We start from the raw sequence: 461,373 nt of genomic DNA on the forward strand, positions 1-461,373 counted from the left end.
CCTGTCATGAAACGCTCGATCACTGTCCTTGCCATTGCCGCTGCCTTCGCCTCGTTCGGTGCTTTTGCCGATGCCGGCAACAACCAGCCAGTCAGCAGCCAATATGAATACGGCATGCCGCTGGACGTGGCCAAGGTCATCTCCATCACACCGGCCAGCAACGCCGCCGACTGCCAGGTAGGCACCGCACACATGGTGTACGTCGACCATCAGGGCCAGAAGCGCGAAATCGACTACCGGGAAATGGGCAACTGCTCGCAGCAGTGAGTCAGGCCAGCACCTGGGTGATCCAGCCCACCTGCTGATTGAAATCGTCGATCTTCGCCTGAGGCACCGCATCGCGGGCCCGCTGGAAATTGGCCAGGGTCTGCTGCTTCTGCCGCAGCATGCGCCGCCACTTGACCACAAACGCCTCGCTTTTTTCCTGCATCAACACGGGGCCGAAGTACAGCTGTTCAGCGCTATACACCCCCCTGCCCGGCTCAGCGACGATGATCTCGTAATCGAAGCGGTTTTCCCGCAGCAGCTCTTCGCTGACGATCTGGTAACCATTGCCCGCCAGCCACTGGCGCAGTTCGCGCTCACCGCCATTGGGTTGCAGTACCAGGCGCGTGACGCCGCCAAGGCGCTGCTTGCCGGCCTCGAGGATCTCGCACATGGTGTCCCCGCCCATCCCGCAGATGCTCACCACCGAGATACGGTCTTGCGGCTCTACCGCTGCCAGCCCATCGGCCAGGCGCACGGTTACCTGCGCTTGCAGGCCGTTTCTGCGCACATTGCGCTGGGCCGAGGCGAACGGCGTCTGCGCCACTTCACCCGCTACAGCGGCCTCGAGCACGCCACGCAGCATCAAGGCGACCGGCAGGTAGCCGTGGTCCGAGCCAATGTCGGCCAGGCGCGCCCCCTGCGGTACATGGGCGGCCACGCGCTCCAGGCGCCTGGACAAAGTCTGTTCGTTCAACGTAAACCTCTGGTTTTGCAATCGCCCGCGATTCTGACGGCGAACGCCGCGCATTTCAAACGCCGAGGCACCCTCGACCGGGCTGGTGTGCTCGCGTAGGCTTGCCGTTTTCCTTCCGTTGCAAGGCAGACACACCATGGCACATGCAGACATCATCTACACCCCGGACCCGGACGCCGAGTCGATTTCCTCGGACGTTGCCGAGTACAACGGCGTGCTGGTCACCACGCAAATCCCGACCCACGCCGACGGCAGCCTGGAACTGGGCGGCATCGTCGAGCAGAGCGAATGCACCCTGCAGGCGCTGAAAGTGGCCCTGGAGAAGGCCGGTAGCGGTATGGACCGCGTGCTGCACCTGACCATCTACCTGACCGACATGGCCGACCGCGCGGCGTTCAACGAGGTGTACCAGCGCTTCTTCAGCAAGCCCTGGCCGGTGCGTGCGGCGGTGGGTGTGGCTTCGCTGGCCTTTGAAGGCATGCGCGTGGAAGTGACGGCGATGGCTGCCAAGCGCTGAGCTGCGCTTGTGGGGGTGCGCAGCGCCCCCAACATCGTTGACTGACCGCAAAATCGCCGGGGCCGCTCTGCGGCCCTTTCGCGACGCAAGGCCGCTCCCACAGTTGCGCGTACCCGCAGCCAATCCCGCACCTCTCGGCACCCCAATGATGCCGCCAGCCCGTTTCACCGCTACAATGCCCGCCTAAACCGTGACAGCCCGAAAATATAACGACATGTCCCTTCCAAAGAATCACCTGGAACTGCTCAGCCCTGCCCGTGACGTGGCCATCGCCCGTGAAGCGATCCTGCACGGCGCTGACGCCATCTATATCGGCGGCCCGAGCTTCGGCGCGCGCCATAACGCCTGCAACGAAGTCAGCGATATCGCCGAGCTGGTCGAGTTCGCCCATCGCTACCATGCACGCGTGTTCACCACCATCAACACCATCCTCCACGACAACGAGCTGGAACCGGCGCGCAAGCTGATTCACCAGCTGTACGATGCCGGCGTTGACGCGCTGATCGTGCAGGACCTTGGGGTGATGGAGCTGGACATCCCGCCAATCGAGCTGCATGCCAGCACCCAGACCGACATCCGCACCCTGGAACGGGCCAAGTTCCTCGACCAGGCCGGGTTCTCGCAACTGGTACTGGCGCGGGAGCTGAACCTGCAGCAAATCCGCGCCATCGCCGCCGAAACCGATGCCGCCATCGAGTTCTTCATCCACGGCGCGCTGTGCGTGGCGTTCTCTGGCCAATGCAACATTTCCCATGCGCAGACCGGCCGCAGCGCCAACCGTGGTGATTGCTCGCAAGCCTGCCGCCTGCCCTACACGCTGAAAGATGACCAGGGCCGCGTGGTTGCGTTCGAGAAACACCTGCTGTCGATGAAGGACAACAACCAGACCGCCAACCTGGCTGACCTGGTCGATGCCGGCGTGCGCTCGTTCAAGATCGAGGGCCGCTACAAGGACATGGGCTATGTGAAGAACATCACCGCCCATTACCGCAAAGAGCTCGACGCCATCCTTGAAGACCGCCCTCAGTACGCCCGCGCGTCCAGCGGCCGTACCCAACACTTCTTCCTGCCCGACCCGGATAAAACCTTCCACCGCGGCAGCACCGATTACTTCGTGACCGACCGCAAGGTCGATATCGGCGCCTTCGACTCGCCAACCTTCACCGGCCTGCCGGTGGGCGTAGTGGAAAAGGTTGGCAAGCGTGACATGCAAGTGGTCACCGACGTACCGCTGACCAACGGCGACGGCCTCAATGTGCTGGTCAAGCGCGAAGTGGTGGGCTTCCGCGCCAACATCGCCGAACCACGTGGCGAGTTCGAAGAAGACGGCCAGAAGCGCTACCGCTATCGCGTCGAACCCAACGAAATGCCCGAAGGCCTGCACAAGCTGCGGCCCAACCACCCGCTGTCGCGCAACCTCGACCACAATTGGCAACAGGCCCTGCAACGCACCTCCTCCGAACGCCGGGTCGGCGTGGAGTGGCACGCGGTCCTGCGCGAGCAGCGCCTGATGCTTACCCTCAGCAGTGAAGAAGGCGTGAGCGTGCAGGTGGCCCTGGACGGCCCATTCGGCGTAGCCAACAAGCCTCAGCAGGCACTGGAGCAGTTGCACGACCTGCTCGGTCAACTGGGCACCACCCTGTACCACGCCGACCGCATCGAACTGGATGCCCCGCAGGCGTACTTCATTCCCAACTCGCAGCTCAAGGCCCTGCGCCGCGAAGCCATCGAGGCACTGACTGCAGCACGCGTGCAGGCGCATCCGCGTGGCGGGCGCAAGGCCGAGACCACGCCACCGCCGGTGTACCCCGAGTCGCACCTGTCGTTCCTGGCCAACGTATACAACCAGAAGGCCCGCGACTTCTACCACCGCCACGGTGTGCAACTGATCGATGCGGCCTATGAAGCGCATGAAGAACACGGCGAAGTGCCGGTGATGATCACCAAGCACTGCCTGCGCTTCTCCTTCAACCTGTGCCCCAAGCAGGCCAAGGGCGTGACCGGCGTGCGTACCAAGGTGGCACCGATGCAGCTGATTCAGGGTGACGAAGTGCTGACCCTGAAGTTCGACTGCAAGCCGTGCGAGATGCATGTGATCGGCAAGATGAAGAGCCACATCATCGACCTGCCGACCCCGGGCAGCGCGGTGGCCCAGGTGGTGGGGCATATCAGCCCCGAAGACTTGCTCAAGACCATCCCGCGCGGACCGCACTGAGTTCGCCGGGCAGGGCCTCTTCGCTACACGGGCTTGTGGTTTTGGTGGTTCCCTGTAGGAGCGGCTTTAGCCGCGAATACGGTAGCCGCGACAACGGTGAACGGCAGGTGGAAATTGGCCAGCAGGCCCGGCCCTTTCGCGGGTAAACCCGCTCCTACGCAGGCTTGTGGTTCCCCGGTAGGAGCGGGTTTACCCGCGAATACGGTAGCCGCGACAACGGTGAACGGCGGGTGGACATTGGCTAGCAGGCCCGGCCCTTTCGCGGGTAAACCCGCTCCTACGCAGGCTTGTGGTTCCCCGGTAGGAGCGGGTTTACCCGCGAATACGGTAGCCGCGACAACGGTGAACGGCGGGTGGACATTGGCCAGCAGGCCCGGCCCTTTCGCGGGTAAACCCGCTCCTACGCAGGCTTGTGGTTTCCCGGTAGGAGCGGCTTTAGCCGCGAATACGGTAGCCGCGACAATGGTGAACGGCGGGTGGAAATTGGCCAGCAGGCCCGGCCCTTTCGCGGGTGAACCCGCTCCTACACGGGCTTGTGTAAGAGCGGCTTCAAAGAACGGCGCAAGCGTACCTCAGCGCCGCTCAGCGTATCTGGTGCTTGTGCAGTAACCGATAGAACGTCGGCCGTGAAATGCCCAGCACCTTGGCCGCCACGCTCAGGTTATCGCTGTGCCGGTTGAGCACATCGCACAGCGCCTGGCGCTCGGCGCGCTGCTTGTATTCTTCCAGCGTGCCCAGCGGCTGTTGTTCCGGGTCGAGCAGCTGCAACCCCAGGTCCTGCGCCTCGATCTGCCGCCCTTCGGCCAGCACCAACCCGCGGCGCACGCGGTTGGCCAGCTCGCGCACATTGCCCGGCCAGTCATGCCGCCCCATCGCCGCCAGGGCATGGTCGCTGAACGACCGTGGCCGACGCCCGGTCTCCACACTGTAGAAATGGGCAAAATGGTTGGCCAGCATCGACAGGTCACCATGCCGGTCGCGCAACGGCGCGGTCACCACCTGCAAGACGTTCAGGCGGTAATACAGGTCTTCGCGGAAACGCCCTTGCTCGATGGCCCGCTCGAGGTCCACATGGGTGGCCGCCAGCACCCTTACATCCACCGGTATGGGCTGGCTGCCACCCACCCGCTCGATGTGCTTCTCCTGCAAAAAACGCAGCAAGTTGGCCTGCAACTCCAACGGCAGGTCGCCGATTTCATCGAGGAACAACGTGCCGCCGTCGGCCGCTTCGATACGCCCGGTCTTGCGCTGGTGGGCACCGGTAAAGGCGCCCTTCTCATGGCCGAACAGTTCGGACTGGATCAAGTGCTCGGGGATCGCCCCGCAGTTGATCGCGATGAACGGCTGCTCGCTGCGTTGCGACTGGCGGTGCAAGGTGCGCGCCACCAGCTCTTTGCCGGTGCCGCTCTCCCCGCGGATCAGCACAGGCGATTCGGTGGGTGCCAGTTTACCCAGCAACTTGCGCAACTCGCGGATAGGCCGGCTTTCGCCGAGCAACTCATGGGTTGCCTCATCGACCTTGATGGCCCCCTTGCCGCGCAAGCGCGCCATGCCGAAGGCCCGGCCCAGGGTTACCTGCACGCGGGAGACGTCGAACGGCAGGGTATGGAAGTCGAAAAACCACTCACACACAAAATCACCGAACGCCGGCATGCGCAACTGATCGGCGCTGAGCACGGCAATCCATTCGGTGTTGCTGCGCTTGATCATGTCCTTGACCGCGTCCGGGTGCCTCAGGTGCGAAGCCTGCAAGCGCAATAGCCCGACATCGCACGTGTGGTCCAGCGCAGCCCCGAGCATACAGCTGTCCACATCCCAGCCTGCGTTGCGCAGGCCAGGTAACAAGCGGTGGCAATCGTCGCAGGGGTCGACGATAAGCAAACGGCGTTGAGCGGCAGGCTGCTGCATGACCGATCCTTGGCGCCAGTTTTTGGTTTTTTGAAGTAAAACAGCAAGTTGTGGCGCCCGTTTAACAGTAGCAACGAAGTTGACGGTTCCCAGTACCGTCTGTCTGCCGAATCATTTTTTTACAAACCGCCACGGGAATTTTCGCACTTTATCGACATCACATGGCGGCGCCGGCAAGAACAGCGTCGACCCTGAAAAAAAATTTACAGCCAATGTGTGACTTACCCACGAACAACGAGCATCAGTAGACATAACCCCGCGCTGCACTTCGCGATCAATGAGGCGACTTTGAAGCAACGCGGACTTCACTTCGATGTTTGGGACCATAGAGAGACCGAACCATGAATGCCCCGCTCCGTGTCAACGAAGCACTGCTGATTGCCGACCACGCCTTCGAACCTTTCCAGTGCGTAGCCTGGGATGCACCCAACGGTACTGGTGAACTGAGCCTGGCAGTGATCGACCGGACCAGCACCCGCATCGGCGCCAAGCAAGTGTCGTCGCGCATCTACTCCGACCCGGCCCAGTGGGCCAGCCTGATCGAAGAAGTGCGCGCCGAATTGTGTGAAAAGGGCTACGACCTGCAACCGTGGTCGATGCCGAAGTAATATTGGCCAGCACAACAAGTGCGTGCATGGTCACGCACTTGTACAACTTCTCTGTTGCTGTTGTGGCAACTTTCCCAATTGCGACAACGTGTCGCAACCTGCCAGTTCAATCCACCACCTTGAATTGTTGCAAGTGCTGGTAATCAGCCTGCAATTGTTCTGCCAGACGCTGAGCGCGTCCCAGGCGCACGGGCGCCAGTTCCATATCGACCAACAACGTGGCGCATGGCATCGGCTGCACGGTATTGCTGTGCTGCAGGCGACCGTCGGTGAACACCAGGCAACGCAAGGCCTCTTGCGGATGGGCTCGCTGCCGCGCCTGTAGCCAGTGCCGCGCCTGTTCCAGTGCGGCGATCAGCGGCGTGCCCCCACCTGCCCCCAAGGCCTGCAGCCAGGGTTGCAAGGCAGCGGATGCCTTCAGCCCGTGGCGCTGCCACTGTGGCGTGCGCCCGCTGGCAGTCAGCAGGGCCAGGCGGGCGCGTTGTCGATAGGCTTGGTCGAACAATGCCGCCAGCAGCCCTTTGGTCTGTGCCAGCGCCTGATGGCGCCGGGTTGAAGCCGAGGCATCGACGATCACCAGCCACAATTCTGCCGGCCTGCCTTGGCGCTGCTGCCAGCACAGGTCCTGTCGCTGGCGTGGCCGCCCTTTGAGCAAGGTCGGCAGCCAGGCTACCCGGCCGGCCGCCGCATTTCGCACGAGGCCACGGCGGGTACCGTTCTGCTTGCCTATGCCCGTTCTGGCATCCGCCCCGTTGGCTGGTGGCTGGGGGATGCTCAGGGCTTTTTTGCCCAGTTCGGCACCTCGCGGCGGGCGCCGCTGGCTACCGGCTGTGCCGGTAATGCCCCCCAGTCGCCCTGCCCACCCTGTTCGCCCGGGTTGCCGGCGCCGGGCTGCTGGTCAGGCGGCTGTGGCGCCGACGGCGGGTTGGCCTGGGGCGTCATACGGCGGCGATGGCGCAAGGCGAATTCGGCCACCGCCTCGACATCCACTTCTTCGATAGCTGCAGCCCCACGCCAGGCACAGTGGGCGCGCGCAGCGCGCAGCCACACCAGGTCGGCGCGCAGGCCGTCCACGCCGGCGGCGTAGCAGCGCTCGGTAATCCAGGCAAGCGCCTGGTCATCCAGGGCAATGTCGGCCAAGGCCTGGCGCGCCGCGTGGCAGCGCTCGCGCAGTTGCGCCTGGGCCTGGGCCCAGTGTGCGCAGAACGCCTGAGGGTCACTGTCGAAGGCCAGACGGCGGCGAATGATCTGCTGCCGGGCCTCGGGCTCCGGCAAGCCCTCCAGCGCCACGTTCAAGCCAAAACGGTCGAGCAACTGCGGGCGCAGTTCGCCCTCTTCCGGGTTCATGGTGCCGATCAGTACGAAGCGGGCGCTGTGCCGATGCGAGATACCGTCACGTTCGATACGGTTTGTGCCGCTGGCAGCCACGTCAAGCAACAGATCGACCAAGGTGTCGGGCAGCAGGTTGACTTCATCGACATACAGCACACCGCCGTCGGCCTGGGCCAGCACGCCCGGGGAAAACTGCGCCTTGCCCTGCCCCAGCGCGGCATCCAGGTCGAGGGTGCCGACCAACCGCTCTTCACTGGCGCCCAATGGCAAGGTGACGAACGGGCCTTCGCCAAGCAGGTCGGCCAGGCCACGGGCCAGGGTGCTCTTGGCCATGCCACGCGGCCCTTCGATCAACACACCACCGATCCTGGGGTCGATAGCGGTCAGGCACAGCGCCAGCTTGAGGTCGTCTGCACCGACCACGGCCGCCAGCGGAAATTGTACGGGTTCACTCATTTCAAGCCTGTTCCTCGCCATCGAGCAGTTGGTCCTCAAGGGCTTCGCGGTAGTCGCCCGGCGCCTGCCACAAGCCGCGCTGCTGGGCCTCCAGCAGGCGCTCGGTGAGGTCGCGCAGGGCCTCGGGGTTGTGCTCGCGCATGAAATCGCGGGTCGCCGGGTCGAGCACATAGGCATCGGCCAGCCCCTGGTAATGATGGTCGTCGATCAGGTGCGTGGTGGCGTCGAAGGCGAACAGGTTGTCGACTGTCGCGGCCATCTCGAAGGCACCCTTGTAGCCGTGACGCTTGACCCCGTCGATCCACTTGGGATTGAGCGCACGCGCGCGGATCACCCGGTTCAGCTCTTCCTTGAGGGTACGGATGCGCGGTCGGTCGGCCTGGCTGTGGTCGCCATGGTAGCTGGCCACCACCGCCCCGGACAGGGTTTCCGAGGCCGCCAGCATGCCGCCCTGGAACTGGTAGTAATCGTTGGAATCGAGCAGGTCGTGCTCGTGGTTGTCCTGGTTCTGCAGCACCGCCTGCACCTTGGCCAGGCGCTGGGCGAACTGGGCGCGGGCCGGGGTGCCGTCGTCGCTGCCGCCGTAGGCATAGCCGCCGTGGTTGAGGTAGACCTCTGCCAGGTCATCGCGGCTGTGCCACAAGCGCCCGTCGATGGCGTTCTGCACCCCGGCACCGTAAGCGCCGGGTTTGGCACCGAACACCCGCCAGCCAGCCTGACGTGCAGCCTGCTCGGCATCCACGCCTTGAGCCTGCAGCGCGGCCCGCTCGCTGCGCACGCGGGCTGCCAGGGGGTTGAGGTCGTCCGGCTCGTCCAGCGCGGCCACGGCCTGCACGGCGGCGTCGAACAGGCGGATCAGGTTACCGAAGGCATCGCGGAAGAAGCCGGAAACGCGCAAGGTCACATCCACCCGGGGACGGTCGAGCAGGCTCAACGGCAAGATTTCGAAGTCGTCGACGCGCTGGCTGCCGGTGGCCCAGACAGGCCGCACGCCCATCAGCGCCATGGCCTGCGCAATGTCGTCGCCGCCGGTGCGCATGGTCGCCGTGCCCCACACCGACAGGCCGAGCTGACGCAAGTGATCGCCGTGGTCCTGCAGATGGCGCTCGAGGATCAGGCTGGCCGAGGCGAAGCCCAGGCGCCAGGCTGTGGTGGTGGGCAGGTTGCGCACGTCCACAGTATAGAAGTTGCGGCCGGTGGGCAGCACATCGAGGCGCCCTCGGCTAGGCGCACCACTGGGGCCGGCGGGCACGAAGCGCCCGGCCAGTGCCGCCAGCAGGCCATGCATTTCAGCCGTGCCGCAGGCGTCCAGGCTGGGTGCGACCGCTTCACGCAGGGCCTGCACTACAGCGTGCACCGGTTGCCACTCACTCAGGTCGGGTAACTGTGCTGTGCCTTCCAGCGCCTGCCCGATCACCTGCAGTGCCAACAGCTCAAGGCGCTCGCGGGTGTCGCCACAGGTGCGCCAAGGTTCATTGCTCATGGCCTGCAGCTGTTCAGGGCGTATGCCCTGCCACGGCTGCCCAAGGTCGCAGTCGAGCGGGTCCCAGCCCGGCACCAGTGCTTTGGCCAAAGCCCGCAGCAGGCTGGCATTACCGCCACGGCCGTCGCCACGCTCGACCCGCAACAACGCCAGCAGCGTATCCAGGCGTAGCCGCCCCTCAGGTGACTGACCAAACACGTGCAGGCCATCGCGAATCTGCGACTCCTTCAGGTCGCACAGGTAGGTATCCAGGCGCGGCAGCCAGAGCGCCGCATCGTCCAGTTGCCCTTCCAGTTGCAACTCACGGTCGATGTGGTTGGCCTTGACCAGCTCGAGGATGTCACGCTGCAACTCGCGGGCACGTCGAGGGTCGAGCAACTGCGCTTCATAGAACTCGTCGGCCAGTTGTTCCAGGTGGCGTAGCGGGCCATAGGTTTCGGCACGGGTCAGCGGCGGCATCAGGTGGTCAATGATCACCGCCTGGGTGCGGCGCTTGGCCTGGGCACCCTCGCCCGGGTCATTGACGATGAACGGGTAGATGTTCGGCAGCGGACCCAGCAGCGCGTCCGGCCAGCACTGCGCCGACAGCCCGACGCCTTTGCCGGGCAGCCATTCGAGGTTGCCATGCTTGCCGACGTGGATCACCGCATCGGCGGCAAATGCGTGACGCAACCAGAAGTGAAATGCCAGGTAGCCGTGCGGCGGCACCAGGTCAGGGTCGTGATACACCGCGCTAGGGTCCACCTGGTAGCCCCGCGCCGGCTGGATACCGACGAAGGTCAAGCCAAAGCGCAGGCCGGCAACCATCAGCCGGCCGCTGCGGTACATCGGATCCTGTTCGGGCGGCCCCCAGCGTTCCAGCACTGCCTGGCGGTTGGCCTGCGGCAGGCGCTCGAAGGCCACCTGGTAATCGGCCAGGCTCAGGCTCTGGGCACAGGGACGCTGGTCGAGATGGTCGAGGTCGTTGGTCACGCCACCGAGCAGCTGGTGGATCAGTTGCGTACCGCTGCCCGGCAACTCGGCCAGCGGATAGCCTTCGGCCTGCAGCGCCTTGAGGATGTTGAGTGCGGCAGCGGGCGTGTCCAGGCCGACGCCATTACCAATGCGGCCATCCCGGGTCGGGTAGTTGGCCAGCACCAATGCCACGCGCTTCTGGGCATTGGGCAGGCGGGCCAGCTCGACCCAGCGGCGGGCCAGCTCGGCGACAAAGTCCATGCGCTCGGGGTGGGCGCGGTAGCAGACAACGTCGGACTGGCTGCGCTCGCTGCGCCAGGCCATGTCCTTGAAGCTGACCGGGCGCGTGATGATGCGCCCGTCCAGCTCCGGCAATGCAATGTGCATGGCCAGGTCGCGCGCGCCCAGGCCCTGCTCGCTGGCTTCCCAGCCTGGCTGGTTGTCCTGCGCGCAGATTGCCTGAAGCACCGGGATGTCGCGGCGAAACGGGCGCAGGTTGGGGCGCTCGGGGCTGGACAAGGCGAAACCGGTGGTATTGACCAGCACTTCGGCGCCGACCTCGTCCAGCCAGGCTTCGACCTGTTCCAGGCAGGCGCTTTCCTTGAGGCTGGCCACGGCGATCGGCAACGGGTTCAGGCCGGCAGCCTGCAGGCGCTGGCAGAACACGTCGATGAACGCGGTATTGGCCGCTTGCAGGTGCGAACGGTAGAACAGCAACGGCGCCACTGGCTGCTCGGGGTGCCAGTGCGGGTACCAGTCCTCGAGTGTCGCGCTGCCCTTGGCGGGGTGATAGACCGCCGTGCGCGGCAAAGGCTGCGGCTCGTCCCAGGCATAGTCGCGGCCCAGCCATTGGCTGGCCAGGCAGTTGAACAGGTTGATGGCGTTGGCCTTGCCGCCCTGGCGCAGGTAATGCCAAAGCCGCTCGGCCTGCTCACCGCGGACGTTGCCCAGACTGGTCAGCTCCGGGTCCGGACGGTCATCGCCCGGCACCAGAATCAGCTGCACGCCACGGGCGGCCAGCTCGACCAGTTGTTCGACACCATAGCGCCAGTAACCAACGCCACCGTGCAGCGACACCAGGATGACCTTGGCGTGGCGCAGCACCTGGTCGACATACAGGTCGACCGAGGCATGGTTCTGCACCTGCATCGGGTTGGCCAGGCGCAGGCTGGGAAAGTCTTCGGGCAATTGCTCGGCGGTGTCGGCGAGCAAGGCCAGGTGTGAATCGCCGCTGCAGAGAATCACCAGCTCGGCGGGTGTCTGGCCGAGGTCGGCAATGCTGTCATCCGGTACGAAACCACCGGGCTGGGTCCGCAGCAGGTGCATGGGTCAGGCGCCCAGTGCCTGGCGCAGGCGCGCTTCCAGCTGGGCAGCATCGAGGTCCTGGCCGATCAGCACCAGGCGGGTGATGCGCGGCTCATCGGCGCGCCAGGCGCGGTCGAAGTGCTTGTCGAAACGGGTGCCCACGCCTTGTACCAGCAGGCGCATCGGCTTGCCCGGGATGGCGGCGAAGCCTTTGGCGCGCAGGATACCGAACTCCACCACCAGCAGGGTCAGCGCATCGAGCAGCAGGCTTTCGTCGGCTTCTGGCAGGTCGATGGAGATGGAGTCGAAAGCGTCGTGGTCATGATCGTCATGATCGTCGCCGTCGTGGTGCGAATCGTGGTGGGTTCGGCGGCCATCGATATGCGCCTCGGACTCGGCACCCACGCCCAGCAGCACCTCCAGTGGCAGCTTGCCGCTGCTGGCCTCGATCACTTTCACCGCCGGCGGCAGTTCTTCGGCCACCTCGGCACGCACCTTGGCCAGGCCTTCGGCGTCGATCAGGTCGGCCTTGTTCAACACCACCAGGTCGGCGCTGGCCAACTGGTCAGCAAACAGCTCATGCAGGGGCGATTCATGGTCCAGGTTAGGGTCGAGCTTGCGCTGGGCATCGACCTGGTCCGGGTAGGCAGCAAAGGTGCCAGCGGCCACGGCCGGGCTGTCGACCACGGTGATGACCGCATCGACGGTGCAGGCGTTACGGATTTCCGGCCACTGGAACGCTTGTACCAATGGCTTGGGCAGGGCCAGGCCGCTGGTTTCGATGAGGATGTGGTCGAGGTCGCCACGGCGGGCCACCAGCTCGCGCATCACCGGGAAGAACTCTTCCTGCACGGTGCAGCACAGGCAGCCGTTGGCCAGCTCGTAGACGCGGCCGCTGGCTTCTTCCTCGGTGCAACCGATGCTGCACTGCTTGAGGATTTCACCATCGATGCCCAGTTCGCCGAATTCGTTGACGATGACCGCAATGCGGCGCCCTTGGGCGTTGTCGAGCATGTGGCGCAGCAAGGTGGTCTTGCCCGAGCCGAGGAAGCCGGTGACGATGGTGACGGGGAGCTTGGCCAGTGTTTTCATGTCGCATTGCCCTTGGCAGTGTGGCGCGGGCATGCAGGACGACAGCCGCAGGCCAGGCCGGCCGGGCTTGTTCGCCACCGGATCACCCCGCCCGGTTGAAAGTCGAAAACGTGACGAGGCAGGTCTCCTGGCTTGCACCGTTCCATGTCCCCGTTCAGTCGAACAGCGGGCTGGCGGGATGACGCCTTCCCGCGCGCTGGCGCAGTGGCTGTGTCGATCCGTTGTCGGTGCTTACAGTTGCGGGGGCAGCCGCGGCTTGTACCGCGTTCCCGTCTTAGCTTCGGCCAGGCCGAAGAACCTCGAAGTGGGCAAGGCTACGCAGTGGCTGGCGGGTGGTCAACCATTGCTGCGGGGCCGGTCGACAACGCTGGGCGCAAGTGCGCTACAGTGGCGCCTTATCCACGGTCAAGGACGCACCATGCCCCTCGCCCCCGCCATACCTGTACTGCGCATATTCTCGATCGACAAGGCCAAGGAGTTCTACCTCGATTTCCTGGGTTTCAGCCTGGACTGGGAGCACCGCTTCAGCCCGGACTTGCCGTTGTACATGCAGATCCACCGTGATGGCCTGATCCTGCACCTTTCAGAGCACCATGGCGATGCCTGCCCTGGCTCGACCGTGTTCGCCCGCCTCGACGACCTGCACGCGCTGGAGTGTGAATTGCAGGGTAAACAGTACGGTTTCGCCCGGCCTGAGGCCGAGCGCCTGGATTGGGGCCTGCAGATGCAGGTGTGGGACCCGTTCGGCAACCGCCTGCGCTTTTGCCAACAGATCGATGACGAGGCCAACCCGTGAAGGCATTGGGCAAACGCGAAATGGGCCGCCTGGAGCGGGAGTTGGTCGCGTGCCTGACCGATGCCTGCGAAGCCGCCAAGGCGGAGATTGTCGGCTTCAGTTGGCTTACCCATCGCCTCGACCCCGAGGACTTTCCGGGCAGCCTGCGTATTACCTGGGTATTCGAGCAAGAGGCCGATAAAGCCGCTGCAGTGGCGGGCGACGCAAAGGCACGTATGCTGGCACTGACCTGCCAGGCATTGGACCACGCTGGAATACAGCTGGACCATCCCGCTTGGCATGTACGCTATGACAGCGAAGAGGCCTGTGCACGGGTGCATGGCGGGGACTGGGGAAAACGCCTGCGGGGGCATTGACCCTGCGGTTTGACGATAGTATCGCTTCGCAGCCTATCAATTCGTGACTGGCCGTTCCCGATCCGCCAAGGATGGTTTAAGGTGGCATGGTGCGCATATAACAGCAGCCCGAGCGATCGGGCACTTGCAAGACAATGAGGGTGTCATGAGCAACGAAAGCATTAATTGGGACAAGCTGGGTTTCGACTACATCAAGACCGACAAACGCTACCTGTCCGTATGGCGCAATGGCGAGTGGGACAAGGGCACCCTGACCGAAGACAACGTACTGCACATCAGTGAAGGCTCCACGGCCCTGCACTACGGCCAGCAGTGCTTCGAAGGCCTGAAGGCCTACCGTTGCAAGGACGGCTCGATCAACCTGTTCCGCCCGGACCAGAACGCGGCCCGCATGCAGCGCAGCTGCGCACGCCTGCTGATGCCGCACGTGCCGACCGATGTGTTCATCGAAGCGTGCAAGCAAGTGGTCAAGGCGAATGAAAAGTTCGTGCCACCGCACGGCAAAGGCGCCCTGTACCTGCGCCCGTTCGTGATCGGCACCGGCGACAACATTGGCGTGCGCACCGCCCCCGAGTTCATCTTCTCGGTGTTCGCCATCCCGGTTGGTTCGTATTTCAAGGGCGGCATGAAGCCGCACAACTTCCAGATTTCCAGCTTCGACCGTGCAGCCCCGCAGGGCACCGGCGCGGCCAAGGTCGGTGGCAACTACGCTGCCAGCCTGCAGCCGGGCGCTGAAGCGAAGAAGGCCAACTTCGCCGACGCCATCTACCTCGACCCGCTGACCCACACCAAGATCGAGGAAGTCGGTTCGGCCAACTTCTTCGGCATCACCGCCAACAACGAGTTCGTCACCCCGAAATCGGCCTCGGTACTGCCAGGCATCACCCGCCTCTCGCTGATGGAACTGGCGCAATCGCGTCTGGGCCTGACCGTGATCGAAGGCGATGTCGAGATCAGCAAGCTGGACCGCTTCGTCGAAGCCGGTGCCTGCGGCACCGCAGCCGTGATCACCCCGATCGGCGGCATCGAGTACAACGGCAAGCTGCACGTGTTCCACGACCTGGAAAAGGTCGGCCCGGTTACCCAGAAGCTCTACAACGAGCTGACCGGTATCCAGAGCGGCGATGTAGAGGCACCGGCAGGCTGGATCGTCAAGGTCGCCTGAGGCGCATCAGCTGTATGAAAACGGGGCATGCCAGCGATGGCATGCCCCGTTTTTCATGGGTTTATACGGTCACCTTGAGCGGTTGTACCCGCAAAGCAGGCGACGCGGGGCATGGCACCGGCTGCGCCCAACCACCCACATGTGTCCACCACCGTGGTAGGAGCGGGTTTACCCGCGAATACGGTAGCGGCGGCGACGGTGAACGGCGTGTAGAGATTGGCCAGCAGGCCCGGCCCTTTCGCGGGTAATCCCGCTCCTACGACGGCCTGTGTCCAACCCACGAGGTGTGTCCACCACCGTGGTAGGAGCGGGTTTATCCGCGAATACGGTAGCGGCAGCGACGGTGAACGGCGGGTGGAAATTGGCCAGCAGGGCCGGCCCTTTCGCGGGTAAACCCGCTCCTACGACGGCCTGTGTCCAACCCACGATGTGTGTCCACCACCGTGGTAGGAGCGGGTTTACCCGCGAATACGGTGGCGGCGGCGACGGTGAGCGGCGTGTAGAGATTGGCCAGCAGGCCCGGCCCTTTCGCGGGTGAACCCGCTCCTACACGACGGCCTGCGCCCAACCACCGACCTGTGCCCACCCCCGATCAGTGAACCGCGCCATGTAGCAGAATCATGCCAGGTGCCGCTGCACCAGCAGGTGCCGGGCTTTGTCGAACGCCCAGTTGTACACCACGGTGTAGGGCAGGATGATCACGAAGAAGCCCAGCTCCACCATGAACGCCTGCAGCAGCGAAATCTCCAGCATCCAAGCCGCCACCGGCAGGCACCACACCACCAGGCCGGCTTCGAAGCCAAGACCGTGCACGAAACGCGTACTGGCCTTCCAGTTGATGCGTTCGGTTTGCACCCAGCGATCGACCAGTGCGTTGTAGACCATGTTCCACAGCATGGCGATCACCGACAGGGTCACCGCCAGCGCGCCTGCCGTTGCCAACGACTTGCCCATGATCCAGGACAGCAGCGGCGCACACAGCAGTACCGCAAAAACTTCATAGCCAACGGCGTGGACCAGGCGTTCGGTGAAAGACACGTTTTTCATTGCAAATTCCATCCATTGCGTGAGTCGTGCTTCCCATTTTCTTTGATAGAACTGATACTCGCGATATAGCTACCATCGGTTTTATCAATACCATGCGTTACTCTCCCGAAGCTCTGGTCGCCTTTACCGAAGCCGCCTCCCTAGGATCGTTTTCTGCGGCGGCGCGCAAGCTGCGCAAAAGCCAGTCCACAGTCAGCATCGCCATCGCCAATTTCGAGGCCGATATCGGCTGCCCGCTGTTTGATCGCGGTGGCCGCCACCCCACGCTGAACGAAGCGGGCCGACAGGTGCTAAGCCATGTCGAAGCGATCCTGGACGCCAGCGCCCAGCTCGATGCCCTGGCGGTCAGGCTGGCGCAAAACGTCGAGGCGCTGGTCTCGGTGGTGATGTCGGACAGCTACAGCGTCACCTTCCAGGGCGCCGTGATGGCCCGCTTCGCCCAGCAGTACCCGCACACCGAATTGCGCTGCGGCCCGGCGGAAGACGCTGATGTGATCGATATGATCCAGCAGGGCCTGGCCCACGTCGGCATTTTGGCCACTCAGCCTAGCTACCCCGCCGACGTTGCCGTGGCGCGCTTGCCCGAGCAGGCGGAGTTCGGTGTGTATGTGGCCAGCGAGCATCCGTTGGCGGGGCTGAAAACGGCGCAAACGCAACACCTTGAAAACGCGCGGCAGCTGTACATCAAGACCTACGCCCCCAGCCTGCACCGCGGCCGCGGCCAAGCCTGGTCGGCACCGGATTACCTCACCCTGCTGGAATTTGCCGTGCGCGGGTTTGGCTGGGCCGAACTGCCCAGGGCGCTGGTGGCGCGGTTTGGCAACGAACTGGTGGAATTGCAGATAGCGGGTTACCCGCGCCGGGTGGATATGGATGTGGCGTGGTCAAGCCGGCGGGCGCTTGGGCCGGCGGGGCAATGGCTGGTGCGGCAGATGCTGGGGGAGTAGGCTTCGTGCAGCCGCTTTGCCGAAGGTATAATTCCTCCCCAACAAACAAGATAGTTTAATTTTGACGGCCAGCCTTCATCTTCATTTCCGATTTTCAAGGACTTTCATTAAACCACGCCGGACATTTTGGGCCTCCTTGCGACTGAAGAACCATGGGCTATTCATAAGAGTGCTATGCAAATTCCCGCCGTTAGCCAAAACATCTATTGCAATGGCGCGCACTTCTCTAGATGTATCAACATCAAAACCCGAGATGCTCCTAGTTGCTTCATAGTTATATTTTTCGAGTATGGCAACATCACCGGCATCCATAGGCAGACGTCGGTATTCACTCGGATCTCCCAGTACGCCTACTGCTGGCACCGCTGATTGCGCGCCCCGTGAAACAGCAGAACTTGCACCAGCCACGTGCAGACCTTGAGCAGAGTTTGATGCCTGGCCGCTTTGTACGGGGGAGCCAGGGGTAGTCCAACCCGGTTGGCTATTCAGTGTCTCCTGCACTATTCTTTCTTCGCTCGCTGACGACAGTCTTCTCCGCTTTCCACCAGCGGCACTCCAGCCAGGTTGGCTATTCAGTACCTCAAGCACTATGCTTTCTTCGCTCGCTGACGACAGCCTTCTCCGATTCCCACCAGCGGCACTCCAGCCAGGCGACATTCTCCCCGTGGGGCTGGGCGACCTCAATATGCGGCCATGCCCACTGGGATCAGCGTAATTGATCGGATCACCCGTACAGTAGGCGTAACAGTTCAAACCACCCACAGTAAAGGGACTTAGGCTGTCTGGACTCTGAAAGCGCATCAAGACAGAATTATAGGCACGGTAGCCATTACCGAGTAAATACAGGTGACTCACCAGCAAGTGCCCATTGAATGCAGGACGCTGCGGAGGAATCTCACCGTGGCTGTGTAAGCCATACACATTGTAGGTAACCGACTCTGTCTGCGCCTGAGTGTTCACTCGTACCACTGAGTCCCCTAAGTCCGCAGCCAGTAACGCTGACTGGGTTGTTTCTTTCGTTAGCCTGGTTTCTGCCAGAGCACATGATTGAGCTCTCAGGTACACCACGGCAATACTGTCGGACAACGCGACATGAACCCTTTCGTGCTGCATGAAAAAGCGCATTGTGTTCATCGAGTTGGTCATGTTCTGGCTCCGGTCTGTTCACTTCGAAGGTTTACGCACTGAAGCAGATTGAGCAACTGCTAAAAATGATAGGTCACTGCCGTGTCGAAACGGCTCAAGATCAATTTTCCTGCACGATAGCCGGGGCTGCTTTACGCCCAGGTTTGCAGCTCAACCCCAAGAGTGCGCCCAGACACAACAACCGGTACACCCAGCGACAAGCCTTCCCCCCACCCTGCCCCTTAGCCTGTCACCACGCGCCGCCCCGCTGCGGCACGCACCCAAAAAGCACAAGAACAAACGTTGGTGACCTATGCAGACAGTAGATCCGATCACCCTTGCGGTTGTCCGGGGTGCGCTGGAGACAGCGCAACGCGAAATGACCCTGACCCTGGAAAAGACCGGGCGCTCCAGTGTGTTCAACCTGGCACACGACTATTCCAACTCGCTGTTCGACCACTTGCCGGAAATGATCCTGCAGGGCCAGGACATTCCCATCCACCTGGGCTCGCTGATACCGGCCATGAAATGCGTGGCCGAGTTCTTCGGCGACAACATCGCCGAAGGCGACGTGATCTACCACAACGACCCCGCCTACAAGGGCAGCCATATTCTCGACTGCTGCATGTACAAACCGGTGTATTACCAAGGCGAACTGGTGTTCTGGACCGTTTGCAAGGGCCACCTGACCGACATCGGCGGCCCGGTGCCGGCGGGCTACAACCCCGATGCCAAGGAGATCTACGCCGAGGGCCTGCGCATTCCACCGGTCAAGCTGTGGGAAAAGGGCAAGCGTCGTGAGGACGTGATCAACTTCATGCTCACCAACATGCGCGCCCGCCCTTATCAGGAAGGTGACCTCAATGCCCAGTATGGCGCCTGCAAGGTCGGCGAGCGGCACTTGCTGGAGCTGCTGGACAAGTACGGCGTGGCACAGGTGCGTGCCTGCATCGCCGAACTGAAGAACATGGCCGACCGACACATGCGGGCGCTGTTGCGCGATGTGCCGGATGGTGACTACAGCGGCACCGCCGTGCTCGAAGATGCCGGCCACGGCCTGGGTGAACTGGCCATCACCGCCCATGTGCAGATCCGTGGCGACCAGGCCCATGTGCGCATCGAAAGCCCGCCGCAGGTGCCGTACTTCATCAATTCCTATGAGGGCAACTCGGTATCCGGGGTGTACCTGGGGCTGATGATGTTCGCCCAGGTGGCGCCGCCTTACAACGAAGGCCTGTATCGCTGCGTAACGGTCGATGTCGGCCCCAGGGGCACGCTGTGCAATGCCGAGGAGCCCGCGCCCCACGTCAATTGCACCACCACGCCAATGGAAACCCTCGCCGATGCCGTGCGCACTGCGCTGGAACAGGCCTCGCCACAGCGGGTAACGGCCTCCTGGGGGCATACCAGCGGCATCAACATTGCCGGCCGCGACCCGCGCAACGGCAATAGCGAGTACGTGACGATGGTGCTGGCCTCGATCATTTCCGGTGCCGGTGCCAACAAGGTAATGGATGGCTGGCACGCCTGCGGCCCGCTGTGCTGCTTCGGGGCGCTGATGAGCGGTGACATCGAGCTGCTCGAACACGCGTATCCGGTGCTGATCCACCGCTACAGCCTGATGGCCGACAGCGGTGGCGCCGGTGAGTTGCGCGGGGGTTCGGGCACCCGCCTGGAGATCGAACCACTGGGCCACGCCATGACCGTGGTCGGCTTCGGCGAGGGCCGCCAGTTGCCCACCGCTGGTGCCGCCGGGGCTCGCAATGCCCTGCTCGAGCCCAAACTGGGCCGGCTGATCCATCGCCACGCCGATGGCCGCGAAGACCACTACACGCAGAACCCCATGCTCACCCTGCAGCCCGGCGAACGCATCATCAACATCAACCCAGGGGGTGGTGGCTACGGCGACCCGCTGCGCCGTCGGGTCGCAGCAGTACTGGAGGACGTGCGCAACGGCTTGGTCTCGCCACAAGGCGCAGCCCTGGAATATGGCGTGGTCCTCGATGCCGATGGCCAACTGGACGAAACAGCCACCCGCCTTGCCCGCGCCCCGCGCTAACCGGAGAACACGCATGCGTAACCAATATCGCCTGGGCGTAGACGCCGGCGGCACTTTCACCGATTTCATCCTGGCCGATCGCGACGGCGGCGTGCAGCTGTTCAAGGCCCCCTCCACGCCGCAGGACGGCACCTTGGCCATTCGCGCTGGCCTGGCACAGATTGCTGACGCCACCGGGCGCAGCCCGGCCGAACTGATCGCCAACTGTGACCTGTGCATCAACGGCACCACCGTGGCCCTCAACGCGCTGATCGAGCGCACCGGGGTCAAGGTGGGCCTGCTGTGCACCGAGGGGCACGAGGACAGCCTGGAAATCCGCCTGGGCCACAAGGAAGAGGGCCACCGCTACGACGCCCACTACCCGCCGGCACACATGCTTGCCCCACGCCACCTGCGCCGCCCGATCGGTGGCCGAATCCTTGGCGATGGCCGTGAGCACAGCCCGCTGGACGAAGCCGCCATCCATGCCGCCATCGACTACTTCCGTGCCGAAGGCGTGCAGGCCGTGGCCATTTCCTTCCTGTGGTCGGTGCGCAACCCCAGCCACGAACAACGGGCCGCCGAACTGGTACGGGCTGCCCTGCCCGAGGTGTTCGTCTGCACCGGCTGCGAGGTGTTCCCGCAGATTCGCGAATACACCCGCACCTCCACCACCGTGGTCAACGCCTACCTCAGCCCGGTAATGGCACGTTACGTGGCGCGCATCGACAGCCTGTTTCAGGCACTTGGCGCACAGCAGCCAGTACGCTACTTCCAGTCCAATGGCGGGTTGGCGCCCGGGCACCTGATGCGTGAGCGCGCCGTCAACGCGATCAACTCCGGTCCGGCCTCAGCGCCACAAGCCGGGCTGGCGGTAGCGAGGCCGTTCGGTATCGACAACGTCATTACCGTGGACATGGGCGGCACCTCGTTCGACATCACCCTGACCAACGCCGGACGCACCAACTTCAGCAAGGACGTGGACTTCCTGCGCCAGCGCATCGGCGTGCCGATGATCCAGGTGGAGACCCTGGGTGCCGGCGGTGGCTCCATCGCCCACCTGGACGAGTTTGGCATGCTCCAGGTCGGACCGCGCAGCGCCGGCGCCATGCCTGGGCCGGTGTGCTACGGCAAGGGTGGCCGCGAACCCACGGTCACCGACGCCAACCTGGCACTTGGCTACCTGCCCGACGGCGCACTGCTGGGCGGCAGTATCCGCCTGAACCGCCAGGCCGCGCTGGACGCCATCCGGAGCAAGGTCGCCGAACCGTTGGGCATCAGTGTGGAACGCGCGGCATTCGGCATCACCACCCTGGTCAACCTGAACATGGTCAACGGCATCCGCCGCGTATCGATCGAGCGCGGTCACGACCCGCGCGACTTCGCCCTGATCGGCGCAGGCGGTGCGGCGGGCATGCACGTGGTGCGCCTGGCCGAAGAAATCGGCATGCACACCGTGCTGATCCCCAAGGTGGCCTCGGGCTTGTGTGCGTTCGGCCAGATCCTGTCCGACGTGCGCTACGACCAGCTCACCAGCCTGTCGATGCGCCTGGACGCCGGGCACGTCGACCTGGCGCAACTCAACCAGGCCCTCGCCGAACTGCGTGAGCAAGGCCTGGCCAACCTGCGCGAAGACGGTTTTGGCGACCAGGCCAGCAGCTGCCACTACACCCTGGAGATGCGCTACCTGGGGCAAATTCATGAGTGCAGTGTGGACCTGCAGCAGCACAGCCTGGACGAGGCAGGGCTGGCCGCGCTGATCAGCCGCTTCCACAGCCGGCACCAGACCCTGTACTCGTACAGCGAACCCGCCAGCCCGGTGGAGCTGGTGAACCTGGAGTGCTCGGTGATCGGCCACCTGCCACGCCCGCCGCAACCCGAGCTGCTGGGGCCGGCCGAGCCCCCGGCCCCCACCGCGCAATCCGTCCGCCCGATGCTGTTCAGTGCCGACGGTGAATGGCAGCCCACACCGGTGTTCAACGGTAACCACCTGTTGCCAGGGCAGACCGTGCATGGCCCCTGTGTGATCGAGGAAGACACCACCAACATTGTCCTGCCACCCGGCTGGCAAGCTCGCCTGGAGCCTTCGGCCACCTACCGAGTGACACGCGGGGGTTGATCTTGCGGTCGGCGCGCGCCGATCATGGGCCTGACAACCGCCCGGCAGTTTTGCGCTGCCGGGCGGTTTTTACAATAACAAGAGCTGCTTGAGTAGCTTGCCTGCAGTTCCTTTTTTCAATGCTGCCCTCTTTGAAAAAGGACCCACCATGCCCACAGAACTCTCGACCCACGGCTGGCCACAGCCTGAACGCCAGGCACGCTGGGCCGAAGCCATCAGTGACACCTATTTCCCACTGAGCCTTGAGTTTGCTGCCGGACAGCCATTCGATGGCCACCTGCAGCGCTGGAGTACGCCGAGTACGCCGCTCAGCCTGTCGCGCCTGCGGTCCAGCCAGCTGGGTTACTCGCGCAGCAACGCGCACATCGGCCAGGACCATGAAGCGTTCTACCTGGTGACCGTGCCGCATGGCAGCGAGGTGCACTTCGAACAGGACGGCCACCAGATCAGTTGCAGCCCGGGCGGTTTCATCGTCGAGCGCGGCGATGCACCCTACCGCTTCCACTACGGCACGCAGAACGACTTGTGGGTGCTCAAGCTGCCCGAGCGTGCGCTCAAAGCCAACCTGCTGGGGCACAAGCGCTATACCCGGCATTGCTTCGATGCCCGTCAGGGCCTGGGGCGCATCTTCGTCGAGCAACTCGACCTGTGTGCCCGCCATTTCGACACCAGCCCCCCGGCAGCCCGGCATCTACTGCTGGAACAGGCCTCCGCCACCCTGCTGCTGGCCTTGCAACAGGATGAGCGCGTGCTGGGCAGCGAAGGCAGCAACCTCAGCACCCTGCACCTGACGCGGGTCGAGCAGTACGTGCAGCAAAACCTGGGTGACCCCGAGCTGTCGCCACAAACCATCGCCAGCGCCTGTGGGCTGTCGCTGCGTTATCTGCACAAGTTGTTCGCGATCACGCCCTACACCCTTGGCGAGTGGGTACGCCGTCAACGCCTGGAGGCCGTGCACCGGCAACTGCTTGACCCGCATTGCCACCTGGCGATCGGCGAACTGGCATTTCGCTGGGGCTTTGCCGATCAGGCGCAGTTCACCCGGGCATTTCGCCAGCAGTATGGGTGCACGGCGAGCGAGGTGCGGGCTACGCGTGCGCACTGATCACAACAACGGAAAATGGCCCGCTTCCACAGGGGCACCGTCGCGTTGGCTTGGCGGGCTCAATCCCCCGCCACCACATCCACCACTTTCCAGCTGTCGTCCGGGTCGAAGCGTTTCATCTCCTTCGCCAGCCTGTCGCCATGCGGCCCGAGGTCTTTCTCGAACACTTGGCCGTCATGGCTGATCATGAAGCTCATCACCCCGGTGTCGTCGTACTTGGCCGGCCAGGCGACCATGGCGAAGCCACGGCTCATCTGGTTGCCGATCAGGTAGCTGTAGGCACCGCCCGGGGCGGATGGACCCTGTGCGTCCAGGATGCGGAAGTGGTAGCCATACCAGGCGTCACCGACCACATCCTGGCCGAACAGCGGGCCCAACGGGCTGACGTCACCGTCGCCATTGTCATCCCAATACAGCCCGTCATGCTTGCCCGGCTCGCTGAAAATCTTCTGTGCGTACTCCAGCGCACCATCTCCGTTGTGGTCCTGGGTGGCGTAGTCCATTTGCGCATCGTGATAGGCCAACAGCGACTGCAGAACACCCAGCTCGTTGCGCCCGATGCGACGGGCGCGAATTTCGGCACTGCCCGCCTTGAGGTCGAAACGCCAGCCCTGGCTGGTTCTGGTCAGCGGTATGGGCAAGGTCCAGTGACCGGTGCCCACCGCCAGGATGGCCTTGCCCTCGCCTGACATGTCGATGCTGTGCTGTGCGCGATACTGCTCGAGAAAGGTATCCACATCGCTGCGTTGTACACCACCGCGCGGTATATAGGTGCGCCAGTCATCGCCCAGCAACTGAGCCAGGCGGGCTTCATCAGGTTTTTCCTGGCCCAGCGCCGCGACAAAGGCTTCCACGGCCTTCTCCGGCGTTGGGAAGGCTTGCTGGGCGGCGGCCATGAACGACCAGGCCAAACCTGCCGTCAGCAGCAATGCAGCCAGTGTTGGGCGCTTCATCGACGGCCTCCTGCGCCGCGACGCGCGGGCGCACTGGGCCGGGAGATCGGGTGCCCGGCGGCACGAGACGCACCGGGCCGCTGAGCGAACGACTGGCTGGTACGGCCGCGGTTGGCCTGCACGCTGGTGCGCGACGGCGAGCGCACACCGTCGAAGGCATTGTTGCGGGCACGGCCTGCCGTATTGGCAGGACGGCTCTGCGCCGGCTGCCGCACCTGGCCGTCGCCCTGCCGGCGTTGATTGGCCAGGTTGCCGTTCTGCTGGCGGCCTTGGTCATTGCGGGTTTCCTGCCGACGGTCAGTCGCCCGCGCGCCATCATCACGGGACGGCATGCGGTTGCCGTCAGGATTGCCTGCCTTGGCCTCGCGCATTTGCTCGCGGGCCTGACGGTTACTGGTAGCCGGCCGTTCGATACCTGCGCGGTCCATCGATGCCCGGGCTTTGTCTCGGGCCTGGGCCCGTTGGGCGTCGTCGCCGCGGAACGCGGTGCGCTGAGTGGCACCGTCCAGCTGGCGGCCGTACTGCTGACGGCTGCGAGAATCACGGTATGGCACACCGTCGCGGTTGGCGGCATTGTGCTGCCATTTGTTCTGGTTGTTGGTGATGCGGTTGTTGACGTTGAGGTTGTTGTAGCGGTTGACGTCAATGTCGATGTCATTGTTGTCCCAGTCGCAATCGCCCCACAACGAGGCGACGATCGCCACGCCGGTACCGAAGGCCAGGCCGGCCACCAGCGCGGAACCGGGGTAGTACATGGGCGGCGGCGGGTAATACACCGGCGGCGAGGCCGGGTAGGCCCACGTACCATAGGTGGTGGTCGGGTTATAGCTGGGCACATACACCACTTGCGGGTCGGCCGGCGCGATGACGATGGTGGTGGGCGGGCTGCTGGCCGCTGCCCCTTGGGTGCTGCTGCCGCTTGCGGCTGGCGCCGGTGCAGGTGCGGTCTGCACGGTGACGTGCTGGTACTGGCTGCTCTGCAGATTGCCGGCGGCCTGCGCCTGGTGGCGCAAACGCTGCACGCTGCCCATGACATCATCGGGCTGGGCGAGAAAAGCATCGCCCAGGCGCTGCACCCACACCGGGTCCTGGCCAAGCGTTGCCAGCACCTGCGGGAAGGCCACCAGTGCCTGTACGCTAGGGTCCCAGGGCTGCTTGGCCACTTGCCTGACCGCATCGTCGCCGGTGGCCTTGGGGTTGGCCTTGGACCAGGTCACGGCTTCATTGACCTGCCCCGGGTAGGTTGACGCCATCAGCACCTGAGCCAGCAACTGATCAGGGTACAAGGCAATGGGGGCCAGCATCTGGTCCAGTTGCTCCTGGGAGAACACCGGGTCCTTGGCCACGGGCGTGGCAGCGGATGGCGCCGGATCCGGCGCGGGCACGTCTTCGGCCAACACCAGGCCAGGGGCAGCGCTCAGGCAAAGCAGTGCCGACAGGACAGCAAACAATGGCATGCGCATCGCTTATCCCCATGAGGTCAGACCGCGTGGGTTAAGGGTAGCAATGGCAGTGCTTTTGACCAGACGAGGGGACGCAAACTTTTCGCGCTTCAACGGTGGGATGGTTGATGCGTTTGAGTCTATAGGTGCGCTTCGCCGGAATCGTCGATAGTCACTATCGAGCAGGGCAATTTCTACCGAACGCTGTGGCCGCATAACCTAGCGCCATCCCCACGCTGCCTCCTAGACTGCCCTGGAGCTAACCGATGAATACCTTGGCCCGCCAGCTGTCCGCCACCCTTGTCGTTTTTGCCATCGCCGTGATCAGCGGCTGTGCCAGCCACCCTGAACTGCGCCCGTACACCGCCGAGGAAACCCGCCAGTTGCAACTGGAAGCCTTACAGCGCCGCGGCCTGTCGCTGGACAATTACGAGCAGCAACGGAGGGTGATCCTGCGTGCCGGTAACCTGCCTGTCGTGACCGAGGCTGCCGACGCTGAACCTTCGACCAAAGGCTGAACGGGCTAACCGGCGGTTCCCTCCCTCCACTTGCGCAGGTATCCTCTACCGCTCAACCGCAAGCCTTCCAGGACGGAGACCATGATCAGGCCCCTTCTGTTGCTGAGTGCTGCGCTGCTTTTAAGCCCCGCGTCGCAAGCCCAGCAGATGAAACGCCAACTGGGCGATTTCGACTTCACACTCGGCACCACCCCCTCACGCAGCATGGCGCAAGGGCTTATCTCACCCAGTGCCGTTGGCGCATTCCATGGCGGGCTCGACCTCAGCCACCCCAATGGCTGGTACCTGGGCCAGTACGCCCCAAGCATGGGCGTCACCCCCAACTCGACCCTGCGCCTGGACAGCTACCTGGGTTACAAGCACCATTTCGACAGCAGCCTGGGCTACGAGGTAGGGTTGATCCATTACAGTCAGCCCAATATCGCAGGCCCCGACAGCTACGCCCTGTATGGGGGGATTTCGGTGCTGGGCAGCCGCTTCGGCGGGGCGCTGCGCGACAACCACGACAACCGCACGGGCACGCTGTTCGCCGACTTCGGCCATCTGCCGATGTTCGACGTCGACTTCACCGTCAAGCTCGCCCACCACCGCCTGGGCACGCCGTTCACCATTGGCGATGGCAGCCAGGTGAATACCTTTTCCGATTGGTCGCTGGAGCTGTCGCGGCCCTGGCTGGGCATCGACCTGAACCTGATCTACAGCAACTCCAGCCTGAGTGGCGCGAGCTGCGATGCCTATTCGGGCATCAATACCTATTGCGACAGCGTGGTCACGCTCAAGGCCCAGCGCAGCTTTTTTTAACGGCGCGGCGCCAGCGCCAGGGCAATGCCGCCCAACACCACCACACAGGCGATCAACAAACGCAACGACACCGGTTCGCCAATCAGGGCAACCCCGCCCAGGGCGGCAATCACCGGCACACTCAGTTGCAGGGTCGCCGCCTGTTGCGCACTGATCTGCCTGACCACGCCATACCAAACGGCATAGCCTGCGCCAGAAGCCAGCACACCGGAACCCAAGGCATACAACAAGCCAAGTGGCGTGAGGTGCGGGCCGGCACCCAGCAACAGCATCGGTAGCAGCAGCACAAGGCACGGCAAGCTGCGGGCGAAATTGCCGGCAGTGTCGGCCAGCGGCCTGGGCGAGCCTTTGCCCAGTAGCGTATACACCCCCCAGGCCACACCGGACAGGGCCATCAGCAAGGCACTGGCCAACGGCGGCGCGGACACGCCGGGCAACAGCAGCACCAGCAGGCCGGCAAAGGCAATCAGCATGCCCAGCAGCATGCGTACCGTGATGTGTTCGCCCCTGTACCACGCGAAGCCGAACATGGTGATCTGCACGGCACCGAACAGCAACAACGCCCCCACCCCTGCCCCCAGTTGCAGGTAAGCCGCAGAAAACAGGAACGCGTACAGGAACAGGGCCAAGCCGCCCCACCAACTGCCGCCCATGGTGTGCACCGGGCTGCGCAGGCGAATCAGCAACAGCAGAAACAGCGCGCCACTGGCCAGGCGGACCATGGTGAAGGACACCGGGTCGATGGCCCCGTCCTTCAGCGCCAGCCGGCAGAACACCGAGTTGGCGGCAAACGCCACCAGGCTGAAAAGGGCAGGCCAAAGCCAGGCGCTGGTCTTGCGGTCAGTAAGCGTGGTCGTGCCTGTACTCATGGTGTGGTCACCTCTGAGTGGGATTGTTGTTATAGCGGCATTTAGTCAGGACCGGCACCGATATACAAGGAAGAATCCACCGTGAGGATGGCACCGGCTACGCCGGTGTTCGCGGGTGAACCCGCTCCTACGGGCGACCGCACCGGCTTTTCAGGTTTTGAGCAAGACAATTGCTTCCACTGGTGCAGCGCGTACCTAAAACTTTCGCGATTCTATGCATGCCCCCAACACAAAAATTCGCTCTACGCGCTGTCTGAAACCTGACTAAACGTAAATATACTCGCCCCCTACTGCTGCAATAGAGTACTCAGACCCGCTGACAACTACAACATCAATCAGAACGCCAACTGGTAGACCCCCTCTTACCACGAATTCTTTTGAGTGCACGTGAAATAGTATCTGCAACCCTCTCAGCCGTTGAATGCGTCGGCTGAAGTTTACTATCCCTAAGCGCTCGCCGCACATTAACCCCAGCAGCAAGAGCATCGATCGCAATTACTCGCAGCTCATGTGATTTCTCTAGATCCAAACCCGGAAAAACATACCTATTCTCAGCATTGAAGCTCCTAAGTTCTTCAATATCGGTGCTATGAAGCTTCTGGCGCTTATAGATCCAGGGGTCTGAAGCCACCGTGCCTTTTCCTGCTCTCATACCAGCCATCGAGGATGACGTTAACTGACCAGAGCTTGATGCCTGACCACGCTGCAGGCTGCCTTGTACAGGTGCGCCTGAGGTGTTCCAACCCGGCTGCCCATTCAATATGTCTTGCACTGTTTCATCCATGAGCGAAGACGACATGTAATAGCCTTCGCTACTACGTCTTGGCCTTTTTTCAACCCTCCCAGACACAATGCGACTCATCTTCGCCTCTGACTTGAGCCCGGGCAGGCTGTTTGACCTCAATCTTGGTGAATGCCCATCGGGGTCACTGAAGTTGACCGGGTCGTTCATACAGTAGGCGTAACAGTTCAATCCACCTGCGCCAAAGGGGCTGAAACTGTCCGGACTGTGAAAACGCATCAAGGCAGGGTTATAGCTGCGATAGCCATTACCGAATAAATACTGGCTATTCACCAGCAAGTGACCATTGAATGCTGGCCGGTGCGGAGGAATGTCATGGGGGGTGTGATAGCCATAAGCATTGTAGGCAACCGACTCCCCCTGCGCCTGAGACTTGACCACGACCACTGTCTGCACTCCGTCTGTAGCCAATAACGCCGTGCGTGTAGATTCTTGCTCTAGCCGCGTTTCGGCTAATACCACTGGTTGCGCTCTAACGCACACCATGGCTGATGTACCCGATAAAGCTGTATGAACTTTATCCTGTTGCAAGAAAAAGTGCGTAGTTTTGTCAGAGTCGACCATCTGTTAGCTCCCGCATGTCGCTCTGAATCTTAGGCGCTGATGGAGATAAAACAACTGGTAAAACTAACAGGGCACTGCGTTATGGCACCGGCTACGCCGGTGTTCGCGGGTAAACCCGCGCCTACGGGCGACCGCGCCGGCTTTTCAGGTTTTGAGCAAGACGGCGGCTACTGCTTCGATCTCCACCAGCATGCCGTCCAGCGCCAGCCGGGGCACCGGTATCAGCGTGCAGGTCGGTTTCATGTGCGCCCCCCAGGCCCTGTCGGCCTCGGCCACCCATTGGTGCAGGCGCGCTTCGGAGTGCTCGACAATCAGCAGGGTCAGCTTGAACACCTGGGCCAGGCTGGCACCTTTCGACGCCAGGGCCCGCTCCAGGTTGGCCAGCGCCTGGCGGGCCTGTTCGGCGAACAAGGGTGACAACTGGCCCTGGCTATCCTCCCCACCCTGACCGGCGATGAACAGCAGACGGCTGTCAGCGCGCACTTCGGCGACATGGGAGTAGGCGTTGCCACTGGGGTCGTAGAGGCCTTCGGGGTTGCTTAGCTGGAATGCGCTTGATGGGGTCACGACAAGCCCTTGCTCGGTTGGAAGAGCGCCGGAGTATCAGACCTTAAGCTAACTCGAGGTCAAGCACGAAGTAGGGCATTTCGTACAAAACACCGTCATGTCGGAACCACGCGTGTGTTTGCGCAGTGGCTGTCAGGCCGTAGGCTCTGTACGAAAAGTCTTGAGACGCAGGTCAGGCAAGGCGAAAACAGCCGAGGAACGGCCGGGGTCGCGCCCGACTGTACTGGAGTACATGAGCATTCCGAGGCTGTTTTCAACGCAGCATGAACAAGTATCAAGGCTTTTCGTACAGAGCCTAGATTGCAAAGCCAGGCATGGAGGCCTTTAACCAACAAGGAAAAACCGATGAGCAAATTTGATTTTCAGCTGGCCTATACCATCAAGCCGCACAGCGCTCCACGCGATGAAACCGATGCGGCACAGGCACGTCTGCACCTGCGGGAAAAGCTCGGCCTGGACACCGTCGAGCACATTGAAACCACGCTGCTTGGCATGATCACGCTCAATGGCACCACCCTCGCTGACCGCAAGCGGGAAGCTGAAAAGCTGGTCCGCGATTACATCCATGACGCGCTCAAGGAACTGCGCGTACTGTCCGCCGTGAAGTTCTACGGCTGCCTGATGGTGGACGGGCTGGGGCCAGCCATGCGTTTCGACATCCTGCCCAAATGACCCTCGACGGCCTCAGGCGCCCCCGCGCCCGAGGCCGCAAACCGTCATTTTTCCTGCAGCACCGCCCTGCCCTTCACCGCCCGCGGCCCGCGCCAGGCCCAGAACAGCAAACCGGGGAAGGGTGCGTAGACCACGAAGACGATCCACAGCATCTTGCGCTCGGCGCGCCGTTCACTGCCGATGATGTGCCAGATGGCCCAGATCTCCAGCAGAATGACCAAGGCTGCGATGATGATCCAGATCGTACCGATTTCCATGAGCGCTCTCCCAATGGCATGTATTGGGTTGGGTTGCTGCAAGCGCTGAGGGTTCAGATTGATTTGACTCACCGCGCCTCTTTGCAGGCGCGGCGAAAAGGCCTTATTGCCGTGGTGCATTCTCCAGCGCAGCCTTCAACGCCGCTGCATCGGTGAACGCCCGCTGGTTGACCAGCACGCCCTGCTGCAGTTGTAACCACTGCACCTGGCCCTCCTGCCCGGGGTAACGGCTGGCCACTCGCCCATCACGGTCGAGCAGCACCCGGTAGCTGTAATCGCGCATGGCCGGGACAGCGAAGAGTTTGCTGATCAGCGCAGGCATGCGCTGAATGTCGGCCACGAATACAGCCGCGCGTGCTTCCAGGTAGCCCTTGGGCTGCTCGGCCAGTGCCGCCTTGACCAGCTTGGCACCGTCCATATCGCGCGCCACCAGCAGTATCTGCGTGTCGGCAGCAAGGCTGTAGGCCTGGTCGTACTGGTCGAGCAGCGTGAACGGGGCGAGCTTGTCGCCCTGCTCCAGGGCGTTGGCCAGCAACGGCAACAGGCTGAGCCATCACTACAGCGGCATATCTCATCAGGGGCATCCTCAATGACGGGAGGTCAGCATAGCGGTAAAGCGCCAGGACAGGCAGGTTTGCCTGAACACGACCTGTAATACGACACAGCCACCGGGGAGATTGTCTTTCCTCCGGGCACCGTCCACACTCTGCGGGCCAGCCAGGAAGCGGAGTTCAGAGTGCCCACGCCACGCCAGTTCAGCCAAAAGACCAGCACCAGCAACATGCTACGGCTCAAAACAAGCAGCGCCAATGCCCAGGCGCCCTATCGGGTCGACTTCATCCTGCTCGAACACTTCTCGATGGCCAGTTTCACGGTGGCCATGGACGTACTGGTCACGGCCAACCTGCTACGTGCCGACAGCTTCCAGTTCACCCCGCTGTCGCTGGACGGCGACCGGGTGCTCAGCGACCTGGGACTGGAACTGGTAGCCACCGAGCTGTCCGCTGCGGCGCTGAAGGAGCTGGACCTGTTGGTGGTCTGCGGCGGCTTGCGCACACCACTCAAGTACCCGGAACTCGATCGCCTGCTGGACGATTGCGCGGCCCACGGCATGGCCTTGGGCGGCTTGTGGAACGGCGCCTGGTTCCTTGGCCGTGCCGGGGTGCTGGACGACTACGGTTGCAGTATCCACCCCGAGCAACGTGCCAGCCTGTCGGAGCGCAGCCCGCAAACCCGCATCACCCCGGCCAGCTTTACCCTCGACCGTGACCGCCTCAGCGCCGCAAGCCCCAATGGCGCCATGGAGCTGATGCTGGGCCTGGTGCGCCGGCTGTATGGTGATGGCCTGGCAGAAGGCGTCGAGGAAATCCTGTCATTCTCCGGTGCGCGCTACCGCCAGGTGGGTCCTGGGGCGAAGAAGTCCATGAGCCTGCACCTGCGCACCATTGTCGAGCTGATGGAGAACAACCTGGAGGAAACCCTCAGCCTCGACCAGCTGGCCGCCTACAGCGGGCGCTCGCGGCGACAGATCGACCGCCTGTTCCAGGCCCAGCTGGGCACGTCGCCCCGGCGCTATTACATGGAGCTGCGCATCACCAAGAGCCGCCGGCTGCTGCAGTATTCCGACCTGTCGGTAATGGAAGTGGCAGTGGCCTGCGGGTTTGTCTCGGTGTCGCACTTCAGCAAGTGCTATGCGGCGTATTTCGGCTACCCGCCGTCGCGCGAGCAACGGCTGGGCGAGTGACCGAGGCCCTTTGAGCCAGCCCAGGCGCTCGAGCAATCTCAGGTACGAGGCTCGAGCTGGATATACCGCAACACCGCATCACAGATCATGGCTTTGTGGCGCAGCTTTATTTGCTCATCAGACAGGTCGATCTGGAAGATCTCGCCAAAGGTATGGCGGTTCGACACCCGGTAGAAGCAGAACGAGCTCATCAGCATGTGCAGGTCGATGACCTCGATGCCGGCGCGGAACACGCCTTCCTGAACGCCACGGCGCAGGGTGTTGCCCAGGGCCTCCAGCACCAGGCTGCTCATTTCGCGAATGGCCGGCGACTGCTTGACGTACTCGCCATAGTGGATGTTTTCGGTGCAGATGATGCGCACGAAATCGACGTTGCGGTCATGGTGATCGAAGGTGAACTCCACCAGCCGGCGGATCGCCTGCTCAGCCGGTAACGACTCCAGGTCCAGGCTCTGCTCGGTCTTGCGGATATCCCCGTACAACTTCACCAGGCACTCGCAATACAGCTGCTCCTTGCTGCCGAAGTAGTAGTAGATCATGCGCTTGGAAGTGGCGGTGCGTTCGGCGATGGCGTCGACGCGGGCGCCGGCCAGCCCTTGCTGAACGAACTCGTTGATGGCGGCCTGGAGGATGTCCTCGCGTGTTTTCTCAGGGTTGTTCTTGCGCGTTTTGCGCACCCCTTCGGTTTCAGGCTGGCCGAGGCCGACTACGGAATCACTCATACCCACTCACAGGCTGTTTATTGGAATGCCGGGATTATCCGTTAGCGCGGCCATGCAGGGAAGCACGCTGTTGGTCGGGTAGCCATGATGCCTTGGGCTCAAGCAGCGCGGTCAGCCTGCGGGCACTGATCATCAGCCAGGCGCACAGTCAGTTACGCTGGGCAGTCGCGGGCGCCGGCGCGGGCGTCAGGCGCAGCACGCGGTTACGCCCACCTTCAGCGAGCAGATAACCCCCGATACCATCGGCGATGATCGCCTGGGGAGCCTTGAGGAAAGTCAGCACCGTTTGCTGGCTGCCATCGGCATCGATGCGCAGCAGGCGCGCACGGTGTGTGTTGTCCTCGCTGATCCATAGGCCACGTTGATCACAATACAAGAATGTAGGGTTACGCAGACCATCGACCACCACCGGGTCGCTGCCATCGTCGGACAGGGAGCGGACCCTGCCATTGGCCTTTTCGGTGTACAGCAAGCGGCCATCGCTGCAGCGGGTCAGGCCTTCGGTTTCGGTCAGGCCGGACCGCAGTACCTCCAGCTGCCCGCTGCTCCAGTCATAGCGCATCAGGCGACCATTGCCCTTGCGGTCTTCGATGGCATAAAGATAGTTGCCTTCGTTCCAGAGGCCTTGCACGCTCTCGCCGTCGAACAGCCGGGTGACCTGGCCATCGCGGGACAGGCTGACAGGTGCCAGGCCACCTTCCTGGCTGAACACCCAGCCGCCCTGCGCCGCGACCATACCGTCGGGCTTGGACAGGTTATCGACCAGCACGACGCGCTCGCCGGTAGCCGTGATCTTGAGGATGCTGCCCCGGCCGTCATCCAGTTCACGGCTGACCAGCAGGCTGCCATCCGCCTGCGGTAACAACGAGGCGGCTTTGGTTACGTCGCGATGCAACACCTCAATATCCCAGCCGGTAGCGGCCTGGACCGGGTAGAAACTCTGCCACGCGAAGAAGCCCAAGGTGGCCGCGAGCAGCCCGGAGGTGGCAGTCAAGGCGATGCGGGCGCTGCGCTTGCGCAGGATGTGCGGCATGAAGGGGCTCCTCGGAATCGTTGCGGATCCTAGCAAGCGAATGTGAAAAAAATGTCGAAAGCTGCACAAACGGGTGCTGCAGGACCCGCCGATCTCAGCCCATGGCGCCTCCAACAACGATAGGCACCCCGCTACTAAAAACAAAAGGATATAAAAATAACTAAACAATCTAACAAACTGGAATATATAAATTGAAAGCCAAACGCCACCTCCTTAGTCTGGGCAGATCGCCTCTCACCCGATTCAAGGAGCAATGCCCATGCCCAAACATGCCTTCTCCCCACTACGCCGTCTGCTGATCGGCGGTTTACTGGCCAGCGTCGCCAGCGCCCTGCTGCCCTGGTCCGAAGCCATTGCCGACGACGCCAGGACACTGCGCATCGGCTACCAGAAATTCAACAGCATCAACATCCTCAAAGGCAGCGGCGCCCTGGAGAAGGCCCTGGCACCGCAAGGTGTGAAGGTCAGCTGGCATGAGTTCACCGCAGGCCCCCAGCTACTGGAGGCACTGAGCACCGGCGCCATCGACCTCGGCCACGCAGCCGATGCCCCCTCGGTGTTCGCCCAGGCCGCAGGCAAGCCTGTGGTCTACCTGGCCGCCGAACAACCCTACCCACGCGGCATTGGCCTGGTCGTGCGCGAGCAGGACCACCTGGCCAGTGTGCAGGACCTGAAAGGCAAGCGCGTGGCCACCGGCCGCGGCTGGAATGCCCAGTACCTGCTGGCCGTAGCCCTGCAGCAGGCTGGGCTCAGTTACAAGGACATTACCCCCGCCTACGTCAACAATGCCGCCGATGCCGTGGCCGCCTTGCAATCGGGCAGCGTGCAGGCCGTGACCCTTTGGGACCCATTCCTCGCCGCCGCAGAAAGCCAGCCAGGGCTGAAGAACCTGCGCGATGGCAGCGGCCTGTCCAACAACCGCACCTTCTACCTGTCCACAGCCCGCTATGCCGACCAGCACCGTGCACTGCTGAAAACCTTCTTTGCCGAGCTGGGCAAGGTCAGCCAGTGGGCCAACGCCAAGCCTGCCGAAGTGGCCGCGCTGCTGGCACCGCAGCTGGGGATCAGCACCCAGGTGCTGGAAGTGGCCAGCGAACGGCGCAACTACAACGCCGTCGCTATCACCCCGCAGATCGTTGCCGAACAACAGAAGCTGGCTGACACCTTCCAGGGCCTGGGCCTGATTCCACGCAAGCTACAGGTGGCCGAAGCGGTCTACCCGGCTTCCGTGTTGCCTTGAACGGAGCGCGCTGACCATGCCTCGCCCGATCCGCTTCAACGCCTTCAGCATGAACGCTGCCAGCCACCAGTCCCCTGGGCTGTGGCGCCATCCGCGCAACACCAGTGTGGCGTTCAACAGCCTGAGTTACTGGACCGACCTGGCCCGCCTGCTCGAGCGCGGCCTGTTCGACGCCCTGTTCATCGCCGATGTGCTGGGTATCTACGACGTCTATCAAGGCAGCCCGCAAGCCGCCCTGCGCGGTGGCGTGCAGGTGCCGGTCAATGATCCGCTGCTGCTGGTGCCGGCAATGGCCGGGGTGACCGAGCACCTGGGTTTCGGTGTCACCTTTTCGCTGACCTACGAACACCCCTACCCCTTCGCCCGGCGCATGTCCACGCTCGACCACCTGAGCAATGGCCGGGTCGGCTGGAACATCGTCACCGGGTATCTGGACAGCGCTGCGCGCAACCTCGGCCTGGCGCGTCAACTGGGCCACGACCAACGCTACGACCTGGCCGAGGAATACCTGCAAGTGCTGTACAAACTGTGGGAGAAAAGCTGGGACGACGACGCCGTGCTGCTGGAGCGTGAAAGCGGGCGCTATATCGAACCCTCGCGGGTACACCCGATCAACCATGTGGGCGAGCACTTCCAGGTGCCCGGCATGCACCTGTGCCAGCCGTCGCCGCAACGCACCCCGGTGTTGTTCCAGGCCGGTGCGTCGGCACGCGGCCAGCAGTTTGCCGCACGGCATGCCGAATGCGTGTTCATCAGCGGGCCAACGCCGACGGTGTTGCGCCGCTACGCCGACGGCATCCGCCAGGCCTGCGAAGCGGCCGGGCGTGGCCGTGACGAAGTGCTGATCTACGCCCAGGCCCTGTTGATCGTCGCCCCCACGCGGGAAGAGGCCGAGGCCCGCTTTAACGACTATCGCCGCTATGTCGACCTGGACGCTGCCCTGGCGCTGCTGTCAGGCTGGACCGGTATCGACTTTGCCGGCCTCGACCCCGATGCACCGATCGAGTACGTCGAGAACGATGCTGGCCGTGCCGCCCTGGCAGCCTTTACCGCCGCCGACCCCACTCGCCGCTGGACCGTACGCGAAGCCGCCGAGTTCGTTGGCCTGGGCGGTCGCGGCCCCGTGCTGATCGGCGCTGCCAGCGAGGTGGCCGACCAGCTGGAAACCTGGCTGGACCATACCGGCATCGACGGTTTCAACCTGACCTACGCCGTGCAACCGGACGACCTGGCCAATGTAGTCGACCTGCTGGTGCCCGAGCTGCAACGGCGCGGCCGCTACCCGCTGAGCTACACCGAGGGCCCCCTGCGCCACAAGCTGTTCGGCCGCGGCGGCCAGCTGCCCGAACGGCACGTTGGGCGCCAGGTCAGCATTCAGTGATCAAATACCGGGTATTCCAACATTTAATTTGTGGATGCCACGCACTCGACCCTATTCTGTGGCCACATCCCCTGCGCCGCACCGGCCGGTGCGGTTCAAGGCATGGGGAGAGAACAACAAGTCGAGATCGTCCATGTCGAACCATTCGTACTTCGCCCCCCACGGTGGGCACCCGGCTCAAACCGAGCTGCTGACTGACCGTGCCATGTTCACCGAAGCCTATGCCGTCATCCCTAAAGGCGTGATGCGTGACATCGTCACCAGCCACCTGCCCTTTTGGGACAAGATGCGCATGTGGGTCATCGCCCGCCCGCTGACCGGTTTTGCCGAAACGTTCTCCCAGTACATCGTCGAACTGGCCCCGGAAGGCGGCAGCGAGCGCCCTGAGCTGGACGCCGATGCGGAAGCCGTGGTGTTCATCGTCGAAGGCGAACTGGACATCACCGTCGAAGGCAAACACCACACCCTGGTACCTGGCGGCTACGCCTTCCTGGCCCCGGGCGCCGAGTGGAGCCTGCGTAACAACAGCAAGTCCAACGTCACCTTCCACTGGCTGCGCAAGCACTACCAGAAGGTTGAAGGCCTGGACGTGCCGGAATCCTTCGTCACCCACCGCGACAACGCCACCGTCATCGAGATGCCGGGCACCGAAGGCCGCTGGAAAACCACCCGCTTTGTCGACATGGCCGACATGCGCCACGACATGCACGTGAACATCGTCACCTTCCAGCCGGGCGGTGTGATTCCGTTCGCAGAAACCCACGTGATGGAACACGGCCTGTACGTGCTGGAAGGCAAGGCAGTTTACCGCCTGAACCAGGACTGGGTCGAAGTGGAAGCCGGCGACTTCATGTGGCTGCGTGCCTTCTGCCCGCAAGCCTGCTACGCCGGCGGCCCAGGCAACTTCAGCTACCTGCTGTACAAGGACGTGAACCGTCACGTACACCTGACGCTGAACCCTAAGCGCTAAGCCCAGGCTGATGCCCGCAAGCCCGCCAACCTGGCGGGCTTTCTGTTTGCCGCGCATACTGAAATACCCACCCCTGCAGGGTACCGGCCATGAACCGCTGCCTGCTGCTCGCGGCCTTGCTGCTGTGCGCCTCTGCCCTGGCCGCCGATGACTGGCACCTGGCCTACGACCGCGAAGGCATTCGCGTGTACCTGAAAGATGCAGGCGACTCGCCCTACCAGCAGTTTCGTGGTGTCAGCACCATGAAAGCCAGCGTGCGCACGCTCACTGACCTGCAGGATAACCTGCGGGTGGCCTGCAAGTGGCTGTACGCCTGTGACCAGATGCGGCTGCTGGATGTGGAGGGTGACAACACCTGGGTGTACCTGACCACCCAGCTGCCTTGGCCGGCGAGGCCACGGGACATCGTGCTGAAAGTGACCAGCGAACGCCTGGTCGACGGTACCCTGGTGCGCCACCTGAGCGCCGATCCCGACAGGATCCCCAAGGTTGACGGCCTGATCCGGGTAGAGCACCTGAGTGGTGTGTGGCAGATGAAACCGCTGGGTGACCGGGTGACCGAGGTGACCTACCAGTTGCAGGCCGCCCCTGCCGGGGATGTGCCGGGGTGGCTGGCCAACCGGTTTGTGGTGGATACGCCGGTGGTGACGTTGCGTACGTTGCGAGCGGTGGCTGAGCGCCAACCTTGAAGTGCCGGCAGGCCGTAGACCGACTGCAGCAGGGTCAGCAGCTTTTTATGCAATACCCCTCTCTGGCTCAGCGGTCACATCTTGTAGGTCGACAGCAGGATGCTGGTCTCGGTGTTCTCGATATGCGGGATCGAGCGGATGGCGTTCAGCGCCCGGTCGAACGCTTCGAGGGTGTCGGCGCGCAGCTCTGCCATCAAGTCCCAGCGGCCATTGGTGGTGTGGATGGCCACCACATTGGGATGCCCGCGCAGCGCGTGCTTGACCTCTGCGGCATGGTGGCCGCTGATGCCGATGCTGGTGATTGCCCGCACCCCCTGGTCCAGCGCATCGGAGCGCAGACGCACCGTATAACCGATGATCACACCCTGCTCTTCAAGCCGGGTGATGCGGTTATGCACCGTTGCCCTGGCCACCTTCAGCTTCTTCGCCAGGGTCAGCACAGGGGTACGTGCGTTGTCCCGCAACAGTGCAATCAGTTCCCGATCGATCGTGTCCATAAGCCTGCCAAATAATCAGATTGCTACGTTGGGTTGGCAGATTGTCCAGAAGCCTGACGAAACTGACAACCTGTATGCTTCCGATTGGCGCAACCTGTCATCAAAATGTTCATGCGGCTTCACTTCGATAATCTCAAGCGCTGACCCCGCACTGCTGGGCAAGCGCACAATAACAAGGTGCAAGAGCATGACGTATTTCATTGATGTTCCAACCATGTCGGACTTGGTGCATGACATTGGCGTAGCGCCGTTTATTGGCGAGCTTGCCGCTGCCCTGCGGGACGATTTCAAACGCTGGCAGGCGTTTGACAAGTCCGCGCGCGTTGCCAGCCACTCGGAAGTGGGCGTGATCGAACTGATGCCGGTCGCCGACAAAAGCCGCTATGCCTTCAAATACGTCAACGGCCACCCGGCCAATACTGCACGCAACCTGCATACGGTGATGGCCTTCGGTGTACTGGCCGATGTCGACTCCGGTTACCCGGTGCTGCTGTCCGAACTGACCATCGCCACCGCCCTGCGCACCGCAGCGACTTCGCTGATGGCAGCCCAGGCACTGGCCCGCCCGAACGCGCGCAAGATGGCGCTGATCGGCAACGGCGCGCAAAGCGAATTCCAGGCCCTGGCCTTCCACAAGCACCTGGGCATCGAAGAAATCGTCGCCTACGACACCGACCCCCTGGCCACCGCCAAGCTTATCGCCAACCTCAAGGAATACAGCGGCTTGACCATCCGCCGAGCCAGCTCGGTAGCCGAGGCAGTGAAAGGCGTGGACATCATAACCACGGTGACGGCCGACAAGGCCTACGCCACCATCATTACCCCCGACATGCTGGAGCCCGGTATGCACCTGAACGCCGTGGGTGGTGACTGCCCAGGCAAAACCGAGCTGCACGCCGATGTGCTGCGCAACGCACGGGTGTTCGTCGAGTACGAGCCACAAACCCGTATCGAAGGTGAGATCCAGCAGCTGCCGGCGGACTTTCCGGTGGTCGACCTGTGGCGCGTGCTCTGCGGAGAAACCGAAGGCCGCCAAAGCGACAGCCAGGTCACTGTGTTCGATTCGGTGGGCTTCGCTCTCGAAGACTACACCGTACTACGGTACGTACTACAGCAAGCCGAAAAGCGCGGGATGGGTGCCAAGATCGACCTGGTGCCGTGGGTTGAAGACGACCCGAAAGACCTGTTCAGCCACACCCGAGGCCGCGCTGGCAAAAGCCGCATCCGACGGGTTGCCTGACATTGAATCGGTTTAGTCGAACGTGTGGGAGCAGGCATGCCCGCTAAGCAGGCTGCACGGTGCATGGCACGGGCTTAGCCCGTGCTCGCCGGAAAAGCCCACAGTGATCGCACTGGCGTTGGGTCGTGTGCAAGCGCATTTCCCACTGACCGTCAGATCCCACCGCCCGCCAGCAACTGCGTCATCACCTCAGCCAACGCCTTGACCATCACATCCGCCGTCGGCCGGTGCACGATGACGATCTCATAGCTGTCGACCTCCGGCAGCCCTTGCCCGGCCCCCAGCACCCTGTGCTCGCCGGTGGCCGCCCTGGGTGGCAGCAGGCTGATACCCATACCATCGGCGACCGCAGCCTGGATGCCACTGAGGCTGGAACTGGTAAAGCTGATGCGCCAGCGCCGCCCCATGCCTTCGATGGCGTTGATCATGTCCTCGCGGTACAGGCCGCGTGGCGGAAAGGTGACCAACGGGATCGGGTCCAGCTCGAAGGCAGGCGTGTGTGCGCTGTCGATCCACTGCAGACGCTCTGGCCAACAGGCCACGCCCTCACGGCTGTTGCGCCGCTGCTTGAGCAGCACCAGGTCAAGTTCGCCATTGTCATAGGCCTGGCTCAGGTCACGGCACAAGCCGCTGGTCACTTCGAGCTTCACCTGTGGGTGCAGCCGGCTGAATGCCGACAGCGCATTGGTGGTACGCCCGCCCACGAAGTCCTCGGGCACGCCAAGCCGTACCGTGGTACCCACCATCGCCCCGGCCAGGGCTTCAAGCATCTGATCGTTCAGGGCCAGCATGTGCCGAGCATAGCCGAGCAAAGTCTGCCCGGCATCGGTCGGCAGCACGTCACGGTTGCCCCGCACCAGCAGGCGGTGGCCGACCATGTCTTCCAGGCGGCGCACTTTCTGGCTGATCGTCGACTGGGTCGAATGCAGCCGCGCGGCAGCGGTGGTGAAGCTGCCGCAGTCGGCCACCACGACAATGGCGCGCAGCAGGTCGAGGTCGAACAGAGCCCTATTCGATTTCACGCTGATAGACATCTAGATATTCAACTACTGAATGGCAAGTCTGCGTTCTATCACGGCTAGTCACCGAGGGCCACTCCTTCCCGCCGGGGATCGGCACCGCCTGACCAACCCTCGCCGCTGCGCTGGATGATCTGCATGCCGCTGGTCATGGTCATCGGTGCCACCTCATGACCCCAGGCTGCCAACTGGCGGATCAGCGCCGGGCTGCTCAGCCCTGCTTCCACTTCGGTGCCGGCATTGCGGCTGCCGAAGTTGGGCATGCCGGCGGCCTCCTGCGGGTCGAGCTGCCAATCCAGCAGGCCGACCAGTGCCTTGTTCACGTAACCGATGATCTGCGAGCCGCCCGGCGAACCGAGGCTCGCGACAAACTCGCCAGTGGCACGCGAGAACACCAACGTCGGCGCCATGGCCGACAGCGGCCGTTTGCCCGGCTGCACCCGATTGGCCACCGGCTTGCCGTGCTCGTGGGGGATGAACGAGAAGTCGGTCAGCTGATTGTTGAGCAGGAAGCCCTTGACCATCAGGTGCGAGCCAAATGCGGCCTCCACCGAGGTGGTCATGGCCAGTGCCTGGCCGCTGTCATCCACCGCACTGAGGTGAGAGGTGGAGATGCGCAGTGGCGAGCGGTCGGGCGCAAGCGCCAGGTCCGCTCCTTGCGGCTGGCCCGGGCGGGCGCGCTTCATGCTGTGCTCGCCGATCAGCGCCGCGCGGCTGGCCAGATAAGCAGAATCGGTCAGGGCCTTGACCGGGACGGGCACGTAGTCGCTGTCGGCCAGGTACTGAGCGCGGTCGGCGTAGGCCAGGCGCTCGGCCTCGGCGATCAGGTGCACGGCCAAGGGCGGGGCTTCCAGGCGGGCCGGGGACGAGGTGGCCAGCGGTCGCAGCGCTGCCAGGTCGCGTTGCGGCGCGGTGCGCTGCACGGCTTCGAGCAGGCCCAAGGTCTGCAGCACGGTCACCCCACCCGAGGAGGGTGGCGGCATGCCGCATATTTGCCAGGCCTTGTAGGGACCGCACAACGGCTCGCGCTCCTTGGCCTGGTACTGCTGCAAGTCCTGCAGCGACAGATACCCGGCATTGGCATGGCCACGCACCGTGGCGACGATGGCTTCGGCAATTTCACCGCTGTAGAACACCTCGGGCCCCTGTGCGGCGATCTGCTCGAAGGTCTGTGCCAACTCAGGGTTGCGCAGGATTGTACCCACGGCCAGCGGCCTGCCCTGTTCATCCAGGAAGTAACGGGCCATTGCGGGTGAGCGGGCAATGTAGGGGTCCCCGGCCATTAGCGTGTGCAGGCGCTCGGAAACCGCGAAGCCGTTGCGTGCCAAGGCGATGGCCGGGGCGAACAGGTCGTGCCAGGGCAACTTGCCGTGCTGCTCGTGGGCCTGTTTCAGGGCACGCAGCACCCCGGGCACGCCCACCGAACGCCCACCGATCTGCGCCACCCGGAACGGCATGGGTGTGCCATCGGCTTGCAGGAACAGTTTTTCCGTCACCGCCGCAGGTGCCGCCTCACGCCCGTCGAATGCCTGCACGCGCTTGCCATCCCAGTACAGGATGAACGCCCCGCCACCGATCCCACTGGACTGCGGCTCGACCAGTGTCAGCACCATCTGCATGGCGATGGCGGCGTCAATCGCACTGCCGCCGGCACGCAACATCGCCCGCCCCGCTTCACTGGCCAGCGGGTTGGCTGCGGCGACCATGTGCCGGCTGGCGTGCACCGGCTGCAAACCGCTACGGTAGCCGGAGGCCAGTTCCGGTGGCGCGGGCAATACCTGGTCGGCGCCGGCCCAGTTACTGGTAGCCAGCAGGCACAGAGCGCCGATCAGCGGGGTGGGATATTTCATCGTCATGCATCCTGCCATCACCTATTCAGCGAAGCACTGTCGGTCATACGCAGTCTCGACTTCAAGCCTTGGTGTAATACCGGCAAGCCATTCGCTGACCAATGCAGCCCTTGCTCTCTGCGTGAGTGCCAGGTTTGCGCAATGACGGATCAGGTCACTTCTTCGAACGGCAGCCCCACATAGTTCTCGGCAATGTTCACCAGGCCCGCCAGCGAGGTCAGGAAGTACTCGCGGTCAGCTTCCTGCATCTTCTGGTCCCAGGCATCCTTGTGGCTACCGAAGTCATGCAGCAGTTGGGTCATGAACCAGCTGAAGCGCTCGCCCTTCCACACGCGGCGCAGTGCCAGTGGCGAGTATTGCGCAAGCAGGTCGACGCGCCCTTCGTGGTACACCTTGACCAGAATGCGGTACAGGTAGTTGACGTCCGAGGCCGCCAGGTTAAGGCCTTTGGCACCCGTAGGGGGGACGATGTGCGCCGCGTCACCCACCAGGAACAGGTGACCATACTGCATGGGTTCGACCACCAGGCTACGCAGCGGCGCAATGCTTTTTTCCAACGCAGGGCCTGTGACCAGGTCCGCCGCCACCTCGGCGGGCAAACGGGCTTTCAGTTCGTCCCAGAAACGCTCGTCAGACCACTCCTCGACCCGATCCTGCAAAGGTACCTGCAGGTAGTAGCGGCTGCGTGTTTGCGAGCGTTGGCTACACAACGCGAAACCGCGCGCATGGTGGGCGTAGATCAGCTCGTGATTGACCGGCGGCGTGTCCGACAGCAGGCCCAGCCAGCCAAACGGGTAAACCCGCTCATACTGCTTCAGCACGCCCTCCGGGATGCTCTGCCGCGAGATGCCGTGGAAGCCGTCGCAGCCGGCGATATAGTCGCAGTCAACCCGCTGCACCCGGCCATCCTTTTCGAACGTCAGGTAGGGCTTCTCGCCTTTCAATTCATGCGGCTGAACGTTGGCGGCTGAATAGATGATCGGCGCACCACTGGCTTCACGGGCCTGCATCAGGTCACGGGTGACCTCGGTCTGGCCGTAGACCATCACCGTCTTGCCACCGGTCAGCGCCTTGAGGTCAAGGCGTTGACGGCGCCCACCAACCAGCAGCTCGACCCCCTCGTGCACCAGGCCTTCACGGTCCATGCGCTCGGCCACGCCGGCCTCGCGCAGCAGGTCGACCGTGCCTTGCTCCAGCACCCCGGCGCGGATGCGGCCTAGTACGTACTCGGCGGTCTGGCGTTCGACGATGATGTTATCGATACCGGCCTTGTGCAGCAGCTGGCCCAGCAGCAGGCCAGACGGACCTGCACCAATAATTGCAACCTGAGTTTTCATTGTTGTTGTCTCTGTTCGGACGATACCGGCCCGGGACTGGCAGCGGGGCGGCATCTGCTGTTAGGGTTTGCCATTGCATTTTTACTGGCAGAAAACGCCGTTTAAGTGTGCTATTCCATAAAAAACCTGCACTTTTACGAAAATCGTTCGATTAACGGACAGGCCAACCCAGATGAAATCCACCCTCCCCGGCGTCCCGTTGTTCAAGCTGTATGGCGAAAATCAGGCCTGGCCCGGCACCGACCTGCTGCACTGCGAGTCGATCCCGGCACGCAGCCGCCTGCATCACTGGGAGATCAAGCCGCACCAGCATGCCGAGCTGTTCCAGCTGCTGTATGTACAGCGTGGCCAGGCCCAGGTGGAGATCGAGGGCGTGCGCAGTGCCATCGGCGAAGCGGCGATCCAGGTCGTGCCACCGATGACCGTGCATGGCTTTCGCTTCAGCGCCGATATCCAGGGCTATGTCCTGACCTTTGGTACTGCCCTTGTAGCGAACCTGGAACAGCGCCTGGGCGCGCCACTGACGGTGCTGGCACAGCCTGCGTGTTATCCGTTGGGCCATGACCGCGTGCACCTGCGCAGCCTGGTCGACACCTTGCAGCGGGAGTACCAAGGCAATGCCCCGGCACGCGCCGCGATGCTCGAAGCGTTGGTGACCGCGCTGATGGTGTGGATCAGCCGCCGTCAGCAGCAAGGGCAGGCACCGCGTAACCGTGATGAACGTGACCGCCTGTTGCTGGGGCAATACTTGCGCTTGGTCGAAGCGCATTACCGCGAGCATCTGTCGGTTGAAGACTTTGCCGCGCGGCTGAATATTCCGAGTTTGCAACTGAACCAGCTGTGCCGGGCACTGAGCGGTCAGACTGCATTGCAGGTGGTGCACCAGCGGTTGTTGCTGGAGGCGCGACGCAACCTTATTTACACGCGGATGAGCATTGGTCAGTTGTCGGATAGCCTGGGGTTTACCGACCCGACCTACTTCGCCCGGTGGTTCAAGCGCTTGAGTGGGCAAACGCCCAATGCGTATCGCAGATCAGGGTTGTCGGAATAATCCTTGGCGGCCTCTTCTTGACGTATACGTCAACCTGCCCTCAGGATATCCGCATACCCCACGCCGAGCCCGAGCATGAGCACTCAGACCTACAGCATCTCCGACCTGTCCCGCGAACTGGACATCACCACCCGCGCTATCCGCTTCTACGAAGAACAGGGCCTGCTCAGCCCTGAGCGTCGTGGCCTGGAACGCATCTACTCACCGCGCGACAAGGTCAGCCTGAAGCTCATTCTGCGCGGCAAGCGCATCGGCTTTTCCCTGGCCGAGTGCCGCGAGTTGATCGAACTGTACGACCCCACCAGCGGCAACCTCAAACAGCTCAACAGCATGCTGGCGAAGATCGCCGAGCGCCGCGCCCAGCTGGAGCAGCAGATGCTGGACATTCACCAGATGCAACTGGAACTGGACACCGCCCAGGAACGCTGCGAACAAGCCCTGGCCGCCACCCTGAACAACAAAGACAACCGCTGAACGCCACAGGAAACCCGCCATGTCCTTGCCCAAACACGTCCGCCTGGTCGAAGTCGGCCCCCGCGACGGCCTGCAGAACGAAGCCCAGCCCATCAGCGTCGCCGACAAGGTACGCCTGGTCAACGACCTCACCGAAGCGGGCCTGGCCTATATAGAAGTGGGCAGTTTCGTGTCCCCCAAGTGGGTGCCACAGATGGCCGGCTCTGCCGAGGTATTCGCCGGCATCCAGCAGCGCCCCGGTGTGACGTATGCCGCACTGGCGCCGAACCTGCGCGGTTTCGAGGACGCCCTGGCTGCCGGGGTCAAGGAAGTAGCGGTGTTCGCTGCCGCCTCCGAAGCGTTCTCGCAACGCAACATCAATTGCTCGATCAGCGAAAGCCTCAAGCGCTTCGAACCTATCATGGACGCTGCGCGCAGCCACGGCGTGCGCGTGCGCGGGTATGTGTCGTGTGTGCTTGGCTGCCCTTACGAGGGCAAGGTCAGCGCCGAGCAGGTGGCCCCGGTGGCCCGCGCCCTGCACGACATGGGCTGCTACGAGGTCTCGCTGGGTGACACCATTGGCACCGGTACCGCAGGCGACACCCGACGCCTGTTCGAGGTGGTGTCGGCCCAGGTACCGCGCGAGCAGTTGGCCGGACACTTCCATGACACTTACGGCCAGGCCTTGGCTAACGTCTATGCCAGCCTGCTCGAGGGCATCAGCGTATTCGACAGCTCGGTAGCCGGGCTGGGCGGCTGCCCTTACGCCAAGGGTGCTACCGGCAATATCGCCAGTGAAGACGTTGTGTACCTGCTGCAGGGGCTTGGCATTGAAACCGGCATCGACCTGGGCCTGCTGATAGCCGCCGGCCAGCGCATCAGCGACGTGCTGGGCCGCGACAACGGGTCGCGGGTAGCACGGGCGTGCAGCGCACGATAGGTCACACGGGTGTCACATTGGTGTGGGTGAAGTGTTACCTCCCGCACATTTCACAGCAAAAAATCGGGTAACAGGGAAACAAATCGGCAGAATTTCAGGCTGAGCGATGTCGACCAAAATTCTTAAATCATTGATTTTAAAGGGTTTTTAAAAGTTGGCACGCACCCTGCTATATCTCTGGTACAAGAACAAAAAAAACGCGATACCCAATAAAAACAACAGGTAACGGCTCTGACATAACAAGAACAACACGGCAGAGGCGTAGCAAGCAGATTTTTTTGGAGTCGACACGCTTTTCAGGGGTTCGCCCCGCGGTCTGGCACAGAACAATAAAACTACCTCAAGGTAGGGGCAGCCAGGTTCGGATCAGCAATGATGAAAGCAGGTCAGCGCTCAAAAAAATACGTTTGCTCTTGACCCCGCATGGGGGTCGCCCGCAACACCAGGACAAGCCGACAAAAACAACAAAAGGCCGGTCCCAATAATAAAAAAAGAGCAGGCAACAACGCTTTGAGGGGAGCTTCGGCTCCCCTCAGTGCTTCCTGCCCTCTTCCTCCTTCTGCTTCTCCTCATCCTGCCCTTCGACCTTCTCCACCAGCAACGGCATCGTGCCCAGTACCAGCAGGGCCAGTACCGTGCTGATCAGCGCCGTGGCTTCGCGTCCCATGCCAGCCGCCGTGCCGATGGCAGCCGTCATCCATAGCCCGGCAGCGGTCGTCAGGCCCTTCACATGGCTGGTGTCCTGGCCGTTACCCTTCAGAATGGTACCCGCACCGAGAAAACCGATACCGGCAACGATGCCCTGGATCACCCGACTGAGTGCCTGTTCATCGGCCCCCGCCATACTGGGCGCCAGCACGAACAGGGCGGCCCCCAGCGACACCAGCATGTGGGTACGCACTCCGGCAGACTTGCCCTTGTGTTCGCGCTCGAAGCCCAGTACTGCGCCGAGCACAGCAGCCATCAGCAAGCGCACAAGGATTTGCGTGACCTCGCGCTCATCGGTGACATCGGCGAATTCCGCCTGGATTGCTTGCCAGATGACGTCCATCGCAGTTGTTTCCCCTGCTTGAGCTTTATGAATCCGCCTGCCACGTCAGCAGGCCTGCCCTCTGCATGGTTGACCGTCACACGTACTGCAAAGTGCCGCTCAGCTTGCTGATGCAGCAACTGGCCCCTGACCGTGGTCCACCCTGTAATCACCCCGGGAGGACCCCACCATGCCCATTGAAATCGACGAAACCACCCGCCGCTGCACGCTGATCGGCGAAGGCCTGCGCATCGAGGGCGAAGGCCCGGACATCGAGATCATCACCGACGAACAGTTGCGTATGTCGGTGGCCATACTGGCCGGCCAACGCGTGCCCATTACCGAAACCGAGGCCGATGCACTGACCGTGGCGGGTGCGGTGGATAGCCGCAGGCATCTGAAGGCCAGCGCGCCAGGCTCGGTGATATGAGGCCTGGCGGGGCCATGCGGCAAATCTGATATGGTTTTTATCGTAAAATCTGAACCTGTGCTGATAACAGCTTCAGCGCCATAGTGCTCATGCCTGATCGAGGCCTGATGAGCACCGAACCATGAACGATAGAATCCCTTTTACAGAGATCGCCACCGCCCCAGCCAGCATCCAAGCGCGACGCACCGACAGCGGCATCCATACCCGCAGCTTTACCGGGCTTTACCGTAACCTGCGCATCGGCTTTGCCGGCGCCCTGTTCGTGCTGTTCTTCGGCACGGCCTGGCTGAACTGGAACGGCCGCCAGGCCGTACTGTGGGACCTGGGGAACAGCAAGTTCCACATCTTCGGCGCCACCTTCTGGCCACAGGACTTCATCCTGCTGTCGGCGCTGCTGATCATCTGTGCCTTTGGCCTGTTCGCCATCACCGTCTACGCCGGGCGCGTCTGGTGCGGTTACAGTTGCCCACAAAGCACCTGGACCTGGCTATTCATGTGGTGCGAAAAGGTTACCGAGGGGGACCGCAACCAGCGCATAAAGCTGGCCGCGGCGCCCTGGAGCCTGCACAAACTGGCCCGTCGCACGCTCAAACACAGCCTGTGGTTGGCCATTGGCGTGCTCACGGGGCTGACCTTCGTCGGCTACTTCACCCCGATCCGGCCACTGGCCGCAGAATTGCTCACCTTGCAACTGGGCGGTGTGGCACTGTTCTGGGTGCTGTTCTTCACGGCCGCTACCTACATCAATGCCGGCCTGCTGCGTGAAGCGGTATGCCTGCACATGTGCCCGTATGCGCGCTTCCAGAGCGTGATGTTCGACAAGGACACCCTGGCGGTCGCTTACGACCCGCGTCGTGGCGAAGCCCGTGGTCCGCGCAAGAAAGGCAGTGACGTCGGTGCCCAGGGACTGGGCGACTGCATCGATTGCACCCTGTGCGTGCAGGTGTGCCCCACCGGCATCGACATCCGTGATGGCTTGCAGATGGCTTGCATCGGCTGTGCCGCGTGCATCGACGCCTGTGACGGGGTAATGGACAAGATGGGTTACGCCCGCGGCCTGATTGGCTACAAGTCCGAGCACAGCCTGCAAGGCGGTACCACCCACTGGCTGCGCCCGCGCCTGTTGGGCTACGCTGCCGCACTGCTGGTCATGATCGGGGCACTGGTGGTGGCCCTGCAGATGCGCCCGATGGTATCGCTGGATGTGATCAAGGACCGCGGCCTGTTCCGCGAAAACGCCCAAGGCCAGATCGAGAACATTTACCTGCTCAAGGTCATCAACAAGACCGAACGTACCCAGCACTATCAATTGCGCCTGCTGGACGCTGACGGTTTCACCCTGCAGGGCAATAGCGCACTGGTCATCCCTGCTGGCGAAATGAGCGAACTGCCGGTGTCGGTGGCGATGCTCGCCGAGCGCCCGACCAGCAGCTCGCAGACGCTGAGCTTTGAAATCAGCGAGCGTGACGACCCCGCTATCCGCAGCGTGGCGCACAGTCGCTTCGTCGCCCCCATGAACCGCTGATCCCTTACACTCACGCCACCTTGCCTGCCAGGCTTGGACAGAAGGCCAGAATGAAACGCTACGAACGCTTCGCCGATGACATTGCCGAACTGATCCGCTCCGGGGTGCTGGGCCCCGGCCAGCGCGTGCCGTCCGTGCGCTACGCCAGCCAGACCCACGGGGTCAGCCCGTCCACCGTGTTCCAGGCCTATTACCTGCTGGAACGGCGCGGGCTGATCCGCGCCCGGCCGCGCTCCGGGTATTTCGTCAACGCCCACGTGCCGCGTCAGTTCAGCGAGCCGCAGGCGCTGCAGCCGGTGAGCGAGTCTACCGATGTCGACGTCAGCGCCTTGGTATTTTCGATCCTCGACTCGATCAAGGACCCCAACACCATTGCCTTCGGCTCAGCCTTTCCCAGCCCTGAGCTGTTCCCGCTGCAACGCCTGTCCCGCTCACTGGCCAGTGCCAGCCGCAGCATGGACCCGCGCATGGTGGTGACCGATCTGTCCCCCGGCAACCCGCAGCTGCGCCGGCAGATCGCCCTGCGCTACATGGTCGGTGGGCTGATGCTGCCGATGGAAGAGCTGCTGATCACCAACGGCGCACTGGAGGCCCTGAACCTGTGCCTGCAGGCCGTGACCCAGCCGGGCGACCTGGTCGCCATCGAGGCCCCGGCCTTCTATGCCTGCCTGCAGGTGCTGGAGCGGCTCAAGCTCAAGGCTGTGGAAATCCCCGTGCACCCGCGCGAGGGCATGGACCTGGGGGTGCTGGCGCAGACCCTGGAAAAGCACCCGGTAAAGGCCGTGTGGTGCATGACCAATTTCCAGAACCCGGTGGGTGCAAGCATGCCGGAGGCCAAGAAACAGGCGCTGGTGGAGTTGCTGGCACGCCATCAGGTGCCGTTGATCGAAGACGACGTGTACGCCGAGCTGTACTACTCGCAACAGGCGCCCAAACCCGCCAAGGCCTTCGACACTCAGGGCCTGGTCATGCACTGCGGCTCGTTCGCCAAAAGCCTGGCACCGGGCTATCGCATTGGCTGGGTGGCCGCCGGGCGCTTTGCGCAGAAGATCGAGCGGTTGAAACTGATGACCTCCCTGTGTGCCTCCATGCCGGCCCAGGCGGCCATCGCCGACTACCTGCAACACGGCGGCTACGACCGCCACCTGCGCAAGCTGCGCTACGCGCTGGAGGGCCAGCAGGCCAACATGCTGGCAGCCATCGCCCGCCACTTCCCGGCGCAGACACGGGTCAGCCAGCCCTCCGGCGGCTACTTCCTGTGGCTGGAACTGCCCGAGCAGATGGACGCCCTCAAGCTGTTCCACATGGCCTTGGCCCAAGGCATCAGCATCGCCCCTGGGCCGATCTTTTCGCCCACCCGACGCTTTGGCAATTGCATCCGCCTGAACTACGGCAGCCCCTGGCATGACGGCGCCGAACAGGCCATGGAAACCCTCGGGCGGATCATTCGCTCGTTCTGATAGCGAGGGGCCCGAGGGGCGACTATAGTTGCTCGATCCGATCATCAGGCCTTCGTCATGCAGCCAGATACGCTTGCGTCCTTTGCACAATTGCAAGCGCGTGTCGCAGAACTGGAAGCACGCCTGGCAGAGCGCGAAGACAGCGTCCAGGCGCATGACAGGCTGCTTGGAGAACTGCTCGACAACAGCCCGGCCAACGTGTTTGCTGCCGACCGCAGGATGCGCCTGTTGGCCATCAATCGCACGGCGCGCGAAACCTTCGAACGTTACCGAGGCTTCGTGCCGCAGATTGGCGACTACGTACCCCAGTTCCTGACCGATCAACCCGACATCATGGGCCGCCTGGCCCCGATATGGCCGCGCATACTGGCAGGGGAAGCGTTCATCGACACCGTCACCTTCGGGCTGGACGACGCACCACGCCACTACGAAATTCGCTACCACCCGTGGCTCGATGCTCAGCAGCGAATTCAGGGCGGCTACCTGTTCGCCTATGACATCACGCAGCGCGTGACCGAACAGGAACGCCTGCAGCAGGCCGAAGAAGCACTGCGCCAGGCGCAGAAGATGGAGGCGGTCGGCCAGTTGACCGGCGGGATTGCCCATGACTTCAACAACCTGCTGGCCAGCATCCTTGGCGCCCTGGAACTGGCCGGGCAACGTCTGGTGCAGCAACGCCTGGCGCACACCGCGCAGCTGCTTGAACTCAGCCGGCACAACGCCCAACGCGCCGCAGCCTTGGTGCAGCGCTTGCTGGCATTCTCACGGCAGCAGACGCTGGTCCCGCAGCGGGTCGATGTGCAGCAACTGGTGGCCGGTATGCACGACCTGATCAGCAGCTCCACCGGCCCCTATGTCGACTACCACGACCAGACACATGCCGGACTATGGCCCATCCGAATAGACGCACAGCAACTGGAAAACGCGCTGCTCAACCTGTGCATCAACGCACGTGACGCCATGCCGCTTGGCGGCACCTTGAGCATCGGTTGCGCCAATGTCGAAGTGCAAGGCGCCGAAGCCAGGCAACTGGGCCTGGCCGCTGGCCAGTTTCTGCGTATCCGCGTTGAAGACACCGGCATGGGCATGTCCAAAGCAGTGATGCAGCGCGCCCTTGAGCCCTTCTTCACAACCAAGCCGCTCGGCCAGGGCACTGGCCTTGGGTTGTCCATGGTCTACGGCTTTGTGCGGCAATCCGGTGGCCAGTTGGTCATCGATAGCACGCCTGGCCAGGGTACCGCCATCAACCTGTATCTCCCCTGCGATGAAAGCGTCGCCGCCGCTTCACCCTGCCCCCACGTCGAGGGGCCTGCACCTGCGGTCTCACTTCAGCAGCGCGCGTGCAAGGTGATGCTGGTGGAAGACGAGCCGGCCCTGCGCATGGTCATGCTGGAGGTATTGCTGGACCAGGGCCATGAAGTTCAGGCATTCGAAGATGGCCGGCAGGCATACAAGGCCTTGCGGGAAGCCCCTGCACCGGACTTGCTGATCACCGATGTCGGCCTGCCTGGGGGTATCGATGGCTACCAACTCGCGGACGCCTGTCGATGTATTGCACCCCATGCAGCGGTGCTGCTGATCACAGGCTATGACCTTGCGCACAGTGCGGCAAAAGCGCGGCCCGACCGGCGCACCGAACTGCTGGCCAAGCCATTCGATCTTCAAGCACTTGCCCAGGCGCTTGAACGGCTGCTGGGGAGCACCGCCCAGTCACCCTGAGTGGCTATTCGCCTGCAGGTGAACACGTTAAAGTCAGGACTTTTCATTGGCCGGACGCAGGCATGCCTTCTTGTGATCTGAACTCACTGCGCCAACAAGTCGAAGACCTCCAGCGACAGAACACACTGCTGGCGCAACGGCTTGCAAGCCACCAGGCGCACGACCAGGACTTCTATCGCTCACTGTTCGACACCATGGACGAAGGCTTCTGCATCATCGAGTTCTTCGATGGCCCCCATGGCCCCCTGAGTGACTACGTGCACGTGCTGGCCAACGCAGCCTATGCCAAACACGCCGGCATCCCCAACGTGGTCGGGCAAAAACTGCGCGAGATGGTGCCCGATGAGGCGGATGACTGGGTGGCCCGCTATGGCGCGGTGCTTCGCACCGGCGAACCGCTGCACTTCGAGCAGGAACTGATTGCCACGGGCCACGTGCTGTCGGTGACCACTTTTCGCATAGAACCTGCCGAGAAACGCCAGGTAGCGGTACTGTTCAAGGATGTCACCGAACGCCGGCGTGCAGAGCAGGCCCTGCAGCGCCTGAACGAAGAGCTCGAACAACGGGTGAATGCCGCACTGGCGGAGCGACGCTTGTTTGCCGAGCTGGTCGATCACAGTGTGGTCAATGTGCATGTGATCGACAAGGACCTGCGCTGGCTGGCTGTCAATCGCCAGGCCAGGCATGACTTCCACCTGCTGTACGGGAGGACACCCGAAATCGGCGAATACCTGCCCGGGTTGTTCGAGGATGGCACCGCCGGCCAGACGCCTGTTCTGCCGATGTGGCAGCGCGCCCTGGCAGGCGAGCAGTTCATCGAGATCGGCACCTTCGGCAAGCCCCCCGCGCTGCGCCATTATGAGTTGCGCTTCAACGCCTTGCGCGACCCAGAAGGCGAGGTACATGGCGCGTTTCTGTTCGCCTATGACATCAGTGAGCGAGTACAGGAGCAGGAACGCTTGGCCAAGGCCGAAGCGGCGCTGCGCCAGGCACAGAAGATGGAAGCCGTAGGCCAGCTCAGTGGCGGCATAGCCCACGACTTCAACAACTTGCTGGGCGGCATCCTGGGCGCCCAGGAGCTGATGCGGCAACGCCTTGAGCAGTCACGCTTCGACGCCCTGGCGCCCTTGCTGGAGCTGTCCAGCAGCGCGGCGCAGCGGGCCTCTTCGCTGGTGCACCGGCTGCTGGCCTTCTCCCGCCAGCAGACCCTGCAACCCTGCTCCACGCAAGTGGCCACCTTGGTGGCCGGCATGGAAGACCTGCTGCGCCGCACCATCGGCCCGGCGATTACCCTGAGCAGCCGCTTTGCCAGCCAGCTGTGGCCGACCTTCATCGACCCTCCCCAACTGGAAAGCGCCTTGCTCAACTTATGCATCAACGCGCGCGATGCCATGCCTGCCGGTGGTGTGATCGAGATCATCGGCGACAACCTGCTGCTTGACGACGAGCAGGCCGTGGCACTGGAACTGCCGGCCAGCGAGTTCGTGCGGCTGAGCATCGTCGACAACGGTAGCGGCATGTCGGCTGAAGTCGTCGAGCGCGCAGTCGAGCCGTTCTTCACCACCAAGCCGATGGGCCAGGGCACCGGCCTGGGTCTGTCCATGACCTATGGCTTCGTGCGCCAGTCGGGTGGGCAATTACGGGTGCTGTCGGTGCCTGGCGAGGGTACCCGCATCGAGCTGCTGTTACCCCGCCACCACGAGCAAGCCCAGGCGCCAATCAGCAAACCTCCGCGCGCGCTCTTGCAAAGAAGCAGCGAGACTGCAAAACGCATTCTGTTGGTTGAAGATCAGACGGCCTTGCGCCTGGTGATTGGCGAAGTGTTGGAAGAGCTGGGCTATCGGGTGGACGCCTTCGAGAACGGTCCGTCTGCCCTCACCCACCTGCAAAGCGGCGAACGGCCAGACTTGCTGCTGAGCGATGTCGGCCTGCCTGGCGGCCTGAATGGCCGCCAGGTAGCCGAACGCTGCCGTGAGCGCTACCCGGACCTCAAGGTGCTGTTGATCACCGGTTACGATGAGAGCGCGGCGCTCAGCGACGGCCAACCGCTGCAAGGTACGTTGGTGTTGACCAAGCCGTTCGAACTGGAAGCACTGGCAGAGCGGGTTCGCGAGCTGCTGGAACCTTGACGGGCGCGCTCAGCGCCCGCCGCCCAGGTCGATGAAACTGCCGGTGGCATAGGAGGCTTTGTCCGAGAGCAACCAGAGGATGGCCTCGGCCACTTCCTCGGGATACCCTCCTCGGCCCATGGGCAAGCCAGGTTCAAGCTTGCTGACGCGATCCGGGTCGCCAGAAAGCGCATGGAAACCGGTATGAATATAGCCCGGTCGTACGCCATTGACGCGCACGCCCTCGCCTGCCACTTCTTTGGCCAGGCCGATGGTGAAGGTGTCGAGCGCGCCCTTGGAGGCGGCATAGTCGACATATTCGTTGGGCGAACCCAGGCGTGCGGCGACCGATGATACGTTGACGATGGCCCCGCCTTGCCCGCCATGCCGGCGCGCCATGCGCAGCAGGGCGTGCTTGGCGCAGAGCATGGGGCCGACGACGTTGGTCTTCATGACGTTCAGCAGACGGAACTCGGACATGTCCTCGACCCTGCTCTGCTGGCCGATGGTGCCGGCGTTGTTGACCAGTGCGGTGACCGGGCCGAGCTCATCGTCGACGCGCAGGAACAGCTGGATGATTTCATCTTCGACGCTGACGTCGGCACGCACCGCGATGGCCTCGGCGCCCAGGGCGCGGACCTGGCTGAGGATGGCTTCGGCGGCCTGGTCATCGGCGAGATAGTTGATGCAGATGCGGTAGCCCTGGCGGGCGGCCAGCAGCGCAGTGGCGGCGCCGATACCGCGGCTGCCGCCGGTGATGACAATGACGTTCTCCATGGGTTTGCCAATGGTTTGGGGAAGGGAGCATCGACAATAGGCGAAATGGCGCTGCGTTGGAATGACGAAGATCAGCACAGCCAACCCTCTGCTGTTGATGTGGCTGTTGATCTGGCTGTTGATCTTGCTTTTGATCTTGATCTTGATCTTCGCGACTTCAGGAGGCCGAACGCAGGCCTTGCGGAGGCAGGTGACGGGCATGGATGCCCGTCAAGCGCTGAGGCCCCAGGATGGGGCCTTCGGCGCGGTCCTGCCGGGAGCAAGGCCGGAGTGAGGGAACCCCGGAGCGCAGCGCAGGGGCCGGATGATGGGAGCGCATGTACGGGTCACCCACATGGGTTACACAAAAGTTCACTCACATAGGTGACAACACCTTGAGTGTTACATAACCATCAGTGGCATCCCGCACATCGACTCTACCAAGGATGATGGGACCGAAAATAACATCCCAAATGCCATCTCCGACTTGCTCCAGCCCAATGGTCTGGTGCTTGAGCACGTAACCTACGTAGATCCTCAGGCCACGGCGGTTAATGATGCCGCAGCTATCCGCCGGTAAACTCTCGACATGGCTGGGGTAGGTCATCTCAGGAAGTTTTTCAGGGAATGGGCGTGGTGAGGGCTGGTAGCAAGACGCCGGTGTTTTCTGTTTCAGTGCTTCATGCAAGCGCTCGTAATTGTAGTGTTGTCGAAAGCGATCAAAATGCCGCTGTTGAGCTTCCCAGGCCACTGCCGGCGGTGATGGCAGCGTGCTTTTGAGTGTCCGATGCATGCGTTCGTGGCGGCCATTTTGCTCAGGCCTTCCAGGTGCAATGCGCTCAGGAATGATGCCTAGACGCAGCCACCAGATGGACAGCTGAGAAAGTCCTGCACGTCCTTTACTGGCAAACGGCACACCGTTATCGGTACGAATACGCTCAGGCAGGCCATTTTCCCGAAACACCTGGGTGAAAACGGCCTGCGTTTCCAGAAGGTTGGTATTAGGCATGCTGTGGCAGGCGAGCAGGAAGCGGCTGGCGTGATCCATGATCGTTAGTGGATAGCACCAGACGCCTGCGCCTGTCAGAAATTGGCCCTTGTAGTCAGCACTGAACAGCTGGTTAGGCGACTCTGCCTTCTCCAGTGGCTTGGGGTAGACCGCTACACGCTGACGTAAACGGCGTGGGTTGACCAACTCGGCCTTCTTGAGGATGTTGTAAATCGCTGTCTTAGAAGGCGGCGCCTGATCAGGGAAGCGCTCCTGCAGCGCAGCCTGGATCTTTTTCGGACCAGGTTCCGTTTCGCCTCGACTGCGCAGTTCGATGATGGCTTCGCGAACTGCAGCGGGGACGACCCAGTTCTGCGTCAACCGGCGGCGGCTGCGTTCTTCCAGCCCCGAAGGCCCCTCTTTCTCATATCGCTCGACCCATTTGTAGCCGGTCTTACGGCTGATCTCGTAGGCCTGGCACAGGGCGCTGAAGCTGGGCGGCCCTTGCAGGTAATCCGCGATGAAAAGCATTTTCAGGTCCATAGGTTTCAGCTCTCGCCAAGGCATGGTCAGATCCTCGAAAACCGACCTTGCCAGTTAAAGACTGTTACCTATGTGCGTGAACTGATTTGTAACCTATGTGGGTGAGTCATACCCGCAGCGTTTTTTGGTTACTTTTTGTCGCGTTTGACAAAAAGTGACTCGCCGTAAGGGCGAAAAGGTGAGTCAGCGTCGCCATCGCGAATGGACTGTTCGCTGAGTCAAAACAGACGAATTTGCTTCTTGCTTCTTGCTTCTTGCTTCTTGGATGTGGGCATTCACATCGAGTAGGTATTCATTCACGCAGGTGGCGCATAGTCACCCTTCCGCCCTTACGGCGGGTCACTTTTTGTCAAACGCGACAAAAAGTAACCAAAAAACGCTGGCTCCTATCATCCGGCCCCTGCGCTACGCTCCGGGGTTCCCTCGCTCCGGGCTTGCTCCCGGGAGGACCGCGCTGCAGGCCCCATCCTGGGGCCCAGCGCTTGACGGGCATCCATGCCCGTCACCTCCCTTCGCAAGCCCTGCGCTCGGCCTCCTGAAGTCGCAATCCGCGGCGCCTGGGCTATCGCGCGCTTAGAAGCAAAATCAAAAGCCGAAGCGAGAGCGAGAGCATCGGGATCTTGCCTTGATTTTAGCTCAATGCCCCGCCGATGCCGGGCCCGCCTTGGCGGTAAAGGGCGGCTTGGCGAACCACACCAGCAGAATCAACCCGGCAAACACCCAGCTCATCAAGGTGAAATAATCCACCGTCGACATCATGTAAGCCTGACCATTGAGTATCTGCTCCAGCTGCGCGTAACTCTGCGGGCTGGCGCCGCCCAACTGCTCAAGGGTATGCCGCGTCGTCGGGTCGAACTGGCTGATGTGCTCACTCAGATAGGCATGGTGCTGATCCGCCCGACGAATCCAGATCCAGGTAGTCAACGAAGCCGCAAAACTCCCGCCCAAGGTTCGCAGGAATGTAGCCAGCCCCGAACCGTCGGCAATCTGGTGCGGCGGCAGGTCAGACAGCAGAATGCTCAAGGTCGGCATGAAGAACAACGCCACGCCAATCCCCATGAACAACTGCACCAAGGCCACGTGCTGGAAGTCCACCTCGCTGGTGAAACCGGCACGCATGTAGCAACTGGTGCCAATCGCCAGGAACGCCAACCCAGCCAGCACCCGCAAGTCGAACCGGTGCGCATATTTGCCCACGAACGGCGACATGATCACCGGCAGCAAACCGATCGGCGCCACCGCCAGGCCTGCCCAGGTCGCGGTATAGCCCATCTGCGTCTGCAACCACTGCGGCAGGATCAGGTTGATACCGAAGAACCCGGCATACCCTCCGACCAGCACAATGGTGCCAATGCGGAAGTTGCGGTGCACGAACAGGCGCAAGTTGACCACCGGGTGCCGGTCGGTCAGCTCCCAGATCACGAACACCGCCAGGAACACCACCGAAATCAGGCTGCCGACAATGATGAACGACGACTCGAACCAGTCCAGGTCGTTGCCCTTGTCCAGCACTACCTGCAAGGCCCCGACGCCGATAATAAGGGTCAGCAGGCCAATGTAATCCATCGGCTGGCGGCTGGTGACCACCGGACGCGTGCGCATCTGCTGGCGCACCACGGCAGCAGCGAACAGGCCGATGGGCACATTGATGAAGAAGATCCATGGCCAGCTGTAGCTATCGGTAATCCAGCCCCCAAGAATCGGCCCGGCAATCGGCGCCACCACCGTGACCATCGCCAGCAGCGCCAGTGCCATCCCCCGTTTTGCCGGGGGGTAGACAGCAATCAGCAGAGTCTGGGTCATCGGGTAAAGCGGCCCGGCGACCACACCCTGCAAGACGCGAAACCCGACCAACTCGGGCATCGACTGGGCGATACCGCACAGGAACGAAGCCAGCACGAACAGCAGCGTGGCCCAGATGAACAGTTTCACTTCACCAAAGCGCCGGCTCAGCCAGCCGGTCAGCGGCAAGGCGATAGCGTTGCTCACCGCGAACGAGGTGATGACCCAGGTGCCTTGCTCGTAGCTCACCCCCAGGTTGCCGGAAATGGTCGGCAGGGCCACGTTGGCGATGGTGGTGTCCAGCACCTGCATGAACGTCGCGAGCGACAGGCCGATGGTGGTCAGCAGCAGACTTGGCGGCGTGAACTGGGCAGCGGCATTGTTGCTCATCGTTGCGCCGTCTTGCCGGTTGCACTGTTCTCGTGAATCAGCCGGGCGATCAGGTTGTCGGCTTCGATCATCTGGTGGTCATACACCTGGGTGGTGTAGCTGGCCTTCTGCGGTGGCTGCTGGGCCAGGGTCGGGCCGCTCTGGTCATGCAGGTCGACTTCAACCACGGTGGACAGGCCAATACGTAGCGGGTGGTCCTTGAGCTGGTCGGGGCTGAGGTGGATGCGCACGGGTACTCGCTGGACAATCTTGATCCAGTTACCGGTGGCGTTCTGCGCCGGCAGCAAGGCAAAGGCGCTGCCGGTGCCCGCGCCAAGGCTGTCGACCGTGCCGCTGTACTTGACCTCGCTGCCGTACACATCAGCGGTGATCTCCACCGGCTGGCCGATGCGCATCTCTCGCAGCTGGGTTTCCTTGAAGTTGGCATCGATCCACACCTGATCCAGCGGGATGACCGCCATGGTCGCGGTGCCCGGTTGCAGGCGCTGACCCAACTGGACGGTACGCTTGGCGACGTAGCCGGTGACCGGCGCGACCAATGTGGTGCGGGCGTGGTCGAGGTAGGCCTGGCGCAGGTCGGCAGCTGCAGCCATGACATCGGGGTGCGAGGACACCACGGTGTCGTCGACCAGCGCGCTGCTGGTGCTGAGCTGTTGCCGCGCGCTGTTGACGGCGGCCTGGGCAACGCTCAGGTCGTCGCGGGCATGGGACAGTTCTTCGGCGGCAATCGCACCGCTGTCAGCCAGCACCTTGCGCCGGTTGAAGTCCTGCTGCGCCTTGCGCAGTTCGGCTTGGCGCGTTTCCAGTTGAGCCTTCAGCGAGTCGACGTTGCTATACAGCCCGCGCACCTGCCGCACGCTGCGTGCCAGCTTGGCTTCGGCGGACTGCAAGGCCACTTCGCTGTCGGCCGGGTCGAATTGCAGCAACACCTGGCCGGCGTGGACCAGGTCGCCGTCATCGGCCCCGATGCTGGTAACGGTGCCAGCGACCAGCGGGGTGATCTCCACCACGTTGCCGTTGACATACGCATCGTCGGTGCTTTCGTGCCAACGCCCGACAATGCTGTACCAGGCCCAGGTGCCGACCCCTGCCAGGATCAGCAGCAACAGCAGGCCAAGCAGCCAAGCCTTGCGCTTGCGCGACGGCTCGGGCGAGACGGAGGGAGTCGGGGTGTCTGCGGGAGTGGCCATGACAATACCTTGGATAATTCGTTACAGGGTTCAACGGTCGCCGAAGCGGCGGATCGTCAACGGGTCGCCAGCACCGAGCAGCACCTTGGCCAGCAGGCCTTCCAGGGTCTTGAGCTCCTCTGGTGCCAGCACGCCGCACAACTCGTTCATGGCGGCGGCGCCAATTTCCGGCAGGCGGTTGGCCAGGCGCTGGCCGTCAGCGGTGAGTGCCAGGCGCACCTGGCGACGGTCGTCGGCGCAGCGGTTGCGCACGATCAGCTCCTTCTGCTCGAGGCGGTCGAGCATGCGGGTCATCGATCCGCTGTCCAGGCCCAGGTAACGGCACAGTTCGGCCGGGGTATCCACCTGGTACTGGGTGACGATGATCAGCACTTTGAACTGCGCGGCGGTGACGCCCTCTGACTCCAGGTGCCAGTCAAGAATGCGGTCTTTGAGAATCGCAGCACGGCCAAGCAACATGCCGATGGCGCAGGTTTGGAAGTTCTCGGGAGAAAAATGGGCCATCGTTGGCTGCTCAGTTAAGTGTGTAGAAATATTACTGCCTAGGCAGTGAATGTCAAAGCTTTCATTAGCTAGCTATGAAATAGTGGGTGTTTTCTGGCTGTCACACCGCCCCCAGCAGGCGCGCATTGCGGCCCATTGCGACACACAACGCCGCCCCTGCCAGGGGCTACGTAAAGGCGGCTACCGCGCTCGCAGGCCCAGCGCCTCCACCGCCCCGCAAGCAATCGCCATCCCCACCAGCTCTGCGAGGCTGCCTGCCTGCAACCGCTTCATCACCCGGCCTCGGTACAGGTCCACGGTCTTGACGCTGATGCCCAACTGCTCGGCAATCTCGCGGTTGTTCAACCCTTGGGCCAACGGTACGAAGACGTCTCGCTCACGCGGCGTCAGGCCGTCGATGCGCGCCTGCACCAAGGCCAGCGCCTGATCGCCCTGTCGCGCCAGCCCGGCGTGCTCCAGCGCAGCCTGAACGCTGTCGAGCAGCAACTGGTCGTTGTAGGGTTTTTCGATGAAGTCGCAGGCGCCGGCCTTGAACGCCCGCACCACGATCGGTACATCGGCATGACCGCTGACGAAGATCACCGGCACCATCAGGCCACGCTCGCGCATCGCCTGCTGCACAGCCAACCCGCCCAGCCCCGGCATGCGCACATCCAACAGCACACACGCGGGCCCATCATCGACGCAGGCGTCGAGAAACGCCTGCCCGCTGGCGAATGGCAAGGCTTGCAGGCCCACCGACTGCAGCAGCCAGACCGTAGAGTCGCGCATACCCTGGTCGTCATCGACCACATACACTTTTGCTTGCAACACTGCCTCCCCTTATTCCCTGCTGACCGCCAGCCGGCAGCACAGTACCAGACCGCCGTTGTCACCCGCCCGCGCCCACAGGCTGCCACCGAAGCCTTCGATCAGGCTGCGGCTCATGCTCAAGCCCAAGCCCAGGCCGTCGGCCTTGCTGGTGGTAAACGGCGTAAAGATTTCATCCAGCCGCTCGGGTGCCACGCCCGGGCCCTGGTCGGCGACCTCGACCAGCACCCCATCGCCATCGCGCGCCGCGCAGAGCAGGATACGTGACGGCCGCTCACCCTGCTGCTCGCGATTGGCATCGATGGCATTGCGCAGCAGGTTGAGCAGCACCTGCTCCAGCAGCACCCGGTCGGCATACACCAAGGGCAGTTGAGCGCTCATGCGAAGTTCCACCTGCACCTGGTCCCGCGCGGCTTCCCAGGCGCACAGGCGCATGGCTTCGCCGGCCAGCTCGGCCACGTCCAGTGCCTGCAGGCGGCGCGGTTCCTTGCGCAGAAAGGCACGCAGACGGCGGATCACTTCGGCGGCATGGGTGGCCTGCTCGCTGATACGCTGCAGGCCCTGGCCTACCCGCTCGCGCGCCTGGGGATCACGTTCCAGGCCCTGCAGGTAACGCTGACTGGCGTTGGCATAGTTGACCACCGCGGCCAGTGGCTGATTGATCTCGTGGGCGATGCCCGAGGCCAGCTCGCCCAGGGTCGCGAGGCGGGCACTGTGCGCCAGGCTTTCCTGCGCTTCGATGCGCAAGGTGATGTCGCGGGACACGCTGACCACCTCCACCACCGCGCCGGTGTAGGTCTCGCGGATCGCCCGGCTGGCGATTTCGAACCAGCGGTAGTCACCTGTCGCCTGGCGTACCCGGCAGGTCATCGTGTGGTAGCCGTCCTGGTCCAGCGCGGCCGCGGCCTGGCGCAGTACCTGACGCCGCTCGCGCGGATGCAGCAGGGTATGTACAGGCATGCCACGCAGTTGCTCGGGCCACAGGCCGAGCAGGCGGTAGGCTGCCGGTGAGGCATCGAGAAAGCGGCCATCGGGGCTGTGCCGGGAAATCAGGTCGGTGGTGTTTTCGATGATCAGCCGATACAGGCGCCGGGCGCGGCTGGCTTCGCGTGCGCCATGGCGCTCTTCGCTGGCATCGCGGCAGCGGCCCAGCACCTGCTGGCCCTGGTTATCCGGCATGAACGTCCACAGCACGATGCGTTCGCCGACCTGCACTTCGACATCACTGATCGCCCGATGCTGGCGCAGACAGGCACGCACCAGGGCCGCGCAATTGGCCGGCAGCCAGCGAGCCAGCTCAGGCCCTTCGGCGACCCAGGCCTGCAATGCCGGGTTGAGTGCCAGCGGGCTTGCATCACTGGCCAGCAACAGACTGGGTTGTGGGTCTTTGGCAAGCAAGGGGTAAGCAGTGTCATCCACAGTAGGCGGCCTGTTTTTATAGTAGTTTTACTATATTGCTATAGTCGATATTCCTAATACCATAGCGACTCGCGTAAAACTGCGACAGAGGGGGCGGCCCACCGTCCGCCCCCTGCACCCTGAACAGAGCTAACAATCAGCCATCGGGGGCCAGGTGCACAGGCTGCGTCTGCCTCCCTTACAGGATTACCGCATGTCGATCTATGCCCAGGGCCTGATGCCCGCTGCCGTCAACCATGTCGCCCTCACCCCGCTGAGCTTCATCGAACGCACCGCTGCCGTGTACGGCAACTACCCGGCCGTCATCCACGGCGCCATCCGCCGCAACTGGCAAGAAACCTACCAACGCTGTCGGCGCCTGGCCAGCGCCCTGGCCGGCCGTGGCATTGGCCGTGGCGACACCGTGGCAGTGATGCTGCCCAACACCCCGACCATGCTCGAGGCGCATTTCGGCGTACCCATGACCGGTGCCGTGCTCAATACCCTGAACGTGCGCCTGGATGCCGAGGCCATCGCCTTCATGCTGCAGCATGGCGAGGCCAAGGTGCTGATCACCGACCGCGAGTTCCATGCGGTCATCGAAGGCGCTCTGGCACTGCTTGAGCACCCGCCGCTGGTGGTTGATGTGGATGACCCGGAGTACGGCGAAGGCCGCGCGGTCAGCCAGCTGGACTATGAGGCCCTGCTCAACGAAGGCGACCCGGAATTTGCCTGGGAATGGCCCGATGACGAGTGGCAGGCCATATCGCTGAACTACACCTCCGGCACCACCGGCAACCCCAAGGGCGTGGTCTACCACCACCGTGGTGCCTACCTGAACGCCCTGGGCAACCAGATGACCTGGGCCATGGGCCACCGCCCGGTGTACCTGTGGACGTTGCCGATGTTCCACTGCAACGGCTGGTGCTACCCCTGGACCATCACCGCCCTGGCCGGCACCCATGTGTTCCTGCGCCGGGTCGACCCGCAGAAGATCCTGACCCTGATCCGCGAGCACAAAGTCAGCCACCTGTGCGGTGCGCCGATCGTGCTAAACGCGCTGGTCAACATGCCCGAGGCGGCCAAGGCAGCCATCGAGCACCCGGTGCAGGCCATGGTCGCCGGCGCCGCACCACCGGCCAAGGTCATCGGTGCCGTGGAAGAAATGGGCATCAAGGTCACCCACACCTACGGCCTGACCGAGGTTTATGGCCCGGTGACCGTGTGTGCCTGGCATGACGAATGGGACGCGCTTTCGCTGGAGGAGCGTGCACGCATCAAGTCTCGCCAAGGCGTGCGCTACCCGACCCTCGATGGCCTGATGGTCGCCGACCCGCAAACCCTTCAGCCAGTACCCCGCGACGGCAATACCCTGGGCGAAATCTTCATGCGCGGCAACACGGTGATGAAGGGTTACCTGAAAAACCCTGAAGCCACCGCCGAAGCCTTCCGTGGCGGCTGGTTCCACACCGGCGACCTGGCCGTGTGGCATGCCGACGGCTATATCGAGATCAAGGACCGGCTCAAGGACATCATCATTTCCGGTGGCGAAAACATCTCCACCATCGAGGTCGAAGACGCCCTGTACAAGCACCCGGCAGTGCTGGAAGCCGCCGTGGTGGCACGCCCGGATGAAAAATGGGGGGAAACCCCGTGCGCCTTCGTTGCCCTGAAGCCGGGCCGAGAGGACACCCGTGAAGCCGACATCACCAGTTGGTGCCGCGAGCACCTGGCCGGGTTCAAGGTGCCGAAGACCGTGGTGTTCGGCGAGCTGCCCAAGACCTCGACCGGCAAGATCCAGAAGTACGTGCTGCGCGACCGGGCCAAGGCCCTCTGATGCCGTAGCCGCCCCCCTTCAGGCGCAGCACACGGCTGCGCCTGAAGGTTCAGCGCACGCCCAACCCTCCCTCACTATTGCAAGAGCTGCCGATGACCACCTATTCCGCCCCCCTGCGCGACATGCGCTTCGTCCTGCATGACGTGTTCAACGCTTCAGGCCTGTGGGCCCGACTGCCCGCCCTGGCCGAACGCATCGATGCCGACACTGCCGACGCCATTCTCGAGGAAGCATCAAAAGTCACCGGCCAGCTGATCGCCCCGCTCAGCCGCAACGGTGACGAGCAAGGTGTGTGCTTCGACGCAGGCCAAGTCACCACCCCCGAAGGCTTTCGCGAGGCCTGGAACACCTACCGCGAAGGTGGCTGGGTCGGCTTGGGCGGCAACCCGGAACACGGCGGCATGGGCATGCCAAAGATGCTCGGCGTGCTGTTCGAAGAGATGCTCTACGCGGCTGACTGCAGCTTCAGCCTGTATTCGGCATTGAGCGCAGGCAGTTGCCTGGCGATCGATGCCCACGCCAGCGAAGCGCTCAAGGCCACTTACCTGCCACCGCTGTACGAAGGCCGCTGGGCCGGCACCATGTGCCTGACCGAACCCCATGCCGGCACTGACCTGGGGCTGATCCGCACCCGCGCCGAGCCTCAGGCCGATGGCAGCGTGCGCATCAGTGGCAGCAAGATCTTCATTACCGGCGGCGAGCAGGACCTGACCGAGAACATCGTCCACCTGGTGCTGGCCAAGCTGCCGGATGCGCCCGCCGGTGCCAAAGGCATATCGCTGTTTCTGGTCCCCAAATTCCTGGTCGAGGCCGATGGCCGCCTGGGCGCGCGCAATGCTGTCCATTGTGGCTCGATCGAACACAAGATGGGCATCAAGGCCTCGGCGACCTGCGTCATGAACTTTGACGGTGCCATCGGTTACCTGGTGGGCGAACCGAACAAGGGCCTGGCAGCGATGTTCACCATGATGAACTACGAGCGCCTGTCCATCGGCATACAGGGCATCGGTTGTGCCGAAGCCTCCTACCAGAGCGCCGCCCGCTATGCCAACGAGCGCCTGCAGAGCCGAGCAGCGACTGGCCCGCAGGCACACGACAAGGTGGCCGACCCGATCATCCACCATGGTGATGTTCGGCGCATGCTGCTGACCATGCGCACCCTCACCGAAGCAGGTCGGGCGTTCGCCGTCTACGTTGGCCAGCAACTGGACGTGGCGCGCTATGCCGAGGACGCTGGCGAACGCGAGCATGCCCAGCGCCTGGTGGCACTGCTGACACCGGTGGCCAAGGCATTCTTCACCGACAACGGTCTGGAAAGCTGCGTGCTTGGCCAGCAGGTGTACGGCGGTCATGGCTACATCCGCGAATGGGGCCAGGAGCAACGGGTGCGAGACGTGCGCATTGCGCAAATCTATGAAGGCACCAACGGCATTCAGGCCCTTGATCTGCTGGGGCGCAAGGTGCTGGCCGACGGTGGTCAGGCGTTGGCCAGCTTTGCCAGCGAAGTGCGGGCCTTCAGTGTGGATGCGCCCTTGCACCGCGAGGCCCTGCAGGCAAGCCTGGCGCGGCTCGAGGCCACCAGCAGCTGGCTGCGGGCGCAGGCTGGCGAGGATGCCAACCTGGTCAGCGCGGTAGCCGTTGAGTACCTGCAGCTGTTCGGGCTGACGGCCTATGCGTACATGTGGGCGCGGATGGCGGCGGTGGCGCTGGCCAAACGTGATGAGGACGAGGCGTTTCATGGTGCGAAGCTTGCCTGTGCGACGTTCTATTTCCAGCGGGTCTTGCCGCGGGGGTTGGGGCTGGAGGCGAGCATTCGGGCCGGTAGTGGCAGCCTTTATGGGCTAGAGGCCGCACAGTTCTGACCGGTGTGTCACTGACGCGCTTGTTGCAAGGGCAGCCGTGTGCTGCGAAGAGGGCCGGTACAGGTTACCGAATCGGTACTGCAAACACTGACCTCTTCGCCGCACCAGGCCGCCCCGGAAGCGATTGCAGACATCGTCTTTTGCCCGCGAAGGGTTCTCAAACGCTGAAAAACCGTGGTCAATCCGACGAAAAACCGGCACAACTGATAGTCATTCGCCATTACATTGGTTCTCGGGAGCACTCTCGCAAGGGTAGAATGCGCAAAACCCGGAGCCGCAATGAACCACGACCGCCTCAATCCCAGCCCAGACGATGCCATCACCGACGCCGCAGCGCATTGGTGCATGCGCCTGCACGCCGACGATTGCACGCAGGCCGAGCGTAAAGCATTCGCTGGCTGGTTGGCGGCCGACCCGCGGCATGCCGAAGAATATCAGGCGATGCTGGAAATCTGGCAAACAGCCGACCTGCTGCCGCGTAGCGCCACCGTCATCGACTTCAACCCACCTGCCAAACACGCCGCCCGCCCCCGCAACTGGCGGCCGCTGGCGTCTGCTGCGGCCATCGCCCTGGCAGTGCTGCCGCTGGCCGGCTGGATGGGGTGGGAACAGGGCTGGTTGCCCAACCACTACCAGCACGTCGAAGCCGGTGACCGCATGCAGACCGTGGAGCTCAGCGACGGCAGCACGGTACAGCTCAACCTGCACACCGAGCTCACCTTCCTCAACTACAAGGACCAGCGCCAGGTCACGCTCAAGCGCGGCGAGGCGTTCTTCAAGGTGCGACACGACAGCAGCCACCCGTTCATCGTGCGTGCAGGCAGTGGCCAGACCCGGGTCACCGGCACCCAGTTCAACGTGTGGAAGTACCAGGACCAGGTGAAGGTCACCCTGGTGGAAGGTTCAGTGCTGGTGTCCAGTGAGGGCAATGCCGGTGGCTACCGCCTTGGCCCTGGCATGCAGGCCAGCTACCACAAGGGCGACTTCGAGCCGCAGCTGGAGCAAAGCGACGACTATGGCAACAGCCTGGCATGGCGCAGCGGCAAGCTGGTGCTCGACAACCTGAGCCTGGAACAGGCGCTGCCGGTGATAAACCGCTACCTCGACGCCCCGCTGCGACTGGCCGATGCAAGCACCGGCCGCATTCGCATCAGCGGCATCTACAACACCCGTGAGGTGGGGCGCCTGGTCAACAACCTGCCCAAAGTCCTGCCGGTCTACCTGACCCGCAGCAAGGACGGCAGCACCGTGCTCAATCGCATCTCGCCGCCGCCCGACAAGGGCTGACGCCCTCCCCCGCCTTACAAGGTCATCGCCGCCAACCAACCGAACGCCAGCAGCGGCAGGTTGTAATGGATGAAGGTCGGCACCACGGTGTCCCAGATGTGGTGGTGCTGGCCATCCACGTTCAGGCCCGAGGTCGGGCCCAGGGTCGAGTCCGAGGCCGGCGAACCTGCATCACCCAGCGCACCGGCAGTACCAATGATGCACACCGTGGCCAACGGGTCGAAGCCCAGTTGTACGCACAGTGGCACGAAAATCGCCGCCAGGATCGGCACGGTGGAGAACGACGAGCCGATCCCCATCGTCACCAAAAGGCCTACCAACAGCATCAGCAGGGCACCGACGCCCTTGCTGTGGTCGATCCACTGCGCCGAGGTTTCCACCAGGCTCTTCACCTCACCGGTGGCCTTCATCACCTCGGCAAAACCGGACGCGGTAATCATGATGAAGCCGATCATGGCCATCATCTTCATGCCTTCGGTGAACAGGTCGTCGGTCTCTTTCCACTTGACGATGCCCGACAGCGAGAAGATCAGGAAACCGACCATGGCACCGATGATCATCGAGTCCAGCAACAGCTGGACAATGAAGGCTGCCGCGATCGCCAGCCCGGCCACCAGCAAGGTCAACGGGTTGTACTGCACACTCACCTGCTCCACCTGCTGGATCCGCGCCAGGTCGTAGTCACGCTTCTTGCGGTAGCTGATGAACACCGCCACCAGCAGGCCGACGAGCATGCCGGCAGCCGGGACGGCCATGGCGTGGGTGACGTTGACGCCGCTCACATCGACACCCGCGCGGGCCACATTGGCCAACAGGATCTCGTTGAGGAAGATGTTGCCGAAGCCCACCGGCAGGAACATGTACGGGGTGATCAGGCCAAAGGTGATCACACAGGCGATCAGCCGGCGGTCGATACGCAGGCGCGTCAGCACGTACAACAGAGGGGGTACCAGCAGCGGAATGAAGGCAATGTGGATGGGCAGGATGTTCTGGGACGACACGGCCACCACCAGCATCAGGCCGATCATCAGCCATTTGACCTTGCCGCCCTTGGCGTCGCCCTGTCGGTCGATCATGGCCAGGGCGCGGTCGGCCAGCGCATGGGCCAGGCCAGACTTGGCGATTGCCACGGCAAAGGCACCCAGCAGTGCATAGGACAAAGCCACCGTGGCACCACCGCCGAGGCCACCGTTGAAGGCCTTGAGCGTGCCTTCGATGCCCAGGCCGCCCACCAGCCCACCGGCCAGGGCGCCGATGATCAGGGCGATGACCACGTGCACGCGGGACAGGCTGAGTATCAGCATGATGCCGACCGCGGCGATCACTGCATTCATGGTTGGCTTACCTCATTACGACAGAAAAAAGCGCGAACTCTGAAGCAGTGGGCGGCAGATGTCAAAAGCGCCTTGATGCGGCGCGTTAGTGGCGGTCAAATTTAAATTGAATGTTTGAATAAAGAAAAAACGGCAGGGGCCGATATTGAGGGAGGCAGCGAGGTGCCTGGCCGCAGCGCTTTGGCACCTCCCGGCCCCACCGCAGATAAAGCCATAACCCTTAATGCCAAAAAAGGGATCCGCCCCCATGCCTTTGCGACAACTTTCCATACAGTGGAAGATCACCCTGCTCGCCGGTCTCTGTCTGGCCGCTATCGTCACCTTGCTCGTCGGCCTGTCGCTGTACCGCATGGATCACAGTTCGGACCTGGTCAAGGCCAGCAGCATGCAGATGCTGACCGAGGCGGCGCAGTCGCGTATCGAGTCACAAGGTGAAGTGCAAGCGCTGAACATTCGCCGCCAGTTCATGGATGCCTACCAGTACGGCGCCGGCTTCGCCCGTCAGGTGCTGTTCCTGCGCGAGCAGGCCGAAAAGCGCTTTCTCGATGCCTTCGACCTGCGCGAGGACATGACCCGCCAGGTACGCGCCGCACTGCAAGCCAACCCCGACCTGCTCGGCCTGTCACTGGTGTTCGAGCCCAATGCCCTGGACAACAAGGACAGCCTGTTTGCCGGCAAGGCAGCATTGGGCAGCAACGAAACCGGGCGCTTTGCCCTGTACTGGTCGCAGCCACGCGCCGGCCAGTTGACCTCGATGGCCCTGCCCGAACATGATATGGCCAACACCGAGATCGGCCCCAGCGGCCAGCCGGCCAACACCTGGTGGGTATGCCCACGCACCTCCGGCAAGGTGTGCGTGGTAGAGCCGTACTTCTACGACATCGATGGCCAGCAGGTGCTGATGACCAGCATCGTGTTCCCGCTGGCGGTCAACGGCAAGATCATTGCCACCCTGTCCATCGACATCAACCTCAATAGCCTGCAGGCGCTGAGCCAGGAGGCCAGCCGCAGCCTCTACGAAGGCCGCACCACGGTCGGCATTCTGACCCCGGTCGGCCTGCTGGCCGGCTACAGCGCCGATGCCAGCAAGCTGGCCCAGCGCTTTGACCAGGTAGACCCGGTCAAAGGCGCCGAGCTGGTGCGCAAGCTGGCCGATGGCAAGCTGACCATCCTCCACGACCGGCAGCGCTTGAAGGTGCTGGCGGCATTCCGGCCAATCCCGGACGCCCAGCCCTGGGGCGTGTTGCTGGATGTGCCGGAAAACGCCCTGACCGGGCCGGCCGAAACCCTGAAGCAGGAACTTGACGCGCTCAATACCAGCGGCACCTTGCTGGAACTGAGCCTGGGCCTGGCCGCCGCCATTGTCGGCCTGCTGCTGGTATGGCTGATGGCCCGCGGCGTTACCCGGCCGATCCTCGGCGTGGCCGCCATGCTCAAGGACATTGCCAGCGGCGAAGGCGACCTGACCCGTCGCCTGACCTACCAGAAACAGGACGAACTGGGCGAACTGGCCGGCTGGTTCAACCGCTTCCTCGACAAGTTGCAGCCAACCATCGCCGAGGTCAAACGCTCGGTGCAGGCCGCCCGAGGCACGGCCGACCAGTCCTCGGCGATTGCCACTGAAACCAGCGCCGGCATGGAGCAGCAGTACCGCCAGGTCGACCAGGTAGCCACCGCCTCCCATGAAATGAGCGCCACCGCCCAGGACGTTGCCCGCAGCGCCGCCCAGGCTGCGCAGGCGGCGCGCGATGCCGACCAGGCCACCCGCGAGGGCTTGGCGGTAATCGACCGCACCACCAGCAGCATCGGTGCCCTGGCCGCCAACATGAGCGACACCATGGCCGAAATAGAAGGCCTGGCGCAGAACAGCGAGAAGATCGGCTCGGTACTGGAAGTGATCCGCTCGATCGCCGAACAGACCAACCTGCTGGCACTCAACGCTGCCATCGAAGCTGCCCGCGCCGGTGAGGCCGGCCGTGGCTTTGCCGTGGTCGCCGATGAGGTGCGCAACCTTGCCCAGCGCACTCAGGAGTCGGTGGAAGAAACCCGTCAGGTCATCGAAGCCCTGCAGAACGGCACCCGCGAAGTGGTCGGCGCCATGGACCACAGCCACCGCCAGGCCCAAGGTGGCGTGGAGCAGGTCGGCCAAGCCGTCACGGCATTGCAGCGCATTGGCCAGGCGGTGACGGTGATCACCGACATGAACCTGCAGATCGCCTCTGCCGCCGAGGAGCAAAGCGCGGTAGCCGAGGAAATCAACAGCAACGTGGCGACCATTCGTGATGTCACTGAATCCCTGTCTGGCCAGGCCAACGAGTCGGCGCGGGTCAGCCAGTCGCTGAACAGCCTGGCCAACCAGCAGCAAGCGCTGATGGACCAGTTCCGCGTCTGAAGCGAACGGGGCCACGCCAGTGGCCCTGAAACTGACAAAACCTCGTCGTCTACACTTGCCCCCACCGCCAAGGCATGGCGAACGACGAGGTTCACATGAAGAGCATTTCAACGCTGCTGGCCGGGCTGCTGTTGACGGTGGGCCTGGCCAGCACGGACAGCGCCGCATCGGCAGAACAACCTGCGCCTATCCATTTTGGTGCCATCGGCTGGGAAAGCGGCGCCCTCACCACCGAGATCCTGCGCCTGATCGTGGAGCGCGGCTACGGCTACAGCACCGACACCCTGCCTGGCAGCACGGTCAGCATGGAGGTGGCCCTGGCGCGCAATGACCTGCAAGTGATCGCCGAGGAATGGGCCGGGCGCAGCCCTGCCTGGGTCAAGGCCGAACAGGCCGGCCAGGTATTCGCACTGGGCGATACGGTCAAAAATGCAGAGGAAGGTTGGTGGGTACCGGCCTATGTGATCGAGGGCGATGCCGCACGCAACCTGAAGCCCGTGGCGCCTGAGCTGCACAGTGTCGAGGACCTCAAGCGTTACCCGCAGGTATTTTCTGACCCCGAATCGCCCGGTAAAGGGCGTTTTCTCAACAGCCCAAGCGGCTGGACGTCTGAAACCGTCAACAGCCAAAAGCTCAAGGCCTATGGCCTGGATGGCCTCTACAACAACTTCCGCAGTGGCTCCGGCGCCGCGATGGACGCCGAGATCGGTTCGGCTATCCGGCGCGGCAAACCTGTGCTGTTCTACTACTGGAACCCGACCCCGCTGATGGGGCGCTACAAGCTCATCCGGCTGGAAGAACCCCCGTTCGATGCCCAGGCCTGGGCCACCCTCACCGACCCCGCCAACCCCAACCCGAAAGGCAGCCGCTCGCTGCCGGCAAAGTTGTCGATCGGCGTGTCCAAAGCCTTTCGCGAAAACTACCCAGACTTGGTCAGTGTGTTCGAACAGGTCAACCTTCCCATCGATCGCCTGAACAAGGCCCTGGCCGTCATGAGCGAAAAACGCACGCCCCCGCGCGAAGCCGCCCTCACCTTCCTGCGCGATCACCGCGAGGTGTGGAAAGCCTGGCTGCCGGCGGACATCGCCGCCAAGGTCGAGGCCAGCCTGTGAGCAGCGGTTTCCCGCAGACCCTGCAGTTTTCCTTTGCCGACAGCATCAACCGCCTGGTCGACGGGTTGGTATTGAACTACGGCGACCACCTGCGCAGTTTTTCTGACCAGTTGCTGCAACTGCTGGTCGGCCTGGAGAACCTGTTGCGTCTGTTGCCTTGGTGGCTGTTGTTGTTGCTGGTGGGTCTGCTGGCCTGGCACGCCAGCCGCAGCCTGCTGCGCAGCGCCGTGCTGGTCGCGCTGCTGGCCTTGATCGGTATGCTCGGGCTCTGGGACAAGCTGCTGCAGACCCTGGCCCTGGTGCTGGTCAGTACCGGCCTGTGCGTACTGGTGGGTGTACCGCTGGGCATCCTGCTGGCCGCCCGGCCACTGGCCAGGCGGCTGCTGTTGCCGGTCCTCGATGTGATGCAGACGCTACCTGCGTTCGTTTACCTGATCCCGGTGCTGATGCTGTTTGGCCTGGGCAAGGTGCCTGCCGTGTTCGCCACGCTGATCTACGCCCTGCCGCCGCTGGTGCGGTTGACCGAGCTGGGCCTGAGCCAGATCGACCCCTCGTTGCTGCAGGCCGCACACGGCCTTGGCGCAAGCCGCTGGCAGCGGTTGCGGCGCATCGCCCTGCCCCTGGCGCTGCCGAGTATCATGGCCGGGCTCAACCAGTCGGTCATGATGGCCTTGTCGATGGTGGTCGTGGCGTCGATGATCGGCGCCCGTGGGTTGGGTGAGGATGTGCTGGCGGGGATCCAGACCTTGAATGTTGGCCAAGGGATGGAGGCCGGGCTTGCAATTGTCGCCCTGGCCATGGTGATCGACCGGATCAGCCAGGCCTATGGGCGTAGCAGTCGCTGAGCCGTATCGGCAAGGCCTGGGAGCAGCCTTGTGCTGCGAGAGGGCCGGGCCTGACAATATGCCTCTGTCAGCTGAGAACCGGACCTCAACCGCATGTCCCTGAAAGCCCTGCGCACCTTGGTGACCATCGCCCGCCACGGCACCTTTGCCCGCGCCGCCGACCTGCTCAGCCTCACCCCCTCGGCGGTCAGCCTGCACATCAAAACCCTCGAAGACGAACTGAAGGTGGCCTTGTTCGACCGTAGCCGCAGGCAGGTGGTGCTGACCGAAGCCGGCCAGTTGGCGGTGGCCCGCGCCGAAAGCCTTCTGGCTGCCTATGACGAACTGGCCGATGCCCTGGCCAGCGGCCCAAGCCTGCGCGGCCGCTTGCGCCTCGGGGCGATACACACGGTGCTGGCGCGGCGCTTGCCCAAGGCGCTGGTGTGGATCAAGGCCCATCACCCGCAGCTACACATCAGCGTGGCCTCGGGCATGTCGGCGGAGCTGGCGCGGCGCGTGGAAGACGGTGAGCTCGATGCAGCGATCACCACCGAACCGGTCAGCCCTTACCCGCAGAACCTGGACTTCACACCGCTGTTCGAGGACCGTTTCTGGGCCATTGCCAGCCCTGAGCTGGCCGGGTATAGCGTGCCGCAGTTGCTGGCCAGCCAGCCATTTCTGCGCTTCGACAAGCGTGCCTGGGCCGGCCGGCAAATCGAGCAGGAGCTACGCCGCCAGCAGGTGCAGGTGAGCGAACTGATGGAGCTGGACAGCCAGGAAGCCCTGGCGCGCATGGCCGTGATGGGCCTGGGCGTGGCGGTCATCCCCATGGCGGATGACGACCTGCAACGCTTGCCACCCGCCACCTGCCTGCCGTTTGGCGAGCCGCAGCTGACCCGGCGGGTGGTGTTGCTGGAGCATGAAAAAAGCCAGCGGCGGCATTTGAGTGCGGTGTTGAAGACCGCCCTGGAAGCCTGAAGCCAGGCTGATCCAAGGCGTGATATGCCCCTACCAACATGCATTTTTCCTCAACGGTCACTGAAGAAAACAACGTTTTTACAGATTGATCCGCCCCCGTAGTCTGTGCACGTACCCGACCACGGAATGCTGACCATGCTGCACTTGCTGCTGACCACCCTGCTCCCCATCATCCTGCTGATAGCGCTGGGTACCTTCCTGCGCCTTCGCGGTTTTCTTGCCGAGAGCTTCTGGCCTGGCGCCGAGCGCCTGAGCTACTACGTCCTGCTGCCGTCGCTGTTCCTCCATGGCCTGGCCACCGCCAACCTCGATGGCATACCGGTGCTGGGCATGGCCGGCGCACTGATGCTCTCGACCCTGGCCGGTGCCGTATTGCTGATGCTGTATCAGGGCGCGGCGAACCATGAGGGTGCCGACTTCACCTCGGTGTTTCAGGGCGGTATCCGCTTCAACAACTACATCGGTGCCACCCTGGCTGCGGGCATCTACGGCAGCGCCGGGATTGCCCTGGCGGCGGTGGCCAACGCTGCCATCGTGCCCTTGGTCAACCTGCTCTGCGTGCTGGTGTTTGCCCGCTTCAGCGCCCGTCACAGTTCGCCCGCCACAGTGCTTCGGGCGATCTTCGCCAACCCGTTGATCGTCGGCTGCGCAGGGGGGCTGGTGCTACGGGCCACGGGGCTGGGCTTGCCGGCCGGTATCGACGCCACGGTCAAGGCCTTGGGCCAGGCCGCACTGCCTTTGGGCCTGCTGTGTGTCGGCGCTGCCCTGGGCGGCGCCAGCCTCGGCCAGCAGGTACGGCCGCTGATGGCAGCATCGACGTTCAAGTTCCTGGTCATGCCACTGACCACCTGGGGCGTTTGCCGGCTGCTCGGCCTGAGTGGCCAGGCAGCAGTGGTGGCGGTGTTGTTCCAGGCGCTGCCAACCGCTTCGTCATCTTATGTCATGGCCCGGCAAATGGGCGGCAATGCGCCACTGATGGCCACCCTCATCGCCCTGCAGACCGTGGCTGCGGCCGCCACCCTGCCTTTGGTATTAATGCTTACGCTTGGCTAGACTGAAATTCTGCCCACCGCCTGGTAATGTGCCCATGCGCCTTCACTTGATGCTGATCGGCTTGACCTCGGCCCTGCTCGCAGGCCCCCTGTATGCCGCTGACCCGGCCAAAGCCGCCGTTGCCGAGGACAAGGCCGAAGTGCTTGAAGAAAAGGTCGTTGAAGATGCGCCGCCCCCCAAGAAGGCAGAGAAACTGACCCCAGGCGAAACGCAGGCAGTGGACCCGGCTGGCCAGGCGCCGCTGGATGACAGCATCACCTGCCTGGCACGTACCATCTACTGGGAAGCCAAGGGCGCCGACGCCAAAGACATGACCGCGGTGGCCAGTGTGGTGCTCAACCGCCTGGGCCACGATGGCTTTCCCGACACCATCTGCGCGGTAGTCAAACAGGGTGTGGAGACCAAGGCCTGTCAGTTCTCATGGTGGTGTGACGGGCGCCCGGACCAGGTCGAGGAACCGCAACGCTACGACATTGCCAAAGAGATCGCACGCAAGGCGCTGAACCAGCAGTTGAAAGACCCCACCGGCGGCGCATTGTACTTTCACGACCGCACGGTGCGCCCCGACTGGGCGAAGGCTTATCGCAAGACCGCGCAGACCACCCACTTCCTGTTCTACAAGCCGAACCAGGCGTTGGCCCATTGACGCGCAAACGGCTGACAACGCTGGCTCGATGCGAATGATTGGCAACTGACCGCACTTTTCCACCGGCCAGGGGTCTACTCCCTCTTTTGCCGCCAGTAACGATTGCCGGCGTTTTCATTGCCTTGCACGACCTCGGGCCAAAAGCCCCGGGCTTGTGTAGGATGAGCAGCGCACACCACGACGCTGCCAGTCATAGGGAGATCCACATGCGCGTCCTGACATCCGTTGTCGCCTTGTCACTGGGCCTGGTCGTTTCGACCGGGGCGCTGGCAGCCACCGGCGAAGAGGCGCAGTTGATCGATTCGATCAATGTCTACCGCAGCAAGGCCCAGCCCTGCGGTGGCGAGGCGTCGTTGGAACTGCCGCCGCTCAACAGCGACACACGCCTAGCGCTGTCGCCAGAGGGCACCCGCGACCTGCAACAGGCCATGACCCGCGCCGCCTACCCCATGGTCAGCGTCCAGGCCATCAGCCTGTCGGGGCCACGCGACGCACGCGCCGCCATGCATGCCATCGAGGAAAGCTTCTGCCAGGTGGTGCTCGACCCGCAATTCGTCGATATCGGCGTCAGCCAGGAGGGCCGCGACTGGCGCATCGTGCTGGCACGGCCGCTGCTCAGCGGCCGCCTGGGCGACTGGCAGGCCGAGGGACAGAAGGTGCTGCAGGAGGTCAACGCCGCGCGCAAGGTGCCACGGCAATGCGGCGGCCAGCCGTTTGCCGCCGCCCCGCCACTGAGCTGGAGCACAGTGCTGGCCGGGGTCGCCGCCAACCACACTCGGGCCATGGCCAACCAGAACTTCTTCGATCACATCGACAAGGATGGCCGCACACCCGGTGACCGGGCGGAACTGGCCGGGTATCTGTACCAGCAGATCGGCGAAAATATCACCGCCGGGCGTGACACCGCGCAAAAGGTCGTCAACGGCTGGCTAGACAGCCCAGGGCACTGCGCCACGCTGATGAATCCGGACTTCCGTGAACTGGGCGCTGCCTATGCGATGGACCCCAAGAGCGATGCAGGGATCTACTGGACAGGGTTGTTCGGGACGCCGCAGTAGATCACGTGAGCGGGTAATGACCTGCACGCAACTGCAGGGCCGTACACCCAAACCGACGCCGCACGCACTTGCCAAGGTAGCTGGCATCACCCAGGCCCACCTCATCGGCAATCTGCGCCAGGCTGTGGCTGGAGTTGAGCAAACGCCAGCGCGCCTGCTGCAAGCGCATCTCCAGCCACCAGGCCTTGGTGCTCATCCCGTGGCTGGCCTGGAACTGCCGGTCCAGTTGACGCCGGCTGATGCCCAGTTCTGCAGCCAGCTGCTCCACGGCCAACGGTGTGCCCAGGTGATGACGCATCAGTGCTTGCGCCCGTTGCACCTGGCGCCCCTGACCAGCACCCAGCTCCAGCGAGCGCAAGGCGTGACGGCTGTCGCGGGTCTCGTCCACCAGCATGTCAGCCAGCCCTTTGAGCGCACGGGTTCGCCCGCAAGCGCGTGACAGTAGTGCAACGGCCAGGTCTATGGCGGCAGTGCCACCGGCGCACGTGATGCGGTTGCCATCGATGCAGTACAACTGCTCGCGCAGCAGCTGCAACTGCGGAAACGCAGCACGAAACTCGGCTTCGTGACGCCAGTGCACCACCACCTTGTGCCCCTGCAGCAGGCCGCAGGCAGCCAGCAGGAAGGCGCCATTGTCGACCCCCACCAGCTTGACTCCCGCCTTGGCGGCCTGCCTGAGCAACGCCTGGTAACGTGGCGCCAACGCCGCGGTGGCCATGGCACTGCGACCGCCGAACACCACCAGGTAGTCGAAAAGGTCGAGGTCGAGCTGATCGGCAATGGCCTCGACCTGCAGCACCGCGCCACTGCTCGACGGTACCGGCTCAAGGCTGAGCCCCGCCACCGTCCAACTGCAATAGCGTTGTTGGCTGTAGTCCTCGTCGTCGGCGCTGAAGCGCAATTTGTCGAGAAAGGCGCCAAACGGCAGCAAGGCAAAATCCGGTAACGGCATGATCAGCAAGCGAATGTCGGGCGGCATGAAACCACGTCCAGAAAAGACTCTTGTATGACCAGATAGTACTCTTTCAGCGTGAGCGTTGCGCCATAGACTGTCGCCCTCTCTCGAACAAGGCAGTTTTCAACATGGCACTGGACACCTGGCTCATCTACCTGCTGGCCAGCATCGGCCTGTCGCTGACCCCAGGGCCCAACAGCCTGTTGGCGTTGACCCATGGCGCGCTCTATGGCGCACGGCGAACGCTGTTCACCATCGTGGGCGGGGTATTGGGTTTCAGCGCCCTCATCGCCTTGACCATGTTCGGCCTCAGCGCACTGCTGCAGACCTCGGCGGCAGTGCTGAGCGTCCTGAAGTGGGTGGGTGGGGCTTATTTGATCTGGCTGGGCATTCAACTGTGGCGCAGTCCAGGCCTGCGGCTGGAATTGACCGCGCACAGCGCGCGGCTGGGCAATGCCGGGCTGTTTCGCCAGGGCCTGCTTTCGGCCATGGCGAACCCCAAGGTGCTGCTGTTCTATGGTGCCTTCCTGCCGCAGTTCATCGACCCACAGCGAGGGCTGGTGCTGCAATTTGCGGTGATGGCCGCGACCTTTGCCAGCGTCGAGTTTCTGGTCGAATACCTGCTGGCGCGCCTGGCGTTTCGCATTCGGCCATGGCTGGCAAAGGGTGGCAAAGGTTTCAATCGTTGCTGCGGGAGCCTGTTTGCCTTGATTGGCCTGGCGCTGCCGCTTGGCCGATAGCGGGCCCGCGAACACGGGCGAAGCCCGTGCCCTGCACCGCGTAACGGTTCAACCCCGGCGTGCTTTGAGTAGGAACACAACCAGCGCCACACCCGGCAACCCCGCCCCCACCAGTGCCACGCCCTGCCAGCCAAACTGGCTGAACAACGCACTGGCCACCGCCGACCCCAGCGCCCCGCCGAGGAAGATGCTGGTCATGTACACCGCATTCAGCCGCCCGCGGCTGGCCGGGTCCAGTGCGTACACTTCACGCTGGCCGATGACCATGTTCATCTGCACCGCAAAGTCCAGCAACACGCCGGTAAGGCCCAGGCCAATCACGCTGTAACCCGGCACTGTCAGCCCCAGCAACAAGGCCGCCGGCGCCAGCAAAAGCGCCAGCAGCGAGCCGGCCCGGGCATGCCCGGCATCGGCCAGGCGGCCGGCCATGGGCGCAGCAACGGCACCCACCGCGCCGACAAGGGCGAACACAGCGATCTGACTTTGTGACAGGCCATGCTCACCGGCAAGCGCCATCGGCACTGCCGTCCAGTAAAGGCTGAACGCTGCAAACATCAATGCCTGGAACAACGAACGCTGGCGCAACAGCGGATAACGACGCAGCAGTGTGAGCAACGACAGCATCAGCCCGGCATAGCTGGCTTTGTGCTCGGGCCGCCGCTGCGGCAAGGTCAATGACAGCAACAGGATGATCGCCAGCATTACCCCGGCGGCGCCAATGAACACCGCACGCCAGCCGAAGTGGTCGGCCACCACGCTCGACAGCGGTCGCGCCAGAAGGATGCCCAGCAGCAAGCCGCCCATGATGTTACCGACCACACGACCACGCTGCTGCTCCGGCGCCAGATGCGCCGCCAGCGGGATGAGCATCTGCACCGACACCGAACTGAAGCCGATCAGCAGTGCGTAACCCAGGAACAGCTGCCCCTGGCCACTGCTGCTGGTGCCCGCCAGCAGCAGGCTGACGCAGGCCAGGACCGCGGTGGCCACCATCAGGCGGCGGTTTTCCAGCAGGTCGGCCAGCGGTACCAGCAATAAAAGGCCCAGGGCATAGCCCAGCTGAGTGAGGGAAACGATCAGGCTGGCATGCTCGGTGGACAGCCCCAGGTCCGGGGCGATCAGCCCGACGATGGGCTGGGCGTAGTAGATGTTGGCGACGATCGCGCCGCAGCAGAACGCCAGCAGCACTACCAGAGCCCGGCTCAGGCTGGCGGCTGCCGGTTGCGCTGTCGCAAGGGAGGGGTTCATGCGAAGTTCCTCGACAAGGGTTGGGTATATGCCGGCCACCTTACCCATGGACGTCAGCGCCGAGAATCCCGCGGTGGCGCAATGCGGCTTTGCGCACTGCGCAACACTAGTGACCGTGTATGAGCAAATTTTCGCAAAAGTCGATGAATGCGTTTACTCGCCGTGAGCCCCGGTGGTTGGGCATATACAGGGCGTTGATGCTGCTATTGGCTGCGCCAGGACTGGCCTGCCAGTCGGGGAATACCCGTTGCAGGCGCCCTGCCAACACATCCTCGCGTACCAGCCAATCGGCCAGCAGTGCGATACCACTGCCTGCCAGTGCCGTTTCACGCAACATGTCGGCATTGGCGCTGCGCAAGGGCCCGCTTACGTCCAGTTCCAGGCTGTCCTGGCCACAGGTCAGGCGCCAGGGGCGCGCTTTCTGCCCATAGCGAAAGCGCAGGCAGGCATGGTCAAGCAACTCCCGGGGATGCTGCAGTGGCTCACGCCCGGCCAGGTAAGCCGGGCTGGCCACCAGCCAACGCTGAAAACGGCCGAGCCGGCGGCACACCAATTCGTCATTGGGCGAAGGGTCACCCAGGCGAATCGACAGGTCATAGCGCCCGTCAAGCAAGTCGTCCAGGCGGTCGCTGAGGTCGATGTCCAGTTCCAGCGCCGGGTGCTGCGCCAGGAATGGCCCCAGGTGCGGGGCGATGACCCGCCGGCCGAACTCCACTGGCAGGCTCAGGCGCAGTACACCGACAGGCTCCTCGCCGCGATCGGCGATGCTGGCATCCGCCTCGTCCAGTGCTTCAAAAATGCCCCGTGCCCGCTGGTAGTAACGGGCGCCGGCCTCGGTCAGGCTGACCTGGCGCGTCGAGCGGTTGAGCAAGGTGGCGCCCAGCGACGCTTCCAGGGCATCGACCAGACGTGTCACCGACGATGTCGCCAGCCCTAGCCTGCGCGCGGCAGCAGAAAAGCCTTGGGCATCGACAGTGGCCACGAACATTTTCATCGCCAGCAGCTTGTCCATGTTCAGCCCGTCTTCCAAAACTCGGAAAGTTCTTACAAACAGCCGGGCGGGTCAAGCCGCGCGCGCCAAGGCGATTGCGTCCATAGTGGAATCCACCCATTTCCAAGGAGGCTCACCATGACCCTGAACAACCTGCTGACCGCCCTGCCGCCCTGCGATCCCGCCAGCGCCGAACGTGTCGACGAATTGCTCAGCCGCCCGGGCATCCGCGTGGAGCGTATCGTCTCCAGCGGGCAGGCCAGCCCACCCGGCTTCTGGTACGACCAGGCCGAAGGCGAGTGGATCATGTTGCTCAGTGGGGCTGCCGCCCTGCGTTTCGAGCACGAGCGCCACACCCGCCTGCTGGCGCCGGGCGATTGTCTGGACATCCCCCCGCACGACCGCCACCGCGTGGAATGGACCGCGCCCGGCACCGCCACCATCTGGCTCGCGGTGTTCTATAGCAGCAGCACCCCATGGCCGGCCTGAAGGGGCCATGCCTGCCCGTGCACAAGACGCAGTTGTCCCGTCGCCGTGCAAGGTTGGGCTTACGACCAAAGCATGAATACAAATCGAATAGGCGTCATAAACGCCCCGTTCAATGCGTTTTTCAGCACATTATCTATACTTTTAGCCACATCTTCGTAAGTTCAGCCCTGCGACAATCAGCCTCGCTCAATTATGTACCAACTTGTTAATTAGCAAGCTAAGGGCTTAAACTGCGCGCATTCCACCTGCTGAGATCCCTGGCATGAAAGAAACACCGCGCGCCTCTGGCGCCACACACTTCATCCTGGTCGGCCTGGGCGTGATCATCGCCCTGCTCGGCCTCCTCCTGGCTGCTGGCGGCGTCAAGCTCGCCGGTCTGGGCGGTTCCTGGTACTTCCTGATCGGCGGCTTGGCCATGGCCATCGCCGGTGTTCTCATTGCTCGCCGCAAGAAGGCTGGCGCCTGGCTGTATGCCGTGTTCCTGGTCGGTACTGCCATCTGGGCACTGATCGATGCGGGCCTGGTGTTCTGGCCGCTGTTCTCGCGCCTGTTCATGTTCGGCGCAATCGGCATGGTCGTGGCGCTGGTTTACCCGCTGCTGGCGCGTGCCAACGGCGCCAGCGCCGGGCGCGGTGCGTACGGCGTAGCCGGGGTAATGGCCGTGGTATTGGTGATCGCGGTCGGCAACATGTTCGTTGCCCACCCAAGCGTCGCCCCCACCGGCAAAGGCCCGGGCATGACCCCGGTCGAAGCCGGCAAAGAACAGAAAGACTGGGCCCACTACGGCAACACCGAAGGTGGCAGCCGCTTCGCCGCGCTTGACCAGATCAACCGGGACAACGTCAACAAGCTGAAAGTGGCCTGGACCTACCACACTGGCGACGTGGCGGTCAGCGACGGCAACGGTGCCGAAGACCAGCTGACCCCGCTGCAGATTGGCAACAAGGTGTTCATCTGCACCCCGCACAACAACCTGATCGCACTCGATGCCGACACCGGCAAAGAACTGTGGAAGAACGAAATCAACGCCCAGTCCAAGGTCTGGCAGCGCTGCCGTGGCATGGCGTACTTCGACGCCACCGCCGCCATCGCCCAACCGACCCAGCCGAACAGCTCGCCGGTCACCGGCGGTACCGTACCGGCTGGCGCCAACTGCCAGCGTCGCCTGCTGACCAACACCATCGATGGCCGCCTGATTGCCGTCGACGCCGACACCGGCGAGTTCTGCCAGGGCTTCGGCAACAACGGCCAGGTCAACCTGATGGCCGGCCTGGGTAACGTGCCAGACTCCTACTACCAGCTGTCTTCGGCACCGCTGATGGCCGGCACCACCGTGGTGGTTGGCGGCCGTGTTGCCGACAACGTCCAGACCGATATGCCAGGCGGCGTGATCCGCGGCTTTGACGTGATCACCGGTGAAATGCGCTGGGCCTTCGACCCGGGCAACCCGGAAGACCGCCAGGCTCCGCAGGGCGACAAGACCTACGTGCGCAGCACCCCGAACAGCTGGGCACCGATGTCCTATGACCCGGCGATGAACACCGTGTTCCTGCCGATGGGCTCGTCCTCCACCGACATCTACGGTGTTGAACGCAGCAAGCTGGACCACACCTACGGCGCTTCGGTGCTGGCCCTGGATGCCGCCACCGGCAACCAGAAGTGGGTGTTCCAGACGGTGCACAACGACCTGTGGGACTTCGACCTGCCGATGCAGCCGAGCCTGATCGACTTCACCAAGGACGACGGCCAGTCGGTACCTGCGGTGGTGATCGGCACCAAGGCCGGGCAGATCTACGTGCTCGACCGTGCCACCGGCAAGCCGCTGACCCAGGTCGACGAAGTACCGGTCAAGCCAAGCAACATCCCGAACGAGCCGTACTCCCCTACCCAGCCCAAGTCGGTGGGCATGCCGCAGATCGGCGCGCAGACCCTGACCGAATCGGACATGTGGGGCGCCACCCCGTATGACCAACTGCTGTGCCGCATCGACTTCAAGAAGATGCGCTACGACGGCCTGTACACCGCGCCGGGTACCGACCTGTCGCTGAGCTTCCCGGGTTCGCTGGGTGGCATGAACTGGGGCAGCATTTCTACCGACCCGGTACATGGCTTCATCTTCGTCAACGACATGCGTCTGGGCCTGTGGATCCAGATGATCCCGTCGCAGAACAAAGGTGGCGCGGCTTCCGGTGGCGAAGCACTGAACACTGGCATGGGCGCGGTACCGCTCAAGGGCACCCCGTATGCCGTGAACAAGAACCGCTTCCTGTCGGTCGCCGGCATTCCATGCCAGGCACCGCCGTTCGGCACCCTGACCGCCATCGACATGAAGACCCGCCAGGTGGCCTGGCAGGTGCCGGTAGGCACCGTTGAAGACACCGGCCCGCTCGGCATCCGCATGCACCTGCCGATCAAGATCGGCCTGCCAACCCTTGGCGGCACCCTGTCGACCCAAGGCGGCCTGGTGTTCATCGCCGGTACCCAGGACTTCTACCTGCGTGCCTACGACAGCAGCAACGGTAACGAAATCTGGAAGGCTCGCCTGCCCGTGGGCAGCCAGGGCGGCCCGATGACCTACGTCTCGCCGAAGACCGGCAAGCAGTACGTGGTGATCACCGCTGGCGGCGCCCGCCAGTCGACTGACCGCGGCGACTATGTGATTTCTTACGCTCTGCCGTAAGACCGCGTCGCCTGCTTCGCGGGCAAGCCCGCTCCTACAAGGCCCCTGTAGGAGCGGGCTTGCCCGCGAATGCCCCTCAAAGACAATCCGAGATTCTGTAATGCCATCCGCAATTCGCATCACCCCCACCCTGCTGCTGGCCCTGGCCAGCACCACCGCACTTGCCAACGACGACCTCATGACCCGCAGCACCCTGACCGGTGACTGGGGCGGCCTGCGTCATCAACTCGAAGAAGACGGCGTCAAGATCACCGGCGACTACAGCGGTGAAACCGCCTACAACGCCCATGGCGGCCTGCACCGTTCGGCGCGCTATTCGCAGAACGTCAAGCTGGGCGTGCAGTTCGACCTGTCGAAACTGTACGGCCTGGACAACGGCGGCAAGGTCCAGCTGACCATCAACGACCGCCGCGGCAACAGCGCCTCGGAAGACCTGGTCGGCAACCGCCTGCCAATCCAGGAAAACTACGGTGGCCTGTACACCCGCCTGACCGAGCTGAGCTACGAGCGCACGCTGTTCACCCCGGCGCTCAACGTAAAACTCGGCTACATGGCCATGGGCAACGACCTCGGCGGCCTGGACAGCGGCATCCTGTGCAACTTCATGAACGCCGGCTTCTGCGGCCACCCGCTGAACATGTCCGGCGGCAGTGGCTGGACCAACTACCCCAACGCCCACCTCGGCGTGCGGGTGAAGTACGACCTGTCGCCAGCCTGGCAGCTGCGCGTGGCGGCGTTCAACGTCGACCCCGAGAGCAACGGCAACTCCAGCCGCGCCTGGCACCTGGGGCCCAAGCACACCACCGGCACCGTGGTACCGGTAGAACTGGTATACAAGCTGCAGGGTGAACTGCCAGGCGAGTACAAACTGGGCTACTACTACGACAGCTCTGATGTGAAACGCATCGGCAGCGACGATGAAGTGTCCGGCCGAGGTGGCCATTACCTGCTGGTCGACCAGGCGGTGTGGAACGACCAGGCCTCCCCAGGCCGAAGCCTGCACGCCTTCGGCCAGTACTCGGCGTCGAGCAAGGCCGCCTCGCCGTTCACCAAGTGGTATGGCGCCGGCGTGGTGTTGTACAAGCCATTCGAAGGCCGCCCGAAGGATACCGTGGCACTGGGTTACGGCCGGGCCGTGCCCAACCCGCGTAGCCGCGATGTGCTGGAGGATGCCGCGTTCAACGCGGGCCAGCAGTTCCCGGATATCGACAGCGCCGAGCAGTTGATCGAACTGAGCTACGGCTACCAGGCCACACCGTGGCTGAACCTGCGTCCGGATGTGCAATACATCATCGAGCCAGGGGCGTTTTCGGGCAAAGACATCGACAATGCACTGGTGGTTGGCCTGCAGGTCAAGGCGACCTTCTGAGTTACCGGGGCCGCACTGCGGCCCATCCACCGTCGCAACCCTCAAGCCAGCTTGAGGTAGTCCACCAGCCTCAGCAGCATGGCATCACAGCCGCGCAACTGCTCGACACTGACAAACTCATCCGGCTTGTGGCCCTGGTCCATGCTGCCAGGGCCGCACACCACGGTGGGGATGCCCGCCTGGTCGAACAAGCCACCTTCGGTACCAAACGCTACCGTGCCGAACGTATCCGAGCCGCTGAGTAGCGCCACCAAGCGCGCAGCCTCGCTGTCTTCCGGTGTCGCCAGCCCCGGATAGGCACTCAGCGGCGCCAGGCGAATGGCGCTGGCGGTATTGACCTTGCGCATACGCGGCAGCAACTCGGCTTCAGCATAGGTTTGTAACTGGTCGGCCACCGCCTGCGCCTCGAACCCAGGGAGCGCGCGCACTTCGAAATCGAACTCGCACTCGGCCGGCACGATGTTCAGCGCCCTGCCCCCTTTGATCACGCCGGTCTGCACCGTGGAGAACGGCGGATCGAAGCGCTCGTCGTGATGAGCCGGCAGTGCCAGGGCCTCGCCGATTTCACCCAACTTGCCAATCAGTTTCGCCGCATACTCGATGGCGTTCACCCCATACGGCGCGTACGCCGAATGGCACGCTGCGCCCTGTACCTGGCAACGCATTGCCAGCTTGCCCTTGTGCCCCAGCACCGGTTTGAGTTCGGTGGGTTCACCGATCAGACACAGCCGTGGTTTACACGGGCGCTGTTCGAGGGCAGCCAGCATCGAGCGCACGCCCAGGCAACCGACTTCTTCGTCATAGGAAAATGCCAGGTGTACCGGCATGCGCAGCGGCTGCGCGAGAAACGCGGGCACAGCAGCCAGCACCGAGGCGATAAAGCCTTTCATGTCGGCCGTGCCGCGGCCATACAGACGGCCGTCACGCTCACTCAGGGCAAACGGCTCGACCGTCCAGGCCTGGCCATCCACCGGCACCACATCGGTATGCCCAGACAGCACCACACCACCCACATCCCTAGGGCCGACAGTGGCGAACAGGTTGGCCTTGGTGCCCTCCGGGTTATGGAACAGCTCGCACTCCACCCCCAGCTCGGCAAGGTAATCACGGATAAAACCGATCAGCGCCAGGTTGGAGTCGCGGCTCACCGTGGCAAAGCCGATCAGCCGGGCCAGCAGCGCGCGACTGGCAAATTCACTCATCGCCCGGCACCCCATAGCTTGGCGCGGCGGTCGGGTTGAGGGCGCGGGTGACGTAATCCTGCATCTGCGGGCGATAGGCTTGCCACAAGCCATCGAGCACGCCGATCGGGTCGCTGTCGGCCCAATCGACGCGCAGGTCCACCAGCGGCCAGGTCAGCTCGCCAGCAATCTTCAGCGCCGCCGAGTGCACGGGCCCGGCTTCGCCACCCGCGGCCATCGCCGCGTGCATGGCTGCCAGCAGGCGGTCGGCCAGGTGGCCGCCGGCCTGCTCGAAGGCCAGCACCATGGCTTCGATCACCTGGGTCGAGGACAGCAGGTTGCCGGCCGCCGCGCATTGTTCGCCGGCCATTGCATGGTGTGTGCCCAAGGCTTCCCGCCCGGTGAACAGGGCCACCTGGCCGTGGCTGTCGATCACCGTGACCTGGCGGTACTCACTCCAGCCATTGGCACTGAGCACCCTGTCCAGCACAGCGGCGGGCGGCAACTGGCCATGCTCCAGGGCATCGAGAATCTGCGGGCCCAGCGCCGGCAGGGTGATGTTCTGGGTCGAGACCGCGCCCACACCGGCACGCACCCAGGGGCAACGGGCACCCACGGCGATGCTCGACGAGCTGATGGCAATACCGACCTGGCCGGTTTCCTGGCAACGACCAATGATGGAGAACGTCATGTCATGGTTCCTGTTGTGCTGTGCGATACACGGCATTCTGAGTGGAACCTTCGAGCGGGCGAAACGACCTTTTTCCGAGGGGGTAGGCAGGAAAAAACTATGCTCTAGGGCCCGCTCTCTGCACCCGCTCGAAAAACCACGTCACCCACCCGGCCAACCCGCCCCACAGGCCAGAAAACTCAAGGCCTTCGCCGTTTTATCGGCAAGCACCAGCTAAATACTATTTTCGCCATTTCCACGGCATCCCTAGTCTGGCTCCAGGCAACGGCGGTCCTCCAAACCGACCTGACAATAACCGCCTGAACAAGGGCTCGGACATGACACTGAACAACCTCGAAATCGACACCCTCGTCGTCGGCGCCGGCCAGGCCGGCGTGGCCATGAGCGAACACCTGAGCAAGCTTGGCGTGCCGCACCTGGTACTGGAGCGCAACCGCATCGCGCAGGCCTGGCGTACCGGCCGCTGGGACTCGCTGGTCGCCAACGGCCCGGCCTGGCACGACCGCTTCCCGGGGCTGGAATTCAACCTCGACGCCGATGCATTCGCCGGCAAGGACCAGGTGGCAGACTACTTCGAGCAGTACGTACGCAAGTACAACCTGCCCGTGCGCACCGGCATTGAAGTGAAGCGCGTGGTGCGGAACAGCGATCGCCCAGGCTTCACCATCGACACCAATGAAGGCGTGATTCGCGCCAACCGCGTAGTCGCTGCCACCGGCCCGTTCCAGAAGCCGGTGATCCCGGCCATCGCGCCGAAAGACAGCAACCTGCACCAGATTCATTCCGCCGCTTATTTCAACCCAGAGCAGTTGCCTGAAGGCGCGGTACTGGTGGTCGGTGCCGGTTCTTCCGGTGTGCAGATTGCCGAGGAATTGATGCGCGCCGGGCGCCAGGTGTACCTGTCGGTCGGCGCCCACGACCGCCCGCCGCGTGCCTACCGCAACCGCGACTTCTGCTGGTGGCTGGGCGTGCTGGGCGAGTGGGACGCGGAAATTGCCAAGCCCGGTCGCGAGCATGTGACCATCGCGGTCAGCGGCGCCCGTGGTGGCCACACCGTGGACTTCCGCGCCCTCGCCCACCAGGGCATGACCCTGGTCGGCCTGACCCAGTCGTTCGAGAACGGCGTGGCGCGCTTCCAGGACAACCTGGTCGAGAACATCAACCGCGGCGACGACAACTACCTGGCCCTGCTGGATGCGGCCGATGCCTACATCGAGCGCAACGGCCTGGACCTGCCGGAAGAGCCCGAAGCCCGCCAGCGCCTGGCCGACCCGGAGTGCATGCGCAACCCGCTGCAGCAGCTGGACCTGGCCAAGGCCGGCGTCCGCAGCATCATCTGGGCCACCGGTTACGGCGTGGACTTCAGCTGGCTGCAGGTAGACACCTTCGATGCCAACGGCAAGCCCCAGCACCAGCGTGGTGTGGCCCGTGAACCGGGCGTGTACTTCCTCGGCCTGCCGTGGTTGTCGCGCCGTGGTTCATCGTTCATCTGGGGGGTGTGGCACGACGCCAAGCACGTCGCCGGCCACATCGCCACGCAACGTACCTACACCGCCTACCGCGACCGCGAGCAACGCGCAGCGGATGAGCAGCAAACCGCCAAGATCAGCAATGTCAGCACCCTCGGAGCCCACTGATGCCTACCCATACTCGCATCCGCATGTTCAACACCAAGGAAACCTACCCCAACCAGACCCTGGACAACGACTTGTGCCAGGCCGTGCGGGCGGGCAATACCATCTACGTGCGTGGCCAGGTCGGTACCGACTTCGAAGGCAAGCTGGTAGGCCTGGGTGACCCGCGCGCACAAACCGAACAGGCGATGAAGAACGTCAAGCAACTGCTTGAAGAAGCCGGCTCGGACCTGTCGCACATCGTCAAGACCACCACCTACATCACCGACCCGCGCTTCCGCGAGCCGGTGTATAAAGAGGTGGGCAAATGGCTCAAGGGCGTGTTCCCGATTTCCACCGGGTTGGTGGTGGCCGGGTTGGCCCAGGCCGAGTGGCTGATGGAGATCGACGTGATCGCCGTGGTACCCGATCAGGAATAACCACAGGCCTGAATGACGGCGGGTGACTGCCACCTGCCCGTCCAGCCACGCCTGGGTTGCCCGTGCCGCTGCTTGCAAGCGTTGAGGTGCGGGCACGCCAACGGACGACGGCACTTGCACACTGAGACGTCGCCCGCAGTTCGCGCGTGGCTGGCTACCCGGCGCAGCTCCAACGCCATCGGGCGTACCACACCCAGCCCACTCAGTAGGTCGCCCTCCCGCCGCTGAGGTCAAACACAAAGCCAGTGGTAAAGCTGCACTCAGGCCCGGCGATCCAGCTGACCATGTTGGCGATCTCCTCGGCCTTGAGGAAGCGCCCCATGGGGATCTTGGCCTTGCTCGCGGCAATATGCTCGGCCGTCATCTCGGCCATCAGCGGCGTCTCGACCATCGCCGGTGCCACACAGTTGAGCAGCACGCCATCCTGCGCCAGCTCCTTGGCTGCCGCCTTGGTGAAGGCGATGACCCCGGCCTTGGCTGCCGAATAGCCCGAGATGTACTGCACACCCTCCTTGCCGGCCATGGAGGCGATATTGACGATGCGCCCGTAGCCGCGCTCACGCATGTGCGCGATGGCGGTGCGGCAGCAATAGAACACACCGTTCAGGTCGATGGCGATGACCTTGTCCCAGGCCTCTGGCGGGTACTCCCAAGACGCCACCACCGGGCCGTTGATGCCGGCATTGTTGACCAAAATCTGCACCTGCCCCAAACGCGCCAGCGTCTGGGCAAAAGCCGCCTCCACCGAGGCCAGCGACGACACATCCACTGCCTGGCGCAGCACCGGCTCGAAGCCGTTTTCCGTGCTGTTCCAGCCATCGACGGCAAGGTCCCAGATCACCACCTGGGCGCCGGCGACATGCAAGCGGCGGGCAATCGCCAGGCCGATGCCACGCATGCCACCGGTGACGATAGCGGTTTGGCCTTGCAGGTACTGGCTCATTGTTCAGCTCCATTTTCGACAGAAGGAATATCCGGCAAGCAACGCAGGTCACATGCCCTTTGGGGCGCTAGCCGAGACGATCCTCCAGGCCATGGAGGATGCCGCCCGGGACGGGTGTTCTGTTCAGTGTTCATCACGATTGCGCGCTTGTTGTTGGAAGGGCACACAACGGAGGGGCTAGGCGAACCCGAACAATCGCCGAGGGGTGTCCCACATCACTGTGCGGCGCAGCCGGGCATCCGGCATCAGGCGCTCGGCCAGCTTCAGCAGCGGGCCGTAGTCCAACCGCGCGGGTTGGCGAATGAACGGCCAGTCCGACCCCCACACACAGGCTTGGGCGCCAAAGGCTTCGAGCAGGGCCTGCACGTATGCACTGCTCTGTTCGAACAAGGCATCCGCTGCGGCAAACTTCTGCATGCCTGACAGCTTCACGCAGGCGCGGCCACTGTCGGCCAGCCGCAGCAACGCCTGGAAGCCGGCTTGCTGGACACCGGCAGCGACATCCGGGCGGCCGCAATGGTCAATCAACAGACGAGCCTGCGAGCCTTGCAGCAGGCCGTGCAGGTCCAGCAACTGGTCGTCACACACCTGCAGCTGGGCGAACATGCCAAGCTCGGCGAGCTTGCCGAACAGCCCGTCAACGCCCTTGAGGCTGGCTACCCCGTAAAGCGCGGGGTTGAAGGCGATACCCACCACGCCTTGCGCCTGTAACGCCGCCAGCGCGTCGAGGTTGATGTCCGCCTTGACCACCGCCACCCCCTTGAACCGCCCCTGCCCGCTGGCCAAGGCATGCAGCAGGCAGCGGTTGTCGGTGTGGTAGCCGCTGTTGGGGCCCACCAGCAAGGCATGTTGCACGCCGTAAGCCTCCATCACCCGGGTGAACTGCGCCAGGGTGGCGACCTCCTGGCCGGAGGGCGCATAGGGTGCATCGGGGTGATAGGGGAAACGGGCGGGGTCAAACAAATGGTTATGGCAATCGATCTTCGCTTCGTCAAATATGTTCACGCAGCACTCCCGTCAAGCGCCACTGCGCTTGTCTGCAGATCTTGTTATTGTGCGCCGCAAGGGCAGTTAGGCTGGGGTTAACGATACTGTGTGGCCGGCTTTGACGCTCATACCCAGATGGCGAAAACCATAACCGAAGGTAATACACATGCTGCTTGGCAACGAAGGCGCAGACGCAAGCCCCATGGTGTTCAAGCTGCGGCACATGGAAGTGTTCAGGGCGGTGATGCTGACGGGCTCGATCAGCGCGGCGGCCAAATTGCTGTATGTGTCGCAGCCGGCGGTGAGCAAGTTGATCCAGTACATCGAAGCGCGCCTGGCCTACCCGCTGTTCGAGCGCGTCAACAACCGCCTGGTGCCGACGGCCGAAGCGCAGGTGCTGTTTCGCGAAGTCGAGCGGGTGTACCAGGCAGCGTTGCAGGTCAACGAATGCGCCCTCGCGCTGGGCGCTGGCGGCCAGCGCAAGTTGCGTATCTCGTGCAGTGCATCGTTGTCCACGGTGGTGATCCCGATGGCCCTGGCCCAGCTCAAGCGTGAATCACCGTCACTGAATATCGAGTGGCAAACCTCGTTGATGGGCGAAATGCCCAATCAGATCTTGTCGAAGAAGGTCGACCTGTCGATCGCCGCCCTGCCGGTGGTGCACGACCACCTGCATTCGCAAGCGTTCATGCGTGGACGCATGGTGGTGGTGATGCCGCCAGGTCACCCTTTGGCCGGTCAGCCCGCGCTGACCTTGCAGCAGCTGGAGGGCCATGCGTTGCTGCTGTTCCGGCCCGACATGCCGTTTGGCAAGCTGTTGGCCGAACACATCGGGCGCCGCGGGCTACAGCTGAAATCACTGTTGTCGTTCACCAATGCCAACGAGGCTGTGGCGTTGGTCAAGCAAGGCATGGGCATCAGCGTGATCGACGAGTTCGTTGCACAGGACAGCGGGCTCGCGGTGGTGCCGTTGGCCGATGAGATTCACTTCGATATCAGCTTCGTCTATTCGCGCTTCGAGCCGCCCTCGCATGCAGCGCTGCAGTTGATGCGGGTGTTGCAGGGGCAGGCGCAGAAGCTGGGGCGGGCGCTTGCGCCGGGCTGATCATCTACGCAACTGCCCCACCGAGTCGCCTGATTCCCGGTCGCACCCGCTCCCGCTGGGTAGGTATACATGGGTTCGGTTTAAAAGCCGACCGTGGCCGAGAGCAGATAGGTCCGCGGGGTGGACAGGGTCAACCCCGGCTCACTGTCATCCGACGCCCCTGCCGAGCTCCAGTAGCGATCATCGAGCACATTCTCGACGCTGGCCCGCAAGGTAACCTCGGTGGCGTCCACCTTGAAGGCATAACGTGCACCCACGTCATAACGCTCCCAGCCGTCGATGCGCTTGCTGTTGTTCTGGTCCAGGTACTGCGAGCTGGAGTGAGTGCCGCGCGCTGTGAAGGTCAGGCCGTTCACCCCTGGCACGTCCCATTCAGCCCCCAGATTGACGTTGTATTCGGGCGTGGCCGGCGCACGGTTGCCATCGTAGGCACCGCCGACGGTGTCGGTCAGCTCGCTGTCGATATACATCACCCCACCCAACACCCGCACGCCCTGCAGCGGCTCACCGAACACACTCAGCTCGATGCCGCGGTTGTCACGCTTGCCATTGGGGCCGAACACCCGCGAGGCGGGGTTGGTCTCGTAGGCCGGCTGGCGAATGCGGAAGGCGCTGGCAGTAAAGGCCACCTGGCCGAGGTCGTACTTGGCACCCACCTCGATCTGGCGGCTGGTGAACGGCGGGAAGATCTGGTCTTCGTTGATCGAGGTCGAGGGGGCGATCTTGCCTTGGCTCAGGCCCTCCATGTAGTTGGCATACAACGAGAGCTGGTCGGTGACCTTGAGCAATACGCCCCCAGAAGGCGAGACCTTTTCTTCGTCATAGCCCGTATCGCCTTTCACGCCGTCGCTCCAGTCATCCACCTGCACCCGTTGCCAGCGCGCACCCAGGGTCAACAGCAGGCGGTCGTCAAAAAAGCCAAGGGTATCGGCCAGGGCCACGCCGGAGAAGCGGTTTTCCGTGTAGACCTCGGGGTCGAGGCGGGTTGGCGTACCGGGTATTGGTGCGGCCACCGGGTTGTAGAGGTTGCTCGGCGCCGAGGCATAGCGCGCCCCGCCGTTGGTGAAGTCCATGTAGTAATAGGTGGCGGCCAGGTTCAGCTCGTGGCTCACCGGCCCGGTATGGAACCAGTGACGTAAACCGGCCATGGCGGTGCGCACCGACTCGTCCCGGGTAAAGTCACGCGGCTGCACGGTGAAGTCGCCGGCATCGTTGGTGATCGACACGTTATGGCGCAGGAAGTCATGGTTGCTCTTGCGCGCACCGACCGCACCATAGGCCAGCAGCGATTCGCTGATATCGTACTCGGCGTTCAGCGCACCGAAGGTATCGTTGGTACGCGCCTTGCTCCAGGCCTGGGCGTAGTTGTGGCGTACGTCATTGGCATTGGGCACCTTGGCATTGGCACCGACCAGCACACGCTCCTGCGGGGCGTCGGTATCGCGCTCGGTGTGGCCAAGGTCTGCCGAGAGACGCAGGCGCTCGCCTCGAAAATCCAGGCCCAGCACCGCCATTTCGCGGTCGACGCGCTGGTGGTCCCATTCGGTATCACCGGCCTGCTTCACGCCATTGAAGCGCACGCCGAACTGCTGACCTTCACCAAAGCGACGGCCGATGTCCACTGCGCCGCCAGCCTGGCCGGCCGAGGCGTAGCTGCCGGTGAATTCGGTGATCGGCTTGTCAGCGGCTCGCTTGGGCTGCACGTTGATACCGCCGCCCACGCTGCCACGCGGCGAAATGCCGTTGATCAACTGGCTGGGGCCTTTGATGATGTCGACCCGGTCGGCCATTTCCATGTCGATCGAATAGGTCGGCAAGATGCCATAGAGACCGTTGTAGGCCACATCACTGTTGAACAGGCTGAAGCCGCGAATGGTGAACTGCTCGAAACGCCCGCCCGCCGGGTTGGTAGCACGCACTGAAGGGTCACTGGCAATCAGCTCGCCCAAGGTGCGCGCCTGTTGGTTCTTGACCAGGTCGCTGGTGTAGCTGGTGATGCTGAACGGGGTTTCCATGAAGTCGCGCGAACCGAGCAAACCTTGTGCCCCTTGGCGTGCCACTTGGCCACCGGCATACGGCTGCGTTTCGTTGCCTGCGGCCAGGCCGCCGACGATGCGGGTGGGGGCGATTTCCAGCGCGCCACTGGCCTGGGGGGCTGGCATCAGGGTGAAGGCCCCCTCACCCACTGGTAGCGCCTGCAGGCCGCTACTGCGCAGCAACTGGTTGAAGCCTTCATCGACACTGTAACGACCGGACAAGCCGTTACTTTGCCGGCCCTCTAGCAATGCCGGGTCCAGCGAAAGGCTGACACCGGCCTGGTCGGCGAAATGGGTCAAAGCGGCACCCAGGCTGGCTGGCGCCACCTGGAACGTACGCCGGGCCGGCTCATCGGCCCAGGCGGGTGCACACAACAGCAGGCTCATCGCGAACAATGGATGTGCTGCGCGCGCCAGTGGGCGCAGGCGGCAGGATTTTACTGCAGGCATTGAACAAGGCTCCCCTTTTATTTTCTCCTACCGGTAATGACCGGCGAGTGAAAAAAAGGGGACAGCCTCATGCTCGATTTTCTCGTGCGGTCAGGCTCACCCAATAACGCGTGCGGGTCTGCACTTGCAACGGCAGGCTGGCGGCGAGCAGGGCCAACACCCGGTCGGTGTCGTCAAGGCGGAACGTGCCGGTAACACGCAAGCGCTCCAGTTCTGGTGCCCAACGCAGTACGCCGGGGCGATACCTGCGCAGTTCGTGCAGCAACTCGCCCAGCGGGCGGTCGTCCAGCCGTAGCGCACCTTCGCGCCAGCCCAGTTGCCATGCGTCGAACGCTTTGACAGGGCCAACGCCAGCCGCCTGCAAACTGGCCTGTTGGCCGGCCTGTAGCATCACGGCAGAACCACTCAACGGCTGCAGGCTGACTAAACCCTTGATCGCCGACACCCGGCAGGCCTCATCAAGCAGGCGCAGGCACGCCTCGCCCTCACTGAGCACCACCCGGCCGTAAGGCACCTGCAAGGTGAGGCTCAGGTTAGCGGGCACGCTGACGGCCACTTCACCGCGCAGCAGTGCCACGCGGCCTGCACCCAGCTCGATATCGACCGCACTGTCGGTGTTCAACTGCAACAAGGTGCCGTCGCTCAGCAGTGCCTGCCTGCGCTCCCCGACTGCGGTGCGCATGTCGGCGGTCCAGGCATCCAGCGGCAGCTCACGGCTCACCAGCCAGGCCACCGGCAACAACGCCGACACACCCAGGGCTTGTTTGAGCAGTGCCCGACGACCGGCATCCGGACGATCCAGGGCGGCCATCGCCAATGCGCCGGGCAACCCGGCAAACCGCGCTCGCAGAAGCGATGCCTTTTGCCAGGCGTCTTCGTGCAGGTGACTGCTGGCGCGCCATTGCGCCAGACGCTGCAGGTCAGATTCGCTTGCGTCGCCAGAATCCAGCAATGCCAGCCAACGGGCTGCAGCACGCAGCGCCTCGCGGGTTTCTGGGGTGTGGGGGCTCATTGCAACTCGGCCAACAGGCAATGTTCGTAAGCCTGCGCCATGTAGCGTTTCACCGAGCGCTGGCAAACGCCCAGGCGCTGGCCAATTTCGGCGTAGCCCAAGCCTTCCAGCTGGCTCCAGAGAAAGGCCTTGCGTATCGCCGGCTTGAGGCCGTCGAGCAATTCATCCAGTGCTTGCAGGGTTTCGAGCAGTAACCAGCGCTGTTCTGGCGACGGCACGTGTTGCTCGGGCAACTGCGCCAAGGCATCAAGGTAGGCCTGCTCCAGGCTACGTCGCTGGTGGAAGTTGCTGAGCAAACGCTTGCCCACAGTCAGCAGGTAGGCACGCGGTTCGCGTATGTCTGCCAGCGGCTGGGCGCTGGCCAGAATGCGCAGAAAAGTATCCTGACTGAGGTCGGCGGCATCCCAGGCATTGCCCATACGCCGGCGCAACCAGGCTTCAAGCCAGCCGCGATGCTCCCGGTACAGGGCAGGCAGGCCAGGCTGCGGTGGCGGCGCGGCGTCGATCATGAGGAGGGTCCTGCGGCGGAGTAAATAAGATTAATTCTAATTTACATCACGCCACAGAACCAAGCGGTTTGTTACCGGTCAGGCAATTGCTTCATCGACCAGCACTTGTGCTTCCTGCACCAGACGCTGCAAATGCGCCTCGTCGATGAAGCTTTCGGCGTAGATCTTGTAGATGTCTTCAGTACCCGACGGGCGCGCGGCGAACCAGCCATTGGCCGTCATCACCTTAAGCCCGCCAATCGCCTGGCCATTGCCTGGGGCGTGGCTGAGGATCTGCACGATCGGCTCACCGGCCAGCTCTGTCGACTTCACCTGCTCCGGCGCCAGCTTGCTCAGCAACGCCTTCTGCCGCGCATCGGCCTTGGCCTCGACACGGGTGGCGAACGGCTTGCCCAGCGCCTCGGTCAGGTCGGCATAAGCCTGGCTCGGGTTACGCCCGGTACGGGCGGTCATTTCGGCGGCCAGCAAGGCCGGGATCAACCCGTCCTTGTCGGTGGCCCACACCGAGCCATCGCGACGCAGGAACGAAGCCCCTGCACTTTCTTCGCCACCAAAACCGAGCGAACCGTCGAACAGGCCCTGGGCGAAGAACTTGAAGCCCACCGGCACTTCGTACAGCTCACGGCCCAGGCGTTGGGTAACGCGGTCGATCAGGCCGCTGGAGACCACGGTCTTGCCCACGGCGGCGTCACTGCGCCACTGCGGGCGGTGGCGGAACAGGTAGTCGATGGCCACGGCGAGGTAGTTGTTGGGTTGCAGCAGGCCGTCAGGGGTGACGATGCCGTGGCGGTCGTGGTCCGGGTCGCAGGCGAAGGCCACGTCAAAGCGCTCACGCAGGCCTATCAGGCCCTGCATGGCATACGGCGAGGAAGGGTCCATGCGGATCTGGCCGTCCCAGTCGACGGTCATGAAGCGGAAGGTCGGGTCGACCTCGGTGTTCACCACTTCCAGGTCCAGCTGGTAGTGCTTGGCAATGGCCGACCAGTAGCGTACCCCTGCCCCGCCCAGCGGGTCGACGCCCAGGCGCAACCCGGCGCCACGGATGACATCGAAATCGATGACGTTTTCCAGGTCGGCCACATAGTTGCTGACGTAATCGTGGCGGTGGGTGGTCGGCGCCTGCAGCGCCTGGGCATGGTCCATGCGCTTGACGCCCGCCAGGTTAGCCGCCAGCAGCTCGTTGGCCTTGCCCTCGATCCACTTGGTCACGTCGCTGTCGGCCGGGCCGCCGTTGGGCGGGTTGTACTTGAAGCCACCGCTTTGCGGCGGGTTGTGCGACGGGGTGATGACGATACCGTCAGCCAGGCCCTGCGTGCGGCCACGGTTGTGGCAGAGGATGGCGTGGGAAACCGCCGGCGTAGGCGTGTATTCGTCATCCTTGGACAGCATCACCTGCACGCCGTTGGCGGCCAGCACTTCCAGGGCGCTGGCGGTCGCCGGCGCTGACAGGGCGTGGGTATCGGCACCGATGAACAGCGGGCCATCGATGCCTTTTTCCTGGCGGTACAGGCAGATCGCCTGGCTAATGGCCAGGACGTGATACTCGTTGAAACTCAATTCAAGCGAACTGCCCCGGTGCCCCGAGGTGCCGAAGGCCACGCGCTGGGCCGCCACGGTAGCGTCTGGGCGGCCCGTGTAATAGGCGGTAAGCAGCCGGGGAATATCGACCAGCACGCTGGCCGGAGCCGGCTTGCCTGCCAAAGGACTGAGCGTCATGCAAAAACCTCGAGTTCAACGGATGTTGGTGTTGGAGCGTGCAGTGTACTGAGAGTTGCAATGCCGTGCGATGGGGGACTCAAAGAAACCCCAGGCCCTGCAGGGTATTGCGCCTCCCACCCAACCCTATGACGGTCTAGAGTACAAGCCATACCCCTTGTGAATGAGGCCCCATGGCTTTCCATCGCCTGACCCGCACACACCCCCGCCTGAGCCTCGCCGCTGCAGTCGGCCTCGCTGGCGCCTGGCTGATCCCCGCCGGTGATACCGTGCAGCACATCCTCGCTGGCTGGAACCTGGGGGTGTGGCTGTACCTGCTGCTGGTGCTCTACCTGAGCTGGACAGCCAGCCCGGAAAAGGTCCGCAAGGTCGCCGGCGTCGAAGACGAGAACGCCGGCCTGGTCCTGCTGACCGTGTGCATCGCCGCCATCGCCAGCCTTGCCGCGGTCACCCTGCAACTGGTCTCCAGCCGCGGCCTGCAAGGCACGGCCCTGGCCGTGCACTATCTCTACACCGGCCTGACCGTCGCCGGTTCCTGGCTGCTGATCGGCTGCATATTCACCCTGCACTACGCCCGCCTGTTCTACACCGGGCAAAACCACGAACCCCCACTGCGCTTCGCTGATGGCGAGCGCAACCCGGATTACTGGGACTTCCACTACTTCTCGTTCACGATCAGCGTGGCGGTGCAAACCTCAGACGTGGGTGTCGCCGGGCGTGGGTTGCGGCGGGTGGTGCTGGCGCATTCGTTGGTGGGCTTCGTGTTCAATACGGCGATTCTGGGGTTCACTATCAACATCGCCGCCGGGTTGCTCGGTTAACCAAGCCGCTCGTCTGAAAAAACTGCGGGTCGAACGTCAGCGAACGCCACCAAACCCGATGGTTACCTGACACCTTGCGGTCGGGAAAACGTTTGCCCATGCAGCCAGCCCACACACTTCACCCATGACAAGGGTGTGACCGCTGTCATGCATTCGCACATTTGTCGTACTTGCAACCGATAATCGCGCGTAGCAGGTGCTATCTTTAGTTTCCCGGCGGCCGCATCGATGTGGCCACCCGCTCATCACGTCCAGGTACGGACAAGGAGGCTGGCATGAACAAGATGACGTTCCCCAACGCCTGCCAGGTGATGCGCTGGCATTTCCATCCGTTGGGTTTCGAGGCCAGCATGGATGCGCCACGCAGCATGGTTGCGCGGCTGTTCGACCGCGCCAGCGGTGAAACCCTGCTGGCGATTGCGGGCATCCCCTGTGCAGCGATCATGGCCGCCGCCGATGTAGAGCGCATCATCGAGGCCGTCGAGGCGGAAATGGATGCCTTCATTCCCGCCTTTACCTTGCGCGATGCAGTCTAGGCTCTGTTTTCAACGCAGCCTGACCGAGTATCAAGGCTCTTCATACAGCGTCTAGCCCGCAGCAGTGAGTTCCGGGCCCATGGCCTGCAACTTGCTCATGAACTGCTCCGCCGGCACAGGCTGGCCCAGCAGGTAGCCCTGCAACGAATCACACCCCAGACGGGTCAGGAAGTCCTGCTGCTTGTCGGTTTCAACCCCCTCGGCAACGATACGCAGGCCCAACGCCTGGCCCAGTGCGACAATTGCCGAAACAATCGCTGCATCGTCACTGTCCTGCTCCAGGTCGCGTACGAAACCGCGGTCGATTTTCAGCTCGTTGGCTGGCAGGCGCTTGAGGTACATCAGGCTGGAATAGCCCGTACCAAAGTCATCAATGGACAAGTCCACGCCCATGTCGGACAGGCGCTGCAGCACGGTCAGGCTGGCATCGGCATCGTGCATGGCGGTGGTTTCGGTAATTTCCAGTGTCAGGCAGTTGGCTGGCAAGCCGTTCTGCTGCAGGGCGCGGGCCACGCTGTCGACCAGGCCGGCATGGCAGAACTGGATGGCCGACAGGTTCACCGCCATGCGCCAGCCATGGTGCCCCTGGTCCAGCCACTGACGCATCTGACGGCAGGCCTCAGTGAGTACCCACTCGCCAATGGGGATGATCAGGCCGGTCTTTTCTGCCAGGCCGATGAAGCGGTCAGGCAGCAGCAGGCCCTGCTGCGGGTGCTCCCAGCGCAGCAACGCTTCGGCACCGATCGGTTGGCAGGCCTGGGCGTCGAACTTGGGCTGGTAATGCAAGCGGAACTGGCGCTGCTCCAGCGCCAGGCGCAAGTCCTGCAGCAGCTGCAACTGCTGGCGCGCGTTGCTGTTCATCGACACATCGAAGAAGCTGTAACCGTTCTTGCCGGCGCTCTTGGCATGGTACATGGCAGCGTCGGCGTTACGCAGCAGCTCATGCTGGTCCTGGCCATTGCCCGGGTACAGAACGATGCCCAGGCTCGCCGACAGTTGCAGGTCGTGCTCGGCCACGCGGAAAGGCCGGGACACCAGGTTGACCTGCTTGACCGCCACGTCCATGGCATCGTTCGGCTCCTGCAGTTCCACCAGCAGCACGAATTCGTCGCCGCCAATCCGTGCCAGCGTGTCCTGGCTGTGCAGGTGGCCGCGCAGGCGGGCCGCCACCGCTTTGAGCAGAAGGTCACCGATATGATGGCCAAAGGCATCGTTGACGGGTTTGAAGCCGTCCAGATCAATGAACATCAGGGCAAAACAACCGCCCTGCTCCGCCACTTTGGCAATGGCCTGTTCGATGCGGTCCGCCAGCAGGGTACGGTTGGGCAGATCGGTGAGGGTGTCGTGCAAGGCCAGTTGGGTCAGTTCCTGGTTGGCCAAGGTCAGCGAACGGGCCAACTCGGCAGTACGCGCCTCGAGACGCGCGTCCAGCACCGAAGTCAGCAAAGCCACTGCCAGTACTGCCAGCGTGGTGATCAGCACCAGGTAAACAAGGCTGTCCCCCTGCAACCCGCCCCCCAGCGCGCCGCAGAAGCTGCCCTCGGGGAAGTTCGCCGCGGCCATGCCGGTGTAATGCATGCCCACGATGGCAACGCCCATGACCACCGCCGCCAGACCGCGGATCTGCCGTATATAGGGTGTGTGTGTGCGCAGGCGGAAGGCAATCCACAATGCCGCCGCCGAGGCGCCTACGGCAATCAGCAGCGAAGCACCGAACAACGTCGGGTCGTAATCAATGCCAGGCAGCATGCGCAGCGCGGCCATGCCGGTGTAGTGCATGCAGGCGATACCGGCGCCCATGATCAGCGCGCCGAACCCCAACTGCAGCGCTGGCAGGCTCGGCTGACTGACCAGCCACAAGGCAAAGCCCGAGGACAGCACAGCGATCAGCAGCGAGAACGCGGTCAGGGCCAGGTCGTACCCCAAGTCGATGGGCAAGCTGAAGGCAAGCATGCCAATGAAGTGCATCGACCACACGCCGATGCCCATGGCCAACGCACCGCCGCCCATCCACAGGCAGGCAGCGCGGCCCTTGGCCGTGGCGATGCGGCCGGTCAGGTCAAGGGCGGTATAGGATGCCAGGATTGCCACGCACAGCGAAATCAACGCCAGCGAAGAGGAGTAGCTACCGGTCAGCATTGAGAGTTCCAGCGCCGGGACAGGGGGCCCGACAAAAGCTGACGATTGTACTCAAGCTTAAGCGAAACGCACGGGGTTTTTGCGAATGGGAATGGATCCAATAACCGCAGCCTACCCCCTCTGCGTTTGGTCAATTCTGCTCGGCAAACGCCTGCTCTGCATCCCAGCCGCCGCCCAACGCAGCCACCAGTTGCACACTGGCCACCAGGCGCCCTTGCAGCAGGTTCAGCACACTGCGCTCGTTGCTCAGCGCCGTGGTTTGCACGTTGACCACATCCAGATAGCCGATCAGCCCGGCACGGTACTGGTTTTCGGTCAGGCGCAACGACTCACGGGCGGCGTCAAGCGCCTCTTGGCGCACCACGGCTTCATCGCCATACACCTTCAGTTGAACCAGCAGGTTTTCCACTTCCTTGAAGCCGTCCAGCACGGTCTGGCGGTACTGCGCCACCGTCTGGTCATACACGGCCACCGTGCGGTCGACCTCGGCGCTGCGTTTGCCGGCGTCGAACAGGGTCAGCGCCAACTGCGGGCCTACCGACCAGTAGCGGTTGGGCAACTCGATCCAGTTGCTGAAGCTGCTGCTGGAATAACCACCACTCATGCTCAGGCTGAGGTCCGGGAAGTAGGCTGCCCGCGACACCCCGATGTTGGCGTTGGCCGCCATCACGTTGCGTTCGGCTGCCGCGATGTCCGGGCGCCGCTCCAGCAGCTGCGAAGGCAGCGAAACCGGTATTTGCGGCAACGCGGGAATCGCCTTGCTGTCGGCCAGGGCGAAGTCGGCAGGCGTCTTGCCCAGCAGCACGGCGATAGCGTTTTCGAACTGCGCACGCTGCCAGATCAGGTCAATCAGGTCAGCCTGGGTGCTTTTGAGCTGCGTACGGGCCTGGGCCACGGCATCCGGGCCGGCGACACCGGCGCGGTACTGGTTTTCGTTCATTCGCAGCGAGCGCTCATAAGCCGCCACGGTGGCTTCCAGCAAGCGCTTCTGCTCATCGATCACCCGCAATTGCAGGTAGTTCTGCACCAGCTCCGACTGTTGGCTCAAGCGGATCGACGCAAGGTCGGCGAAACTCGCTTCGGCACTGGCCTCGTTGGCATTCAGGGTTTCGCGCAGCTTGCCCCACAGGTCGATCTCCCAGCTCACGCCCAACTGCGCGTTGTAGGTGTTGCGAATGCCGCTGCTGTTATTGGACAGGCTGGAACTGGAGCTGCCGGTGCCCTGCGCCGAACGGTTCTTGCTGGCGCTCAGGTCCAGGCTGGGGAACAGCGCCGCACGGCTGCTGCGCACCAGCGCCTGGGCCTGGCGGTACTGGGCTTCTGATTGCGCCACGGTCTGGTTGCTGCGGTTAAGCTCTTCGACCAGCGCGTTGAGCCCGGCATCACCGTAGATTTCCCACCAGGCGCCACGGGCGATGGCGTCGGACGGCGAGGCCTGGGTCCAACCTTCGGCATGCTTGAACTGCGCCGCCGTGCTGTTCAGCTCGGGGCGGTGGTAGTCCGGGCTCAGGGTACAGGCACTGAGCAAGGCCACGCACAACCCGGCACCAAGCAGGCGCGAGCCACGGCCACGGGTCAGTGCCTGCAGGGCACGGTGAAGTGGGGTCTGGGCAAAAGTCATAGCGGGGTTTCCAGGGCGGCGTCGGTGCGCACGCCGCGCCAACGGTTGAAACGGTGGCGCAGGCGGTCCAGGTACAGGTAAACCACCGGCGTCGTATAAAGGGTGAGGATCTGGCTGAACACCAGGCCACCGATGATGGTCAGGCCCAGCGGCTGACGCATTTCTGCGCCTTCAGCCTGGCTCAGCAGCAACGGCAATGCGCCAAGGATCGCTGCCAGGGTGGTCATCAGGATCGGCCGCAGGCGCAGCAGGCAGGCCCGGCGAATCGACTCTTCCGGCGAAAAGCCCTGATGGCGCTCCAGCTGCAAGGCCAGGTCGATCATCAGGATGGCATTCTTTTTCACCACCCCGATCAACAGGAACAGCCCCAGCAACGAGATCAGGCTGAACTCGCCACCGGTGACGTACAGCGCCAGCAAGGCACCGACGCCCGCCGAAGGCAGTGTCGAGAGAATGGTCAGCGGGTGAATGTAGCTTTCATACAGAATACCCAGCACCAGGTACACCAGCAGCAGTGCGCCAAGAATCATGAAGGGCTGGCCCTGCTGGGTCTGGGCAAAGGCATCGGCAGTGCCGCCGAGCTTGGCAATCACCTCCTCGGGCAGGCCCAGTTTGGCCACCGCGCGCTCCAGTGCCGCCATGGCCTGATCGGGGCTGTAGCCCTCGGCGACGTCGAAGGCGATGTCTTCCGAAGCGAACTGGCCTTCGTGGCTGACCCGGTCGTTGGCCAGGCTGTTCTCGTAGTGGGCGATGGTCGACAGCGGCACCCGGGCGCCGTCGGCGGTGATCACCTGCACTTGCTCCAGGGTGCTCGGGTCCCAGGCGTATTTGGGGTTGATCTCCAGTACCACCTGGTACTGGTTGAGGCTGTCGTAGATGGTGGAGATCTGCCGCTGGCTGTAGGCGTTGTTCAGTACTGCGGTGACCATGTCCATGTCGATGCCCAGGCGCTTGGCCTGGTCACGGTCGACCACCAGCGTCACCTGTTGGGTACCGGCACCATCGCGGGCGTCGATGGCGGTCAGCTCAGGCAGTGCACGCAGCGCCGCGACCACCTTGGGAAACCATTCGCGCAACGCCGCCAGGTCGCCGCTTTGCAGGGTATACAGGTACTGAGAGGAAGTCTGATCACGCCCTCCGCCCCCCAGTTGCAGGTCCTGGTCAGCCATCAGGAACAGGCGCCCGCCGGGCACTTTGGGCAGCTCCTTGCGCAGGCGCTCGATCACCTTCTGCGCATCGATCTTGCGCTCGCTGATCGGTTTCAGGCGCACCAGCACCATGGCGTTGTTGGTACCGCTGTTGCCACCGATGAAACCGGCAACACTCTGTACTGCCGGGTCGGCCAGCAAGGCGCGGCGGTAGATTTCCATCTTCGGCTGCATCACCGTGAACGACAGGCCGTCGTCACCCCGGATGAAGCCCATCAACTGGCCGGTATCCTGCTGGGGTATCAGCGTCTTGGGCACCACCACGTACAGGGCGATGTTGATGCCGATGGTGGCCAACAGGCTGAGCAGGGTCAGGCGCTTGTGGCGCAGGGCCCAGCCCAGGCTGCGGTCATAGGCAGCAACCATGCGCTGATGCAGCTTGTCGCTCCAGCGCTGCAGGCGTGTCTGCTGGGCCTGGTGCGGCTTGAGCCAGCGGGCGCAGAGCATCGGTGTAAGGGTGAGCGACACCACCAGCGAGACGATGATCGCCGCCGCCAGGGTGATGGAAAACTCCTGGAACAGGTTGCGCACGATGCCGCCCATGAACAGGATGGAGACGAACACCGCCACCAGCGACACGTTCATCGACAGCAAGGTGAAGCCCACCTCCTTGGCGCCCAGGAAGGCCGCCTTCATCGGCGGCTGGCCGTTCTCGATGTGCCTGGAGATGTTTTCCAGCACCACGATGGCATCGTCCACCACCAGCCCGGTGGCAAGGATCAGCGCCATCAGCGACAGGTTGTTGAGCGAGAAACCGCACACGTACATGACTGCGAACGTACCCACCAGCGATACCGGCACCGCCAGGCTGGGGATCAGCGAGGCGCGCAGGCTGCCGAGGAACAGGTAGACCACCAGGATCACCAGCACCACGGCGATCAGCAGGGTGTGCTCGGCCTCTTTGAGGGTGGCCTTGATCACGGGCGAGCGGTCCATGGCCACGTTCAGTTGCACGCTGGCGGGCAGCAACGACTGCAGTGCCGGTAGCTGCGCCTTGATCTGGTCGACCGTTTCGATGATGTTGGCGCCGGTCTGGCGGTTGACCACCAGCAGCACCGCTGCCTGGTCGTTGAAGAAGCCGCTGTTGTAACGGTTTTCAACGCCGTCGGTGACCGTCGCCACGTCAGACAGGCGCAGAATGGTGCCGTTCTGCTGGCGAATCACCACCGGCTCGTAATCCTTGGCGCTTTCCAGCTGGTCGTTGGCCCGCACCTGCCAGTTGCGCTCGGCGTCTTCGACAAAGCCCATGGGCCGGCGCTGGTTGGCGTTGGACACTGCGGTGCGCACTTCGTCCAGCGACAGGTTGTACTGGTTGAGCAGTTGCGGCTCGACGGCAATGCGCACGGCCGGCAGCGAACTGCCGCCGATCTGCACCTCCCCTACCCCCGATACCTGAGCCAGGCTCTGTGAAAGGATGGTGTCGGCCAGGTCATACAGCTGGCCTTTCTGCAACACATCCGAAGTCAGCGACAGCACCATGATCGGCGCCTGCGACGGGTTGATCTTCTTGTAGGTGGGCATGCTGCGCATGCCACTGGGCAGCAGGTTGCGGGTAGCGTTGATCGCCGCTTGCACCTCACGGGCTGCGCCATCGATGTCACGGCCCATCTCGAAGCCGATGATTACCCGTGTCGACCCCTGGTTGGAGCTGCTGGTGAGCGTGGTGACGCCGGCAATGCTGCCCAGCTTGCGTTCCAGCGGTGTGGCCACGGTGGACGCCATGACCTCGGGGCTGGCACCGGACAGGTTCGCCGACACCACGATCACCGGGAAGTCCATTTGCGGCAGTGGCGCCACCGGTAGCAAGCCAAAGCTGACCCCACCCAGCAGCATGATTGCCAGGCTCAACAGCATGGTCGCCACCGGGCGACGGATGAAAGGCCCAGACAGGTTCATGCCTGGGCCTGCTTCACGTCAGTGGCCGGGCGCAGGCGGCGGGCCAGGCGATCGAAGTACAGGTAGATGACCGGGGTGGTGAACAGCGTCAGCACCTGGCTGACCAGCAACCCGCCGACCATCACCAGGCCCAGTGGCTGGCGCAGTTCGGCACCGGAACCGGTGGCAAGCATCAGCGGCACCGCACCAAACAGCGCGGCCAGGGTGGTCATCAGGATCGGCCGGAAGCGCAGCAGCGCCGCCTGGTAGATGGCATCACGCGGGCTCATGCCCTGGTGGCGCTCGGCCTCCAGGGCGAAGTCGATCATCATGATCGCGTTCTTCTTGACGATACCGATCAGCAGGATGATGCCGATGATAGCGATCATGCCCAGGTCGTTACCGCTGATGAGCAAAGCCAGCAAGGCACCGACCGCCGCCGACGGCAGGGTCGAGAGGATGGTGATCGGGTGGATGTAGCTTTCGTACAGCACCCCCAGCACGATGTACATGGTCACCACCGCCGCCAGAATCAGCAGCAAGGTGCTCGACAACGATGCCTGGAAGGCCTCGGCCGCACCCTGGAAGCGGGTTTGCACACCCAGCGGCATGCCGATGTCCTGCTGCACCTGCTCGATCACCTGCACGGCTTCGCCCAGCGACGCGCCGTGGGCCAGGTTGAACGACAAGGTCACTGCCGGGAACTGGCCGATGTGGGAAATAGCCAGCTGGGCTTGACGCTGCTCGATCCGCGCCAGCGCCGAAAGGCGCACCTGGCCGCCATCGGTGGCCTTGACGTGGATCGACTCCAGCGCCTGCGGGCCGATCGTTGCGGCGTCCTTGGACTGCAACACCACGCGGTACTGGCTGGCCTGAGTGTAGATGGTCGAGATCTGCCGCTGGCCGAAGGCGTCGTACAGGGCATTGGTGATCTGCGACACGCTGATCCCCAGGCGGCTGGCCATGTCACGGTCGATTACCAGGTACACCTGCAAGCCCTTGTCCTGCAGGTCGCTGGCCACATCAGCCAGTTCCGGGCGCTGCTGCAGCGCCTGCACCAGCTTGCCGCTCCACTGCGCCAGCAGGTCGGCGTCCGGCGACGACAGGCTGAACTGGTACTGGGTGCGGCTGACCCGGTCCTCGATGCTCAGGTCTTGCACCGGCTGCATGAACAGGCGGATGCCCACCAGCCGGTCGACCTGTGGCTGCAGGCGGCTGATCACTTCGCTGGCGCTGACATCGCGCTCGCCGTGGGGCTTGAGGTTGATCAGCAGGCGACCACTGTTGAGCGTGGCGTTGTCGCCGTCTACGCCAATGTAGGACGACAGGCTTTGCACGGCCGGGTCTTGCAGGATGACCTTGCTCAGGGCCTGCTGACGTTCGCTCATGGCGGCGAACGAGGTGGACTGCGGCGCTTCGGAAATACCCTGGATCACCCCTGTGTCCTGCACCGGGAAGAAGCCCTTGGGCACGACCATGTACAGAAACACCGTGAGCACCAGGCTGGCCACCGCCACCAGCAAGGTCAGCGGCTGATGCTTGAGCACCCACTGAAGGGCACTGCCGTAGTGCTTGATCAGCCAGTCGATCCAGGCGCCGCTGGCACGGTAGAAGCGGCCTTGTTCTTCTTCCTTGGGCTCGCGCTTGAGCAGACGCGCGCACATCATCGGTGTCAGGGTCAGGGACACCACCAGGGAAATCAGAATGGCGACTGCCAGCGTGATGGCGAACTCGCGGAACAGGCGACCGACCACGTCCGCCATGAACAGCAACGGGATCAGTACCGCAATCAGCGAGAAGGTCAGCGAAATCAGGGTGAAGCCAATCTGCCTGGCACCCTTGAGCGCCGCCTGCATGGGCGTCTCGCCCTCTTCGATATGCCGGGAGATGTTCTCCAGCATGACGATGGCATCATCGACCACAAAGCCGGTGGCGATGGTCAGGGCCATGAGTGTCAGGTTGTTGACCGAGAACCCGGCCAGGTACATGACCCCGAACGTCCCGATCAGCGACAGTGGCACGGCAATCGACGGAATGAGGGTGGCGCTGAAGCGGCGCAAGAAGACGAAGGTGACCATCACCACCAGAACGATGGCGATCAGCAGTTCGTGCTGCACGTCCTTGACCGCGGCACGAATGGTCTGGGTGCGGTCGGTCAGCACCGAGACATCGAGGCCGGCCGGCAGGTTGTCGGTGATCGACGGCAGCAGGTCCTTGATGCGGTCGACCACTTCGATCACGTTGGCGCCCGGCTGACGCTGGATGTTCAGCAGCACAGCATGGTTCTCGTTCGCCCAGGCGGCCAGCCGCTCGTTCTCGGCGCCGTCGACGATTTCGGCCACATCTTTCAGGCGCAGCGACGCACCGTTGTTGTAGGCCAGGATCAGGTTGGCGTATTCCTCGGGAGAACGCAGCTGGTCGTTGGCATCGAGCATCGACACCCGGGTCGGGCCGTCGAAGTTGCCTTTGGGCTGGTTGACGTTGGAGGCACCGATCAGCGTGCGCACGTCATCCAGATTCAAGCCATTGGCCGCCAGGGCGTCGACGTTGACCTTGATGCGTACTGCCTGGCGCTGGCCACCGGCAATGCTGACCATGCCCACGCCGCTGATTTGCGCAAGCTTTTGCGCCACGCGGGTATCGACCAGGTCGTTGAGCTTGGGCAGCGGCATGGTCTTGCTGGAGATGGCCAGGGTCAGCACCGGGGTGTCGGCCGGGTTGACCTTGTTGTACACCGGCGGTGCCGGCAGGTCACTGGGCAGCAGGTTGCTGGCGGCGTTGATCGCGGCCTGCACCTGTTGCTCGGCAACGTCCATGTTCATGTCGAGGTTGAAACGCAGGGTCAGCACCGACGCACCGCCAGAACTGGTCGAGGCCATCTGCTCCAGGCCCGGCATCTGGCCGAACTGGCGCTCCAATGGCGCGGTGACAGCGCTGGTCATCACCTGCGGGCTGGCGCCGGGGTACAGGGTCATGACACGAATGGTCGGGTAATCCACCTGCGGCAAGGCGGAAACCGGCAGCAACTTGTAGGCGATCAGGCCAGCCAGCACGATGGCCAGCATGCTCAGCGTGGTGGCGACCGGGCGCAGGATGAACAGGCGCGAGAGGTTCATGCGCCCGCCTTGCCTGCTGCGTTGCCAGGTTGTGCTTCATCTGTTTGCGCCGCCCCCTTGGCTTCCTGCCCTTGCAAGTGCTGGCCCGGGGTGGTCGGCACTTGCGAGCTGTCTTCGACCACTTCCACCTGGGTGCCTTCGCGCAGGCGGTCGGTGCCTTCCAGCACCAGGCGGTCGCCGGCCTTCAAGCCGTCGAGAATGACGCTGTTCTCGCCATCGCTGGCGCCCACCTTCAGCTTGCGGACATTGACGGTGCTCTTCTCGTTGACCACATAGGCAAAGGTGCCATCGTTGCCAAACTGGATGGCCGCGGCCGGGGCCATGACCACCTGTTTGAGGGTGTCGGCCAGCAAGCGCACGTTGACGAACTGGTTGGGGAACAGGGCCAGGTCCTTGTTCTCGAAACGGCCTTTGAACTTCAGCGTGCCGGTGGTGGTGTCGATCTGGTTGTCGATGCTGCCCAGCACACCGGTGGACTGCAGCTTGCTGTCACCGCGGTCCCAGGCCTCGACCGGCAGGCTGGCGCCACTGCGGTAGCGCTCCAGCACAGTGCTCAGTTCGGTTTCCGGCAGGGTGAAGGCGACGTTGATCGGCTCGGTTTGGGTGATGACCACCAGCGCGGTGGTGTCGTTGGCGGCCACCAGGTTGCCCAGATCGAGCTGGCGCAGGCCCACACGGCCACTGATCGGCGCACGGATCTGGGTGAAATCGAGGTTCAGGCGGGCGTCGTTGACCTGTGCCTGATTGGTCTTGACCAGCCCCTGGAACTGCGCAACCTGGGCTTGGGCAGTGTCCAGGGTTTGCTTGGCGATGCTGTCTTCGGCGTACAGGCCTTTATAGCGGGCCAGGTCGACCTGAGCATTCTTCAACTGCGCCTGGTTCTGCGCCAAGGTGCCTTCGGCCTGCTGCAGGGCGATGCGATAAGGGCGCGGGTCGATTTCGGCCAGCAGGTCGCCAGCCTTGACGCGCTGGCCTTCCTTGAAGTGGATGTTCACCAGTTCGCCAGCCACGCGGCTGCGCACATTGACCGTATTGGTCGCGGTGACCGTGCCCAAGGCTTTGTAGTAGAGGGGGAAGTCGCCTGTCCGCACCGGCACGACACGTACGGGTACCGGGTCACTGGAGCCGCCAAAACCTGGGCGGCCGCCGATCATGCCCATGCCCTTGCCACCGCGCATGCCACTGGCTTCTTTATGCGCAGGCGTCGCTGCGGGCCACAGCCACCAGGCCAGTGCAGCCACCAGCAGCAGGATCAGCAGGCCGACGAGCCAGCGACGAAGGGAACGGGAATTGGACGCTTGCATGGGTTGAACGAACCTTGTTCGGAATGACGACTTGGGGAGGATGAACGATAAGCACTGCCATCGTTTTAGCAAAGGGCCTTTACCAGAGGTTTACCTTTGCCTGACGTTGCCAAGCGGCGGAATTTTAAATGAAAACGGCCCGGAACGTGTTCCGGGCCGTTACAGGGTGTTGCTTGGAGCGGTGGCGGGCCTGAAGGTTCGGTTGCCTGGTCTGGCCCCTTCGCGGGTGAACCCGCTCCTACGGGGATGTCACAGCCGTTGAAACCCGTGCCGCACGTTGTAGGAGCGGGTTTACCCGCGAAGAGGCCATCACAGGCTACAGACGCCCGCCCTGCCCCACGCAATCCTTACTTCAGTACAGCCAGCGCCGCGTCGTAGTTCGGCTCGTCAGCAATTTCGCCAACCAGTTCGCTGTGCAGCACCTTGTCGTCCTCGTCCAGCACCACGACGGCGCGGGCGGCCAGGCCGGCCAGCGGGCCGTCGGCGATGGCTACGCCGTAGTTTTCGAGGAACTCGCGGCCACGCAGGGTCGACAGGTTCTTCACATTGTCCAGCCCTTCGGCGCCGCAGAAACGTGCCTGGGCGAACGGCAGGTCAGCCGAGATGCACAGCACCACGGTGTTGGCGACGTCGTTGGCCTGGGCGTTGAACTTGCGCACCGAGGTGGCGCAGGTCGGGGTATCGACGCTTGGGAAGATATTCAGCACCTTGCGCTTGCCGGCGTAGTCTTTCAGCGACTTGTCAGCCAGGCCTTCACCTACCAGGGAGAAAGCCGGAGCCTGGGCGCCGGCCTGTGGCAGGTTACCGTTGACCTGGACCGGGTTGCCTTTGAGAGTCACTTGAGCCATGACGAAATCCTTATGCGGGGTTTGAAAAGGACACTGAGTTAAGCATGAAGGCAGCCGGGTGCCTATGGGGGCAGGTGAAATTGTTCCATTGCCGGACGATTTTTGTGGACAAAAAATGCCGATAGCCGCGGTTACGGCCAGTTGCCTCACCGTTGCCGAACGCCCATCCCGGCCTCTCCCTACAATTCCTACACCTCTATCGGAAGTTTCGCTACCAAGCTCACCTTGTACATCTTTAGCGTACTGATTTACTGGATGACGAAAGCTATTTCTTGCAGTTCCAATCGAGGAGTTAATGGCATGAACCGCCCCGCGGGTTCGCTCCGGCGCCACCTGTGCTCGACATTGCTGATTTTGTTATGTCTGCTGGGTGTGTTTCCTCTGGACGTGATCCTCCCATCATTCCCTGCGCTCTCAGATGAGTTTCGGGTCGACACAAAACAGATTGCGTACTCAGTGAGCTTTTTTGCTGTCGGTGTGGCCATGGCGCAAATCGTGATCGGCCCACTGTCGGATGGCATCGGGCGCAAGCGTTTGTTGCTCGCTGGGTTGAGCGTATCTATTGTGGGGGCGCTCGGTTGCGTATTTTCAACCCAATATGAAACGTTCATGGCCTTTCGCTTGGTGCAGGCCTGGGTTGCGGCAGCCTCGTGCTAGGCCAGGCGCTTGTGCAGGACCTCTACAGCGGTACACAACGCAATGCCATGCGCATCCTGTTAACAAGCGCGAGCGGGTTGTTCATCTCCCTGTCACCGCTGGCAGGTGCCTTTCTTCAACAGTCGTTTGGCTGGAAGGCAAGCTTTACGGTATTCGTGATCATCGCTGCAATCGTTTCACTTCTATCGTGTGTGCTGCTCCATGACGCACCTGCGTCGCATGACCGGGCGCCAAGCATGTCCAGTTATCGGGTGATGCTGCGAGACACGGACTATCTCGCGCATGCCATGCTCTCCAGCCTCGCCTTTGCCTGCCATTTTTCCTTTATCGTCATAGCGCCCTTGCTGCTGATGGGCAGGCTAGAGCTGACGGCCTATCAATTTTCTCTGGTCTTTATCGGCTATGGGTTGGCATACATCGTCGGCGGCATGGCTGCGACCTACTTGAACAGTCGCGTAAGCCCGCAAGCTCAAATAAAAGCAGGCTTGCTGCTTATAAGTACGGCGGGCATCACCCTTTTGATGTGGGAATGGGTGGCAGGTTTATCTGTGCTGGGTGTTCTACTGCCGATGATTGTCTGTACCACCGGGACAACCCTGGTACGCCCCGCCGCAACGACCCAGGCTTTGGCGCGCTATCCGCGTCAGGCAGGTGCGGCAGCGTCGCTCAATACGACATTGCTGTTCGCCGGTGCCGGTTTGACGAGCAGTGTGGTCGCAGGTTTGGAAAGCGAGCTACCGGCCGGCTTGGGCGTGCTGTTCGTGGTGGCCAGCCTGTGCGGAGGGTGGCTGCTTGCATGCACCAAGGACGATGGAATGCAACGCTGCTGAAACCTTGATCAGGCAAAAAAAAAGCCCGGGTGGCGACAAGCGACCCGGGCATTCTTGAATGAAACGGGTGAATCAGCTTACAAGGCCGTACACCACCGAGGTCAGCGCAACCAGGCCGACCACGACAACGAACACGTTGGAGGCCGCACCACTGTACTTGCGCATCGATGGCACACGGCGAATGGCGTACATCGGCATCAGGAACAACAGCACCGCGAGAATCGGGCCGCCGAGCGACTCGATCATGCCGAGAATGCTCGGGTTGAGCGTGGCGACGATCCAGCACACCACCAGCATCAGTGCGGCAACCACGCGGTCCAGGGCCTTGGCGCCTGGGCGCGCACCGGTCTTGGCGATGATGCCCTTCAGGCCTTCGCTGGCACCGATATAGTGGCCGAGGAACGACTTGGCGATGGCCACGAAGGCGATCAACGGCGCAGCGAACGCGATGGTCGGGTTGCTGAAGTGGTTGGCCAGGTACGACAGGATCGACAGGTTCTGCGCCTTGGCTTCGGCCAGCTGGGCGCTGCTCAGGGTGAGCACGCAGCTGAACACGAAGAACAGCACCATCACCACCATCAGCAGGTGGGCACGACGCAGGATCTGGCCGCTGCGCTCGTCGGCGTGCGCGCCGTAACGGCGCTTCTGGTCGACGGCAAAGGCCGAGATGATCGGCGAATGGTTGAACGAGAACACCATCACCGGAATGGCCAGCCACAGGGTGTGCAGGAAGGCCGAGGCCGGCGGCACCTCTGTGGCGCTGTCGAGAATGCCACCGGTCCAGTGCGGCACCAGGTACAGGCCCAGCAACGCCAGCGCAACGATGAACGGGTAGACCAGCAGGCTCATGACCTTGACCGTGGCCTGCTCCCCGCAGCGCACGATGGCCAGCAGGCCGAGGATCAGCACGAATGACAGGATTGCCCGTGGCGGTGGCTGCATGTGCAGCTGGTGTTCCATGAAGCTGGACACGGTGTTGGTCAGCGCCACGCTGTAGATAAGCAGGATCGGGAAGATGGCGAAGAAGTACAGCACGGTGATCGAGGCACCGGCGGTGATGCCGAAATGCTCCTTGACCACTTCGGTGATGTCGCTGCCATCGCGCCCGGAAAGGACGAAACGGGTCAGCCCGCGATGGGCGAAATAGGTCATCGGGAAGGCCAGCACGGCCAGGATCAGCAGCGGCCAGAAGCCGCCAAGGCCGGCGTTGATCGGCAGGAACAGTGTCCCGGCGCCGATGGCTGTGCCGAACAGGCCCCAGCATCCAGGTGGTGTCGTGACGCGCCCAAGTGCCGAGGGCGGCGGGGGTCGATTCTGCAAAGCGTTGTTCAACGCTTGGGGCCTGCTCATTCATTCCGGGTGAAGCTCCACTCGCAAGACTGCAACAGGCTGAGAATGGCGAAATAGACGTTTCGCCCAACTCAACCGGAAAAGAGGGGCGCGATTGTGCACGGAAAGGTTGCACTTGCGAAGCCCTTTTCCGAGGAGCGGTTGCACTTGTCTTTACAAGCGGAAGGCAACGCTGGTGTCGTTCGATGGAATGTAGCGGCTTGGGAGCGTGTGGGGCCGCCTGTGGGAGCGGCCTTGCGTCGCGAAAGGGCCGCAAAGCGGCCCCAGCAATGTCAGCGGCAAAGCTGCAATCGTGGGGGCGCTCCGCCCCCCTTTCGCGACGCAAGGCCCCTCCCACAAAGTCCAACCGCGCCCCACAGGAGGGGCCGCAGCTGGCCCCTTGGCGAGTTACTTCTGAACGGCAGCGAACGCTTCGGCAACCCGTTGCAGGTTGGCCGGGCGCAGGCCGGACATGCACACACGGCCGCTGTCGATCAGGTACACGCCGAACTCGTCACGCAGGCGACGTACCTGCTCGACGCTGAAGCCGGTGTAGCTGAACATGCCGCGCTGGCGCAGGAAGAACTGGAAGTCCTGGCCCGGCAGCAGCACGGCCAGGGCATCGACCAACGCCTGGCGCATGTCGAGGATACGTTTGCGCATCACTTCGACTTCTTCGGCCCACTGGGCATTCAGGCCAGCATCGCTCAGTACGCCAGCAACCAGCTGGGCGCCGAAGTTGGGCGGGCTGGAGTAGTTGCGGCGCACGGTGGCCTTCAGCTGGCCAAGCACGCTCTGGGCAGTGGCCTCGTCATCACACACCACCGACAGGCCGCCCACCCGCTCGCCATACAGCGAGAAGATTTTCGAGAAGGAGTTACTGACCAGGCACGGCACGCCGGCACGGGCCATTTCGCGGATAGCGTAGGCGTCTTCTACCAGGCCTTCGGCGAAGCCTTGATAAGCGATGTCGAGGAACGGGATCAGCTGGCGCGCCTTGACCACTTCGACCACTTGTTGCCACTGGTGCTGCTGCAGATCGGCACCGGTAGGGTTGTGGCAGCACGGGTGCAGCAGTACCACGCTGTTGGCCGGCAGGCTCTGCAAGGTGGCCAGCATGCCGTCGAAGTCCACGCCACGGGTGGCCTGGTCGAAGTACGGGTAGGTGTGCACCTTGAAGCCTGCACCTTCGAAGATGGCGCGGTGGTTGTCCCAGGTCGGGTTGCTGACCCAGACTTCGGACTGCGGGAAGTAGCGCTTGAGGAAGTCGGCACCGACTTTCAGGGCGCCGGAGCCACCCACGGTCTGTACGGTGGCCACACGGCCGCCGGTCACGGCCGGGTGATCAGCACCGAACAGCAGCGCCTGGATGGCTTGGCGGTAGCTGGCCAGGCCTTCCATCGGCAGGTACAGGGAGGCTTCGTGGTCCTGACCGGCAATGCGTTTTTCCACCGCATCCACCGCCGCCAGTTGCGGCACCACGCCGGCCTCATCGTAGTACAGGCCAATACTCAGGTTGACCTTGTCGGCGCGCGGGTCGGCCTTGAAGGTTTCCATCAACGAGAGGATCGGGTCGCCGGCATAGGCATCGACATGTTTGAACACAGCGTGCAGCTCCTTGGATCAGGACGGTACGGAAAGTCAGCCCTGAGCATACCCGCAGAGCGGGCTCAGGAACATCCACTATTGTGCAAGGTTGTCTATGCAACATTGCATGACCGGGATGAGGGCTGGATTCTTCGCGGGTAAACCCGCGAAGGGGCCAGATCAGCCAAGCAGGTCCTTCAGGCCTTGCAACTCCTGCTCGGTCACCGCCACCCCCTCCTCCTCGGCCACCTCGCGCTCACGGTAGCGCCGCTCGCCCGGCATGCGCGTCAGCCCCACCGCCTGCATGTGCTCCACCAGCTCGCGGCTGCGCTGGGCAAAGCGCTCGCCCTCGGCCTTGCCTGGGTCGATGACGATGATCAACTGCCCGGTCCATGGCGTTTTCGCGCCCGGATGCCCGGACCAATCGAACTCCCAGGAGAAATGACCGCCGGTCAGCGCCGCCGCCAGCAGCTCGACCATCATCGACAACGCCGAGCCCTTGTGCCCGCCAAATGGCAGCAGGGCGCCGCCTTCCAGGATCGCCTTCGGGTCGGTGGTCGGCTGGCCATCGGCATCCACCCCCATGCCCTCCGGCAATTGCTGGCCGGCGCGCGCGGCAATCTGCACATCGCCATGGGCCATGGCACTGGTGGCCATGTCGAAAACGATCGGGTCATGCTCGGCGCAAGGCGCAGCAAAAGCGATGGGGTTGGTACCGAACAGCGGCTTGCGCGCACCATGCGGCACCACGCAGGTCATGCTGTTGACCACGCTGAGGGCTACCAGGCCCTCTTCGGCGAACGGCTCGACATCCGGCCATAGCGCGGCGAAGTGGTGCGAGTTGTGGATCGCCAGCACGGCAATGCCTGCGCTGCGCGCCTTCGCCACCAACAGCTCACGGGCAGCCGCCAGTGCCGGCTGGGCAAAACCGCCCGCAGCATCGACACGCACATAGCCGGCGGCCACGTCGCTGACCTGTGGCGTGGCCTGGCCATCGACCCAGCCGCTGGCCAAGGTCGAGACATAACCGGGCATGCGGAACACCCCATGGCTATGGGCGCCATCACGCTGGGCGCTGGCGCAGTTGTGGGCCAGCACCCGGGCCACGGCCTCGCTGCACCCATGGCGCTGGAAAATGGCCTGCAACAGGCTTTGCAGCTCGGTAAAAGGCACGCGCACAACGGTGCTGGTGGAAGGTGCGGACATCTGAAGCTCCTTGTTGATTTTGGAATGGCTACAGCGTTGCAACGACAAAAACTTTCCTTCATGTGACAGCAATCTGTCAAATGTTGACTTGATGACAGAAAACATTCATTTTCTTCCCAAGCCTCACCCCTGGAGCCGCAGCATGAGCCAACTGATCAAGCAACGCCTGGAAAACAGCCTCGAAGGGGCCGCTGCCTCGGGTCGCAAGATCGCCACCTACATGCTTGCCAACCTGCACGAACTGCCGTTCCAGACCTCGGCCAGCATTGCCGCCAAGCTGGGCGTCAGCGAATCCAGCGTCGGGCGCTACTGTCGCTCACTGGGTTATGCCCACCTCAAGGCGCTTAAGCAAGACCTGCAGAACGATCTGGGCGATGGCCCGTGGCTGGTAGGCGATCGTCTGCAAGATTACCGCCAGAACCAGGACGCCAGCGACAACGCCGGCAGCCTGGAGCTGGAAATCGCCGCCCTGGTGCGCGTACACGAATACCGCCAGAGCCCCGCCTGGCACAACGTGGCGCAACGCCTGGCGAGCAAACCGCGGGTGTTCATCGCCGGTTTCCAGACCGAGCGCGGCATCGCCATGTGCATGAGCCACCTGCTGCAATACCTGCGCGATGGTGTGCAACTGGTCGACATCAGCGCCGGGCACTTCGGCGAAGTGCTGCTGGGCCGCGCCGAAGACAGCGCCCTGGTGGTGTTCGAGGCGCGCCGTTATTCCCGCCATGCCCTGATGCTGTGCCAGAAGGCGCGCGAGGCTGGCATTGCGGTCACTCTGGTGACCGACACCTTCTGTGACTGGGCGGATGCCAATGCCGACGAGGTGTTCCGCATCCCCACCGAATTCAACCTGTTCTGGGAATCCACCTCGACGATGCTGTCGTGGGTGCATCTGATGGTCAACGAGGTCTGCAAGAAGCTCGGACCGGATGTTGAAAAACGCTTGGAAGCAACTGCCGCTCTACATAACGAATTCGTCGGCTACACCTCGTGGTCGACGGGCAAACAACAATAGCAAGAGTGCAATGAGGTGCGAGATGAACAAGTCCATGGCCTTGCTGGGTGCGTGCGCCCTGCTGCTGGCGGGTGCCGCCAGCGCTGAAACCCTGCGGTTCGCCACCGAGGGTGCCTACCCGCCCTTCAACTATGTAGACGCCGATAACAAGCTACATGGCTTCGATGTCGACATCACCCATGCCCTGTGCGAACAGATGAAAGTCGAATGCACGCTGGTGGCGCAGGACTGGGAAGGCATCATCCCCGCCCTGATGGCGCGCAAGTATGACGCGATAGTGGCATCGATGATCGACACCGACGAGCGACGCAAGAAGATCGCCTTCACCGAGCACTACTACCGCACGCCCCTGACCGTGGCGGTTGCCAAGGACAGCAAGATCGACAGCGCCCAGACCGACTTTGTCGGCTACACCGTCGGTGCGCAGTCTTCCTCTACCCAGGCCATCTACGCCGAAGACGTGTACGGCAAGGCCGGTGCCGACGTGAAACTGTACCCGACCATGGACGAAGCCAACGCAGACCTGGCGGCCGGCCGCCTGGACGGCGTGATTGCCGACAAATTCCCGCTGCACGAGTGGATGAACAAGAACGGCGGGGATTGCTGCAAGATCCTTGGCGACGTGGCCGACACCAAGGCCGATGCCGCGATCGCTGTGCGCAAGGACGACGAAGCCCTGCGCCAGCGCCTGAATACCGCGCTGCAACAGATTGTGGCCAACGGCACCTACCAGAAGATCGCCAGCAAGTACTTTGCTTTCGATATCTACAACTGATCTTCAGGAAGTTGTGCGCCCCCCCTGTGGGAGCGGCCTTGCGTCGCGACAGGGCCGCGTAGCGGCCCCGGCAATCTCTGCAGTTGCATAAACCCTGGGCCGCTACGCAGCCCGTTCGCGACGCAAGGCCGCTCCCACAAGGCCGCATAACCTGCCCAAGAGGTTCGTCATGCTCGATCAATTGTCCTTGCTGTCTTTCGCCAGCGGAGGCTGGGGCCAGGCGTTGCTGGCCGGCGCGCTGGTTACCGTTTCCCTGGCCTTGGCCTGCCTGCCCATCGGCCTGCCACTGGGCCTGGTGGTCGCCCTGGCGGCGCGCTCACGCAAACGCCTGCCACGGGCCTGGGCCACCACTTTTTCCACCGTCTTCCGCGGCCTGCCCGAGCTGCTGACGTTGCTGATCATCTATTACGGCTGCCAGATCGCCGCGCAGAAGATCCTCGCCGCCATGGGCTACCAAGGTGAGTTCCTCATCAACACCTTCCTCGCCGCGATGATCGCCTTCAGCCTGGTGTTCGCCGCGTTTTCCAGCGAGATCTGGCTGGCCGCCTTCAAGACCCTGCCCAAGGGCCAGCTGGAAGCCTGCTCGGCGCTTGGGCTTAGCAAGCGCACCGGTTTCTTCAAGGTGTTGCTGCCACAACTGACCCGCATCGCCCTGCCCGGCTTGTCCAACAACTGGCTGTCGCTGCTCAAGGACACCTCGCTGGTGTCGACCATCTCGCTGGTCGACCTGATGCGCCAGACCAACCTGGCGGTCAGCGTAACCAAGGAGCCGATGTTCTTCTACGGCGTCGCCTGCCTGGGCTACCTGCTGTTCGCGGCACTGTCCGGGCGCGTGTTCGCCTACATCGAACGGCGCAGCAACCGCCACCTGCAAGGAGCACGCGCATGAGCTTCGATCAACTGCTGGCAATGGTGCTTGACCCCGACCTGCTGGAACGCTACGGCCCGCGCTTCATCGACGGCCTGCTGGTAACCGCCAAGCTGGTGGCGATTTCCTTCAGCCTGGGTGCTGTGCTCGGCCTTCTGCTGGCCCTTGCACGCCTGTCTCGCAGCCTGGTACTGCAGCGCATGGCAGCCGGCTACGTGTACTTCTTCCGCGGCTCGCCGCTGCTGGCGCAATTGTTCCTGCTGTATTACGGCCTGGGTTCGCTCAAGGGCTTCTGGCAGGACGTCGGCCTGTGGTGGTTCTTCCGGGATGCGTGGTTTTGCACCTTGCTGGCGTTCACCCTGAACACTGCCGCCTATCAGGCCGAGATCTTCCGCGGCAGCCTGATGGCGGTTGCGCCTGGCCAGCATGAAGCGGCGCGGGCGCTGAACCTGAAGCGCTCGACCACCTTCTTCAAGGTGATATTGCCGCAGTCGCTGCTGGTAGCCATTGGCCCGTTGGGCAACGAACTGATCCTGATGATCAAGGCCAGCGCGATCGCCTCGCTGGTGACGATCTACGACCTGATGGGCGTGACCAAACTGGCCTTCTCGCGCAGTTTCGACTTCCAGATCTACCTGTGGGCCGCCGTGCTCTACCTGGTGATCGTCGAACTGGTGCGGCGCCTGTTGAAACACCTGGAAGCCCGCCTGGGCCGCCACCTGAACTGACCGAAGGATACGTTTCATGCATTGCCAGACCCTTGTCCTCGGCGCCGGCATCGTCGGCGTCAGCACCGCGCTGCACCTGCAGGCACGCGGGCGCCAGGTAATTCTGATCGACCGCGACGAACCGGGCAGCGGCACCAGCCACGGTAACGCCGGGCTGATCGAGCGCTCCAGTGTCATCCCCTATGCCTTCCCGCGGCAACTGAGCGCACTGCTGCGCTACGGCCTGAACCGCCAGCCCGATGTGCGCTACAGCCTGGCGCACCTGCCCAAGGCCGCACCGTGGCTGTGGCGTTACTGGCGCCAGTCGGCACCCGGGCGCCTGGCCGGCGCCGCCGCCGATATGTTGCCGCTGGTGCAGCGCTGTGTCGACGAGCATGACGCGCTGATCGCTGCCGCCGGCCTGGAAGGCCTGGTGCAAGCCAAAGGCTGGATCGAAGTGTTCCGCGACCCCGCGCTGTTCGAGCAGGCAAAAACCGATGCCAAGGGCCTGAGCCGCTACGGCTTGCGGTTCGAAATCCTTGAATGCGGGCAGCTGCAGGCACGTGAACATCAGCTGGACGCCACCGTGGTCGGTGGCATCCACTGGCTCGACCCGAAAACCGTGAACAACCCCGGCGCGCTCACCCGTGGCTATGCGGCGCTGTTCCTGCAGCGCGGCGGGCAGTTCGTGCATGGCGATGCGCGCAGCCTGCGCCAGGCCAATGGCCAATGGCGGGTAGAGAGCCAGCGTGGCCCGATCACTGCCGACGAGGTGGTGGCCTGCCTTGGGCCACAGTCAGCCGACCTGTTCAGCGGCCTGGGCTACCAGATCCCGCTGGCAATCAAGCGGGGCTACCACATGCACTACAGCACCCGTGACGGCGCTCAGCTGGAGCACTCGATCTGCGACACCCAAGGCGGCTATGTACTGGCGCCGATGGCGCGCGGCGTGCGCCTGACCACCGGCATCGAGTTCGACGCAGCCAGTGCGCCTGGCAATCAGATTCAGCTGGGCCGCTGCGAGGCCTTGGCGCGCAAGCTGTTCCCGGCCCTCGGCGAACGTCTGGACGACACGCCATGGCTGGGCCGCCGCCCCTGCCTGCCCGACATGCGCCCGGTGATCGGGCCGGCGCCGCGCCACCCAGGGCTGTGGTTCAACTTCGGCCATGCCCATCACGGCCTCACGCTGGGGCCGGTCTGCGGCCGGCTGCTGGCCGAGCTGCTCACTGGCGAGCCCCCCTTCACCGACCCCGCGCCTTACAGCGCGACCCGTTTCGACTGAACCCACGCGGGAGAACAACAAGATGACCGCACCACTGAGCCTTGCCACCCTTGCCCCCGAACCCGACCCGCGTTCGGTGCTGATACGCATCGAAGGCCTGAACAAGCACTATGGCGCGTTCCACGTGCTGCGTGACATCGACCTGCAGGTGCGCGAAGGCGAACGCATCGTGCTGTGCGGGCCGTCCGGCTCGGGCAAGTCGACCCTGATCCGTTGCATCAACCGCCTGGAAGTCGCCCAGCAGGGCAGCATCCAGGTGGACGGCATCGACCTGGCGGCCACCACGCGCGAGGCTGCACAGGTACGCAGCGACATCGGCATGGTGTTCCAGCACTTCAACCTGTTCCCGCACATGAGCGTGCTCGACAACTGCCTGCTGGCCCCCACCAGCGTGCGCGGGCTGTCACGCAAGGACGCCGAGGAGCGGGCACGCATGTACCTGAGCAAGGTCGGCATCGAAAGCCAGGCGCACAAGTACCCCAGCCAGCTGTCCGGCGGCCAGCAGCAGCGCGTGGCAATCGCCCGGGCGCTGTGCATGAAGCCGCGGATCATGCTGTTCGACGAGCCCACTTCGGCGCTGGACCCGGAAATGGTCGCCGAGGTGCTGGATGTGCTGGTGCAGTTGGCTGGCACGGGCATGACCATGCTGTGCGTCACCCATGAAATGGGCTTTGCCCGGCAGGTAGCCGAGCGGGTGCTGTTCCTTGAGGGTGGGCAGATCATCGAGGACAGCCCGCCGCAGGTGTTCTTCAACCAGCCGCGCACCGAGCGGGCCAAGGCGTTCCTGGCGCAGATCCTGCACTGATTGAAGACCTGTCACTGGACTTTGTGGGAGCGGCCTTGCGTCGCGAGAGGGCTGCGCAGCAGCCCCGGCAATCTATGCACAGTGCTGAAATCCGAGGGGCCGCTTTGCGGCCCTTTCGCAACACAAGGCCGCTCCACATGGACCAAGGTGACTTCAAGCGACCTAATCATTGCGCCGCTGCAATGACCCAACTGCATCGTTAAATATTATTGACCGCAGACCCTGCCAAACCCACGCCGCCACAGGCCCGCATCGGTTTCAGCCCCCAGAAAACGGCGTATCCCCCGCGTTAAAGCCCGCTTCCGTCGTTTGACATATCGAACGGCTCTGGCAAGCTATCTACAAGCCCCGACCGGAATCGTCGCCTCTGACGAGCCGGCAGTGCTCGGGGCTACAGGCAGCACCCAAGGCCCCGCGCCGTGCGCCTGCACAACAACGACAGGTCGAACCTGTCCCAAGGTGACATATGTCCAACAGCAACATTGGCAACAAGCAACCTTCCCTGCGCAAACCCGTCGTCCTGATGACCATGGGCAGCCAAGAGCGCAAAGGCCATGACTACCAGGTCATGACCCACAAATACATTACCCCGCTGGTCGAGTTCTCCGATTGCGTCCCGGTGTTGGTGCCTACCTGCTGCGGCACTGACGACCTCGAGACCTACCTGGACATGGCCGACGGCGTTTACCTGACTGGCGCTGGCAGCAACATCGACCCGGCCCTGTATGGCCAGGAAAACCAGACCCCAGGCAAAGGCCAGGACCAGAACCGCGACCTGTTCGACATTCCGCTGGTCAAGGCGGCGATCAAGCGTGGCCTGCCCATTTTCGGCATCTGCCGCGGCATGCAAGAAATCAACGTGGCCCTGGGTGGCGACATTTACCAGAAGGTGTATGCCGAACCTGGGTTCAATGACCACCGGGAAAACCCGGAAGACCCGGTCGAAGTGCAGTACGCCCAGGTGCATGGGGTGAAGATCCAGCCGGGCAGCTGGCTGCACGACACCCTGGGTACCGACGAGATTCGCGTCAACTCGCTGCATGGCCAAGGCCTGCACAAGCTCGGTGCCGGTATTGAAGCGATCGCCCGTGCCGAAGATGGCCTGGTCGAAGCGATTCATGCGCCAAGCATTTCGCCGTTCTTGTTCGCGGTGCAGTGGCACCCTGAATGGCAGGCGGCGAAGAACCCTGACTCGATAAAGATCTTCCAGGCTTTCGGCGATGCTTGCCGGGCCCAGGTACGCAAGGCGCAAATCAAGCGCCAGCACGCGGCCTGACCTTCAGTTTCCTCTGCTTTGATCGCGGGGCGGCGCAAGGCCGCCCCCGTTTCCCCGGTCACCCTCTGCTGGTCCCAGAACACTTCCCGTGGAATCGGGCGGCGGGCTTGTGCCTGTCTCCGCGATCGTTTTTTCCTTTCCCTTAAGAGATACGATGACTGCCATGTGTTTGTCGTCGTACCTGCTGCGCCTGTGAAATCGAGCGCCGCCCGCGCGGCGCTTCGCGGGTAAACCCGCTCCTACGGTTGTTTCGGGCCAGTTATGCCTGTGGCATTTGCGCGCGAACGCCTTGGCGCATGCCTCGATATCGCGTCGTACAAACAAGGCGGTCGCGCGCGTCTGGCACAGGCGATACTGGCCCGAAACAAACGTAGGAGCGGGTTTACCCGCGAAGCGCCGCGCGGGCGGCCGCTCGATCTGCGCCACAACACACCTATCCAGACGGCCACCCTGGCGAGAACACAAAACTCTGAAAAAGGACTAGTCATCGCACAAGTTGTACGATAACTTACCTCCAACGCAAAACAACACCCCCTCACCCAAGCGCCACAGGATGCCAACAACAATGAATCCACAAGAACTTAAATCCATCCTCTCCCACGGCCTGCTGTCTTTCCCGGTCACCGACTTCAATGCCCAGGGCGACTTCAACCCGGCTGGCTACATCAAGCGCCTTGAGTGGCTGGCCCCCTACGGCGCCAGCGCGCTGTTCGCCGCTGGCGGTACCGGTGAATTCTTCTCCCTGGCCGCCAGCGAATACAGCCAGGTGATCAAGACCGCGGTCGACACCTGCGCCACTTCGGTGCCGATCCTCGCCGGTGTCGGTGGCTCTACCCGTCAGGCCATCGAATACGCGCAAGAAGCCGAGCGCCTGGGTGCCAAGGGCCTGCTGTTGCTGCCGCACTACCTGACCGAAGCCAGCCAGGACGGCGTCGCCGCCCACGTCGAAGCGGTGTGCAAATCGGTAACCATCGGTGTGGTGGTGTACAACCGCAACGTCTGCCGCCTGAACGCCGACCTGCTGGAAAAACTGGCCGAGCGCTGCCCGAACCTGATCGGCTACAAGGACGGCCTGGGTGATATCGAACTGATGGTGTCGATCCGTCGTCGCCTGGGCGAGCGCTTCAGCTACCTGGGTGGCCTGCCGACCGCCGAAGTGTATGCTGCCGCCTACAAAGCCCTGGGCGTACCGGTTTACTCCTCCGCGGTGTTCAACTTCGTGCCGAAAACCGCCATGGACTTCTACAACGCCATCGCCCGTGACGACCACGCCGCCGTGGCCAAGCTGATCGACGATTTCTTCCTGCCCTACCTGGACATCCGCAACCGCAAGGCCGGCTACGCCGTGAGCATCGTCAAGGCCGGCGCCAGAATTGCCGGTTACGACGCTGGCCCGGTGCGCACTCCGCTGACCGACCTCACCGCCGAAGAGTACGAAATGCTCGCCGCGCTGATGGACAAGATGGGCCCGCAGTAAGCGCTGCCCGCGGCCTGCCAGATGCCGCACCCGGAGTGGGCCTACCCCACTCCGGTTACAATTCGTGAGCCCGCACAAAAATAACTAGTGGGAGTTTTGCCAGCATGCAAGCGACTAAGAAAACGCATGTGCGCTACCTGATCCTGTTCATGCTGTTTCTGGTGACCACGATCAACTATGCCGACCGCGCTACCATTGCTATCGCAGGCTCCAGCCTGCAGAAAGACCTCGGCATTGACGCCGTAACCCTCGGTTATATCTTTTCCGCCTTCGGATGGGCTTACGTGGCTGGCCAGATTCCTGGTGGCTGGCTGCTCGATCGCTTCGGTTCCAAGAACGTCTACGCCTTCAGCATCTTCACCTGGTCGCTGTTCACCCTGCTGCAGGGTTTTGTCGGTGGCCTGCCGGTTGCCTGGGCCGTGGTCACCCTCTTCACCCTGCGCTTCCTGGTCGGTTTCGCCGAAGCCCCGTCATTCCCGGGTAACGCGCGCATCGTCGCCGCATGGTTCCCGACCCAGGAACGCGGCACGGCGTCGGCCATCTTCAACTCGGCGCAGTATTTCGCCACTGCACTGTTCGCCCCGATCATGGGCTGGATCGTGTTCAGCTTCGGCTGGGAGCACGTCTTCGTGGTCATGGGTGTGCTGGGCATCATCTTCTCGATGGTGTGGCTGAAGACCATCTACAATCCGCGCCAACACCCGCGCATCAGCCAAAGCGAACTCGAGCACATCGAGCAGAACGGCGGCCTGGTCGACATGGACCAGAAGCGCGGCAGCGACGGCCCGAAATGGGGTTACATCAAGCAGTTGCTGACCAGCCGCATGCTGCTGGGCGTATACCTGGGCCAGTACTGCATCAACGCCATCACCTACTTCTTCCTCACCTGGTTCCCGGTGTACCTGGTGCAGGAACGTGGCATGACCATTCTCAAGGCCGGCTTCATCGCCTCGCTGCCGGCGGTGTGTGGTTTTATCGGCGGCGTCCTGGGTGGTGTGATCTCCGACTGGCTGCTGCGCCGCGGCAACTCGCTGACCTTCTCGCGCAAACTGCCGATCGTCTGTGGCCTGCTGCTGTCCACCACCATGGTGTTCTGCAACTACGTCGATGCCGAGTGGATGGTGGTTGGCTTCATGACGCTGGCGTTTTTCGGCAAGGGCATCGGCGCGCTGGGCTGGGCGGTGGTGGCGGACACTTCACCCAAGCAGATCGCCGGGCTGTCCGGTGGCCTGTTCAACACCTTCGGCAACATCGCGTCGATCACCACCCCTATCGTGATCGGCTACATCATCAGCGCGACCGGCTCGTTCAAGTGGGCGCTTGTGTACGTGGGTGCCAACGCGCTGGTAGCGGTATTCAGCTATCTGGTTATCGTCGGCCCCATCAAGCGTATCGAATTGCGTGATGCTGCCCCGAAGCCACACGCTGAGCCTGCCACCGACGGCGAACTGGCCAGCTCCCGTCACTGAAAAAACACGCCCGCGCCGGGTCACCCGGCATGGGCGGATGTACAAAAGCCTGAGAACCTGACAAGTAGGGCCCAAACATGCAGTTGATCGAACATTCCGACTCGCCCCGCTACGTCCGCCTGCACGACGACGACAACGTCGTGGTCGTTGTCAACGACGGCGGCTTGGGCGAAGGCGCCCGCTTCGCCGACGGCCTGACCCTGATCGAAGGCGTGCCGCAAAGCCACAAGGTGGCCACCGTATCCATCGCCAAGGGCGAGCCCGTGCGCCGCTACGGGCAAATCATCGGCTACGCGCTGGAAGACCTGCGCCAAGGTAGCTGGGTTCAGGAAAGCCAGCTGGCCATGCCGGCCGCCCCGGAACTGGACAGCCTGCCGCGCTGCGATGCAGTGCCACAACCGCTGCCGCCGCTGGAGGGCTTCACTTTCGAGGGCTATCGCAACGCCGACGGCACTGTCGGCACCCGCAATATCCTCGGCATCACCACCACCGTGCAGTGCGTGACCGGCGTGCTGGAACATGCAGTCAAGCGCATTCGCAACGAACTACTGCCCAAATACCCCAACGTCGATGACGTGGTAGCCATTACCCACAGCTACGGCTGCGGTGTGGCAATCAACGCCCGCGACGCTTACATCCCGATCCGCACCGTGCGCAACCTGGCGCGCAACCCCAACCTTGGCGGCGAGGCACTGGTGATCAGCCTGGGCTGTGAAAAACTGCAAGCCAGCCAGGTGATGCACGACAACGACCCCTCGGTGGACCTCAGCGACCCATGGCTGTACCGCCTGCAAGATGCCAGCCTTGGCTTTGTTGAAATGATCGAGCAGATCATGGACCTGGCCGAAACCCGCCTGAAGAAGCTCGACCAGCGCCGCCGCGAAACGGTCCCGGCCAGCGAACTGATCCTCGGTATGCAATGCGGTGGCAGCGACGCCTTCTCGGGCATCACCGCCAACCCGGCACTGGGCTATGCCGCCGACCTGCTGGTCCGCGCTGGCGCCACCGTGCTGTTCTCTGAAGTGACCGAGGTGCGCGACGCGATCTACATGCTGACCTCGCGCGCGGAAAACCAGGACGTTGCCGACGCGCTGGTGCGCGAAATGGACTGGTACGACCGTTACCTGCAGCAAGGCGCCGCCGACCGCAGCGCCAACACCACACCGGGCAACAAGAAAGGCGGGCTGTCGAACATCGTCGAGAAATCGCTGGGTTCGATCGTCAAGTCGGGCAGCGGCGCTATCCAGGGTGTGCTCGGCCCAGGCGAACGGGTCAACCGCAAAGGCCTGATTTTCTGCGCCACCCCAGCCAGCGACTTTGTCTGCGGCACCTTGCAGCTGGCAGCCGGCATGAACCTGCACGTCTTTACTACCGGCCGCGGCACCCCGTATGGCCTGGCCATGGCACCGGTGGTCAAAGTGTGCACCCGCAGCGAACTGGCCCAGCGCTGGCCCGACCTGATCGACATCGACGCCGGTCGCATCGCCAGTGGTCGCTCGACCATCGAGGAGCTGGGCTGGGAGCTGTTCCATTACTACCTGGACGTGGCCAGCGGCCGCAAGCAGACCTGGGCCGAACAACACCGGTTGCACAACGACATCACCCTGTTCAACCCGGCGCCCATTACCTGATGCCGCAGCCTTGACCACGCATTCACACACGCCACTCTCAATCCCACAGGAGCACCCCATGCCTGAAATCCTCGGCCATAACTTCATCGCCGGTCAGCGCAGTGCCGCTGGCCCTCAGCGCCTGCAGAGCCTGGACGCCAGCACTGGCGAAGCCCTGCCCTACAGCTTTGCCCAGGCCACCGAAGCCGAAGTGGACCAGGCCGCCAAGGCCGCTGCCGCTGCCTTCGCCGAGTTCCGCCAACTGACTCCGGCACGTCGGGCCGAGTTCCTCGACGCCATCGCCGCTGAACTCGACGAACTGGATGACGCCTTCGTCGCCATCGTCTGCCGCGAAACTGCACTGCCCGCCGCCCGTATCCAGGGCGAGCGCGGCCGCACCAGCGGGCAGATGCGCCTGTTCGCCCAAGTGCTGCGCCGCGGCGACTTTCTCGGCGCACGCATCGACCTGGCACTGCCCGAGCGCCAGCCGCTGCCACGCGTAGACCTGCGCCAGATGCGCATCGGCGTAGGCCCGGTCGCCGTGTTCGGGGCCAGCAACTTCCCGCTGGCCTTCTCCACCGCCGGTGGTGATACCGCCGCTGCCCTCGCCGCGGGCTGCCCGGTGGTATTCAAGGCGCACAGCGGCCACATGGCCACGGCCGACCTGGTCGGCTGCGCCATCGTGCGCGCCGCTGAGCGTACCGGCATGCCCAAGGGCGTGTTCAACATGGTATTTGGTGGCGGCGTGGGCGAGTGGCTGGTCAAGCACCCCGCCATCCAGGCGGTTGGCTTCACCGGCTCGCTCAAAGGCGGCGATGCCCTTTGCCGCATGGCCGCTGAGCGCCCGCAGCCAATCCCGGTATTTGCCGAGATGTCGAGCATCAACCCGGTCATCATCCTGCCGGGCGCCCTGGCCAAGCGTGGCGAGGCCATTGCCCGCGAGTTGGCGGGGTCCGTGTGCATGGGCGCCGGGCAGTTCTGCACCAACCCTGGGTTGGTGATTGGCCTGCAGTCACCACAGTACAGCCAGCTGCTCGCCGACCTTGGCCAGTACCTGGACCAGCAAGCCGGGCAAACCATGCTCAACGCTGGCGGCCTGCGCAGCTACGTTGGCGGCCTTGAACACCTGCATGCCCATGCCGGTATCGAGCATGTGGCCGGCCAGGCGCAGGAAGGCAACCAGGCACGCGCTCAGCTGTTCAAGGCCGATGCACGCCTGCTGGTCGAGTCCGACCCGCTGTTGCAGGAAGAAGTGTTTGGGCCCACCACCGTGGCTGTAGAGGTGCAGGACCACGACCAACTACGCGACGCGCTGCTCGGCCTGCGCGGCCAGCTGACCGCGACGCTGATCGGCGAGGCGGAAGACTTCGATGCCTTCGCCTGGCTGGTGCCGCTGCTGGAGGAGAAAGTCGGGCGAATCCTGGTCAATGGCTACCCGACCGGTGTCGAAGTCTGTGATGCCATGGTGCACGGCGGCCCGTACCCGGCGACCTCCGATGCGCGTGGCACCTCGGTCGGCACGTTGGCCATCGACCGCTTCCTGCGCCCGGTGTGCTACCAGAACTACCCGCAGACACTGCTGCCTGAGGCACTGCGCGACGGCAACCCGCTGGGGCTGCGGCGGTTGGTGAACGGGCAGTGGAGTGACGGGGCGATCTGACCGGTGCAAGCAACAAGAAAGCCCTGCGCACGGCGGGGCTTTTCTTTTTGACTGTACCGGCCTCTTCGCGGGCAAGCCCGCTCCTACAGGGCTATCTTGCCCGCGAAGAGGCCAGTACAGGCAGCAAAGGCTTCAGGTCCCTTGCGCTTCCGCCGCCTCATGCGCCTGGCGCAAGCGCTCGCGGCTGTTGCTCAGGTGCATGCGCATGGCCATCTTCGCCCCTTCGCTGTCACGCCGGGCAATCGCCTCATAGATCGCCTCGTGCTCATGCATCAGGCGACTCATGTAATGCGCCTGATCATCATGGGCCAGGCGCGCCGAATTCAGCCGGGTGCGCGGAATGATGCTGGTACCCAGGTGGTTGATGATGTCGGCGAAGTAGTGGTTGCCGCTGGCCTGGGCAATGCGCAGGTGGAACTGGAAGTCCGCCGACACCGCATCGGTGGCGTGGGCCGCCCCCTCGTTGAGTTCGTCCAGCGCCGCCCGCATACCGGCCAGGGCTTCGTCGCTTCGCCGCTGGGCAGCCAGCCCGGCCGACTCGATCTCCAGGGCAATGCGCAACTCCAGCACCGCCAGCACTTCGCGCAGGGTGACCACGGTGGCCGGGTCGATACGGAAACCGCCCGTAGCCGGCGCATCCAGCACGAAGGTGCCGATGCCGTGGCGGGTCTCAACCTGCCCGGCGGCCTGCAACCGCGAGATCGCCTCACGCACCACCGTGCGGCTGACGCCCTCCTCGGCCATGATCTGCGATTCGGTCGGCAGCTTGTCGCCGCGCTTGAGCTGGCCGCTGCGAATGCGTTCGGTCAGCACCGTGACCAGTTCCTGGGCCAGACTGCGCGGCTTGCGCCGGGTCCTTGCCTGTACCTGCTGCTCTGTCATTGCCCTGTATTTCACCTTGAAAGACAGCGCTCATCATAGCGCAAGCGGTTGTACGATCACATACACCCCGTGCGGTATTTATTGCCATCTTTGCAGTCCCTGGCCCCTGAAAAAACGCGCAGAATTCCTGGCCCATGACCTGCGCAAGCCTGTACTGTACGCCTTCACGCTCACTGTTCCATGGAAGGAATCTGCAGTATGAAAACCCTCGACCGCCTTTTGCTCGGCAGTGGCCTGCTGATCCCCCTCTGGCTGCTGGTGGGGGTATGGCTCACCGCTCAGGCCTACCCTGGCTATGATCACCTGCAACAGGCCATGAGCCAGCTTGGCGCGGCCGGTTCGCCAACCCACAGCTGGTCGCCACGGGTCAACAATTTCCCTCTGGCCCTGCTGTTTGCCCTGTTTGCCTGGGGCCTGGTGCGGCGCTGGCGCAGCTCGAAGCTGGCGCTGCTGAGTGCGGGCCTGGTGTTGCTGCATGGCATGGGCAGTTTGGGCACCGGCTGGTTCCCTTGCGACCAGGGCTGTGCACCGGCACAGCCATCTACCTCGCAGCAACTGCATAACCTGTTTGGTCTGCTGATGTTCCTCTCGCTGACCTTGGCCAGCGCACTATGGGCATGGCTAGGCAACCGCATTGCCTGCTCCCCCGCCCTGGCGCTGTTTTCCCTGGCTTGCGTGGTGTTGGCGATCATCACCGTCGCGTTGATGGGCCAGGCGGCGCAGAGTGGCCAGCTGTTCGGCCTGTATCAACGCCTTAACTATGGTGTTTCGGTGCTCTGGGTTGCCAGCCTGGCCTGGACAAGCCTGCAGAAGCCGAAGGCCAGTCCCCTGCGCATGGCTGTGCCCTGACGGCAAATTGCTGGCCCACGGCTGCGGAAAGCGAAGGCAAACTCCGTTCTCTTTCAGATGCTTAGGACAGCAACATGCGAGTACTTCTAGCAACGATGGCCGGCTGCCTGCTGGCCACCTTCGCTTTCGGCGCCCAAGCCAGGGCACTGAGCCAGAACGATCGCCACACCTGCGGCTGGGGCGCGCAGATAGCCGCCGAGGCCCAACAGGCCAAGCTTTCCGGGGTGACCTTGTATGCCACGCGCAAGAAGCTGCAGGTACGCAAATTCCCCAAGCCATGGATGCGCATGACTGCCTTCGGCATTACCGAGCAGACGTACAACAGCCGCTCGCGGCTCAAGCCTGAAGCGATAAAGCGGACTTACTTTGAACAGTGTGTTCAGCATGCGACTGCAAGAAGATAATTCTTTTTTATCAGTAAATTACAGATCAAACATAAAGCCATTTAGTAGAATCCATGTACTGCGAAAAAGCCTCTATCGCCAGCAGTTTGTAAGCGCGTGCAAGACTCAAGCATTTGTTAAGCTGATTCAAGTCGCCAGAAATGACCAAGGCCATTCACCCGATGGATGAACTGCGCAAGATTGACCTCAACCTGCTGCTCGCCCTGCACGCCCTGCTCAGCGAAAGGCACGTGACCCGTGCAGCCTTGCGCCTGCACCGCAGTCAACCGGCGGTCAGCCACGCCTTGGCGCAGTTGCGCAAACACTTCGACGACCCTTTGCTGGTACGCCAAGGTGGCGGCATGGCCCTTACCGCCCGCGCCCAATCGCTGGCAAAACCGTTACAGGATGCACTGAGCAATCTCGACAGCCTGCTGGCCACCCCACTGTTCGAACCTGCCAGGGCCCAGCGCCGGTTCCGGCTGTCGCTGTCCGACTACGCTTCGCGCATCATCCTGCCGCACCTGTTGCGCCACCTGCGCCAAGTCGCGCCCGGGGTGGACCTGGCCATCAGCCAGGCCAGCCGTGAAACCATGTTGGCGCAGTTGCTCGATGGCGAGCTGGATCTGGCCCTGGGCCTGTTCCCCGAACTGCCTCAGGACATCACCGCCCAGCCCCTGTTTGCCGATCGCTTCATCAGCGTTGCCGATCGCCAGGTCCTGCCTGCCAGTGGCGGTATGGCCCTGGAAGACTGGTTGGCACGCCCACATGTATTGATGGCCATGCGCCCGGATGCTTTCGATGAAATCGAGCGCGCACTGGCCGCCCGGGGCCTGCAACGCCGTATCGCCCTGGCCTTGCCGCACTGGAGTGCGGCAGTCGAAGTGCTGGCCGGCACCGACCTGATCCTGACGGTGGCCAGCCGCGCTGTGGGGTCGTTGCGCCAGCACAGGACACTGCGCCAGTTCACGCCGCCACTGGCCATCCCCTCGTTCGACTATCAGCAAGCCTGGCACAAGCGCAAGGACAGTGACCCCGGGCACCGCTGGCTGCGCGAAACCGTATGGGCCTGCAGCCAACCAGCGCGCTGATCAGTTTTCTTGCGCCTTCACAGCTGCCGTGGGGTGGGCCGGTGACGCCGTTGCCCAAGTGCCCTGTACCAGCAGCACTCCGCACAGGATCAGCACCACGCCGGCCACCCTGGCCAGACTGAGCGGCTTGCCACCCAGCCCCATCACCCCGTAGTGGTCGGCAAGCACTGCCGTGATGATCTGCCCCGCCACCACCAGTACCAGGAACCCTGCTGCGCCAAGTTTAGGGGTGAGTGCTGCGGCGCCGGCTACATACATTGCCCCCAGCACGCCACCAATCCACAACCACCAGGGCCCCTGCAGGGCCTTGCCCATGTCTGGCGCCGGTGCCCGAATAATCAGCAGCGCAGCGATCACCACCAGCATGCTCACCGTCAACGATGTGAAAGCCCCCCACAGCCAGTGCCCAAGTGCCCGGCCTGCCGCAGCATTACCTGCGGCCTGAAACGGCAACACCGCACCGGCAAGCAACGCCATGGCCACAGGAAGCGCCAGCAGAAGCATTGATTTACTGAACATGGCAGTCCTCATCCAAGGTATCGATGGCCACCATGATGCTGCATGCCCCAGCACTGATAGAAATCAAAATCCTGCACTTGAACTATTCGTACCCTGCATGGTGAAACATCCCTTCCGGCCGGCGTGCGCATGGCCGGCAATCGACTGCACCGTGCCACTGCCATGGAGCCTTAGCCATGAGCGACGACCGAAAGTCCCTGATCGACCTTGGCCAACTGCCAACCCGCAACCTGGCCGAATGCCTGGCGGTGGATCAAGCCGCCTTGGTCAACGCCTTGACAGGCCAACTGCCAGCAGCATTGGTTGAGCACCTCGCTGCCAGTGCGGACCAGGCCCAGGCACTGGGCCTGTCAAAAAAAGTGGCGGACATTGGCCTGGCGCTGGGCAAGTGGCTGGAGCAAGCCGCCGAGTCGTTGCGCCAGCACGTGTTCGAGCAATGCTGCACGCACCCGTCCGATACCGTGCGCAGTTGGGCAGCGTTCGCCCAGGCGTACCTGTCACGCTCGCAGCCTGCGGAAGATGCCCTGCTGGCGCAGTTTCGCTTCGCCCGCGATGAGCACTTCGGCGTGCGTGAATGGGCATGGATTGCCCTGCGCCCGCGCCTGGCCCAGCACCTTGAAGCGGCCCTGGCGCTACTCGGCCGCCATACCGGCGATGCAGACCCGCTGGTACGTCGGTTCTGCATCGAGATCCTGCGCCCGCGCGGCGTTTGGTGCGAGCACATTGCCACGCTCAAGCAACAACCAGAAGTGGCCGAGCCGTTGCTGGTACCGCTGCTGGCCGAAGCTGAGAAATACGCCCAGGACTCAGTCGCCAATTGGCTCAACGATGCCAGCAAGACCCGCCCCGACTGGGTACTTCAGCTGTTTCAGCGCCATCCCCCGGCTTGCAAGGCCTCACAGCGCATCCAGACCCGGGCTACCCGAAGCCTGCGGCAGTGACACACCACAAGTCGACTACCCCTAACGTGCAGAGCCCCAGGCCTTGATCGAAGCCGCCGGCTACTGAGGCCCGCTCCCCGGCACCAGCCTGCCCGGACCGCAAACGGCCGATCGTAGGCGAGTAACCGAGGTCAGCAACGGCTGAGGTCAGCGCGAGGTTTCGACGCGCAGTACTTCGGTGTAGATCGCGTCAACCGTCTGGCCAACCTTGAGGTTCTTCATGCGTTTCTGCAGGTCTGGATTCTCGACCTTGACCACCTGAAGCTTGCCCTCCGGTGGCAACAAGCTCACCTCATGCGTGTTGAGGTCGATCTTCTTGATCTGAGAGGTAACCTTGACCTGGCGGAACGCCTCGCCGCCCGGGTTAGGGTTTTGCTCGGTTGCACGAATGGTACCGGACTCTTCAGTCGCTTTCGGCGCCCCACCCACTTCCGGATTGAGCACATAGGCCACGGCGCGTGTCACGTAGATGTCGACTTGGTCACCGACTTTCAGGTTGGGCAGCGCTTTGGCCTTTTCGGTCAGCTGGAACGTCACATCCTTCTTCTCGTCAGGGCCTTTCACCGTGACTTGTCGGGTGGCCAGGTCGATAGCCGTTACCTGTGTGGTGACATGGCTTTCCAGCGCCTCGCTCCCGATGGGGATACCGGCAGCCTGTACCGTGAAGCTGGCAGCAGAGGCCAGCGTGGCAAGGGCTACAGCACGAGCGAGAGTACGAATGGGGTTCATAGGCGTGCTTCCCTGTGATCAAGTCCGAATAGGCGCGTGAAAGGCTCACGCGCTAACAAGCATAGCCATTACCGGCCGCCTTGCCGGCCCTCCCGGTTGGCGACACATTTCGTCGCAGGGATCACTGTTATAGCTAATACGAATTCTTTACACTTGCTTTACATTTGCAAATCATTACTATTCGTGACCCCGATAACAACAAAGAGTCGCCTGTAATGGCAAAAAGGTCTGTTGCCCCAGCATCCATATCCATGCTGGGCCTGCTCGTTGTGCCTGCTGTCCACGCTGCCGCCCAAACCGATACACAAAGTAGCCTCGCCCTGCCCGCCACCGCCGTCACCAGCGTCTATGAGCAGCAAAGCTACAAGGCCGGTGAAAGCCGCAGCGCCATGAAGATCGACGCGCCGCTGCGCGATATCCCGCAAACCGTCAACGTCGTTCCCGAAAGCGTGATCAAAGACCAAGGCGCACAGTCCATGGAAGACGTGCTGAAGAACGTGCCCGGCATCGGCCTGTCCAACGGCGACGGCCAACGCGATCAGGTGACCATCCGTGGCTTCAGCGCCATTGGCGACATGTACATAGACGGCGTGCGTGACGACGCCCTGTACTTCCGCGACCTGTCCAACATCGAGCGTGTCGAGGTGATCAAGGGCCCGGCCGCGGTGCTGTATGGCCGTGGTTCCTCGGGCGGGCTGATCAACAGCATCAGCAAAAAACCAAGCTTCACGCCCAAGCGTGAAGTCGGCATGAACGTCGACAGCGAAGGCAAACGCCGAACCCAGTTCGACACCGGCTGGGCCGACCCGCAAAGCAACCAGGCCTACCGCGTGACCGGTGCCTTCGAAGACAGCGACACCTTCCGCGATGATGGCTACATCGACCGCAAGGCCATCGCACCGTCGGCCTACTTCCGTCTCTCGGACGACCTGGAACTGAACCTGGGCGCCACCTACCTGTACGACAAGCGCCTGATCGACTTCGGCATCCCGGCCCTGGGCAACCGCCCGGTGGACGTGGACCGCGACAAGCGCTTTGGCTCTGGCGATGCGGACCAGGATTACGCCCGCAGCGAGGTGTTCTCGCTTACAGCCAGCCTGGACTACCGCATCAACGACAACTTCACCCTGACCAACACCAGCCGTTACTACCGCTACGACCTGGACCGCAACAACACCTTGGCCGACAGCAGCCCGACGCGCTTCGTCACCGCGCCCGACGGTGAACTGCTGATCAAGCTCAACCGCGGCAACGTCGCCCGCGATGAGTACGGTGTGTTCAACCAGACGGAGCTCAAGCAACAAGCGCAACTGGCCGGCATGCAGCACAACCTGTTGTACGGCGTGGAAGCAGGCTTTCAGGACAAGTACCAGCGCGTGCTGAGCCAGACCAACGTGGCCCAGGTACCGGTGTACCGTGATGCCTTGGTGCCGGTACCGGAACATGCCGCCAACCTGTCGTCCAAGGGCACCAACTTCCAGCAGACCACCGGTCTGTACGTGCAGGACATGATCGAGCTGAACGCGCACTGGAAGGCATTGGTCGGTGTGCGTTATGACATCTTTGGCCAGGAGTACGACGACGACCGCGTGCAAAACATCGACCTGGATCGTACCGACAAGACCTGGAGCCCGCGTGCGGGTCTGGTCTACCAGCCAGACGCCATCCAGTCCTACTACGTGTCGGTCAGCCGCAGCTATCAGCCTTCGGGCGAAGTGTTCGCGGTGAGCCCGAGCAACCAGCACCTGGAGCCGGAAGAAACCACCAACTATGAAATCGGCGCCAAATGGGACCTGCTCGACAGCCGCCTGTCACTGACCGCCGCAGTGTTCCGCCTTGAGCGCACCAACATGAAGACTGCCGACCCGGCCAACCCCAACCTGACCGTATTGGCTGGCGAACAGCGTACCGATGGCTTTGAAGCCACCGTCAGCGGGCATCTCACCGACAAGTGGCAGATCTATGCCGGTTACGCTTACCTGGACGCCGAAATCACCAAGTCCAACAGCAAGACCAATGGCGTGGCGAACGAAGGCCAGACCCCTACCCTGACGCCGCGCAACAGCGCCAACGTCTGGCTGGTACGTACCCTGACACCAGAGTGGCGTGTGGCCGCCGGAGCCAACTACGTCGACGAACGCTACACAGCGCTCGACAATGTGGTGGTGATGCCAGGCTATACCACCTTCGACGCCGCGCTGCTGTACAGCGTGCCGCAGTGGGATGCCGCGCTGCGCCTGAAGAACGTGTTCGACCGTGACTACTATGCCTCGGCACATGGCTCGGTCGACCTGATCACCCCAGGGGCACCGCGCACACTGGAAGCCAGCTTCAACTACCGCTTCTGACCCACGCGCAATGCCTGTCAGTCAGCAATTGGGCCGCTCTGCGGCCCATCGCCAGCAAGCTTTGACGATGTGTTCAGATAGCATTCAGCGATTACGCGTCACCCGCCACACCGTATTCGCCAGGTCATCGGCAATGATCAACGCCCCACGCGGGTCCACCGTCACCCCAACCGGTCGCCCACGGGTCTTGCCATCCTCACCGCGAAAGCCCGTGGCGAAGTCGATCGGCTCCCCAGCAGGCTTGCCATTGCTGAACGGCACGAAAATCACCTTGTACCCCACCGGGTTGGGCCGGTTCCAGCTGCCGTGCTCGCCCACGAATACACCGTCGGCAAAGCGCTCGCCCATTGCCGGGGTCGAGAAATCCACACCCAGTGCAGCCACATGCGAACCCAGGCTGTAATCCGGCTTGATCGCCGCCGCCACCTTGTCCGGGTTCTGTGGCCGCACCCGCTCATCCACATGCTGCCCCCAGTAGCTGTAAGGCCAACCATAGAAGCCCCCTTCACGTACCGAAGTGAGGTAGTCCGGCACCAGGTCGGGGCCCAGCTCATCCCGCTCGTTGACCACCGTCCACAACTGCCCGGTCTGCGGCTGGATGGTCAATGCTGTCGGGTTACGCAAGCCGGTGGCATAGGGCCGGTGTGCGCCGGTCTCGGCATCGACCTGCCAGACCATGGCCCGATCGATCTCCACCTCCAGGCCGCGCTCGGTGATATTGCTGTTCGAGCCGATACCCACATACAAGAAGCGGCCATCCGGGCTGATGGTCAGCGCCTTGGTCCAATGGTGGTTGATTTCGGCCGGCAGGTCGGTGACCTTGGTTGGCGAGCCGTCGGCCTGGGTCTGGCCTTCCTTGTAGTCAAAGCGCACCAGCGCATCCTGGTTGGCTACATACAGCTTGCCGTTGGCATAGGCCAGGCCGTACGGTGCGTTGAGGTTATCCGCAAACACGGCCTGTACCTCGTAGTTGCCATCGCCATCAGCATCGCGCAGCAAGGTCAGGCGGTTGCCACCCTTGACCTGGGTATTGCCCTTGGCCTTGATCTGGCTGGCGATTACATCCTTGGGCTTGAGCTTGGCCGCGCTGCCTCCCCGGCCCTCAGCCACCAGAATGTCGCCATTGGGCAGCACCAGGCTCTGGCGCGGGATTTTCAGGCCGGTGGCAATGGCGGTGACACTGAAGCCCTCCGGCACGGTCGGTTTCAGTTCGCCCCAGGCAGCCGGTTGCGCAATCTTCATGCTCGGCAGCAAGCCGCGCTGAGGCTCCGGCAGCTTCGGGTCCGGGCCATGGGCCTGGGTCGGCTCGCCGTCGCCACCACAGGCACTCAGCAATAGCGCCACGCCCAACAGGCTAAATGCATGCAAAGGCTTCATGCCACACCTCCTGAACGCAGGTTGCTCAAACCGGTCCAGGCGGACACCACCGCGAGCACTGTCACGATGACCGACAACACCAACCCAGAAGGCATCACCGCCCAGGCGTCCTTGGCATGCTCAAAGGCATTGATCAGCCCAAGCCCCCAAGTCACCAGCAGCAGCACGAAGTACAGCGTAGCGCGCCCGCCCTTGCGCTCGGCGCGGATCAGGTTGGCCAGCGCGAACAACAGAGCCAGCCCACAGAACACCAAGGCACCGGCGATCAGCCAGGCGGCGAAGTTGCTCCACTGAATCTGGTAGCTGTTGTAGTAGGCGATATCGCTCAGCAGCGCGCCAAGGAACAACGGTACACTGCCCGCCAGCAGCAAGGCATGCAGCGGGCTGGGCGTACAGCGGTAAAGGGTTTGATCAGGTGCGGTCACGGTGCCTCCTTTTCATTCAGTGACCCAGGGCTGATGGTCTTGCGCCATCAGGTAAGCGCGGGGTGCGCTTAGCAAAGGAGCCCCTTGACGCCCTGATAGTTCACCGCTTCGCTGTAATGAAATATCCTGCAAGGCATTTGCTGCCAAGCGCAGAAGGGGAATACATGAGCAGACCAAACGCGTACTGGGCCCTGGCCACCCTGCTCGGCCTCAGCCTGGCTCTCGCCGGCTGCTCCAGCAACGCCAGCAAGGCACGCTACGCCACGCCTGCAGTGGGCTCCAACTGCTTTGCCAAGGCCGTCCCCACTACCGGGGAAGGCGGCCTGGCCTGGGGCAATACATTGAGCATTGCGCGACAGAAATCCCTGAATAACTGCGTGCGTTATGCCAGCCGCTCGGGAGGCACGCCCAGGACTTGCCAGGTAGTGATGGCCAAGTGCAAAAACTGAACATATAACAATCTCAAAGTACGAAACTTCCTACAAAAACACTGCAACTTTTCACACGATATTGCGCAAACACAATACATATACATTCAAATAAAATCTTACACTTTCAGCCTCGACCCAAAAGCAGCGATCGAGGCATTGTCTTTCACTTGAATTCCAGATACTTGATCGCCCGCGCATCTTAGCAAGTAAGTAGGAAACTTCTTACAGCATAGAGTCGGGCCTGAAATCCAGCACAGTATGAATAACGGCATTTCAGTCTTGTCAGTACTGAAAGTTGCCGCAGTGCGTCTCTGGTTCGAAAAGACTGTCTCTCTGAGCAAGGAGCTCGCATGACCAATGCCTCCGTCAGCAGCGCCACCTCCGGCCCTGCCTGCAGCGCACGCGTGCCCATCCTACCGGTGCGCTACGCCATCGTACCCCGCACCGGCGACGCCCCCGCCTGCCGCTATGCCGATGCAGGCTTCAACCTGGAACAAGGCTTCGCCCCGCTGCAGCACTCGGCCTACACCCTCCGCGCTGTGCGCCCAGGCTATGTCTACGTGTTCATGAAAGGCCCTCAGGGCGAAAAGCTGGTCATTCATGAGCACGTCGGCGCGGGCCTCTACAAGGAGCTGCGCTACCAAGGGCTGGAGGACTACCACCGCCGTGAGCGCTACCTGTCCGGCCAGAGCACCGGCTGGGTGTGGGCCGACACCTGCCAGGACACCGCCAAGGAAGTGTGGATCGGCTACAGCCCGCACCTGTGGACCAACGCCATCACCGCCCGTATCACCGGTTCGGCAGCCCTGCGCAAACGGCACATGCGCCAGCTGGACATGGCTGAGCTGGTGAGCGGCAACCCGGCGCCGTCCACCCAGACCCATGTGTTGCCAGTCAGTGCCCTGCAAACCTGGGTCGAAGACTTCAAGCCAACCGAGCGGCGCATGCCGCTGACCTGGAGCAGCGACCCGGTCACCGAAACCTTGCCCATCGGCAACCTCAATGCCATCGCCCGCCACTACCCCTGGACCCAGCCGAAAGTGCCAGTGGTGGTGGCGCTCGCCGACGCCGAAGGCATGGCCCTGGACCTGAGCCTGTCGGTCTCGGCCTACCAGCATCAACTGCGTGACCTGATGCCGGCCGAGCAACTGGAGCACACGAAACCCGCCCAACCTCCCGAGCAGGAGCGCGTGCCGGCATGCTACCGGCTGGATGCCGAACAGCTCAGCCCGCAGAGCCGGGACTTTCACCATCGCAACCTGGTCGCCATGCTGCTGAACAAGACGCTGGAAAGCCTGTACCCGGCGGATGCACCTTCACCGGAACTGGCCGCGTTCAGGCTGGGCACGTCACGCCGGGGGCCTGCCCTGTCGCCGGCCGAGTCCCATTTCCAGGCCCTCACCCATGAAGATTACTCCCCCAATGGCGCGCGCCTGGCACAGCGCCTCGATGTCGACAAATACCGGCGCTTCCTCGCCGAACGCGACGCGCTGGAACGGCGGATTGCTGCCCTGCGCAACCTGGCCTTGCAAGCCAGCAACGATCACGACGCCTGGCTGGCGACGGCCGAATCCCAACACATTGATAATCCCTACAGCCTGGCTGCGGCACTGGCCTGTTACGACCGCGACGAACGCACCTCCGCCCGCGGTCTGGAAATCTCACTGGCGTTGCTGATTCACCCGATGGGCCAGCCGACACCCGGCACCGAAGATCATGACCGGCGTTTCAAACGCCTGGAGCAATGGCTGGACCAGCACGACAGCCCGCTTTACACCGCCTTGGCGCCGTTCAACCCATTCAAGGATAAAGCCGATTCGATCGGCTCCATGTTCGGCGCCAGCGACAACGTGATCGAAGGACTGGCCGGTCGCTTCCCGGCCATGGCGGACATCACCGACCTCACCGCCCAGTCGGTCAATGCCGTGGTGCTCAAGCGCCTGCGTGGCCAGACCCGTTGGGATGCCAGCCATGGCCTGCGCCAGCAAGTGTTGCTGGCAGCGCGTGAGGCCAATGCCGAGAAAGCGCTGGGGTTGCTGGCGGCGCGCTATCGAATCACCGAGCAGGCCATTACGGAAAATCCATTTAGCCAGGAGGTGCAGCGGTATTTGAAGAACGGCATGGCGCAGGTTGAAGAGATGAAAGCGTTGCGCATATCAGGAAGCCGCACGGTGTCCATCGAGCTGACCACCACTGCGCGCGTGAAACCCAACTTCCTTGGGTTGCTCACTTCCGGCGGTGGTGGCGGTTTAAACGCGGGGATGCTTTGGTTCAACATCTTATCGCTCAAGACGGCCTACAACAGCCTGCAGAAGAGCGATGCACCGGAATATACCCTGGGGTTCGCTTCATCTGTTTTCGGGGTGATCGGGGCAGCGGCGGCGACATTGGTCAGCGTGCGGGCAACGCATAAGGCCGTCATGCTGAGATTAAGTGCCACAGCGCCGGGCATGGCCTTTGGTAACGGTCTAACCAAGCTCCTAGGAAGCAATTTGTTCGCAAGGTTGTCCGGCTACCCGGCTATTTTCCTAGGATTCGCCTCTGACTATAAAAAATCCCAAAGGCAGAAGATGCACGGCAATACTGCCGCTTCTGATTTAACTTTCTATGGCGGGGGCGCGGTCGCAATAGGCTCTGTCTTGGTATTAGAAGGTGGATTAGCTATTGCAGGCGCCACAACACTTATCCCTTTTGCAGGGTGGACTGCAGCTGCAGTAGTCCTATTAGGTGCTGCGATCATAGCTGGAGGCATCTACCTCCATGCGAAAGCCACCGAACACCTTCACAACCCTATAGAGCTATGGGCCAGTCGAAGTGTTTTTGGGAACCGTCTCAATGACGGCGAAAGCCGACCAGAAATAATTTTAGATGCCGACAAGAAACTTCCAACCTTCGTCAACATTAAAGACGAAATCAACGCTTGGCATCAGGTATTTTACTCACCTTCGCTGCTTTCAAAAAAAGAAACAAAACTTTTTGATCTAGGGCATCTGGACAGCAAATGGACTGACTTAAACACATGGACTACTCCGAACTGGACTGCCATCACACACAATCAAGTTTCTAGCATCCCCCCCACTGCTGAATTTACAGTCCTCCTACGGGGATTTCTATTGGGCCAGAGCGAATGGCAAGCCAGCCTTAGTAGCCAACTCGAGAACAATGGCATATCTGTATTCCCAGCCACACCAGACTGCTATGAAATTAGGGGCGGACTGATACTCCACTTCAAGAATCAAATTCCAAACCACCGCCATATTAAACTGAACATCAAATATCTGCCAAATCTAGGCTTAGATGAACAAGCAGGTTCCTCCCAGATTTTCAAACTTGGGGAACGATAATGGCCATTTCATGGATTTTTACACCCTCGGCACGCTCTCAGTTCACTCCACATATCTCAAGCCAACTATCAACCATAAATAAACATCACTTATCCCTCGTGAACCCATGGGTATCCGACTCCGTATTCATGGGAAAACTATATACCGCCATGACATTAGGGTTAGCAGCCTATATCTACCCGGACATCATAGATGCGGATTTTAGAAAGTCGGCACTAGCGGACCTTCACTCACTCGCACAATACATTGTTGCACCACTAATATTTACACCATTCATCGCCTACAGGATATTCTTCATAAAAAATCTGTCAAACATCTACCTCAATCGCGCAACTGGAAAAATCCTATATCAACGCAACAAAAAACTTATCTTATTCGATTGGGCCAATATCAAAGGAGGGGTATTTAAGCGCACAGAGTTCGGTGGTTCATCCTTCAGCACTAGCTATGCACTTGCCTTTGCCCCGCCTAGGAAGGACGGTAGCCTCCACAAAAAAGACTGCCTCTGGGTCGACAGTAACGAACCCACCGAACCCGGCGTCAAGCATGTGGCCGAAGTGTGGGAATACCTCCGCCACTTCATGGACCACGGCCCGGACAAACTTCCCCCGCCCGGTGAACCCAACTGGTGGCACAAGCCACTGCACGCCATCTGCCTGACCCCGGCAGAAGCCTGGCGCCACTATGCCCCCTGGCGAACCGGCGAGCCCGGTGAAATGCAGGGCAAAAAGAACTGGCAATTGCCGTTCTGGGCCGTGCTGTTTCCCTACAACCTCTCCGTCGCCCTCTGCTGGTATGGCATCTGCCGCCTGTTCAACGTCCGAGCAGCGCCACCGCCACCAGCGGCCTTCGAAGAAGCCCCCGTTCAACCCGGCAAAAGGAAGCGCAAATGAAACCCATCGTACTGGTAGGCCATCGTCATAGCTGCCCGCTCCATGGCGAAGGCACTGTGGAAACCGGCGCAAATGCAACATTTGTGGATGGCAAGGCCGTCGCTCGTGTGGGCGATCGCATCAGTTGTGGCGCCGTTATCGAAACCGGCGCTGCTTGCACGATCATCGAGGGCCAGCCCGCAGCAAGGGAGGGTGACACTACCAGTCATGGAGGGACCTTGATCGAGGGGGACCAGGGTTGGCTCATTGATTGAAATCCACTATCGGCCACCGAGCCGGATGCTGAAGCCTGTCAGTCAACAGGTTTGGGCCGTCCAGCGGCCCAAAAGGCGAGCGAAGCCACCTTTCCGGGTGACCCGTTCTCACATCCATGGCGCCAGCCCGCAAACTGCGCCCTGTCTGCGTCAATCCAGCACTGGCCGAAGCAACGCCTGTGCCTCATACAGGGTCGGTAAATACCGCAACCGTATCTCATCAATACTCAACCGCGATGCATGAGTCGTGATGGTCAGCGTCGCTTTCAACTGACCGGCCCGTCCCAGCAATGGCACCCCCAGCACCCGCATACCGATTTCATATTCCTGATCAACGATACAGAACCCCTGCCCCTTCACGCGCAACAGCTCAGCGTCCAGCTGCGCCCGGTCTGTCAGTGTGTAAGGCGTCAACGCCCGCAGCGGCTGACGGGCAAAGTATTCGTCCCGCTCCCCCTCATCCAGCCAGGCCAGCCAGACCCGCCCGCCGGCCGTGCAATACATGGGTACCCGCGAGCCCGGCCTGATCGACAAAGACGCCACATGGCTATACCGGCTACGCACCAGATGGATGATCTCATCGCCATCGCGGGTACCCACCGATACGTGCTCCTGGGTCTGGCGCGCCACCTGTTCAACAATCGGCCGCAGCATGCGCGGCAGTTGCGCCGAGTCCACATAAGCCTGGCCGATACGCAAGGCCTTGGGGGTCAGCCAGTACTCACGGCTGTCAGTTTCGGCAAAGCCCTCATGCACCAAGGTCAGCAGAAACCGCCGCACCGCACTGGGCGTAAGGCCAGATAACCTGGCCGCCTGCGGCACACTCAGACGCGGCTGCTCGGCGCTGAACAGTTGCATCAGCGCCAGGCCTTTCTGCAAGCCTGCGATCAGATCACGGGGATGGATGGCGGGTGGGTTCATGCATTCGACTCGCTATCAGAGGCACAAAAACAGCCGATTACTGCGATAACCGGATCATGACTGCGATTATCGCATTAAGTGGCCGCTTGGCGCATTGTTGCCCACGCCCCTCTGCCTCACCCTTGCCTCCATAACAACGCCAATAAGGAGGTCAGCATGATTCGAGGTTCCACTGAACTGGTCGCCATCGTCGGTTCGCCCATCGCCCAGGTGAAGTCTCCGGAAAACTTCAACACCTGGTTCAACCACAACAACTGCAACCTCGCCATGCTGCCCTTCGACCTGCACGAGGCGGCGCTGGACAGCTTTGCGGATACCCTGCGTGGCTGGCAGAACCTGCGCGGTTGCGTGGTCACCGTGCCTTACAAGCAGGCGCTGGCCAACCGCGTGGACGGCCTGAGCGAGCGCGCAGCTGCCCTGGGTTCGGTCAATGTGATACGCCGCGAGCGCGACGGACGCTTGCTGGGCGACAACGTGGACGGCGCCGGCTTCCTCGGCGCTGCGCACAAGCATGGCTTCAAGCCGGCGGGCAAACGGGCACTGGTGATCGGTTGCGGCGGTGTTGGCAGTGCCATTGCCTATGCACTGGCTGAGGCAGGGATCGCCAGCATTACCCTCAGCGACCCCAGCACAGCACGCATGGGTGCTGTATGCGAACTGCTCGGCAACGGCTTCCCCGGGCTCACGGTCAGCACACAGTTCAATGGGCTGGAAGACTTCGACCTGGTGGCCAACGCGTCCCCAGTCGGCATGGGCACCCGCGCAGAGCTGCCGCTGTCCGCCGCCCTGCTGGCTACCCTGCTGCCATACACCCTGGTCGCCGACGTGGTCACCTCACCCGAGATAACCCCGCTGCTGAACCGCGCGCGGCAAGTAGGTTGCAGGATCCAGACTGGCCCGGAAATGGCCTTCGCCCAACTGGGCCACCTTGGCGCCTTCATGGGCGTCACACCGTTGGAGATCTGAAGCCATGACGACTCTGGAGCACACACACAACAGCTTCGACCTGGTTGTGCTGGGCAGCGGTGCCGGTGGTTTTGCCGCTGCCGCCACCGCGGCCCGCCGCGGGCTGAAGGTGCTGGTGGTGGAAAAGGCCGAACGCTTTGGCGGCACCTCGGCGATTTCTGGCGGCGCGGTGTGGCTGTACGGCACCGACCAAGCCCGTGACGCCGGCGCCAAGGACTCCCCCGAGGCAATGCGCACCTACCTCAAGCAGGTCATCGGCGACGGCTACGATCCCGCCTTGGGCGATGCCTTCATCGAGCATGGCCACCAAGCGCTGCGCTGGCTGGAGCAGAACACCGAACTGCGTTATGCCCTGCGCCCACTCTCGCCCGACTATTACCCGGATGCACCCGGCGCCACTCAGTTCGGCCGGGCGCTGGAAATGGTCGAATACGACGGCAAGCACCTGGGCACACGCTTCAAGGACCTGCAGATGCCACCGCCCGGCATGCTGCTGTTCGGCGGCATGATGGTCAACCGGGTGGATATCCAGCATTTCCTCAGCATTCGCCGCTCACCCAAGTCGCTGTGGCATTGCCTGAAGCTGATGGCGCGTTACGCGCGCGACCGCCTGCAGCACCCACGCGGCACCCGGCTTACCACCGGCAACGCATTGATCGCCCGCCTGGCCACCAGCGCCTTCGCCCACGGCACGCAGTTGTGGTTGCGCAGCGAAGCCGTGGAGCTGATCGCCGAGCACGGCGTGATCACGGGCGTGGTCGTACAGCGCGAGGGCCGCCGTGAGCGGGTAATGGCCCGTGGTGGCGTGGTGTGCGCCATGGGCGGATTCGCAGCAGGCGCAATGGCCGCCGGCTACCGCCCTGCTCAAAAGGCGCCGCACCTGACCATGTCACCACCGGCCAACGACGGAGCCGCCCTGCGCCTTGCCCAGGCCGTGGCAGCAGCCGAGGGCGAGAGCCTGGCGGCCAACTTTTTCTGGGCACCGGTTTCCGAACTACGTCATGCCGATGGTGAACGTGAGCGCTTCCCGCACCTGGTCACAGACCGCGCCAAGCCCGGCGTGATTGCGGTAGACCAAGCCGGGCGGCGCTTCGTCAACGAGTCCGACTCCTACCACCACTTCGTGCACACCATGTTCGCCAAAGGCATTGCCAGCTGCTGGCTGGTCTGCGATGCCGAAGCAATGAACCGGTACGGGCTTGGCCTGGCGCGGCCCAAGCCCGTCAACAACCAGGCGTTGATCGACGCAGGCTACCTGTATCGGGCCACCACATCGCAGGCACTGGCCCTGGCCATCGGCGTCGATCCACAGGTGTTTGCGCAAACACTTGCACAGTTCAACAGCGATGCCAGCAATGGCATCGACCGCGCATTTGGCAAAGGCGGCAACAGTTACAACCGCTACATGGGCGACCCGCAACATACGCCCAACCCATGCTTGGCACCCCTGACCAAGGGGCCGTTCTATGCCATCCGCATTCACACCGGCGACCTCGGTTCAGCCCGTGGCCTGGTGACCAACGCCGATGCCAACGTGCTGAACCGCAGCGGTTTGCCCATTCCCGGGCTGTATGCGGTCGGTAACGACATGAACTCACTGATGAAGGGCACCTACCCCGGCCCCGGCATCACCCTGGGCCCTGCCCTCACCTTCGGCTGGCTTGCTGCCAACCACATCACCGCGCGCCTGCAGGCGTCGGCTACCCCTACGGAGAAACCGGCATGTACTACGAACTGAGAACCTACACCCTCGACCCATTGAAAATGGCCGACTGGCTGGCCCTGTACCAAAGCCACGCACTCGAGGTGCAGAGCGAACACCTGGGCAACCTGGTGGGCTTTTTCACCAGCGAGTTCGGCGACGTCAACCAAGTGGTACACATCTGGGGCTATGCCAGCCTCGACGACCGCATGGCGCGCCGCGCAGCCATGGCGGCAGACTCACGCTGGGCGGAATTCTCGCGACGCAACCGCGAGCTGGGCGCGGTACTGCGCCTGCAATCGCGGCTGCTGCGCCCGACCGGTTTCTCACCGCTGCAGTAAGCCACACGCCACCTCTTCCAACAGCCGAGCGGACCCCTTCCATGCCCCCCCTTGAATGTGACGTACTCGTCATCGGCTCCGGCGCCTCTGGCCTGGCTGCCGCCGTAACCGCCGCGCATCATGGCCTGACAGTGGTCGTCGCGGAAAAAGCCAGCCAGCTGGGCGGCACCAGTGCCTGGTCGGGGGGCTGGTTGTGGATACCGCGCAACCCTCTGGCCATCGCCGAAGGCATCGTCGAAGCCGACGATGCCCCGGAGCGCTATTTGTGTGCGCAAACCCACACCCGCGAACTGGACCCGCGTCAACGCGCCTTCCTGCGCCATGGTCCGGAAATGGTGGCGTTCTTCCAGCAACACACTGCCGTGCAGTTCCAGTGCGGCAGCCGTATGCCCGACATGCGTGAAGGCGATGGCAGTGCACGCGGTGGTCGCTCGCTGTGTGCATTACCTTACGACGGGCGACGGCTAGGGCCTTGGCTGCACACGTTACGCCCACCGCTGGACATCGTCAGCCTGGCCGGCATGGGCATTGCCGGAGGTGCCGACATGGCTGCCTTCTTCAACGCCACACGCTCGCCGAAGGCAGCGCTGCATGTTGGCAAGCGCCTGTTGCGCCATGGCCGCGACCTGCTGCTACACCGTCGCGGCCTGCATCTGGTCAATGGCAACGCGCTGGTGGCGCGCCTGCTGCGCAGCGCCCTTGATCGTGGCGTGACATTGCTGACCGAGAAAGCGGCCAGCCGTCTGTTGTTGTGCGAAGAACGGGTCAACGGCGCGCTGTTTGCCGATGGCCAAACGATCTACGCACGGCGTGGTGTGGTGCTGGCCTGCGGTGGCTTCCCACATGATCGCCAGCGTATCTCGCAACTGATACCGCACGCGCCGGACGGTGACCAGCATTACTCCGCTGCGCCCAGGGAGAATAGCGGTGATGGTTTGCGCCTGGGCGAACAGGCGGGTGGGCGGGTGTCTGCGGCAGGCGCCCACGGGGGCGCCTGGGCGCCGGTATCGCAGGTACCGCGCCGCAATGGCCATTTCGGCCATTTCCCACACCTGATCGACCGTGCCAAGCCCGGTTTCATCGCCGTGCGCCGCGATGGTCGGCGCTTCGTCAACGAAGCCGATTGCTACCACGACTTCATGAACGCGCTGTTCGCCGCCACGCCGCAGGCTGAGCAGCCGGAGGCCTGGCTGATCTGCGACCATGCTGCGCAACGGCGCTATGGCATCGGTTGGGCCAAGCCCTTTCCCTTCCCTACCCGCTTCTATCAGCGCAGTGGCTATTTGCACAGCGGCGCTACCCTGGCGCAACTGGCGCAGCGCTGCGGGATCGACGCCGAGCAGTTGCAGCGCACGGTGGAGGGCTTCAACCATCATGCCGCACAAGGTGAAGACCCTACCTTTCTACGTGGCGCGTCGGCCTACAACCGGGCCCAAGGCGACCCGCAGCAGGCACCCAACCCGTCGCTTCGGCCGTTGCTGAAGGGGCCGTTCCATGCGGTGAAACTGCTGCCAGGCAGCCTTGGCACCTTCGCCGGCCTGGACACAGACGCCTCAGCCCGCGTACTGGACCACGCAGGGCAGCCGATACCCGGGTTGTTTGCAGTGGGTAACGACATGCACAGCGTGATGGGTGGGTACTACCCGAGCGGCGGCATTACCCTTGGCCCTGGGATGACCTTCGGGTATCTGGCCGGTAGAGCGTTGAGCGGGAGCTGTGCACATCATTGATGTCGGTGTTGCGCGCATCAGGCAACCAGGGCCAAAGCCTTCTACCCTTCAGTGAGGTGAATACCTGCCGCGCCCGCAGGCCAACGCAACCGTTCGATAACCGAACAGTAGCCCGTCTCTTGAATTGACGCTGCCGTCTTCACTGCTCACCATGCACCGGCCTTGCGTGCCCCCCCTGCCTGGGAAACGGTCACGTACCCGTAGCACCGCAGCTGAATACAATTTCAAGAAACGAGCAGTCTATGAACCACTCCAAGATCCCCCCCGCCGCGCCCCGGATGTCCCAGGGCTCGATCGGCGACAAGCTCCGCGGCGCCTTCGGCGTCGGCAAGACCCGTTGGGGCATGCTGGCCCTGGTGTTCTTCGCCACCACCCTGAACTACATCGACCGCGCCGCCCTCGGCATCATGCAGCCCGTGCTGGCCAAGGAAATGAGCTGGACGGCGATGGACTACGCCAACATCAATTTCTGGTTCCAGGTCGGCTATGCCATCGGCTTTCTGCTGCAAGGCCGACTGATCGACAAGGTCGGGGTCAAACGGGCCTTCTTCTTCGCTGTACTGCTGTGGAGCCTGGCCACGGGTGCCCACGGCCTGGCCACCTCGGCGGCAGGTTTCATGGTCTGCCGCTTCATCCTCGGCCTGACCGAGGCCGCCAACTACCCGGCCTGCGTCAAGACCGTGCGCCTGTGGTTCCCGGCGGGTGAACGGGCGATTGCAACGGGGCTGTTCAACGCCGGTACCAACGTTGGTGCCATGGTCACCCCCGCGCTGTTGCCGCTGATCCTGGCTGTGTGGGGCTGGCAGGCTGCGTTCATCGCAATGGGCAGCCTGGGCCTGGTGTGGGTCGTGTTTTGGGTGCTGAAGTACTACAACCCTGAAGACCACCCCCGCGTGCGTCAGAGCGAGGTGCAGTACATCCAGCAGGATGACGAGCCCGAGCCAACCCGCGTGCCATTCAGCCGGATCCTGCGCCTGCGTGGCACCTGGGCTTTTGCAGTGGCCTATGCGATTACCGCACCGGTGTTCTGGTTCTACCTGTACTGGCTGCCGCCGTTCCTGAACCAGCAATACAGCCTGGGCATCAACGTGACCCAGATGGGTATCCCGTTGATCATCATCTGGCTGACGGCAGACTTCGGCAGCATCGGGGGTGGCATTCTGTCGTCGTGGCTGATCGGCCGTGGCGTGCGTGCCACGACAGCGCGGCTGGTGTCCATGCTGATCTTTGCCTGCACCATGCTCAGCGTCATCTTTGCCGCCAACGCCAGTGGACTGTGGGTCGCGGTGGCGGCCATCTCGATCGCGGTAGGTGCGCATCAGGCATGGACGGCGAATATCTGGAGCCTGGTGATGGACTACACACCCAAGCATCTGGTGAGCACCGTATTCGGCTTCGGCAGCATGTGTGCGGCAATTGGCGGGATGTTCATGACGCAGATTGTCGGCAGCGTGCTGACCGCTACCAACAACAACTATGCCGTGCTGTTTACCATGATCCCCGCCATGTACTTCCTGGCGCTGGTGTGGATGTATTTCATGGCACCGCGCAAGGTCGAGAGCGCCTGAGAGCGCTAGCTACTTACCTCTACGGGGCCCTTGCGGGCCCTTTTTTTTGGCCTGGTATTTCTTGAGAAGCAAACAACGACAAGGCAATGTTCGGTGTGGGAGCGGGTTCACTCACGAACGTGACGCAGCCGGTGACAGGCGCCACGTTCGCTCGATCAGACCGCGGCCAACACCGCCTTGGCTTTCTCCAGCGCCATGCGCGCGCGCTGTTCGCCGCTGATGCCCTGCTCCAGCAATTGCCGCGTGGGGATTTCCAGGCTCAGCGGCACGCTCGGCGGCAAGGCGCGCAACAGGCCAACCAGGTCAGCATCGCCATCACCCGGGAAGCGTCGCTCGTTACGCGCCTGGCGCAGGATCTCGTCCATGTCGGCCGGTACCGGACCAGCAACGTCACACAGTTGGGCATAGCGCATGCGCTGCGGCGCCAGCTGCGCCAGGTCGTCCAGCGAAGAGCCGGAGCGGTTGAAGTGGAAGGCATCCACCAGCACGCAGCCATTGGCGCGGTCGGCGTTGGCCACCACCCGCATGGCCTGGCGCAGGTCACGTACGTCGGTCCAGGGCATGAACTCCAGGTGAGGGTGAATGCCGTATTGCGCCGCCAGCTCGCACAATGCGGCAAAGCGTTCGGTCAGGCGCGCTTCGTCGGGGTCGTTGCCCGCTACCAGCAATTCAGTGCCACCCAACCCGGCGCCCACCGCCAGGATCGCTTCGAAATCGGCCACACAGGTGGCCGGTTCAAGACGCAGGATCTCCAGGTCGAGCACCTTGATACCCGTGTCGCGCAAGCGCGCCTGGGTTTGCCGACGCAGTTCGGCATCGGCGACCAACGGGAAATGCCGCTCCTGTTCGGTGGCTGGCACCAGCCGTAGGCCGACATGGCTGTAACCCGCTCGGGCGGCGGCCTCGACCATGTCCGGCGGAGACAGCTCGAGCACCGTCAGGGCCGCGAGGGAAAAAATTCGATCAGTCATTTATCATCACCCGCAATAGTAAGGTTGTATCAGCCAATGTGCTCGGGCGCGCAAGCTCGACCGCTTTGGGCTGCCTGCCTTATCGCTTCGATCAGCGCCAGTGTGCGCCCCCCGTCGGCAGCGTCGATCAGCGGCGCCTGTTCACCCCGGGCAACCCGCACAAAATGCTGCAATTGCAGGGTCAATGCCTCGCCGGCGGGGATGCTCTCCGAGCTTTGCAACAGGGGCGTATGCCAGCCCGAGCCTACCTCGGCGTAATGCCAGCGCTTGAGCTGGGGAATGCTCAGTGCTCCTTGGGTACCGGCCAGCAGATAGCACGGCTGGCCATCCTGGCGCGGGTACACAGGGCTTTCGCCAGCGTCCAGCTCCCAGCTCCACGGTGCAGCCACCGCGTCGGACCCGGTCAGGCTGCCCAGGGCACCGTTGGCAAACTGCAGCAGCACCGCGGCGCTGTCTTCGTTGGCAAAACCGCGGACATCGTTGCGGGTGAAGGCCTGCACCTGCACCACCTCGCCGCACAGGTAACGCAACAGGTCAAGGTCGTGGATCAGGTTGGTCAGCAAGAAACCGGCCCCTGGCTCGCGGCGCCAGGGCGTTTCGAAATAGCTGTCGGGCTTTTGCAGCTGCCACAGCGCGGTGACGTTGATCAAACGGCCCAGCTTGCCTTCGTTGATCACCTGGTGCGCCTTGGCGATCAGCGGATTGTGTCGGCGATGGTGCCCTACAAGCACCGGCACACCTCGGCGGCGTGAGGCTTCCACCAGAGCACGCACTTCATCCAGGTTCACGCCCACCGGTTTTTCCACCAGCACCGGCACCCCGGCCTCGACACAATCCAGGGCGGTGGCGACATGCAGGTTGTTGGGGTTGGCGACGATCACTGCCTCGGGGCGCGCATGCGCCAACATTTGCCGGTGGTCGGCAAAGCAGGGCACACCGCACTCGGCAGCGAAGGCCTCGGCCTGCGGGCCGGGGTCGGCCACCGCACACAGTTGGGCTTGCGGCACATTGCGCAAGTGCTGGTAATGCTGCCGGCCCATAATGCCGGCGCCAATCAAGGCAATACGAAGGGGTGCGTTCAACAGCCTGTCCTCTTGTCATTGTTGTTATGAAATTCTGAAACCGGGTTCCAAAATTTATACTCGACAATTTAGAACCAAGTTCAGCTTTTCAGAAGAACGGGCGCAACAGACTGTGCGGTAATCGACCGGAATATCCTCTCAGGCAAACAGCTCGCTGGCGGGGCTGGCCGCCGACAGCTCTTCTGCCGCCGACAGCAATAGCGGTGCCAGCGCGGTAAGGCGGCTTTGTGCCAGCCGCGCGCTGGGCCCGGCGATGCTCAGCACGCCGATCACCTCGTCACTTTGCGGGCGGCGTACCACTGCGGCCAGGGCTGAGGTGCCGATGGCGGAGGTCTCCTCGACCCAGGCATACCCACGCTCGCGGGCGCGGTGCAGGTAGGCGAGCAGCTCGTCGGTGGAGCGTGGCGCATTCGGGCCGAACTGTTCGGGGTCGGCAATACCTTGGCGCAACACCATCTGCAGCGCCTGCTCATCGTCCAGGCTGGCCAGCCAGGCATGCCCGGAGGCGGTATAGAACAGCGGCGCGTCGCGCCCCATATCCGGGTCGTAGCGCAGCCCGGAGCGGGCCCCCTGAGACTTGGCGATCCAGGTTTGCCGGGCACCGTCGATCACCCCAAGGCGCACCAGCTCACCGCTGTCCTGGGCCAGGCGGTCAAGAATCGGCTGGATGATGTCGGCACCGTTGCTGGCGAGGTAACGAAAGCCCAGCGCTACCAGCTTGGCCGACAGCTGATAGCGGCTGTTTTCCCGGTTCTGGCGCACGTAGCCCAGCCGCACCAGCTCCGTGAGCATGCGGTGGGCAGCGCTTTTGGGAATGTCCAGGCGCTCGGCCAGGGTTTGTAACGGCAGCCCTTGGGGTTCACCGGTAAGGCTTTCTACAAGACTGAAGGCGCGTTCGATCTGACTACCAGCCATGTCACAGGTCCCTGATTTTTTTGCGAATTCTAGAAGATGATTCCACATCGTCGCTAGCCAGCGCAGCTCGGGCCACCCCGAATGTCCGATGATCGCCCAGTTCTTGCCTGACATGACCAACCTGACCTTGCAGGACCACCCGCTGCTGATAAGAATGTGGAACATTGTTCTAATAAAAGCACAGGAAACCCGCAATGCCTTCCGCTCCTCTCGAAACCGAATGCGATGTACTGGTCATAGGTTCTGGCGCCGCCGGGCTGGCGGCGGCCGTCACGGCTGCCTGGCATGGGCAGAAGGTGATCGTGGCGGAGAAAGAACCGGTGTTTGGCGGTGCCACCGCCTGGTCCGGCGGCTGGGCCTGGGTGCCACGCAACCCGCTGGCGCGCAGGGCCGGCATCGAGGAAGACATCGAGCAGCCGCGGACTTATCTGCGCCATGAGCTGGGGGCAAACTACAATGCCGAGCGCGTCGATGCCTTCCTTGAGGCGTGCCCGCACATGGTGGCGTTTTTCGAGAAGTACACGGCGTTGCAGTTTGCCGACGGCAACGGCATCCCGGACATGCATGGCGATACGCCGGGGGCAGCCCTTGGCGGCCACCAGGTGATCGCCGCGCCCTACGATGCCCGCGAGGTTGGCGCCCTGCTGCCACGCTTGCGCAAGACCATGCGCGAAACTTCGTTCATGGGCATGCCGATCATGGCCGGTGCCGACCTTGCCGCCTTCCTCAACATGACCCGCTCGCCCAAAGCCCTGCTGCACGTGTGCAAGCGCTTTGGCCGCCACCTGTACCACCTGGCCCGCCATGGTCGGGCCATGCACCTGGTCAACGGTGTGGCACTGGTGGCGCGCCTGGCTAAATCAGCACAGGACCTGGGTGTGCACCTGCAAGCGTCGGCGCCGGCCAAACGCCTGCTGATCGAGGGTGGCCAGGTACGCGGGGCGTGGGTCGCGACGCCACAGGGCGAGCAGCTGATCCGCGCCAAGGCCGTGGTGCTGGCGGCAGGTGGTTTCCCCAATGACAACGCCCGGCGCCAGCAACTGTTCCCGCGCGATGCCAGCGGCCACGACAACCTGGCGCTGCCGCCCAAGGGGTGTTCTGGCGATGGCCTGCGCCTGGGCGAATCCGCCGGCGGTGTGGTTGCCACCGACCTGAAGTCGCCGGTGGCCTGGGCACCGGTTTCACAGGTGCCGTATCGCGACGGCAGCGTCGGCCACTTCCCGCACATTATCGAGCGCGGCAAACCGGGCGTTATCGGTGTGCTGGCCAACGGCAAGCGTTTCGTCAACGAAGCGCATGGCTATTACGACTATGTGTCGGCCATGGTCGCTGCAGTGCCGCAGGGCCAGGAGGTGTGCTCGTGGCTGGTTTGCGATCATCGCTTCTTGCGCCGCTATGGCCTGGGGCATGCCCGCCCGGCACCGCTGCCGGTAGGGCCGCATGTGCGCAACGGCTACCTGAAACGCGGCGCCACGCTCGAGCAGCTCGCCCAGGCCTGCGGCATTGACCCGTCCGGGCTGCGCGCCACGGTCACTGACTTCAATAACCATGCCCGTAACGGCCAGGACCCGGCGTTTGGCCGCGGTTCCACGCCGTTCAACCGCAAGCAGGGTGACCCACAGCACAAGGGCCCTAACCCTTGCGTGGCGCCCATCGAGCACGGGCCGTTCTATGCGGTGAAAGTAAAGCCCGGCTGTTTTGGCACCTTTGCCGGGTTGCGCACCGACGGCAATGCCCGTGTACTGGATGAGGCGGGGCAACCGATTGCAGGCCTGTATGCAGCAGGTACCGACATGGCCAGCGTGTTTGGTGGCTGGTACCCGTCGGGCGGCATCAACCTGGGGCCGGCGCTGACCTTTGGCTATGTCGCCGGGCGGCACATTGCCGGGGTGCAGGGGTATGAGTGAGCTGACCCCCAATACCCGGGTGGTCGGCGCTCTGCAGGAGGACGCCGGGAAAGGCCGTGGCGCTTGAATCGAGCGCCACGCGGTCTGATTTTTCAGCGCTGTCGTCCCTCAGCTCACTGGTCTCGCTGCGCTGCGCTCCTGAATCTGCGCCAGCCAGTAGACCACATCCACCTCGTCGATCTGCTCGGTGCGCAGGAAACGCTCGGCATATTGGCGGTATACCCCGCTGCTGAGGAACAGTTGCAGCAGTTGCCCGTCGACGTGCCCCTCGCGGGCCATGGCCACCAGGATTTTCACCGATTCGGACAGCGTCTTCGGGGGTTTGTAAGGCCGGTCTGCTGCCGTCAGTGCTTCGAAGATGTCGGCAATCGCCATCACCCGCTCGGCAATGCCCAGGTCCTGCCCGCCCAGGCGGCGCGGATAGCCGCTGCCGTTCATCTTTTCGTGGTGGTTGCCGGCGATGTCGGGTACCCGCTTGAGGTGGCGCGGGAGCGGCAGCGCACTGAGCATGATGATGGTCTGCACGATGTGTTCGTTGATCTTGAAGCGTTCTTCGTCAGTCAGCGTGCCACGGCGGATCGACAGGTTGTACAACTCGCCGTAGTTGCTGGCGTGGCCTGGCAGGTGCATGTCGAACCCCCAGATATTACGCGGGTCGTCCTTGACCACCGGCGGCGTGCGGGTGCCCCAGGGCACGCAGTGCTCGGGGCGGTCGGCCAACAATGGCTCCTCTGTCGGTAGTTCAGGCTGCGGCACGCCGACAAGGCGTTCCGCCTCGTCACGGGAGATGCCCAGGCGGTTATCGAAATGGCGCAGCCAGCGGCGCTTGCCGATCACCTGCAAGCGCTGGATATCGGTGTCCTGCATGAACTCGCCGCCAATGTTGGCCTGGGCGACGAAAGCGAAGTCGTCCTGCAGCTCGGCCTGGCTTCGCTGCAGTGCGGCTTTCAGCACCTGCTGGTCGGCGCCACTGGCCAGGCCTTGCCAGTAGGCCAGCTCCGCATCGCGCCACAGCACTTCGAAACGCATGCGGACTTCGTGGATGCGGTTGTACAGGGTCTCCAGCTTGGTCGCCTTGTCCACCACGTACTCGGGGCTGGTGACCTTGCCACAATCGTGCAGCCACGCTGCCACACGGAACTCGTACCGTTCTGCCTCGGTCATGCTGAAGCTGGCGAACGGGCCGCTGTCGGCTGCCACTGCCTGATCCAGCAGCATCTGCGCCAGCTGAGGCACCCGCTCGCAGTGGCCACCGGTATAGGGGCTCTTGGCATCGATGGCGTCTGCCAGCAGCTTGATCATGGCGTCCAGCAGGCGTTGCTGGGCTTCGACCAACTGGCGGGTTTCGATAGCCACCGCAGCCACTCCGGACAATTCCTCGACAAAGCGCCGGAATGCCTCGCCCACCCGCTCCTGCGCCTGCTCTTCGTCCATTTGCAGGACCAGGATGCCCAACAGTGCCTGGCTACGGTCATTCAGCACCACGGCCAGACTGCGCTCATGCAGGCCGAGGGCCTGGGTCACTGTTACAGCCAAGTGCTGCCGGGCGCCCTCATCCACTGCCAGCTCGCTTGGGTAGTGTTCACCGCGGCACGAGGCGGCCAGGCGCAGCAAAGCCTGTTCAGCGTCATACAGGTAAACCCCGCCGGCGTCGCCCCCGGCAGCTTCTACCAGATGGTTCAGCACGCCGTCGAGCATGCGCTCCAGGTTTCGCTCACGGCTGAGCGTAAGGGTAATCGCCTGAAAGTGGCGAATGGTACCGGACATGCGGCTCAGCACGCGGCTCAGTTCACGCACCTCGGAAACCCGCGAGTGCACGCCCACCTCACGGCTGAAATCAAAGCTGGCCAAGCCTTGAACCTGCTCGCGCAACAGCCGCAGCGGGCGGCCAATGCGCCGGCCAAGCACACCGCCGAGCACCAGCAGTACGGCCATCAGCGCCACGGTCCAGAGCAACTGCTCGTACAAGACTTTGCGCGCCCCCACCAGTAACTCGTGGCCGGGTACGGCAATCAGCACGTACAAGTCGTGCCCGGCCAGGGTGGTCAGATGCACACGAATGCCATACCAGGTCTGGCCATCCACCTGATAAGGCTGAGGCTGGTTGCCCTTGGGCAGGTCAGCGTATAGCCGCGCCAGGCTGGGAGCGCCCAGCTCGGCGACACGCGACAGGCGCACGCCTTGCCCTTCGTGCACGATTGCCCGCTGCGGGTCCGGATAGGCCACAACGTTGCCCTGGTCATCGACCACCACGATCTCGGTACCCGGGGTCATGCGCAGGTCCTGAGTCTCGCTGGCCAAGTCGTTGACCGAGACATCCAGGCCGATCACGGCGCCACCGTCGACGCTACGTTGGGCCATGGTCAAGCCGACCTCGCGGGTGGTGAAGAACACATAAGGGCGAGTCAGCACCGTAGAGGGTTGTACCGTGGCTTCAGCGAACCAGGGGCGCAGGCGTGGATCGTAGCGATAGTCAGGTTTGGCCTGGGCCTGCAACAGGTTCAGCGCCCGATCATAAAAACGCCACTCGCCCTGCACCTTGGCGCCCTCGCCATGGCTGACGCTCTGCACCAGAAATGCCGTGCCCGGTGGAGCGGCGAAACGCTGCATCAGCTGCGGGTCATGCAGGCGACGCACCAGCAGGAACTCGCCGCTGGGGTAACCCAGATAGGCGGCGCTGAGCATGCGGTTGGCGTCCAGCATTTCCACCAGCTGTGGCAGCCGATCCAGGCGCTGTGCCTGGGTGTGCACAGTCGGGTTGTGGGCAAGCAGGCGAATGCTGCTTTGCGCAGGCTCAATCAGGCGCCTGGCGCGCTCGTCGATCGTCTTGGCAACCTGCTGGGCGGCATCGCCAGCAGCAGCCACAAGGGTTTGGCGAATACCGCGGTACCCCTGCCAGGCCAGGGCAGCGCCGAGCAGCAGCATGCCCAGCACGATGGCCAGCGCCACCAGCCACTGCAGTGAAATACCACGTCCTCTATTGCCAACGACACGCCCCGTCGACACGCAGCCCATCCCAGGTACTCCATGTGCGGCACATTGCCTTGGCTGATGTCTGCAGCAGTGTAGAGTGCATGTGAGCGTTCTGCCGGGCCGGCAACACGTTTACAGACGATCGTGCAAGGCTTTGTACCGCGACGCAGGCGACGTGGGCCATGATCAGGACATCAGCCGCGCAACTGGTACCAGGTGGTCTTGAGCTGCGAATACTTGTCGAACGAATGCAGTGACAGATCGCGGCCAAACCCCGACTGCTTGCCCCCACCGAAGGGCACCGTCACATCCAGCGCGTCGACCGTGTTCACCGATACGGTACCGGCTTTCAAAGCCCGCGCTACCCGGTGCACCTGGTTGAAGTCGTCACTCCACACCGAGGCTGCCAGGCCATAGATGCTGTCGTTGGCCAGGCGTACCGCTTCTTCTTCGGTGTCGAAGGCGCTGACCGCCAGCACCGGGCCGAACACCTCCTCCCGCGCCAGGCTCATGCGGCCCTCGACACCGGCAAAAATGGTCGGCTCGATGTAGTTGTCCGAACCTTCGACGGTCAGGCGTCGGCCGCCACACACCAATCGCGCACCCTCTTGCCCGGCACGCACGATGGCGGCCTCGATGCGGCCGGTCTGCTCGGCATCGACAATGGCCCCGGCGCGGCTCGCCGGATCCAGCGGGTTACCGGGCAGCCACTGGCGAGCCTTGGCCTGCAGGCGCTCGATGAACTCATCGTGGATGGCACGCTGCACGTACAGCCGCGAGTTGGCCGAACACACCTCGCCCTGGTTGAAGAAAATGCCGAAGGCGGCCTTTTCCGCCGCCAGGTCCAGGTCCTGGCAGTTGTCGAACACCAGGTTTGGGCTCTTGCCGCCGCACTCCAGCCACACCTGCTTGAGGTTGGACTGCGCCGAGTACTGCATGAAGTACTTGCCCACCTGGGTGGAGCCGGTGAATACCAGGCAGTCCACATCCGGGTGCAGGCCCAGCGCCTGCCCGGCCTGCTCGCCCAGGCCCGGCACCACGTTCAGTACGCCTTCCGGCAACCCCGCTTCCAGCGCCAGTTGGGCCAGGCGCAGGGCCGAAAACGGTGATTGCTCGGCGGGCTTGAGTACCACGCTGTTACCGGCAGCCAGCGCCGGGGCTAGCTTCCACGCGGCCATGTCGAGGGGGAAGTTCCACGGCACCACGGCCGCGACCACGCCGAGGGCTTCGCGGGTGATGGTGGCCAGCGCCGTGGGCGCCGTGGGCGCCACCTGGTCGTACAGCTTGTCCAGCGCTTCGCCGTACCAGCCGAACACATGTGCCGAGCCCGGCACGTCGATGGTGTAGGCGTCCATCACCGGCTTGCCCATGTTCAGCGAGTCCAGCAAGGCCAGTTCTTCACGATGGGCCATGATCAGCTCGGCCAGGCGCAGCAGCACTTTCTTGCGCTCGCCCGGCGCCATGCGCGGCCAGGGGCCTTGCTCGAAGGCTCGACGGGCGCTGGCGACGGCCAGGTCGACCTCGGCATGGCCGCAGGCGGTAACCTGTGCCATTACGTTGTTGGTGGCGGGGTTGATGGCTGCGAAGGTGGCACCATCCTGTGCGTTGACGGGTTTGCCGCTGATAAGCGCCTGGGATGGCAGGTACAGATCCGAAGCGCGCTGTTGCCAGAATTCGAGGGTATACATTTGTACTCCTGGTAAGCATTGGAGCAATCTTTTGGATGGGGGCGTCGTCCCACGGATGAATCGCCGGGGCTGCTTTGCAGCCCAATCGCGACACAAGGCCGCGCCCAAAAGAACAGCGTTGCCCCTGCAAGCGACGCGATTGCTGTGGGAGCGGCCTTGCGTCGCGATCGAGGCGCGAAGCGCCCCCAAAAGGCTTAGAGCTTGCCGACCAGCCGCGCCGTGCGGTCTACGGCTATCCGGGTCTTCTCCACCAGCTCATCCAGCTCGCTGTGGTTGGCGATCAAGGCCGGCGCCATGATCATCCGGCCCAGGGTCGAGCGAATGATCACCCCTTCCTCGAAACCAAAGGTGCGGCACTGCCAGGCCAGGTCGTTCTCGTTGGCAAAGCGCTTGCGCGTCGGCTTGTGCTCGGCAAACTGCAGCGCCGCCACCAGCCCGGCCCCTTGCACCTGACCGATCAATGGGTGGTCGGCAAACACTTCCCGCAGAATGCGCTGCAGGTACGGCCCCGTGTCGTCCTTCACCTGGCGCACGATACCTTCGTCACGCAGCGCCTTCAGGTTGGCGATGGCCACTGCCGCCGCCACCGGGTGGCCGGAATAGGTCAGGCCGTGGGCAAATACCCCGCCGCGCTCCACCAACGCCTCGGCAATGCGCTTGCTCAGCACCAGGCCGCCCATGGGCACATAGCCGCTGGTCAGGCCCTTGGCAATCGACAGGGTGTCGGGCTCGAAGCCGAAGTATTCATGGGCGAACCATTCGCCGGTGCGGCCAAAGCCACCGATCACCTCATCGGCGCACAGCAGCACGTCGTACTGGCGGCAGATACGCTGGATTTCCGGCCAGTAGCTTTCCGGCGGGAAGATCATGCCGCCGGCCCCCTGGAAGGGTTCGGCAATGAAGCCGGCAACGTTCTCGGCACCCAGTTCGAGGATTTTTTCCTCCAGCTGCAGGGCGCAGCGGCGGCCGAACTCGGCCGGAGTCAGTTCACCGCCCTCGGCGTACCAGTAAGGTTCATCGATGTGTGCCACATCCGGAATCAGCCCGCCCATGTCGTGCATGAACTTCATCCCGCCCAGCGCCGTGGCCGCCAGGGTTGAGCCGTGGTAGCCGTTCCAGCGGCCGATCATGATTTTCTTGCCTGGCTGGCCAACCACCTGCCAATAGCGGCGCACGGTGCGGATCAGTACCTCGTTGGCCTCGGAGCCGGAGTTGGTGTAGATCGCGTGGCTGTAGTGCCCCGGCAGCAGGCTGAACAGCAACTCGGACAGTTCGATCACCGCCGGGTGGGTGGTGTGGAAAAACATGTTGTAGTAGGCCAGCTGATCCATCTGCGTGGCTGCGGCGGCCGTCAGGTCACGACGGCCATAACCGAGCTGGGTGCACCACAGGCCGGACATGCCATCCAGGTAACGCTTGCCCTCGCTGTCCCACAGGTGCAGGCGTTCGCCACCGACGATCACCCGCGGCCCTTCGGCGTTCAGCGCCTTCTGGTCGAGGAAGGCATGAATGTGGTGGGCGGCATCGGCTGCCTGGTAGTCACGGGTCTGGCGTTGCGGGGCGAAAGGCGCGTTCATTGTTGGTTTTCCTTTGCGGTGGGGTTGCAGGGCAGCTGGCGTTCAGCGCAGCTTGCCCATGTAGCTTTCCAGCGGGTCCTTGCCCAGCACGCCCTGGGCATTGGCCAGTGCATCGATGAACAGGGAGAACAGTTCGGACTGGGTGCCGATGTCGAGCTTGGCGTAGACGTTCTTGCGGTGCGACTTGATGGTGTCCTCCGACACTCCCAGCCGCTCGGCCAGCGACTTGGTCGAGTGGCCACGCAGGATCAGCTGGGCGATACGGCATTCACGCTCGGTCAGCAGCGAGCTGCCGAAATTGTTCAGCGCGGCATGAATACGTTGCTCGAGGATGTTCTCGAAGCGCCCTGCGCGGCTGTCCAGCCCGGCAAAATGCTTGCCGAGTACCGCCAGTACCCAAGGCGTGATGAGCCCGAACCGCGTGCGGCTTTGCCCATCCAGCTTGTCGGTGAAGGCCAGCGACACCGCCAGGCTTTGCCCGGGCGCCACCTGCAGGATGTAGTTGAGTTCATCCTCCAGGTGCGAGTGGCGGTAGAACGATTGGTAGTATTCGCTGACCTCGAAGTGGTCGGGTGCCACTTCGAACAGGCCGTAGCAGCCGGATTCGACCTGTTCCACACAAGCACCGTAGAACGGGTCGAGCAGGTAGAAGCCCGACAGGTAGCGGGCGACATTGCCCTCGGGCTGCCAGGGCGCCTTGTCATCCTGCTCGAACAGCGCACAGGGCATGCCATCGTGCGGGTACAGGTACACCGTGGTCGCCTGGATCGGCCGGATCACACCCAGTGCAGCAAACAGGCTGGCGGCAAAGCCCGGCCGGCCGATCGCCTCGGTGACCTTGGCCTGGTGCTCGAACCATTGTTCTGAAAGCAATTGATTGGTCACTGTAAGCCTGCCGTTTTCTCAGTGGCACCGCCGCCAGTGCGGTGCGTCGTTGAGCAGATACTCCCACGGCGCTGCAGGCACCGGAATCACCCTTTGGGGTGAGCCGGGCAAGGGCTGTGTCCGCTCACCCCAAAGGGTGATTCCGGGTGCCTGCAGGGTGTGGGAGCATCAACCCGCCCCAGCGCTGCGAGCTTTCCGCTCGACCTCCTTGCACAACACCTGACGGTCGCGAGCCTGCTCGCCTGCCGCGGTGTCCTGCATCCCTTTTCAGGAGTTAGCAATGCATACAACAACAAGTACAGCCCATAGCCCCGCCCCGCATGCACCCTCGCAATCCGCCACCAGCACCGGCCGCTTCCGCAAGTCCATGAGCATGACCGCCCTGGTGCTGTTCGGCCTGGCCTACATGGTGCCCCTGGCCGTATTCACCACCTACGGGCTGGTCACCCAGATGACCAAAGGGCACCTGCCCACCGCCTACCTGCTCACGCTCGCCGCCATGCTGCTGACCGCCTACAGTTACGGCCGCATGGTCCAGGCCCACCCCTACTCCGGCTCGGTCTACACCTACACGCGCAAGGCCTTCGGTAGCTATATCGGCTTCATCACCGGTTGGACACTGCTGCTCGACTACATCTTTCTGCCGCTGCTCAGCTACCTGCTGATCGGCATCTACATGTCGGAATACTTCCCGACCATCCATGCCTGGGTGTGGGTGGCGGGCTCCATTGCCCTGGTCACCTTCCTCAACCTGATCGGCATCGAGTCGATCACCCGGGTCAACTGGATCCTGGTGGTGGTGCAATTGGTGTTCATCATCGTCTTCGTCGCCCTGTCCATTCTCAAGCTCAGCGGACAGGCGGAGCCGGTGTCGCTGCTGGCCCCCTTGCACCACGAAGGCTTCAGCGTGCCATTGATCATGACCGGCGCCGCCGTGCTGTGCCTGTCGTTCCTCGGCTTCGATGCGGTGTCGACCATGGCTGAGGAAACCAGTAACCCGACCTACCGCATTCCCGTGGCGATTCTGGCGGTGTCGTTGATCGGCGGCCTGCTGTTTTTGGTGGTGTCTTATTGCGCACAGATGGTGTTCCCCGATTGGGGCAGCTTCGCCGATCCGGATTCGGCGTCGGTCGACGTGATGCGCCGGGTGGGCGGCGAGCTGCTGGTAACCGCCTTCACCGCTACCTACGTGGCCGGCTGCTTCGCCTCGGCCATGGTGTCCCAGGCCAGCGTGTCGCGCGTACTGTTCGCCATGGGCCGCGACGGCGCATTGCCGCGGGCATTCGGCCAGCTGGTGACGAAAAAGCGCGTGCCGGCCACTGCCATCCTGGTGGTCAGCCTGCTGTCGCTGATCGCCCTGGTGATCACCCTGGATACCGTGGCGAACATGATCAGCTTTGGCGCACTGTTCGCCTTTTCGGCGGTGAACCTGGCAGTGGTCAAGCACTACCTGGTTGACCAGAAACTGCGCGGTTGCCGCAACTGCCTGCTGTACGGCGCCATTCCCGGCCTGGGCTTTCTCAGCACGTTGTGGCTATGGAGCAGCCTGACCAGCCTGTCGTTCACCATCGGCCTGTGCTGGATGGGCCTGGGCCTGTTGGTGCTACTGGGGCTGACCCGGGCGTTGCGCGTGAAGCTGCCAGAGTTGCAGATGGCCGAGTGAGCCCTGACGCCTTGCATGACCGCTCCTGCAGGGCATCGCGAGAACCCGGGTGATAACTGCTCGTTATCACCCGATCCGTATTAATCATTATTCAGCCCCCCGTTCGCCCCCTACAGTCCTGACCAACGATTGTCATTGCCAACGGGAAACGAAATGTCCATCGAACACCGCCTGAACCACATCGCCGGCCAGCTCAGTGGCCACGGTGACGTGCTGCTGCACAGCCTCGACGCCCACACCGGTGAAGCACTGCCCTACGCCTTCCACCAGGCGACTGGCGATGAAGTCGAGGCCGCCGCCCAGGCCGCCGAGGTGGCCTACCCGAGCTACCGCAGCACCCGCCCGGACCAGCGCGCCGCTTTTCTCGACGCTATCGCCAGCGAACTGGACGCGTTGGGTGATGACTTCATCCAGGACGTGATGCGCGAAACCGCACTGCCTGAAGCACGCATCCGCGGCGAACGCAGCCGCACCAGCAACCAGCTGCGCCTGTTTGCCGAAGTGGTACGGCGTGGCGACTTCTACGCTGCACGCATCGACCGCGCTCTGCCCCAGCGCACCCCGCTGCCGCGCCCGGACCTGCGCCAGTACCGCATCGGCGTGGGCCCGGTGGCCGTGTTCGGCGCCAGCAACTTCCCTCTGGCCTTCTCCACCGCTGGCGGTGACACCGCTTCGGCGCTGGCCGCCGGCTGCCCGGTGGTGTTCAAGGCACACAGCGGGCACATGCTCACTGCGGCCCATGTGGCCGCGGCCATCGACCGTGCAGTGACCGGCAGCGGCATGCCGGCAGGCGTTTTCAACATGATCTACGGTGCCGGTGTGGGCGAAGCGCTGGTCAAGCACCCAGCCATTCAGGCAGTCGGCTTTACCGGCTCGCTGCGCGGTGGCCGCGCCCTGTGCGACATGGCCGCAGCGCGCCCGCAGCCGATCCCCGTGTTCGCCGAAATGAGCAGTATCAACCCGGTGATCGTGCTGCCGCAGGCTCTGCAGGCTCGCGGTGAACAGGTGGCGACCGAACTGGCCGCCTCGGTGGTGCTGGGCTGCGGGCAGTTCTGCACCAACCCGGGCCTGGTGGTGGGTATCAGCTCGCCGCACTTCGAGCATTTCCTGCAAACGCTGGTGGCACGCATGGCCGACCAAGGCCCGCAGACCATGCTCAACGCTGGCACCCTGCGCAGCTACCAGAACGCTGTGCAGCACCTGCTGGCGCACCCGGGTATCCAGCATCTGGCCGGCCAACCGCAAACGGGTAACCAGGCTCAGCCGCAACTGTTCAAGGCCGACGTGAGCCTGCTACTCAATGGCGACCCGCTGTTGCAGGAGGAGGTGTTCGGCCCTTGCACCGTGGTGGTTGAAGTGGCCGATGCCCAGCAACTGACCGAAGCATTGCGCCACCTGCAAGGTCAGCTGACTGCCACCCTGATTGCCGAACCTGAAGACCTGCGCACCTTTGCCTCACTGGTGCCGCTGCTCGAACGCAAGGCCGGACGCTTGCTGCTCAATGGCTACCCGACCGGCGTGGAGGTTTCCGATGCCATGGTGCATGGCGGCCCCTACCCGGCCACCTCCGACGCCCGCGGCACTTCGGTCGGCACCTTGGCCATCGACCGCTTCCTGCGCCCGGTGTGCTTCCAGAACTACCCGGACGCACTGCTGCCGGATGCGTTGAAAAACGCTAACCCGCTGGGGATTGCCCGGTTGCTGGAGGGTGTGAGCAGCCGCGAGGCGGTGTGATCTTTCATGGCTGCAACCCGTGCCGGCCTCTTCGCGGCTATAGCCGCCAAGAGGCCGGCACTGGCGCTTCGAGCTGTATACAATCAGTAAAAAGCTTGCTTACAATACCGAGCGCCTATGACATCGGTAATCGCCGATGCGTATTGCGCAGGCTTGCACCATGTCATCTACAAACCCTGCAAAAACGCTCCTCGTCAAAAACGCCGCACTGCTGGTCACCATGGACGGCGAACGCCGCGAAATCAAGAACGGCGGCCTGTTCATCGAAGACAACCTGATCAAGCAAGTCGGCCCCAGCGAAACCCTCCCGCAGCACGCCGACGTGATTCTGGACATGGCCGGCAAGGTGGTCATCCCAGGCCTGGTCAACACCCACCACCACATGTACCAGAGCCTCACCCGCGTGGTACCGGCCGCTCAGGACGGCGAGCTGTTCAACTGGTTGACCAACCTGTACCCGATCTGGGCGCGCCTGACCCCCGAGATGATCGCGGTGTCGACCCAGACCGCCATGGCCGAGCTGATCCTGTCCGGCTGCACCACCTCCAGCGACCATCTGTATATCTACCCCAACGGCTGCAAGCTCGACGACAGCATCCACGCGGCGGCCGAGATCGGCATGCGCTTCCACGCCGCGCGCGGCAGCATGAGCGTGGGGCAGAGCCAAGGCGGCCTGCCACCTGACGCGGTGGTGGAAAAGGAAGCCGACATCCTCAAGGAATCGCAACGCCTGATCGAGGACTACCACGATGCCAGCCACGGCTCGATGCGCCGTATCGTGGTCGCGCCATGCTCGCCGTTCTCGGTCAGCCGCGACCTGATGCGCGAAGCTGCCGTGCTGGCGCGCCAGTATGGGGTGTCGCTGCACACCCACCTGGCCGAGAACGTCAACGACATCGCCTATAGCCGCGAGAAGTTTGGCATGACCCCTGCCGAGTACGCCGAAGACCTTGGCTGGGTCGGCCATGATGTATGGCATGCCCACTGCGTGCAGCTCGACCAGCACGGCATTGAGCTGTTCGCCCGCACCGGCACCGGCGTCGCCCACTGCCCATGCTCGAACATGCGGCTGGCCTCGGGCATCGCCCCGGTACGCAAGATGCGCGACCACGGCGTACCGGTGGGCCTGGGGGTCGATGGCTCCGCCTCCAACGACGGCGCCAGCATGATCGGTGAAGTGCGCCAGGCCCTGTTGCTGCAACGGGTGGGCTTTGGCCCTGACGCGATGACCGCACGCGAAGCACTGGAGATTGCCACCCTGGGTGGCGCGAAAGTGCTCAACCGCAATGATATCGGTGCCCTGGCCCCGGGCATGGTCGCCGATTTCGTCGCCTTCGACCTGGGCCATGTGGCGTATGCCGGCGGCCACCACGACCCATTGGCGGCACTGGTGTTCTGCACCCCGACCCAGGTGCATACCAGCGTGATCAACGGCCGCGTCGTGGTGAAAGACGGCCAGCTGGCCACCGTCGACCTGCCGCGCGTACTGGAACGCCACAACCAGCTGGCCCATCAGCTGGTCAGTGGCACTTGAGGCCTGGCATCAGCTCGGCATCGCCGGGTTGAATGAAGGGCATGCGCAGCCCTTTGGGCTGCGCTGTCACCTAGGCAAGCTGCGGGTAGCGCGCACTACGATGTCATGTCCACTCAAAGGTCCATGACCATCTCATGCCAGGCCATACCGCCGTGGTCCGACGGCGACGGTTTCACGTATCGGTAGCCCAGCTTCTGGTACAGGGCCACATGCTGCTCCTTGCACATCAGGTGAATGGTCTGCTTGCCCGCCGCGTGCATGCGCCCGATGAATTCGTTCATCAACAGTTTGGCGTAGCCTTTGCCCTGGTGGGCCGGGTCTACAACCACCGACATGATCACCACGTTCGCGGCCGCCGGGTCATGGCCGACCAGCTCTTTGAAGGCCTCGTCGGACATCACGACCTCGTGGGCGCAGCCACTGTTGATGAAACCAACAATCTCGCCGTCGCTTTCCAGCACCAGGAAGCCTTGTGGGTACTGCGTGATACGCGTGCGGATTTTCTCCAGCGTGGCCGCCTCATCCCCTTCATAGGCGCCAATTTCGATGGCGTAGCAACGCTCGGCATCGGCGGGAACGGGGGTGCGGAACTGAAGGGCGCTCATGGCAAGTATCCTTGGCAATGGTAAAGGCAGCCGCCATGATAAATGAGCCTCGACCTTGCGCTCCATCATTGCGAACTCGGTCAGGTCGGGCGTGTGACGCTTGATGCTTGCCAAGGATGGCAAGCATCATGGGGACCTTGCTCTATTGCCACGGATACGCCGATGACCGCTGTAACTTCCCCCTTCACCGAACCCAGCCGCTGCAAACGCCTGAAAGCGGCCAGCAGCAGGGATCATGACAGCGTCGATCAACTGGTAATGGCAGCGCGGCCTTTCGAGAGCCGCGAGCGTTATGGGCGCTTCCTGCGGGTGCAGCACCGTTTTCATGGCAGCCTGTTGGCGTTGTATCAGGATGAACAGCTCAACCAGCAACTGCCGGGGCTGGCGGCGCTGTCACGGTTCGCGGCAGTCGAGGCCGACCTGCGCGACCTCGGCCTGCTGCTGCCAACGCCCACCCAACCGGTCCGTGTCAGCTCGGCCCAGGCCTTGGGATGGCTGTATTGCAGTGAAGGCTCGAACCTGGGGGCGGCGTTTCTCTACAAGCACACGCAACGTCTTGGGCTGGAGGGTGACAAGGGGGCCCGCCACCTGGCCCCTCACCCGGATGGCCGAGCGCTGCATTGGCGCGAATTTGTTGCCAGGCTGGACAGCCTGGTGCTGGGGGAGCAGGAAGAAGCAGAGGTGGTGAAAGGGGCGATTGCTGCGTTCGACAGTTACCGGCGGCATTTGCGTGAGGTGTTTGCAGGCCTATGACTGACCAGTGGGGCACTCACGGCGGCTACTGCACAGCGCCAACCACCCCGGCAAAGTTCTTCAAGTTGTTGCTGTAGCGAACTTTTTCTTGATTCCCTGTCTATGTGTGAGGCACAGAAGGTAGCGGAACGCGAGACAGGGTTCGCCCCACACCTGCTGGCCAGATGGCTCATTCGTTATCAGAGGTTGGCTACGCTCATGAAAATACATGTCGCAAGGTTGGTGCTGCTCGGCCTGTTCTCGCTCGCGGCGGTGGGCACGGCATCGGCAACGCAAATGAAAGCCGCCGAACCGGTTTCACCGGCTGTCCAGTCACCGTTAAAGCCAGCCGGCAACCCTTGGTCGAGCGTGGCCAGCGTGGCCGTTGAACAGCCGGCCACCCTCCTGGCGCATGATGACGATCGCTGGCACGACCATCGAAGCGACTGGCGCCGCGAACAGTGGCGGCGTGAACAAGCCCGTCGGGACTGGGAGCGGCGGCGCGACTGGGAACGGCGCCGTGATTGGGAGCGCCGCCATGAGCGCGCCATGCGCCAGCGTCATCATGACGCGCATCATTACTACCGCCGTTGAAGCCCAAGCGATCGGTTTTAGGGGCAGTGTCAGTCGGCCAGCTGCGGAGCCTCCCCCGACGCCTCTGCCTCCATCTTCAAGCGGTCCGCCTTGCAGATGTACTTGGGCTTGCGTGGCGCCAGCTTGGCACTGGCCTTTTTGGCATGCGCCTGCAATAGCTGCTTGATCTTCTTACGACGGTTCATAGTCTACGGGGCCTTTCAGGACGTTTCGCTGCCGCCATCATAACCCGGCAGCCTTGGGAAAACGCGGTGAACAGCCCAGCTTATGCCTGCTACGGCCACGCAGCTCACAGGATTCAACGCGTTGACGTATTTTTCACAGTCCGCAGATTAGCGTCACGCCCTTTCCGGTCACGCGCACAACCGCTGGCCGCCAAGGTACGACGAGGCATACGTGTCAAACACTACATCCCCCGCCGCGCACAAGCGCGTGGACTGGGCCGGGCTCGGCTGGCTCTTGCTGTTCTTCTGGTATTTTTCCGGTGTAACCCAGGCGCTGCTGCTGTTCAGCGGGACGACCGGCTTCGCCGGTTTTCGCGATGCGTTATTCCTCAGCAGCCTATGGCTGGCGCCCGTCCTGCTGCTGCCGCGCTTCACCCGCGCCACCGCGGCAATCATTGGTCTGGTGCTGTGGGCTGCATCGCTGGTGGGCCTGAGCTACTTCGGCATCTATCGCCAGGAGTTTTCACAAAGTGTCATCTTTGTGATGTTCGAGTCCAACACCGCCGAGGCTGGTGAGTACTTCAGCCAATACTTCAGCGTGGGGCTGGGCCTGGCACTGGTGCTGTACACGCTGGTCGCGGTAATGCTGTGGCGGCGCGTGCGCCCGGTCAGCCTGCCGCTGCGCAGCCGCCTGCCGGTGGTCGTGCTATTGCTGGTGGCCAACCTGGTCATGCCGTTCTACAAGCAGATGGTCACCCAGGAGCGAAACTTCGCCGATGCGCTCGAAAAAGTGCAGCAGCGAATGGAGCCGGCCGTCCCTTGGCAGTTGCTGGTCGGCTACCGACAGTACCGCCAGCAACTGGACAACATGCAGAAACTGCTGGCCCAGAATGCCGCACTGCCACCGCTGCAAAACCTGCGAGACAGCAGTGGTACAGCGCCACGCACCTTGGTATTGGTGCTCGGCGAGTCGACCACCCGCGAGCACATGCACCTGTATGGCTATGACCGCGACACCACGCCCAACCTCGACGCGCTGGCCGCCAGCGACAAGGGCCTGACCGTGTTCCGCGACGTGGTATCGCCGCGCCCGTACACCATCGAAGTGATGCAGCAGATCCTCACGTTCGGCGACGAGCAGAACCCGGACCGTTTCCTCAGCGACCCGTCGCTGATCAACCTGCTGAAACAGGCAGGCTACAAGACCTTCTGGATCACCAACCAGCAGACCTTGACCAAGCGCAACACCATGCTCACCACCTTCTCGCAGCAAACAGACGTGCCGGTGTACCTGAACAACCAGCGCAACCAGAATGCCCGCCAGTACGATGACGTGGTGCTGGCGCCGTTCGAGAAAGCCCTGCAAGACCCTGCGCCCAACAAGTTCATCATCGTGCACCTGCTGGGCACGCACATGGACTACCGCTACCGCTACCCGGACGACTATGCGCACTTCAACGACAGGCAGGGTGTGCCAGCCAAGCTGACGGCGGACCAGGTAGAAACCTACAACTTCTATGACAACGCGGTGCGCTACAACGACTATGTGGTGTCGACCCTGATCAAGCGTTATGCGGCAGGCAACCCCAACGGGTTCCTGATGTACCTGTCCGATCATGGTGAAGACGTGTACAGCTCCGGTGACCACGACCGCCTGGGGCGCAATGAAGGCGCACCGACCCGGCCGATGTACACCATCCCGTTCCTGCTGTGGACCTCGCCTAGCTGGCAGGCCGAACACCCGCGTGACTTGCAGGCAATGGCCAACCGCCCCTACAGCAGTTCGCATCTGATCCATACCCTGTCAGACCTGGCAGGATTGAGCTACGACCGCTATGAACCGGCCAAGAGCCTGGTGAGCCCACAGTTCGTGGTAGCACCACGCTGGATCGGCGACCCATACCGCAAGGATGGCTTGCGCGAGTTCGACCACCTGCCGCTGGACAAGGCCGACAGGGTGCAGGAAACAGCCAGCACCCGGCAGTAATAAGGCCGGTTCATGCCCGGCAGCTACCCTGCAGGGCACTCCCCCGCACCGCCTCGGCCAACTTGCGCAGGTTGGCCTGGTGTGCATTCACCAGGCTGGTGATGCTGTTGTCCGCGGCAGTCTGCACGGACGTACGGCAGGTCAGCTCGGCCTGCCCTTGCTGCTTCAGGCGCCACACGGCCTCCAGCGAGGCGTAGCGCCCTGGTACCGTGTCGAAGCGCTGCACATCCACCCGCAGCGACGCTCTGCCGCCACCCGCCGGGCCGCCCAACTGGTCCTGCAGGGCGCTGCGGAATTCATCCACCAGGTTGGCGCCCCACCACTCCGTCTCCAGGATGGCCAGGCCGCTCTGCCCTTGCCGCACCACCAACTGTGGGCGGTCGACCTGGGGCGGCACAGCCACCCTGACCACCTGGATGCGCTGGCCGCTGTCACGTACCGGGTCGCTCGGTACCAACGTGTGGTAGTTGTTCGGCGTACTGCTGCAGCCCCCGAGCCACACCAGCAGGCTGGCCACACATGCATTGCGCAGTCGTTGCATCGGCTGTCTCCTCAGGGTTCAAGGTCTGCGGACCCGGCCGCTTTCGGCCGGCCACGAATCAGCGACTCGGGGTGGCGGCCCAGGTAATCGGCAAGGTCACGTAGCGAACGCGACATACGCTCCAGCTCGTCCAGCGTTTCACCCATTCGCTCGCGCTGCGGCGAATCTTCGGAAATGGCCGAGTTGGCCGTGCGCAGGGTCTTGTGCACCTCGTCCAGCGCCACCTTCACCTCCGGCAGCGTCTGGCCATTGAACTGCCTGAGGCTGGCGCGCAGCTCACGCAAGCTACCGTCCAGGTTACCGGCGATGCTTTCCAGCGGCAGCTTGGCAATGCGCTCCATCACCCGCTGCAGCTGTTCCTGCAACTGCTCAAGGCTGCCGGGCAGCGTCGGGATCATGATGGGGTTGGCAGCCATGTCGAAGGCCACCTTGGGGGCATCGGGGTAAAAGTCCAGCGAAATGAACATCTGCCCGGTGATCAGGTTGCCGCTACGCGCCTGGGCCCGCAGCCCATGTTCGACAAAGGTGCCAATCAGTTTCCGCGCCCCTTCCATATCGCCCTCGGTGTGCTTGAACACCGCCAGCATCTTGCGGTGCACCGGCCCTAGCCGCTGCGGGTAGATCACCGCATCGACCACTACCGGGAAGCTCTGCCGCGTAGCATCGTAATCGAGCTGGATCGAGGTGACCCGGCCAAACTCCACCCCCTTGAACTCCACTGGCGCGCCCACCGACAGGCCGCGCATGGCCTGGTCGAAGCGCAACTGCAGGTACTGCGCCTGGCCATGCGGAGGCGACAGCGCCATGTCGCGGTCGGCGAATAGCTGGAAGCGGGCCTGGTCGGCAGCAGGCTCGGCTTGCGCCGCGAAATCGGGCGAGCCGAAGGCCAGCCCGCCCACCAGAATCGACGACAGCGATTCGGTATCGACCTTCAGGCCATTGGCACCGATCTGCATGTCAATGCCACTGGCATTCCAGAAGCGCGTGTCAGCAGTGACGAAGGTGTCGTAGGGCGCCTGCACGAACACGCCAATCTCTACCCCCTTGCCATCGCCCTGAAGGGCAAAGGACACCACTTCGCCCACCGGGATCTTGCGGTAGTAGATCGAAGAGCCGATATCCAGCGAGCCCAGGTCGCTGGCGACAAGAACAAAGCGCTTGCCCTTTTCGTCATAGGTGATCGGCGGCGGCAGCTCCAGGCCGACAAAGGACTTTTCCGGCACCTTCGACTCGCCGGAATCGGCCCCGATGAAACTGCCCGAAAGCAGCGTGTCCACCCCGGAAACCCCGCCCACGCCGATGCGCGGTCGCACCACCCAGAAGCGCGCTCCCCGGGTAGCGAATGAACGGGCATCGTTGGAGAGCTGAACCTTGGCCACCACGCTCTTCTTGTCGTCGGCCAAGTCCACCGTGGTCACTTCGCCGATCACCACGCTGCGGTATTTTACCTGGGTCTTGTGCGCCACCAATCCCTCGCCGCTGTGGAAAGAAATGGTGATCACCGGCCCTTGCTGCATCCAGTTGCGCACCACCAGCGAAGCGCCGATCAGGATCGCCAGGATCGGCACGATCCATACCAGCGACACACTCCAACGTCGGGTGCGCACTTCAACCTGCCCAGGGCCCTCGCGCTTGTCAGTCTGTTGCCCCATCAATGCGGCCTCCCCTCGTTGGCACGGCTATCCCAGATCAAGCGTGGATCAAAGCTCATCGCAGAGAACATGGTCAGCACTACCACCATGCCAAAAAACAGAATGCCCACACGCGGTTCGATGGTGCCCAGCCCGCGCAGTTGCACCAGCGCAGCCACCAGCGCCACTACCATCACATCGAGCATGGACCAGTAGCCGATCAGCTCGACGAAGCGGTACAACTGCGAACGCTGCCGGCAGGCCCAGGAAGAACCACGCTGGGCAGTGAACAGCAGCAGGCCAAGGGAGAAGAACTTGATGGCGGGCACACCCACGCTGGCAATGAAAATGATCAGCGCGATGTCCCAGGCCCCGGCTTCCCAGAACTCCAGCACGCCACCGCCAATGGTGCTTTCTGTACCACTGCCGAGCATTTCGGTGTGCATCACCGGCAGCAGGTTGGCGGGGATGTAGAAAATCAGTGCGGCCAGCAGAAACGCCCAGCCACGGCTGATGGCATTGGCCTTGCGCCGGTGAATGACGGCGCCGCAACGGTTGCAGGTGTGCGCGCCACTGCGCGTGTCGCATGCCTGGCCACAGCCATGGCACAGACACAAGCCAAGGTCGTGCGCCTTGACCGGGGCAGTCATACCTGTTCCCACAAGTCGCGGATGTCCTTGCCAGCAATGTGGATGATCAACATGCTCAGTGCGGCCAGGGCCAGCAGGCCGATACCGGGGATCACATCGAGCAGCCCCGCCAGCTTGATCACCGCCACCATCGCCCCCAGCAGACACACCTCCAGCATGCTCCAGGGCCGCAGGCTTTCCAGGCCACGCATGCACAGGGCAAAGCCGGGAGCACGCTGGCCGGCAAGGGCAAAACTCAACACCCAGCACAACAGGGCAATTTGCAGCAGCGGCGCAAAAATGATCGACAGCGCCATGACCAGGGCGATGAAGGTGATACTGCCGTGACTGAGAATCTGCACGGCGTCCCACAATGTGGCCGAGTGGGTCAGCCCCTGCATGCCGATGGTCATCACCGGGTAATAGTTGGCGAACACCAGCAGGACACCGCCAGTCACACTCAATGCCAGCCGCTGCTCGATGGTCAGTGACCTGTGCCGATACAGCACGCCACCACAGCGCTGGCAAAGGGCACGTTGATGTTTGAGCAGCGGTGCACGGTGGTACACCGTGTCGCAATACTCGCAGATGATCAGATCTTGCGTCTGGCTCATGGTTTGCCCACAGGTAGCCTTGGTTCAGGCCAGGAGGCTAATCGGAACGGCGTCTGATATCCGGTGTAGACCATCTGGGCAAAACTTCCATCACGACCTCAAAGGCGAACTATCCTGTGAGGCGGGCTTTCCGCCCGGTGGAGGTGTGCCATGCGTACGTTCACGTGGAGTTACCTGTTGATGCTGCTGTGCGCAGCATCGGCCGCCCAGGCGCAGTCGGTGGTGCCGCTCAAGGGCCAGAGCAGCCAGCAGATGCAACTGGATATCAACGATTGCAATACCGTCGCCACCAATGCCGCAAACGGCACAGCGACGTCCAGCGACCCACATGTCGGTGGCCGGGTTCGCGGTGCAGCTGCGGGTGCCGCCGCCGGTGCTGTAGGCGCGCAGGTGCGCGGCAACCAGCATGACGAGTTGTATGACCGGGTGGGTGACGATGCCAAACAGCAATACCGGCAGAACCGTGCCGGCGAAGTGGCCGCCGCCGGGGCCGCGGTCGGTGGCATGCGCCAGCGCCAGGACCGGCGCCAGGACCGGCGCGGCCAGGACGAGGCCAAAACCCAGGCCCATGCCAGTGCCTACAGCGGTTGCCTGCAAGGGCGCGGCTACCAGGTCAACCCCTGAGCAATCGCCACGCCATGCTCCTCCTGCCGGGGTGGCATGGCGTGCTCAGCTCAGGAACTTCGCCAGCTCTTCCCGGCAAAACTCCACGAACAACTGCGCCGGTTTGGTCAGCTGGACTCGCTTCAACCACGCCGCAGCCAGCCCCGACAGCGCCACCGGCTCGGCAATGTCGAGCATTGCCAGGCGCTGGCCGTCATAGGTGTATTCCGAGTGCGGACGGGTTACCAGCAACGAAAAACCGAAGCCCTGACCGACCATGCCGCGCACCATCTCGATCGACGGCGAACTGAAGACGATGTTCGGTGCCAGGCCCAACTCGTTGAACAAGCTGACGAAGTAGGTGCGGCTAGGGGCCACGTCCAGCAGGATCATCGGCTCCGGGCACAGGTCGCGCAGCGAGACCTGGGCCTGGCCGGCAAAGCGGTGGTTCTCGGGTAGCAGCACATAGGGCTTCTGCGGCGGCATCAGCGGCTCGGCCTCGATGGTGCCATCCAGGTCGTGGTCATAGAGAAATGCCAGGTCGAATGTTCCGGCGGTCAGGCCCTGGATCAGGTCCTGCTGCTCACCGTCGCGCAGGCGAATGTCCACACCCGGGTAGCGCTGGCGAAAGCCGGCGATCAGACGCGGCAGGTACAGTGGCGCCACGGTTTCGAAACAGCCAATGTCGATTTGCCCGGCGACGGTATCGTTGTCGGCCAGGGCGTTCTGTTCGAACTCATGGGCCATCTGCAGCAGCGACTTGGTCTTGGCGTAGAAGCGTTTGCCGCTGGGCGTCAATGACACACCCTGGGCGTGGTGGCGGATGAACAGCTGCACACCGAAACTTTCCTCCAGGCTCTTGATGGCCGTGGAGATGGACGGCTGGGCGATGTACAGCTGGCGTGACGCTTCGGCCACACTGCCCGCTTCCACGGTGGTGACGAAGTACTTCAGTTGTCGCAAGGTATAGGCAGCCACAGGGTACCTCTCTGACGCGGGTCTTGGCAGGCTGGGATCATGCCTCACACTTTACCCTTGGCTGCCGCTCTGCGGGCGCTGAGCGCTGAAGGATTTACCTATGCCTTGAGCAGGTTTTTTGTAGGGTCTGCCAGTACCTCGGCTCACAGGCCTGCGCAAACCGGTGCCGCACCACGCTTGCGCCTGGAACGGGGCCCCGTGGCACAGCAACCACTGGTCAAAAACGCCCGAACGTCTTTACTGATAGTCATCGGCCCCAGGTAAACGGTGTGTGCTTATGAAGATCGTGGTCACCAGCATCCTCGTCGACGACCAGGCCAAGGCCCTGGCTTTCTACCACTACGTACTCGGTTTCGAGCCCAGGCACGACATCCCCATGGGCCGGCACCGCTGGTTGACCCTGACTTCGCCCAACGACCCCAATGGCGTCGAACTGCTGCTGGAACCCGACGCGCACCCGGCGGCCAAGGTGTACAAGGCCGCGCTCAAGCAGGATGGCATCCCCGCCACCTCGTTCGGCGTGCGTGATATCCAGGCCGAATACACCCGGCTATGTGCGGCCGGTGTGCAGTTCATCCGGCCACCAACCCCAATGGGGCCGGTTACCGTGGCGGTGTTCGATGACACGTGCGGCAACCTGATCCAGATTGCCCAGAAGCACTAGTCGGTTGCCCTTACCCCAATGCGCACCCACAAGGAAAACAGATGCGCCACGAATTCAGCGAAGTGCTCAACGACCTGGTCGACTACTTTCTGCTTGGCGATATCCAGTTGCTCGAACGCTTCAAGCAAGACCAGCAACTGCCCGACGACCTGGCCCATGCGTTCACCCACGGCGACAGCGGCGACCAGGCGGTGCGCGAAGGCATCGTGCTGCCGCTGGCCGGTGTCGACAACCTGCCCTACCGCATCCTGTTCACCCTCGATAACCACACACCGGCCCTGCGCGAAGCCGGCAGCCGCCTGAAGCACCGGCGCAATGGCTATGTACTGCGGATCGAGCACGGTGCGCTGATGCTGTACACCTGGCGCATCCTGCAGCACTTCACGCCCAAGACCCTGGGTGACCTGATGGCGCGTTACCAGCTGCCTGGGCGGCCGATCATCGAGCTGGACAATGGCTGGTACGACGTGGAGGTGCTGGCGGGGGCACTGGTGCGCGACGGGTTGTACGAGCCAGCGTTCGAGTTCGTGCTGAAGAAGCGCTGGAGCCGGGGTGAGGCGACAGCTGTGGATACCGGGTATGCATTCGGGCTTCGTGGCTACTTCGACTGATTGATCGCCTGTGCCGGCCTCTTCGCGGGTAAACCCGCTCCTACACAGCGTTCGAGGCCTGTGCCGGCCTCTTCGCGGGTGAACCCGCTCCTACAAAGCGAGGCCTGTGCAGTACCTGTAGGAGCGGGTTCACCCGCGAAGGGGCCAGCACAGGCAAACTCGATCTTCAGGTGTGAGTGATATCCCGATCTTTGGTCTCCGGCAGGAAGAAGATCCCCAGCACCGCCGTCATCACGGCAATCACAATCGGGTACCACAAGCCGTAATAGATATCCCCGGTCGCTGCCACCATGGCAAACGCCACGGTCGGCAGGAAGCCGCCGAACCAGCCATTCCCGATGTGGTAAGGCAGCGACATTGAGGTGTAGCGGATGCGCGCCGGGAACAGCTCCACCAGCCAGGCGGCAATCGGCCCGTAGACCATGGTCACGTAGATCACCAGAATGGTCAGCAGCAACAGCACCATCGGGTAGTGGATTTTCGCCGGGTCGGCCTTTTCCGGGTAGCCCGCCTCTTTCAATGCACCACTCAGGGTTGCGGTAAACGCTTCGCTTTGCACCTTGAAGTCCGCCGCCGCCAGGCTGCTGCCATCAAAGCTCGGCAATACCCGTTCGCCAATGCGGATCTGTGCCACGCTGCCGGGCTCCGCCGCTTCATTGGTATACGGGATGGCGCGCTTGGCCAGCAGGCTCTTGGCAATGTCGCAGGAGCTGGTGAATTTGGCCTTGCCCACCGGGTCGAACTGGAATGCACATTGGCCCGGGTCGGCCACCACCACCACCGGGTTCTGCTCCTGGGCAACGAATACATCCGGGTTGCCGTACTCGGTCAGTGCCTTGAAGATCGGGAAGTAGGTCAGCGCGGCGATGATGCAGCCGGCCATGATGATTTTCTTGCGGCCAATCCGGTCGGACAGGCTGCCGAAGAAAATGAAGAATGGTGTGCCGATCAACAGTGAACCGGCAATCAGCAGGTTGGCGGTCTGCGGCTCGATCTTGAGCGTCTGCAACAGGAAGAACAACGCGTAGAACTGCCCGGTGTACCACACCACGGCCTGGCCGGCGGTGCCGCCGAGCAGCGACATGATCACCACCTTGAGGTTGTCCCAGCGGGCGAACGATTCGGTCAGGGGCGCCTTGGATGCCTTGCCCTCGGCCTTCATCTTCATGAACACTGGCGACTCGTTCAGCTGCAGGCGGATGTACACCGAAATCGCCAGCAGCAGAATCGACAGCAGGAACGGTATCCGCCAGCCCCAGGCCTCGAACGCTTCCGTCCCCATGGCCGTGCGACAGGCCATGATCACCAGCAGCGACAGGAACAGCCCCAGGGTGGCAGTCGTCTGGATCCAGGCGGTGAAAAAGCCGCGGCGGCCCTTGGGCGCATGCTCGGCCACGTAGGTGGCCGCGCCGCCGTACTCACCGCCCAGCGCCAGCCCCTGCAGCAAGCGCAGGGTGATCAGGATGATCGGCGCGGCCACGCCGATCGTGGCGTAGCCCGGTAGCAGGCCCACCACTGCGGTGGACAGGCCCATGATGACAATGGTGATGAGGAAGGTGTACTTGCGCCCGATCATGTCGCCCAGGCGGCCGAACACGATGGCGCCGAACGGTCGGACGGCAAAGCCGGCGGCAAAGGCCAGCAAGGCAAAGATGAACGAGGTGGTTTCATTGACGCCAGCGAAGAAGTGCCTGGCGATAATCGCGGCGAGTGAGCCGTACAGGTAGAAGTCGTACCACTCGAATACCGTGCCCAGGGACGAGGCGAAGATGACCTTGCGCTCCTCCTTGGTGATACCGCGTTGGGGCGCGCTGCCCGTGGATGTGCTGTCGAGAACCGCCATGGGTTGCCTCCGTCATGTTGTCATGCAGGCCGGAGCACCTCACAACCACTTCACCGTCGCACCCAGGCCCTTGAGCTTGCTTTGTTTGCGCGAAGCACGACGAGGCGGGCCGCCTCGGATCGCAGCAAGGTTCATGAAGCATAATCGGGATTGGCTGGATATCCACCCGCCGGGCCCTGCACGAGAGGGCGGCCTGGACGACACGCCGCACCGGGGTGCTGGGCGATAGCGGGTTGGCTGACGATTTTGGTGGGTGTGGTTTCACCCGCCAGGCACTACCGGCCCCTTCAACTCGACCTGATTACCATCCGGGTCGTAGCAGTACAGCGAAAGCCCCTCGCCTTCGGCACCATACCGCTTCTCGGCAGGCTCCACCTTTACCCCGGCGGCTTCCAGATAGGCCGTCAACGCGGCCTCGTCGAACGGCTCGATGCGCAGGCAGAAATGGTGCAGGTTGCGCCCTTCCACGCCCGGTGCCGCTCCGCCTGGCTGCCCCAGCGGGCCATCCAGGGTCACCAGGTCGATCATCGCCGTGCCCGTGGCCAGGTGCACCATGCCCAGGTCTTCGCGCACGCGGCTGACGGTGCAGCCGAGCAGTTCGGTGTAAAAGGCAACACTGCGCGGCAGGTCACTGACCCGCAACACCAGGTGGTCGATGTGCTTGATGGTGAAAGGCCGCATGCCGGGCTCCCTGTGGCGTGTTTGCGAATACGTTCGCCACCATAGCCTAGGTTCACCCGGCGTGACCAGAATCAGCTACTCGTTCACCAAGCGTTGCAGTACGCCCCCTTCATGGCGCGTCAGGATACGCAGCAACTGGTCGACCAGCGCCCGGTCCGGCGCATCCAGGTGGAAGTGGTGCCCGCCTGGGTGCCAGGAGACTTTCGCCTGGCTGGGCAAGGCGGCCTGACGCCGGGTAAAGGCCTCGCCGGTGAAGGCCCCCTGGCGGCCGAACAGCAGGTACAACGGGCAGCGGATCTGACTGAGCAGGTCGCAGGCTTCGCGCTCGGTCAGGGGCATGGGTTCGGGCAATACCAGCCGCGGGTCGTGGCGCCAGCAATAGCCATCGTCCAGCTGTAGCAGGTCGCGCAGCGCCAGCAGCCGAGCGGCACCTTCCGACAGTTCGGTGTCCAGCCGCTCGCGGCGTTGCGCCAGGGCGGTGTCCAGGTCGTCGAAGCGACCAACATCCGGCTCGGCAAAACCCGGCAACTGGCTACGCTGTACCATGCGCTTGAGCCGGTAAGCCCGCGCCAGGTGCTGCACGCGGTCATCCTCAGCCACCGTGAACGGTGCCCCCATGCCGTCGAGGAAGGTCATGCTGGCAATGCCACTGGTCATGGCCGCCAACAGCGACGCTATACCGGTGCCCATCCCATGGGCCAGCACATGAAATTGCGCCAGGCCCAGGCTGTCGGTCACCGCCAGCATGTCTTCGGCATGCTCCCACAGGTAATAGCCGCTGTCGTGGCGACGATGCCCGGAACGGCCATGGCCGATCAGGTCGGGGGCCACCACGAAGCAGCCGTCCAGCATCGGAGCCAGGCGCTCGAACGAGGCAGCGTTATCCAGCCAGCCATGCAAGGCCAATATGGGAATACCGTCTTCTGCCCCCCAGGTGCGAACCGCTATTTCAACGCCATCGAGGTCTAGCAGGTGGTCTTTCGGACTGCACAGCGAACGCATTGCGATTCTCCTTGGCTGAAGCCTGCACCATGGCCTGCCTCACCCTCTCGCAGATGCTCCCTCGCTGCCAGCCCCCCACCGACCCGCGCATACGCAGGACCGACTGCTGCCAACAACTATCTACCGCACCCCGGCGCCTTGATCAGCGTGGACTGTCTCCCCCCACAAAAGAGATGGTGACCATGACAACCCCGACACCGTTACATCAAAGCCAGATAACCCGATCGTTACCGAAATGGAGCAAGGCGCTCCAACCCACGCATACGCGCAAAGTGGTGCAGAGCCTGTACAAGGAGTACCTCGATGAAGATGGCACCCCTTACTCGTGGTATGCCACTGCCGATGAGCCAATGCGTGAGCAGTTGCACAAGGCGTTGCAAACCCGAAACAAACGGCTGGCGCACGTCAAGCAGGCGCTAGGCGAGTTCAAGGACATCATCGCGTTCTGCGGCCCTCTGTTGACCGAGCGGTTGAAGCTGAATGTACCCGTAGACAGGGCGCAGTATGTGTTCCAGCCCTTTGAGTCAGAGGCCAACATCTGGGTTGGCGTTCCCGATGTGGAAACGCCTTTGGTCCCGGACGTGGAAGCGGAAGTGTTGGCCACCCGCCCCGTAGGCCAGCCGCAAACACGCAGTTTGCTGGAGGCTGCCCTGCACAACTTCGAGGGGCTGGACGAAGTCGGTCCCTACAGCAGGCTCACCGACGCCGCTGGCAGCGACACGTCCCTGGCAGGCCTGACGATGGCGGACTTCGTGAGACATTGTCGGGCACTGGACCTTGGCAAACGCTATCAAGACCATTTGCTTGCAACCCATGAAGGCGCCAATCGCGCTGAAATCCAGCGCCTGTCGATTGCAGCGAACCGTGAGGCCTTGAGGGTCCAGGCATTGATCGCCAAGCTCAAAGGCCTGCTGAGCGAGGCCGGGCTCGATGCGCTTGGGCAACTGTGCGACGGCAAGCCTCACCCCACCTATGAAAACGAGGCGTTGCATTGCTGGCACTTCAACCTGTTCGATACCCCCGTCCACGAAATACTGTTCATCGGGCCAGACAACCCTTACCGCAAGAACCCCTGCATTGTGTATGTCCCTGGCGACAGCGAGCACCCGGTAAGGGAGTTCGCTTCTCGTCAGGAAGCGGGCAAGCACCTGCGCAGCCGGCTATTGCAAAGCGAGTTTCGCCGCGCCTTGGTGCATTTCGCCTACAAGGACAGGCAAAAAGAACTCGCCGTAAAGCTGGAAATCGCGCTGTTCGAAGAGGATGAAGCGGGCATACGCAAACCCCGCATCATGCCAGTGATCCCTTTCACGCTCTCGCCCATCAGGACCGACCCTTGGACGTCCTTGTACAACGCACACCTTGCGCGCATGAAGGCCGACGCAAAAACCATTGCTGTGCCTACCGCCGAAGTCGACGCCAACGCACGCAATGAGCGTCTGAAGTACTGGTTCGACCTGGGGATGAACGTGCTGAATGTCGCCGCGTTCTTCGTGCCGGGGCTGAACACGGTCATGCTAGGCGTTTTTGCTTACGACCTGATGAGCTCTGTTTTCACCGGGTTCGAGGCCTGGGAAGAAGGTGATACCCGGCAGGCACTGGCGCAGTTGGAATCATTGGCCATCAACGCGGGCGTGATTGCCGGCTTTGCAGTGGGCACCAGGATCGTCCAGGCGTCTGGCTTTGTCGATGCACTGAAAAGTGTATGGCATGAAGACAAGGAAGTGCTTTGGCACCCCGACATGAAACCCTATGCGAGCACGGCGGCTATTCCTGAGGAGGCTCAACCCGATTTGCTCGGCCATGTGCACGTCGACGGGAAGACCTACCTGAAGCTGGATGGGACCCTGTACGAGGTGTTTCAGGGCGCTGATCAGCAATGGCGCGTGCGCCACCCTGATGACGCGCAGGCCTATGCCCCACGCTTGCTGCATCATGGTAACGCCCGCTGGCAACTGGCCCATGAACAGCCTCTGGAATGGGACCGTGAACAGCTTGCGCGCCGCCTCGGCAGCCATAGCGCAGGCCTGGACGACAGCGAACTGGACCATGCCATGCGCACTACCGGTACCGATCCAGACGTGCTGCGCCGCACCCAGGCAGCGGGCCTGCGTCCACCCGCTTTGTTGATCGACACGCTGCAGCGGTTGCAACTGGACAATCAGACACAACAGATCATCAACTGCGTACGCCATGGGTTGCCGCTGGCTGCGTACAAGAACTTTGCCTTGCCTGAGTTGCTGCGCCTGCCGGGGTGGCCCGAGGGGAACGTGCTGAAGGTTTACCAAGGGCCAGAACCCTGGGGCGAATCGGTGCGCTACGGCCCCCCTCACACGCTGGGCCAGACAGAAATCGAAATTACCCGTACCGACCTGGACAATGGCCAGTTGAGCCAGACCGTGCTGGATCAGATGGATGAAGAAGCCATTGAGCAGTTGCTCGGTGACACACCCACTGAGCACCGATCGTCCGCACTGAACAACAAGCTCGCGCAACACCTGGAACAGCATCGCGAGGCGCTGTTCGAGAGCCTGCAACAACGACGCCGTCCCACACACCCACCCACTGCACAAACCCTCGCCCGGCAGTTTCCCGGGCTGCCGGACAGCGCGCTTGAAGAATTGCTTGCCAACCTCAGCAACGCCGAACGGGAACGCCTGACCAACGGCCGGGTGCCGCTTCGCATTGCCGAGGAAGCACGCCTTCTGCAAGCTCGAGCGCGGCTTGACCGCGCCCTCCTCGGCCTGTTCAGGCCTAGCCTGGCCAACGACGACAGTCTACGCATCAAGCAGGCGCTGCAAGCCGCGCACCCGCAGGCTGACCCGGCGCGGTTGCTGCAACTTGCCCTTGACGATCGCCAGCACTGCGCCTCACTGATCGGCCAGCAACCCATCAACCCCAGGTTCCGCTCCCCTTTGCGGTTGGCCAACGGCCAGCTGGGCTATCCCCTGAGCGGCCGTGGCCTGCAAGGACGAGCCTTGCCGGCTGCACGTCGACTCCGGGCGCTCTACCCCGAACTCAACAGCGAGCAAATCAGTGGGCTACAAGCCGAACTGGCTCGAGGAGGTGACCTGGGTAGCGCCATCAACCGGCTGGAGGTCGAGCAGCGTACCCTCAACCGAGATCTCAACCGCTGGGTAAGCACCGCCCGCACCCTTGAAGAGCGCTTTGATCGCCAGCAATGCACCGAGCGACTGATGAGTGCTTCCCGCCGTGAAGGCGGCGCGCAAGCCGAAACACTGGTACTGGACCGTATGCAGCTCGAAGCGCTACCCGCTTTTACTGCACGCATGCCGCATATCCGCAATCTCAGGCTCGAGGGGCTGCAGATGCGGCGCCTGGAGGGCAGCTTCCTGACGAACTTCCCTAACCTGGAAACCCTGGAAATCGTCGGCAACCCGGACATCGATGCCGAAACACTGTTCGAGGCGCTGAGGTCAGCACCGCGGCTACGCGAGCTGGGCCTGACCGACAATGGCCTGACCACCCTTTCACCCACCGCCCAACAGGCCATCGGGGCAATGCCCGGCTTGCGACTCCTGTGGCTCAGCCGCAACCGGCTGCAACTCGACACCACCAGTTTGGGCTTCCTGACGCGCTTGCCCCTGGATGCCCTCGGCCTGGGCCACAATCAAATCACCCTGGACCAAAGCCTTGCCGCCCAGTTTCAGGACATGATTCACCCCACTGTACTGCACTTGTCAGGCAACCCACTGCAACTGGCACCCGACCTGCGCTTCATGGCCCGTCTTGTCCACCTGGAGCTTGAGCGTTGCGAACTGCAGCAGTGGCCCGACAGCCTGACCGTCCTGATGAGCCAGCCCCAGTACCAACTGCGCTATCTGAACCTTTCGTCCAACCGCATTCGTACCCTGCCAGACTTGCCTGGCGTGCTGCGTACCCCTTTTGCCCGCGATGTCGCCGCGCACTTGCCGGAGCGCCGCTGGCTGTTCAACTACAACACCCTGGAAGCCCAGACACGTGCACGCCTGGGCAGCAGCGGCGTCAACGTTTTCGAACACGCAGAAGACGTGCCACTGTGGCAAGGCGTTTTCCGTGGCGAGGCGAGCAATGCCGAGGAGCAGCTGTGGAGTGACCTGTTCGACCAAGGTGAAAACGCAGCGCTGCTGGGCGTACTCGAACGTCTTGCCCAGTCGGCAGAAGCGCAGCGTGATGGCGAGGCCCTGAGGGCGCGCGTCTGGAAGCTGCTGGATGACGCTGCCCACGACACCGTGCTGCGTGAGCGCATCGCCACCGTGGCCGGCGACTTCCCGCCAACCTGTGGCGACGCAGGTGCCGACGCGTTCAGTGCCTTGGAGATAGAAGTGCTGGCCCACGAAGCGGCAGCCGTCGCCGGTAGTCGACCCGCTGATCTACTGAGCCTGTATGGCAAGTTGTATCGACGCAGTCAGGTCAATCAACTGGCCGATCGCATCAGCTGGAGAAGGTCCTTGCGCAAACAGGCGCTGCTCGACGGGGCCTTCGATGAAAACCTCCCCCCCTACGATGAGCTCGACGACCCCTCAGCCTTTCCGGACAGCGAACTTCAAACGGGGCTGGTGGACGATGTGGAGGTACGTTTGGCCTTGCGCCAGTCGTTAGCCAGCGCGCTGGACTACCCTGAGCCGAGCCGAGGCATGCTGTACCGCAATACGGCCAGAATCAACGACACAATCATCGAAATGGTGAAAGCTGCGGTCCGTTCCCTGGACAGGGATGCCATCGCTCGGGAGCAATGGTTGACCCAGCAGCCGGGCTGGGTCGAGTACTTGAAACGAGAGCACGCGGCACAGTTCAGCCTGATCACCGACTTCTGGCGGCCAGGCCTTGACTACCTCTATTACTGCCTGGATGAAACCGCCGAGCCGGTGACATCCCTGGACAGCTCTGTGCGACGAGCCTTGGCCAGGGTGATGCCTGAAAGCCCGGTGGATGCTGACGGCAGGCTACGTCGCGTGGTGCTCAACGAGCAGCAGTATCGCCAGGGCGTTGACGCGCTGACTGCCGAGCAGCAGCAGGTTGAAACCGGTCTGCTGACCAGCCTCACCCGCCAGACGCAAACAATCGGCCGCTGACCCCCACTCACTGCCCGCGCAGGTCTTCGAAGAAGGCCTGCTTGCCGTCCACCTGGCTGGACGCCCGTGGGGCCGCTGCGGCGTCACCATTGGCGGCCTCTACGTGCCAATAGCAGTGTTGTACTGCACGGGTCACCGCCACGTAGGCCAAGCGCTGCACTTCTTCCTTCTGTGCCGTATCGAACGGTTGGGCATCACCTGCCTTGCCCAGCCCGGCCTGGCGGTATACCTGGTTCTTGTAGGGTGAGCTGGTCAGGTACTGGCAGTCACCCAGCATGAACACCGCATCGGCCTGCAAACCCTTGGCACTGTGGTAGGTCAGCTGGCGCAGCCGGCGCTGCTCGGCCGGAAGCGCCGCGTCGGCGTGCAGCACGCTTTGCAGGTGCTCGTTCATCAACGCTCGGTCACTGCCCTTGCGGTACAGCATCATGACCGTCTCACCCCGCTGGTAGTGCTCGACAAGCGTTTCGCCCAACGCAGCCTCGTCACGGTCGAACACCTTGACCGGCGAGCCGGGCAACTCGGCCGCCGGGCCACTGGCGCGGGCTTTCTTGCCGGCAATCGCCGGGGTGCCCTTGACCAGGTGCTCGGCCGCATCGATCACCTGTTGCTGGCAGCGGTAGTTGTCGACCAGCATCACCCGCGTGTTGGCCGGCGACGGGAACGCCTTGGTGAACTCCATGAAATACTTGGGCGAACTGCCACGCCAGCCGTAGATCGATTGCCAGTCGTCACCCACGCACAGCAACGACGAATGCTGGGCATGGCGCCCGGTGTGCATGGCCGGGCCGCGGCGCCGTATTTCAGCGAGGCAGGCACGCAACCAGCTGACGATCTGCGGCGACACGTCCTGGAACTCGTCGATCATCAGGTGCGCCAGCGGCCGCAGCAACGGATCGGGCAGCAAGTGCAGGTTTTCTGGGTTGTTCTCGCCAAACAGGGCGAACATGCGGTTGTAGCTCATCACCGGCGGCGACTGGTCCAGCAGGTGCGCTTCCAGGGCTTTCCAGTACAACGCCAGGGCCTCGAAGAACAGTGCATCGCTATCGCCGGACGGAAAGCTCATCGCCGCCACTGCTTTGTTCACCTCCAACCCCAGGTTTTCGATGAAGTTGGCGGCACCGACGAACGCATCCAGCAGCGGCGCCGGGGCCAGTTCGCCCTTGACCTTGTACTCGAAGCCAGGACCGGCCACAGCATCGCCCGCCAACGATGCCGCCAGGCGCCTGGCCATGGCGTAGTTGTCGAGCCAGATCAGCGGCCTGTCGCAGAACGCCTGCAGCAGCGTGCGCTTGACCGCCCACTCGGCACGCACGGTCAGCTTGGCGCCGGGGCGCTGGTACTGCGCGCTTTGTGCAGGGTCGAAGCCCAGCACCACCAAAGGCCCCTGGCCTTCCAGGCGGCCATGCACATGGAAGCGGCTGCCACGGATGTCGACCGTTTCGCGGCAGGGCTCGATGCCCTTGATCGGCCAGACGCCGGCGGCAAACCACAGGTCCTCGATCACGTCGCACAGTTCTTCGTCGCGCTGGGCGGCCAATTGGGTCACCTGTGCGCGCTTCTGCACATCGGGGTTGTTCGGGTCCAGCGGCTTCAGTTGCAAGGCTTCGCTACGCAATTGGCCGACCAGCTCGGCAAAACGCGGGCTCTCGCCCAGCAAGCTGCTGTAGCACTGGTTCAGCTGCTGGCGCTGGGCATCGTTCAGGCGCAGGTCGAACGGGTTGCTGTCGGCCTCGGCCTCACGCCCGGCAGGCATCTCGTGGCCCAGTGTTTCAAATGCACGCACCTGGCCGAAGCCCGGCAGGCTGCGCACCAGCGGCAGGATGCGCGAATGGAACGTGCGCACCAGCTCGCGGGCCTGCGCAGGCTGCAGGTTGATCTGCCACAGGGCGAACACCTGCAGCAGGCGCTTGATGAAGTCCTTGCGCGACTCGCGGGTGAAGGTGACCACGGTCATCGCATCCAGCTCGTAACCCAGGTAATGACGCAGCAGCAGGATACGCAGCACCAGCGACGTGGACTTGCCTGCCCCGGCGCCTGCCACCACGCAGGTAGACGGGGTGTCACTGAAGATCAGCTTCCATTGCGCGGCGCTGGGCTGGGCTTCGGCGGGCAGGCGCTGGGCGACATCGGCCTTGAAGCGCTTTTTCAACTCGGCCGTCAACGGCAGGCGCCAGTCGTCGAACAAGTTGTCATCCTGGCCTGGCACGGCGGCGCTGTCGGGGCGCGTATCGCGGATCACCAGCACTTGGCGCCCCGCTTCAAAGCCCTCCACCCGACCACGCTCGAACCCTTCACGCACGCCATCGGCATGGCCAGTGCGCTGGCCTGTGGCGTGGCCGAGGAACCACGAGTCGCGGTGCTGGGCTTGCAGGCGGGTCAGGCCACGCCCCAGCAAGCGGGCGGCCAGGCGGCGAAACCAGGGCAACTGGGCAGGAGGGGTAAGGTCGGCGGGGGCCAAGGGTTGCTCGTGGGCCACGGTCACTCCGTTGAAAATCAAAACAGCAGGCATGTTCGCCGCATCGACGAAAAATCGCCAGCGAATGCTTGCAGATCAGTGGATTAGGCGATGAAGCGAATAAAACGCCACAGAAAAAAACATCTATAAATCAGATTGTTTTAAGCCGATATTTACGCTTATTTTCGATGTTTCTTTAGCGCATCATGGCGTCATTCCACTGATTCAAGGAGCACGACCATGCTGCAACTGCGACCCTTCGAAAGCCTCGGCCACGCCAACCATGGCTGGCTCGATGCCCACCACCATTTCTCGTTTGCCGAGTACTACGACCCGGCACGCATGCACTGGGGTAACCTGCGGGTTTGGAACGACGACCTGATCGCGGCCGGCAGCGGCTTCCCACCGCACCCGCACCGCGACATGGAAATCATCACTTATGTGCGTGAAGGCGCGATCAGCCACCAGGACAGCCTGGGCAACAAGGGCCGTACTGAAGCCGGTGATGTTCAGGTCATGAGCGCCGGTACCGGCATCGTGCACAGCGAGTACAACCTGGAAGACATCGATACACGTATTTTCCAGATCTGGATCGTGCCGGAGCGCACCGGTGAAGCACCGCAGTGGGGTAGCCGGCCGTTCCCCAAAGGCGAGCGCGGTGAGGGCTTCGTGACCTTGGCCAGCGGCCGCGCGGGTGACGAGGAGAGCCTGCAGATCCGTACCGATGCCCGCCTGGTGGCTGCCACCCTGCGAGCCGGTGAAACCGCCGAGTACCGCTTCGATGCCGAACGCCGGGGTTACCTGGTGCCGGCCAAGGGGCTGGTGGAGATCAACGGATTGCGGGCCAAGGCGCGCGATGGCGTGGCGATCGAGCAGGAAGCGGTGCTGCGGGTGACCGCCATCGAGGACAGCGAGATCGTGCTCGTGGATGTGGCCTGAAAACCAGGCCTGTGACAATCCATGTCGCAGCACAAGGCGGCTCCCCTGGAACAACCGCTAACCCGTCGGTTTAGCAGTGTTTTGTGGGGGCTGCCTTGCTGCGCTGGAGCTCCCGGCTATCGCAAGCAGCGATCATGCATTGGCGCCATCAGCCAGCCTGCACTAGCGTTGTGCTACCAGCCAGCCCAACGTTCCTGCGGAGCACTCGATCATCATGCCGGACCTGCGCCCGAACCCGACGCTGTGCCTGGCGTACCGTGCCGAACAGCCCATTCACCACGCGTTCATCAAGCAGGCCAGCCGCTGCCCGGCGGCCATTGCCATCATTGGCCAGCACACAACCTGCAGCTACTCCCAACTGGAGCAGATCAGCGCGGGCATTGCCGCGTTTCTGGTTAAAAACGCCGCCAGCGGCACCGATCGTGTGGTCATCGTCACCCGTCGCAGCGCCGCCCTGGTTTACGCCATGCTCGGCTGCCTGCGTGCCGGCCTGGCCTTCACCGTGGCTGACGCCGCTTACCCAGCCGCGCGTATCGAGCAAATCGTCAGCACCCTGAAGCCTGCGGTGATACTGCGCTGCGCCGAGGCTACCGTCGACGTCGGCCAGCCCATGGTCGTCACGGTGCCTGAAGCCCCCGCTGAAGCGCTGCAGGCCTTCCCTGGCCAACCTGTCGCGCTGCCCACTGTCAGCCCTGAGCAGCCGGCCTACATCACCTTCACCTCGGGCAGCACCGGTGAGCCCAAGGGCATCGTTACCCACCACGCACCGCTGGTGCACTTCATCGACTGGCATGTGCGCCAGCACGGTTTTACCCAGCCCGACACCTTCTCGCTGCTTTCTGGCCTGGGCCACGACCCGGTATACCGCGACGTGTTCACACCACTGTCGCTTGGCGCGACCATTGCCTGCCCGGCCCAGGCGACCCTGACCGACCCCTCACGGCTGGCCAGCTGGCTTCACCAGCACGGTGTGAGCGTGATCCACCTCACCCCGCCGCTGGGCAAGCTGATCGAAACTGGCGCACACCTGAACGGCCAGGTTCTCGACCACCTGCGCTACCTGTTCTGGGGTGGCGATGCACTCAGCCCGACGCAGTACCAGCAGGTCCGCGCCATCGCACCGAATGCCGTCAATGTGAACTTCTACGGCACCACCGAAACCCCACAGGCCATGGCTTTCCACACCCTCGACCCGGAAATGGACAATGCCCGCGTGCCCCTGGGCAAAGGCATTGCCGATGCACAGTTGCTGGTGGTCAACCCGGCCAACCAGCTGGTCAGCGAGGGCGAGACAGGCGAAATCCTGATCCGCAGCCCCTACCTGTCGCGGGGATACTGGGGCGACCCGGGGCTGACCGAAGCCAAATTCATCGCCAACCCATTCACCGCTGACGCGGCCGACCGCTGTTACCGCACGGGTGACCTGGCCACCTATCTGGCCGATGGCAGCGCCAGTTTTCTGGGGCGCGCTGACAGCCAGGTGAAAATCCGGGGGCATCGCATCGAGCTGGCGGAAATCGAGAACGCCATCTGCCGTCACCCGCACATAGGGCAATGCGTTGTCCTGGCCAACCACGAGGGTGCATCGACCCGGCTGGTGGCTTATTGCGTCGCGCAGCAGGCCATCCGTGCTGACGAACTGCGCCAGGCCCTCAGCGGCCAGCTGCCTGACTACATGCTTCCGGCGCTGTTCGTGCTCCTTGATGCCCTGCCGCTCACCCCCAACGGCAAAGTCGACAAACGCGCGCTGCCTGCGGCATTTGACGACAGTATCAGCCCACCGTTGTCACCCTTGGCCGAAAAGCTGAGTACAGCCTGGGCCCGCATCCTCCAGGTACCGCGCCTGGATGCCAGGTTGAGCTTTGTCGAACTGGGCGGCGACTCGTTGTCGTTCGTGCAGGCGTCGCGTGTGCTGGAGGCGCTTATCGGTCACCTGCCTGAACGTTGGGAAACCCTGCCGGTTTGCCAGCTGGCCGAGCTGAGTGCGCCGCCCAAAGGCGTGTGGCGGGTAATGGAAATGCCGGTGTTCATCCGCATGCTCGCCATCATCCTGATTGTGGTCGGCCACCTGGGTGATTTCGACCACTGGCCGATACTCGGCGAAACCTCGGTGCTGTTCCTGGTCTCCGGCATCGCCCTGGCGCGCTTTCAGCTCAAGGCCATCGAAGCGCGTGGCGATGCACGCACGCTGCTCAGGCCACTGGCAGCCATCGTGGTGCCAACACTGTTGTACAGCGCATTGATCCAGCTGGTATTCGCCCGGCTGCACTGGCAATCGCTGCTGCTGGTTTCCAACTGGTTCCCCGCCAGCGAGGTCAGCCTGTTCAACTATTGGTACATCGAAGTGTTGGTGCAGATGATCGTGATCATTGGCCTGGTGCTGTCGATCAGGCGCGTGCGCCAGGTGCTGGTTGCCGACCCGTTTCGCTGGCTGATCATCGCTGCCTGTGCACTGGTGGCGCTGGATGTGCTCCTCAACCAGTTCGTATTCGACGCCAGCGCCCTGCTCAACCGGGTGCCCCAGCACTTCCTGGCGGTGATGGTTCTGGGCATGGCCGTGCACCATGCCGACACGACCTCACGCAAATGGGTGGCCAGTGCAGTGGCCGTGCTGGTGGTTGGCGAGTTGGACCTGATGGCGCTTGCCGGTGTTGGCTGGCAAGCGTTTACACACTATGTCGACATCGCCCTGCCAGCGATGCTGGCACTTGTCTGGTTCCGCTCGGTGCCAGTACCCGCCCTGGTTGCACGGGCAGGTGCGGTGATCGCTTCGTCAACCTTGTATATCTACCTGACGCATTTCCAGTTCGAGTCGGTGGCGGAGCATGTTTTCAGGCACCCGCTGTTCGAGATAGCCCTGGCACTCGCTGGAGGAGTACTGGTGAGCTATTGCTGGAACACCCTGTTGCGTCTGCTGTTTACCCGCAGGCGCAAGCAGCATCAGGCGCGTGGAGCCGATACAGCTGAACGCGCCACCTCTGCCTGAACGAAGATGACCCGCCAGCGCATGCACTACTCGCGTCCGGCCAGTTCAGCCAGCACCTCGGCCGAGGTGGTGACCTGGCGGAAGTGGTGCTTCCACAGGTCAGTCCCCAGCTTGCCCGAGCGGTCCAGCGACGACCCTATTGTCATGTCTGTCACCAGCGTGGGCATCAGCCCTGCATCGAACAGGGCAAAGCCGGCGGCCAGCACGCAGGTTTCGGTCTGCAACCCACACACCAGCACCCGCTCTACACCCAGTTGCCGGATGTACTCGATAGCTTCGGCACTTTGCCCATAGCCATGCTTGACGAACACCTGGTCGGCCTCGACCAGGCTCTCGTCCTCGGCCGCCGGGTGCCAGCCGAGCTGGCGCTCGAACGGCGTGACCTGTTCATCGTGCAACTCGACCGAGGCTATGGTGGGAATGTTCGCTGACAACTGCCGCAAACCATCGACCAGCCACTCGGGCGGGCTGAAGGTGGACTGAACATCGACGATGAGCAAAACCTGGCGCATGAGCGGATTCCGGCACGGGCAAAAGGCAAGGAGTATAACGCGAAGCAACTGCCGTGGTCGCGGGACAAGCCCGGGGCAACATTCGGCGACCCCTTGCGCGGGAAAAGGGGGCTGTTGCGCAGCCCCCTGCTGTACCCGTAACAGCTAACCCCAGCGCCCCCTCAACCGGCCAGGATGAAGTCTGCGGCGGTCACCGTGGTTGCATCTGCCACCCCCACCAAACGTATGGAGTCGGCAGCACCGATGCTTACCAAGGTGTCCGCACCAACATCGGCGATGGTCACACTGGCACCAAAGGTGGCTGCGGTGATGTTGAGGGCGGTGATATCCAGCCGGTCCTGGCCACCCGCCGCAATGGCATCGAAATTGATGATCAGGTCGTTGCCAAAGCCTGCAGCGAACTGGAACACATCGTTGCCATCGGTGGCGATCATGGTGTCGTTACCGGCCCCACCCACCACCGTATCGTTACCTGCCGCACCGTTGAGGAAGTCGTTGCCCGTCCCCCCGATCAGGGTGTCGGTACCCACGTCGCCGAACAATGTGTCGTTACCATCGCCGCCCTGCAGGGTGTCATTGCCGTTGCCGCCATCCAGGCTGTCATCGCCAGCGCCCCCGTTCAGGTTGTCGTTACCGGCCTGCCCCAGCAACGTGTCGTTGCCGCCACCGGCATCGAGGCTGTCGTCACCTCCCCCACCGCGCAGTTGGTCGTCACCCAGGCCGCCGAACAGCTGGTCGTTCCCGACGTCGCCGTTGAGGATGTCGTTGCCGGCATTGCCGTTGAGCACATCGTTACCGCCGTCGCCGCTGAGCGTGTCATTACCTGCCCCACCGTCGATGATGTTGGCCAGCCCGTTACCAGTGCCGGTGAAGTTGCCCACCCCGGTATAGGCCAGGTTCTCGACGTTGGCGGCCATGGTGTGGCTGGCCAGCGTGGTACGTACAAGGTCCGTACCGGCCCCCGTCGCCTCGACCACTACATCCCCGGCGTCATCCACCACATAGGTGTCGTTGCCCACGCCACCCACCAAACGGTCGGCACCCGCACCGCCGTTGAGCAGGTCGTTGCCGGCCCCCCCCGTGAGGGTGTTGGCCAGCGCGTTACCGGTACCGGTAAAGGCGCTACTGCCGATATAGGTCAGGTTCTCAACGTTGGCGCCCAGGGTGTAGCTGGCCAGGCTGGTCTGCACCTGGTCCGTGCCACCGTTGAGTGCCTCGGTGACGGTATCCCCGGCGTTGTCGACCAGGAAGGTATCGTTGCCGGCACCGCCGTTCATGGCATCTGCGCCAAGCCCGCCGTTGAGGGTGTCGTTGCCATCCTCGCCATTGAGGAAGTCGGGGTCGTCACCGCCATTGAGGATGTCGTTGCCAATGCCACCGAACAGCTGGTCGCTGCCGCCCAGGCCGTTGAGCGTGTCGTTGCCGCCCAGGCCCGAAATCACGTCGTTGCCTGTTGTACCGGTCAGGGTGTTGGCCGCATTGGTGCCAACCAGTACTACACCCGGTGGCACGGTAACTGCCGCGGTCGCCGCCGAGGTCAGCGACTCCAGGGTGCCGAAGCCGTCGGTGTAGCGCACGATCACCCGCAGCTGCTGGTTACCCTGGGCGAAGCCAGGGGTGAAGGTGGCCGCCGTAGCCCCGGCGATATCGGCGAAGGTGCCGCTGGTACCTTGCTGCCACTGGAAGCTGAAGGCCCCCAGGCCGTCGATGTCGGCAATTGCGCCGGTGAGCGCGGTCAGCGTCTGGCCCTGGTCGGGCGTGGTGTCGCTGATCAGCAACGCACCGGTCGGCGCATCGTTGACGTTGGCCACTGGGTCGAGGATGTCGGAGGCGACGCTTTCCTGCACGCCAAAGTCATCCACGTAGCTGACCACCACGCGCATGTTCTGCCCCACTTGCGCCTGGGTCAGGACGAACGTGCTGCTGATGGCGCCGGCGATGTTGACCCAACCGACACCCCGGTTGGACTGCCACTGGAAGCTGAACTGAGGGTTGCTCAGGCCGTCGGCATCGACGATGGTGGCCGGGTTGGCGGTGAGCGTCTGATTCTGCACCAGCAGCCCGGTCACGGTCGGCCCAGCGCTCGGCGCGCTGTTCGGCGTCGAATCGACGATTTCCAGCGTGCCCTTGGCATCCTGGTACACCGCACGCACGCGGATGTTCAGGCCGGCGACGTCGTCCGTGACGCGGTAGGTCGTACCGGTGACCCGTGTCGCTTCACCAGCGGCCACAACCGTGATGTCTTCATAAACCCCGGAACCCGGCAGCGCCTCGACTTGCCAGTAGTAGGCCACGGGGCCGTTCACCGCACCGGTCGCATTGGTTGCGCTGACATTGTCCGCGTCATGCACGGCGAGGTTGCTTACCCTCAGCAGCTGGCCACTGACTGGCGTATCGTCGCGCAGGCCGGTGGTAGCATCGAGAATCGCCAGGTGGCCGGTGGGGCCGGCGTTGACTGCCGTACCGACGCCAGAGGCCTGCGAACTGTCAGAGAACTGCAGACGCTCGATGCCGGTCAGGTGGTCGACGCCATCACGACCAGCCACCAGGTCGGTGACGGTCACCGAGTTGCCATCAACCACCACGCTGTAGTCGGTGGACACCCCTGAGAACACCGCCGTGTCGAAGTGGTCGGTACCGCTGAGGATCTCCCGCACGATCACCAACTGGCCGGGGTTGTAGGTGCCATTGAGCATGAACGGCAGCATCGGCTCCATGCTGTTGAAGCTGGCGATTTCCGGACCGGTGCCATCGGGGTTGGCGCGTACACTGATGCGCACGTTCAGCCACTTGTCGCCGTCGAGGATATCGTCGCCACCCCGGCCTTCGAGCAGGTCGCTGCCGCTGCCGCCGAGGATGATGTTGCCGCCGTCATAGAAGGTCGCCCCGGCCGCCAGCAAGCCGGCCAGGCCGTCGATCAGGCTGATGTTGGTCAGCACGCTGCCGGTAGCACCTGCAGTAGGCAGCGAGGTGGCGTCTTCGCTGTCGCCGCGCAGGAAGTCGCCATGCGCCGAGCCCGACAGGCCTTCCATGATGTCGAAGCGCACCAGCGTCGAAGCGCCCGAACCCGGTACCAGTGGCACATCGAAGAAGCGGTCGCTCATGTCGATGGACACGCCTTGGGCCAAGTCCTTGAAGGTTGCCCAGTCATAGCCCGAGCCACCAATGTAACGGTCGCCGAACCCCAAGCTGCCGACCATGATGTCGTCACCGCCTTCACCGTTGAACTTGTCGTTCTCGTTGCCGCCGACAAATACGTCGTTACCGATGACCGGGTCGTTGCCGAGCGGGTCGAAGTTGTCGCCAGGCGCGCCGTCCGAGGTGCCCTTCTCGATCCAGTCGTCACCTTCGTTGCCCATGTCCTGCTCGTTGGCCTTGCTGCCGAGGATGAAGTCATTGCCCTGACCGCCGATGGCTTCGGAGGCGTCCTCACCAGTGACGATAAAGTCATTGCCGAAACCGCCGATGATCAGGTTGATGCCATTACCGCCATGCAACACATCGTTGCCGTCGCCGCCCTGGATGTTGTCGTCACCGCCCATGTCGCTGATGATGTCGTCCCCGGCGCCACCGCGCAGCTGGTCGTTACCGTCACCACCCTCGATGCGGTCGTTGCCGGCATCACCCCAGACGGTGTCGTCGCCTTCGCTGGAGACCAGAATATCGTCCCCATTGGTGCCGCCCAGCACGATGTGCTCGGCACCGGCATAGCGGATGTAGTGGGTGTCCGGGCCAGCCGTCAGCGGGCTGTCGCGGAACACCACCTGCTCGCCGTTTTCGCCCAGCGGGTCGGCGCTGCCAAGGCCCTCGTTGTACTGCTTGGTCTGGTCCAGTTCCAGGTAGAAGCCAGGGTCGGAGAACACCAGGCCTGGTAGGTGGGTGGCCGAGCTGTTGGCCATGATCAGCTTGGCGAACGAGTTGCTTTCCAGCTCGGCGTTCATCGACAGGCCCGCGGTGCGCTCCAAATAGTAGAAGCGGTCGCCGTCCTGCAGTTTTTCCATCTGGTTCTCGAACACGAAGTTGAAGGTGCTGCCGAGCATGCCGCCAAATGGCGCTTTTGCTTCCGCCAGGCCGCCGATCCACAGGTCGATGGCATCGACACCGGTCACGGTGACTGCCTTGAGGTCATCGGCAGTACCCAGTACACCGTCCTTGCCGGGCAGGGTCACATTGGCCCAGGCGCCGCTGCTGTTGAGGAAGTCCATGCGGTCGGCGGGTGCGCCATCGCCGCCGAACACCAGGGCCATGGCCGCGGCGCGTTTTTCCAGCAGGGTGGTGGCATTGGTGATGGTGCTGTGGGTGCCGTAGGCCGCGATGAAGTTGATCAGCGACTCTGGGTGCTTCAGGTGTTGCACCAGGTCGACCCAGCTGGTGTACGGCTTGAGCTGGGTATCGCCGGTTTGCCCGTAGATTTCGCGGCGCACAGCGTTCAGCGAAGGGATACCGACGTCGCGGCCACGGGCGATGTTGATCGCTGGCAGGTCCAGTGGCAGGCCGAGCAGGTTGTTGCGCAGCGCCTCGGTGACGAACTCGTCGATTTCGTTACCGGCCTGGCGGGTGACCCCGCGCACGATGGCGCTGGTGGCGTCCTCGGGGGTAACGCCACTGGCGGCATAAGCCAGCGGGTTGAGGAAGGCCGCGATCAGCCCCAGTTGCTGGTCGGGGTTGGCGCTGGCCGGGTCCTGGATGACGTTGAAGTCGATGTCGAAGCGGTCGACAGTCTCGGTCAGCATCGAGTGGCCGAAGCGGTACACGGTGTGGGCGAACTCGGCCACGATCGAGGCATCGAGGTCGACGTCGTACACCTGGGTCGGGGCAAAGAACAGGTCGACCCGAGGTTGCACGGTGCGGGCGAACTCCTCGAACACCAGGTGCTGGTACTGCATTTCGGTGCCGAACTTGGCCGCCTGGAACAGCCGCTCGCCATTCCACACCAGGGCACCGATCTCGGCCGGGGTGACTGGCAAGGCGCTGACCGGGTTGAGCAGCCATTCGTTGAGGAAGGCCAGGTCACCCGAGTCGAGCACGGTGTCCATGGTCTGCGCCACCAGCCGGTTGTGCTCGGAGTGGAAAATCGCATGCACGGCAGTCAGGCCGATGTTCTCGTTGACCCGACCGTCACCGGCGATGTAGTGCGCGTCCAGCAGTTCGTTGTCGTAGGCCAGGTTGGCACCGGTCTGCGGGTTGACCGGCACGGCATTGCCGGCCACGTTGTCGGCATCCGGCGCCAGCACGCCGCCACTGAACACCGGCACGGCATTGTGGGCGATGTCGGCAAGGAACTGGTGCCCGGTACGCACGGCGTTGGTCAGGTCGAGCGGTGCCAGCGGGTTGCCTTCGACCTCTTGGTCATCAGCGGTGCCGGCAATTCCGTCCAGGCCCTTCATCACCACCATCGGGTAGCCGTTGGGGCCTTTGATGAAGTTGCCGTAGGCGTCGGTGGCCAGCAGCGGCACGTTGTCGACGTCGGCATCGGTCAGGTTGATGCCGAGCAGGTCGCGGGCCTGGGCCTTGACCACCTTCCAGGTGGCCATGCCGCCAATTTCGGTGTCGTCGGCCGTGCCGAACCTGCCATCAGCGCCCAGGTCGCGATTGGTGATCAACCGGCCCGTGGCGACCGGGCCGTCGTCAGTCATGACATAGGCGCGCAGGAACACCTGGTGCGAGGGATGCGAGCTGTAGGTCTGGTTCTGGTCGACGAACGGCGTGGTGGTGTTGGTGTGTTCGCGGATGTCGTCGGCGTTGCCAAGGATGCCGTCCGGCCCAGGCAGGTTGGTGGCACGGGTTACCACCATGAAGTTGGTGAAACCACCCTCCACGTACAGCGGGTCATCCGGTTGCAGCGGGATGTAGATGGTACCGGAGCCGCCCTTGGTGACCAGGTCCAGGCCATGGTCGAAGAACTGCCCGAAGAAGGTCATCCAGGCGTTGAACGGCGCAGACAGCCCGGCATCGGCAGCGGTGTTCTCGAACAGGTACACGTCATGGTCGTCGGTGGTGCCGAACTGGCCGTCCATGCCCGGGCTGGCGACGATGCGCACGCCATCCTTGAGCACGTCGTCGTTGCCTGCGGCGCCGAAGTTGAGCACGCCATCGGCACCCGGGTCATACGCGGTGGCATAGGCCGCCGGGTTGTTGGAGGTCTGGTCGACAATCAGGTTGCTGATGGTACGTGGCTGCGAATCGAACACCGGCCCGCTGGTCTGCTGGTACGACGACCCCGGGATCGCCGGGGAACCTGGGCCGAAGAAACCGGCTGGCGCACCTTCGGCCGGGTTGAATACCGGGTCGGTCACGCGCGGGAAGACGTTGTCGGCGGCACCGTATTGGGTGTTGTTGTTGCCGTTCAGGTTCATCAGGTTGTTGTTCGAGCCATCCACCGCACGCAGGCCCATGGCTGCGCGGACGTTGGGGATCAGCGAGAGGATGTCCTGCCCGGCGGCATCGGCCTCGGCAATCTTGATTTGCGCGAGGATGAAGTTCAGGTCGGAGCGCACCATGTGCAGGCCGGCACCGCCGTCACTGGCATCCACCACCGGGGTGGCCACTGTCGGCACCACGGGCGCGCCCGGTTGCACCACGGTGGTAGGCTGCGAGTACAGCACTTCCGTGGTGCCATGGGCATCCTGATAGATCGCCTTGACCCGCAGGCTCAGCCCGGCCAGGTCTGGCGACACCTTGAACGAAGTGCCATCGGCGCTCTGGAAAGCCAGGTCGCCGGCCGGTAGCAGGATGATGTCCTGGAACACACCGCTGCCCGGGTCGGCCTCGAACTGCCAGTAGTAAGACACCGAACGGTCGGCGAGCGAGCCAGTCGGGTTGCCCGCACTGACATTGTCGGCGTCGCGCACGGCGGCCACGCTCACCGTCAGCATGTCACCCACGGTAATCGCTCCGCCGTTGCCGTCGAGCAGGGTCGGGCTGCCGGTGGGTTGTGCGTTCACCCCGTCCACCAGTACGCGCTGGCTATCGGCAAACTGCAGGCGTTCGATGTGCAACAGGGTATCGACGCCATCGCGGCCGGCCACGGTGTCGGTCACGGTCCAGACGTCATCGGCAACATCGGCGGTGCCCTTGGTGTTCTGGGTCACCACGTACTCGCTCTGTAGCCCAGAGAATATTGCCGTGTCGAAGGCGGCCCCGCCGGTCGAAGTGCCGGGCAGGATTTCGCGCACGGCCTTGAGCTGGCCGGGGTTGTAGGTGCGGTCAAGCATGAACGGAATCATGTCGGCCATGCTGTCGAAGCTGGCGATTTCCGGGCCGGTGTGGTCGACGTCGCCAGGGGCGTACACGGCGATGCGCACGTTGAGCCACTTGTCGCCATCGATCAGGTCATCGCCACCCCGGCCTTCGATCAGGTCGCTGCCATTGCCGCCGAGCATGATGTTGCCGGTGGCAAAGCCGGTGGTGGGCAGGCCGGCATCGGCCAGGAACTGCTGCAGCCCCCGTATCAGCGCCACGTTGGTCAGCGCACTGCCGGTGGCGCCGCCATGGTTGAGAATGGTCACGGCATCGACGTCGTCACCCTTGAGGACATCGGCGTAGGCCGAACCGGACACCCCTTCGACCTCGGCGAACCGGTCCAGAATCGATGCAGGCGAAGCGCCCACCGGGTTGAACACGCCAGCGTTCTGGTTAGGTGCGTTGCCATGGGGCTGAGCCAAGGCGGCCAGGCTGAGGTCCACGGTGACACCCACGCGGTCATTCTTGTTGGTGACCCAGTCGAAACCGGACATGCCGTCCATTTTGTCTTGGGCATCGCTGCCGACGAAGATATCGTCGCCGCCCTCACCGATCATTTCGTCAAAGCCGCCGCCCCCGACGAAGATGTCGTTGCCAATGACTTCGTCCCCCAGCAAGGGTGCGAAGTTGTCACCAGGTGCGCCGTCCTGGGTGCCCTTCTCGATCCAGTCGTCACCTTCGTTACCGGTAGGTGGCAGGTTGGTCTTGGCGCCGAGGATGAAGTCGTCGCCCAGGCCACCGAAGGTGGTGCTGATGTCCTCGGTGGTGATGATGAAGTCCTGGCCATCGCCGCCCAGGATCAGGTTACCGGCAACCCCCATGCTGCCAGCGACGATCACGTCGTTGCCGGCGTTGCCTTCAAGGCGGTTGTCGCCGAACGAATCGGTGATGATGTCGTCGCCCGCGCCGCCCAGCACCGCGTCGTTGCCGGCGCCGCCTTCGAGCAGGTCATCACCGGCATCGCCATAGAGGGTGTCGTCGCCTTCGCTGGAGATGATGATGTCGTTGCCAGCGGTGCCACCCAGCACCACATGGTCTTCACCGGTGTAATGCAGGAAGTTGCTGTCTGGCCCGACGGTATCGGGGTTATCGCGGATCACCAATGGGACGATTTCAACCCCGTTGATCTCGATGCCGCCAGTGGGGTCGGCCTTGCCGTCGGCGCCTAGCCCGGTGAACTGGTTGGCCTGGTTCACTTCCAGGGTAAACGTGGGAGTGAGGAACACGGTGTTGGACAGGTGGGTGACGTCGGAGTTGGCCATGATCAGCTTGGCAAAGGAGTTGTTTTCCAGCTCCGTACCAAAATTCATGCCCGCCGTGCGCGACAGGTAGTAGAAGCGGTCACCGTTCTGCAGCGCTTCCAGCTGGGTTTCGAAGACAAAGTTGAAGCTGGAGCCGAGCATGCCGCCAAACGGCATTTTCTTCTCGGCCAGGCCGCCGACCCAGAAGTCGATGGCGTCGACCCCGGTCACGGTCACCCCGGCAATGTCGTCGGCCGTGCCGGCGATGCCGTCTGCGCCGGCCAGCGTCACGTTGGCATAGGCACCGGTGCCGTTGAGGAAGTCGAGGCGGTCGAGGGGTGCGCCGTCTCCGCCAAGTACCAGTGCCACGGCGGCGGCGCGCTTGGCGGCCTCGGTGGTGGCCCCGGTAATGCTGCTGTGGGTGCCGTAGGCGGCAATGAAGTTGATCAGCGACGCCGGGTGCTTGAGGTGGTCGGCAAAGTCGACCCAGCTGATGTAGGGCTTGAGCTGGCTGTCGCCGGTGGCGGCATAGAACTCGCGGCGGGCCTCGTTCAGGCTGGGGATGCCGGTATCACGACCGCGGGCGATGTTCAGCGCAGGCAGGTCAAGTGGCAGGCCGAGCAGGTTGTTGCGCAGGGCTTCGGTGACGAACTCGTCAATCTCGTTGCCCACCTGGCGGGTAACGCCGCGGATGATTGCGCCCGCCGCTTCATCGGCCGTGGCCCCGCTACCTGCGAACGCCAGCGGGTTGAGAAACGCGGCAATCAGGCCCAACTGCTGGTCGGGGTTGGCCGGGTCGGCAGAAACCGGGTTGAACGCCGGGTCGTAGCGGTCGACGGTTTCGGTCAGCATCGAGTGGCCGAAGCGGTACACCACATGGGCGAACTCGGCGAGGATGGCCGGGTTGATCGAGGTGTCGTAGCCGTTGGGGGCGAGGAACTCGTCGATCTGCGGCTGGATGGTGCGGGCGAACTCTTCGAACACCAGGTGCTGGTACTGCATCTCGGTGCCGAACTTGGCGGCCTGGAACAGCCGCTCGCCATCCCACACCAGCGCGGCGATGTCGGCAGGCGCGGTGGGGATAGCGGTTACGTCGTCGATCAGCCACTCATTGAGGAACGCCAGGTCGCCCGCGGCCAGCAGAGTATCCTTGGTCTGCTGCACCAGGCGGTTGTGCTCGGAGTGGAACACATGGTGCACGGCGGTCAGGCCGATGTTCTCGTTCACCCGGCCGTCACCGGCGATGTAGTGCGCGTCGAGCAATTCGTTGTCGTAGGTCAGGTTGTTGCCACCCTGCCCGACCGGCTGTGCGTTGCCCACCAGGGTGTCGGCGTCAGCCTGCAGCACACCCCCAACCACCACGGGCGCGGCATTGTGGGCGATGTCGTCAAGGAAGCCATGCCCGGTGCTCACGGCATTGGCCAGGCTGATCGGCGCATTGCGGTCGCCCTCGACCAGCTGGGTGACGTCATCGGCGGTGCCAGCAATGCCATCGGCGCCGTTGTTCACGCGCATGACCACCTGCGGCATGCCGTTGGGTCCGCGCAGGAAGTTGCCGTAGGCATCGGTGGCCAGCAGCGGCACGCTATGCACGTCGGCATCGGTCAGGTTGATACCCAGCAAGTCGCGGGCCTGGGCCTTGACCACCGCCCAGGTAGCCATGCCACCGCTTTCGCCGTTGCCATCGTCGGCGGTGCCGAACTTGCCATCGGCGCCCAGATCACGGTTGGTGATCAGGCGCCCGGTAGCCACCGGCTCACCTGCGGCGTTGACCGTGTATTCGCGCAGGAACACCTGGTGCGAGGGGTGCGAGCTGTAGGTCTGGCTCTGGTCGACGAAGGGCGAGGTGGTGTTGGGCTGGCTATCGTCGGCGGTACCCACCACGCCATCGGCGCCAGCGGTGCGCACGGCGCGGGACAGCACCATGAAGTTGGTCGGGCTGCCGGCCACGAACAGGGGGTCGTCCGGGCGCAGCGGGATGAACACGATGTCGGTGCTGCTCTTGCTGACCAGGTCCAGGCCGTGGTCGAAGAACTGACCGAAGAAAGTCATCCAGGCGTTGAAGCCGGCGGTCAGCCCGGCGTCTGGCGACACGTTCGGGATGAAGAACACAGGCTTGTCGTCAGCGGTGCCAAACACGCCATCGATACCAGGGCTCATCACCGGCGCGGCACCGCCGTTGGCCTCGACTGCGGCCGGGTTGTTGGCTGTCTGGTCGACGATCAGGTTGCTGATGGTGCGCGGTTGCGAATCGACAACATTGCCGGTGCCGACATAGTTGGCGCGGTAAGAGGCTTCGAGCAGGCGCAGGAACGAGTTGTCGGCTGCGCCGAACTCGCTCTGCCCGGTGACCAGGTTGTTGTAGCTGCCATCCACCGTGCGCAGGCCGAAGGGTACCTGGCTGTTGGGCAGCAGGTCGATCAGGCTGGCGCCATCGGCGTGTGCCTCAGCGATGAAGATCTGTTTGAGGATGAATTCAAGGTCCGACTTGCTGAAATTGGCCATTGCAGTTGCCCTCGATCTGTCCGGAGATGACACAGGGCAACAGGGTCCTTCCCGCGCCCAGTCAGTGTTGACGTGCGCAGAATCTGGTTGGGTGTACCGGGCTCAGTAGCCCAGCACTCGTGTGCTGAAACCTCTGGCCTCTTCTTGGCAAGCTGGCCCCGCGTTGCAGGAGGGGCCCTGTAAAACGTGCGCAACAGGTGTAACGCACGTGCATCGATCCCAGCTCGCACAGGGCCCGAATACTTCAGACTAAAGTCGTAGGCCAAAAGCTTGTCAATATTTCGTCAAAAAAATCTTAGTCGATGATAATGCGATGCAACTCACTGTTTTTCTGCAACTTATAAAAAGTTCAAAGTATTTATAGAGCGAAATGATATTACTGGATGTTTCGTTGCAACCTACGCTGCTGTCTGTGGGAGCAACGCAGCGTTTGGGCAATATCGCCATCAGTGCGACCCGCCTGCGAGCCGACCAAGAAGCCACAACAGCCGTTGTACGGGGCGCCGCAAGGGCTTCCCGTTTTGTGATAAAGGGAGGCCTCCGATGCCTAAGCCACCACGCACCCGCTCCGAACTGGCCGACGTGCTGTTTCGCTTGCGCCGCAGCTTCTACGCCCTGGCCGCCTTCAGCGGCGTGATAAACGTCATGATGTTGACGCCAGCCATTTATATGTTGCAGGTGTATGACCGCGCCCTGGTCAGCCGCAATGTCACGACCTTGGGCATGCTCACCTTGCTGGTGGTCGGGCTGTTCCTGCTGATGTCGGCGCTGGAGATGGTTCGCACCCGGGTGTTGATAAGGGTGGGCAACGGCCTGGACATGAGCCTGAACCGGCGCATTTTCAGCGCTGCCTTCGAACGCAACCTCAGCCGTGCCGGCGGTAACCCGGCCCAGGCTCTGCAGGACTTGGCGCAGGTACGGCAGTTTCTCACCGGCAACGGCCTGTTCGCGTTCTTCGACGCCCCCTGGACACCGATCTACCTGCTGGTTTGCTACCTGATCCATCCGTGGCTCGGGCTGGTCACCACAATTGGCTCGCTGATCCTCGTCGGCCTGGCCTACCTCACTGAAAAGGCCACGCAAAAACCCTTGGCCGAAGCCAACCAGGCAGCCATGTCGTCGGCCAGCTACGCCAACAACAACCTGCGCAACGCCGAAGTGATCGAAGCCATGGGCATGCTGCCGTCAATCGGCAAGCGCTGGTACCAGGGCCACTTGCGTATCCTGCAGATGCAGACCCTGGCCTCCGACCGCGCGGCGCTGATCAGCAGCACCGGGCGCTTCGTGCGCATCACCCTGCAGTCGCTGATCCTCGGCACCGGCGCGCTGCTGGCGATCGAGGGCACGATCACCCCCGGCATGATGATCGCCTGCTCGATCCTGACCGGCCGAGCCCTGGGCCCGGTGGAACAGGTGATCGCCGCGTGGAAACAACTGCTGGGCTGCCGCCTGGCCTGGGGCAGACTCAATGACCTGCTGCAGGACTACCCGCAACGGCCACCGAGCATGTCGCTGCAGCGGCCAATGGGCATGCTGGCCGTGGAGAACGTGATCGCCGGCGCCCCAGGCAGCAGCACCAGCATCGTACGCGGGGTGAGCTTCAGCCTGGCCCCGGGTGACAGCCTGGGTGTCATCGGCCCTTCGGCCTCGGGCAAGTCTACCCTCGCCCGCCTGCTGGTAGGTGTGTGGCCGGCCCAGGCCGGCAAGGTGCGCCTGGACGGCGCCGATATCTTCACCTGGAACAAAGCCGAACTGGGCCCGTGGCTGGGCTACCTGCCGCAGGACGTGGAGCTGTTCGAAGGCACCATCGCCGAAAACATCGCCCGCTTTGCCGAGGTGGACAGCGACGCGGTGATCCGTGCCGCCCGCAGCAGCGGTGTACACGACATGATCCTGCGCTTCCCGCAGGGTTACGACACCCGCCTGGCCGCCGATGGCAGCCCATTGTCTGGCGGCCAGAAGCAACGCATCGCGCTGGCCCGCGCCCTGTATGGCGAGCCCAACCTTGTGGTGCTGGACGAACCCAACGCCAACCTCGATGACGTGGGTGAAAAAGCCCTGGTCGATGCCTTGGCCGAGCTCAAGGCACGCGGCGCTACGGTGGTACTGATTTCCCACCGGCCCAATGTGCTGTGCGCGGTCGACCAGATACTGATGCTGCGCGACGGTGGTGTGCACATGCTTGGCAGCCGCGACGAAGTGTTCGCCGCGCTGCGCAAGGCCGCGGTGATTCCGGCAACGGCTGCGGCACCGCTGGCTTCGGTCAAAGTACGGGAGTAACCGACCATGCAGATGACTCAACATGCCGAACTGATCCCCGCCGAGAGCAGCCACCTGATCGACCTGGACGCGGGCCGCCCGGTACGCTGGGGCGTATGGCTGGTCATCGCCGGCTTCGGCGGCTTCCTGCTGTGGTCCTGCCTGGCGCCACTGGACGCCGGCGTGGTCGCCACCGGTACGGTCAAGGTCACCAGCAACCGAAAGGCAGTCCAGCACCTGAGCGGGGGCACCGTTGAAGCGATCATGGTGCGCGAAGGCGATGTGGTGAAGAAAGGCCAGGAAGTGGTGCGCCTCGATGCCCTGCGTGCGGTGGCCGAACAAGGCGCACTCAGCGCCCAGTACATCGTCAGCAAGACCGTGGAAAACCGCCTGGAAGCCGAGCGCGATGGCCGCGATACCGTCACGTTCGACCCTGCCCTGCTTGAACACTACGCCAATGACCCACGTCTGCTGGCCGCCATGGACCTGCAACAGCGCCTGCTCGATACCCGCCGCGCGGGCCTTGCCGGTGAACTGAGCATCCTTGAAGAAAACCTCACGGCCTCGGCAGTGCAACTGAAGGGCCTGCAGCAGGTGTACGGCGCCCGCGCCTCGCAGATCGGCTTCCTCAACCAGGAACTGCAAGGCACCCGGGTACTGGCCGCCGAAGGCTATGTACCCCGCAATCGCCTGCTGGAGCTGGAGCGCAGCAATGCCGACCTGTCCGCCGGCCAGGCCGAAAACCTCAATAACATTGCCCGGGCGCGCAGCCAGGCCACCGAGATCAAGCTGCGCATCCTGCAGCGCCAGCACGATTACCTGAAGGAGGTGGAGTCGCAACTGACCGATACTGCCAAGGAAAACACCACCCTGGCCGATCGCTTGCGCGCACTGGACTATGAAGTGACCCACACGGTGATCCGCTCGCCGATCGACGGCATGGTGCAGGGCCTGAGCATCGCCACGGTCGGCGGCATCATCCAGCCCGGGGCCAAGATCATGGAAGTGGTGCCGCTCGACCAGCCGCTGCAGGTCGATGCGATGATCCCGGTGCAGGCGATCGACAAGATGGTTCCAGGCCTTGCCGTGGACATCGCCTTCCCGGCCTTCAACCATGCGCAGACGCCGAACATTCCCGGCCGGGTAAAAACCATTTCCGCCGACCGGCTGCTCGACGAAGAAAGCAAGCAGCCGTTCTACCTGGCCCAGGTGGAAGTGACGCCGGCCGGCATGGGCTTGCTGGGCAGCAACCACATCCGCCCCGGCATGCCCGCCACCGTCACCATCAAGACCGGCGAGCGCAACCTGCTCAGCTACCTGCTCAAACCAATGCTCGAACGTGTGGACGCCGCGTTCAAGGAGCAATGACATGAAACACCCATGCCTGATGGTGTGCCTGCTGGGAGTTGCCGTACAGGCCAGCGCCATGGACCTGAAGCAAGCCTGGGACCTGTTGCAGTACCAGGGCCCGATCTACCGCGCTGCGGTGCATGAAAAACAAGCCGGTGGCGAAAACCGCGCCATCGGCGAGGCCGGCCTGCTGCCGCAGATCAACGCCTCGGCCTACTTCAACCAGGTCAATGGCAGCCAGCGCCAGAATGGCCAGGACAATGACCTCGACTATGACTCCAAAGGCGCCAACGTGCGCCTGCGCCAGCCGCTGTTCAACAAGCAGAAGATGGCCGAGTACCGCCAGGGCCAGCAACGGGCCGACTACAGCGTGGCGGTGTTCGACGCCAAGAGCCAGGACGCAGCGGTGCGCCTGGCCGACGCTTACTTCGACGTGCTGCTGGCCAGCGAAACCATCACCCTGGCCAAGGCCAAGCTGAACGCGTTCGAGGAACAGCTGGCATCGGCGAAGCGGCGCAAGGAACTGGGCGCCGGCACCATTACCGACGTCGACGAGTCGGTGGCCCGGCGCGACCTGGCCGAGGCCGACCTGATCGACGCCCAGGACAACCTGGTCAATGCCCGGCGCAAGCTGGAGGAATACATTGGTGAAACCCCGCAGGCGTTGACCACCCTGCAGGCGGGCTTCAGCACCCCGCCGCTGATGCCGGGCAACCTGCAGGAGTGGCTGGTCAAGGCCCAGGCTGACAGCCCGCTCATTCATGCGCGCCGGCACAGCTACGCGCTGGCCGAGGAAGAAGTCAACCGCGCCCGCGCCGGGCATTACCCGACCCTGGATTTTGTGGCGGGTTACACCGCGGGCAGCAGCCAGTCGATTTCCGAGCTGAACCAGCGCAACCACTACAGCTCGATCGGGCTGGAGCTGAACATCCCGCTGTACAGCGGTGGCAGCACCAGTGCCCTGGCCCGCCAGGCCAGCGCCAACAGCTCCAAGGCCCTGGATGAACTGGACGCCACTCGCCAGGAGGTGATTTCCAACACGACCCGCGAATACCGTGGCGTGCAGAGTGGCGCCCTGCGCATTCAGGCACTGGAAAAGGCCGTGACCTCCAACGAGCGTTCGCTGACCTCGACCCGCAAGGGCTTCAAGGAAGGTGGCACCAGCACCAACTCGGATGTGCTCAATGCCGAGGAGCTGCTGTATGACGCCCGCCATGACCTGTTCGAGGCCAAGCTCAACTACCTGATGTCGCGCCTGCGGCTGGCCTCGTCGGTGGGCAGCCTGGGGGATGATGATATCGAGCAGATCAATGATTACCTGGGGCCGGAGCTGATAGTCAGCAATTGATAGCGACCTCAAGCCATGCAGAGTCCCTGCACGAGCAGCCTTGTACTGCGAACAGGCCAGCAAGGCCTGACCGGTGGCAACGATCCACGAGACCCGCCCCTTTCGATGCGGTCGTTGCCAGTTTCAAGGAAGGGGCACCCGCCCTGCAGGCTGCCGTAGCTGCGACGTATTCCTTCAGGCTATGATCGGTCACCCTGCCGCGGACACCCTGAGCCATGCCCGTAGACCTGCAAGCGTTGTATCCCAGGCTGATCCACCTGATGCTGGACACGGTATTCGTGGTCGACAGGGACAACCAGATCGTGTTCGTCAGTGATGCCTGCAAGACACTGCTGGGCTACGAGGCCTGCGAACTGATCGGCACGCCGATCACCCGCTACATGCACCCTGACGACCTCGCGGCCACGCGCGCCTCGATCATGCGGGTGATGAACGGCCAGCCGCACTACGACTTTTGCAACCGTTACCTTCGCAAGGACGGCAGCGTGGTGCACATTCTGTGGGCGGCCTGCTGGTCCGATGAGGCCCAGGCGCGTATCGGCGTGGCGCGGGACGTTACCGCCCAGCGCAAGGCCGAAGACGAACTGCGCTTCCTCGCCCATCATGACCCGCTGACCCGGCTGGCCAACCGCGCCATGTTCAATGAACGGCTGGACACTGCCCTGGCCGCGGCCCGGCGTCACAACCGCAGGCTGGCCTTGCTGTTCCTCGATATCAATGACTTCAAGCAGATCAACGACAACCACGGCCACAGCGTGGGTGACCGGGTCCTGTGCACACTGGCCCGCCGCCTGGAAAGCTGCGTAGGGGCGGCTGGCACGGTAGCGCGGATGGGCGGTGACGAATTCACCGTGCTGTTGCCCGACTGCCCGTCGCCGGAGGCCATTGCCACGCACGTGCAGTACATTCTCGCGGTCATGGCTGAACCGCTCGATGCCGAGTTTGCCGGCATCGATGCACCGTCCTGCAGTATTGGCGTGGCCCGCTTTCCCGAAGACGGCAACGATGCCGACATGTTACTGCGCCATGCTGACGGGCACATGTACCGAATCAAGCGCCAACGCGCTGCGACTGGCTGAAAGCAAGGGCACACCGCATGGCTGAACACCTGCAAGCAACTGCCGGGCAAACACCCGCCTCTGTCGGCCTGGGCCAGGCATTGCTGTTCTGGCTGAAGCTGGGTTTCGTCAGTTTCGGCGGCCCGGCCGGGCAGATTGCGATCATGCATCAGGAGCTGGTGGAGCGGCGCCGCTGGATCAGTGAACGGCGTTTCCTGCATGCCCTCAACTACTGCATGTTGCTGCCCGGGCCCGAGGCCCAGCAACTGGCCACCTACATCGGCTGGCTGATGCACCGCACCTGGGGCGGGGTGATGGCCGGCGCTCTGTTCGTGCTCCCGTCGCTGTTCATCCTGATCGGCCTGTCGTGGGTGTACCTGACCTGGCGCGAAGTACCGGTGGTCGCCGGGATTTTCGAAGGGATCAAGCCGGCCGTGACCGCCATCGTCGTGCATGCCGCCCACCGCATTGGCACGCGGGCGCTGAAGAACGGCTGGTTATGGGCCATTGCCGCGGCCTCGTTCGTGGCCATTTTCGCGCTTGACGTCCCCTTCCCGCTGATCGTGCTGGCGGCCGCACTGCTGGGTTATGTCGGTGGCCGGCTGCTGCCGGCACAGTTCGCGCCCGGTGGTGGCCACAGCGCAGCCAGCCCCCGCCAGCGCCCGGCGTTGATCGACGACGATACCCCGATACCCGCGCACGCCCGCTTCAGCTGGGGCCGCCTGGTGACCTTGCTGCTGGCAGTTGCAGCGCTTTGGCTTCTGCCCATGGGCCTGCTGATGGCGGCCTTTGGCTGGCACGGCACACTGACGCAAATGGGCTGGTTCTTCACCAAGGCGGCGCTGCTGACTTTCGGCGGTGCCTATGCGGTGCTGCCCTATGTCTATCAAGGGGCTGTCGGCCACTATGGCTGGCTGTCGCCCACGCAGATGATCGATGGCCTGGCGCTGGGCGAGACCACGCCCGGGCCGCTGATCATGGTGGTGGCCTTTGTCGGTTTCGTCGGCGGCTACCTGCAGCCGATGTTCGGCGCCCACCAGGCGTTCCTCGCGGGCGCAGTGGCAGCGAGCCTGGTGACCTGGTTCACCTTCCTGCCCTCGTTCCTGTTCATCCTCGCCGGAGGCCCGCTGGTGGAGTCGACCCACAACGAACTGAAGTTCACCGCCCCACTGACCGGGATCACTGCGGCGGTGGTGGGGGTAATCCTCAACCTTGCGCTGTTCTTCGGCTACCACGTGCTGTGGCCGGCCGGGTTCGATGGCGCGTTCCACTGGTCCTCGGCGGTGATAGCGCTCGCGGCGGCTGTGGCGCTGTTCCGCTACAAGCGCGGGGTGATACACGTGTTGATCGGCTGCGCCGTTGCCGGGCTTGCCCTTCACCTTTTCCGCTGATGGAGCCGATCATGCGCAACCCTGAAGACGCCTTGCTCGACAGTTGGCACCATAACGCCCAGGCCTGGATCGACGCCGTACGCAGCGGCGCCATCGAAAGCCGTCGCCAGGTCACTGACCAGGCCATCCTGCTGGCCATCCTCGGCCGCCAGCCCGAACGGGTGCTCGACCTGGGCTGCGGTGAGGGCTGGCTGCTGCGCGCGCTGGCCGGCCGGGGTATCGAGGCCGTGGGCGTCGACGGCGACAGTACCCTGGTGGATGCAGCGCGGGCTGCGGGCGCGGGTGAGGTGCACCTGGCCAGCTATGCGCAGTTGGCTGAGGCGACGGTGCATGTTGGCAAGGACTATGACGTGATCTGCGCCAACTTCGCGCTGTTGCACCAGGACATCATTGAACTGTTGTCGGCCATGCGTACTTTGCTGGTGCCAGGCGGTGCGCTGGTGATCCAGACCCTGCACCCGTGGAGCGTGGCCGGCGGGGCTTATCAGGATGGCTGGCGAGAGGAGTCTTTTGCCGGGTTTGCCGGGGATTGGCAACCGATGCCTTGGTATTTCCGCACCCTGGCCAGCTGGCTGAATGCGCTGGACATGGCGGGGTTGAGACTGGTCAGTCTGCAGGAACCGCAGCACCCGCAGAGCGCGGTGCCGCAGTCGTTGTTGATGGTGGCTGAGCGTCACTGAATCGGGCCGTAACGATCCTGCGGAAGCAGGGTTCACCCCGCTCCCACAAGACAGGCCGGTGCAGGCGACTACAGCACCGGCTTGCGCGCCGCCCCGCTACGGGCCTTGGCCATGGCTGCCAGGCGCACCGCAACATTGGCAGCGCCGTAACCGGCGTACCCCGCCTTGCGCTGGATGATCTCGAAGAAGAAACGCTCCTCGAACGGCTCGGTATAGACGTGGAACAGCTCGCCACCTTGAGCATCGCGGTCGTACAGCACGTTGTAGTACGCCAACTCACTGAGGAACTCGTCGTCGAAATCGAAACGCGCCGCCAGGTCGTCGTAGTAGTTCAGCGGGATTTCCAGCAGCGGTACCCCTGCCAGCTTGGCCCGCGCCACTTCGCGGAAGATGTCGTCACAATCGAAAGCGATGTGATGCACGCCCGAACCACGGTAGCTTGACAGCGCATGGGCGATGGCGGTGTTGCGGTTCTCCGAGATGTTCAGCGGCAGGCGCAAGGTGCCGCACTGGCTGCGCAGGGCGCGGCTCTTGACCAGGCCATACGGGTCGGGCAGCACCACTTCGTCGTCGGCGGCGAAGTCGAACAAACTCTTGTAGAACAGCACCCAGCTGTCCAGCGACTCGGCCGGCAGGGCCAGGGCCATGTGGTCGATGCGGCGCAGGCCGCCGGTAGCGGTTGCGTTGTTGTCCAGGCTGAAGTCGGTGTCGTACAGGGTGTGGCCGGCAGTGCCCTGCTCTACCAGGTACAGCAGGCTGCCATCGGGCGCACGCACCGCCGGCACTTCGCATTCGTTGGGGCCGACCAGGCCGCGGAACGGCTGGCCACGGAAGGCGGTGGCCCGCTTCAGAGCCGCTTGCTGGTCCTTGACCCGCAACGCAGTGGCGCACAGCGACGGGCCATGGGCCTCGAAGAAGTTGTGGCCGAAGGAATACGGTTCAGCGTTCAGCACAATGTTGATGTCACCCTGGCGCAGCAGTTGCACTTCTTTGCTGCGGTGCTTGCCGGCTTCGGCAAAGCCCAGGCGCTTCAACCAGTTGCCCAGGCGCGCGCCGACGGCTTCGTCGACCGCGAACTCCAGGAACTCCACGCCGTCATAAGCGCTGGCCGGCGGCGGAGAGAACAGCACGCCAGGTTCGATCGACGTGTTTTCCTGCTCCAGGCGCAAGCGGGTCTGCTCTTCGAGGTACAGCAGCGAACGCAAGCCGTCGGCGGCATTCTGCCGGGTCGGTGCGGCGCGGAAGCCGTCGTTGAAGATTTCCAGCGACAGCGGGCCACGGTAACCCGTGGCGAGGATCGGCGCGAGGAAACCGGCCATGTCCATTTCGCCCTGCCCCGGGAAGCAGCGAAAGTGGCGGCTCCACTCCAGCACATCCATGGCCAGGATCGGCGCATCGGCCATTTGCACGAAGAAGATCTTGTCGCCGGGGATGTCGCGGATCGCGCTGGGGTCACCTTTGAGCGACAAGGTGTGGAAGCTGTCGAGGATCACCCCGAGTGCCGGGTGGTCAGCCTGGCGCACCAGGTTCCACACTTGCTGGTAAGTGTTGACGTGGCGGCCCCAGGCCAGCGCTTCGTAACCAATGCGCAGGCCACGCTTGCCGGCATGTTCGCCCAGCAGGCGCAGGTCGTCGACCAACAGTTGCTCGTCACCCAGGGCATCGGCCTGGACGTTGCTGCACACCAGCACCAGGTCGGTACCCAGTTCCTGCATCAGGTCGAACTTGCGTTCGGCGCGGTCGAGGTTTTTCTGCAGACGGTCACGGCGGCAGCCTTCAAAGTCGCGGAAAGGCTGGAACAAGGTGATGGCAATGCCCAGGTCGGCGCACATCTGGCGCACCTGGCGCGGGCTGCCAGCGTAATAGAGCAGATCGTTCTCGAAGATCTCGACGCCGTCAAAACCGGCGGCGGCGATGGCTTCGAGCTTTTCCGGCAGAGTGCCGCTCAAGGACACGGTAGCGATCGAACGCTGCATGGCGGGAGTTCCTTGTTGTTGGAAGAATACGGTGCCATTCGGGCAAACAACCCCTGTTACAGTTTATGGCACGATCGATTATTCGCAGGTAAAGTCGTCGCTTCAATCTCTTTGTACGGAATGGTTAGTTTTGCGTTCGATTATCGCACAAAACCCGTTCTAGCGAATTGCTAGACCGCGGGCCCGTGGTCAACATGGACCACAGACGCAGGCACACCGACCGTTGCCTCCTGCCTTGGCATAACCTCTGGCGGAACCTGCGCAAACAACAATAACAACGGAGACAACGATGGCTCACTCCAGCTCGCAAGCAAAGAAAGCGACCGCCAGTGGATGGATAGGCTCGGCACTCGAGTACTACGACTTCTTCATCTACGCCCAGGCCGCTGCGCTGATTTTCCCGCAGATTTTCTTCCCTAACACCGACCCGAAAATGGCCATCATTGCCTCGTTGGCCACCTATGGCGTGGGCTACCTGGCACGCCCGATCGGCGCCTTCGTACTGGGCCACTGGGGTGACACCCGCGGTCGCAAGAACGTCCTGCTGCTGTGCATGTTCCTGATGGGCCTGTCGACCATGGCTGTCGGCCTGCTACCCACCTACCACGACATCGGCTACCTCGCACCGGCCTTGCTGGTGGTGTTGCGCCTGATCCAGGGCTTTGCCGTGGCCGGGGAAATTTCCGGTGCCAGCTCGATGATCATGGAGCACGCGCCGTTTGGCCGAAGAGGCTACTACGCCAGTTTCACCCTGCAAGGTGTGCAAGCGGGCCAGGTACTGGCGGCGGCGGTATTCCTGCCACTGGCGTACTTCATGCCCAGCGAAGCCTTTACCGAATGGGGCTGGCGCATTCCGTTCCTGATGAGCGCCATCGTGCTGATTGCCGGCTTCATCATCCGTAAGGAAGTGCACGAAACCCCGGCGTTCGTTCAAGAAGAAAAACAGGACAAGGTTGTCAAGTCGCCCATCAGCGAAGCCTTCCGCCACAGCTGGAAGCACATGGTGCTGGTAATGTTCATGGCCCTGATGAACGTGATCCCGGTCGTGGCCACCATCTTCGGCGCGGCCTACGCGGTGCAGCCGGCGTATGGCATCGGCTTCGACAAGAGCGTGTACCTGTGGATTCCGGTGGTCGGCAACATCGTCGCGGTGCTGGTGATCCCGTTCGTGGGCAACCTGTCGGACAAGATCGGCCGTCGCCCGACCATGATCGCTGGCTGCCTGGGCTCTGGCCTGCTGGCCTTCGTCTACCTGTATGCGATCAGCATCCAGAACGTGCCAATGGCGTTCGCCGCCTCGATCGTCATGTGGGGCATGGTCTACCAGGGTTACAACGCGGTGTTCCCAAGCTTCTACCCAGAGCTGTTCCACACCCGCTACCGCGTTACGGCCATGGCCATCGCGCAGAACATCGGCACCATGCTGACCGCCATGCTGCCCGCGCTGTTCGCAATGGTTGCTCCGCCGGGCTCGGACAACATTCCGCTGGTAGTCGGTGGGCTGGCCTTCTTCATCACCGGCGTGTGCGCCCTGGCGGCCTACATTGCCCCGGAAACCCACCGCCTGGCGATGGACGACCTGGGCAACCCAGACGCCAAGCCGATGGAAAAGGCTGCCTATGAAGCCAGCCGTAAAGGTAGCTTTCAGGCGGTGAGCCACTGATAGATTGCAGGGGCTGCTTTGCAGCCCCTTCGCGGGCAAGCCCGCTCACACAGGTACCGTACAGGCTTCAGCCCTGATGCGATCCCTTGAGAGCGGGCTTGCCCGCGAAGGCTTCAGCCCTTGATCACGTCCTGCAGACGTGCCCACAGCCGCTGCACATCCCCCCGCTCGGTCGGCAGCGCACCAATCGAAACCCGCACCATCCACCGCCCGTCCAGTGTAGCCGGCGTCACATAAGCATCGCCGGATGCATTCAGCCGCTCGGCCCAACCCTTGGTATGCGCATCCAGCGCCTCCCCTTCAAGCCCCGCCGGTCGATGGCGAATGCACAAGGTCTGCAGCTGCACTGGCGCCAGCACTTCCCACTCCGCCGCCGCCTCGACCTGCCCCGCCAGCCACTGGGCATTATCCAGGTCACGCCGCAGCCGCGCCTGCAATGCATCGACACCCTCGCTGCGCAACATGAACCACAGCTTCAACGCACGGAACCGACGGCCCAGCGGAATGCCCCAGTCGCGCAGGTTCTTCACCTCGCCATCCACCGACGACTGCAGGTAGCTGGGATTGGTGCTCATCACGCGAATCAGGTGCTGCGGATCGCGCACGTAGTAGATCGAGCAATCGAAGGCCACACCCAGCCATTTGTGCGCGTTGACCACCACCGAATCGGCCAGCTCGATGCCGTCCCACATCCAGCGGCACTCGGGCAGGATCATCGCCGAACCAGCCATGGCCGAGTCAACGTGCAACCACAGCCCATTGGCCTGGGCGATTTCGCCCACCGCGCGCAGCGGGTCGAGGGCAGTGGTCGTCGTGGTGCCGGTGGTGGCAACCACGGCGCACGGCTGGTTGCCGGCAGCCAGGTCCTGTTCGATCGCCGCCTGCAGTGCTTCTGGGCGAAGGGCGTAGCGGTCGTCGGTGGGGATCAGGCGGATATTGTCGCGGCCAAAACCTGCCAGCAATGCAGCCTTGTCCACCGAGCTGTGGGCGTGGGCGCTGACATACACGATCAAAGGCTTGGGCTCGGCCTGCAGGCCACCACGTACCAAGGCGTAGTCAGTGGCGCGTTCACGGGCACTGATCAGCGCCACCAGGGTGCTGGTCGAGGCAGTGTCCTGGATCACCCCACTCCACTGGGCAGACAGGCCAAGTAACTGGCGCAGCCAGTCGAGGGTGGTTTCTTCCAGTTCGCTCAGGGCCGGGCTGGATTGCCATGACAGGCCCAGCACGCCCAGACCAGTACTGAGGAAGTCCCCCAGCACCGAGGACAGGGTGCCATTGGAAGGGAAATAGCCATAGAAATCCGGGTGCTGCCAATGGGACAGGCCGGGCATGACCAGGTTATTGACGTCGTCGAGAATGGCCGCGAAAGGTTCGCCTTGTTGAGGGGCAGTTGCGGGCAAGGCGGCCTTGAGATAGCCAGGTTCGACCTGGGCCATGACCGGGCGTTCGCCCACGGTCTGGCGGTAGTCGGCAATCAGGTCGATCAGTTGGTGGCCGTACTGGCGGAATTGTTCGGGGGTCACGCTAGCTCTCCTGGGGGTTATCCATTGCCTGTGCTGGCCCTTTCGCGGGTAAACCCGCGCCTACAGCCGCGAAGAAGCCGCACAATCAACACAATGTCCCAGTCTAGGCACCTATCCCCAGCCGAATAACCCCGCTTCACGCATAGCTGCTATGGCGAACCCGCATGCCCGCCCTGCACCCCGAACTGCGACTGGCGCCACAGCTCGAACACCCGGTTGCGCAACCAGCGGTGCTCGGCCGAAGCCTGCAGGCGCTGGTGCCACACCACCCAATAGCGCTGGCTGTGGTCAATGAAGCCCAGTGGCCGCCAGGCCAGGTGATGTAAACGGCACAACTGCCGGGCAATATGCTCGGGGACCGTGGCCACTGCCTGACTGTTGGCAATCACTTGTACCGTGGCGCAGAAGAACGGCACTTCCAGGCTGACCCGCCGCTGCAGGCCTTGTGCACGCAAGTGCCGATCGATGAAGCTGTCCTTGTCGCCACCGCCCGAAATGCGCACATGCTTGTACGCCAGGTAGTCGGCCTGGCTGAGCGCGGCCTGCGCGGCCAGCGGGTGATCCTGGCGCATCAGGCATACCGCGCGGTCCTCACCCAACAGCCGTCCGTGCAGGTTGGGCGGCGACTCGTCGAACAAGGTGGTCGCCAGGTCGATTTCTCCGCTGGCCAGCAAGGCGTATTGGCCGGCCTGCCAGGTGCGGTACTCCAGCGACACACCTGGCGCTTCGCGCTCCAGCGCCGCCACCAGCAGCGGCAGCATGTGCTCGGCGACATAGTCCGAAGCGGCCAGGCAGAACCGCCGCTCGCAGCGCGCCGGGTCGAAGATGGCGGGCTGGCGCAGCGCGTGCAGTTCTTCGAGTACCTGGCGCAAAGGCTCGACCAGGGCCTCGGCGTGTTCGCTAAGCACGTAACCACGCCCTTGGCGCACCAGCAACGGATCATCGAAGGCTTCGCGCAGGTGGGCCAGCTGGCGGCTCAGGGCCGATTGGCTGACACCCAGGCGCTCGGCCGCGTGGCTGAGGTTTTTAAGCTGCAACAGGTGGTCGAGGGTGCGCAGGTGGGCGAGGCTGAGGGAGGCGAAGGTGGGGTTCATGCAGGCTCCCTGCGGTGGAATTCAAGGGCCCTCTCGCGGGCAAGCCCGCTCTCACAGGGTTCTCACATCGTTCAGCATCGTGAAAAACCTGCGGGAGCGGGCTTGCCCGCGAACAGGCCGCAACGCGGCCCCGACGATTACTCGGTCAGGCCAACATAGACGTTCTGCACGTCATCGTGCTCGTCGATCGCCTCGAGAAACGCTTCGACCTCGGCCAACGCTTCAGCACTCAGGCTGGCCGCGCTTACCGGGTTTTTAGGGGTGTAGCCGATTTTTGCTGCGGTCACGGTGAAACCATGCTCCGGCAGGGCCTTCTGCACCGCGTCCAGGTCGGTGGTGTCGGTAATGAACAGGGTCGAGCCCTCTTCTTCACCTTCCTCGAAGTCCTGGGCACCGGCTTCGATCGCAGCCATTTCCGGATCAGCGTCAGCGCTCGCAGGCGTGGCTTCGATCAGGCCTACATGGTTGAAGTCCCACGCTACCGAACCGCTGGCACCCAACTGGCCCTTGCGGAACAGCACGCGGATCTGCGCGACAGTGCGGTTGATGTTGTCGGTCAGGCACTCGACGATCAGCGGTACCTGGTGCGGTGCGAAACCTTCATAGCTCACCGCATGGTATTGCACGGCATCACCGTCCAGGCCAGCGCCCTTGCGGATTGCCCGATCCAGGGTCTCGCGGGTCATCGAAGCTTTCTTGGCTTGCACGATGGCCAGGCGCAGGCGCGGGTTCATGTCGGGATCGGCACCCGACTTGGCCGCGATCTGGATTTCCTTGGACAGCTTGCCCATGATCTTGCCTTTGGCATTGGCCGCTGTTTCTCTATGTTTGGCTTTCCACTGTGCGCCCATGTCGACTCTCTTGTTTCAGCGGCCGGTTCAGGAAGCGACCGGCCAAAAGTGGGTGCATTTTATACGCCCTCGAGCATGGGATCGACAAGAAATCTCATCAGCCTTTATCGGCTTTGCCCGCCGCCGCGGCAAACCGCGCCAACCGCACGTCCAGCCTTCGCGGGCGCACACCACGATCTTCGGCCTGCTCCTTGCGGCGGATGGCATTGCGCACCATCAGCGAGCCCAGGTAGCGGATCGGCTCGGGCGGGAACAGCCCCAGCGGCCCTTTGACCAGCGGCGACCGGGTCCACGGGTTGTCCAGCCCCAGCGCCAGCGACGAAAGAATCTGCCCGCCCATGTGGCACGGGCCAACACCGCTGCCGGAGTAACCAAAGCCGTAGAACACGTTGCCCTGCCCGTCCAACCGACCAAAGAACGGCAGGCCGGTTACCGAGCGATCCGACGGCCCGTTCCAGCTGGCCGCCAGTGGCACCTCGGCCAAGGCCGGGAAAAAGCCGCCAAGGCTTTCGCGCAGCAACCGCCGATACGGCGACGGCTGGTCGAACACCGGCAACATGCGCCCGCCATAGGCAAACGTGTTGCCGCCCTTGCCGAGCATCAGCCGGCCATCGGAGGTGTTGTGGTAGTAGTGCACGAAAATACGCGAGTCGAGCACGCTGATGCCGCTGTCCAGGCCGATCTGGCGCAGCAGCTCGGGGCACGGTTCGGTAATGACCATGTCGCTGGAAACGATCGCCACACTGCGCTCGAACTGCGGGAAGACGCGCGCCATCCAGGCATTGAGGCCCAGCACGACACGGTCGGCGCGCAGCGTGCCGTGGGCCGTGCGTACCTGCACCGGGGCGCCGTGCTCCAGGCCGGTCATGGCGGTGCCTTCGTAGAGCCGCACGCCGCGCTGCAAGGCCACGCGGCGCAGGCCGCGCACCAGTTTGCCAGGCTGCACGGTGGCGGCGGCCGGCGAGAACCAGCCCTCCAGGTGCCGTGCCGAACCGGCCAGGCGCTGCACCTGCTCCAGCGGCAAGCGGCGGAACGAGTTGATGCCCTTGTGCTCCAACGCGGCGATCACCGCGTCGGTGGCACCGACCTGCGCTGCGTTGGTGGCCGTGTACAGCGTGCCGTCCAGGCGGTAGTCGCAGTCGATGCCATTGGCCGCGCAGAACACACCGATGTCTGCGATGCTGCGCTCCGACTCGCGCACCAGCCGCACCGCCTCCGCCGCCCCGAAAAGGCGTTCGAGGGTGAAGTACTTGGCCGACCAGGACAACGCACACCCCCCATTGCGGCCGCTGGCACCGGCACCACAGATGTCGGCCTCGATCAGCACCACATCCAGGGCCGGTACCGCTTCCTTGAGCATCAGTGCCGTCCACAGGCCGGTGTAGCCGCCACCGACAATGCACACATCGCAACGGGTATCGCCTTGCAGCGGCGGGCATACCGCCTCCCGCGCCGAATCCAGGGCCTGTTGCAGCCAGAAGGGTCTCATTCGCTCGCTTTCCTTTAAGTACGCAGTGGCTTGATTGCCATGCTGGTGTTCGGTGCCACGTCGGTGCATTGCGCGCTGCTGGCCGGGCGGCTGTTCCAGTGCGGCAGCAACACCAGCGCCGAGAACAGCGCACAGCCCGCGAACACGATGAACACCGTGACGCCGTCGAAGTAACCCGGCAGCAGCCCACCCAGCACCGCGCCCACCGAGCCACAGCCGTTGACGAAACCTGCTGCGGTGGCGCCGGCCTTGGCGGTGCCGAAGTCGATGGCTGCAGCGCCGCTGATCATCGAGTCCGGCCCGTACAGGGTCAGGCCCATGACGAACAGCAGCGCCACCACCAGCAGCACGCTGCCGGTGTGCATGGCCGCCATGAACGCCGCCAGTGTCACGGTCAGCAGCACCAGGCTGATCACGCAGGCCGGCATGCGCCGGGCGCCAAACAGTTTGTCGGAGGCCAGGCCGATCATGATCGGGCCAAGCAGCCCGGCCAGTTCGAAAGCAGTCGGGATGATTGCCGCGCCCACTTTGCCCACCGAGGGCATCTGCTCGAAGACGATCACAGGGCCCCACAGCAAGATGGCGTAGCGCGCAGGCTTCAGCAGGAAGTACGCCAGGCCCAGGGTCAACACCGTGCGGTTGCGCAGGATCTCCCGCAGTGGCGCCCACACGCTGCACAGGTTGTCGGCCGGGGCCATGCTTTGCGGCTCGGGCTCAACCGCCGGCAAGCCGACGTCCTCGGGTTTGTTGCGCTGCAGGAAGAAGAACAGCACCGCCACCAGCGCCACCACTGCCGCGCTGGAGAAGAACGCCGCATGCCAGGTGCCCACCAGGGTGTAGGCCCACCAGCCCGCGAACGGCGAGGCCACCAGGCCGCCGAAGGCATAGCAGGAACTCCACAGGCCCAGCACCCGCCCGCGCTGCGAAGCCGGGAAGAAGCTGCCGATGTTCTTGCACAAGCCGGCCCAGCCGGTGGATTGCGCCAGGCCCTGTACCAGCATGCAAGTGGCGAAGATCGGGAAGGTTGCGTAACTGCCCATCACCACTGCCGCCGCCGCAGAAATCAGCAACCCGCCCAGCACGACCACGCGCGGGCCGAAGCGGTCGGCAAGCATGCCCCAGGTGAATTGGCCCACGGCATAGGCGGCCAGGTAGATGGCGTCCAGGTTGGCCATGGCGGCCTTGTCGAGCATGAAACCTGGGTCTTCGGCGATGCCCAGCTTGGCCACCGAGAAGGCTTTGCGGGTGAAGTAGAAGGCGGCGTAAGCCAGCCAGGTGATGGCGAAAATCTGGATGCGCCAGCGTTTGAACGCGGCTAGGGATTGATTCATGTAAGTCTGACCTCTTGCTCAAGTGTGCCGGCAGAATGTGAAGAAACGCCTGTCTTGTTCTTGTGTTACGCACAGCGATGACGAGGCTGTCATCGGGTCAGGTGGCGCCGTGTGAGCGCCATGGCCCTGGCGGCATTCGTGGTGCCAGCGTCGGGCTGAAATCCATGGAAACAGTTGCTGTAAGATAAATAAAATCGATTTATCGTATTACACACATAAGCCCAGCTTGTTACTGAGGTCGTCATGTCGGTGTCCCACGCTCAACTCAAGGCTTTCCACGCGGTGGCCGTGCACGGCAGCTTTACCCGCGCCGCCGAAAAGCTGTTTCTTACCCAGCCTGCGGTGTCCGATCAGGTACGCAAACTGGAGGAGCGCTTCGGCGTATTGCTGTTCCACCGCAACAAACGCTCGGTGCAGCTCACCGACCTTGGCGAGCGGCTGCTGGGCATCAGCCAGCGCCTGTTCGCCTGCGAGGCCGAGGCACAAGAGCTGCTGCACGACTCGCGTGCGCTGCACACCGGCAGCCTGGTGCTGGCAGTGGATGCGCCGGTGCACGTGCTGCCGCAGATCGCCCGCTTCTGCCAGCGCTATCCAGGCATCCAGGTGAAGATCGAAACCGGCAATACCGACGAATCGCTGGCGCGGCTGTTCAGCTATCAGGCCGACCTGGCCCTGCTGGGGCGCGATGTCGACGATGAGCGCCTGCATTGCCTGCCGCTGCGTCGTGACCCGATGGTGGCGTTCGTTTCCCACCACCACCCATGGGCCAGCCGTGGCTCGATCAGCCTGGCCGACCTGGACGACACGCCACTGGTGCTGCGCGAGCCCGGCTCGGTGACGCGGCAGACGCTGGAGGAAGAGATGCAACGTGCCGGCCTGCGGATACGCGCAGCGATCCAGGTGGAAGGCCGGGAAGCGGCGCGCGAAGCGGTGGTGGTAGGCATTGGCGTGGGCGTGGTGTCGGCGGCGGAGTTCGGTGCCGATGCGCGGGTGTGTGCGTTGCCGATCATCGATTGCCAGCGGCATTTGACCGAGACTCTGGTGTGCCTGAGCGAGCAGCGTACGCGCCGGGTGGTGGCGACTTTCCTGCAGATGGTCGAGGAAGGGGTGTAGGCCAGATCAGGCAACCCAACTATGCTGGGATAACCCCAATCCCCGGCCCCCCACCCCATGCTCTACCGCCTTGCCGCCGACACCCTGGTGCTGATGCACCTGGCCTTCATCCTGCTGGTGCTGTTCGGCGGGCTGCTGGTGCTGCGCTGGCGCCCTGCCCTGTTGCTGCACTTGCCGGCCCTGGCCTGGGGCCTGGCGGTGGAGTGCCTGCACCTGGGCTGCCCGCTCACCACCTGGGAAAACCGCATGCGCAATGCCGCCGGTGACGCAGGTTACCAGGGCAGCTTCGTCGAGCACTACGTCTGGCCACTGATCTACCCCGCCGGCCTGACCCCGCAGATCCAACTGCTGCTGGGCACCCTCGTGCTGGCGCTGAACCTCGGCATCTACAGCTACGTGGCCTGGCGCTGGCGCCGCCCTAGCGGGTAGCGATCACGAACAACCGCGGGAAGGGCAACAGGACCTTGCCATCAGAGGCCGGCGGATAATCGCGCTGCATGGCCTGCAGGTACATCTGCAGGAAGTCGGCCTGCTCCTGCTCATCAAGCCTGGCCAGATAAGGCCGCAACGCCGAGCCCTTGAACCATTCCACTACCGCTTCGGCGCCCCCCTCCAACGGGTGATGATAGGTGGTGCGCCACACGTCCACCCGCGCGCACAGCGGGCTGAGCAAGTCGTAGTAGAACGCCGCGTTGTGCCGTGGCGGCAGCTGCAAGTCGGCGAACTTCGCCGCCCAAGGGCCTTGGCTTGCGATCTCGCGCAACTGCCGGTGGGCCGGCTCGTCGAGGTTGTCCGGGGTCTGCACGGCCAGGCTGGCGCCTTCGCTGAGCTGGCGCACCAGGTGCGGATACAGCAAGGCGTGGTCAGGTACCCATTGCAGCGAGGCATTGGCCAGGATCAGGTCCTGCGGCTCGGGGGCAGCCCAGCCGGCAATGTCGGCAATGACCGTGCGCACACGCGGGATGCACAGCCGCTTGCGCTCACGGGCCTTGTCGATCATGTCCGGGTCGCTGTCCAGCGCCGTCACCTGAGCATCGGGGTAACGTTGCAGCAGCACTTCGGTCGAGTTACCGGGGCCGCACCCCAGGTCGGTGGCGTGGCGCACCGGCCGCGGCGGGATGGCGGCAATCAGGTCGCGTACGGCGCGTGTGCGTTCGTCTTCGAACAGGGAATACTGGTTGGCAGACCAGGCCATGTGCGGCTCCTTTGGGCGGGCAATGTGCCTAGCATATGCCATCTGTCGCCCGGCGGGACGGTTGCGAACGGATTACCCCGGAACTGATCACCTGTGCTTGAAGTCAGTCCTTGCATGCGCACGCCCGTGAAGACCTACATCGCCCTCGCCATCCTGGCCCTGATCGCCGCGGCCGCCCTGCTCGGTTCACCGTGGATGAACCAGCGTTTCCACATGCCTGCAGAAAAAGCCCAGGCCCAACAACGCGAAACGGCCGGGTCCCCAAGGGAGCCGGCCGTTTCCAGACGCGAGTGACGCTTAGTGCTGCTTGCTACCAGAGCGGATCTGGTGCACCACACCCATCGCCACCACGACCGCCGCAGCGATACCGGTGGAAATGACCAGAATCTGGTAGTCAGGCATGAAGGCCATGGTGACCAGGGCAGCCACGATGAACGCGATCACCAGGTAGGTCAGCCACGGGAACAGCCACATCTTCAGGCGTACTTCCTTGCCCTCGGCAATCAGCTTGCGGCGCATGCGCAGCTGCGAGAAGGCGATGACCAGGTACACCAGCAGGGCGATCATACCGGTGGTGTTCATCAGGGTGTCCAGCACGTCTTTCGGGCGCAGGGTCTCGCTGAAGTTGATCAATGCACACACCACGGCCACGGCGCACGAGCCCATGATCGCGTACACCGGTACACCGGTACCGGCGCGGGTGATCTTGAAGAACGACGGCGCATCGCCACGCTGGGCCAGGGAGAACAGCATGCGCGAAGCGGTGTAGTGGCCCGAGATCAGGCAGCTGCTCACCGAAGTCAGCACCACGAAGTTCATCAGCAGCTCGGCATACGGCACGCCCAGCAGTTCCAGGGTACGGCGATAGGCGCCATAGCCAGAAACACCCAGGTGCGGGTCGTTCCACGGTACCAGGCAGACGATCAGGAAGATCGAGCCGACGTAGAACAGGCACACACGCCAGACCACCGAGTTGGTCGCCTTGACGATCTGCGCAGCCGGGTCTTTGGCTTCGGAAGCGGCGATGGTGACGATTTCGGCGCCGAGGAAGGCGAACATCACCCCGAGCAAGGCACCGATCACAGTGGTGATGCCATTGGGCATGAAGCCTTCGGCGGTGAGGTGGCTGATGCCACGCACTTCACCGAACTGCCAGATGTTCATCACGGCAGCGGTACACACGATCAGGAAACAGACGATCGCAATCACCTTGATCAAGGCGAACCAGAACTCGAACTCACCGTAGTGCTTGACGTTGAAGAAGTTGACGGTGATCAGCAACAGGGTCGTGGCCAGCACGAACACGTTGACGCTGACGTCGGGGAAGAAGCCATGCAGGATCTTGCCCGCCACATAGGCTTCCCAGGCCATGAGGATGACCCAGTACCACCAGTACAGCCAGCCGATGGTGAAACCGGCCCAACGGCCAATGGCGCGGTCGGCGTAGGTTGAGAACGAGCCGGTGTCAGGCGAGGAAGTCGCCATTTCACCCAGCATGCGCATGATCAGCACCACCAGAATGCCGCCTGCCAGGTAGGCCAGGACAGCGGCTGGGCCGGCGCTGTGGATCACGCTGCCGGAACCGACGAACAAGGCGCCGCCGATAACCCCGGCGATCGACATCATCGTCAGGTGGCGCGACTTCAGCGAGGCACTGAGCTTGCTCTCGTGCCCGCTTTTCGCGGTGGTGGTTGTGGATGTTGCGTCCATCAGTTGTGTACCCCGTGCTTCTTCTTATCCAAGGAAAACTGTGAAATCCCGATGGCTGGCGATTTCACCTGTACATCAGTGCTAATGCGGGCAGGATGGTGTGAATTACACACGCAGGCCTTCCATGGCGGCCTGCTGACGCGCCCCAGGGCGACTGCCTGAGGCGAACTGAACATGCTTTATGTGGCGATATCCGACACCTAATGTAAAAATGTCCGACGCAGAGAGCCATGCACAGTGGCATGAATCTCGCACTGCACTGTATAGGTCGCCCATGCAGTACACCCTGCAGACGCCAGGCGATACGCACCCTGAAGGCCCCGAATGTTCGAATTACATCCAGACTCCTCAACCCCGCTGGTCAACCAGATCATCGATGGGCTGCGCGAGCTGATCGACAACCAAACCCTCAAGCCAGGCGCCAAGGTCCCGTCGATCCGCGCCTTTGCCGCCAGCTATTCGGTGAGTACCTTCACCGTGGTCGAGGCCTACGACCGCCTGGTCGCCCAAGGGCTGCTGGTGAGCCGTGGCAATGCGGGGTTCTTCGTCAACCGTGCGGCGGGCGAACTGCTGGAGCAGCACAACACCGAGGCCGACACCAGTCGACCAACGTTCAACTCCGAGTGGTACCTGCAGCAGATTTTCGAAATCCGCCAGTTGCCGTACAAACCGGGGTGCGGCTGGCTGCCCAACGACTGGATGTACGAAGACGGCCTGCGCCGTGGCCTGCGCCAGGTGGCCGGCAGCCCGCTGGAGTTGTCGGGGTACGGCGACCCCATGGGCCTGATGGAGCTGCGTGCGCTGACCGCACAGAACCTGCAACAAGAGCTGTCGATCGTCGCCAACCCAGCACAGCTGATGCTCACCCACGGCGCCAGCCAGGCCCTGGACCTGGCCGCACGCACACTGGTACGCCCGGGCGACGTAGTGCTGGTGGACGACCCCGGCTACCCCAACCTGATGAGCATTCTGCGTACCCAGGGCGCGACCTTGGTCGGCGTGCCGCGCACCCCGGCCGGCTACGACCTGAATCAGCTGGAACAGTTGCTGACACACCACCGCCCGACCGCGTTTTTCACCCAGCCACACCTGCACAGCCCGACCTGCTCGCGCACCCCGCTGCCGCAGTTGCACCGCTTGCTGCAACTGGCCAGCCAGCACGGCTTCCGCCTGGTGGAGAACAACCTGTACGCCGACATGGTTGCCGAGCCGCAACCGTGCCTGGCCAGCCTCGATCACCTGCAGCAGGTGGTGTACGTGGGCAGCTACTCGAAGAGCATCTCGCCCAACGTGCGGGTCGGCTACATGCTGGCCAATCCTGAGCTGATGCAGAAACTGCTGCACCTGAAAATGCGTTCGGGCCTGACCACTTCGCAGGTGATGGAGCGCGTGGTGTACGCCGCGATCATCGACGGCCGCTGGCGTAAGCACCTCAAGCGCCTGCGCCAGCGGCTGGCCGAGGCGCATCAGGAAGTTGGGCGGCATCTGCATCGATTGGGCTTCGAACTGTTCACCGAATCGGATGAAGGCATGTACATCTGGACCCGCCACCCGGCCATTCCCGACAGTGCCGCGTTGCTGGACGATGCGCTGGAGAAAGGCATCATGCTTGGGCCTGGGCAATTGTTCATGGTCGACGCCAAGGCGACCGGGTGGATGCGCTTCAACGTGGCGTTCAGTACGGATCCGGCGATGTGGGAGTTGTTGGAGAAGGTCTTCGTCAAGCATGTGCGCCGGGGTGGGATGTAGTTCGCCACGACATCCGCACCGCCTGTGAGATCAAGCGCCGCCCGCGCGCCACGACATCTCACAGGCATTGAAGATGTTGTGGCCTGCACTTATTGGCTCCATCACCCCTTCGCGCTTGCTCCTCTCGCCCCAAATATTCCTGGCGCGTTAGAGCCTGTGACTACAAGGAGCAGGTGCAGGAAAGTGACTGGGGCAGGGAGCAGGTTTGAACTGTGTGATCAAAGAAGTTAAGAAGAAGTGTTGTGCCTCATGAGCCACCGAATTATAAAGACTGCATCTACTGCTTCCCGCCAGAGTCAAGCCTACCGCCACTGTATGTGGTTTTCAATTCTCCCTATCCCGGCGTGAGAATTATAGGGGCTTACAGCTGACGCCCCTACAACCTGGACAAAGCCGGGGGGCCAATCGAACGAATGGATTGGAGAGAGGCCCGGACCACAGCAGGCGGCGTCGAGTTAGTCAAATTACAAACAAGTCGACTTCCGCCTTCAGACGCGAACAAAGTGATGATAGATAGGCTCGAAAAAAATCCACAGAGCAAACTACAAGCAACCGACATCGACAAGCGATTTTTCATACATGAAATAAGGGAGCTTGAGCACCTCCGCGCCCTTGGCATTGCTGATAAAATTCTACCAACTGATGGCGGCGAGACTTGGAACAATATTCACGCAGCCACTTTGGAAGACTATCAGCCTGAATCAGACGCCGAGCTATTATATACAGCGGAAGCGCTAGAAACAGAGGTAATCCAGCTTGAGCGGGAAACCATGGATACCATTCACGATGTAATTAAAAACGAATCTCCTACGGATGTAATTTTATTTTTCACCAGAGGCACTGGCATCTCCCACCCGCAACTAGACAGGCTTTACACCCAGAACAATTCATGCTCGAAAATAAGTACACTTTCAATCAAAGTTGACAGCACACCAGCGGGCGTTGGCCGACGTACCCGGTGCGGTGCAGTTCGTCGGCGACACTGACGCCATCGGCATCGCGAATGGCCAGCGCCTCGGCCAGCGCGAGGCTGCCGGTGAACACCGCCGAGCCGAACAGGGCCGGAATGAAGCGCGCGCCCTCCTCGTTGGTCCATACGGCAATTTCCAGTGGCTTGCGGGTTTGGATGTCCAGGTTGCTCAGGCGGCGCACCACTTGACCGAGGCCTGACGCCACAACTTGGATCCCATCTTGTGACGAGGTATGCTAGGCAGTAGCTAAACGCCACTACCCAGGCAGGCTTGGTGCCTGTCTTCAAGGATGAGCCCTTTGCCCAGCCACCCGACCCGCCACACCATCGCCCGCCAGTGGCAACTGCTCAAGTTGCTGCCCGGCCGCCACCCGGGAATGAGCTCCACCCAGTTGCAGGCTGCCCTGACAACCGTGGGCCATACCACCAGCAAACGCACCGTCGAGCGCGACCTGGTCGAGCTCGCCGCACTGTTCCCGCTACAGTGCAACAGTAAAGGCATGCCTTATGGCTGGTACTGGCAACCGGGCTTGAGCCTGGGCGAAGCGCAGCAACTGCAACCCGACGCACTTACCCCCCCGACACACGTCGTACTGTATGCCTGGGTCGATGACGCGCTGGCCCACCGCCTGGAACAGTCACCCCTGTCCGTCGATATGCAACTGACGCCGCAGGCAAGCGGCGGCGCCACGCTGGTGGCCACCGTCGACGACAACCGCGCGCTGATGGGCTGGCTGCTGTCCCAGGCGGGTTCGATCCGCATCCAGGCGCCGCAAGCGCTACGTGCGGCCATGATTGAACAATTGCGCCAGAGCCTGGCGCTGCATGAGGGCGAAGGCGGCTGCAAGCAATAGCGCCAACGGCGTCAGTAGGTTCCCGGATACGCCCCGCCATCGATCAGCAGGTTCTGCCCGGTGATGTACCCGGCATGCGCGCTGCACAAAAATGCGCAATACGCGCCAAACTCCGCAGCATCGCCAAAACGCGACGCCGGAATGGCTTTGCGCCGCGCCTGGGCAGTGACGTCCACATCACCACCCGCAGCCTTCAAGGTCTTTTGCAGGCGCGCCGTGTCGAACGCCCCAGGCAACAGGTTGTTGAGTGTCACATTGCGGCCCGCCAGGCGCTGCTGCCGGGCCAGGCCGGCAATGAATCCGGTCAGGCCACTGCGGGCACCGTTGGATAAACCCAGCATGTCGATCGGTGCCTTCACCGCGCCGGAGGTGATGTTCACCACCCGGCCAAAACCACGTTCGGCCATACCATCTACCACCGCCTTGATCAGCTCGATGGGCGTGAGCATGTTGGCGTCCAGCGCCTTCAGCCAGTCATCACGCTCCCAATCACGGAAGTCCCCCGGTGGCGGGCCACCGGCGTTGTTGACCAGAATGTCGACCTGCGGGCAGGCCGCCAACAGCGCCAGGCGCACCTTGGGATCGGCCACATCACCTGCCACGGTATGGACCTCGATGCCCGGGCAGGCCCTGCGCAACTCGCTGGCGGTCTGCTCCAGGGTGGCCTGGGTACGGGCATTGATGACCAGGTTGACGCCTTCTTTGCCCAGCGCTTCGGCGCAGCCTTTGCCAAGGCCTTGGCTGGCCGCGCAGACGATGGCCCAGCGGCCGGTGATGCCTAGATCCATTGGTTTGCTCCTAGATGCAATCAGGGTTACAGGGTGACTGACAGGCACTGCCGGGGCAATCTAGAGCACAGGACAGGGCCACCGGTAATGAAAAGAACTGATCCACCGATAACCGCCGCTTATCCCTACCAGCGCTTCGACAACGGGCTGGAAATAGAGGGGTAGCGTCACACTTCACCCGCCGTCAGTTCCTCCACCAGCAATCGTGCCGCAGGCGATAACGGCGCCGCGACCCGGTGCACGATGCCGAACGGCTCGCTCAGCGCCCGTAGCGGCACCGCCAGCGACACCAGCAACCCGCGCTGCTCGGCAAAGGCCGCCACTGCACGGGGAATGACCGCCACCAACGTCGGGTCATCTTCAAGCAGCATGAAGGTGGCGAAGGTGGAGAAGGTCTCCAGCGGATAACGCGACACCGCCACCCCAGCCTCGCTCAACTCGCGTTCCAGCGCTTGGCGCATGGGCATGTTGGCCGGATAAACCACCCAGCGATAATGGCTAAGGTCGCTGATCTTGAGTGCCGCCGCCCCGGCCAGCGGATGCTGCGGATGCGCGACCACCGCCAGCGGCTCCTGGGCCAGTTCGACAAAGCCATATTCCGCCGCGTTGCGGCCCAGCCCTGGTCGGCAGATGGCCAGGTCCAGGCGCCCTTCGTCCAGCTGGGCGAGCAGGTTGGCGCTGGTATTCTCGGCAATTTCCACTGCCAGTTGCGGCTGTTTGCGGCGCAAGCGCCCGAGGGCGCTGACCAGTGTGGGCATCGCCCCCATGATACTGCCCACCGCCAGCCGCCCGCCCTGGCCTTGGACGATGCCCAACACCTCTTCGCGCAGATGCCCCAGGTCGCTGTGGATCAGCCGCGCGTAGCGCACCACGCAGCGGCCCACCTCGTTGGCAACCAGGCCGCTGGGCATTCGCTGGAACAACGGTACGCCCAGCACCTCCTCGACCTCGCGCAGGGCCTTGGTGGCGCCGGGCTGGGAAATGGCCATGGCTTCAGCTGCCTTGTGCAGCGAGCCACAGCGGTCCAGCTCAATCAGCAAGCGCAACTGGCGCAGGCGCAGGCGAGAAAAAATGGCGTCCAGAGAAGGAATCATCAGGCAGGCTCGGCAGGGGTTTCGTCATGCCGAGCACTATAGAGGGTCGTCTGCGGGGGCGTGTTGCGTTTTCAGCAAATGACCCTTGATCGCAGAACGCATGCACGCATTTTTCTGCAGGCTGTTTTACCGCGGAACACGACGCGCCAGGCAGGCATAGGCCAAGCCCAGTACGCTGGCCGCCAGTATGCCAAGCAGTATCATCAGCTCACGGCTGTAACGGGCCACCATGGCCGGAAAACCGATGACTTCGCGGTACACCTGCACATTGGCCTCACCATCGGCATGGCTGATACTGACCCCGCCATGGCGGATCTGCGAGTAGTCGGCATCGAAATACACCCACACCTTGCAGGTGCCAGCTGGCTCGATGGCCGGGATATCAACCTGGGCGATGGCGGTTTCCAGCAGCGTATCGTTGCCGGCAGCATCGCGCACCTGCACCAGGCCCTTGGCTGGCAGGCGGATTTTCACCTGCCGGACCTGCGCATCACCACTGTTGTGCAGTTCGATCAGCAGGCCGGCACGGTGGTCGACCAGCCCGGCCTCGAAAGGCTTGGCGAACAGCTGGGCATAAGGGGCCTGCGCCATTTCGATGAGCCGCTCGACCTGATCATGGCCCAGCTGGCCTTGAACGATACCGTTGATTTGCCCCTGCAACTGCTCATACTTCAGCTGTTCGCTGGCCTTGCTGATCCGCTCGCTGAACTGGCTGGGGTAAGTGAGGTAGGCATAGGTCAGTGACGCCTCAAGGCGCGGATTGCCCCTGAGCAACGCGTAGGCGGCCAACAGGACCATCAGGCCGATCAGCACGGCGACGAGAAGCTTCCCCACCTTGTCCCAGCTCAATGCATGCTTCCTTCTGTCGTGTTACAGACGATTAAAACCGCCCAAGGGTGCCAAGTTCGCGCCCCCCAGGCAAGCCTGGCTAGGCTTCGCCCCCGCCTTCGCGCGCCTGACGCATCTGCAGCAGCTGGCCGTCGATCAGTGACTTGGCCATCCCGGCCAGGTAGTACGTGGCCTTCATCATCACCTGGCGGTCGTCAGGCCTGTCGATGGCCTTGCGGGTGATCTCGGTGATGCAGCCCATGATGACCGAAGCTTCCATCAGTGCGGTGCGTATTGGCAGTTGCGGTTTCATTTGCACCAGTTCGGCATCGCTGTTGCCAAAGCGGCTCGCGGCTTGCACGACATAGGGCTTGCTGCTGTTTTTCGGCGTTTCGCTGTCCATGTCCATTCCTCAAGGTTAGGCGCTTGCCGAGGCTAGGCCGCTGCCTACCCCATTACAATGACAAAGGGGTGGAAAGGGTCACTTTAGGAAATGGACTACAAGAACTCTGCACAGGGAGCGCCGAGCCACCGCTCAGCCCCCTTGACCCGCCCCCGGCAGTGGCGGACGATCAACCTCCCCCACACAAGGACGAACACCATGCTGCGGATACTGGGAAGAGCCTCTTCCATCAATGTGCGAAAAGTCCTGTGGGCCTGCGCCGAATTCGAGATCGCGTTCGAGCGCGAAGACTGGGGTTCCGGCTTCAAGGCCACTGACAGCACCGAGTTCCTCGCGCTGAACCCCAACGCCATGATTCCGGTGATCCAGGACGGCGACTTCACCTTGTGGGAATCCAATAGCATCATCCGTTACCTGGCCAGCCGCTACGGCGCCACCGCGTTCTATCCCGGCGAGGCCCAGGCGCGGGCGAGGATCGACCAGTGGATCGACTGGCAGGCCTCGGACCTCAACCGCTCTTGGAGCTACGCGTTCATGTCGCTGGTCAGGCATTCGCCCGCTCACCAGGACCCGCAAGCACTGGCTGCCGGTTGTGCCGAGTGGTCACGCTACATGCGCATCCTCGACCGCCAGCTGGCCGGCACCGGTGCCTATGTGGCCGGCAGCCAGTTCACCCTGGCCGACATCCCGATCGGCCTGTCGGTCAACCGCTGGTTCGAAACGCCGTTCGAGCACCCGCACCTGCCCGCGGTGCGCGATTATTACGAGCGCCTGAGCGAGCGCCCTGCCTATCACCTGCATGGCCGAAACGGTACCCCGTAGTACCCGCAAGGACGTGTATCCAGGGGCGCAAGGCGCCCCAAGGTTCCGGCCTGTTACAGCGCAACCTGCCGCCCGGCTAGCCCCCTCGCCCACGCCAGGCAAACAGCAGCACCAGCCCCAGCGTCTGCCGCCCGAGCGCTAGGCCTGACGCCCTCGGCGGTCAGCCGCATTCTCGCCCGCACCGAACAGCGCCTGGGTACCCGCCTGCTGCTACGCACGACCCGGGCGCTCACCCTCACCCCCGAGGGAGAGGCCTACCTGCGCGGCGCACGGCAGGTGCTGGCGGACATGCTCGAAGTGGAAGAAGCCATCACTGACCAAGGTGTGCCACGCGGGCGCTTGCGGGTCAGCGCTGCGCTGGGCCATGCCCGGTTGACCGTAGTGCCGCTGCTGGCGGCCTTCAGCGCACGCTACCCGCAAGTGCTGGTTGACCTGACCCTCAGCGACGAGGTGGCCGACATTCTCGGCGGCCAGGCCGACGTGGCGCTGCGCTTCGGTCACCTGCCGGACAGCTCGTTGAGCGCTCGCGCCATCGGCGAGACCGGCCAGGTAGTGGTGGCCTCGCCAGAATACCTGCAACGCTACGGTACCCCGCTTGAACCTGAAGACCTGGCCCGGCACAACTGCCTGCGCTTCAACTTCCGCCGCGCGATGCCCGACTGGCCGTTTAACCGCGACGGGCATACGTTCTCACTGAAGGTGAAAGGGAATATCGAATGCAGCAGCGGCGAGGCGCTGGCGCAGTTGGCCAGGCTGGGCGCCGGCGTGGCGCGTATCGGCACCTTTACCGTGGCCGATGACCTGGCCAACGGGCAACTGGTGCCGTTGCTGGAGGCTTACAACCCGGGTGATCGGGAACCGATTCATGCGGTGTTCGTCGGCGGCCCGGCGATGCCGGCGCGGGTGCGGGTGTTAGTGGATTTTCTGGTGGAGCAGCTATCTGGTGGCCAGTAGAGCCGGCCTCGTGTCGCGACAGGGCCGCCAATGCATGGCGGTTGCATCACTGGGCGGCAGAGCCGGTGCTGATGTGCAGCGACTGCAGCCTGATCTGACACCGATACCCCCCGTTAGGTTATCTTCGACGCTTCCCTGTACCGCCCGGGCCAGACCACCATGCGCATTGTCATTCCCGACGACTACCAAGATGTAATCCGTACGCTCGATTGCTTCGGCAAGCTGAGCGGGCATCATGTCAGCGTCCTTCATGAGCACCCGCCTGCCACGCTGGAGCAACTTGCAGCACGTTTTGCCGATGCCGACGCCCTGGTACTCACCCGCGAACGCACACGCATCGACGCCGCCTTGCTCGACCGCCTGCCCAACCTCAAGCTGATCAGCCAGACCGGCAAGGTGTCCAGCCACCTCGACCTGGCTGCCTGCACCGCGCGCGGCATTGCCGTGACCGAGGGGCGCGGATCGCCGGTAGCGCCTGCCGAACTGGCCTGGGCGCTGATCCTCAATGCCCGCCGGCAACTGGTGCCGGCCATTGATGCCTTCCGCCAAGGCCAATGGCAGGTCAACCTGGGCCAGGCGCTGGCCGGGCAGACGCTGGGCATCTGGGGCTATGGCAAGATCGGCCAGCGCCTGGCGCGTTATGCGCAGGCCTTCGACATGCCCGTGCTGGTGTGGGGCAGCGACAACAGCCGCGCCGCAGCCAAAGCCGATGGCCACGCTGCTGCCGCCTCGCGTGAGGCGTTTTTTGCCGAGGCGGATATTGTCAGCCTGAACCTGCGCCTTTCGGATCAGACACGCCATGGGGTGACCTTCGACGACCTGTCCCACATGAAGCCCGACGCCTTGCTGGTGAACGTCAGCCGCGCGGAACTGATTGCACCAGGCGCATTACTGCAGGCATTGGATGCCGGGCGGCCGGGCTACGCGGCGGTGGATGTTTATGAGGAAGAGCCGTTACTCGACCCGGCCCATCCACTGCTGCGCCACCCACGTGTACTCAGTACGCCCCACCTGGGGTATGTGGAGAAGAACGGCTACGAGCTGTACTTCGGTGACGCCTTCGACAATGTGCTGGCGTTTTTCGACGGGGTGCCGAAGAACGTCGCCAACCCGCAAGCTTTGGCACTTCAACGCTTGAACCCAGTGCGGCCTTGAGGTTGCACTACCCAAGCAGGTGCAGCCCCAGCGTAAACACAGCCACGGCCAAGGCGACCAACGACACTCCATGACGTTCCAGATACGCGGGCCAACCGGCTGCTGACTGCGCCACGCATTGACATTGGCGCTCAGCCAGGCCGGTCAAGCGCGTCTCCACACTGTCCACACGGTCTGCCTGGGTGCTCGCTGCCAGCGCGAGCTTCTTCAGCGCCGTTGTCACCGTGATGGACAGCCCCTCCCGAGCCTGATTGCTGGCGGCCAGTTGCTGCTGGCACTGCTCAAGGTGCTTGCGAATCGCCCCTTCCTTCTGCACACGGGCCAGGGTAGTTGCCACGAGCTTTTTGTTCAGCGCCTCGATACTGGCCTGCAGTGCGTCATGCCCGGGGGCCTGCTGGGCCGACGCGTCTGCCTCATGCTGGGGCTCGTGCATCGTGTTCCCATTCGCCTCGGCAAGCGGAGTCAGGGTGCCGTGTTCATGTAGCTGGTTCATCAATCACTATCCGGATACTGCGGTAAGGGGCGAGAAGCTATCAAAATGACATTACCGGATCCACTGATCAGTCGCGCAATTGACGGCTTTCGTCAGAACGTGCGCGTACACTTGCCTTCATGCCACTCGCAGGAGCCGCTTCATGCCCTACCCCATTGAAGAAAAACTGGTCATCGGCGTTGCCTCGAGTGCGCTGTTCGACCTCTCCGTCTCCGATGACATCTACCAGACACAAGGTGTCGAGGCTTACCGCCAACACCAGGAGCAAAACCTGGACGAGCCGTTCCCCAGGGGGGTGGCGCTCCCGTTCATTCGCCGCTTCCTGAGCATCAACAAGGCGTTCCCCGATCAGTTGCCGGTGGAAGTGGTGCTGCTCTCGCGCAACTCGCCGGAAACCGGCCTGCGGGTGTTCCGCTCCATCAGCCACTATCAGTTGGACATCACCCGCGCGGCATTCATGTCGGGCCGCTCGCCCTACGAATACATCCCGGCGTTCAATGCCTCGTTGTTCCTCAGCGCCAACGAGGAAGATGTGCAAAAGGCCATCGACGCCAACTACCCTGCCGGGCGTGTACTGCCTACGCGCATCTACGATGATGAAATCGATACTGAGCTGCGGGTGGCCTTCGACTTCGATGGCGTGATTGCCGACGACGAGGCAGAGAGTGTTTACAAGCGCAACGACAACCTGGACGACTTTCAGGAACACGAGCGCATGCACAAGGGCACCCCGCATTCGCCGGGGCCACTGGCAGACCTTTACCGCAAGCTTTCGCGGATACGCATGCTGGAGGACCGCAAGCTGGCCGAGGACCCGACGTACCAGCGGATTCTGCGCATTGCCATCGTCACGGCGCGCAACGCGCCTTCGCATGAGCGAGTAGTGACGACCTTGAAGGATTGGGGCGTATCCCCGGATGAGTGCTTTTTTCTAGGCGGTATGGATAAACCCAGGGTGTTGTCGATATTGAAGCCGCATGTGTTTTTCGACGACCAGCGCACGCACCTGCAATCGCCAGCGGGAAACCTGCCGATGGTGCATGTACCGTTTGGGGTGGCGAACAGAGTGCACTCGCCTCAGGAACCCGACGTGAAGCAGGATCAACTGCCGATCAGCGCATCATCCTGCATGCCCTAAGGCGCAAACACCGGCGCTGTGCCACGCGCGGTTCGGGCGACCAAGGTGCATGCGCCCGTGCCGGGTACGCGCTTGCAACCCGGCCGAGAGGGCGCGGTCCATCGCGGGGTCAGCTTAGCGCGGGCCGCCACCCTGATGGCCACCAAAACCACCGCCGTGGCCACCCCCACCATGACCACCGCCACCTCCCGGCGGCATGAACATCCAGCAACCCGACAAGGCGGATACCAGCGCCGCCACCAAGGCTGCGCGCAAAAGGTTTTTCGACTTCATTGAAACGCTCCACAAGGCTAGATCTGCTGCCTGCCTTAGCTGATAGGGCAGCGGCAGGATTCTAGAGCTGCGGTGTGATGGCACAGGGAAACTTTGCATATCTTTACTGTCGACCCAGTGGCCGCAAACGCCACGCAGGGACCGCCAGAATGATCCTCCTTGACCCATGCCCACTCGCCGCCGCATGCTCGAACGCTTCCACCCACGCTCAAGGAACGATTGCATGAAGCTGGAAACGCTTGCCATCCATGCGGGCTTCAGCCCCGACCCGACCACCAAGGCGGTGGCCGTACCGATCTACCAGACCACCTCCTTCGCCTTCGACGACACCCAGCACGGCGCCGACCTGTTTGACCTGAAGGTTGCCGGCAACATCTACTCACGCATCATGAACCCCACCAACGACGTGCTCGAGCAGCGCATGGCCGCCCTGGAAGGCGGGGTTGGCGCGCTGGCCGTAGCCTCGGGCATGGCGGCTATCACCTACGCCATCCAGACCGTCGCCGAAGCCGGCGACAATATCGTCTCGGTGGCCAAGCTGTACGGCGGCACCTACAACCTGCTGGCGCACACCCTGCCACGCATGGGTATCCACACCCGCTTCGCGGCCCATGACGATATCGCCGCCCTCGAAGCGCTGATCGATGCGCGTACCAAAGCGGTATTCTGCGAGTCCATCGGCAATCCCGCCGGCAATATCGTTGATATCGCTGCGCTGGCCGAGGCCGCCCACCGCCACGGGGTGCCGCTGATCGTCGACAATACCGTGGCCACCCCGGTGCTGTGCCGGCCGTTCGAGCACGGCGCCGATATCGTCGTGCACTCGCTGACCAAGTACATCGGCGGTCACGGCACCAGCATCGGCGGCATCGTCATCGACTCCGGCAAATTCCCCTGGGCCGAAAACAAGGAACGCTTCGCCCTGCTCAACACCCCCGACCCGTCCTACCACGGCGTCACCTACACCGAAGCTTTCGGGCCTGCCGCCTTCATCGGCCGCTGCCGTGTGGTGCCCTTGCGCAACACCGGCGCCGCGCTGTCGCCATTCAACGCCTTCCTGATCCTGCAGGGCCTGGAAACCCTGGCCCTGCGTATGGAGCGCCATACCGAGAACGCGCTAAAGGTCGCCCATTACCTGCAAGCCCACGAGCAAGTGGCCTGGGTGAAGTTCGCCGGGCTGCCCGACCACCCCGAACATGAACTGGCCCAGCGCTACACCGGCGGCAAGCCGGCGTCGATCCTGTCGTTCGGTATCAAGGGCGGCCAGGCGGCTGGCGCGCGCTTCATCGACGCATTGCAGTTGGTGGTACGCCTGGTGAACATCGGCGACGCCAAGTCACTGGCCTGCCACCCCGCTTCCACTACTCACCGTCAGCTCAACGACGAGGAACTGGAGAAGGCCGGCGTGCCGCGGGACATGGTGCGCCTGTCGATCGGCATCGAACACAGTGACGACATCATCGCCGACCTGGCCCAGGCCTTGGAGGCCAGCCGCGGCTGATTCCTCCGCGCCCTACCCAATGTCGAAGGCGGGCGCACCTTCATCAAGCCTGGATGCACCCGCAATGACCCTGTTTTACCTGAAACTCACCATCACACCCCTGCTGATGTGGGCCATCTCCCTCGCCTCCCGGCGCTGGGGCGGCCTGCTAGGCGGATTGCTGTCCGGCCTGCCGATCACCTCGGCGCTGGTGATGACCTTCCTGTGCCTGGAACAGGGCACGGCCTTCGCCCTGGGCGCATTGCCCGGCGCACTGGGCGGCCTGGCGGCGGTGCAGGCCACCTACACCGTCTACCTGCTGGCCACGCGCACACTCGGCATCGCCGTGGCCGTACTGCTGGCGTTGCTGTTCTATGGCCTGGCCGCCTATGCCTTTACCCACTGGGGCAGCCTGTACCTGTCGATTGCAGTGGCGTTGGTGCTGATCGGCGTGCTGATCCGCGCCAGCGGCCGCGAGCCCAAACCTGATACCTTGGCCCGCCCCCGGCACCGGCACTGGGAAATCCCGTTGCGCATGGTATCTGCCACTTCCCTGCTGATGATCACCACCAGCCTGGCCAGTTGGCTGGGCCCGGCGACCAGCGGGATGCTGGCGCCGATTCCGGTGATTGCCTGGCCACTGGTGGTGTTCGCCCATGTGCAGGGCGGGCGAGCCGGGATGGCGGCGATGGTGCGAGGGAATGCGATCGGCGCGGTGGGGGTGATTGCGTTCTATCTGGTATTGGCGGGGCTGCTGGAAACGTGGGGCGTTGGCGTGACCATCGGGCTGGCCATGCTGTGCGCTGTGGTGCTGACCCTTGGGCTGGCCGCGGTGTTGCGGCGGCGTTGATAGGCCGTTGGGCTGCTGCGCAGCCCATCGCAGGCACGCCAGCGCCTGCAGGGACCGAGCGGACTGCTCGCACCTGCGGCCTTAGTCGAACGCCCCGTTCAACACCTCATAGATGATCCCGGTCGCCACGGCGACCAGAATCAGGTCTGCGCCCGCTTGCATCCACTCATACCCGTCGTAGTGAGGCAGCTGCCCCAACAGACGGCCATCCAGTTTCTTGGCGATACCAGGTGGCAGGGGCTTGCCGCGGGCCAGGTTCTTCTGAATGCCTGGAGGCAACGCCGGACCCGGACTCCAGTAGTTGCGGTGGCCACCGAGGATGCCCAGTACATCGCCACGGTCGATGGACGGGCCGCCGTGCCAGTCATTGCCGCCGGCGCTCTGCTTGTGGCCGCCCGAATTGCCCTGGCCCTGGCCCTGACCCTGGGCGTGCGGCGCCTGACCCTTGCCGTGCCCCTGACCTTGGCCCTGGCCTTTGCCATTACCCGGGTCGGCGAGCACCGGGCCAGAGGCCAAGGCCACCGCCAATGAGGTGACAATGGCTGTCATGATTGTTGATCTGGCCATGTGAGCATCCTTTGCGCGAGAGGTTGCCCCACACTATAGACGGTGCGCACGCCTGCTTCACTTGCAACAGCCTCAGCAGGGGTGGCTGACAAGGCAGGCACGCTTCGGCCACAATCGGTCGCCTGGTCCACGCTGGGAAGCACTGCATGCTCACTACCCTCGCCATCGGCAACTACCGCTCGATCAACCACCTGGTGCTGCCGCTGAGCCAACTCAACCTGGTGACCGGTGCCAACGGCAGCGGCAAATCCAACCTGTACAAGGCGCTGCGCCTGCTGGCCGAAACCGCACAGGGCGGTGTGGTCGAAGCCCTCGCCCGTGAAGGCGGGCTGGATTCGACCTGGTGGGCCGGCCCAGAAACCAGCGCACGAATGCGACGCGGCGAAGTGCCCATCCAAGGCCAGCATCCGAGCGAAGCCAGGCGCCTGCGCCTGGGCTTTGCCACCGAGGACCTCGGTTTTGCCATCACCCTCGGCCTGCCAATTCCCCTGCCGTATCCGAGCGCGTTCATGCTCGACCCTGAAATAAAGTGCGAGGCCATCTGGGGCGCTGGCGCCTATCGGCCCTCTTCCTTGCTGGTCGAGCGCAAGAATGCCCTGGTGCGGGCCCGCGAGGGCAACCGCTGGGCAGTGCTCGATCAGCATGCTGACAGCGGCGAGAGCTTTTTCAACATCGTCGGCCGGCCACGCCAGGCACCGGAAATCGGTGACCTGCGCGCGTTCATCAACAGCTGGCGGTTTTACGATCACTTCCGGATTGACCGTGATGCGCCTTGCCGTCAACCCCAACTGGGCACTCGCTCGCCGGTACTGCATCACGACGGGCGCAACCTTGCCTCAGCGTTGCAGACCATTATCGAAATTGGCGATGTGGAGGATCTGGTGGAAGCGCTGAATGACGCGTTTCCCGGCAGCCGTCTGGAGGTCAATGCGCCACCTGGCGGGCTGTTCAGTGTACGGCTGCACCAGCACGGTCTTTTGCGCCCGCTCGAGGGTGCTGAATTGTCGGACGGCACCCTGCGTTATCTTCTGCTGATGGCCGCCCTGCTCACACCACGGCCGCCATCGCTGATGGTCTTGAACGAACCGGAAACCAGTCTGCACGCGGACCTGCTCCCGGCCTTGGCGCGGCTGATCATTCGTGCATCACGCCGTAGCCAGGTTTGGGTGGTATCGCACAGTGCGCCATTAATCAACGCGCTGGCAGCCTGTGACGGGTGCAATGTGCTAGAGCTGGAAAAAATACAAGGGCAAACCCAGCTGCGGGGGGTTGGGTTGCTGGATGAGCCGCTGTGGCGCTGGGCTGACTGAATTCAAGGACGGCACAAGCCCGGCATGACTAACCGGCCCCGGTAATCTCGTCCATGAACTGGGTAAGAAAGGTTTCAAGCCGGGTATGACGCTCGGCAGCAAGGCGAGCCCCTTCTTGGGTCTTAAAGCCCGAAGCGAGCTTGAGCAGTTTGGTCTGGAAGTGCTCGATGGCATACGCCCCGTCCTGGTACGCCCTCTGCTGCGCGAAAGGATTCTCGACGTCATAGAGCGCCGACCCCATTCGCCCGGCGACGTAAAAACACCGGGCAATACCCACCGCGCCTATGGCGTCAAGCCGGTCACTGTCCTGAAGGATGCAGGCCTCACGTGTCAGCGGTTCGAGTCCTGCCGAGTAACTGTGTGTTTTGATCGCATGCACTACCTGCTCAACACGCCCACTCGGCCAGCCCATCTCAGCAAGGACTGATGCAGCCTTGTTCGCCGATAACGTCGAGGCCTGCCCACGTAACGGCGAATGCTTTTCCACCGCCACACAGTCGTGCAGCACCGTCGCCGCAAGCAAGATTTCAAGGTCGCCACCTTCTACCCGCTGGATCCGGTGCGCATTGACCCACACGCGATGAATATGGGCCAAGTCGTGGGAGCCATCACTCTGGTCGGGCGGCAGATACTTCAGCAAGTCAGTGGCAAGAGACTGATAAGGGGCAAACGCTTCGCGGGTCATCTTCGGTAGGTTCCATTTCCGGTGAATGCGCGGGTTCACGGGCGCCGTCCGGACACTGCCTGGGCAAGTACCGAGAGCCTGCATGTCGGTTTCAAAGCCTGTACAGCACTGGCAGGAGCAGCCTTGTGCTGCGATGAGGATGTTACTGCCAAAGTAGATCCTCAGCCCTATCTGCACCTTGCTACTAAGTATTTCCGTCAACAACACGTTTGTTACTGGGAGCACTTGTATTCGATCAGCAAGGAGTCAATGGATGTCCGCTCGCTTTTCCTCCCCCGCCACCCGTATTCGCCAAACCGCGCTAGCGGTCAGCTTCGCGGGCTCGCTGCTGGGCACTGCACATGCCTGGGCCGAGCCTGTGGGTTACAGCATCCCGGCAGGGTCATTGGCTCACGCACTCGACCAGTTTGCCGACGCCAGCGGTGCAGTCATCAGTTTCAGCCAAGAAGAAGTCGCTGGCTTACACAGCAAAGGGCTGCACGGCAATTACGCGCTGCATCAGGCGTTGGCAGAACTGCTGCAAGGCAGTGGCTTGCAGGTGCAGGCAGCGGGCGACAAGCGCTTCATGCTGGTTAGCGCTGAACAGGATGGCGCCATGGAGCTTGCGGCAACCACCGTCTCCAGCATGGCCCTGGGTGCCACCACCGAAGGCACCGGCAGCTACACCACCGGCTCGGTCAATACCGCAACCGGGCTGCGGCTGTCGGCACGCGAGACCCCCCAATCGGTCAGCGTGGTCACCCGCCAGCAGATTGAAGACCAGAACCTGAACGATGTTGCCCAGGTGCTTGAACAGACACCGGGCGTGGTCGTTGACAGCATGGGGCCCGCCGGAAGCGACGCCAACCATATCTACGTGCGCGGCTTCGAGGTCGGCAGCATCCAGGTGGACGGCATCAACCGCCCCGATACCTTTGGTTTCAGGGACGACCTCTCCGACATGGTGTCGTATGACCGGGTAGAGGTAGTGCGCGGTGCCACGGGCCTGATGTCCGGCACTGGCGACCCGGGCGCCACCGTCAACCTGATCCGCAAGAAGCCGACCCTGGAAACACAACGCAAGCTGACCTTGAAAGCGGGCTCGTGGGACAACTACCGCACCGAGCTGGACGTTTCTGGCAAGTTGACGCAAAGCGGCAATGTTCGCGGGCGCTTTGTCGCCTCCAATACCGACAGCCAGAGCTACGTCGACCGCCAGTCGCTGGAACGGCAGGTGGCCTATGGAGTGCTGGAGTGGGACATCACCGACAGCACGATGCTGACAGCAGGTGCGGAATATCAGGAGATGGACAACGACGGGGCAGGCAACCACGGCTTCCCGATGTTCAATTCAGATGGCAGTCACTTCAGCCCCTCCCGTGCGTTCAACTCGGCTTCGGACTGGAGCTATCACAAGCGTCGCACCAAGACGGTATTCACTACGCTGGAGCATCAACTGGACAACGGCTGGCAATTGAAACTGAATGCCGAACACAGCCGTCGCAGCTATGACGACGCCTTTGCCACCGCGGCCAGCGGCACCGTCAAGCCCGATGGCAGTGGCATCAGCACCTGGACGGGGCGTTGGGCCGGCGAGCCCCGGCAGACCTCGTTCGACCTGTCGGCGTCGGGCCCGTTCGCGCTGTTGTCCCGCGAGCACCAGGCCTATCTCGGGGCCAGTCACTACCGCGCCTACTACCGCAACGACGGTTACCCACTGTGGACGATCCAGACCATCGACAACATTTACACCTGGGACGGTTCGCTGGCGATACCGGACGCCATCCATGCCAAGTCCTCGGAAGACGCGCTGGATGAAACCCAGGACGGCCTGGTGGCTTCGGTACGCTGGAGCCTGGCCGATGACCTGTCGCTGATTACCGGGGCGCGGCTGATCGACTGGAAACGCGACGAAACCTCTACCACCCTGTCGTCCGGCGCGACAAGCCGCACCTCACGTAGCGAAACCGGGGTCGTCACGCCCTACCTTGGCCTGGTGTATGACCTCAACGAGCACTGGTCGGCCTATGCCAGTTACACCACCATTTTCAAACCGCAGAGCAACAAGGATATCAACGGGACCTACCTGGACCCGTTGGAAGGCGTTAACTACGAGCTCGGTCTGAAGAGTGAGTTCTGGGACCAGCGCCTGACCACCGCTTTCAGCGTATTCGAGGTGCACCAGGACAACCTGGCGGTAGCCGACGGAAGCAACCTGGCGCCAGACGGCAACCAGGCCTACCGTGCCGAGTCGGGTACCAAGACACGTGGTTTCGAGATGGAAATGGCGGGCGAGATTTTGCCTGATTGGCAGGTCTCGGCCAGCTACACCTATGCGGTGAGCAAGGATTCGGATGGCGACCGCCTGAACACTGAAATACCGCGAGACACCTTGAAACTGTTCACCAGCTACCGCCTGCCGACCCTGCCACAGTTGAAGGTCGGGGGTGGTGTGCGCTGGCAGGGTACCGAGTATTACAAGAGCGCCGGGCCCAACAACGAAACGTTCACCCAGGACCCCTACAGCGTGGTCGACCTGATGGCTCAGTATGCCTTCACGCCGCAGACCAGCGTTTCACTGAACCTCAACAACGTGTTGGACAAAACCTACTACACGGCGATTGGCGCGCGCGGCTGGTATGGCAGCCCACGCAGCGCCACGGCCACGTTGGTGTACGCGTTCTGACCCGCCAAGGCGACGCCTGATGGCCCCTGAGTTCGCAGATCAGAACACCGACCATCCGATCCGCGAACTGAGCAGCTCAAGCGCCGCCATCCCGGCCAGGGAGTTGCCCGCCGCATTCAGCTCTGGCGACCACACGCATACGGTAAATTGCCCCGGTACGATCGCCACGATCCCGCCACCCACGCCACTCTTGCCAGGCAAACCCACCCTGAAGGCGAAATTCCCCGCCTCGTCATACAGCCCGCTGGTGGCCATGATCGAGTTCACTTGTTGGGTCTGGCGACGCGTCAGGATCTGCTCACCGCTGTGCTTGCAGAACCCATCATTGGCCAGGAAGCAGAATGCCCGCGCCAGGTCCAGGCAGTTCATTTGCAGTGCGCAGTAACTGAAGTAACTGCGCAGCACCGTCTCGACCTCGTTATGGAAGTTGCCAAATGACTGCATCAGGTACGCCATGGCAGCGTTGCGCGCGCGAAACTGATATTCCGAATCAGCGACCCGGGTATTGATCGAGATGTGGGGGTTGCCTGAAAGCCGTCGGACAAAATCGCGCATCGACAACGTGGGGGCAGCGAAGCGCGACTGATTGATATCGCAGATCACCAATGCCCCCGCATTGATGAACGGGTTACGCGGCCGCCCGCGCTCGAACTCCAGCTGTACCAACGAGTTGAACGGCTGCCCCGAAGGCTCATGACCCAGCCGCTCCCAAATGGCTTCACCCGAATGGCCAATGGCCTGAACCAGGCTGAACACCTTGGAAATGCTCTGCACCGAGAACGGCACCCGCGCGTCGCCTGCGCAGTGGTAACTGCCATCGTTGCCATAGACAGCGATGCCCAGCTGGTTCGCCGGCACGTCAGCCAGCGCGGGAATGTAGTCAGCGACTTTGCCCTTGCCGATCAAGGGACGTACTTCTTCGAGAATCTCGTTCAACAGCGTTTGCATGGAAGGCCCTGTATCAATCCCCAGACGACGGCGAGGGGCAATCTTCTTGACGAAGACTGAGCGGGAGAGATCACACATTCAGAAACAAATCACCATAAGCGTCATCATCACCAGGAAGCCTGACAACGGGAGCAGCGCATGAGGTCTTTTACAGGCCAACAGCTTGCTGCCGAGCGGCACAGCTTGACGCGACATTAGCGCCGCGAAGTATGCGATAAAAAAATTGGATATCTCATTAAAGAAATCCCGCAGGCGCTGCCCTGGACCATGGGATTACAGTCCGCCTCACGCCGTCGTCCGGCGGGGTGGTTGCTGCTGGGCCATTACGCGTTCGAAGCCTTACCGGAACCCGGCGCAACTCACACCAATACAAGAACAAAGGTGACCACGCATGCTTAAGCCTCCTGTCGATGCCCCCATCGATGTCAAAGACTGGATCGATAACCGCCCCATTGCTGCCTACCAGTGGCTGATCCTGGTGCTGTGCTTCCTGATCGTGCTGTTCGATGGCTTCGATGTCGCCGTCATGGGTTTCATCGCGCCTTCGCTGATGCAGGACTGGGGCCTGTCGCGCGCCGCCTTTGGCCCGGTGATGAGTGCCGGCATGGTCGGCCTTGCCATCGGCGCACTGACCGCCGGCCCGTACGCCGACCGGTTGGGCCGCAAGAAAGTGCTGCTGATCGCGGTCAGCGGTTTCAGCCTGCTGAGCCTGGCCTGCGCCTTCGCCCGCAACCCCTATGAGCTGGCTGTGTTACGGCTGCTGACCGGCATTGCCCTGGGTGCGGCCATGCCCAACTGCACCACCCTGCTTGCCGAGTACCTGCCCACACGCAACCGCTCGCTGATGATCACCATCATGTTCACCGGCTTCAACATGGGCTCGGGCCTGGGCGGCTTCCTGTCCGCCTGGCTGATCCCTCATCACGGCTGGCAATCGGTACTGCTGGCCGGCGGCCTGCTGCCACTGGCCTTGCTGCCCTTGCTGTGGTGGCTGCTGCCAGAGTCCGCTCGCTTCCTCGCCGCACGCCAGGCACCGGCCAGCCAGATTGCGGCAGCCTTGGCCAAGCTTGGCGGCCGCTTCGCTGCCGGCACCCGCTTTACCGTCAGTGAGCCAACCACGCAGCACAAGGCACCGGCCCGGCAGCTGTTCAGCGAGCGCTACCGGTTTGGCACCCTGGCCCTGTGGCTGACCTATTTCATGGGCCTGCTGGTGATCTACCTGACCATGGGCTGGTTGCCGACCCTGCTGCGTGATGGCGGGCTGTCCATCGAGCGCGCCGCCACCATTACCGGCCTGTTCCAGATCGGCGGCGCAGTGGGCGCAATCGTGGTCGGCTGGATCATGGACCGACGCAACCCTAACCGGGTCATCGCCATCGCCTACGCCCTCGGCGGCCTGTGCATCGTCTCACTGGGCGCCCTGAGCCTGGAGTCGAGCCTGCTGGTGGTGGGCGTGGCGGCTGCCGGGTTCTGCATGAGCGGTGCGCAGACCGGCCTGAACGCCTTCGCCCCTGGCTATTACCCGACCGAGTTCCGCGCCACAGGCGTAAGCTGGATGCTCGGTATCGGGCGCTTCGGGGCCATTTTCGGCTCCCTCATCGGTGGTGCCGTGCTCAGCCTGGGGCTGGGCCTGCCGCTGCTGTTCACCCTCCTCGGCCTGCCGGCATTCGCCGCTGCCCTGGCGATCCTGGCCAACGGCCACGCCCGGCTGCGCGCGACCCCCGCAGTAACCGCGCCGTAACCTGTACAGAGGACTTTCGCATGGCTCGTATCATTGGTGGCCTGGCCGTCTCCCACACCCCAACCATCGGCTTCGCAGTCGACCACGACAAACAGGAAGAAGCCGCCTGGGCGCCGATCTTCGAAAGCTTCGAGCCGATCCGCACGTGGCTGCAGCAGCGCCAGCCGGACGTACTGTTCTATATCTTCAACGACCACATCACCTCGTTCTTCTTTGACCATTACAGCGCCTTCACCCTGGGCGTAGACGAGCAATATGGCGTGGCCGATGAAGGGGGCAACCCGCGGGACCTGCCGCCAGTGGGCGGCCACGCAGCGCTGTCGCGGCACATCGGCCAGAGCCTGATGGCCGATGAGTTCGACATGAGCTTTTTCCGCGACAAGCCGCTGGACCACGGCTTCTTCTCGCCCATGTCGGCGCTGCTGCCCTGCGATGAAAGCTGGCCCGTACAGATCGTGCCGCTGCAGGTCGGCGTACTGCAGCTGCCGATCCCCACGGCGCGGCGCTGCTACAAACTGGGCCAGGCATTGCGCCGCGCCATCGAGAGCTACCCCGAAGACCTCAAGGTGGCGATCGTCGCCACCGGCGGGGTGTCACACCAGGTGCATGGCGAGCGTTGCGGCTTCAACAACCCAGAGTGGGACGCGCAGTTCCTTGACCTGCTGGTGAACGACCCGCAGCGCCTTACCGAGATGACACTGGCCGAGTACGCCACGCTCAGCGGCATGGAAGGTGCCGAGGTGATTACCTGGCTGATCATGCGTGGCGCGTTGTCTGCCAACGTTGAGCGCAAGCACCAAAGCTACTACCTGCCGTCGATGACCGGCATCGCCACCCTGCTGCTGGAAAACCGTGACCAGGCACTGCCGGCGCCGGTCAACGAACGTCACCGCCAGCACATGCAGCATCAGCTGGCAGGGGCTGAACAGCTTGAGGGCACCTACCCCTACACCCTGGAGCGCAGTGCCAAGGGCTACCGCCTGAACAAGTTCTTGCATCGCATGATCGAGCCGCAGTGGCGCCAGCGCTTCCTGAGCGAACCCGAAGCGCTGTACCGCGAGGCAGGCCTGAGCGAAGAGGAAAGCGACCTGCTGCGCCGCCGCGACTGGCGCGGGCTGATCCACTATGGGGTGATCTTCTTTGTACTGGAGAAGCTAGGCGCCGTACTGGGTGTGTCCAACCTGGACATTTACGCCGCCATGCGCGGGCAGAGCATCGAAGACTTCATGAAGACCCGTAACCAGCAGGTTCGCTACTCGGTGGCCGGCAAAGCACCCAACTGACCGATGCAACCCGCTTGATCGTGTGACGGCGCGTCCCGCGCCGCCACCCCCACCGCTCCCTGATTCAACCTGCCCAGCGCCGATGCGCCGCTGGCGGGCAGCGCTTTGCCCATCCCTGGAGAATAAAAATAATGAAATGCCGCACCCTGTACCCGCTCGTCCCCACATTCGCACTGGCAGCCAGCCTGCCACTGCAAGCCCTGGCCGAAGGCTTCGTCGACGATGCCAAGGCAAGCCTGACGTTGCGTAACTTCTACATGAACCGCGACTACACGGGCACGGCAAGCCAAGGCAAAGCCGAGGAATGGACGCAAAGTTTCATCCTCGACTTCAAGTCCGGCTTCACCCCCGGCGTGGTCGGTTTCGGCGTTGACGTGCTGGGCCTTTACAGCATCAAACTTGATGGCGGCAAGGGCACCGCCGGCACGCAGTTGCTGCCTGTTCATGACGACGGGCGCCCGGCGGACGACTTTGGCCGCACGGCGCTGGCGGGCAAGATGCGGGTGTCCAAGACGGAACTCAAAGTCGGTGAGTGGTCGCCTACCCTGCCCATCCTGCGCGCCGATGACGGCCGCTCGCTGCCACAAACCTTGCAGGGCGCGCAGGTCACCTCCAACGAGCTGGCCGGCCTGAGCCTGTATGGCGGCCAGTTCCGCCAGAACAGCCCGCGCAACGACGCCAGCATGCAGGACATGAGCCTGTTCACGCGCACAGCCTTCACCTCGGACCGTTTCAACTTCGCCGGCGGCGAATACCGCTTCAACCAGGAGCGCACCCTGGTCGGCGCCTGGTATGCCCAGCTGGAAGACATCTACCAGCAGCGCTACTTCCAGGTGCAGCATCAACAGCCGCTGGGTAACTGGGTACTGGGCGCCAACCTGGGCTACTTCTGGGGCAAGGACGACGGTGGCGCCAAGGCAGGCGAACTGAACAACCGCACCGCTTCGGGCCTGTTCTCGGCGAAGCTGGGTGGCAACACGTTCTACGTCGGCTTGCAGAAGGTCATGGGCGATGATGAATGGTTCCGGGTCAACGGCGCCAGCGGCGGCACGCTGGCCAACGACGCCTTCGGCTCCAGCTACGAAAGCGCCCGCGAACGCTCCTGGCAGGTGCGCCACGACTTCAACTTCGTGGTGCTTGGCATACCCGGCCTGACCCTGATGAACCGCTATATCCACGGTGACAACGTGCACAACGCCAGCACCCAGGACGGCACCGAGTGGGGCCGCGAAAGCGAGCTGGCCTATGTGGTCCAGTCCGGGCCGTTCAAGGCCCTGAACCTCAAGTGGCGCAACTCCAGCCAGCGCCGGGACTGGGGCAGCACCAACAGTTTCGATGAGAACAGGCTGATCGTCAGCTACCCGCTGAGCCTGCTTTAAGGCACCCTCCTGGGCTCACGCCTGCTCGGTGATGACCTGGCGGATACAGGCCATCAGCGCGACTGCCGCCGGTGACTGCAGGCAGCCACTGCGCTGCATGAGGCCGATGGCGCGGGCAGTGCCGGGCAGTGCCAGCGGCAGGCGTTGCAGTTCGCCGCTGGCAATCTCGTAAGCCAACTGGTGCGCAGACACCGCCGCCAGCATGTCCGAACGCACCAGCAGGCCACGGATAACCGCCAGATCAGCGCTTTCAACCACCGGCCACGGCGCTGTCAGGCCCGCGGCGGCGAAGCAGTTGTCGAGCAGCTGGCGGGCCGGCGAACCGGCCCGCGGCAACACCCAGCGCGCCTGGTGCACGCCCTGGAGCGTCAGGTGAGTGTGCAACAGCGGGTGCCCCCGACGGGCCAGCACCACCATTTCCTCGTTGATGAGCGGCTCCCCCACCAGGTCGCTGGCATAGTCGTGAGGCCGCAACGCGCCCAAGACGAAATCCACATCCCCTACCCGCAGCTCGGTTGCCAGCAGGTCGAACGGGCTTTCGTTGGTCACCACCCGAACCTGTGGGTGCTGGGCCGTGAAGCGTAAAATGGCATCCGGCAGAATGCGCGAGCGGCCCAACGGCAACGCGCCGACATGCACCACCCCGCGCAGGGTGCCTTGCATCGCGCTCAGGTCACTGTCCAGCAGGCGCAACTCGTTCAGCGCCCGGCGGATGGGGAACAGAATGTCCCGGCTGGCCACAGTGGGCTGCAGGCCGCGCGACGTGCGCACGAACAAGTGCTGTCCACACCCGCCTTCGAGCACTTTCAAGGCCGCACTGACCGCCGGCTGGCTAAGGCCGAAGTGCCGCGCCACGGTTTGCATGTGCCGTGTTTCACAGAGCTTCACGAACACCTGCAGGCGCCGCGCCTGAAACAGGTAGAGGGGCTCGCCCTGCGCGGTGCCCAGCAAACTCGGCACGCCGTCCAGTTCCGCCAGCACGCGCTGTGCGCGCGGCAGCAGGCACTCGCCATAGTCGGTCAGGCGCATGCCATTGGCATGGCGCTCGAACAGGGGCACGGCAAAGCGCGCCTCCAGCTCGGCGATGGCGCGGGTGACCACGGACTGAGCACGGAACAACACTTCCGTCGCCCGCGAAACGCTGCCCAGCTCGGCTACCCGGATGAACGCGCGCACTTGCATCAGGTTGGGCAGTTCGACATCGATCATAAGGGCTCCCGGCGCTCGGCTCGTGACTGCGGCGACTATGCCTCTACCCCGCTTGCCCGGCAATAAATAAAACGCATAGCCGCTGCAAATGAACGCATTAGTGCCCTGCACAGGCCAATGACATCCTGCGCCCACCCCCACTGCAGGAGCCAACGAACCATGAATAACCCACAAAAATCCGCCCTGGTGGTCAGCGCACATTCGGCCGACTTTGTCTGGCGTGCCGGTGGCGCCATTGCGCTGCACGCTGAGCAAGGCTATGCCATGCACGTGGTCTGCCTGTCTTTCGGTGAGCGTGGTGAGTCTGCCAAGCTGTGGCGCAAGGGTGAAATGACCGAAGCCAAGGTCAAGGACGCTCGCCGTGAAGAGGCCATGGCGGCGGCCGAAATCCTCGGTGCCAGCGTGGAGTTCTTCGACATCGGCGACTACCCGATGCGCGCCGACAAGGACACCCTGTTCCGCCTGGCCGATGTGTATCGCCGGGTACAACCGGAGTTCGTACTCAGCCACTCCCTCAAAGACCCTTACAACTACGACCACCCGCTGGCCATGCACCTGGCCCAGGAAGCCCGCATTATCGCGCAGGCTGAAGGCTACAAGCCGGGCGAGAAGATCGTTGGCGCACCGCCGGTGTACGCCTTTGAGCCGCACCAGCCCGAGCAGTGCGAATGGCGCCCGGACACGTTCCTGGACATCACCCCGGTGTGGGACAAAAAGTATGCCGCCATCCAGTGCATGGCCGGCCAGGAACACCTGTGGGAGTACTACACCCGTGTAGCCCTGCAGCGCGGCGTGCAAGCCAAGCGTAACGTGGGCATCACCAGTGCACGCAACATCGTCTACGCCGAAGGCCTGCAGAGCGTGTTCCCACGCGTGACGGAGAACCTGGCATGAGCGGGCTGATCGGCAAGACCGGCATCGTGGTGCGTAATATCCCACGCGTTGAGCCACACATCATCAATGCCCTGGGCCGGCTGGGTGTCGCCACGGTGCATGAGGCCCAAGGTCGCAAGGGGCTGCTCAATACTGCCGTGCGCCCTATCCAGCAAGGTGTGGCGGTGGCCGGCAGCGCGGTAACCGTGCTGGTGGCCCCAGGCGACAACTGGATGTTCCATGTTGCCGTGGAACAGTGCCGCCCAGGCGACGTACTGGTGGTGGCGCCCAGCTCGCCGTGCAGCGATGGCTATTTCGGCGACCTGCTGGCGACCTCGCTCCAGGCCCGCGGCGTGCGCGGCCTGGTGATCGATGCGGGCGTGCGCGACAGCCAGACACTGCGCGACATGGGCTTTGCCGTGTGGTCCCGCGCCATCAACGCCCAAGGTACGGTGAAAGAGGTGCTGGGCTCGGTGAACCTGCCGCTGCTGTGTGCCGGGCAGCTCGTCAATGCCGGTGACATCGTGGTGGCCGATGACGACGGCGTAGTGGTGGTGCGCCATGGCGAAGCCCAGGCGGTACTCGAAGCCGCCACCCAGCGCGCCGACCTGGAAGAACGCAAACGCCTGCGCCTGGCCGCCGGCGAGCTTGGCCTGGACATCTACGAGATGCGCCCGCGCCTGGCGGCGAAGGGCCTGCGTTATGTCGACCACCTCACCGACCTGGAAGGCTGAACATGGGCCAGACCCGCATACCCTGCCTGCTGATGCGCGGCGGCACCTCCAAGGGCGCCTATTTTTTGCATGACGACCTGCCCGCCCCTGGCCCGCTGCGTGACCGGGTGCTGCTGGCGGTGATGGGCTCGCCCGATGCCCGGCAGATTGACGGCATCGGCGGCGCCGACTCGCTCACCAGCAAAGTCGCCATCATCCGCGCTTCGCAGCGCCATGACGCCGACGTGGACTACCTGTTCGCTCAGGTGGTCGTGGACGAGGCGCGGGTGGACTATGGGCAAAACTGCGGCAACATTCTGGCCGGCGTAGGGCCGTTCGCCCTTGAGCGCGGCCTGGTGGCCGCCAGCGGCGCGAGCACACCGGTGCGCATCTTCATGGAAAACACCGGGCAGATCGCCGTCGCCCAGGTGCCGACCGCCGATGGCCAGGTGGAGTATGCCGGCGATACCCGTATTGATGGGGTGCCGGGCCGTGGGGCGGCGCTGGTGGTCACGTTTGCCGACGTGGCCGGCGCCAGCTGCGGAGCCCTGTTGCCCACCGGCAACAGCCGCGACTGTGTCGAGGGTGTGGAAGTCACCTGCATCGACAACGGCATGCCCGTGGTGCTGCTGCGTGCAGAAGACCTTGGCGTGACCGGTTACGAGCCGTGCGAAACGCTGGAGGCCGACAGCGCCCTGAAAACACGCCTGGAAGCCATCCGCCTGCAACTGGGCCCACGCATGAACCTGGGTGATGTCAGCCAGCGCAATGTGCCGAAGATGTGCCTGCTGTCGGCACCGCGCAACGGCGGCACGGTCAATACGCGCTCGTTCATCCCGCACCGCTGCCATGCGTCCATCGGGGTGTTTGGTGCGGTGAGTGTTGCTACGGCCTGCTTGATTGAAGGGTCGGTTGCACAGGGCCTTGCCAGCACGTCCGGCGGTGATCGTCAGCGTTTGGCGGTGGAGCATCCGAGTGGGGAATTTACGGTGGAAATCAGCCTGGAACATGGCGTGATCAAGGGGTGCGGGTTGGTGAGGACGGCGCGTGTGCTGTTTGACGGGGTTGTGTGCATCGGGCGAGATATTTGGGGTGGGCCACAGAAGTGACTCATCAATGGTTGCTTGGGGTTTCAAAAATGAATGGACACCGCAAGTGCACTGACCAGCAAACAGAGGCTCGCGACAGCCGTTAAATGCACGCGCATCGGCAGATACCACCCAGGCACGGCTTGCGCCAGTTTGCGATCCTGCCAAAGATGGCCGACAAAACCGAAGGTCAACACCAGACACCCCACCGGCACAGGCAGCAACGTGCTAACCCAACCGATCAGGGCCGGTATAACGCTCCACACCAGTCGCTCTTGACGCTGCTTTGCGGGCAAATCCTGCAACGTCATGGCGAACCCCCAGTGAAGGGCACCGACGAAGCTCAATATCACCGCGCCATAGCCAACCATCATCATCGAGAAAAACGCTCGATATTCAGCCCAAAAAAGGATGAGCAGCGTCAAACCAATAAACGGCAGCAGACCGCCGTAACCCAGGACAGCGAAGCGGCTTGGAGATAAAGCAGTAGCATCGGTATTCATCTGGGCGCCCCTTCGCGACGGTTCAGGACCGGACGTCAGTTGTGTCGTCCAATGAGGTTAAGGAATTCGTGCCGCGTCGAGGGGGCGTCGCGAAATGCACCTAACATCACGGATGAAATCATCACCGAGTTCTGCTTCTCTACCCCGCGCATCATCATGCACATATGCTTGGCTTCGATCACGACCGCTACCCCTGCGGCATCCGTGACTTCCTGCACGGCATACGCAATTTGCCGCGTGAGGTTTTCCTGTATCTGTAAACGACGGGCGAACATGTCCACTACGCGTGCAACCTTGGAAAGCCCTAACACGCGCCCTGTTGGCAGGTACGCGACATGCGCCTTGCCAATGAATGGCAACATGTGGTGTTCGCACAATGAGTAGAGTTCAATGTCACGCACCACAATCATTTCATCGTTTTCACTCTCGAACAAAGCACCGTTCACCACCTCGTGAAGATTCTGTGCATACCCGTTGCACAAGTACTGCATCGCTTTGGCCGCACGCTGGGGGGTGTCCAGAAGCCCTTCGCGCTGCGGGTTTTCACCAATACCGACCAGGATTTCATGATAGTGCTCGGCTAACGAATGTGACATTTGGACTCCTCACCGTTACAACGGTGCCCGCCAGCGGGATGTGGTAGCCAGGCCAAGTGTGGCCTCAATCGACAGAACAGCCTGTAAAGAACCGAAAACAGGGGACGTAGCGGACGCCAAGCCAGTGGCGCGACCCACAGGCCCACATCGGCAGCACGCCAACTCCACAAGGTGGCGTCCAAGCCTGTAACCCACTGCCCGCTCGCGAACCTTCCATGCAGGCATGACCTCAGTTGCTCAACCGTCAAGCCCAACGCCCCTGCATCGAAATCATCAGCACTGATGTCAACCAGGATGAGCTTTCCCCCGGTCGATTGCCTGCGCAGGAAGGCTATCTCCCGAGCGCACAACGGGCAGGCGCCGTCAAAGTACAGGGTGAAGGGCCACTTACAATACATGTACAACCTCTCATGCTTGTACAGGTTTTTGTATAAGTTAGCTGAAACCAGGAAATTCGCAATGGGGGGGCTGGGAGGTGTTCGCCGGTGGGTTTGTGTTGCCGGTGAGATCGAGCGCCGCCAAACCTCCCATGGCGGACACCTTCCACTCAAGGCCGCATGAGCGGCTCGATCCCGATCCATTTCTTAACGGGGTGATAGCAGAGCTTCAGCGGCGGAATCTGCACCTTGCGGCCCTGCACATCCAGTGCCCCCAGATGAATCGTCCACTTGGAATCTGCCTCGAACTTGTCCGTCTGAAAGATCACATAAGCCGAGCCATAGCGCTTGTTGTTGGTCATCCTGGGAATCATCCGGTGCACTTCATCGCTGTTGATGTCGTATGGCGATGGCCGGGCGGTCTTCTCATTCACCAACGGAAAGTCGTAGGTCTCGTTGATGCCCAAGTACACCTCGGGCCGCGCATTCAGGCGCGAGCCGTCTTCAAAGGTGATGTAAGCCTGACGGCTGTCGTACAGCACCGGTATCGGCGGTTCGCCACGCTTGGCATCGGTCGACGGGCGTTGGCGGTCTTTGTTGTAGGCGATCATTTGCACAAAGAATTCCTGCCGCGAGTACTTCTCGCCCGGGTACTGCACGTACAGGCTTTGCTCATAGCGCTTTTCGCCCCATAGGGCGGCGTGGTCGTAGAGGTAGGTTTCCAGGTAGAGGGTGGTCTCCCCCTGCGGGCCTGGCACTTTGAACTGGAACTCGGATTCGCAAAGGTCCGCGTAGGCGGCGCGTTCGCGTTTCCAGGGGACGCAGGCGGTCAACGAAGCTGCGGCCAGCAGCAGCATGAGAGAGAGTGTGCATTGCAGGTTATTCATGACCGGCCCTGGTCCAGATGCGAATGGATCAGTTTCGAGGGCTGGGTCGCGCAAGTCCATGCTGACCATTTGCCATTATCGCGATACAGACAGCACACCTTGCAACCGCTCTGGAAGTGACCACAACGCCGCAACCGGATTTGCTAAGATCGCGGCCTTTCCGCTGGGTGAACTGCATGTTCACCCGAGCCATTTGCAGCCTGCTGGAAGACCCGATGAACAAACTGATCCTGCCTTTCGCCATCTTCGTTAGCGTCATCATCACAGGGAAGATCGCCGAGCATTACGGCCTGGAGGGCAGCTGGAAAGTCGGCCTGCTGTGCCTCGTTGCAGCTGCCGTCCAGATCGCGGTTACCCGCTTTCAGCGCCACCAGCGGCACAAAGCCGAGCTTTAAAGGGCGCGGGGCCCTCTGGATGATCACGTTATGGGGACCTTTCTTTCACCCAATTTTCACAGTGGCTTGGGCAGGATGAAGCTATCCCTACGTGATAGTACTTAGCCCGCCTCGGCGGGCTTTCTTTTGCCCGCATGTTTCCTGTCGACGTTTTGGGGAACGGGAGCGGGTCGAAAAATCAGAAATAACCCCTTCCTTGTAGGCCATTTCCCAAAGATACTCCTCGCGCCTGATTTTCGTTGCACATGGAAATAGTCAGCCCTAGTCTCGGCCTGTCGCTGCCAATTCAGCGACCGGTTTTGACAGACCGCTGACGTTGTCCTCATGTGCTCGCTTTCATGGCGGCTGTACGTGTGGGCACCCTGTGGTGCGCCGAGTGCCAACGTCTCGGTCTGTCAACCCGCGTACAGCTGCCACCATCTTGTTTGACAGCAAGGTTGAGGTAGCTCCACTTTCCGACGTTGGAGTTACGCCATGCTCAAGATCGTTCCAGATCCACCCCACAGAACCCTCTGCCTTGAAGACACCCTGATTCAGGCCACGGATTACGCGCTTTGCGCTGCAACTGTCGTGCATCAGGCAATGCTGCTGCAGCCCAAGTCACCCGCGTCGATTCTGATGATGACCTCGATGCATGAACTGGAGACCTTGAGAGCTTTGCTCGAGTCCGCAATAGCCCAGGTGCAGATGCCCACGGAGCCTCGCACTACGCACTGACGTCTCGCTGATGCACTGCCTGGGCCGGCGTCTTCGCGGATACCCCCTTCCAGGCACTCCCTCAGCCTTGAAGACTGCCGTGCTCCCGTAGGAGCGGGTTCACCCGCGAATAGGCCCGTACAGGCTGAAGCAATCTTGGGGAAACTGAACAATGTCCACAGAAGAAACCAAATTCACCGTCGGCAAAACCACCTTCTACCAAGGTGAAAACCAGACCCATCCCCTCTTCCGCATCGAAGCCGGCATCCCTTGCCAAAGCGCCCGTGAACAGGCGTCCGAGCTGATGGGCTATGCACGGGACATGACTCTGGATGGATTGATGGAAGATAAACCTCAGTTGATCTGGGCTTCGCACTACCTTTGCGCGTTAGCCAAGGCACTGATGGATGATGCTGAACTGGGCATGATGCGCTGAATGACTCATCATTGACTGGGTGCCTTCAAGACCTATGCGACTCCCGGTTTTGAAGGCGACTCAGCGACCTAGCTCCTTGCCTCTTTTCTTGCTGGACGCGGTCCAAGATTCAGTTCCATCGACTGAGACATCAAAGCCGAACCCTCACGCAAAGGCTCCGGTGCTTTGGCGTCAGAAGCGCTCATCACCGATAGCCGGCAAGATCAGCTCCCGTACAAACGAAGCCCCGGACAAGCGCAACAGCGCGTCGACCATAGTGACCACATCATGCACCGGTACCTGGCGCCGCTCGCCACGTGCTGCGGCTTGCGCCAATGGCGTGTTCAGGGAGTCGTCGGTATTGAGATAACCCAGTTGGAGCACGGTCACCGCCAGGTTGTCATCCCTAAAACCTTCGCGCAGCGCATCAGCCATGCCGTTGAGGGCGAACTTTGAGGCGCCGAACGCTACCTCCGGGCGCCCACTCTGGCGAAGAGCTGAGGTCGAACCGGTGAGGATCAACTGCGGCCGGGGCGCACCAAGCAACTTGGGCACCAGGCGCTTAAGCAGAAGCAGCGTGGCCGTGATGTTCACCTCGACCAGCCTGGTGATCGATTCGTCGCTGTCGTCAAGGAAGGCATAGTGCTCGCTGAAGGCGTGTTCTTCCCAGATGCCAACGTTGTAGATCAGGACATCCAGATCGGCAGGTGTCCGATCCGCGATCTGTGCCACAGCCGCCACTGGCTTGGCAAGGTCGGCATCGACCCAGTGCAGATCGATGCCCGGGGCAAGGGCCAAGTCTGACGGTTGTTTGCGTGATACGCCAATCAGCGTGTCCCCTGGCTTGCCGAGCCCTTCGAGCAAAGCCCGGCCCAACCCTCTGCCGGCGCCTACGATCATCATCTTCATCTGTTGCTCCTTTTAACTGAAATGCTCCAAGCTTCCCTAGGCCGCTCAACTCCAGCGGACATTCAGTACGACGAAGTGCAGCAGGATCCAGACCATCAACAGCAGATGGGTCAGTTGCAACCCTTCCTGGCGGATCCAGTAGCCGAACCATATCCCGCCCAGCAGCATCGCGAACAGGAACCCGAGCGTTGCGCTCAAGGCCAGGTTCAACCAGGGCCGCGCCACCTCCAAGCCGGCGCCAAGCAGCAGTTCATAGCAGCCAACCCAAGCCGCGAGAACGGCGGCTGCCTGTGTCAGCACGATGATCGACAAGGCCAAGCGATGGATGGCGTGAGAGGTCATCGCTCGCACCAGCAAAGGGAGGCTGATTCCGGGAGGTTGGGCCAGCGGCGCCATCGACATGGTCTCCCCGATCGCCCCGGCTGAGCTGGCAAAGGCCTGCAGGTTGTTGATCAGGCTGATACTCAGCCACAGGCTCAAGCCAATGCAGCAGGTGATCTGGAAAATCAGCAGTGAAGTCGGAGTGTCCATTCCGGGTCCTTTGTGAGTTCGTTTCCGAAAGCAGCGAGAGCGTCCGGACGCCACTCTAAAACCTTGACTTAACTCGAGGTCAATACCGGTTTACCAATAAGGCAGCCAGGGGCGACAACCTCAACCGTTTGTTCAAGCCGCCGGTAAGTCTTAGAAGTTTGTCGAGGTCTTGGGCGACCGACCGAGCCGCGCCGATCAACGCCACAGGTATGACCCACTGGAGGATCCGGGATAGAGCCAACCGGTTTGCTATGCTCTCTACTTCGGCTGGCCTGAAGGCGCCGAGCGTGTGCGGCATTGGCCAAGATGCTTGAGATTTTTCTATCCGCGTTTGTGAAAAAACGAACCAAGGAGTGGAGTAACAGACATGCCAGCTTGTCCCCTACCCGCTGATGAAGCACTTCGTCAGCGCACACTTGATGACATGGACTTGGTCGATACGCCGGCCGAGCATTATCTTGATACCTTGGTACGACTCACCCAAGAACTAGCCCAGGTGGAGACCGTTCTGATCAGCCTAATCGATCAGGATCGGCAGTGGTTCAAGGCTCGAATCGGCATCGAGGTAAGCGAGACGAAGCGCAATGTGTCCTTTTGCGGCTACGCGATTCTCGGTGAAGATACCTTGATGGTTTCCGACGCCAGGTGCGATTCACGCTTCGAGGACAATCCCCTCGTGCTGAACCCACCCTATATCCGGTTCTATGCGGGCCACCCGTTACGTGCCTCAAATGGAAAAGCCATTGGCACCCTGTGCATGTTCGATCCTCGGCCGCGGAAGCTCAGCGAGGCGCAACAGGCTAATTTTCGGGACTTAGCCACGCTCACCGAGGGTTATTTGCAACTGCGGAGCCTAGCTCAGGTCAATCGCGCTCTGCGTGTTGAAATGGATCGCGGGCAGCGCAGGGCTTTGCTTGATCCTTTGACACAACTATGGAACCGCGGGGCATTGGCAGCATTTCAGAATCGAGAGCTTCGTTTGGCTGAGGAGCGAGGTTTACAGCTAGGTGCCGTATACGCAGACCTCGACCGTTTCAAATCCGTCAATGATGAGCATGGCCACGATGCCGGCGATAAAGTGCTCTGCGAGTGCGCCCGCCGACTGCGGGCTACGCTTCGGCCAGATGACCTGCTGGTACGCCAAGGAGGAGAGGAGTTCGTGGCCTTGCTACGGGTTAAAGATAGCCAAGAATTAACGCAGATTGCGGAGCGCTTGCGTCAGTCAATCGGCAGCGCGCCGTTTCTGTTACCCGGCGGCCCTCGGAAGATGACCATGAGCATCGGATGCACCCTGCTCACCCAGGGTGAGCAGATTGATGATGCAATAAAGCGCGCTGACGGCGGTCTCTATGCGGCCAAACATGGGGGGCGTGACCAGGTTGTCTATGTGCCAGCGTTATCCTGAGGAAGTTAAGACTCGGTAACATGGGGCGAGACTCTCCCTATACGAGATGCGCTAGCGTATTGGCCACCCCGGTCTCCAAGTGGGTTCTCCTTCGCAAGCGTGTCGAGCCAAGGCCGCCCTGGAGGCGCTGATTCGCGCCGCCGGGGCAGTTCGGAGCTCATCCCTGAGTTTTTTTGCTGCGGTACTCGGTGGTGGTCATGCCGGCGTAGCCCCAGTTATCGGTGTCGACCTCCTCGATCACGATATGGGTGAGCTCAGGTTTCTTTCCGAGCACTCGCTGCAAGGTCTCGGTGATTTCCTTGATGACCTGGGCTTTCTGATCACGGGTGACGCCGTCGCGAGTGATGCGGACGCTGACGAAGGGCATGGTATTACTCCTATGGGGTGGGGAAATCAGGGCAAGGAGGCAGGATGCCTCCCCGTTACGTTCAGCCTATTACCATTTGCCGACACTCATACCGCCGTCGACCGGCAACACCACGCCCGTGGTGAACCCGGCGTTGGCCAGGTAAAGCACAGCGTCGGCAATGTCGCTGACGCGGCCGATGTGTCCGGCCGGCTGCAGGCCGTTGAGGAAGTCGAAGCTGGCCGGATCGTGCATCGGCGTCTCGATGATGCCGGGAGCCACCGCGTTAACCTGGATGTTGTGCGACGACAGCTCCAGCGCCAGGGCGCGGGTGACCTGGTTGAGGCCCCCCTTGATCAGCACCGGCAGGGCGGCGGGCACGGCGATGTTGGGTTGCAGCGCCACGGCAGCGGTGATGTTGATGATGTGACCCTGGCGCCGCTCGATCATGTGCGCGGCGGCGGCCTGGGAGGCGTAGACCACGCCCTTGAGGTTGGTCTCCAGCATGCCTTGGATGTCTTCCGGGCTGTATTCGATGAAGGGTTTGGGCAGGAAGAAGCCAGCGTTGTTGACCAACACGTCGACCTGGCCGAAGGCGTCGATGCTGGCCTGAATCAGGCGGCGGGCGGTCTCAGGCTTGGCGATGTCGCCGGCCACGCCGATGAAGGCGGGGCTGTCCAGTTGTGCCTTGGCCTCGGCGAGGCGTCCGGCGGAGCGGGCATTGCCGACCACATTGAAGCCACTGGCGAGGAAAGCCTTGGCCAGGCCGAAGCCGATGCCGCTGGAGGCGCCGGTGATCACTACCGTTTTGCTGTTGCTCATGTCGTTTCTCCCAATCAGGTGGCGCCGAAGAGCGCCGTTGGGAGGACTATATTTTTGCTTCAGATAAGGATAAATATGGCAGCGAGAACTTCAGTTGATACATGGTGTAATCAATGCAGCGGCATTTCGACGACGTCCTACTCGGCAGCATCGAGCTGTTCTGTCTGGCGGCGGAGCTGGGCAGCTTTACCGCGGCCGGTCTCGCGGCGGGCGTGACGCCGGCAGCGGTCAGTCGCTCGATCAGCCGCCTGGAAGAGCGCTTGGGCTCCAGACTGTTCGTCCGTACCACCCGCAGCATCCGCCTGACCGAGGGCGGGCGAGGCTACTACGAACAGTGTCGTCAGGCGCTGACCCAGCTGGTGGAGGCCGAGCGGGTGGTGACCGGTCAGCAGCAGGAGCCTTCGGGCACACTGCGCATCAGCCTGCCCACGACCTACGGGCACCACCGCATCCTGCCGCTGCTGCCCGAGTTTCGACGGCGCTACCCGAAGGTGCAGGTCGACATCCACCTGGGCAACCGCAACATCGACTTTGTCGGCGAGGGCTACGACCTGGCCATCCGCGTGCGTGCACAGCCGGATTCGACCCTGATCGCCCGGCCACTGGAAGACGCCCGGCTGGTGGTGGTGGCCACTCCAGATTACTTGGAACACGCGGGCGAGCCGCAGAGCCTTGAAGAACTGGCGCGGCACGACTGCATCCAGTTCGAACTGCCCAGCAGCGGTCGGCGCATCGCCTGGCTGTTCGACGAGGAGGGCCGCGAACGGGAAGTCCTCACCGACGGCGGCTACGTCTGCTCGGACGACGTGCTCGGTGGCGTGACCTTGGCCAAGCACGGCGCGGGACTGTTCCAGACCTACCGCTTTATCGTCGAGCGCGAGCTTGCCGAGGGCTCGCTGGTCGAGGTGCTGCGGCCCTTCGCGGGCCGCTCGCGGCCGTTCACCCTGCTGTATCCCCAAGGCCGACACATGCCGTTGCGCCTGCGAGCCTTCGTCGACTTCATCATGGACAAGCGGCGCCACTGGGCCGCTGGCAGCTGAGGGGACGTATCACTCTGTACCAGTGCCATGGTGGATGCGGCGCCGATGGGCCAGCCTGTAATTGGCCTTGGACCGATCTCCGGTTTAGCACCTGCCGGCCCAGCACCGGGCCGAGCCGGTGGCATGGATGGAATCACGCTCACCTCAGGCGTACGCCACGATCTCGAACGAGGTTAAGCAGCACAACCTCAAATTCGGTGGAGCGCCTGCCTCGGCGGTCAACGACTACAGCATTCCGCTCTACACCCACGCCGATCCTGACGAGGTTGACGGCATGCGAATTCGCGGTGGTGTTACCCTGAGAAGTCACGCAAAAGTCACGCACATGAAAAAGGCCACTCCTTTCGGAAATGGCCTAAGTCATTGAAATATATGGTCGGGACGGAGTGATTCGAACACTCGACCCCTTGCACCCCATGCAAGTGCGCTACCGGGCTGCGCTACGCCCCGACTGGGCTTTGAAGCATGTTCTCAATCTTGCCGAGAACGTTGAAGAATGTACCCTAACCTCCTGATAAATGAAAGCTTTTTCTCAAAAAAATTTCCATTCATCAGAAACCCGGTTTACTTCTTCAAAACCACCAACACATCCTCCAACTCAACAATCATCTGCCGAATCAGCTGCTTGTACTGGCTGGATTCATCTTTAGCCTCATCACTGGAGAGCCTCAACCGCGCCCCGCCAATGGTGAACCCCTGATCATACAGCAGCGCACGAATCTGGCGGATCATCAGCACATCCTGGCGCTGGTAATACCGCCGGTTCCCCCGCCGCTTCACAGGGTTCAGCTGGTCGAACTCCTGCTCCCAATACCGCAGCACGTGTGGCTTTACGGCACACAACTCGCTCACTTCACCAATGGTGAAGTAGCGTTTGCCCGGTATGGGGGGCAGTTCGTCGTTATGGCTTGGTTCCAGCATAGGCCTCAACCCGGGCCTTCAACTTCTGCCCTGGACGAAAGGTGACGACGCGCCGTGCGGTGATCGGGATTTCTTCCCCTGTCTTGGGGTTACGGCCCGGCCGCTGGCGTTTGTCGCGAAGGTCGAAGTTGCCGAAACCGGACAGCTTGACCTGCTCGTTCTCTTCAAGTGCGTGCCGAATTTCTTCGAAAAACAGCTCGACCAGCTCCTTGGCCTCACGCTTGTTAAGCCCCAGCTCCTCGTACAGCCTTTCGGCCATCTCAGCTTTCGTCAGAGCACCCATGCCGTTATTTCCTTAACGTGGTGTTCAACCTTTGTTCGAGCGAGGTGAGGATGTTTTGCAGGGTAGTGTTCACCTCATCGTCGTTAAGAGTGCGCGATGGATGCTGCCAGGTCAAGCCGACGGCAAGGCTTTTTCTATCAGGATCAATGCCTTTACCTTGGTACACATCAAACAGCCTGAGGTCTGTGAGCCATTCGCCTGCATTGTCACGAATTAATTCAAGCACCGCGCTAGAAGCCACATCACGTCCTGCGATCAAAGCCAGGTCACGACGGGTTTCCGGGAACTTGGACAGTTCGCTGAATTTCGGCAGGCGGCCTTCGACCACGTCGCCCAGCACCAGCTCGAACAGGAACACCGGGCGGTCCAGGCCCAGGGCCTTGGCCAGCTCTGGGTGAATGGCGCCGAGGTAGCCGACCAGTTTACCGTCACGCTCGATGGCAGCGGTCTGGCCTGGGTGCAGGGCTGGGTGTTTGCCGGCGCTGAAGGTGAAGTCGCTCAGGGCGCCGGAGTAGCCCAGCAGGGCTTCCACGTCGGCTTTGACGTCGAAGAAGTCGACGCCGTCGCGGCCGTTGGCCCAGCCTTCTGGCAGGCGGCTGCCGGTGATGACGCCGGCAATCATTGGCTGCTGCTGCAGGTCACCCAGTTGGCCGACAAAGCGCAGGCCGCTTTCGAACAGGCGCACGCGGTCTTGCTGGCGGTTCAGGTTGTGCTGCAGTGCCTTGACCAGGCCCGGCCACAGCGAGGCGCGCATGGCGGCCATGTCGCTGGAGATGGGGTTGGCCAGCAGCAGCGGCTCTACGCCCGGGCTGAACAGTTCGAACAGTTTCGGGTCGATGAAGCTGTAGGTGATGGCTTCCTGGTAGCCGCGGGCAACCAGCAGGCGGCGCAGGGTCGGCAGGTCACCGCGGGTTTCCGGCTTGCCCTGTGGGGCCAGGCGGGCTTGCGGGTAACGAACCGGCAGGTTGTTGTAGCCGTACAGGCGGGCCAGCTCTTCGATCAGGTCCACTTCCAGGCTGATGTCGAAGCGGTGGCTTGGTACGCTGACGGTCCACTGCCCTTCCCCGCTCTTGGTCGTGGTCAGCTCGAGGGCGTTGAGCAACTGCTCGACCTGGGCTGGGTCCATTTCCATGCCAAGCATCTGGGTGATGCGTTCGGCGCGCAGGGTGACCGGGGCTACTTGTGGCAGGTGCTGTTCGCTGACCGCTTCGACCACAGGGCCGGCTTCGCCGCCAACGATGTCCAGCAGCAACTGGGTGGCGCGCTCCATGGCTTCGCGGGCCAGTTGCGAGTCGACGCCGCGCTCGTAGCGGTGCGAGGCATCGGTGTGCAGGCCGTAGGAACGGGCTTTACCGGCGACGGAAATCGGCTCGAAGAAGGCGCTTTCCAGGAACAGGTCGCGGGTTTTTTCGGTGTTCACACCGCTGTGCTCGCCACCCATGACGCCGGCGATAGCCAAGGCGCGGGTGTGGTCGGCGATGACCAGGGTGTCGGCGCGCAGGGCCACTTCCTGGCCGTCGAGCAGGACGAGCTTTTCGCCCTCTTCGGCCATGCGCACGCGGATGCCGCCGTTGATTTCTGCCAGGTCGAAGGCGTGCATCGGCTGGCCGAGTTCGAGCATCACGTAGTTGGTGATGTCGACGGCGGCGTCGATGCTGCGAACGTCGCTGCGGCGCAGGCGCTCGACCATCCACAGTGGGGTTGGCTTGCTCAGGTCGACGTTACGGATAACGCGGCCCAGGTAGCGCGGGCAAGCAGCCGGGGCGCTGACTTCGACCGGGCGCACTTCGTCATGGGCGGCCGCTACGGCTGGCACCACCGGGCGGGTGACCGGGGTGTCGTACAGGGCGCTGACGTCGCGGGCCAGGCCGGCGATGGACAGGCAGTCGCCGCGGTTCGGGGTCAGGCCGATTTCGATGCTGGCATCATCCAGGCTCAGGTACGTGCGAATGTCTTCGCCAACCGGAGCGTCGGCAGCCAGTTCCAGCAGGCCGTCGTTTTCTTCGCTGATCTGCAGTTCGGCAGCCGAGCACAGCATGCCGAAGGACTCGACACCGCGCAGCTTGGCCTTCTTGATCTTGAAGTCGCCTGGCAGTTCGGCACCGATCATGGCGAACGGGATCTTGATGCCTGGGCGGGCGTTAGGGGCGCCGCACACAACCTGGAAGGTTTCCTGGCCGCTGCTTACCTGGCACACGCGCAGCTTGTCGGCGTCCGGGTGTTGTTCGGTGGCGAGAATTTCGCCCACGACGATGCCGCTGAACTGGCCGGCAGCGGGGGTAACGCTGTCAACTTCGAGGCCGGCCATGGACAGGCGGGCGACCAGTTCGTCACGGGAGACTTGCGGGTTGACCCAACCGCGCAGCCACTGTTCACTGAATTTCATGCTGTTCTCCTGAAAGTTGCGTCGATTGGGCCTAGCGGAATTGGGCTAGGAACCGCAGGTCGTTGTCGAAGAACAGACGCAAATCGTTGACGCCATAGCGCAGCATGGCCAGGCGCTCGGCACCCATGCCGAAGGCAAAGCCCTGGAACTCTTCTGGGTCGATGCCGGACATGCGCAACACATTCGGGTGCACCATGCCGCAGCCCATCACTTCCAGCCAGCCGGTTTGCTTGCACACGCGGCAGCCGTTGCCGGAACACATCACGCACTGGATGTCGACTTCTGCAGACGGCTCGGTGAAGGGGAAGAACGATGGGCGGAAACGGACCGCCAGCTCTTTCTCGAAGAATACGCGCAGGAATTCTTCGATGGTGCCCTTGAGGTCGGCGAAGTTGATATCGCGATCGATCAGCAGGCCTTCGACCTGGTGGAACATCGGCGAGTGGGTGATATCCGAGTCGCAGCGGTATACGCGACCCGGGCACACAATGCGGATGGGCGGCTGGGTGGACTCCATGGTCCGCACCTGCACCGGCGAGGTGTGGGTGCGCAGCAGCATGTTGGCATTGAAGTAGAAGGTATCGTGCATCGCCCGCGCCGGGTGGTGGCCAGGGATGTTGAGCGCTTCGAAGTTGTGGTAGTCGTCTTCCACCTCTGGGCCTTCGGCAATGCCGTAGCCAATGTGGGTGAAGAACTGCTCGATGCGCTCGAGTGTACGGGTGATCGGGTGCAGGCCACCGGTGGCCTGGCCGCGGCCTGGCAGGGTGACGTCAATGCATTCGGCAGCCAGGCGAGCGCTGAGCTCGGCTTCTTCAAAGGCAGCCTTGCGGGCATTGAGCACAACGGTGACGCGCTCTTTGGCGTCGTTGATCAGCGCGCCGACTTTCGGCCGCTCTTCGGCTGGCAGGTTGCCCAGGGTCTTCATCACCTGGGTCAGCTCGCCCTTCTTGCCGAGATAATTAACCCGGATCTGTTCCAGGGCGTTGATGTCTTCAGCGCGTTCCACGGCCTCTAGGGCTTGGGAGACCAGCGCATCCAGGTTTTCCATGTACAGACTCCAGATACGAAAATAGGGGAAGAGCTTTGAAGGCTCTTCCCCTATCGATGACGTTCAATGCCCGGCAGCGCTAGCACCGCCGGGTGATTGTCGCGGGTACTTAAGCCAGAACGGCTTTAGCTTTCTCGACAATCGCAGCAAACGCCGCTTTTTCGTTCACTGCCAGATCAGCCAGAACCTTACGGTCGATTTCGATCGAAGCCTTTTTCAGGCCAGCAATCAGACGGCTGTAGGACAGACCGTTGGTGCGGGCACCGGCGTTGATACGAGCGATCCACAGTGCGCGGAACTGACGCTTCTTCTGGCGACGGTCGCGGTAGGCGTATTGGCCTGCCTTGATGACCGCTTGCTTGGCTACACGGAATACGCGCGAACGTGCACCGTAGTAACCTTTAGCCAGTTTCAGAATTTTTTTGTGACGCTTACGAGCGATAACGCCGCGCTTAACACGAGCCATGAGTAACTTCCTCTATCTTAACCAGAATTAACGAACGCGCAGCATGCGCTCGACTTTTGCGACGTCGGACGGGTGCAGCAAGCTGGCACCGCGCAGTTGACGCTTACGCTTGGTCGACATTTTGGTCAGGATGTGGCTCTTGAAAGCGTGCTTGTGCTTGAAGCCCGAAGCTGTCTTCAGGAAGCGCTTCGCAGCACCGCTCTTGGTTTTCATTTTTGGCATGTTGGAACTCCGCATTCGATAAAATTACACATAATCATCAGGCCTGCCGTGCCCGGGAGATTACTTCTTTTTCTTGGGGGCGATGACCATCATAAGCTGGCGTCCTTCCATCTTCGGATGCTGCTCAACGGTGCCGTATTCGGCGAGGTCGGCTTCGACCCGCTTCAACAGCTCCATGCCCAGCTCCTGGTGGGCCATCTCACGACCACGGAATCTCAGAGAGATCTTGGCCTTGTCCCCATCGGTAAGGAAACGTACCAGGTTGCGTAGTTTTACCTGGTAATCCCCATCCTCCGTCCCTGGACGAAACTTGATTTCTTTGATCTGGATCTGCTTCTGGTTTTTCTTGGCTTCGTTAGCCTGCTTCTTCTTCTCGAAGAGGTGCTTGCCGTAGTCCATGACCTTGCAGACGGGTGGTACCGCGTCTGCAGAGATTTCTACCAGGTCCAGCTTCGCTTCATCAGCGATACGCAGCGCTTCATCAATCGAGACGATGCCAACCTGCTCGCCGTCTGCGCCAATTAACCGAACCTCGCGGGCCGAGATATTCTCGTTGATCGGGGCCTTCGGTACAGCACGCTTATCGTTTCTCATTTCACGCTTAATAGTCATTACTCCGATTCTTGGCGACCACGCCGGGAAACCGCTTGTGTCAGCAGCTCAACGAATTGGGCGACGGGCATGGAGCCCAGGTCTGCGCCTTCGCGAGTACGCACAGCGACGGTTTGCGTTTCGACTTCGCGGTCCCCTATAACCAAAAGGTACGGGACCTTGAGCAAAGTATGCTCGCGGATTTTAAAGCCGATCTTCTCATTTCTCAAGTCCGACTTGGCACGGAAACCGCTTCCGTTCAGAGATTTCTCAACCTCGAGGGCGAAATCGGCCTGCTTGTCGGTGATATTCATGATCACCGCCTGGGTTGGGGCCAGCCACGCCGGGAACACGCCCGCGTAGTGCTCGATCAGCATGCCGATGAAGCGCTCGAACGAACCGAGGATGGCGCGGTGCAGCATGACCGGGCGAACTCGGCTGTTATCTTCGGCGATATAGCTGGCATCCAGACGCTCTGGCAGGTTCGGGTCGTACTGCAGGGTACCGCACTGCCAGTTACGGCCGAGGCAGTCGCGCAGGGTAAACTCGATTTTCGGGCCGTAGAAGGCACCCTCGCCCGGCTGGTATTCCCACTCAAGGCCGGATTCGTTCAGGGCGTCGGCCAGTGCTGTTTCAGCACGGTCCCACAACTCTTCGGAACCGACACGCTTGGCCGGACGAGTGGACAGTTTCATGGCGATGTCGCTGAAACCGAAGTCCTTGTACACGTCCAGGGTCAGCTTGATGAAGTCGGCGGCCTCTTTCTTCACCTGATCTTCGGTGCAGAAAATGTGCGCATCGTCCTGTACGAAGCCACGCACGCGCATGATGCCGTGCAGTGCGCCGGACGGCTCGTTACGGTGGCAGGCACCGAACTCGGCCAGACGCAGCGGCAGGTCTCGGTAGCTTTTCAGGCCCTGGTTGAACACCTGCACGTGGCACGGGCAGTTCATCGGTTTTACCGCGTAGTCACGGCTTTCCGACGAAGTGGTGAACATGTTTTCGGCATAGTTTGACCAGTGGCCGGAACGTTCCCACAGGATGCGGTCGACAACCTGCGGGGTCTTGATTTCCTGGTAGCCGTTTTCGCGCTGCACGCCACGCATGTACTGCTCGAGTACCTGGTAGACGGTCCAGCCGTTGGCGTGCCAGAACACCATGCCCGGGGCTTCTTCCTGCAGGTGGAACAGGTCGAGCTGCTTGCCGATCTTGCGGTGGTCGCGTTTTTCGGCTTCTTCGATGCGCTGGATGTACGCAGCCAGCTGCTTCTTGTCAGCCCAGGCCGTGCCGTACACGCGCTGCAGCTGCTCGTTCTTGGCATCGCCACGCCAGTAGGCGCCGGACAGCTTGGTCAGCTTGAACGCCTTGAGGAAGCGGGTGTTCGGCACGTGCGGGCCACGGCACATGTCTACGTATTCTTCGTGGTAGTACAGGCCCATGGCCTGTTCATCCGGCATGTCTTCGACCAGACGCAGCTTGTAGTCTTCGCCACGGGCCTTGAACACATCGATGACTTCGGCGCGCGGGGTCATTTTCTTGACCACGTCGTAGTCTTTTTCGATCAGCTCCATCATGCGCTTTTCGATGGCGGCCATGTCTTCTGGGGTGAAGGGACGCTCGTAGGCGATGTCGTAATAGAAGCCTTCGTCAATGACCGGGCCGATCACCATCTTGGCGGTCGGGTACAGCTGCTTCACGGCGTGGCCAACCAAGTGGGCGCACGAGTGACGGATGATCTCCAGTCCCTCTTCATCTTTAGGGGTGATGATCTGCAGGGTGGCGTCGTTGCTGATCAGGTCACACGCATCGACCAGCTTGCCGTCGACCTTGCCGGCCACAGTGGCCTTGGCCAGGCCAGCGCCGATGGAAGCGGCTACTTCGGCTACGGATACGGCGTGATCGAACGAACGTTGACTGCCATCGGGAAGAGTAATAACGGGCATGGCGCCTCCTCTCCTAGTGGTGACCCCTACCAAAGGTCACGTGGGTTGGGATGAGCCAGTACAAGATCCGACCTGCCTTCCGGTAAAAGGAAGCCTGCCCCACAGTGGCAGAAGCCTTTCGGCTTGTCAGGGACGAACCAGAGTGACTGGAAAGAAAAAAGATAGCTGCAACCGGCAACAGCGCGACTGCAAGCCGAGCATGCTAGCACGCGGGTTGCACCCCAGGCAGAAATATTTGGAAATTGCACCGCAGCGGTGAACTAACGCGGAAAAATACCGCTCAGACTTTGGGAAGCAACCTACTCTTGATGAGACCTTAACCCAAGGAGTAACTGGTGATGCGAGTTCCGTCTCTTCTGGCCCTGGCGGCCGCTGGCGCCCTGCTGCTGCCCGTGGCTGCGAACGCCGGCAACTTCCCCCCTGGGAAGGAGGCCGGCTACATGACCCAGTGCACGCAAGTGGCCAGCGGCCAGGGCGTTGACGCTGCCACCGCGAAAAAACACTGCGACTGCGGCGCGCAAGCCATCAAAAAGAATTTCACCGACGCCGAGATTGCCGACCTCGACAGCAAGGACGGCGTTGACGCCAAGCTGATGCAGAAGGCGCAGTCGGTGGTGAAACAGGCCTGCGCACCGAAGAGCTGAAACCTTAAAGCCGGTGATGACCAGCCATTCTTTGAGCTGGATCAATATCCTGCGAAGGTAAAAGGCGCTAGATGCGCAGAATTAGACTATGATGTATCCCGTGCTCCGTAGCCTCGGCCGCATTGCACCACTGAAAAAACTAAATGTTCTGGAGATTCACCCATGTCCAATCGCCAACAAGGCACCGTCAAATGGTTCAATGATGAGAAAGGCTACGGCTTCATCACCCCAGCAGGCGGCGGCGACGACCTGTTCGTACACTTCAAAGCCATCGAATCTGACGGCTTCAAGAGCCTGAAAGAAGGCCAGACTGTTTCCTTCGTCGCCGAGCGCGGCCAGAAGGGCATGCAGGCTGCACAGGTTCGTCCGGAGTAATTCGGATAGCTGTAAAAAAACCCGCCCTTGTGGCGGGTTTTTTTATGGGTGATGCATCATCTGAGTGGGGCGGGATTGCCTGCGAAACCGACTGTAGGGTGAATGGCACGGGCTTTGCCCGTGTTCGCGGGTGAACCCGCTCCTACAAGGCGACCGCGCAGGCTTTTCACATTTTGCGCAAGGCAGTTGCCCCCGCGTGCATCAACCGCAGTTGACGCGGGTTACCTTGCCCTGGTCGTCCACGTTCAGGTTCAAGCGCTCGGAGCGGTACTCCAGGGTGACCACGTCGTGCGGTTTGAGAATGCGCGCCATCTGCGAGCCGCTGGCCTTGCGTGCCTGCTCCAGCAATTCGGCGCTGGCCTGCTTGCCCAGGGCAAAGTCGGCACCACTGGCTTCGCAGCGGCCATCGTTGCCCGCTGGCGCGGACTGCGCAGCACCACCATCAGCATTGCCACCAGTGCTGCAACCCGCCAGGACAGCAGCCACAGCCAGAGTTGCCAGGTAAGCACGGGTACGGAACATGAAGCCTCCTAAATCGGTCCGGGAACTGCCTGATCCGACAGCTCCGCTCATCATTTGTTGCAAAAACCGGTCAAGTCTGCCTGAACTGCAGCAGCGAGGCGAAAAGCAATCGTGACCGGATTTTGCACAACGTGCTGTGTTTGCCATATGCTTAGCCCGCACGGTCACCGGCGCAAAGCCATGATTTGCTGCAAGAAGTGGAGCGCATCCCGCCTCCATTGAACACCAGGGTCAGGTGTTCCTCCTTCGTTCCGGGCCCCCAGCGAGAGCTTTTCATGAGCACCCACAGCATCGATGCCGATATCAAGGTCAAATGGGCCGAGGGCCAGAGCGCGTACAGCCCTGGCACACCGGAAGAGTTACTGTTGATCGCCATCGACCTGTTGGTGCGCGACAACGGTGCCGAGGCGGCACGCAGCTTCATCGACCAGGTGTTCGAGCGCTACGCGCCGCACGCGGCTATTCCAATCGCGCCAGACGGGCACTGAGCAGGTCGAACAGCCCCTGGGCATCACCCTGCTCCACCCACAGCACATTCGCCGGCCGCTTGAGCACACCGTACCAGTCTGCGATTGTCTGGCCGAAAGTGGGCCCTTCGCGGCTGTCGATGCTCATGTGGATACGCCGGCCACTGAACAGCTCGGGCTTTAACAGGTAGGCGATGACGCTGGCGTCGTGCACAGGGCCGCCAGGTATGCCATACACGTCCATATCGTGGGTGATGTAGGCATTGAGGATATCCACCACGCGCTTGCTGGCCTGGTTGTTCACGGCCGCCAGTTGCTTCAGGCGGGCGTTACTGGTCAGCAGCTTGTGCGTGACGTCCAGCGGCAGGTAGGTCAGCTGTACGCCGCTGGCCAGCACCACTTCGGCGGCGTGCGGGTCGGCATAGAGGTTGAACTCCGCCACCGGGGTGATGTTGCCGCCGTTGAAATGGGCTCCCCCCATGACCACCACCTCTTTGATGCCGTTGACGATGCTCGGGCGCTGGATCAGCGCCAGGGCCAGGTTGGTCTGCGGGCCGAGCATGGCGACGGTGATGCTGTGCGGTTTGGCTGCGCTGAGGGTATCGACCAGGTATTGCACGGCATTGCCCTGGGCCAGAGGCGCTTTCGGCTCGTGCACCGGTACACCGGTGAGGCCTTCTTCGCCATGAACGTCGGCGGCGTAGATCGGCGTGCGCACCAATGGGCGGCCGGCACCGGCGTACACCGGGATGTCTTCACGCCCCGCCCATTCGCGGGCCAGGCGGGCATTGCGCGAGGTCTTGTCCAGGCGCACGTTGCCGGCCACGGTGGTGATGGCGCGGATATTGAGTTCGTTGGGCGAAGCCATGGCCAGAAACAGCGCGACCACGTCGTCCGCGCCGGGATCGGTGTCGATGATCAGGTCGATGGGTGCGGCCTGGAGGGTGGAGGCTGTGGCCATGAAGACGACTCCTTGTAGCAGGGACTTGAGCATGGATGGCACTCCTGTTGCCTATGAATCATGCGTTTACACAGCCCGGCGTCCTTTGTGGAAGCGGCTAGAAGGTGACGCCGGAGATGAGGGCGATGTTGCTATAGGGCTGGCACTCGCCTGTACGCACCACCGCACGGGCACTGCGCGACAGCACTTTGAAATCCTCATGGGTCAGCCATTCGCGCTTGCCCAGCTTGCCCTTCAGTCGCTCGATTTCGACCAGCGCAGGTGGCACCACTTTCTGCATTTCCTCAGCCAGCACGTGCCGCTCAACCTGCAATTCGCTCAGCACCACCCGCAGCACGCTGGCGAAGTCCGGCAGGCCAGGCGTAATGGCCAGGTCGATCAGCTCGACACCCGGCGGCACCGGCAGCCCGGCATCGCCAATCACCAGGATATCGCCATGCCCCATGCCGGCAATGACTCGCGACAGGGCAACGTTCAACAGCGGGGTTTTCTTCATGGCGTCAGCTCCGCCAGATAGGGAATCGACGGTTGGGCACCAGCACGGGTAACCGACAATGCCGCGGCACGCTGGCCAAAGGCGATCGCCTCCCCCTCCTCCAGCCCACGCACCAGGCCGGCAGCAAAGCCACCAATGAAGGTATCGCCGGCAGCGGTGGTGTCCAGCGGTTGCACGTGCGGCGCCGGATAGTGCTGATGACCTTGGGCAGTAACCAGCAAGGCACCTTGCGCACCCAAGGTGATGATCACTTTGCCTGCCCCCAGCTGCAGCAAGCGCTCGCCTGCGCGCCGGGCACTGTCCTGGTCGGTCACCGCCACGCCGGTCAAGGCTTCGGCCTCGCTTTCGTTAGGGGTAAGGTAATCGATATGCGCAAACCAGTCCGCTGGCAAGGGGCCGGTAGCGGGTGCTGGGTTCAGGATCACCTGCTTGCCCAGCTCGTGCCCTCTGGCCAGTGTCCAGGCCACGGTGCTGGCTGGCACTTCCAACTGGCAGATGATTACCTCGGCAGCCTGCAGCAACGCATCGAAGCGCCGCACCGACTGCGGCGTCAGCAGGCCGTTGGCGCCGGGAATGATGACAATACAGTTCTGGCTGGCAGCATCCACCGTGATCAGCGCCACACCGCTGGACGTGCCCGGGCAGGTGCTGACGCCCTGACAGTCGATCCCCTCGACATACAAGGCCCGGTGCAGTTGCCGACCGTAGTCGTCATCCCCCACATTGCCGATCATCGCCACACTGCCGCCCAGCCGCGCCACTGCCACCGCCTGGTTGGCACCCTTGCCGCCAGGCACCGTGAAAAAGCTATCGCCGGGGAGTGTTTCGCCGGCCCGTGGCAGGCGCTGGGCGCGGACCACCAGGTCCATGTTGAGGCTGCCAACCACCACAACCTTGGCATTCATGACGTTTCCTTAGCGTTAGCGGTAATCATTGAACAGGTCCGGGCGCGGCCCGGTGGACTCACGCAAGACGATACGCGGGGCGACAATGCGCTGCTCCGCCGCGCCTTGCCGGGGCGTAGCGATACGCGTCAGCAGCAACGAGGCAGCGCTCTCGCCCAGCTCGCGGATCGACTGGCCCACCGTGGTCAGTGGTGGGTACACGTAGCGGCTGAGCTCGATGTCGTCGAAACCGATCACCGACAGCTCGCCGGGTACGCTGATATTGCGTTCGGCTGCAGCGCGCAGCACACCAAAGCCGATCATGTCGTTGCCGGCAAAAATCGCCGAGGGCCGCTTGCCTTCCAGCACCTGCGCCGCCGCTGCATGGCCACCCGGGCTGGTGAAGTCGCAGTGCAGTACACGGCTGCCCAGCACGGGCGCACCGGCTTCGGCCATGGCACGGCGGAAGCCGCTCAGGCGCAGCTGGGTAACCCCGGTTTCGGCGGGGCCGCCGATATAGGCAACGTCGCGATGGCCAAGCTCCAGCAGATGCCGGGTGGCCAGGTACGCCCCCTGCTCGTGGTCAATGCGCACCAAGTCGGCATCGACGCCTTCCAGCTCACGGTCGACGATGACCATTGGCGTGCGCACACTGGCCAGGCTTTGCAGCAGGTCGTCGTCCTGGCCCACCGAGGCCACTACCAGGCCGTCGATGCGTTTTTCCAGCAGCACGCGCAGGTAGCTGCGCTGCTTCTGCGGGTTGTCGTCGGAGTTGCACAGGATTACGCAATAGCCGTTGCGCTCGCAGGCGTCTTCGATACCCCGCGCCAGCTCGGCGAAGTACGGGTTGACGCTGTTGGGCACCAACAGGCCGATGGTGGCCGTGCTGCGCGCCTTCAGCGAGCGCGCCACCGCACTGGGCACGTAATCCAGTTCGATGATGGCGGCTTCCACTTTCAGCCGCACCTGCTCGCTGACCGGACGGGTCTTGTTGAGTACATGGGACACGGTGGTGTACGAAATACCCGCCAGTGCCGCGACGTCTTTGATGGTTGCCATGGTGTCAGTTCCGCCGGCCTGCGCGCCGGCTACGGTAAGTGTCGAGCACCACGGCGATGACGATCACCGCCCCGGTGATGATGCGTTTGGTCGGCTCGCTGGCGCCGATCTGCGCCAGCCCGGCGGCCAATACGGAAATGATCAGTACGCCAAAGAAGGTGCTGATGACCGAGCCACGCCCACCCATCAGGCTGGTGCCGCCGATCACGACGGCGGCAATGACCTGCAGCTCCAGGCCAGACCCGGCATTGGGGTCGGCCGCTTCCAGCCGCGAGATCTGGAACAGCGCGGCCAGGCCGGCGAGCAGGCCCATCAGGGCGAACACCAGCACTTTGTAAGGGCGCGGATCGATACCGGCCAGGCGCACGGCCTCTTCATTGGTGCCGATACCGATCAGGTAACGGCCGAACACCGTGCGCGTCAGTACCAACTGGGCGAGCACGATCACCAGCAAGGCGATGATAAACGCTGGCGAAACACCAAAGGCGACCGGGTTGGAGAACCAGGCATAGGCGTCGCCGATATAGGCGGTGCGCGAGTCGGTGAACTGGTAGGCCAGGCCACGGGCCATCTCCAGCACACCAAGCGAGACGATGAACGACGGGATGCGCCAGGCCACGGTGACGCCACCGGTAATGCTGCCGGCCAATGCGGCCACAGCCATGCCCAGCAGCGCCGAGGGCAGCACGCCCCAGCCCCAGCCGAGTATCGCCACGCTCACCGTCGAGGCGGCCAGCGCCAGCACCGAGCCCACCGACAGGTCGATGCCGCCGATGATCAACACGAAGGTCATGCCCACCGCCAGCACCATCAGGTCCGGGATCTGGTTGGCCAGCGTGCTGAAGGTGCCATACGACCAGAAGTGGCTGCTGAGGAACGAGAACAGCACGATCATCGCCAGCAAGGCGCCAGCCAGGCCCAGGTAGGTGCCCAGGCCAAAGTAGGTACCGCTGCGGCGCACGGGGGCGGCTTCCTGATTGTTGAGCGGGGTGGTTTTCATGCATCCATCCTGGGGGCTGCATCATGCAGCAGCGCGTCACGTTTCTGATAACCGGCGAAGGCGGCGGCAAGCAACTGGTCCTGGCTCCAATGATCACGCGCGAAGGTGTCGATCAGGCGGCCGGCGGACAGCACGGCGATGCGGTCGCAAATCAGCATCAGTTCGCGCAGGTCACTGGACACCACCACCAAGGCCTTGCCTTGGCGCGCCAGCTCGGCCAGCAGGCCATAAATGTCGAACTTGGCGCCCACATCGATGCCACGCGTGGGTTCGTCGAACAGCAGCACCTGGCAATCGCGCTCCAGCCAGCGGCCGATCACCACTTTTTGCTGGTTACCGCCAGACAGCTCACCCACCACCTGCTGCGCGCCGGCACTGCGAATGCGCATGGCCTGGATCTGGCGTTCAGCCAAGGCCTTTTCCGCTTCGCTATCGAGCACACCGGCGCGCGATACCGCGCCCAGGTTGCCCAACGCAATGTTGGCGCTGATCGACTGCGTCAACAGCAGGCCCTCGCCTTTGCGGTCTTCGGTTATCAGCGCGATACCGGCCCGCACTGCAGCCTTGGGCGAGTCGATGTTTACCGCCTGCGGCGGTTGGCCGAGCGCGATACCGCCGCTGTCGGCGCGATCGGCACCGTAGATCAGGCGCAACAGCTCGGTACGGCCGGCGCCGATCAGGCCGGAAATGCCAAAAATCTCCCCTGCCCTGACTTCGAACGACACCTCGCGCACCTTGTCGCCGCGGCACAACTTGTCGACCTTGAGCAGCGGTGCACCCATCTGCCGTCGGCCCAGGTCGATATGCTCGCCCAGCTCGCGGCCGACCATCAGGTTGACCAGCTCGGCGCTGCTGTAGCGCTGGATCGGCTCGTCGCACACCAGCTTGCCATCGCGCAGCACAACGATGCGTTGGGCTACCCGCTGCAACTCTTCCAGGCGATGCGAGATATAGACGATGGCCACGCCGCGCGCGCGCAGGCGCTCGATCTGGGTGAACAGCAACGCCACCTCGCGCGCAGTGAGCATGGCAGTGGGTTCGTCCAGGATCAGCACATGGCAGTCACCGATCAGGTTGCGGGCAATTTCGACCATTTGCTGATGGCCGATGCCCAGTTCACCGACAGGGGTGTCCGGGTCGATGGCGTCGAGCCCGACCCGAGCCATGGCGGCCGTTGCCAGCTGGCGCAGGCGCTTGTGGCTGATCCAGCCGAAACGGCTGGGCAGGTTGTCGAGAAACAGGTTTTCCGCGACGGTCAGCGTCGGCAGCAGGTTCAGTTCCTGCATGACCATGCGCACACCAAGGCGTTCGGCCTCGCTGCGGCTGCCGGGCGCGTAGGCCTGGCCACGGTAGGTCATGTGCCCGGTGGTGGGCACCTCCAGGCCGCTGATGAGCTTGGACAACGTACTCTTGCCCGCGCCGTTCTCGCCGGTCAGGGCCAGCACTTCACCGGCGCGCAGGCTCAGGCTGACCTCGCCGAGCACGGGCTGGGCGTAGGTCTTGCCCAGGCCGCTGGCGGCAAGCACCACTTCATTGGCCGATGCAGGCATGGCCGATTCTCTTGGCAGCATCAGGGCTTCTTGGTGATGAGTTCGACCGGGGTCTGGATGACGTTGTCGGCATCCACATCAGGCTTTTCGCCCTTGACCATTTTCAGCGCCGCCTGAATGCCATACACCGCCTGTTGGCTGGCGGCCTGGTCGAGGGTGGCAAGCACGCGTCCATCGGCAAGCATTGGCTTGATGGCTTTGATGTTGTCGTAGCCCACCACTTGCACCTGGCCGGCCTTGCCAGCGGCACGCACGGCGGACACAGCGCCCAGGGCCATGCTGTCGTTGCCGGCCAGCAAGGCCTTCAGGTCGGGGTATTCGTTGAGCATGGAGGCGGCGACGGCGTTGCCTTTGTCGATCTCCCAATTGCCGCTTTGTACCGAGACGATTTTCATCTGCGCGGCGTCCATGGCGTCCTTGAAGCCGGCGGTGCGCTGCTGGGCATTGGTGGTGGTCGGCACGCCTTCGATAATGCCCACCTGGTCGCCGGCCTTGAGCTTCTGGCTGGCCAGGTAATCGCCAACCAGGCGCGCGCCCTTGCGGTTGTCGGGGCCGACGAAGGGAACGCTGATGCCTTTGCTCTTGAGCAGATCAGGGTCCAGACGGTTGTCGATGTTGATCACCACCACGCCCTGGTCCATGGCCTTCTTCACCGCCGACACAAGTGCCTTGGAATCAGCCGGGGCAATCACCAGCGCCTTGGCGCCGGCATTGACCATCTGTTCGACAATGCGGATCTGCTCGCCAGTGTCGGTCTCGTTCTTGATGCCGTTGGCGATCAGCTCGAACTCGTCGGCATGGGCTTTCTGGTAGTCCTTGGCGCCGTCTTCCATGGTGCGGAAGAACTCGTTGGCCAGCGACTTCATGACAAGGGCGACCTTGGGCTTGTCTTCAGCGTGGGCGGCAGACAATGGCAAGGCGAGGCTAAGCGAGGAAATGACAGCGAGGGCCAGCAGACGACCGGGGAACGGCAGCTTCATGAACGATGACTCCGAATCTTGTGTTTTTTATCGGATCGCAAACGTTTGCGTTGACCAACTATGGTAACAGGACCGTTGTTTGTCAAATCCGTTTGGCTGTCGGAGGCCAATGTGCTGCCGGGGCCGATTATGCAGGCTTTTCCGAAAAACCGAACACCTTTTCCTTTATTTGTTCGGAATTACGAATGCGATGCCGCCTTTTGCAGGCGCGGTTCGGTGCAACACCACACATTGCCGGGGCTGCTACGCGGCCCCTTGCAACGCAAGGCCGCTCCAACCCAGGCAACGCGTGGTGCCTTGGTACGGAAAATGCCTGTAGCCCTGCGCGACTCAATAACTATCTCACTAGGAAGCGAGAACAATAACGATGAATGCCGCACTCAAAACCTTCGCCCCCAGCGCACTCGCCCTGCTGCTGATCCTGCCATCCAGCGCCTCGGCCAAAGAAGCCGAAACCCAACAGAAGCTGGCCAATGTGGTCATCCTCGCCACCGGCGGCACCATTGCCGGCGCCGGTGCCAGCGCTGCCAACAGCGCCACTTACCAGGCTGCCAAGCTGGGCGTCGACAAGCTCATCGCCGGCGTACCGGAACTGGCCGACATCGCCAACGTACGCGGCGAGCAAGTGATGCAGATCGCCTCCGAGAGCATCAGCAATGACGACCTGCTGAAGCTGGGCAAGCGCGTCGCCGAGCTGGCCGAAAGCAAGGACGTGGACGGCATCGTCATCACCCACGGCACCGATACCCTCGAAGAAACCGCCTTCTTCCTCAACCTGGTAGAGAAGACCGACAAGCCAATCGTGGTGGTCGGCTCGATGCGTCCGGGTACCGCCATGTCCGCCGACGGCATGCTCAACCTGTACAACGCCGTGGCCGTAGCCAGCGACAAGCAGTCGCGTGGCAAGGGCGTGCTGGTGACCATGAACGACGAGATCCAGTCCGGCCGCGATGTGAGCAAGGCGGTCAACATCAAGACCGAAGCCTTCAAGAGCGCCTGGGGCCCGATGGGTATGGTGGTGGAAGGCAAATCGTACTGGTTCCGCCTGCCGGCCAAGCGCCATACGGTCAATTCCGAGTTCGATATCAAGCAGATCAGCAGCCTGCCGCAGGTGGACATTGCCTATGGCTATGGCAACGTCACCGACACCGCCTACAAGGCCCTGGCACAGAACGGCGCCAAGGCGCTGATCCATGCCGGTACCGGCAACGGTTCGGTATCGTCGCGGGTAGTCCCGGCGCTGCAAGAACTGCGCAAGAACGGCGTGCAGATCATCCGCTCGTCGCATGTCAACCAGGGTGGTTTCGTACTGCGTAACGCCGAACAGCCGGATGACAAGAACGACTGGGTCGTGGCTCACGACCTGAACCCGCAAAAAGCGCGGATCCTGGCGATGGTGGCAATGACCAAGACCCAGGACAGCAAAGAGCTGCAACGCATCTTCTGGGAGTACTGATCAACCACCCATGGCCGGTGCCCCACATCACCGGCCATTCTTCCCTTCCAGATCAACCCCGCCCCGCCGCCGTTCAACTGGGGCTCGCATCAGTGGGTTTCTTCTCTGGCTTGCGCAAGCGGCTCTATTTGTAATTTCTCGGATCAACGCCCCACTTCTTGAGTCGAGACGCCAAGGTTGTGGGCTTCAACCCCAGCAATTGCGCAGCACCACCCTCGCCGGAGACTTTCCCTGCTGTTCGTTTGAGCACAGAGATCGCATTCAGCTTCATCTGCCGCTCCCAGTCTTTGTCGGCAGTCGGCTCAGGCTGGCATTGTGCAATTGAAGATACAAGGCCACTGGACGGGGCGCTTGGCGCCAAAACCTCATGAAAGCTCACGCGACCGTCTCGGGAGACGATGGTCTGTCGCTCAATCACATTTTGAAGCTCGCGGATGTTGCCTGGCCAGGCGTACTGCTGAAGCACCGCGACTTGGGTCAGCGACATGCGAATGCCCGGTTTGTTAAACGCCAGGCTAGCCCTTTCAAGAAAATGGCTGGCGAGCAACGGAATGTCCTCAAGTCGCTCCCGCAAGGGCACCGAGCGTATAGGGAACACATTCAAGCGGAAGTATAAATCTTCCCGGAACGCCCCTCGGGCGACCATATCGCGCAGGTCCCGATTCGTTGCGGCGATAACTCGAACATCAACGGCCCTGGTGCGATTGTCGCCTACAGGCTCAAACTGGCGGTCCTGTAGAACACGGAGCAACTTACTTTGTAGCTCCAGCGGAATCTCTCCCACCTCATCGAGAAACAAGGTACCTCCGTCCGCCAACTCAAAACGACCCACTCGGTTGCTGACCGCTCCGGTGAAGGCCCCTTTGAGGTGGCCGAAGAACTCGCTCTCGAACAATTCACGGGGCACCGCGGCGCAATTGACCCGAATCAGAGGGCGGTCGCGCCGGGGGCTGCTGGCATGAATAGCGCGAGCCACAAGCTCTTTACCCGTGCCTGACTCGCCGGTGACCAACACGTTGGCGTCGGTAGCTGCGACCAGGTCGATCTGCTGTAACAGATGCTTGACCGCAGGGCTTTCGCCGACGATCTCGTGGTGATTGCCGTGGGCGTTGATTTCCTCCTGCAAGTATTGGTTTTCCATCTCCAGCCGAGCCTTCAACTGCTCTACTTCACTTAGCGCATCGCGCAGGCGCGCTTCAGTGCGCTGTCGTTCGCGGATGTCCCGAAAAAGCACCACCGCCCCCACCAGCCTTCCCATCTCGAAGATTGGAGTGCTGGTGTACTCGACGGCGATTGCTTCGCCGCTCTTGTGCCAGAACACCTCGTGATCCACGCGATGAACTTGTCCATCGCTGAACGAAGCATGGATGGGGCACTGATTGACCTCGAACGCACGTCCGTCGCTATGGCTGTGGTGGAACAAATGGTGGGCATCCTGGCCAATCATGTCGACGGCACTCCACCCCAGAATACGCTCGGCGGCGGGGTTGATGAACGTGGTCTGGCCCCGGGTATCGAGCCCATAGATGCCCTCGCCAACTGCACCAAGAATCAGCCGGTTCTGCTGCTGGATGCGCTCGAACACCTGGCTGATCCGCTCCCACCCCACGTGGCCCAAACGGTGTTGGCGGCGCGCCTCAGCCCGGTTACGGCGCTGCTCCAGAAGGTCGCGGCGCTGCACCGCCAGTACAATTTTCCCGCCCTCAACCGCGCTAGCCGAAACCTCCACCGCTATTTGCCGCAGTTGCAGATCCACCAGCAGCAGGTCGTCCGACCACGCTTCGCCTTGAGTCAGCACCTCATCCGTAAAGCTCACCCACAGTGCGATTCCCCCTCGCAGAAAATGGCTAAAGGCATGACCGGAAAGCTCATTTGCGGCGCAGCCCAGTAAATCGAGCGCGGCGTTGTTGGCTTGCAGTACCCGATCATCTACCGGGTGGATTAACAGCATGGCAACGGCGGAGTCGGCAGCGACTCCGAGGGCGACGGCGTCTGTCACTGATGGATATCCTCGAACCGATTTTCACGACATTTCGTGAACAATATTACGACCGTTCGTGATTTACGAAATTTCGTAAATAAACCTCGCCATCAAACAAAAAATAACTCAATAAAATCATGCAGTTACAAAAAACAGGAGATTGGCACATCTCTCGCTATGGGTGTGTTCACCTTAAACCAAACTGCGGGAGCAGAAATAATGGACAAACTTGAAATGCATCACCTGATCATGGCCGCGAAAGCACGCAAGGGCCTGAGCTGGGATGATCTTGCCAACGCAGTGGGCAAGGCCCCGGTATGGCTTGCATCGGTCTGCTACGGCATGAACAGCGCGCCGCTGGAAGTGGCAACGCATCTTTGCGAGGTATTGGAGCTGGATGATCAAGTCGCCGCCACCTTAACCGCTTTCCCAGTCAAGGGCTGGGACAAGTCCATCCCTCAAGACCCGCTGATCTATCGACTGTATGAAGTCGTGGGCGTCTATGGCCCGACCCTGAAAGACGTGATCCAGGAAAAATTTGGCGACGGCATCATGAGTGCCATCGACTTTTCCATGCATGTCGAGCGAATCGAAGACCCCAAAGGCGACCGGGTTCTGTTGACCCTCAATGGCAAGTTCTTGCCGTACCGTTCCTGGTAAACCCATCCAACCCTCGGCACCCCTCCAGGGGTGCCGCCTATTACCCGCAGTTGAGGGAGCCGCCATGTCTTATCTGCTACCCACCGATTTTGTCACCAAGATGCTCGATGCCGGCGCATCAAAGGTCCACATGTCCACTCGCGACACGCTGATCCGCAGCTATATGGCCGGGGCAATTCTGGCCCTGGCGGCCGTATTCGCAGTGACCATCGCAGTACAGACAGGCTCAGCCCTGCTAGGCGCAGTACTGTTTCCGGTTGGTTTTTCAATGCTCTACCTTATGGGCTTCGACCTGCTCACTGGGGTCTTCATGCTCACCCCGCTGGCATTACTGGACAAACGTCCCGGGGTCACCGTTAGGGGAATTCTGCGCAACTGGGGCCTGGTGTTCGTCGGCAACTTCGCCGGCGCCCTTACGGTCGCCTGCATGATGGCCTTCGTCTTTACCTATGGTTTCCATGCTTCCCCCGGTGCCGTGGGAGAGAAAATTGCCAGCATCGGTGAGGCCCGCACCCTGGGTTACGAGCAATACGGGCTGGCAGGCTGGTTGACGATCTTCCTGCGTGGCGTGCTGTGTAACTGGATGGTGTCGATGGGCGTGGTCGGCGCAATGATCTCCACCTCTGTGAGCGGCAAGGTGATCGCCATGTGGATGCCGATCATGCTGTTTTTCTTCATGGGCTTCGAGCACTCGGTCGTGAACATGTTCCTGTTCCCTTCCGCAATGATCATGGGCGGCGACTTCTCGCTCATGGACTACCTGTTGTGGAACGAAATCCCCACCGTACTGGGCAACCTGGTGGGCGGCCTGGCCTTCACAGGCCTGACGCTGTACGGCACCCACATCCGTACGGCCGCGAAGAAAGCCACCAGCGCAACAACCTGCTGAAGCGACAAAGAAGGCAGGCAGCCTCAGTCGCCGCCTGTCTCACTTCATACCCAGGACAAAAAAGAGGTTTGGCTTAGCACTGCTACTAACCCGAACATCGTTTACATTTCAGAACGGTGTCATGGCTTACGGACCAACGCTGGATTTCCCCTGACAAGCTGTTGCGAATTTACTTACAGTGAAATACTGTATGCACATACAGCAAAACAAGGAAATTCCTGTGTCCAGCACCGCCTCCGCCACCCCGAGCAGCTATGAACAGCTGGGTGTACGCATCCAGAAGATCATCAACAGCCCCACCGCCCAGCGCAGCCGTGCGGCGCTGATCTTCCGCCTGGAACAGGAAAGCCCGGATGACTGGGAGACCCTGCTTCAGGAGATCGCAGAAAACGACAACGTCACCCTCGCCCATCGCGACGATGGCGGTGTGCAGATTTTCTGGACCGTACCGAAGGAAGATTGACTGCGCATGAGAGTTTCGCTTTTCGCAGCAGCTTGCCTGTTACTGACCACTCCGCTTGTTCAAGCCGACGCCCCGCGCACCTTCCAGGAGGCCAAGAAGGTCGCCTGGAAGCTCTATGCGCCGCAATCGACCGAGTTTTATTGCGGCTGTAAATACAAAGGCAACAAGGTCGACCTGGCATCTTGCGGCTATACCCCACGCAAGAACGCCCAGCGCGCGTCGCGCATCGAGTGGGAGCACATCGTACCCGCCTGGCAGATCGGCCATCAGCGCCAGTGCTGGCAGAGCGGCGGGCGCAAGCAGTGCTCGCAGCATGACGAAGTGTACCAACGCGCCGAAGCCGACCTGCACAACCTGGTGCCAAGCATCGGCGAGGTCAACGGCGACCGCAGCAACTTCAGCTTCGGCTGGCTACCAGAACAACGCGGCCAGTATGGCCGCTGCCTGACCCAGGTCGACTTCAAGGCCAAGAAGGTGATGCCGCGCCCGTCGATCCGCGGCATGATCGCCCGCACCTACTTCTACATGAGCAAGCAGTACAACCTGCGCCTGTCCAAACAGGACCGCCAGCTGTTCGAAGCCTGGAACAAGACCTACCCGCCGCAAGCCTGGGAGCAGCAACGCAACCAACAGGTCGCCTGCGTGATGGGGCGAGGAAACGCGTTCGTGGGGCCGGTCAACCTCAAGGCGTGCGGTTGATCCTCAGGCCAGCGCCTGTAAATAGGCACTGGCTTGGCGATAACGGGCCAGCCGCGCCAGGTCGGCGGGGCCCGGGCAAGGGATGCGCGAGAGGTCGCTGTTGTCGGCCAGATCGGCCAGCTTGACGGTGCGCGCCAACGGGTCTTCGCCCAGGCGCACCACGAAATCCTGGTAAGGCTCGCCTTCGCGGCGGCTAAGCGCCAGCAACGCAGCCAGGATTTTCAGCGCGAAGCCCTCACGCGCCAGGTCGGACAGGGTCAGCGGGGTGTCTTCGATCACATCGTGAAGCACCGCCACAATCCGCTGCTCAGGTGTGGAAACCCGCATCATCACGCGTAACGGGTGGAGGATATAAGCCGCCCCACCCTTGTCGTATTGCCCTTCATGCGCCCTGGCGGCCACGGCAATGGCCCGCTCCAGTGTAGACATGAGGCCCTCCCCGTTTGGCAGCTACCACCCCAAGCATAGCCAAACTTGTGTGAACAGCGCCTGACACAAGCCTTGGCCGCGCGTCACTGTACTGGCTTAGGCTCTGTACGATAAGCCTTGATACTTGGTCATGCTGCGTTGAAAACAGCCTCAGAATGCTCATGTACTCCAGTACAGTCGGGCGCGACCCCGGCCGTTCCTCGGCTGTTTTCGCCTTGCCTGACCTGCGTCTCAAGACTTCTCGAACAGACCCTAGCGTGCTGCGCCGTGCTGGATGACCACCGAATCGGTACCAAGCTTGGCCATCACTTCATCCCTGCGCGCTTGCGCTTCTTCGCGGGTGGGGAACGGCCCCATCAGCACCACCGGCTTGCCGTCACGGTACTCCACCGAAGAGGGGATGCCCTTTTCGATCAGGCGCGCCGTCATATCGCTGAGTGCGCCCATGTTGGCGCCCTGTACCACTTCCACATCCCACCCCTGGGGCGCCGGCTGGTCTGCCAGCGCCTCGGCACGGCGCTGCAGGTCGGCTCCGCCGCAGAGTTCACGGATACGCAGGTTGTTGCCGGTATCGTCAACGATGATGTCGTACTGGCCATCGCGCTTGATCGCCACGTAGCTGCGGTAGGCTTCGTACTGCCCGGCATCGTCCTTGCCGCGGACCTGACCGCAGATGGTGCCCTGGGTGTCAATCCGCACGTTGCCGAACTTGGCGGTCTTGGGGTTATGCAGGTGTTCGGCCACCTGCTTGTGCACGCCTTCGACCTCGTTCTCACAGCCCGCCAGGGCGAGCACTGCCATTACCACAGCCAGTTTGCGCACGCGTGTACCTCCAGATTCGAAGGGGCGGATTCTAGCACGCCGGGTATGCCCCGAACCGCGACCAAACGTTACACGCTGCTTCGGGCGCAAATGCAAAAAGGGCGATCATTTCTGATCGCCCTTTTTCGATTTGGTAGGCACAATTGGACTCGAACCAACGACCCCCACCATGTCAAGGTGGTGCTCTAACCAACTGAGCTATGTGCCTGTCGTGTGGTGCGCATATTAGTGGCCCGATGCGTACCTGTAAAGCTTTTTTTGAGAAAAATCAAAAACTTTCGAATGAAAGCGCTTTGCGTCCATGCCGCGGTATTCCCGCTCGCGCGGCAATGGACAATGAAAAAAGGGGTGACCCTTTCGGATCACCCCTTTTTCGATTTGGTAGGCACAATTGGACTCGAACCAACGACCCCCACCATGTCAAGGTGGTGCTCTAACCAACTGAGCTATGTGCCTGTCGTGTGGTGCGCATTCTACGCATTACAAAAACCCTGTCAACACTTTTTTTCGCGCTAACCTACTGAATCTTAAACTCTTTATAGAGAGGCTGACTGAGGGGGCCCCGTAAAGGATTTTCACCAGACGACTAGCGGGTGTTTATTATTATTGATAGCATCGGTACATTCGTTAAAAATATAAAACACGAGGTTCCTGCAGCATGGCTAACACCCCCTACCCCCAGTCCTACTACGCCGCCTCGGCCAACCCGGTGCCGCCACGTCCGGCGCTGCAGGGTGAGGTGGAAACCGATGTATGCATCATCGGTGCCGGCTACACCGGCCTGTCCAGCGCCCTGTTCCTTCTGGAGAACGGCTTCAAGGTGAGCATCGTCGAAGCGGCCAAGGTCGGCTTCGGCGCATCGGGCCGCAACGGCGGCCAGATCGTCAACAGCTACAGCCGCGACATTGATGTCATCGAACGCACCGTCGGCCCCAAGCAGGCACAACTGCTGGGCCACATGGCCTTCGAGGGCGGGCGCATCATTCGTGAACGCGTGGCCAAGTACAACATTCAGTGCGACCTGAAAGATGGTGGCGTATTCGCTGCCCTTACCAGCAAGCAGATGGGTCACCTGGAATCGCAAAAGCGCCTGTGGGAACGCTTTGGCCATAATCAGCTGGAGCTGATGGACCAGAAGCGCATCCGCGAAGTGGTTGCCTGCGACAGCTACATCGGCGGCATGCTCGACATGAGCGGCGGCCACATCCACCCGCTGAACCTGGCCCTGGGTGAAGCTGCCGCGGTCGAGTCGCTGGGTGGCATCATCTATGAGCAAACCCCGGCCGTGCGCATCGAACGTGGTGCCAACCCGGTCGTGCATACCCCGCAGGGCAAGGTCCGCGCCAAGTTCATCATCGTTGCCGGCAACGCCTACCTGGGCAACCTGGTACCCGAGCTGGCCGCCAAGTCCATGCCATGCGGCACGCAGGTGATCACCACCGAGCCACTGGGCGAAGAACTGGCACGCACCCTGCTGCCGCAGGACTACTGCGTCGAGGACTGCAACTACCTGCTCGACTACTACCGCCTGACCAGCGACAAGCGCCTGATTTTCGGTGGCGGCGTGGTGTACGGCGCGCGTGACCCGGCCAACATCGAGGCGATCATCCGCCCGAAAATGCTCAAGGCCTTCCCGCAGCTGAAGAACGTGAAGATCGACTACGCCTGGACCGGTAACTTCCTGCTGACCTTGTCGCGCCTGCCACAGGTTGGCCGGATTGGCGACAACATCTACTACTCGCAGGGTTGCTCGGGCCACGGCGTGACCTATACCCACCTGGCGGGCAAGGTGCTGGCCGAGGCCCTGCGCGGCCAGGCAGAGCGTTTCGACGCCTTTGCCGGCCTGCCGCACTACCCGTTCCCAGGTGGCCAGATGCTGCGCGTCCCCTTCAGCGCCATCGGTGCCTGGTACTACAGCCTGCGCGATCGCCTGGGCTTCTGATTCAGGCAGGCCTGGCCTCTTCGCCGGCAAACCTGCGCCCACACGGACTGTGCAATAAGCACAAATCCTGTGGGCGCGGGCTTGCCGGCGAAGAAGCCGGCACAGGCAACGCTATTCGTTCAGGCTATTGACCGCCTGCTTCGCCGCAATCTCTTGCCCGGCCTTGGCCAATTCATCCGCAGCATGCAACCACCGCTGGCGATCAACCTGGGCCGGCAGTTGCCGAGGTGGCTGCACCAGCACCGCCCAACTCCCCTGCTTCTCCCATGCCGATGCAAATTCATCGAATGCCATCACCTGCCGCCGGTGCATGCCCGAGCGCAGCAGCACCCGCTGCTTGTAACGGTCATAGCCCATCAACACCGCATAGCGCGGCTCGCTCCACCAGGCCGAACCGTCCTCGTAACGCAGCAGCACCGGGTTGCCCGCTGCCACCTGGGTCAGCAGCGCGTCCAGTTGCTTGTCCAGCGGGTACACCACCCTACCGTAGTCCCGCGCCACACGGGGAATAGCGGTATCCAGCGTTTCGGCGCCCTGAGGCAGGTTGAGCGGCTTATCCAGCAAGCCCGGCGTAATAGGCGCCCCCTGCTGCGACAGCACTGCCGCCAGCGCCATGGCCCCGCTGTGGTTGGCGTTGCCACGGTAGAACGGCACGCTGCTGATCTCGACTCGCTGCGGCAGGCCCTTGAGGTTGCCGGGCGGTGCGCTGGCGCAGCCGGCCAGGGTGGCAGCCAGCAGGCAGGCAGCCAGTAGCCGCCGGGGGGCAGCCTTGAAGGAATGTTGCTCCATGGACACTCGCTTGTTCCAACGCCAGGCAGGCAGCGCCCGGCTCTGGCCACCGATCATAGGTCCGACAGCGGCGCGGGTATAGTCCGACAGCGCCTTGGAGCGAATCGGCCCTAGAGATAGACCATTGTTCGATGGAACGTCACGGACGAAGGGCTAGACTAAAGCAGTGTCTGGAAGGTAAACGCGGGCCAATCAAGCGCTTGCCGCAGAGATGGAGGCACAGATGAGCCTGACCATGGCAATTCTCATGCTGGTAGGCATGTGGCTGAGCGTCGCAGCCGCCATGCTGTGGGGTGTTCTGCGTATCGTGCGGCGTCACGCACACCATCACCACCTGCCCCCACAGGCACCATCCAAGCCACAGCCAGCAAGACGGGCGCGGCGGCATGCCGGGGTGAGCTAACCTCAGGATTTCCCGAAGCCCACTGACTGACAAGCCCGCTGCACAGGTATTCGCGTTGCCAGTGCCACGCGAATACCTATGCAGCGGGCTTGTCCGCAAGAGGGGCGCGAGGCGCCCCTTTTTACATCAACCTTCAGCCGCCTCACGCTTCAGACGCGCTCGGCGGGCCAGGATGTTGAGGACCTCGATAGCCGTCGAGAACGCCATGGCCGCATACACATAGCCCTTGGGTACATGGGCGCCAAAGCCTTCGGCGATCAGCGTCATGCCGATCATGATGAGGAAGCCCAGCGCCAGCATGACCACGGTCGGGTTGTCGTTGATGAAGTTGGCCAGCGGGTCGGCGGCCACCATCATCACGATCACAGCCGTGATAACGGCGATAATCATGATGGGCAGGTGCTCGGTCATGCCCACGGCGGTGATGATGCTGTCGACCGAGAAGACGATGTCCAGCAGCAGGATCTGGAAGATCGCCGCAGCAAAGCCCAGGGTCACCGTGGAGGAGACTTTGGCTTCCTCCTTGGCGCCATGCGGGTCGACGTTTTCGTGAATTTCCTTGGTCGCCTTCCACAGCAAGAACAAACCACCGGCAATCAGAATCACATCCTTCCACGAGAAGGCGTTGCCGAACACTTCGAACACCGGGTCGGTCAACTGGACGATCCAGGCCACGGTGCTGAGCAAGGCCAGCCGCATGACCAAGGCCATGCTGATACCGATACGCCGCGCCTTGGAGCGGTACTCCACCGGCAGTTTGTTGGTCAGGATCGAGATGAAGATCAGGTTGTCGATGCCCAGCACAACTTCCATGGCCACCAGCGTAGCCAGGGCAACCCAGGCGGTAGGGCTAGCGGCGAGTTCCAGCAAATATTCCATTGTTCAAATCCTGCAGCAGCGGTTGGGGTCAGATTTCCTGGGTTTCTTCTTTCTTCTCGGCATCCTTGGGCTTCTGCCCTTCGCCGCCGATGGCTTCGCTCAGCGCCTGCTGGGCAGCCTTGTTGGTGTCGTCGATGGCCTGCTTGGCCGACTGCGCGGCCTGGTCAAGCATCTGCTGGGCGGATTTCTCGGCCTGGTCGCAGCCTGCCAGGGTGAACAGGGCCAAAGCCAGCACCAATGGGGTGCCAATGGATTTGAGTTGCAGCATGGTGTCCTCGCTTGAAATAACCCGGCGGCGCATGGCGCCTGATAGCCGTGCATTCTAGAGACGGCAATAGTTCAGGAAAATTCGTATTTTCATGGCATATACTTCGATTTTTACGAATCGGGACGACCGACGGTGCTTAACTATCGCCAGCTGCATTACTTCTGGGCCGTGGCCAAGACGGGCAGCATCACCCGCGCCAGCCAACAGCTGAACCTCACACCACAAACCATTAGCGGGCAGATCACCCTGTTCGAGCAAACCTACGGCCTGGAACTGTTCCAGCGCGCCGGCCGGCAGCTGGAACTGACAGAAACCGGCCGTCAGGCCCTGGTGTATGCAGAGCAGATGTTTCAGATCGGCAGCGAGCTTGAAGCCATGCTGCGTGCCGGCCCTCAGGAGCAGATCCTGTTTCGTGTGGGGGTGGCTGACGTAGTGCCCAAATCCATTGTCTACCGCCTGCTGGCACCGACCATGGACCTGGAAGAGGTGCTGCGCATCAACTGCCGCGAAGACAAACTTGAGCGGTTACTGGCAGACCTGGCTATCCAGCGCCTGGACCTGGTGATATCCGACAGCCCCATGCCTAACCACCTGGACATCAAGTGCTACAGCCAAAAGCTGGGCGAGTGCGGGCTGAGCTTCTTCGCCACCCCGGCGCTGGCACAACGGCTTGAAGGTCCTTTTCCAGCTTGCCTGCAGGATGCTCCGCTGCTGGTTCCCGGCCAGGAGACCGTGGTGCGCAGCCGCTTGCTGCGGTGGCTGGGCGAGCAGCAGGTGCAGCCACGGATCGTGGGGGAGTTCGATGACAGTGCCTTGATGCAAGCGTTCGGGCAGTCGGGCAGCGGCATTTTCGTTGCGCCCAGCGTAATCGCCGAGGAGGTGTGCCGTCAGTATGGCGTGCAACTGATCGGGCAGACCGAGGCCGTGCACGAATCGTTCTATGCCATTTCGGTGGAGCGCAAGGTCAAGCACCCAGGGATCGTGGCGATTACCGAGGGGGCGCGGCGAGAGTTGTTTCACTGGTAGCCATCCAAGCCTGATTGACTACCAACAAGGCGCGCCGTGCCCACCAGGTGCTCTATGGTAAAGTCCGCCTTTTCCAGATTCCGAGATACCGCTGCACATGACCCCTCTCCTCCGCTTCCTCAACCGCACCAGCCTGGTGACTCAGATCGTCATCGGCCTGCTCGCCGGCATCGCCCTCGCCCTGCTGGCACCTGCCATCGCCCGCGACCTGGCCTTTCTTGGCAAGGTGTTTGTCAGCGCCCTGAAGGCGGTTGCGCCCGTGCTGGTGTTCATCCTGGTCATGGCTTCGGTCGCCAACCATCGTCACGGCCAGGAAACCCACATTCGCCCGATCCTCTGGCTGTACCTGCTGGGCACCTTTGCCGCAGCAGTGGTGGCCGTGGTTGCCAGCATGCTGTTCCCGTCGCACCTGGCACTAAGCACCAGCGAAGCGACGCTGAGCGCGCCAGGCGGCATCACCGAGGTGCTGCAGAACCTGCTGCTGAGTGCGGTAGACAACCCGGTCAATGCCCTGCTCAATGCCAACTTCATCGGCGTGCTGACGTGGGCCATCGGCTTGGGTGTGGCCCTGCGCCACGCCGGCGAAACCACCCGTACCGTGGTCGAAGACCTGTCCACGGGTGTAACCCTGATCGTGCGCGTGGTCATCCGCTTCGCCCCGCTGGGCATCTTTGGCCTGGTCAGTTCCACCCTGGCCCAGTCGGGCCTGGACGCGCTGCTCGGCTACCTGCACCTGTTGGCGGTACTGATCGGCTGCATGCTGTTCGTGGCGTTGGTGATGAACCCACTGATCGTGTTCTGGAAGATCCGCCGCAACCCCTACCCGCTGACGCTGCTGTGCCTGCGTGAAAGCGGTATTACCGCGTTCTTCACCCGCAGCTCGGCCGCCAACATCCCGGTGAACCTGGCGTTGTCGGAACGCCTTGGCCTGCATGAAGACACCTACTCGGTGTCGATCCCGCTGGGCGCGACCATCAACATGGCCGGTGCGGCGATCACCATTACCGTGCTGACCCTGGCCGCAGTGCATACCCTGGGTATCCAGGTGGACCTGCCGACTGCTGTGCTGCTCAGCGTGGTGGCGGCAGTGTGCGCCTGCGGCGCCTCGGGCGTGGCCGGGGGTTCGCTGCTGCTGATTCCGCTGGCGTGCAGCCTGTTTGGCATCCCAAGCGAAATTGCCATGCAGGTGGTTGCGGTGGGCTTCATCATCGGCGTGTTGCAGGATTCGGCCGAAACGGCGCTGAATTCTTCGACCGATGTGCTGTTCACTGCCGCGGCATGCCAGGCTCAAGAGCAGCGCAACGGCTAAGAGGGCCGGGGCCGCTTTGCGGCCCCAATTGCCTTACGCGATGGCATTACCTACCCTAGTGGCCTTTCCCCAGCCACGAGACAGGGCCATGTCAGAACACGAAACCGCAGGTGAAGGCCGCTTCAACAGCATCGAGATCCGCGTTCTCGGCTCGCTGATCGAAAAGCAGGCCACCAGCCCGGAAAGCTACCCGCTGACCCTCAATGCCCTGGTCCTGGCCTGCAACCAGAAGACCAGCCGCGAGCCGGTGATGAACCTCACCCAAGGCCAGGTCGGCCAAGCCTTGCGCGCCCTCGAAGGTCAGGGCATGACCCGCCTGCAGATGGGCAGCCGTGCCGACCGCTGGGAACATCGGGTAGACAAGGCACTGGAGCTGGTGCCAGCGCAGTTGGTGCTGATGGGCCTGATGTTCCTGCGGGGCCCGCAAACCCTCAACGAACTGCTGACCCGTAGCAACCGTCTGCACGACTTTGACGACACCGAGCAGATCCAGCATCAGCTGGAGCGCCTGATCTCGCGGGACCTGGCCTTGCACCTGCCACGCCAGGCCGGCCAGCGTGAAGACCGCTACACCCATGCCTTGGGCGACCCGGCGGAAATCGAGGCGATTCTCGCTGCACGGCAGCAGGAAGGCGGCGCGCGCACCACTGGCGGCAGTGTGTCAGAAGAACGCATCGAGGCCCTCGAAGCCCGCATTGCGGCGCTGGAAGCACGCCTGTCAGAGCTGGAAGGCTGAGCCGTCACGGCTCGGGGTCGGGGAAATTGCGGCAGCTCTTGCGCTCGGCCAGCTCCCGGTCAGTGGGGCGCTGGTCGACGAACACAGCGCGACCGTCGGCGTAGATTTCCAGGTAGCCCCAGTGCAGGTCCTGCTCTTGCTGCCCGGGCTTTGGGGGGACTAGCCACCAGGGTTCGCGGCTGATCAGGGTCATGGGTGTGATTCCTGAGGGGTCTGCAGTAAGCATAGACACCTTCAGGTCCTGCTTTGCTTGCACCGGCCCTTTCGCGGGTAAACCCGCTCCTACAGCGTCCTGTGTCCAACCCTCGATGTGTGTCCGCCACCAATCTGCGTAGGAGCGGGTTTACCCGCGAATACGGCGGCGGTGGCAACGGTGAACGGCGGGTGGAGATTGGCCAGCAGGCCCGGCCTCTTCGCGGGTAAACCCGCTCCTACGACGGCCTGTGTCCAGCCCTCGATGTGTGTCTACCACCGATCTGTGTAGGAGCGGGTTTACCCGCGAATACGGTAGCGGCAGCAACGGTGAACGGCGGGTGGTGATTGGCCAGCAGGCCCGGCCACCGACATGTGTCCACCACCGATCCGATGTAGGAGCGGGTTTACCCGCGAATACGGTAGCGGCAGCAACGGTGAACGGCGGGTGGTGATTGGCCAGCAGGCCCGGCCACCGACATGTGTCCACCACCGATCCGATGTAGGAGCGGGTTTACCCGCGAATACGGTAGCGGCAGCAACGGTGAACGGCGGGTGGTGATTGGCCAGCAGGCCCGGCCACCGACATGTGTCCACCACCGATCCGATGTAGGAGCGGGTTTACCCGCGAATACGGTAGCGGCAGCAACGGTGAACGGCGGGTGGTGATTGGCCAGCAGGCCCGGCCTCTTCGCGGGTAAACCCGCTCCTACGGGGAGCTTCACAGTTTCAACAACTGCGCAGTCCTGTGAGAGCGGCTTCAACCGCGAAAGGGCCGTACAGGCTTACGCCGGTGCCGAAGTCCGAATCAGGTGGTCAAAGGCCGCGAGCGACGCCTTGGCCCCCTCACCCACCGCAATGACGATCTGCTTGTATGGCACGGTAGTCACGTCACCTGCTGCAAACACACCCGGGATGCTGGTCTGGCCCTTGGCGTCGACAATGATTTCGCCACGCGGCGACAGCTCGACGGTGCCCTTCAGCCAGTCAGTGTTGGGCAACAGGCCAATCTGCACGAAGATGCCTTCCAGTGCCACCTCGTGCTGTTCATCCGTGGTGCGGTCCTTGTAGCGCAGGCCGGTGACCTTCTCGCCATTGCCCAGCACCTCGGTGGTCAGCGCGCTGGTGATCACGTTGACGTTCGGCAGGCTGCGCAGCTTGCGTTGCAACACCGCATCGGCACGCAACTGGCTGTCGAACTCGATCAGCGTCACCTGGGCGACGATACCGGCCAGGTCGATGGCCGCTTCCACACCCGAGTTGCCGCCGCCAATCACCGCCACGCGTTTGCCCTTGAACAGCGGGCCGTCACAGTGCGGGCAGTAGGCCACGCCGCGGCCACGGTACTCTTGCTCACCCGGCACGTTCATTTCGCGCCAGCGGGCGCCGGTGGCCAGGATCACGGTCTTGGCCTTCAACGAAGCGCCCCCCGCCAGGCGCACTTCGTGCAAACCGCCCTCGGCGGCCGGAATCAGCGCTTCACCGCGCTGCAGGTTCATGATGTCGACGTCGTACTGTTTGACGTGCTCTTCCAGCGCCGTGGCCAGCTTCGGCCCTTCGGTTTCCTGCACCGAGATGAAGTTCTCGATGGCCAGAGTGTCCAGCACCTGGCCGCCGAAGCGCTCGGCGGCAACACCGGTGCGGATGCCCTTGCGGGCAGCGTAGATGGCAGCCGCGGCGCCAGCGGGGCCACCGCCGACAACCAGCACGTCAAAGGCTTCCTTGGCGTTGATCTTCTCGGCCTGGCGGGCGCCAGCGTTGGTGTCGATCTTGCCAATGATTTCTTCCAGGCCCATACGGCCCTGACCAAACACTTCACCGTTGAGGTAGATACTCGGTACCGCCATGATCTTGCGCGATTCCACTTCGTCCTGGAACAGCGCACCGTCGATGGCAACATGGCGCACGTTGGGGTTGAGTACCGCCATCAGGTTCAGTGCCTGGACGACGTCCGGGCAGTTCTGGCACGACAGCGAGAAGTAGGTTTCGAAGTTGAATTCACCTTCCAGAGCCTGGATCTGCTCGATCACTTCGGCACTGGCCTTGGACGGGTGGCCACCGACTTGCAGCAGTGCCAGCACCAGCGAGGTGAATTCGTGACCCATGGGGATGCCGGCGAAGCGCAGGCTGATATCGGCACCCGGGCGGTTCAGCGAGAACGAAGGGCGACGGGCATCGGTACCGTCCGCGCTGAAGGTAATGAGGTTCGACAGGCCGGCAATCTCCACCAGCAGGTCGTGCAATTCGCGGGACTTCGCGCCGTCGTCGAGGGAAGCAACGATCTCGATCGGCTGGGTGACCCGCTCCAGGTAGGTTTTCAGTTGCGATTTAAGCGTGGCGTCCAACATACGGGCGATTCCTTTTTCAAAACTCGGATACAAAAACGCCCAGGCGAGGTCGCCCGGGCGCTTGACGGGGCGGTAGGTATTTCAGCTTTGGCGGCTGCTTACCGCCCGCGTTATGGGCATGACCTTAGATCTTGCCTACGAGGTCCAGCGACGGCGCCAGAGTGGCTTCGCCTTCTTTCCACTTGGCCGGGCACACTTCGCCAGGGTGAGCGGCAACGTACTGAGCAGCCTTGACCTTACGCAGCAGTTCAGCAGCATCACGGCCTACACCACCGTCGTTCAGCTCGACGATCTTGATCTGGCCTTCTGGGTTGATCACGAAGGTACCGCGGTCGGCCAGGCCGGCTTCTTCGATCAGCACGTCGAAGTTGCGCGAAATGACGTGAGTCGGGTCACCGATCAGCGGGTATTCGATCTTGCCGATGGTGTCCGAAGTGTCGTGCCAGGCTTTGTGAGTGAAGTGGGTGTCGGTGGAAACACCGTAGATTTCCACGCCCAGTTTCTGGAACTCGGCGTAGTTGTCAGCAAGGTCACCCAGCTCGGTCGGGCAAACGAAGGTGAAGTCGGCCGGGTAGAAGAACACGACAGACCACTTGCCTTTCAGATCGGCTTCGCTGACCTGAACGAACTCGCCTTTGTGGTAGGCGGTGGCGTTGAAAGGTTTGACCTGGCTGTTGATGATTGGCATGAGAGACACTCCTTCATGGGGTTGGAATCAGTTGATGGATAGAATCCTAACTAATCATCCCGCTGAAGGCTCATTGGCAAAGCTCATGCTTTCGATTGGTTTTGGCTATAACCGAGGTTACTTAATAGAAGGGAACGGGCTGAGCAAAGGATTGCGGTCCTGAGCGCTGCACTGGCAAAGAAATGTAACAGCTCCCCATTCGGCATCACGGGCAAACGGGTCTAGGCTCAAGCCCATGTGATACCGGGCCCCTCTGACGGCTGCCAAGCCGCCATGTCGGATCACTGTTGCCTTGCAACGTCGACATTCAAGGAGGGGCTCATGACAGCTCTGCAAGCATTCCTCACAACACCTGTCCTCGGTACCAGCGCCTGGTTGTGGCTGGTGTTCATGGCCATCGTCATCGGTTTGTTGGTGCTCGACCTGGGCGTGCTGCACCGCCACGACCGGGAAATTGAAATGCGCGAGAGCCTGCTGCTGTATTCAGGCTATTTCAGTGTCGGTGTGCTGTTCGGCGCGGGGGTCTGGTACCAGTTGGGTGCGCAGTCGGCACTGGAGTTCTACACCGGTTTCCTGGTCGAACAGTCGCTGTCGATGGACAACGTGTTCGTCATGGCGATGATCTTCAGCTACTTCGCCATCCCCCGCCGCTACCAGCACCGCGTGCTGTTCTGGGGCATCCTGGGCGTGGTGTTCCTGCGGGCCATCATGATCGGCGTGGGCGCGGCGCTGGTACAGAACTTTGCCTGGGTGCTGTACATCTTCGGTGCCTTCCTGCTGTTTACCGGGGTGAAAATGGCGCTGTCGAAGGAAGACAGCCGCCCAGACCTGGCCAACAACCCGATCCTCAAGTTCGTGCGGCGGCACATGCGGGTTACCGACCAGATCCATGGCTCGCACTTCTTTGTACGCCACACCCCGGCCGGGCACAGCAAGGCGCTGCGTTATGCCACCCCGCTGTTTCTGGCACTGGTACTGATCGAACTGGCCGACCTGGTGTTTGCCGTCGACAGCGTGCCGGCGATCTTCGCCATCACCCAGGACCCGTTCATCGTCTACACCTCCAACATCTTCGCCATCCTCGGCTTGCGCTCGCTGTATTTCGCGCTGGCGGCGCTGATGCACCGGTTCGTCTACCTCAAGTACGCACTGGCGCTGGTGTTGATCTTCATTGGCTGCAAGATTTTCTACCACGGCATGGTGGGCAAGGTGCCGGCGCTCCTGTCGTTGGGCGTGACATTCGGGTTGTTGCTGGGTGGGGTGGTGATTTCGTTGATCAAGACGCGAGGGCAAAAAAAGGATGACAGTATGGATGGGCACCAGCCGCACGCCATTGGACAAGAACCCGCGTCCAAGAGAGAAAAAGACACGCAACTAGGTGCCTGAGTGAATCAATTGCACTGGCCACGTCGCGGGCAAGCTGAGTGCTGCCCGTGTAGGCGCGGGCTCACCCGCGAATGGGCCGGCGCAGGCTGACGCGTTCACCGCCCGCTACGCAACATCTCCACCGGCACATACTTGCCAATCTCGTATTTGCCAATCGCCGCCCTGTGCACTTCATCCGGCCCGTCAGCCAGGCGCAGGGTGCGCTGCATGGCATACATGTAGGCCAGCGGGAAATCGCCGCTTACCCCTGCCCCGCCATGTATCTGGATAGCCCGGTCAATCACGTTCAAGGCCACGTTCGGCGCCACCACCTTGATCTGGGCGATCTCGCTACGGGCCACCTTGTTGCCGACGGTGTCCATCATGTAGGCCGCTTTGAGCGTCAGCAGCCGGGCCATGTCGATTTCCATGCGCGAGTCGGCGATCTTGTCGACGTTGCCGCCCAGGCGTGCCAGTGGCCGACCAAAAGCAGTACGCTCCACCGAGCGCTTGCACATCAGCTCCAGTGCGCGCTCGGCCATGCCGATCGAGCGCATGCAGTGGTGAATACGGCCAGGGCCCAGGCGGCCCTGGGCAATTTCGAAGCCGCGGCCTTCGCCAAGGATCACGTTTTCGTACGGCACCCGCACATGCTCGAAAAGGACTTCGGCATGACCATGGGGCGCATCGTCATAACCGAACACCGGCAGCGGGCGGACGATCTTCACGCCTGGCGTGTCGGTCGGCACCAGCACCATGGAATGCTGCTGGTGGCGTGGCCCTTCAGGGTCGGACAGGCCCATGAAGATCATGACCTTGCAGCGCGGGTCGCAGGCGCCGGAAGTCCACCACTTGCGGCCGTTGATCACCCACTCGTCACCGTCCCGTATGGCGGTAGCAGCCATGTTGGTGGCGTCCGAGGAGGCCACGTCCGGTTCGGTCATGGCAAACGCCGACCGGATCTCGCCACGCAGCAGCGGCTCCAGCCACTGGCGTTTTTGCGCCTCGCTGCCGTAGCGCACCAGCACTTCCATGTTGCCAGTGTCCGGCGCCGAGCAGTTGAACGGCTCCGGCCCGAGCAACGAGCGGCCCATGATCTCTGCCAGCGGGGCGTACTCCAGGTTGCTCAGGCCAGCGCCGTATTCCGACTCGGGCAAGAACAGGTTCCACAACCCTTCGGCGCGGGCCTTGGCTTTAAGCTCCTCCATGATTGCAGTGGGCTGCCAGCGGTCACCCTCGGCGACCTGGCGCTCGAACACGGCTTCGGCGGGGTAGACATAAGCGTCCATGAACGCAGTGACACGCTCGCGCAGTGCCTGGACCTTGGGCGAATAGGCGAAATCCATCTGGGCTACCTTCACAGTTCGGAGTACGTGGGCCAGAGCCTAGAGCAGCATTGCTCCATCCACCTAGTCTATTTTCCGCGTGTATAAACATTCATAACCGATATATGATCGGCCGATAATTCCAACAAAGAGCGGCGCCCATGAACCTTAGCAAGGTCGACCTCAACCTGTTCATCGTGTTCGATGCGATCTACACCGAAGCCAACCTGACCCGCGCCGGGCAGATCGTCGGCATTACCCAGCCGGCAGTGTCCAATGCCCTGTCGCGCCTGCGCGAAACCTTCAATGACCCGCTGTTCGTGCGTACCGCGCAAGGCATGGTGCCCACACCCATGGCGCAGAACATCATCGGCCCTGTGCGCAACGCGCTGGCGCTGCTGCGGACTTCGGTGCAGGAAAGCCGCACGTTCAACCCGCAGCAGGCCAACAAGACCTTCCGCATCAGCATGACCGACCTGACCGAGGCGGTCATCTTGCCGCCGCTGTTCCAGCGCCTGCGCCGCCTGGCGCCGGCAGTCATGATCGAAAGCTTCCTGTGCAAGCGCCGCGAGACCACCAAGGAACTCGCGGCCGGCCGCCTGGACTTTGCCATCGACGCGCCACTGAACACCGACCCGCAGGTGCGCCACATCAAACTGATGCAAGACCGCTATGTCTGCGCCCTGCGCCAGGGCCACCCGCTGGCTGACAGCAAGCTGACCCTCGACAGCTACCTGGGCATGACCCACATCCATATCTCTAGCCGCCGCAACGGCCTGGGTTACGTCGACCTGGCGCTGGGCAAGATGGGTGTTCAACGCAAGGTCGCCCTGCGTTCGCAACACTACCTGATGGCGTCGCAGGTGTTGCAGCAGACCGACATGGCGATGACGGTCCCCGAGCGCTTCGCCCGTCGCCATCAGTTGCGTTATCAGGCGCTGCCGGTGGAGGTCCCTGCGCTGGAAACGCACCTGTACTGGCATGAAAGCACCGACCAGGACCCGGCCAACCGCTGGATGCGCGAACAGATCACCGAATTGTGCGAGCGCGTGGTGGCAGAGGAAGAAAAGGCTCTGGAGCACGCCTAAAGGTGCCGGTGAGGTGCCATTAATGGCCCCTCACCAGGCAAAGTAGAAAATTCCATGAAAGATCTTCGATAGAGATTTTTTTTCTAAAACAATCGCGAATCGACCTGAGGGAAACGAAAAAAACACCGCTGCTGGCAGGTACGCTTACGTCAATGATCGCCGATTTCACGGCCACTGACACGGACCCGCCCTCAATGCCTAGCGCCCCACTCTACTTCGATTATGCCGCCACTACCCCAGTCGACGACCGGGTTATCGAAACCATGCTCGCCTGCCTGGGTAACCAGGCCAACTTCGGCAACCCGGCGTCCAGCGGCCACGCCTTCGGCCAGGCTGCACGTCACGCCGTGGAGCAGGCACGCCAGCAAGTCGCCGAGTGCGTCGGCGCGCACGCCGAGCACCTGGTATGGACCTCGGGCGCGACCGAGTCCAACAACCTGGCGCTCAAGGGTATTGCCCAAGGCATCGGCCAGCCCGGGCACCTGATCACCAGCCAGCTGGAACACAAGGCCGTGCTCGACACCGTGGCCGAACTGGAGCGCCAGGGCTGGGCCGTTACGCGCCTGGCAGCGGATGCCGCTGGCCTGATTCAGCCCGCGAGCGTGCAGGCAGCATTGCGCGCTGACACCCGCCTGGTATCGCTGATGGCGGTCAACAACGAACTGGGCACGGTCACCGATTTTGCCGCGATCGGCGAGCAGGTGCGTGCCCACGGTGCCCTGCTGCACGTGGATGCCGCGCAGGCCGTGGGCAAGCTGGCGATCGACCTGCGTACGATGGCCGTGGACCTGATGTCTTTTTCGGCGCACAAGGTCTACGGGCCGAAAGGCATCGGCGCGCTGTATGTCGGGCCGCGCGCCCGCGTGCTGATGCGTGCGCAGATGCACGGCGGCGGCCATGAGCAGGGCCTGCGTTCCGGCACCCTGGCGACCCATCAGATAGCGGGCATGGGCAGCGCCTTTGCCTTGGCCGGCCAACCTGGCGACAGCGAACACCAGCGCCTCGAGCAACTGGCAATACGCCTGCGCACAGGCCTGCTGGCCATGCCCGGCGTTACCTTGAACGGCTGCGCCAAGCAACGCATTCCCCATACCTTGAACCTGTGCATCGACAGCAAAGGCTTCAACAGCGCGGCGCTGGCCGGCGAGCTGGCCTTGTCGACCACCTCGGCCTGCAACTCGGCGAGCAACGCTGCCTCGCATGTGCTGCTGGCACTGGGGCTGGATGAGTGTCAGACTCGCAACAGTGTGCGTTTGAGCATCGGCCGTTTCAGCACCGAGGCTGACGTGGACAAGGCGCTCGAAGTGTTTGGCCGGGTGCTGGCGTCAGCATCGGCAGCACTGTGGTGACCACCTCGGCTGTTTTCGCCTTGCCTGACCTGCGTCTCAAGACTATTCGTACAGAGCCTAGAACAGGCGGCTGTCCGGCGTGAAATCCTCAACCTGAATTTTCGCGCTCTGCGCCTGCGGGTGCCGTGGGTTGAACAGGTAATTGGTGGTGCTGGGCATGATCGCGCTTGGCACCGGCAGCAGCAATGCCGAACCGTCATCCAGAAAGCGATTGCCCAGCGTACGGGTCAACTCAGGCTGAGCAGACCAGCCGGGCTGCAAAGCGGGCAACTGCGCCTGGGAAACCGTGTCGGGCAGTTCGATGCGAAGCAAGCGCATGGTGGTCGGGAAATCCTCGGGGTCGATCTCCAGGTGCACCAACACTTCCAGCATCGCCCCGGGAGGGCTGGTGGCGGCATACACCACCGGCCGACCCGCCTGGTGCCAGCGGCCACTTACACGCAAGCCCCCCGTACCGCTCAAGTCTGCATAGGCGCTGATTCGCCACAAAATCACAGGCCATAGCCCTCGGCAATCTGCAGCAGCATTTCTTCGACCTGCGTGGTGCCTTGCTGGGTGGTGAGCATCTGCATCGGCGTCAGCCCCGAGAAACGCTCCTTGGGCTTGGAAAGCCAGCGTTTGGCCTTGCCCGCTTCACCAAACACGGCCTCGGCCATGGCGGTGATGTGGGCCGAGCGGAACAGCCGATCGCTCTCATCCACGGTCAGCGGTTGGTCACGCTCGATACGGGATTTGAGGGTGCGCAGCGGGATGATCTGGTCGCGCTCCACCGGCGTGAGCACACCGCGTTCGGTCAGCTTTACCAACCAGGTGGCGGCAAAACCATCGGTGATGCGGGTGTGAATTTCGAAGTCGCTGGCAAGCTCGGGAATGTCCAGCAGCGCCTGCAAGCGCGCCCGGTACTCGTGGTAACCGTTGTCGCGAAGCACTTCGGCAAGCATGGCAGGCTCCTTTTCGGCATTTGCCGACAAGTATGCGGTATATGCCGGGGCATTGCCAGTTTGCCTGATCGGGCGGTCGACTTCAGGGCTTTGCCAGATTAACCGCCAGCGTTGCCAGGGCCGCACAGCGGCCCCGGAAACCTCACAGGAAGGTGAACACTTTCGATGCCGGCAACCGCGACTTGCTCAGCCCGGCATTGAAGTCCGCCTCACTGCGGTAACCCAGGCTCAGGATCACCACACTGGTAAAGCCACGCTCACGCAAACCCAGTTCGGCATCGAGGACCTTGCTGTCGAAGCCCTCGATCGGCGTGGCATCCAGCCCATGCGCCGCTGCACCCAGCAAGGCAGTTCCCAACGCCAGGTAGGTCTGCTTTTCCATCCAGTGCTGCACATCCTTCTGGTCGAAGCGGTGCAGGTTGACGTAGTGGCGGCGGCTCTGGTTTTGCCCGGCGCGCGCTTGCTCATCACGGAAACGGCCATCGGCGGCCTCTTGATCGAGCACGGCGTTCAGGTGTTCTTCAGTCATCTCGGTACGGGTGCAGAACACGATCACATGCGAAGCATCGAGAAGCTTCTGCGTGTTGTAGGCATAACCCTCAGCAGTGCTCTTGGCCAGGCGGGCCTTGCCTTCGGCCGTGTCGGCAACGATGAAATGCCAGGGCTGGGAATTGACCGACGACGGGCTGTGGCGCAGTTGTTCGAGCAGGGCGTCGACGGTGGCCTGGGGAATGCGGCGTGAGGCATCGTAAGCTTTGGTGGTGTAACGGCGCTTGGCCAGCGATACGGTATCCATGCGACAACTCCGGAGTGAACAGTGGATGTGCCGGGCATCTTATCTTTCCAGCAAAAAAGAAAAAGCGGCACAATGTAACAACACTTTCATCCCTGGAATGAAAATGCTGCGCATCACCGACCTCGAACTGTTTGCCCGCAGCAGCGTGCTGGGGAGCTTCACTGCCGCCGCCCATGAAGCCGGCCTGCTGCCGGGCCAGGTGGCTGCCGCGATCAAACGTCTGGAACGCGACCTGGATGTACGCCTGTTCGCCCGCACCACCCGCAGCCTGCGCCTGACCGCCGAGGGCGAGCGCTACCTGCCAACCGCGCTGAATGTGCTGGAAAGCCTGCGCCAGGGCCATGAAGATCTGCATGGCAACCCCAATAGCCTGCGCGGCACCCTGCAGGTGTCGGCCCCTTCCGACATGGGCCGCAACATGCTGCTGCCCTGGCTCAGCGCTTTCCGCCGCGACCACCCGGCATTGCAACTGCGCTTCTTCCTGTCCGACCAGATGGCCGACCTCAACCGCGACCCTGTGGATGTGGCCATCCGCTATGGCCTCAACCAGGATGCCAACTACATCGCCCTGCCACTGGCCGAATGGAACCGCCGCGTGCTGGTGGCCTCGCCCGACTACCTGGCCCGTCACGGCCGCCCGCTTACCCCCGACGCACTGCAGCAGCATGCCTGCCTGCTGTACATGCAGCACAGCCGGGTGTACGACAAGTGGCAGCTGGGTAATCGCACCGTGCAGGTGCGTGGGCCGCTGGTCAGTGACGATGCCGACGTCATCCGCCGCCTGGCCATCCAGGGGGAAGGTATCGTCTACAAGTCGTGGCTGGATGTCAGCGCCAACATCGCGGCCGGTGAACTGGAAATGGTCCTGCCCGAATTGCTCGGCGAGCCTACCCCGCTGACCTTGGTCTGCCCTCATCGCAAACAACTCACACCGGCCGTGAAGCAATTGCACCTGTGGCTACGCGAACGCTTCGAGGCCCTGCGCGCCCGGGCACTGACCAACGGCTGCACAATCGTTCCAGACTGAGCCGGGGGCGTTGCGCTAAGGTAGCCATTTACCCCACGGTACACGTCCATGAGCAACTGGATCGACTTCAAACAAGACGCCGACACCGGCATCGAGTCGGTCCGCGCGCATTTTGTCGGCCATGCCTATGATCCCCACTGGCACGACAGCTTCCTGGTCGGCGTGACCGAGCAGGGCGTGCAGCAGTTCAACTGCCGCCGGGTGCGTCACCGCAGCACGCCGGGGCAGGTATTTTTACTTGAGCCTGGCGACATCCACGATGGCCTGGCGCCCACCGAAGAAGGCTTCACCTATTCGACGCTGTACCTGGAGCCCGCCTGGCTCGACCAACAATTGCGCGCGCTGTACGAGCACGCGCCGGGCGACAGCCTGCCCAGCTTTGCCGACACCCTGTGCCACGACGAACGCCTGGCGCGGGCCACCGCCCTGGCCTTCCGGGCCGTGCATGACCAGGACTTGCGCATCGTCAGGCAAACGGCCATGGACGATCTGCTGGCCTGCCTGACCCGCCACCTGCACTGGCGCCGCCGCATCAACCCCGACCCGCGCCTGCCGCTGACCGCACAGCGCGCCCGGGACTTCCTGCATGCCAATCTGGAGCGCGACATCGGCCTGGAGGACCTGGCCCAGGCCTGCGGCATTGACCGCTTTCGCCTGACGCGTGCGTTCAAGGCGGCGTTCGGCATTGCACCCCATGCCTACCTGATCCAGCTGCGCCTGGCCCGCGCGCGGCGCCTGCTTGCCCAAGGCCAGACACCGGCCGAAGTGGCCGTGGCGTTGGGCTTTGCCGACCAGAGCCACCTGGGGCGCTGGTTCCGCCGCGCCTACCAGTTGACCCCGGCCGACTACCGCAGGCGCTGCTCAAACCTTCCAGACTGAGTGCCGGCGGGCAGCGAGCATGGTGCTTCGATGTTACGGAGCCCATGAACCATGTCTGAGTCGTTGTTGCCCTTCATTCTGTTTGCCCTGGTGTCCAGTATCAGCCCGGGGCCGACCAACCTGTTGATCCTGGCCCATGGCGCCCGCCGGGGCCTGCGCGCAAGCCTGGCGCCGATCGTGGCGGCGTGTGGCGCGGCTGCAGCCATTGTGCTGCTCGTCGGGCTGGGGCTGGGCGAACTGCTGCTGCGCTACCCCCTGGCGCAACAGCTGATGAGCTGGGCCGGGGTGCTGTGGCTGAGCAGCCTGGCGTGGAAGATGCTGCGCAGTGCCGCCGCCCCGCTCCACGCGGCAACGGCACAAGGCTTCAGTGCGCTCAGTGCGGCCTCGTTGCAGGTGGTGAACCCCAAGGTCTGGTTGATGGCCGTGGCGGTGGTCGGGGTATTTGCCGCTCCGTCGTTGCCAGTGTGGCAGCTGGCGCTGGTGTTTTGGCTGATCGCTCTGCCGAGCATGGCCGCCTGGGCGGTGTTGGGGGTGGGGAGCGCCCGGTGGCTGCAGGCACCGGGGCGGTTGCGGGTGTTCAACCAGGTATTGGCGGGGGTTCTGTTGATATCGGCATGGGCTGCCGTATTGGCCTGAGTCTCTACTTGACCGGCAAGGGGCCTGAGCGGCCCCGGCTCAGCGTGCCAACGCCTCGCGAAAACGCCGGGTACTGGCAACGGCCAGTACCAGCCCGACCACTGCCACGCTGCCGCCCACCAGGCCGATATCCGCCACATTCATCTGGCTGCTGACGATACTGCCCAGCAGCGCACCACCGCCAATACCGATGTTGTAGATACCCGAGAACAGCGCCATGGCCACATCGGTGGCGTCGGACGCCAGCTTCAGGGTCTTGGACTGCAGCGCCAGGCTGAAGCTGAGAATTGCCACGCCCCAGAACATGCTCAGCACTGCGAACACATAGAAGTTGCCCGACAGCGGCAACATCAGCAACAGGCACGCGGCGAGTACCCCGATCGAACCCACCAGGAAGCCATGCGGGAAGCGGTCGCTGTAACGGCTGAACAACAACGAACCAAAAACCCCGGCACCGCCGAACAACAGCAGCAACAGTGTGGTGCGGTCGCCGCCGATCTGCGCTACGTGCAGGGCGAACGGCTCGATATAGCTGTAGGCCGTGAACTGCGCGGTAATGACCAGCGTCACCAACAAGTAGGTAATGACCAGTGCCGGGCGCTTGAACAGGACCGGCAGGCTGCGCAACGAACCGGAGTTCTGGCTGGGCAGCAGCGGCAGCGATTTCATCAGGCACAGCATGGTGGCTAGCGCTACCCCGCCAATGCTCAGGAACGTGATGCGCCAGCCCAGTGCCTCGCCCACCACACGGCCCAGCGGGATGCCCAGGACCATGGCCAGGGTAGTGCCGGTGGCCAGCAGGCCCAGCGCCTTGGCCTGCTGGCCCGGCGGCGCCACACGCACCGCCAGCGAGGCGGTGATGGACCAGAACACCGCATGCGCCAGGGCAATGCCGATACGGCTGACCAGCAGCATGGCGAAGCTCTGCGAAAGCCACGACAGCACGTGGCTGACAATGAACACCAGGAACACGAACAGCAGCAGACGCCGCCGTTCGATGTTGCGGGTCAGCAACATCATGGGCAACGAGGCCAGCGCCACGATCCAGGCATAGATGGTCAGCATCAGGCCGACCTGGGCAGTGCTCATGTCGAAGCTGCGGCCAATGTCACTGAGCAGCGCCACCGGGACGAACTCGGTGGTGTTGAAAATGAAGGCCGCCAAGGCCAGGGCGATGACGCTCAGCCAGCTGCCGCTGCCCGTTGTGGGTGGCAGGTGTGTGGGTATGGGTCCGTTCATGGGTGGAAACCGCTTCTCCGCAGACAAAGCAACAGGTCGCACGCCAGCCACCCGCTTGCAGGGGTGCCAACGTACGTTTTGTTATGGATAGGAATGCCCGGCATGGTACGCGTCAAGCTGGGGCCTCACAACCGCAGGGCAGGCAGAAGGAGTACCATGCGCGCTTTGTGTGAAACGCGCGTGCAACAAGGAGCCCGATCCGCTCATGGACAAGCAGCACCCCCAGCAGCAGTGGCAGCAGGCAGTCATCGCCTATGCCCAGGCCGTCAACGACTACGTCGCGCAGGGCCGTGCGCACGGCTGGGACAACCTCGAAGAGCCGCAGGCACCCGCCACCGAACACCTGCTCGACGCCTGGCTGGCAGCCCTGCAGGCAGCCAACCGCCCTGGCATGGACGAACCGCAGCGTCAGGCATTTCGCGAGGCATGGCCACCCGCACACCACCCCTTGATACCTATGCTCGAAGACCACGGCCAAGGCATCAGCCATGTCCTGCTGCTGGAAGATGGCAGCCTGCTGGCCCGCATCGGCATGCCTTACGACAAGGGCCAGGTGGTGCGTATCGACCACCATGGGGTAACCCCGGTCATCGGCATCGAACACTTTGGCCGTTGCCCGGCGCGGCGCTATTTCGCCCTGGCCAATGCCGAGGGCGTGCGTGTGACCGATGGCTGGGGCGGCCCGCAAGTGCAGCGCCTGGCCTGGCCTACGGGGCTGGAGGGGTTGCCGCCAGGCTACCCGTTCGAGCCGTTCGACCTGCCGCCCACACCGACCGCGCTGATCCCCTTCCCCGATGGCCAGCGAGTGCTGCTGGTGAGTGCCGAAGGTATCTTCGTGCTGGCCACTCAAGGTGCGACTCGCCTGCTGCCACAGCAGACACGGGTGCTCGATGAGCTGGCCGAGGGCACCGACCCGGACGACATCAGCCTGGGGCTGAGCATGGAGCATGGTGCGGTGTCGGCGGATGGCCGGCTGATCGTCGTGGGTGAGCAAGGCAGCCGACACCTTGTTCTGGACGAACGACTCAAGCCGCTGGCGCACATCGGCCCGGGCAGCGAATACCCGCACTTTGCCTTGTTCAACCGCGCGGGTGACCAGTTGATCGTCAATGCCTGCCATTTCTACAGCGGTGCCACGCTGGCCGTGAGGGTGGCAGACCTGCACGGGCTGGATACCGATTACTACAGCCAGGACCCGCGTACCCCGCTGGTGCAGGATGGCGCAAGGGTGTATGCGGGGGTTGCGCGCGATGGCGAGTACATTGTGGGTGATGCCTATGGCTACCTGCGGGCGTTTGGCGAAGAGGGTAAGGAGCATTGGCAGCATTACCTGGGATCGACCATCAGTGCGATGGATATCAGCGCCGACGGACAAACGCTGGTGGCGGCGAGCCATGCGGGGGTTATTTCGGTGATTGCGCTGGATAGCGGGCGGCCCGAGTGGCAGATCGGTACCGGGGCGCACGGCGAGGTGCGGCGATGGTTGTTCTGGAAGGGCTGGGACAAGCCAATGGCCTGGTAAAACGGCTGCATCGTTGCTGCCTGTACCGGCCCGACCTCGGGCAAGCCCGCTCCTGTGTAGGAGCGGGCTTGCCCGCGAAGAGGCCCGTACAGGCAACCGACCCATCAGCCCTGTAGCGTGGCCATGTCGATCACGAACCGGTACTTCACATCACCGGCAATCATCCGCTCATAGGCCTGGTTGATGTTGCGGATATCCAGCATCTCGATATCGCAACGGATGTCGTGCTCGGCGCAGAAGTTCAGTACTTCCTGAGTCTCGGCAATCCCCCCGATCAACGACCCCGCCAGCACCCGGCGCTTCATCACCAGGTTGGCCGCATGCAATGCCGGGTCGATCGGTTCGATCAGGCCAACCAGGATGTGCACACCGTCGAACTTCAGCGTTTCCAGGTACGGGTTGAGGTCGTGCTGCACCGGAATGGTGTCGAGCAGGAAATCGAAACGGCCGGCAGCGGCGCGCATCTGCTCGGCATCGGTGGAGACGATCACATGGTCGGCCCCTTGGCGGCGCGCTTCCTCGGCCTTGGCCTGAGAGCGCGTGAACAGGGTCACTTCCGCACCCAGGGCCTTGGCCAGTTTGATGCCCATGTGGCCCAGGCCGCCCATGCCGAGGATGCCGATCTTGTGGCCCGGGCCAACGCCGTGGTGCTTGAGCGGCGAATAGGTGGTGATGCCGGCACACAGGATAGGTGCAGCGCTGGGCAGGTCCATGCCGGCCGGTATGCGCACCACGAAGTGCTCGCTGACCACGATGCTGCTGGAATACCCCCCCATGGTGTTGCTGCCATCGACCCGGTCCGGGGTGGCGTAGGTCATGGTCGGGCCTTCGAGGCAATACTGTTCCAGGTCCTTGGCGCAGGCTTCACAGGTACGGCACGAGTCGACCATGCAGCCGACGCCCACCAGGTCACCGACCTTGTGCGTGGTGACTTTGTCGCCCACCGCCGTGACCCGGCCGATGATCTCGTGGCCCGGCATCAGCGGGTACACGGCAATGCCCCATTCGTTGCGCGCCTGGTGGATGTCGGAGTGGCACACGCCGCAGTACAGGATGTCGATGGCGACGTCATCCGGGCGCGGGCTGCGGCGTTGGAACGTCATGGGGGCCAGGGGGCTGGTGGGGGTTTGAGCGGCATAACCGATGGCGGTATACATGCAGGGCCTCGCAGTGAAGTGAAACGATTCAGGCGACGCATTTTGCGCGTCGTTCGCCGCCTCGCCCACGGCTGATTCTCCGGCATGCATGCCTGATTCTACGAAGATGCCAAGCTATAGCTGGCGCCACGCCCTCAATCTGCGATGATCAAGCTGTCTGATTCTCTGCCCTTGGTCCACCATGCAACTGACCCGTCACGTCGATGCCAATGCGCCGCTCTGCTCACTGATCCGCAGCCTTGCCACGCGCCCAGGCTTTGTGCCCACGCACCTGCCCCAAGTGCAGGTGCTGAGCTGGGACCACTATGTGGCCAGCAGCCCACAGATTTACGAACCCAGCCTCATGATCCTGGCCCAGGGCAGCAAACTGGCGCGCCTGGGGCCGCGCACCCTGGAGTACGGCGCCGGGCATTACCTGGTGCAGGCGTTGTCGGTGCCGTTCATGTGTGAAACCTTTGCCACCCGCGAGGCGCCGCTGTTGGGCGTGGCGGTGGGCATCGATCGTGGCGTGCTGGGCGAGTTGGTGCAGAGCATGGGCTTGGCACCGGACGCTGAAGTGCAGGCGCAAACCCCGCAATCGATGACCTCGGCGGCACTGGATGCACCCATGCGCGAAAGTGTGGAACGGCTGCTGCACTGCCTGCAGGACCCGCTTGACGCCAAGGTACTGGGCCCGGCGCGCGTACGCGAGGTGCTGTATACCGCGCTGCGCGGCCCGCAGGCCGGTGTGTTGCGGGCACTGGTGGAGCAACAGGGGCACTTCGCCCGCATCGGCGCCGCCCTCGCCCACCTGCGCGAGCACTACGCCGAGCCGCTGAGCGTGGAGGCACTGGCCGCGCGGGCCAACATGAGCGTTTCGACCTTCCATGAACACTTCAAGCGCTGCACCGACATGGCGCCGATGCAGTACCTCAAGCGCTTGCGGCTACTCAAGGCGCAGCAGATGCTGATCGGCGAAGGCCTGGGCGTGGCACAGGCTGCGCACCGGGTGGGCTATCAGAGCACCTCGCAGTTCAGCCGCGAATACAAGCGCCAGTTCGAACGCAGCCCAGGGGATGAATTGCCTTACCAAAGCATGCCGGTGTAATCACCCGATCTGAAAAGCCCCTGCAGGTACGCATCCGGGACAAGGCGTTTTTCGCCCGGCGGGTCAGCCCGCCAGCGGCCACTGCGCCAATGGCCAGTAAGCCCCCTTGCGCGACTCGTAAAGCGTGAAGTGTCGCGCGGTGAGGTAAAACTCCGGCGCGCTAATGGCCTCGGGCGGCTGCCCGCGGTAATCCCTGGACAGTGTCAGATGCGGTCGATACTCACGCGTGGCCGCTTCCAGCCCCAACGGCAGCAACGCCTGCTGCAAACCGTACACCAGTTGCAACAGGGCGGGCGGTACCTGCTGCGCCTCCAGCACCAAGGCGCCGGCCCGTTGCCACACCTGCAAACGGTCGAGCAACAGCCGCGGCGCCGAGGTTGGCAGCGCCAGTTGGTCAACCGCCGCGCACATTGCAGGCACCTGCGCAGTGTCCACATCACCGAGAAACAGCAGCGTGACATGGAAGTTGGCCGCCGGCACCGGTTTGCCGCTGCGCAGGTTCAGCCCGCGCCGCCACTGGGCCAGGTCACGGCGCTGCGCGTCGCTGACCGGCAAGGCGAAGAACAGCCGCTTGAACGGGCTACCGCTGGGGCGTATATCCTGAACCATACAAACTCCCTGACATGAAACGTTTGCGCAAGACTGTAGGGTATTACACCAATGTCGCCCCGCAGTTTGGTAACAATAAGTACAAACTGCCCCCATGATTGTTTATGCTGGCGGGCTCATGCCTCGGCGCATGGCCATTTTTCGACAAGTAAACGTCCATGAAAATTGCACTCGTACTTATCTTCGTCTTCTCGATCGCCTATGTTCACCTGCGCGGTCGGGTTCGCCACAAGCTGACTCGCCAGCTGGGCGACCACTCCAGCTTCCTGGCCCCGATCAACAGCTTCCTGTACCTGTTCTCCAAACACCCGGCCAAGCCCTACCTGCCGGTCGAGGCCTTTCCGGAACTGAAACCGCTGCAGGACCACTGGCAGGAGATCCGTGAGGAAGGCCGCCAGTTGCTGCACGTAGGCGAAATCAAGAAATCCGACAATTACGATGACGTCGGTTTCAACTCGTTCTTCAAGACCGGCTGGAAACGTTTTTACCTGAAGTGGTATGGCGAAAGCCACCCGTCGGCAATGGCCCTTTGCCCACGCACGACCGAGCTGCTGCAAGGTATCGGCACGGTCAAGGCCGCCATGTTCGCTACCCTGCCTCCGGGAGCCAAGCTGGTGCGCCACCGTGACCCGTATGCCGGCTCGTACCGTTACCACCTGGGCCTGGACACGCCGAATGACGACGGCTGCTACATCGACGTGGACGGCGAGAAATACGCCTGGCGCGATGGTGAGGGGGTGATCTTCGACGAAACCTACATCCACTATGCAGCCAACACCACCGAGCACAACCGCATCATCCTGTTCTGCGACGTCGAACGCCCGCTCAAGTACCGCTGGGCAACCGCGTTCAACCGCTGGTTCAGCCGCAACGTGATGGCCGCTGCCGCTGCGCCCAACGACGCCAGCGACAAGACCGGTGGCATCAACCGCCTGTTCACCCGCATCTACAAGATCCGCGAGCGTGGCAAGGCGCTGAAGAAGCGCAATCGCCTGCGCTACTACCTGGAAAAATGGGCAGTGGTCGCGGCGTTGGTGCTGGTGTTCATCTACATCTGAAGGCTCAACGCAGGCCACTGTACGAGTGACCTGCGTTTACCCACCAAAGTACCGCCTCGCACGTGCCACGCTTCGACTAGCCTGAAAGCTCCACTCGCAACCCCCCAAGGTGAAGACGATGAGCATGATGGACTGGGACGCCTACCGTAAGCAGTTGATGGCCGGCATCGGCGATCTCAAGCAACTCTCCCCCGACACCGTAGCCGGCTACATGACCGCCAGCGGTGCAGGCGCCAAAACCAACCACCTGGATGCCAAGACCCGCGAGCTGATCTCCTTGGCCGTGGCTGTGACCACCCGCTGCGACGGCTGTATCGCCGTGCATTCGCAGCAGGCCGTCAAAGCGGGGGCCAGCCGCGAGGAAATTGCCGAGGCCCTCGGCGTGGCCGTGGCCATGAACGCCGGTGCCGCGCTGGTGTACTCGGCCCGCGCAATGGACGCGGTGGGCAAGGCCAACGGTTGAGCACAAACGGCGTCGTCGCCCTTGCGCGACGGCGCCGCGCCACCCAGACTGGGCGGCTCACCCCGCGCAGGAACCCGCATGATCCACATTCGCCCCATGACGCCGGACGATTTCGATCGTTTCTGGCCCACCTTCCAGGCCATTGTCCAAGCCCGTGAAACCTACGCTTTCGACCCGGCCCTGAGCTTCGAACAGGCGCGCCAGCTGTGGCTGGAGCTGCCCTTGCACACGCTGTTGGCCGAAGAAGATGGCGAGCTACTGGGTTCGTATTACCTCAAGCCCAATGCTGCCGGGCCTGGTGCGCATGTGGGCAATTGCGGCTACATGGTTTGCGAACAGGCGCGCGGCCGGGGCGTGGCGCGCTTGATGTGCGAGCACTCGCAAAAGCTGGCGCGCCAGGAAGGCTTTCTGGCATTGCAGTTCAACTCGGTGGTAGCCACCAACGAAGTGGCCGTGGCGCTATGGCACAAGCTGGGCTTTGAAACAGTCGGCCGTTTGCCCAAGGCCTACCGTCATGCCCGCCTGGGGCTGGTGGACTGCCTGGTGATGTACAAGTGGCTGGCGGATGAGCCGGTGGTGGAGAAGCCGCCGCTGCTGATCGGGCGCAAGAACATCGAGGCACGGGTATCGCGCCGCCGCGGGCGCTAGCGATTTCAGGCAAGCCTGCCTTCACACCAAGCTCGTCAAGCTGGGGCCTGATGTTCATGCCACATTTGGTCTCGGCGCCGCAAAAACGCACAACCTGTTGTTTTTTCTCAGCATTCACAGCACGCCAACATTTGACGCCCCAGCATTTCAGTGGTCAGATGCGCGCCAGTTTCAGGTGCCCTGCGCCGCCGCGCGCAGGGTGAAACGGGAAACCGGTGCGTCGTGTTGCCCACGACAAGTCCGGTGCTGCCCCCGCAACGGTAAGCGAGCGAACCCTTCGAGATACCACTGTGCTCAAGCATGGGAAGGTGAAGGTTTCATGCCCCTCGCAAGCCCGGAGACCGGCCTGGAGCTTCACTTGGCAACCCGCGGTGGGCGGGCGCAGGCCGGAATCCGTGCGCGCGCCTGCCTGCATGGTTCGCCTTTGCGTGTTTTCCACCGGGATCCATTCATTCCTGCAGCAGTGGAACGACATGTCCCGTATGTTCAAGCTTCACCCCCTGGCGGCCTGCCTGGCCGTTGCCCTGCCGGCGCTGGCTGATGACCGCGCCCCGCAGCCTCTGGCCCTGCCTTCCACGGCCATCACCGACACCCAGGACAGCCGCGCCATCGACCTGGCCACGCCGACCCAGGCCGGCTCGCGCCTTGGCCTCAGCGCCCTGGAAACACCGGCCAGCACCAGCAGCATCAGCGAACGGCAGATTCAGCAGCGCAACAACATCACGGTGCAGGATGCTGTGACCCGCTCGCCGGGCATCACCTTCGTCGGCTCCCCGGGGGACGGCGGTACAGGCCTGTCTGCCCGCGGATTTGCCGGCCACAGCTCGGTGATGACCCTGTTCGACGGCGCGCGCCTGTACACCGGTGCCGGCACCCAGACCTTCCCGGTCGACCCGTGGATGGTCGAACGCATCGAGGTGATTCGCGGCCCGGCCTCGGTACTGCATGGCGAAGGCGCCACCGGCGCAGTGATCAACGTGATCCCGAAAAAACCTTTTGCCGGCGAGGTGCGCAACCACCTGCGCCTGGGTTACGGCTCGTGGGACCGCCAGCAGCTCGGCCTGGACAGCGGCGGCAGTCTCAGCGAGCGCCTGAGCTACCGCCTGACGCTGAACCAGCAGGACGGCAATGGCTGGGTCGACCGTACCGCTTCACGTAGCCTGGCCCTGAGCGCCGCGCTGCGTTTCGATGCCAGTGATGACCTCAGCTTCACACTGGCCCATGACCGCGGCGATGCACAACCTGCCAACTACTACGGTACCCCGCTGATCGACGGCCACTACCGCAGCAGCCTGCGCAAGAAGAACTACAACGTGCAGAACGACGTGCAGCAGTACGTTGATGAATGGACCCGGCTCACGACCGACTGGGCGCTGAACGACCAGCTCAGCGCCAGCAACCAGCTGTACTACATCAAAAGCCGCCGCCACTGGCGCAACGCCGAGGACTACAGCTGGGACACCGGGCGTCAGCAACTGCTGCGCGGCAGCTACCTGGAGATCAAGCACAACCAGGAACAGTTCGGTGACCGCCAGACCTTCACCTTCGACCACAGCCTGTTAGGCCTGGCCAGCAAGACCGTGCTCGGTGCCGAGTACAACAAGGTGCGATTCAACGTCGACAGCAATTCACCCTACAACGATGTCGGCGGCGACTATATCGACCCGTGGCAGCCACAGCCCGGCGGGTTTCATAGCGCCTCGCCGTTGCGGCCGCAAACGCTCTCGACCACCCATACCTTTGCCCTGTTTGCCGAAAACCGCCTGCAATTGAGCGACCGCCTGTCTTTGGTTACCGGTGTGCGTCGCGACCAGAACCACATCGACCGCAACAACCTGACCGACGACAGCCGCAGCGATCGCAGCCTGCAAGGGGGCAACTGGCGCGTCGGGCTGGTGTATGCACTCAACGACGACCTGTCGTTGTACGGCCAGTACTCAACCAGCGAGGATGGGGTCAACAACCTCATCAGCCTCAGCCCCGCGCAGATGAACTATGACCTGACCGAGGCGAAGCAGACCGAGGTCGGCCTCAAGCAGCGCTTTTGGGAGGGGCGCGGCGAATGGACGCTTGCCGCCTACCACATCGTCAAGAAAAAGCTGCTGGTGGACGACCCGATCACGCACGAAAAGCAACAAGCCGGGCAGCAGACCTCCGATGGCCTGGAAGCGACGCTGGAGCTGGCCCTGGCCCATCAGTGGCAGGTGTCGGCCAACGCATCGCTGGTACGTGCCAAGTACGACGACTTCGACGAAATGGTCGGCGGCATGCCGCAGGACCGGGCAGGCAACCGGCCGGCCAACGTGCCACGGCGTACCGCCAACCTTTGGTTGAGCAAAGGCTTCGGCCAGCAGGTGGAGGCCGGCATTGGGGCGCGCTATGTGGATGAGCGTTATGCCGATACCGCCAATACCCAGAGCGCCCCCGGGTACACCGTGGTCGATGCCAACATCGCCTGGCAGGTGTTGCCGGATGTGAAGTTGGGGTTGCAGTTGAACAACCTGTTCGATCGCGAGTATGTGCAGTCGGCGTTCAGCGGGCAGCAGTGGTTGATGGGGATGCCGCGGTCGTACTTCGCGACGGTGGATTACAGCTTCTGACCTGAATACCCCTTCACAGCACGGATGCACAAAAACCGCTACCAACCCTTCACCTGCTGGTTATAAGATAACGTTCTATATGACATTCATTACTATTAGCGTCCATCCATGACAAGCGCCATCGCCACGCCCACTCTGATCACCCAGCGCCTGCAGAGCATCGATGCCCTGCGCGGCCTGGTGATCCTGTTCATGCTCCTGGACCACGTCCGCGAGACTTTCCTCCTGCACCGCCAGGTCAGCGACCCCATGGCCATCGACACCACGGAACCGGCGCTTTTCTTCAGCCGCACCCTCGCTCACCTGTGTGCGCCTGTGTTCGTCCTGCTGACCGGCCTGTCGGCCTGGCTGTATGGCGAGAAGCATCAGGGCCGTGGCGACATCTCGGCGTTCCTGTTCAAACGCGGGCTGTTCCTGGTGGTGCTGGAGTTCACCCTGGTCAACTTCGCCTGGACCTTCCAGTTGCCCCCGAGCGTGATCTACCTGCAAGTGATCTGGGCCATCGGCGTCAGCATGATCGCCCTGTCGCTGCTGGTGTGGCTGCCACGCGCCGCACTGCTCGCCCTGGGCGCCAGCATCGTCGCCGGCCACAACCTGCTCGACGGCCTGCACTTTGGCGTGGATTCAGCCCTGCATGTGCCGTGGGCAATCCTGCATGATCGCGGCTGGCTGGCGTTTTCCGAAAACCTGCACCTGCGCACGTCTTACCCGGTGCTGCCGTGGATCGGCGTCATCGCCTTGGGTTACGGCCTGGGGCCCTGGTTCGCCCGCGGCAGCGATGCCGGCCAACGCCAGCAACACCTGCTAGTGGCGGGTTTGCTCGCACTGCTTGGCTTTGTCCTGCTGCGCATGTTCAACGGTTACGGTGAGGGACCGTGGAGCGGTTACCCAACCTTCACGCAAACCCTGATGAGCTTCTTCAACATCACCAAATACCCACCGTCGCTGCTGTTCCTGACCCTGACCCTGGGCTGCGGCCTGTTGTTGTTGCGCGCGTTCGAACGGGCCGGCCAGGCGCGCTGGATCACTGCCCTGGCGGTGTTCGGTGCGGCACCGATGTTCTTCTACCTGCTGCACCTGTATGTGCTGAAGCTGCTGTACCTGGCCTGCGTGGGGCTGTTCGGGCTCAACCATGGCGACTACTTCGGTTTCGACGGTATTGCAGCGGTGTGGCTGGGCGCGGTGCTGCTGGCGGTTGCGCTGTACCTGCCGGTGCGCGGGTTCGCCCGCCTGAAGCAGCGTCGCCGCGACATCCGTTGGCTGAAGTACTTCTGAAAAGCGTTTTCACCTGGCGGCGCGATGGTCTACCATGCGGGCCGCCGGTTTCCACCACGGAACTAACAGGGAATCCCAGGCCTGCCAGTACAGGCCAATCGGAACTGCCCCCGCAACTGTAGGTGCCGAGCCTGCTCCATCGATGCCACTGGGCCTACCGCCCGGGAAGGCCGGAGCCGGGCCGTGACGCACCAGTCAGGAGACCTGCCGGCCTACATTCACCAACCGGCGGGGTGTCCGGGATTGGCCATCCGTGTTGCCCCGGCCACCCGCTGGGGCTCGGCGATGCCTGTCCGTGCGTTCCTCACCAGAACTGTCCGATAGGAGATCGCCCAGCATGCTGCCCCGTTTCGCCACCCTGCTCGCGGGCCTAAGCCTCACTGGCCTGGCCCAGGCCGCTGCCACCCACTATCCGCTGACGGTCGACAACTGCGGCAAGCCGCAGGTTTTTGCCCAGGCGCCGCAGCGCGCCGTCACCATCGGCCAGGCCGGTACCGAGCTGCTCTATGCCCTGGGGCTGGGTGACAAGCTGGCGGGCACCTCGCTGTGGTTCAACAACGTATTGCCGGAATACCAGGCGGTGAACGCCAAGGTGCCGCGCCTGGCCGACAACGACCCCAGCTTCGAGGCGGTGGTCGGCAAGCGCCCGCAACTGGTCGCGGCGCAGTTCGAATGGATGGTCGGTGCCCAGGGCGTGGTCGCCACCCGCGAGCAGTTCGATGAGCTGAAGATCCCCACCTACGTGCTGCCATCGGACTGCGAGGGCAAAAACAACCTGGTCGGTGCAGACGGCACCCGCCTGCAAGCGTTCCAGGTAGACAGCATCTACAAGAGCGTCAGCCAACTGGCCGAGATCTTCGACGTTCAGGACCGCGGCGCGGCCCTGAACGCCGAGTTGCAAGGGCGTCTGGACAGTGCCAGGGCACAACTGGCCGGCAAGGACCTGTCGGCAACTTCGGCGCTGTTCTGGTTCTCCAGCGCCGACCTGGACATCGACCCCTATGTGGCCGGCCGCCAAGGTGTTGCCGATTTCATGCTGCGCACCCTCGGTGTGCGCAACGTGGTCGAGTCCAGCGAAGAATGGCCAAGCGTAGGCTGGGAAACCCTGGCCAAGGCCAATCCGACCTGGCTGATCATCGCGCGCATGGACCGCCGCCGTTTCCCCGCCGACGACTACCAGAAAAAACTCGAATTCCTGCGCAGTGACCCGGTAACCCGCAACATGGACGCGGTGAAGCACGACCGCATCATTGTCCTCGACGCTGACGCCATGCAGGCCGGCATCCGCCTGTTCCGCGGCGTGCAGACGCTGTCCACGGCCTTCGCCAGCGGTAAAGCAGCCCCGTGATGAACCGCCTGTTACCCTGCATCGCGGTTGCCCTGGCCGCTCTGTTGGCCGCCCTGCTGGCCGGTACCGCCATTGGCGAAACCAACCTGTCGCCCAGCGTGGTTGGCCAGGTGCTGGCCAACCACCTGTGGCAAGCCGATTACCCGGTGGACCCGATCGACGCCGGCATCATCTGGAACTACCGCCTGACCCGCACCCTGGTCGCCGCCGCTTGCGGCGCCGGGCTGGCCACCTGCGGTGTCATCCTGCAGGCGATGTTGCGCAACCCACTGGCCGAGCCCTACCTGCTGGGGCTGTCTGCCGGCGCCTCGACCGGCGCGGTACTGGTCGGCCTGCTGGGGCTGGGTAGCCTGGCATTAAGCATGTCTGCTGGGGCCTTCATCGGCGCCGGGGCCGCATTCGCCCTGGTGCTGGTGCTGGCCCGCGCGGCCGGCCCCAGCAGCAACAATGCACAGGTCATCCTTGCCGGTATCGCCGGCTCGCAGCTGTTCAATGCACTGACCGCCTTCCTGATCACCAAGTCAGCCACCGCCGAGCAGGCGCGCGGCATCCTGTTCTGGCTGCTGGGCAACCTGAGCGGCGTGCGCTGGCCTTCGGTGTGGCTGGCCGTACCGGTGGCGGTTTTCGGCTTGCTGGTGTGCCTGTGGCATCGCCGTGCGCTGGATGCCTTCACCTTCGGTGCCGATTCGGCCGCCTCGCTGGGCATCCCGGTGCGGCGCACCCAGTTGCTGCTGATCAGTTGTGCAGCGCTGGTGACGGCGGTGATGGTGTCCATTGTCGGCGCCATCGGTTTTGTCGGGCTGGTTATCCCCCATGCCCTGCGCCTTCTGCTCGGCCCCGGGCACAGCCGTCTGTTGCCCGCCAGCGCACTGGGCGGTGCGCTGTTCCTGATTGCGGCAGACATTCTTTCGCGCACGCTGATCACCGGCCAGGTGATCCCGGTGGGCGTGGTTACGGCGCTGATCGGTGCCCCCGTATTCGCGCTGATTCTGGTCAGCCGTCGGGGGCGCCCATGACAGCCATGGCAGCTGTTCGCATCCCCCCGCTGGCCTGCCATGGGCTGGGGTTGCAACTGGCCGGCAATACCGTGCTCAGCGATATCGACCTTCGCGTTGTCGCCGGTGAGACCCTGGGCATCGTCGGCCCCAACGGCTCGGGTAAATCCTCGCTGTTGAAGTTGCTGGCAGGGCTGCGCAACCCCGCCTGGGGCAGCGTGCAGCTCCTGGGTGAGCCACTGGCACAGATGCCCCGCCGCCGTGTTGCCCAAGCGCTGGCACTGGTCGAGCAACAGGCCGACACACTCGATGCGATCAGCGTATTCGACGCGGTTGCCTTGGGCCGCACGCCGTGGCTCTCGGCCCTGGCACCGTTCTCCCGGCAGGACTGCGCCATCGTCGAGCAAGCCCTGGCCGACCTCGACGCCCTGCACCTGCGCACGCGCCTGTGGGGGTCGCTGTCCGGTGGCGAGCGCCAGCGTGTGCACATCGCCCGTGCGCTGGCCCAACGGCCGCAGGTGCTGCTGCTGGACGAACCGACCAACCACCTGGACATTCAGCATCAGCTAAGCCTGCTGCAACAAGTGCAGGCGCTGCCGGTCACCACCCTGGTAGCGCTGCATGACCTCAACCAGGCGCTGACCTGCGACCGTGTCGCAGTTCTCGACAAGGGCCGTCTGGTCGCCCTCGGCAACCCCTTCGAAGTGCTTACCCCCGAGCGCCTGTTGAGCACCTTCGGCGTCCACGCCCACTACCTCACCGACCCTTTCGACGGCGCGCGCATCCTGCGCTTTCGCGCCCCCTGAACCTGGTAGCCTTGCCCATGCTGTTGCGCCCTGTCGCCCTGCTGCTCACCAGCACCCTGCTTGCCCAGACCGCACTGGCCGAAGTGCATGAAGTGAAAATGCTCAACCGTGGCAGCGACGGCGCCATGGTCTACGAGCCTGACCACTTGCGCATTGCCCCCGGCGACAGCGTGCGCTTCCTGCCGAGCCACAGCGGGCATAATGCCGCCAGCGTGGCGGGCCTTCTACCCACCGGTGCCGAGCCGTTCAAGAGCAAGCTGAACCAACCGTTCGAGCACACCTTCCGCGTGCCGGGCGTATACGGTATCCAGTGCATTCCGCACGTGGCCATGGGCATGGTCATGGTGATCCAGGTCGGTGATGCGCCTACCGCCGAATTGCCGGCCAGCTTGCCGGCGCGGGCCAAAGCCCGCTTTGCCGCACAGTTGCAAAAACTCGGGGCCGGGCAGTGAGGCGGCTATTCGGGCGCCTCACGCCCAGGCCGGCTCCGCCCGGTTGCACAGCAATGGCTTTACCGAGGATGGCAACTGGAACCTCATCAACCGCCGTGCGTTCGACCCAGTGACCCAGGGCGCGATCTTCATCGCCAATAGGCACGTTCCCACAGGTCAGCGTAATCGCAACTGCATGTGCGTGGTCTGCCACACCGGGTCCTGCTCCACATCCACCACCGTGAAGCCTTGCCGCTCCCAGAACGCAATGGCACCCGGCAGAAACGGATGAGTATGCAAGTAAAGGCAGTCCAAGCCCGCTTGCATCGCCCGTTCGCGCAAGGCACCAAACAAGGCAGCCGCCAGGCCATGCCTGCGGTAGGCCGGCAACACGAACAGCCGCACCACCTCGACTACCCGCTCTGCGCGGTAATCAAGCTGGGCAAAGCGATGGTCATAGGGCAAGTAACCGATCACCGCGACCAGCCGCCCACCCTCACGGGCTTCCAGAAAGCAGCCCGCACCGTCCAGGTAAGTGTCGGCGAAATGCGCCAGGTCACGCGGCAAGGGTGCGTTGGCGAGCATCGGGAAAAGCGCGCGCCGGGCGCTGTCGACAAACGCCAGCACTTCGGCAATGGCGTCACGCGCCACAGGTTGCAGGGTCCAGTTCGGCATCGGGCTATTGCCAGTGTGGTTGGGAGCGCACGGTTCTACCGCAGCGTGCCGCACAAGGCAAATCACAGGGCTCGTCGTGGCAAGGCGGACATCGGTATAATCAGCAGTCTTCACTGCCCGACCAGGCCACACCATGCCTCGCCTCCCGAAGTTGCTGTTACCCCTGTTGCTGGCTGCTGCATTCACCGCCTGCGACCAGAAACCCTCCCGTGAAGAACAGATCCTCAGCCAGCTGCCCCTGCAGGACGCCTACACGCACAACATCGAGCGCATGTCCGCGCTGCTGGGCCGCACTCACCCGCAGCTGTCGCAAGCGACCATCCAGGACGTACTGCGCAAGCACCTCACCGTCGAGGACCAGCGCCGGGACCTGTTCCGCCTGTACAGCGAAAAAAACTTCAGCGACGCCGAATTCGCCACCATCGTCGCCGCCACCCAGGACCCCGCCAAAGCTCGCGCCCTGGAAGACACCGAAGCCGGCAAACGCTTGAGCGAAAAACTCACCGCCCTGATGCGCGAAACCGCCCGCGATGTGAACGTGCAAGCCTTGGTGGAGCAGCGTATGCAAGAGGTGGAAGATGAGCTTGATGCGCTGGACAAAGCAGGCTCTTGACCGCTGCCCGGCAAGGTAACTTCCGTTCAGCCGCCCTTTACGATCACCCGAGGTCAGGATTGACACACACCAAGCATGGATTGCGCCTGGATCTACGTACACTCATTCTGGTGCTCTGCGCCCTTACCGCAGTGGTCATGCTGTGCGCCAGCTATTTCGCCAGCTACCGGGTGCAGCGCCAGCTATTGATCGACAATGCCCTGGAAGCCAACCGGGTGTATGCGACCAAGCTGGCCAGCATCACCGAAACCTTCATTGGCAACGCCTTGCAGCAACTGATGTTCAGCGCCGGCGTGCAAAGCCGGCAGTTGAGCGACACCACAGCGCTGCAGTTGGAAACCGACCGCGTACTGGGCCAGAGCATGGCCTTCAACTCCACCTTCGTGATCGATGCCAACGGTGTACTGCTGGCAGTATCCCCCGCCCCGCTACGCCACCTGCTCGGCACCCACGTGCAGTCACCCGGTGCTCTGGAAGCCCTGCGCGAACGCCGTCCACTGGTTTCCACGCCCTACCTGTCGGCGGCCGACAACCTGGTGGTGGCCTTATCGCAACCCATTTTCGACAGCAACGGCAACTACCTGGGGTATGTGGGTGGCAGCCTGTACCTGCGTGAACGCAACATCCTCAACAGCCTGCTGGGCGAGCATTTCTACAAGGACGGTTCGTACCTGTATGTGGTCGACCGCAACCGACGCCTGCTGTACCACCCCCATAGCGAGCGGGTAGGCACGGTGGTGGAGGGCAATGCGCTGGTCGACCAGTTGGCGACACTGGACAGCGGTACCCGGCAACTGACCAATAGCCTGGGCGTGGAAATGCTCGCCGGCTTCGCCACCGTCCCCAGCGCCGGCTGGGGCGTGGTAGCGCAGCAGCCCTTGGTGCAGACGGTGGCGCCGTTGCACCATCTGGTGCTGAACGTGATCGCCAGTTCGGCGCCCTTGGCGCTGGTTGGCAGCCTGCTGCTGTGGTGGCTGGCCCGTACCATCGCCCGACCGCTCTGGAAGCTTGCCGCCGGTGCCCGCACGATGGACCGCGCCGCTACCGCCGAGCACTTGCATCAGGTGCGGGCCTGGTACTTCGAGGCGGCAGAGCTCAAGCGCGCGTTGCTGTTCAGCCTGAACTTGCTGCAAGAGCGTATCGGCCGGCTCAATCGGGACGCCCAGACCGATCCGCTGACCGGCCTGGGCAACCGCCGCAGCCTGGAAATCAGCCTGTCGTTACTGGAGGCTGAAAACCGGGAGTTTGCAGCCATTGCGCTGGATATCGACCACTTCAAGCGGATAAATGACAGCCATGGACACGAAGTGGGCGACCAGGTGCTGCGCCAGCTGGCGGAGCTCATGCGCCGTTGTTGCCGCGAGGGCGACCTGCTGTGTCGCACCGGTGGCGAGGAGTTCCTGATATTGCTGCCTGGGGCCACCCTGAACGTGGCGGCCGCGGTGGCCGAACGGTTGCGTGTGACCGTACAGGATATGCCGGTGGAACCGGTGGGGGCAGTGACGATTTCGCTGGGGGTGACGCACTGGGATGGCGAGACTCACGGCGAGCCCATGAACGCATTGGGCGAGGCTGACCGGGCGCTTTACCGGGCCAAGCAGGAGGGGCGCAACCGGGTCGCTTTTGCCTGAACGTCTTGAGTTGCCTGCAGGGGGCGGGCTTGCCCGTGAAAATGCCGGTACAGGCAAAGATGAATCGGTGGCTTGTAACAATTCCTGTCATAAAACTGCAGTGTTTCAGTCATAGGATTGACCCCGACCTGACATTTTTACTTCATGGATGAGCGTCTCATGCGTCGTGTGGTTTTCAATCAGAAAGGTGGCGTCGGCAAATCCAGCATCGCCTGCAACCTCGCCGCAGCCAGTGCCGCCGAGGGCTACCGGACCTTGCTGGTCGACCTTGACCCGCAGGCCAATGCCACCTTCTACCTCACCGGGCTGGTCAACGACACTATTCCACCCGGCATCGCCGACTTCTTCCGCCAGACCTTGTCGCCGGTTACCGCCGCCGGCAAGAAGCACCGCGTGGCAATCACCGAAACCCGCTACAACAACCTGCACCTGGTCACCGCCAGCCCTGACCTCAGCGACCTGCAAAGCAAGCTGGAGAGCAAGTTCAAGATCAACAAGCTGCGCAAGTTGCTGGTGGCACTGGAAGAGGACTATGAGCGGATTTACATCGACACCCCACCCGCGCTGAATTTCTACACCTTCAGCGCGCTGGTGGCGGCCGAGCGTCTGTTGATTCCGTTCGACTGCGACAGTTTCTCGCGCCAGGCCCTGCACAGTGTCATGGCCGAGGTCGAAGAACTGCGCCAGGACCACAACCCCGCGCTGGTGGTGGAAGGTGTGGTGGTCAATCAGTTCGCCGGGCGCACGGCGCTGCACCAGACCTTGGTCGATCAACTGCGCAACGAAGGCATGCCGGTGCTGCCGGTGTACCTGAGCAGTTCGATCAAGATGCGTGAATCGCACCATGCCTCGGTGCCATTGGTGCATTTGGCGCCGCGGCATAAACTGGCCCTGGAATTCATCGATTTGCTGGATGTGCTTGAGCGTGCGGCCTGACAGGCCGTTGGGGGCACTCCAGCTATAACCTGCTGCACCGGTCGAATCAGGTATACCGAGGTCGCCCTCGACAAAGCGCCTTGCAGCGCTCGGCTATCTACTGGCAAGCACAATAACGATGGCGCAGCCCGACTGCGCCACTTTCAACATGGCTGCCAAAGGAAACCGGAGAGCACCCGCATGTCCGCACATCATGAGGTATCCCCCGCCACCCTGCGCAGGGTGATTGCCGCTTCGGCCATCGGCAATTTCGTCGAATGGTTCGACTTCGCCGTGTACGGCTTTCTCGCCACGCTGATCGCCAGCCAGTTCTTCGCCAGCGAAGACGCCAGCGTAGCCTTGCTCAAAACCTTCGCGGTGTTCGCCGTGGCGTTCGCCCTGCGCCCCTTGGGCGGCATCGTCTTCGGCGCCTTGGGCGACCGCCTGGGACGCAAGCGCATCCTGTCGCTGACCATCTTGCTGATGGCCGGCTCCACCACGTTGATCGGCCTGCTGCCGACCTACGCCAGTATCGGCCTGGCAGCCCCGGTGCTGCTGACCCTGGCCCGCTGCCTGCAGGGTTTTTCTGCCGGTGGCGAATATGCCGGGGCCTGCGCCTACCTGATGGAGCACGCGCCTGACAACAAGCGCGCCTTTTATGGCAGCTTCGTGCCTGTGTCGACCTTTTCCGCCTTTGCCTGTGCGGCGGTGATCGCGTATGGCCTGGAAGCCAGCCTGTCGACCGAGGCGATGAATGCCTGGGGTTGGCGCATTCCGTTCCTGATTGCAGCACCGCTGGGCCTGGTCGGCCTGTACCTGCGCTGGCGCATGGAAGAAACCCCGGCGTTCCGCGAAGCCGTCGCCCAGGGCAAGGAGCACGAGCATTCACCGCTGAAGGAAACCCTGCGCCACCATGGCCGGGTCATTCGCAACCTGGGGGCGTTCATTTCGCTGACCGCATTGTCGTTCTACATGTTCACCACCTACTTCGCCACCTACCTGCAACTGGTCGGCAACCTGACCCGCGCGCAGTCACTGCTGGTAACCACCGTGGCCCTGCTGTTCGCTGCGGTCGGCTGCCCGCTGGCCGGGGCATTTTCGGACCGGGTGGGGCGGCGCAAGACCATCGGCTTTACCTGCCTGTGGGTGATGCTTTGCGTGTTCCCGGCGTACTGGCTGGCCAGCTCTGGCTCGATGTCGGGTGCGCTGCTGGGGGTGATCCTGCTCGCGGTGGGGGCATTGTGCAGCGGCGTGGTTACCGCAGCCTTGCTGTCGGAAAGCTTCCCTACCCGTACCCGCTACACCGCTTCGGCGATTACCTACAACGTGGCCTACACGCTATTTGGCGGCACAGCGCCGCTGGTGGCAACCTGGCTCATCGGACAGACCGGCAGCAGCCTGGCACCGGCGTTCTACCTGGTGGTGATTGCGCTGGTGGCGTTGGTGGGCGGGTTGGCGTTGCCGGAAACGTCGCGGATTTCTTTGCATGACGACCTGGGTGTGGACGGTGTACGGGCTGGTGCCCGAAGGGCCGTTTGAGGTTGTTGGGGCTGCCTTGCAGCCCCACGTACTCAGCCTTCCTGCTGCTCATCCCGCCGATACGCCCACTGATACAACGCCGGCAACACCAGCAACGTCAGCGCGGTAGAAGACAAGATCCCACCAATCACCACCGTCGCCAGTGGCCGCTGCACCTCTGCCCCGGTCCCGGTGGCCAAGGCCATCGGTATGAACCCCAGCGAGGCCACCAGCGCCGTCATCAGTACTGGCCGCAAGCGGGTCAGCGCCCCCTCCTCGACCGCCGCCCGCAGCGTGCGCCCTTCCTCGCGCAGCCCGCGGATAAAGGCAATCATCACCAGCCCGTTCAACACTGCCACTCCCGACAATGCAATGAACCCGACGCCGGCAGAAATAGACAGCGGAATATCACGCACCCACAGCGCCAGCACCCCGCCGGTCAGGGCAAAGGGGATGCCGGTGAACACCAGCAGGCCATCCCTGAGGTTATTGAACATCATCAGCAACAGCGCCATGACCAGCAGCAAGGCCACCGGCACCACCACCTGCAAGCGCTCGGCTGCCGACTGCAACTGTTCGAACTGCCCTCCCCAACGCGTCCAGTAACCCGGTGGTACCTGCACCTGGTCGATCAGGGCCTGCTCAGCCTCTTGCACAAACGAGCCCAGGTCGCGTCCACGCACGTTGGCACTGACCACCACCACGCGCTTGCCATCCTCGCGGCTCACCTGATTCGGGCCCAGTTGCAGGTTCAGCGTGGCGACCTGCGACAGCGGGATGAAACCGATTTGCCCGGCCCCCTCAGCGGCACTGGCCGGAACCGGAATCAGCAGGCTGGCCAGCCCGTCGACATCGGTACGCAAGGTCTCCGACAGGCGCACGACCATGTCGAAGCGGCGGTCGCCTTCATACAGCGTACCGGCGGTGCGGCCGCCCACGGCAATGGCGATGGCATCCTGCACATCGCCCACATTCAGGCCATGACGTGCGGCCTTGTCACGGTCGATGTCGATGGTCAGTACCGGCAGGCCGGTCGTCTGCTCCACCTTCACCTCGGACGCGCCCGACACCCCTTGCAGGCTGGCAGCGATCTGTGCGGCAGTGCGGTTGAGCACCTCCATGTCGTCACCGAACAGCTTCACCGCCACATCACTGCGCACCCCGGAAATCAGCTCGTTGAACCGCAGCTGAATCGGCTGCGACAGCTCGTAGTTGCTGCCCGGCACACTGGCAGCGGCGCGTTGCACCTGGGCGATCAGCTCATCCCGCGGTTTGCCCGGGTCAACCCATTGTTCGCGCGGGCGCAGCATCACGTAGGCATCGGAAATGTTCGGCGGCATCGGGTCGGAGGCAATCTCGGCAGTGCCGGTGCGGGCAAACACCCGCTCCACCTCCGGCACCTGAGCGATGATCGCCTGCTCCAGGCGCTGTTGCATGTCCACCGACTGCGACAGGCTGGTGCCCGGCACGCGCAGGGCCTGCAGGGCGAAGTCACCCTCGCTGAGGCTGGGGATGAACTCGCTGCCCATGCGGCTGGCCATCACGCCCGACAACAGCACCAGGGCGGCGGCGGCGGCACATGCCAGTTTGCGCCGGCCCAGCACCCAGGCCAGCACCGGGGCATAGCGCTGCCGTGCCGTACGCATCACCAGGCCTTCCTCTTCCTTGACCTTGCCGGTGACGAACAGGGCAATGGCTGCCGGAACGAACGTGACCGAAAGGATCATCGCGCCCAACAGGGCCATGACCACGGTAAAGGCCATAGGGTGGAACATCTTGCCCTCGACCCCGGTCAGGGCAAAGATCGGCAGGTACACCACCATGATGATCAACTGCCCATAGATCAGCGGCCGGCGTGCTTCGCGGGCAGCGGCAAACACCTCATGGAACCGTTCGCTGCGGGTCAGCATGCGACCGTGGCGCTGCTGGGCATGGGCCAGGCGACGGATGGCGTTTTCCACGATCACGACTGCGCCGTCGACGATGATGCCGAAGTCCAGCGCGCCCAGGCTCATCAGGTTGGCACTGACCTTGTTGCTGAACATGCCGGTAAAGGTGAACAGCATCGAAAGCGGGATAACCATGGCCGTGATCAGCGCAGCACGAATGTTGCCGAGGAACAGGAACAGCACGGCAATCACCAGGATCGCACCTTCGATCAGGTTTTTCTTTACCGTGGCGATGGCTTTCTCCACCAGGTTGGTGCGGTCGTACACCGTCACGGCGACTACGCCCTTGGGCAGGTTGCGATTGATCTCGACCAATTTTGCAGCGACCGCCTGCGACACCGTGCGGCTGTTCTCGCCAATCAGCATGAACACCGTGCCCAGCACCACTTCCCGACCGTTTTCGGTGGCGGCCCCCGAGCGCAGCTCTTCGCCAAGGCCAACCTGGGCGACATGGCTGACGCGGATCGGCGTGCCGTCGACGCTGGAGATAACGATGTTGGCAATGTCTTCGGCCGAGGCCACCTGGCCCGGCGCGCGAATCAGCAACTGCTCGCCATTGCGCTCGATATAGCCAGCGCCAATGTTAGCGTTATTGCGCTCCAGCGCTGCAATCAGGTCGTTGAGGGTGAGCTTGTAGGCCGCCAGGCGCTTGGGCTCTGGTGCAATCAGGTATTGTTTGGCATGGCCGCCGATGCTGTTGACCTCGGCCACACCCGGCACATTGCGCAGCTGCGGCTTGATGATCCAGTCCTGAATCACCCGCAGGTCAGTTGGAGTGTAAGGTGTACCGTCTTCCTTGAGCGCCCCCTCCTGGGCTTCCACCGTCCACAGGAAAATTTCCCCCAGCCCGGTGGAGATCGGCCCCATGCCCGCCTCGATGCCCTCAGGCAATTGCTCGCGGGCCACCTGCAGGCGCTCGTTGACCAGTTGGCGGGCGAAGAAGATATCGGTGCCATCATCGAAAATGACCGTGACTTGCGACAGGCCCGAACGCGACAGCGAGCGGGTCTGCTTGAGCCCTGGCAGGCCAGCCATAGCGGTCTCGATGGCAAAGGTGATGCGCTGCTCGGTCTCCAGCGGCGAATAGCCGGGGGCGGCGGTGTTGATCTGCACCTGGACGTTAGTGATGTCCGGCACAGCATCGATTGGCAGTTTCTGGTAGCTGTGGATACCCACCGCGGCCATCAGGACCACGGCCAGCATCACCACCAGGCGCTGCTCGATGGCAAATTGAATCAGGCGTTCGAACATGCAGGTGTCCCCGTGATCAGTGGCTGTGCTCGGCCGAGCCCTTGCCCAGTTCCGACTTGAGGACAAAGCTGCCGGCGGCCGCGACCTGAGTACCGGCGGCCAGGCCGCTGGTGATTTCCACCTGGCCAGCATCGCGACGGCCAGTCTTCACCGGGCGCGCCTCGAAGCCTTCCTCCGTGCGGGCGAACACCACGGTCTGCGCCTCCCAGGTTTGCAGGGCGCTTTCCGGCACCGCCACGGCGGCATCGAAGCGGTCGACGCTGACAGCCACATTGACGAACAGCCCGGGGCGCCAGGCGCCATTGGGGTTGGCCAGTGTGGCACGCACAGTGGCGGCACGGTTCTGCTCGCCGAGCAGGCTGCCGACGTAGTTGACCTTGCCCAGAACCTGGGCGCCCAGGTCCGGCGCACTGACCGTGACTTCACGGCCGGTCACCACCTTGCCCAGGTCACGAGGGGCCACGGCGAAGGTGGCCCACACCCGGCTCAGGTCGGACAGGGTGAACGCGTTGCTGGTCTCGTCGACCACCTCGCCCACGGTCAGGTGCTTCTCCACGACGACCGCATCGAAGGGGGCGCGCAGTTCATAGCGGTTGCCGGCACCGGCCGGCCCCACCGCTGCGACCTTCTGCCGAGCATTGGCCAGGGCGATCTCGGCCTCCTGCAGCGCCTGACGTGCCTGCAGGTAATCCTGCTCGGCGCTGATTCGCTCCTGCCACAGCTGTTGTTCCCGTTGAAAGGTCAACCGCGCCAGTTCCAGGCGACGTTGAGCGGCCTGCTGCTCACTGCGCAGGTCGGAGATCTGCTGGCTGGCAATCACCGCCAGTACCTGGCCGCGCTTGACCGCCTGGCCCAGCTCGGCGTGCACCGCTTCGACCACACCCGGCACGCGGGGTACCACATGTGCGGTGCGGTCCTCGTCAAAGCGGATCTCACCCGGGAAGCTGATGGCGGTGCCCAGCTCACGGGGGCCTGCGGCAGCCAGTTGTATACCAGCCGATTCGATCTGCGCGATAGACAGGTGCAGCTGGCCTTCTTCTTCGCCGTGCTCCTTCTCTGCATGGCCTTCGGCGGCCTGCGCTGCAGCATGGCCGTGGCTGTCTTCACCATGGTCGTCATGGGGGGCTTGAGCCTTGGACGCCTGGCCGAGGTTGCCGGTCCAGGCCAGGCCCGTGAGGCCAAGCGCAGCAATGGCGGCAGCCAGAAGGGCTAGCTTGCGTGGGTTAGTCATTGTTGCTCCTGCTATTGGGTTTGTTGCTCACGCCATCGAGATCGCCGTAGATGCGCTCCACTTGTGCACGCGCGTCGGTCGCCGAGGCCAGCGCCTCGAGGTACAGCCCGCGAGCCTCGATCAGCGTGCGCTGGGCGTCGAGTACATCGAGGAAAGCGAACTTGCCCATTTCAAAACCGCGGGTGGCGGTGTCCACGGCCTGCTGCGCAGCAGGCAGGATGGTGCGGTCATAGGCTTCAACGTCCTGCATCGCCGTCTCCCACTGGCTGATGGCACTACGGGTTTCACTGCGCAGACGCAGCGCCACGGCATTGCGCAGGTCGCGCGCCTGGTCGGCACGGCGCGCAGCTGCCAGAACATTGCCCTGGTTGCGGTCGAACAGCGGCAACGGCATGGACAGGCCAACCACGTTCACTCGCTCCCGGTCTTCGCGGCTGTACTGGCTGCCAAGGCTGACGGTGAGGTTGGGGATACGCTGGGCTTTTTCCGCTCCCAGGGAGGCGTCGCCGCGCTCGACCTGGGCAGCGGCCAGGCGCCATTCGGCAGTCTTTTCGACCTGGTCAAGCAAGGTGTCGGCACCCGGCGCAATGCCTGGCGAAAGGTTGGCTGCCTGCAACCGGTCGAAGCTTGCCAGCGGGCTGCCCGTCAACTGGGCCAAGGCCTGGTAGGCCACGCTGCGCTGGGTTTTCGCACGGCGCACTTCGGCCTGGGCCTGGGCCAGTTGCACCTGGGCACGGGTGGCCTCCACCGGTGATGACTGACCTGCCGTAACCCGCCCTTGCACCACCCGCAGGCCGCGCTCAGTCAACGCCTGCGACTGCTGAGCCAACTCCAGCGCGGTCTGTGCACGCAAGGCAGCGTGGAAAGCCTGCACCACATCGGCCCGCAGGGCGTTGCGCTGGCGCTCCAGGTCAAGCTGGGCAATGGCCTGGCCGGCACCCGCCACGGCGAGACGTGCGCCGCGCTTCCCGCCCAGCTCCAGCGGCTGGCTGAGGGTGACGGTGGTGGTGCTGGTGTCGCGGCGGGTGTCCTCGACCTCCCAGGCCAGCTCTGGGTTGGGAAGCAGCCCGGCCTGACGCCGTTCGCCATCGGCAATGCCAATTTCACGGCCAGCTGCAGCCAGCTCCGGGTTCTGGGCGAAAGCGGCAGTAAGCGCCTGGGGCAGGCTCAGCACCTGGCTGGCCTGGGCGCCGGTGGCACTGGCCAGCAGCAGACAGAGCAAGGCGATCTTGCGGGGGATGGGCACGAAACAGTCCTCTGGGCGAAGCATTGGCGAGGGACTGTAGAAAGGGCTGGTTATCGGGGCGGTGGCGGCAAGATTACAATTTTGTAATGACGCCCTGCGGTTCGTTACAGGGGCAGCTTTGCACGGCTGGGTAGAGGGCATTCAATGCCCAATAAGTTCGATAATCGCCCACTTTCCCGGTGCGACGATCTTGGCCAATTGACGGAACTAACCAGTCAGTACAAAACTACGTGCATTCAACAACAACAAAGCGATGCCCGTCATGAAGCCCCTTATTCTCGTGCTCAACGGCCCCAACCTGAACATGCTGGGCACCCGCGAGCCTGCCCAGTACGGCCACGAAACCCTCGCTGACCTGGCTCAGGGATGTGCCGACACTGCCCACGCCCACGGCCTGGAAATCGAATTCCGCCAGACCAACCACGAAGGCGAACTGATCGACTGGATCCACGCCGCCCGTGGCCGCTGCGCCGGCATCGTGATCAACCCCGGCGCCTGGACGCACACCTCGGTCGCCATCCGCGATGCCCTGGTGGCCAGCGAACTGCCGGTGATCGAGGTGCACCTGTCCAATGTGCACAAACGCGAGCCGTTCCGTCACTTGTCGTTCGTATCGTCCATCGCCGTCGGTGTCATCTGCGGCCTGGGCAGCCACGGCTACCGCATGGCGCTGAGCCACTTCGCCGAGCTGTTGCAGGAGCGTGCGGCATGAGCCAGCAAGCCATCCTCGCAGGCCTGATCGGCCGCGGCATCCAACTGTCACGTACCCCGGCCCTGCACGAACACGAAGGCGACGCCCAGGCCCTGCGCTACTTGTACCGGCTGATCGACGCCGACCAGCTGCAACTGGACGACAGTGCCCTGCCCGGCCTGCTCGAAGCCGCGCAACATACCGGTTTCACCGGGCTGAACATTACGTACCCGTTCAAGCAGGCGATCCTGCCGTTGCTCGACGAACTGTCCGACGAGGCCCGCGGTATCGGCGCGGTAAATACCGTGGTGCTCAAGGACGGCAAGCGCGTCGGCCACAACACCGATTGCCTGGGCTTTGCCGAAGGCTTGCGCCGTGGCCTGCCCGACGTTGCACGGCGCCAGGTGGTGCAGATGGGTGCCGGTGGCGCTGGCTCGGCCGTGGCCCATGCCCTGCTGGGTGAAGGGGTAGAGCGGCTGGTGCTGTTCGAAGTGGATACGACCCGTGCGCAGGCGCTGGTGGACAACCTGAACGCCCATTTCGGCGCGGAGCGCGCCGTGCTTGGCACCGACCTGGCCACAGCACTGGCCGAAGCGGACGGGCTGGTCAACACCACGCCGGTGGGCATGGCCAAGCTACCGGGCACGCCACTGCCGGTGGCGTTGCTACATCCCCGCCTGTGGGTGGCAGAGATCATCTACTTCCCGCTGGAGACCGAACTGCTGCGCGCGGCCCGGGCACTGGGCTGCCGCACACTGGATGGCAGCTACATGGCGGTGTTCCAGGCGGTGAAGGCATTCGAGCTGTTCAGCGGGCGGCAGGCGGATGCGGCGCGGATGCAGGCGCACTTTGCCAGTTTCACCTGATAGAAAAGTGTTGGCTTCTTCGCGGGCACGCCCGCTCCCACAGGTACTGCGCAAACGTTACTGATTGCACTCTCCCTGTGGGAGCGGGCATGCCCGCGAAGAGGCCGGTACAGGAGAATCACCCTTGCTCATCCAGCAACGCCTGTATCACCTGTTCCTGCTCGCCATAATCCCCCTCGCCAACGTGCACATGGCGCACCTGCCCCTTGCGATCGACAAAGTAATGCGCCGGCCAGAACTGGTTGCCCCAGGCATTCCACACCTTGTAGTCATTATCTACCGCCACCGGATACCCGATACCCAACCGGGCTACCTTGTCCCGCAAAGTCGCCACATCATGCTCGTAGTCGAACTCGGGCGTGTGTACCCCCACCACCACCAGTCCTTGATCGGCATAGCGCCGCGCCCAATCATTCACATGCGGCAGGCTGCGCCGACAGTTGATGCAGTCCCAGGTCCAGAAGTCCACCAGCACCACCTTGCCCTTGAGCCCCGGGGCATCCACGGGCGGCGAATTCAACCACTGGCTGGCGCCTGACAGCGACGGCATGGCGCCGTAGCTGTCGCGTGCCTTCAGGTGCCCAGCCAACCCAAGCCCCATCAGCGCCAGCGCAAAACCACCTGCCTTGAGCATCCGGCGCCGATCAATTGTCATGGCAACCGCCCGTGGCGTAGGTGCGGTACTGCACGCTTTGCCGCTGGCCATGGGAGTCAAGGTAGTCCATTCGGGTGTTCACCAGGCCGCAGGCGTTGCTCTGATCGTCCTGCACCGACAGCACTTTCTTCACATCCAGAGGCTCACCGTAGCGGTACTGCATGACCCCGCCATCCTGCATCGGGGCAGTGGCGGCCTGGGTAGCGATGGCGCCGAAGCTGAGCACGGCGAACAGGCTGGCGCTGGCGAAAGTCTTGACGTTCATGGCATCTCTCCTGGGTAACACTTGGGGGTGGGGAGTGTTGCTCCCCGGTCGAGAGCCATTTCACGTCAGCCAGGTATCCCGCATGTGTCGCCCAACGTTGTGATGTGCCTCCTGCTGTATCCCTACCCGTGCCAGATACACTGCAATACAAACTCCCGCAGGCAAGGGCGAACGCGCTCGGTACACTGCGCCCAACCCACTTTGCACAGGAACCAGCGCATGGAACACGTCGATCACATCCTGATCGTCGACGACGACCGCGAGATCCGCGAACTGGTCGGCAATTACCTGAAGAAGAACGGCCTGCGCACCAGCATCGTTGCCGACGGCCGGCAGATGCGCGCCTTTCTCGAAGCCAACAGCGTCGACCTGATCGTGCTCGACATCATGATGCCTGGCGACGACGGCCTGCTGTTGTGCCGCGAGCTGCGCGCCGGCAAGCACCGCAATACGCCGGTGCTGATGCTGACCGCCCGCAATGACGAAACCGACCGCATCATCGGCCTGGAAATGGGCGCCGACGATTACCTGACCAAACCGTTCTCGGCCCGCGAACTGCTCGCCCGCATCAACGCCGTGCTGCGCCGCACACGCATGCTGCCGCCCAACCTGACCATCAGTGAAAGCAGCCGCCTGCTGGGTTTCGGTCAATGGCGCCTGGACACCACCGCGCGCCACCTGCTCGACAGCGAAGGAACCCTGGTGGCCCTGAGCGGCGCCGAGTACCGCCTGCTGCGGGTGTTCCTCGACCACCCGCAGCGGGTGCTCAGCCGCGAACAGCTGCTTAACCTGACCCAGGGCCGCGAAGCCGACATCTTCGACCGCTCCATCGACTTGCTGGTCAGCCGCCTGCGCCAGCGCCTGGGTGACGATGCCCGCGAGCCCAGCTGCATCAAGACCGTGCGCAGCGAGGGCTACGTGTTTTCGCTGCCGGTGCAATTGCTCGAGTCCCCCTCATGAAATGGCCGCGCACCCTGGCCTCGCGCCTGGCGATGATCTTCTTCACCGGCCTGGTGTTGGCTTATGGTCTGTCGTTCGGCCTGCAGGCCTACGAGCGCTACATCAGCAGCCGTTCGATGATGCTCAGCAACCTCGAACAGGACGTGGCGACTTCGGTTGCCATCCTCGATCGCCTGCCTGCAGCCGAGCGTGCCGCCTGGCTGCCGCGCCTGGAACGGCGCACCTACCGCTATCGCCTCGACCAGGGCCTGGCAGGCGAAGCGATGCCGAGCAGTGACCCACCGATGGCCGCCGCGTCGATCGTCAAGGCCATTGGCAGCGACTACCGCCTGACCTTCCTGGAAATCCCGGGGCCCAATGCGCACTTCCAGGCGCACCTGAACCTGGCCGACGGCGCGCCACTGACCATCGACGTGACGCCAGCAACAGTCCCGGTAGCCCGTTGGTTGCCCGTGGTGCTGCTGATTCAGCTGGCTGTGCTGTTGCTGTGTACCTGGCTGGCGGTACGCCTGGCCATCGGCCCGCTAACCCGTCTGGCCCAGGCAGTGGACAACCTCGACCCGGACCAGCCCGGCGTACAACTGGATGAAAGCGGCCCACGCGAGGTGCGCTACGCTGCCGTGGCTTTCAACGCCCTGCAGGCGCGCATTGCTGCCCACCTCAAGGAACGCATGCAGTTGCTGGCAGCCATTTCCCACGACCTGCAAACACCGATCACTCGCATGAAGTTGCGGGTCGAAGTGATGGATGAGGGGGTCGAAAGGGACAAGTTCGGGAGCGATCTGGATGAAATGGAACACCTGGTGCGCGAAGGCGTGGCTTACGCCCGCAGCATGGACAGCAGCACCGAAGCGACCTGCCGGGTCAACCTTGATGCCTTTCTCGACAGCCTGGTATTCGACTACCAGGACAGCGGCGCCCAGGTTGAACGCCACGGCAGCAGCGGGACTCTGCTGGAAACCCGCCCGCATGCGCTGCGCCGGGTACTGGTGAACCTGGTCGACAACGCCCTGAAGTTTGCAGGTGCTGCCGAGCTGCAAGTGTCACGCGAGGGCAGTACCACCATCATCCGCGTGCTCGACAACGGGCCAGGGATACCCGGTGACGAGCTGGATGAAGTGCTCAAGCCGTTCTACCGGGTGGAAGGTTCACGCAATCGCAGCACGGGTGGCACCGGCTTGGGATTGGCCATTGCCCACCAGCTGATCCAGGCCATGGGGGGCCGGCTGACCCTGAGCAACCGCGAACAGGGCGGATTGTGCGCGCAGATCGAACTCACCTGAAGTGCGATCGTTGGCAGGAACGGCCTTGGATCTCGATCGGGCCGTTCCTGTAAAACGCGAGGTCGCCTCTACAAACAGATACACAACTGCATCCCCCTGACACACTGCAGATACCCCGCCCCGAGACACTCCCGGTCACACAACCACATCCCGGGAGTCCCTGATGAAAGCCCTCACCTTGCCCTCCGGCTGGAAGCTGTTCGCCGCCCTCGCCGGCCTGACCTTGGCGATGACCGCCATAGTCCTGGCCAGCCAACCTGACCCGGACGGCTTGCGCAGTGCCATCCGTGCCACCGCACGCAGCTCGTTCGCACTGTTCCTGCTGGCGTTCCTGGCCTCGTCGCTGGTGACCTTGCTGCCTGGCACATCAAGCCGCCGCATCCTTCAGGAGCGACGCTACCTGGGGTTGGCATTCGCGTTCTCCCACACCGTGCACGGCGTGCTGATTTATCGCTACGCCCAGCAATTCCCCGAGCTGTTCTGGGCCGGCCGCACACTGACTTCCAGCCTGCCCGGGACAGTCGGCTACCTGTTCGTGCTGCTGCTCACCGCCACCTCGTTCAAGCCCCCCATGCGGCTGTTGGGCGGCCGTGCCTGGCAAGCGCTGCACAGCAGCGGCATGTGGGTACTGGCTGCCGTGTTCTGCCTGTCGTTCTACAAACGCATCCCCATGGGGGGGTGGTACCCGCTGGCGTTCGCCCTGATGTTCAGCGCCATCGCCGTCAAGCTCACCGCCAAAGTGGCCCGTAAACAACGCCGCAGCACCCGCGCCCTTGCCTGAAGAGAGCACCGCAAATGACGACCTTGACCCGTACCCTGACCACCGTTGATCGCCTCGGCAGCTGGAGCGCCGACGTGCCATTACGGGTATTTTTGGCCTGGGAGTTTTTCGAATCCGGCCTGGAGAAATTCAACGGCAGCAACTGGTTCGCCGACCTGCAGTCCAACTTCCCGTTCCCCTTCAACCTGCTGCCCGCGGAGCTGAACTGGCAGCTGTCGATGTGGGCCGAGTTGGTGCTGCCGTTGCTGCTGCTGTTGGGCCTGGGTACCCGGCTGGCATCGTTGGGTTTGATGGTGGTGACCGTTGTAGCGATAGCGGCAGTGCACTGGCCGGCGCACTGGTCGGGCCTGGCGGAGCTGGCCCGAGGCTATGCCATTACCGACCAGGGCTTCGGCAATTACAAATTGCCATTGATCTACCTGGTGGCGTTGCTCCCCCTGCTGCTCAAGGGCGCCGGGCGCCTTAGCCTCGATCATTGGCTTGGCATGCGGTTCGGCAGATGAGGGTTGGGGGCTGCTGCGCAGCCCCCAGTGCCTTCAAACTGTTCCGACAATGACGCCCTGCTCGCGCAATGCCTCCAACAATGCCAACCCTTGCTGCACATCGCCGCCCAATGCCTGCAGCCGCTCTCTTCCAGTCCCCTGCTCCACCAGCAACCGATACGCCATAGGTGCCAACCGGGCAAAGCGCACCTGCAACCGGGCATCGCGATAAACCAGCAGCAAGCTCGGCGATGCTGGGGCAACCGTTGGCTGGTAGTCCACGCCAATGCGTTCCACCGGCCAACGATAGGCCAGGACCCGCGCCACACAAGACAACAACGGCTCTCCAGCCAGCAGGTCACCACCCGGGTCATGCGCCGGGTCCTCGGCATCGCTCAGGTACAGTTGCGCCTCGACCCACTCATAGTGCGCCAGCTCCAGCTGCCAAGGGGTGTCCAGCGCCACACGTTGCAAGTAGTCGACGAACGTCTCGGCAATTTCGGTAAACAACGGCGTCTGGCAACGGTAACTGGCGTAGAAATCACGTACTCGGGCATGCCAGCGCTGCTCGCCCAACGCCTGGCGCATGACCGGGAAGCTGCCAGCCAGCAACCCTTCGATGGCGCCATAGAACAACTCACGGTAAACCTTCAGGCGGCGGGCCTCGACGCCGGGCGGCGGGGCATGGCGCTGTGGGTCGCGCAGGTGACGGGCCAAGGCATACTGCTGCGCACGCAGGGTCTCATTCATCTGCTTGCCCTCCGGCAGCGCATTGCACAGCACGCATACGCGCCGTCTCGGCCAACAGTTCGGCCAAGGGCGGGTAGTTGAAATCACGTTCAAGCACCGTCGGCTTTACGCCGAAGCGCACGCAAGCGCTGGCGTACAGCGTCCAGACATCCTCCTTCACGGCCGCCCCGTGGGTATCCACTTTGAGGTCAGGCGCTTCATCGTAATGCCCGGCAACGTGCATCCCGGTCACGCGCGCCGGGGGCAAGCCTGCAAGGAATTGCTGGGCGTCGTAGCCATGGTTGCAGGCGTTGACATAGACATTGTTGACGTCCAGCAGCAGGTCACAATCCGCTTCTTCGAGCACCGCCTGGATGAAGTCGAGTTCGCTCATCGCCTGATACGGCGCGGCGTAGTAGCTGATGTTTTCCACGGCAATGCGCCGCTCCAGCTGCTCCTGAGCCTGGCGTATGCGCGCGGCCACATGGCGTACGGCTTCATCGGTGAACGGGATGGGCATCAGGTCGTACAGGTGCCCGTCATCACTGCAGTAGCTCAGGTGCTCGCTGTACAGTCGCACCTGGTATCGCTCGAGAAACTGCCGGGTCTGCTCAAGGAAATGGCGGTCCAGCGGGGCACTGCCACCCAGCGATAAAGACAACCCATGACAGGTGACAGCAAAGCGCTCCGCCAACTGGGCCAAGCCCTTGCCATAGGCGCCGCCCACGGCAATCCAGTTTTCCGGCGCACACTCGAGAAAGTCCACTGCACCCGCCTCCATGGCCAGCAGTTCCGGCAACAGGCCGCGACGCAAGCCTAGCCCGATGTTCAACATCGCAGGAAACATAAAAGTTCTCCAACAAGCACAACGCCCCACCTGGCCAGCAGGAGGAGCGTTGTGGCGTTTCATGGGGTAGAACGTCAGGGCTTGCCGGTCAGGTGGCTGAACAAGCCATCAGGCATGGCTTTGCCATTGGCCTGATAAATCGCCTTGAGGTGATCGGCCGCTTCCTGCTCGGAGATGAAACTGTCATGGTTGCGGTCGATCGTGTCGAAATCACGGGCACGGTCCTTGGCCACCGCCAGAAACTCATCGCGCGAGACCTTGCCATCGTGATTGCTGTCGGTTTTGGCGAACGAGGCGTCACCGCACTTGCCTTCACCACACTTGCCCTCAGCCCCAGCCTTGGCGCCGGCGCCGCACTTACCCTCACCGCACTTGCCTTCGCTTTGGGAAGCCTTGCCGCTCCCCCCGCACTTGCCCTCACCACACTTGCCCTCGCCGGCCACTTTGGCCGAGGCCAGTTGGTAACCTTGAGCCAGCGGCTCGACGGCGAACGCACTGTTGCTCAATGCCATGCTGCCGATCAGGGCGGCGCCGAGCAGGCCGAGGGTGTTTTTTGCTTGAGTCATGATGCAGCTCCACTGGGGTTGGAAAGTGGAGCCATTAGGCCGTTGCGGTTTGTCGTGGATGTATCGTGCCAGGCGCACTTTTGTATGGCAGTAGGTCTGCAGCACAGGCAGATACAGTGCGATACACACCACCCGGCAACGGGCCCCAAGTTGCCTTGGGGCCATGAGGCGTGATCAGTCTTCCAGCGGTTTGGGCGGGGCCGCTGGCTTGGCGGGCTTGGCCGGCTTGCTGTCCTTGTCCTTGGCTTGCGGGGCCGCCGCTACGGGCTCGGGCGCTGCCACCGCCTTTTCGCTGGCAGGCAGTTCATCGACCGCTTTGAGGATCACCTGTGGGTCGATGGCCTCGCCGGTGTCGTCGTCCTTGAGCATGTGCCGCTCACCATCCTTGCCCACCAGAATCACCTTGGTACCCTTGCTCGCACCCAGCTTCAGTTCCCGAATCAGGGCCATTGTGGTCTGCTGCTCGAGGTTCTTGTCCTCTCGCTTGCCCATCATGTTGGCGACGCTGTACAGGACAAGGTTGCGCTCCTTGAACGCTGCCTGGGTGGCCGGGTCTTCGAGCGCTTTGTTCAGCCCTCGCAACGTTGGGTCGGCACTGCTGGGAGCGATAACCACCAATGGTCTGGCCTTGCCCAGTTCCTTGGCTAGAGGCGCATCACTGTCTGCGGCAAACAGGGGGCCGGCAACAGCAAGCAAGGTTGCGAGGGTCAGTGACCGGACAAGCATGCGTATCTCCTTATTGTCTCGATAAACCAATGACTACAGATCACGGAGAAAAATCCGACAGGGAGCCTAAACCACTTCATTCCAGAACGGGGTGTGTAAAAGTAACTGTCGATTTCCGAGCCACCTGAAGCCAAGACTACGGCGCTGGTACAAACCACATTCAGCTTGACTGAGCATAGCCCAAAGCCGCTTTGACAGGGCCGGGCAAGCCTTTGCCCTGAGCGCATGTCAACGTACATCGATCGAGGGCCCCTTGGGTCCCATTTCCATCGCTTGAATCGTCATATCCAGCATCAGCCCTCTGCGTGCAGCGCGCTGAGCATCACGAATGGCATCCGCCTGGTCGATCCTGGCCCCTTCGCTCAGCGCTTCGTCGTCAAGCACGGTTTCAAGCTGCCTTCTGAACGGCAGGTCGACCGCAGCGAATCGCTCAGGATGGGAACGCTCCAGGTGCGCCTGCCAAAATTCACGGTCAACCATGGAGCGGGCAATCTCTTCCGGTGTTTCTGCATCCCGCACCGCAGCCTCTGCCTCTGCAAGGTCCGCCTCCAGGACGCCTGAGATCGCAAGAAAGCTCATTTCTCCCACCTGCAATGGCAGGTCGAGACGCTCCCTCAGCCCGATCCTGAAAGCCAACCCCACCTCGCTTCCTTCCAGCGTCCTGCCATGCTGTAGCGCCCATCGGGTAGCGAACATGTCGACTGCATCCTGGCGCCATAAACGTCTGCCCAGGTCTAGCAAAGCGCGTTCGCTTTCTCCCTGAGCCGCGTGCTCAACCTGCCAAACCAACAAATTCAGTTCAAGGTTGCTCAAGCACCAGGTTGCACCGTCCTGGCACCCCCACTCATCATTGGCCACTGACAGCAAGTTCTGCCGCAGCTCTGGCGTAATGGCCATCGCTTGCAATACCGCCATTACCCGATTGCCCAGTGCACGCGCATTGACACGAAAGTCTTCGGACAGCAACAACTGGCGAAGCACACGGAAAAAACGCTCGGCGTCCTGCCCTGCATCCAGCGAGTCCCAGGCAGCAAGCATCAAGCCGCGATGCTCCGGGGCCACGGCATCCCCCCAGACTTCACGCGCGTGCTGCAGGCGCAGAAGCACTTGCTCCTCGTCGAGGGCCGGATCGACGCTGCTCAACGAAGCCTGCAAGCGTAACGTCTGGGCCTCGCCCAAGGGGTTCGCATTCAAGCGAAACCGCCGCCGATGCCACACGGGCAACTGGTAGAAACCCTCTGGAATGTGCCTGATCCGGTTATCCCGCAAGTCAACGGATACCAACTGAGCGTTGTCGAACACGCCCAGTGGAAACTGCGAGATCTGTGTGTCGCGCAAGTTCAGCCAACGCAACTCAGCCAAACCCGCCAACGTGAACCGGCTCCCCAGGGGGTTGTGGGACAGGTCGAGAGACTGCAGGCTCGTGCAACTGGCCAATGTGGCGGTTTGTGCAGTGTTCAGGACGATCCGGTTGTTGGTCAGGCTCAGATGCCGCAACTGCGGTATCTGCAGCAACGGCTGCGGAAGGCGCGTCAACAGGTTCCCTCCCAGATCGAGGGTTTGCAGGTTAGGGAAAGCCAGCAATAGGCTGCTGGGCACCTCCAGAAGGTCAAGGTGCAGCAGCGACAGGCTGGTCACACCTCTGAAGCTGACCTGTGGGGGTATGTTGGGCAAGCCGCTCGATCTGAAATTGCAGAACATGACGTGGAGGTTTTCCTGTGCATTGATCTGCAGTTCCCCCACGCCCACCGACCGCCGCCAACAATTGAACAACGTCTGGCGTAAAGCCTCTCGATCTTCCCTGACATCGCCCTGCCCTCGTGCCACCCAGGTATTCAGTGTGATGCGCAGGATGGCGAACTCATTGCGAAGGTCAGTCAGTACGTGTTCAATCTGCTGCCCTGAACGCCTGGCGTCATCGGCGAAGGTCTCGACCTGCTCATCACTCAACCACGGAAAGAGATCGCGCAGCGTTGCCCTCAGGGCACTCCCCCTTGATGCGAACCCACCTACTCCGCCACCACCCAGTGGGTAGCCAATACGTCCATCGGCCAAGCGCATGGGCCCTCGGACAGCACCTGGGCGTACCGCGCCAAGCAAACGACTGATCTCATCACGATGGCGTGCCGCTTCGCGCGCCAGTATCACCCTGAGGTTGTGCGTAAATGGATCGCCGATCCCCATCGCCGCCCTCTGCGCTTCGGTATAGGCTGGCGCCATGACGTCAAACAACTCACCTGCCTCACCCAGCGCCGTGCCCTGGCTGCCATGCAGTTGAAACGTACCGTTCACGTGCACCAGATCGAACGCCCGCTGCCCTTGCTCGGTCTTCGCCAGCATCGGCCCGCCCAGGCAACCTTCGTACAGGCGCCAGCACACACCTTCACCTCCGGGTAGATACCGCAACAAGCCCAAGGCCACCCGTGCCAGGTCTGCATGCTGCGGGGTATCAAGGTACAACGCTTCAAATACCCGAGCCTGGCGGGTAGCCAGCACACTGCCCCTTGCCGCTTCGGCGAGCCCCAGTGCAACCCTGCCGCTGGACAGCAGCCGCGTGCGATCAATGCTGCTGGCGGCCTGTACCAGTGCTTGCGCAGTGCGCGCGCTCAGCCTCGGGAACACCCGGCGCAACGCCGCGCTGCCAGCGGTGTCGCTGGGCTGCAAGGCTTCGAAAAGGTGCTGCAGCAGTGTTCGGCGCTGTGTCCATGCCAACGCGGCCAGTGCCTGATCTGTCAGGCCACTCGCGCCTGGCAGGCGCCGAGCGTGATCGAGCACTGTTGTATCTGCTACCGGGTCGCCGCTGCGCAGACGGCCAATCATGCTGCGGATGCGTTGATCAAGCCTGACCCGCTCCACACTGTCGATCATCCCAGGGCTCGGTGCCTGGGCGTGTACATGCAGGCCACGCAGGTCGTCGCCATCAAGGCCATGGAACAGCAGAACCTCATCGATCTGTTCGTCATTCAGCCTATTGAAGGGTTCGCCCAAACGCCGGAACATGCGGTATTTGTCGGTCCACCGAGCCGGTTGCTCGCTCCACAAACGCCAGGCACCTGCGCCATTGTGGCGCAGCAACGGCCCGTGGCCGTCGACCGGATACAACTGCCATTGATCATCACCCGCCTCTGCCACGCGATAGTGATGCCCGTCCATTTCGATCCAGGCCCGCCCGTCCTGACGCCGAATACCCAAGGCATCCCGGCTCGAGGCCGCAACGGGGGCCTGGCTTTGAAACAGGGTCAAGTCGTGTTGCCAAAGTTTCTCAGTGCCGTCCTCCAGCCGGGCCGGCACCATGGCATCGACCTTCGCAGAGCGTGCCCAAACCCGTCGAGCGACACCCACCCCGGCTACCGTGGTCGCCAGCACGGCAAGGTCTGTCGCCACGTGGGTCAAATGGTCGAGCGCCTCCTGACGATCGCCTTGCTGCCAGGCCTCGGCGCCATGGTAGACCTCACCCAGTAGTTCGTAGGCCGTCACGGCCAGCAGCGCCAGGCCAAGCCCAGGCAGAAAGAAACTGGCCAGGTTGAGCAGCGCCCATCCTTCGGCTGCAAGGCGCAGGTCATGCTGGCGCTGAACCTCACGATCCAGCCTGGCCACAGGCACCGCGATCATCGCCGCATCGTCCTTGATCTGGTGGATACGTGCCTGTGCCAGGCTGATGAACAACGGCTGCGGGTAAGCCTGCAAGCGCGGTTCGAGATCGCGAAAAGCCCAGCCCGGCAGGCCATCGAAGCGCTCCGCGACCTGGGCGAAAAAAGCCTGGCTGTCGCGCCGCAGCACGAAGCGGCTGAAAAAACGCTGGTAAGCCTTGTCTCGCAAGCGACGGCCCAGTTCGCGGTTCAGTTTGTCGAGGCTCTCGAACGCGCGCCAGGGCGAAAAAGGGTCTCCAGGCACGTAAAGCAACACCCGACGCGTCGTGTTGAACAAAACGCCCTGCTCAACCACTACGAACACGGTCACCTGCTCAATCTGGCAACCCAGCAATTTCAGTTGCCTGGCCTGCACAAGGTCGCCCGCCAAGCGCGGCAGCTCACCCTTCTCGCACACAGCCACCATCACATTGAGTTCGCTGGCATCCAGCGTTCCCTCTTGCCTGGCTTTGTAAGCGTCCACAAGCATGGTGTAGCGCGTGGCATCTACAAGCTGCGATACCAGGCGCTCGGCACTGCCAGAGGGCGTGAGGATGGCATCCAGATGACGTTGATAGCGCTCACCCAGGTCCAGCTCACGACACAGTCCGGCAAACTCGATGCTCGTAGGGGGTTTGACCGTGCCGTGGCGTGGAAGCAGCAGGCGGTTACCGCGCGGCTGGCCACCTTCCTGCGCCTGCGCGTCCGTGAAGTTGCGCAATGCCACTTCGAGCAGCGGCTTTTCTTCATAGACCACGGTAGTCAGGTGCGCGCCCACCGGCTGACTGTTGATCACAGGTTCCCGGCGGCCCTCCAGGAACCTGAGCACGTGCGGGTTACGGCCAAGCCCGTAACGCTCGTCGAGGGCCTTTCCCAGGGCTGATGCGACGAAACTGTCGAGGCCTTCGATGCCTCGCAGCACCGTGTTCACTTGCTCACAGCAGCGAAGGCTGTTTGACAATGCCCTGCCGATCTCAGGCAGTTGCTCAGCGGGTGCATGACGCAACCAGGGTGGCAGGCGCCTGCCGATGATGCCGTCCTGGAACGCATCGATGGCGGCCTGCGCATCTGACGGCAAAGTGGTGTCCATAGCGGGGGCCTCTTCATGAAAAGAGGCCAGACTAAGTTGCCTGCTCCCCGCCAGGCGCTATATAGCTAATGCCTGCGTTCAGACAACCGCCAACCCGCTAGCTGAGCGGACGCTGCACCGTGTTCCGGTCCAGCGCCTCCAGCGTCAACTGCAGCAACACCGCATGCTCGCGTTGCTGATTGCGGATCTGCAGCCGCGCGATTTCCTCGTCCCGATTCCCCAGCGCCATCAGCCGTTCCAGCTCAGCGTGCATGGATTGGGGCACTTGCAAGCGAACCGCGCAGGCCTTGCGCAAGTAATCCTGCCAGAACCACTGGCGTGACAGGTAATCAGCAATGCCCTCCCGGGTCTGTCGCGCCAGAACCCTTTCACGGGCCAGGAGAAGGTCCTGGCTACTCAAGGCAGGGATGCCTGCATAGAGCATTTCATCGGGTTGGCCAGGCAAGTCCAGAGACGTGCGCAAACCGATTCGATAGGCCAAGGCGAATTCGATCGATTCAGCGCTCGCCCCCACCCGATGAGCATGTTCAGCGGCAATTTGCTCAAGCACCGCCAACCGCCACATCCGGGCACCGAGCTTCAGCAAGGCCCGTTCAGGCCGGGCAGATCCGCTGTGCCTCGTGCGCCATATCATCACTCGCAGTTCCAGGTTGGCGAAACGCGCGGTGGCGTTATCCTGGCAACCGGTCGCCGCAGCGTGCTCGAACAGCTCCAGCCTGAGGGCATCATGCTCAGACATCGCCTGGAACATGTCGAACATGCGGGCCGCGAGCGCGGATGCAGTCGATGAGAAGCTGAAGGCGCCCGATTCCGTCAGCATCGACAGGGTATTGAAGAACGCTTCCGATTGCTCCTCTGCCTCCAGATGGGCCCACAGTGCAGCCATTTCATCTCGACGTTCGCCAGGTAGCGCATCCAGAATGCGCAACCGGTAAGGCACGCGACTGGCCTCAAGCAAATGCCAGTTTGATAACCCATCCTGCGCACCCCCCAGCCGATTGCCGGAAAGCTCGACCCTGCCCAAGCGCCACAGCTGCGACTGATGAAAACCCTCGGGCAGTTCAGAAATACGGTTGCCGCTGAGGTTCAGGGTGTGCAGTTCTGGCGCGTCCATCAGCCCATAGGGGCACTCGGGTAACTGGGTGTTCGACAGGTAGAGGGCATTCAGTTCGGTCATTGCCTGGACGGAAAATGCCCTGCGCAGCGGGTTGTCTGAAAGGTTCAGGTACACCAGGGACCGGCAATCCGCCAGGACCAACGCCTGGCCTTGGTCGAGGGCGATCTGGTTACCAGACAAGTCGAGCACCTCCAGTTTCTGGACAAGCATCAGCGGCAATGGCAAACGCGTGAGTCGGCAATGGGTGATTTCCAGGTTGCGCAAGTTGGGAAACGCCCGCAGAAACTCATCCGGAACGTGCTCCACGCGCATGGCGCGCAAGGCCAGGATCGAGACGTGGGGAAAGCCCACTTGCGCGGGCAGGGCCGGCAGATGGCGCAAGCGGCTGATGGTCTGGGTAAGCATGAAGCGCCCGTCGTCCAGTGCTGCTTGTCCTTGCAGTTCCGGCACAAGACAGCGCCAGCAGTTGATCAGCCCCTTTCTGAACTCACGCCGGGCGGGCAGTTCTGATGACAGCAAGGCACTGCGCGCCCACTGGGTCAAGTGTCTCTTGAGCACCCCGTATTGCTGTTCCAGCCTCTGTAACCTGGCCTGCGCGTCGCCTGATGCGAGCCAGTGCCCGATCTGCTCGTCACTGAAAGCTGGGTACAGATCACGCAGCCGAGCCTGAAGCGCCCTGGGCCTGTTCCGCCCCAGCGCCCCCCAGAACCTGCCGCCCGCCAAGGGGTAGCCAACCCTGCCATCAGCCAGACGTTGTGGCGGGAGAAACGAGCCGGTCGGCTGTTCCAGCCTGAGCAGATTCACCACGGTCTGGCGTTGCTCGATAGCAACGTCGGTCAGCGCCTGGCGCAGCGCAGGCACAAACGACCGGCCTTGGCCGATGGCCGCTTGCGATGCGTCGTCATAGGCTGCGGCCAAGGTCTCGAACAACTCCCCCCTCTCACCGGCAACCGTGTGCGTTCGGGTACGCAGGCGGAACAGCCCATGACGATGAAGCAAGTCAAACGTCTGCCCCGTTCCCTCGACCGTCACTAACGGCTCGCTGGCATCACCGTCGTACAATCGCCACCCGGGCCCGCCAGCCCCCGGCACATGCACCAGCAGATTAAGTACCACACGCGCCAGGTCGAGGTTTTGCGGCGTATCGATGCTCAGCGCCTCATACACCCGCGCCATTCGAATTCGCGCAACCTGCAACCTTGCTGCCTCGGCCATCGGCAACGGCACGCGCCCCGTTTCACGCAAAAGCTGCAGGTCATCCTCGCTGGCATCGCGTAGCACCTCATCCGCAGCCAGGCGGTGCAGGCTGGCAAAATTCTGCCGTAAGAGACGGCCCGTTTCCGTGTCGGGATTCTGCTCTTCGTACACCGCCTGCAGCAGTGCTCGTCGCCCGGCCCAAGCCACATCGGCCAACGCTGCTCCGTCCTTGCCGGCGGCCTGTGGAAGGCGCATGACCTGCTCCAGCAGTAGCGGGTCTGCCGTTACCCCTCCCTCGCGCAAGTGGTTGATCAACGTCCCAATCCTGCCGGCGAGCCGCACGCGTGCGACGGTGTCGACCAGCGCTGCTTCCGGCGCAAGGCCATACACATGCCATGCCCGAAGGTGCTGATCATCGAGGCCATGGATCGCCAGCGACTGGTCGATCTGCGCATCGTCAAGGTCGCTGAATGGCCCGCCCAGGCGGCGGAACAACTGGCGTGTGTCGCCCCACTCGGCGGGCTGTTCACACCACAGCCGCCACGCGCCGGCCCCATTGTGACGGAGCGGCGGCGCATAGCCCTGGTAAGGGAGCAATTGCCACTGTTCATCATCATTGTGCCAGGTCACCTCATACCAGTGGCCGTCCATGCTGATCCAGCGGCGCTCGCCAACACGGTGCACACCCTCCATGTCCAGCACCGCCGTGTCTGACGGGCTTTCGCAGCGATAGGGGCTGAGGTCTGCGTTCCACAGCTTTTCCTCACCGTTTTCCAGCTGCGCCGGTACCAGCTTGTCCACCTCGGTCCAGGCGCGTCGGGCCGTGGCGACGACGGCAACGGTTGCCCCCACCGCCAGCAGCCCTTTGCCAACCTTCAGCAGGTGCGCCAGTGCCGCATTGCGTTCGTTGTCCTGCCAATCCCCTACAGCCTGGAACGCCTGCTCAAGCAGTTCCCAGGCCATCACCCCCAACAACACCGCGCCGATGCCCGGAACGAAAAACCCTGCAACACCCAACAGGGTCCAGCCTTCAGCACGCAAACGGCGGGCGTGTTCGGCCTGGACCTCGCGATCAAGCAAGGCCACGGGCGGGGCGATGACCGCAGCATCGTCCTTGATCTGCGCAATCCAGTCGTCAGCAAGGTGTTCGAACAATGGCAGGCGATAGGCAGAGGTTTGCTCATCGAGGTCGCGGGTTGCCCAGCCGGGCACGTCATCGAGGCGCTCACTGACGGCCGAGAAGAATCGCTGGCTATCGCGTCGGCGCACGAAGCGGTTGAAGAAGCGCCGGTAGTCATCTTCGCGCAGGCGTTTGCCAAGCACCCGGCGGGCATAATCTTCCAGGTCGCTGCGCACGCTCCAGGGGCCGTGCGGGTCACCCGGTACATAGACCAGCACGCGCTTGCTGGTGTTGAACAGCACGCCCGCGTCGATCACGTCCAGCACGACGATTTGCTGCAAGCGGCAACCGAACAACGCCAACTGGCGTACGCGAACCGATGCGCCTTCGAGCTTGCCGAGCGTGTCCTTGGTGCAGAGCGCCACCACCCACTGCAGTTCGTCTGCGCTCAATACGCCCTGCGCCCTGGCCTGCAGGGCATCCACCAGCATGCTGTAGCGTTGCCGTCGCGTCAGCAACCCCCTGACTTCAGGCTGGAGTACCGAATCCAGATGCGCCTGGTATTTCTGCCCAAGATCCAGCGCTCGACACAGCCTGGCGAAGCCCGGTGCAGACAGTTCACTACGCCTTGCGCCGCGCACATCGACCAGGCAATTGCCCTGTGGCTGGTCGCGCTGCTGTTCTGCGGTGAAATTGCTCAAAGCGGCCTCGAGCAGAGGGATGTCGTAGTAATCGCTGCCGACGACCGGAAGCCGACTGGTTACATAATGGATCGTGGGCGAGGTAAAGGTGTACCACTGGCGAAAGTACAGGCGATCGACGTCAAGGTCGCCGTGGGCACCGAGCGCTTGCTGCAGCAAGGGCTGGGTAAATGCATTCAGGTTGCGTAGCCGCGCCAGCGCTGACACCAAGCCTGCGCGGCAGGCCAGCAGTTCAGGCAGCGCCTCGCTCAGCAGGGTGAATTCGGCCACGCTCAGCCGCTTCATCCAGGCCGGCAGCCGCTGTGCAATGTAGTGGTCCTGGCATGCTTGGGCCATGGCAAGGGTATCGACCGCAGCCGATGGTTGACGGCTATTGTTCTGCATCTCTGCCTCCGCGACGACATGGAGGGCCGAGTCTGAAGACTGTAGCGTCAGGCTGACGCCTAGCTATCTACCACCTGTTCAGAACAGCAGTAACTGATGGTCGGTAAGGCGCGCGAAATCATCGCCGACAAAGGGCAGGATGGCGTCGGCCACCGGCAGTAGCTGACGGCTGATGTAGTGATCGTAATCGATCGGTGCCTGCAGGTTTTCCAGCGGCTCAGGGCCGGCGGTGGTGATCACGTAACTGATCCAGCCCCCACGCTGGTACTGCAGAGGGCGCTGCAGACGCTTGTTGTAGTCGTCGGCAAGGCGTGCGGCACGCACATGCGGCGGCACGTTGCGCTGGTAATCGGCCAGCGGGCGACGCAGGCGCTTGCGATAAACCAGCAGTTCGTCCTGCTCGCCCGCCAACGTGCGCCGTACGTACTCGCGGACATAATCACGGTAGGGCTCGCTGCGGAACACTCGGCCGTAGAGTTCCTGCTGGAACTGCCGGGCCAGCGGTGACCAGTCGGTGCGCACCGATTCCAGGCCCTTGTAAACCATCTCTTGCGAACCATCGGCCCGCTGCACCAGGCCGGCATAGCGCTTTTTGCTGCCTTCATCGGTACCGCGGATGGTGGGCATCAGGAAGCGTCGGTAATGCACCTCGAACTGCAGTTCCAGGGCGCTCTGCAGGTTCATGGTCTCGTGCAGGTGGGCTTGCCACCATTGGTTGACCTTTGCCACCAGCTCGCGGCCGATGCGCGCCGCGTCTGCCTCGGCGTGGGCACCCTTGAGCCAGACAAAGGTGGAGTCGGTGTCACCGTAGATCACATCGTAGCCACACGCCTCGATCAGGGACCTGGTCTGGCGCATGATCTGGTGGCCGCGCATGGTGATCGACGACGCCAGGCGCGGGTCGAAGAAACGGCAACCGCTGGAGCCAAGCACGCCATAAAAGGCATTCATGATGATTTTCAAGGCCTGCGACAGCGGCGCATTGCCCTCGCGCTTGGCCGCTTCCCTGCCCTGCCACACCCGTTCGACGATGGCTGGCAGGCAGTGCTGTGTGCGTGAAAACCGCCCACCGCGAAAGCCCTCGACCGAATGTGCGTCGTCAGGCTGGCGCAGGCCTTCGATCAGCCCGACCGGGTCGATGAGAAAGGTCCGGATGATCGACGGGTACAGGCTCTTGTAGTCCAGCACCAGCACCGAGTCGTAAAGCCCTGGTCGCGAATCCATGACAAACCCGCCGGGGCTGGCTTCGTCCGGCCGGCTGCCAAGGCTGGGCGCGACAAAGCCAAGGCGGTGCATCTGTGGAATGTACAAGTGACAGAACGCGGCTACCGACCCACCGCTGCGGTCCACGGCCAATCCCGTCACCGAGGCACGTTCGAGCAGGAAGTCGAGCAGCCGGGTATGGGCGAAAATGCGCGTGACCAGTTCGCAGTCCTTCAGGTTGTAGCGTGCCAGGGCCGGTTTGTCTTCGGCGAAGCGGCGATTGATTTCGTCCATGCGTTGGTACGGCGTGTCGATGGCCTTGCCTTCACCCAGCAGGGTCTGGGCAACGTTCTCCAGGCTGAACGAGGCAAAGCTCCAGGTGGCCGAACGCAACGCCTCGATGCCATCGATCAGCAGCCGCCCCGGCGCATCGGCGAAAACATGGCCGCCACCGGCATGGCTGCGCAGGGTCATGACCGCACCGTTGCGCCCCAGGGCCAGTGGAACCTGCAACGACTTGGCGTGCTCATGCAGCAGGCGCAGGTCGAACTGCACCAGGTTCCAGCCAATGATCGCGTCCGGGTCATGCCTGGCCATCCACTGGTTGAGCCGGGTAATCAAGGCGGCGCGATCAGCGCAATACTCCAGGTCGAAGTCAAGCCCGGTGGCATCGCCGTTGGCCGGGCCGAGCATGTACACCTGGCGCTGACCACAGCCCTCCAGCGCGATGCTGTACAGCTCGCCACGCTCGCTGGTCTCGATGTCCAGCGACACCAGGCGCAGCGCCGGGCGATAGCCTGGCTGCGGCTTGAGCTGGGCGTCCCGGTAAACGCCCTGCGTATCCGGCTGACCAGTGAACTGCACCGGCGCCGTGATGAAGCGCTCCATGAGGTAACGCTCCGGCGGGCGGATATCGGCCTCGAACACGTCGATACCGGCCGTGCGCAGACGCTGCTCCAGTTGCATCAACTGGCGATGCTGGCGGGCATACAGGCCGAGCATCGGGCGATGCTCGAAGTCCTTCAGGCGCAGTGGCTTGAGCTTCGTCCCGGTTTCGTTGGCCAGCAGCACACGGGCGTGCTCGGCCTGCGCCTGAGGAATGAAAGCCACCGACTCCTGCGCCGCCAGCCGCAACAGCCGCGGCCCGGCATCGGTGGCCAGCCAGAACTCCACGCAGGTGCCTTCCGGCGTATCGTGCCAGTGCCGGGTCAGGACAAAACCCTGCTGCAACTCCACTGCGTCGACCTCTGGATTGTCTGTAGATGGCGCTATTCTACCTGTGTCGTGCCTGGCATGAGTGTTTTAGCGCCTACCCGCCACAAAACCGCTCCCCCGCCCGGCCACGGCCAGCAGCCAGGCCAAGGCGATCAACACCAGCACCACCCCGCCAAACCACTCCACGCCGGCCCCAGCCAGCAGCAATCCGCCAATGATCCCGCCCAGGGCAATGGCGCAGTTCCACACCGTCACCAGCATCGACTGCGCCACATCACCACCCGGGCCTGCGGCGTCGGCGCACGCTGTCTGCAGCAGGGTCGGGGCGCCGCCATAGGTCATTCCCCACAAGGCGATGCTCAAGTACACAAGCCACGACGATGCCTGCCCCAATGCCAGTGTGGCCAAGGCAAAACCGGCCAGGCTCAGCAACACCAGCTTGCGCAGGTGCCGGTCGACCAGCAGCCCTACCAGGCCGATCCCGGCCAGCGCCGACAGACCAAACACCATCAGCACAGGGCCAATGTCCGCAGCCATGCCAGCCGCCGCCAGCAACGGCACGATATAGGTGTAGAGAATGTTATGGCCAAGGATCCAGGTGAGGATCACCAGCAATACGATCAACACCCCCGGCGTGCGCAATACCTGCATGGCCGCCGGGCGCTTGCCGGCAGCCTGCCCCGGGTAGTCCGGCACGGATCGCAACACCCACACCACCAGCAGCGACGCCACCAGCGTGACGACCACGAACGTCGCGCGCCAGCCCAGCCCCGCTCCCAGCCAGGTCGCAATCGGCAAGCCGAGCGACAAGGCAATCGGCTGCCCGAGCATGGCCAGCGCCATGGCCCGGCCCTGCAACGGTACCGGCACCATGCGCCGGGCATGGCCAGCGATCAGGCCCCATGCCAGGCCGGCCGCAGCCCCCGTGAAAAAGCGCAGCACCAGGGTCAGCGTGTTGGAGTCCGACAGGGCCGTCAGCCCGTTGAACAGCACGAAGCCGATGATCGCCAGCAACAGCGCCCGGCGCCGATACCAGCCTTGGGTCAACGTCACCAACGGGATGGCGGTCAGTAACGAGCCCAAGGCATACGCCGTGACCCATTGCCCAGCCATGGCCTGGCTGATGTGCATGCCATCAGCGATCTGGTCGAGCAAACCCGCCGGCAAGGTTTCGCTGAGGATGGCGATGAAACCGGTCATGGCCAGCGCCAGCAGCCCGCCAACGGGCAAACGTTCGTTGCTGGCAGCCAGCAACGGTGCGGAAGATGTCTGGGACATTGCAAATGCCTTGAGTGAGAGACGAGGCGAACAGTCTGCAAGACAAGGCCATTGCGGAAAAAGACGGTTACAATGCCGCTCACCCAGGACACCAGCGTCCGCAATCAGGAGTGCGACATGGACAGCCTCAGCGGCTTCGTGGTCTTCAACCGGGTGGCCGAAACCCGCAGCTTCGTTGCCGCCAGCCAGTCACTGGGGATCAGTGCCTCGGCAGTGGGCAAGCGCGTGGCGCGCCTGGAAAGCCGCCTGGGCGTGCGCCTGTTCCACCGCAGCACACGCAGCATCACCCTCACCGCCGAGGGCACGATGTTCCTCGAACGCAGCCGGCGCATCCTTGCCGAAATCGAAGCCACCGAGCAGGAGCTGTCGCAGGCCAGCGAAACGCCGCGCGGGCGCCTGCGGGTGAGCATGCCGCAGGTGACCAGACTGGTAATGCCGGCACTGGCCGAGTTCATGGCACTGTACCCACAGGTTGAACTGGACCTGGACTTCTCCGACCGCATGGTGGATATCGTCGGCGAAGGCTTCGATGTGGTGATGCGCGGCGGGCAGCCGGTGGATTCCCGGCTCAGCGCCAAATTCCTCGGGCACTTTCAGCACCGCCTGGTAGCCTCGCCCGAGTACCTGCGCGAACGCGGCACACCCTTGCACCCACGCGACCTGGCAGCGCATACCTGCCTGCATTATCGCTTCCCCAGCAACGGCAAGCTGGAAACCTGGCCGCTGCGCCAGGAGCATCCCGAGCACGCCTATGACATCCCCATCTCGATGGTCTGCAACCACGTCGAAACACGCGTCTGCTTTGCCTTGAACCACCGCGGCATTACCTGTCTGCCGGACTTCAACGTGGGTCGTGAATTGGGCAATGGCTCACTGGTCAGTGTCCTCGACGACTTCATGGAACGGCGCGGCAGCTTCTATCTGCTGTGGCCGTCCGGGCGGCAGATGCCGCCAAAGTTACGGGTATTCATCGACTTCATGCTCGATCGGGTATTCAACCGTACAGGTAGTTGATGTCCTTGTAGGCCAGCGGCGGTACCTGGCCGAGCAGGAAGTCACGCAGCTTGTGCATTTGCCGCGCTTTTGGGCTGGCCTTGAGCCAGGTCATGTAGTAACCGTCGCCGGTGGCCACGGCATGCTTGAAAGGCGTGACCAGGCGCCCGGCGGCCAGGTCGGTGCTGGCCAGTACCAGATCGACCACTGAAATGCCCAAGCCTTGCTGGGCGGCCGATATGCCCTGGTCGAGGGTATCGAACACCTGCCCCTGGTCGATGCTGATGTCCAGCGCGTCCATTCGCGCCAGCCAACGCCGCCAGTCACGCCGGTCGGGTGACGGGTGCAGGAACTCGCATCGGGGCAGGTCGGACAGTTGCGGTTGTGCCTGCGTCATGTAATCCGGATGGCATACCGGGATCAGCCATTCATCGAACAGCTTGAAACTCTCGATATCGGCGGGAAAACGCCCACTGGCCAGGAGAATGGCGCAGTCGTAGGGCTCAGAATAGAAGTCCACGCTGTCGATATCCATCCACACACTGGACAGTTGCACGCTGCAGTTGTCCTCGACCTTCTTGAATGCATCAAGCGCCCGCAGCAGCCAGCGCACCGTGAGCGTGGACGGCGCCTTCAGGCGCAGGCCGTAGCGATCCTGACGCAGCAGTGCGCAGGCATTTTCGATGATCTTGAAGCCTACCTTCAGCTCTTGCGCCAGCAGGCGGCCGTGCTCGGTCAGGCTCAATTTCGGGCCCCGACGTTCGAACAGGTCGCAGCCAAACAGGGCTTCGAGGGTCTTGATGTGGTGGCTGACGGCGCCCTGGGTCAGGGCCAGCTCCTCAGCAGCGCGGGTGAAAGAGCCATAGCGAGAGGCCACCTCGAAGGCACGCAGCGCGTGCAAGGCCTGAATTCGTTCCGACATGGCGGCGTCCCGAGCATGAGTAAGACTAATAGTAGGTCATAACTCCACGCGTTTTACAACGACAGGAGCGTCTCGGAAAATGCCGGTAAATAACAAACATAACCAAGATCCTGCCTGCATGTGACTGGAACGTTCACTTAAATCAACGCCTGGGGAAATCATGTTTACGGGATATGGAAATTGCTATCGCCTGGATGCGCTGGAGCTCGCCGCTGAACATGGACACACCATGCAACACTGGACGTTCAAAACCATAGAACACTTTCGCAGTATTCTCGCCAACCCCGAATTCCCCTGCCTGTTCGGCCGCAAGGCGGTAAACGGCGAAACCTGCCACATTCTCTTCGCCCGCGCCGAGCAACTGGCCGATGATATCGCACAGGGCCTGGCCAATTATGTGCGCACCGTCGCACCGATCGCGCCCAAGCAGCGCATCGGCAGCCCATTGGTGGTGTTTCTCGAAACCGCCGCCGGCAGCAGCCTGGCCGAGCAACAGGCCTTGGCCTGGAAGGTACTGCGCGGCGTGCATGCGCGCGACCCGCACCCTTGGCCTCAGGGCATCCCGACCGATCCCGACGATACCGGCTGGTCGTTCTGCTATGCCGGCATGCCGCTGTTCATCAACATGAACTTCCCCGGCCATCAGCAGATGAAAAGCCGCAATCTGGGCCAGCACATCACCTTCGTCATCAACCCGCGGGAGAACTTCGACGAAGTGGCCAATGCCAACACCGAGAGTGGCAAGCGCATCCGCGAGCGCATTCGCGAGCGCGTGCACCACTACAACGACGGCGTTGTGCCCGACACCCTTGGCTTTTTCGGCGATACCGACAACTACGAGTGGAAGCAGTATCAACTGCAGGAGGCAGGCTCGCTCAACCCGTCACGCTGCCCCTTCCACGCCCATGCCGCACACCAGGCGACACCCGACATACTGATCGAGAACTGACCGTGAATACCGCACTCACCGCCACCTACGCCCTCACCGTGCTGCTACTGATCGCCACTCCCGGCCCGGTGGTGGCACTGATCGTCAACACTGCGGCCGCCTCCGGCTCGCGCAAGGCCATGTTCACCGCCGTCGGCACCAACTGGGCATCACTGGTGCTGATCGGCGCGGCAGCGTGGATCATCCTCACCAGTGCCGCCATCGACAAAACATGGCTCAGCACCATGAGCCTGCTGGGCTGCCTGTTCATCGGCTACATTGCCGTGGGCACGCTGAGGGACGCCCTGCAGGCACCCGCGTCAGACGCAGCGAGCGAGGCCCCCAAGGCTGGTCGCGGCGGGCTGATGCAAGGCTTCATGGTGGGCATTTCCAACCCGAAAGACATCATTTTCTTCATCGCCTTCTTCCCGCAGTTCATTCAGATCACCGAATCGTTCGGCAAGAGCATGGTGGTGCTGTCGCTGCTGTGGGTGGCCATCGATTTCGCCGTGCTCAGCCTGTACATCTTCGCCATCGGCAAGATCGCCTCGCAGCGCAGCAACCGCATCATCAGCCTGGCGTCGGGCGTCGCCCTGCTGCTGATCGCCGCCGGCGGCCTGCTGTACAACCTCAAGGAACTGGCGGCCTGAATCTGCTGCAAAGTACCCGGCTTAAGCGAAGGAGAGACCATGACCACGACTGACACGCGCCCGTCTCCTTCGCCGCTGCAGCAGGACTACCAGCGCTTTCTCCTGCTGGGCAGTCGCCGTGCCCCCTATACCCTGCATGTGCACGAAACCGGCTACCGCTCCGGCACCATCAACACCGATGCCCTTGGCTTGCGCTACAGCCATTGCGCCGGCAAGCGCTTTTCGGCGGCCGAGCACGGTGGTGCGTCGCGCATCAACCTGCTGGTCGGCGGCTCCACAGCCCTGGGCATCGGCGCCAGCTCCGACGAACACACAGTGGCCTCGCACCTGTCGATGCTCACGGGCGAAGTCTGGCTGAGCCTGGCCGGCTGCGGGCTGAACGCCACCCAGGAATTGATGATGTTCCTGACCCACCAGCACCGCCTTGGCCAACTCGGCCATGTGGTGGTGCTCAGTGGCCTCAACAGCCTGGCCCACGAAGCCCTGTGTGAAGTCCTCGCAGGTACCAACGACCCGCAGCACGCCAAGGCCTACCAGGCCTTTCTCAACAGTTTTAGCGAAGGCATGCAGCCCTGCGCACCGCCCCGTCGGCAGTCGCTGTGGCGGCGCATCGGCCAGGCGCTGACCCCTCCCGTGGTCACAGCCCCGGTCAGCTGGCCACTGTCCTCCCCGGAAAAACGACTGGCCCGTGCCGCCGACAACATTGGCCGCACCTTGCGCCAATGGGACCGTCTGCTGGCAGACAGCCACGCCACGCTCACCTTCATCCTGCAACCGCTGCTGCCCTGGTGCCGGGATACCCTGCCCGCCGGCGAGCAAGCCATGCTGACCGCGCTGCAGCAACAACCGGCCAACTTCGACCGGCTGCTGGAGGGGGCATTCGACAGACAGTTGCATTCGGCATTTTTCCGCCGTATCAAAAGCCAGGCCGACCCGGTGCCCTGCTACGACATGAACTGCATGCTCGACAGCTCGCCCGTGTTCGGCGCCGACCTGTTCATCGACCGCCTGCACCTGAACGATCTGGGCAACAATGCCTTGGCCAAGGTGATCACCGCCAAGCTTGGGCTGGCCCAGGAAAAACATGCCCAGCGCAAGGTCACGCCGATCAAGCTCGTCTGACAGTTGTCGGGTGGTCTTTCGGCCACCCCCCTTGGGTGGCTAGAATACGTCGTCGTTACGATTTGCCCGAGGCGCACGTTTGACCGCCATGAACACCGAAGCCGTCCATCCGTACTTGGCCACCCATGGGGTTTGCCTGTGAGCCTTGTGCGACGCCTGCCCCCGCTGTTGGCTGCGCTGATGCCACTGGCCGCGCAAGCGCTGGAGGTACGCATCGACCCTCATGCCGACCTGCTCTACCGTCAGGCCTTGCCGCTACTGGAGCAGGCCGACAACCAGGACGACGCTGCCAGCACGCTGCGCACCGCAGTGGGCGGCGACCCTGAGCTTAGCCGCCAGGGCCAGGCCATGGCTCACACCTTGCCGACAGCGGTTGCCCTGCTGAAAAAATCGGTAGAGCTTGGCCACCCGGTCGCACAGTACCGCCTGGCGCTGTATTACATGACGTACCTGCCCGCCGCGCAAATCCCGGAGGCCGCCTGCCCGTTGCTCGAAGCCAGCCTCCAGCAGGGGTTTGCCGCACCGGCGCCCGCCATTGCCACCTGGTGCCGGCCCTACAACGTCAGCAGCGAGTACCGTACAGCGCTGGAGGCCATCCCCAGCATGGCCACCGTGTACGCCCCCTACTACCCGCAACCGGCCACACGCCTGGCTTGCAACCGCAGCCGGCCACAAGGCCTGGAAATGCTGTGGGGGCGACAGCGCGACTACCAGGCCGAGGTGTACCGCCTGCTTGGCGACCTCGACCCACAGCAGCGCAAGAGCCTGCTGCAGAAAGCCGTAGACATCAATGGCTGCGCAACGGCGCAACAGCTGCTGACCAGCCGCCCATAACCCAGGGTCATTCGGGGCCGCTTTGCGGCCCTGTTGTCAGTTGGCCACTGAGGTTGAGGCGAACACGCCTAGACCAGCAAGATCGTTCAAGCCATCCCCTGCCCCGTCTGTCATGCTGGCCTGCCTCGTAGCCGTCATGCAGCCATCATGCCCCACATCGCCCGCCAAGCCTTTCTTCACGGCGCCATTGCCATTCTCCCGTTGTCCCTGGCCGTTGCCCCTTGGGGCCTGCTGGCCGGTTCCATGGCCATCGAGGCCAACCTCAGCGCCTGGCAGGGGCAGGGGCTGTCGGCCATCGTCTTCGCCGGCGCCGCGCAGCTGGTGGCCATTGGCATGCTCAAAGGGGGGGCCAACCTGGCATCGATCCTGCTCACCACCCTGCTGCTGACCTCGCAGCACCTGCTGTATGGCCTGTCGATGCGCCCGGTACTGTCCAGCCAGCCGCTGCGCTGGCGGCTCGGCCTGGGTTTTCTGCTGACCGACGAATTCTTCGCCCTGACCAGCCAGTACGACCAGCAGCAATTCAACCGCTGGTATGCCTTGGGGGTGGGCCTGACCTTCTACATCGCCTGGAACCTGTTCACCCTGGCCGGCATACTGCTGGGCCAGAATATTCCACACCTGGACCAGTTCGGCCTGGATTTCTCCATTGTCGCCACTTTTGTCGCCCTGATCGCCCCGCTGGTGCGCAACCTGGCCACCGTGGTGTGCGTAGCCGTGTCGCTGTTCTGTTCAGTGCTGTTCAGCTACTGGCACTGGGAAACCGCCCTGGTGGTCGCAGGCCTGCTGGGCATGAGCGCCGGGTTCATCTGCCAGAAATTCGCCGGAGCCCGCGCATGACCTGGATCCTGATTTTCGCCATGGGCGCCATCGTATTTCTCAACCGCTACGCATTCCTGGAGCCGCGCCTGCCCTTGCGCCTGAGCTCGAATGCCCGGCAGTTTCTCGGCTTTGCCGTGCCGGGCATGCTCACCGCCATCTGCGGCCCGATCATCTTCATGGCTGACCACCAGCTCAACCTGAGCCTGCTCAACCCCTACCTGCTGGGCTCCCTTGTGGCCATCGCCCTGGTGTTGTTGACCCGCAGCGTATTGCTGAGCATGCTGGTGAGCATGTTGATCTTCTTCCTTCTGCGCAGCTGGCTGGCATGAGCCCGCCCTTGCGCGAGCAGACACACCTCTGGCAGGCGCCAGCCCTGGGCGACGTCGAGATGCTGCACGCTCGCTACTATCAGCAGCGCTTTGCCCCGCATGTGCACGAAGGCTATGTATTCACCGTGATCGAGTCGGGCGCCCAGCGCTTCTGGCACCGCGGCAGCGAGCACCTGGCACCGGTTGGCAGCATGGTGCTGATCAACCCCGACGAACTGCATACCGGCGCTACGGCCCATGAAGCCGGCTGGCGTTATCGCGGCTTCTATCCCGAGCACGAGCGGGTCACCGGTGTGCTCGACGAACTGGAACTGGGCCGCCACGGCATGCCCAGCTTCAAGGACAGCGTGATCCATGACCCGGCCCTGGCCCTCGCGTTCAGCCAGCTGCATCAGCTGTCCGAAGCCAGCGCCAGCGCCTTGCAGCAGCAGACGGCCTGGCGCCAGGCGGTGCTGGCCCTGGTGCAACGGCACGGGCAGTGCGCCGAGCCTTCGGTCCCTGGCCACGAACCCCTGGCCGTAGCCCGCGCCCGCGAACTGCTGGAAAGCCAACTGGCCGACCCGCCCTCACTGGAAGCGCTGGCGGCAGCAGTCAACCTGTCGCCGTTCCACTTCGCCCGGGTGTTCCGCCAGGCCACCGGACTGCCACCCCATGCCTGGCTGAAGCAACGCCGCCTGGCCCGCGCCCGCGAAATGCTGAAGCACGGCCTGGCCGCTTCGCAAGTGGCGTTCGACCTCGGCTTTGCCGACCAGAGCCATTTGAGCCGGCAGTTCAAGCAAGCCTATGGGGTGACCCCGGGGGCGTATCGGCAAGCCTGCGTTCACTCTGCTCTACGCGCATGAAAGGGCGGCAGCGCCCTCTCGAACTTGCATCTATACGCCAGGCCCAAGCTATGTACGGCTGTCGACATCTGGGCCACGTCCTTTCATGTTCCAGCGCACTGGCGCGATGAATAACATGAGCGTCATCCAGATAAAGGTTGCCGGCCCCGCAAGCACGAAGACCAAACTGGCAATCAATCCTGATACGGCATCACCCATCACGGCGGTGAAGTAATAGAGGGAAAAACTCCTGCCCACTTCATGCTCCCTCGACAAGCACTGGATGTTGGTCACGATTGCGATATCGACAAATGCACCAATGAAGCCAACCAGGAACAGAATCAACAGGAACAGCCAGTTATTGAATTGCAGCGCCACTGCTGCAGCAAAAAATAGCCCCCCATAGAGCATCCAGTAGCGCAGCACCATTGCTGCGGTTGTACGAGGATTGAAGCGCGTGTAAAGCATGCCCCCCACCACCGTGCCTGCCGCAAGCAGTGAAAACACGTATCCAACCGCCGCTTCAGAGGCGAAGTGCTCCAGCACCGATGCTGGAAGGATAAAGCGAATCACCGACGTGGCGAACATCGCACAGAGTGTGGTGCAGCCAATGACAGCGAACAACGGCGCATTGCCGGCCCTCAACTGACTCACACTGCTCGCCGCATCCCTGATTATGGCGCACCCATCGAATGCCTGTTGGACACTACGCCTGGCAGGCGTCAGGGTAGCGATACAAATGGCCGACACGACAAGGCACATTGCAAAAAACAAGAAAGTGGCTTCTCGAGACAGCAGTAACACACAGGCCGAAAAGACCAGCGGCCCGAGGATCGAGGCGGCGTCCTCGATCACCTGGATACCGCTGTTCACCGTGGCTAACTCATCCTTTTCGACAAGGTCCGGAAAGTACGCGCGAAACGTGGGCACATAAAGGCATTCGAGCGCTGTCATGACCATTGCGAGGCCCACTAACGCAAGTAATACTGGCGTGAACACGCTGAACAAGGCAAAGAAGGAAAGTGCCAGCAGGCCTTTTGTCACCTCGATTGCTAATAGTGTGTGTTTCTTGTTGGCGTTATCTGCCAGCCAGCCACCCAATGGCGAAAACACCACACTTGGCAAGTAACGAAAAAAGTAGGCGATGCCGATCAAAAGCATATCCGCATCTGTGATGGACACGATCGCCACGGCAAATGCAGCCTCGAAGGCAAATTCACCACATTTGGAAAAGCTGTAGCCCAGCGACAGCGAACGCGTTCCGGGGTTAAGGCGCAATGCCAGCATTAGCGGGTACTTCCTGGCGACATCGCTCCTGAACACTCGGATTGTAGATTCATATGGGCACTCCTTTGAGCCGATTGAGATTGCCAAATATTGGCCAACTCAATCTAAGACTCGGCCAGGATTGAGCTCAACATGAAAGTTGTAACAACGCCGATGCTTTCTGCAAGCGAAAATCAGAAACGCGGAATTTTCCTACAACAACCATTCTTTGAATGCAGACCCGACGGCATTTTCCCGACTGTGCAGTTGAGCACTTCAACAGGTCACGTTCAGAAACCGAGCCCTGAATCCCTTGCACGGCACGAGCATCAACTTTAAACATGCTGTTTATAAGTAACGAGTTGTTACTGCGCCGCGAGAGCAGCCACTGGCAGCTGCCGCAGCGCGCCTTGCAAAGGCCGCAAGAGCCTGGCCAACCCTCTGCTACACTGACAAGGCTGAATGGAGGATCCTGCCATGTCCGAAAGAGAGCTCACCACCCTTCTGTCGTTGATGAACCAGCGCCAGGCCTGTCTGAGCAGTGCCTGCAAGGAGATTGCCGACTGGATCGACCGGCAGGGCGATGTGCCCGCCGCCGGCAAGATCCGCGCTAGCCTGAAGGCACTGGAGGCCGATGAGGCCCAGGTTCGAAAGACCCTGACGTCGCTGACCCTCGACAGACCGCTGCCGCGCTTTCGTAGCTGAAAGGCGCAGTTGAAAAAAAGGGCCGCTGAACGCGGCCCTTTGATCTGTCAGTGGTTCATGTGCATGTGATCATGCCCACCACCCGCGTCGGCGTTGAGTGCACGCACTTGCGCCTGAACGTCCAGGGTTTCCTTGGCGCCCTTGGCATCCTCGATGGTCAGGGTCAGTGGCACTTTGTCACCCTCCTTCACCTGATTGTTCAGGCCCATCAGCATGACATGCAGGCCATTCGGGTCCAGGGTCACTGCCTTGCCGGCTGGCAATTCGACAGCCTTGACCTCACGCATGCCCATCACGTCACCGTTCATGGTCATCTCGTGCACCTGCACGTTCTTGGCCACGGGCGAAGCCACACCCACCAGCTTGCTGTCGCTGCTGGCAGTCAGCACCATGAAAGCACCGGTGGACTGCTGATGCGGCACGCTGGCACGCACCCAGGCATCACTCACGGTGGTCTGGGCCAGGGCCGGCAGGGCCAGCCCCATCAGTACCAGGGCAGCCAAACCGCGTTTGATCGGTTGCATCGACATTCAGCAGATCTCCATCAGGGTGACCAGATCTTCGGCGCATTCCTTGGCGTTCAGGGAATGCCCCAGGCTCAGGCGCAGGGTGCCACGTGTATCGTAGACGTAGCTGGTGGACGAGTGAGAAATGGTGTAGGTGTCTCCGGCCGGAACCTTCTCGTAGAACACCTTGAATTCCTTGGCCACAGCGGCAATTTCCTCGGGGGTGCCGGTCAGCGCGGTGAACGTCGGGTCGAAGGCCTTGACGTAGGCATCGAGCACCTCGGGCGTGTCGCGCTCCGGGTCCAGGGTGATGAACACCACCTGGAACAGGTCGCGGTCGCGGCCCCTCAGCAGCTTGCGAATCTGCGCCGCGCGCGCCAGCGTGGTCGGGCAGACGGCCGGGCACTGGGTGAAGCCGAAGAAGACCATCGGCATGCTGCCGTAGAAGCTCGACAGGGTGCGCACGTTACCTTGCGGGTCTTTGAGGCTGAACTTGCGCCCGAGGATTTCGTTGCTCATGTTCTTGCCGTACTTGAACTCGAGCCCCCGGGCCGGGCTGCAGCCTGCCAGCAGGCCAAGCCCGAGAACGCCCATGCCGGCGACAACCGCACGCCGGGTCAAAAGATCATTCATGAAACCATCCTTTACAGGGAAGGTGCCGGCCCTCGGGACGGGCCGGTCGAAAAACCGGGGCATTCTGGCATGACACCCAGAGGGGTTCTACCCGACCATGGCGGGGATGGCCTGCAGCCCTTTGAATACGGGCTGCGGCCTGTTGTCGCAGGGGTTGAAACCGTAACACTTTGTTGCTAAGGGAGCCGCCTTCAACTCAGTAGTAGGCGTTTTCTTTCTGGCTGTGGTCAGTCACGTCGCGCACGCCCTTCAGCTCCGGAATACGCTCGAGCAGGGTGCGCTCGATGCCTTCCTTCAGGGTGACATCGGCCTGGCCGCAACCCTGGCAGCCACCACCGAACTGCAGCACGGCAATGCCGTCATCGACCACGTCCACCAGGCTCACCTGGCCGCCATGGCTGGCCAGGCCGGGGTTGATCTCGGTCTGCAGGTAGTAGTTGATACGCTCGTTGATCGGGCTGTCCTCGTTGACCATCGGCACCTTGGCGTTTGGCGCCTTGATGGTCAGCTGGCCGCCCATGCGGTCGGTGGCGTAGTCGACCAGTGCGTCTTCCAGGAACGGCACGCTGACGGCGTCCAGGTAAGCAGTGAAGCTTTTCAGACCCACGGCGGTGTCGTCAGGCTTCTCTTCGCCCGGCTTGCAGTAGGCGATGCACGTCTCGGCGTACTGGGTGCCCGGCTGGGTGATGAAAATGCGAATGCCGATGCCGGGCGTATTCTGCTTGGAGAGCAGATCGGCCAGGTAGTCATGGGCGGCGTCGGTAATGGTTATAGCGCTCATGTAGGTTCCTCACAGACTTGCGGCCAAGTGTACGCCAACCCAGCCTTCGAACAAAGTCCTAGCAATTGACTCGGGAAAGCGCATATTCAGGGGCCGGCCCCCGTTGCGCCGCCAGCCAGGCCTGCATTCGCCGGTACAGGCCGCGCTCCAGCCACTGATAGCTGAACCACGACATTAGTCCAATGGACGGCACGCACAGGGCAAATGTCAGGAACGGGTTCAGATGCAGGCGCTCACTGGCGAACCAACCGGCATACAGCACCAGCACATGTATCAGGTACACCGAGTACGAACAGTCGCCAAGGGCCTTGAGCAGCCGATTGCCCTGGAACAGCGGCTCCATGGCCACGAAGGCCAGGACGACCATCGCACTCGGTAACCCCCAGTGCAGCAAGCGCTGGGAAGCGTCCAGATAGTAGATCGCCATGCCCGCCACACCCAGCAACGCCAGCGGCAACCACCGCCCCTGACGGATCAGCCCGCGGCGGTACAGTACGCCGACACCAATGCCCAGCAGAAACTCGTAGATGATGTCGTTGTTGTAGAAGCGGCTGACCACGCCCATGCGCCCCAGTACCTCACTGACCAGCAACAGAGCGGCAGTCACCAGCAGCAGGTGATGCCGTTGGCGTACCAGGAAGGCCAGGCCGAACAGCAGGTAGAAGAACATCTCGAAGTTCAGCGTCCAGCCCACGTTCAGGGTCGGGTACAGGCCATAGCCACCTGGGTTTTCCGCCGGGATGAACAGCAGCGACAGGAACAGGTGCCGCCAGTCAAACGCCTGATGTGGCATCCATTGGCTGAATGCCAGTAGCAATATGGCCATCAGGGCTGTGTAGAACCAGTAGGCAGGGACGATGCGCAGCGCCCGATTGAGCAGGAACTGGCGCGGCTCGATGGTTTTGTCGCGGGTCGACAGGTAGATGACCAGCCCACTGATGACGAAGAAGATGTCGACGCCTACGGCGCCACGGTCGGTGAGCAGTTGGCCGATGGGGCCGGTGGCGTGGAAGTCGAAGAAGATCTGCATGAAATGGTGGCAGACCACCACCCAGGCGGCGAACGCCCGCAGTGCCTGAAGCGAATACAGCATGGAATACCCTGCGCTTGGCGGTGCATTGAGGCCCGTATCGAGTGCAGAGGCCAGCGCCAGCCTTGAGAGCAGCGCCGTACCTGTTGTAGGAGCGGGTTCACCCGCGAAGGGCTGCAAAGCAGCCCCCTTTTGCAATCGATCAAGACCACCCACCCATTCCGACCGCAAGGTACTAGGAAAGGTCAGCCAACCCGATCAGAGGTTCTCGTAGCGGTTCATGTCCAGCACGCCCGCCTCGACCGGTTCGGTCTCCTTGATATAGCTGTTCAGGTCATGGAAGTAGCGCCAGAACGCTGGGTGACTGCGGCGCACACCCCAGCGCATGACAATGCGTTCGAACTTCGCCGCGTCATCTTTGGCATACTCCATGTCCTCGACGAACTCCGGTACATCCTTGGTCGGGATGTTGAAGATGAAGTTCGGGTAGCTGGAGAGCACCCCCGGGTACAGGGTCAGGGTATCCAGCCCCGGCTGGTAGCGGTACGCCTCACCCAGCAGGAACGCCACGTTGCTGTGCGCGCGGTTGCGCAGCAGGCTGTACACCTGACGCTGGCCGTCCTGCCCTTCGATACGCAGCATGGTCGCCTCGGGCAACTGGTTGATCACCTTCAGCCCGGCCGCCGGGCGCGACACCAGACGGCTGAGCGACTGCTCGGCATTGCGGAATTCTTCGCTCATCTGCGGCCGCGAGCAGAACGCGCCCTGGCAGCGGTTGATCGGGTCCGGTGCGGCATTCAGGCTGCCGGTGCGCTGCAGCAGCTTCAGGCCAAAGTCGCGCTTGGGGTTGCGCGGGTCGAGCTTGATGCCACTCGGGGTGTCGGTGTCGATGTCTTCATAATCCATCCACATCTTCACCTTGCCACTGTTCTGGTACCAGTCGCCAAGGATCGCCTTGCGCTGGTCGGCCGGCATCAGGCGCAGGAAGTTGACCTCGGCGCCGTTGCGGATCAGGTCGAAGTACAGGCGCGTCTGCAACTGGTGCGAAACGTTGCCATACACATCGAAGTTGACCGCCAGCTGGTAATACGTGCGCTCGAACAACGGGTAGTCGAACAGCCACACGGTCAGCGGCACATCCCCCACCAGGCCCTTGGTCACCGATGCGCTGTCGAAGTGGCGGAAGATGCTCAGCAGCGCATTGTCGTTACCGGCCCACAGCGTCGACCATCTCGGTGCCGGCATTTCGGCATAGGCTTCACGGCGCAGTTTCTCGTAGTCGTTGCGCTTGTCACGATAGGCGTGCCACAGGCTCAGCACACTGCCCACGTCATCGATCTGACCAGGCATGGCCAGCAGCGGGGTAGCCTCGCCCCGGTACTTGGCATCGCAGGTGATGTAGCGATCGAAGGCCGGCTCCTGGAACAGCGCCCAGAAGTTGTCGCGGATCACGTCAGTGGCAATCTGCCCGCGGCACACCGGGCCACGGATGAAGGTGCGCACGAAGTACTCGGCGTTATCCAGCATGAACTGGTAGCGCGCCACGGCCGGGATCGCCTCGAAGGTTTCAAACGGATTGGCCCGGTGGCGCGGGCCGTAGCCCGGAAGCGCGGCAGCATGCCAGTCGCCGGCATAGAACAGCTGCTTCACGCGCTTGAGCTTCTGCGGCCCCATCGGGTAGGTGATGTGCGTCTTGTGCACGATCACGCCCTGCACCGGGATCAACCGGTAGTAGAAGTCCGTGCCCGGCGGGTCGTTGGGGCGGCGGGTGGCAATGATATCGACCGGCTTGCCACTTGGCGTGCGCGAGCGCACCCACTGGAAGAAGTGGCCCTGCTCGCCGCCAGCGAAATGGATGTGCGCCAAAAACAGGTGCTCGTACAGCCAGCGTCCCACCAGCGCCTCGGTGGAACCCGGGCGGTTGAGCAGTTCTTCCCACTCTGCGATCTGCCTGGCTTCGGCCGCGCTAGGCTGGATCGGCTGGTACTCCACCGGCGCACCGGCCGCCAGCCAGCGGCGCATGGTGGCGTATTCGTCGTCGGTCAGCCCGGTCACCGCCAGCGGCATGCCCTCCTTGGGGTGCGCGCCGGCATAGGCGTCGAATTCATGGGGCAACGGGCACATGTTGTTGCGGCTCAGGCCAAGGACGATCTCTTCGGGCAGCTTGGCGTTGGGCGTAAGCGGGGTCTTGTGGCCCAACTCCAGCATGCGCGCCATCAGCGCGGCCTGACCGCCCTGGTTGTCGAGCACCGAGTAGAAGCCCTTCTTGCGCCATTGCTCTTCGCTGTGTGCGTCGTAGAACAGCCGCGTGGTGGGCACCGCCTTGCTCCGCTCGCCCTGGTACACCGGGACCTTGCTGGCCCCGCGTACCGCGCCTTCAGGGCTTTCCAGCTTGAGCTGGCAGGCGGCGTCGTTGCAGGCGTGGCAGGCCACGCACTTCTCGGTGAAGATCGGTTGAATGTCCCGGGTGTAAGAAATAGCCGGGCTCGACTGGGGGGCCTGCCCGAATACCGCGCCGCTGATGAGCAGGGCGAAGGCGCCGGCAAGGATACGATGCACCATGTGCGGAAAGTCCTGGTTCTTGAAAGCCATCACGATTTGTTGCCTGGTCGTCCTGGGTGCTTCGCGCTGCCTCCACCCGCCCAACATGAGCAGTTTTCATGCAAATGGGCGACATGCCTAAAAACCGCGCAGCTTTGTTATGATTCGGCACCTTCTGATATTCGCCCGACCAGGTAGTTCCTATGTCCGACCGCAGCGCTCGTCTCCAAGCACTCCAGAACGCACTCAAAGAGCGCATCCTGATCCTCGACGGCGGCATGGGTACTATGATCCAAAGCTACCGTCTGGAGGAACACGACTATCGTGGCACGCGTTTTGCCGATTGGCCAAGCGATGTGAAGGGTAACAACGACTTGTTGCTGCTCAGCCGCCCGGACGTGATCGCCGCCATCGAGAAGGCCTACCTGGATGCCGGTGCCGATATTCTCGAAACCAACACCTTCAACGCCACGCAGATTTCCCAGGCCGACTACGGCATGGAGTCGCTGGTTTACGAGCTGAACGTCGAAGGCGCGCGCATCGCTCGCCAGGTTGCCGATGCCAAGACCCTGGAGACGCCGGACAAGCCGCGCTTCGTTGCCGGCGTGCTCGGCCCTACCAGCCGAACCTGCTCGATTTCCCCAGACGTCAACGACCCAGGGTTTCGCAACGTCACCTTCGACGAGTTGGTAGAAAACTACATCGAGGCCACCCGCGGCCTGATCGAAGGCGGCGCCGACCTGATCCTGATCGAAACCATCTTCGACACCCTCAACGCCAAGGCGGCGATCTTCGCCGTGCAGCAAGTGTTCGAGGACGACAACGTCGAACTGCCGATCATGATCTCCGGCACCATCACCGACGCCTCCGGCCGTACCCTGTCGGGGCAGACCACCGAAGCGTTCTGGAACTCGGTGCGCCACGCCAAGCCGATTTCCGTGGGCCTGAACTGTGCCCTGGGCGCCAAGGACCTGCGCCCGTATCTGGAAGAGCTGGCCACCAAGGCCGACACCCACGTGTCCGCCCACCCCAATGCAGGCCTGCCGAACGCCTTCGGTGAGTACGACGAAACCCCGGCCGAGATGGCCGCGGTGGTCGAAGAATTCGCGGCCAGCGGCTTCCTCAACATCATTGGCGGCTGCTGCGGTACCACGCCGGGGCACATCCAGGCCATTGCCGAAGCCGTGGCCAAGTACAAGCCGCGCGAGATCCCGGAAATCGCCAAGGCCTGCCGCCTGTCGGGCCTGGAGCCGTTCACCATCGACCGCCAGTCGCTGTTCGTCAACGTCGGTGAGCGCACCAACATCACCGGTTCCGCCAAATTCGCCCGGCTGATCCGCGAAGAGAACTATACCGAAGCCCTGGAAGTCGCCCTGCAGCAGGTCGAGGCCGGCGCCCAGGTAATCGACATCAACATGGACGAAGGGATGCTCGACTCCCAGGCAGCCATGGTCCGGTTCCTCAACCTGATCGCGGGTGAGCCGGACATTTCGCGCGTACCGATCATGATCGACTCGTCCAAGTGGGAAGTGATCGAAGCCGGCCTCAAGTGCATCCAGGGCAAGGGTATCGTCAACTCCATTTCCATGAAGGAAGGCGTCGAGCAGTTCAAGCACCACGCCCGCCTGTGCAAGCGCTATGGCGCTGCCGTGGTGGTCATGGCCTTCGACGAAGCCGGCCAGGCCGACACTGCCGCGCGCAAGAAGGAAATCTGCCAGCGCAGCTATGACATCCTGGTCAACGAAGTGGGCTTCCCGCCAGAAGACATCATCTTCGACCCGAACATCTTCGCCGTCGCCACCGGTATCGAAGAGCACAACAACTACGCCGTCGACTTCATCGAAGCCTGTGCTTATATCCGCGACCACCTGCCCCACGCCCTGAGCTCGGGCGGTGTGTCCAACGTGTCGTTCTCGTTCCGTGGCAACAACCCGGTGCGTGAGGCGATCCACTCGGTGTTCCTGTACCACGCGATCCAGAACGGCCTGACCATGGGTATCGTCAACGCCGGCCAGCTGGAGATCTACGACGAGATCCCGGCCCAGCTGCGTGAAAAGGTCGAGGACGTGGTGCTCAACCGCACCCCGCATGGCACCGATGCACTGCTGGCCATCGCCGACGACTACAAGGGTGGCGGCGCAACCAAGGAAGTGGAAAACGAAGAGTGGCGCTCGCTGCCGGTGGAAAAACGCCTGGAGCACGCGCTGGTCAAGGGCATCACTGCGTTCATCGTCGAAGACACCGAAGAATGCCGCCAGCAGTGCACGCGCCCCATCGAAGTGATCGAAGGCCCGCTGATGAACGGCATGAACGTGGTCGGCGACCTGTTCGGCGCGGGCAAGATGTTCCTGCCGCAGGTGGTCAAGTCGGCCCGCGTCATGAAACAGGCCGTTGCTCACCTGATCCCCTTCATCGAAGCCGAAAAAGGCGACAAGCCAGAAGCCAAGGGCAAGATCCTGATGGCCACGGTGAAAGGCGACGTGCACGACATCGGCAAGAACATTGTCGGCGTGGTGCTGGGTTGTAACGGTTACGACATCGTCGACCTTGGCGTGATGGTGCCGGCGGAGAAGATCCTGCAAACGGCCCGCGAGCAGAAGTGCGACATCATCGGCCTGTCCGGCCTGATTACCCCGTCGCTGGACGAAATGGTCCACGTTGCCCGCGAAATGCAGCGCCAGGGCTTCGAACTGCCGCTGATGATCGGTGGCGCCACCACCTCCAAGGCGCACACGGCGGTCAAGATCGAGCCCAAGTACAGCAACGACGCAGTTATCTACGTCACCGACGCTTCGCGCGCGGTCGGCGTGGCCACCCAGTTGCTGTCCAAAGAACTCAAGCCGGGCTTCGTCGAGAAGACCCGCCTGGAATACGTGGACGTGCGCGAGCGCACCGCCAACCGCAGCGCCCGCACCGAGCGCCTCAGCTACGCCCAGGCGATCGCTGCCAAGCCGCAGTACGACTGGGCCAGCTACCAGCCAGCGGTGCCCTCCTTCACCGGCGTCAAGGTGCTGGAAGACATCGATTTGCGCACCCTGGCCGAGTACATCGACTGGACCCCGTTCTTCATCTCCTGGGACTTGGCCGGCAAGTTCCCGCGCATCCTCACCGACGAGGTGGTTGGCGAGGCTGCTACGGCGCTGTACAAGGATGCCCGCGAGATGCTCGACAAGCTGATCGACGAGAAGCTGATCAGCGCCCGCGCGGTATTCGGCTTCTGGCCGGCCAACCAGGTGGCCGATGACGACATCGAAGTCTACGGCGAAGACGGCCAGGCACTGGCCACCCTGCACCACCTGCGCCAGCAGACCATCAAGCCGGACGGCAAGCCCAACTGGTCGCTGGCCGACTTCGTCGCACCGAAAGACAGTGGCGTTACCGACTACGTAGGTGGTTTCATCACCACCGCCGGCATCGGTGCCGAGGAAGTGGCCAAGGCTTATCAGGACAAGGGCGACGACTACAGCTCGATCATGGTCAAGGCCCTGGCCGACCGCCTGGCCGAAGCCTGTGCCGAATGGCTGCACGAGCAGGTGCGTAAAGAGCACTGGGGCTATGCCCGCGACGAACACCTGGACAACGAGGCGCTGATCAAGGAACAGTACAGCGGCATCCGCCCTGCGCCGGGCTACCCGGCCTGCCCCGACCACACCGAAAAGGAAACCCTGTTCCGCCTGCTCGATGGCACCGCCATTGGTGAGACCGGGCCAAGCGGGGTGTACCTCACCGAGCACTTCGCGATGTTCCCGGCGGCGGCGGTCAGCGGCTGGTACTTCGCCCACCCGCAGGCGAAGTATTTTGCCGTAGGCAAGGTCGACAAGGATCAGATCGAACGTTACAGCGCACGCAAAGGCCAGGATATCAGCGTAAGCGAGCGCTGGCTGGCGCCTAACCTGGGGTATGACAGCTAAACGACTGCGCTGGCTTCTTCGCGGGCTCGCCCACACAGGTATGAAACAGGCCTCAAGGGCCGTGATTGACCTGTAGGAGCGGGTTTACCCGCGAAGAGGCCGGCACAGGCAACCTCACAACCATTGCCTACACTGTCCTTGATTGCCTCTTATTTCCCCAGGAGCCACCGTGGACGATTCCAGCCAGGGCAAACCCCCGACCTTCTGGCAGATGCTGCACAGCATCCTCGCTGCCGCCTTCGGCGTGCAAAGCGGCAAAAACCGCGCACGCGACTTCACCCACGGCAAGGCCAGCCACTTCATTGCGTTGGGGGCGCTGTTCACCCTGGTGTTCATTGCGGTATTGATCGGCCTGGTGCAATTGGCGCTGCACCTGACCCGCTAGCCTGTGCCGGCCTCTTCGCGGGTAAACCCGCGCCTACAGCGGCCTGCGCCCAACCAGCGATGCGTGTGTAGGAGCGGGTTTACCCGCGAATACGGTCGCGGCGGCAACGGTGAACGGCAGGTGGTAATTGGCCAGCAGGCCCGGCCCTTTCGCGGGTGAACCCGCTCCTACGACGGCCTTTCCCCAACCAGCGATGCGTGTGTAGGAGCGGGTTTACCCGCGAATACGGTCGCGGCGGCAATGGTGAACGGCGGGGGGAGATTGGCTAGCAGGTCCGGCCATTTCGCGGGTAAACCCGCGAATACGGTGGCGGCGGCAATGGTGAACGGCGGGGGGAGATTGGCCAGCAGGCCCGGCCCTTTCGCGGGTAAACCCGCTCCTACGACGGCCTTTCCCCAACCAGCGATGCGTGTGTAGGAGCGGGTTTACCCGCGAATACGGTGGCGGCGGCAATGGTGAACGACGGGGGGAGATTGGCCAGCAGGCCCGGCCCTTTCGCGGGTAAACCCGCTCCTACGACGGCCTTTCCCCAACCAGCGATGCGTATGTAGGAGCGGGTTTACCCGCGAATACGGTGGCGGCGGCAATGGTGAACGGCGGGGGGAGATTGGCCAGCAGGCCGGCCCTTTCGCGGGTAAACCCGCTCCTACGACGGCCTTTCCCCAACCAGCGATGCGTGTGTAGGAGCGGGTTTAGCCGCGAATACGGTGGCGGCGGCAATGGTGAACGGCGGGGGGAGATTGGCCAGCAGGTCCGGCCCTTTCGCGGGTAAACCCGCTCCTACGACGGTACTGCGCCATTCTCAAGGCAGATGTTTTCACCGCAAAGAGACGGGCACAGGCAATAATAAAGCGCCTGCGAGACTCCCTCCCACAGGCGCCCTGCTACATCACGGTCTTGAGTTTCAAGTCACTGGTGGCTGACCCAATACACGGCAGTGACCACCACCAGAACGATCAGGCAGAGGATCGCCCAGGCATCGACGCTGCTGTCAGCTTTGCGGACCTTGGTTGAGTTTCCCATTGCATTGCCTCTTGTAGTGGTTATGGGAATGCACTTCACCACCAGCAGTTAAGACGAGCAATGCCCTTCCCTCAAGCAGGGTCATTCAATATTCGACCGGTGACGCCAGAAACGGGTAACGGTAACCGGGCGGGCGCCCTTCAGCACTGTAACGCCGAAAATCGACGCCGTAGTCGTCCCTTTCCAACAGCTTCAGCCAACGCCTGGCCTTGGCCTGATCGATTTCCTGCAATACCGGAACACGGCGCTCGCGCAGGCCGTCGCGGTTCAACGCCAGCCCGTGGGCGTCATCGTGCAGCATCACCATGGCCCAACCGCCAAGGGTGAAGTGCCCCCCCATCAGCACGCTCAAGCGCCCATCGATACGTGCGCGCAACGCTTCGGGCGAGCTGTTGACGGCAGCGAACAGCACGTCACGACCCGCCGTGTACCCGGCCTCCTCGAACGCCTGCATGGCACCGAAGGCCATCTGGTCATTGGCCGACCACACCAGCCGGGTGGCCGGGTAACGCTCAAGCAACTGCTTCGCTTGCTCGTAGGCGCGCTGGCGGTTCCAGCCGCCGTATACCACTTGCCGCAAGCGCACCTGAGGGAAATCGGCCAAGGCGCGGCGCATGCCCTCAACGCGCAACTGCGAGGCCGGGGTGGTCTTGACCCCGGCAAAAGCCACCAGATCCACCGGCCCTGCGTCGCGAGGCAGTTGTGCGAGCAACAGGTGCAACATCTGGAAGCCTGCCTGCTCGTCGTTGCTCATCAAGGTACCCAGTGGCTCGGCGTACTTGTCGGGCTGGCCCTCGATACTGAGGCGCTGGCTGGCGGTCAGGCCATTGTTGACCAGCAGCAGCTTCACCCCGGTGCCACGCGACAGCCGCAGGATTTCCGGCGCCACATACTGCTCGTTGACCAGCACCAGGTAATCCGGCCGCTGCGGCGCGCTCAGGATCGCCCGGGCCTGGGTCAGAGCCAGGTCGGCTCGGCGCTCGCTGTATTGCACCTGCAGGGTCATGCCCAGCTCGTCCGCAGCGGCCTGCATGAAGCGGGTATAGCTGGTCCAGAATGTCTCGGTGGACAGCCCCGGGTTGAGGAACACCACCGAAGCCGGTTGCGCATTTGCCACCAGTGGCAAGGCAAGGCACAAGCTTTGGCACAGGGCCTTGAGCATGGGGTCACATCTCTGCGAAGCAAACACCGGATTATAAACGCCTGGCGATGCTCAGCGCACAAATGGCAGTCAATCTCACATAGTCCATTTGGTTCTTTTCATATGCAAAAACATCACTTTAGCGCATAACCGCAACCTGCTATCGTTCCCCGGCTCCGTACCGGAGTGCGCGGCCGTGCGCGCGAATAGCTGCATGCCTGAGACAGGACTTTTATGTACGTATACGACGAGTACGATCAGCGGATCATCGAGGACCGCGTCAAGCAGTTCCGTGATCAGACCCGCCGCTACCTGGCCGGTGAGCTGAGCGAAGAAGAATTCCGCCCTCTGCGCCTGCAGAACGGCCTATACATCCAACGTTTCGCGCCGATGCTGCGTGTCGCGGTGCCGTACGGCCAGCTGAACGCCAACCAGGTCCGCACCCTGGCCAAGATCGCTCGCGACTATGACAAGGGCTATGCCCACATTTCCACCCGCCAGAACGTGCAGTTCAACTGGCCGGCGCTGGAAGACATCCCCGACATCCTCGCCGAACTGGCCACCGTGCAGATGCACGCGATCCAGACCAGCGGCAACTGCCTGCGCAACACCACCACCGACCAGTTCGCCGGTGTGGCCGCAGACGAGATCGTCGACCCGCGCCCGTGGTGTGAAATCGTCCGTCAGTGGACCACCTTCCACCCGGAATTCGCCTACCTGCCACGCAAGTTCAAGATCGCCATCAACGGCTCGCAGGAAGACCGCGCCGCCATCGAAGTGCACGACATTGGCCTGGAGCCCGTGCGCAACGCGGCCGGCGAACTGGGCTTCCGTGTGCTGGTCGGTGGTGGCCTGGGCCGTACCCCGGTGGTGGGCTCGTTCATCAACGAGTTCCTGCCGTGGCAGGACCTGATCAGCTACCTCGACGCCATCCTGCGCGTGTACAACCGTTACGGTCGCCGTGACAACAAGTACAAGGCGCGGATCAAGATTCTGGTCAAGGCCCTTACCCCGGAAGTGTTCGCCGAAAAGGTCGAGGCCGAAATGGTCCACCTGCGTGGCGGCACCACCACCCTGACCGAAGCCGAAGTGCAGCGCGTATCGCGCCACTTCGTCGACCCCGAGTACCTCGCACTCGACAACGTCGACTACACCGCCCTGGATGCCGAGCACCCAGGGTTCGCCCGCTGGCGCTCGCGCAACACCCGTGCCCACAAGCGCCCGGGTTACGTGGCTGTGACCCTGTCACTCAAGCCTACCGGTGTTGCCCCGGGCGACCTGACCGACAAGCAGCTGGACGCCGTGGCCGACCTGGCCGAACGCTACAGCTTCGGCTTCCTGCGCACCTCGCACGAGCAGAACATCATCCTCGCCGACGTCGAGCAGCGCCAACTGCACGCGCTGTGGCTTGAACTGCGCGAGGGCGGCTTCGCCACCCCGAACATCGGCCTGCTGACCGACATCATCTGCTGCCCGGGTGGCGACTACTGCTCGCTGGCCAACGCCAAGTCGATCCCGATTGCCGAGTCCATCCAGCGCCGCTTCGACGACCTGGACTACCTGTTCGACATCGGCGAAATCGACCTGAACATCTCCGGCTGCATGAACGCCTGCGGCCACCACCACGTGGGCCACATCGGCATCCTCGGCGTGGACAAGAAGGGTGAGGAGTTCTACCAGGTGTCGCTGGGCGGCAACGCCGCACGCGGCGCAAGCCTGGGCAAGATCCTTGGCCCGTCCTTCGCGCAGGATGACATGGCCGATGTGATCGAGAAGCTGATCGCCGTGTACGTCGAGCAACGTACCGAGGAAGAGCGTTTCATCGACACCTACCAGCGTATCGGCATCGACCCCTTCAAGGAACGCGTCTATGCAGCGAATCATTAAGAACAACCAGATCGTCGACGAAACCTGGCACCTGCTGCCCAAGGAAACCTCGTTCGACGAGCTGACCAACTGCGACGACTACATCGTGCCGCTGCAAATGTGGCGCGACCATGCCCACGTACTCAAGGCCCGCGATGGCGGCCTGGGTGTATGGCTGGACAGCGACCAGGAAGCGGAGGAAATCGGTGAAGACGTGCACCACTTCCAGGTCATCGCCCTGAACTTCCCGGCATTCACCGACGGCCGCAGCTACTCCAATGCGCGCCTGCTGCGTGACCGCTACAAGTTCAAAGGCGAACTGCGCGCCATCGGCGATGTGCTGCGCGACCAGCTGTTCTTCATGGCCCGCTGCGGCTTCGACGCCTTCGCCATCCGTGCCGACAAGGACCCGGAAGACGCGCTGCAAAGCCTGAAGGACTTCTCGGTGACCTACCAGGCCGCCACCGACGAACCGCTGCCGCTGTTCCGCCGCCGCTGATCGTCCCGCCCCAGCGAACAGCCCGCCTCTCGGCGGGCTGTTTCGTTCATAGGCCGTGGCGTTGAATTGCCTCTCGGCTCAATTCAAGCAAAAGCTGCCGTTTCGCGACCTCACGCGCTGCGCAGATATGCTCGACCTGGGCAAAGTAGTCGCCATCGCTCAGCGTTTTCGATTGTTCGAGCAACGCATCCAGGCGCCGCTGAAAAGGCTCGTCCAGGCGGCTGAAGCGCGCCGCCTGCTGCTCGTGCAGATAGTCCTGCCAGAAGGATCGATCTGCCAGCGCCTGCGCCAAGGCTTGTGGCGTTTCCTGCCGCAGCACCTCGCTGCGCGCGGCGTCCAGGTCTTCGCGGCCAACCCCGCTGAAACTCTCATACGAAAGATGGCTGGGCTGCACGGGAAGGTCGAGGCTATCCGCCAGCCTGACGCGATAGGTCAGGTAAACCTCAACGGGATCGTTCGAAAAGTAATCCGCAATATGCCGCGCGGCAATTGCGTTGACTTTGTCCAGGCGGAACAATGAACGCCCCAGCCTGACCAGCGCCCGCTCCTTCTGCAACCCGGTACCGGCTGTACCGGCCTTGGCGACCAGCGCGCCAACCTCCAGCTCGCTGAGCGTCAGCAGCAACTCGTCGCTGCAACTGCGCGGCCGGGCAACTTGCTCGAACAGGCTCGCGCGTACTTCAGCGTGCTGTTCGCAGGCTTCGAGGATATGCCACACCCGCGCCTGAAGGTCGCGCGGTTGTGCGTCGTATTCACGCAGGGCGCGTAAATCAGAGAAAAAGCGAAACAGATCCTGCGCCCCGGCTTCCTGGCTCAAGCGGTTCCAGCTCGCCAATCGCACCTCGCGCTGGGCTGGCGTGAACCCTGAAAACCAAGGGGCTGCAGCGTTCGGGATCGAAGTGGCATGAGCTGCACGCCGACGCTCAGCGGCCCCGGCCGACGCCCTGGCCAACTGCAAGCGCTGCAGGGTTTCGTCCGAGAGTGGATTGTCGTGCAGCTCCAGGCCCCGCCACAAGCGAAGCGGCACTAGGGACAACGCTTCAGGCAGCGTCTGGATCTGGTTGTCACGCATGTCCAGCAACTCCAGATTACCGTGCCTGGCCAGATCAGCGGGCAGTTCGCCCAGCCCGGTGTTGCGCAAGGACAGCCGGCGCAGCAGGGGGAAAGACGCCAAGGGTGGCAGCAAACCGACCGGGTTGCCGTTGAGCTCCAGGCGGCGCAGTTCCACAAGCTGGCTCAAACGCAGGTTATCCTCGCTGGAAAGCACGATCTGGTTGCCGCCAAGGCGCAGGTTTTTCAATTCGGTCAGTTGCTCGATACCTGCAGGAAGGCGTGTCAGCCGGTTGTTCCGCAAGTCCAGGTTGCGCACCTTGCTGAAGCGACCAAGAAAGCCCGCATCAAGGCTCGTCAGCTGCATATCGCGCAGGGTCAGGTGCGTGATGTGGTCAAAACTCACATTTTCAGGCAAAGCCGGCAGGTCACCCACCCGCTCACCCACGAGGGTCAGGTGGTAGTCACCCGCCACCTCCCCTGGGGTAAGGCGCTGCCAGCTTGCCGTAATGCGCCTGGCAACCTTGAAACGACGCAGGCGGCGAACAATGTTCAGCCCTGCGTCATTTCGCCAGGTCTGCAATGCCTGCTTGAGGCTGACCTTGGCCTGTAACAGTTGGCTGACATGGTTCCACGGGTCCACCCCCCGCTGCGCCAGGTCTTGCAGGTAGACCTCCAGCTGCTCACTGCTCATCACCGGGAACACGTGGTTCAACGTGCGCCGCAGTGCCTGGCGGGTGCCTGTCAGGTGGCCACTGAGCGGGTAGCCCAAACGCCCATCGAACAACCGCACAGGAGGGCGAATCCCCTGCCCCACACGGGCCAGCCCAATCATTCGAGCCGCCGCTTCACGGTCAGCGAGCGCCTCACGCCCAAGCCGCTCACCCAGTGCGTCATCCGTCATCTGGCTAATACCGAGCAACTGTCGCTGGCGGCTGTCCAGTTGCCGTCTCAACGTCTGCAGCAACCCACCCCTGCCCGCGGCAGGCAGCTCAACGTTGACCCCAGCCGACCAGGGGGCGATGGCATCGAGCAGGCCCAGCGCGAGCTTGCCGGTATCGTCATTTTCTGCCGCGGCCTGGCGCAACCCTGCGCAGGCACGGTCTATCCGACTGTCGCGTATTGCCCAGCGAGCACGTTCCGCCAAGGCCAAGGGCACCCGGCCTGCGCCCGTCAGGCTCTCCATCTCGACACTGCTGGCCCCCTCGACGATTTCCCGTGCGCAGCGGTGGGAAAGGCCTGGGAAGTCCCGCATCAAGACCCGGTCTGCTGCTTGCGGGCTGATCTGTCGCTCGTTGAAGACCTCCTCGAAAGCCTCACCTCGCAACGCCGGGAAATCACGGTGCAATTGCTGGCGCTCGATGGCATCGAGCAGGCGTGCCGGCGGGGGCGCATTTTCCAGTAACAAACGGCGCAGGCTGTCAGCCTCGAAACCCGTGGCCTGCAACGCCACAGACACCGCCTCATCGGGCACCTGCGCCGTGCGACTGGCAAGGCGGCGCACCATGTAGGCGGCGTCATGCCAGCGCTGCGGTTGTTCGAACTCATGCACCCATCCCCCGGCACCATTGTGCTCAAGTGCCGGTACGTAGGCCTGTGGCCTTGATGGATGATGAATACGCCATGCGCCATCGTCCCCTTCGCTCACCTCATAGACAGCATCGTGCAGGCGCCTCAGCGAACGGCCAGTTTCATTCACGGCCTGTCCTACCATCAGATCGACGCCCTCACGCTGATAGCCCGACAAGGACGGGTCACACAGCCGCAACTGGCCATCGCCCAGGCTTACCGGCACCAAGGCATCCACCTGCGCCACTCGCTGGGCCAGCTTGCCAAGTGCCGTCGCCCCGGCCGTCGTCACCGCCGTCATCACAACCGTGTCGGCCACGTTGAACAAGTGGCCCAATGCGGCGTCGCGATCACCCAACTGCCAATCCTGGTAGCTTTCGTACACCTCACCTGCCAGCTGCACCACCGTAAGCCCCAGCAGGGCCTGCCCCAACACAGGCACAAACAGCGCTGCCAGGCCTGCTACGCTCAACCCCAAATCCAGATAGCCCTGCAAACGTGCGCGACGGTCGGCGACATCCTCATCCTCTGTCGATACCGCCAATACCCGTGCGTCATCCAGCATTTTGTCGATCCGGGCTTGGCGCAGCGCGACAAACACGTCGCCCTCGATCGCAAAACAGCGGCCATCCAGCTCAAGCGGGAGAACGGTATTACCGTGGCTGAGCAGCGCGTTCAGCGCCGCGCAGAAGGCGACGCGATCACGCTCTGCGACGAAGCGCTGGAAGTAGCGCCGATACGCTTCATTACGCAAACGTATGCCAAGGGTCATGTACAGCAGCTCCCAGCTGGTGTGCCAACTCACCGGGGCATACGGGTCCTCAGGGAACCACGCGATAACACCAAGCAGGCGGGCGTTCTGACGCACTTCGATCACCAGTGCGCCAATGACCTCCTTGCCCAACAGCCGCAGGGTGTGACACTTCAATACGGTGTTGTCGGCTGGCAGGAAAGACCCTGTGCCCACCACCTGGTTGATCCACTGACAGGTCTGCTCATCGATTTCACCCTTGATTCTTGCGGCGATTGCAGCAAGCGCCAGGTTGGCGCTCATCGCCTCCTCCAGGGCACTCTCGACGGCCACCCCCTCGCCTTCCAGCTTCGATTGCAAATGGCTTTGATAACGCCTGCCAATATCGATGTCTCTGCAAAGGCGGACAAAAGCTTGCGCACTTAGCGGCAGCAGGTGCCCGCTGGCAGTGACCAACTGCGACCCGGCCGCGAACCAGCCAGGCTGCATTTCCTTTTCGTGGAAGTTATGCAGTGCCGCCGAGAGAAGCGTCTGGGTGCTGACGATGCGTGTTGACGTGCTAGGTAGAGCAGGTGATATCGACGGTTTGGGCTGCAGGGTCACCAGCCTGAGCTGAGCCTGGCGCAAATCTACCTGCTTGATCGAATGGGCCTCGGGTGCACGTTTGAGCAACGACTCGGCGAACTCATCCAAGGGGGTTATAGCCCCTAACCAGGCGTCGACGTGGTCCTGCGCCCGCTGTTGGCGCAAAGCAGCGGCGCGCAGCCCTGTCAGCTCTTGGGCAGATGCGCGCTTGAGCCAGCCTGGCAGCTGACGGGCAATCAGCGCATCGATGGAGTCGGCAGGTATTACTGAAGGGGTCATGGGCAGCCTCAACGCTTGATAAAAAAGCGCTAGCTGAACAAGGTTCCAGTCCCCTCGGGCCCTATTTATGTAGTGAATGCACAGCTTGAAAATGTATTTGTGACTACAGGTCAAAGGACTTTGGCGCCATGGCGGCTTATTCGCTGCCGTTCAAACCTGCACACTGGCCATCACATGATCCTCCCCCTATTCAGGAGCAACCCCATGAGCGTTCCTTCCTTCGGCCTCGGCACCTTCCGCCTCTCCGGCCAAACCGTCATCGACTCGGTCAAGTCTGCCCTGGCAGTCGGCTACCGCGTCATCGATACCGCCCAGATCTACAAGAACGAAGCCGAAGTGGGCCAGGCCATCGCCGAAAGCGGCGTGCCGCGCAGCGAGCTGTTCATCACCACCAAGATCTGGGTCGACAACTACGCCGCCGACAAGCTGATCCCCAGCCTGCGTGACAGCTTGCAGAAGCTGCGCACCGACTACGTCGACCTGCTGCTGATCCACTGGCCAGCGCCGGGCAATGGCGTAGAACTGCCCGAGTACATGAAGGCCCTGGCCGACGCCAAGCAGCAAGGCCTGGCTCGCCAGATCGGCGTTTCCAACTTCAACATCGAGCTGACCAGGCAAGCCATTGCCGTGGTCGGCAAAGGGGAAATCGCCACCAACCAGATCGAGCTCAGCCCCTACCTGCAGAACAGCACGCTGACCGCGTTCCTCAAGGAACAAGGGATCACCGTGACCTCGTACATGACCCTGGCCTACGGCAAAGTGCTGAAAGACCCGGTGCTGGCCCAGATCGCCGCCAAGCACAAGGCTACCGTCGCCCAGGTTGCCCTGGCCTGGGCCTTGCAACTGGGCTATGCCGTGATCCCGTCGTCGACCAAGCGTGAAAACCTGGCCAGCAACCTGCTTGCCCGTGGCCTGACGCTGGACACCGACGATATGGCACGCATCGCCAAGCTGGAGCGCAACGGCCGCGAGGTCAGCCCTGACGGCCTGGCGCCAACCTGGGACTGACACTGATGACTGCTCAAACAATGAGACCCGGCCGCGTGCTCTTCGCGTTGGCCATTGGCGCCTTTGGCATCGGCACTACCGAGTTCACCCCGATGGGGCTACTGCCAGTCATCGCCCAGGGCGTGGAGGTGAGCATCCCCAGCGCCGGCATGCTGATCACCGCCTATGCCATTGGCGTGATGGTCGGCGCGCCGATCATGACCTTGCTGTTCAGCCGCTTTGGGAAGCGCGCTGCGCTGATGGCGCTGATGGCCATCTTCACCCTTGGCAACCTGCTGTCGTCATTGTCGCCGGACTACTACACCCTGCTCGCTTCGCGACTGGTCACCAGCCTCAACCATGGTGCGTTCTTCGGCCTGGGAGCCGTGGTGGCAGCCAGCGTGGTGCCCAAGGAGAAACAGGCCAGCGCCGTGGCCACCATGTTCATGGGCCTGACCATCGCCAACATCGGCGGCGTGCCGGCCGCCACCTGGATTGGCCAGCAGATCGGCTGGCGCATGGCATTTGCCGGTACCGCCGTACTTGGCCTGCTGGCCATGGCCGCGCTGTGGTACGCCCTGCCCAAGGGTGAACGCGGCAGCGTGCCGCATGTGCGCAAGGAACTGGCGGTCATTGCCCGCCCCAGCGTGCTGCTGGCAATGGCCACCACCGTGCTCGGTGCCGGCGCCATGTTCACCTTGTACACCTACGTGGCGCCGGTGCTGGCCGAACTGACCGGTGCCTCGGACAGCTTCGTAACCTTGGCGCTGGTACTGATCGGCGTTGGCTTCACCCTTGGCAACAGCCTGGGTGGCCGCCTGGCCGACTGGTCGCTGGATGGCGCGGCGAAAATCTTCCTTGCCGTGCTGGCGCTGATCATGCTGCTGATGCCCCTGGTACTGAGCAGCCACCTCGGCACCGCCATCGCCCTGCTGGTCTGGGGCATGTTCACCTTCGCCGTGGTACCGCCGCTGCAAATGCGCGTCATGACTGCCGCCATCGAGGCGCCAGGCCTGGCGTCGTCGATCAACGTGGGTGCGTTCAACCTGGGTAACGCCGTGGGCGCGGCGCTGGGTGGTGCGGTTATCAGCCTGAACCTGGGCTACGCCGCCGTGCCGATGGCCGGAGGTGTGCTGGCAGCTGCGGGGCTGTTGCTGGTATGGCTGGGCGGCCGCCACAAGGTCGTCGGCAAAACCGCAGCCGATATGGCCTGAAGGCAACCACCTGCAGGAGCGGCCCACCGCGATACAAGGCCGCTTCTGCACACGGGCCGCACCTGACGCCTGCGACGCACCGTTCCTCACTGCAATGATGAAATGGGCGATTGCGTGCGCTTGTCAGGCTGTGGTCACGGATGCCCGAAACGCGACATTGGCTGCCTGTTCGGCGTGAGACAGGCAACCTCGGCACTGGATAACCTGCTGCGGCAACGCCTTGCTCCCTTGCCATAGAAGAACATTGCCCATGACAACTTCCGCCGCCTCCGTAGCCGCCGCCACGCCTGCCGACCAGCCTCAGGGCTTTGTCGTGCGCATCGTCGGTGCTGCTGCATTCGCCCACCTGCTCAACGACCTGATTCAAGCCGTACTGCCGTCGATCTACCCTATGCTGAAAAGCGATTTCGCGCTGAGCTTTGCCCAGATCGGCTGGATCGCCTTGGTGTATCAGGTGACCGCTTCCCTGCTGCAACCTTGGGTCGGCATGTTCACCGACAAGCACCCACAACCCTACCTGCTGCCTGCCGGCATGGTGGTGACGCTGGTGGGCATCGCCCTGCTCGCCTTTGCCGGCAGCTATGAAATGCTGCTGGTGGCCGCCGCCGTGGTCGGCGTGGGTTCGGCCACCTTTCACCCAGAGGCCTCGCGGGTCGCCAGGATGGCTTCCGGCGGGCGCTTCGGGACCGCGCAATCAACCTTCCAGGTCGGCGGCAATACCGGTTCGGCCCTCGGCCCGCTGCTCACCGCTGCCATCATCATTCCGCACGGCCAACCGGCCATTGCCTGGTTCATGCTGGCCGCTGCGCTGGCTGTTCTGGTGCTGCTGCGGGTGACGGGCTGGAGCGTGCGCCACGGCCAGGCCCGGCTCAAGAGCTTCGCGGGCCAACAGGCCCCCGGCCTGTCGCGGGGTGCCATGTGGCGCGCTGTGGTGGTGATCGCCGTGCTGATGTTCGCCAAGTTCGTCTACATCGCTTCGTTCACCAACTTCTTCACCTTCTACCTGATCGAGCATTTCGGCCTGAGTGTGCAGCACAGCCAGCTGTACCTGTTCGTGTTCCTCGCAGCCGTTGCGCTGGGCACCTTTGCCGGTGGCCCGGTGGGTGATCGCATCGGGCGCAAGGCCGTGATCTGGGTCTCGTTCCTCGGCGTGGCGCCCTTCGCCCTGGCCCTGCCCCATGCCAACCTCGCCTGGACAGCCGTACTGGCGGTGGCCATCGGCCTGGTGATGTCCTCGGCATTCGCTGCCCTGGTGGTGTATGCCCAGGAGGCGGTGCCAGGCCGGGTCGGCATGGTTTCGGGGGTGATGTTCGGGCTGATGTTCGGCATCAGCGGCGTGGGTGCAGCCGGCCTGGGCACACTGGCCGACCGGCATGGCATCGAATGGGTGTACCAAGCCATCGCGTTCCTGCCGCTGCTCGGGTTGGCCACCGCCTTGCTACCGGCCACCCGCTCGCGGGCCCGCCCTGGCCGTTGCTGCTAAAGTGGCGCTGCCAGGCTGCTTCGATACGAGGTCACGATGGTAAAGCCGCAGCGTGAATTGCTGGTGGAGGTCGATGAGTGGACCTGGGAAGTGGGTAGCCGTGCGACAGACTACCCAAGCGACTGGTTCATCGAGCCCCATAGCCATACCAAGCATCAACTGATCTATGCCATCAAAGGCCTGATGATCGTCGAGTCCGGGAACGAATGCTGGACAGTGCCACCCAGCCGCGGTGTGTGGATGCCTTGCGGCCAGGTGCACGCCATTCGCTGTGTCGGCGACGTGAAGATGCGCAGTGTGTTCGTGCGCATCGACGCGGCAACAGGCCTGCCCCTGCAGAGCAAGGCCATCAGCATCTCGCCCTTGCTCAGCGAACTGATCAAGGCCTCGGTGGGGTTCACCGCACCGTTTGCCGAGGACTCGCGCGAAGCCCGGGTCATGCGCCTGATCCTCGACGAAATCTGCGTACTGCCGACCTTGCCGCTGAAGCTGTCGCAACCCAGCGACCAGCGCCTGCGGGTGATCTGCACGGCATTGCATGAACGGCCCGACGATAACGCCACCGTTGCCGACTGGGGCGTGCAACTGGGGGTGGACGAAAAGACCATCCAGCGGTTGTTCCGCAAGGAAACCGGCATGACCTTTGGCCAGTGGCGCCAGCAGGCGCGGCTGATGCAGGCACTGGAGCGAATTGCCCTGGGCGAGCGAATCATCGATGTGGCGGGGGCCTTGGGCTATGACAGCCCAAGTGCCTTCGCCAGCATGTTCAAACGCCAGTTCGGTACCACGCCCAGCCAGTTCTTCAAATAACCGACGTTCACACAGTTGCCGGTCGTTGGCCCGCGGCATACCAGCTGCCCGCCAACGGCTCGCCCTGCTTGATCTTGCACAGCATCCCTGCCAAACCGTATACAGTACCCCTACAACAATGCCCGCAAAGGAGCCCGGCACATGACCGTGACGCTGTCCCCCCTGCAGATCGACTGCGATTTCGACTCCGGCAACATACAGGTACTGGATGCCAGCAACCCGGCCCAGGTACACCTGGCCATTCGCCCGGACACCCACAGCGGCCACTACCAGTGGTTCCACTTCAAGGTCAGCGGGCTCACACCGGGGCAGGTCCATCGCTTCAGCCTGGACAACGCTTCTGGCTCCTCGTACAAGAACGCGTGGAGCGGCTACAACGCTGTGGCCAGCTATGACCAGCAGCGCTGGTTCCGCGTGCCCAGCCAGTTCGACGGTACGGCGCTATCGTTCGAGGTCAAGGCTGAACAGGACCAGATCTGGTTCGCCTATTTCGAGCCCTACCCGCGTGCCCGCCACAACCAACTGATCGAACGCGCCCGCCAACTCCAGGGGGTCGAGTTGCTGGCCAGCGGCCGCAGTATCCAGGGCCGCGATATCCCGCTGCTGCGGGCAGGCGACGGTGCCGAAGGCAAGCGCAAGCTGTGGCTGATTGCCCAGCAGCACCCGGGCGAGCACATGGCCGAATGGTTCATGGAAGGCGTGATCGACCGCCTGCAGGCCAACGACGCAGTGGTCCAGCAATTGCTCGCCAAGGCCGACCTTTACCTGATCCCCAACATGAACCCCGACGGCGCCTTCCTCGGCCACCTGCGCACCAACTTCAAAGGCAAGGACCTCAACCGCGCCTGGCAGGACGCCAGCGTCGAATTCAGCCCGGAAGTGTTCTTTGCACAGGCGCAGATGAAGCAGTACGGTGTGGATGCCTTCATCGACGTGCACGGTGACGAAGAGATCCCGCACGTGTTCACGGCCGCATGCGAGGGCAACCCCGGTTACACCCCTCGGCTGGCCAAGCTCGAAGAGCAGTTCCGTACCACCTTGTGCAGCCTGACTCGCGACTTCCAGACGGTGCATGGCTATACCCGTGACGAGCCCGGACAGGCGAACACGACGCTGGCCTGCAACGCGGTGGGCATGGCCCATGACTGCCTGTCACTGACGCTGGAGATGCCGTTCAAGGACCATGACGACGCGCCCGATGCCGTTGCCGGGTGGTCGGGGGCGCGCTCGAAGGCACTGGCCGGCGCGGTGCTGGAGACCCTGGCAAGCATGGTAGGCGATTTGCGCTGAACCTCGTCTTGCGCAACCCCTGCAGGAGTAGCACGTCGCGACACGCGGCGGCTCCTTCGGGGGTATAGACCGCTGTTCAGAACTGCACATCCAGTATCACACTGTCGGTATAGGTCGCAGCCGGCGGTGTCGCCTGATCGGTATAGACCTTGGCGTTGTAGTTGAACACCTGGCTACCCGTGCCGGTACCCACGCCGGGGTTGATGTCGGCATCCGTACTGGAACGCCTGGCAGCCCCGGACGCCCCCCAGCGCACGGTACCGGCACTTTTGAAAATGTCATAGGCCAGGTAGTTGTTGGCCGAAGACTTCATCCGCCGCCGCCCACCGGACACGTTCTGCCCGTCACCCAGCCCTACCGTGTAGCTGCTGCCCTTGGTGCATGACACGTTTATGCCCTGGCTCACCGTGCCGAACCCCGCCACCACCGGCGCACTGGCGAAGCTGATGTCAGGCGTGGTGATCTGGCAATCGTTGGTCACCGTCAGGCTCACGTTCAAGAGCTGGCTACCCGAGCCGATGTCACGCCCAAGGCATATCCCCAACGCGCCAATCCCCGAGCAATAATCCCAGCTCCAGGCCACGGTCAGGGCCTCTTGATACAACCCGGCCGCGACATTGCTGCCAATTTGGGTGCGCATGTAGATCGGCACCGCCTTGGGCGTGGTACCGCCGAGCAGCCCCAGCAAGTCGAGGATGCCGTTGCGGGCGAAGTCGTAGGCCACACCCCGGGTAATCGGGTAGCGGGTGGTGTTGTCGGCATACAGCGTGTAGGGAATGACATCGCCTGTCGGGCCGACCAGCCCACCCGAGGCGGGCGTGATCGTGGCGTAGAAATGATCACCGCTGCTGAGCAAGGTCAGCAGCGAACCGGTGCACTGCAACCCGGAGTTGAGGCTGGAAGCCGTCTGTACCGTGTTGCGAACCTGCGTTGAATTAAGGCTGCCAAACGCTGCCGGCAAGGTGGCCACCGACGAGCAAAGCGCCAAGGCCGTGCCGCTCGGCAACAGCAGCACGCTCGCCACCAGGCCCCGCCGCCAGGCATTCATCGGCACACCAACGGACCAATCAAAGGGACCGAGCCTTGCGCGTCAGGCAGGTCGAACGCCACTTCGCAATGCCCACCCCCTTCAAGCGCCACCTGAAGGCGGTTATGCGACGACAGGTTCTCCAGGTACACCAACCCGTCCCACCCCACCACCGCCTGGGTGCCACTCTCTGCGTGGGTGACACGGCTACCCAGTTTGAGCACCTGCTGGTTGCCATCCACCAATTCGACACTGGCCGCCATGACGCGCTTGAGGGGGAACTCCAGCAAGTAGCCACTGCCCCGTCGTACCGCCACACGCTGCTCAACGTCCGGTGCGAGGACATCCGGTGGCAGGTTCATGGGGTCGATCTCGTACTTGCCCCGGTAGTAACCGCTGCTGTAAGGCACCAGCAAGTGCCCCTTGGCATCGGTACGGCCGATTTCCTGGTTTTCATAACGCACCGGTACATCGGCGTAACCTGCGGTGCTGACCACCACGAAGGCATCATCGATACGGTTGGCGGCGAACACGCCGGCATCCATCCACACCAGAGAACCACTGGCGTCGGCCCAGCGGGTCATCTCGCCGCTGCTGCCATACACACCGGCCTGCAATTGCACCGATTGCAGGCGCCAGGTGACGTCGGCCTGGCGATAGGCATCACGGTCGCTGCCTGCGGCATAGCCCAGGTTGTAACCGACGCCGACACCGGCTGGCACCGCACGGCTGTAGTTGACCCGTTGCAGGGTCTCGCCTTCATTGCTGCGTTCCATGCTCAGCGCCAAGGTGCCGTGCAGGTCGAACGGGATCACCAGCTGCGCCTGCACCGCCCACTGGCTGTCCCCCACTTCACGGTTGGCCGACAGGTACACACTGCTGCTGCCCCACAGCGGCTTGCTGTAGCTCAGGTTGATCAACCGGGTACGCGTACCGTCACCGGCGCGCACGTCGAAGTAGCCAGCGCCAATGCTGCCGTACGCGTTCAGGTTGACACTGAGGGTGACCTGTTCGCTGCTTTTGCTCAGTTGCATGTCCGGGGAGCCCACCCGGCTCAGGTCGGCATAATCGCCATGGCGTTGCAGGCGCTGGTAACCGAAGCCGATGCGCTGGCTGTTGTATTGGTAGCCAAGGGCGACCTGGTGGCCCTTGTCGCCCTCGAACCGGCTTTGCGCCAAGGCAGCGTTGAGCACGCCGAAGTTGCCCACGCGCATGTTGCCACCCAGCCCACCCAGCATCAGCGACTCCGCCGTTTCGGCGTGGGTTTCAAGGGTGAACATGTCACTGAGCCCATAGCGCAGGCTGCCCGAGGCAATACCCGGCCCATAGCTGAAATCGCGTACGCCGTAATCACGGCGCAGGCTGCCGGCGGCCACCGAGTAGTCCGACAGGCCCTTCTGCAGCAGGCTGCTGGTGACGTAGAACGGCAAGGTGGTCGACACCTGCCGGCCAAGGGCATCAGTGGTGACCACCACCGCCTCCCCGGCACCGTTGATGAACGGCACGTTGGTGAGGGTGTACGGGCCTGGCTGCAGTTCAGTGGTGCTGGACTTGAAACCGTTGATGAACAGGTCGAGCGACGTCGGCACCGCCGCTTCGCCGGCGAACGCAGGCAACGGGTAAGTGACAAGATCCGGACGCGCCGCGAAGTCGCGTGACAGCTGCACCCCGCCCACTCGCACCGAACTGCTCCAGGGCAAGGCGCCCGTCACGAAGTCACCGGCTTCGTAGGTCAGCAGGCGCTGCTCGTCGGTGAAGCGCCAGGTGGTGTCGTAACGCATGAAGCCACGGCGGGTATCGTCCGCCTGTGCGCCATTGAAAGACTGACGCCACTGCCCGGTACTGGAAAAGGTACCCCAGCTGTCGAACAGGCGCAGCTCGTTCCAGGCGGCCAGGTAGGTACCGCCTTCATCGGTGTCGTTGAGATACAGGTCGTAGTTGAACAAGGCGCCAAAACTGCTGCGCGCATCGCTGGCCGGGTAAAGGTTGCGATCACCCACTTGCTGTTCTGGCAACCAGGCTGGCGGCACCTGCAGCAGCAGGCGCTGGTTCTGACTGTCGTAGTCGGTGTGCAGCCCCGCGATGCTGTCCAGGGCCACCTCCCCCTGGGGGTTGCCCGGCAGCGAGACGCCGGCTGCACGCAATACGTCGCTGTCCAGGTACAACCGCCCGGCCCGCTGCTGCACCGGTATCAGGTCAACCCTGGGCATCTGGTTCACCACCAGGTCGAGGTAAAGGGTGGCCTCGGCGATGGCGGACATCTCCGTGGGCGGCGGGGGCAAGTCGTCGGCCAGCGCCAGCGCGGGGCTGACCATGGCCAGCCCCAGGCACCAGCAGCACGTCGTCGCCGGGAGCCGTTTCACACACGGTTTCCAACCATTGCCGGGTCCTCCCTGGCCCCTGCACTTCATTCGGCCGTTGGCTCATTGGCCTTGGCGGATGGCGTCCGCCGAGTGTTGACCATTGACCCTGCCCTTGAGCACGCTGCCGTTGCCGGATGCCACGGGAGCCGGCCAGCGCATGCTTGCCCCCGGCAGCACATAACCCAGCAGGCCTTCAGCCAGTGGCTTGCTCTGGCTACCTTGCTGCACGACCACATCGGTCAGCCGCGCATGTACCGGGCCCGTGTTACGCAGTTCAATGTAGGGCTTGCCCTGCACCGTCACCGGGCGCCAACTGAGCTGCGGCTTGCCCACGCCCTCGGCATTGCGTTTGCCTTCAGGGTCGGCCTTGCCCCACAGCCCTTCGCCATAGACGAACAGCGGCACCGAATAGCGCATCTGCAATCGAATGGCCGCCGTCGCGCCGGGCTCGGCCTTGTCGACCGGGATGGCGGGCGGAATCTCGTCGATGATGATGCGGTAGGCCTGCTCCTGGCCGGCGGGTGAAGGGCCGGTACGGGTCAGGCGGATCAGCTGCTTCTGCCCGGGTGCAATGTTGGCGACCGGCGGGCTGCCGATAATCTCGCGCTGCGCCTGGAACTGCTCCTGGTAATCACCCTGGCGCCAGGCGAATACCCGCACCTGCAGGTTTGCCGGCGCAGTGCCACGGTTTTCCAGCCACAACGCACCTGCCTTCTGGTCGGCCTCCAGCACCGGGTCGATCGGCCAGATCAGCACCGAAGTGGCCGCCCAGGCCGGCAGGCTTGCCAGCGACAATAATCCAGTCAATCCACGCGTCCACTTCGCGCCTGCCCGCATGCAGCTCTCCTTAGACACTTGTCATGGGTGGCGCTGGCCGTTACCAGGTCACCGTCACTTGCACCACATCGGTGTAGGTCCCTGCCGGCTGCGTGCCGGTCAGCTGAACCCGCCCGTACACCGGTAGCTTGATCGCCGTCGGGTCGGAATAGCTCACCGCCACGCTCTGGCCGATCCCCAAGGCCTGGCTATAGGCGGCGTCCCGGTACAACTGGTAGGCCAGCACTTGCGTGCCACTGGTGCGCTTCAGGTTGCGTGTGCCACTGGCACTGTTTTGCCCGCCGTCCAGGCTCATGCTCATGGCCACGCCCGGCGTGCACTGGAACGTCACGGTAGAACCACCCAGCGATGTGCTGAGCAGCCCCGTGGACAGCGCCGACTGCGAGCCATAATCGAGCGTGCCGTAGCTGGTGACGCCCCCCACCACCAGGCACCCGGCGACAACCTGCGCCGTCACCGTGAAGGTACTGGTGGTCACTGCCCCCAACGGAGCGGCCAACAACATGCTGACGCCTGTCAGGCCTCCTGCCAGCCAGCCGCGCATGGGTCAGAACGACAGCTCGACCGAGATCGTGTCGCTGTAGACCCCTGCGGGCAGGCCCGCCTTGCCGACGGCCTTGCCGTAAAGGTTGACCGTCTGAGCGGCGCCGGTACTGGTCGGCAGGGTGATGGTGTCGTCGACCGCCAGCAACGCCGTACGCCCAGCGTCGGTATAGAGGTCATACGGCACAAAGTTGCCAGAACCATCGGCGAGCGCACGGGTGCCACCGCTCGACTGGCCATCATGCAGGCCTGCACTCACTTTGATCACAGGCACCGTACCTGCAGAGCACAGGATGCTCATGGCGCCTCCCCCGCCTCCCAGCACCTGGGCATCGGCGGTGACGAACAAGGCATCCTGGGTACCGAAGTCCAGGGCACCGAAGTTAAGCCCGGACGTGCCCGACGTGCCATTGACCTGGCACGCCGCAGTCAGCGTCAGGGTCGAGCTGATACTTCCCGTTACCGTGGCCGCCTGGGCCTGGGAAGCCAACGCCAGGCCCAGGCCTGCGAGGACGCAAAATGAAAGGTTCGTTCGCATCGGAGTCTCCTTGCGTGGTTACCAGTCCAGGGTCACTCTGAGGGTGTCGCGGTAAAGCCCGGCCGGCAGCGCACGCGGTTGCGCCACTACCACACCGTAGATGGGAATCGGTACTTGCTGGCTGCTGCTAATGGTGAAGGCCCGTGCCTGGCCGACGCCGTAGCGGCCGTTGCCGCCCGGGTCAACCGCCAGCTGGTATGGAATCAGTTCACGGCCGTTGCTCAGGCGGCGAATGCCATCGTCGCCATTGAGGCCACCATTGATTCGCACGTTGAAAGCCCGAACTTCAGGCGTGCAACTGATCTGCAGGCTACCCTGACCGCCCACTTCGTCCACCTGGCTGCGCAACGGCTGGTCCCAGTTCGGACCGCGCTCGCCAAAATCCAGTACGCCTGGGTCACCCAGCACAGCCGGTTGCGTCTCGTTGCTGCTGATCTGGCAAGACGCGCTGATCACCAGCCGCGCCTGGATGAAACCGGTGGTGCTGCCATGCACCGCACCGCCTGGGACCAGTAGCGGGCCGAGGGTGAGCAACAGGATCGAAGTGCGGCTCATGGCATGGCGTCCTTGTGCATGGTGGCGTCCCTACCAGGTGACGGTGACTTTCAGCAGGTCGGCATAAACCCCTGCATCCGGCACCCAGGCCAGTTTGTCGATACGTGCATACAGCGGCAATTCCACCGAACCGCTGCCCGGTACACGCGCCGATTGAGCTACCCCCACTGCCAGCGGCTCACGCCAGGCAGCGTCACGGTACAAGCGGTAAGGAATGGGCCGCGCCAGGCGATCGTCGCTGGCCAGGTAACGCAGTTCGCCGATGCCACCATGCAGGCCACCGTCGACGCGCACCTGATAGGGCGTATCCGGGTTGCACTCCAGGCGCGGCGGACGCTGGCTCAGCAGCACACCACTCAAGGGCGCGCCAGGGCCATCCAGGCGCGCCGTAGCACCCAGGTCGATCCGTCCCAAGGCCTGGGCTCCCGCATCGCGGGTCTGGTTGACCAGCATGCAGCCACGCTGCACCAGTACCCGCACCTCCACGAGAAAATCCGCCGCCACGGTACTGCCGCTGAACAACAGGCCGAACAGCGCGGCCAGCATGCGCTCCGTCACCTTGTTATCCTTATCGAAACGTCTTGAACTGAGCGTAGCAGTGAGGCGGCGCAGCCGATGTGGCATAAAGCCATTTTTTTTGTATTAGCGACAAAGCGATACCGTGGCATCAAAAAAAACCTGTACCGCACAGAACCCGTGGCCACCCCGTGCCTCCAATGGCCAGGAGCCGGTATATTCGCCGGGATTCTGTTAGGGTGAATCGTATTCGTCCTGCGCCAGACACCTGTGCCGTACACGGACGGACATGACAGGAGCTTTTTCAATCATGACTGCAGACAACTCACTGGCAGACGCCATGGAGCGCTGTGCCCAAGAACCGATCCAGGTTCCGGGCAGCATCCAGCCTCACGGCTTTCTGCTGGTGCTGGATGCCACCGACCTGCGTGTGCTGCAGGCCAGTGAAAATGTCGAGCACTGGTTGGGCTTGCCAGCCCGCGAACTGATCGGTTGCCACTTCGCCGACCTGGTTCACGAGGGCTTTGACCTGCACGCGCACCTCACACGGCTTCCCGAAGATGAAGTCTTCCCCTTCCACATTGGCGACGTGCGCTTGCGCCAGGGCGCACCCATCAGTGCCCTGCTGCACATGCTGGTCCATTGCCACGATCAGGTACTGATTGCCGAGTTCGAACCGCCCCGCCTGCCAGCAGACCTGGTCGGGCAAGGCGACTACTACCCGTTGGTGCGCAGCTTTGTCGCCAGTCTGCAACTGGCCGGCAGTATCGAAGACCTTCTGCAACAAGCGGTGCTGCAGCTCAAGCGCATCACCGGCTTTGGGCGGGTCAAGGCCTACCGTTTCGATGCCGAAGGCAATGGCCAGGTGCTGGCCGAGGTAGCCGACCCGGGCTACCCCAGCTACGCAGGCCTGTGTTTCCCGGCTGCAGACATCCCGCGCCAGGCGCGCGCGCTGTACCGGGTCAACCGTATCCGCGTGATCGAGGATGCCAACTATCAGCCCTCGCCACTGCTGCCCGCAACCAACCCGCGCACTGGCAAGGCGCTGGACATGAGTTTCGCTGTACTGCGCAGCGTGTCACCCGTGCACCTGCAGTACATGCGCAACATGGGCACGCTGGCCTCGATGTCGCTGTCGATCGTGGTCGACGGCGAGCTGTGGGGGCTGATTTCCTGCCACCATCAGCAGCCACGCCCGGTGGACCTGCGCACCCGCACGGCCTGCGAGCTGTTGGCCAGCGTGTTGTCGTTGCAGATAGAGTCCCGCGAGTCCCATGCCAGCACGCGCAAGCTGCTGGCGCTGCGCCAACACATCGTACGCATGATCTCGTCCATGGCCGACCACGACAGCGTCAGTGACGGCTTGCGCGACCTGCCCCACGTGCTGCTGGCCTTCGCCGACGCCCAGGGCGCGGCAGTGATCTCGGCCGAGCGCTGTGACCTGATCGGCCAGACCCCGCCTGAGGCCCAGGTGACGGCGCTGGTGCACTGGCTAGGCCAACGTGACGAAGACAGCGTGTTCCATAGCGACAACCTGCGCCGCGACATTACTGAGCTACCCGAGCTGGCAAACCATGCTGGCGGGGTGCTGGCGGTGGCCATCTCGCAGATCCACTCGCACTACCTGCTGTGGTTCCGCCCCGAGCAGATACGCACGGTCAACTGGGCCGGGCAGCCGACCAAGCAGGTCGGGCCACAGGGCAACCTCGACCCACGGCACAGTTTTGAACGTTGGCAGGAAGAACTGCGCGGCTATTGTCAGGCGTGGGACCCACTGGTGATCGAGGGCGTGATGGAGCTGCGCAGCGCTGTGCTGGGCATTGTCCTGCGCAAGGCTGAAGAGCTGGCACAACTGGCTGGCGAATTGCGCCGTTCCAACAAGGAGCTCGAAGCGTTTTCCTACAGTGTTTCCCACGACCTGCGCGCCCCGCTGCGGCACATCGCCGGCTATACCGAACTGCTTGGCGAAATCGAAGGCCAGGGCCTGAGCGAACGCGGCAAGCGCTTCCTCCAGCATATCGGTGAAGCGGCGCACTTTGCCGGCAGCCTGGTCGACAACCTGCTCAACTTCTCGCAGATGGGCCGCTCGGCCTTGCGCCTGTCCGACGTCGACCTCAACGCCCTGGTCGAGGCCATTCGCAGCGAGCTGGCCCCCGATTACGAAGGCCGCGCAATCGTTTGGGACATCGCCCCACTGCCCAAGGTGATCGGCGACCCGGCATTCATCAACATGGCCTTGCACAACCTGATAGCCAATGCCATCAAGTACACTCGCGGCCGTACGCCTGCTCGCATCGAAATCAGAGCCGTACAGCACCCTGACGAAACCGAGGTCTGCATCCGCGACAATGGCGTGGGCTTCGACATGGCCTACGCCAACAAGCTGTTCGGCGTCTTCCAGCGCCTGCACCGCATGGAAGATTTCGAAGGCACCGGCATTGGCCTGGCGAGCGTACGCCGCATCATCGAGCGCCATGACGGTCGAGTCTGGGCCACTGGCCAGGTCGACCAGGGCGCCAGCTTCCACTTCACCCTACCCCGAAACACTGCTACCTGAGGCACCGCTACCATCATGCTCAAGCCCATTCTGCTGGTCGAAGACAACCCCCGAGACCTGGAGCTGACCCTGCTGGCCCTGGAGCGCAGCCAGTTGGCCAACGAGGTCATCGTGCTGCGTGACGGCGCCGATGCGCTCGACTACTTGCTGCGCCGCAACGCCTATGCCGAGCGCGATGACGGCAACCCTGCCGTGCTGTTACTCGACCTGAAACTGCCCAAGGTCGACGGCCTGGAAGTGCTCAAGGAAGTGCGCGCCACTGCCGAACTGCGCAGCATCCCCACCGTGATGCTGACCTCTTCGCGCGAAGAGCCCGACCTGCTGCGCGCCTACGAGCTGGGGGTAAACGCTTATGTGGTCAAACCCGTGGAGTTCAAGGAATTCGTCACCGCCATCTCCGACCTCGGGGTATTCTGGGCAGTGCTAAACGAACCGCCACCCGGCTCACTGCGACTGAACCGTCGCGGTAGCAACTGAGGCCGCCGCGACGATGCAGCAAACGCCGTTGAAAATACTGATGGTCGAAGACAGCTCGATGGACGCCGAGCTGACCCTGATGCGCCTGGAGCGCAGGCGGGCTGCATGTTCAGTCACAGCTGGTGTTCGACCATGCAGGTGTCGAACATGCCCTGCGCCAGGCCCGCTACGACCTGATCTTGTGTGACTGCGTGCTACCAGGCTCATCCGGCACCGAAGTGCTGGCCATCGCCCAACGCCTGGCACCCGACATCCCGTTCATATTCCTGTCCGGCATTTATGGCGAAGAGCACGCGGTGGAAATGATCCGCCTGGGCGCGACCGACTATGTGCTGAAGAAGAACCTGCCACTGCTGCCCAAAGCCGTGCGCCGAGCCCTGAGCGAAGTACAGGAACGCCAGCGCCGTCGCCGCGCCGAAGAGGCCTTGGCGGACGTCGAAGCACGTGCTCGCATTGCCATCGACGCCGCCGGCATGGGCACCTGGGACCTGCGCCCGCAAGAGGGCCTGCTGCTGTGGGATGACCGCTGCAAGACCTTGTTCGGCCTGCCCACCAGCACCGAAATGAGCCTTGAAGTGTTCTACGCCGGCATCTACCCCGACGACCTGCCACTGGTGCGCGAGGCGGTGGAACATGCCATGCGCCCGGAAAGTGACGGTCATTACCGCGTGGAGTTTCGGATCGCGCAACCCAATGGCCTGGAGCCTCGCTGGTTGCTGAGCAGCGGCCAAAGCCAGTTCGTCGATGATCAGTGCGTTCGCTTCTCCGGCGTACTGCAGGACATCCACGCGCAACGCCAGGCCACCCAGGCGCTGCGTCAGCTGAACGAGATGCTTGGCGAGCGGGTCGAACGCCGTACCCGCGAACGCGATCGTGCCTGGGAGCTGTCACAAGATTTGCTGGCCGTGCTGAACAAAGACCTGACCCCGGTCGCACTGAACCCCGCCTGGGAAGCCAGCCTGGGCTTCTCGCGCGAACGCCTGAGCCAGTCCTCCTTGCTGCACCTGCTGCCTGAGCACGACCAGGAACAGTTACTCACCGAACTGGCCGCCCTCGCCCACGGCCGCACCAGCGCACGCTTTGTCGGCCGCATCCTGCATGCCGGCGGCCAACAGCGCTGGCTGTCGTGGGTGGTGGTGCCGGAGGACACCCTGCTGTACGTGGTGGCACGCGACATCACCAGTGAGCGCGAAGCCGCCCTGGGCCTGGCAGACGCCAACGCCCGGCTGCGCGAACAGATCAACGAGCGCGAGCGCATCGAGGCCGCTCTGCAGCAGATGCAGCGGCTGGAAGCGGTTGGGCAACTGACGGCTGGCGTGGCGCATGACTTCAATAACCTGCTGACGGTGATACTCACCGGTGCCAGCTTTCTGGAGCGCGATCTGGCCAAGGCCGACCTGGACAAGGCCCGCACTCGCCTCACCCATATCCGCGAAGCGGGCGAGCGTGGTGCCAAGCTGACCTCGCAATTGCTGGCCTTCTCCCGCCGCCAGCGTCTGGAGCCGGTGCCGCTGAACCTCAACCGTACCCTGGCCGGCCTGGAAGAGCTGCTGCGCCGCACGCTGGGTGGCAACGTCTCGGTGCGTCTGGACCTTGACCTGGCCCTGTGGCAGGCACTGACCGACCCCACCCAGACCGAGATGATCATCCTCAACCTGGCGATCAATGCCCGCGATGCCATGCCCGACGGCGGTCAGCTGACCCTGACAACGCGTAACACCCATATCGACCAGCGCCCGCAACGCCCCGAAGACCCGGACCCGGGCGAGTACGTGATGCTGAGCATCCGCGATACCGGTTGCGGCATGAGCGAAGACGTGCTGGCCAAGGTATTCGAGCCTTTCTTTACCACCAAGGACATTGGCAAAGGTTCGGGCCTGGGCCTGGCCCAGGTGTTCGGCTTTGCCAAGCAGTCCGGTGGCGGCGTGCGCATCGACACCACACTCGGTCGCGGTACCGAGGTGGCGGTATACCTGCCGGCGGTAAAAGAGGAGATGGTGAACGAACCCGTTGCAGCAGTGCTCAGTCAGTCGATCAACGAAAGCGGCCATAACCGCACGGTGCTGCTGGTGGACGACGACCACCTGGTGCGCGACATGCTAGGCGATGTGTTACGCCAATACGGCTACCAGGTGCGCCAGGCGCACAGCGGCGAGCAGGCATTGGCATTGCTGGATGACGACATTGACCTGCTGCTGACTGATTTCGCCATGCCCGAGTTCAATGGTGCACAACTGGCGCTGGCTGCCCGCGAACGATACCCCCACGTGCCGGTGGTGTTTCTGACCGGTTATGCGGAGTTGCAGGGGCTGGAACTGCCGGGCAGCCTGGTGATCCAGAAGCCGGTGCAGGCTGATGAACTGGCCAGGGCGCTGAACGAAATGCTGGGGATTTCCGGGTAACCCGGTACGGCACGACCCGCGCTCAGGAGGCGCGGAGGCGCGAGAAAACGCGAAAACGCGAAAACCCAGTGCTCATCTTTCCTGGCACCGGGTTAAATACGTTTGAATCTTGAAAAATGGCAGGGGCGGCTGGATTCGAACCAACGCATGGCAGGATCAAAACCTGCTGCCTTACCGCTTGGCGACGCCCCTGTATCGGATGCAGCATTTGCTGCTCTGACAATTCCAACTGAGTGACAACTGGGTTGTTGTCTTGGAATGCGCGGCACTTTAACAACAAACTTTCGGTCTGTGAACCCCCCTGATAAAAAAAATTGCCAAAAAACAGCGAGTTAGTCATTTCGGTGCTGGTGCAGCGACCGTCCGTCGGTTTCCGCCCGCCTCGCTTCAACACAATCGCATTCCGCACTTCCAATCAGATAAGCCCATTGCATTGACCAAGGAGGACCCCATGCCTGTCTCTCACGACCTCTACCAGGACCTGCACTACCCGCGCGAAATCGTCCAGCAGCGCCGCCAGCAGGACAAGGCGCTGGATCGCCTGCTGGACGAGTACGTGGACATCGACAACCAGGTGCTGGCTGCCGAATCGATATCGGCCGGTAACTTCGTCGACGAAGACCTGCGCCACCTCAAGGAGCGTCGCCTGGCGGTGAAGTACATGATCGAGCGCCAGCTGGAGCGAAAGGCATAGCCCCGTACAGGCACAAGAGGCGGCCAGACCTATCGCAAGAAGTGATGATTGCCCGGCACTTTCTCTATTAGTCAAAATGGCCGCTCTCGGGCAAGCTGCAGGCTGCCCCGCCATCGCCCAAGGAGCGTTGCTTTTGTCTGCCTGGATCCCTACCCCGCTGCGCCAGCTTGGCCAACGCTTGCGCGGCACCGCCAATCAACAGAGCGAGCTGCTCGGCTGGTTCGAGGACAAGGCGCACAGCCGCGGTTATCAGCTGAGTGACGGTCAGCGGCGGGTAATCCACTGCATGGCCGAACAACTGACGCAGCTTGAACAAGGTCAACCGCGCAGTCTGTACCTGTACGGCTCGGTCGGCCGGGGTAAAAGCTGGCTGCTCGATGGCTTTTTCCAGGCCGTGCCGATAGCCGCAAAGCTGCGCCTGCATTTTCATGATTTTTTTGCACGCCTGCACCAGGGCATGCACCGCCACCGGGCGCTGGACGACGCGCTGGGCGCAACGCTGGACGAGCTGGTGGGTGGTTGCCGGGTGCTGTGCTTCGATGAATTCCACGTGCATGACATAGGCGATGCCATGCTGCTCACCCGGCTGTTCAACGCCTTGTTCGCCCGTGGCGTGTACCTGCTGGTGACCTCTAACTACGCGCCCGAAGGGCTGTTGCCCAACCCGCTGTATCACGAGCGTTTTCTGCCGGTCATTCGCCTGATCAACAGCTCGATGCACGTGCTCGAAGTCGGTGGCGAAACGGATTTTCGCAGCTTGCCGGCCAACCGCGAGCATCAGCGTTTTACCCAGGGCCATTATGTCTGGCCGGGTGATGCGGCGCAGCGCCAGGCGCTGAACGTGCCGAACGAACAACCGGTGATACTGGACGTGAACAAGCGCCCGCTGCGGGCGCTGGCCATCGATGGCCGGCGGGTGGTGCTTGGCTTTGACGATCTGTGCGAGAAGGCCACTGCGGTCATCGACTACCTGGTGCTGGCCAGGGAGTATGACGAGTGGGTGATCGATGGGCTGGATGACCTCTCGGCGTGTTCGCTGGCGGCTCAGCAGCGCTTCGTCAACCTGGTGGATGTGCTGTATGACCAGGATCGGCGGGTGATTGTCATAGGTAAACGTCCGCTGGAAGATAGCCTGGGCGGCCCGCTGGCCGACCTGATGCGTACCCGCAGCCGGTTGGGGCAACTGCACCAGATTGCCCCCTGAGCCTGCAGTGCCTGAGACGGCCCTTTCGCGGGTGAACCCGCTCCTACAACGACCTGGTGTAGGAGCGGGTTTACCCGCGAATACGGTAGCGGCCGCAACGGTGAACGGCGGGTGGAGATTGGCCAGCAGGCCCGGCCCTTTCGCGGGTAAACCCGCTCCTACACGACGGCCTCTGCCGAACCACCGATGCGCGTCCCGCCCGCGAAGGGGCCATCGAGGTCAAACCATCAACCCGCCCTGGGCAAATCCGCCAGCACCGCTTCGATCTCTCCCAGCACTGCAGGGTCATCCAGGGTCGAAGGCGGCACATAATCCTGCCCATCGGCAATCTTGCGCAGCACCGCCCGCAGAATCTTGCCGGAACGGGTCTTGGGCAGGCGCTTCACCAGCCGTACCCGATTGAAACAGGCCAGCGGGCCAATTTCCTCGCGCACGCTGCCCACCAGCTCCACCAGCAACTGCGCCTCGGCAATGCCCTCTCCATCCTTGAGTACCACCAGCGCCAGCGGTACCTGGCCCTTGATTTCGTCATGCACGCCGATCACAGCACACTCCGCTACCGCCGGGTGCCGGGCGACCAGGTCTTCCATTTCGCCGGTGGACAACCGATGACCGGAAACGTTGATCACATCATCGGTGCGCCCCATGATGTAGACGAAGCCATCATCGTCCAGATAGCCGCCGTCACCCGTGTGGTAGTACCCCGGATACGTGCGCAGATAGGCCTGCAGGTAGCGCTCGTGATCCCCCCACAGCGTCTGACTGCAACCGGGTGGCAATGGCAGGGCAATCACGATCGAACCCTGATGGTTGGCCCCGAGCAAGTGGCCTTCGTCATCCAGTACACGAACGTTGTAACCCGGCACCGCGCGGTTGCTCGACCCTGGCTTCGCCGCGCTGCCCTCCAGCCCGACGCAGGGTGCGGTGACCGGCCAGCCGGTCTCGGTCTGCCACCAATGGTCGTGCACCGGCTTGCCACTCACCCGCTCCAACCATTCATGGGTGCTGGAATCCAGCTTTTCACCCGCCAGGAACAGTTGCCGCAGCGAGCTGAGGTCATGCTTGCGAATCAGGTCGCCCTCCGGGTCTTCCTTGCGGATGGCGCGCATGGCCGTAGGCGCACAGAACAGCGCGTTGACCTGGTACTGCTCCACCACCCGCCAATAGGCCGAAGCATCCGGGGTGCGGATCGGCTTGCCTTCGTAGAACACCGTGGTACAGCCGCTCATCAACGGCCCGTAGACGATCAGTGAATGGCCGACCACCCAACCGACGTCTGAAATGCCCCACCACACATCGCCGGCCTGCATGCCATAGATATGGCGCATGGCGTAACACAGCGCCACGGCATTGCCGCCGTTTTCCCGGACGATACCCTTGGGCTTACCGGTGGTGCCCGACGTGTACATGATGTACAGCGGGTCGCCGGCATCCAGCTCGACGGGCGCCACCGGCTCGGCGCCGGCCAAGGCCGCCTGCCAGTCCAGGTCGCGGCCTGGCAGCAGTTCAGCGTGCGCCTGTGGCCGCTGCAGCACCAGCACATTGCGCGGCTGGTGCCGGGCCAGTTGCAGGGCACGGTCAACCAGCGGTTTGTAGGCAATGACCCGGTCGAACTCCAGCCCGCACGATGCCGTCAGCAACAAGGTGGGCCGGGCGTCATCGATGCGCAGGGCCAACTCGTTGGCGGCAAAGCCACCGAACACGACCGAATGCACCGCTCCGATCCGCGCGCAGGCCAGCATCGCCATGGCCGCTTGCGGCACCATGGGCATGTAGATGATCACGCCTTCGCCCTTGTTCACCCCCAGCTGGCGCAGCAAACCGGCCAGGCGTGCTACCTCGTCGCGCAACTGGTTGTAGGTGTAGGTCTGCTGCACGCCGGTCACTGGCGAATCGTAGATCAGCGCCAACTGCTCGCCCCGGCCCTGCTCGATCTGGTGATCGAGGGCCAGGTAACAGCTGTTGAGGCGGCCGTCAGCGAACCAGCGGTGGGTACCGTCGGCGTTGTCTTGCAGGGTCAAGGCAGGCTTGCGGTGCCAGGCCAGGTGTGCGGCCTGTTCCGCCCAGAACGCGGCAGGGTCGGAAATGGAGTGGGCGTAGCTGTGCTGGTAGCTCATGTCGTTAGAAACCCGGTACTTGTTGTTATTGAAGGGCGAAACTTGAGTATGGACCGCTATACCCGCGCCGCCATGGGACTAAAGTCACAACCGACCTGCAAATTTGCAGACAACGCAATAGCGCCCCATAACGGTGCAAAGCCTCTAGAATAGGCAACCCCTTCAAACACCGAGCAGCCCATGGACATCGATCAGGCCCGTACCTTCCTGGAAATAGTGCGTTGCGGCAGCCTGGTCGCCGCGGCCGAACGCCTGTTCGTGTCACAAACCGCGATCACCGCGCGCGTGCAGCGCCTGGAACAGCAACTGGGTTGCCAGTTGTTCGTGCGTAGCCGCAGCGGCGCCAGCCTGACCAGCGATGGCGAAGCGTTCGTCAGTTATGCCAACCAGTTGGTGCAAACCTGGGAAGCCGCGCGCCGCGACCTGCCGTTGCCTGAAGGTTGCCAGCAGGTGCTGCATGTGGGCGGTGAGGTGAGCCTGGGCAACCCGATGATGCTCGACTGGGTAAGTGCCCTGCACCGTGAATTGCCCAGCCATGCCATCCGCAGCGAGGTGAGCGATGGAGAGTCGCTGCTGCGCAGGGTCGAGATGGGCTTGCTGGACGCCGCGCTGGTCTACCAGCCGACCTACGGTCCAGGCCTGCAGGTGGAGCAGTTGATGGAAGAGAAGCTGATTCGCGTGCGCCGGGTCGAGCGGCCCGAGCCGTACATCTACATCGACTGGGGCGAGGCCTTCCGCCGCCAGCATGATGCGGCCCTGCCCGACTGCGCGCGCCCGGCGCTTAGCTTCAACCTTGGCCCGTTGGCCCTGCAGTTCATACTCGACCAAGGTGGCAGTGGCTACTTCCGTACGCGGGTGGTGCAGGCCTATCTGGACAGCGGCGTGTTCGAGCGGGTACCGCAGGCACCGGAGTTCACCTACCCGACCTTTCTGGTGTACCCGCGTAAACGTGACAGCGAAGCCCTGCAACAGGCCTTCGCGATCCTGCGCCGGCTGGTAGCTGCCGGCGCCAGCGACTGGTCACAACGCTGGGACCCGGTTATCTGAAGCTTCAGTCTTGCTGAGCAACTGACGCTTGAGGCCGGCGATCAGGTCGGTCTGGGTGATTACCCCCACCAGCTTGTCGGCATCAAGCACCGGCAAGCAGTGCAGGCCTTGTTCGCACAACAAGGGCAGCAGGCGTTCCAACGGGTGCTGGCTGCTGACACTGACAACCCGCCTGCTCATCACTTGCGCCATGCGCACCGCCTGGCGGCCGAACAGACCGCGCCAGCTGAAACGCCCACGCTGCATCGCCGGGCCAACCAGGTCGCTGAGGCTGACGATGCCTACAAGCTTGCCGTGCTGCAGGACTGGCAGGGTTTTCAGGTGATGGCTGGCGAGCATTTTCCAGGCCTGCTCCAGCGTGGTATCAGGCGTGACGAACTGCACATCGCGGGACATCACCGAGGCCGCGGTGATACCGCCAAGGCTGCGCTGCAGGGCGTGCTGCTCGGTGGCGAGGATGATGCGCTCCAGCTCGTCACGGGTGACATCGACGAACTCGCCCAGCTCTTCCAGGGCCTGGTCCAGGTCTTCACTGCGGATGCCGACCCGCTCGCCGGGCAGCGGGTCATGGGTGTGGTGCAGGTCTTTGCGTGGCACCGTGCCTTTCGGGTAGCGCACACCCGTCAAACGGTTGTAGGCGATTGCCACTGTCACCAGGATCAGCGCATTGAGCAGCACCGGCTCCAGCAGGTGATCGCCCATGGCGGTCAACCCCGGGTCGGCCAGCACCGCGCTCACTGCCACACCGCCACCCGGCGGGTGCAGGCAGCGCAACAGGCACATGACCAGGATCGAGATGCCGAGCGCCGCAGCGGCCACCCACAGCTCGGCGCCGAAGCCTTCACGCATGGCCAGCCCCACTGCACCCGCCAGGGCGTAGCTGCCCAACACCGGCCAAGGTTGGGCCAAGGGGCCGGAATGCACCGCAAACACCAGTACCGCCGAGGCTGCCAGCGGGCCGAGCAAGTGCAGGGCGATGCTGGGGCCATAGACCATGCTGGTCAGCCAGCCCGCGAGGAAAAGCCCAAGCAGCGCACCGATACCGGCACGCAACCATTCTTTTGGGGGGATGTTGAGAGGGGCCGGCAACAGCCGCTGCAGACGACTTTCGGAACGCGAGGCAGACATTTGGGCAATCGGGATCTTTGATTTTTCTGTTCAAAAAGAAAGCCCAGCCGAGTTGGCCTGGGCCTCGTATTGCGCATGCAATACCACAAGGGGCTCCGTCCGTGGAGAGATGGAAACCGCAGGGTTTCGTGGGGGGATTTTGCCGGGTGGGGGGAATTTGGGCTAATTCAAAAAACTGCGGCTGTACTGCAATTTTTTTGCAGTACTGATAGGGCCAAAGGGGCACTGCGCGCCCTTTCGCGACACAAGGCCCCACAGGGGGTTGCGTACACCTGTGGGAGCGGCCTTGTGTCGCGATGGGCCGCACAGCGGCCCCGGCATTAACGAGCCTTGCGCGGCAGGTCGATGCTCACCCGCAGGCCGCCCAGCGGGCTCTCCAGCAAGGCCAGGCGCCCGCCCCAGGCATCAACGATATCGCGCACGATGCCCAACCCCAGCCCATGCCCAGCCACCTGTTCGTCCAGCCGCGAACCACGCTCCAGCACCTGCTGCCGCTGGTCTTGCGCAATACCCGGGCCGTCGTCATCAACCCACAGCCGGTAGCCCTCGGCGTTCGGCGCGATACCCAGGCGCACTTCGCTGTCTGCCCACTTGCAGGCGTTGTCCAGCAGATTACCCAACAGTTCCAGAACGTCCTCGCGGTCCCAGGGCAACAACACCCCGGGCGACACATCACTTGCCAGCAGCAGGCCCTCGCCATGAATCATGCCCAAGGTGCCGAGCAACCCCGGCAGTTCGGCATCACAATCGAACTGCGCGCCAGGCAGCGCATCCCCTGCCAGGCGCGCACGGTTCAGCTCGCGCGCCAGGCGTTCCTGAATCTGCTGCAACTGCTCACGCATTTGCGCCCGTACCTCCGGCAGACCCTGCAAGCGTTCACTGGAGGCCAGGCTCAGCAGCACCGCCAGCGGCGTCTTCAGCGCATGGCCGAGGTTACCGAGGGCATTGCGTGAACGGCGCAGGCTGTCTTCGGTATGGCTAAGCAAATGGTTGATCTGCCCCACCAGCGGTACCAACTCGCTGGGCACCTCGGCATCCAGCTGCGAGCGCTGCCCCTGCTGCAGCTGGGCGATCTGCTGGCGTGCCCGCTCCAGCGGCCGCAGCGAGCGGGTAACCGTGATGCGCTGCAGCACCAGAATCAGGATCAGCGCCACCAGGCCCATGCCCAGGCCGATCTGCTGCAAGCGCCGAAAACCTTCGCGCACCGGCGAATAGTCCTGAGCCACACTGATCGAAATGTCCTGGCCCAGGCGCCGGTAGTCGGCACGCAGGGCCAGCAGTTGCTGGCCTTCCGGGCCGAGTTCATGGCTATCGGAAAGCCCGGGCGCTGCGGGCTTGGGCATGTCCAGGTCCCACAGCGAACGAGACCTCCAGGTACCCTGGTCGAAGTCGATGCGGAAGTAGTAACCGGAAAACGGCCGCTGATAGGCAGCCGAGATGCGCCGCTCATCCAGCTGCAGGCCGGAAGGCCCGCGCACCAATGCCACCAGAAGGTTCTCGCTTTCGTTGCGCAGGCCGTTTTCCAGATAACGTTGCAGGCCGGCCTCGAACAGCCACAAGGTCAGTTGCGCCAGCACCACGCCGACCACCACCAATACCGCCACCAGGCCCAGGCTCAGGCGCGCCTGGATCGACTTCACTCGCCGCTCCCGGCATAGATGTAGCCTTGCCCGCGACGGGTTTCGATCACACTGCGGCCCAGCTTGCGGCGCAAATGGTTGACGTGGACCTCCAGCACGTTCGAGTCGCGCTCGGTTTCACCGTCGTAGAGGTGCTCGGCCAGGTGGCTTTTGGACAGGATCTGCTGCGGGTGCAGCATGAAGTAGCGCAGCAGGCGGAACTCGGCGGCAGTCAGTTGCACGTCCACACCCTCGCGGCTCACGCACTGACGGCTTTCGTCAAGGTGCAGACCGGCCGCTTCCAGCTTCGGCTGATTGGCCAGGCCACGGGCGCGGCGCAACAACGCCTGGATGCGCAGTTGCAGCTCTTCGGGGTGAAAGGGCTTGCTCAGGTAATCGTCAGCCCCGGCCTTCAGCCCTTCGATGCGCTCGGCCCACGAGCCGCGGGCGGTGAGGATCAATACCGGTGTGGCCAGGCCGGCGGCGCGCCACTGGGCCAGCACGTCCAGGCCGGGCAAGCCAGGCAGGCCGAGGTCCAGGATGATCAGGTCGTAAGGCTCGCTTTGCCCCTGGTAAACCGCGTCACGGCCATCAGCCAGCCAGTCCACGGCATAGCCCTGGCGCTGCAGGCCGGCGGTCAGTTCATCGGCCAACGGTACGTTGTCCTCGACAAGCAACAGGCGCATTCAGTCATCTTCCTCGTCTTTGAGCAGGGCGCCGGTGCTGGCATCGAGCTTGATCTCGCGCACCACACCTTCAGTCGTCAGCAACTCGACTTCATATTCGTAGCGATCATCGTCTTCTTCCAGCTCGGCTTCCAGCAGACGCGCCCCGGGGTGACGCCCCAGGGCGGTCTCGAGCAGTTGCTCGAGCGGCAGGATGATGCCCTTCTGACGGAGCTTCAGGGCTTCATCCTGGTCCAGGTCGCGGGCAACAGCCAAGGAGCAGACGGCAAGCAGCGAGAGCGCCAGGTAACGTGCCGTCCGGGATACATGGATCATCAGTTGTCTCGTGCGTCCTTGAGTACCTCACCGGTCTTGGCATCCATGTCGACGTCCCATTCGACGTTCTGCGTATCACGCAGCTCGACCTTGTAGATGTAGCGGCCGTACTCGTCTTCAAGTTCCGAGTCAGTGACGGTGGCGCCTGGGTGCTTGGCCACGGCAGCAGCCTTGAGCTCGTCCAGCGACTTGATGGTCTTGGCGTTGACCAGTTTGACCACTTCGTCAGGCTGAACGTCCTTGGCGAAGGCGGCGTTGGCACCCAGGGCGAGGGCAGCGGCGGTGATCAGGGCAGTCATGGTTTTCATCGTTCTTCTCTCCTGAGAACTGTGCAAGTTGTCTACGGGGTTAAGATTAACCAGCGGTCCTTAATTCAACCTGAAAACAGCTGGCGGCATGATAGCGCAGTTACGCCGCCAACCCGACTCGGCCCCGTGCAAGGGGCGGCCTTGCGCTGCGAAAGGGCCAATACAGGCACCTACAGGTGTGTTATCTGTAACGGCCCCTTCGCAGCACAAGGCTGCTCCTATGCCCAAGAGACCTGCCATGAGCGCCATCCACATCAAATACCCCGCCCTCACCTTCAAGGCCGGCCAGCGTGCCTTGCGACACATCCGCGAGCGCGGCCTGCAGGCGGCCGATGTCGGGGTATTGCCGGGCGCGGCGGGTGGGCCGAAGCCGCTGGGCATCCAGGGCCTTGACCTGGCGCTGTTCGGCGAGTGGCTACCCACGGCGCCCCGTCAGCGTGCCCTGATCGGTGCTTCGATCGGTGCCTGGCGTTTTGCCAGCGCCTGCCTCGACGACCCGGTCGCCGGCATCCGTCGCCTGGGCGAGCTGTACACCGAGCAGGATTTCGCCAAGGGCGTCACCCCGGCCGAAATCAGCCGCAGCTGCCAACGCATGCTCGATGACCTGCTGGAGGGCCGCGACGGCCAGTTGCTGGCGAATCCGCACTACCACCTGAACATTCTGGTGGTAAAAAGCCATGGCCAGCTCGCTCACGACCATCGTGGCCGACTGGGGCTGGGCCTGGGCTCGGTGGTTGCCAGTAACCTTCTGGGCCGTTCGCGCCTGGCCCGCCACTTCGAGCGCATCATTCTGCACGATGGGCGCGCCGCGCCGCCGCTCGACACGCTGACCGACTTCCCCTCACGCTACCTGCCGCTGGACTTGACCAACCTGCGCCATGCCCTGCTCGCTTCCGGGTCGATACCGATGGTCATGCAGGGCGTGAAAGACATCCCCGGTGCCGGCGCCGGCACATACCGCGACGGCGGCCTGCTCGACTATCACCTCGACCTGCCCTACCGCGGCGACGACCTGGTGCTGTACCCGCACTTCACCGACAAGGTGGTACCCGGCTGGTTCGACAAGGCCCTGCCCTGGCGCAAGGGCGATGCCACCCGCCTGCAAAACGTGCTGCTGATGACGCCTTCGCCGCAATACCTGGCCGCCCTGCCCTACGGCAAACTGCCCGACCGCAACGACTTCAAGCGCTTCATGGGCGATGCGCCAGGGCGCAAGCGCTATTGGTACAAGGCCATTGCCGAAAGCCAGCGCCTGGGTGATGAACTGCTGGAACTGACCGCCACCGGGCGGCTGCATGAACGCCTGCAAGCCTTGTAGCGGCCATGCTGGTAGACTGCGCGCATTATTGATTCACACAGAGTTATGACAGCGTGGAAATTTTCAAGGAATTCACATTCGAATCGGCCCACCGCCTGCCCCACGTCCCTGAAGGGCACAAATGCGGCCGTTTGCATGGCCACTCGTTCAAGGTCGGCCTGCACCTGACCGGCCCGCTCGACCCGCACACGGGCTGGATCCGCGACTTCGCCGAGGTCAAGGCGATCTTCAAGCCGATCTATGATCAGCTGGACCACAACTACCTGAACGACATCCCCGGCCTGGAAAACCCCACCAGCGAAGTGATCGCCAAGTGGATCTGGGACCAGGTCAAGCCGCTGATGCCGGAGCTGTCCAAGGTTCGCATCCACGAAACCTGCACCAGCGGTTGCGAATACACCGGCGACTGATTCGCCCGGCTCACTGGCCCTGCGCGCTGCCCATGGCATCGCGCAGGAAGCTGGGGGCGATGTAGCGCTGGTAGTGCGCCTCTGAAAGCAGGAAGAACTCGCGATCGATCGCATCGCGCAATTGGGGCAGTTCCCAGTCACGGAACTCCGGCAGCAACACCATGCCATAGGCCTCCAGGTCACGGATCATCCGCGCCCCGCGGGCAATCAGCTGGTAAGCCCAGCAATACGCCGACTGCTGCTCGACAAAGCGGATGGAGCGCTGCTCCAGTTGCTGGCGCAGCAGGCCTTTGTCGAACACCTCAAGCTTGGCCATCATCACCTGCACCAGCAGCTGCTCAAGGCGCAACCACACGGCGCGCTTCTGCGTGTCGTCGTAGCCGTTCCAGTTGATCACTTCGTGGTGAAAACGCTTGCAGCCACGGCACACCGTGTCTCCATACACCGTGGAGCACAGGCCGACGCAAGGGGTTTTGATGGACTTGTTGGACATGAAAAACAACAGCTTGGCGATGGAACACAGGCCCATGTTAGCCCTTTGTCTAACCAGGGTCACTCGTTAAAGTCATGAACACCGCCTTACCTTCAGGCTTTTTTTACCGTAGAATCATCCGGCCTTTTCAAAGGCAACAATGTCCGTTGGAAGCTGTTTTCAAAGCGTCACGAGCACAGTTGATCCGGTAGAACGGCGTTGGCCCGGGCCATGCATCCCTCGCATGCCCGCGCCAGCCCTCATCAGTCCCCGTTCTGCAGGCGTAAAACTTTGAAAGCAGCTTCTGTAAGGATTCCTTGCGACCCTGGTTGGGCGGCCCACAAAGCCGCGGCAGCGCATGGGTGCATTGAATGCTGGATAAGCGTCCCGGACCCCCTTTAGGGACCACTGATGAGGGAAATAACTGTGCTTGAAGCCTACCGCAAACACATCGAAGAGCGCGCCGCCCTGGGTATCGTTCCCCAGCCGCTGAACGCCGAACAAACTGCAGGCCTGGTCGAGCTGCTGAAAAACCCGCCGGCCGGCGAAGAAGCCTTCCTCGTAGACCTGATCACCAACCGCGTACCGCCAGGGGTCGACGAAGCTGCCTACGTCAAGGCCGCTTTCCTCTCCGCCGTCGCCAAGGGCGAAACCAAGTCGCCACTGATCGACCGCAAGCACGCCACCGAACTGCTGGGCACCATGCAGGGCGGCTACAACATCGAAACGCTGGTCGCACTGCTGGATGACGCCGAACTGGGCGCCGTCGCGGCCGAACAGCTCAAGCACACCCTGCTGATGTTCGATGCCTTCCACGACGTGGCCGAAAAAGCCAAGGCCGGCAACACGCACGCCAAGGCCGTCCTGGAATCCTGGGCTGCCGGCGAGTGGTTCACCTCGCGCCCGGCCATCGCCGACAAGTACACCCTGACCGTGTTCAAGGTGCCTGGCGAAACCAACACCGACGACCTGTCGCCTGCCCCGGACGCCTGGTCGCGCCCTGACATTCCGCTGCACGCCCTGGCCATGCTGAAAATGGCCCGCGACGGCATCGAGCCGCAGCAGCCTGGTTCGGTCGGCCCGCTGGCCCAGATCGAAGCCGTCAAGGCCAAGGGCTTCCCGGTTGCCTATGTCGGCGACGTGGTCGGTACCGGTTCCTCGCGTAAATCCGCTACCAACTCGGTACTGTGGTTCTTCGGCGACGACATCCCTTACGTGCCGAACAAGCGCGCCGGTGGCTTCTGCTTCGGCACCAAGATCGCCCCGATCTTCTACAACACCATGGAAGACGCCGGCGCCCTGCCGATCGAATTCGACTGCACCAACCTGGGCATGGGCGACGTCATCGACGTTTACCCATACAAAGGTGAAGTACGCCGTCACGACAGCGACGAGCTGGTCACCAACTTCGAGCTGAAAACCGAAGTGCTGCTGGATGAAGTCCGCGCTGGCGGCCGTATCCCGCTGATCGTCGGCCGTGGCCTGACCGAAAAAGCCCGCGCCGAGCTGGGCCTGGGTGCTTCCGACCTGTTCAAGAAACCAGAGCAGCCTGCCGATTCCGGCAAGGGCTTCACCCTGGCGCAGAAAATGGTCGGCCGTGCCTGTGGCCTGCCAGAAGGCCAGGGCGTGCGCCCAGGCGCCTACTGCGAGCCAAAAATGACCACCGTCGGCTCCCAGGACACCACGGGCCCGATGACGCGCGACGAGCTGAAAGACCTGGCATGCCTGGGCTTCTCTGCTGACCTGGTCATGCAGTCGTTCTGCCACACCGCGGCCTATCCGAAGCCGATCGACGTCACCACCCACCACACCCTGCCAGACTTCATCCGCACCCGTGGCGGCGTGTCGCTGCGCCCGGGCGACGGCATCATCCACAGCTGGCTGAACCGCATGCTGATGCCTGACACCGTAGGTACCGGTGGCGACTCGCACACCCGCTTCCCGATCGGCATCTCGTTCCCGGCCGGTTCCGGCCTGGTGGCCTTCGCTGCCGCCACCGGCGTCATGCCACTGGACATGCCAGAATCGATCCTGGTGCGCTTCAAGGGCAAACTGCAGCCAGGCATCACCCTGCGTGACCTGGTTCATGCCATCCCTTACTACGCCATCCAGAAGGGCCTGCTGACCGTCGAGAAGAAAGGCAAGAAAAACGCCTTCTCCGGCCGCATCCTGGAAATCGAAGGCCTGGACGAACTGACCGTCGAGCAAGCCTTTGAGCTGTCCGACGCCTCGGCCGAGCGTTCCGCTGCCGGTTGCACCATCAAGCTGCCGGAAAAGGCCATCGCCGAGTACCTGCAGTCCAACATCACCCTGCTGCGCTGGATGATCGGCGAAGGCTACGGCGATGCCCGCACCCTGGAGCGCCGTGCCCAGGCCATGGAAGCCTGGCTGGCCAAGCCTGAGCTGCTGTCGGCCGACGCCGATGCCGAATACGCCGAAATCATCGAAATCGACCTGGCCGACGTCAAAGAGCCTGTGCTCTGCGCGCCGAACGACCCGGACGATGCCCGCCTGCTGTCCTCGGTACAAGGCGAGAAGATCGACGAAGTGTTCATCGGTTCGTGCATGACCAACATCGGTCACTTCCGCGCTGCCGGCAAGCTGCTGGAGAAGGTCAAGGGTGGCATTCCGACCCGTCTGTGGCTGGCTCCGCCAACCAAGATGGACGCCCACCAGCTGACCGAAGAAGGCTACTACGGCATCTACGGCAAGGCCGGTGCACGCATGGAAATGCCAGGCTGCTCGCTGTGCATGGGCAACCAGGCACGTGTGCAGACCGGTTCGACCGTGGTCTCCACCTCGACCCGTAACTTCCCGAACCGTCTGGGCGACGCGACCAACGTGTACCTGGCATCGGCCGAGCTGGCCGCTGTCGCTTCGATCATCGGCAAACTGCCGACCGTCGAAGAGTACATGCAGTACGCGAAAGACATCGACAGCATGGCTGCCGACGTTTACCGCTACCTGAGCTTCGACCAGATCGCCGAGTTCCGCGAAGCGGCAGCCAACGCCAAGATCCCGGTGGTTCAGGCGTAAGCTGAGTTACACGCTGTAAACAAAGCCCCGGCAGCGATGCCGGGGCTTTGTTGTTTTGGCCTGTGCCGGCCGCTTCGCGGCTAAAGCCGCTCTTACAGGGCCCCCACGGTGTTCGAGACCTGCGCATGCCCTTGTAGGAGCGGCTTTAGCCGCGAAGCGGCCGGCACAGGCCACCTCATATCACAAACAAGTCCACGAACCTGTGCACAGCCGTGCCTTCCAGCTTCTGCTGGTCCTTGCACAGTTCGAAAACCTGCTGACACCGCTGCCGGGCAAAGCGGGTCGCCAGGTTGGCCCTGAACTTGGCCTCCAGCAACGGTATCCCCTCCCCGCGCCGCCGACGATGCCCGATCGGGTACTCCACCACCACTTGCTCGGTGCTGCTGCCATCCTTGAAAAACACCTGCAGCGCGTTGGCGATCGAACGCTTGTCCGGCTCCAGGTACTCGCGACTGAAGCGCGGGTCTTCCACCACCTCCATCTTCTCGCGCAGGCGGTCGATACTGGGGTGATTGGCATGGAAGGCGTCCTCATAATGCTCGGCCACCAGATGACCAAAGATCAGCGGCACGGCCACCATGTACTGCAGACAGTGGTCACGGTCGGCGGCATTGGCCAGTGGGCCGCTCTTGGAGATGATGCGGATCGCCGACTCCTGGGTGGTGATGACGATGCGGTCGACTTCATGCAGGCGGTTACGCACAAGTGGATGCAGAATCACTGCTGCCTCACAGGCGGTCTGGGCGTGGAACTCGGCAGGGAAACTGACCTTGAACAGCACATTTTCCATCACATAGCTGCCCAACGCCTGGGGCAGGCGCAGCTCGTACTGCCCGGCGGGCTTGAGCGCCAGGTCTTTGTTGGTGTGGCTGAACGAAACATCGTAGAACCCCCATTGCGACGCCGTGAGCACGCCCGGCACGCCCATCTCCCCGCGCAAGGCGATGTCGGCCAGGCGCACACCTCGGCTGGAGGCGTCACCCGCAGCCCAGGACTTGCGCGAACCGGCGTTGGGCGCATGGCGATAGGTACGAAGGGCCTGGCCGTCGACGAAGGCGTGGGACAAGGCCGAGAGCATCTGCTCACGATTGGCCCCCATCAGCCTGGCGCACACGGCGGTCGAGGCGACCTTCACCAGAATCACGTGATCGAGGCCGACGCGGTTGAAGGCGTTTTCCAGCGCCAGCACGCCCTGGATCTCATGCGCCATGACCATGGCCTCCAGCACATCACGCATCAGCAGTGGCTTTTCACCCGCGGCAACACGTTTCTGTGACAGGTGGTCAGCCACTGCCAGGATGCCGCCAAGGTTGTCCGAGGGATGAGCCCATTCGGCGGCCAGCCAGGTGTCGTTGTAGTCCAGCCAGCGCACCGTGCAGCCAATGTCCCAGGCGGCCTTGACCGGGTCGAGGCGATAGGAGGTACCGGGGACGCGAGCACCATTCGGGACCAGCGTGCCTTCCACCTGAGGGCCAAGGAGCTTGGTGCACTCAGGGAAGCGCAAGGCGAGAAGGCCGCAACCGAGGGTGTCCATCAGGCAGTTGCGCGCGGTGTCCAGGGCCTCGAGGGATTCGACCCGGTAGCCGAGGGCGTAATCGGCCAGGGTTTGTAGCACCCGGTCGTAATCCGGGCGGTCGTTGAGGTCTACGTTGGCGCTCATATCCAGCTCCCTTCAGAATTGCCGGGGCTGCTGTGCAGCCCTTCGCGGGCTTGCCCGCTCCTACAGGTTGACCACAGCATTCAGAGCCTGTGGTTACCCTGTGGCAGCGGGCAAGCCCGCAAAGGGCCGCTTGGCGGCCCCAACGAACTAAAGCCGAGCGCCAGTGGTGCGTTAGAAGCTGTCGCCAGGCACGCGAACCCAGCCCTCCATCAGCACGCGAGCACTACGGCTCATGATTGCCTTGGTTACCGTCCACTCACCATTCACCTGGCGTGCTTCGGCCCCGACCCGCAGGGTGCCCGAAGGATGACCGAAACGCACAGCGCTGCGCTCGCCCCCGCCAGCGGCGAGGTTGACCAGCGTGCCCGGAATGGCCGCCGCAGTGCCAATTGCCACCGCAGCCGTACCCATCATGGCATGGTGCAGCTTGCCCATCGACAAGGCCCGCACCAGCAGGTCGATCTCACCGGCCTGCACCGCCTTGCCACTGGAGGCAGTGTAGGTGCTCGGCGGCGCGACGAACGCCACTTTCGGCGTGTGCTGACGCCCGGCAGCCTGGTCGACGTTGTCGATAAGCCCCATGCGCACGGCGCCATAGGCGCGAATGGTCTCGAAGCGCAGCAGCGCCTGCGGATCGCCGTTGATGGCGTCCTGCAGTTCGGTACCGGTGTAGCCGATATCGGCAGCATTGACAAAAATGGTCGGGATACCGGCATTGATCAAGGTCGCCTTGAACGTACCGACCCCCGGCACTTCCAGGTCATCGACCAGATTGCCGGTGGGGAACATGGCACCGCCACCGCCGTCTTCATCGGCTGCAGGGTCAAGAAACTCCAGCTGCACCTCGGCCGCCGGGAAGGTGACCCCGTCCAGCTCGAAGTCGCCGGTTTCCTGCACTTCACCTTCAGTGATCGGGACGTGGGCGATGATGGTCTTGCCGATATTCGCCTGCCAGATACGCACGGTGGCGATACCGTTGCGCGGAATACGCGCCGGGTCGACCAGGCCACTGCTGATGGCAAACGAACCGACCGCAGCGGACAGGTTGCCGCAGTTGCCACTCCAGTCGACGAAGGCCTTGTCGATGCTGACCTGGCCAAACAGGTAGTCGACATCGTGTTCGGGCTTGATGCTTTGCGACAGGATCACGGTCTTGCTGGTGCTCGACGTGGCGCCGCCCATGCCATCGATCTGCTTGCCGTAAGGGTCGGGGCTGCCGATTACCCGCAGCAGCAGTGCGTCGCGAGCGGGGCCTGGAATTTGCGCCTGCTCGGGCAGGTCTTGCAGGCGGAAGAACACGCCTTTGCTGGTGCCGCCGCGGATGTACGTGGCGGGGATTTTGATCTGCGGTACATGTGCCATTTTTTTGGGCATCCTGATAGTCCGGTGAAATACCCTGGGGCTGCCTTGCAGCCCTTTCGCGACACAAGGCCGCTCCCACAGGTACTGCGCCGCCCTTTGTGGGAGCGGCCTTGTGTCGCGAAAGGGCCGCAAAGCGGCCCCCGATTCATGCTCAGGCGGTCGCTTCGAGGAAGTCCTGGGCAAAGCGCTGCAGCACCCCGCCCGCTTCGTAGATCGACACTTCTTCGGCGGTGTCCAGGCGGCAGGTCACCGGTACTTCCAGGCGCTCGCCATTGGCACGGGTAACCACCAGGGTCAGGGTCGCCCGTGGCGTACGCGCACCCAGCACGTCATAGGTTTCGCTGCCATCCAGGCCCAGGGTCTTGCGGTCGGTGCCCGGCTTGAACTCCAGCGGCAGCACGCCCATGCCTACCAGGTTGGTGCGGTGAATACGCTCGAAGCCTTCGGCCACGATCGCCTCGACACCCGCCAGGCGCACGCCCTTGGCCGCCCAGTCACGGGACGAACCCTGGCCGTAGTCGGCACCGGCGACAATGATCAGCGGCTGCTTGCGCTGCATGTAGGTTTCGATCGCCTCCCACATGCGGGTAACCTTGCCTTCCGGCTCGATACGCGCCAGCGAGCCCTGCTTCACGCTGCCATCGTCGTTGCGCACCATTTCGTTGAACAGCTTGGGGTTGGCGAAGGTGGCGCGCTGGGCGGTCAGGTGGTCGCCACGGTGGGTAGCGTAAGAGTTGAAGTCTTCTTCCGGCAGGCCCATTTTCGCCAGGTATTCACCGGCGGCGCTGTCGAGCATGATGGCGTTGGACGGCGACAGGTGGTCGGTGGTGATGTTGTCCGGCAGCACCGCCAGCGGGCGCATGCCACGCAACGTGCGCTCGCCGGCCAGGGCACCTTCCCAGTAGGGAGGGCGGCGGATGTAGGTGCTCATCGGGCGCCAATCATACAGCGGCGCAACTTTCGGCCCGCGGTCTTCCTCGATGGCGAACATCGGGATGTAGACCTTGCGGAACTGCTCCGGCTTGACCGCTGCACGCACCACCGCATCGATTTCTTCGTCGCTGGGCCAGATGTCCTTGAGGCGGATTTCCTTGCCGTCGACCACCCCCAGTACATCCTTCTCGATGTCGAAGCGGATGGTACCGGCTATGGCGTAGGCGACCACCAGCGGTGGCGAAGCCAGGAAGGCCTGCTTGGCGTACGGGTGGATACGCCCGTCGAAGTTGCGGTTACCCGACAACACGGCAGTGGCGTACAGGTCGCGGTCGATGATTTCTTGCTGGATCACCGGGTCCAGGGCGCCGGACATACCGTTGCAGGTGGTGCAGGCAAAGGCGACGATGCCAAAGCCAAGTTGCTCCAGCTCCTTCTCCAGCCCTGCTTCCTCCAGGTACAGCTGCACGGCCTTGGAGCCGGGTGCCAGCGACGACTTGACCCACGGCTTGCGGGTCAGGCCCAGCTTGTTGGCATTGCGCGCAATCAGGCCTGCGGCAATCACGTTGCGCGGGTTGCTGGTGTTGGTGCAACTGGTGATGGCAGCGATGATCACCGCGCCGTCCGGCATCTGCCCCGGCACTTCTTCCCAGCTGCCGGCGATGCCTTTGGCCGCCAGGTCGCTGGTGGCGACGCGGGCATGCGGGTTGGACGGGCCGGCCATATTGCGTACCACGCTCGACAGGTCGAAGCTCAGGGTACGCTCGTAGACCGCGCCGCCCAGGCTGTCAGCCCACAGGCCGGTGGCCTTGGCGTAGGTTTCCACAAGTTTGACCTGCTGCTCTTCACGGCCGGTCAGGCGCAGGTAGTCGATGGTCTGCTGGTCGATGGCGAACATCGCCGCCGTGGCGCCGTATTCCGGGGCCATGTTGGAAATGGTGGCGCGGTCGCCCAAGGTCAGGGCACGGGCACCCTCACCATGGAACTCCAGGTAAGCGCCGACCACCTTCTGCTTGCGCAGGAATTCGGTCAAGGCCAGTACCAGGTCAGTGGCGGTGATGTTCGGGGCCAGCTTGCCAGTCAGCTCGACGCCGACGATTTCCGGCAGGCGCATCCAGGAGGCGCGGCCGAGCATCACGTTTTCGGCTTCCAGGCCGCCTACGCCGATGGCGATCACACCCAGTGCATCGACATGCGGCGTGTGGCTGTCGGTGCCGACGCAGGTGTCCGGGTAGGCGACACCGCGGTCGCTGTGGACCACCGGTGACATCTTCTCCAGGTTGATCTGGTGCATGATGCCGTTGCCCGGCTGGATCACGTCGACGTTCTTGAACGCCTTCTTGGTCCAGTTGATGAAGTGGAAGCGGTCTTCGTTGCGGCGGTCTTCGATGGCGCGGTTCTTTTCGAAGGCCTGCGGGTCGAAACCACCGCACTCGACGGCCAGCGAGTGGTCGACGATCAATTGCACCGGCACCACCGGATTGACCTGGGCCGGGTCGCCGCCTTTGTCGGCAATGGCGTCACGCAGGCCGGCAAGGTCGACCAGCGCAGTCTGGCCAAGGATGTCATGGCACACCACGCGGGCCGGGAACCACGGGAAGTCGAGGTCGCGCTTGCGTTCGATCAGCTGGCTCAGCGAGGCGTCGAGCGTAGCAGGGTCGCAGCGGCGCACCAGGTTCTCGGCGAGCACGCGGGACGTGTATGGCAAGCCATCGTAGGCGCCGGGCTTGATCGCCTCGACCGCCGCGCGGGCATCGAAGTAGTCCAGGTCGGTGCCTGGCAGGTGCTTGCGGTATGCAGTGTTCATCATGGAATCAGGCTCGGTCACAGGATTCGGAAGGTTTCACCGTACCTGTGGGAGCGGGCGTGCCCGCGAATGCGTCAGCAGGTGCACAGTGGTTGCAAGGCCGGGTGCATTCGCGGGCACGCCCGCTCCCTCAAGGGAAACGGGTTGCCTCTCTATAGCTATTCAGCGCTGCTCGATCGGCACGAACTGGCGCTGTTCGACGCCGACATACTCGGCGCTCGGGCGGATGATGCGGTTGTTGGCGCGCTGCTCGAAGACGTGCGCCGCCCAGCCGGTCAGCCGCGAGCAGACGAAGATCGGGGTGAACAGCTTGGTCGGAATGCCCATGAAGTGGTACGCCGAGGCATGGTAGAAGTCGGCGTTGGGGAACAGGCGCTTCTGCTCCCACATGGTCTTGTCGATGGCTTCGGAAACCGGGTACAGCACCTTGTCACCCACTTCATCAGCCAGCTGCTTCGACCAGCCCTTGATCACCTCGTTGCGCGGGTCGGACTCTTTGTAGATGGCATGGCCAAAGCCCATGATCTTGTCTTTGCGCTCGAGCATGCGCAGCAGCTCGGCGGTGGCTTCCTGCGGGCTCTGGAAGCGTTCGATCAGCTCCATCGCAGCCTCGTTGGCACCGCCGTGCAGCGGGCCACGCAGCGAGCCGATGGCTGCGGTAACGCAGGAGTACAAGTCAGACAGGGTCGAGGCGCAGACGCGGGCAGTGAAGGTCGAGGCGTTGAATTCGTGTTCAGCGTAGAGAATCAGCGACACGTTCATGACCTTGACGTGCAGCTCGCTCGGCTTCTTGCCGTGCAGCAGGTGCAGGAAGTGGCCACCCAAGGTGTCTTCATCAGTGGTGCAGTCGATGCGTACGCCATGGTGGGTGAAGCGGTACCAGTAGCACATCACGGCCGGGAACAGCGCCAGCAGGCGGTCGGTCTTGTCGCGCTGGGCTTCAAAGGTCAGTTCTGGTTCGAGGGTGCCCAGTACCGAGCAACCGGTGCGCATGACGTCCATCGGGTGGGCATCGCGCGGGATGCGCTCAAGCACTTCCTTCAAGGCTTGCGGCAGGTCACGCAGGCCCTTGAGCTTGCGCTTGTAGTCGGCCAGTTCGGCCTGGGTTGGCAGCTCGCCGTACAGCAGCAGGTAGGCGACTTCTTCGAACTCGGCACCGGCGGCCAGGTCACGCACATCATAACCACGGTAGGTCAGCCCGGCACCGGCCTGGCCCACGGTCGACAGTGCAGTCTGGCCGGCCACCTGGCCACGCAGGCCTGCGCCACTGAGTACTTTTGCTTCGGCCATGGTGTTTCTCCTTTCTTGAATTTGTTATGGATGCTTTCTGGCTAATTCGGGCGCTAGCGCTTAGCCCTTCTTCTGGGCAAACAGTGCATCGAGGCTCTGCTCGAAGGCGTGATAACCAATGGCATCGTAAAGCTCCATGCGAGTCTGCATGGTGTCGATCACGTTCTTTTGCGTGCCGTCACGGCGCAGCGCGGTATACACGTTCTCGGCTGCTTTGTTCATGGCGCGGAACGCCGACAGCGGGTACAGCACCAACGACACGTCGACCGAGGCCAGCTCTTCGGTTGTGTACAGCGGCGTGGCACCGAACTCGGTGATGTTGGCCAGGATCGGTGCCTTCACCCGATCAGCGAAAGTCTTGTACATCTGCAGTTCGGTGATGGCTTCCGGGAAGATCATGTCGGCGCCCGCTTCGACACACGCCTCGGCACGGTCCAGGGCGGCGTTCAGGCCTTCGACGGCCAGCGCATCGGTACGCGCCATGATCACGAAGCTGTCATCGCTGCGGGCGTCGACGGCAGCTTTGATACGGTCGACCATTTCCTGCTGGCTGACAATTTCCTTGTTGGGACGGTGGCCGCAACGCTTGGCGCCAACCTGGTCCTCGATATGGATGGCGGCAGCGCCGAACTTGCTCATCGAGCGCACGGTACGGGCAACGTTGAAGGCCGAAGCGCCGAAGCCGGTGTCGACATCCACCAGCAGCGGCAGGTCGCACACGTCGGTGATGCGACGCACGTCGGTGAGCACGTCGTCCAGGCCAGTGATGCCCAGGTCTGGCAGGCCCAGGGAGCCGGCGGCCACGCCGCCACCTGACAGGTAGATGGCCTTGAAGCCGGCGCGCTTGGCCAGCAGGGCATGGTTGGCGTTGATGGCGCCAACCACCTGCAGCGGATGCTCAGCGGCAACGGCGTCACGGAAACGCTGACCGGGGGTGCTCTTGACTGTCATTTCTCACCTCGTGTGCTGTTGTTGTGGGCGTCCAGGTAGTGACGCTCGATATTGCGCTTGGACGCGCCGATGTGGCGGCGCATCAGGAGTTCGGCCAGTTCGCCGTCACGGTCGGCGATGGCATCAAGAATGCGATGATGCTCGGCAAAGGCCTGGCGTGGCCGGTTAGGCGTGGCAGAGAACTGGATACGGTACATGCGCACCAGCTGGTACAGCTCGCCGCAGAGCATCTTGACCAGGGTCTGGTTGCCGCTACCCTGAATAATCCGGTAATGGAAGTCGTAGTCGCCTTCCTGCTGGTAGTAGCCCAGACCGGCCTGGAACGCGGCATCGCGCTCAATGGGTGTCGAGCACCCGGCGCAGTTCGTCGATGTCGGCCTGGCTCATGCGTTCGGCGGCCAGGCGGCAGGCCATGCCTTCCAGCGACTCGCGGATTTCGTAGAGCTCGATCAGCTCGGCGTGGTTGAGCGATACCACCCGCGCGCCCACATGCGGCACGCGCACCAGCAGGCGCTGGCCTTCAAGGCGGTGGATAGCCTCGCGTAGCGGCCCGCGGCTGATGCCATAGGTGCGCGCCAACTCCGGCTCGGAAATCTTGCTGCCGGGGGCGATATCACCCTTGACAATGGCCGCCTGGATGCGTCGGAAGACGTTTTCGGAGAGGGTTTCCGTTTCGTCTGTCAGCACCGGGCCGGGGGTGGAAAGGTCCTGCATATTGTCGACACCTTTTAAAACTCTTGGTCAGAAACTAGCGAAACAAGACCTGCAAGTCAAAGACAAAATGAACATTGTCGACAATCGTCTAATCGCGAACTATCACCACTTCAATGCTGTCAGATCGCGCACCGCTGGCGTCAAGACGTCGGCGTGATAGAATGCCGCGCCTCCGATGGGGTATGGATAGCCTGTCTGTCATGCATTCGTGCCTGTTGACAGATAAACGAGGAAGCTTGCGCAGTAATTGCCAGTCACCTTGACCTGAACCTTGCCTAGAACCTTGCAATGCACCGCGCCAGGAATATGAGACTTACACCCGTTTTATTGCTGCTATGCCTCACCCTGCTGCCGGCCCTTGGCCAGGCTGCGGGCAAGACCGTGTATGGTCTCAACGAATACGCACATCTGGGCGACTTGGACCTGGAAGTGGCCGCCAAGCTCGACACCGGTGCCAAGACCGCCTCACTCAGCGCCCGCGACATCAAGCGGTTCAAGCGCAATGGCGAAAGCTGGGTACGCTTCTACCTCGCCATCGATGCGGCCCATTCGCACCCGATCGAACGCCCACTGGCACGCGTCAGCAAGATCAAGCGCCGGGCCGGCGACTATGATGCCGAATCGGGCAAGGCCTATACGGCCCGCCCGGTCATCGAACTCGAAATCTGCATGGGCCAGACCAGGCGCACCATCGAAGTCAACCTCACCGACCGCAGCGCGTTCCAGTTCCCGCTGCTGATCGGTTCCGAGGCGCTCAAGCACTTCGACGCACTGGTTGACCCAAGCCTTAAATATGCGGCCGGCAAACCTGCCTGTGCCACCGACGCTCCCAAAGCAGAGTAATCCCGATGCGCTCTCTTACCCTCCATCTGAAAGTCCTGATCACCGTGCTGGTGCTATTGGGCGTGGCGGTCACGGCTTATCAGATCTTCGTGCTCGGCATCCCGGTGACCGAGGATGAAACCGACGACCTGTGGAACATCGACGCCAAGGTCGAGTTCGTGGCCAGCAGCAAGGACCCGGTCAAGGTGCAGATGTTCGTGCCACCGCTGAACCGCGACTACGTCAGCCTCAACGAGAGCTTCATCTCCAACAACTACGGGGTCAGCATCAACCGTGCCGACGGCAACCGCAAGGTTACCTGGTCGGCACGTCGCGCCAGTGGCAACCAGACCCTCTACTACCGCCTGGTACTGACCAAGCGCTACAGCAACGAGAAGACCAAGATCAAAGGCCCGACCTTCCGTGACAGCCTGGCCGTCGAAGGCCCCGAGAAGATCGCCGCTGAAGCGCTGATGGCGCCTATACGTCAGCACTCGGCCGACGTCGAGACCTTTGTCAGCGAGACCATCAAGCGGGTCAACAACCTCAACGACGACAACGTCAAGCTGCTGCTGGCCGGCGACACTTCGGCGATGAAGAAGGCCCAGGTCATCGACCTGCTGCTGTCGATCGCCCACGTGCCGATGGAAAAGGTGCACACCATCCGCCTGCTGGCCGACACCCCGCAAACCCCGGAGCTGTGGCTGCGCAGCTTCAACGGCGACGACTGGCTGTACTTCAACCCGGACACCGGTGAGCAAGGCCTGCCGAGCGACCGCCTGCTGTGGTGGACCGGTGACGACAACCTGATCACCGTCGATGGCGGCAAGAAGGCCACCGTCACCTTCAGCATGAACAACAGCGAGATGAACGCCATCCGCCTGGCCAAGCTGACCGACGAGAACACCGACGCCGACTTCCTCGAATACTCGCTGTACGGCCTGCCGCTGCAAACCCAGCAAACCTTCATGATCATGGTCATGATCCCGATCGGCGTGTTGGTGATCCTGGTGCTGCGCAACCTGATCGGCATCCAGACCCTGGGCACATTCACCCCGGTGCTGATCGCCCTGGCGTTCCGCGAAACCCAGCTGGGCTTCGGTATCATGCTGTTCACGGTGATCACTGCCCTGGGCCTGTCGCTGCGCTCGTATCTGGAACACCTCAAGCTGCAGATGCTGCCACGCCTGTCGGTGGTCTTGACCTTCGTCGTGGTGCTGATTGCCGCCATCAGCCTGTTCAGCCACAAGCTGGGCCTTGAACGTGGGCTTTCGGTAGCACTGTTCCCGATGGTGATCCTGACCATGACCATCGAACGCCTGTCGATCACCTGGGAGGAGCGTGGTGGCGGCCATGCCATGAAAGTGGCCATCGGCACCCTGTTCGCCGCCTCCCTGGCACACCTGCTGATGATGGTGCCGGAGCTGGTGTACTTCGTGTTCACCTTCCCGGCGGTGCTGCTGATCCTGGTGGGCTTCATGCTGGCGATGGGCCGTTATCGCGGCTACCGCCTGACCGAGCTCGTGCGTTTCAAAGCCTTCCTGAACAAGGCAGACACCTGATGTTTGGCCTCATCAAGACGTGGAAAGCCCTGGAGGCCCGGGGCATCATGGGGATCAACCGGCGTAACGCGGACTATGTGCTGAAGTACAACAAGCGCAACCTGTACCCGATCGTCGACGACAAGATCATCACCAAGGAGCGCGCACTGGCGGCCGGCATCCATGTGCCGGAAATGTACGGCATCATCGAGACCGAAAAAGAGATCGAGAAGCTCGACCAGATCATCGGCGGTCGCAGCGATTTCGTCATCAAGCCGGCGCAAGGCGCCGGCGGTGACGGCATCCTGGTAATCGCCGACCGCTTCGAGGACCGCTACCGCACAGTGTCGGGCAAGATCATCAGCCATGAGGAAATCGAGCACCAGATTTCCAGCATCCTCACTGGGCTGTACTCCCTCGGCGGGCACCGCGACCGCGCGCTGATCGAGTACCGCGTGACCCCGGACCAGATATTCAAGAGCATCAGTTACGAAGGCGTACCGGACATCCGCATCATCGTGCTGATGGGCTACCCGGTGATGGCCATGCTGCGCCTGCCGACCCGCCAGTCCGGCGGCAAGGCCAACCTGCACCAGGGCGCCATCGGTGTGGGTGTCGACCTGGCCACCGGCGTGACCCTGCGCGGCACCTGGCTGAACAACATCATCAGCAAGCACCCGGACACCACCAACGCGGTGGACGGCGTGCAACTGCCGAACTGGGACGGTTTCATGAAGCTGGCCGCTGGCTGCTATGAACTGTGCGGCCTGGGCTATATCGGCGTGGACATGGTGCTTGACCAGGACAAGGGCCCGCTGATTCTGGAGCTCAACGCCCGCCCGGGGCTGAACATCCAGATTGCCAACGATTGCGGCCTGACTCAGCGCACCCATGCCATCGAGGCGCACATCGAAGCACTGGCCAAGGATGGCGTGACCGAAGACGCCGAGCAGCGGGTACGGGTAGCACAGGGTCTGTTCGGGCATGTGCCCAACCGCTGAAATACAGGGGCTGCCTTGCAGCCCATTCGCAGCACAAGGTTGCTCTTGCAAGCACTGCAGTTGATTCAAGCGCTTCGCTCAACCTGCAGGAACTGCCTTGTGCTGCGTATGGGCCAAACACAATGTTGAATGTCGTACCCAGCGCTAGGCGCTTTTCCTGCACAGGTCTACAATCGCCCTCCTCGCTTTTACATCGCCGTCCATACTGATGCCGACCTGCACGCTACACCCCCTGCCCTACCAGCCCGACCCTGCCGCCTATTTCGCCCACCTGCGCCAGGCCCCCGGTGCGATCCTACTCGACAGCGCCCGCCCCGGCGCCGAACGCGGGCGTTTCGACCTGCTCAGCGCCTGGCCGCTGCAACAACTGCAGGCGCAGCCCGATGAAGATGGCCGCGTCTTCCTCCAGCGCCTGCGCGCTGGCCTGGCACAACTGGGCCACGCCGACTTGCCCAACGGTGTAGAACTACCCTTTGCCGGGGGCCTGATCGGCTACCTGAGCTACGACTTCGGCCGCCGCCTGGAACACCTGCCAAGTCTGGCCGTGGACGACCTGGGCTTGCCAGACGCACAACTGGGCCTGTATGCCTGGGCACTGGTCAGCGATCATCTGCTCGGCACCAGCCAGCTGGTGTTCCACCCGAGCCTGGCCGGCGACGAGCGCGAACGCCTGATCAGCCTGTTCCAGGACACCAGCGCCACCACCGGCGACTTCCGGCTGCTCGCGCCGATGGCCGGTGACCTGGAGCCGGAGCAATACAAAACCGCTTTCGACCAGGTACAACGCTACATCCAGGCCGGTGACTGCTACCAGATCAACCTCACCCAACGCTTTCGCGCACCCTGCCAAGGCGATCCATGGCGGGCCTACCAGGCCCTGCGCCAGGCCTGCCCGACCCCCTTCTCCGGCTACCAGCAACTGGCCGACGGCAGTACCCTGCTGAGCTTTTCGCCCGAGCGCTTCATCCGCGTCAGCCAGGGCCAGGTGGAAACCCGGCCGATCAAGGGCACCCGCCCACGCGCCAGCGACCCGGCGGAAGACCAGCGTAATGCCCAGGAGCTGCTGCACAGCCCGAAGGACCGCTCGGAAAACCTGATGATCGTCGACCTGCTGCGCAACGACCTGGGGCGCACGTGCGAGATTGGCTCAGTGAAGGTACCCGAACTGTTCAGCCTGGAGAGTTACCCCAACGTGCACCATCTGGTCAGCAGCATCACCGGCCAGCTGGCCAGCGACAAGGATGCGCTGGACCTGATCGGCGACAGCTTCCCTGGCGGCTCGATCACCGGCGCACCGAAGATCCGCGCCATGCAGATCATCGACGAACTGGAACCCGCGCGCCGCGCGCTGTACTGCGGCTCGCTGCTGTATGTGGATGTGCGCGGCGAAATGGACAGTTCGATCGCCATTCGCAGCTTGCTGATCAAAGATGGCCAGGTCAGTTGCTGGGGCGGCGGCGCGGTGGTAGCCGACTCGCAGTGGCAGGCCGAGTATGAAGAGTCGATCGCCAAAGTGCGGGTGCTGATGCAGACCCTGCAGGGCTTGTGAGCCCATCTAGACCACGATTTTTTTGTTACCATCCCCCTACTACGAGCGCACAGCGCCACAGCCAAGATGGAAACCGCCTGATGAGCCAACCCTTCGACGTCGCCGCCCTGGCCGCGACCTATGCCAACAAGTCCCCGCAGGACATCCTCAAGCTTGCCTTCGAGCACTTCGGTGATGACCTGTGGATCTCCTTCAGCGGCGCCGAGGATGTGGTGCTGGTCGACATGGCCTGGAAGCTGAACAAGCAGGTAAAGGTATTCAGCCTCGACACTGGGCGCCTGCACCCGGAGACCTACCGGTTCATCGACCAGGTACGCGAACAGTACAACCTGCCGATCGAAATCCTCAGCCCGGACCGCGCCAAGCTCGACCCGTTCGTCAAGGAAAAGGGCCTGTTCAGCTTCTACAAGGACGGCCATGGCGAGTGCTGCGGCATTCGCAAGATCGAGCCGCTGCGACGCAAGCTGGCCACCGTCAGCGCCTGGGCCACCGGCCAGCGCCGCGACCAAAGCCCGGGCACCCGCAGCCAGGTGGCGGCACTGGAAATCGACAGCGCCTTTTCCACGCCTGAGCGCACGCTGTACAAGTTCAACCCACTGGCGCAGATGAGCAGTGAAGAGGTATGGGGTTATATCCGCATGCTCGAGCTGCCGTACAACAGCCTGCACGAGCGTGGCTTCATCAGCATTGGCTGCGAGCCATGCACCCGCCCGGTGCTGCCAAACCAGCATGAGCGTGAAGGGCGCTGGTGGTGGGAAGAGTCGACGCAGAAGGAATGCGGGTTGCATGCAGGCAACCTGATCAGCAAGGCTTGAGATAGCTAGGACGGCCTGTAGGAGCGGGTTTACCCGCGAAGAAGACACCGCGGTGGATGGCACGGGCTTCGCCCGTGTTCGCGGGCAAGCCCGCTCCCACAGGGATCGCGCCAGCTTTTAGACATTGAGCAAGGGCCGTTACTCCCACAGCGACCCCATCACCCCCGAATCAGTGCACCGGCAGCTCGACACCTTCGAACAATTCTTCCAGTTCTTGCTTGTTATGGCACTGAATGGCCTTGGCCATCACTTCACGGGTCAGGTGCGGGGCAAACTTCTCGATGAAGTCGCACATGAAGCCGCGCAGGAAGGTACCCCGACGGAAGCCGATCTTGGTGATGCTGGCTTCGAACAGCTCACTGGCATCCAGCGCCACCAAGTCACTGTCGAGCTTGGCGTCCACAGCCATGCCGGCAACGATACCCACGCCCAGCCCCAGGCGCACATAAGTCTTGATGACGTCGGCGTCAGCCGCGGTGAAGACCACTTTTGGCGTAAGGCCGCGGTGATTGAAAGCTTCATCCAATTTCGAGCGCCCGGTGAAACCGAACACGTAGGTGACGATCGGATACTCGGCGACGGCTTCCAGGGTCAGTTTCGGCAGCTTGGCCAGCGGGTGCCCCTGCGGCACCACAACGCAACGGTTCCACTTGTAGCACGGCATCATGATCAAATCGCCGAACAGCTCCAGCGCCTCGGTGGCGATGGCGAAATCGACCGTACCGTCCGCAGCCATCTCGGCAATCTGCATGGGCGAACCCTGATGCATGTGCAGGGACACCTCCGGATACTGCTTGATAAAGCTGCTGATAACCGGCGGCAACGCGTAGCGCGCCTGGGTGTGGGTGGTGGCGATGGACAGCGTGCCCTTCTTCTCGTTGGAGAACTCTTGGGCAATCTGCTTGATGCTCTCGACCTTGCGCAGGATTTCGCCTGCGGTATTGATGATGCGCTCACCGGCCGGGGTCACGCGGGTCAGATGCTTGCCGCTGCGGGCAAAGACTTCAACCCCCAATTCGTCTTCGAGCAGGCGGATCTGCTTGCTGATACCTGGCTGGGAGGTATACAGGCTCTGCGCCGTCGCGGAGACGTTGAGGTCATGGTGCGCCACTTCCCAGATGTAGCGCAGTTGTTGAAGCTTCATAGGTTTCCCTCGGTTCAGCGATGAGTCCGCGGCAGCAGGCAGCGACGATATATAACTATATTAGTGGTTCTGGAAATAAATCTAGAACTATTTTGTTACATGCCCACGGAAATGGACTGCACCTATCTTCACGTTTTCCTACGCCCCAGATGCTGCGCCAAGGGCACCATGTACACCGGCACCGGCGACAGCTGCAGCAGCCGCACCGCCGTGCGCCCAAGCGGTACATCCACCCCGGCGCCGGCACTGTGGCTACCGAATATCAACAGGTCGACGCTTAGCCGCTGGGCCTGGTCGAGAATCACCTGCGCCGGGTCGCCCTGACGCACACGCACGGCCTTGATCACCGCCAGGTCAGCCTCTTCGCCCAGCTCGTCGCGAAAGTTTTCCAGCACACGCTGCTCTATGTTCGCCATCACCGTGTTCACCCCCTGGCTGTGCAATTGGTCGAGCGTCTGCTCATCGAGGTAACTTTGCAGGAGGGATTCGGCGAACTGGCCCATCGGCTCGACCGCGTGGATCACATACAACTCGGCACCGAACGTGCGCGCCAGGGCCAGCGCGTGTTGCATCACGAAAGGGGCGTAGACACCGAGGTCGGTGGCGTACAGCATGGAGCGGATCATTCGACCTCCTCGACTGCCGCAGCGGCAGAGCAAGCTTCAGCTTAGCAGCGCGCCGGACGCTCGCTTTGCCGTCCGGCGCGCTGCTGCCGTGGGCTGGAGGGCCCCGCCGAAGCCTCGGCCACCCTCAGGCCGGCCGGTCGCTGCTGTCGATGAAACTCAGCGCTTGGTACAGCATTTCAGTGCGCGGCATGCTGCAGCCTGCCGCCCGTGCGCGTGCCAGCGGCTCGGCGTAAATGGCCCCCAGCTCCAACGGGCGTTTGTGGACATGGTCGTGATACATGCTCGGCCAGTAGTCGGGCATGCGCTCGGTCACCTGGAACAAGTGCTCGGCATAGCCCTCGGGCAGTACATGGCCACAGGCTGCCGCCCCCTGCACCACCTCGGCCATCAAGGCCTGTATCAGCTCGCGGCTATTGCTGTCGGCCATCAGTGGCGAAGTGCTGGCCCCCAGCAGCACCGACAGCCCGTTGTAAGGCACGTTCCACACCAGCTTCTGCCAGCGCGCCAAGGCCAGGTTCGGCATGGCCTGCGAGTCGATCCCCGCAGCCTGGAACAACCCGGCGCCTTCATTCACCAGCGCGACACCGCAATCGGTGGCCGGCCCGCTGTGATACCCCAGGTTGACCGCCCCCAGCGCCTGGTGCCGGATTACACCTGGAGCCTGGCGGTTGACGCAGATGAAGCACAGGCCGCCCAGCAGGTGCATGTCGCTGCGCAAGGCCGGACGCAACTGCTCCTCGACACCCAGGCCGTTCTGCAACAGCACCACCTTGGCGCCGGGCGCAGCAGCCTGGACGATCAACGGTGCCAACTGCTCGTTGCTGGTGGCCTTGGCCCCGATCAGGAGCCAGTCACAGGGCGGCATGTCGGCGGCACTGACGTAAGCCTGCACATTCATGTGCACTGCGCCATGCACGGCACTGTCCAGGCTCAGTCCGCGCTCACAAACGGCCTGGTACTCGCTGCGCAACAGAAAATGCACATCGAAACCGGCCCGGGCCAGCATCAACCCATAAAAGCCGCCGATGGCGCCACTGCCGATGATGCCGATGCGAGGGGGGTGCGAATGCATGCCAATCTCCAGGTAAAGGGTCAGCACTCTTTTTACACAGGTTACGTAGCGCTGGGCAGTCCATTCGCGCGCAACACCCTCGCTCAGGTAAAAACCCCACAATGACTGGGTTCAGCCCATTGTCGTGCCATCTGTAACGCGCTAAGGTTCGGCTCCCCGCTGCGATTATTCTTGCTGCTGGGCCGCACGGGGATAGTTGGCGGCCGGCACCCGTGACCTGACGAGTAACACGATGGCTGATTTACCGATCGATGACTTGAACGTTGCCTCCAACGAGACCCTGATCACCCCTGATCAGCTCAAGAAGGAAATCCCCCTCAGCGCCAAGGCCCTGCAGACCGTGACTGCCGGCCGTGAAGTGGTGCGCAATATTCTCGACGGCAAGGACCATCGCCTGTTCGTCGTGGTCGGCCCTTGCTCCATCCACGACATCAAGGCAGCCCACGAATACGCCGAGCGCTTGAAAGTGCTGGCCGAAGAAGTGTCCGATACGCTGTACCTGGTCATGCGCGTGTACTTCGAAAAGCCGCGCACCACCGTCGGCTGGAAAGGCCTGATCAACGATCCATACCTGGATGACTCGTTCAAGATCCAGGACGGCCTGCACATCGGCCGCAAGCTGCTGCTGGACCTGGCCGAAATGGGCTTGCCGACTGCCACCGAAGCGCTCGACCCGATTTCCCCGCAGTATCTGCAAGACCTGATCAGCTGGTCGGCCATCGGTGCCCGCACCACCGAATCGCAAACACACCGTGAGATGGCCTCGGGCCTGTCCTCGGCGGTGGGTTTCAAGAACGGCACCGACGGCGGCCTGACCGTTGCCATCAATGCCCTGCAGTCGGTGTCCAAGCCGCACCGCTTCCTGGGCATCAACCAGGAAGGCGGCGTGTCGATCGTCACCACCAAGGGCAACCCATACGGCCACGTGGTTCTGCGCGGCGGCAATGGCAAGCCGAACTACGACTCGGTCAGCGTCGCCCTGTGCGAACAGGACCTGGCCAAGGCCAAGATCAAGGCCAACATCATGGTCGACTGCAGCCATGCCAACTCCAACAAGGACCCGGCCCTGCAACCGCTGGTGATGGAGAACGTCGCCAACCAGATTCTCGAAGGCAACCAGTCGATCATCGGCCTGATGGTCGAAAGCCACCTGAACTGGGGCTGTCAGTCCATTCCGAAAAACCTGGACGATTTGCAGTATGGCGTGTCGATCACGGACGCCTGCATCGACTGGTCGGCTACCGAGAAAACCCTGCGCAGCATGCATGCCAAGCTCAAGGACGTGCTGCCGCAGCGTAAGCGCGGCTGAACATTGCGGGAATGAAAAACGCCGGGCACTGCCCGGCGTTTTTTGTTGTGTCTGGCGCCTGTCGTCAGCTCAGGCCTTGCTCGAATGCCGCTGCTGGCGCTCCATGTAACGCTCCACATACGAGCAAGACGGGATCACCGTGTAGCCCATCTGCTCGGCGTACTCCAGAGCCCGCTCGGTCAGGGCGGCAGCGATCCCACGGCCGCGCAGGGCGTTGGGCACGAAGGTGCGATAGATGTCCAGCGTCTGCTTGCCCAGGTCCATGTACGTCAGGTAGGCACGATGACCGTCCACGTTGGTCTCGAACTGATGACCGGCCTGGTCATGGTGGATGGTCAGCGCTTCGCTCATCACTACTCCTCGCAGGTCTTCTCGGCAGACCCTTACCTTAACCGATGGTGGTTTATCCGGCACAGAATCCTCTACGCCACCTGTTGCCGCTTCGACCATTGGACGATTGTAATCGTTCGGATCGTCTGGCACTCACAAGATAGTAGGCACCACGAGCGGGATTGCTCAAGGTGGTGGCGGTTAAAAAAGGTCGAAACGCCGCCCGGGTGACTTTCCCAAGCCCGCGCAACAGCCACCGGATGTTCTAGGGCTTAAGACGCTGATCGACAGTTAAAGTCACCCTTAGTTCAACAAAAAAGTTCCTGTACCACAACCGCTTGCGAACCCTGCACATTTTTTTCACAGACACGTCGCAAATCTTGTCGGCGCGGAGTCAAGCAACATTTTTTTTGCAGTTCTTGCGCTCTGTCAGTTTACTTACTACAAGTAATGGGTACTATGTACGCCGGCCAGTTTCTCTTTCCTGAGAGATGGCTATTTAATAGAAAGTCCTTGAAGGGGAACACGATGAACAACGTTCTGAAATTCTCTGCTCTGGCTCTGGCCGCAGTTCTGGCTACCGGTTGCAGCAGCGTATCCAAAGAAACCGAAGCTCGTCTGACTGCGACTGAAGACGCAGCAGCTCGCGCTCAAGCTCGTGCTGACGAAGCCTACCGTAAGGCTGACGACGCAATGGCAGCCGCTCAGAAGGCTCAGCAGACCGCTGACGAAGCCAACGAGCGCGCTCTGCGTATGCTGGACAAAGCCAGCCGCAAGTAATAATCCTCACGGATTGTTAAGAAGCCGACCCACTTGTGGGTCGGCTTTTTTATTGCCTTTGAATCCGACAAACGCGGCCAGCAGGTACAAAAAGGCCTGCACTAAGGCAGGCCTGGGTGTGTCGAAATCACCTTACTGCAGTTCGGGCGGAATGCTCGACACCATCGGTGCGGCCCCTTGGTTTTCCACCGGCACGGCAATTTCTACCGGCATGCCATCTTCTGCAGCCACCACGTCACGTACCATGTCCCAGTTCATGCGTAGGTTATTGGCCAGGTCTTCACGCTTGAGCAAGGCATTGATAACTGCGGTGTGTTTGTCGACCACTGACGGGTTACCCTGGTCATCCAGCGGCGTGTGTGCCTCAAGATAGACCTTGCCGGCGCTGATACCGAACTTGTAAGGCTCGTTGATGATGCGCACTGGCGTCCCCACCGGCACCATCTTCGACAGTTCAAGCACGTTGTTGTTAAGCATGCGGAAGCAGCCGTGACTGGTGCGCATGCCAATGCCGAACTTCTTGTTCGAACCATGGATCAGATAGCCCGGTACGCCCAAGGTGAACTTGAACGGCCCCAGCGGGTTGTCCGGGCCAGCCGGCACCACCGTCGGCAGGATGTCACCGTCCTCGGCGTGCTCTTTGCGAATCGAAGCGGGCGGCGTCCAGGTCGGGTTGGGTGTCTTGGCGGTGATCCTGGTATTGGCGATCGGCGACCCCCACCCCTCGCGACCAATGCCCAGCGGGAAGGTGTACACCACGCTCTCCCCCTTGGGGAAGTAGTACATGCGGTACTCAGCCAGGTTGATGACGATGCCTTCGCGCGGGCCCGGCGGCAGAACGAAACGGGTCGGCAGGATGATCTCGGTGCCGGCGCCCGGCAGCCAAGGGTCCACGCCGGGGTTGGCGGCAATCATTTCCAGGTAGCCGAGGTCGTTTGCGGTGCCGATATCGGCGAACGTGTCCTCGTACTTTGCCTTGATCACATGCACTTGGCCGACGATGTCTTCACCGGGCGGTGGCAGTGGCAGCTCCAGCGCAGCAGCGGGGCCCGCTACCAACAGGGCGGCCAGGGACAGGCTACGGGTGACGGCAGGAAAGCGCGGCAACATCCGGTAAATCCTTCGAAAGGTGGGTCAAGAGGATCGATTGTACACCCGCGCCGATGCAAGCGGGAGGCATTGGCACGTTGCAAGCGTTTCAGATGATGAAAGGTGCTTTTCGTTCAGCTGCCGTGCAGCTCTGGCCACACCGGACGCATGCCACGTCGCTGGGCATCGAGGATGGCACGGCACAGCTCACACAGGCGACCATCGCGGTAGATCGATCGCGGCACCCCCGACCAACGCGGCTGGGCTGGCAGCAGGCCGCCACACAAAGTACGGTCGACCGGCACGCCCAGCTCGAGCTGGCGTGCCACGAGGTGGACGCGGATTTCCTGGCAGGCGAACAGGTCGAGCTGCTCGTCGGGCTCGATCAGTTGATAGGCATACAGGGACCAGGCAGGGCGCGGCATTTGGAGCACTCGAAACGGGGGGCGCAACATTAGCCGAAAGGCGGCCCCGTTTAAAGCTTCACAGCAAGGGTTTTATCGCTGGCCAGGCATTTTCCAGCAGGCGTTGCTGAGCCCCCTGGGCCGGATGGATGCCATCAGCCTGCATCAGTTCAGGCACGCCCCCTACCCCTTCGAGGAAAAACGGCACCAAAGGAACCTGTTTGTCCGCTGCCAGCTGTTCATACACCTTGGCAAAGGCGGTGGTGTAACGCACGCCATAATTGGGCGGCAGGCGCATACCCAATAGCAGCACCTTGGCCCCTGCCTGACGCGAACGCTCGATCATCGAGGCAAGATTTTGTTGCAATTGAGCAGGCGGCTGCCCGCGCAGGCCATCGTTGCCGCCCAGCTCCAGCACCACCAGGCTCGGTTTATGTGCTGCAAGCAGCGCCGGCAGCCGCGCCTGGCCACCTGCGCTGGTGTCGCCACTGATCGAAGCATTGACCACTTTGTCGTCAAAACCTTCGTCCCTGAGGCGGGCCTGCAAGAGAGACACCCAGCCCTGACGGCTATCCAGGCCAAAACCGGCGCTGATACTATCGCCAACAACCAGCAGTGTTCCTGCCGCTGCGCTCTGGGCCAGGCAATACAGGGCCAGACCGGCACTCAACCACCACACTCGCATCGGATTCTCCATGAGCCCCAGCATTCTCGTTGCGCAGAACCTTAGCAAAGTGGTCCCCAGCGCGGAAGGTGACCTTACCATCCTCCACGCACTGTCTCTCGACCTGGCCCAAGGCGATAGCCTGGCCATCGTCGGCGCCTCGGGCTCTGGCAAGTCGACCCTGCTCGGTTTGCTCGCCGGCCTCGACCGCCCCAGCGCTGGCAATGTCGTGCTCGCCGGCCACGACCTGGGGCCACTGGATGAAGACCAACGCGCCCGTGTGCGCGCCGAACATGTGGGTTTCGTGTTCCAGTCGTTCCAGCTGCTCGACAGCCTCAATGCACTGGAGAACGTCATGCTGCCACTGGAACTGGACGGCCGCCGCGATGCCCGCGAACAGGCTCGCACTTTGCTGGAGCGGGTCGGTCTGGGCAAGCGCCTGAGCCACACACCTCGGCAGCTGTCGGGCGGCGAGCAGCAGCGCGTGGCAATCGCTCGCGCCTTCGCCGCGCAGCCTGCGGTGCTGTTCGCCGATGAGCCCACCGGCAACCTCGACAGCCACACCGGCGAACGCATCAGCGACTTGTTGTTCGACCTGAACAAGGAGCGCGGCACTACCTTGGTGCTGGTCACCCATGACGAACGCCTGGCCCGCCGCTGCCGGCGCCAGATCCGCCTGGACGCGGGCCGCCTTGTGGCGCCGATGGAGGCCCGGTGAGCCGTATGCCGCTGTCCCGCCTGTGTGGCCTGGCACTGCGCCAGTTGCTGCGCGATGTTCGCGCCAGCGAAGTGCGCGTGCTGTTCTTTGCCCTGTTGGTGGCGGTAGCCGCCAGCACCGCCATCGGTTATTTCGGCGCCCGCCTCAACGGCGCCATGCAGCTGCGCGCCAGCGAGTTCCTGGGCGCCGATCTGGCCCTGCAGGGCAGCGCCCCGGCCCGCGAGCAACAGCTCGATGCCGGCAAGGCACTGGGCTTGCGCCATGCACACGTGGTCGAGTTCACCAGCGTGGTCGGCGGCGACAATGGCATCCAGCTGTCCAGCGTAAAGGCCGCCGACGGCGCCTACCCGTTGCGCGGGCAAGTACGCAGCGCTCCGGCACCCTATGCCGAAGAAACACCCGGCGGCGGGCCTGCCCCTGGCGAAGTGTGGGTCGAACCGCGCCTGTTGGCAGCACTGGGGCTGGCAATCGGCGACAGCATCGACGTGGGCATGAAAACCCTGCGCATGAGCCGCGTGCTTACCTACGAACCGGACCGCGCCAACAACTTCTACAGCCTTACCCCGCGCGTGATGATGAACCTGGCCGACCTGGAGGCCACCGGCGTAATCCAGCCGGGCAGCCGGGTCACCTACCGCGACCTGTGGCGCGGCGATGCCGAGGCGCTGGCGCAGTACCGTCACACCGTGGAAAAAGACCTGGCCGCCAACCAGCGCCTGCGTGACACCCGTGATGGCAACCAACAGATCGGCGGCGCGCTGGGCAAAGCCGAACGCTACCTGAACATGGCCAGCCTGGTGGCTGTATTGCTGGCAGGCGTAGCCGTGGCACTGTCGGCCAGTCGCTATGCTGCACGCCGACTGGACGCCAGTGCCCTGCTGCGCTGCCTGGGCCTGTCGCGCCACCAGGCATTGGGCCTGTATTGCCTGCAACTGGCCATGCTCGGCCTGGTCGCTGCCCTGGCCGGCGCCTTGCTCGGCTGGCTGGCTCAGCTGGGCCTGTTCCGCCTGCTGCACGGCTTGCTGCCGAGCGTGGTGCCCGCTGGCGGCATCGTTCCTGCGCTGGCAGGTATCGGTACCGGGCTGGTGGCACTGGCTGGCTTTGCCCTGCCGCCGATTGCAGCGCTGGGCCAGGTGCCGCCACTGCGCGTGCTGCGCCGTGACCTGCTGCCGATACCTGCGAGCAGTTGGCTGGTGTACGGCGCCGCCCTGCTCGCCCTGGGCCTGATCATGTGGCGCCTGAGCCTCGATCTGCTGCTCACCTTCGCCCTGCTCGGTGGCGGCCTGGTCGCTGCGCTTCTGCTCGGCGGCCTGCTGTTGCTCGGTTTACGCAGCCTGCGCCAGCTGCTGGCCGGGGCGCCACTCACCTGGCGCCTGGGGCTGGGCCAGCTATTGCGCCACCCCATGGCTGCAGCAGGCCAAGCCCTGGCCTTCGGCCTGATACTGCTGGCCATGGCCTTGGTCGCCCTGCTGCGCGCAGAGCTGCTCGATACCTGGCAAGCACAGCTACCCAAGGATGCGCCCAACCACTTCGCCCTGAACATCCTGCCAGATGACCGTGAGCCGTTCATTCAACACCTGCACCAGGTCAATGCCGCTTCAGCGCCGCTGTACCCGGTAACGCCCGGGCGCCTGGTGCAAATCAATGAAAAACCGGTACAGCAGGTGGTCAGCAAGGACTCGGCAGGCGAGCGCGCCGTGCAGCGCGACCTCAGCCTGACCTGGGCCGCCGAGCTGCCCGAAGGCAACGTGCTGACCGCCGGCAACTGGTGGCAAGCCTTGCCAGCCGACAACGACATCCCCGGGGTTTCAGTGGAGGCGGAGCTGGCCAGCAGCCTGAAACTGCAGATGGGCGACCTGCTGACGTTCGATATTGGCGGCCAGCAGCGCCAGGCCCGCGTGAGCAGCCTGCGCAACGTGCATTGGGACAGCTTCCAGCCGAACTTCTACATGATCTTCCAGCCTGGCACGCTGCAGGGGCTGCCGACCACTTACCTGACCAGCTTCTACCTGGCACCGGGGCATGACCTGGATGTCGTCGCGCTGTCACGGGCGTTTCCGGCGGTGACCATCCTGCAGGTTGATGCCTTGCTCGACCAGCTGCGCAGCATTCTCGCCCAGGTAACCTTGGCGGTGGAGTATGTGCTGCTGTTCGTGCTGGCCGCCGGGCTGGCAGTGCTGTTCGCCGGCTTGCAGGCCACGCTGGACGAGCGCATTCGCCAAGGGGCACTGTTGCGCGCACTGGGCGCGGCGCGGCCCTTGCTGGTCAAGGCCCGGCGTATCGAGTTCGGCCTGCTGGGTGCGGCCAGCGGGCTATTGGCGGCCGTGGGCTGCGAACTGATTACCTGGGTGCTGTACCGCTATGCCTTTGACTTGCAGTGGAGCCCGCACCCGTGGCTGCTGGTGTTGCCGCTGACGGGGGCACTGCTGGTGGGGGGTGCGGGCGTGCTGGGAACGCGGCGGGCGTTGAATGCCAGCCCGCTGGCGGTGTTGCGCGAGGCTTGAGGCCTGGCTGTCAGCGCTTCTGCAGGCGCAACCCTGAGGGCTGGGCAATCGCCTGCTGGGACAGCATATGCCTCACGCTGGCGCAAGACGGGCCCGTCAGTCCGTCGAGACGCCCTGGCCGTAACGGATGCTGCTCACATACCAGGTCGCTTCACCGGTAGGTGTATGCACCACCACCTCATCACCCTCCTCCTTCTTCAGCAAGGCACGGGCCATGGGCGAATCGATCGAGATGTAATCGTTGCGCCCGTAGATCTCGTCGTAGCCGACAATGCGAAACTTCATGGTCTCGCCCTCGTCGTTCTCGATCTCAACCCAGGCACCGAAAAACACTTTGCCTTCCTGCTCGGGCGAGTACGCCACCACTTTCACATCTTCAAGCCGCTTGCGCAGGTATCGCACCCTGCGGTCGATTTCGCGCAGCAGCTTCTTGTTGTACTGGTATTAGGGCCCCAGTGAAAAACGTACTATTTATAAGTTTTCGCTTTGCCTCCCCCTGAAAGACTTCAGTGAAACCTAAGCTGCAAACCTTCCTTGGCGCGATACCAGGGTTCGAGCCGACTGACAAGAATCTGTGCTCCTCCTGCTGCCGTAACTCGGTATCTGATGAGCCCTCACTCCCCGATTTTTCACCCAAACGCCTGAGCAAGACCAACTGCCGGGCCAAAGCGCACACAGAATGATTGTGTACCCATCTGCATCGGCGCTCACCACGCCAGGTAGGTGCTCCGCCAATTCTGCGAGAGCGACTCAATCTCTGAGCGCAAGGCTCGTTCCGACACTTTAGTGATCACCGATATTTCATATCGACACATTTGGGTGCGCGCCCTCGGGAATCTTGGTAGCAAACACACCGGGAGGCGGCACAAAAAAACCCAATATCTTCCCATTAACGACATTAAATCAAAGAAAACATTCTAAAAGCGACAAAATTGTGAAGGTAGTTCAGCCCGGTACGAATAATGCTTTTATGTGATCACACATAGCATTAATTCGCTCATGTGCAGCAAGACGTCGTCAGCACCCCGTACCCACTCGGGGCTCCGATCTTCAGCTAGTCATGAGGTTAATCGCCTTGAACGCCAGCAAGACTGTTGCAACGATTCTCGCCAGCTCACTCGTCAGCTCCGCAGCCTTTTCAGCACCTGTTGACCAGACGTTCACCACAACACAGATCAAAGAGGACAAAGCCCAGGCCAGTGCGAATGGCTTCACACACGACCAAAAACTCGGAGGTACCACCCGAAATTTCTGGGCGCATGTGCGCAGTGATCGAAACACCTACTTTCAGATACCCAACAAACAGGGTGAATCGAAACCGACAAGGCTCGCGGCGACCTGGGTTCAGGGCACAATACTGGAGTATCGATCTGGCTTTACTCAGGGAACGATCGGCTTCGCTACCCAAGCTGCCGTGTACAACCAAATCGCCCTAGAGCGTGGCCATGGCCAATTGGCTGGTGGCGTAAATCGAACGCTGGTTGACAGCGACGGCGATGCCGTTGGCCAGTGGAGCAAGCTCGGGCTGGGCAACATCCAGGCCCGGATCTCCAATACCACACTGACCGTCGGGCGCCAGAACATCTATACGCCGGTGCTTGAGGTAAATGCTGTGCTTTCCCTACCATCAAGCTTCGAAGGTATCAGCCTGCACAGCGAGGAATTGAGTAACCTGTCATTCGACCTGGGCACGTTCGATCGCATATCACCGTATACCCAACAAAGCCTGCGCCGTTTTGGCACAGAGTACGGCAACCCACAAGCCAGTGCGGGGCACGTAAACATTGCCGGCATGACCTACACGCCCAGCCAAGCGCTGAAGGCTGAGTGGTTTGCCTCCAGAGTTGAAGACATTTGGACCCAGCATTTTCTAGGTATCACCCACGAATTGGGTGACCCAGACAACCTTTCCTTGAGTAGCTCATTCAGCTACTACCGAACACGCGAGCAGGGGCAGGCGCGACTCGGGCACATTGATAACGATACCTACAGCTTAGGCCTCAGCCTGCAGCATCAGAATCATACGTTGAATGTAGGTTGGCAGCAGGTGGGAGGTAACGAACCTTTCGACTACCTTGGCGAAACTGACGCCATCCATCTCGCCAACACCTTGGTCACCGATTTTAATGGCCCCAATGAAAAATCGCTTGCCTTCAGCTACAGCGTGAACATGGCTCCGTACGGCATCCCGGGTCTGTCGTTGATGGCGTATACGGCCCGCGGATGGGGCATTGATGGCACTCATTACCAAGGCAGTGGTTACGACGTGCGGGCGATGGACGGAGAGAAACACACCGAAAGCGGCTTCATCGCGAACTACGTCATACAAAGCGGCCCGTTACGCGACACACGCTTTTTCTTTCTGTATGGCACGAACCGCGCCAGCGAGAACCAGGCTGACGGCACCATGACCGAAACCCGCCTCGTCACCACCATCCCATTCGATTTCCTCTGACCCTTCAAACCAGTGCAACGCCCTAACCATTGCGGGAGTTAGCAACATGCCACAAATAAACGCTGTGCCATTTACCGCCACCAACAGCCGACTCGACGAGTTTCGCAAAGGCTGGCCCATCCTGATTGCTGCCATGCTGGGATGCGGGTTGGGCGTTTCGTCCCTGCCGCTGTATACCGCCGGTGTCTTCATGCCACATCTGCAAGGCGAATTTGGCTGGAGCCGAACGGAGCTCTCCACTGCAGTTTTGATATTCACCATGGCTCTGGCGGCTGCCTCCCCCTTGGTTGGCAGGTTGATCGACAAACTCGGGGTTAGAACGTCCGCTGCAATCTCGATCAGCGCGGCGGCGCTCTGTTACCTGGTAATGGCCACCCAGCTGGCCAGCCTTGCCACCTTCTATCTACTACAGGCAGCCATTGCCGCCTTGGGGGCTGCGGCTGCGCCCGTTGCCTACACCCGAGTCGTCACCAGCCATTTTCACCGTTCCCGCGGCCTGGCATTAGGTATTACTCTGCTAGGTCCCAGCCTGGCTGCAACAATAGCGCCCGCAGCACTGACCTCAGTCATTGCCAGCCACGGCTGGGCGGTCGGCTATCTCTCACTGGCGCTCATGACAAGCGCCATGCTGCCATTTCTACTGCTACTCAAACCCTCGACAGACAAGGAAACTCAGCCGTCACAACACATTGCCGCCGAAGAGACACCATTGTTCAGCGCCGCCGAGCGCAAACGAATCTTCTACAGGCTGCTTGGCGGGCTTGCGCTGTTTTCTCTTGGTATCGGTGGCCTACTTGTACACTTGGTACCACTTCTGATCGATAGTGGCCTGGACCCAATCAAAGCGGCGTCAATCGCGGGCTTGATCGGCATCTCTGGGATGATTGGTCGCCTAGCGGGTGGGGCGCTTGCCGATCGCTTGTTTGCCCCGTACGTTTTGGTTGGTATTAGCGCCGTCGCCGCCTTTGGCTGCATGTTACTTGCGACTCTGGGTGCAGCTGCAGCTGCACCAGCGGCTGTAGCCCTTGGCTTCGCCCTGGGCGCCGAAGCAGACCTTATGGGTTATCTGGTTGCGCGCTACTTTGGTAAGCGAGCCTATGGGAAGATTTTTGGCTGGCAGTATGCTGCATTTATCAGTGGAATCGGCCTTAGCCCCATGCTGCTGGGATATGCCTACGATGCCACTCACAGTTACTCGATGGCATTGATGATCAACGTTGCACTCTTGCTAGCTGCTCTACTGACCTTCCTTCGCCTTCCCCGCTTCAGGGATGCGTTCTGAGCATGTGTTTGTGCGGCGAGGCCAAGCTTCGCCGCACCACAGATTCAAACAGCGGCGCCTTGAACGGCATCCGCAAGCGTCTCAAGACTGTCCATTTCGGCATCACTGAGGCGAATCGAAGAAGCCGCTACGTTTTCCGCGAGCCGTTGACAATTGCGCGTACCCGGAATGGGTACTATGTCCACACCCAACCTTTCAGCCTTAGTGTACAGCCAAGCCAAAGCCGCTTGCGCAGTACTAATGCCCAGCATCCCAGCAGAGTGCTGTAAGGTTTCGACAAGGCGTTGATTGGCTCGCCAATTCTCATCCTGAAAGCGAGGGAAGTGACGTCGCACATCGTCCTGCTCAAGCACAAGCCCATTTGCCGGCCCAACCAACAACCCTCTACCCAACGGCGCGTAAGGCACCAGCGTTGTCCCCAAGGACCTGGCCACTGGCAGAATTTCACTTTCGATTTCACGTGCGAACAAGGACCACTCGGACTGCAAAGCAGCAATGGGATGGATGGCGTGGGCCTGCAGCAGCTCCTGCGCACTGACCTGCGACAAACCCAACGCACGAACCTTGCCCGCTTTCACCAGGTCGGCCATTGCACCGATTGATTCATCCAGCGGAACGCTTTCGACGCGCCGATGCATGTAATACAGATCGATCACCTCAACTCCCAGACGCTGCAACGATCGATCAACTGCCTGACGAATGTACTCAGGGCGATTATCCAAACTCCAGTCGTCTGGAGACCGCGCATCGCGCGTGTAACCGAATTTGGTGGCGACCAAAGCCTTTGCGCGATGCCTGGCCAGGAATGGGGCAAGCAATTGTTCGTTGGCGCCGAGCCCATACATGTCTGCGGTATCGAACATGTTCACCCCCAACTCCAAAGCTCGCTCGAGCGTTGCCAGAGCTTGACGTTTATCCGTCTGCCCGTAGAACTCACTCATGCCCATGCAACCGAGCCCCTGACGCTCAACCACCATCCCGCCACCCAGGCGTACCTTAGAAATCAACCCCACATTATCTGGCATGAGAAACCTCCGAATTGGCTGAGGCCTCATGTTATAAGTGTGGAGTTAAGTCCATAGTCAAGAGCATTTCAGATGATGATCTCAGCATTTGCTAAAGCCGCGGGGCTCTCAGTAGACACTGTGCGCTTCTATATTGCTAAAGGCCTGCTCTGCCCGAAGCAAGGGGAAAAGGGCGGCTCACGGCCTTACCAGCTTTTCGATTCCAACGAGCTTACGTGCGCGAAGATGATCCGCTTGCAGCAGTCGTTGGGCTATTCGCTAAACGAGATCGCCGATTTGAACAGAGAGTATCGCTCTGGTGCCAAATGCCCAGAACGCACGGCAGAGGTACTGCGCCTGCAGATTGAGCGACTCCAAGCAAAAAAGGACAGGCTCGACGAAGCACTGTCCTTCCTGCAGGAAAAACTCGAATGGGTCGAGACCGGACAGCGAGGAGACGCTCCAAGATTTGACGACTACCTCTGCTAAGCCAGCAGATGGATGCCCCCTCGCACCTCAAGTCTATTTAGCGCGGCGTGCGCAACCCCATAACTTCCCTGGCCTCTGCCGGCGTGGCGACAGACATGCCCATGCACTCGATAATAGTGCGCGCGCGCTCGACCAACTGACCGTTGCTGGCAAAGACGCCCCGGCTCAGGTACAGGTTGTCCTCCAGACCGACACGAACGTTACCGCCCAACAGCGCACTTTGTGCGACCATCGGCATTTGCTGTCGTGCGATGCCAAAGGCGGCCCATTGCGCATTGGCAGGAATCAGGCTGCGTTGGTAGATCATGGTTTCAGCGGTAGCAGGCGCCCCCCACAGCACACCCAAGACCATCTGGAACAGCGGCGTACCATCAATGAGACCATCGGCAATTAGTGAATTGCCGAACAGGATGTCGCCAGCACTGAACACCTCCAGCTCTGGCTTCACACCCAGTTCCTGGAAGCGTTTCGCCATAGCACGCAAGGTGCGAGTAGTGTTCAGATAGACAAACTCCAGTTGCCCTTCCACCTGATTGCCAGTGGTGATGTCCAGCGAGGCGATTTCCGGCAGACATTGCTCAAGGTGCAGCACTCGCTCCGCGACCGGAATCACATCACTTTCCGGCAGTCCCCGTGACTCATCCTCCGGGTCTGGCAAGAAGAATGCGCCAAGGCCGCAGGTCAAGTTCAGAACGATATCGACACCCGACGAGCGCACACGGTCCACGACCTCCTTGAACAACGCCGGATCACGGCTACCGCCACCGGTCTTGGGGTCTCGAACATGAATGTGTGCGACCGATGCACCTGCATGCGCTGCCTCGATGCAAGCCTCGGCAATCTGCTGCGGCGTGACTGGCATCGCCGGATGCTTGGGGTTGAAGGGAGCGTTTCCGGTTACTGCACAGGTCAGAATCACTTTGCGTGACATGGCTTAAATCTCCCACTCAACGTTGCCGCTCACCGCGAGCAGCTCACCGGTAATTTTCTTGGCAGCATCCGAGGCAAGGAACAACACGGTCTGCGCCAACTCTTCGGGCTGCACTTTGCTGCGCAGCGATATGTACTTGAGATAATCCGCTTCAACCTGCTCCACCGTGCGCCCAGACTCTTCGGCAATGCCTGCAACGATTCGGGTCATGCGGGCGTTGTCGATCATGCCCGGCAAAATCGCGTTGCAACGCACATTGAAAGGCCCCAGTTCGCGGGCAGCATTGAGCGTCAGCGATTCCACCGCAGCCTTGGAGACCACGTAAGCTGTACGCATGGGCAGTCTCGTGCGTGTAGAACCGGTGGAAAAGTTGATGATCACGCCCTGGCGTTCACGCTTCATGGCTGGAATGACTTCACGCATCAAGCGGAACATGCCACCCAGGTTGACGTCCAAGGTGTGCTGCCAGGCTTCGTCGGTGATGTCTTCAATGGCGGCACGCGGCCCAGGCACACCAACGTTGTTGACCAGCACGCTAACGCTGCCGGAAAACGCCATTTCGGCCTCGCGCACGACGCGCTGAGCATCGTCACTGCGCCCGACATCCGCCACGGTGCCACTCATACCCGGGTTGGCCCGCAAGGTTTCCACCAAAGCGTCTTCACGTACATCGCAGATGTGCACATTGGCACCGCGTTGCAGGAAGCTCTCGGCTATGACACGGCCGACACTGTCCGCGCCACCCGTCACGATCACGTTTTCTTTCATCTCTGCTCTCTGAAAAAAAGGGTGGCAAGCCACCCAACGAGACGGGCCTACAGCCCCGCGGAAATACCTTCATCCATCAGCAGGCAAGCGCCACGCATGGCACTGGCCTGGTCTGAAGCTAGGAAGGCGATGGCATTGGCAATGTCCTGCGGCTCGGAGAACGTGCGCGGGCTTGGGGTGCGAGCGGTCATGAAGTCTCGCAGTTCTTGCATCGACGCATCGTTACGGATGTCTTCGTTGATCGCCGTCGCAGTATTACCCGGCGCTACACAATTGACCCGTATGTTGCTACGCCCAAGCTCGCAGGCAAGGGCACGGGTCATCAGGATGATCCCCGCTTTGGTGGCGCAATAGATCGAATAGCCACCAAAGCCAGTGACGCCCGCCACAGAAGCAACGTTGACAATCGCGCCCGAGCCTTGCGCCTTGAACATAGGCACCACCGCATCAATCAGATTCCAGGTGCCTCGCAGATTGATATCGATCATCTGCCCTGCCTCAGTCAGTCGAGCTTCGCCTGCGGGGGTTGGCTTGAAGACCCCGGCTGCGTTAACCAACAAATCGACGCGCCCGAAGGTTTCCTTGACGGCACCGACCAACTCCACCACAGCCCCCGCTTCACGGACATCACACACAAAGCCTTGGGCTGCGCCCCCATCTTCTCGAATGGATGCGGCGACACGATTAGCTTTTTCTTGGCTGGAACTTGCCACCACTGCCACCGCGTAGCCATCGGCTGCAAGCCGACGCGCAGCAGCTTCACCAATGCCCTGAGAGCCCCCTGTCACTAGCGCGACCTTTACCTGCGTAGCCATCTGAACCTCCTCAATCAGCCCGTAGAGCCAGCAATCTGTACTGGTGTTTTCACGCTAGCAATTACGTGATCACAGATCAACACAAAAAAATCACAAGCCGCAGAAATCTCGGAATTTTGTCTTGATTTCGCCCGTTCAAGGGATTACTAATGTGATCACAAAAACCAAATCGAACAATAATTTGACTGCCCAGGGACATCCCCCTCCCAAAGACCACGTTTGCCTCCAGGAGACGAGCTATGAGATTTGCAGTGGATACAGGCGGCACCTTCACGGACTTGATCATCGAGGACCGCAACGGCCAGTTGAACATGTTCAAATCCCCGACCATTCCGGCGGACCCGATCAGCGGTGTGCTAGAAGCACTTCAGGTAGCGGCCAACGGACTTGGCCTGGAGCGTCGAGCCATGCTTGAACAAGGCGAGATGTTCATCTACGGCACCACACATGCCATCAATGCGATCATCACGGGGCACACAGCGCGCACCGCCTTACTGGTCCCGGAAGGACATCGCGACATCCTCACGTTGCGCGAGGGTGGGAGGCTGGAGCCTTTCAACTTCACCGTGCCTTACCCAGAACCCTTCGTACCGCGAGCTTTGACCTGGGAAATCCCCGGGCGTCTGTTAGCGGATGGCGCAGAGCTGGAGGCACTAGATGAACAGGCAGTACTGCAAACAATCGAGCAGCTACGTCAAGCGGAAGTGCAAGCGGTGGCCGTTTGCCTGCTATGGTCGATCGTAAATCCAGCGCACGAGCTGCGTATCGGCGAACTGCTCGAAGCACACCTGCCCGGCGTGCCCTATACCCTGTCCCATCAGCTGAATCCGATCCCACGCGAATTCCGCCGGGCCTCTTCGGCCTGCATTGACGCCTCGCTCAAACCCATGATGCGCGCCTACATGCACACGCTGGTCCAGCGTTTGCGAGACGCAGGCTTCCCGGGACGTGTCGTGGTGGTGACCTCCCAAGGCGGCGTTATGGATGCCGAGCATGTTGCCGAGGCGCCTATCCATCTGATCAACTCCGGCCCGTCGATGGCACCGATCTCCGGCAAGTACTTTGCCTTGGCGGATGAGGGGGCAGACACTGCGATCATCGCCGACACCGGCGGCACTACCTACGATGTCAGCCTGGTCAGGCGCGGCGTCGTACCACGGTCACAGGAAACCTGGATTGGCGCACCCTACCGCGGCATCATGACCGGCTTCCCTTCCGTCGATGTGAAAAGCGTCGGCGCCGGCGGCGGCTCCATTGCGTGGGTGGACGACGGCGGCATGCTCCACGTCGGCCCGCAAAGCGCCGGGGCCGCGCCAGGGCCCGCCTGCTACCGGCGGGGCGGTGAACAGCCCACTGTCACAGACGCCTCCTTGGCACTGGGCTACATCGACCCGGACTTCTTCCTTGGCGGAAAAATGAAGCTTGACGCTCAAGCGTCCCGGGATGCCATTGAACAATACGTCGCCAAACCGCTAGGCATGAGCATTGAAGATGCCGCAGCGGCAATTATCACAGTGGCCACCGAAAACATGGTGCAGGCGATCAATGACATCACCATCAACCAGGGCATCAACCCGCGCGAAGCGGTGCTCATCGGCGGTGGTGGTGCAGCCGGTCTGAACTCGGCGTTGATCGCAAGGCGCCTCGACTCGCCCAGCCTGGTCATCCCACAAGTGGGAGCAACCATGAGTGCGGCGGGCGCCATGATGTCCGAGCTGACATCGCACTTCCAGCGCACTCGGTTTACCCGCACGGACTCGTTCGACTTCGAAGGTGTAAGCGCCACACTGGCAAGCCTGCTGGCCCAATGTAAGGAATTCATCGCAGGCCCGGGCCGTGGCTCGCTGCAACAAACCATCACATTCTGGGCCGAGGCACGGTATCAGGAGCAGGTATGGGAGTTGGAGGTGCCCCTACGAGGCCTTGAACTGAGCACCACCCAGCACCTAGACGAGCTGATAGAAGATTTCCACCAGGTGCACGAAGACGTCTTTGCCATCCGAGACACTCATTGCGCCATCGAAATCGTCGGCTGGCGCGCAACCGTCGCCTGCCGCATTCGCGCCCAGGACGGCGCAACTCTGGCCAATGCCAAAGCCGGCCCGATCGAGCAGCCAATCCGCCGCGCCTACTTCGCCGGCCACGGCTACACCGAGACCAAGGTGGAGCGTTTCGAAGCCATGCAACCAGGCAACCCCGTGCAAGGTCCCGCCATCATCGAATCCTCGTTCACCACCGTGGTGCTCAACCCTGGTGATACCGCCGAACGCCGCCCTAGCGGCAGCCTTTCCATCATTCCAGGTCGCGACTGAGCTTAGGAGTTGTCCATGAAACAGACCCCGCATTCCTCTACCAGTGGCGTACAACTGGCCGTCATCACCAACCGCCTGGAAGGTATCGCCCGCAAGATGGCGAACACCTTGCTTCGCAGTGGCCGCTCCGGCGTGCTCAACATTGCTCGGGACTTTTCGTGCTGCATTGTGACCGCAGACTGTGACCTGCTGGCTGCAGCGGAAAGCTTGCCCATTCATGTTCTCTGCGGCCCGGACATGATGAGCAGAACAATGAAGGAGTATCACCCAGAGCTGCGCCGTGGTGATGCCTTCCTGCATAACTCGCCGTATCACGGATGCTCCCATCCGGCCGACCACACCATCCTGGTGCCCGTCATCGATGATCAAGGCATCCACCGCTACACCGTGGTCGCCAAAGCTCACCAGGCGGACTGTGGTAACTCGGAGCCGACGACATACATGGGCTCGGCCCGTGACGTTTACCATGAAGGCGCATTGATCTTCCCAGCGGTGAAGATCCAGTCGCAGTACCGCAATGTCGATGATGTCATTCGCATGTGCAAGATGCGTATCCGCGTGCCTGAGCAATGGTGGGGCGACTACCTGGCAATGATGGGGGCGGCCCGCATCGGCGAGCGAGAGCTGCTGGCACTGGGCGAGGAGCTGGGCTGGCAGACTCTGGAAGACTATTCCCGCGACTATCTGAACTACTCCGAGCAGCGCATGATCAGCGCCATCAACAAACTCGCCGCGGGTAAGACCCAAGGCCAAAGCACCCATGACCCACTGTTTGAGAGCATGCCGGAAACGGGCTTGACCGTGACCTCCAAGGTCACGATCGACAACCAGCAGGGTAAAGTCGTAATCGACCTTACGGACAACCCAGACAGCCTGGCGTGCGGCTTGAACCTGAGCGAAGCCTGTGCCCGCACAGCTGCTATGGTCGGGGTATTCAACAGCGTGGAACACAGCGTGCCGAAGAATGCCGGCTCGTTCCGCCGCATCGACATCCTGCTGCGCGAAGGATGCGTGGTGGGTATTCCGGTGCATCCGACGTCTTGTTCGGTTGCCACAACTAACCTTGCCGATCGGGTGGCCAACTCGGTGCAGACGGCCATTGCGGAGCTGGAGGACGGCGCGGGGTTGGCCGAATGCGGGGCTGTGATTCCTCCTTCCATTGGTGTCATATCCGGCATCGACCCCAAGACCGGCCACGCTTTTATCAACCAGTTGTTCCTAGGCTTCACAGGCGGTGCAGGCGCCCCCTTCGCTGATGCCTGGCAAACCATCGGCCACGTCGGCAATGCCGGCTTGTGCTTCCAGGACAGCGTGGAGCTCGACGAAATGCGCCACCCCTTGCTGATCCGCTCCCGTAGTTTCGTCACCGACAGTGAAGGTGCCGGTCGCTTCAACGGTGCTCGTAGCATGTTCGTGGAATTCGGGCCAGTGGGCTGCGCAATGGACCTGGGTTATGTCAGTGATGGTCACATAAATGCCCCAAAAGGTGTGCGTGGCGGATTACCGGGCGCAGCGTCGAAGCAATACCGGCGCCATGTTGACGGTGCGCTGGAAGCCTTGCCAGGCGGAGCCCTTATTCATTTGCTCGACGGTGAGACGATACTCTCGTATTCGTGCGGCGGAGGCGGCTACGGCCACCCCCACGAACGTGCTCCTGAACAAGTGCGCAAAGACGTCAGCGAGGGCTATCTCACTGCTAGCCGTGCTCGGGACGTGTTCGGGGTAGTGGTCGATGAGCATGGCCTAGGAGTGGACCTGAAAGCTACTCAGGCACTACGCGAAGGGGCCGGTGCAATGCCGGAGCTACCATGATCCTGGCCTATCAAGGCACCCGGCCAGAGCTGGGGAAAGACTGCTTCGTGGCTGAGAATGCCACGGTGGTCGGCCAAGTCACTCTGGGGAACCGCAGTTCGGTGTGGTTCAACGCCGTGCTACGCGGGGACGTGGAGCACATCGAAGTCGGCGCAGAAAGCAACCTGCAGGACGGCGTAATCGTGCATGCCGACCCTGGCAGCCCGGTACGCATCGGCAACCGGGTTACCGTTGGTCACGCGGCCGTGCTGCACGGTTGTACGGTCGAAGAAGGGGCGCTGATCGGCATCGGTGCCACCGTGCTGGACGGCGCAGTGATCGGTAGCCAATCGCTGATCGCGGCTGGATCGCTGATACCTCCCGGAAAACAGATCCCGCCCCGCTCGCTGGTCATGGGGGCTCCCGGCAAGGTCGTCAGGTCGTTGACGCAAGACGAACTGCAATCACTGGCGTGGGCGGCAGACGAGTACGTGCACCTGGCACGCGGCTTCCTTACGCAACAAGCTGACTGAACCACCCAAGGGGCGCCGCGCTAGCGTGGCGCCCTTGCTGCCGGTCACGCCGACGCTGGCCTGCGGCCACGGGGCTTGCGAGTAACCTTGATAGGCTCAAGCAAACTGCCATCTTCTGCGAAAATCTGCTCTTTGTACCATCGAGCTGCATCGATGATGTCGGCGCGCATGGCTGCGCCAACAGCTTCAGCATCACGTTTGGCAAGGGCCGCGAGAATATTGTAGTGATGTGCGATACCACGCTCGTGCAAGCTGTGTGCGGCGGTATGCATGTGTTTCATCACAGCAGCGATGTACGGGCCACTTTGCAACCACAACCGTTCAATGATCGATAGCAGTGCATCAGAGCCGGACGCGCGATAAATCTCAAAATGCAGCTGTTCATTGGCCACCACGGCTTCGGCGATTAGTTCGCTGTCGACCGCATGGCTGTAGGCCTCGGCCGCGCGCTTGATACGCGAGAACGCAGCCGTGTCCATACGCTCGGCGGCCAGTGATGCTGCACGCGCCTCAACCGTAGCCCGCGCCTCAATTAGATCGTCCAAGCGCTGCACCGTGACCATGGGAACGCCTAAGGTCCGATTGGCAAGCATTTCCAAAGCACCTTCGGTGAGCAGCCGGTTAACCGCCTCACGCACCGGCATCGTACTTGTACCTAATTGCTCGGCCAGCCCGCGGATGGTGACAGCAGCCCCTGGTGCATAGCGCCCCGAGCGCAAAGCATTGGCAAGCGCCTCATAAGCCTGCTCGCGCAGTACCGAACTACTGAGCTTACCGAAGGCGGGCACGCCATCTTCACCTTCAAGCAGGGACGGATCCCTCATGGAATCGGCCTTGAGCATAAAAACCTCGCTTATGTCGACGACCATCCAAGCCGCCGGATATCACAGTTGTGATCACAATTGTAGGGGTATCAGACATTCGGTGTCGACGTCTTTCACCTCGAAAGTCGTGATCACATTATTTGTAAAAATGCCAAAAAACAGACCTGAAGGTGCAAAAAACCCTATTTACGTGATCACATATCTCGCTATATAGTCAGGTCAGGTTCCTTCACGACAATGCGAGGTAGTAATGGACAGTATGCGCAAAGGCCAACGCTGGGTTCTGGACTCGTTCCTGGCTATCGGTGGGCTGGATGTACTGCACCCGGACGCGGGTGCGATCTTTGAACAGATCGGTTACGACTCAAACGACATCAAGCGGGTATTCGACCCAGTAAAGGCGGGCTCCATGCTACCGTCCGCCTGGTCTGCGGCAGCCCGTGAGATTGAAGGCCGAGCCCAGCACTGGGAAAGCCGAGGCTGTCGAGCAACGGCCCGACGGCTCTACGAACGAGCCACCTTGCTCTATGCCCGCACCCATTATTCGATCCTGGGCGATGATCCTCGCCGTGCGCGATACCTGGAAAAGCTCATCAGCTGCTTCGACAAGGTGATCGAGTTTTCCGCGCAGCCCATTGAGCGAGTCACCCTTCCCTTCGAGGGCAAGCACCTTCACGGCATTCTCGAAACACCAGCAGGTGCCAGTAAAGTCCCCTGCGTGATCATGTTGCCGGGCATGGACATGTTCAAAGAGGACTGGCACAAGCTGATCGAGCAGCGAATCCTTCCTCGCGGTTGGGCTGGTTTTTCGCTGGATGGGCCCGGTCAGGGGGAGTCTCTCACCAAGGGACTCAAAATGACCCTTGACAACTACGACCGAGCTATCAGCCGAGTGATCGACTTCCTCAGCGAGCACCCTGCCATCGACCCTGATCGTATCGTGATCATGGGTTCGAGCATGGGCTCATGGTGGGCAACCCGTGCCGCAGCAGTGGAGCCACGCATTCGCGCTATTGCCGCCAACATGTCCAATCTGGGTGACAAGTACGTGTTGCTCAATCAGGCACAGCCAAGCTTCATGTCGAACCTGATGTTCATGACTGGGATCAGCGATACGCAGGAAATCCAAACGCTGTCGCAAGCAATGACCTTGGATGATATCGCCCCACAGGTGAAGGTCCCGTACCTGATCATTACCGGGGAAAATGATGAACTCACTACCCTTGAGTCGACGATTGACGTTTATGACAGGTTGCAAGGGCCGAAGGAACTGTGGATCTATCAGTACGAATTCCATCCGATAGGAGCGCAGTCGGATGAGTGGCTAACGGCATCATTGGATTGGCTGGACCAAGCCATGCACGGCAAGTTCGAGAATAGTCATGAAAAACGCACGTTCATCACCAAACAAGGGCAGTACCTTGAAGGCAATGGTGAGCCGTGCTGGTGGAACCCCTGATCCAGCAGCGGAGTAATGGGCCTCATATCATCAGCCCGTGCATGACCCAGGGCTGATGACATGTATATAACGCTAACGAAAATAAAAATAAGAACTCGATCTCAGTTTATGGACACGACCTGCCTCCCTATTCCAAAGCCAGGCGGAACCCGTAGATGGACAAGACTTTTCTCCCTGGTCGTCCTTCCAGGAAGTCAAAAATGCTCAATGATTCAAGGTCAGCTCTTTCTGCATCACCCGCACGCTTGAAGCTCTCTGTTCAAACAAAGGGCATGTTGCTGTTATTCGTTGCCATTCTGATGTGGGGGGCGAATTGGCCTGTAATGAAAAGCGGTTTGAACCACATCACTCCCATATGGTTTTCCACACTACGCTTCGCACTTGGGGCGGCTTGTCTTTTTGTCATTCAAGCAGCCACTGGGAAGCTCATACTTCCCAAGCACCATGACGTGCCCCTCATCGCAAGTGTTGGGCTGTTGCAAATGATGACCTTCACTGTACTAGGTGCAGTGGCGATGACCCATGTGGACGCCGGACGCTCTGCTGTCCTGGCTTACACCACCCCTCTATGGGTATTGCCGATTGCCGTACTGCTTCTGCACGAAAAACTGAGCCGTAGAGAGTTGATGGGCACATTTATGGGCGTGATGGGCGTATTGATACTATTCAATCCGCTGTCGCTGGATTGGAGTAACCAGCCTTTAGTACAGGCTAACTTTATGCTATTAGCTGCTTCGCTTTGCTGGGCGCTAAGCATGCTTCATCTACGTTACAGCAAAAACACCTCATCGGCTTACCAACTGGCCCCGTGGCAGATGGCACTGGCTTGTATTCCACTTTCAATGCTTTCCTGGTGGGTGGAGGGCCCATACACCGGTGATGGCTCGCGCACGCTCTGGGAAATTCTGTTGTTTATGGGCCCCCTGGCAACCGCTTTCTGCTTCTGCGCAGTTAATGCGGCCAGTAGCTGGCTTTCCAGTACCAGCATGTCCACCGCCATGCTGGGCGTGCCCGTAGTAGGGCTGATGATGTCCGTCCTCTTCACTGATGAGGTACTGACACTGCCATTACTGCTGGGCGTTTTTGCAATCCTTCTAGGTATCTTAGTAACGATTACCCGACACCTTGGCAGCACCAACTGAATTCAACGCTTTGGATGTCACCCCCCTGATGAATGAGGCACTCATGACTTCGCAGATAATCGACTGGCATACGCTTGGATTCAACTACATCAAAACTGACCTGCGCTACCTCGCCTATTGGCGGGATGGTAGATGGGATGAAGGCAAATTGGTGGAAGACAACCAATTGCATATCAGCGAGGGGTCTACGGCGCTACATTATGGCCAACAATGTTTCGAAGGTTTGAAGGCGTACCGTTGCAAAGATGGATCAATAAACCTGTTTCGCCCTGATCAAAACGCTCGACGCATGCAGCGCAGTTCCGCGCGAGTACTGATGCCTGAAGTCAGTGAGCAACAGTTTATTGAAGCCTGCAAAGCGGTTGTACGCCACAACGAACGATTTATTCCACCTTACGGCTCCGGCGGGGCACTCTACTTACGGCCGTTCGTAATAGGTGTGGGTGACAACATTGGCGTTCGCACGGCGCCCGAATTCATTTTTTCTATATTCTGCATTCCAGTCGGCGCCTACTTCAAAGGGGGCATGAAGCCCCATGATTTCGTGATATCCCATTATGATCGAGCCGCACCACACGGCACAGGCGCAGCGAAGGTTGGTGGCAATTATGCCGCAAGTCTAATGCCGGGTGCTGAAGCAAAGTTAAAGGGATTTGCAGATTGCATTTATCTCGACCCTGCTACCCACACCCGCATCGAAGAAGTGGGATCGGCCAACTTTTTCGCCATCACTTACGACGACGAATTCATCACACCGCGTTCCAACTCCGTTCTTCCAGGCATTACGCGTTTATCGCTAATGGAACTGGCGAGTCAGCGTCTCGGTCTCAAGGTGATCGAGGATGATGTTCTGGTAGATAAACTCGAGTGTTTCAAGGAAGCAGGTGCCTGCGGTACTGCTGCGGCCATCACACCTATCGGCAGCATCCAGCATGGACAGAAACAATATATCTTCCATAGCCGAGATGAGGCTGGCCCAATCATTCGCCAACTCTTCAATGAGCTGAGCGGAATTCAGGTAGGAGACCTTGAAGCACCTGAGGGTTGGATCGTTAAAGTATAGGAGCTCGGGGCACGGAAAATCTCAACGTCGCTTGCGATAAGATTGAGCTTCCCCGACGCCCCAGCTCTTTCAACTCCGTAGATTACTTACATTCCAAAGGACAGGTCGCAGCTGCTTCAGGCGACATGGTAAACACAAGCCATCGCTGCTTTCGAAGGAGGCAGGAGATCATCGACCGTGGTTCGATGATGGTGGTGCACTTAACCCATTACCGCACGGGCAAATTCTTCTGGGGTGGGGGTTTCCTGCCACTGCGCAACTCCTGGAGGCAATTCCACCCAAGGTTGCTTACGTGCTACCCATATGTGTGCCAGCGGCACAAGCTGCTGCGCATTATCGAGTACGCCAGCGCGCACGACTCGCATACCTGGAGCAGCGCTGGTTTCGTTGAACAGGCGGGTGAAGCACACACCGCAGGCATAGTGCGTGGAGCGGTGACCTTCATGCTCGTAAGCATGCACGGCCGCCTCACCTTCCAGCTCCACCGAGGAAGCACCACATAACATATGCAGCGCAAACGCACTGCCACTCCAACGCTGACAGTCAAGGCAATGGCAGGCGTACAACGGTGGTAAGGTATCAGCCTCGACATGAAGCTTGAGCTGCCCGCAGCGGCAATTGCCAGTTAATCGCATGTCTTTTCCTTACAATGGTTTGCAGATACAAGGGCACGGATGATCGCTGGTCATCGCTCTAGGTAGAAGATCCTAAATGGAGCAACGGTTGGTTAGAAATGTATGAGCGGTCTTGAATGGGAAAGCCAGCGCGTGTTTCTGGCAATTTGACGCTCAGGTAGCCTGAGCGGTGCAGCGAGAATTTTGGGGATTGCCCAAGCCACGGCACGGCGACGGTTGGAGCACCTTGAAAGCTCGCTGGGGCTAAGTCTGTTCACTCGAACCACGACTGGCCTAATCCCTACCTACTCGGCCCGCGGGCTAATCCAGCATGTCGAGTCCATGGCTATCGCAGCTCAAGCGTTCAGCCGCATGGCCAGCGCTGAATCGGCTATCGATCATGGCATCATAAGGCTGACCTGCGGGGAACTGCTCGGAGTGGAGTTGCTGCCAGGTTTACTGCGCGACCTCCATCACGACCATCCGGGTTTGAAGCTTGAGCTGAGCATAAATGACGCGCTCGAAGATATCTCTCGCCAGCAATCAGACATCGCCGTGCGACTCGCACGCCCGGTGGAGGCAGATATCGTGGCTCGGTGTGTGGGGCATTTGCAGGTTG

At 62.7% G+C, this 461,373-nt stretch carries 389 protein-coding genes, 4 tRNA genes, 10 pseudogenes and 3 riboswitches (1 of these 406 cut by a window edge); of the genes and pseudogenes, 207 read left to right on the top strand and 196 right to left on the bottom strand.

Going from position 1 to position 461,373, the window contains the following annotated elements:
• Positions 1 to 6: 6 nt before the first annotated feature.
• A complete protein-coding gene (locus ACZ889_RS20435; RefSeq protein WP_004577522.1) occupies positions 7 to 267 on the top strand; it encodes a DUF2790 domain-containing protein in 261 nt (86 codons plus the stop codon).
• Between the two features lies 1 nt (position 268).
• Here the strand turns inward: ACZ889_RS20435 and ACZ889_RS20440 are convergent, their stop codons facing one another.
• Positions 269 to 961 carry a tRNA (adenine(22)-N(1))-methyltransferase gene (locus ACZ889_RS20440; protein WP_004577523.1) on the bottom strand — a complete coding sequence of 231 codons (693 nt, stop codon included), beginning with the start codon at positions 959 to 961 and terminating at the stop codon, positions 269 to 271.
• 136 nt (positions 962 to 1,097) lie between these two features.
• Between ACZ889_RS20440 and ACZ889_RS20445 the strand changes: the two genes are divergently transcribed.
• Both ACZ889_RS20445 and ACZ889_RS20450 read left to right on the top strand, forming a co-directional pair.
• Positions 1,098 to 1,478: a RidA family protein gene (locus ACZ889_RS20445; RefSeq protein ID WP_004577524.1), complete on the top strand. Its 381-nt coding sequence runs from the start codon at positions 1,098 to 1,100 to the stop codon at positions 1,476 to 1,478.
• Between the two features lie 214 nt (positions 1,479 to 1,692).
• Complete coding sequence (locus ACZ889_RS20450) at positions 1,693 to 3,693, top strand: peptidase U32 family protein (RefSeq protein WP_004577525.1); 2,001 nt, start codon at positions 1,693 to 1,695, stop codon at positions 3,691 to 3,693.
• A 582-nt stretch (positions 3,694 to 4,275) separates the two neighbouring features.
• Here the strand turns inward: ACZ889_RS20450 and ACZ889_RS20455 are convergent.
• Positions 4,276 to 5,601, bottom strand: a complete 1,326-nt coding sequence (locus tag ACZ889_RS20455; protein ID WP_003247925.1) for a sigma-54 dependent transcriptional regulator — start codon at positions 5,599 to 5,601, stop codon at positions 4,276 to 4,278.
• Between the two features lie 341 nt (positions 5,602 to 5,942).
• On the opposite strand from ACZ889_RS20455, the gene ACZ889_RS20460 reads away from it, so the two are divergent.
• Positions 5,943 to 6,209 carry a hypothetical protein gene (locus tag ACZ889_RS20460; protein ID WP_003247923.1) on the top strand — a complete coding sequence of 89 codons (267 nt, stop codon included), beginning with the start codon at positions 5,943 to 5,945 and terminating at the stop codon, positions 6,207 to 6,209.
• Between the two features lie 106 nt (positions 6,210 to 6,315).
• On the opposite strand, the gene ACZ889_RS20465 is transcribed toward ACZ889_RS20460, so the two are convergent.
• The 4 genes from ACZ889_RS20465 to cobW all read right to left on the bottom strand — a co-directional run bounded on the left by ACZ889_RS20465 (position 6,316) and on the right by cobW (position 12,831).
• Complete coding sequence (locus tag ACZ889_RS20465; RefSeq protein WP_012052138.1) at positions 6,316 to 6,906, bottom strand: vWA domain-containing protein; 591 nt, start codon at positions 6,904 to 6,906, stop codon at positions 6,316 to 6,318.
• 77 nt (positions 6,907 to 6,983) lie between these two features.
• Positions 6,984 to 7,997 (bottom strand): magnesium chelatase ATPase subunit I, encoded by a 1,014-nt coding sequence (locus ACZ889_RS20470; RefSeq protein WP_180689850.1) that lies wholly within the window; start codon positions 7,995 to 7,997, stop codon positions 6,984 to 6,986.
• A 1-nt stretch (position 7,998) separates the two neighbouring features.
• Entirely contained in the window at positions 7,999 to 11,760 is a 3,762-nt protein-coding gene (cobN, locus tag ACZ889_RS20475) for a cobaltochelatase subunit CobN (RefSeq protein ID WP_476257757.1), read from the bottom strand.
• Between the two features lie 3 nt (positions 11,761 to 11,763).
• Entirely contained in the window at positions 11,764 to 12,831 is a 1,068-nt protein-coding gene (gene cobW / locus ACZ889_RS20480; protein WP_004577133.1) for a cobalamin biosynthesis protein CobW, read from the bottom strand.
• Positions 12,832 to 12,931: 100 nt separating this feature from the next.
• A riboswitch (cobalamin riboswitch) is annotated at positions 12,932 to 13,148 on the bottom strand.
• A gap of 101 nt (positions 13,149 to 13,249) precedes the next feature.
• On the opposite strand from cobW, the gene ACZ889_RS20485 reads away from it, so the two are divergent.
• From ACZ889_RS20485 to ACZ889_RS20495, 3 genes are all read left to right on the top strand, one after another.
• Positions 13,250 to 13,627: a glyoxalase superfamily protein gene (locus ACZ889_RS20485; protein ID WP_180689847.1), complete on the top strand. Its 378-nt coding sequence runs from the start codon at positions 13,250 to 13,252 to the stop codon at positions 13,625 to 13,627.
• Complete coding sequence (locus ACZ889_RS20490; RefSeq protein ID WP_476257758.1) at positions 13,624 to 13,983, top strand: hypothetical protein; 360 nt, start codon at positions 13,624 to 13,626, stop codon at positions 13,981 to 13,983. The genes ACZ889_RS20485 and ACZ889_RS20490 overlap by 4 nt, the downstream gene beginning before the upstream one ends.
• Positions 13,984 to 14,128: 145 nt before the next feature.
• Positions 14,129 to 15,148 (top strand): branched-chain amino acid aminotransferase, encoded by a 1,020-nt coding sequence (locus ACZ889_RS20495; RefSeq protein ID WP_003247906.1) that lies wholly within the window; start codon positions 14,129 to 14,131, stop codon positions 15,146 to 15,148.
• A gap of 618 nt (positions 15,149 to 15,766) precedes the next feature.
• Here the strand turns inward: ACZ889_RS20495 and ACZ889_RS20500 are convergent.
• Positions 15,767 to 16,195: a multidrug/biocide efflux PACE transporter gene (locus ACZ889_RS20500; protein ID WP_004577017.1), complete on the bottom strand. Its 429-nt coding sequence runs from the start codon at positions 16,193 to 16,195 to the stop codon at positions 15,767 to 15,769.
• A gap of 92 nt (positions 16,196 to 16,287) precedes the next feature.
• Here ACZ889_RS20500 and ACZ889_RS20505 point away from each other — a divergent pair, with 92 nt between their 5' ends.
• The gene (locus tag ACZ889_RS20505) at positions 16,288 to 17,142 is read left to right on the top strand and encodes a LysR family transcriptional regulator (protein WP_143493737.1); all 855 of its coding nucleotides are present in this window, start codon (positions 16,288 to 16,290) and stop codon (positions 17,140 to 17,142) included.
• Positions 17,143 to 17,223: 81 nt separating this feature from the next.
• Here the strand turns inward: ACZ889_RS20505 and ACZ889_RS20510 are convergent, their stop codons facing one another.
• The gene (locus tag ACZ889_RS20510; RefSeq protein ID WP_476257759.1) at positions 17,224 to 18,288 is read right to left on the bottom strand and encodes an RHS repeat-associated core domain-containing protein; all 1,065 of its coding nucleotides are present in this window, start codon (positions 18,286 to 18,288) and stop codon (positions 17,224 to 17,226) included.
• A gap of 292 nt (positions 18,289 to 18,580) precedes the next feature.
• Here ACZ889_RS20510 and capB point away from each other — a divergent pair, with 292 nt between their 5' ends.
• The 3 genes from capB (at position 18,581) to ACZ889_RS20525 (ending at position 23,529) form a co-directional block, all read left to right on the top strand.
• Entirely contained in the window at positions 18,581 to 20,326 is a 1,746-nt protein-coding gene (capB, locus tag ACZ889_RS20515; protein ID WP_180689845.1) for a caprolactamase subunit beta, read from the top strand.
• 13 nt (positions 20,327 to 20,339) lie between these two features.
• Positions 20,340 to 22,424, top strand: coding sequence for a caprolactamase subunit alpha (gene capA, locus ACZ889_RS20520; RefSeq protein WP_476257760.1), 2,085 nt, complete (start codon positions 20,340 to 20,342; stop codon positions 22,422 to 22,424).
• Between the two features lie 148 nt (positions 22,425 to 22,572).
• On the top strand, positions 22,573 to 23,529 hold the full coding sequence (locus ACZ889_RS20525; protein WP_003247896.1) for an AraC-like ligand-binding domain-containing protein: 957 nt from the start codon (positions 22,573 to 22,575) through the stop codon (positions 23,527 to 23,529).
• Between the two features lie 59 nt (positions 23,530 to 23,588).
• Here ACZ889_RS20525 and ACZ889_RS20530 read toward each other — a convergent pair whose 3' ends face one another.
• Both ACZ889_RS20530 and ACZ889_RS20535 read right to left on the bottom strand, forming a co-directional pair.
• Positions 23,589 to 24,482 carry a DUF2950 domain-containing protein gene (locus tag ACZ889_RS20530; protein WP_476257761.1) on the bottom strand — a complete coding sequence of 298 codons (894 nt, stop codon included), beginning with the start codon at positions 24,480 to 24,482 and terminating at the stop codon, positions 23,589 to 23,591.
• Positions 24,479 to 25,945: a DUF3300 domain-containing protein gene (locus ACZ889_RS20535; protein WP_180689843.1), complete on the bottom strand. Its 1,467-nt coding sequence runs from the start codon at positions 25,943 to 25,945 to the stop codon at positions 24,479 to 24,481. The genes ACZ889_RS20530 and ACZ889_RS20535 overlap by 4 nt, the downstream gene beginning before the upstream one ends.
• A gap of 245 nt (positions 25,946 to 26,190) precedes the next feature.
• On the opposite strand from ACZ889_RS20535, the gene ACZ889_RS20540 reads away from it, so the two are divergent.
• A complete protein-coding gene (locus ACZ889_RS20540) occupies positions 26,191 to 26,442 on the top strand; it encodes a hypothetical protein (RefSeq protein WP_064614264.1) in 252 nt (83 codons plus the stop codon).
• A gap of 81 nt (positions 26,443 to 26,523) precedes the next feature.
• A complete protein-coding gene (locus ACZ889_RS20545) occupies positions 26,524 to 27,243 on the top strand; it encodes a TorF family putative porin (protein WP_180689842.1) in 720 nt (239 codons plus the stop codon).
• Here the strand turns inward: ACZ889_RS20545 and ACZ889_RS20550 are convergent.
• The 3 genes from ACZ889_RS20550 to ACZ889_RS20560 all read right to left on the bottom strand — a co-directional run bounded on the left by ACZ889_RS20550 (position 27,240) and on the right by ACZ889_RS20560 (position 30,045).
• Positions 27,240 to 28,112, bottom strand: a complete 873-nt coding sequence (locus ACZ889_RS20550) for a DMT family transporter (protein ID WP_108078117.1) — start codon at positions 28,110 to 28,112, stop codon at positions 27,240 to 27,242. The genes ACZ889_RS20545 and ACZ889_RS20550 overlap by 4 nt on opposite strands.
• A 331-nt stretch (positions 28,113 to 28,443) precedes the next feature.
• The gene (locus ACZ889_RS20555) at positions 28,444 to 29,478 is read right to left on the bottom strand and encodes an RHS repeat-associated core domain-containing protein (protein ID WP_180689840.1); all 1,035 of its coding nucleotides are present in this window, start codon (positions 29,476 to 29,478) and stop codon (positions 28,444 to 28,446) included.
• A gap of 144 nt (positions 29,479 to 29,622) precedes the next feature.
• Entirely contained in the window at positions 29,623 to 30,045 is a 423-nt protein-coding gene (locus ACZ889_RS20560) for a RidA family protein (RefSeq protein WP_180689839.1), read from the bottom strand.
• Positions 30,046 to 30,390: 345 nt separating this feature from the next.
• Here ACZ889_RS20560 and ACZ889_RS20565 point away from each other — a divergent pair, with 345 nt between their 5' ends.
• Complete coding sequence (locus ACZ889_RS20565; RefSeq protein ID WP_180689838.1) at positions 30,391 to 30,717, top strand: hypothetical protein; 327 nt, start codon at positions 30,391 to 30,393, stop codon at positions 30,715 to 30,717.
• A 44-nt stretch (positions 30,718 to 30,761) separates the two neighbouring features.
• Here the strand turns inward: ACZ889_RS20565 and ACZ889_RS20570 are convergent, their stop codons facing one another.
• Both ACZ889_RS20570 and ACZ889_RS20575 read right to left on the bottom strand, forming a co-directional pair.
• Positions 30,762 to 30,974, bottom strand: a complete 213-nt coding sequence (locus ACZ889_RS20570) for a PLDc N-terminal domain-containing protein (RefSeq protein WP_003247877.1) — start codon at positions 30,972 to 30,974, stop codon at positions 30,762 to 30,764.
• A gap of 103 nt (positions 30,975 to 31,077) precedes the next feature.
• Positions 31,078 to 31,549 (bottom strand): annotated as a pseudogene (locus ACZ889_RS20575) (FAD/FMN-containing dehydrogenase).
• Between the two features lie 161 nt (positions 31,550 to 31,710).
• On the opposite strand from ACZ889_RS20575, the gene ACZ889_RS20580 reads away from it, so the two are divergent.
• A complete protein-coding gene (locus ACZ889_RS20580) occupies positions 31,711 to 32,718 on the top strand; it encodes a GlxA family transcriptional regulator (RefSeq protein ID WP_003247873.1) in 1,008 nt (335 codons plus the stop codon).
• Positions 32,719 to 32,756: 38 nt separating this feature from the next.
• Here the strand turns inward: ACZ889_RS20580 and ACZ889_RS20585 are convergent, their stop codons facing one another.
• A complete protein-coding gene (locus tag ACZ889_RS20585) occupies positions 32,757 to 33,440 on the bottom strand; it encodes a TetR/AcrR family transcriptional regulator (RefSeq protein ID WP_004577026.1) in 684 nt (227 codons plus the stop codon).
• A 148-nt stretch (positions 33,441 to 33,588) separates the two neighbouring features.
• Positions 33,589 to 34,473, bottom strand: a complete 885-nt coding sequence (locus ACZ889_RS20590) for an NHL repeat-containing protein (protein WP_014753381.1) — start codon at positions 34,471 to 34,473, stop codon at positions 33,589 to 33,591.
• Positions 34,474 to 34,732: 259 nt separating this feature from the next.
• Here ACZ889_RS20590 and ACZ889_RS20595 point away from each other — a divergent pair, with 259 nt between their 5' ends.
• The 4 genes from ACZ889_RS20595 to ACZ889_RS20610 all read left to right on the top strand — a co-directional run bounded on the left by ACZ889_RS20595 (position 34,733) and on the right by ACZ889_RS20610 (position 38,753).
• Positions 34,733 to 35,713, top strand: coding sequence for an aliphatic sulfonate ABC transporter substrate-binding protein (locus ACZ889_RS20595; protein WP_476257762.1), 981 nt, complete (start codon positions 34,733 to 34,735; stop codon positions 35,711 to 35,713).
• Between the two features lie 16 nt (positions 35,714 to 35,729).
• Positions 35,730 to 37,094 (top strand): LLM class flavin-dependent oxidoreductase, encoded by a 1,365-nt coding sequence (locus tag ACZ889_RS20600; protein WP_476257763.1) that lies wholly within the window; start codon positions 35,730 to 35,732, stop codon positions 37,092 to 37,094.
• A gap of 133 nt (positions 37,095 to 37,227) precedes the next feature.
• Entirely contained in the window at positions 37,228 to 38,064 is an 837-nt protein-coding gene (locus ACZ889_RS20605) for a bifunctional allantoicase/(S)-ureidoglycine aminohydrolase (RefSeq protein WP_003247865.1), read from the top strand.
• A gap of 89 nt (positions 38,065 to 38,153) precedes the next feature.
• Positions 38,154 to 38,753 (top strand): START domain-containing protein, encoded by a 600-nt coding sequence (locus ACZ889_RS20610; protein WP_104961510.1) that lies wholly within the window; start codon positions 38,154 to 38,156, stop codon positions 38,751 to 38,753.
• Positions 38,754 to 38,827: 74 nt separating this feature from the next.
• On the opposite strand, the gene ACZ889_RS20615 is transcribed toward ACZ889_RS20610, so the two are convergent.
• Positions 38,828 to 39,250 (bottom strand): Lrp/AsnC family transcriptional regulator, encoded by a 423-nt coding sequence (locus ACZ889_RS20615; protein WP_010954389.1) that lies wholly within the window; start codon positions 39,248 to 39,250, stop codon positions 38,828 to 38,830.
• Positions 39,251 to 39,437: 187 nt separating this feature from the next.
• Between ACZ889_RS20615 and ACZ889_RS20620 the strand changes: the two genes are divergently transcribed.
• Positions 39,438 to 40,490, top strand: coding sequence for an ornithine cyclodeaminase (locus ACZ889_RS20620; protein WP_180689834.1), 1,053 nt, complete (start codon positions 39,438 to 39,440; stop codon positions 40,488 to 40,490).
• A gap of 152 nt (positions 40,491 to 40,642) precedes the next feature.
• On the opposite strand, the gene ACZ889_RS20625 is transcribed toward ACZ889_RS20620, so the two are convergent.
• From ACZ889_RS20625 to pobA, 3 genes are all read right to left on the bottom strand, one after another.
• On the bottom strand, positions 40,643 to 41,524 hold the full coding sequence (locus ACZ889_RS20625; protein WP_003247855.1) for a LysR substrate-binding domain-containing protein: 882 nt from the start codon (positions 41,522 to 41,524) through the stop codon (positions 40,643 to 40,645).
• A 44-nt stretch (positions 41,525 to 41,568) separates the two neighbouring features.
• The gene (ggt, locus tag ACZ889_RS20630) at positions 41,569 to 43,359 is read right to left on the bottom strand and encodes a gamma-glutamyltransferase (RefSeq protein WP_180689833.1); all 1,791 of its coding nucleotides are present in this window, start codon (positions 43,357 to 43,359) and stop codon (positions 41,569 to 41,571) included.
• A gap of 149 nt (positions 43,360 to 43,508) precedes the next feature.
• Positions 43,509 to 44,696, bottom strand: a complete 1,188-nt coding sequence (gene pobA / locus ACZ889_RS20635) for a 4-hydroxybenzoate 3-monooxygenase (protein ID WP_476257764.1) — start codon at positions 44,694 to 44,696, stop codon at positions 43,509 to 43,511.
• A gap of 172 nt (positions 44,697 to 44,868) precedes the next feature.
• On the opposite strand from pobA, the gene ACZ889_RS20640 reads away from it, so the two are divergent.
• From ACZ889_RS20640 to ACZ889_RS20650, 3 genes are all read left to right on the top strand, one after another.
• Positions 44,869 to 45,747, top strand: coding sequence for a helix-turn-helix domain-containing protein (locus ACZ889_RS20640; RefSeq protein WP_003247849.1), 879 nt, complete (start codon positions 44,869 to 44,871; stop codon positions 45,745 to 45,747).
• 75 nt (positions 45,748 to 45,822) lie between these two features.
• Entirely contained in the window at positions 45,823 to 46,221 is a 399-nt protein-coding gene (locus tag ACZ889_RS20645; RefSeq protein ID WP_003247847.1) for a MerR family transcriptional regulator, read from the top strand.
• Positions 46,222 to 46,240: 19 nt separating this feature from the next.
• On the top strand, positions 46,241 to 47,140 hold the full coding sequence (locus ACZ889_RS20650; RefSeq protein WP_180689832.1) for a hydroxymethylglutaryl-CoA lyase: 900 nt from the start codon (positions 46,241 to 46,243) through the stop codon (positions 47,138 to 47,140).
• Between the two features lie 532 nt (positions 47,141 to 47,672).
• Here the strand turns inward: ACZ889_RS20650 and ACZ889_RS20655 are convergent.
• Complete coding sequence (locus tag ACZ889_RS20655) at positions 47,673 to 48,191, bottom strand: MgtC/SapB family protein (RefSeq protein WP_003247836.1); 519 nt, start codon at positions 48,189 to 48,191, stop codon at positions 47,673 to 47,675.
• Between the two features lie 169 nt (positions 48,192 to 48,360).
• Between ACZ889_RS20655 and ACZ889_RS20660 the strand changes: the two genes are divergently transcribed.
• The 5 genes from ACZ889_RS20660 (at position 48,361) to ACZ889_RS20680 (ending at position 55,433) form a co-directional block, all read left to right on the top strand.
• Positions 48,361 to 48,600 (top strand): DUF3203 family protein, encoded by a 240-nt coding sequence (locus tag ACZ889_RS20660; RefSeq protein ID WP_003247835.1) that lies wholly within the window; start codon positions 48,361 to 48,363, stop codon positions 48,598 to 48,600.
• A gap of 121 nt (positions 48,601 to 48,721) precedes the next feature.
• Positions 48,722 to 50,125 (top strand): cytochrome c oxidase accessory protein CcoG, encoded by a 1,404-nt coding sequence (gene ccoG / locus ACZ889_RS20665; RefSeq protein WP_180689831.1) that lies wholly within the window; start codon positions 48,722 to 48,724, stop codon positions 50,123 to 50,125.
• A 50-nt stretch (positions 50,126 to 50,175) separates the two neighbouring features.
• Complete coding sequence (gene mapR, locus ACZ889_RS20670) at positions 50,176 to 51,585, top strand: GntR family transcriptional regulator MpaR (RefSeq protein WP_003247831.1); 1,410 nt, start codon at positions 50,176 to 50,178, stop codon at positions 51,583 to 51,585.
• Between the two features lie 57 nt (positions 51,586 to 51,642).
• On the top strand, positions 51,643 to 53,304 hold the full coding sequence (locus tag ACZ889_RS20675; RefSeq protein WP_180689830.1) for a PAS domain-containing sensor histidine kinase: 1,662 nt from the start codon (positions 51,643 to 51,645) through the stop codon (positions 53,302 to 53,304).
• A 62-nt stretch (positions 53,305 to 53,366) separates the two neighbouring features.
• Positions 53,367 to 55,433 carry a PAS domain-containing protein gene (locus ACZ889_RS20680; protein ID WP_180689829.1) on the top strand — a complete coding sequence of 689 codons (2,067 nt, stop codon included), beginning with the start codon at positions 53,367 to 53,369 and terminating at the stop codon, positions 55,431 to 55,433.
• A 9-nt stretch (positions 55,434 to 55,442) separates the two neighbouring features.
• On the opposite strand, the gene ACZ889_RS20685 is transcribed toward ACZ889_RS20680, so the two are convergent.
• The 7 genes from ACZ889_RS20685 to ACZ889_RS20715 form a co-directional block, all read right to left on the bottom strand.
• Entirely contained in the window at positions 55,443 to 56,189 is a 747-nt protein-coding gene (locus ACZ889_RS20685) for an SDR family oxidoreductase (protein WP_476258029.1), read from the bottom strand.
• Positions 56,190 to 56,544: 355 nt separating this feature from the next.
• Complete coding sequence (locus tag ACZ889_RS20690) at positions 56,545 to 57,723, bottom strand: integrase core domain-containing protein (RefSeq protein ID WP_012053106.1); 1,179 nt, start codon at positions 57,721 to 57,723, stop codon at positions 56,545 to 56,547.
• A gap of 612 nt (positions 57,724 to 58,335) precedes the next feature.
• On the bottom strand, positions 58,336 to 59,871 hold the full coding sequence (locus tag ACZ889_RS20695; RefSeq protein WP_004575310.1) for a DHA2 family efflux MFS transporter permease subunit: 1,536 nt from the start codon (positions 59,869 to 59,871) through the stop codon (positions 58,336 to 58,338).
• A complete protein-coding gene (locus tag ACZ889_RS20700) occupies positions 59,868 to 61,061 on the bottom strand; it encodes an HlyD/EmrA/EmrK family protein (protein ID WP_180689828.1) in 1,194 nt (397 codons plus the stop codon). Before ACZ889_RS20700 ends, ACZ889_RS20695 begins: the two co-directional genes overlap by 4 nt.
• A 30-nt stretch (positions 61,062 to 61,091) precedes the next feature.
• Positions 61,092 to 61,565, bottom strand: coding sequence for a MarR family winged helix-turn-helix transcriptional regulator (locus tag ACZ889_RS20705; RefSeq protein WP_003247811.1), 474 nt, complete (start codon positions 61,563 to 61,565; stop codon positions 61,092 to 61,094).
• 180 nt (positions 61,566 to 61,745) lie between these two features.
• Entirely contained in the window at positions 61,746 to 62,378 is a 633-nt protein-coding gene (locus ACZ889_RS20710) for a response regulator transcription factor (RefSeq protein WP_010954406.1), read from the bottom strand.
• A 9-nt stretch (positions 62,379 to 62,387) separates the two neighbouring features.
• On the bottom strand, positions 62,388 to 63,794 hold the full coding sequence (locus tag ACZ889_RS20715; protein ID WP_180689827.1) for a sensor histidine kinase: 1,407 nt from the start codon (positions 63,792 to 63,794) through the stop codon (positions 62,388 to 62,390).
• 193 nt (positions 63,795 to 63,987) lie between these two features.
• Here ACZ889_RS20715 and ACZ889_RS20720 point away from each other — a divergent pair, with 193 nt between their 5' ends.
• The 3 genes from ACZ889_RS20720 (at position 63,988) to ACZ889_RS20730 (ending at position 68,759) form a co-directional block, all read left to right on the top strand.
• The gene (locus ACZ889_RS20720) at positions 63,988 to 65,610 is read left to right on the top strand and encodes an acyl-CoA synthetase (protein ID WP_003247805.1); all 1,623 of its coding nucleotides are present in this window, start codon (positions 63,988 to 63,990) and stop codon (positions 65,608 to 65,610) included.
• A 92-nt stretch (positions 65,611 to 65,702) separates the two neighbouring features.
• Positions 65,703 to 67,472, top strand: coding sequence for an acyl-CoA dehydrogenase C-terminal domain-containing protein (locus tag ACZ889_RS20725; protein ID WP_003247803.1), 1,770 nt, complete (start codon positions 65,703 to 65,705; stop codon positions 67,470 to 67,472).
• Positions 67,473 to 67,751: 279 nt separating this feature from the next.
• Positions 67,752 to 68,759: a FecR family protein gene (locus ACZ889_RS20730; RefSeq protein ID WP_014860278.1), complete on the top strand. Its 1,008-nt coding sequence runs from the start codon at positions 67,752 to 67,754 to the stop codon at positions 68,757 to 68,759.
• 14 nt (positions 68,760 to 68,773) lie between these two features.
• On the opposite strand, the gene ACZ889_RS20735 is transcribed toward ACZ889_RS20730, so the two are convergent.
• Positions 68,774 to 70,093 carry a Na+/H+ antiporter family protein gene (locus ACZ889_RS20735; protein ID WP_003247798.1) on the bottom strand — a complete coding sequence of 440 codons (1,320 nt, stop codon included), beginning with the start codon at positions 70,091 to 70,093 and terminating at the stop codon, positions 68,774 to 68,776.
• Positions 70,094 to 70,661: 568 nt separating this feature from the next.
• Here ACZ889_RS20735 and ACZ889_RS20740 point away from each other — a divergent pair.
• From ACZ889_RS20740 to ACZ889_RS20775, 8 genes and pseudogenes are all read left to right on the top strand, one after another.
• Positions 70,662 to 71,627 (top strand): annotated as a pseudogene (locus ACZ889_RS20740) (methyl-accepting chemotaxis protein); the annotation flags it as partial.
• Positions 71,628 to 71,729: 102 nt separating this feature from the next.
• Positions 71,730 to 72,485, top strand: coding sequence for a methyl-accepting chemotaxis protein (locus tag ACZ889_RS20745; RefSeq protein ID WP_241792063.1), 756 nt, complete (start codon positions 71,730 to 71,732; stop codon positions 72,483 to 72,485).
• Positions 72,486 to 72,580: 95 nt separating this feature from the next.
• Entirely contained in the window at positions 72,581 to 73,597 is a 1,017-nt protein-coding gene (locus ACZ889_RS20750) for an ABC transporter substrate-binding protein (protein WP_476257765.1), read from the top strand.
• On the top strand, positions 73,594 to 74,442 hold the full coding sequence (locus ACZ889_RS20755; protein ID WP_003247791.1) for an ABC transporter permease: 849 nt from the start codon (positions 73,594 to 73,596) through the stop codon (positions 74,440 to 74,442). The genes ACZ889_RS20750 and ACZ889_RS20755 overlap by 4 nt, the downstream gene beginning before the upstream one ends.
• A 93-nt stretch (positions 74,443 to 74,535) precedes the next feature.
• A complete protein-coding gene (locus ACZ889_RS20760; protein ID WP_004575302.1) occupies positions 74,536 to 75,399 on the top strand; it encodes a LysR family transcriptional regulator in 864 nt (287 codons plus the stop codon).
• A gap of 135 nt (positions 75,400 to 75,534) precedes the next feature.
• Complete coding sequence (locus tag ACZ889_RS20765) at positions 75,535 to 76,452, top strand: AEC family transporter (RefSeq protein ID WP_003247787.1); 918 nt, start codon at positions 75,535 to 75,537, stop codon at positions 76,450 to 76,452.
• A gap of 34 nt (positions 76,453 to 76,486) precedes the next feature.
• Positions 76,487 to 77,098 (top strand): cell wall hydrolase, encoded by a 612-nt coding sequence (locus ACZ889_RS20770; protein WP_180689821.1) that lies wholly within the window; start codon positions 76,487 to 76,489, stop codon positions 77,096 to 77,098.
• 206 nt (positions 77,099 to 77,304) lie between these two features.
• Positions 77,305 to 78,156, top strand: a complete 852-nt coding sequence (locus ACZ889_RS20775) for a CAP domain-containing protein (RefSeq protein ID WP_054889308.1) — start codon at positions 77,305 to 77,307, stop codon at positions 78,154 to 78,156.
• 1 nt (position 78,157) lies between these two features.
• On the opposite strand, the gene ACZ889_RS20780 is transcribed toward ACZ889_RS20775, so the two are convergent.
• Positions 78,158 to 79,135, bottom strand: coding sequence for a GlxA family transcriptional regulator (locus ACZ889_RS20780; RefSeq protein WP_104887758.1), 978 nt, complete (start codon positions 79,133 to 79,135; stop codon positions 78,158 to 78,160).
• Between the two features lie 104 nt (positions 79,136 to 79,239).
• Between ACZ889_RS20780 and ACZ889_RS20785 the strand changes: the two genes are divergently transcribed.
• A complete protein-coding gene (locus tag ACZ889_RS20785; RefSeq protein ID WP_476257766.1) occupies positions 79,240 to 79,851 on the top strand; it encodes a LysE family translocator in 612 nt (203 codons plus the stop codon).
• A 48-nt stretch (positions 79,852 to 79,899) separates the two neighbouring features.
• Here the strand turns inward: ACZ889_RS20785 and ACZ889_RS20790 are convergent, their stop codons facing one another.
• Positions 79,900 to 81,099, bottom strand: coding sequence for an MFS transporter (locus ACZ889_RS20790; protein ID WP_476257767.1), 1,200 nt, complete (start codon positions 81,097 to 81,099; stop codon positions 79,900 to 79,902).
• Positions 81,100 to 81,205: 106 nt separating this feature from the next.
• A complete protein-coding gene (locus ACZ889_RS20795) occupies positions 81,206 to 82,111 on the bottom strand; it encodes a LysR family transcriptional regulator (protein ID WP_054889313.1) in 906 nt (301 codons plus the stop codon).
• Between the two features lie 117 nt (positions 82,112 to 82,228).
• Here ACZ889_RS20795 and ACZ889_RS20800 point away from each other — a divergent pair, with 117 nt between their 5' ends.
• The 3 genes from ACZ889_RS20800 (at position 82,229) to ACZ889_RS20810 (ending at position 86,628) form a co-directional block, all read left to right on the top strand.
• Positions 82,229 to 82,579: a cupin domain-containing protein gene (locus ACZ889_RS20800; RefSeq protein WP_054889304.1), complete on the top strand. Its 351-nt coding sequence runs from the start codon at positions 82,229 to 82,231 to the stop codon at positions 82,577 to 82,579.
• 262 nt (positions 82,580 to 82,841) lie between these two features.
• Positions 82,842 to 85,259, top strand: a complete 2,418-nt coding sequence (locus tag ACZ889_RS20805; protein WP_054889303.1) for a glucose/quinate/shikimate family membrane-bound PQQ-dependent dehydrogenase — start codon at positions 82,842 to 82,844, stop codon at positions 85,257 to 85,259.
• Between the two features lie 100 nt (positions 85,260 to 85,359).
• Complete coding sequence (locus ACZ889_RS20810) at positions 85,360 to 86,628, top strand: carbohydrate porin (protein ID WP_129933173.1); 1,269 nt, start codon at positions 85,360 to 85,362, stop codon at positions 86,626 to 86,628.
• 41 nt (positions 86,629 to 86,669) lie between these two features.
• Here ACZ889_RS20810 and argE read toward each other — a convergent pair whose 3' ends face one another.
• Positions 86,670 to 87,830 carry an acetylornithine deacetylase gene (gene argE / locus ACZ889_RS20815; protein ID WP_180689818.1) on the bottom strand — a complete coding sequence of 387 codons (1,161 nt, stop codon included), beginning with the start codon at positions 87,828 to 87,830 and terminating at the stop codon, positions 86,670 to 86,672.
• On the bottom strand, positions 87,823 to 88,500 hold the full coding sequence (locus tag ACZ889_RS20820; RefSeq protein ID WP_476257768.1) for a DUF1028 domain-containing protein: 678 nt from the start codon (positions 88,498 to 88,500) through the stop codon (positions 87,823 to 87,825). Before ACZ889_RS20820 ends, argE begins: the two co-directional genes overlap by 8 nt.
• Positions 88,501 to 88,817: 317 nt before the next feature.
• On the opposite strand from ACZ889_RS20820, the gene ACZ889_RS20825 reads away from it, so the two are divergent.
• Together ACZ889_RS20825 and ACZ889_RS20830 are read left to right on the top strand one after the other, a co-directional pair.
• Entirely contained in the window at positions 88,818 to 90,137 is a 1,320-nt protein-coding gene (locus tag ACZ889_RS20825) for a flavin-containing monooxygenase (protein WP_004575291.1), read from the top strand.
• On the top strand, positions 90,137 to 90,553 hold the full coding sequence (locus tag ACZ889_RS20830; protein WP_003247763.1) for a RidA family protein: 417 nt from the start codon (positions 90,137 to 90,139) through the stop codon (positions 90,551 to 90,553). The genes ACZ889_RS20825 and ACZ889_RS20830 overlap by 1 nt, the downstream gene beginning before the upstream one ends.
• Before the next feature lie 202 nt (positions 90,554 to 90,755).
• On the opposite strand, the gene ACZ889_RS20835 is transcribed toward ACZ889_RS20830, so the two are convergent.
• Together ACZ889_RS20835 and ACZ889_RS20840 are read right to left on the bottom strand one after the other, a co-directional pair.
• Complete coding sequence (locus ACZ889_RS20835) at positions 90,756 to 91,496, bottom strand: SDR family NAD(P)-dependent oxidoreductase (protein ID WP_087534986.1); 741 nt, start codon at positions 91,494 to 91,496, stop codon at positions 90,756 to 90,758.
• Between the two features lie 177 nt (positions 91,497 to 91,673).
• The gene (locus ACZ889_RS20840; RefSeq protein WP_180689817.1) at positions 91,674 to 92,501 is read right to left on the bottom strand and encodes an amidohydrolase family protein; all 828 of its coding nucleotides are present in this window, start codon (positions 92,499 to 92,501) and stop codon (positions 91,674 to 91,676) included.
• Between the two features lie 148 nt (positions 92,502 to 92,649).
• Here ACZ889_RS20840 and ACZ889_RS20845 point away from each other — a divergent pair, with 148 nt between their 5' ends.
• Complete coding sequence (locus ACZ889_RS20845; protein WP_003247757.1) at positions 92,650 to 93,588, top strand: LysR family transcriptional regulator; 939 nt, start codon at positions 92,650 to 92,652, stop codon at positions 93,586 to 93,588.
• Between the two features lie 80 nt (positions 93,589 to 93,668).
• Here ACZ889_RS20845 and ACZ889_RS20850 read toward each other — a convergent pair whose 3' ends face one another.
• The 4 genes from ACZ889_RS20850 to pgm all read right to left on the bottom strand — a co-directional run bounded on the left by ACZ889_RS20850 (position 93,669) and on the right by pgm (position 99,311).
• Entirely contained in the window at positions 93,669 to 96,074 is a 2,406-nt protein-coding gene (locus ACZ889_RS20850) for a TonB-dependent siderophore receptor (RefSeq protein WP_476257769.1), read from the bottom strand.
• A gap of 67 nt (positions 96,075 to 96,141) precedes the next feature.
• A complete protein-coding gene (locus tag ACZ889_RS20855) occupies positions 96,142 to 97,086 on the bottom strand; it encodes a FecR domain-containing protein (RefSeq protein ID WP_476257770.1) in 945 nt (314 codons plus the stop codon).
• Complete coding sequence (locus ACZ889_RS20860) at positions 97,083 to 97,595, bottom strand: sigma-70 family RNA polymerase sigma factor (protein ID WP_121783647.1); 513 nt, start codon at positions 97,593 to 97,595, stop codon at positions 97,083 to 97,085. Before ACZ889_RS20860 ends, ACZ889_RS20855 begins: the two co-directional genes overlap by 4 nt.
• 78 nt (positions 97,596 to 97,673) lie before the next feature.
• A complete protein-coding gene (gene pgm / locus ACZ889_RS20865; protein ID WP_070096599.1) occupies positions 97,674 to 99,311 on the bottom strand; it encodes a phosphoglucomutase (alpha-D-glucose-1,6-bisphosphate-dependent) in 1,638 nt (545 codons plus the stop codon).
• Positions 99,312 to 99,484: 173 nt separating this feature from the next.
• Here pgm and ACZ889_RS20870 point away from each other — a divergent pair, with 173 nt between their 5' ends.
• Positions 99,485 to 100,132, top strand: a complete 648-nt coding sequence (locus ACZ889_RS20870; RefSeq protein ID WP_003247748.1) for a DUF1345 domain-containing protein — start codon at positions 99,485 to 99,487, stop codon at positions 100,130 to 100,132.
• A gap of 275 nt (positions 100,133 to 100,407) precedes the next feature.
• Positions 100,408 to 100,668 carry a DUF1652 domain-containing protein gene (locus tag ACZ889_RS20875; RefSeq protein ID WP_003247746.1) on the top strand — a complete coding sequence of 87 codons (261 nt, stop codon included), beginning with the start codon at positions 100,408 to 100,410 and terminating at the stop codon, positions 100,666 to 100,668.
• Between the two features lie 51 nt (positions 100,669 to 100,719).
• On the opposite strand, the gene ACZ889_RS20880 is transcribed toward ACZ889_RS20875, so the two are convergent.
• The 6 genes from ACZ889_RS20880 to tpx form a co-directional block, all read right to left on the bottom strand.
• On the bottom strand, positions 100,720 to 102,807 hold the full coding sequence (locus ACZ889_RS20880) for a putative bifunctional diguanylate cyclase/phosphodiesterase (RefSeq protein ID WP_180689814.1): 2,088 nt from the start codon (positions 102,805 to 102,807) through the stop codon (positions 100,720 to 100,722).
• A 130-nt stretch (positions 102,808 to 102,937) separates the two neighbouring features.
• Positions 102,938 to 104,428 carry an efflux transporter outer membrane subunit gene (locus ACZ889_RS20885; protein ID WP_012052084.1) on the bottom strand — a complete coding sequence of 497 codons (1,491 nt, stop codon included), beginning with the start codon at positions 104,426 to 104,428 and terminating at the stop codon, positions 102,938 to 102,940.
• Positions 104,425 to 107,532, bottom strand: a complete 3,108-nt coding sequence (locus ACZ889_RS20890; protein ID WP_180689813.1) for an efflux RND transporter permease subunit — start codon at positions 107,530 to 107,532, stop codon at positions 104,425 to 104,427. Before ACZ889_RS20890 ends, ACZ889_RS20885 begins: the two co-directional genes overlap by 4 nt.
• On the bottom strand, positions 107,529 to 110,627 hold the full coding sequence (locus ACZ889_RS20895) for an MdtB/MuxB family multidrug efflux RND transporter permease subunit (protein WP_476257771.1): 3,099 nt from the start codon (positions 110,625 to 110,627) through the stop codon (positions 107,529 to 107,531). Before ACZ889_RS20895 ends, ACZ889_RS20890 begins: the two co-directional genes overlap by 4 nt.
• Positions 110,624 to 111,931: an MdtA/MuxA family multidrug efflux RND transporter periplasmic adaptor subunit gene (locus ACZ889_RS20900; RefSeq protein ID WP_440781443.1), complete on the bottom strand. Its 1,308-nt coding sequence runs from the start codon at positions 111,929 to 111,931 to the stop codon at positions 110,624 to 110,626. The genes ACZ889_RS20895 and ACZ889_RS20900 overlap by 4 nt, the downstream gene beginning before the upstream one ends.
• 347 nt (positions 111,932 to 112,278) lie before the next feature.
• Positions 112,279 to 112,779 (bottom strand): thiol peroxidase, encoded by a 501-nt coding sequence (gene tpx / locus ACZ889_RS20905; RefSeq protein ID WP_265979963.1) that lies wholly within the window; start codon positions 112,777 to 112,779, stop codon positions 112,279 to 112,281.
• A 300-nt stretch (positions 112,780 to 113,079) separates the two neighbouring features.
• Here tpx and ACZ889_RS20910 point away from each other — a divergent pair.
• A pseudogene (locus tag ACZ889_RS20910) lies at positions 113,080 to 114,266 on the top strand (MFS transporter).
• A gap of 72 nt (positions 114,267 to 114,338) precedes the next feature.
• Here ACZ889_RS20910 and ACZ889_RS20915 read toward each other — a convergent pair.
• The 3 genes and pseudogenes from ACZ889_RS20915 to ACZ889_RS20925 form a co-directional block, all read right to left on the bottom strand.
• Positions 114,339 to 115,620 (bottom strand): annotated as a pseudogene (locus ACZ889_RS20915) (serine/threonine transporter).
• Between the two features lie 383 nt (positions 115,621 to 116,003).
• Entirely contained in the window at positions 116,004 to 117,200 is a 1,197-nt protein-coding gene (locus ACZ889_RS20920) for an amino acid aminotransferase (RefSeq protein WP_003247729.1), read from the bottom strand.
• Between the two features lie 162 nt (positions 117,201 to 117,362).
• Positions 117,363 to 118,388, bottom strand: coding sequence for an Ldh family oxidoreductase (locus ACZ889_RS20925; RefSeq protein WP_019751875.1), 1,026 nt, complete (start codon positions 118,386 to 118,388; stop codon positions 117,363 to 117,365).
• Between the two features lie 142 nt (positions 118,389 to 118,530).
• Between ACZ889_RS20925 and ACZ889_RS20930 the strand changes: the two genes are divergently transcribed.
• From ACZ889_RS20930 to ACZ889_RS20980, 11 genes are all read left to right on the top strand, one after another.
• Positions 118,531 to 119,403: a MurR/RpiR family transcriptional regulator gene (locus ACZ889_RS20930; protein ID WP_012052078.1), complete on the top strand. Its 873-nt coding sequence runs from the start codon at positions 118,531 to 118,533 to the stop codon at positions 119,401 to 119,403.
• A 22-nt stretch (positions 119,404 to 119,425) separates the two neighbouring features.
• Entirely contained in the window at positions 119,426 to 120,178 is a 753-nt protein-coding gene (locus ACZ889_RS20935) for a transporter substrate-binding domain-containing protein (RefSeq protein ID WP_180689810.1), read from the top strand.
• A gap of 169 nt (positions 120,179 to 120,347) precedes the next feature.
• Positions 120,348 to 121,067: an ABC transporter permease gene (locus ACZ889_RS20940; RefSeq protein ID WP_003247720.1), complete on the top strand. Its 720-nt coding sequence runs from the start codon at positions 120,348 to 120,350 to the stop codon at positions 121,065 to 121,067.
• A complete protein-coding gene (locus ACZ889_RS20945) occupies positions 121,064 to 121,774 on the top strand; it encodes an ABC transporter permease (protein WP_003247716.1) in 711 nt (236 codons plus the stop codon). The genes ACZ889_RS20940 and ACZ889_RS20945 overlap by 4 nt, the downstream gene beginning before the upstream one ends.
• A 16-nt stretch (positions 121,775 to 121,790) precedes the next feature.
• Positions 121,791 to 123,035, top strand: coding sequence for an NAD(P)/FAD-dependent oxidoreductase (locus ACZ889_RS20950; protein ID WP_121783654.1), 1,245 nt, complete (start codon positions 121,791 to 121,793; stop codon positions 123,033 to 123,035).
• Positions 123,036 to 123,057: 22 nt separating this feature from the next.
• Positions 123,058 to 123,840 (top strand): amino acid ABC transporter ATP-binding protein, encoded by a 783-nt coding sequence (locus tag ACZ889_RS20955; protein WP_003247711.1) that lies wholly within the window; start codon positions 123,058 to 123,060, stop codon positions 123,838 to 123,840.
• Positions 123,841 to 124,306: 466 nt separating this feature from the next.
• Positions 124,307 to 125,116 (top strand): gamma-glutamyl-gamma-aminobutyrate hydrolase family protein, encoded by an 810-nt coding sequence (locus ACZ889_RS20960; protein WP_004575279.1) that lies wholly within the window; start codon positions 124,307 to 124,309, stop codon positions 125,114 to 125,116.
• A 565-nt stretch (positions 125,117 to 125,681) separates the two neighbouring features.
• Positions 125,682 to 126,593: a 5-dehydro-4-deoxyglucarate dehydratase gene (kdgD, locus tag ACZ889_RS20965; RefSeq protein ID WP_447869462.1), complete on the top strand. Its 912-nt coding sequence runs from the start codon at positions 125,682 to 125,684 to the stop codon at positions 126,591 to 126,593.
• Positions 126,594 to 126,697: 104 nt separating this feature from the next.
• A complete protein-coding gene (locus ACZ889_RS20970) occupies positions 126,698 to 128,062 on the top strand; it encodes an MFS transporter (RefSeq protein ID WP_003247701.1) in 1,365 nt (454 codons plus the stop codon).
• Between the two features lie 77 nt (positions 128,063 to 128,139).
• The gene (gene garD, locus ACZ889_RS20975; RefSeq protein WP_104961472.1) at positions 128,140 to 129,693 is read left to right on the top strand and encodes a galactarate dehydratase; all 1,554 of its coding nucleotides are present in this window, start codon (positions 128,140 to 128,142) and stop codon (positions 129,691 to 129,693) included.
• 58 nt (positions 129,694 to 129,751) lie between these two features.
• Positions 129,752 to 131,332: an aldehyde dehydrogenase (NADP(+)) gene (locus ACZ889_RS20980; RefSeq protein ID WP_144000189.1), complete on the top strand. Its 1,581-nt coding sequence runs from the start codon at positions 129,752 to 129,754 to the stop codon at positions 131,330 to 131,332.
• Between the two features lie 132 nt (positions 131,333 to 131,464).
• On the opposite strand, the gene ACZ889_RS20985 is transcribed toward ACZ889_RS20980, so the two are convergent.
• Positions 131,465 to 132,214: a FadR/GntR family transcriptional regulator gene (locus tag ACZ889_RS20985; RefSeq protein ID WP_003247694.1), complete on the bottom strand. Its 750-nt coding sequence runs from the start codon at positions 132,212 to 132,214 to the stop codon at positions 131,465 to 131,467.
• 198 nt (positions 132,215 to 132,412) lie between these two features.
• Between ACZ889_RS20985 and ACZ889_RS20990 the strand changes: the two genes are divergently transcribed.
• From ACZ889_RS20990 to ACZ889_RS21000, 3 genes are all read left to right on the top strand, one after another.
• Complete coding sequence (locus ACZ889_RS20990; RefSeq protein WP_180689808.1) at positions 132,413 to 133,063, top strand: DUF998 domain-containing protein; 651 nt, start codon at positions 132,413 to 132,415, stop codon at positions 133,061 to 133,063.
• Positions 133,064 to 133,137: 74 nt separating this feature from the next.
• Positions 133,138 to 133,467: a hypothetical protein gene (locus tag ACZ889_RS20995; protein WP_180689807.1), complete on the top strand. Its 330-nt coding sequence runs from the start codon at positions 133,138 to 133,140 to the stop codon at positions 133,465 to 133,467.
• A 161-nt stretch (positions 133,468 to 133,628) separates the two neighbouring features.
• Complete coding sequence (locus tag ACZ889_RS21000; protein ID WP_180690111.1) at positions 133,629 to 134,537, top strand: LysR family transcriptional regulator; 909 nt, start codon at positions 133,629 to 133,631, stop codon at positions 134,535 to 134,537.
• Here ACZ889_RS21000 and ACZ889_RS21005 read toward each other — a convergent pair whose 3' ends face one another.
• Positions 134,538 to 135,056 (bottom strand): DMT family transporter, encoded by a 519-nt coding sequence (locus ACZ889_RS21005; RefSeq protein WP_180689806.1) that lies wholly within the window; start codon positions 135,054 to 135,056, stop codon positions 134,538 to 134,540.
• 176 nt (positions 135,057 to 135,232) lie between these two features.
• Between ACZ889_RS21005 and ACZ889_RS21010 the strand changes: the two genes are divergently transcribed.
• Positions 135,233 to 135,997, top strand: a complete 765-nt coding sequence (locus ACZ889_RS21010) for a hypothetical protein (RefSeq protein ID WP_003247675.1) — start codon at positions 135,233 to 135,235, stop codon at positions 135,995 to 135,997.
• Positions 135,998 to 136,144: 147 nt separating this feature from the next.
• On the opposite strand, the gene ACZ889_RS21015 is transcribed toward ACZ889_RS21010, so the two are convergent.
• On the bottom strand, positions 136,145 to 136,726 hold the full coding sequence (locus tag ACZ889_RS21015; protein WP_014861624.1) for a hypothetical protein: 582 nt from the start codon (positions 136,724 to 136,726) through the stop codon (positions 136,145 to 136,147).
• A 215-nt stretch (positions 136,727 to 136,941) separates the two neighbouring features.
• On the opposite strand from ACZ889_RS21015, the gene ACZ889_RS21020 reads away from it, so the two are divergent.
• Complete coding sequence (locus ACZ889_RS21020) at positions 136,942 to 139,074, top strand: TonB-dependent receptor (RefSeq protein WP_401224005.1); 2,133 nt, start codon at positions 136,942 to 136,944, stop codon at positions 139,072 to 139,074.
• Positions 139,075 to 139,158: 84 nt separating this feature from the next.
• Here the strand turns inward: ACZ889_RS21020 and ACZ889_RS21025 are convergent, their stop codons facing one another.
• A complete protein-coding gene (locus ACZ889_RS21025) occupies positions 139,159 to 140,451 on the bottom strand; it encodes a PQQ-dependent sugar dehydrogenase (RefSeq protein WP_476257772.1) in 1,293 nt (430 codons plus the stop codon).
• Positions 140,448 to 140,876, bottom strand: a complete 429-nt coding sequence (locus ACZ889_RS21030) for a DUF2231 domain-containing protein (RefSeq protein WP_476257773.1) — start codon at positions 140,874 to 140,876, stop codon at positions 140,448 to 140,450. Before ACZ889_RS21030 ends, ACZ889_RS21025 begins: the two co-directional genes overlap by 4 nt.
• A 164-nt stretch (positions 140,877 to 141,040) precedes the next feature.
• Here ACZ889_RS21030 and ACZ889_RS21035 point away from each other — a divergent pair, with 164 nt between their 5' ends.
• From ACZ889_RS21035 to ACZ889_RS21050, 4 genes are all read left to right on the top strand, one after another.
• On the top strand, positions 141,041 to 141,325 hold the full coding sequence (locus ACZ889_RS21035) for a hypothetical protein (RefSeq protein ID WP_003247660.1): 285 nt from the start codon (positions 141,041 to 141,043) through the stop codon (positions 141,323 to 141,325).
• A gap of 332 nt (positions 141,326 to 141,657) precedes the next feature.
• On the top strand, positions 141,658 to 144,651 hold the full coding sequence (locus ACZ889_RS21040; RefSeq protein WP_476257774.1) for a T6SS effector BTH_I2691 family protein: 2,994 nt from the start codon (positions 141,658 to 141,660) through the stop codon (positions 144,649 to 144,651).
• Positions 144,651 to 145,544, top strand: coding sequence for a DUF6708 domain-containing protein (locus tag ACZ889_RS21045; RefSeq protein WP_476257775.1), 894 nt, complete (start codon positions 144,651 to 144,653; stop codon positions 145,542 to 145,544). Before ACZ889_RS21040 ends, ACZ889_RS21045 begins: the two co-directional genes overlap by 1 nt.
• Positions 145,541 to 145,798: a PAAR domain-containing protein gene (locus ACZ889_RS21050; protein WP_476257776.1), complete on the top strand. Its 258-nt coding sequence runs from the start codon at positions 145,541 to 145,543 to the stop codon at positions 145,796 to 145,798. The genes ACZ889_RS21045 and ACZ889_RS21050 overlap by 4 nt, the downstream gene beginning before the upstream one ends.
• 150 nt (positions 145,799 to 145,948) lie before the next feature.
• Here ACZ889_RS21050 and ACZ889_RS21055 read toward each other — a convergent pair whose 3' ends face one another.
• Positions 145,949 to 146,719, bottom strand: coding sequence for an IclR family transcriptional regulator (locus tag ACZ889_RS21055; RefSeq protein WP_121783661.1), 771 nt, complete (start codon positions 146,717 to 146,719; stop codon positions 145,949 to 145,951).
• A 156-nt stretch (positions 146,720 to 146,875) separates the two neighbouring features.
• Between ACZ889_RS21055 and ACZ889_RS21060 the strand changes: the two genes are divergently transcribed.
• From ACZ889_RS21060 to ACZ889_RS21080, 5 genes are all read left to right on the top strand, one after another.
• A complete protein-coding gene (locus ACZ889_RS21060; protein ID WP_476257777.1) occupies positions 146,876 to 147,685 on the top strand; it encodes a shikimate dehydrogenase family protein in 810 nt (269 codons plus the stop codon).
• Between the two features lie 4 nt (positions 147,686 to 147,689).
• Positions 147,690 to 149,423, top strand: coding sequence for an FAD-dependent oxidoreductase (locus ACZ889_RS21065; RefSeq protein ID WP_180689797.1), 1,734 nt, complete (start codon positions 147,690 to 147,692; stop codon positions 149,421 to 149,423).
• Positions 149,408 to 149,728 (top strand): NIPSNAP family protein, encoded by a 321-nt coding sequence (locus ACZ889_RS21070; protein ID WP_003250862.1) that lies wholly within the window; start codon positions 149,408 to 149,410, stop codon positions 149,726 to 149,728. The genes ACZ889_RS21065 and ACZ889_RS21070 overlap by 16 nt, the downstream gene beginning before the upstream one ends.
• A 41-nt stretch (positions 149,729 to 149,769) precedes the next feature.
• Complete coding sequence (locus ACZ889_RS21075; RefSeq protein WP_180689796.1) at positions 149,770 to 151,458, top strand: FAD-dependent oxidoreductase; 1,689 nt, start codon at positions 149,770 to 149,772, stop codon at positions 151,456 to 151,458.
• Positions 151,459 to 151,700: 242 nt separating this feature from the next.
• On the top strand, positions 151,701 to 153,026 hold the full coding sequence (locus tag ACZ889_RS21080) for an MFS transporter (RefSeq protein WP_012052802.1): 1,326 nt from the start codon (positions 151,701 to 151,703) through the stop codon (positions 153,024 to 153,026).
• A gap of 155 nt (positions 153,027 to 153,181) precedes the next feature.
• Here the strand turns inward: ACZ889_RS21080 and ACZ889_RS21085 are convergent, their stop codons facing one another.
• The 3 genes from ACZ889_RS21085 to ACZ889_RS21095 all read right to left on the bottom strand — a co-directional run bounded on the left by ACZ889_RS21085 (position 153,182) and on the right by ACZ889_RS21095 (position 155,994).
• Positions 153,182 to 153,997 (bottom strand): sugar phosphate isomerase/epimerase family protein, encoded by an 816-nt coding sequence (locus ACZ889_RS21085; RefSeq protein ID WP_180689795.1) that lies wholly within the window; start codon positions 153,995 to 153,997, stop codon positions 153,182 to 153,184.
• A 29-nt stretch (positions 153,998 to 154,026) separates the two neighbouring features.
• Positions 154,027 to 155,079 (bottom strand): Gfo/Idh/MocA family protein, encoded by a 1,053-nt coding sequence (locus ACZ889_RS21090; protein WP_476257778.1) that lies wholly within the window; start codon positions 155,077 to 155,079, stop codon positions 154,027 to 154,029.
• A gap of 138 nt (positions 155,080 to 155,217) precedes the next feature.
• Positions 155,218 to 155,994: an IclR family transcriptional regulator gene (locus ACZ889_RS21095; protein ID WP_012052805.1), complete on the bottom strand. Its 777-nt coding sequence runs from the start codon at positions 155,992 to 155,994 to the stop codon at positions 155,218 to 155,220.
• Between the two features lie 194 nt (positions 155,995 to 156,188).
• Here ACZ889_RS21095 and ACZ889_RS21100 point away from each other — a divergent pair, with 194 nt between their 5' ends.
• The gene (locus ACZ889_RS21100; RefSeq protein ID WP_003250851.1) at positions 156,189 to 157,901 is read left to right on the top strand and encodes an FAD-dependent oxidoreductase; all 1,713 of its coding nucleotides are present in this window, start codon (positions 156,189 to 156,191) and stop codon (positions 157,899 to 157,901) included.
• A 108-nt stretch (positions 157,902 to 158,009) separates the two neighbouring features.
• On the opposite strand, the gene ACZ889_RS21105 is transcribed toward ACZ889_RS21100, so the two are convergent.
• From ACZ889_RS21105 to ACZ889_RS21120, 4 genes are all read right to left on the bottom strand, one after another.
• Positions 158,010 to 160,916 carry an HD domain-containing phosphohydrolase gene (locus ACZ889_RS21105; RefSeq protein WP_180689793.1) on the bottom strand — a complete coding sequence of 969 codons (2,907 nt, stop codon included), beginning with the start codon at positions 160,914 to 160,916 and terminating at the stop codon, positions 158,010 to 158,012.
• 152 nt (positions 160,917 to 161,068) lie between these two features.
• The gene (locus tag ACZ889_RS21110; RefSeq protein ID WP_476257779.1) at positions 161,069 to 162,562 is read right to left on the bottom strand and encodes an aldehyde dehydrogenase; all 1,494 of its coding nucleotides are present in this window, start codon (positions 162,560 to 162,562) and stop codon (positions 161,069 to 161,071) included.
• 194 nt (positions 162,563 to 162,756) lie between these two features.
• Positions 162,757 to 164,139, bottom strand: a complete 1,383-nt coding sequence (locus tag ACZ889_RS21115; RefSeq protein WP_003250846.1) for an aspartate aminotransferase family protein — start codon at positions 164,137 to 164,139, stop codon at positions 162,757 to 162,759.
• A gap of 42 nt (positions 164,140 to 164,181) precedes the next feature.
• Positions 164,182 to 165,024 carry a helix-turn-helix transcriptional regulator gene (locus ACZ889_RS21120; RefSeq protein WP_476257780.1) on the bottom strand — a complete coding sequence of 281 codons (843 nt, stop codon included), beginning with the start codon at positions 165,022 to 165,024 and terminating at the stop codon, positions 164,182 to 164,184.
• Positions 165,025 to 165,304: 280 nt separating this feature from the next.
• Here ACZ889_RS21120 and ACZ889_RS21125 point away from each other — a divergent pair, with 280 nt between their 5' ends.
• The 3 genes from ACZ889_RS21125 to ACZ889_RS21135 all read left to right on the top strand — a co-directional run bounded on the left by ACZ889_RS21125 (position 165,305) and on the right by ACZ889_RS21135 (position 169,955).
• The gene (locus ACZ889_RS21125) at positions 165,305 to 166,687 is read left to right on the top strand and encodes an APC family permease (RefSeq protein WP_014859220.1); all 1,383 of its coding nucleotides are present in this window, start codon (positions 165,305 to 165,307) and stop codon (positions 166,685 to 166,687) included.
• Positions 166,688 to 166,840: 153 nt separating this feature from the next.
• Positions 166,841 to 168,421, top strand: coding sequence for an aldehyde dehydrogenase (NADP(+)) (locus tag ACZ889_RS21130; protein ID WP_476257781.1), 1,581 nt, complete (start codon positions 166,841 to 166,843; stop codon positions 168,419 to 168,421).
• Positions 168,422 to 168,581: 160 nt separating this feature from the next.
• Entirely contained in the window at positions 168,582 to 169,955 is a 1,374-nt protein-coding gene (locus tag ACZ889_RS21135; protein WP_143999957.1) for an 8-oxoguanine deaminase, read from the top strand.
• Between the two features lie 113 nt (positions 169,956 to 170,068).
• On the opposite strand, the gene ACZ889_RS21140 is transcribed toward ACZ889_RS21135, so the two are convergent.
• Positions 170,069 to 170,560: a GNAT family N-acetyltransferase gene (locus ACZ889_RS21140; RefSeq protein WP_047603929.1), complete on the bottom strand. Its 492-nt coding sequence runs from the start codon at positions 170,558 to 170,560 to the stop codon at positions 170,069 to 170,071.
• A 162-nt stretch (positions 170,561 to 170,722) separates the two neighbouring features.
• On the opposite strand from ACZ889_RS21140, the gene ACZ889_RS21145 reads away from it, so the two are divergent.
• On the top strand, positions 170,723 to 171,313 hold the full coding sequence (locus ACZ889_RS21145) for a biliverdin-producing heme oxygenase (RefSeq protein WP_014860834.1): 591 nt from the start codon (positions 170,723 to 170,725) through the stop codon (positions 171,311 to 171,313).
• Between the two features lie 198 nt (positions 171,314 to 171,511).
• On the top strand, positions 171,512 to 171,886 hold the full coding sequence (locus ACZ889_RS21150; protein WP_014860835.1) for a hypothetical protein: 375 nt from the start codon (positions 171,512 to 171,514) through the stop codon (positions 171,884 to 171,886).
• 29 nt (positions 171,887 to 171,915) lie between these two features.
• On the opposite strand, the gene ACZ889_RS21155 is transcribed toward ACZ889_RS21150, so the two are convergent.
• Positions 171,916 to 172,071 (bottom strand): DUF2986 domain-containing protein, encoded by a 156-nt coding sequence (locus ACZ889_RS21155; RefSeq protein WP_014860836.1) that lies wholly within the window; start codon positions 172,069 to 172,071, stop codon positions 171,916 to 171,918.
• A 211-nt stretch (positions 172,072 to 172,282) separates the two neighbouring features.
• Here ACZ889_RS21155 and ACZ889_RS21160 point away from each other — a divergent pair, with 211 nt between their 5' ends.
• Entirely contained in the window at positions 172,283 to 174,037 is a 1,755-nt protein-coding gene (locus ACZ889_RS21160; protein WP_476257782.1) for a phosphoethanolamine transferase CptA, read from the top strand.
• 10 nt (positions 174,038 to 174,047) lie between these two features.
• Here the strand turns inward: ACZ889_RS21160 and ACZ889_RS21165 are convergent, their stop codons facing one another.
• Genes ACZ889_RS21165 through ACZ889_RS21180 form a run of 4 tightly spaced genes read right to left on the bottom strand, consistent with a single transcriptional unit; the run spans position 174,048 to position 177,452 of the window.
• Positions 174,048 to 174,578 (bottom strand): PqiC family protein, encoded by a 531-nt coding sequence (locus ACZ889_RS21165; RefSeq protein ID WP_180689789.1) that lies wholly within the window; start codon positions 174,576 to 174,578, stop codon positions 174,048 to 174,050.
• A gap of 11 nt (positions 174,579 to 174,589) precedes the next feature.
• Positions 174,590 to 176,230, bottom strand: coding sequence for a PqiB family protein (locus tag ACZ889_RS21170; RefSeq protein ID WP_047603932.1), 1,641 nt, complete (start codon positions 176,228 to 176,230; stop codon positions 174,590 to 174,592).
• The gene (locus ACZ889_RS21175; protein ID WP_180689788.1) at positions 176,230 to 176,859 is read right to left on the bottom strand and encodes a paraquat-inducible protein A; all 630 of its coding nucleotides are present in this window, start codon (positions 176,857 to 176,859) and stop codon (positions 176,230 to 176,232) included. The genes ACZ889_RS21170 and ACZ889_RS21175 overlap by 1 nt, the downstream gene beginning before the upstream one ends.
• Entirely contained in the window at positions 176,856 to 177,452 is a 597-nt protein-coding gene (locus ACZ889_RS21180; RefSeq protein WP_014860839.1) for a paraquat-inducible protein A, read from the bottom strand. The genes ACZ889_RS21175 and ACZ889_RS21180 overlap by 4 nt, the downstream gene beginning before the upstream one ends.
• Positions 177,453 to 177,602: 150 nt before the next feature.
• Here ACZ889_RS21180 and ACZ889_RS21185 point away from each other — a divergent pair, with 150 nt between their 5' ends.
• Positions 177,603 to 178,076, top strand: a complete 474-nt coding sequence (locus ACZ889_RS21185) for a YMGG-like glycine zipper-containing protein (protein WP_014591473.1) — start codon at positions 177,603 to 177,605, stop codon at positions 178,074 to 178,076.
• Between the two features lie 45 nt (positions 178,077 to 178,121).
• Here ACZ889_RS21185 and ACZ889_RS21190 read toward each other — a convergent pair whose 3' ends face one another.
• Positions 178,122 to 179,033 carry a LysR family transcriptional regulator gene (locus ACZ889_RS21190; protein WP_180689787.1) on the bottom strand — a complete coding sequence of 304 codons (912 nt, stop codon included), beginning with the start codon at positions 179,031 to 179,033 and terminating at the stop codon, positions 178,122 to 178,124.
• Between the two features lie 277 nt (positions 179,034 to 179,310).
• On the opposite strand from ACZ889_RS21190, the gene ACZ889_RS21195 reads away from it, so the two are divergent.
• Together ACZ889_RS21195 and ACZ889_RS21200 are read left to right on the top strand one after the other, a co-directional pair.
• Complete coding sequence (locus ACZ889_RS21195) at positions 179,311 to 179,697, top strand: VOC family protein (protein ID WP_003250815.1); 387 nt, start codon at positions 179,311 to 179,313, stop codon at positions 179,695 to 179,697.
• Between the two features lie 41 nt (positions 179,698 to 179,738).
• Entirely contained in the window at positions 179,739 to 180,308 is a 570-nt protein-coding gene (locus tag ACZ889_RS21200) for a hypothetical protein (protein WP_180689786.1), read from the top strand.
• Positions 180,309 to 180,474: 166 nt separating this feature from the next.
• On the opposite strand, the gene ACZ889_RS21205 is transcribed toward ACZ889_RS21200, so the two are convergent.
• The 3 genes from ACZ889_RS21205 to ACZ889_RS21215 all read right to left on the bottom strand — a co-directional run bounded on the left by ACZ889_RS21205 (position 180,475) and on the right by ACZ889_RS21215 (position 183,834).
• Positions 180,475 to 182,151, bottom strand: a complete 1,677-nt coding sequence (locus tag ACZ889_RS21205) for an MFS transporter (RefSeq protein ID WP_020193582.1) — start codon at positions 182,149 to 182,151, stop codon at positions 180,475 to 180,477.
• A gap of 261 nt (positions 182,152 to 182,412) precedes the next feature.
• On the bottom strand, positions 182,413 to 182,832 hold the full coding sequence (locus ACZ889_RS21210; protein WP_003250810.1) for a VOC family protein: 420 nt from the start codon (positions 182,830 to 182,832) through the stop codon (positions 182,413 to 182,415).
• 75 nt (positions 182,833 to 182,907) lie between these two features.
• Positions 182,908 to 183,834, bottom strand: coding sequence for an alpha/beta fold hydrolase (locus tag ACZ889_RS21215; RefSeq protein WP_003250808.1), 927 nt, complete (start codon positions 183,832 to 183,834; stop codon positions 182,908 to 182,910).
• A gap of 182 nt (positions 183,835 to 184,016) precedes the next feature.
• Between ACZ889_RS21215 and ACZ889_RS21220 the strand changes: the two genes are divergently transcribed.
• The gene (locus ACZ889_RS21220) at positions 184,017 to 188,906 is read left to right on the top strand and encodes an NEL-type E3 ubiquitin ligase domain-containing protein (RefSeq protein WP_476257783.1); all 4,890 of its coding nucleotides are present in this window, start codon (positions 184,017 to 184,019) and stop codon (positions 188,904 to 188,906) included.
• Between the two features lie 7 nt (positions 188,907 to 188,913).
• Here the strand turns inward: ACZ889_RS21220 and ACZ889_RS21225 are convergent, their stop codons facing one another.
• A complete protein-coding gene (locus ACZ889_RS21225) occupies positions 188,914 to 191,418 on the bottom strand; it encodes a UvrD-helicase domain-containing protein (protein WP_476257784.1) in 2,505 nt (834 codons plus the stop codon).
• 186 nt (positions 191,419 to 191,604) lie between these two features.
• Between ACZ889_RS21225 and ACZ889_RS21230 the strand changes: the two genes are divergently transcribed.
• Positions 191,605 to 192,303, top strand: coding sequence for a pirin family protein (locus ACZ889_RS21230; RefSeq protein ID WP_180689783.1), 699 nt, complete (start codon positions 191,605 to 191,607; stop codon positions 192,301 to 192,303).
• A gap of 214 nt (positions 192,304 to 192,517) precedes the next feature.
• Positions 192,518 to 195,289 carry an amino acid adenylation domain-containing protein gene (locus ACZ889_RS21235; RefSeq protein ID WP_180689782.1) on the top strand — a complete coding sequence of 924 codons (2,772 nt, stop codon included), beginning with the start codon at positions 192,518 to 192,520 and terminating at the stop codon, positions 195,287 to 195,289.
• 26 nt (positions 195,290 to 195,315) lie between these two features.
• On the opposite strand, the gene ACZ889_RS21240 is transcribed toward ACZ889_RS21235, so the two are convergent.
• Together ACZ889_RS21240 and ACZ889_RS21245 are read right to left on the bottom strand one after the other, a co-directional pair.
• Entirely contained in the window at positions 195,316 to 195,801 is a 486-nt protein-coding gene (locus ACZ889_RS21240) for an isochorismatase family protein (protein WP_476257785.1), read from the bottom strand.
• Positions 195,802 to 195,962: 161 nt separating this feature from the next.
• Positions 195,963 to 206,789: a peroxidase family protein gene (locus tag ACZ889_RS21245; RefSeq protein WP_476257786.1), complete on the bottom strand. Its 10,827-nt coding sequence runs from the start codon at positions 206,787 to 206,789 to the stop codon at positions 195,963 to 195,965.
• 543 nt (positions 206,790 to 207,332) lie between these two features.
• Between ACZ889_RS21245 and ACZ889_RS21250 the strand changes: the two genes are divergently transcribed.
• From ACZ889_RS21250 to ACZ889_RS21275, 6 genes are all read left to right on the top strand, one after another.
• Entirely contained in the window at positions 207,333 to 209,069 is a 1,737-nt protein-coding gene (locus ACZ889_RS21250) for a type I secretion system permease/ATPase (RefSeq protein WP_409311616.1), read from the top strand.
• Positions 209,070 to 209,075: 6 nt separating this feature from the next.
• Complete coding sequence (locus ACZ889_RS21255) at positions 209,076 to 210,416, top strand: HlyD family type I secretion periplasmic adaptor subunit (RefSeq protein ID WP_010953486.1); 1,341 nt, start codon at positions 209,076 to 209,078, stop codon at positions 210,414 to 210,416.
• 1 nt (position 210,417) lies between these two features.
• Entirely contained in the window at positions 210,418 to 211,746 is a 1,329-nt protein-coding gene (locus tag ACZ889_RS21260; protein WP_180689779.1) for a TolC family outer membrane protein, read from the top strand.
• A gap of 215 nt (positions 211,747 to 211,961) precedes the next feature.
• Entirely contained in the window at positions 211,962 to 212,825 is an 864-nt protein-coding gene (locus ACZ889_RS21265; RefSeq protein ID WP_180689778.1) for a sensor domain-containing diguanylate cyclase, read from the top strand.
• A 17-nt stretch (positions 212,826 to 212,842) separates the two neighbouring features.
• On the top strand, positions 212,843 to 214,195 hold the full coding sequence (gene chrA, locus ACZ889_RS21270) for a chromate efflux transporter (protein ID WP_180689777.1): 1,353 nt from the start codon (positions 212,843 to 212,845) through the stop codon (positions 214,193 to 214,195).
• 11 nt (positions 214,196 to 214,206) lie between these two features.
• The gene (locus ACZ889_RS21275) at positions 214,207 to 214,875 is read left to right on the top strand and encodes a class I SAM-dependent methyltransferase (RefSeq protein WP_476257787.1); all 669 of its coding nucleotides are present in this window, start codon (positions 214,207 to 214,209) and stop codon (positions 214,873 to 214,875) included.
• A gap of 68 nt (positions 214,876 to 214,943) precedes the next feature.
• Here ACZ889_RS21275 and quiC read toward each other — a convergent pair whose 3' ends face one another.
• The gene (gene quiC, locus ACZ889_RS21280) at positions 214,944 to 216,851 is read right to left on the bottom strand and encodes a 3-dehydroshikimate dehydratase QuiC (RefSeq protein ID WP_476257788.1); all 1,908 of its coding nucleotides are present in this window, start codon (positions 216,849 to 216,851) and stop codon (positions 214,944 to 214,946) included.
• 289 nt (positions 216,852 to 217,140) lie between these two features.
• On the opposite strand from quiC, the gene ACZ889_RS21285 reads away from it, so the two are divergent.
• A complete protein-coding gene (locus ACZ889_RS21285) occupies positions 217,141 to 218,514 on the top strand; it encodes an MFS transporter (RefSeq protein WP_003250787.1) in 1,374 nt (457 codons plus the stop codon).
• A 113-nt stretch (positions 218,515 to 218,627) separates the two neighbouring features.
• Here the strand turns inward: ACZ889_RS21285 and ACZ889_RS21290 are convergent, their stop codons facing one another.
• From ACZ889_RS21290 to ACZ889_RS21310, 5 genes are all read right to left on the bottom strand, one after another.
• On the bottom strand, positions 218,628 to 220,040 hold the full coding sequence (locus tag ACZ889_RS21290) for a DOPA decarboxylase (RefSeq protein ID WP_180689775.1): 1,413 nt from the start codon (positions 220,038 to 220,040) through the stop codon (positions 218,628 to 218,630).
• 149 nt (positions 220,041 to 220,189) lie between these two features.
• Positions 220,190 to 221,134 (bottom strand): LysR family transcriptional regulator, encoded by a 945-nt coding sequence (locus ACZ889_RS21295; RefSeq protein ID WP_014860856.1) that lies wholly within the window; start codon positions 221,132 to 221,134, stop codon positions 220,190 to 220,192.
• 137 nt (positions 221,135 to 221,271) lie between these two features.
• Positions 221,272 to 221,985, bottom strand: coding sequence for a YebC/PmpR family DNA-binding transcriptional regulator (locus ACZ889_RS21300; protein ID WP_004575404.1), 714 nt, complete (start codon positions 221,983 to 221,985; stop codon positions 221,272 to 221,274).
• A gap of 97 nt (positions 221,986 to 222,082) precedes the next feature.
• Positions 222,083 to 223,474: an FAD-dependent oxidoreductase gene (locus ACZ889_RS21305; RefSeq protein ID WP_003250779.1), complete on the bottom strand. Its 1,392-nt coding sequence runs from the start codon at positions 223,472 to 223,474 to the stop codon at positions 222,083 to 222,085.
• Positions 223,475 to 223,488: 14 nt separating this feature from the next.
• Positions 223,489 to 224,805, bottom strand: a complete 1,317-nt coding sequence (locus ACZ889_RS21310; RefSeq protein ID WP_047603950.1) for an MFS transporter — start codon at positions 224,803 to 224,805, stop codon at positions 223,489 to 223,491.
• Between the two features lie 243 nt (positions 224,806 to 225,048).
• On the opposite strand from ACZ889_RS21310, the gene ACZ889_RS21315 reads away from it, so the two are divergent.
• Both ACZ889_RS21315 and ACZ889_RS21320 read left to right on the top strand, forming a co-directional pair.
• Entirely contained in the window at positions 225,049 to 225,918 is an 870-nt protein-coding gene (locus ACZ889_RS21315; protein ID WP_476257789.1) for a LysR substrate-binding domain-containing protein, read from the top strand.
• Positions 225,919 to 225,975: 57 nt separating this feature from the next.
• Positions 225,976 to 226,347, top strand: coding sequence for a DUF2784 domain-containing protein (locus ACZ889_RS21320; RefSeq protein ID WP_180689774.1), 372 nt, complete (start codon positions 225,976 to 225,978; stop codon positions 226,345 to 226,347).
• Here ACZ889_RS21320 and tam read toward each other — a convergent pair.
• Positions 226,337 to 227,113 (bottom strand): trans-aconitate 2-methyltransferase, encoded by a 777-nt coding sequence (gene tam, locus ACZ889_RS21325; RefSeq protein WP_180689773.1) that lies wholly within the window; start codon positions 227,111 to 227,113, stop codon positions 226,337 to 226,339. The genes ACZ889_RS21320 and tam overlap by 11 nt on opposite strands.
• A 114-nt stretch (positions 227,114 to 227,227) precedes the next feature.
• On the opposite strand from tam, the gene ACZ889_RS21330 reads away from it, so the two are divergent.
• Positions 227,228 to 227,407 (top strand): hypothetical protein, encoded by a 180-nt coding sequence (locus ACZ889_RS21330; RefSeq protein WP_004575401.1) that lies wholly within the window; start codon positions 227,228 to 227,230, stop codon positions 227,405 to 227,407.
• A 3-nt stretch (positions 227,408 to 227,410) separates the two neighbouring features.
• Here the strand turns inward: ACZ889_RS21330 and ACZ889_RS21335 are convergent, their stop codons facing one another.
• The gene (locus ACZ889_RS21335; protein WP_004575400.1) at positions 227,411 to 228,823 is read right to left on the bottom strand and encodes an amino acid permease; all 1,413 of its coding nucleotides are present in this window, start codon (positions 228,821 to 228,823) and stop codon (positions 227,411 to 227,413) included.
• 324 nt (positions 228,824 to 229,147) lie between these two features.
• Here ACZ889_RS21335 and ACZ889_RS21340 point away from each other — a divergent pair, with 324 nt between their 5' ends.
• Both ACZ889_RS21340 and ACZ889_RS21345 read left to right on the top strand, forming a co-directional pair.
• On the top strand, positions 229,148 to 230,572 hold the full coding sequence (locus ACZ889_RS21340) for an aminotransferase-like domain-containing protein (RefSeq protein ID WP_003250769.1): 1,425 nt from the start codon (positions 229,148 to 229,150) through the stop codon (positions 230,570 to 230,572).
• Positions 230,573 to 230,814: 242 nt separating this feature from the next.
• The gene (locus ACZ889_RS21345) at positions 230,815 to 230,943 is read left to right on the top strand and encodes an S-type pyocin domain-containing protein (RefSeq protein ID WP_180689772.1); all 129 of its coding nucleotides are present in this window, start codon (positions 230,815 to 230,817) and stop codon (positions 230,941 to 230,943) included.
• A 562-nt stretch (positions 230,944 to 231,505) separates the two neighbouring features.
• Here ACZ889_RS21345 and ACZ889_RS21350 read toward each other — a convergent pair.
• Positions 231,506 to 231,748: pseudogene (locus ACZ889_RS21350) on the bottom strand (Zn-dependent hydrolase); the annotation flags it as partial.
• A 93-nt stretch (positions 231,749 to 231,841) separates the two neighbouring features.
• Between ACZ889_RS21350 and ACZ889_RS21355 the strand changes: the two are divergent.
• The gene (locus ACZ889_RS21355; RefSeq protein ID WP_476257790.1) at positions 231,842 to 232,396 is read left to right on the top strand and encodes a WYL domain-containing protein; all 555 of its coding nucleotides are present in this window, start codon (positions 231,842 to 231,844) and stop codon (positions 232,394 to 232,396) included.
• Between the two features lie 11 nt (positions 232,397 to 232,407).
• Here the strand turns inward: ACZ889_RS21355 and ACZ889_RS21360 are convergent, their stop codons facing one another.
• The 4 genes from ACZ889_RS21360 to ACZ889_RS21375 all read right to left on the bottom strand — a co-directional run bounded on the left by ACZ889_RS21360 (position 232,408) and on the right by ACZ889_RS21375 (position 235,509).
• The gene (locus ACZ889_RS21360; protein WP_476257791.1) at positions 232,408 to 233,184 is read right to left on the bottom strand and encodes an SDR family oxidoreductase; all 777 of its coding nucleotides are present in this window, start codon (positions 233,182 to 233,184) and stop codon (positions 232,408 to 232,410) included.
• Between the two features lie 167 nt (positions 233,185 to 233,351).
• On the bottom strand, positions 233,352 to 234,278 hold the full coding sequence (locus ACZ889_RS21365) for a LysR family transcriptional regulator (RefSeq protein ID WP_003250758.1): 927 nt from the start codon (positions 234,276 to 234,278) through the stop codon (positions 233,352 to 233,354).
• 126 nt (positions 234,279 to 234,404) lie between these two features.
• Positions 234,405 to 235,127, bottom strand: a complete 723-nt coding sequence (locus ACZ889_RS21370; RefSeq protein WP_041168472.1) for a hypothetical protein — start codon at positions 235,125 to 235,127, stop codon at positions 234,405 to 234,407.
• A gap of 79 nt (positions 235,128 to 235,206) precedes the next feature.
• Positions 235,207 to 235,509, bottom strand: coding sequence for a DUF3077 domain-containing protein (locus ACZ889_RS21375; RefSeq protein ID WP_012052844.1), 303 nt, complete (start codon positions 235,507 to 235,509; stop codon positions 235,207 to 235,209).
• Positions 235,510 to 235,707: 198 nt separating this feature from the next.
• On the opposite strand from ACZ889_RS21375, the gene ACZ889_RS21380 reads away from it, so the two are divergent.
• The 3 genes and pseudogenes from ACZ889_RS21380 to ACZ889_RS21390 all read left to right on the top strand — a co-directional run bounded on the left by ACZ889_RS21380 (position 235,708) and on the right by ACZ889_RS21390 (position 238,440).
• Positions 235,708 to 236,331, top strand: a complete 624-nt coding sequence (locus ACZ889_RS21380) for a glutathione S-transferase family protein (protein WP_104962037.1) — start codon at positions 235,708 to 235,710, stop codon at positions 236,329 to 236,331.
• A 120-nt stretch (positions 236,332 to 236,451) separates the two neighbouring features.
• Positions 236,452 to 237,285, top strand: a pseudogene (locus ACZ889_RS21385) (LysR family transcriptional regulator); the annotation flags it as partial.
• A 159-nt stretch (positions 237,286 to 237,444) separates the two neighbouring features.
• Positions 237,445 to 238,440 (top strand): D-2-hydroxyacid dehydrogenase family protein, encoded by a 996-nt coding sequence (locus ACZ889_RS21390; protein ID WP_180689769.1) that lies wholly within the window; start codon positions 237,445 to 237,447, stop codon positions 238,438 to 238,440.
• A 7-nt stretch (positions 238,441 to 238,447) separates the two neighbouring features.
• Here ACZ889_RS21390 and ACZ889_RS21395 read toward each other — a convergent pair whose 3' ends face one another.
• Complete coding sequence (locus ACZ889_RS21395) at positions 238,448 to 238,933, bottom strand: hypothetical protein (protein WP_180689768.1); 486 nt, start codon at positions 238,931 to 238,933, stop codon at positions 238,448 to 238,450.
• Between the two features lie 142 nt (positions 238,934 to 239,075).
• Between ACZ889_RS21395 and ACZ889_RS21400 the strand changes: the two genes are divergently transcribed.
• Positions 239,076 to 240,071: a 5'-nucleotidase gene (locus ACZ889_RS21400; RefSeq protein ID WP_180689767.1), complete on the top strand. Its 996-nt coding sequence runs from the start codon at positions 239,076 to 239,078 to the stop codon at positions 240,069 to 240,071.
• A gap of 114 nt (positions 240,072 to 240,185) precedes the next feature.
• Here the strand turns inward: ACZ889_RS21400 and ACZ889_RS21405 are convergent, their stop codons facing one another.
• Complete coding sequence (locus tag ACZ889_RS21405) at positions 240,186 to 240,344, bottom strand: hypothetical protein (RefSeq protein ID WP_004575389.1); 159 nt, start codon at positions 240,342 to 240,344, stop codon at positions 240,186 to 240,188.
• Between the two features lie 223 nt (positions 240,345 to 240,567).
• On the opposite strand from ACZ889_RS21405, the gene ACZ889_RS21410 reads away from it, so the two are divergent.
• Entirely contained in the window at positions 240,568 to 241,845 is a 1,278-nt protein-coding gene (locus ACZ889_RS21410; RefSeq protein ID WP_004575388.1) for a bifunctional O-acetylhomoserine aminocarboxypropyltransferase/cysteine synthase, read from the top strand.
• Between the two features lie 64 nt (positions 241,846 to 241,909).
• On the top strand, positions 241,910 to 242,674 hold the full coding sequence (locus tag ACZ889_RS21415) for a hypothetical protein (protein WP_003250736.1): 765 nt from the start codon (positions 241,910 to 241,912) through the stop codon (positions 242,672 to 242,674).
• A gap of 81 nt (positions 242,675 to 242,755) precedes the next feature.
• Here ACZ889_RS21415 and ACZ889_RS21420 read toward each other — a convergent pair whose 3' ends face one another.
• Positions 242,756 to 243,241 carry an anti-virulence regulator CigR family protein gene (locus ACZ889_RS21420; protein ID WP_004575387.1) on the bottom strand — a complete coding sequence of 162 codons (486 nt, stop codon included), beginning with the start codon at positions 243,239 to 243,241 and terminating at the stop codon, positions 242,756 to 242,758.
• Positions 243,242 to 243,387: 146 nt separating this feature from the next.
• On the opposite strand from ACZ889_RS21420, the gene ACZ889_RS21425 reads away from it, so the two are divergent.
• Positions 243,388 to 244,551, top strand: a complete 1,164-nt coding sequence (locus ACZ889_RS21425) for an AAA family ATPase (protein ID WP_004575386.1) — start codon at positions 243,388 to 243,390, stop codon at positions 244,549 to 244,551.
• Positions 244,552 to 244,579: 28 nt separating this feature from the next.
• Here the strand turns inward: ACZ889_RS21425 and ACZ889_RS21430 are convergent, their stop codons facing one another.
• Positions 244,580 to 245,236, bottom strand: coding sequence for an HD domain-containing protein (locus ACZ889_RS21430; RefSeq protein ID WP_476258030.1), 657 nt, complete (start codon positions 245,234 to 245,236; stop codon positions 244,580 to 244,582).
• 253 nt (positions 245,237 to 245,489) lie between these two features.
• Here ACZ889_RS21430 and ACZ889_RS21435 point away from each other — a divergent pair, with 253 nt between their 5' ends.
• A complete protein-coding gene (locus tag ACZ889_RS21435) occupies positions 245,490 to 247,901 on the top strand; it encodes a TonB-dependent siderophore receptor (RefSeq protein ID WP_476257792.1) in 2,412 nt (803 codons plus the stop codon).
• Between the two features lie 39 nt (positions 247,902 to 247,940).
• Here ACZ889_RS21435 and glsB read toward each other — a convergent pair whose 3' ends face one another.
• Entirely contained in the window at positions 247,941 to 248,849 is a 909-nt protein-coding gene (gene glsB, locus ACZ889_RS21440; RefSeq protein WP_004575383.1) for a glutaminase B, read from the bottom strand.
• A 391-nt stretch (positions 248,850 to 249,240) separates the two neighbouring features.
• On the opposite strand from glsB, the gene ACZ889_RS21445 reads away from it, so the two are divergent.
• From ACZ889_RS21445 to ACZ889_RS21455, 3 genes are all read left to right on the top strand, one after another.
• Positions 249,241 to 250,590 carry an MFS transporter gene (locus ACZ889_RS21445; RefSeq protein ID WP_442757906.1) on the top strand — a complete coding sequence of 450 codons (1,350 nt, stop codon included), beginning with the start codon at positions 249,241 to 249,243 and terminating at the stop codon, positions 250,588 to 250,590.
• Positions 250,591 to 250,610: 20 nt separating this feature from the next.
• Positions 250,611 to 251,873: a gallate dioxygenase gene (locus tag ACZ889_RS21450; RefSeq protein ID WP_476257793.1), complete on the top strand. Its 1,263-nt coding sequence runs from the start codon at positions 250,611 to 250,613 to the stop codon at positions 251,871 to 251,873.
• Between the two features lie 131 nt (positions 251,874 to 252,004).
• On the top strand, positions 252,005 to 253,252 hold the full coding sequence (locus ACZ889_RS21455) for an OprD family porin (protein WP_180689764.1): 1,248 nt from the start codon (positions 252,005 to 252,007) through the stop codon (positions 253,250 to 253,252).
• 15 nt (positions 253,253 to 253,267) lie between these two features.
• On the opposite strand, the gene ACZ889_RS21460 is transcribed toward ACZ889_RS21455, so the two are convergent.
• A complete protein-coding gene (locus ACZ889_RS21460; protein ID WP_476257794.1) occupies positions 253,268 to 254,461 on the bottom strand; it encodes a LysR family transcriptional regulator in 1,194 nt (397 codons plus the stop codon).
• A 117-nt stretch (positions 254,462 to 254,578) separates the two neighbouring features.
• Between ACZ889_RS21460 and galB the strand changes: the two genes are divergently transcribed.
• Genes galB through ACZ889_RS21475 form a run of 3 tightly spaced genes read left to right on the top strand, consistent with a single transcriptional unit; the run spans position 254,579 to position 257,156 of the window.
• Entirely contained in the window at positions 254,579 to 255,355 is a 777-nt protein-coding gene (gene galB / locus ACZ889_RS21465) for a 4-oxalmesaconate hydratase (RefSeq protein WP_476257795.1), read from the top strand.
• The gene (locus tag ACZ889_RS21470) at positions 255,352 to 256,068 is read left to right on the top strand and encodes a 4-carboxy-4-hydroxy-2-oxoadipate aldolase/oxaloacetate decarboxylase (protein WP_180689761.1); all 717 of its coding nucleotides are present in this window, start codon (positions 255,352 to 255,354) and stop codon (positions 256,066 to 256,068) included. The genes galB and ACZ889_RS21470 overlap by 4 nt, the downstream gene beginning before the upstream one ends.
• Positions 256,069 to 256,070: 2 nt before the next feature.
• The gene (locus ACZ889_RS21475; RefSeq protein ID WP_476257796.1) at positions 256,071 to 257,156 is read left to right on the top strand and encodes a 4-oxalomesaconate tautomerase; all 1,086 of its coding nucleotides are present in this window, start codon (positions 256,071 to 256,073) and stop codon (positions 257,154 to 257,156) included.
• 23 nt (positions 257,157 to 257,179) lie between these two features.
• Here the strand turns inward: ACZ889_RS21475 and ACZ889_RS21480 are convergent, their stop codons facing one another.
• The 4 genes from ACZ889_RS21480 to ACZ889_RS21495 form a co-directional block, all read right to left on the bottom strand.
• A complete protein-coding gene (locus ACZ889_RS21480) occupies positions 257,180 to 257,638 on the bottom strand; it encodes a DUF3429 domain-containing protein (RefSeq protein WP_180689759.1) in 459 nt (152 codons plus the stop codon).
• A 35-nt stretch (positions 257,639 to 257,673) separates the two neighbouring features.
• Positions 257,674 to 258,234: a GTP cyclohydrolase I FolE gene (gene folE / locus ACZ889_RS21485; protein WP_014591526.1), complete on the bottom strand. Its 561-nt coding sequence runs from the start codon at positions 258,232 to 258,234 to the stop codon at positions 257,674 to 257,676.
• On the bottom strand, positions 258,219 to 258,632 hold the full coding sequence (locus ACZ889_RS21490; protein WP_180689758.1) for a thiol-disulfide oxidoreductase DCC family protein: 414 nt from the start codon (positions 258,630 to 258,632) through the stop codon (positions 258,219 to 258,221). The genes folE and ACZ889_RS21490 overlap by 16 nt, the downstream gene beginning before the upstream one ends.
• Positions 258,633 to 258,781: 149 nt before the next feature.
• The gene (locus ACZ889_RS21495) at positions 258,782 to 259,498 is read right to left on the bottom strand and encodes a hypothetical protein (RefSeq protein WP_180690109.1); all 717 of its coding nucleotides are present in this window, start codon (positions 259,496 to 259,498) and stop codon (positions 258,782 to 258,784) included.
• A gap of 176 nt (positions 259,499 to 259,674) precedes the next feature.
• Between ACZ889_RS21495 and ACZ889_RS21500 the strand changes: the two genes are divergently transcribed.
• From ACZ889_RS21500 to ACZ889_RS21510, 3 genes are all read left to right on the top strand, one after another.
• On the top strand, positions 259,675 to 259,893 hold the full coding sequence (locus ACZ889_RS21500; protein ID WP_070095704.1) for a hypothetical protein: 219 nt from the start codon (positions 259,675 to 259,677) through the stop codon (positions 259,891 to 259,893).
• A 474-nt stretch (positions 259,894 to 260,367) separates the two neighbouring features.
• Positions 260,368 to 260,610, top strand: a complete 243-nt coding sequence (locus ACZ889_RS21505; protein ID WP_014753559.1) for a hypothetical protein — start codon at positions 260,368 to 260,370, stop codon at positions 260,608 to 260,610.
• A gap of 151 nt (positions 260,611 to 260,761) precedes the next feature.
• Positions 260,762 to 261,025 carry a DUF3077 domain-containing protein gene (locus ACZ889_RS21510; protein WP_003250694.1) on the top strand — a complete coding sequence of 88 codons (264 nt, stop codon included), beginning with the start codon at positions 260,762 to 260,764 and terminating at the stop codon, positions 261,023 to 261,025.
• 171 nt (positions 261,026 to 261,196) lie between these two features.
• Here ACZ889_RS21510 and ACZ889_RS21515 read toward each other — a convergent pair whose 3' ends face one another.
• Together ACZ889_RS21515 and ACZ889_RS21520 are read right to left on the bottom strand one after the other, a co-directional pair.
• The gene (locus ACZ889_RS21515; protein ID WP_476257797.1) at positions 261,197 to 261,913 is read right to left on the bottom strand and encodes an SDR family NAD(P)-dependent oxidoreductase; all 717 of its coding nucleotides are present in this window, start codon (positions 261,911 to 261,913) and stop codon (positions 261,197 to 261,199) included.
• A gap of 45 nt (positions 261,914 to 261,958) precedes the next feature.
• Positions 261,959 to 262,444, bottom strand: a complete 486-nt coding sequence (locus tag ACZ889_RS21520; RefSeq protein ID WP_185280202.1) for a DUF2165 domain-containing protein — start codon at positions 262,442 to 262,444, stop codon at positions 261,959 to 261,961.
• 367 nt (positions 262,445 to 262,811) lie between these two features.
• Between ACZ889_RS21520 and ACZ889_RS21525 the strand changes: the two genes are divergently transcribed.
• Positions 262,812 to 263,849: a sensor domain-containing diguanylate cyclase gene (locus ACZ889_RS21525; RefSeq protein WP_476257798.1), complete on the top strand. Its 1,038-nt coding sequence runs from the start codon at positions 262,812 to 262,814 to the stop codon at positions 263,847 to 263,849.
• A gap of 157 nt (positions 263,850 to 264,006) precedes the next feature.
• On the opposite strand, the gene ACZ889_RS21530 is transcribed toward ACZ889_RS21525, so the two are convergent.
• Both ACZ889_RS21530 and ACZ889_RS21535 read right to left on the bottom strand, forming a co-directional pair.
• Positions 264,007 to 264,216, bottom strand: a complete 210-nt coding sequence (locus ACZ889_RS21530) for a tautomerase family protein (protein ID WP_014753565.1) — start codon at positions 264,214 to 264,216, stop codon at positions 264,007 to 264,009.
• 69 nt (positions 264,217 to 264,285) lie between these two features.
• Entirely contained in the window at positions 264,286 to 265,017 is a 732-nt protein-coding gene (locus ACZ889_RS21535) for an SDR family NAD(P)-dependent oxidoreductase (RefSeq protein ID WP_014591532.1), read from the bottom strand.
• 113 nt (positions 265,018 to 265,130) lie between these two features.
• On the opposite strand from ACZ889_RS21535, the gene ACZ889_RS21540 reads away from it, so the two are divergent.
• Positions 265,131 to 266,057, top strand: coding sequence for a LysR family transcriptional regulator (locus ACZ889_RS21540; protein WP_143999935.1), 927 nt, complete (start codon positions 265,131 to 265,133; stop codon positions 266,055 to 266,057).
• A 127-nt stretch (positions 266,058 to 266,184) separates the two neighbouring features.
• Positions 266,185 to 266,424, top strand: coding sequence for a hypothetical protein (locus tag ACZ889_RS21545; RefSeq protein ID WP_161773965.1), 240 nt, complete (start codon positions 266,185 to 266,187; stop codon positions 266,422 to 266,424).
• 6 nt (positions 266,425 to 266,430) lie between these two features.
• Here the strand turns inward: ACZ889_RS21545 and ACZ889_RS21550 are convergent.
• The 9 genes from ACZ889_RS21550 to thrS form a co-directional block, all read right to left on the bottom strand.
• Positions 266,431 to 266,507: transfer RNA gene (locus tag ACZ889_RS21550), tRNA-Pro, on the bottom strand.
• 114 nt (positions 266,508 to 266,621) lie between these two features.
• Positions 266,622 to 266,978: a MerR family transcriptional regulator gene (locus ACZ889_RS21555; RefSeq protein WP_003250681.1), complete on the bottom strand. Its 357-nt coding sequence runs from the start codon at positions 266,976 to 266,978 to the stop codon at positions 266,622 to 266,624.
• Positions 266,959 to 267,261 (bottom strand): integration host factor subunit alpha, encoded by a 303-nt coding sequence (gene ihfA / locus ACZ889_RS21560; RefSeq protein ID WP_003250679.1) that lies wholly within the window; start codon positions 267,259 to 267,261, stop codon positions 266,959 to 266,961. The genes ACZ889_RS21555 and ihfA overlap by 20 nt, the downstream gene beginning before the upstream one ends.
• A 4-nt stretch (positions 267,262 to 267,265) precedes the next feature.
• Entirely contained in the window at positions 267,266 to 269,647 is a 2,382-nt protein-coding gene (pheT, locus tag ACZ889_RS21565; protein WP_004574323.1) for a phenylalanine--tRNA ligase subunit beta, read from the bottom strand.
• Positions 269,648 to 269,678: 31 nt separating this feature from the next.
• Complete coding sequence (gene pheS / locus ACZ889_RS21570; protein WP_003250674.1) at positions 269,679 to 270,695, bottom strand: phenylalanine--tRNA ligase subunit alpha; 1,017 nt, start codon at positions 270,693 to 270,695, stop codon at positions 269,679 to 269,681.
• A 109-nt stretch (positions 270,696 to 270,804) separates the two neighbouring features.
• Entirely contained in the window at positions 270,805 to 271,161 is a 357-nt protein-coding gene (gene rplT / locus ACZ889_RS21575; RefSeq protein WP_003250671.1) for a 50S ribosomal protein L20, read from the bottom strand.
• Positions 271,162 to 271,188: 27 nt separating this feature from the next.
• Positions 271,189 to 271,383 carry a 50S ribosomal protein L35 gene (gene rpmI, locus ACZ889_RS21580; protein ID WP_003250667.1) on the bottom strand — a complete coding sequence of 65 codons (195 nt, stop codon included), beginning with the start codon at positions 271,381 to 271,383 and terminating at the stop codon, positions 271,189 to 271,191.
• A 60-nt stretch (positions 271,384 to 271,443) separates the two neighbouring features.
• Positions 271,444 to 271,995 (bottom strand): translation initiation factor IF-3, encoded by a 552-nt coding sequence (infC, locus tag ACZ889_RS21585; RefSeq protein ID WP_012052879.1) that lies wholly within the window; start codon positions 271,993 to 271,995, stop codon positions 271,444 to 271,446.
• Positions 271,995 to 273,917, bottom strand: coding sequence for a threonine--tRNA ligase (gene thrS, locus ACZ889_RS21590; protein ID WP_010953409.1), 1,923 nt, complete (start codon positions 273,915 to 273,917; stop codon positions 271,995 to 271,997). The genes infC and thrS overlap by 1 nt, the downstream gene beginning before the upstream one ends.
• Before the next feature lie 338 nt (positions 273,918 to 274,255).
• On the opposite strand from thrS, the gene ACZ889_RS21595 reads away from it, so the two are divergent.
• Both ACZ889_RS21595 and ACZ889_RS21600 read left to right on the top strand, forming a co-directional pair.
• Entirely contained in the window at positions 274,256 to 274,561 is a 306-nt protein-coding gene (locus ACZ889_RS21595; protein WP_180689643.1) for a hypothetical protein, read from the top strand.
• A gap of 162 nt (positions 274,562 to 274,723) precedes the next feature.
• Positions 274,724 to 274,936 carry a cold-shock protein gene (locus tag ACZ889_RS21600; protein WP_003250656.1) on the top strand — a complete coding sequence of 71 codons (213 nt, stop codon included), beginning with the start codon at positions 274,724 to 274,726 and terminating at the stop codon, positions 274,934 to 274,936.
• A 201-nt stretch (positions 274,937 to 275,137) separates the two neighbouring features.
• Here ACZ889_RS21600 and ACZ889_RS21605 read toward each other — a convergent pair whose 3' ends face one another.
• Complete coding sequence (locus tag ACZ889_RS21605) at positions 275,138 to 275,458, bottom strand: I78 family peptidase inhibitor (RefSeq protein ID WP_180689642.1); 321 nt, start codon at positions 275,456 to 275,458, stop codon at positions 275,138 to 275,140.
• Positions 275,459 to 275,733: 275 nt separating this feature from the next.
• On the opposite strand from ACZ889_RS21605, the gene ACZ889_RS21610 reads away from it, so the two are divergent.
• Entirely contained in the window at positions 275,734 to 275,946 is a 213-nt protein-coding gene (locus tag ACZ889_RS21610) for a hypothetical protein (RefSeq protein WP_003250649.1), read from the top strand.
• On the opposite strand, the gene ACZ889_RS21615 is transcribed toward ACZ889_RS21610, so the two are convergent.
• The 7 genes from ACZ889_RS21615 to ACZ889_RS21645 form a co-directional block, all read right to left on the bottom strand.
• Positions 275,918 to 276,919 carry a nucleoside hydrolase gene (locus ACZ889_RS21615; RefSeq protein ID WP_409293577.1) on the bottom strand — a complete coding sequence of 334 codons (1,002 nt, stop codon included), beginning with the start codon at positions 276,917 to 276,919 and terminating at the stop codon, positions 275,918 to 275,920. The two genes, ACZ889_RS21610 and ACZ889_RS21615, sit on opposite strands and share 29 nt — an antisense overlap.
• A gap of 64 nt (positions 276,920 to 276,983) precedes the next feature.
• Positions 276,984 to 277,382, bottom strand: coding sequence for a D-ribose pyranase (rbsD, locus tag ACZ889_RS21620; RefSeq protein WP_003250646.1), 399 nt, complete (start codon positions 277,380 to 277,382; stop codon positions 276,984 to 276,986).
• Positions 277,379 to 278,287, bottom strand: coding sequence for a ribokinase (gene rbsK / locus ACZ889_RS21625; RefSeq protein WP_020190142.1), 909 nt, complete (start codon positions 278,285 to 278,287; stop codon positions 277,379 to 277,381). Before rbsK ends, rbsD begins: the two co-directional genes overlap by 4 nt.
• A 15-nt stretch (positions 278,288 to 278,302) precedes the next feature.
• Positions 278,303 to 279,325, bottom strand: coding sequence for a LacI family DNA-binding transcriptional regulator (locus tag ACZ889_RS21630; protein WP_476257799.1), 1,023 nt, complete (start codon positions 279,323 to 279,325; stop codon positions 278,303 to 278,305).
• 4 nt (positions 279,326 to 279,329) lie between these two features.
• Complete coding sequence (locus ACZ889_RS21635; RefSeq protein WP_003250639.1) at positions 279,330 to 280,325, bottom strand: ABC transporter permease; 996 nt, start codon at positions 280,323 to 280,325, stop codon at positions 279,330 to 279,332.
• Positions 280,322 to 281,875 (bottom strand): sugar ABC transporter ATP-binding protein, encoded by a 1,554-nt coding sequence (locus tag ACZ889_RS21640; RefSeq protein ID WP_003250637.1) that lies wholly within the window; start codon positions 281,873 to 281,875, stop codon positions 280,322 to 280,324. The genes ACZ889_RS21635 and ACZ889_RS21640 overlap by 4 nt, the downstream gene beginning before the upstream one ends.
• A gap of 20 nt (positions 281,876 to 281,895) precedes the next feature.
• Entirely contained in the window at positions 281,896 to 282,855 is a 960-nt protein-coding gene (locus tag ACZ889_RS21645; RefSeq protein ID WP_180689638.1) for a sugar ABC transporter substrate-binding protein, read from the bottom strand.
• Positions 282,856 to 283,222: 367 nt separating this feature from the next.
• On the opposite strand from ACZ889_RS21645, the gene ACZ889_RS21650 reads away from it, so the two are divergent.
• A complete protein-coding gene (locus ACZ889_RS21650; protein WP_010953400.1) occupies positions 283,223 to 284,311 on the top strand; it encodes an asparaginase in 1,089 nt (362 codons plus the stop codon).
• Between the two features lie 124 nt (positions 284,312 to 284,435).
• Here the strand turns inward: ACZ889_RS21650 and ACZ889_RS21655 are convergent, their stop codons facing one another.
• On the bottom strand, positions 284,436 to 286,310 hold the full coding sequence (locus ACZ889_RS21655) for a sigma-54 interaction domain-containing protein (protein WP_476257800.1): 1,875 nt from the start codon (positions 286,308 to 286,310) through the stop codon (positions 284,436 to 284,438).
• Between the two features lie 201 nt (positions 286,311 to 286,511).
• Between ACZ889_RS21655 and cynS the strand changes: the two genes are divergently transcribed.
• The 4 genes from cynS (at position 286,512) to ACZ889_RS21675 (ending at position 289,003) form a co-directional block, all read left to right on the top strand.
• The gene (gene cynS / locus ACZ889_RS21660) at positions 286,512 to 286,952 is read left to right on the top strand and encodes a cyanase (protein ID WP_003250631.1); all 441 of its coding nucleotides are present in this window, start codon (positions 286,512 to 286,514) and stop codon (positions 286,950 to 286,952) included.
• A 64-nt stretch (positions 286,953 to 287,016) separates the two neighbouring features.
• Complete coding sequence (locus ACZ889_RS21665) at positions 287,017 to 287,841, top strand: formate/nitrite transporter family protein (RefSeq protein ID WP_047603986.1); 825 nt, start codon at positions 287,017 to 287,019, stop codon at positions 287,839 to 287,841.
• A gap of 220 nt (positions 287,842 to 288,061) precedes the next feature.
• Positions 288,062 to 288,304 (top strand): DUF1654 domain-containing protein, encoded by a 243-nt coding sequence (locus ACZ889_RS21670; RefSeq protein ID WP_004574330.1) that lies wholly within the window; start codon positions 288,062 to 288,064, stop codon positions 288,302 to 288,304.
• 6 nt (positions 288,305 to 288,310) lie between these two features.
• Positions 288,311 to 289,003, top strand: coding sequence for an endonuclease (locus ACZ889_RS21675; RefSeq protein ID WP_014591566.1), 693 nt, complete (start codon positions 288,311 to 288,313; stop codon positions 289,001 to 289,003).
• A gap of 3 nt (positions 289,004 to 289,006) precedes the next feature.
• Here ACZ889_RS21675 and ACZ889_RS21680 read toward each other — a convergent pair whose 3' ends face one another.
• The 4 genes from ACZ889_RS21680 to ACZ889_RS21695 form a co-directional block, all read right to left on the bottom strand.
• Positions 289,007 to 289,432, bottom strand: a complete 426-nt coding sequence (locus ACZ889_RS21680) for a hypothetical protein (protein WP_003250560.1) — start codon at positions 289,430 to 289,432, stop codon at positions 289,007 to 289,009.
• A gap of 252 nt (positions 289,433 to 289,684) precedes the next feature.
• Positions 289,685 to 290,254: an SPOR domain-containing protein gene (locus tag ACZ889_RS21685; protein ID WP_003250559.1), complete on the bottom strand. Its 570-nt coding sequence runs from the start codon at positions 290,252 to 290,254 to the stop codon at positions 289,685 to 289,687.
• Positions 290,255 to 290,385: 131 nt separating this feature from the next.
• A tRNA-Val gene (locus tag ACZ889_RS21690) sits at positions 290,386 to 290,462 on the bottom strand.
• A 171-nt stretch (positions 290,463 to 290,633) separates the two neighbouring features.
• A tRNA-Val gene (locus ACZ889_RS21695) sits at positions 290,634 to 290,710 on the bottom strand.
• A 202-nt stretch (positions 290,711 to 290,912) separates the two neighbouring features.
• Between ACZ889_RS21695 and ACZ889_RS21700 the strand changes: the two genes are divergently transcribed.
• Positions 290,913 to 292,196 (top strand): NAD(P)/FAD-dependent oxidoreductase, encoded by a 1,284-nt coding sequence (locus ACZ889_RS21700; RefSeq protein WP_003250557.1) that lies wholly within the window; start codon positions 290,913 to 290,915, stop codon positions 292,194 to 292,196.
• A 111-nt stretch (positions 292,197 to 292,307) separates the two neighbouring features.
• Here ACZ889_RS21700 and ACZ889_RS21705 read toward each other — a convergent pair whose 3' ends face one another.
• On the bottom strand, positions 292,308 to 293,042 hold the full coding sequence (locus ACZ889_RS21705; RefSeq protein WP_003250555.1) for a peptidase C39 family protein: 735 nt from the start codon (positions 293,040 to 293,042) through the stop codon (positions 292,308 to 292,310).
• 166 nt (positions 293,043 to 293,208) lie between these two features.
• Between ACZ889_RS21705 and ACZ889_RS21710 the strand changes: the two genes are divergently transcribed.
• Positions 293,209 to 293,388: a hypothetical protein gene (locus tag ACZ889_RS21710; protein WP_476257801.1), complete on the top strand. Its 180-nt coding sequence runs from the start codon at positions 293,209 to 293,211 to the stop codon at positions 293,386 to 293,388.
• Between the two features lie 126 nt (positions 293,389 to 293,514).
• Here the strand turns inward: ACZ889_RS21710 and ACZ889_RS21715 are convergent, their stop codons facing one another.
• Positions 293,515 to 294,267: a TerC family protein gene (locus tag ACZ889_RS21715; protein ID WP_003250551.1), complete on the bottom strand. Its 753-nt coding sequence runs from the start codon at positions 294,265 to 294,267 to the stop codon at positions 293,515 to 293,517.
• Between the two features lie 28 nt (positions 294,268 to 294,295).
• Positions 294,296 to 294,535 carry a hypothetical protein gene (locus ACZ889_RS21720; protein WP_003250549.1) on the bottom strand — a complete coding sequence of 80 codons (240 nt, stop codon included), beginning with the start codon at positions 294,533 to 294,535 and terminating at the stop codon, positions 294,296 to 294,298.
• Positions 294,536 to 294,667: 132 nt separating this feature from the next.
• On the opposite strand from ACZ889_RS21720, the gene nhaR reads away from it, so the two are divergent.
• From nhaR to ACZ889_RS21735, 3 genes are all read left to right on the top strand, one after another.
• Positions 294,668 to 295,561, top strand: coding sequence for a transcriptional activator NhaR (gene nhaR, locus ACZ889_RS21725; protein WP_003250547.1), 894 nt, complete (start codon positions 294,668 to 294,670; stop codon positions 295,559 to 295,561).
• A 97-nt stretch (positions 295,562 to 295,658) separates the two neighbouring features.
• The gene (sstT, locus tag ACZ889_RS21730) at positions 295,659 to 296,870 is read left to right on the top strand and encodes a serine/threonine transporter SstT (protein ID WP_180689635.1); all 1,212 of its coding nucleotides are present in this window, start codon (positions 295,659 to 295,661) and stop codon (positions 296,868 to 296,870) included.
• 88 nt (positions 296,871 to 296,958) lie between these two features.
• Complete coding sequence (locus ACZ889_RS21735) at positions 296,959 to 297,606, top strand: YceH family protein (protein ID WP_180689634.1); 648 nt, start codon at positions 296,959 to 296,961, stop codon at positions 297,604 to 297,606.
• Between the two features lie 4 nt (positions 297,607 to 297,610).
• On the opposite strand, the gene ACZ889_RS21740 is transcribed toward ACZ889_RS21735, so the two are convergent.
• From ACZ889_RS21740 to ahpC, 3 genes are all read right to left on the bottom strand, one after another.
• Positions 297,611 to 297,799 (bottom strand): hypothetical protein, encoded by a 189-nt coding sequence (locus ACZ889_RS21740; RefSeq protein WP_003250541.1) that lies wholly within the window; start codon positions 297,797 to 297,799, stop codon positions 297,611 to 297,613.
• 784 nt (positions 297,800 to 298,583) lie between these two features.
• A complete protein-coding gene (gene ahpF, locus ACZ889_RS21745) occupies positions 298,584 to 300,146 on the bottom strand; it encodes an alkyl hydroperoxide reductase subunit F (RefSeq protein ID WP_014591572.1) in 1,563 nt (520 codons plus the stop codon).
• Between the two features lie 124 nt (positions 300,147 to 300,270).
• A complete protein-coding gene (gene ahpC / locus ACZ889_RS21750) occupies positions 300,271 to 300,834 on the bottom strand; it encodes an alkyl hydroperoxide reductase subunit C (protein WP_003250537.1) in 564 nt (187 codons plus the stop codon).
• A gap of 321 nt (positions 300,835 to 301,155) precedes the next feature.
• Between ahpC and ACZ889_RS21755 the strand changes: the two genes are divergently transcribed.
• Entirely contained in the window at positions 301,156 to 302,220 is a 1,065-nt protein-coding gene (locus ACZ889_RS21755) for a TerC family protein (RefSeq protein ID WP_041167238.1), read from the top strand.
• Between the two features lie 95 nt (positions 302,221 to 302,315).
• Here ACZ889_RS21755 and ACZ889_RS21760 read toward each other — a convergent pair whose 3' ends face one another.
• Positions 302,316 to 303,545, bottom strand: a complete 1,230-nt coding sequence (locus tag ACZ889_RS21760) for an acyl-CoA dehydrogenase (RefSeq protein ID WP_180689633.1) — start codon at positions 303,543 to 303,545, stop codon at positions 302,316 to 302,318.
• A gap of 140 nt (positions 303,546 to 303,685) precedes the next feature.
• Between ACZ889_RS21760 and ACZ889_RS21765 the strand changes: the two genes are divergently transcribed.
• Both ACZ889_RS21765 and ACZ889_RS21770 read left to right on the top strand, forming a co-directional pair.
• A complete protein-coding gene (locus ACZ889_RS21765; RefSeq protein ID WP_010953387.1) occupies positions 303,686 to 304,612 on the top strand; it encodes a LysR family transcriptional regulator in 927 nt (308 codons plus the stop codon).
• 194 nt (positions 304,613 to 304,806) lie between these two features.
• A complete protein-coding gene (locus ACZ889_RS21770; RefSeq protein ID WP_476257802.1) occupies positions 304,807 to 305,961 on the top strand; it encodes a cysteine desulfurase family protein in 1,155 nt (384 codons plus the stop codon).
• Positions 305,962 to 306,018: 57 nt separating this feature from the next.
• Here the strand turns inward: ACZ889_RS21770 and ACZ889_RS21775 are convergent, their stop codons facing one another.
• From ACZ889_RS21775 to nfsB, 3 genes are all read right to left on the bottom strand, one after another.
• A complete protein-coding gene (locus ACZ889_RS21775) occupies positions 306,019 to 306,456 on the bottom strand; it encodes an RES family NAD+ phosphorylase (RefSeq protein WP_012052908.1) in 438 nt (145 codons plus the stop codon).
• A complete protein-coding gene (locus tag ACZ889_RS21780; protein WP_003250525.1) occupies positions 306,453 to 306,902 on the bottom strand; it encodes an antitoxin Xre/MbcA/ParS toxin-binding domain-containing protein in 450 nt (149 codons plus the stop codon). The genes ACZ889_RS21775 and ACZ889_RS21780 overlap by 4 nt, the downstream gene beginning before the upstream one ends.
• Before the next feature lie 142 nt (positions 306,903 to 307,044).
• The gene (gene nfsB / locus ACZ889_RS21785) at positions 307,045 to 307,698 is read right to left on the bottom strand and encodes an oxygen-insensitive NAD(P)H nitroreductase (RefSeq protein ID WP_003250523.1); all 654 of its coding nucleotides are present in this window, start codon (positions 307,696 to 307,698) and stop codon (positions 307,045 to 307,047) included.
• A 103-nt stretch (positions 307,699 to 307,801) separates the two neighbouring features.
• Between nfsB and ACZ889_RS21790 the strand changes: the two genes are divergently transcribed.
• Genes ACZ889_RS21790 through ACZ889_RS21800 form a run of 3 tightly spaced genes read left to right on the top strand, consistent with a single transcriptional unit; the run spans position 307,802 to position 310,240 of the window.
• Positions 307,802 to 308,725 carry a LysR family transcriptional regulator gene (locus ACZ889_RS21790; protein WP_064614214.1) on the top strand — a complete coding sequence of 308 codons (924 nt, stop codon included), beginning with the start codon at positions 307,802 to 307,804 and terminating at the stop codon, positions 308,723 to 308,725.
• 48 nt (positions 308,726 to 308,773) lie between these two features.
• Positions 308,774 to 309,604: an AraC family transcriptional regulator gene (locus tag ACZ889_RS21795; RefSeq protein ID WP_003250518.1), complete on the top strand. Its 831-nt coding sequence runs from the start codon at positions 308,774 to 308,776 to the stop codon at positions 309,602 to 309,604.
• A gap of 51 nt (positions 309,605 to 309,655) precedes the next feature.
• Positions 309,656 to 310,240, top strand: coding sequence for a LysE family translocator (locus ACZ889_RS21800; RefSeq protein WP_180689630.1), 585 nt, complete (start codon positions 309,656 to 309,658; stop codon positions 310,238 to 310,240).
• 39 nt (positions 310,241 to 310,279) lie between these two features.
• Here ACZ889_RS21800 and ACZ889_RS21805 read toward each other — a convergent pair whose 3' ends face one another.
• Positions 310,280 to 311,479 carry a sugar transporter gene (locus tag ACZ889_RS21805; protein ID WP_003250514.1) on the bottom strand — a complete coding sequence of 400 codons (1,200 nt, stop codon included), beginning with the start codon at positions 311,477 to 311,479 and terminating at the stop codon, positions 310,280 to 310,282.
• 205 nt (positions 311,480 to 311,684) lie between these two features.
• Here ACZ889_RS21805 and ACZ889_RS21810 point away from each other — a divergent pair, with 205 nt between their 5' ends.
• The gene (locus tag ACZ889_RS21810; protein WP_265978360.1) at positions 311,685 to 313,001 is read left to right on the top strand and encodes a WD40 repeat domain-containing protein; all 1,317 of its coding nucleotides are present in this window, start codon (positions 311,685 to 311,687) and stop codon (positions 312,999 to 313,001) included.
• Between the two features lie 104 nt (positions 313,002 to 313,105).
• Here ACZ889_RS21810 and calA read toward each other — a convergent pair whose 3' ends face one another.
• Positions 313,106 to 314,158 carry a vanillin reductase gene (gene calA / locus ACZ889_RS21815; RefSeq protein ID WP_319901776.1) on the bottom strand — a complete coding sequence of 351 codons (1,053 nt, stop codon included), beginning with the start codon at positions 314,156 to 314,158 and terminating at the stop codon, positions 313,106 to 313,108.
• Positions 314,159 to 314,339: 181 nt separating this feature from the next.
• Here calA and ACZ889_RS21820 point away from each other — a divergent pair, with 181 nt between their 5' ends.
• Positions 314,340 to 315,245: an AraC family transcriptional regulator gene (locus tag ACZ889_RS21820; RefSeq protein ID WP_180689627.1), complete on the top strand. Its 906-nt coding sequence runs from the start codon at positions 314,340 to 314,342 to the stop codon at positions 315,243 to 315,245.
• Positions 315,246 to 315,308: 63 nt separating this feature from the next.
• Here ACZ889_RS21820 and thpR read toward each other — a convergent pair whose 3' ends face one another.
• On the bottom strand, positions 315,309 to 315,854 hold the full coding sequence (gene thpR / locus ACZ889_RS21825) for an RNA 2',3'-cyclic phosphodiesterase (protein ID WP_180689626.1): 546 nt from the start codon (positions 315,852 to 315,854) through the stop codon (positions 315,309 to 315,311).
• Between the two features lie 158 nt (positions 315,855 to 316,012).
• On the opposite strand from thpR, the gene lpxO reads away from it, so the two are divergent.
• The 9 genes from lpxO (at position 316,013) to ACZ889_RS21870 (ending at position 325,499) form a co-directional block, all read left to right on the top strand.
• The gene (gene lpxO / locus ACZ889_RS21830) at positions 316,013 to 316,912 is read left to right on the top strand and encodes a lipid A hydroxylase LpxO (protein ID WP_003250504.1); all 900 of its coding nucleotides are present in this window, start codon (positions 316,013 to 316,015) and stop codon (positions 316,910 to 316,912) included.
• 118 nt (positions 316,913 to 317,030) lie between these two features.
• Positions 317,031 to 317,375: a carboxymuconolactone decarboxylase family protein gene (locus tag ACZ889_RS21835; RefSeq protein WP_014591592.1), complete on the top strand. Its 345-nt coding sequence runs from the start codon at positions 317,031 to 317,033 to the stop codon at positions 317,373 to 317,375.
• A gap of 78 nt (positions 317,376 to 317,453) precedes the next feature.
• Complete coding sequence (locus tag ACZ889_RS21840; protein ID WP_020193193.1) at positions 317,454 to 318,023, top strand: GNAT family N-acetyltransferase; 570 nt, start codon at positions 317,454 to 317,456, stop codon at positions 318,021 to 318,023.
• Positions 318,024 to 318,179: 156 nt separating this feature from the next.
• Positions 318,180 to 318,387: riboswitch (cobalamin riboswitch) on the top strand.
• Positions 318,388 to 318,496: 109 nt separating this feature from the next.
• Positions 318,497 to 320,623: a TonB-dependent receptor gene (locus ACZ889_RS21845; protein WP_476257803.1), complete on the top strand. Its 2,127-nt coding sequence runs from the start codon at positions 318,497 to 318,499 to the stop codon at positions 320,621 to 320,623.
• Between the two features lie 108 nt (positions 320,624 to 320,731).
• Positions 320,732 to 321,898 (top strand): acetyltransferase domain-containing protein, encoded by a 1,167-nt coding sequence (locus ACZ889_RS21850; protein WP_476257804.1) that lies wholly within the window; start codon positions 320,732 to 320,734, stop codon positions 321,896 to 321,898.
• Positions 321,899 to 321,926: 28 nt separating this feature from the next.
• Positions 321,927 to 322,124: riboswitch (cobalamin riboswitch) on the top strand.
• Between the two features lie 111 nt (positions 322,125 to 322,235).
• Entirely contained in the window at positions 322,236 to 323,246 is a 1,011-nt protein-coding gene (locus ACZ889_RS21855) for an ABC transporter substrate-binding protein (RefSeq protein ID WP_476257805.1), read from the top strand.
• Positions 323,246 to 324,262 (top strand): FecCD family ABC transporter permease, encoded by a 1,017-nt coding sequence (locus tag ACZ889_RS21860; RefSeq protein ID WP_047604004.1) that lies wholly within the window; start codon positions 323,246 to 323,248, stop codon positions 324,260 to 324,262. Before ACZ889_RS21855 ends, ACZ889_RS21860 begins: the two co-directional genes overlap by 1 nt.
• A complete protein-coding gene (locus ACZ889_RS21865; protein ID WP_332729356.1) occupies positions 324,259 to 325,047 on the top strand; it encodes an ABC transporter ATP-binding protein in 789 nt (262 codons plus the stop codon). Before ACZ889_RS21860 ends, ACZ889_RS21865 begins: the two co-directional genes overlap by 4 nt.
• 17 nt (positions 325,048 to 325,064) lie before the next feature.
• Positions 325,065 to 325,499 (top strand): pseudoazurin, encoded by a 435-nt coding sequence (locus tag ACZ889_RS21870; protein ID WP_265978352.1) that lies wholly within the window; start codon positions 325,065 to 325,067, stop codon positions 325,497 to 325,499.
• A 156-nt stretch (positions 325,500 to 325,655) separates the two neighbouring features.
• On the opposite strand, the gene ACZ889_RS21875 is transcribed toward ACZ889_RS21870, so the two are convergent.
• A complete protein-coding gene (locus ACZ889_RS21875) occupies positions 325,656 to 326,153 on the bottom strand; it encodes a GNAT family N-acetyltransferase (protein WP_003250486.1) in 498 nt (165 codons plus the stop codon).
• A gap of 133 nt (positions 326,154 to 326,286) precedes the next feature.
• Here ACZ889_RS21875 and ACZ889_RS21880 point away from each other — a divergent pair, with 133 nt between their 5' ends.
• The 4 genes from ACZ889_RS21880 (at position 326,287) to ACZ889_RS21895 (ending at position 330,851) form a co-directional block, all read left to right on the top strand.
• The gene (locus tag ACZ889_RS21880) at positions 326,287 to 326,766 is read left to right on the top strand and encodes a hypothetical protein (protein ID WP_476257806.1); all 480 of its coding nucleotides are present in this window, start codon (positions 326,287 to 326,289) and stop codon (positions 326,764 to 326,766) included.
• 59 nt (positions 326,767 to 326,825) lie between these two features.
• The gene (locus ACZ889_RS21885) at positions 326,826 to 328,397 is read left to right on the top strand and encodes a sensor domain-containing diguanylate cyclase (RefSeq protein WP_014861791.1); all 1,572 of its coding nucleotides are present in this window, start codon (positions 326,826 to 326,828) and stop codon (positions 328,395 to 328,397) included.
• A gap of 159 nt (positions 328,398 to 328,556) precedes the next feature.
• Entirely contained in the window at positions 328,557 to 329,333 is a 777-nt protein-coding gene (locus ACZ889_RS21890; protein ID WP_049587603.1) for a ParA family protein, read from the top strand.
• A 180-nt stretch (positions 329,334 to 329,513) separates the two neighbouring features.
• On the top strand, positions 329,514 to 330,851 hold the full coding sequence (locus ACZ889_RS21895) for an MFS transporter (RefSeq protein ID WP_476257807.1): 1,338 nt from the start codon (positions 329,514 to 329,516) through the stop codon (positions 330,849 to 330,851).
• Positions 330,852 to 330,883: 32 nt separating this feature from the next.
• Here ACZ889_RS21895 and ACZ889_RS21900 read toward each other — a convergent pair whose 3' ends face one another.
• From ACZ889_RS21900 to ACZ889_RS21910, 3 genes are read right to left on the bottom strand one after another with little or no spacing between them, the layout of a single operon-like run.
• A complete protein-coding gene (locus ACZ889_RS21900; RefSeq protein WP_003250476.1) occupies positions 330,884 to 334,030 on the bottom strand; it encodes an efflux RND transporter permease subunit in 3,147 nt (1,048 codons plus the stop codon).
• Positions 334,031 to 334,046: 16 nt separating this feature from the next.
• On the bottom strand, positions 334,047 to 335,261 hold the full coding sequence (locus tag ACZ889_RS21905) for an efflux RND transporter periplasmic adaptor subunit (RefSeq protein WP_180689618.1): 1,215 nt from the start codon (positions 335,259 to 335,261) through the stop codon (positions 334,047 to 334,049).
• A complete protein-coding gene (locus tag ACZ889_RS21910) occupies positions 335,254 to 336,507 on the bottom strand; it encodes a TolC family protein (RefSeq protein WP_476257808.1) in 1,254 nt (417 codons plus the stop codon). Before ACZ889_RS21910 ends, ACZ889_RS21905 begins: the two co-directional genes overlap by 8 nt.
• A 262-nt stretch (positions 336,508 to 336,769) precedes the next feature.
• Between ACZ889_RS21910 and aroQ the strand changes: the two genes are divergently transcribed.
• Both aroQ and ACZ889_RS21920 read left to right on the top strand, forming a co-directional pair.
• Positions 336,770 to 337,219, top strand: a complete 450-nt coding sequence (gene aroQ / locus ACZ889_RS21915) for a type II 3-dehydroquinate dehydratase (RefSeq protein ID WP_003250469.1) — start codon at positions 336,770 to 336,772, stop codon at positions 337,217 to 337,219.
• Complete coding sequence (locus ACZ889_RS21920; RefSeq protein ID WP_143999876.1) at positions 337,216 to 338,064, top strand: shikimate dehydrogenase; 849 nt, start codon at positions 337,216 to 337,218, stop codon at positions 338,062 to 338,064. The genes aroQ and ACZ889_RS21920 overlap by 4 nt, the downstream gene beginning before the upstream one ends.
• Positions 338,065 to 338,182: 118 nt before the next feature.
• Here ACZ889_RS21920 and ACZ889_RS21925 read toward each other — a convergent pair whose 3' ends face one another.
• On the bottom strand, positions 338,183 to 338,698 hold the full coding sequence (locus ACZ889_RS21925) for a thioredoxin family protein (protein WP_047604012.1): 516 nt from the start codon (positions 338,696 to 338,698) through the stop codon (positions 338,183 to 338,185).
• 10 nt (positions 338,699 to 338,708) lie between these two features.
• Positions 338,709 to 338,984 (bottom strand): DUF2790 domain-containing protein, encoded by a 276-nt coding sequence (locus ACZ889_RS21930; RefSeq protein ID WP_180689616.1) that lies wholly within the window; start codon positions 338,982 to 338,984, stop codon positions 338,709 to 338,711.
• 219 nt (positions 338,985 to 339,203) lie between these two features.
• On the opposite strand from ACZ889_RS21930, the gene ACZ889_RS21935 reads away from it, so the two are divergent.
• The 4 genes from ACZ889_RS21935 (at position 339,204) to ACZ889_RS21950 (ending at position 342,511) form a co-directional block, all read left to right on the top strand.
• Positions 339,204 to 339,944, top strand: a complete 741-nt coding sequence (locus ACZ889_RS21935) for a response regulator (protein ID WP_003250463.1) — start codon at positions 339,204 to 339,206, stop codon at positions 339,942 to 339,944.
• Positions 339,941 to 341,227 (top strand): sensor histidine kinase, encoded by a 1,287-nt coding sequence (locus tag ACZ889_RS21940; protein ID WP_180689615.1) that lies wholly within the window; start codon positions 339,941 to 339,943, stop codon positions 341,225 to 341,227. Before ACZ889_RS21935 ends, ACZ889_RS21940 begins: the two co-directional genes overlap by 4 nt.
• A 163-nt stretch (positions 341,228 to 341,390) precedes the next feature.
• Positions 341,391 to 342,008 (top strand): ferric reductase-like transmembrane domain-containing protein, encoded by a 618-nt coding sequence (locus ACZ889_RS21945; RefSeq protein ID WP_014861799.1) that lies wholly within the window; start codon positions 341,391 to 341,393, stop codon positions 342,006 to 342,008.
• Positions 342,009 to 342,022: 14 nt separating this feature from the next.
• Positions 342,023 to 342,511: an HvfX family Cu-binding RiPP maturation protein gene (locus tag ACZ889_RS21950; protein ID WP_180689614.1), complete on the top strand. Its 489-nt coding sequence runs from the start codon at positions 342,023 to 342,025 to the stop codon at positions 342,509 to 342,511.
• Positions 342,512 to 342,544: 33 nt separating this feature from the next.
• Here ACZ889_RS21950 and ACZ889_RS21955 read toward each other — a convergent pair whose 3' ends face one another.
• The 8 genes from ACZ889_RS21955 to ACZ889_RS21990 form a co-directional block, all read right to left on the bottom strand.
• Positions 342,545 to 343,240, bottom strand: coding sequence for an HvfC family RiPP maturation protein (locus ACZ889_RS21955; protein WP_180689613.1), 696 nt, complete (start codon positions 343,238 to 343,240; stop codon positions 342,545 to 342,547).
• Positions 343,233 to 344,066, bottom strand: a complete 834-nt coding sequence (locus ACZ889_RS21960) for an HvfB family MNIO-type RiPP peptide maturase (protein WP_047604017.1) — start codon at positions 344,064 to 344,066, stop codon at positions 343,233 to 343,235. The genes ACZ889_RS21955 and ACZ889_RS21960 overlap by 8 nt, the downstream gene beginning before the upstream one ends.
• A gap of 74 nt (positions 344,067 to 344,140) precedes the next feature.
• Entirely contained in the window at positions 344,141 to 344,632 is a 492-nt protein-coding gene (locus ACZ889_RS21965; RefSeq protein WP_180689612.1) for an HvfA family oxazolone/thioamide-modified RiPP metallophore, read from the bottom strand.
• Between the two features lie 174 nt (positions 344,633 to 344,806).
• A complete protein-coding gene (locus ACZ889_RS21970) occupies positions 344,807 to 345,358 on the bottom strand; it encodes a DUF4174 domain-containing protein (protein ID WP_003250449.1) in 552 nt (183 codons plus the stop codon).
• Between the two features lie 228 nt (positions 345,359 to 345,586).
• Positions 345,587 to 350,077, bottom strand: coding sequence for an NEL-type E3 ubiquitin ligase domain-containing protein (locus ACZ889_RS21975; protein ID WP_476257809.1), 4,491 nt, complete (start codon positions 350,075 to 350,077; stop codon positions 345,587 to 345,589).
• Between the two features lie 97 nt (positions 350,078 to 350,174).
• Positions 350,175 to 354,596 carry an NEL-type E3 ubiquitin ligase domain-containing protein gene (locus tag ACZ889_RS21980; RefSeq protein ID WP_476257810.1) on the bottom strand — a complete coding sequence of 1,474 codons (4,422 nt, stop codon included), beginning with the start codon at positions 354,594 to 354,596 and terminating at the stop codon, positions 350,175 to 350,177.
• 78 nt (positions 354,597 to 354,674) lie between these two features.
• Positions 354,675 to 357,035: a DNA polymerase II gene (locus ACZ889_RS21985; protein ID WP_476257811.1), complete on the bottom strand. Its 2,361-nt coding sequence runs from the start codon at positions 357,033 to 357,035 to the stop codon at positions 354,675 to 354,677.
• Positions 357,036 to 357,101: 66 nt separating this feature from the next.
• Positions 357,102 to 358,292, bottom strand: a complete 1,191-nt coding sequence (locus tag ACZ889_RS21990; protein ID WP_104962102.1) for an MFS transporter — start codon at positions 358,290 to 358,292, stop codon at positions 357,102 to 357,104.
• A 117-nt stretch (positions 358,293 to 358,409) separates the two neighbouring features.
• On the opposite strand from ACZ889_RS21990, the gene ACZ889_RS21995 reads away from it, so the two are divergent.
• Positions 358,410 to 359,306 (top strand): LysR family transcriptional regulator, encoded by an 897-nt coding sequence (locus ACZ889_RS21995; RefSeq protein ID WP_003250440.1) that lies wholly within the window; start codon positions 358,410 to 358,412, stop codon positions 359,304 to 359,306.
• Here the strand turns inward: ACZ889_RS21995 and ACZ889_RS22000 are convergent.
• Positions 359,287 to 360,207 carry a LysR substrate-binding domain-containing protein gene (locus ACZ889_RS22000; protein WP_003250438.1) on the bottom strand — a complete coding sequence of 307 codons (921 nt, stop codon included), beginning with the start codon at positions 360,205 to 360,207 and terminating at the stop codon, positions 359,287 to 359,289. The genes ACZ889_RS21995 and ACZ889_RS22000 overlap by 20 nt on opposite strands.
• A gap of 160 nt (positions 360,208 to 360,367) precedes the next feature.
• Here ACZ889_RS22000 and ACZ889_RS22005 point away from each other — a divergent pair, with 160 nt between their 5' ends.
• The 7 genes from ACZ889_RS22005 to ACZ889_RS22035 all read left to right on the top strand — a co-directional run bounded on the left by ACZ889_RS22005 (position 360,368) and on the right by ACZ889_RS22035 (position 365,734).
• Complete coding sequence (locus ACZ889_RS22005; protein ID WP_014753794.1) at positions 360,368 to 361,156, top strand: YqcI/YcgG family protein; 789 nt, start codon at positions 360,368 to 360,370, stop codon at positions 361,154 to 361,156.
• Positions 361,157 to 361,158: 2 nt separating this feature from the next.
• Positions 361,159 to 361,785, top strand: a complete 627-nt coding sequence (locus tag ACZ889_RS22010; RefSeq protein WP_010953344.1) for a LysE family translocator — start codon at positions 361,159 to 361,161, stop codon at positions 361,783 to 361,785.
• A gap of 39 nt (positions 361,786 to 361,824) precedes the next feature.
• Positions 361,825 to 362,907 carry a hypothetical protein gene (locus ACZ889_RS22015; RefSeq protein WP_012052943.1) on the top strand — a complete coding sequence of 361 codons (1,083 nt, stop codon included), beginning with the start codon at positions 361,825 to 361,827 and terminating at the stop codon, positions 362,905 to 362,907.
• Between the two features lie 138 nt (positions 362,908 to 363,045).
• Entirely contained in the window at positions 363,046 to 363,741 is a 696-nt protein-coding gene (locus ACZ889_RS22020) for an SEL1-like repeat protein (RefSeq protein WP_265958759.1), read from the top strand.
• A gap of 147 nt (positions 363,742 to 363,888) precedes the next feature.
• Entirely contained in the window at positions 363,889 to 364,581 is a 693-nt protein-coding gene (locus tag ACZ889_RS22025; protein ID WP_004573762.1) for an AzlC family ABC transporter permease, read from the top strand.
• Positions 364,578 to 364,892, top strand: coding sequence for an AzlD domain-containing protein (locus ACZ889_RS22030; RefSeq protein ID WP_020193370.1), 315 nt, complete (start codon positions 364,578 to 364,580; stop codon positions 364,890 to 364,892). The genes ACZ889_RS22025 and ACZ889_RS22030 overlap by 4 nt, the downstream gene beginning before the upstream one ends.
• On the top strand, positions 364,889 to 365,734 hold the full coding sequence (locus ACZ889_RS22035; protein ID WP_476257812.1) for an AraC family transcriptional regulator: 846 nt from the start codon (positions 364,889 to 364,891) through the stop codon (positions 365,732 to 365,734). Before ACZ889_RS22030 ends, ACZ889_RS22035 begins: the two co-directional genes overlap by 4 nt.
• Positions 365,735 to 365,782: 48 nt before the next feature.
• Here the strand turns inward: ACZ889_RS22035 and ACZ889_RS22040 are convergent, their stop codons facing one another.
• Positions 365,783 to 367,000 (bottom strand): MFS transporter, encoded by a 1,218-nt coding sequence (locus ACZ889_RS22040; protein ID WP_476257813.1) that lies wholly within the window; start codon positions 366,998 to 367,000, stop codon positions 365,783 to 365,785.
• Between the two features lie 456 nt (positions 367,001 to 367,456).
• On the opposite strand from ACZ889_RS22040, the gene ACZ889_RS22045 reads away from it, so the two are divergent.
• Positions 367,457 to 367,684, top strand: a complete 228-nt coding sequence (locus ACZ889_RS22045; RefSeq protein WP_003250422.1) for a hypothetical protein — start codon at positions 367,457 to 367,459, stop codon at positions 367,682 to 367,684.
• Positions 367,685 to 367,731: 47 nt separating this feature from the next.
• On the opposite strand, the gene ACZ889_RS22050 is transcribed toward ACZ889_RS22045, so the two are convergent.
• The 5 genes from ACZ889_RS22050 to ACZ889_RS22070 form a co-directional block, all read right to left on the bottom strand.
• Complete coding sequence (locus ACZ889_RS22050) at positions 367,732 to 368,214, bottom strand: copper chaperone PCu(A)C (RefSeq protein ID WP_476257814.1); 483 nt, start codon at positions 368,212 to 368,214, stop codon at positions 367,732 to 367,734.
• A complete protein-coding gene (locus tag ACZ889_RS22055) occupies positions 368,215 to 368,823 on the bottom strand; it encodes an SCO family protein (protein WP_003250418.1) in 609 nt (202 codons plus the stop codon).
• A gap of 196 nt (positions 368,824 to 369,019) precedes the next feature.
• Positions 369,020 to 369,604 (bottom strand): Fe-S biogenesis protein NfuA, encoded by a 585-nt coding sequence (gene nfuA / locus ACZ889_RS22060; protein WP_003250416.1) that lies wholly within the window; start codon positions 369,602 to 369,604, stop codon positions 369,020 to 369,022.
• Positions 369,605 to 369,662: 58 nt separating this feature from the next.
• On the bottom strand, positions 369,663 to 370,697 hold the full coding sequence (locus ACZ889_RS22065) for an acyltransferase family protein (RefSeq protein WP_180689605.1): 1,035 nt from the start codon (positions 370,695 to 370,697) through the stop codon (positions 369,663 to 369,665).
• Positions 370,698 to 370,892: 195 nt separating this feature from the next.
• Positions 370,893 to 373,196, bottom strand: coding sequence for a fatty acid cis/trans isomerase (locus ACZ889_RS22070; protein WP_476258031.1), 2,304 nt, complete (start codon positions 373,194 to 373,196; stop codon positions 370,893 to 370,895).
• Between the two features lie 182 nt (positions 373,197 to 373,378).
• Between ACZ889_RS22070 and metH the strand changes: the two genes are divergently transcribed.
• A complete protein-coding gene (gene metH / locus ACZ889_RS22075; RefSeq protein ID WP_476257815.1) occupies positions 373,379 to 377,086 on the top strand; it encodes a methionine synthase in 3,708 nt (1,235 codons plus the stop codon).
• Positions 377,087 to 377,255: 169 nt separating this feature from the next.
• Positions 377,256 to 377,471, top strand: a complete 216-nt coding sequence (locus tag ACZ889_RS22080; protein WP_004573790.1) for a DUF2970 domain-containing protein — start codon at positions 377,256 to 377,258, stop codon at positions 377,469 to 377,471.
• A gap of 1,108 nt (positions 377,472 to 378,579) precedes the next feature.
• On the opposite strand, the gene ACZ889_RS22085 is transcribed toward ACZ889_RS22080, so the two are convergent.
• Positions 378,580 to 379,656 carry an ABC transporter substrate-binding protein gene (locus ACZ889_RS22085; RefSeq protein WP_143999861.1) on the bottom strand — a complete coding sequence of 359 codons (1,077 nt, stop codon included), beginning with the start codon at positions 379,654 to 379,656 and terminating at the stop codon, positions 378,580 to 378,582.
• A gap of 213 nt (positions 379,657 to 379,869) precedes the next feature.
• Between ACZ889_RS22085 and ACZ889_RS22090 the strand changes: the two genes are divergently transcribed.
• Both ACZ889_RS22090 and ACZ889_RS22095 read left to right on the top strand, forming a co-directional pair.
• Positions 379,870 to 381,522, top strand: a complete 1,653-nt coding sequence (locus ACZ889_RS22090; protein ID WP_003250394.1) for a nitrite/sulfite reductase — start codon at positions 379,870 to 379,872, stop codon at positions 381,520 to 381,522.
• The gene (locus ACZ889_RS22095; protein WP_003250391.1) at positions 381,506 to 382,000 is read left to right on the top strand and encodes a DUF934 domain-containing protein; all 495 of its coding nucleotides are present in this window, start codon (positions 381,506 to 381,508) and stop codon (positions 381,998 to 382,000) included. Before ACZ889_RS22090 ends, ACZ889_RS22095 begins: the two co-directional genes overlap by 17 nt.
• Before the next feature lie 46 nt (positions 382,001 to 382,046).
• On the opposite strand, the gene ACZ889_RS22100 is transcribed toward ACZ889_RS22095, so the two are convergent.
• Positions 382,047 to 386,234: an NEL-type E3 ubiquitin ligase domain-containing protein gene (locus tag ACZ889_RS22100; protein ID WP_476257816.1), complete on the bottom strand. Its 4,188-nt coding sequence runs from the start codon at positions 386,232 to 386,234 to the stop codon at positions 382,047 to 382,049.
• A 204-nt stretch (positions 386,235 to 386,438) separates the two neighbouring features.
• Between ACZ889_RS22100 and dkgB the strand changes: the two genes are divergently transcribed.
• From dkgB to ACZ889_RS22125, 5 genes are all read left to right on the top strand, one after another.
• Positions 386,439 to 387,242, top strand: coding sequence for a 2,5-didehydrogluconate reductase DkgB (gene dkgB, locus ACZ889_RS22105; protein WP_047604040.1), 804 nt, complete (start codon positions 386,439 to 386,441; stop codon positions 387,240 to 387,242).
• Between the two features lie 20 nt (positions 387,243 to 387,262).
• Positions 387,263 to 388,435: an MFS transporter gene (locus tag ACZ889_RS22110; RefSeq protein ID WP_060537689.1), complete on the top strand. Its 1,173-nt coding sequence runs from the start codon at positions 387,263 to 387,265 to the stop codon at positions 388,433 to 388,435.
• Between the two features lie 250 nt (positions 388,436 to 388,685).
• Complete coding sequence (locus tag ACZ889_RS22115) at positions 388,686 to 389,918, top strand: MFS transporter (protein ID WP_003250383.1); 1,233 nt, start codon at positions 388,686 to 388,688, stop codon at positions 389,916 to 389,918.
• A 36-nt stretch (positions 389,919 to 389,954) separates the two neighbouring features.
• A complete protein-coding gene (locus tag ACZ889_RS22120; RefSeq protein WP_003250380.1) occupies positions 389,955 to 390,728 on the top strand; it encodes an AraC family transcriptional regulator in 774 nt (257 codons plus the stop codon).
• 141 nt (positions 390,729 to 390,869) lie between these two features.
• Positions 390,870 to 392,018, top strand: coding sequence for a M14 family metallopeptidase (locus ACZ889_RS22125; protein WP_088512895.1), 1,149 nt, complete (start codon positions 390,870 to 390,872; stop codon positions 392,016 to 392,018).
• A 76-nt stretch (positions 392,019 to 392,094) separates the two neighbouring features.
• Here ACZ889_RS22125 and ACZ889_RS22130 read toward each other — a convergent pair whose 3' ends face one another.
• From ACZ889_RS22130 to ACZ889_RS22160, 7 genes are all read right to left on the bottom strand, one after another.
• Entirely contained in the window at positions 392,095 to 393,066 is a 972-nt protein-coding gene (locus ACZ889_RS22130) for a Csu type fimbrial protein (protein ID WP_104962122.1), read from the bottom strand.
• Positions 393,063 to 395,360: a fimbria/pilus outer membrane usher protein gene (locus ACZ889_RS22135; protein WP_476239338.1), complete on the bottom strand. Its 2,298-nt coding sequence runs from the start codon at positions 395,358 to 395,360 to the stop codon at positions 393,063 to 393,065. The genes ACZ889_RS22130 and ACZ889_RS22135 overlap by 4 nt, the downstream gene beginning before the upstream one ends.
• A gap of 108 nt (positions 395,361 to 395,468) precedes the next feature.
• Positions 395,469 to 396,245: a fimbrial biogenesis chaperone gene (locus ACZ889_RS22140; protein ID WP_179053341.1), complete on the bottom strand. Its 777-nt coding sequence runs from the start codon at positions 396,243 to 396,245 to the stop codon at positions 395,469 to 395,471.
• Positions 396,246 to 396,285: 40 nt separating this feature from the next.
• Positions 396,286 to 396,789: a Csu type fimbrial protein gene (locus ACZ889_RS22145; RefSeq protein ID WP_020192458.1), complete on the bottom strand. Its 504-nt coding sequence runs from the start codon at positions 396,787 to 396,789 to the stop codon at positions 396,286 to 396,288.
• 3 nt (positions 396,790 to 396,792) lie between these two features.
• Entirely contained in the window at positions 396,793 to 397,326 is a 534-nt protein-coding gene (locus tag ACZ889_RS22150) for a Csu type fimbrial protein (protein ID WP_102885218.1), read from the bottom strand.
• 18 nt (positions 397,327 to 397,344) lie between these two features.
• Complete coding sequence (locus ACZ889_RS22155; protein ID WP_180689602.1) at positions 397,345 to 397,881, bottom strand: Csu type fimbrial protein; 537 nt, start codon at positions 397,879 to 397,881, stop codon at positions 397,345 to 397,347.
• Positions 397,882 to 397,911: 30 nt separating this feature from the next.
• Positions 397,912 to 398,439: a Csu type fimbrial protein gene (locus tag ACZ889_RS22160; protein WP_104962126.1), complete on the bottom strand. Its 528-nt coding sequence runs from the start codon at positions 398,437 to 398,439 to the stop codon at positions 397,912 to 397,914.
• Positions 398,440 to 398,707: 268 nt separating this feature from the next.
• Here ACZ889_RS22160 and ACZ889_RS22165 point away from each other — a divergent pair, with 268 nt between their 5' ends.
• The 3 genes and pseudogenes from ACZ889_RS22165 (at position 398,708) to ACZ889_RS22175 (ending at position 403,833) form a co-directional block, all read left to right on the top strand.
• Positions 398,708 to 400,954, top strand: coding sequence for an ATP-binding protein (locus ACZ889_RS22165; protein WP_476257817.1), 2,247 nt, complete (start codon positions 398,708 to 398,710; stop codon positions 400,952 to 400,954).
• Between the two features lie 15 nt (positions 400,955 to 400,969).
• On the top strand, positions 400,970 to 401,431 hold the full coding sequence (locus ACZ889_RS22170) for a response regulator (protein WP_003250360.1): 462 nt from the start codon (positions 400,970 to 400,972) through the stop codon (positions 401,429 to 401,431).
• A 13-nt stretch (positions 401,432 to 401,444) separates the two neighbouring features.
• Positions 401,445 to 403,833, top strand: a pseudogene (locus tag ACZ889_RS22175) (hybrid sensor histidine kinase/response regulator).
• Between the two features lie 117 nt (positions 403,834 to 403,950).
• Here the strand turns inward: ACZ889_RS22175 and ACZ889_RS22180 are convergent.
• Positions 403,951 to 404,025 (bottom strand) — tRNA-Gln (locus ACZ889_RS22180).
• A 259-nt stretch (positions 404,026 to 404,284) separates the two neighbouring features.
• Between ACZ889_RS22180 and ACZ889_RS22185 the strand changes: the two genes are divergently transcribed.
• On the top strand, positions 404,285 to 404,527 hold the full coding sequence (locus ACZ889_RS22185) for a hypothetical protein (protein ID WP_020193386.1): 243 nt from the start codon (positions 404,285 to 404,287) through the stop codon (positions 404,525 to 404,527).
• A 133-nt stretch (positions 404,528 to 404,660) separates the two neighbouring features.
• Entirely contained in the window at positions 404,661 to 405,731 is a 1,071-nt protein-coding gene (gene zapE, locus ACZ889_RS22190) for a cell division protein ZapE (RefSeq protein ID WP_476257818.1), read from the top strand.
• 227 nt (positions 405,732 to 405,958) lie between these two features.
• Here the strand turns inward: zapE and ACZ889_RS22195 are convergent, their stop codons facing one another.
• Positions 405,959 to 407,848 carry a propionyl-CoA synthetase gene (locus tag ACZ889_RS22195; protein ID WP_476257819.1) on the bottom strand — a complete coding sequence of 630 codons (1,890 nt, stop codon included), beginning with the start codon at positions 407,846 to 407,848 and terminating at the stop codon, positions 405,959 to 405,961.
• A 180-nt stretch (positions 407,849 to 408,028) separates the two neighbouring features.
• Between ACZ889_RS22195 and ACZ889_RS22200 the strand changes: the two genes are divergently transcribed.
• On the top strand, positions 408,029 to 408,895 hold the full coding sequence (locus tag ACZ889_RS22200) for a LysR family transcriptional regulator (RefSeq protein WP_332729423.1): 867 nt from the start codon (positions 408,029 to 408,031) through the stop codon (positions 408,893 to 408,895).
• On the opposite strand, the gene ACZ889_RS22205 is transcribed toward ACZ889_RS22200, so the two are convergent.
• The 5 genes from ACZ889_RS22205 to ACZ889_RS22225 form a co-directional block, all read right to left on the bottom strand.
• Positions 408,869 to 410,023, bottom strand: coding sequence for an HPP family protein (locus ACZ889_RS22205; RefSeq protein WP_047604054.1), 1,155 nt, complete (start codon positions 410,021 to 410,023; stop codon positions 408,869 to 408,871). The genes ACZ889_RS22200 and ACZ889_RS22205 overlap by 27 nt on opposite strands.
• A gap of 320 nt (positions 410,024 to 410,343) precedes the next feature.
• A complete protein-coding gene (locus tag ACZ889_RS22210; protein ID WP_004573882.1) occupies positions 410,344 to 411,663 on the bottom strand; it encodes an ATP-binding protein in 1,320 nt (439 codons plus the stop codon).
• The gene (locus tag ACZ889_RS22215) at positions 411,660 to 412,328 is read right to left on the bottom strand and encodes a response regulator transcription factor (RefSeq protein ID WP_003250345.1); all 669 of its coding nucleotides are present in this window, start codon (positions 412,326 to 412,328) and stop codon (positions 411,660 to 411,662) included. Before ACZ889_RS22215 ends, ACZ889_RS22210 begins: the two co-directional genes overlap by 4 nt.
• On the bottom strand, positions 412,329 to 412,643 hold the full coding sequence (locus ACZ889_RS22220; RefSeq protein ID WP_003250344.1) for a PepSY domain-containing protein: 315 nt from the start codon (positions 412,641 to 412,643) through the stop codon (positions 412,329 to 412,331). It lies immediately after the preceding gene.
• Positions 412,643 to 412,951, bottom strand: coding sequence for a PepSY domain-containing protein (locus ACZ889_RS22225; RefSeq protein ID WP_003250340.1), 309 nt, complete (start codon positions 412,949 to 412,951; stop codon positions 412,643 to 412,645). The genes ACZ889_RS22220 and ACZ889_RS22225 overlap by 1 nt, the downstream gene beginning before the upstream one ends.
• Before the next feature lie 238 nt (positions 412,952 to 413,189).
• On the opposite strand from ACZ889_RS22225, the gene ACZ889_RS22230 reads away from it, so the two are divergent.
• Together ACZ889_RS22230 and queD are read left to right on the top strand one after the other, a co-directional pair.
• Positions 413,190 to 414,269 carry a patatin-like phospholipase domain-containing protein gene (locus ACZ889_RS22230; protein ID WP_180689596.1) on the top strand — a complete coding sequence of 360 codons (1,080 nt, stop codon included), beginning with the start codon at positions 413,190 to 413,192 and terminating at the stop codon, positions 414,267 to 414,269.
• A gap of 53 nt (positions 414,270 to 414,322) precedes the next feature.
• On the top strand, positions 414,323 to 414,679 hold the full coding sequence (gene queD / locus ACZ889_RS22235) for a 6-carboxytetrahydropterin synthase QueD (protein ID WP_003250327.1): 357 nt from the start codon (positions 414,323 to 414,325) through the stop codon (positions 414,677 to 414,679).
• 10 nt (positions 414,680 to 414,689) lie between these two features.
• Here the strand turns inward: queD and ACZ889_RS22240 are convergent, their stop codons facing one another.
• On the bottom strand, positions 414,690 to 415,172 hold the full coding sequence (locus ACZ889_RS22240; RefSeq protein WP_162490568.1) for a DUF1289 domain-containing protein: 483 nt from the start codon (positions 415,170 to 415,172) through the stop codon (positions 414,690 to 414,692).
• Between the two features lie 405 nt (positions 415,173 to 415,577).
• Here ACZ889_RS22240 and acnB point away from each other — a divergent pair, with 405 nt between their 5' ends.
• Entirely contained in the window at positions 415,578 to 418,187 is a 2,610-nt protein-coding gene (acnB, locus tag ACZ889_RS22245; protein WP_047604058.1) for a bifunctional aconitate hydratase 2/2-methylisocitrate dehydratase, read from the top strand.
• Positions 418,188 to 418,362: 175 nt separating this feature from the next.
• On the opposite strand, the gene prpD is transcribed toward acnB, so the two are convergent.
• The 6 genes and pseudogenes from prpD to ACZ889_RS22275 form a co-directional block, all read right to left on the bottom strand.
• Positions 418,363 to 419,847: a 2-methylcitrate dehydratase gene (gene prpD / locus ACZ889_RS22250; protein ID WP_476257820.1), complete on the bottom strand. Its 1,485-nt coding sequence runs from the start codon at positions 419,845 to 419,847 to the stop codon at positions 418,363 to 418,365.
• A 171-nt stretch (positions 419,848 to 420,018) separates the two neighbouring features.
• A complete protein-coding gene (gene prpF, locus ACZ889_RS22255) occupies positions 420,019 to 421,209 on the bottom strand; it encodes a 2-methylaconitate cis-trans isomerase PrpF (RefSeq protein WP_017147771.1) in 1,191 nt (396 codons plus the stop codon).
• Positions 421,210 to 421,360: 151 nt separating this feature from the next.
• Entirely contained in the window at positions 421,361 to 423,949 is a 2,589-nt protein-coding gene (gene acnD / locus ACZ889_RS22260) for a Fe/S-dependent 2-methylisocitrate dehydratase AcnD (protein ID WP_019752043.1), read from the bottom strand.
• Between the two features lie 162 nt (positions 423,950 to 424,111).
• Positions 424,112 to 425,239, bottom strand: coding sequence for a bifunctional 2-methylcitrate synthase/citrate synthase (gene prpC, locus ACZ889_RS22265; protein WP_003250313.1), 1,128 nt, complete (start codon positions 425,237 to 425,239; stop codon positions 424,112 to 424,114).
• A gap of 60 nt (positions 425,240 to 425,299) precedes the next feature.
• The gene (gene prpB / locus ACZ889_RS22270; RefSeq protein ID WP_012053054.1) at positions 425,300 to 426,190 is read right to left on the bottom strand and encodes a methylisocitrate lyase; all 891 of its coding nucleotides are present in this window, start codon (positions 426,188 to 426,190) and stop codon (positions 425,300 to 425,302) included.
• Positions 426,187 to 426,904, bottom strand: a pseudogene (locus ACZ889_RS22275) (GntR family transcriptional regulator). The gene prpB and the pseudogene ACZ889_RS22275 overlap by 4 nt, the downstream one beginning before the upstream one ends.
• A gap of 306 nt (positions 426,905 to 427,210) precedes the next feature.
• Here ACZ889_RS22275 and rloA point away from each other — a divergent pair.
• The 5 genes from rloA (at position 427,211) to ACZ889_RS22300 (ending at position 432,632) form a co-directional block, all read left to right on the top strand.
• Positions 427,211 to 427,747 (top strand): retropepsin-like aspartic peptidase RloA, encoded by a 537-nt coding sequence (gene rloA / locus ACZ889_RS22280; protein ID WP_010953297.1) that lies wholly within the window; start codon positions 427,211 to 427,213, stop codon positions 427,745 to 427,747.
• A 5-nt stretch (positions 427,748 to 427,752) separates the two neighbouring features.
• Positions 427,753 to 429,288 (top strand): osmotic stress tolerance membrane protein RloB, encoded by a 1,536-nt coding sequence (gene rloB / locus ACZ889_RS22285; protein ID WP_180689594.1) that lies wholly within the window; start codon positions 427,753 to 427,755, stop codon positions 429,286 to 429,288.
• Complete coding sequence (locus tag ACZ889_RS22290) at positions 429,288 to 430,268, top strand: alpha-L-glutamate ligase-like protein (RefSeq protein WP_476257821.1); 981 nt, start codon at positions 429,288 to 429,290, stop codon at positions 430,266 to 430,268. Before rloB ends, ACZ889_RS22290 begins: the two co-directional genes overlap by 1 nt.
• A gap of 208 nt (positions 430,269 to 430,476) precedes the next feature.
• Positions 430,477 to 431,817 carry an aminodeoxychorismate synthase component I gene (gene pabB, locus ACZ889_RS22295; RefSeq protein WP_104887345.1) on the top strand — a complete coding sequence of 447 codons (1,341 nt, stop codon included), beginning with the start codon at positions 430,477 to 430,479 and terminating at the stop codon, positions 431,815 to 431,817.
• Between the two features lie 80 nt (positions 431,818 to 431,897).
• Positions 431,898 to 432,632, top strand: coding sequence for a phosphoadenylyl-sulfate reductase (locus tag ACZ889_RS22300; RefSeq protein WP_003250299.1), 735 nt, complete (start codon positions 431,898 to 431,900; stop codon positions 432,630 to 432,632).
• A gap of 169 nt (positions 432,633 to 432,801) precedes the next feature.
• Here the strand turns inward: ACZ889_RS22300 and cysB are convergent, their stop codons facing one another.
• From cysB to ACZ889_RS22315, 3 genes are all read right to left on the bottom strand, one after another.
• The gene (gene cysB / locus ACZ889_RS22305) at positions 432,802 to 433,776 is read right to left on the bottom strand and encodes an HTH-type transcriptional regulator CysB (protein WP_010953293.1); all 975 of its coding nucleotides are present in this window, start codon (positions 433,774 to 433,776) and stop codon (positions 432,802 to 432,804) included.
• 128 nt (positions 433,777 to 433,904) lie between these two features.
• The gene (locus ACZ889_RS22310) at positions 433,905 to 434,402 is read right to left on the bottom strand and encodes a universal stress protein (RefSeq protein ID WP_003250295.1); all 498 of its coding nucleotides are present in this window, start codon (positions 434,400 to 434,402) and stop codon (positions 433,905 to 433,907) included.
• Positions 434,403 to 434,526: 124 nt separating this feature from the next.
• Positions 434,527 to 435,474: a putative 2-dehydropantoate 2-reductase gene (locus tag ACZ889_RS22315; RefSeq protein WP_180689592.1), complete on the bottom strand. Its 948-nt coding sequence runs from the start codon at positions 435,472 to 435,474 to the stop codon at positions 434,527 to 434,529.
• Positions 435,475 to 435,706: 232 nt separating this feature from the next.
• On the opposite strand from ACZ889_RS22315, the gene ACZ889_RS22320 reads away from it, so the two are divergent.
• A complete protein-coding gene (locus ACZ889_RS22320; protein WP_014591663.1) occupies positions 435,707 to 436,783 on the top strand; it encodes a 3-deoxy-7-phosphoheptulonate synthase in 1,077 nt (358 codons plus the stop codon).
• A 69-nt stretch (positions 436,784 to 436,852) separates the two neighbouring features.
• On the opposite strand, the gene ACZ889_RS22325 is transcribed toward ACZ889_RS22320, so the two are convergent.
• Positions 436,853 to 437,134, bottom strand: a complete 282-nt coding sequence (locus ACZ889_RS22325; protein ID WP_003250290.1) for a GNAT family N-acetyltransferase — start codon at positions 437,132 to 437,134, stop codon at positions 436,853 to 436,855.
• Positions 437,135 to 437,641: 507 nt separating this feature from the next.
• Here ACZ889_RS22325 and ACZ889_RS22330 point away from each other — a divergent pair.
• Entirely contained in the window at positions 437,642 to 437,893 is a 252-nt protein-coding gene (locus tag ACZ889_RS22330; RefSeq protein ID WP_003250288.1) for an Lpp/OprI family alanine-zipper lipoprotein, read from the top strand.
• Between the two features lie 132 nt (positions 437,894 to 438,025).
• Here the strand turns inward: ACZ889_RS22330 and ACZ889_RS22335 are convergent, their stop codons facing one another.
• From ACZ889_RS22335 to ACZ889_RS22345, 3 genes are all read right to left on the bottom strand, one after another.
• Positions 438,026 to 439,003, bottom strand: coding sequence for a L,D-transpeptidase family protein (locus ACZ889_RS22335; protein WP_265978303.1), 978 nt, complete (start codon positions 439,001 to 439,003; stop codon positions 438,026 to 438,028).
• Between the two features lie 113 nt (positions 439,004 to 439,116).
• Positions 439,117 to 439,407, bottom strand: coding sequence for a hypothetical protein (locus ACZ889_RS22340; protein ID WP_003250283.1), 291 nt, complete (start codon positions 439,405 to 439,407; stop codon positions 439,117 to 439,119).
• Between the two features lie 58 nt (positions 439,408 to 439,465).
• Positions 439,466 to 440,071, bottom strand: coding sequence for an arylesterase (locus tag ACZ889_RS22345; protein ID WP_003250280.1), 606 nt, complete (start codon positions 440,069 to 440,071; stop codon positions 439,466 to 439,468).
• A gap of 10 nt (positions 440,072 to 440,081) precedes the next feature.
• On the opposite strand from ACZ889_RS22345, the gene ACZ889_RS22350 reads away from it, so the two are divergent.
• Together ACZ889_RS22350 and ACZ889_RS22355 are read left to right on the top strand one after the other, a co-directional pair.
• Complete coding sequence (locus ACZ889_RS22350) at positions 440,082 to 440,768, top strand: ABC transporter ATP-binding protein (RefSeq protein ID WP_014861838.1); 687 nt, start codon at positions 440,082 to 440,084, stop codon at positions 440,766 to 440,768.
• Positions 440,765 to 443,272 carry an ABC transporter permease gene (locus ACZ889_RS22355; protein WP_476257822.1) on the top strand — a complete coding sequence of 836 codons (2,508 nt, stop codon included), beginning with the start codon at positions 440,765 to 440,767 and terminating at the stop codon, positions 443,270 to 443,272. Before ACZ889_RS22350 ends, ACZ889_RS22355 begins: the two co-directional genes overlap by 4 nt.
• 96 nt (positions 443,273 to 443,368) lie before the next feature.
• Here the strand turns inward: ACZ889_RS22355 and greB are convergent.
• A pseudogene (gene greB, locus ACZ889_RS22360) lies at positions 443,369 to 443,716 on the bottom strand (transcription elongation factor GreB); the annotation flags it as partial.
• Between the two features lie 631 nt (positions 443,717 to 444,347).
• On the opposite strand from greB, the gene ACZ889_RS22365 reads away from it, so the two are divergent.
• Together ACZ889_RS22365 and ACZ889_RS22370 are read left to right on the top strand one after the other, a co-directional pair.
• Complete coding sequence (locus ACZ889_RS22365; RefSeq protein ID WP_257645158.1) at positions 444,348 to 445,727, top strand: OprD family outer membrane porin; 1,380 nt, start codon at positions 444,348 to 444,350, stop codon at positions 445,725 to 445,727.
• A 46-nt stretch (positions 445,728 to 445,773) separates the two neighbouring features.
• Positions 445,774 to 447,009, top strand: a complete 1,236-nt coding sequence (locus ACZ889_RS22370; RefSeq protein WP_180689588.1) for an MFS transporter — start codon at positions 445,774 to 445,776, stop codon at positions 447,007 to 447,009.
• Positions 447,010 to 447,053: 44 nt separating this feature from the next.
• Here ACZ889_RS22370 and ACZ889_RS22375 read toward each other — a convergent pair whose 3' ends face one another.
• Positions 447,054 to 448,034 (bottom strand): aldo/keto reductase, encoded by a 981-nt coding sequence (locus ACZ889_RS22375; protein ID WP_476257823.1) that lies wholly within the window; start codon positions 448,032 to 448,034, stop codon positions 447,054 to 447,056.
• 72 nt (positions 448,035 to 448,106) lie between these two features.
• Here ACZ889_RS22375 and ACZ889_RS22380 point away from each other — a divergent pair, with 72 nt between their 5' ends.
• On the top strand, positions 448,107 to 448,502 hold the full coding sequence (locus ACZ889_RS22380; RefSeq protein ID WP_180689586.1) for a MerR family transcriptional regulator: 396 nt from the start codon (positions 448,107 to 448,109) through the stop codon (positions 448,500 to 448,502).
• A gap of 37 nt (positions 448,503 to 448,539) precedes the next feature.
• Here ACZ889_RS22380 and ACZ889_RS22385 read toward each other — a convergent pair whose 3' ends face one another.
• Genes ACZ889_RS22385 through ACZ889_RS22395 form a run of 3 tightly spaced genes read right to left on the bottom strand, consistent with a single transcriptional unit; the run spans position 448,540 to position 451,016 of the window.
• On the bottom strand, positions 448,540 to 449,433 hold the full coding sequence (locus ACZ889_RS22385) for a beta-keto acid cleavage family enzyme (protein WP_180689585.1): 894 nt from the start codon (positions 449,431 to 449,433) through the stop codon (positions 448,540 to 448,542).
• Between the two features lie 3 nt (positions 449,434 to 449,436).
• The gene (locus ACZ889_RS22390) at positions 449,437 to 450,201 is read right to left on the bottom strand and encodes an SDR family oxidoreductase (protein WP_161773454.1); all 765 of its coding nucleotides are present in this window, start codon (positions 450,199 to 450,201) and stop codon (positions 449,437 to 449,439) included.
• A gap of 47 nt (positions 450,202 to 450,248) precedes the next feature.
• Positions 450,249 to 451,016 carry an SDR family NAD(P)-dependent oxidoreductase gene (locus ACZ889_RS22395; protein WP_161773455.1) on the bottom strand — a complete coding sequence of 256 codons (768 nt, stop codon included), beginning with the start codon at positions 451,014 to 451,016 and terminating at the stop codon, positions 450,249 to 450,251.
• 239 nt (positions 451,017 to 451,255) lie between these two features.
• On the opposite strand from ACZ889_RS22395, the gene ACZ889_RS22400 reads away from it, so the two are divergent.
• The 3 genes from ACZ889_RS22400 to ACZ889_RS22410 are packed head-to-tail and all read left to right on the top strand — an operon-like array spanning position 451,256 to position 455,652.
• On the top strand, positions 451,256 to 453,328 hold the full coding sequence (locus ACZ889_RS22400) for a hydantoinase/oxoprolinase family protein (protein ID WP_476257824.1): 2,073 nt from the start codon (positions 451,256 to 451,258) through the stop codon (positions 453,326 to 453,328).
• A 15-nt stretch (positions 453,329 to 453,343) separates the two neighbouring features.
• Positions 453,344 to 455,140 carry a hydantoinase B/oxoprolinase family protein gene (locus ACZ889_RS22405; protein ID WP_180689583.1) on the top strand — a complete coding sequence of 599 codons (1,797 nt, stop codon included), beginning with the start codon at positions 453,344 to 453,346 and terminating at the stop codon, positions 455,138 to 455,140.
• The gene (locus tag ACZ889_RS22410; RefSeq protein WP_180689582.1) at positions 455,137 to 455,652 is read left to right on the top strand and encodes a gamma carbonic anhydrase family protein; all 516 of its coding nucleotides are present in this window, start codon (positions 455,137 to 455,139) and stop codon (positions 455,650 to 455,652) included. The genes ACZ889_RS22405 and ACZ889_RS22410 overlap by 4 nt, the downstream gene beginning before the upstream one ends.
• Before the next feature lie 44 nt (positions 455,653 to 455,696).
• On the opposite strand, the gene ACZ889_RS22415 is transcribed toward ACZ889_RS22410, so the two are convergent.
• Complete coding sequence (locus tag ACZ889_RS22415) at positions 455,697 to 456,494, bottom strand: GntR family transcriptional regulator (RefSeq protein ID WP_180689581.1); 798 nt, start codon at positions 456,492 to 456,494, stop codon at positions 455,697 to 455,699.
• A gap of 232 nt (positions 456,495 to 456,726) precedes the next feature.
• Here ACZ889_RS22415 and ACZ889_RS22420 point away from each other — a divergent pair, with 232 nt between their 5' ends.
• From ACZ889_RS22420 to ACZ889_RS22430, 3 genes are all read left to right on the top strand, one after another.
• Complete coding sequence (locus ACZ889_RS22420) at positions 456,727 to 457,935, top strand: alpha/beta hydrolase family protein (RefSeq protein WP_180689580.1); 1,209 nt, start codon at positions 456,727 to 456,729, stop codon at positions 457,933 to 457,935.
• Positions 457,936 to 458,090: 155 nt separating this feature from the next.
• Positions 458,091 to 459,077, top strand: a complete 987-nt coding sequence (locus ACZ889_RS22425) for a DMT family transporter (protein ID WP_257645157.1) — start codon at positions 458,091 to 458,093, stop codon at positions 459,075 to 459,077.
• 43 nt (positions 459,078 to 459,120) lie between these two features.
• The gene (locus tag ACZ889_RS22430) at positions 459,121 to 460,140 is read left to right on the top strand and encodes a branched-chain amino acid aminotransferase (protein ID WP_180689579.1); all 1,020 of its coding nucleotides are present in this window, start codon (positions 459,121 to 459,123) and stop codon (positions 460,138 to 460,140) included.
• A 200-nt stretch (positions 460,141 to 460,340) separates the two neighbouring features.
• Here the strand turns inward: ACZ889_RS22430 and ACZ889_RS22435 are convergent, their stop codons facing one another.
• Positions 460,341 to 460,775: a GFA family protein gene (locus tag ACZ889_RS22435; protein WP_180689578.1), complete on the bottom strand. Its 435-nt coding sequence runs from the start codon at positions 460,773 to 460,775 to the stop codon at positions 460,341 to 460,343.
• Between the two features lie 162 nt (positions 460,776 to 460,937).
• Here ACZ889_RS22435 and ACZ889_RS22440 point away from each other — a divergent pair.
• Both ACZ889_RS22440 and ACZ889_RS22445 read left to right on the top strand, forming a co-directional pair.
• Positions 460,938 to 461,057, top strand: a pseudogene (locus ACZ889_RS22440) (helix-turn-helix domain-containing protein); the annotation flags it as partial.
• Positions 461,058 to 461,096: 39 nt separating this feature from the next.
• A protein-coding gene (locus tag ACZ889_RS22445; protein ID WP_308141684.1) for a LysR substrate-binding domain-containing protein crosses the window boundary here: on the top strand, positions 461,097 to 461,373 show its beginning. 389 nt of this gene lie beyond the right edge of the window; 277 of the gene's 666 nt are visible here — the first part of the coding sequence; the start codon lies at positions 461,097 to 461,099; its stop codon lies beyond the right edge, outside the window.

This window comes from Pseudomonas sp. TE3895 (assembly GCF_056278855.1).

Coding starts and splice junctions, on each gene's coding strand:
- ACZ889_RS20435 (WP_004577522.1), top strand. CDS start 7: ATGAAACGCTCGATCACTGTCCTTGCCATTGCCGCTGCCTTCGCCTCG.
- ACZ889_RS20445 (WP_004577524.1), top strand. CDS start 1,098: ATGGCACATGCAGACATCATCTACACCCCGGACCCGGACGCCGAGTCG.
- ACZ889_RS20450 (WP_004577525.1), top strand. CDS start 1,693: ATGTCCCTTCCAAAGAATCACCTGGAACTGCTCAGCCCTGCCCGTGAC.
- ACZ889_RS20455 (WP_003247925.1), bottom strand. CDS start 5,601: ATGCAGCAGCCTGCCGCTCAACGCCGTTTGCTTATCGTCGACCCCTGC.
- ACZ889_RS20460 (WP_003247923.1), top strand. CDS start 5,943: ATGAATGCCCCGCTCCGTGTCAACGAAGCACTGCTGATTGCCGACCAC.
- ACZ889_RS20470 (WP_180689850.1), bottom strand. CDS start 7,997: ATGAGTGAACCCGTACAATTTCCGCTGGCGGCCGTGGTCGGTGCAGAC.
- cobN (WP_476257757.1), bottom strand. CDS start 11,760: ATGCACCTGCTGCGGACCCAGCCCGGTGGTTTCGTACCGGATGACAGC.
- cobW (WP_004577133.1), bottom strand. CDS start 12,831: ATGAAAACACTGGCCAAGCTCCCCGTCACCATCGTCACCGGCTTCCTC.
- ACZ889_RS20485 (WP_180689847.1), top strand. CDS start 13,250: ATGCCCCTCGCCCCCGCCATACCTGTACTGCGCATATTCTCGATCGAC.
- ACZ889_RS20495 (WP_003247906.1), top strand. CDS start 14,129: ATGAGCAACGAAAGCATTAATTGGGACAAGCTGGGTTTCGACTACATC.
- ACZ889_RS20500 (WP_004577017.1), bottom strand. CDS start 16,195: ATGAAAAACGTGTCTTTCACCGAACGCCTGGTCCACGCCGTTGGCTAT.
- ACZ889_RS20505 (WP_143493737.1), top strand. CDS start 16,288: ATGCGTTACTCTCCCGAAGCTCTGGTCGCCTTTACCGAAGCCGCCTCC.
- ACZ889_RS20510 (WP_476257759.1), bottom strand. CDS start 18,288: ATGACCAACTCGATGAACACAATGCGCTTTTTCATGCAGCACGAAAGG.
- capB (WP_180689845.1), top strand. CDS start 18,581: ATGCAGACAGTAGATCCGATCACCCTTGCGGTTGTCCGGGGTGCGCTG.
- capA (WP_476257760.1), top strand. CDS start 20,340: ATGCGTAACCAATATCGCCTGGGCGTAGACGCCGGCGGCACTTTCACC.
- ACZ889_RS20525 (WP_003247896.1), top strand. CDS start 22,573: ATGCCCACAGAACTCTCGACCCACGGCTGGCCACAGCCTGAACGCCAG.
- ACZ889_RS20530 (WP_476257761.1), bottom strand. CDS start 24,482: ATGAAGCGCCCAACACTGGCTGCATTGCTGCTGACGGCAGGTTTGGCC.
- ACZ889_RS20535 (WP_180689843.1), bottom strand. CDS start 25,945: ATGCGCATGCCATTGTTTGCTGTCCTGTCGGCACTGCTTTGCCTGAGC.
- ACZ889_RS20540 (WP_064614264.1), top strand. CDS start 26,191: ATGAATACCTTGGCCCGCCAGCTGTCCGCCACCCTTGTCGTTTTTGCC.
- ACZ889_RS20545 (WP_180689842.1), top strand. CDS start 26,524: ATGATCAGGCCCCTTCTGTTGCTGAGTGCTGCGCTGCTTTTAAGCCCC.
- ACZ889_RS20550 (WP_108078117.1), bottom strand. CDS start 28,112: ATGAGTACAGGCACGACCACGCTTACTGACCGCAAGACCAGCGCCTGG.
- ACZ889_RS20555 (WP_180689840.1), bottom strand. CDS start 29,478: ATGGTCGACTCTGACAAAACTACGCACTTTTTCTTGCAACAGGATAAA.
- ACZ889_RS20565 (WP_180689838.1), top strand. CDS start 30,391: ATGAGCAAATTTGATTTTCAGCTGGCCTATACCATCAAGCCGCACAGC.
- ACZ889_RS20570 (WP_003247877.1), bottom strand. CDS start 30,974: ATGGAAATCGGTACGATCTGGATCATCATCGCAGCCTTGGTCATTCTG.
- ACZ889_RS20585 (WP_004577026.1), bottom strand. CDS start 33,440: ATGAGTGATTCCGTAGTCGGCCTCGGCCAGCCTGAAACCGAAGGGGTG.
- ACZ889_RS20590 (WP_014753381.1), bottom strand. CDS start 34,473: ATGCCGCACATCCTGCGCAAGCGCAGCGCCCGCATCGCCTTGACTGCC.
- ACZ889_RS20595 (WP_476257762.1), top strand. CDS start 34,733: ATGCCCAAACATGCCTTCTCCCCACTACGCCGTCTGCTGATCGGCGGT.
- ACZ889_RS20600 (WP_476257763.1), top strand. CDS start 35,730: ATGCCTCGCCCGATCCGCTTCAACGCCTTCAGCATGAACGCTGCCAGC.
- ACZ889_RS20605 (WP_003247865.1), top strand. CDS start 37,228: ATGTCGAACCATTCGTACTTCGCCCCCCACGGTGGGCACCCGGCTCAA.
- ACZ889_RS20610 (WP_104961510.1), top strand. CDS start 38,154: ATGAACCGCTGCCTGCTGCTCGCGGCCTTGCTGCTGTGCGCCTCTGCC.
- ACZ889_RS20615 (WP_010954389.1), bottom strand. CDS start 39,250: ATGGACACGATCGATCGGGAACTGATTGCACTGTTGCGGGACAACGCA.
- ACZ889_RS20620 (WP_180689834.1), top strand. CDS start 39,438: ATGACGTATTTCATTGATGTTCCAACCATGTCGGACTTGGTGCATGAC.
- ACZ889_RS20625 (WP_003247855.1), bottom strand. CDS start 41,524: ATGTCTATCAGCGTGAAATCGAATAGGGCTCTGTTCGACCTCGACCTG.
- ggt (WP_180689833.1), bottom strand. CDS start 43,359: ATGAAATATCCCACCCCGCTGATCGGCGCTCTGTGCCTGCTGGCTACC.
- pobA (WP_476257764.1), bottom strand. CDS start 44,696: ATGAAAACTCAGGTTGCAATTATTGGTGCAGGTCCGTCTGGCCTGCTG.
- ACZ889_RS20640 (WP_003247849.1), top strand. CDS start 44,869: ATGAAATCCACCCTCCCCGGCGTCCCGTTGTTCAAGCTGTATGGCGAA.
- ACZ889_RS20645 (WP_003247847.1), top strand. CDS start 45,823: ATGAGCACTCAGACCTACAGCATCTCCGACCTGTCCCGCGAACTGGAC.
- ACZ889_RS20650 (WP_180689832.1), top strand. CDS start 46,241: ATGTCCTTGCCCAAACACGTCCGCCTGGTCGAAGTCGGCCCCCGCGAC.
- ACZ889_RS20655 (WP_003247836.1), bottom strand. CDS start 48,191: ATGGACGTCATCTGGCAAGCAATCCAGGCGGAATTCGCCGATGTCACC.
- ACZ889_RS20660 (WP_003247835.1), top strand. CDS start 48,361: ATGCCCATTGAAATCGACGAAACCACCCGCCGCTGCACGCTGATCGGC.
- ccoG (WP_180689831.1), top strand. CDS start 48,722: ATGAACGATAGAATCCCTTTTACAGAGATCGCCACCGCCCCAGCCAGC.
- mapR (WP_003247831.1), top strand. CDS start 50,176: ATGAAACGCTACGAACGCTTCGCCGATGACATTGCCGAACTGATCCGC.
- ACZ889_RS20675 (WP_180689830.1), top strand. CDS start 51,643: ATGCAGCCAGATACGCTTGCGTCCTTTGCACAATTGCAAGCGCGTGTC.
- ACZ889_RS20680 (WP_180689829.1), top strand. CDS start 53,367: ATGCCTTCTTGTGATCTGAACTCACTGCGCCAACAAGTCGAAGACCTC.
- ACZ889_RS20685 (WP_476258029.1), bottom strand. CDS start 56,189: ATGGAGAACGTCATTGTCATCACCGGCGGCAGCCGCGGTATCGGCGCC.
- ACZ889_RS20690 (WP_012053106.1), bottom strand. CDS start 57,723: ATGCCTTGGCGAGAGCTGAAACCTATGGACCTGAAAATGCTTTTCATC.
- ACZ889_RS20695 (WP_004575310.1), bottom strand. CDS start 59,871: ATGAGCAACAATGCCGCTGCCCAGTTCACGCCGCCAAGTCTGCTGCTG.
- ACZ889_RS20700 (WP_180689828.1), bottom strand. CDS start 61,061: ATGGCCACTCCCGCAGACACCCCGACTCCCTCCGTCTCGCCCGAGCCG.
- ACZ889_RS20705 (WP_003247811.1), bottom strand. CDS start 61,565: ATGGCCCATTTTTCTCCCGAGAACTTCCAAACCTGCGCCATCGGCATG.
- ACZ889_RS20720 (WP_003247805.1), top strand. CDS start 63,988: ATGTCGATCTATGCCCAGGGCCTGATGCCCGCTGCCGTCAACCATGTC.
- ACZ889_RS20725 (WP_003247803.1), top strand. CDS start 65,703: ATGACCACCTATTCCGCCCCCCTGCGCGACATGCGCTTCGTCCTGCAT.
- ACZ889_RS20730 (WP_014860278.1), top strand. CDS start 67,752: ATGAACCACGACCGCCTCAATCCCAGCCCAGACGATGCCATCACCGAC.
- ACZ889_RS20735 (WP_003247798.1), bottom strand. CDS start 70,093: ATGAATGCAGTGATCGCCGCGGTCGGCATCATGCTGATACTCAGCCTG.
- ACZ889_RS20745 (WP_241792063.1), top strand. CDS start 71,730: ATGGAGCAGCAGTACCGCCAGGTCGACCAGGTAGCCACCGCCTCCCAT.
- ACZ889_RS20750 (WP_476257765.1), top strand. CDS start 72,581: ATGAAGAGCATTTCAACGCTGCTGGCCGGGCTGCTGTTGACGGTGGGC.
- ACZ889_RS20760 (WP_004575302.1), top strand. CDS start 74,536: ATGTCCCTGAAAGCCCTGCGCACCTTGGTGACCATCGCCCGCCACGGC.
- ACZ889_RS20765 (WP_003247787.1), top strand. CDS start 75,535: ATGCTGCACTTGCTGCTGACCACCCTGCTCCCCATCATCCTGCTGATA.
- ACZ889_RS20770 (WP_180689821.1), top strand. CDS start 76,487: ATGCGCCTTCACTTGATGCTGATCGGCTTGACCTCGGCCCTGCTCGCA.
- ACZ889_RS20775 (WP_054889308.1), top strand. CDS start 77,305: ATGCGCGTCCTGACATCCGTTGTCGCCTTGTCACTGGGCCTGGTCGTT.
- ACZ889_RS20780 (WP_104887758.1), bottom strand. CDS start 79,135: ATGCCGCCCGACATTCGCTTGCTGATCATGCCGTTACCGGATTTTGCC.
- ACZ889_RS20785 (WP_476257766.1), top strand. CDS start 79,240: ATGGCACTGGACACCTGGCTCATCTACCTGCTGGCCAGCATCGGCCTG.
- ACZ889_RS20790 (WP_476257767.1), bottom strand. CDS start 81,099: ATGAACCCCTCCCTTGCGACAGCGCAACCGGCAGCCGCCAGCCTGAGC.
- ACZ889_RS20795 (WP_054889313.1), bottom strand. CDS start 82,111: ATGGACAAGCTGCTGGCGATGAAAATGTTCGTGGCCACTGTCGATGCC.
- ACZ889_RS20800 (WP_054889304.1), top strand. CDS start 82,229: ATGACCCTGAACAACCTGCTGACCGCCCTGCCGCCCTGCGATCCCGCC.
- ACZ889_RS20805 (WP_054889303.1), top strand. CDS start 82,842: ATGAAAGAAACACCGCGCGCCTCTGGCGCCACACACTTCATCCTGGTC.
- ACZ889_RS20810 (WP_129933173.1), top strand. CDS start 85,360: ATGCCATCCGCAATTCGCATCACCCCCACCCTGCTGCTGGCCCTGGCC.
- argE (WP_180689818.1), bottom strand. CDS start 87,830: ATGAGTGAATTTGCCAGTCGCGCGCTGCTGGCCCGGCTGATCGGCTTT.
- ACZ889_RS20820 (WP_476257768.1), bottom strand. CDS start 88,500: ATGACGTTCTCCATCATTGGTCGTTGCCAGGAAACCGGCCAGGTCGGT.
- ACZ889_RS20825 (WP_004575291.1), top strand. CDS start 88,818: ATGACACTGAACAACCTCGAAATCGACACCCTCGTCGTCGGCGCCGGC.
- ACZ889_RS20830 (WP_003247763.1), top strand. CDS start 90,137: ATGCCTACCCATACTCGCATCCGCATGTTCAACACCAAGGAAACCTAC.
- ACZ889_RS20835 (WP_087534986.1), bottom strand. CDS start 91,496: ATGAGCCAGTACCTGCAAGGCCAAACCGCTATCGTCACCGGTGGCATG.
- ACZ889_RS20845 (WP_003247757.1), top strand. CDS start 92,650: ATGCTGCTTGGCAACGAAGGCGCAGACGCAAGCCCCATGGTGTTCAAG.
- ACZ889_RS20850 (WP_476257769.1), bottom strand. CDS start 96,074: ATGCCTGCAGTAAAATCCTGCCGCCTGCGCCCACTGGCGCGCGCAGCA.
- ACZ889_RS20855 (WP_476257770.1), bottom strand. CDS start 97,086: ATGAGCCCCCACACCCCAGAAACCCGCGAGGCGCTGCGTGCTGCAGCC.
- ACZ889_RS20860 (WP_121783647.1), bottom strand. CDS start 97,595: ATGATCGACGCCGCGCCGCCACCGCAGCCTGGCCTGCCTGCCCTGTAC.
- pgm (WP_070096599.1), bottom strand. CDS start 99,311: ATGACGCTCAGTCCTTTGGCAGGCAAGCCGGCTCCGGCCAGCGTGCTG.
- ACZ889_RS20870 (WP_003247748.1), top strand. CDS start 99,485: ATGGCTTTCCATCGCCTGACCCGCACACACCCCCGCCTGAGCCTCGCC.
- ACZ889_RS20875 (WP_003247746.1), top strand. CDS start 100,408: ATGAACAAGATGACGTTCCCCAACGCCTGCCAGGTGATGCGCTGGCAT.
- ACZ889_RS20880 (WP_180689814.1), bottom strand. CDS start 102,807: ATGCTGACCGGTAGCTACTCCTCTTCGCTGGCGTTGATTTCGCTGTGC.
- ACZ889_RS20885 (WP_012052084.1), bottom strand. CDS start 104,428: ATGACTTTTGCCCAGACCCCACTTCACCGTGCCCTGCAGGCACTGACC.
- ACZ889_RS20890 (WP_180689813.1), bottom strand. CDS start 107,532: ATGAACCTGTCTGGGCCTTTCATCCGTCGCCCGGTGGCGACCATGCTG.
- ACZ889_RS20895 (WP_476257771.1), bottom strand. CDS start 110,627: ATGAACCTCTCGCGCCTGTTCATCCTGCGCCCGGTCGCCACCACGCTG.
- ACZ889_RS20900 (WP_440781443.1), bottom strand. CDS start 111,931: ATGCAAGCGTCCAATTCCCGTTCCCTTCGTCGCTGGCTCGTCGGCCTG.
- tpx (WP_265979963.1), bottom strand. CDS start 112,779: ATGGCTCAAGTGACTCTCAAAGGCAACCCGGTCCAGGTCAACGGTAAC.
- ACZ889_RS20925 (WP_019751875.1), bottom strand. CDS start 118,388: ATGTCCGCACCTTCCACCAGCACCGTTGTGCGCGTGCCTTTTACCGAG.
- ACZ889_RS20930 (WP_012052078.1), top strand. CDS start 118,531: ATGAGCCAACTGATCAAGCAACGCCTGGAAAACAGCCTCGAAGGGGCC.
- ACZ889_RS20935 (WP_180689810.1), top strand. CDS start 119,426: ATGAACAAGTCCATGGCCTTGCTGGGTGCGTGCGCCCTGCTGCTGGCG.
- ACZ889_RS20940 (WP_003247720.1), top strand. CDS start 120,348: ATGCTCGATCAATTGTCCTTGCTGTCTTTCGCCAGCGGAGGCTGGGGC.
- ACZ889_RS20945 (WP_003247716.1), top strand. CDS start 121,064: ATGAGCTTCGATCAACTGCTGGCAATGGTGCTTGACCCCGACCTGCTG.
- ACZ889_RS20950 (WP_121783654.1), top strand. CDS start 121,791: ATGCATTGCCAGACCCTTGTCCTCGGCGCCGGCATCGTCGGCGTCAGC.
- ACZ889_RS20955 (WP_003247711.1), top strand. CDS start 123,058: ATGACCGCACCACTGAGCCTTGCCACCCTTGCCCCCGAACCCGACCCG.
- ACZ889_RS20960 (WP_004575279.1), top strand. CDS start 124,307: ATGTCCAACAGCAACATTGGCAACAAGCAACCTTCCCTGCGCAAACCC.
- kdgD (WP_447869462.1), top strand. CDS start 125,682: ATGAATCCACAAGAACTTAAATCCATCCTCTCCCACGGCCTGCTGTCT.
- ACZ889_RS20970 (WP_003247701.1), top strand. CDS start 126,698: ATGCAAGCGACTAAGAAAACGCATGTGCGCTACCTGATCCTGTTCATG.
- garD (WP_104961472.1), top strand. CDS start 128,140: ATGCAGTTGATCGAACATTCCGACTCGCCCCGCTACGTCCGCCTGCAC.
- ACZ889_RS20980 (WP_144000189.1), top strand. CDS start 129,752: ATGCCTGAAATCCTCGGCCATAACTTCATCGCCGGTCAGCGCAGTGCC.
- ACZ889_RS20985 (WP_003247694.1), bottom strand. CDS start 132,214: ATGACAGAGCAGCAGGTACAGGCAAGGACCCGGCGCAAGCCGCGCAGT.
- ACZ889_RS20990 (WP_180689808.1), top strand. CDS start 132,413: ATGAAAACCCTCGACCGCCTTTTGCTCGGCAGTGGCCTGCTGATCCCC.
- ACZ889_RS20995 (WP_180689807.1), top strand. CDS start 133,138: ATGCGAGTACTTCTAGCAACGATGGCCGGCTGCCTGCTGGCCACCTTC.
- ACZ889_RS21000 (WP_180690111.1), top strand. CDS start 133,629: ATGGATGAACTGCGCAAGATTGACCTCAACCTGCTGCTCGCCCTGCAC.
- ACZ889_RS21005 (WP_180689806.1), bottom strand. CDS start 135,056: ATGTTCAGTAAATCAATGCTTCTGCTGGCGCTTCCTGTGGCCATGGCG.
- ACZ889_RS21010 (WP_003247675.1), top strand. CDS start 135,233: ATGAGCGACGACCGAAAGTCCCTGATCGACCTTGGCCAACTGCCAACC.
- ACZ889_RS21015 (WP_014861624.1), bottom strand. CDS start 136,726: ATGAACCCCATTCGTACTCTCGCTCGTGCTGTAGCCCTTGCCACGCTG.
- ACZ889_RS21020 (WP_401224005.1), top strand. CDS start 136,942: ATGGCAAAAAGGTCTGTTGCCCCAGCATCCATATCCATGCTGGGCCTG.
- ACZ889_RS21025 (WP_476257772.1), bottom strand. CDS start 140,451: ATGAAGCCTTTGCATGCATTTAGCCTGTTGGGCGTGGCGCTATTGCTG.
- ACZ889_RS21035 (WP_003247660.1), top strand. CDS start 141,041: ATGAGCAGACCAAACGCGTACTGGGCCCTGGCCACCCTGCTCGGCCTC.
- ACZ889_RS21040 (WP_476257774.1), top strand. CDS start 141,658: ATGACCAATGCCTCCGTCAGCAGCGCCACCTCCGGCCCTGCCTGCAGC.
- ACZ889_RS21045 (WP_476257775.1), top strand. CDS start 144,651: ATGGCCATTTCATGGATTTTTACACCCTCGGCACGCTCTCAGTTCACT.
- ACZ889_RS21050 (WP_476257776.1), top strand. CDS start 145,541: ATGAAACCCATCGTACTGGTAGGCCATCGTCATAGCTGCCCGCTCCAT.
- ACZ889_RS21055 (WP_121783661.1), bottom strand. CDS start 146,719: ATGAACCCACCCGCCATCCATCCCCGTGATCTGATCGCAGGCTTGCAG.
- ACZ889_RS21060 (WP_476257777.1), top strand. CDS start 146,876: ATGATTCGAGGTTCCACTGAACTGGTCGCCATCGTCGGTTCGCCCATC.
- ACZ889_RS21065 (WP_180689797.1), top strand. CDS start 147,690: ATGACGACTCTGGAGCACACACACAACAGCTTCGACCTGGTTGTGCTG.
- ACZ889_RS21070 (WP_003250862.1), top strand. CDS start 149,408: ATGTACTACGAACTGAGAACCTACACCCTCGACCCATTGAAAATGGCC.
- ACZ889_RS21075 (WP_180689796.1), top strand. CDS start 149,770: ATGCCCCCCCTTGAATGTGACGTACTCGTCATCGGCTCCGGCGCCTCT.
- ACZ889_RS21080 (WP_012052802.1), top strand. CDS start 151,701: ATGAACCACTCCAAGATCCCCCCCGCCGCGCCCCGGATGTCCCAGGGC.
- ACZ889_RS21085 (WP_180689795.1), bottom strand. CDS start 153,997: ATGACTGATCGAATTTTTTCCCTCGCGGCCCTGACGGTGCTCGAGCTG.
- ACZ889_RS21095 (WP_012052805.1), bottom strand. CDS start 155,994: ATGGCTGGTAGTCAGATCGAACGCGCCTTCAGTCTTGTAGAAAGCCTT.
- ACZ889_RS21100 (WP_003250851.1), top strand. CDS start 156,189: ATGCCTTCCGCTCCTCTCGAAACCGAATGCGATGTACTGGTCATAGGT.
- ACZ889_RS21105 (WP_180689793.1), bottom strand. CDS start 160,916: ATGGGCTGCGTGTCGACGGGGCGTGTCGTTGGCAATAGAGGACGTGGT.
- ACZ889_RS21110 (WP_476257779.1), bottom strand. CDS start 162,562: ATGTATACCCTCGAATTCTGGCAACAGCGCGCTTCGGATCTGTACCTG.
- ACZ889_RS21115 (WP_003250846.1), bottom strand. CDS start 164,139: ATGAACGCGCCTTTCGCCCCGCAACGCCAGACCCGTGACTACCAGGCA.
- ACZ889_RS21125 (WP_014859220.1), top strand. CDS start 165,305: ATGCATACAACAACAAGTACAGCCCATAGCCCCGCCCCGCATGCACCC.
- ACZ889_RS21130 (WP_476257781.1), top strand. CDS start 166,841: ATGTCCATCGAACACCGCCTGAACCACATCGCCGGCCAGCTCAGTGGC.
- ACZ889_RS21135 (WP_143999957.1), top strand. CDS start 168,582: ATGTCATCTACAAACCCTGCAAAAACGCTCCTCGTCAAAAACGCCGCA.
- ACZ889_RS21140 (WP_047603929.1), bottom strand. CDS start 170,560: ATGAGCGCCCTTCAGTTCCGCACCCCCGTTCCCGCCGATGCCGAGCGT.
- ACZ889_RS21145 (WP_014860834.1), top strand. CDS start 170,723: ATGACCGCTGTAACTTCCCCCTTCACCGAACCCAGCCGCTGCAAACGC.
- ACZ889_RS21150 (WP_014860835.1), top strand. CDS start 171,512: ATGAAAATACATGTCGCAAGGTTGGTGCTGCTCGGCCTGTTCTCGCTC.
- ACZ889_RS21155 (WP_014860836.1), bottom strand. CDS start 172,071: ATGAACCGTCGTAAGAAGATCAAGCAGCTATTGCAGGCGCATGCCAAA.
- ACZ889_RS21165 (WP_180689789.1), bottom strand. CDS start 174,578: ATGCAACGACTGCGCAATGCATGTGTGGCCAGCCTGCTGGTGTGGCTC.
- ACZ889_RS21170 (WP_047603932.1), bottom strand. CDS start 176,230: ATGGGGCAACAGACTGACAAGCGCGAGGGCCCTGGGCAGGTTGAAGTG.
- ACZ889_RS21175 (WP_180689788.1), bottom strand. CDS start 176,859: ATGACTGCCCCGGTCAAGGCGCACGACCTTGGCTTGTGTCTGTGCCAT.
- ACZ889_RS21180 (WP_014860839.1), bottom strand. CDS start 177,452: ATGAGCCAGACGCAAGATCTGATCATCTGCGAGTATTGCGACACGGTG.
- ACZ889_RS21185 (WP_014591473.1), top strand. CDS start 177,603: ATGCGTACGTTCACGTGGAGTTACCTGTTGATGCTGCTGTGCGCAGCA.
- ACZ889_RS21195 (WP_003250815.1), top strand. CDS start 179,311: ATGAAGATCGTGGTCACCAGCATCCTCGTCGACGACCAGGCCAAGGCC.
- ACZ889_RS21200 (WP_180689786.1), top strand. CDS start 179,739: ATGCGCCACGAATTCAGCGAAGTGCTCAACGACCTGGTCGACTACTTT.
- ACZ889_RS21205 (WP_020193582.1), bottom strand. CDS start 182,151: ATGGCGGTTCTCGACAGCACATCCACGGGCAGCGCGCCCCAACGCGGT.
- ACZ889_RS21210 (WP_003250810.1), bottom strand. CDS start 182,832: ATGCGGCCTTTCACCATCAAGCACATCGACCACCTGGTGTTGCGGGTC.
- ACZ889_RS21215 (WP_003250808.1), bottom strand. CDS start 183,834: ATGCGTTCGCTGTGCAGTCCGAAAGACCACCTGCTAGACCTCGATGGC.
- ACZ889_RS21220 (WP_476257783.1), top strand. CDS start 184,017: ATGACAACCCCGACACCGTTACATCAAAGCCAGATAACCCGATCGTTA.
- ACZ889_RS21225 (WP_476257784.1), bottom strand. CDS start 191,418: ATGCCTGCTGTTTTGATTTTCAACGGAGTGACCGTGGCCCACGAGCAA.
- ACZ889_RS21230 (WP_180689783.1), top strand. CDS start 191,605: ATGCTGCAACTGCGACCCTTCGAAAGCCTCGGCCACGCCAACCATGGC.
- ACZ889_RS21235 (WP_180689782.1), top strand. CDS start 192,518: ATGCCGGACCTGCGCCCGAACCCGACGCTGTGCCTGGCGTACCGTGCC.
- ACZ889_RS21240 (WP_476257785.1), bottom strand. CDS start 195,801: ATGCGCCAGGTTTTGCTCATCGTCGATGTTCAGTCCACCTTCAGCCCG.
- ACZ889_RS21245 (WP_476257786.1), bottom strand. CDS start 206,789: ATGGCCAATTTCAGCAAGTCGGACCTTGAATTCATCCTCAAACAGATC.
- ACZ889_RS21250 (WP_409311616.1), top strand. CDS start 207,333: ATGCCTAAGCCACCACGCACCCGCTCCGAACTGGCCGACGTGCTGTTT.
- ACZ889_RS21255 (WP_010953486.1), top strand. CDS start 209,076: ATGCAGATGACTCAACATGCCGAACTGATCCCCGCCGAGAGCAGCCAC.
- ACZ889_RS21260 (WP_180689779.1), top strand. CDS start 210,418: ATGAAACACCCATGCCTGATGGTGTGCCTGCTGGGAGTTGCCGTACAG.
- ACZ889_RS21265 (WP_180689778.1), top strand. CDS start 211,962: ATGCCCGTAGACCTGCAAGCGTTGTATCCCAGGCTGATCCACCTGATG.
- chrA (WP_180689777.1), top strand. CDS start 212,843: ATGGCTGAACACCTGCAAGCAACTGCCGGGCAAACACCCGCCTCTGTC.
- ACZ889_RS21275 (WP_476257787.1), top strand. CDS start 214,207: ATGCGCAACCCTGAAGACGCCTTGCTCGACAGTTGGCACCATAACGCC.
- quiC (WP_476257788.1), bottom strand. CDS start 216,851: ATGCAGCGTTCGATCGCTACCGTGTCCTTGAGCGGCACTCTGCCGGAA.
- ACZ889_RS21285 (WP_003250787.1), top strand. CDS start 217,141: ATGGCTCACTCCAGCTCGCAAGCAAAGAAAGCGACCGCCAGTGGATGG.
- ACZ889_RS21295 (WP_014860856.1), bottom strand. CDS start 221,134: ATGAACCCCACCTTCGCCTCCCTCAGCCTCGCCCACCTGCGCACCCTC.
- ACZ889_RS21300 (WP_004575404.1), bottom strand. CDS start 221,985: ATGGGCGCACAGTGGAAAGCCAAACATAGAGAAACAGCGGCCAATGCC.
- ACZ889_RS21305 (WP_003250779.1), bottom strand. CDS start 223,474: ATGAGACCCTTCTGGCTGCAACAGGCCCTGGATTCGGCGCGGGAGGCG.
- ACZ889_RS21310 (WP_047603950.1), bottom strand. CDS start 224,805: ATGAATCAATCCCTAGCCGCGTTCAAACGCTGGCGCATCCAGATTTTC.
- ACZ889_RS21315 (WP_476257789.1), top strand. CDS start 225,049: ATGTCGGTGTCCCACGCTCAACTCAAGGCTTTCCACGCGGTGGCCGTG.
- ACZ889_RS21320 (WP_180689774.1), top strand. CDS start 225,976: ATGCTCTACCGCCTTGCCGCCGACACCCTGGTGCTGATGCACCTGGCC.
- tam (WP_180689773.1), bottom strand. CDS start 227,113: ATGGCCTGGTCTGCCAACCAGTATTCCCTGTTCGAAGACGAACGCACA.
- ACZ889_RS21330 (WP_004575401.1), top strand. CDS start 227,228: ATGCGCACGCCCGTGAAGACCTACATCGCCCTCGCCATCCTGGCCCTG.
- ACZ889_RS21335 (WP_004575400.1), bottom strand. CDS start 228,823: ATGGACGCAACATCCACAACCACCACCGCGAAAAGCGGGCACGAGAGC.
- ACZ889_RS21340 (WP_003250769.1), top strand. CDS start 229,148: ATGTTCGAATTACATCCAGACTCCTCAACCCCGCTGGTCAACCAGATC.
- ACZ889_RS21360 (WP_476257791.1), bottom strand. CDS start 233,184: ATGGATCTAGGCATCACCGGCCGCTGGGCCATCGTCTGCGCGGCCAGC.
- ACZ889_RS21365 (WP_003250758.1), bottom strand. CDS start 234,278: ATGATTCCTTCTCTGGACGCCATTTTTTCTCGCCTGCGCCTGCGCCAG.
- ACZ889_RS21375 (WP_012052844.1), bottom strand. CDS start 235,509: ATGGACAGCGAAACGCCGAAAAACAGCAGCAAGCCCTATGTCGTGCAA.
- ACZ889_RS21380 (WP_104962037.1), top strand. CDS start 235,708: ATGCTGCGGATACTGGGAAGAGCCTCTTCCATCAATGTGCGAAAAGTC.
- ACZ889_RS21390 (WP_180689769.1), top strand. CDS start 237,445: ATGCGCATTGTCATTCCCGACGACTACCAAGATGTAATCCGTACGCTC.
- ACZ889_RS21395 (WP_180689768.1), bottom strand. CDS start 238,933: ATGAACCAGCTACATGAACACGGCACCCTGACTCCGCTTGCCGAGGCG.
- ACZ889_RS21400 (WP_180689767.1), top strand. CDS start 239,076: ATGCCCTACCCCATTGAAGAAAAACTGGTCATCGGCGTTGCCTCGAGT.
- ACZ889_RS21405 (WP_004575389.1), bottom strand. CDS start 240,344: ATGAAGTCGAAAAACCTTTTGCGCGCAGCCTTGGTGGCGGCGCTGGTA.
- ACZ889_RS21410 (WP_004575388.1), top strand. CDS start 240,568: ATGAAGCTGGAAACGCTTGCCATCCATGCGGGCTTCAGCCCCGACCCG.
- ACZ889_RS21415 (WP_003250736.1), top strand. CDS start 241,910: ATGACCCTGTTTTACCTGAAACTCACCATCACACCCCTGCTGATGTGG.
- ACZ889_RS21420 (WP_004575387.1), bottom strand. CDS start 243,241: ATGGCCAGATCAACAATCATGACAGCCATTGTCACCTCATTGGCGGTG.
- ACZ889_RS21425 (WP_004575386.1), top strand. CDS start 243,388: ATGCTCACTACCCTCGCCATCGGCAACTACCGCTCGATCAACCACCTG.
- ACZ889_RS21430 (WP_476258030.1), bottom strand. CDS start 245,236: ATGACCCGCGAAGCGTTTGCCCCTTATCAGTCTCTTGCCACTGACTTG.
- ACZ889_RS21435 (WP_476257792.1), top strand. CDS start 245,490: ATGTCCGCTCGCTTTTCCTCCCCCGCCACCCGTATTCGCCAAACCGCG.
- glsB (WP_004575383.1), bottom strand. CDS start 248,849: ATGCAAACGCTGTTGAACGAGATTCTCGAAGAAGTACGTCCCTTGATC.
- ACZ889_RS21445 (WP_442757906.1), top strand. CDS start 249,241: ATGCTTAAGCCTCCTGTCGATGCCCCCATCGATGTCAAAGACTGGATC.
- ACZ889_RS21450 (WP_476257793.1), top strand. CDS start 250,611: ATGGCTCGTATCATTGGTGGCCTGGCCGTCTCCCACACCCCAACCATC.
- ACZ889_RS21455 (WP_180689764.1), top strand. CDS start 252,005: ATGAAATGCCGCACCCTGTACCCGCTCGTCCCCACATTCGCACTGGCA.
- ACZ889_RS21460 (WP_476257794.1), bottom strand. CDS start 254,461: ATGATCGATGTCGAACTGCCCAACCTGATGCAAGTGCGCGCGTTCATC.
- galB (WP_476257795.1), top strand. CDS start 254,579: ATGACATCCTGCGCCCACCCCCACTGCAGGAGCCAACGAACCATGAAT.
- ACZ889_RS21470 (WP_180689761.1), top strand. CDS start 255,352: ATGAGCGGGCTGATCGGCAAGACCGGCATCGTGGTGCGTAATATCCCA.
- ACZ889_RS21475 (WP_476257796.1), top strand. CDS start 256,071: ATGGGCCAGACCCGCATACCCTGCCTGCTGATGCGCGGCGGCACCTCC.
- ACZ889_RS21480 (WP_180689759.1), bottom strand. CDS start 257,638: ATGAATACCGATGCTACTGCTTTATCTCCAAGCCGCTTCGCTGTCCTG.
- folE (WP_014591526.1), bottom strand. CDS start 258,234: ATGTCACATTCGTTAGCCGAGCACTATCATGAAATCCTGGTCGGTATT.
- ACZ889_RS21490 (WP_180689758.1), bottom strand. CDS start 258,632: ATGTATTGTAAGTGGCCCTTCACCCTGTACTTTGACGGCGCCTGCCCG.
- ACZ889_RS21495 (WP_180690109.1), bottom strand. CDS start 259,498: ATGAATAACCTGCAATGCACACTCTCTCTCATGCTGCTGCTGGCCGCA.
- ACZ889_RS21500 (WP_070095704.1), top strand. CDS start 259,675: ATGTTCACCCGAGCCATTTGCAGCCTGCTGGAAGACCCGATGAACAAA.
- ACZ889_RS21505 (WP_014753559.1), top strand. CDS start 260,368: ATGCTCAAGATCGTTCCAGATCCACCCCACAGAACCCTCTGCCTTGAA.
- ACZ889_RS21510 (WP_003250694.1), top strand. CDS start 260,762: ATGTCCACAGAAGAAACCAAATTCACCGTCGGCAAAACCACCTTCTAC.
- ACZ889_RS21515 (WP_476257797.1), bottom strand. CDS start 261,913: ATGAAGATGATGATCGTAGGCGCCGGCAGAGGGTTGGGCCGGGCTTTG.
- ACZ889_RS21520 (WP_185280202.1), bottom strand. CDS start 262,444: ATGGACACTCCGACTTCACTGCTGATTTTCCAGATCACCTGCTGCATT.
- ACZ889_RS21525 (WP_476257798.1), top strand. CDS start 262,812: ATGCCAGCTTGTCCCCTACCCGCTGATGAAGCACTTCGTCAGCGCACA.
- ACZ889_RS21530 (WP_014753565.1), bottom strand. CDS start 264,216: ATGCCCTTCGTCAGCGTCCGCATCACTCGCGACGGCGTCACCCGTGAT.
- ACZ889_RS21535 (WP_014591532.1), bottom strand. CDS start 265,017: ATGAGCAACAGCAAAACGGTAGTGATCACCGGCGCCTCCAGCGGCATC.
- ACZ889_RS21540 (WP_143999935.1), top strand. CDS start 265,131: ATGCAGCGGCATTTCGACGACGTCCTACTCGGCAGCATCGAGCTGTTC.
- ACZ889_RS21545 (WP_161773965.1), top strand. CDS start 266,185: ATGGAATCACGCTCACCTCAGGCGTACGCCACGATCTCGAACGAGGTT.
- ACZ889_RS21555 (WP_003250681.1), bottom strand. CDS start 266,978: ATGCTGGAACCAAGCCATAACGACGAACTGCCCCCCATACCGGGCAAA.
- ihfA (WP_003250679.1), bottom strand. CDS start 267,261: ATGGGTGCTCTGACGAAAGCTGAGATGGCCGAAAGGCTGTACGAGGAG.
- pheT (WP_004574323.1), bottom strand. CDS start 269,647: ATGAAATTCAGTGAACAGTGGCTGCGCGGTTGGGTCAACCCGCAAGTC.
- pheS (WP_003250674.1), bottom strand. CDS start 270,695: ATGGAAAACCTGGATGCGCTGGTCTCCCAAGCCCTAGAGGCCGTGGAA.
- rplT (WP_003250671.1), bottom strand. CDS start 271,161: ATGGCTCGTGTTAAGCGCGGCGTTATCGCTCGTAAGCGTCACAAAAAA.
- rpmI (WP_003250667.1), bottom strand. CDS start 271,383: ATGCCAAAAATGAAAACCAAGAGCGGTGCTGCGAAGCGCTTCCTGAAG.
- infC (WP_012052879.1), bottom strand. CDS start 271,995: ATGACTATTAAGCGTGAAATGAGAAACGATAAGCGTGCTGTACCGAAG.
- thrS (WP_010953409.1), bottom strand. CDS start 273,917: ATGCCCGTTATTACTCTTCCCGATGGCAGTCAACGTTCGTTCGATCAC.
- ACZ889_RS21595 (WP_180689643.1), top strand. CDS start 274,256: ATGCGAGTTCCGTCTCTTCTGGCCCTGGCGGCCGCTGGCGCCCTGCTG.
- ACZ889_RS21600 (WP_003250656.1), top strand. CDS start 274,724: ATGTCCAATCGCCAACAAGGCACCGTCAAATGGTTCAATGATGAGAAA.
- ACZ889_RS21605 (WP_180689642.1), bottom strand. CDS start 275,458: ATGTTCCGTACCCGTGCTTACCTGGCAACTCTGGCTGTGGCTGCTGTC.
- ACZ889_RS21610 (WP_003250649.1), top strand. CDS start 275,734: ATGAGCACCCACAGCATCGATGCCGATATCAAGGTCAAATGGGCCGAG.
- ACZ889_RS21615 (WP_409293577.1), bottom strand. CDS start 276,919: ATGCTCAAGTCCCTGCTACAAGGAGTCGTCTTCATGGCCACAGCCTCC.
- rbsD (WP_003250646.1), bottom strand. CDS start 277,382: ATGAAGAAAACCCCGCTGTTGAACGTTGCCCTGTCGCGAGTCATTGCC.
- rbsK (WP_020190142.1), bottom strand. CDS start 278,287: ATGAATGCCAAGGTTGTGGTGGTTGGCAGCCTCAACATGGACCTGGTG.
- ACZ889_RS21630 (WP_476257799.1), bottom strand. CDS start 279,325: ATGGCAACCATCAAAGACGTCGCGGCACTGGCGGGTATTTCGTACACC.
- ACZ889_RS21635 (WP_003250639.1), bottom strand. CDS start 280,325: ATGAAAACCACCCCGCTCAACAATCAGGAAGCCGCCCCCGTGCGCCGC.
- ACZ889_RS21640 (WP_003250637.1), bottom strand. CDS start 281,875: ATGCCTGCATCGGCCAATGAAGTGGTGCTTGCCGCCAGCGGCCTGGGC.
- ACZ889_RS21645 (WP_180689638.1), bottom strand. CDS start 282,855: ATGAAGCTGCCGTTCCCCGGTCGTCTGCTGGCCCTCGCTGTCATTTCC.
- ACZ889_RS21650 (WP_010953400.1), top strand. CDS start 283,223: ATGAATGCCGCACTCAAAACCTTCGCCCCCAGCGCACTCGCCCTGCTG.
- cynS (WP_003250631.1), top strand. CDS start 286,512: ATGGACAAACTTGAAATGCATCACCTGATCATGGCCGCGAAAGCACGC.
- ACZ889_RS21665 (WP_047603986.1), top strand. CDS start 287,017: ATGTCTTATCTGCTACCCACCGATTTTGTCACCAAGATGCTCGATGCC.
- ACZ889_RS21675 (WP_014591566.1), top strand. CDS start 288,311: ATGAGAGTTTCGCTTTTCGCAGCAGCTTGCCTGTTACTGACCACTCCG.
- ACZ889_RS21680 (WP_003250560.1), bottom strand. CDS start 289,432: ATGTCTACACTGGAGCGGGCCATTGCCGTGGCCGCCAGGGCGCATGAA.
- ACZ889_RS21700 (WP_003250557.1), top strand. CDS start 290,913: ATGGCTAACACCCCCTACCCCCAGTCCTACTACGCCGCCTCGGCCAAC.
- ACZ889_RS21705 (WP_003250555.1), bottom strand. CDS start 293,042: ATGATCGGTGGCCAGAGCCGGGCGCTGCCTGCCTGGCGTTGGAACAAG.
- ACZ889_RS21710 (WP_476257801.1), top strand. CDS start 293,209: ATGAGCCTGACCATGGCAATTCTCATGCTGGTAGGCATGTGGCTGAGC.
- ACZ889_RS21715 (WP_003250551.1), bottom strand. CDS start 294,267: ATGGAATATTTGCTGGAACTCGCCGCTAGCCCTACCGCCTGGGTTGCC.
- ACZ889_RS21720 (WP_003250549.1), bottom strand. CDS start 294,535: ATGCTGCAACTCAAATCCATTGGCACCCCATTGGTGCTGGCTTTGGCC.
- sstT (WP_180689635.1), top strand. CDS start 295,659: ATGACCCCTCTCCTCCGCTTCCTCAACCGCACCAGCCTGGTGACTCAG.
- ACZ889_RS21735 (WP_180689634.1), top strand. CDS start 296,959: ATGTCAGAACACGAAACCGCAGGTGAAGGCCGCTTCAACAGCATCGAG.
- ACZ889_RS21740 (WP_003250541.1), bottom strand. CDS start 297,799: ATGACCCTGATCAGCCGCGAACCCTGGTGGCTAGTCCCCCCAAAGCCC.
- ahpF (WP_014591572.1), bottom strand. CDS start 300,146: ATGTTGGACGCCACGCTTAAATCGCAACTGAAAACCTACCTGGAGCGG.
- ahpC (WP_003250537.1), bottom strand. CDS start 300,834: ATGCCAATCATCAACAGCCAGGTCAAACCTTTCAACGCCACCGCCTAC.
- ACZ889_RS21755 (WP_041167238.1), top strand. CDS start 301,156: ATGACAGCTCTGCAAGCATTCCTCACAACACCTGTCCTCGGTACCAGC.
- ACZ889_RS21760 (WP_180689633.1), bottom strand. CDS start 303,545: ATGGATTTCGCCTATTCGCCCAAGGTCCAGGCACTGCGCGAGCGTGTC.
- ACZ889_RS21765 (WP_010953387.1), top strand. CDS start 303,686: ATGAACCTTAGCAAGGTCGACCTCAACCTGTTCATCGTGTTCGATGCG.
- ACZ889_RS21770 (WP_476257802.1), top strand. CDS start 304,807: ATGCCTAGCGCCCCACTCTACTTCGATTATGCCGCCACTACCCCAGTC.
- ACZ889_RS21780 (WP_003250525.1), bottom strand. CDS start 306,902: ATGCTTGCCGAAGTGCTTCGCGACAACGGTTACCACGAGTACCGGGCG.
- nfsB (WP_003250523.1), bottom strand. CDS start 307,698: ATGGATACCGTATCGCTGGCCAAGCGCCGTTACACCACCAAAGCTTAC.
- ACZ889_RS21790 (WP_064614214.1), top strand. CDS start 307,802: ATGCTGCGCATCACCGACCTCGAACTGTTTGCCCGCAGCAGCGTGCTG.
- ACZ889_RS21795 (WP_003250518.1), top strand. CDS start 308,774: ATGAGCAACTGGATCGACTTCAAACAAGACGCCGACACCGGCATCGAG.
- ACZ889_RS21800 (WP_180689630.1), top strand. CDS start 309,656: ATGTCTGAGTCGTTGTTGCCCTTCATTCTGTTTGCCCTGGTGTCCAGT.
- ACZ889_RS21805 (WP_003250514.1), bottom strand. CDS start 311,479: ATGAACGGACCCATACCCACACACCTGCCACCCACAACGGGCAGCGGC.
- ACZ889_RS21810 (WP_265978360.1), top strand. CDS start 311,685: ATGGACAAGCAGCACCCCCAGCAGCAGTGGCAGCAGGCAGTCATCGCC.
- calA (WP_319901776.1), bottom strand. CDS start 314,158: ATGTATACCGCCATCGGTTATGCCGCTCAAACCCCCACCAGCCCCCTG.
- ACZ889_RS21820 (WP_180689627.1), top strand. CDS start 314,340: ATGCAACTGACCCGTCACGTCGATGCCAATGCGCCGCTCTGCTCACTG.
- thpR (WP_180689626.1), bottom strand. CDS start 315,854: ATGGTTCAGGATATACGCCCCAGCGGTAGCCCGTTCAAGCGGCTGTTC.
- lpxO (WP_003250504.1), top strand. CDS start 316,013: ATGAAAATTGCACTCGTACTTATCTTCGTCTTCTCGATCGCCTATGTT.
- ACZ889_RS21835 (WP_014591592.1), top strand. CDS start 317,031: ATGAGCATGATGGACTGGGACGCCTACCGTAAGCAGTTGATGGCCGGC.
- ACZ889_RS21840 (WP_020193193.1), top strand. CDS start 317,454: ATGATCCACATTCGCCCCATGACGCCGGACGATTTCGATCGTTTCTGG.
- ACZ889_RS21845 (WP_476257803.1), top strand. CDS start 318,497: ATGTCCCGTATGTTCAAGCTTCACCCCCTGGCGGCCTGCCTGGCCGTT.
- ACZ889_RS21850 (WP_476257804.1), top strand. CDS start 320,732: ATGACAAGCGCCATCGCCACGCCCACTCTGATCACCCAGCGCCTGCAG.
- ACZ889_RS21855 (WP_476257805.1), top strand. CDS start 322,236: ATGCTGCCCCGTTTCGCCACCCTGCTCGCGGGCCTAAGCCTCACTGGC.
- ACZ889_RS21860 (WP_047604004.1), top strand. CDS start 323,246: ATGAACCGCCTGTTACCCTGCATCGCGGTTGCCCTGGCCGCTCTGTTG.
- ACZ889_RS21865 (WP_332729356.1), top strand. CDS start 324,259: ATGACAGCCATGGCAGCTGTTCGCATCCCCCCGCTGGCCTGCCATGGG.
- ACZ889_RS21870 (WP_265978352.1), top strand. CDS start 325,065: ATGCTGTTGCGCCCTGTCGCCCTGCTGCTCACCAGCACCCTGCTTGCC.
- ACZ889_RS21875 (WP_003250486.1), bottom strand. CDS start 326,153: ATGCCGAACTGGACCCTGCAACCTGTGGCGCGTGACGCCATTGCCGAA.
- ACZ889_RS21880 (WP_476257806.1), top strand. CDS start 326,287: ATGCCTCGCCTCCCGAAGTTGCTGTTACCCCTGTTGCTGGCTGCTGCA.
- ACZ889_RS21890 (WP_049587603.1), top strand. CDS start 328,557: ATGCGTCGTGTGGTTTTCAATCAGAAAGGTGGCGTCGGCAAATCCAGC.
- ACZ889_RS21895 (WP_476257807.1), top strand. CDS start 329,514: ATGTCCGCACATCATGAGGTATCCCCCGCCACCCTGCGCAGGGTGATT.
- ACZ889_RS21900 (WP_003250476.1), bottom strand. CDS start 334,030: ATGTTCGAACGCCTGATTCAATTTGCCATCGAGCAGCGCCTGGTGGTG.
- ACZ889_RS21905 (WP_180689618.1), bottom strand. CDS start 335,261: ATGACTAACCCACGCAAGCTAGCCCTTCTGGCTGCCGCCATTGCTGCG.
- aroQ (WP_003250469.1), top strand. CDS start 336,770: ATGAAGCCCCTTATTCTCGTGCTCAACGGCCCCAACCTGAACATGCTG.
- ACZ889_RS21920 (WP_143999876.1), top strand. CDS start 337,216: ATGAGCCAGCAAGCCATCCTCGCAGGCCTGATCGGCCGCGGCATCCAA.
- ACZ889_RS21925 (WP_047604012.1), bottom strand. CDS start 338,698: ATGCTCAAGGCAGGTGGTTTTGCGCTGGCGCTGATGGGGCTTGGGTTG.
- ACZ889_RS21930 (WP_180689616.1), bottom strand. CDS start 338,984: ATGAACGTCAAGACTTTCGCCAGCGCCAGCCTGTTCGCCGTGCTCAGC.
- ACZ889_RS21935 (WP_003250463.1), top strand. CDS start 339,204: ATGGAACACGTCGATCACATCCTGATCGTCGACGACGACCGCGAGATC.
- ACZ889_RS21940 (WP_180689615.1), top strand. CDS start 339,941: ATGAAATGGCCGCGCACCCTGGCCTCGCGCCTGGCGATGATCTTCTTC.
- ACZ889_RS21945 (WP_014861799.1), top strand. CDS start 341,391: ATGAAAGCCCTCACCTTGCCCTCCGGCTGGAAGCTGTTCGCCGCCCTC.
- ACZ889_RS21950 (WP_180689614.1), top strand. CDS start 342,023: ATGACGACCTTGACCCGTACCCTGACCACCGTTGATCGCCTCGGCAGC.
- ACZ889_RS21955 (WP_180689613.1), bottom strand. CDS start 343,240: ATGAATGAGACCCTGCGTGCGCAGCAGTATGCCTTGGCCCGTCACCTG.
- ACZ889_RS21960 (WP_047604017.1), bottom strand. CDS start 344,066: ATGTTTCCTGCGATGTTGAACATCGGGCTAGGCTTGCGTCGCGGCCTG.
- ACZ889_RS21965 (WP_180689612.1), bottom strand. CDS start 344,632: ATGACTCAAGCAAAAAACACCCTCGGCCTGCTCGGCGCCGCCCTGATC.
- ACZ889_RS21970 (WP_003250449.1), bottom strand. CDS start 345,358: ATGCTTGTCCGGTCACTGACCCTCGCAACCTTGCTTGCTGTTGCCGGC.
- ACZ889_RS21975 (WP_476257809.1), bottom strand. CDS start 350,077: ATGGACACCACTTTGCCGTCAGATGCGCAGGCCGCCATCGATGCGTTC.
- ACZ889_RS21980 (WP_476257810.1), bottom strand. CDS start 354,596: ATGCAGAACAATAGCCGTCAACCATCGGCTGCGGTCGATACCCTTGCC.
- ACZ889_RS21990 (WP_104962102.1), bottom strand. CDS start 358,292: ATGTCCCAGACATCTTCCGCACCGTTGCTGGCTGCCAGCAACGAACGT.
- ACZ889_RS21995 (WP_003250440.1), top strand. CDS start 358,410: ATGGACAGCCTCAGCGGCTTCGTGGTCTTCAACCGGGTGGCCGAAACC.
- ACZ889_RS22000 (WP_003250438.1), bottom strand. CDS start 360,207: ATGTCGGAACGAATTCAGGCCTTGCACGCGCTGCGTGCCTTCGAGGTG.
- ACZ889_RS22005 (WP_014753794.1), top strand. CDS start 360,368: ATGTTTACGGGATATGGAAATTGCTATCGCCTGGATGCGCTGGAGCTC.
- ACZ889_RS22015 (WP_012052943.1), top strand. CDS start 361,825: ATGACCACGACTGACACGCGCCCGTCTCCTTCGCCGCTGCAGCAGGAC.
- ACZ889_RS22025 (WP_004573762.1), top strand. CDS start 363,889: ATGCCCCACATCGCCCGCCAAGCCTTTCTTCACGGCGCCATTGCCATT.
- ACZ889_RS22030 (WP_020193370.1), top strand. CDS start 364,578: ATGACCTGGATCCTGATTTTCGCCATGGGCGCCATCGTATTTCTCAAC.
- ACZ889_RS22035 (WP_476257812.1), top strand. CDS start 364,889: ATGAGCCCGCCCTTGCGCGAGCAGACACACCTCTGGCAGGCGCCAGCC.
- ACZ889_RS22040 (WP_476257813.1), bottom strand. CDS start 367,000: ATGCTGGCATTGCGCCTTAACCCCGGAACGCGTTCGCTGTCGCTGGGC.
- ACZ889_RS22045 (WP_003250422.1), top strand. CDS start 367,457: ATGTCCGAAAGAGAGCTCACCACCCTTCTGTCGTTGATGAACCAGCGC.
- ACZ889_RS22050 (WP_476257814.1), bottom strand. CDS start 368,214: ATGTCGATGCAACCGATCAAACGCGGTTTGGCTGCCCTGGTACTGATG.
- ACZ889_RS22055 (WP_003250418.1), bottom strand. CDS start 368,823: ATGAATGATCTTTTGACCCGGCGTGCGGTTGTCGCCGGCATGGGCGTT.
- nfuA (WP_003250416.1), bottom strand. CDS start 369,604: ATGAGCGCTATAACCATTACCGACGCCGCCCATGACTACCTGGCCGAT.
- ACZ889_RS22065 (WP_180689605.1), bottom strand. CDS start 370,697: ATGCTGTATTCGCTTCAGGCACTGCGGGCGTTCGCCGCCTGGGTGGTG.
- ACZ889_RS22070 (WP_476258031.1), bottom strand. CDS start 373,196: ATGGTGCATCGTATCCTTGCCGGCGCCTTCGCCCTGCTCATCAGCGGC.
- metH (WP_476257815.1), top strand. CDS start 373,379: ATGTCCGACCGCAGCGCTCGTCTCCAAGCACTCCAGAACGCACTCAAA.
- ACZ889_RS22085 (WP_143999861.1), bottom strand. CDS start 379,656: ATGCTCAAGGCCCTGTGCCAAAGCTTGTGCCTTGCCTTGCCACTGGTG.
- ACZ889_RS22090 (WP_003250394.1), top strand. CDS start 379,870: ATGTACGTATACGACGAGTACGATCAGCGGATCATCGAGGACCGCGTC.
- ACZ889_RS22095 (WP_003250391.1), top strand. CDS start 381,506: ATGCAGCGAATCATTAAGAACAACCAGATCGTCGACGAAACCTGGCAC.
- ACZ889_RS22100 (WP_476257816.1), bottom strand. CDS start 386,234: ATGACCCCTTCAGTAATACCTGCCGACTCCATCGATGCGCTGATTGCC.
- dkgB (WP_047604040.1), top strand. CDS start 386,439: ATGAGCGTTCCTTCCTTCGGCCTCGGCACCTTCCGCCTCTCCGGCCAA.
- ACZ889_RS22110 (WP_060537689.1), top strand. CDS start 387,263: ATGAGACCCGGCCGCGTGCTCTTCGCGTTGGCCATTGGCGCCTTTGGC.
- ACZ889_RS22115 (WP_003250383.1), top strand. CDS start 388,686: ATGACAACTTCCGCCGCCTCCGTAGCCGCCGCCACGCCTGCCGACCAG.
- ACZ889_RS22120 (WP_003250380.1), top strand. CDS start 389,955: ATGGTAAAGCCGCAGCGTGAATTGCTGGTGGAGGTCGATGAGTGGACC.
- ACZ889_RS22125 (WP_088512895.1), top strand. CDS start 390,870: ATGACCGTGACGCTGTCCCCCCTGCAGATCGACTGCGATTTCGACTCC.
- ACZ889_RS22130 (WP_104962122.1), bottom strand. CDS start 393,066: ATGAATGCCTGGCGGCGGGGCCTGGTGGCGAGCGTGCTGCTGTTGCCG.
- ACZ889_RS22135 (WP_476239338.1), bottom strand. CDS start 395,360: ATGGTCAGCCCCGCGCTGGCGCTGGCCGACGACTTGCCCCCGCCGCCC.
- ACZ889_RS22140 (WP_179053341.1), bottom strand. CDS start 396,245: ATGCGGGCAGGCGCGAAGTGGACGCGTGGATTGACTGGATTATTGTCG.
- ACZ889_RS22145 (WP_020192458.1), bottom strand. CDS start 396,789: ATGCGCGGCTGGCTGGCAGGAGGCCTGACAGGCGTCAGCATGTTGTTG.
- ACZ889_RS22150 (WP_102885218.1), bottom strand. CDS start 397,326: ATGCGAACGAACCTTTCATTTTGCGTCCTCGCAGGCCTGGGCCTGGCG.
- ACZ889_RS22155 (WP_180689602.1), bottom strand. CDS start 397,881: ATGAGCCGCACTTCGATCCTGTTGCTCACCCTCGGCCCGCTACTGGTC.
- ACZ889_RS22165 (WP_476257817.1), top strand. CDS start 398,708: ATGACTGCAGACAACTCACTGGCAGACGCCATGGAGCGCTGTGCCCAA.
- ACZ889_RS22170 (WP_003250360.1), top strand. CDS start 400,970: ATGCTCAAGCCCATTCTGCTGGTCGAAGACAACCCCCGAGACCTGGAG.
- ACZ889_RS22185 (WP_020193386.1), top strand. CDS start 404,285: ATGCCTGTCTCTCACGACCTCTACCAGGACCTGCACTACCCGCGCGAA.
- ACZ889_RS22195 (WP_476257819.1), bottom strand. CDS start 407,848: ATGAGCTACCAGCACAGCTACGCCCACTCCATTTCCGACCCTGCCGCG.
- ACZ889_RS22200 (WP_332729423.1), top strand. CDS start 408,029: ATGGACATCGATCAGGCCCGTACCTTCCTGGAAATAGTGCGTTGCGGC.
- ACZ889_RS22205 (WP_047604054.1), bottom strand. CDS start 410,023: ATGTCTGCCTCGCGTTCCGAAAGTCGTCTGCAGCGGCTGTTGCCGGCC.
- ACZ889_RS22215 (WP_003250345.1), bottom strand. CDS start 412,328: ATGCGCCTGTTGCTTGTCGAGGACAACGTACCGTTGGCCGATGAACTG.
- ACZ889_RS22220 (WP_003250344.1), bottom strand. CDS start 412,643: ATGATCCATGTATCCCGGACGGCACGTTACCTGGCGCTCTCGCTGCTT.
- ACZ889_RS22225 (WP_003250340.1), bottom strand. CDS start 412,951: ATGAAAACCATGACTGCCCTGATCACCGCCGCTGCCCTCGCCCTGGGT.
- ACZ889_RS22230 (WP_180689596.1), top strand. CDS start 413,190: ATGAGCGCCATCCACATCAAATACCCCGCCCTCACCTTCAAGGCCGGC.
- ACZ889_RS22240 (WP_162490568.1), bottom strand. CDS start 415,172: ATGTCCAACAAGTCCATCAAAACCCCTTGCGTCGGCCTGTGCTCCACG.
- prpD (WP_476257820.1), bottom strand. CDS start 419,847: ATGAGCGCCAACGTAGACCTCAACGACCGCCCGGATTACGACCGGGTG.
- prpF (WP_017147771.1), bottom strand. CDS start 421,209: ATGGCACATGTACCGCAGATCAAAATCCCCGCCACGTACATCCGCGGC.
- acnD (WP_019752043.1), bottom strand. CDS start 423,949: ATGAACACTGCATACCGCAAGCACCTGCCAGGCACCGACCTGGACTAC.
- prpC (WP_003250313.1), bottom strand. CDS start 425,239: ATGGCCGAAGCAAAAGTACTCAGTGGCGCAGGCCTGCGTGGCCAGGTG.
- prpB (WP_012053054.1), bottom strand. CDS start 426,190: ATGACAGTCAAGAGCACCCCCGGTCAGCGTTTCCGTGACGCCGTTGCC.
- rloA (WP_010953297.1), top strand. CDS start 427,211: ATGAGACTTACACCCGTTTTATTGCTGCTATGCCTCACCCTGCTGCCG.
- rloB (WP_180689594.1), top strand. CDS start 427,753: ATGCGCTCTCTTACCCTCCATCTGAAAGTCCTGATCACCGTGCTGGTG.
- ACZ889_RS22290 (WP_476257821.1), top strand. CDS start 429,288: ATGTTTGGCCTCATCAAGACGTGGAAAGCCCTGGAGGCCCGGGGCATC.
- pabB (WP_104887345.1), top strand. CDS start 430,477: ATGCCGACCTGCACGCTACACCCCCTGCCCTACCAGCCCGACCCTGCC.
- ACZ889_RS22300 (WP_003250299.1), top strand. CDS start 431,898: ATGAGCCAACCCTTCGACGTCGCCGCCCTGGCCGCGACCTATGCCAAC.
- cysB (WP_010953293.1), bottom strand. CDS start 433,776: ATGAAGCTTCAACAACTGCGCTACATCTGGGAAGTGGCGCACCATGAC.
- ACZ889_RS22310 (WP_003250295.1), bottom strand. CDS start 434,402: ATGATCCGCTCCATGCTGTACGCCACCGACCTCGGTGTCTACGCCCCT.
- ACZ889_RS22315 (WP_180689592.1), bottom strand. CDS start 435,474: ATGCATTCGCACCCCCCTCGCATCGGCATCATCGGCAGTGGCGCCATC.
- ACZ889_RS22320 (WP_014591663.1), top strand. CDS start 435,707: ATGGCTGATTTACCGATCGATGACTTGAACGTTGCCTCCAACGAGACC.
- ACZ889_RS22325 (WP_003250290.1), bottom strand. CDS start 437,134: ATGAGCGAAGCGCTGACCATCCACCATGACCAGGCCGGTCATCAGTTC.
- ACZ889_RS22330 (WP_003250288.1), top strand. CDS start 437,642: ATGAACAACGTTCTGAAATTCTCTGCTCTGGCTCTGGCCGCAGTTCTG.
- ACZ889_RS22335 (WP_265978303.1), bottom strand. CDS start 439,003: ATGTTGCCGCGCTTTCCTGCCGTCACCCGTAGCCTGTCCCTGGCCGCC.
- ACZ889_RS22340 (WP_003250283.1), bottom strand. CDS start 439,407: ATGCCGCGCCCTGCCTGGTCCCTGTATGCCTATCAACTGATCGAGCCC.
- ACZ889_RS22345 (WP_003250280.1), bottom strand. CDS start 440,071: ATGCGAGTGTGGTGGTTGAGTGCCGGTCTGGCCCTGTATTGCCTGGCC.
- ACZ889_RS22350 (WP_014861838.1), top strand. CDS start 440,082: ATGAGCCCCAGCATTCTCGTTGCGCAGAACCTTAGCAAAGTGGTCCCC.
- ACZ889_RS22370 (WP_180689588.1), top strand. CDS start 445,774: ATGCCACAAATAAACGCTGTGCCATTTACCGCCACCAACAGCCGACTC.
- ACZ889_RS22375 (WP_476257823.1), bottom strand. CDS start 448,034: ATGCCAGATAATGTGGGGTTGATTTCTAAGGTACGCCTGGGTGGCGGG.
- ACZ889_RS22380 (WP_180689586.1), top strand. CDS start 448,107: ATGATGATCTCAGCATTTGCTAAAGCCGCGGGGCTCTCAGTAGACACT.
- ACZ889_RS22385 (WP_180689585.1), bottom strand. CDS start 449,433: ATGTCACGCAAAGTGATTCTGACCTGTGCAGTAACCGGAAACGCTCCC.
- ACZ889_RS22390 (WP_161773454.1), bottom strand. CDS start 450,201: ATGAAAGAAAACGTGATCGTGACGGGTGGCGCGGACAGTGTCGGCCGT.
- ACZ889_RS22395 (WP_161773455.1), bottom strand. CDS start 451,016: ATGGCTACGCAGGTAAAGGTCGCGCTAGTGACAGGGGGCTCTCAGGGC.
- ACZ889_RS22400 (WP_476257824.1), top strand. CDS start 451,256: ATGAGATTTGCAGTGGATACAGGCGGCACCTTCACGGACTTGATCATC.
- ACZ889_RS22405 (WP_180689583.1), top strand. CDS start 453,344: ATGAAACAGACCCCGCATTCCTCTACCAGTGGCGTACAACTGGCCGTC.
- ACZ889_RS22410 (WP_180689582.1), top strand. CDS start 455,137: ATGATCCTGGCCTATCAAGGCACCCGGCCAGAGCTGGGGAAAGACTGC.
- ACZ889_RS22415 (WP_180689581.1), bottom strand. CDS start 456,494: ATGCTCAAGGCCGATTCCATGAGGGATCCGTCCCTGCTTGAAGGTGAA.
- ACZ889_RS22420 (WP_180689580.1), top strand. CDS start 456,727: ATGGACAGTATGCGCAAAGGCCAACGCTGGGTTCTGGACTCGTTCCTG.
- ACZ889_RS22425 (WP_257645157.1), top strand. CDS start 458,091: ATGGACAAGACTTTTCTCCCTGGTCGTCCTTCCAGGAAGTCAAAAATG.
- ACZ889_RS22430 (WP_180689579.1), top strand. CDS start 459,121: ATGACTTCGCAGATAATCGACTGGCATACGCTTGGATTCAACTACATC.
- ACZ889_RS22435 (WP_180689578.1), bottom strand. CDS start 460,775: ATGCGATTAACTGGCAATTGCCGCTGCGGGCAGCTCAAGCTTCATGTC.